The sequence below is a fragment of the Pseudomonas mucidolens genome (genome assembly GCF_900106045.1).
Classification (GTDB): domain Bacteria; phylum Pseudomonadota; class Gammaproteobacteria; order Pseudomonadales; family Pseudomonadaceae; genus Aquipseudomonas; species Aquipseudomonas mucidolens.
The window spans coordinates 1,135,465-1,596,837 of record NZ_LT629802.1 but is presented as its reverse complement, the minus strand read 5'-3'; the positions used below and the strand labels follow the sequence as shown (position 1 = coordinate 1,596,837).

Here is a 461,373-nt window from a genome sequence, read left to right as displayed (position 1 = left end):
TCGGCGCCTAAGTAATTCTTGCCGCCCGCTTCCTTTTTCGCCTGCTTTAATTGCGCCAGGGTTTGCTTGAAGTTGTCGCTCATTTTGAATTGCACGGCCAGCTGGCTTTTTACAAAGGCGTCGGATTCGCTGTGATTACCGTGTTCGTCGAAGTAAGGGCCGTTGTTCATGTAGGCACGGATGTATTCCCAAAAACCTTTTTGCATCGCCAGTGATTTTCCAAAGGGCGCACCGAGGCTGATCATCAAAGCCGCTTCCGGTTTTTCGAATTGCCAAACTCGGATCTCCAGCGAGGCACATTGAATACTGCCGATGTTCGTACCTACCAATTGAAATTCATGGGCCGCCGCTTGAATACCATCCCACGGCGCGTGGAACAGTACCCCGTCGTGATCGTAGTACACCTCGCGGGTGCGGCGGTTAAATAGGATGGGCAGAGGTAATGGGCGTAGGGTTTCCCATAGAAAAGGAAGAACGCACAAAGGAATACATATGGCGAGCATTATATTTAACCCTTTAAGGTCACCACTCTGCAAAAAACTGAAAATTCCCAGCCCTATACCTCCTATCCCCCCTATTCCTGCCAATACACCGGTGAGCAGCCCTCGATCCGAATCTCCCCCAGCTTTTAGCGCGAGGTAATACTCGGTATGTTCGTCAGTAATAAACAGCTCCATTGGCTGTTCGCCAGTGGGCTTGTCCGCTTCGAGTTTTATTGCGGATGCCGCGTTACTACGGGGTTGCTCTGGCGTATTCATATCCAAGCTCGCTCCATGATCTTCACTGAAGGCAGCGTCAGTCCTTCACGAGGGGAATAGATCAAATCGCCCTCGATGCGCCGCAAGTCTCTAACACCGTCCTCATGGTACACACGACGATAAGGGGTGATGCCGGCTGGCACAGGAACGCGGGTACCGCTATGCCGAGCAAAGTCTTTACCTGTCCACTCGACCTTTTGGATTTTATCGGAGTGATATCCGAGTGTGTCGCCCCAAACTTCCTGGCCGGTGAAATGAATCATACCGTCGGTCAGCTCCACGTTTTCGCCGGGCAGCTTTAGCAACAGGTAAGTGGAGACAACTTGTCCTTGGTAAGGGTTGAGCTCTGCTAACCGATAGGCCTCAACGCTGATGGGGAAAAGAAGTGGATACAGATTATCCATGGAAAGGATGTAACTGTTTGACCAGGTGTCGTCCGGACGGATGCCAAAGTGGCTGTTTTTCACCCATTTTTCCAGCGGCGAGTCTGCTGTATAAAGACGGGCAATGACCCCGCCCACAATCACCACCGCGAGACCCAGTAGCTTGGCTCCCAGGTGCGGCACTACGTTGAGCCCCCTGGCAATAGTCGCCGCATCCCCGGCTATCACAGCAGCCCGAGCGACTCGTAGCGCTCGGAACGCCTGGACCTGGATCTTGATACTGGCGAGCGAAGCACTGACCACTGCCAAGTTCGCGGTCATGGTGTCAAAGTCGCCCGCTTTGTAGGCCTCAAAGGCGTCTACCCCATAAAGCACGACGTCGAATGCCAGAAAGGCGCTTTGCGCCAAAGCAGTAATGGCGGTGTGCCACAAAGCCCTGGCCAAAAGTAGCCGTGATGAAATCGACGTGCTTCCGCTTTGGCGGACAGCCGAAGCCCAGTTAACCTCGCCCACTCGCTGAACAACCGCTGCGCCTGCTGCGCCTACTCCAAATAATGCCCCTACTGCCCCAAAGGCACTTTTGGCCGTTTCATCATCAACGAATACCTTCCCAGACCAAACAAAATTCACCCCCGCCATCAGTGTCACAACCGACTTGATCGGCGCCTTACTCAGCGCGTTCTTCAAGTCAAACACGCTGCTCAGATCAGCGCTCGCTAGGAGGTTGACCGGCAAGGGCGGCAGCTTGGTGCTCGCGGGTACCAGATGCATAAACGGGATGCTTTCGCTCACAGCACCGGCAAGAGGTGTAACGTTGAGTCTGGCAGGCAGTGTGTTGCGGGTACCTATCAAGTCGCTGTACCACTCGCCCAGTTGGCGCGGTGTGATACCCAAGGTTTGAATACGCTGCCCACTGCGGGCTAACGCGGCGGCCATGTAGATGCGCCCTGCAGTGCTGGCAGCATTTTCCGCTTGGTGCAAGTGCAGCCCAGCAGCAGGCGCGACGGACAGAAATAAAGCTTCCATACTGGATGCTGGAGCCAGTTGACTCAGTTTTTCAGCCGCCTTGTTCATCGCCTCTGCATAGCCAAAGGCTTTAGCCAATTGAGTGACACCCTCTTTTAGCGATGCTCCATTGTCGTGGGCCGCATCGCTCAGGTCGATCAGGTATTTTATTTCTCCAATGCCAAGCCTTTTGGGTAACCCAAGTAATGCCCAGAGCAACCAGGGTTTGCCTTGCGCATCACCTCCAAGGTTTAACGTTATGGCCTTGGCTCCTGCACTGGTGTTCGCCGGGCCTAGGCAGGCGGCAGCGAAATGCAATTCCAAGGCCTCACGACTGGCTGGCTGAGAGATGTCGAAGTGGCCACACGCGGTGTCCATGCTGGACGGGCCAGTCACTTGCAAGGTGTTGAACCAATCGACCCAGAGCTGCGCCAGCCGGCGCATGTCGGTGCTATAGCGGTCTTCCTGCGTATTCTGGTCTTTCCAGGCGCGGCTCAACTCGTCATAGCGAGTGATTGAGGGTAACTGCGTTTTTAGTTGCGCGTCATTTTCGCTCAAGGACTTTAAAACACCCGCAATGGCCCACTCTTCGGCGTGATGTTCCTGATAACTGTCAAACCCCGCGCTCCGGGCGCGCATCAGCGCGGCGAGATCGAGCAGCACGCCCCAGGCATCATCAATGACCGCATAAGTGTGCTGTTCGCAACGCGCCATCTGCTTGAGCACTTTCAGCCAGTTGGGCGCGTGCTCCGTTTCCGGCTCACTGCTCCAGCCGTAGCGCGTTGCATCGCTGTATTCGCCAATCTGCTTGTTGATAGCGTCCACTTGACCACTGAACGGTGCAGCACCCGGCACAAAACTGCGCATGATGCGCTGACGCACGGCGGGGTCTTTTTTTGCGGCCTGATACTGCGGCTCACTCCATCGCACTGGCGACCACACCAAACCGGCGGAATCGCCAGCTCTGAGCAGCAGGTGTGGTTGGGTTCGAGTATCAATAACCCGTCCTGCCCGTGAGGTTTGGGTGAGTAGAGCTGATTCGACCTGATATTCCACCAACTTGGGTGGAGCGCTTTCCCAGACGTAGAGCCAACCATCACGCAGCAAGCGCGAGGTGTAATTAAGGTCTTGCTCGGTCACGTCAGGATGGCGCGGCCCAAGATCTGGAAACTGCCCGTTCAGAGGGGGCAGACCATAGGCACCGATATCGACAGCTGCTGTGGGACCCAAAGCATAGCGCAGAGGCAACACAGCGGCTAAAAGCGGGCATGTCCCGTAAGGTGCCTGATTGTTGTGTGGGCTCATGAATGTTGTTCCGTGTTGGCGGGTAAGCTGAGCGCGTGCAAGAGCGCATTGGGCAAGATGATTTGTGCCGCTAAACCGTTATCCGCCATAGCAGAGTCAAGCTCAGGCGTTTCGTTCGTCCACGCACACACGGAGGCGCCGCCATGTCGCAACCAGACGCTATCCACGCCACACCAAAAACCAGCAGGCCATTGGGCACCGGCCAACCGTGCGCGATTCAGCACGGGACCGTCAGCCAGGCGCAACCAAAATTCGCGGCGCTGCTCATCGAAAATGCGTAAGCGTCGTTGCAGGATGGGAAGCAATTGATTGGCGCTTTTAAGAGAGCCCAGCCATACACCTCGCTGCAAGTCGCCGCCGCCCCACCACTCGTTATAGGCGGCACTGCCGAATGAGGCATTGAGTAAGAATGGCCCGGCCCCGGCAATGGGCTCATACGGTGTTCCCTTGAGGAGTGCCAGGGGATTGTCGGGACCGTAGTGTTCGCTCAACCAATCAAAAGCGTCGTCATACTGAGCGCCGTCAAGCAGGAGCAGTCCATTTTTTGGGGGTATGGACGTCATGCTTGAGCCCCCTCGGCTTCCAACCGTTCTTGGGCAGCATCACACACCGGACAAATTCCGGAGGTGGCCTCACGGAAAATAGTGTTTTGTTTGAGCAGCGCTTCCATGGGGAGGGTGTTGACGATCATTGTCAACGCGGCCACAGGAATCACCGACAGCGCTGACGTAGCCGCTGCGCCCGATGCAGGTACACCTCCCTGAACGATGGGCACGCTGCTGAAAATTCCGCCTGCGCTGATGAGAATGTGTTGGCCACCTGCCTGGAACGTCAAGCTCATTCCGGCATTGATCACCACGTTGGCAGCGGTGACATGGGCTTGTGTACCTGCCTGAATCACCAGCGTACCGTCTGCCGTAGTGCTGCTGTTACCGGTGATGCTGATCAGTTCGTTACCACCGATCACCGTGTTACGCAGACCTTGGGTGGTGTGCAGTTCGTCACCCTTGATCAAGCTGGAACTGTTGTTGTCCACCTGCTCAAAGCGGTCGTTATTGATCAGGGTGTGACTGTCGTGAGTAATTTGCTCGCGGCGATCGTTACCGATCTTGGTGTCACTGTCGTTGAGGATTACCTGTTCAATGTCACGCTGAGCGCGCAGGTAGATCAGTTCCTGGCCGCTACGATCTTCAATCGATAGCTCGTTGTAGCCACCACTGGCGGGCGAGCTTTGGCTACGCAGGACGGTTTTGGTTTTGTTCGCCGGCAAGGGGTACGGTACAGGCATGACCTTGTTCGGCACACAGCCCGTAATCAACGGATTGTCGGGATTACCTTCCAGGTAGGTCACCACCACTTCCATGCCGATGCGCGGAATGGTTACCGCACCAAAACTTTCCCCCGCCCAGCTGGATGACACCCGCAGCCAGCAACTGCTCTTGTCACTGCCCAGTTCGGCGCGGTCCCAATGGAATTCGACCTTAACCCGCCCGTACTCATCGCAAAAGATTTCCTCCCCTGCTGGACCGGTGACTCGAGCGGTCTGACTGACCAATACCGATTTACGCGTGACCAGCGCCGGACGGTAGAACACGTCCCAGGGAATCGCGCTGAAGGTATTACGGTAACCTTGGGTAAAACCGTCTTCAGATTTAACCTCGCTAGTAACTGATTCCTCAAGAGCCTGGGGCTGCTTACCGGAGTGCGTCACGCTGAGTAACAACCACAAATCGTTGCACTGCTGACGCGGATGTTCGGTCAGGTCAAAGAAGTGGCCACTGCGCAGGGTTGGCTGGTCGCTTTTACCCTCGGCCAACTGATAATCGGCACGGTGCCGCTCCAGCGCCTGCCGGGCAATCTGTTTGCCGAGCTTTTCATTTTCATGCAGCACCGGGTAGCGGTAATCTTCAAGTGCAGGACTGAACTCGGCAGTGAATTGGCTTTCCAGCAACTGGCTTGGGCGTTTTAAGTCATAGCCCCGCCGCGTGGTGGTGCTGGTTCGGGTATTGAAACGCATGGAGAACTGGCTGACGACCGGGTGATCCGCGGCCAGGCCAGAGCCTTGCTGATAAGGTGTTGCACCCAGTTTAGGGAAGTAAGTCTGATCATCAGTGAATACCAACTGATGGCCATCCTGGCTGTGCTGGTGGTGCCACGAAATCCCGTCCTCACTGCACAACCGCTGGATGAACTCGAAGTCGTTTTCTCCATATTGCGTGCAGTATTCGCGCTCTGGGCTGGTGCTGACATTAAAGGTAAACGCATCGGCCTGAATCCCGTGACCCTGGAGCACTTTGGCCACGATCTGCGGCACCGTCAGGTGTTGGAAAATCCGTTGGTTGTGGCTGAATTGCAGATAGTGCAAGGCCGGCACCAAGGTCAACTGATAGCGGGTCAGGCGCTTGCCCGCCTCGCCCACCAGCACGTCCTCGATATGCCCATGCATGCCTTCCCCAGTCAGGCCAAACTGCAGAAAAGCCGGCTGCCCGAGCAGGCGCTCAAGGTCGAAATCCGGCGACTCGCTGACGAGCTCAATCTGGATCGCATACAAGCTGCTGATCGCTTCCGTACCCTCGAAAGCGAGGACCTTGAAGTCGTTGCGAACAGAAGGGATCAATAACGCAAAATGCGCAGCATTGGCCGACGCGAACATACGCTTATCCTTGGCTGAGAGAGAAGACAACACACAAAACGGCATCAACCGTCAAACAGGTCGATGCCGTGAAACCGCCAGCCCGTGTCAGCCTGCGACTGGGGTGCGCCAGTCATCAGAACCGGAGGTGCCAGACACTTCGTGGGTCCAGGTGATTTTGCGGTAGGTGAATTCAACGTCTTCCAGATGCGTGAAGTGCGAATTCGACGGATCCTGGCAGTTATGCATGTAATCCTTGATGTCGACGATGATCGCGTCTTCGAGTTTGGTGGTGAAGTAGTGCTCTTGAGTACCCGCTGCCGAGGTGCGATACCACTGGATGGTAATCTCAGTCAGGCGCTCGCCGGACGTCAGTGCAGCCAGCAGCAGCGGCGAGGACTTGTCGAACACCTTGGTGATTTTGACAGGCTTATGAACGCGTTGACCGGTCGGTTGACCCGATTGCGGATCGCGAGGAATGATCACTTCGTGGCTAAAGCCCTGAACCATGACCTGGTCTTCATGACCTTCCTGATAAGTGTTGCCGACCGAGTCAGCGGTGAACGCACCGGCAGTGATCAGGCCCTGTTTGGTACCTGTGATGGACATATACGCTGGCGTAGCCATGGATGTTCCTTGCTGAAAATAGAGGAACCCGCAGGCATGTTTGCGCTGCAGGTGCCGTAAACTCCATCAAGGTTTATGCCAATAAAATTAAATTCCTTATTTATCAACGGCATAGATTTAAATCCGTAGATTTAGCTAGCGCCTAACATAGGATTTATCAATAAAAGTGCGCAAGAAGTTGCGCAATACTGTGCAACTTCTTGCGCACTTGTCTGTGAGTATTTAAGTGCGTGCCCTGTAGAGATTTATTCACAGGGTTATCCACATTTTAGTGTGCAACTTTTGGCGCATGATGGCAATTTAGCCCCACTCGATTTCAGCATTCATAAATATCAGCCACTCAGGAATTCTCCCGATTCGTTTTCAGAATAGTCTTACATCTTTATCTATTGCGAAGAGTGCACTGTGCACCTGAAATATTTATTTCTGGATCCTTCTCAAGTCGCCAAAAAAAGGGAGACGCTCGGTAATCTAGCGATATTTCAGTCGATTAGGTTCGACAAGCAAACGCTAAAGCATTAATGCGGCGGCGCAGATTTTAAAATTTTTTGGACTGTGAGTTTCTGATGATTGCGTCGCGTACGTACAAATAATTAAACCTCATCGGTTTTGTCTCGCGTCATTGCAACTCTAATGGGCGTGTCGCGCCAATCTTAATTAAAGGTCATGGATGTCCTATTCCAGTAAGCTTTCTGCTCATTATCTCGAACTCGCGAAAACCTCTATTTCCAAGGAGAGTTTTGCGGGCGAAGACGTTCGGTTTTCGAGCGAGTATGAAGCGTTAGAAAGCGAGCTGGGTAAAGCCCAATCCATGCATGAAAGCGGCCAGATCGACTGGTTGAAAATCTGCGAAAACAGCGAAACCCTGCTGCGCACCCTATCCAAGGATTTACGAGTCGGGGCTTGGCTGACTTGGAGCCTGTACCAGCGCGAATCTTTCCAGGGGCTGCTGGCCGGCCTCGGTTTGTTGCACCACCTCTGTGAGAATCACTGGGCCGAAATCCACCCGAACAAAGCCCGCACTCGGTCCGCTGCCATCAGTTGGTTGGTGCCGCGTCTTGAGCGAGTGCTGAACGAAAATATCGCGATCAAAGAGCAACTGCCGCTGTTTCGTCGGATGGTGGAACACCTTGAAGGCCTTGACGTTGCGTGCACAAAACACCTGGGCGATGACGCGCCGTTGTTGCTGCCGATCTCCCGTCGCCTGAAAAACATGGTCCAGCGTGCTGCTGACAACCAGCCGGAACCCGGCGTGGTAGGCGCTGCTGTGGCCCAGGTCAAGCAGGTCGCAACGCAACTGTTCACCCCCGGTGCGCCGATCGACAACGAGAAAGAGGCCCACAAGGCTTTGCGTGCCCAGCAGGAAAACGCCCGCCCATTGTGCGCCTGGTGGCTCAAGCAAAAAGCCACCGATTTGCGTGCGCTGCGCCTCAATCGCACGCTGTTGTGGCTGCCCATCGACACGATTCCTGAGCGCAACAACGAGCAGATCACCGCGCTGCGCGGTCTGCCGGCAGACAAACTGAAGACCTATCAGGATAGCTATGATCAAGCTAAATACGCAGACCTGCTGGTGGAGCTGGAGGCCAGCTTGGCGAAGGCTCCATTCTGGTTCGATGGCCAGCGAATGGTTTGGGAATGCCTCCAAAGCCTGAACGCCGAGATGGCCATGCGCGAAGTGGAAATTCACTTCGCGCTATTTATTCAACGCCTGCCCGGCATCATCGAATTGCGTTTCCACGACGGTGCCCCGTTCGCAGATCCGGCCACTCGCGCCTGGATCAGTGCCAGCGTCACGCCGCACCTGCAAACTTCCAGTGCACCACGCAAGGTTGAAGCAACCGACACCTACTTGGCCTGGGAACGGGCCCTGGAGGAAGTCCTGCCGATCTTGCACAAAGACGGCCTCAGGGCTGCCGTGCAGATACTCAAGCAGGGCCTGCAAAGCGCTCACGGCGGACGCGTGCGGTTTTTCTGGCAATTTGCCATGGCCCGGCTGTGCTTCGCAGCCAAGAAATACGAGTTGGCCAAAACCCAACTCGAAGCCCTCGACCAAACACTATACGACTCAGGCTTGCAGGCCTGGGAGCCCGATCTTGTGCTCGAAGTGCTGCACTTGTTGCATAGCTGCTGCGAGTTATTACCGCAGAACCATGCTGTGCGTGAACGTAAAGAAGAGATTTATCGCAGGTTATGCCACCTCGATCTCGAAGTGGTACTCGAATAGGCCCCCGGGCCACAACCGCAAGGAGAAAAGCTATGACCAAAGAAGGCTCTGTAGCCCCTAAAGAACGCATCAACGTCACCTTCAAACCCTCCACTGGAGGTGCTCAGGAAGAGATTGAACTGCCGTTGAAGCTGCTGGCAATCGGTGACTACACCCATCGCAAGGACGAACGAAAAGTCGAAGATCGTAAGCCGATCAGCATCGACAAAATGACCTTCGACGAAGTGTTGGCCAAGCAAGAGTTGGAGCTGACACTGAGCGTGCCGAACCGCCTTCAGGAAGAAGGCGACACTGAAGAGCTGGCGGTGAAAGTACGCGTCAGTTCGATGAAGGACTTCAATCCGGCCTCGCTGGTCGAGCAAGTGCCTGAGCTGAAAAAACTGATGGAATTGCGTGACGCCCTGGTGGCCCTCAAAGGCCCATTGGGTAACGCACCGGCGTTCCGCAAAGCTATCGAAGGCGTTCTCGCCGACGACGAATCCCGTGGTCGAGTCTTGGGTGAACTGGGCTTGAACGCCGCCGCCCAGAACGCCTGATCCCCCATCAGCCAAGGAAGCCAACACAATGAGCAAGAGTGCAGCGCAGCAGAAAACTACCGAGAACGGCGAATACAGCATTCTCGACAGTATCATCGCCGAAACCCGCCTGACGCCGGACGACGAAGCCTACGACATCGCCAAACGCGGTGTGTCAGCCTTCATTGAAGAGCTGCTCAAGCCGCAGAACAACGGTGAGCCGGTCAAGAAAGCCATGGTTGATCGCATGATCGCCGAGATCGATGCCAAGCTCAGCCGTCAGATGGACGAAATCCTGCACCACCCGGACTTCCAGTCTCTGGAATCGTCGTGGCGCGGCCTACAGTTATTGGTCGATCGCACGAACTTTCGCGAAAACATCAAAATCGAAATCCTCAACGTCTCCAAAGAAGACCTGCTGGACGATTTCGACGATTCGCCGGAAGTAATGCAATCAGGCCTTTACAAGCACATTTACACCGCTGAATACGGTCAGTTCGGCGGGCAGCCTGTGGGCGCGATCATCGCCAACTACTTTATGTCTCCGAGCTCGCCGGACGTGAAGCTGATGCAGTACGTGTCCAGCGTTGCCTGTATGTCTCACGCGCCGTTCATTGCTGCGGCCGGTCCGAAGTTCTTCGGCCTGGAAAGCTTCACCGGTCTGCCGGACCTAAAGGATCTGAAAGATCACTTCGAAGGCCCGCAATTCGCCAAATGGCAGAGCTTCCGTCAATCCGAAGATTCGCGTTACATCGGCCTGACCGTGCCGCGGTTCCTCCTGCGTAACCCGTACGACCCGGAAGAAAACCCAGTCAAATCGTTCGTTTACAAAGAAACCGTCACCAACAGCCACGAGCATTACCTGTGGGGCAACACCACCTACGCATTCGGTACAAAACTGACCGACAGCTTCGCCAAATTCCGCTGGTGTCCGAACATCATTGGCCCACAAAGCGGTGGTGCAGTTGAAGACCTACCGTTGCACCACTTCGAAAGCATGGGCGAAATCGAAACCAAGATTCCTACCGAAGTTTTGGTCAGCGACCGTCGTGAATACGAACTGGCAGAGGAAGGCTTCATCTCCCTGACCATGCGCAAAGGCAGCGACAACGCGGCGTTCTTCTCCGCGAGCTCGGTGCAGAAGCCGAAGTTCTTCGGCATCAGCGCTGAAGGCAAGGCAGCAGAGCTGAACTATAAGCTCGGTACCCAACTGCCGTACATGATGATCGTCAACCGCCTGGCTCACTACTTGAAAGTGCTGCAGCGCGAGCAACTCGGTTCGTGGAAAGAGCGTACCGACCTCGAGCTGGAACTCAACAAGTGGATCCGCCAGTACGTCGCCGACCAGGAAAATCCCAGCGCCGAAGTGCGTGGCCGTCGTCCACTGCGCGCAGCCCAGATCATCGTCAGCGATGTTGAAGGCGAGCCTGGCTGGTACCGCGTCAGCCTGAACGTGCGTCCGCACTTCAAGTACATGGGGGCCGATTTCACCCTGTCGCTGGTTGGCAAGCTGGACAAAGAATAAGCGGAGCAACTCATGACTGGATACGGCAGCCTTTTCGAACGCCTGTGTGGAGACGCGGACAAACGCGTCGGCTGGAGCCGCGAGGTTTGCGCTATGGCGTCCGTGGCTGCCCATCTGACCAAGATGCTCAGCACCCGTGCGGGCAGCGTGCAGACGCTGTCCGATTACGGGTTACCCGATCTCAATGACATGCGCCTGAGCCTGCACGGCTCCCTGAGTCAGGCCCGTTTGGCCATCGAAAATTTCATCGAAGCCTACGAGCCACGCCTGAGCAATGTGCGTGTCATTTCCCTGCCGCGTGATCACGATCAGCTTCGCCTGTCCTTCAACATTGAAGGCCTGCTGGAAGTTGATGGTTTCAAGCGCCAGGTCAGTTTCTCCGCGCGCCTAGATGGCAGCGGTCAAGTCAGGGTCAGCTAAATGAAACTCGTATGCCCTGACATCCAAAAAGACAGGAAGCGAATAGTCATGAACACGCTTGAAGCGCAGGGCTACCTGAACGGTTTGTTCATGAGCTCGAATACCAGGCAGGTACCTCGTGTCCTTTAACCACTACTACCAAAGTGAGCTCACGGCACTTCGTCAGTTAGGTCGTCGCTTTGCCGAGCGTAGCCCGGCGTTGGCGCCTTTCCTCGGCCAAGCCGGACGGGATCCGGATGTGGAGCGATTGCTGGAGGGATTTGCATTCCTGACCGGGCGTCTGCGCCAGAAACTCGATGACGAGTTACCGGAGCTCAGCCATTCTCTGATGCAACTGCTGTGGCCCAATTACATGCGACCGCTGCCGTCGTTCAGTATTTTGCAGTTCGATCCGTTGAAACGTTCCGGCCCAGCATTAATGGTCGAGCGCAACACACCGGTGGAAAGCGTTCCGATTGATGACGTGCGTTGCCACTTTCGCACCTGCTATCCGACTGAAGTCTTGCCGTTGGACCTTGCTGCGCTGAATTACTCGGTGAAGGGCGATGGCTCGCTGTTGAGCCTACGTCTGGAGATGAGCGTCGACGGTCACCTCGGTGAGCTGGAATTGAGCCGCTTGCGTCTGCACTTTGCTGGCGAGCGTTACATCAGCCAGATGCTGTACCTGTGTCTGCTGCGTAACCTGGAAGGCATCGAGCTGATCCCTCTAGACGGCGCCGGTAACCCCATTAATGGTGTCAATGGCACGCCAATGGCGTTCAAGATGCCGGGTGACCGTGTGCAGCCGGTTGGCTTTGCTGAAGAAGAAGCGTTGATCCCATATCCGCTGAACACCTTTCGCGGTTATCGCTACCTACAAGAATATTTTGCCTTTCAGGACAAATTCCTGTTCGTCGATATCAACGGCCTGGCCCTACTCAAGGCGTTGCCGGCAGATATCCTCAAGCAGGTACGCGGTCTAGAGTTGCGTTTCGACATTCGCAAGAGTGGAGTCCTGCGCATGCGTCCGACCCTGGACAACGTGAAGCTTCACTGTACGCCCATCGTTAATCTGTTCACGCACGATGCATTACCGATCCGTCTTGACGGCAAGCAGGACGAGTACCTGTTGCTACCTGCCGAGTACGACCTGGAAAACTGCGGTGTGTTTTCCGTGGAAAGTGTCATTGGCTGGAAACCTGGCGGCCTCGGTTATCAGGCGTATGTTCCGTTCGAATCTTTCGAGCACGACCCTAGTTTCGATGTACCCAACAGCCGTCCTCATTACAGCATTCGCCAGCGTTCTTCCTCACTGCACGACGGCCTCGACACTTACCTGAGCTTCGGTATTCGCCAGACCGAAGCCCAGGAAACCCTATCGGTAGAGCTGACGTGCACCAACCAAAACCTGCCGCGTAAGCTCAGGCTTGGCGACATCTGCATCGCCTGCGAAGAAACGCCGGAGTTTTTGAGCTTTCGTAACATTACCCCCGCGACGTCGAGTTTCGCGCCGCCGCTGAACCGTGACTTCCTCTGGAAGCTGATCAGCAACATGTCGCTCAACTATTTGTCGTTGGCTGACGTCAACGCATTGAAGGTAATTCTCGAAACCTACGACCTGCCGCGCTACTACGACCAACACGCTGAAAAAGTCAGCAAACGCCTGCTCGGCGGGCTCAAGTCGATCAAACATCAACACGTTGATCGATTGCACCGAGGGTTGCCGGTTCGTGGGCTGCGCACCGAGCTGACCATCGACCCGCAAGGGTATATCGGTGAAGGCGACCTGTTCGTTTTCGCTTCGGTTCTTAACGAGTTTTTCGCGCTTTACGCCAGTCTCAATTCGTACCACGAACTGCGGGTAAAAAGCACACAGGGAGAGGTGTACCAATGGACACCACGTATGGGCCTGCAACCGCTTCTTTAAGCAGACTGACCCGAGGCATACGCGAATACTCGCTGTTTCAGGCCGTACTGTTAGTCGTTGATCGACTGCGCGAAGCACACCCTCATCTAAGCCAAGACGACTTGTACGAACAGTTAGAGTTTCAGGCCAACCCCAGTCTGGGGTTCCCCGGCAGTGACGTTGATCGTGTTGAATTCTTTCATGAGCACGGGCTGATGCGTGCACGACTGCGTTTTAATTTGATCGGGCTGGTTGGTTCCGGGTCACCACTGCCGGCGTTTTACGGAGAACAGGCCCTAGGCGACAGCGAGGACGGCAACCCGACCCGCAACTTCCTCGACCTGTTTCACCATCGCCTACAGCGGCTGATGCTGCCGATTTGGAAAAAATACCGCTATCGAGCCAGTTTCGAGAGTGGTGCCCTCGACCCTTTTTCCTCTCAGCTGTTTGCCCTGATCGGCCTCGGCGGTGAAAAGATCCGATGCGCTCAGGAGCTGAATTGGAAACGCCTGCTGCCGTATCTGGGCTTGCTCAGTTTACGCGCACACTCGGCTGCGCTGATCGAAGCGGTTCTACGTTACTACTTCAAACACGCCGAACTGACCATTGAACAGTGCATTGAACGCCATGTGGAAATCCTCGACGAAGAACGTAATAGCCTGGGGCGGGCCAACTCCGTGCTTGGTGAAGACGTGGTGCTGGGGGCGACCGTGCGCGATCGCAGCGGCAAGTTCCGAATCCACGTCCGCGAACTCGACTGGCAGCGCTTTCACGAGTTCCTACCAATCGGTTTCGGCTACCAGCCGCTGTGTGCACTGGTGCGGTTCACCCTCCGTGACCCGATCGCTTACGACATTCGCCTGATGCTGCGCCATGAAGAAATTCGCGAACTGCGTATTGGCGAGCAAAACGCTTGTCGCCTGGGATGGACCAGTTGGCTCGGCTGCGAAAAAGCGGACGGCGTGGTGACTCTAGGCAGCAAAATTCATTAAGGACAGATGACAAATGATTAACGTAGACCTGCAACAACTCATCCAGGCACTGGATGCCGAAACCCGTAGTGACCTGGAGAGTTCCGCCGAACGCTGTGTGGCTCGTGGTGGCAGCAAGATCCTCGTCGAAGACCTGCTGCTGGGTTTGCTGGAACGTCCGCAAGGCTTGCTTACCCGTGCACTGCTCGATGCTGAAATAGACGCTGGGGAACTCAGTGCAGCACTGCAATCAAGGGTAGAGCACAGTGCTTCACGTAATCCGGTGTTCGCCCCGGAACTGGTGCAGTGGCTGCAAGATGCCCTGCTGGTGGCCAACCTTGAACTGGGCCAGACCGAGGTTAAACAGGCTTCACTGATTCTCGCGTTGCTGCGTAACCCAATGCGCTACGCCGGTAGTCGCTACCAGCCTTTGCTGGCCAAATTGAATATCGACCGCCTGAAAGAGTTCGCGTTGTCCCAGAAAGAGCAGTCGGAGACCGGTAAACCGGCCGCGTCAGGTGAGTTCCTGTTGCAACGTTTTACCCACAACCTGACCCAGCAGGCCCGTGACGGAAAACTCGACCCTGTACTGTGTCGCGACGGTGCTATCCGGCAGATGGTTGACATCCTTGCTCGGCGCCGCAAGAACAACCCGATTGTTGTCGGTGAAGCTGGCGTCGGTAAAACGGCCATCGTTGAAGGCCTGGCCTCGCGTATTGCTGCTGGTGAAGTGCCGCAAGCGTTGAAAGGCGTCGAGTTGCTGTCTCTGGACATGGGCCTGTTGCAAGCCGGTGCCAGCGTCAAAGGTGAATTCGAACGTCGCCTCAAAGGTGTGATTGACGAAGTCAAAGCGTCGCCAAGGCCGATCATTCTGTTCATCGACGAAGCCCATACCTTGATCGGTGCGGGCGGTAATGCCGGTGGCTCCGACGCCGCCAACCTGCTTAAGCCAGCGCTGGCCCGAGGAGAGTTACGCACCATCGCTGCGACTACCTGGGCGGAGTACAAAAAGTACTTCGAGAAAGACCCTGCGCTGGCTCGTCGATTCCAGCCAGTGCAATTGCACGAACCAACTGTCAGCGAGGCGGTGACCATCCTCCGTGGCCTGGCTCAGGTTTACGAGAAAAGCCATGGCATCTATTTGCGTGATGACGCGGTGGTCGCCGCTGCCGAGTTGTCCGCTCGTTACCTGGCGGGCCGTCAACTGCCGGATAAAGCTGTCGACGTACTCGACACCGCCTGCGCCCGTGTGCGCATCAGCCTCGCAGCAGCTCCGGAAAGCCTGGAGCGGCTGCGCGGCGAGCTGGCAGAGGGTGGCCGTCAACGTCAGGCCCTGCGCCGCGATGCCGAGGCAAGCCTGTTGATCGACCGCGAAGCGCTGGATACCTTGGAGGCGCGCCTGGAAGAAGCCGAATCCGAATTGGTCGCGTTGGAAACCCTATGGACCGAACAGAAAACATTGGCTGAGCATCTGCTGGAACTGCGCCAGCAACTGGCCAAGGCCCGTGAAGCCGCCTTAGGTACCGTAATCGAAGCCCTGCCGGTAGACGAAGCGCAAAGTGTCGAAACGCTGGAAGTCGTGCTCAACGAAACTCACAAAGCGCTGACCGAGTTGCAAGTCAAAGAGCGCCTGGTGAGCTTTGAGGTCTGCCCGCGGCTTGTGGCTGAAGTGATCAGCGCCTGGACCGGCGTACCCCTGGCGCAGTTGGCCCGTGAGCACAATGTCAAGGTTGCCAGCTTCGCTACTGACATCGGTGCCCGCATTCGTGGTCAGGAACAAGCCGTTCACGCCCTTGATCGCGCGATGCGCGCTACCGCCGCCGGCCTGAACAAGCCCGATGCACCCGTGGGTGTATTCCTGCTGGTTGGTCCAAGTGGCGTCGGCAAGACCGAAACCGCACTGGCCCTCGCTGATTTGTTGTACGGCGGTGATCGTTTCATCACCACCATCAACATGTCCGAATTCCAGGAGAAGCATACCGTTTCGCGCCTGATCGGTGCACCACCAGGTTACGTCGGCTATGGCGAGGGCGGCATGCTCACGGAAGCCGTACGGCAGAAACCGTATTCCGTCGTGCTGCTCGATGAAGTCGAGAAAGCCGACCCTGACGTGCTCAACTTATTTTACCAAATCTTTGACAAGGGCGTAGCCAACGACGGCGAAGGGCGCGAGATCGATTTTCGCAATACGTTGATTCTGATGACCTCTAACCTGGGCAGCGACCACATCAGCGAACTCTGCGAAAACGGCGCACGGCCATCGGCTGAAGTCCTCGAAGAAACCATTCGCCCGGTGCTGAGCAAGCACTTCAAACCGGCGCTGTTAGCGCGGATGCGTGTGGTGCCTTACTACCCGGTCGGTGGGCCGGTGCTACGCGAACTGATCGAAATCAAACTCGGTCGTCTGGGCGAGCGCCTGAACCGTCGTCAGCTCGACTTCACTTACTCACAGGGCCTTGTCGATCACCTGGCCGAACGCTGCACCCAAAGTGATAGCGGCGCGCGTCTGATCGACCATTTGCTGGACCTGCACGTACTGCCGTTAGTGGCTGATCGTTTGCTGGACGCGATGGCCACCGGCGAAAGCCTCAAGCGCGTTCACGCAACGCTCGACGGCAACGCCAGTGTGATCTGCGAGTTCGCCTGAGGTGGGTGCGATGTTCAGTCAAGTGCCGCAGCCACTGATCTATGCCGAAGCCTTACTTGCGCAGTTCGCCAGCCTGTCGCGAGCGACGGATGGAACTGCGCTGCTGGGTGACTTCGTGCGCGGACTGGTCGAGCTCAGCGGTTGTGAGTTGGCGCAACTGTACCTGCTGGACGCTACCCATACCTGCCTCGGGATGAATGCGGAGTGCCTCAATGGCAATCTGCAACCTCGGGAAACGGCTAGTTTTCCTGCCGATTACAACGGAGAGCAACTGCTGCAATTTGCGCTGTGCCAGAACCGCGTAGTGTGCATTGGTGAGTTGAGCGGCAGTCTGCACGAAACCAGTTTTCTGCCGAGCCAGGCGAGGCCATGGCAATCACTGCTGTGCGTGCCGCTGGTCAATCAGCACAAATCTGTGGAAGGGTTATTGCTGTGTGCCAGTCATCAGCACATCGAACTGCAAGGCTTCGCCGATTCGTTTGGCCGACTTGGCTCGTTCGCGTTGGGCCATATGCATTTGCTGCAGCGTTTACGACGGCCAAGCGGTGGCGCATCGCCGGCACCGGTCTCCACTCCGAGCGCCAGCGGCTATGGCCTGACGGGTAAAAGCGCGGCCATGCGCCAGGTTTATTCGCTGATCAGCAAAGTCTTACACAGCTCCTACACCGTGCTGCTGGGTGGCGAAACGGGTACTGGCAAGGAAGTGGTAGCCCGGGCGATTCACGAATGCGGACCGCGTCGTTCCCAGGCGTTTATCGTGCAGAACTGCGCGGCGGTCCCGGAAAACCTGCTGGAAAGCGAGCTGTTCGGTTACCTCAAAGGCGCCTTCACGGGCGCCGACCGTGACCGAGCCGGGCTGTTCGACGCAGCCAACGGCGGGACCTTGTTGCTTGATGAGATCGGTGACATGCCGCTGTCGTTGCAAGCCAAGCTGTTGCGGGTTCTGCAAGAGGGTGAGGTCCGTCCGCTGGGCTCCAGCGACACCCACAAGATTGACGTGCGCATCATTGCCGCGACACATCAGGACTTATCGGTGCTGGTCAGCCAAGGGAAGTTTCGCGAGGACTTGTACTACCGCCTCGCGCAGTTCCCTATTGAGCTACCGGCTCTGCGTCAACGCGAAGACGACATCCTCGACTTAGCACGACACTTCGCCGATAAGGCCTGCACGTTCTTGCAGCGTGATGAAGTGACTTGGTCCAACGGAGTATTGGACCTTTTGGCCAGCTACGCGTTTCCCGGCAACGTGCGTGAACTCAAGGGTTTGGTCGAGCGTGCGGTGCTGCTCTGCGAAGGCAATGAGTTGCTGGTGGAGCACTTCCCTCTGCGTATGGAAGCCATACCGGAAGACAGCAGCGGCCTGAACTTGCGCGAACGGTTGGAGCAGATTGAGCGAAGCCTGCTGATCGATTGCCTGCGCAAAAACGACGGTAATCAGACCCGTTCCGCTCGCGAGCTCGGCCTACCACGGCGCACATTCCTCTACCGCCTCGAACGCCTGAACATCAACGTGGAAAATGTCGATGGATAGGCCAAATACGCTCGACTTTAATCCCCCATTTTTTAACAGCCTTAACCGTAAGGGCCGGCGCTTTGTGCTGCCCCTGGAGACCCTCTGATGTCTATTCGTCACTGGCAAGCCGTCTTTCTGACAGTTGTCGTTCTATGTGGCCTCGCCGGCTGCAGCGGCAATTACAAATACAACGACAACACCTATCGCCCATTGGGTGATCCGCAGTCGGTCAATCGCGGTAAGTGACCGCAAGGAGCATCACCATGGAACTGGTTTTCGAAATGCTGAACACCAAGCAGTTCGTACCTACGCAGCTGTGCCAGAAGACCTTTAAGCAGGCCGGCGGCGTGATTGGTCGTGGCGAGGACTGTGACTGGATCATTCCGGACCGCAAGCGCCACTTGTCCAACCATCACGCGTTGATCAGCTATCGCGAAGGCACGTTTTTCCTGACCGATACCAGTAGCAACGGGATCCAGAACAGTGCCAGCGGCGCACGCTTGCACAAGGGCGATACGGTACGTATCGAGCACGGCAGCGTATACGTGCTGGGTGACTTCGAGATCCGTGCACGGTTAGTTCACGCCCCGACGACTCCCGATGTGGAGGTCGGTCGTCCGCAAGCGGCCGGTAGCGTCATTCCTGATGATGCATTCCTCGACCTCGACCCGCTGAATGCACTCGACCAGCAGGAACGTGTGTATTCGGAAATCGACGAACTGATCTCCCCGCGAACGGCGCCGGAAGACACCCGTCAGCGCGCCGACTATGCGCGCATTGACATGGAACGCCTGATGGTGCCGGAGCTGATCGATGCCCCGGCCGCACTTTCGCCCGTCCCGGCGCCGAAAGCGGTCGAGCGTCAGAGCGACGGTTTCTGGGAAAAGTTTGCTGGCGCCCTAGGTGTAGACCTCAAAGGCCTCGACCACGATGCACGCGAAGCTCTGGCGCTGAACGCTGCGCGCCTGCTCAAGCAAAGTGTTGGCGGTTTACAGCAGAGCCTGCGCACCCGCAGCGAGCTGAAAAACGAACTGCGCCTGGCCCAGACCATCGTTCAGGGCACCAACAAAAACCCGTTGAAGTTCGTCGTTGATGCCGGTGAGGCGCTGGGCATTCTGTTGCAGCCCAGCAAGCCAGGGCAGTTACCGCCTGAACAGGCGATCTCCCGTGCGTTTCGCGATTTGCAGGCGCATCAGGTGGCTTTGCTCACGGCCAGCCGCGCCGCTGTTCGCAGCACCTTGGAACACTTCTCGCCTCAACAGCTCACCTTGCGTTTCGAGCGTGACAACAAACCGGTGCTCGCCACCTCCGGCAGCCGCTGGCGGGCTTATGGTCGTTATCACCAGACCCTGCGTCAGGATGATGACTGGAGCGAGCGCTTGCTGGCCCGCGACTTCGCCCAGGCCTACGAAGAGCAGATCCGACTGATTTCCACCCTTCACACCGACCACCAAGGATGATCCGCATGTATCGCCGCTCGACTGTCTTTTTTAAGGCGCTGACTGCGCTGACCACCTTGGTACTGTTGGCCGGTTGCTCAACGCTATCGCCCTACTCCCACGTCACCAAACTCAACCTGAAGCTGACGGCCAGCGATCAGTTGAACCCGGACCTCAACGGTCGCCCGTCGCCGATTGTCGTACGCCTGTTCGAACTCAAGCAGCCGGTGGCGTTCGAGAACGCGGATTTCTTCAGCCTGTACGAGCGCGCCAAGGAATCCCTGGCTCCGGATATGGTTGCGACTGAGGAGCTTGAGTTGCGTCCCGGAGAAACCGTCGAACTCAAGCTCAGTGTCGAGCAGGATAGCCGCTATGTCGGTGTACTCGCCGCCTACCGTGACCTGCCGGATACCAAATGGCGCTACACCCTGCAAGTCACCCCGTTGGAAGTCACCGACGCCGACCTGACCCTCGACCAGAGCGGCATTCACAACACCTATGAATCGCAAGTCAAGGCGGCTGACTGACCATGAGTTCCCATAAAGTCATTTGGCAGGAAGGCATGCTGCTGCGTCCGCAGCACTTCCAGCACAACGATCGCTACTACGACCACCAGATGAAGACCCGCACCCAGTTGCTGGGCAGCTACATCTGGGGCTTTCTCAATCTGGACATCGACTTACAGTTCCTTAACATGGGCAAACTGGTGATCAGCCAGGCATCGGGGATTCTGCCGGACGGTAGCCTGTTCGAACTGGGTGGCAATACTGAGCCGTTGGCCCTCGATGTGCCGCCGAACACCGGCAACACGCCAATCTATCTGGCGCTGCCGTTGGTCACCGGAAACCACATCGAAGCCCGTCGGCCGGAGCAGTCCGACGTTCTAGCGCGTTATACCGCGTACGAAGCAGAAGTAGCCGACTCCAACGCTGGCGACGACTCCGCCAGCCAGGTCAGCTGCGCCCGCCCGGACTTCAAGCTATTGCTCGGCGAGCAGCAGAGCGATCAGGCGTACGTGAAACTGAAGATCTGCGAAGTACTCGACACCACGCCGGACGGCGTAATCAGCCTCGATTCGGAATTCGTACCCACCTACATCCAGGCGCACGCCTCCAGTTACCTGCTGTCGTGCCTCAAGGAAGTGATTAGCATGCTCGGCAATCGGGGCGACGCCATCGCTGAGCGGATCCGTTCCAATGGCAAGGTGGGTGGCGCGGAAGTCGGTGACTTTATGATGCTACAACTGATCAATCGCACCGAATTATTGCTGCGGCACTATCTTAGTCTGGAACAGGTTCACCCCGAAGAGTTGTACCGCACGCTGCTGACCATGCTCGGCGATCTGGCAACCTTCTCCAGCGACAGTAAGCGCCCGCGTTTGGACAGCCGTTATCAGCACAGCGATCAGGGAGCAAGCTTCCGTAAATTGATGGACGCGATCCGTCAGGTGTTATCGATGGTGCTGGAACAGCACGCCATTGAGCTGGAGCTGCAAACGCGTCAATACGGGATCATCGTCTCACCGTTGCACGACCACAACCTGCTGGGTTCTGCCTCGTTCGTGCTGGCGGCGAGTGCCAACTGCGACTCTGAGGAACTGCGCCATCGCTTGCCGGCACACCTCAAGGTCGGCCCGGTGGAGCGTATCCGCCAACTGGTCAACCTGCATCTACCAGGCATCAAGGTCAAACCCTTGCCCGTGGCCCCGAGGCAGATTGCGTTCCACTCCAACAAAACCTATTTCATTCTCGAACTCAGCTCCGAAGACCTGGCGCAATTCGAACGCTCCGGCGGTTTCGCGTTCCACGTGTCTGGCGAATTCGCTGAGCTTGAACTGAAATTCTGGGCCATCAGGAACTGACCGGCATGATCAAGGATACGGAATACAGCCAGGACGATAAGACCGTCCTGCTCGACCATCATGGACACGGCCCGGCGTCGAGCCCGTTGACGGACTTCGCGGCACCGCCACGTTTCGAGCAATTGGAACAACGCATGATCTACGCCGCGCGCTTGCGCCCAGCCGAGGCGTTCAACATCAGCCTCAACTCGCTGGTGGCCGCGGCCTCCGACCTGCTGTCGGAAGTGGTGCGCCTAAAGCACAGCGACATTCTCGAAGACATGCTTGTGCTCAACGAGCGACTGACCACCGGGCTGAAATTGTTTGAAGTCAGCGCGCTGCACAATGGCGCAGAAAGCAGCCAGGTGATGGCCGCCCGTTACGTGCTCTGCACCGTGGCTGACGAAGCCGTCGTCACCACGTCGTGGGGTAACGAAAGTGAGTGGTCGCAAATGAGCCTGCTCAGCAGCTTCCATAACGAAACCTTCGGCGGCGAGAAATTCTTCCAGTTGCTCGATCGCCTGTCGAAAAACCCGGTCAAGCACCTGCCGATGCTGGAACTGATGTACCTGTGCCTGTCCTTGGGCTTCGAAGGAAAGTACCGAGTGCAGGCCCGCGGCACGCTCGAGCTCGAAGGTATCCGCGATGCCTTGTATCGCCAAATCCGTCAATTGCGCGGTGACGTGCCACGTGAGTTATCACCCCACTGGGAAGGCCTGAACGATCAGCGCCGCAACCTGGTGCGCATCGTACCGGCGTGGATGGTGGTGCTCTTCACCTTCGTTTGTCTGGTGGTGATGTATTCGGGCTTCGCCTGGGTACTGGGCGAGCAACGCGATACCGTTCTGCAGCCTTATCAGTCGTTTGATCCGGCGGCGGCCCAGCCGCAGTCGCAGCCGTAAACAGGAACGTGTAATGAAAAAGTTTTTCAAGAAAGTCGGCACATTCTTGCGCAAAACCTGGGTCTGGACGCTGCTATTGGTGCTGTTTGTCGCGCTGCTGGTGTGGTTCGTCGGGCCCCTGCTAGCCGTTGACGACTACAAGTTCTGGGAAGGCTCGACCTCCCGTTTGCTGACCATTAGCGCGCTGTTCCTGATTTGGGGCTTGACCATGGTCTTTGTCAGTTGGCGCGCGGGGGTGCGCAAAAAAGCGGTGGAAGAGAGCGAGGACGGCCAGGATCGAATACGCCGGGATGAACAGATCGACGAAGAGCAGAAGGAACTGAAGGCACGCTTCAAAGACGCGCTGAAAACCCTGAAGACGTCGAGCCTGTATCGCGGTCGTAGCGAACGCTGGCGCAGTGATTTGCCGTGGTACCTGCTGATTGGTCCGCAGGGCAGCGGCAAAACCAGCTTACTGGACTTCTCAGGGCTTGAGTTTCCGATCAACAAGATTGATCGCAAGCTGACCCGCGACACCCTTGGTACCCGTCATTGTGACTGGTACTTCGCCGACCACGGCGTGCTGATCGACACCGCTGGCCGTTACTTGACCCAGCCGGATGCCGACGTCGATGGCAGTGCCTGGAGCACGTTGCTCGGCCTGCTGCGCAAGCGTCGCCGCAATCGTCCGCTGAACGGTGTACTGGTGACCATCCCGGTGGAAACCCTGTTGGGTGACAGTGAACAGGCGCTTGAAGCCCTGGCCCGCCAGGTGCGTACGCGCTTGCAAGACGTGCATCAAAAGTTGCACGTCGATGTGCCGGTTTACCTTGTATTGAGCAAGGCTGATCGCCTGCTCGGTTTTGATGAGTTCTTCGACCAATTGACTCGCGAAGAAAGCGATCAGGTGCTCGGTACCACTTTCCGCAAGGATCAGAGCGGCACTGATGTGACCGTGCTACGCACTGAGTTCGAAGCATTGCTGCATCGCCTCAACAGCCAGGTGATCATGCGCATGCACCAAGAGCGTGATACCCAACGCCGTGGCCGCATCCTCGACTTCCCGCATCAACTGGGGCAAATCGGCGAGCGTCTGTGCCTGTTCGTCGATATGGCATTCACCGGCAACCGCTACCAGCGTGTCAGCCAACTGCGCGGTTTTTACCTGACCAGCGCACCGCATCTGACTACGGAGATGGACGCAACCACCGCCAGCATCGGCGCCAACCTGGGCATGAAGGCCGGCGTGTTGCCCACGCTACGTAGCGGGCGTTCGCGTTTCATCCACCATTTGCTCAGCCGGGTAATTTTCCCCGAAGCCGATCTTGCAGGCGCGGACAAACGTGAACGCAATCGCATCCACTGGGGCCAGCGGGCGCTGTACGTGGGCGCATTGGCCGCACTGGCACTTTTTGGCATGCTCTGGGCGGGCGGTTTCTCCGCGAATTACGAGCGCCTGGAAAACCTGCGCAACCTGGCACAAACCTGGACCCAGCAGCGCTCGGCCCTCACCACCAGTGATGATTCCATGGCAGTACTCAAACCCCTAGACACTAGCTTTTCGGCGACTCAGGTGTTCCCGAAAAAAGGTGATGTAGGTTACCACGAGCGCGGCGGCCTGTATCAGGGTGAAGACGTTGATCCAGTGGTAAAGAACACCTATGAACGCGAGCTTGAAGGGCTGCTATTGCCACGGATCGCGACACTGCTCGAAGGGCAGATTCGCGCCAACATGAAAGACCGCGAGCGCCTGCTCAACAGCCTGCGTGCGTACCTGATGCTGAATATGAAGGATCGCCGCGACGGGCCATGGCTCAAGGACTGGGTTGCCACCGAATGGTCCCAGCGTTACACCGGCAACACCACTGTGCAAAACGGCTTGAACAGCCACTTCGAGCGCTTGCTAAAACAGCCGTTTATCTATCCGCTTAATGATCAGTTGGTGGCTCAGGCGCGTCAGGTTTTACGCAGTGAGTCCCTGGCTAACGTGGTATATCGGATGCTGCGCGAGCAGGCTCGTAACCTGCCGGAATACCGTTTTAGCCAACATCTTGGTCCACAGGGGTCGCTGTTTGTTGGCACCGATTACGTGATCCCGGGGTTCTACACCCAACAGGGCTATCAACAGTATTTTTCGGTTAAGGGCTCGATGCTGGTCACCGATATCCTGAGTGACAACTGGGTACTGGGTGAAAGCTCAGGTATCAGTGGTATGGACTTACGTCGCCTGATGGTCGAACTCGAGCAGCTGTATTTTCGCGACTACGCCAACTACTGGGGTGAAGCGGTGGGCCGGATCGCGCTGCCGGCCATCAACGACTTTAGTGACGGCGCCGAGCAATTGGCGGGCCTGACATCTGCTAATTCGCCGATCCTGCAACTACTAGTGGAAGTGCGTGAAAACACGCGGTTCCCAATGGTCGCTGACACGGCAGATGACGCCGCCGATACGGCAGCGAAACTGGCAGACAAGGGCGGTAAGCTCGGAAAACTGGCGGTCGCTGCAGCGGGTAAGGCGTCTGACGCCTTGGTGAAAAAGCTGCCGGATACCGCGAAGAAGTCCCTACAAAGTCGCTTTGAGTCGCTGCACCGCTTGCTGGATGACAACAACGGCCCAACCGCTGACCTGACCCCAGCCCTGACCGCCCTCAACGACCTGCAAATGCAGATGGCCAGCCTGGCCCGTGCCAGTTCGCCAGAGCAAGCCGCGTTCGAAATGGCCAAGACCCGCATGGGTGGCCAGCGTGATGCTCTGAGCAACCTGCGCAATGCGTCGGACCGTCTACCGCGTCCGGTGAGTGTGTGGTTCAACGTATTGGCTGAAGATACCTGGCGTCTGGTACTCAGCGATTCTTATCGATATCTGAATCAGCGCTATCAGAGTGAGCTGTACAGCTTCTACGGCAAAGCGATCAACAAGCGTTACCCGTTCAGCGCCCACAGCACCAGCGACGTTGCGATCAGCGACTTCCGCGAGTTCTTCAAGGCCCAGGGCATCAACGATCGCTTCTTCGAGACGTACATGCGTCCGTTTGTCAGCGGTGATCCGGGTAACTACCGCATGCGCAGCGTCGATGGTCACAGTCTGCCGATTTCCAAGGTCTACCTGGATCAGATGGCCGCCGCGTTCGTGATCCGCCAGAGCTTCTTTGCCGACAACCCGGCCGAGCCTCAGGTGCAGTTCAAACTGGAACCTTACACCCTCGACCCGGTTGTCAGCCGTTCCGCGTTCAAGTTTGGCGACAAGACCATCGAATACCGTCATGGCCCCATAGTGCCGATGTCATTCAAATGGCCAACCGACGCTGAAGACGGGCGTACCAGCCTGGTGCTCGACAAAATGGTCGGCCGCCCGCTGGGTATCGAGAAGAACACTGGCCCGTGGTCGCTATTCCGTCTGTTTGATTTGATGCAAACCGAATACCTGACCGGCCGTGACGTGCTGGTGCTCAAGGCTGACGTAGGGGGTCTACGCGCCAACTACTTACTAACCAGCCAGCGCACGCCAAACCCGTTCGACATGGGCGTATTGCGTACCTTCCGCATGCCAGTACAGCTCTGATGCTGTTGACCAGCCCCTGGCGCAGTGCCGCCCGCACCGATGCCGGCAAGGTTCGGGCGCGCAACGAAGATGCTTTCCTGGACGCTCCACAGCAGGGTTTATGGGTGGTTGCGGACGGAATGGGCGGTCATCAGGGGGGCGATATCGCCAGCCAGTTGATCGTCGCCAGCCTGGCGGACTTGCCGGTACAGGGTGATTTCAACGAACGACTCACAGGCATTCGCCAGTGCCTGCACTGGCTCAACCGCCGCTTGGGTCAGGAGTTGACGGTCACTGCTGGACGTCACGACAGCATCATGGGCAGTACCGTGGTGGTCCTGCTGATAGAAGGCAGTCGCGCGGCCTGCATCTGGGCCGGCGATAGTCGCTGCTACATGTGGCGTGGCCAGCGTTTGTATCAACTGTCCAAGGACCATTCTCTGCAACAACAACTAATTGACGAACAACAAATGAGCGTCGAACAGGCCAAGCATCATCCCGCAGCGCATGCCCTGACCCGCGCGGTCGGGGCGGCCGAGCAATTGGCCCTGGATGTATTGGAGCTTGAGGTGTATCCCGGCGATGCGTTTTTGCTCTGCAGTGATGGTCTGTACCAGGGACTTGGCAGCGATGCCCTCGGCAATGCCTTGAGCCTGGCCGTGCCGCAGGTTGCACTGGAGCGTTTGTTTGACGGCGCACTGTGTGGCTCGGCTCGGGACAACCTGACAGCTGTAGTGATCCGCCAATGACTGAACACATGCAATCGATCGGCGACCTGCTGGAGAGTAAAGAGCAGGACAGCAACCTGACCTATTTTGCGTTCGCAAAGTCGTACAAGGTTAAAGCCGCTCTGGCACCAACTAAGGCCAGCATCGGTGAAATACCCGATGTGCTGGCAGGCCGTTATCGCATCGAGCGCCTGCTCGGTGCCGGTGGCATGGGTGCGGTTTACCGTGCACGGGACTTGCTGAGCGAACAGTTCGGCGATCCCGACCCTTACGTCGCGCTGAAGGTTCTTAGCGAAGAATTTGCCGAGTCGCCGGACGCCAGTGCGTTGCTCTACAACGAGTTCGCCCTGGCCCGGCGCCTGCGCCACGACAACGTGCTGCGTTTGCACACCTTTGAGGTGGACACTGACTGCCGGCGAGCATTCGTCACCATGGAACTCATGCGTGGCCTGACCCTGGATAACTTACTCTGCGAGCGTCCCATGGGCCTGCCGTGGGAGGAGTTACGTGATATCGCGCTACCACTGCTCGACGCACTGTCCTACTCCCATGCTCGCGGCGTGCTGCATGGTGATATGAAGCCGAGCAACGTGATGCTCAGCGAAGAAGGCGTTCGTCTGTTTGACTTCGGTCTCGGCCAAGCGGAGAAAGGCATCCTGCCCGGTCTGCCGCACCTGAGCCGCGAGCGCTTCAACGGCTGGACGCCGGGCTACGCGGCACCAGAACTGCTCGAGGGCAAAGCGCTATCGGCCAGTGCCGATGTGTACGGTGTGGCTTGTGTGATCTACGAGCTAGCGGGAGGCAAGCCCCCGTTCCGTCGCTTGCCCTCGACGCAGGCCCGTAATGAGCATCTGGAGCGCAAACTGCGAGCACCTAAGAACTTACCAAAACACTGCTGGCCAGCCCTGCGAACGGCACTGGCTTTCGACGTAGCGGATCGAGCGATCACTGCCAAACAATTGCGTGACGTTTTCGCCGCCACTTCGTCCTGGCTGCAACGATTGATTCGTCGGCGCACCTGATGTGTGTTTTCGCCGACCGGAAACTGACTGAGAAAATGCTGTTGATTTTATCGCGCTGATAGCTTTATCAGGCGCAGAAAGCAAATACTCACGTCTGATCTTTCTTCCGCCCCCCCCAGTGGCACAACGTTAGAGCTGGGAAGCATCAGTTCCAATTCGGCAACACGATCAAACAACTCAGGAATGGTGGCGTTAGCTTCGGTCAGAAGGCTGGCAAGATGATCGCGCTTCTGCATAACCGCTTCCATTCGTTCTCGGAGGCTGCGGTTCTTTTTATGAGCAGACACTCTTACTTGATGAGCGGACTCCGGTCGATTGTCGATGTTGCCAGCGACGTACTTCTGAATCTCAGCAATGAGCGTCGGGAAGCGAGACTTTTAACGCTGAGGGGTCGCTCCCTGCTTCGTTGGCCACATTGTCCCCAAAAACACAAAGAGTTCCATTACTCAGAGAAAATGACAGGGCTGGAGACCGCATTCTACAAGGGGTGCGCCTTTGGTTTTGGAACTGTTTTCACCCCCCTCCCCCGGCGTTCTGCCGACCGATCACAACCCCATCAAGAAAACCAACTGCTACGCTGTTTACTCCACGGAAGAACATCAATGCCCAACTCAGATTTACTCCCTTCCCTGCTGTCCAAGATCAACGAAAACCAGCCCGCCCTTGAAGCCGCCATCATGGAGCTGACCAAATGGGTCGAGCAGCATGGTGGTGCCGAGATCGGCGCCCAGTCGTGCTGACACCGGAACTTGCCCGGGAATGGCTGGATCCAGCTACGCCCAAAGAGCGTGCGGAGCAGATGGTGTTGCACCAGGGCGAACCGGCCGAGGCTTTCGAGTGATTCAAGGTCGATATGGTTGTGGGAAATGTGCAGAACAAAGGGCCTGAGCTGATCCATCGGATTCAATGATGAGTAGCGCCCTCGTCGCTTAGGACTTTCTGTTGGCACTCCCGAACCGACTCGACCAGAGGCTCAGCCTCTAGCCACAAACGCATCACCTCTTCTGTGGAGATTAGAGAGTTTCGCACTCTTGTTAGTTAGTCAAGGCAGTATAGTCGCTTCGCAAAAAGTACCAGTCGTGCAAATTTTATCGACCGCCCGGAGTAGGGAATCGCGGAACTTTATAGAAGCTCATAAGCGGTACCGTCATCCTTAAATTTAACGCGAAAGACAGGAGCTTCCCACGGCGCAGAACCTCATTAAAGTGCAAAGCGAAACTTCTTCATCCCCTCCAAAAAGAAACAAATTGCTACAAAGACCTATTGAAATATTCTAAACACCAAGAAACCAACATTTACTGACCAAAAATGAGAAACCTTGCCTTTTATAGCTGGATGGAAACCCAGTTCAATAAAACGACACCCAATGGTAACGTATGCTTTCGCATTGCTCAGAATAAGAAAAAACATGAGCAAATTTGTTGATTGAACAAAGGATTAACGAATGACTATTGAGCGAGAGATTTTCTCGGCCCTTATCGCGCAGAACGCATTTCAAGGTGAAAAACCGAGCGTACAAAGCTTCGCCCAGCTAGCCGTAGACAAGGGATTTAGAGCGCTTTCTTCAAGGCAGCAGGCGGTGGTAAGCCCCTTCCTGAAAAAACAATGCGAGGGGATAAAAGAACCAGATAAAAAACATAACAACTGCCAAAATAGTATAGGAGGTCGTGATTTGGTTGCAGCGCTTGAGAAAGCCGAAAGTTATAAGGGATGGCGCTGCGAGAGCTGCCGAAGCGCATCTTAAAAACAATAAATCAACACAATAGAGTAGCAACCTGAAAATCCGCAAAAACAAAAAACACTATTGCTCTCGCTACTCCTGAATTTTACTGCAGCAGGCCACCATGGCCTGCTTGCATGTCTTTCTTTTCTTTAAGTCCTGATCAGCCCACCATCAAATCGCCGCTCACTCGTCACGCACCTGAGCGCTTCGGCAAAATATTGCACGATGCAACCAAATCTTTCTATACGTCTAATTTTTTCAGAGAGAAAATAGTGCCCATATATCAGATAGCACTACTGGTTGTTTTCGGTATGGCCACACTCTGGTTGGGCTACCAACTGGATAAGAGGAACCGTCAAAAAGAGCTGTCCGCAAAAAGACAAAGCGAAACCCGGGCCTCCTAAGGTTGCTGGCAGACATCCCTAATATACATCTGCGTCGCCCTCAAGGCTGCTTGGTCGGCAATGATCCCTGCCCTGATATCGAAAACAGTTCGTCCAGCAGTTGGAGTGAGTTCGACGGTTTCTGCATTGCCCAGGCCGGTGGTGCTGGTGGAGCTGGACAGGCGGTCGGTATCGACACGACAACCTCCCGCGATGCGCAGCCGGCGAACAGAATCGTCCGCGGCATTGCTCTCGGAACCTTTTTTTTCGTTGATAGTCAGTGCTACATGCTTCCACATCAATCATTTAGCGATCACCACCATGATCTTGAAAAACTATGCTTTGTATATTGCGCTAGTCGCCGCCGGCTTCTTCGCTGGGTACGCTGCAAAGCCAACGGATAGACTACAAATAACAGCTGGTCAGCTCATACATTGCGGCGAAGTGACCATTCCTACTATTGAGATGTGACCCCTATATAACTCTGCTCGCATGCCAGCCCAGCTATTCTGGATCGGTCATAAGCCGCCGCCAGCTCTCCCGCTCTTTTGTCAGCCCGCTTGAGCAGTTCGGAGAGCACCATGGCGGCGCGGGTGGCTGACGCGCCTCGCTGGGCAGCTCCGGGATCGCCGCACGCGGTTGCGGCAAACTTGCTGGTTTCGACGTGCAACCTGTCACCAGCAGCGTCAGCAGTACTCGCATCATCAGTTGCAGCTTTGATCTCTGCTCGCGCATCGTTTCCTACCTTATTCACTGCCGACTGACGGCGCTGCTCTTCTTCAAGGGCCAGGCGCCCAGCCTCGGCAGTGTCGAACGCCTGGGCGGCATCACGCTCTGCCAACCGCTTCTCGTAGCGCCAGCCCTGAACCTGCCACGCGGCGCCGAAGGCCATGATCATCGCCACCAGCAGCACGGCCAACTTCTGCACCGGCGTCATCACGGCACATCCTTGAAGAAAACGTGATGCCCGAGACGCAGGGTTTGCGTGGCCTTCGACGCCCAGGTCGGGGGCTCGGCATCGTGGTTGCGTAATAGTGTGTCGCGCCGCCGGTTGGATCTGGTACCTAAAGGGATTGGCGTAGCTGTGCTGGGTTTGCTCGCTTCATCAGAAGCCCTCCTTGCCGCGCTGCGATTCCCACTCGAACGGAATGACGATCACTCCGCCCTCCCGCAAACGATCGATGCAGCGCTCGCCAATATCCAGCGGGCAACGGGCCACACCGCTGACGTAATAAACCCGGTCTGACGCCAGTAGCGAGACCGGGTGCATTTAATTCAAGCCGGGAACCGACGCCAGGTGTTTGCGGGTCACGGCGGGAATTTCACTGATGCACCTGGTTGCACGGGTGCATTGGGAAAGCAGCAGCAGGCAAGACAATGAGCAGTCCAGCTTTGGTGAAGCGGACGGCCCTTCCCTCAAGCTCTAGGATTTTTGGAGAACGACAGCATTACGCTGAAACGCACGAACCTTAGGACTAAAAAATACATAGGCAGCGAACGCTAACAGGGAGACAGCGAAAACAGTTAGCGCGATTGCTTCTTTGACGTTTTCCTTGATGCTCGCAACGGTAGAAACCAAAAGCATAACTGCACTTACAGCACACAAGAAGGCGAGGGTATTACCGGCGGCTCTACTTCCTCTGAAAACGAAGAAGAACAAGGCCACTGAAACCGCAAAGCGGCCTGCAGTGACTGGCATGAATTCAGTAACCATCTGCCAGACGAGGTAGAAGAAGTAAGCAATTGCAACAGCAACAATCGGGAGAGGTGGTCTGTTTTTCATAACGGCTCACTGGAACATGAGATTGAATATGTTACTCCAGCCAGACAAGGGTTAGCACTGTCACCTGCGTGCCGAAGCGCAGGCTGTATCGGATATCGCTCGGCCCTCCATCGTGATAGCAGGGTGGCCACCTTGTCCCGAGCCTGAGCGGATTTTGTCGCGGCGTAGACGGGCAACACTCGGAGGGATTCGAGCGATATCCGATGCGGGCGATACCCCGCTTCGAATCTATAGATCTTCAGTCATCCCTATCATCGCGGTCATCGTCGTGACGGTCACGGTCACGACCATATTTGCGAGCATATCGTCGGTCATCACGATCATCATCTCTACGGTAGCGACCATGGTCATCGTCATATCTACGATCGTATCTGCGACCGTGATCATGGTCCCTGTCACGATCACGACCGTACCCTCCTCTGTCGTCCCAATTAGGCACGCATCCACCCAGCAGGAGAGACCCAGAGAGGGTCAAAAGCATAATTACTGCGCGCTTCATTTCAACGTCCTGATAACAAGTAAGGGCTGGGTTTTTGGACTGCAAATCAGCTCAATAATTCAGTTGTGAAACAGGGCAACTCGAAAAGCCCAAGACAGCAAGCGCCCCCTTCCCCGCCTCTATTACGCCAGCACTCACCCCTGCGCCCATCGGCAACCCGCGGGAGGCATGAGTGGTGACGAATGCAGGTGAGCCAACAGTGAGGAATCAGCAATGCGCCCAGTAATGACGATGGCCCCGAAATGGGAAGCCAACAAAAAGGTCGGTAATAAAGACCTTCGCGAAGCCCGCTTTCATCAGTGGGGTTGTGAGTACGAAGAGTTTGAATCCGGCCCCGGCAACTACACCGTTGCGGTGGTTGAGTTTGCTGATGGGTCCATCGGGACGGTGATGCCCGAGTGCAAGTGCAGGGCTGCATGTGGATCACGGATCGGAAGTGGTGGCATATCGGGATGTATTGCCCACTGCTTAAAGCTGCCAGTGAGATCCTAGACCTGGGCGATGCAAGCCGCCTGCTGGGGCATACCGACAAGCGCATCACCGAGACGGTTTACAGGCGCGTTGGAGAGATCGTGAAACCGACGCGCTGACACCCAACTTGCAATAAGTTGCGGAAACCGCATGAAAAGATGCGGAAACCATCTACCGCTTAACGATAATAATTGTTGAACCCCAAAAACACAAAAGCCCCGCAATCGCGGGGCTTTCGTTTGAATCTTGGCGGGAAACCAGGGATTCGAACCCTGGGAACGCTATTAACGTTCGCCGGTTTTCAAGACCGGTGCATTCAACCACTCTGCCAATTTCCCTTGTGCAACACAGGATTATAGTAGCCCATCCTGTCTCAGCGGGCGCCATAATACCCGAATGAAACACACTGTCAAACTCTGTGCATGGCTTGTTACAGAGCGTCTGTTATGATCTTTGCGACTGAACGTTTCAAAACTGAAGGAGTGTCGCCATGCGCGAACAGGATTACGCAGTTAATAGCAACGTGCAGGCTGAGCAGCTAGAGGTTAGCCGCGTCCTGCGCAATACATACGGCTTGCTCGCTCTCACCCTCGCGTTTAGCGGCGTGATGGCGTATGTGGCACAACAGCTGCGCGTCGGCTACCCGAATATCTTCGTGGTGCTGATCGGTTTCTACGGTCTGTTTTTCCTTACCAACAAACTGCGCGATTCGGCCTGGGGCCTGGTGTCGGCGTTTGCCCTGACGGGTTTCATGGGATTCTTGCTGGGCCCTATCCTTAACCGGTACCTGGGCATGCAGGGCGGCGCGGAAGTGGTCAGCTCGGCATTTGCGATGACTGCGTTGGTGTTTGGTGGTCTGTCGGCTTATGTGCTGATCAGCCGTAAGGACATGAGCTTCCTCGGCGGCTTCATCACTGCTGGCTTCTTCGTGTTGCTGGCGGCCGTACTGGCAAGCCTGTTCTTCCAGATCAGCGGCCTGCAACTGGCGATCAGTGCGGGTTTTGTGCTGTTCTCCTCGGCCTGCATTTTGTTCCAGACCAGCGCCATCATTCATGGCGGCGAGCGTAACTACATCATGGCTACCATCAGCCTGTATGTATCGATCTACAACCTGTTTATCAGCTTGTTGCAGATCTTCGGCATCATGAGCCGCGACGACTAATCGCAACCTCATGCAAAAAGCCCGCTTCGGCGGGCTTTTTGTTGTCTGCGGCTTTATCATTGGCCCAGGTTTGCCTACAGAGTGTTCCATGAAGTTCGCGATTGCGCTTTTTTCCGCCGCCCATGCGCCCTCCTCGCGCCGCGCCCTGCTCTTCGCTCAGGCAGCGCTGGCTGGTGGGCATGAGATCGTGCGGTTGTTTTTCTATCAGGATGGCGTCTACAGCGCGTCCAACTCGGTGGTGACACCACAGGACGAGCAGGATATAGCTCAACAATGGCGAGCCTTTGTCAGCACGCATCAGCTGGACGGCGTGGTGTGCATCGCTGCCGCATTGCGCCGTGGGGTGCTGGACAACGAAGAGGCTTCGCGCTACCAACGCAGCGCGGTCAATCTGGACGCCCCTTGGACGCTGTCTGGTCTTGGACAATTGCACGATGCAATCCAGGACGCCGACCGCCTGATCTGCTTTGGAGGGCCCTGACGTGTCTAAATCCCTGCTGATAATCAGCCGCCAGGCTCCGTGGTCCGGACCGGGCGCACGCGAAGCACTGGATGTCGTGCTGGCCGGCGGCGCATTTGATTTGCCGATTGGCCTGTTGTTTCTGGATGACGGGGTGTTTCAACTGGCCACGGGCCAGGACGCCAAAGCCATCCAGCAGAAAGACCTGAGCGCCAATCTTCAAGCGCTGTCTCTGTTCGGTATTGATGAGGTTTTCGCTTGCAGCAAGAGCCTTGCCGAACGCGGGCTGGCTTCGCCTGGCAGCGTGCAGCCGCTGAGCAGTGAACAGATTTCCCAAATGTTTGAGCGTTACGACCAGGTGATGACCTTCTGATGTCGACCTTGCACGTATTATCCCATTCTCCTTTTACCGACAGCCGGCTGGACAGCTGCCTGCGCCTGTGTGGCGCGCAAGATGCGGTCTTGCTGTGCGGAGACGCGACATACGCCCTGCAAGCCGGCTGCTCAGCGTTCAGGGCCTTGCAAGCCAAGCCCCTGAACGTCTTTGTACTTACCGAAGATAGCCAGGCTCGTGGCCTGCAGGTGCCCGACTGGGCATGCGCTGTCGACTATCCGGCGTTTGTCCAGTTGTCGATCGAGCATGACAAGGTCAACACCTGGCTATGAACACCTTGACCGTAGGTGAACAAACCCTGGCGCTGGACAAGGACGGCTATCTGGTTGATCTGAATCAGTGGTCGACGGATGTGGCACATGCCCTGGCTGCAGTTGAAGCCCTGGAACTGACGCCCGAGCACTGGGAAATCCTCGAGCTGCTCCGGGGCTTCTATCAGGAATTCCAGTTGTCACCCGCCACCCGCCCGCTGATCAAGTACACCGCCTTGAAGCTGGGCCCGGAAAAGGGTAACAGCCTGCACCTCAACCGACTGTTCAACGGCACTCCCGCCAAACTCGCCGCCAAGCTGGCGGGCCTGCCCAGGCCGACGAATTGCTTATGACCGACTTTGCCCCGTTGATGACCGAAACACCTTCCGAACACCCGTTCGCGCCGTTCGTGCGCATTCTCGGTAAAGGCAAGCGCGGCGCCCGCAGCCTGACCCGCGAAGAAGCGCGGGAGGCCATGGGCATGCTGCTCGATGAACAGGTCGAAGACACCCAACTCGGCGCGTTCCTGATGCTGCTGCGCCACAAGGAGGAAAGCCCGGAAGAGCTCGCGGGCTTCACCGAGGCCGTGCGCGCGCGCCTCGACGCTCCGGTGCTGAACATTGATCTGGATTGGCCTACCTACGCCGGTAAGAAACGCCACCTGCCGTGGTACTTGCTGGCCGCCAAGTGCCTGGCACAGAACGGCGTGCGTATTTTCATGCACGGTGGCGGCGCGCATACCGCTGGTCGGCTCTACACCGAGCAGTTGCTGGAAGGACTACAGATTCCGTTGTGCCGGAACTGGCAGCATGTCGAGACGGCGCTTGAACAGGGTAACCTTGCGTTCATGCCACTGGGTGACTGGGCACCGCAACTGCAGCGCATGATTGATCTGCGCAACACCTTGGGCCTGCGCTCACCGATCCATTCCCTGGCACGCATCCTCAACCCGCTGAACGCGCGTTGCGGCCTGCAAAGTATCTTTCACCCCGGCTACCAGGGCGTACACCGCGATGCCAGCGGCCTGCTCGGTGACACTGCCATCGTGATCAAGGGCGACGGTGGCGAGATTGAGATCAATCCCGACACCCTCAGCCACTTGTATGGCACCCGCGGCGGCGCCAGTTGGGACGAAGAGTGGCCTGCCCTCTCCACCCAGCGCCACGTCAAGCCAGCAGTACTCGACCCTGAGCACTTGAAGGCCGTTTGGCGTGGCGAAGTGCAGGACAGCTATCCGCAATTGGCGTTGATTGCCACCATGGCCTTGGCGCTGCGCGGTCTTGGCCAGCCGAGGGAACAGGCCTTTGAACAGGCCAGACAGTACTGGGATGCGCGGAACAAATCGATTTAATCGATAATTCACCCCCAGCCTTTGCGCTATTTCTTCGAACTCAGATGATTAGACTGACTCCAACGCTTATAAGCCAAGGAGTTAGTCATGGGTTTGCTGATCGAAGGACGCTGGCATGACCAGTGGTACGAAAATAGCGCAGATGGCGCCTTCCAGCGGGAGCAGGCGCAACGCCGTAACTGGGTCACTGTCGATGGTCGACCCGGCCCGACCGGAGATGGCGGTTTCGCTGCCGAAGCCGGACGCTATCACCTCTATGTTTCCCTTGCCTGTCCCTGGGCTCATCGCACACTGATACTGCGCACACTCAAAGGCCTGGAAGATCTGATCGACGTGTCGGTGGTCAGTTGGTTGATGCGGGAAAACGGCTGGACGTTCGACAAGGCCCACGGTTCCAGTGGTGATGCGCTCGACGATTTCACCTACATGCACCAGCGCTACACCGCCGACACTGTCGATTACACCGGTCGGGTCACCGTGCCCGTGCTGTGGGACAAACAGTTGAAGCGAATTGTCAGCAATGAATCGGCGGAGATCATCCGGATGTTCAACAGCGCGTTTAACGAGCTGACGGGGAATACGCTCGACTTCTATCCTGAGACGCTACGCCCCAAGATCGATGCGTTGAACGAACGGATTTACCCGGCGGTAAACAATGGTGTCTACCGTGCAGGCTTTGCCACTTCGCAACAGGCTTACGAAACGGCGTTCGATGAAGTGTTTGCCGAACTGGACTGGTTGGAACGCCACTTGAGTGATAATCGCTATTTGGCTGGCGCGTACCTGACCGAGGCCGATGTACGCCTTTTCACTACACTGATTCGCTTTGACGCGGTGTATTACAGTCACTTCAAGTGCAATTTGCGACGGATTGCGGATTATCCGAACTTATCCAACTGGTTGCGCGAACTGTATCAATGGCCAGGCGTGGCCGAGACCGTGGATTTTGCTCACATCAAAGGGCATTACTACGCCAGCCACCAGACAATCAATCCGACAGGGATTGTGCCGAAAGGGCCGCTACCAAACTTTGATACCCAGCATGATCGGCAGAAGCTGGTCAGCGAAGGTGTATGGAACTGAACAGGCCCTTGATCCTGGTGGAGCAAGCTTGTTTGCGAGAAACTCGAGAACGCCGCGTTAAGCACCAGACCGCTGCATTATCGTTGAGGTTTTTCGCGAGCAAGCTGGCTCCTGCGGATCAGACCTGGGATTGAGCCCCTTCAAACCACTTCAGTTGCTCACGCAGCTGCACCACTTCTCCCACGATGACCAATGTCGGCGCATGAACCTCATGCTCCGCCACCAATCGCGGCAGGTCAGCCAGGGTGCCGGTAAACACCCGCTGGTTGGACGTGGTGCCTTGCTGGATCAATGCGGCCGGGGTATCCGCGGAACGACCATGCTTGATCAGTTGCTCGCAGATGATCGGCAGTCCAATCAATCCCATGTAGAACACCAGGGTTTGTGACGGCGCTACCAGATCACTCCAGGGTAAATCCGACGTGCCGTTCTTCAAGTGCCCGGTGATGAAACGCACCGATTGCGCATGGTCGCGGTGAGTCAGGGGAATACCGGCATAGGCCGCACAGCCACTGGCCGCGGTAATGCCCGGCACCACTTGGAACGGAATGCCATGTGCCGCCAGCTCTTCGATCTCTTCGCCACCACGCCCGAAAATGAACGGATCGCCGCCTTTGAGACGCAGCACACGCTTGCCCTGCTTGGCCAAATCCACCAGTTGCTGGTTGATCTGATCCTGCGGCACCGCATGCTCGGCCCGACGCTTGCCGACGTACACGCGCTCGGCATCACGACGGCACAGCTCAAGAATCGCGGGCGCCACCAGACGGTCGTACAACACCACATCGGCCTGCTGCATCAAACGCAGGGCACGAAAGGTCAGCAAGTCCGGATCACCAGGGCCTGCACCGACCAGATACACCTCGCCCGGCGCATGGGGCGGCGCGCCATTGATCTTCTCCACCAGCAAACGCTCGGCTTCATCGCCCTGCCCGGCCAGTTGTCGATCGGCAATCGGGCCCTGGAAAACCTCTTCCCAGAACGCCCGACGTTGCTGTACGTCCGGAAACAAGCCTTTGACCTGATGGCGAAAGCGCGCCGCCAATCCAGCCAACTGGCCGTACGTCGACGGAATCCAGGTTTCCAGCTTGGCGCGAATCAACCGCGCCAACACCGGCGCGTCGCCACCACTGGAGACCGCAATCACCAACGGAGAACGGTCGACAATCGCCGGAAAGATCACGCTACACAGTGCGGGCGCATCCACCACGTTGACCGGCACGCAACGACGTCGTGCATCGTTGGACACCTGAGCGTTCAGCGGTTCATCGTCGGTCGCGGCAATAATCAGCACGCAGCCATCCAGGTCTGACGCCTGATAGCCGCGCACAATCAGCTCACCGCCACTGTTCGCTACCAGTTCACGCAACTGATCCTCGATCTGCGGAGCAACCACCCGCAACAACGCGCCGGCATCGGCCAGTAGCCGGGATTTGCGCAACGCAATTTCCCCGCCACCGACGACTAATACACGGCTGCCGCGCAGGTTATGAAACAGCGGCAGAAATTCCATTTAGCCGATGACCTCAACGCCAGCCATGTAAGGCTTGAGCACTTCAGGAACGCGGATCGAACCGTCGGCCTGCTGATAGTTTTCCAGCACCGCCACCAAGGTACGGCCTACGGCCAGGCCGGAGCCGTTAAGGGTATGGACCAGTTCCGGCTTACCGGTTTCCGGGTTACGGAAACGCGCCTGCATGCGGCGGGCCTGGAAGTCACCGCAGTTGGAGCACGACGAAATCTCGCGGTATTTGTCCTGGCTCGGCACCCATACTTCCAGGTCGTAGGTTTTCACCGCGCTGAAACCCATGTCACCGGTGCAAAGTGCCAGTACGCGGTATGGCAGCTCCAGCAATTGCAGGACCCGCTCGGCATTGGCGGTCAGGCCTTCCAGCGCCTCCATCGAGGTCGACGGTTCGACCACCTGCACCATCTCGACCTTGTCGAACTGGTGCTGACGAATCATCCCGCGAGTATCCCGGCCGGAAGCACCGGCTTCACTGCGGAAGCACGGCGTGTGAGCGACGAACTTCAACGGCAATTGCTTGGCGTCGAGAATTTCACCGGCAACGATATTGGTCAGCGACACTTCAGCCGTCGGGATCAGGTACAAATCGGCTTCGCCATCGCGGCTGATCTTGAACAAGTCCTCTTCGAACTTCGGCAACTGGCTGGTGCCCATCAACGCCGGTGCCTGCACCAGGTATGGGGTCCAGGCTTCTTCGTAGCCGTGTTCGCCGGTGTGCAGGTTGATCATGAACTGCGCCAGGGCGCGGTGCAGACGAGCAATCGGACCACGCAGCAAGGCAAAACGGGCGCCAGACAGCTTGGCTGCGGTCTCGAAATCCAGGCCACCACTCAGTTCGCCCAGGGCGACATGGTCCTTGATCTCGAAATCAAAAGCCTTCGGCGTGCCCCAACGGCGCACTTCCACGTTACCGTCTTCATCTGCGCCAACCGGCACGGATTCATGGGGCAGGTTGGGAATACCCAGCAAGATCGAATCCAGCTCGGTCTGGATCGCGTCCAGTTCGACTTTGCCTGAGGCCAGCTCGCCCGCCATGCGCTCGACGTCTGCCATCAACGGTGCGATGTCTTCACCGCGCTGCTTGGCCTGACCGATGGATTTGGAGCGCGCATTCCGCTCAGCCTGCAGTGCTTCGGTGCGGGTCTGGACGGTCTTGCGCTGTTCTTCCAGCGCTTCGATGCGTGCAACATCCAAGGCAAAGCCACGGGATGCGAGGCGGTCCGCTACGTCCTGAAGGTTGCTACGTAACAGTTTGGAATCGAGCATGTCGGTCTCTCGTTATCAAAGTTTGGTCAGGGACAGGCCGGCCCAGGTGGCGAGCAGCCCGCCGAATACACTGATGGCCGCGTAGCCTATAGCCAGCGGCACTTGCCCGCTTTCCAGCAGGCGCACGGTATCCAGTGAAAAGGATGAAAAAGTGGTCAAGCCGCCAAGGAAGCCCACCAACAACCCGGCACGCACCTCCACAGGCACCTCCGGGCGTAACAAAAACAGGCCGTATAACATGCCGATCAGCAGGCAGCCCACGATATTAACGGCCAGCGTCGCGGTATAGAAGTGTTTCGGCCAATTGGCGTTAACCCAATTGCCCGTCGCAAAACGCAATAGCGTACCCGCAACACCGCCCACCGAGACAGCAACGACCAAGGGAATCATGATTTTCTCCGCTGCCGGGGGCTCAAACGGTCGAGTGCGGCCAGATGATTGAGCTTTTCACCGATCTTCAACTCCAGGCCGCGCGGCACCGGCTGATAGAACGGCTGGGGCTCGAGCGCCTCTGGAAAATAGTCCTCACCGGCGGCATAGGCATCCGGCTCGTCATGGGCATAACGGTATTCGTCACCATAACCCAACTGTTTCATCAGCTTGGTCGGCGCATTGCGCAGATGCAGCGGCACTTCCAGCGAACCGTGCTCGGCGGCGGCACGCAATGCCGACTTGAAGCCCATGTACACCGCGTTGCTTTTCGGCGCGCAGGCCAGATACGTGATGGCCTGGGCCACCGCCAACTCGCCTTCCGGACTGCCCAGTCGTTCCTGCACCTCCCAGGCCGCCAGGCACAGGCTCAAGGCTCGGGGATCGGCGTTGCCGATATCTTCGCTGGCCATGCGCACCACACGTCGTGCCAGGTACAACGGGTCGCAGCCACCGTCGATCATGCGTGCAAACCAGTACAACGCACCGTCCGGGTTGGAACCGCGCACTGACTTGTGCAACGCGGAGATCTGATCGTAGAACGCTTCACCGCCCTTATCAAAACGCCGACGGGTATCGCCCAGCAAACTTTGCAGCAGGTCGACACCGATTTCCCCGCCATCCTCGGCCAGGTCGGAGGCATTCTCCAGCAGATTGAGAAAACGCCGACCATCGCCATCGGCGGCCGTGAGCAGAATCTTGAAACCTTCCTCACTCAGGCTCAACTGGCGCTTGCCCAATCCTTTGTCTTCGGTAAGCGCACGCTGCAGCAACTTTTGCATCGCTGCTTCGTCAAGGCTCTTGAGCACATAGACTCGCGCCCGGGACAGCAAGGCGTTGTTCAACTCAAAGGACGGGTTTTCGGTGGTCGCGCCAATAAATATCAGCGTGCCGTCTTCCACATAAGGCAGGAACGCATCCTGCTGCGACTTGTTGAAGCGGTGCACTTCGTCGACGAACAGAATCGTGCGCTTGCCGTACTGACCCGCCTGCTGCTTGGCAACTTCAACCGCCTGGCGGATCTCCTTCACGCCAGCCAGCACCGCCGAGACCGTTTCAAAGTGCGCGTCAGAGACTTTCGCCAGCAGCCGGGCCAGGGTGGTCTTGCCCACGCCTGGCGGCCCCCAGAAAATCATCGAATGCAGGGCACCCTGCTCCAGGGCTTCGCGCAGGGGCTTACCGCGAGCGAGCAAGTGCTCTTGCCCGACATATTCTTCCAGATTCGTCGAGCGCAGGCGCGCTGCCAAAGGCTGGGCAATCGGGTCACTTCGAAACAGGTCCATGGGCAGCGTTTGAAACCTCTAAGCAGTTTATTCCTGGATCACGTCGGCACCCTTGGGGACGTCGAACTTGAACGTGGAAGCGGGGACCGGCTGGTTAGCCTTGACGCCAGTGAATAGGATATTGGTGCGCTGGCCGATGCTGTCGATCAATTGCATGTCGTTGATCACGCCGTTACGAAATGACAGACGCAGGGTGTCGAACAGCGTGTCCTTGGACTTGGGCTTGAGGGTGAAGTCGATCACACCGCTTTGTTGCTTGGACGTGATGTCGAAACTTTCGCTGATCTGCGACACATCACCCGACAACAGCAATGCCGGCGTCTGGCTCAGGCGCGGGTCAAGGGTCTTGATGGTCGCTTGTTCCAGGTCCGGGTCCCACAAAGTGACTTTCTTGCCGTCAGAGACGATGGTCTGCTCATTCGGCTCGGCGGTTTTCCAGAAGAAAAGGCCCGGACGCTGTACCGCCATTTCGCCAGCGGTTTCCTGCAATTGGGTGCCGCTACCGTCCAGGGTCATCTGGGAAAAATTCGCCGTCAGCGTCTTGGATTTGTCCAACAGATTGGTCAGGCTCGCGACAGACGCCGGATCGGCGTGCGCGGTAACCGTGGTCAGGGCCAGTGCGGGCAACAACAGCATGCGGATAAGGCGCATGAGAGTCCTCATAAAATTCGTGTGAAGGGCGTGCCGCGTGTTGCCACGCGGCACGTGAGTCAGTCGCGCATCTGCCCTGGAGCGATGACTTCGCGCGAGCCGTTGGTATTCATGGCGGTCACGACGCCGGCCATTTCCATGGCTTCGATCATGCGGGCGGCGCGGTTGTAGCCGATTTTCAGTTTACGCTGCACCGCAGAAATCGAGGCACGGCGGCTTTCCAGCACGAACGCCACAGCCTCGTCGTACAGCGCGTCGGTTTCAGCATCGTCATCGCCACCGCCACTGCCGCCTTCAAAGCCGCTGCCAGCCTCTTCGACACCGTTGAGGATGTCGTCGTTGTACTCCGGAGCTCCGCGCATCTTCCAGGCTTCCACCACCCGATGCACTTCATCGTCGGATACAAAGGCACCGTGAACACGAATCGGCAGGCTGGTGCCCGGTGGCATGTACAACATGTCGCCGTGGCCCAGCAGTTGTTCGGCACCGCCTTGGTCGATGATGGTCCGGGAGTCGATCTTGCTCGATACCTGGAACGCCATGCGGGTCGGAATGTTGGCCTTGATCAGACCGGTGATCACATCCACCGACGGCCGCTGGGTCGCCAGAATCAAGTGAATACCGGCCGCACGGGCTTTTTGCGCGATGCGCGCGATCAGTTCCTCGACCTTCTTGCCGACGATCATCATCATGTCGGCAAATTCATCGACCACCACGACAATGGTCGGCAGCTTGCTCAGCAGCGGCGCTTCATCGTGAATGTTTTCGCGCTTGTACAGCGGATCGGTCAACGGCGTGCCGGCGTCCTGCGCTTCCTTGACCTTGGCATTGAAGCCGGACAGGTTACGCACTCCCATCTTCGCCATCAGCTTGTAGCGGCGCTCCATCTCGGCGACGCTCCAGCGCAGGGCGTTGGCGGCGTCCTTCATGTCCGTCACCACCGGGCACAGCAGGTGCGGAATGCCTTCGTAGATGGACAGTTCGAGCATTTTCGGGTCAATCATGATCAGCTTGGCGTCTTCCGGGCCAGACTTGAACAGGATCGACAGGATCATCGCGTTCACACCCACCGACTTACCGGAACCGGTCGTACCGGCCACCAGCAAGTGCGGCATTTTCGCCAGGTCGGTGATGACGGGCTTGCCGCCGATGTCATGGCCCAATGCCAAGGTGACCGGAGACTTGAAGTTGTCGTACTCAGGCGTCGAAAGCACTTCGGAGAAGCGCACGATCTGTCGATCTTCATTTGGAATCTCGATGCCGACCGTGGTCTTGCCAGGGATCACTTCCACCACGCGCACGCTGGTCACGGCCAGCGACCGCGCCAGGTCTTTGGCCAGGTTGGAGATGCGGCTGACCTTGACGCCGGCGGCCGGCTGGATTTCGTAACGGGTAATCACGGGACCGGGGTGAATCGAGTCCACCGAGACTTCGACGCCAAATTCCTTGAGCTTGATTTCCAGCAGATGGCCAACCGCTGCCAACGATTCCGGAGAATAGTTGAGCTGTTTCTTTTCCGCAGGGTCGAGGATCGAAATCGGTGGCAAGGTGCCTTCAACCGCGCTATCGATGAACAATGGCGCCTGCTTTTCCTTCTGTACACGATGGCTTGGTTCGGGTGCCTTGGCCGGCGCCGGGGCGATCACCGGTGGCACTTGTTTCTCGCGATCCGTCATGTGCTTGGTCAGGGCCTGCTCACGCTCGATCAGCCGCTCCTTGACCTTGGCCTGTTCGCGACGATCCGGCGTACTCGGCGCCACGACTTCGTTCACACGGCTATCGACTTCACGCAACTGCGCAACCATGCGCTTGCGCTCCACCCGCGCCGACCACCAGCGGTTGGCGGCGGTCTGGAACAGCTCGAACAGGTCGAGGGTGATCTTGCCGGTCACGTCCATGACCTTAAACCAGGACAAATCAGTAAAGACCGTCAAGCCAAACAGGAACAATGCGATGAACATCAAGGTGCTGCCCTGAATGTTCATTGCCCTGCGGGCCAGGTCACCCAGGCTTTCACCCAAGGCCCCGCCCGCACCCGCCGGCAATCCGGTGGGTGCATGAAAATGGATATGCGCCAACGCGGCGCCAGACAGGATCAGGAAAACCAGGCCGATCAAGCGCCAGGAGAACAGCCAGCCGCTCCACTGCCACGGCTCATGACGCTGACGGAAGATCTGCCAGGTCTTGATAGCCAGCAACAGCGGGAAGATATAGGCGAAATAGCCGAGGATCATGAACAGGATATCGGCGCTGTAGGAGCCCACGGGCCCGCCGAAGTTCTGCACATCATCGATCTTGCTGTTATGGCTCCAGCCCGGATCATCCTTGCCATAGGTGAGCAAGGCCATCATCAGGAACAGGCATAACGCACCGATGGCAATCAGCGCGCCTTCCTTGAGCCGATAGTGCAGATGCTGGCGCCATGCCGGAACTACTGCTGTTTTAGGTGCTGCGGCGGATTTCTTCAAAACTGGTCTTTTCCTGCGCCTTTAGCGCGTCCAACTGTTGAATGACTGCGAAAATACTGCCCAATCCGGACAGTTGAAAAATGAACGAGCGTCATCAACACTCCTTTTAACACTCTGTAACTGAATCATGAATGGCGGTAACGCCTGCATACAAGGATCCAGCGCAGCCATTGTACGGGTTTGTGTACCCGTTGCCACGCCGCGGCCTTGCTCTGCACAAGATAGCCAAGCGCATTTTTCAGGTATTTCAATTTGAGCATGCATTGTCTTTGCTGACAAAGGCTTATGCCCTGTTTTTATCAGACTGGACAAGCTTTGCCGAGGATCACCTCTCGTCATCCGCCCAATGGACGATGATATGACGCGATTACGACCACGCCCCCGCCACAGAGTTGCAGACACACCCGCTCACGCATCGGCGCGCTGATTGTGCGATGACGCTGGCCGCGCCGCGCCTGGTCGACAATAATCACTGCATATCGCGATGGGCCCAGGCCTGTCACCGCCCTCCCCTTCCGTAAGCCTGAATACCATGCTCACCTGGTTACAACGCAATACCCTCACGTTTCCACCGCTGGAAAAAGCCATGCGTGAACCCAACGGCCTGCTCGCGGCCGGCGGGGACTTGTCTGCCGACCGACTGATCCAGGCATACCGTCATGGCTGCTTTCCCTGGTTTTCGGAGGGGCAGCCGATACTCTGGTGGTCACCCGACCCGCGCACGGTATTGTTCCCCAACGAGCTGCATGTCTCCCGCAGCCTGGGCAAGTTACTGCGCCAGCAGCGCTACAAGGTGACGTTCGACCAGGACTTCGCCACCGTGATCCAGGCCTGCGCCGCGCCCCGCAACTATGCGGACGGCACCTGGATCACCGAAGCGATGCAGAATGCCTACCTGCAACTGCATCAACGCGGCTACGCCCATTCTGTTGAAGTCTGGGACCAGGACGAACTGGTCGGCGGCTTGTACGGCCTGGCGATGGGTCAATTGTTTTTTGGTGAATCCATGTTCAGCCGTGCCGACAACGCATCGAAAGTCGGCTTCGTAACGCTGGTCAGGCAATTACAGGCCTGGGGCTTCGTATTGATCGATTGCCAGATGCCCACCGACCATCTGCATAGCCTGGGTGCCCGCGCCATACCCCGCAACGTGTTTGCCGGTTTTTTGCGCGACCACCTGGACCAGGCCAGCGACGCAGCATGGGTTTCTTAGGCGACTTGCTCACGCGTGGCTTACACTTGTTTCAAAGCTTATCCGAGGGCTGATCATGACCGAGCTGGCGCGCTTGAAGTTTTATGCCACTCAACCTCACGTTTGCAGCTATCTGCCCGATGAGCAGGCCACCACGCTGTTCCTCGATCCTAGCCAGCCGATGGACGTGCATGTCTACGCCGACTTGTCAGAGATGGGGTTTCGGCGCAGTGGCGATCATCTTTACCGGCCTCACTGCCAACACTGTAACGCCTGCGTTCCGGCGCGCATCCCCGTGGATCAGTTCCAGGCGAATCGAAACCAGAAACGCATCCTCAAGCGCAACGCCGACCTGACTGTGACACCCGCCAAGCCAGGGTTCAGCGAAGAATATTTTGACCTTTACCAACGCTATATCGAACAACGCCACGCCGATGGCGACATGTTCCCCCCCAGTCGCGATCAGTTTTCCACCTTTCTGGTGCGTGAACTGCCGTTTTCGCGCTTCTACGAGTTTCGCCTTGAAGGACGACTGCTGGCGGTTGCCGTCACTGACCTGCTACCCAATGGCCTGTCGGCGGTCTACACCTTCTACGAACCCGACGAAGATCGCCGCAGCCTCGGGCGTTTTGCCATTCTCTGGCAAATCAGCGAGGCACGCCGCCTGAAACTGGAGGCGGTCTACCTTGGATACTGGATCAAGAACTGTAAAAAGATGAACTACAAGACCCAATATCGGCCGATTGAGCTGCTGATTAATCAAAGATGGGTCACGCTTAACTAGAACCCCTTGGCTTAAACACCCTTTTTCGGGCACAATGCACGCCGCTTTTGCCTGGCGCAGTTGCACCGGGCCATTCACTGGATACCGAGGGCTTTACTGCATGTCGAAAGAAGACAGCTTCGAAATGGAAGGCACTGTCGTCGACACCCTGCCCAACACCATGTTTCGTGTGGAGTTGGAAAATGGGCACGTCGTAACCGCGCATATCTCCGGCAAGATGCGCAAGAACTACATTCGTATTCTTACCGGTGACAAAGTGCGCGTCGAACTGACGCCCTATGACTTGAGCAAAGGGCGCATCACTTACCGCGCTCGTTAAACAAGTCAATACAAAACGCCCGGCTATGCCGGGCGTTTTTGTGTGCACAGGATTTATGAGACGCAAGACTGTAGGAGCGAGCTTGCTCGCGAAAAACCCCAGACAACACATTGAATCAGAAAGCATGCGTTATCGTTGACGCTCTTCGCGAGCAAGCTCGCTCCTACATGAGCACCGCTATCAGGCCATTTCGGCGGTGGTTTCGAACTCGAAGGTCAGCTCGCCGTCCTTCAGATCGATATGCACCACGCCACCATGGTCGGACAATTCGCCAAACAGAATCTCCTCGGCCAACGGACGCTTGATCTTGTCCTGGATCAGGCGCGCCATTGGGCGGGCGCCCATTGCCGCGTCGTAGCCGCCTTCGGCGATCCAGCTGCGCGCCGCCTCTGTGACCTCCAGTTGCACGCGCTTGTCTTCCAACTGCGCCTGAAGTTCGGTAAGGAACTTGTCCACCACACTCTTGATGACCTCATGACTGAGGCGACCAAACTGGATGATGGTGTCCAGGCGGTTACGGAATTCCGGCGTGAAACTCTTCTTGATCACTTCCATGGCATCGGAAGAGTGATCCTGATGAGTGAAGCCGATCGAAGCCCGCGCGGCCGTTTCGGCACCGGCGTTGGTGGTCATGATCACGATCACGTTACGGAAGTCCGCCTTGCGTCCGTTGTTATCGGTCAGGGTCCCGTGGTCCATGACCTGCAACAGCAGATTGAAGACTTCCGGGTGAGCCTTTTCGATCTCATCAAGCAGCAATACGCAATGCGGATGTTTGGTGATCGCCTCAGTCAACAGACCGCCCTGGTCGAAACCGACATAACCCGGAGGTGCACCGATCAGGCGCGACACAGTGTGACGCTCCATGTACTCGGACATGTCGAAACGCACCAGCTCGATCCCCATGGCCTTGGCCAACTGCCGTGCCGCTTCGGTCTTGCCGACGCCGGTAGGCCCGGCAAACAGGAACGAGCCGACCGGTTTATCCGGCGACTTGAGGCCCGCACGGGACAACTTGATCGCCGTCGACAGCGAGTCGATGGCGGCATCCTGGCCAAACACCGTCAGCTTGAGGTCGCGCACCAGGTTACGCAGCAGTTCCTTGTCGGAACTGGTGACGTGTTTCGGCGGAATTCGCGCGATTTTCGCCACGATATCCTCGACCTGAGGCACGTCGATACGCTTCACGCGCTTCTCGACCGGTTGCAGGCGCTGATAAGCCCCCGCCTCGTCGATCACATCGATCGCCTTGTCCGGCATGTGCCGGTCATTGATATAGCGCGACGCCAGCTCGGCGGCGGAACGTAAGGCTTCGTCGGTATATTCGATGCCATGGTGCGCTTCAAACCGGCCCTTGAGACCGCGCAGAATACCGATGGTATCTTCGACCGAAGGCTCGGACACGTCGACTTTCTGGAAGCGCCGCGCCAAAGCGCGGTCTTTTTCGAAGATCCCACGGAATTCCTGGAACGTGGTCGAACCGATGCAGCGGATATCACCCGACGACAACAACGGCTTGAGCAGGTTGGAAGCGTCCATCACCCCGCCGGAAGCTGCGCCGGCGCCAATGATAGTGTGGATTTCATCAATGAACAGAATCGCCTGAGGGCGTTTTTTCAGTTCGCCAAGCAACGCCTTGAAACGCTTCTCGAAGTCGCCACGGTACTTGGTCCCGGCGAGCAACGCGCCAAGATCAAGCGAATAGACAACGCTGTTGGCCAGCAAGTCAGGCACCTGGTTATCCACGATGCGCTTGGCCAGGCCTTCGGCAATCGCGGTCTTGCCCACGCCCGCCTCGCCTACCAGCAGCGGATTGTTTTTGCGCCGACGCGCGAGGATCTGCGCTACGCGCTCCACTTCGAGCTCACGCCCCACCAGCGGATCAATCCGCCCCTGGCGCGCCAGTTCGTTGAGGTTGCTGGCATACGCATCCAGCGGGTTGCCCGAAGACGACGGCTCACCACCTTCTTCGTCCTGCATATCCTGCTCGCCTTCGGAAGGATCGCCGTGCCCTGGCACTTTCGAGATACCGTGGGCGATGTAGTTGACGACATCGATACGGGCAACGCTCTGCTGCTTGAGCAGGAATACTGCCTGGCTTTCCTGCTCACTGAAGATGGCAACCAATACATTGGCGCCCGTGACTTCACGCTTGCCGGAGCTCTGTACGTGAAAGACAGCACGCTGCAATACCCGCTGAAAACCCAGGGTTGGCTGGGTCTCACGGTCCTCGTCATGAACCGGGATCAGTGGCGTCGTGGAGTCGATAAACTCCTGCAGATCATGCTTGAGCTTGTCGAGGTTGGCGCCGCACGCCCGTAAAACGGTGGCAGCAGCTTCGTTATCCAAAAGTGCCAGCAGCAGGTGCTCGACGGTCATGAATTCATGACGTTTCGAGCGAGCCTCCTTGAAGGCAAGATTGAGGGTGACTTCGAGCTCGCGGTTTAACATAGCTTCACCTCATACCCAAGTGGTCGGAGTTAACCGTCCTTCTCGATTTCACAGAGTAGCGGATGCTGGCTTTCCCTGGCGTACTGGTTGACCTGCATGGCCTTCGTCTCGGCGATGTCGCGGGTAAACACTCCACATACTGCCCGTCCTTCTGTATGAACGGCCAGCATTACCTTGGTCGCCAACTCGCGGTTCAGGTTGAAAAACACCTCGAGTACTTCTACGACGAAATCCATCGGTGTGTAGTCATCATTGAACAAAACCACCTTGTACATCGGCGGTGCCTGTAAAGCCGGCTTTGCCTCCTGAACAGCAATGCCCGCAGAACCGTCGTCATGTCCGTGACCTTCTTGGTCATCCTGATGGAAAGTCGGGCGGTCCTGATTGAATGTTAGTCGAATCTGGCTGATTGCATGCATGGAAAGAAAGGTTCGTCAGTTGTGCAAATACAGTGGTGGGGGCGACCTGTCAGAAATTCAACTCCAACCGACTGGCCACCTTGACTATCGGAAAATCAGTGTTACAACCAATAGAGCCCACAGTGGGTAAAAAAGGTCCGCGCAGTCAACCTTATTTATTCGGGTTAGGACGGATGAACTGGATGATACTCCAGTGATGGAGTCTGGTGCAGAGGGATATGAGCATGGCAAGCGGTAAGGTCAAGTGGTTCAACAACGCCAAGGGCTATGGCTTCATAAATGAAGAAGGCAAGGATGAAGACCTTTTTGCGCATTACTCCGCCATTGTTATGGAGGGTTACAAGACGCTGAAAGCGGGCCAGGAAGTGTCCTTTGAGATTATTGAAGCACCAAAAGGCAGGCATGCAGTGAACATCAGCGCTCCGGTAATCGCTGGTAAAGCCCAGGAAGGTCTTGCTCAAGAATCAAAAGAGCAACTGGCCTGACAAGCCATCGAGCAAGCACCAGGCAATAAAAAACCGGCCACCCGGAGCAATCAGGAAGGCCGGTTTTTTTATAACCCCTGCATTACATGTGGGAAATCAAGGCATCCCCGAACCCCGACGACGACACCAACTTGGCACCGTCCATCAGGCGCTCGAAGTCATAGGTAACGGTCTTGGCCGAAATCGCACCGTTGGTGCCCTTGATGATCAAGTCAGCGGCTTCGGTCCACCCCATGTGCCGCAGCATCATTTCCGCCGAGAGAATCAGCGAACCCGGGTTGACCTGATCCTTACCGGCGTATTTCGGCGCGGTACCGTGGGTAGCCTCGAACATGGCCACGGTATCGGACAGGTTGGCGCCCGGCGCAATACCAATCCCGCCCACTTCCGCCGCCAGAGCGTCAGAGAGATAATCACCGTTGAGGTTCAGGGTGGCGATCACATCGTATTCGGCCGGGCGCAGCAGGATCTGCTGAAGCATGGCGTCAGCGATGGCGTCCTTGACCACGACATTCTTGCCGGTGCGCGGGTTCTTGAACTGCATCCACGGGCCACCATCAAGCAAGGTCGCGCCGAATTCTTCAGCCGCCACTTCGTAGGCCCATTCCTTGAAGGCACCTTCGGTGAACTTCATGATGTTGCCTTTGTGCACGATGGTCAGCGAGTCGTGGTCGTTATCGACTACATATTGCAGGGCCTTGCGCGCCAGGCGCTTGGTGCCCTCCTTGGAGACCGGCTTGACGCCAATGCCGCAGTCCTGGTCGAAACGGATCTTGGTGACACCCATTTCTTCCTTCAAAAACTTGATGACCTTGATCGCCTCCGGGGAACCGGCTTTCCACTCGATCCCGGCGTAAATGTCCTCGGAGTTCTCACGGAAGATGGTCATGTCCACATCACCGGGCTTCTTGACCGGGCTCGGCACACCTTCGAACCAGCGCACCGGGCGCAGGCAAACATACAGGTCAAGCTGCTGGCGCAGGGCAACGTTCAGCGAACGGATACCACCACCGACCGGCGTGGTCAGCGGACCCTTGATGGAAACCACGTAGTCCTTGACCGCATCCAGGGTTTCCTGCGGCAGCCAGGTGTCCTGATCGTAAACCTGAGTGGCTTTCTCGCCGGCATACACCTCCATCCAGGAAATCTTGCGTTTGCCGCCGTAAGCCTTGTCAACAGCAGCATCGACAACCTTGATCATCACAGGGCTGATGTCGACGCCAATACCGTCACCCTCGATGAAGGGGATGATCGGGTTGTCAGGAACATTGAGAGAATGGTCTGCATTGACGGTGATTTTGTCGCCGACTGCCGGAACCTGAATCTTCTTGTATCCCATGCTGAACTCCGTTTGTGGATTAAACATCTGGCTGCGTCCGAGCCTACTCCAGTTAAATGTGGACCGAAACCTCACGCCCGGCAAATTTGCCGCGAAAAAAGCCGAATCAGTCGCCTACAAGCTTGAAACACAAGGGAAAAATGCCAAACTTGAGCACTTCGTGCGACTTTAGGTGCACCTCAGTCCCTGCGACCTTTAGACCAATGGACGACACACCTTTTGTATGAAGGCTCGGCGTAAGCATAGCGACCTATGTATAATGCCGCGGCTGACCAAAGAGTCACGACGGCCGACAGCTCTAAACCGAGCCCCTGCGCCAGAAAAGCCGGACTACTACAGTAGCCCACCCGCTTGACGCTCGACTGATGCAACCCAACATCACCGCGAAGAAACATCGACATTTCGCTCATGGATGACTTTGAACGAACGCGCTTTACCCGGCGCATCTCGAGTTTCTGCGCACGCTTTTTAGCAAAGAAGAGAGTTAATCCGAATATGCCCACCCGCTCGAAGATCATCTATACCTTCACCGACGAAGCTCCAGCCCTCGCCACCTATTCACTGTTGCCTATCGTGGAGGCCTTCACCGCTTCTGCTGATATTGCCGTTGAAACCCGCGATATCTCCCTCGCAGGGCGCATCCTCGCAAGCTTCCCCGAGCAACTGGGCACCAAGGCCGTAGCCGACCACCTCGCCGAACTGGGCGCCCTGGCCGTCACCCCTGAAGCCAACATCATCAAGCTGCCCAACATCAGCGCTTCGACACCGCAGCTGCAAGCCGCGATCAAAGAGCTGCAAGCCCAGGGCTACGCCCTGCCGGACTACCCGGAAACCGTAACCACCGACGCGGAAAAAGAAACCCGCGCACGTTACGACAAGGTCAAGGGCAGCGCCGTGAACCCGGTCCTGCGCGAAGGCAACTCCGATCGCCGCGCACCGCTGTCGGTCAAGAATTACGCGCGCAAGCACCCGCACAAAATGGGCGCTTGGGCTGCTGACTCCAAGTCCCACGTAGCCCACATGAACAACGGCGATTTCTACGGCAGCGAAAAAGCCGTACAGATCGAAGCAGCCGATGCTGTCAAAATCGAGCTGATCGGCAAGGATGGCAGCAGCACCGTCCTGAAAGAAAAGACCTCCGCACTGGCCGGCGAAATCCTCGACAGCGCCGTGCTGAGCAAGAACGCCCTGCGTGCGTTCATTGCCGCCGAGATCGAAGACGCCAAGAAACAAGGCGTACTGCTGTCGGTCCACTTGAAAGCCACCATGATGAAGGTCTCCGACCCGATCATGTTCGGCCAGATCGTTGCCGAGTTCTATAAAGATGCCCTGGCCAAGCACGCCACCGTGCTGGAACAGATCGGCTTCAACCTGAACAACGGCATCGGCGACCTGTACGCTCGCATCAAGGCCCTGCCTAGCGATCAGCAAGCGCAGATCGAAGCTGACATCCAGGCGGTCTACGCCGCTCGCCCTTCCCTGGCGATGGTCAACTCCGACAAAGGCATCACCAACCTGCACGTGCCGAGCGACGTGATCGTTGACGCCTCGATGCCCGCCATGATCCGTGATTCCGGCAAGATGTGGGGCACCGACGGTCAACTGCACGACACCAAGGCCGTGATCCCGGATCGCTGCTACGCCACCATCTACCAAGCGGTCATCGAAGACTGCAAGGCCAATGGTGCGTTCGATCCAACCACCATGGGCAGCGTGCCAAACGTTGGCCTGATGGCGAAGAAAGCCGAAGAGTACGGTTCCCACGACAAGACCTTCCAGATCAAGGCTGACGGCGTAGTCCGCGTCACCGACAGCAAGGGCAACCTGCTGATGGAACAGTCGGTCGAAGCCGGCGATATCTTCCGCATGTGCCAGACCAAAGACGCGCCGATCCAGGATTGGGTCAAACTGGCCGTCAACCGCGCCCGCGCCAGCAACACCCCGGCCATCTTCTGGCTGGACCCGCTGCGTGCCCACGACGGCGTAGTGGTCGAGAAAGTTCAGGCTTACCTGAAAGACCACAACACCGAAGGCCTGGACATCCGCATCATGTCGCCAGTCGACGCGATGAAGTTCACCCTGGAACGCACCCGCAAGGGCCTGGACACCATCTCGGTGACCGGCAACGTACTGCGCGACTACTTGACCGACCTGTTCCCGATCATGGAACTGGGCACCAGCGCCAAGATGCTGTCGATCGTGCCGCTGATGAACGGTGGCGGCCTGTTCGAAACCGGCGCCGGCGGCTCGGCTCCGAAGCACGTGCAGCAACTGGTGGAAGAGAACTTCCTGCGCTGGGATTCTTTGGGCGAGTTCCTGGCCCTGGCTGCATCCCTCGAGCATTTGGGTGTGAACTACAACAACCCGAAAGCCCTGGTGCTGTCCAAGACCCTGGACCAGGCCACCGGCCAGTTCCTCGACAACAACAAATCGCCATCGCGCAAAGTCGGTAACATCGACAACCGCGGCAGTCACTTCTACCTGGCGCTGTACTGGGCTCAAGCCCTGGCCGCACAGACCGAAGACACCGCACTGCAAGCGCAGTTCGGCGAACTGGCCAAGACCCTGACCGCGAACGAGGCAACCATCGTTGCCGAACTCAATGCCGTCCAGGGCAAGCCGGTGGACATCGGCGGCTACTACGCGCCAAACCCCGAGCTGACCAGCAAGGCCATGCGCCCGAGCGACACCTTCAACGCGGCGATTGCCAAGTTGAAGTAAGGTTGTAAGGATGCAAAGAAGCCCCGGCCGTGTGCCGGGGTTTCTGTTTCCGGACATTGCGATTTTGCCGAAAAAACCGGATCAAAATGTGGGGGCGGGCTTGCTCGCTCCCACACTGACCACGTCACACTCTGAACCGAGGTTTTTAATGACCTGGCAACCCCACATCACCGTCGCCACCATCGTCGAAGACAACGGCCGCTTCCTGATGGTCGAGGAGCTCAAGGGCGGCCGCACCGTGCTCAACCAGCCAGCTGGCCACCTGGACCCGAACGAAACCCTGACCGAGGCCGCCGTGCGCGAAACCCTCGAAGAAACCGGCTGGGATGTCGAAGCCACCGGTATCCTCGGGATTTATCTGTACACCGCCCCCAGCAACGGCGTGACGTACCAGCGGGTGTGTTTTATCGCCAAAGCCTTGAAACACCACCCCGATTATCAACTGGACGAAGGCATTGTTCGCGCGCGCTGGCTGACTCGCGACGAATTGATAGCCTTGCGCGGCGACTGGCGCAGCGAGCTGATCATCCGCTGCATTGATGATTATCTGGCAGGCTTTCGCCACAGTCTCGAATTGATCCGCCCTTCTCTTTAGCCTTGCGCGCTCCAGCCTGCTAGAATCGCGTCCTTTTTAAAGACACCCGTTGAAATCCTATGCGTGATCCAGCCCCTTCTGACATCCAAAAGAAGCGCGTCATCGTCGGCATGTCCGGCGGCGTGGATTCTTCCGTTTCCGCCGTCCTGCTCATGGAGCAGGGTTATCAGGTGGAAGGCCTGTTCATGAAGAACTGGGAAGAAGACGATGGAACGGAATACTGCACCGCCATGGACGATCTGGCGGATGCCCAAGCGGTTTGCGACAAGATTGGCATCAAGCTGCACACCGCCAACTTCGCCGCTGAGTACTGGGATAACGTGTTCGAGCATTTCCTGGCCGAATACAAGGCTGGTCGTACGCCGAACCCCGACATCCTGTGCAACCGCGAAATCAAGTTCAAGGCGTTCCTCGACTACGCCATGATGCTGGGCGCCGATCTGATTGCTACCGGCCACTACGTACGTCGCCGCGACATCGACGGGCGCACCGAACTACTCAAGGGCCTGGACCCGAACAAGGACCAGAGCTACTTCCTGCACGCCGTCGGCGGCGAGCAGATCGCCAAGACGCTGTTCCCAGTAGGCGAACTGGAAAAGCCCGAGGTGCGCAGGATCGCCGAAAAACACGGCCTGGCCACCGCCAAGAAGAAGGACTCCACCGGTATCTGCTTTATCGGCGAACGTCGCTTCAGCGACTTTCTCAAGCAGTACCTGCCCGCGCAGCCAGGCGAGATCAAGACCACTGAAGGGGAAATCATCGGCCGCCACCACGGCCTGATGTACCACACCATCGGTCAGCGCCAGGGCCTGGGCATCGGCGGCTTGAAAGATGCGAGCGAAGAGCCGTGGTACGTGCTGGTCAAGGACCTGGAGCACAACGAGCTGATCGTTGGCCAGGGCAACGAACACCCATGGTTGTTCTCCGGCGCCCTGCTCGCTTCGGACATCTACTGGGTCAACCCGATCGACCTGAGCACTCCGCGCCAACTGACGGCCAAGGTGCGCTATCGCCAGAGCGACCAGCCCTGCACCCTGGAAAAAACCGCCAGCGGTTATCGCGCCACTTTCGATGATCCACAGCGCGCTGTTACGCCCGGCCAGTCGGTGGTGTTCTATGACGGCGAAATTTGCCTGGGAGGTGGCGTGATTGAAGTCGCCGAACCCTGGAGCAGCCAGGCATGAGCCCGACCCAGGAGCAATTGACGGCATTGGGCGGGGTATTTCTCGCCGCGGTGCTGGTAGACAAGATCGCCAAGACCGGACAGGTCACCGAGTCGGGCCTGACCTGCATGCTCGGCAGCCTGTTGATCCGCGACCCCAAGGACACCCTGGAAGTCTACGGCGGCGACGACCTGGCCCTGCGCGAAGGTTATCGTGCGCTGATCGGCGCCCTGGAACGCGACCCCAGCACCCTGCAGCGCGAGCCGCTGCGCTATGCGCTGTCGATGCTCGGCCTTGAGCGGCAACTGGCCAAGCGCGACGACCTGCTGGAAACCATCGGCAAACGCCTGCCGCAAATCCAGTCCCAGGTCGAGCATTTCGGGCCGGCCCACGAAAACGTGGTCGCTGCCTGTGGCGCGCTGTACCAGGACACCCTCAGCACGCTGCGCCAACGAATCCAGGTCCACGGAGACATGCGCAACCTGCAACAACCGAATAACGCCTCGAAAATCCGCGCCCTGCTGCTGGCCGGCATTCGTTCGGCGCGGCTATGGCGGCAATTGGGCGGCCATCGTTGGCAACTGGTCATCAGTCGTCGCAAATTGCTTAAAGAGCTTTACCCGTTGATGCGCAACGAATAAGTCGCAGCAACAGACCTTTTTTCAGAGCGTCACGCGTAATACGCCGGTCAGTTGGCAACGGACCGGCGGATTTTTTCATGTATGATACGCGCCCCATTTCGTTGCCCGACTGTCCGAGAGCACCCCATGCAGCTTTCTTCGCTCACTGCGGTTTCCCCTGTAGACGGCCGCTACGCCGGCAAAACCCAGGCCCTGCGCCCGATTTTCAGCGAATACGGCCTGATCCGTGCTCGTGTCCTGGTTGAAGTGCGCTGGCTCCAGCGCCTGGCCGCTCACCCCGCTATCAGCGAAGTGCCGGCGTTTTCCGCCGAAGCCAACGCTGTATTGAACACCCTGGCGGAAAACTTCTCTCTGGAACACGCCGAGCGCGTCAAAGAGATCGAGCGCACCACCAACCACGACGTAAAAGCCATCGAATACCTGCTCAAAGAGCAAGCGGCCAAGCTGCCGGAACTGGCCCAGGTCAGCGAATTCATCCACTTTGCCTGCACCAGCGAGGACATCAACAACCTGTCCCACGCCCTGATGCTGCGTGAAGGCCGTGATGACGTGATGCTGCCGCTGATGCGCCAGACCGCCAACGCCATCCGCGAGCTGGCTATCCGTTTTGCCGACGTGCCGATGCTGTCGCGCACCCACGGCCAACCGGCTTCGCCGACCACCCTGGGCAAAGAACTGGCCAACGTGGTGTACCGCCTGGAGCGCCAGATCGCCCAAGTCGCCGCCGTGCCACTGCTGGGCAAGATCAACGGCGCCGTGGGCAACTACAACGCCCACCTGTCGGCCTACCCGGAAATCGACTGGGAAGCCAACGCTCGCGCCTTTATCGAAGACGAGCTGGGCCTGGGTTTCAACCCGTACACCACGCAGATCGAACCTCACGACTACATCGCTGAGCTGTTCGACGCCATTGCGCGCTTCAACACCATTCTGATCGACTTCGACCGCGATATCTGGGGCTACATCTCCCTGGGCTACTTCAAGCAGCGCACGATTGCCGGTGAAATCGGCTCGTCGACCATGCCGCACAAAGTCAACCCGATCGACTTCGAAAACTCCGAAGGCAACCTCGGCATCGCCAACGCGCTGTTCCAGCACCTGGCCAGCAAATTGCCAATCTCGCGCTGGCAGCGTGACCTGACCGACTCCACCGTACTGCGCAACCTCGGCGTGGGCTTTGCCCATAGCGTGATCGCGTACGAAGCCAGCCTCAAAGGCATCAGCAAACTGGAACTCAACGCGCAGAAAATCGCCGCTGACCTGGACGCTTGCTGGGAAGTGTTGGCTGAGCCGATCCAGACCGTGATGCGCCGCTACAACATCGAAAACCCGTACGAGAAGCTGAAAGAGTTGACGCGCGGTAAAGGCATCAGCCCTGAAGCTCTGCAAACGTTCATCGATGGCCTGGACATGCCGGCCACCGCCAAGGCCGAGCTGAAACTGCTCACCCCGGCCAACTACATCGGCAACGCTGTAGAGCAAGCAAAACGCATCTGATTGTGGCTTGACCCCTTGAGACGCCCGGCAGCGCCGGGCGTTTTCATTCCCGTCTGAAAAGTGCTTTTTTTCAATAGGTTACACATGAATCCTGATATTCCTCTTCAACTTCTAGGCGGCATCACGGCACGGGAATTCCTGCGCGATTACTGGCAGAAAAAACCCCTGCTGATCCGCCAGGCCATCCCTGATTTCGAAAGCCCGATCGACGCCGACGAACTGGCCGGACTGGCCCTGGAAGAAGAAGTCGAGTCGCGCCTGGTGATCGAGCACGGCGAGCGCCCCTGGGAACTGCGTCGCGGCCCGTTTGCCGAAGATGCGTTCAGCAACTTGCCCGAACGCGACTGGACCCTGCTGGTACAGGCCGTCGACCAGTTCGTACCGGAAGTCGCCGAACTGCTGGAAAACTTCCGCTTCCTGCCAAGCTGGCGCATTGACGATGTGATGATCAGCTTTGCCGCACCTGGCGGTAGCGTCGGCCCGCACTTCGACAACTACGACGTGTTCCTGCTACAAGGTGCCGGCAAGCGCAGCTGGAAAATCGGTCAAACGTGCGATTCCGAAAGCTCGCTGCTGCAACATGCCGACTTGCGCATTCTCTCGGACTTCGAAGAGACCGCCGAGTGGGTGCTGGAACCCGGTGACATGCTCTACCTGCCCCCGCGCCTCGCGCATTGTGGCGTTGCCATCGATGACTGCATGACCTACTCAGTCGGCTTCCGCGCGCCAAGCGCTGCCGAGGTGCTGACGCACTTCACCGATTTCCTCAGCCAATACTTGACTGACGAAGAGCGCTACACCGACGCCGACGCCCAACCTGTCAGCGATCCGCACCAGATCCAGCACGATGCCCTCGACCGCCTCAAGGGCCTGCTGGCCGAACACATGAGCGACGAACGCATGTTGCTGACCTGGTTCGGCCAGTTCATGACCGAGCCGCGTTATCCTGAGCTGGTCGTGGGTCCTGAACTGGAAGAAGACGACTTCCTGGGTAGCCTGGAGCAAGGCGCGGTGCTGATCCGCAACCCAAGCGCACGCCTGGCGTGGTCCGAAGTCGATGACGACCTGCTGCTGTTCGCCAGCGGCCAGAGCCGTTACCTGCCAGGCAAACTGCGCGAGCTGCTGAAGATGATTTGTGCTGCCGACGCCTTGCACATCGACAACCTCGGCCCATGGCTGGCGGATGAAGACGGCCGCGATCTGCTGTGTGAACTGGTCAAGCAAGGAAGCCTGGGGTTTGCCGATGAATAAAATTCGCGTACGTGTCGCAGACTGGCTAAAGGATAACGCCGAGATCCGGCGCATTCGTGAAGCCGTGTTTATCGCCGAGCAATCGGTTCCACCTGAGCTGGAGTGGGATTCCGATGACGATGGCGCGGTGCATTTCCTCGCCTTCGAAGGCGACTTCCCAATTGGCACCGCTCGCCTGTTGCCCAGCGGCGAGATCGGTCGCGTATCGGTCCTCAAGGACTGGCGCGGCCTGAAAGTCGGTGACGCATTGATGGAAGCGGTGATCGCCGAAACCGAAAGGCGCGGGCAGACCAGGCAGTTTCTCAGTGCGCAGGTCTATGCAGCGCCCTTCTATGAGCGGCTGGGCTTCAAGGTCGTCAGCGATGAGTTCCTCGAAGTCGGGATCCCTCACGTTGATATGGTACGCGGGGACTGATTCGGCGCCGCGTTGCCCTCTTCGCGAGCAAGCCCGCTCCCACATTTGACCGCATTCCACAGGATATACTCGGTCAAGCGTGGTAGCGGTCTTGCTCGCGAAAGCGATTTAAGCAGTACCACAAATGCCCTGCCATGCCAGGGCATTTTGCCGTCTACGATTCAACTTGTGACCCGCCAGGCCGACAAACTGGCACTATCAAGCCTAAATGACTCGCAGAGATAACGGACATGTCCCTACGCACCCTGCTCATCGCCCTGCTCCTGAGCATCAGCCTTCCTGTGACAGCGGCCACCGAGATCGTCCCTCTGAGCAACCGCACCAGCGCGGACCTGCTGCCAGTGGCACAGAACTTCATTGGCAAGGACGGCACCGTCAGCGCCTACGGCAATCAACTCATCGTTAATGCCGAACCCGAGAAGATCCAGGCGCTGCGCGCACTTCTCGCACAACTCGACACACCCGCAAAGCGCCTGCTGATCACCGTCGACACCAATGAAAACAATCAACAAAGCAATACCCACATCATCACTTACAGCACCGCTAGCCGTGATGGCGGCATCCAGCAGATCCAGGCCAGCGAAGGCGTACCGGCATTGATCCAGGTGGGCCAGAGCGTGCCGCTGACCACCACCCAACCGGACACCTATGGTCGCCCGCAAAACCAGACCCAATACCGCAACGTCACCCAGGGTTTCTACGTCACCGCCAGCGTTACCGGTGAGACCGTCCACTTAAGCATCAGCACCAATCGTGACCGCATGAGCCAGGAACGTCCCGATGTAGTGAATGTGCAAAGTACCGACACAACCGTCAGCGGACGCCTGGGCGAGTGGATCACCCTTGCCGGCATCAATCGTCAGACCCAGGCCGATAAACAAGGCGCAACCCGTACGTATTCGACTCAAGGGCGCGATGACCTGACCTTGCGGGTCAAAGTTGAAAGCCTGAACTGAAGCACCAAAAACTGACTGATGAGTCGTATTAGACCAAAGATGTAGTGCTTTAAAAAAAGCACTACAAAACATTTGACGATCCAAAAAAGCATGGGCATGATGGCCTCGCTCCCGCTGATCAGGGGCCCTGGCAAGGGCCTTCGGATCGTCGCTCAAAGTTACCCACCTGAGCCGATTCGTGTCTGTACCGCCCACAAGGTGTGTTTGACGAGGTTGCGACTGGAACGAAGTTGTCCCGAGGGACGGAAGCGTAACTAGGTAACCTGGCAACACACTGTTGGATCGTATGAAGGCCCACGACGCCTGAAGACTGTTCTCGGTTCGCCTCTACCTGCTCACTTCCCCCCTTGAGCCCATCGTTCATCCGTCGCCTTCCCCGCCAGACCTGACTTGAGCGCCTAAGCTTCTGGTCAGCGAGCAGCCATATCCACGCCTTGAATACGTGGCTGGCAAACGGAATTTTCAACCCAGTAGTTTTTCCACAAAAGACGCGACGAGGTTTTTCCCCATGGCACTGACACGCGAACAGCAAATTGCAGCCCTTGAAAAAGACTGGGCTGAAAACCCACGCTGGAAAGGCGTGACACGCGCTTACTCCGCTGCTGACGTCGTCCGCCTGCGTGGCTCGGTTCAACCTGAGCACACCTTTGCAAAACTGGGCGCAGAGAAGCTGTGGAACCTGGTTACCCAGGGCGCCAAACCCTCCTTCCGTCCCGAAAAAGATTTCGTCAACTGCATGGGCGCCTTGACCGGTGGCCAGGCTGTGCAGCAAGTCAAGGCCGGCATCCAGGCGATCTACCTGTCCGGCTGGCAAGTGGCCGCGGACAACAACTCCGCCGAGTCCATGTACCCTGACCAATCGCTGTACCCGGTGGACTCCGTGCCGACCGTGGTCAAGCGCATCAACAACTCGTTCCGCCGCGCCGACCAGATCCAGTGGAAAGCCGGTAAAGGCCCGGGCGACGAAGGCTACATCGACTATTTCGCCCCGATCGTGGCGGATGCCGAAGCCGGTTTCGGCGGTGTACTGAACGCCTACGAACTGATGAAGAGCATGATCGAGGCAGGCGCCGCGGGCGTTCACTTCGAAGACCAGCTTGCGTCAGTGAAGAAATGCGGCCACATGGGCGGCAAGGTGTTGGTTCCGACCCAGGAAGCCGTACAAAAACTGACCGCTGCTCGCCTGGCGGCCGACGTTGCCGGCACACCGACCATCATCCTCGCCCGTACCGACGCCAACGCGGCGGACCTGCTGACTTCGGACTGTGACCCGTACGACCAGCCGTTCGTGACCGGCGAGCGCACCCAGGAAGGCTTCTACAAGGTACGCGCCGGCCTCGACCAGGCTATCGCCCGCGGCCTGGCGTATGCGCCGTATGCGGACCTGATCTGGTGCGAAACCGCCAAGCCAGACCTGGAAGAAGCGCGTCGTTTCGCTGAAGCGATCAAAAAGGAATACCCGGACCAACTGCTGTCCTACAACTGCTCGCCTTCTTTCAACTGGAAGAAGAACCTGGACGACGCGACCATCGCCAAGTTCCAGCGCGAACTGTCCGCCATGGGCTACAAGCATCAGTTCATCACCCTGGCCGGCATTCACAACATGTGGCACAGCATGTTCAACCTGGCGCACGACTACGCCCGCAACGACATGACCGCCTACGTGAAGCTGCAGGAACAGGAATTTGCTGACGCCGCCAAAGGCTACACCTTCGTGGCTCACCAGCAGGAAGTGGGCACCGGCTACTTCGACGACATGACCACCGTGATCCAGGGCGGCACCTCGTCCGTGACCGCGCTGACCGGCTCGACCGAAGAAGAACAGTTCCACTGAGTAACCTGAGTACACGGCCATTGCGGATCCGTTAAAGAGCTAACCGCAATGCCGTACGATCTGACGCCCCGACTGGTTCGGGGCGTTTTTTTGCCCCGCGCAAACCTCCTCCCGCCCCACATTGGGAAATGTGCGTAGCCTGAAGGTTTTGAGCAAAACATTGATCCAGGACGGTATTTGCTTCGGACAAATCGGTTAAAAGATCCACTTCATCAACTTGCGCCATACGGGCAAGTAACAACAACTTTCCCCGCCAAGCACCCGACACCCGCTTAAAATCCACGCAAACAATATTCATTATCATTTAGAGAAACAAAACTTCGTTACCCCCTAAACAAAACATCATTGATGAAAATCAAGCTAATGCCCGTAGTGTCTGGGCTATAGCCCCATAAAGGTGCACTATGTCCTTATTCCATCGAATATTTTCGCTCTGCAAATTTTACTTGCTCGGTGTTTAGCCATAAAATCACCGCGATTGATTGCGCTGCGATATATCGTCACTGCTTTATTTCTTTATTACGCTCAGAGACCTTTGCTCTCTGTTAAGGATTACCAGCATGCCCGAAGCGACAGGACTCATGGCCCACAACTGGGGCTTTGCCATTTTCCTTCTAGGTGTCATCGGCCTTTGCGCCTTCATGCTCGGTGTATCCAGCCTCCTGGGGTCAAAAGCCTGGGGTCGCAGCAAAAACGAACCGTTCGAGTCCGGCATGCTACCTACAGGTGGCGCCCGCTTGCGGCTCTCAGCCAAATTCTATCTGGTCGCGATGCTTTTCGTGATCTTCGATATCGAAGCCCTCTTTCTCTTTGCCTGGTCTGTGTCCGTCCGCGAAAGCGGCTGGACCGGATTCGTCGAAGCTCTCATTTTCATAGCAATTCTGTTGGCAGGCCTTGTCTACCTATTTCGAGTGGGCGCCCTTGACTGGGCTCCGGAAGCTCGTCGCAAGCGGCAAGCGAAGCTGAAACAATGAGGCTTTGGCGATGCAATACAATCTCACCAGGATCGACCCGGATGCTCCTAACGAGCAGTACCCCATCGGCGAACGGGAAACCGTTTCCGATCCGTTAGAAGACCAAGTCCACAAAAACATCTACATGGGCAAGCTGGAAGACGTACTGAGCGGTGCGGTCAACTGGGGGCGTAAAAACTCCCTGTGGCCGTACAACTTCGGTCTGTCCTGCTGCTACGTGGAAATGACCACCGCCTTCACGGCGCCCCACGACATCGCGCGCTTTGGCGCCGAAGTTATCCGGGCATCACCGCGCCAAGCGGATTTCATGGTTATCGCCGGTACCTGCTTTATCAAGATGGCGCCGATCATTCAGCGTCTCTACGAGCAAATGCTCGAACCAAAGTGGGTTATCTCCATGGGTTCGTGCGCCAACTCCGGTGGCATGTACGACATCTACTCCGTGGTTCAGGGAGTGGACAAGTTTCTGCCCGTGGACGTCTACGTGCCTGGCTGCCCGCCCCGCCCTGAAGCATTCCTGCAAGGCTTGATGCTGTTGCAGGAATCGATTGGCAAGGAGCGTCGCCCACTTTCCTGGGTTGTCGGAGATCAAGGCGTTTACCGCGCCGAGATGCCGTCACAAAAGGAACAGCGCCGCGAACAGCGTATTCAGGTCACCAACCTGCGCAGCCCTGACGAAGTCTGATCCAGCACCGCTTCTTTTATAGAACGAAAACCTGGCTTCATTCTTTACGTTGACCGAAAGCGATAAAAAACCATGACTACAGGCAGTGCTCTGTACATCCCGCCTTATAAGGCAGACGACCAGGATGTGGTCGTCGAACTCAATAACCGTTTTGGCCCTGACGCCTTCACTGCGCAGGCCACACGCACCGGTATGCCGGTGCTGTGGGTCGCGCGCGCCAAGCTCGTCGAAGTCCTGACCTTCCTGCGTAACCTGCCCAAGCCGTACGTCATGCTCTATGACCTGCATGGCGTGGACGAGCGTCTGCGCACCAAGCGTCAAGGCCTGCCGAGCGGCGTCGATTTCACTGTGTTCTATCACCTGCTGTCGATCGAACGTAACAGCGACGTGATGATCAAGGTCGCGCTGTCCGAGAGCGACCTGAGCGTACCGACCGTGACCGGTATCTGGCCGAACGCCAGCTGGTACGAGCGTGAAGTCTGGGACATGTTCGGTATCGATTTCCCGGGCCACCCCCACCTGACGCGCATCATGATGCCGCCAACCTGGGAAGGTCACCCGCTGCGCAAGGACTTCCCTGCCCGCGCCACCGAATTCGACCCGTACAGCCTCAACCTCGCCAAGCAACAGCTTGAAGAAGAGGCCGCGCGCTTCCGTCCGGAAGACTGGGGCATGAAACGCTCCGGCACCAACGAGGACTACATGTTCCTCAACCTGGGCCCGAACCACCCTTCGGCTCACGGTGCCTTCCGTATCATCCTGCAACTGGACGGCGAAGAAATCGTCGACTGCGTGCCGGACATCGGCTACCACCACCGTGGTGCCGAGAAGATGGCCGAGCGTCAGTCGTGGCACAGCTTCATCCCGTACACCGACCGTATCGACTACCTCGGCGGCGTGATGAACAACCTGCCGTACGTGCTCTCGGTCGAGAAGCTGGCCGGCATCAAGGTGCCGGACCGCGTCGACACCATCCGCATCATGATGGCCGAATTCTTCCGGATCACTAGCCACCTGCTGTTCCTGGGTACCTATATCCAGGACGTCGGCGCCATGACACCGGTGTTCTTCACCTTCACCGACCGTCAACGCGCCTACAAGGTCATCGAAGCCATCACCGGTTTCCGTCTGCACCCGGCCTGGTACCGCATCGGCGGTGTTGCGCACGACCTGCCGAACGGCTGGGAGCGCCTGGTCAAGGAATTCATCGACTGGATGCCCAAGCGTCTGGACGAGTATCAGAAAGCCGCCCTGGACAACAGCATCCTCAAAGGCCGCACCATCGGCGTCGCCGCCTACAACACCAAAGAAGCCCTGGAATGGGGCGTCACCGGTGCTGGCTTGCGTTCGACCGGTTGCGATTTCGACTTGCGTAAAGCACGCCCGTACTCCGGCTACGAGAACTTCGAATTCGAAGTCCCGCTGGCGGCTAACGGCGATGCCTACGACCGTTGCATCGTGCGCGTCGAAGAAATGCGCCAGAGCCTGAAAATAATCGAGCAGTGCATGCGCAACATGCCGGCCGGCCCGTATAAAGCGGATCACCCGCTGACCACGCCGCCGCCCAAAGAGCGCACGCTGCAGCATATCGAAACCCTGATCACGCACTTCCTGCAGGTTTCGTGGGGCCCGGTAATGCCGGCCAACGAATCCTTCCAGATGATCGAAGCGACCAAGGGTATCAACAGTTATTACCTGACGAGCGATGGCGGCACCATGAGCTACCGCACCCGGATTCGTACGCCAAGCTTCCCGCACTTGCAGCAGATCCCTTCGGTGATCAAAGGCGAGATGGTCGCGGACTTGATTGCGTACCTGGGTAGTATCGATTTCGTTATGGCCGACGTGGACCGCTAAGCATGAACAGCACGCTTATCCAGACAGACCGTTTCACCTTGAGTGAAACCGAGCGCTCGGCCATCGAGCACGAGCTGCATCACTACGAAGACCCGCGCGCGGCGTCGATCGAAGCCTTGAAGATCGTCCAGAAGGAACGTGGCTGGGTGCCGGACGGCGCCCTCTACGCCATCGGCGAAATGCTCGGCATCCCCGCCAGCGACGTTGAAGGCGTGGCGACGTTCTACAGCCAGATCTTCCGCCAACCCGTCGGCCGCCACATCATTCGCGTGTGCGACAGCATGGTCTGCTACATCGGTGGCCACGAGTCCGTGGTCAGCGAGATCCAGGACAAGCTGGGCATCGGCCTCGGCCAGACCACCGCAGACGGCCGTTTCACGCTGCTGCCGGTGTGCTGCCTGGGCAACTGCGACAAAGCACCGGCGCTGATGATCGACGACGACACATTCGGCGACGTGCAGCCTGCCGGCGTCAGCCAATTGCTCGAGGGCTACCCATGACCCTGACTTCCTTCGGCCCGGCCAACCTTATAAAGCGTTCGGCCGAGACTCACCCGCTGACCTGGCGCCTGCGTGACGACGGCGAAGCCGTTTGGCTTGCCGAGTACCAGGCCAAGAACGGCTACGCTGCCGCACGCAAAGCCTTTGCCGACATGGCCCAGGACGATATTGTCCAGACCGTGAAGGATGCAGGCCTGAAAGGTCGCGGCGGCGCTGGCTTCCCCACCGGCGTGAAGTGGGGCCTGATGCCCAAAGACGAATCCATCAACATCCGCTACCTGCTGTGCAACGCGGATGAAATGGAGCCGAACACCTGGAAAGACCGCATGCTGATGGAGCAACTGCCCCATCTGCTGATCGAAGGCATGCTGATCAGTGCCCGTGCGCTGAAGACCTACCGTGGCTATATCTTCTTGCGTGGCGAATACACCACCGCCGCCAAGCACCTCAACCGTGCCGTGGAAGAAGCCAAGGCGGCCGGCCTGCTGGGCAAGAACATCCTGGGTTCGGGTTTTGACTTCGAGCTCTTTGTGCACACCGGCGCCGGGCGTTACATCTGCGGTGAAGAAACCGCACTGATCAACTCCCTCGAAGGCCGCCGCGCCAACCCGCGCTCCAAGCCGCCCTTCCCTGCCGCCGTAGGCGTGTGGGGCAAACCGACCTGCGTGAACAACGTTGAAACCTTGTGCAACGTGCCGGCGATCATCGCCGACGGCGTCGACTGGTACAAATCGTTGGCCCGCGAAGGCAGCGAAGACATGGGCACCAAGCTCATGGGCTTCTCCGGCAAGGTCAAGAACCCTGGCCTGTGGGAGCTGCCGTTCGGCGTGACCGCACGCGAGCTGTTCGAGGACTACGCTGGCGGCATGCGCGACGGCTATACCCTCAAGGCCTGGCAGCCAGGCGGCGCGGGCACCGGTTTCCTGTTGCCCGAGCACCTGGATGCCCAGATGTACGCAGGCGGCATCGGCAAAGTCGGCACCCGGATGGGCACCGGCCTGGCCATGGCGGTCGACAACACCGTCAACATGGTCTCGCTGCTGCGCAACATGGAGCAGTTCTTTGCCCGTGAATCCTGCGGTTTCTGCACCCCGTGCCGCGATGGTTTGCCATGGAGCGTCAAGTTGCTGATGTCCCTCGAGAATGGCGAAGGCCGCGAGGGTGATATCGAGACCCTGCTGGGTCTGGTCGGCTTCCTCGGTCCAGGCAAGACCTTCTGTGCTCACGCACCGGGCGCCGTGGAGCCATTGGGCAGCGCGATCAAATATTTCCGCTCTGAATTCGAGGCCGGTATCGCGCCAACCCGCGCGGGCGATCTCAATCAGGTGGTATCGCCGACCATGGTCGGTGCGTAACGCTTAAAGAAGCGAAGGGTCCGTGCCCTTCGCTTTCTCATGTGATGACGCCCTGAACGGCTGTGTTGATTCACATGAATAACAAGATTCCATTAGCCACGCCCGCTGACACCGGGCCAACGAAGATCTTTGAACCATGGCCACTATCCACGTAGACGGCAAAGCGCTCGAAGTCGATGGGGCAGACAACCTGTTACAGGCGTGTCTGTCACTAGGTCTCGACATCCCTTATTTCTGCTGGCACCCCGCTTTAGGTAGCGTCGGTGCCTGTCGCCAGTGCGCGGTCAAGCAGTACACCGACGAAAACGACACCCGTGGTCGTATCGTCATGTCCTGCATGACCCCGGCCACCGACAACACCTGGATCTCCATCGACGATGAAGAGTCCAAGGCGTTCCGCGCCAGTGTCGTTGAATGGCTGATGACCAACCACCCGCACGACTGTCCGGTGTGCGAGGAAGGCGGTCACTGTCACTTGCAGGACATGACGGTGATGACCGGCCACAACGAGCGCCGTTATCGCTTCACCAAACGTACTCACCAGAACCAGGACCTCGGCCCGTTCATTTCCCACGAAATGAACCGCTGCATCGCCTGCTACCGCTGCGTGCGTTTCTATAAGGACTACGCCGGCGGCACCGACCTCGGCGTATTCGGCGCCCACGACAACGTGTACTTCGGTCGCGTTGAAGACGGCGTACTCGAAAGCGAGTTCTCCGGCAACCTCACCGAGGTCTGCCCGACCGGTGTGTTCACCGACAAGACCCACTCCGAGCGCTACAACCGCAAGTGGGACATGCAATTCGCGCCGAGCATCTGCCATGGCTGCTCCAGCGGGTGCAACATTTCCCCGGGCGAGCGTTACGGCGAACTGCGGCGTATCGAAAACCGCTTCAACGGTTCGGTCAACCAGTACTTCCTGTGCGACCGTGGTCGTTTCGGCTATGGCTACGTCAACCGCGAAGACCGCCCACGCCAACCGCTGCTGGCCGATGGCGCCAAGCTGAGCCTGGACGCGGCGCTGGACAAGGCCGCCGATCTGCTGCGCGGGCGCAACATTGTCGGTATCGGTTCGCCACGTGCCAGCCTCGAAAGCAACTATGCGTTGCGCGAACTGGTCGGTGCCGAGCACTTCTACTCCGGTATCGAGGCCGGCGAACTGGAGCGCATCCGACTGGTCCTGCAAGTGCTGAACGACAGCCCACTGCCGGTTCCGAACATGCGCGACATCGAAGACCACGACGCAATCTTCGTCCTCGGTGAAGACCTGACCCAGACCGCTGCTCGCGTGGCCCTGTCCCTGCGCCAGTCGGTAAAAGGCAAGGCCGAGGACATGGCCGACGCCATGCGCGTCCAGCCTTGGCTCGATGCGGCGGTGAAAAACATCGGCCAGCACGCGTTGAACCCGCTGTTTATTGCAAGCATCGCTGAAACCAAGCTCGACGATATCGCCGAAGAGTGTGTGCATGCGGCGCCTGACGACCTGGCGCGCATCGGTTTCGCCGTGGCCCACGCTCTGGATGCCAGCGCGCCGGCCGTCGACGGCCTGGACAGCGAAGCCCTGGAACTGGCCAAGCGCATCGCTGACGCCCTGCTCGCGGCCAAGCGCCCACTGATCATCGCCGGTACCTCCCTGGGGTCCAACGCGCTGATCGAAGCCGCCGCCAACATCGCCAAAGCCCTCAAGCTGCGCGAGAAGAACGGTTCCATCAGCCTGATCGTGCCGGAAGCCAACAGCCTCGGCCTGGCCATGCTCGGTGGCGAATCGGTGGACGCCGCCCTGCAAAGCGTGATCGACGGCAACGCCGACGCCCTCGTGGTGCTGGAAAACGACCTGTACACCCGCACGGATTCGGCCAAGGTCGACGCCGCGCTGGACGCCGCCAAAGTGCTGATCGTTGCCGATCACCAGAAGACCGCCACCAGCGACCGCGCCGACCTGGTACTGCCAGCCGCCACCTTCGCTGAAGGCGATGGCACCCTGGTCAGCCAGGAAGGCCGCGCCCAGCGTTTCTTCCAGGTGTTCGATCCGAAGTACATGGATGCCAGCATCCTGGTTCACGAAGGCTGGCGCTGGCTGCATGCCCTGCGCGCCACCCTGCTGAACCAGCCGATCGGCTGGACCCAGCTCGACCACGCCACCGCAGCCGTCGCCGCAAGTGCACCGCAACTGGCGCGCATCGTCGATGCCGCACCGTCCGCCGCGTTCCGCATCAAGGGCATGAAACTCGCCCGCGAACCGCTGCGCTATTCCGGTCGTACCGCCATGCGCGCCGACATCAGCGTGCACGAACCACGTACTCCGCAAGACAACGACACCGCGTTCGCCTTCTCCATGGAAGGTTACTCGGGTTCGGCCGAACCGCGTCAGCAGGTGCCGTTTGCCTGGTCGCCGGGTTGGAACTCGCCACAGGCCTGGAACAAGTTCCAGGACGAAGTCGGTGGGCATATTCGCGCTGGCGACCCGGGCACCCGCCTGATCGAAACCCAGGGCGACGCGCTGAACTGGTTCGCCGCTGTACCGCGTCCGTTCAACCCGGCCCCGGGTACCTGGCAGGTCGTACCGTTCTTCCACCTGTTCGGCAGCGAAGAGACCTCTTCCAAAGCCGCCCCGGTTCAAGAGCGCATTCCGGCTGCTTATGTATCCCTGGCCAAGTCCGAAGCCGATCGCCTGGGTGTCAACGACGGTGCCCTGCTCAGCCTGAACGTAGCCGGTCAGACCCTGCGCCTGCCGCTGCGTATCAATGAAGAGTTGGGTGCAGGCCTGGTTGCGTTGCCAGCGGGTATCTCGGGCATTCCTCCAGCCATTTTCGGCAAAACCGTTGACGGTCTGCAGGAGGCAGCGCAATGACCTGGTTCACCCCTGAAGTGATCGACGTGATCATCGCGGTCCTCAAGGCCATCGTGATCCTGCTGGCCGTGGTCGTGGCGGGCGCCCTGCTCAGCTTCGTCGAACGTCGCCTGCTGGGCTGGTGGCAGGACCGTTACGGTCCGAACCGCGTTGGCCCGTTCGGCATGTTCCAGATCGCCGCCGACATGCTGAAAATGTTCTTCAAGGAAGACTGGACCCCGCCGTTTGCCGACAAGGTGATCTTCACCCTGGCACCGGTGGTGGCCATGAGCGCCTTGCTGATTGCCTTCGCGGTCATCCCGATCACCCCGACCTGGGGCGTGGCGGACCTGAACATCGGCTTGCTGTTCTTCTTTGCCATGGCCGGTCTGTCGGTCTACGCGGTGCTGTTCGCCGGTTGGGCCAGTAACAACAAGTTCGCCCTACTGGGCAGCTTGCGGGCCTCGGCCCAGACCGTGTCCTACGAAGTGTTCATGGGCCTGGCGCTGATGGGCATCGTGGTGCAGGTTGGCTCGTTCAACATGCGCGACATCGTCGAGTACCAGGCGCAGAACCTGTGGTTCATCATTCCGCAGTTCTTCGGCTTCTGTACCTTCTTCATCGCTGGCGTCGCCGTGACTCACCGTCACCCGTTCGACCAGCCGGAAGCGGAACAGGAACTGGCCGACGGTTACCACATTGAATACGCCGGCATGAAATGGGGCATGTTCTTCGTCGGTGAGTACATCGGCATCATCTTGATCTCGGCCCTGCTGGTCACGCTGTTCTTCGGCGGCTGGCACGGACCGTTCGGCATCCTGCCGCAACTGGCATTCTTCTGGTTCTTCCTGAAGACCGCGTTCTTCATCATGCTGTTCATCCTGCTGCGCGCTTCCATTCCGCGCCCACGTTATGACCAGGTGATGGATTTCAGCTGGAGATTCTGCCTGCCGCTGACCCTGATCAATTTGCTGGTGACTGCTGCCGTTGTGTTGTTGAACACGCCAGCGGGCGCGGTTCAGTGAGGATTTGACCCATGTTCAAATATATTGGCGACATCGTTAAGGGTACCGGTACCCAGTTGCGAAGCCTGGTGATGGTGTTCGGTCACGGCTTTCGCAAACGCGACACCCTGCAATACCCGGAAGAAGCGGTCTACCTGCCGCCGCGCTATCGCGGCCGTATCGTGCTGACCCGCGACCCGGATGGCGAAGAGCGCTGCGTAGCCTGCAACCTGTGCGCCGTGGCGTGCCCGGTGGGCTGCATTTCACTGCAGAAAGCTGAAACCGAAGACGGTCGCTGGTACCCGGACTTCTTCCGCATCAACTTCTCGCGCTGCATTTTCTGCGGCCTCTGCGAGGAAGCCTGCCCGACCACCGCGATCCAGTTGACACCGGATTTCGAGATGGCCGAGTTCAAACGTCAGGACCTGGTGTACGAGAAAGAAGATCTGTTGATCTCTGGTCCCGGTAAAAACCCTGATTACAACTTCTATCGTGTTGCAGGTATGGCCGTTGCCGGTAAGCCGAAAGGCGCCGCACAGAACGAAGCCGAGCCGATCAACGTGAAGAGCTTGCTGCCTTAAGGAAGAAAGATGGAATTCGCTTTCTATTTCGCATCGGGTATTGCAGTGGTGTCCACGCTTCGCGTGATCACCAACACCAACCCCGTGCACGCCCTGCTCTACCTGATCATTTCGCTGATCGCCGTGGCCATGACGTTCTTCAGCCTCGGCGCACCGTTCGCCGGTGTCCTGGAAGTGATCGCCTACGCCGGCGCCATCATGGTGCTGTTCGTGTTTGTGGTGATGATGCTCAACCTGGGGCCGGCTTCGGTGGCCCAGGAGCGCGTCTGGCTCAAGCCCGGCATCTGGCTCGGCCCGGTGATTCTGGCAGCGCTGCTGCTGGCTGAACTGCTGTATGTGCTGTTCGCTCACCAGAGCGGCCAGGCCATCGGCCACACCACCGTAGACGCCAAGGCCGTGGGCATCAGCCTGTTCGGCCCGTACCTGCTGGTGGTCGAACTGGCTTCGATGCTGCTGCTCGCGGCAGTCATCACCGCCTTCCACCTGGGCCGCAACGAAGCCAAGGAGCAATGACGATGCCTGCTATCCCTTTGGAGCATGGTCTGGCGGTCGCCGGCATCCTGTTCTGCCTTGGCCTGGTCGGCCTGATGGTTCGCCGTAACATTCTGTTCGTGTTGATGAGCCTGGAAATCATGATGAACGCTGCCGCATTGGCCTTCATCGTGGCCGGCGCACGCTGGGGCCAGCCGGATGGACAAGTCATGTTCATCCTGGTGATCAGCCTGGCAGCCGCCGAAGCCAGTATCGGCTTGGCGATCCTGCTGCAACTGTATCGTCGCTTCCACACGCTTGATATCGACGCTGCCAGTGAGATGCGCGGATGAACATGATCTTTCTGACTTTCGTATTTCCCCTGATCGGTTTCCTGCTGCTGTCGTTCTCCCGTGGACGCTGGTCGGAAAACCTCTCGGCGCTGATCGGCGTGGGTTCCATTGGCTTGTCGGCGCTTGTCACCGCCTATGTCATCTGGCAATTCAACGTCGCGCCTCCGGAAGGCGGTCACTACACCCTGGTGCTGTGGCAATGGATGTCGGTGGAGGGCTTCAAGCCCAACTTCGCCCTCTACGTCGACGGCCTGTCGATCACCATGCTCGGCGTGGTGGTCGGCGTGGGTTTCCTGATCCACCTGTTCGCGTCCTGGTACATGCGTGGTGAAGCGGGTTACTCGCGCTTCTTCTCGTACACCAACCTGTTTATCGCCAGCATGCTGTTCCTGGTGCTGGGCGATAACCTGTTGTTCCTGTACTTCGGCTGGGAAGGCGTGGGCCTGTGCTCGTACCTGTTGATCGGTTTCTATTACAGCAACCGCAACAACGGGAACGCGGCACTCAAGGCGTTTATCGTGACCCGGATCGGCGACGTGTTCATGGCCATCGGCCTGTTCATCCTGTTCCAGCAGGTGGGCACGCTGAATATCCAGGAGCTGTTGGTGTTGGCGCCGCAGAAATTCCAGGTCGGCGACTTCTGGATCACCCTGGCAACCCTGATGCTGCTGGGCGGCGCCGTCGGTAAATCCGCGCAACTGCCACTGCAAACCTGGCTGGCAGATGCGATGGCCGGTCCTACCCCGGTTTCCGCACTGATTCACGCGGCAACCATGGTGACCGCGGGTGTCTACCTGATCGCTCGTACCCATGGCCTGTTCACCCTGGCGCCGGAGATCCTGCATCTGGTCGGCCTGGTGGGTGGCGTGACGCTGGTGCTGGCCGGTTTCGCCGCGCTGGTACAGACCGACATTAAACGTATCCTCGCCTACTCGACCATGAGCCAGATCGGTTACATGTTCCTGGCCCTGGGCGTCGGCGCCTGGGACGGCGCGATCTTCCACCTGATGACCCACGCCTTCTTCAAGGCCCTGCTGTTCCTTGCGTCCGGTGCGGTGATCGTTGCCTGCCACCACGAGCAGAACATCTTCAAGATGGGTGGCCTGTGGAAGAAACTGCCATTGGCTTACGCCAGCTTCATCGTCGGCGGCGCGGCACTGGCGGCGTTGCCGTTGGTAACCGCGGGTTTCTACTCGAAAGACGAAATCCTCTGGGAAGCCTTTGCCAGCGGTAACCAGGGTCTGCTGTACGCAGGTCTGGTGGGTGCGTTCATGACCTCGCTCTACACCTTCCGCCTGATCTTCATCACCTTCCACGGTGAAGCCAAGACCGAAGCGCACGCAGGCCACGGCATCTCTCACTGGCTGCCACTGTCGGTGCTGATCGTGCTGTCGACCTTCGTCGGCGCCCTGATCACCCCGCCGCTGGCCGGTGTGCTGCCACAAAGCGTCGGCCATGCCGGCGGCGACGCCAAGCACAGCCTGGAAATCGCCTCGGGCGCCATCGCCATCGCGGGTATTCTGCTGGCGGCCATGCTGTTCCTTGGCAAGCGGCGCTTCGCCACCGCCGTTGCCAACAGCGGCATTGGCCGTTTCCTTTCGGCCTGGTGGTTCGCTGCCTGGGGCTTCGACTGGATCTACGACAAACTGTTCGTCAAGCCTTACCTTGCGATCAGCCACGTACTGCGCAAAGACCCGCTCGACCAGACCATCGGTTTGATCCCGCGCGCCGCCAAGGGTGGACACAACGCCCTGAGCCGCAGCGAGACTGGCCAATTGCGTTGGTATGCAGCTTCCATGGCGGCCGGTGCCGTTTTGGTGATCGGCGCCATCGTCGTGGTTGCGGTCTGACTATGTACATTGCGCACTTTGCGAACTTGCGAAAGGAAACGAGCCCGTCATGATTCTGCCCTGGCTAATCCTGATTCCCTTTATCGGCGGCCTGCTCTGCTGGATGGGCGAGCGCTTCGGCGCAACCCTGCCCCGTTGGATTGCGTTGCTGACCATGTCCCTGGAACTCGCACTCGGCCTCTGGCTGTGGGGCCATGGCGACTATTCATTTGCTCCGGCACCGGGTGTCGATCCAACCTTCGCGCTTGAATTCAAGCACGTCTGGATCGAACGCTTCGGCATCAACGTGCACCTGGCCCTCGACGGCCTGTCGCTGTTGATGATCCTGCTGACCGGCTTGCTGGGTATCCTCTCGGTACTTTGTTCCTGGAAAGAGATTCAGCGTCATGTGGGCTTCTTCCACCTGAACCTGATGTGGATCCTGGGCGGCGTGGTTGGCGTATTCCTCGCCCTCGACCTGTTCATGTTCTTCTTCTTCTGGGAAATGATGCTGGTGCCGATGTACTTCCTCATCGCGCTCTGGGGTCACAGTTCTTCGGACGGCAAGAAAACCCGGATCTACGCGGCGACCAAGTTCTTCATCTTCACCCAGGCTTCCGGCCTGATCATGCTGGTGGCGATCCTCGGTCTGGTACTGGTCAACTTCAACAACACAGGCGTGATTACCTTCAACTACGCCGACCTGTTGAAAACCCAGATGTCGCTGACCACCGAGTACATCCTGATGCTGGGCTTCTTCATCGCGTTCGCGGTGAAGCTGCCGGTGGTGCCGTTCCATTCCTGGTTGCCTGACGCTCACGCCCAGGCGCCGACCGCTGGTTCCGTGGACCTGGCCGGTATCCTGCTGAAGACCGCGGCTTATGGTCTGCTGCGCTTCGCCTTGCCGCTGTTCCCGAATGCCTCGGCCGAGTTTGCGCCGATCGCCATGACCCTGGGCCTGGTCGGGATTTTCTACGGTGCATTCCTGGCCTTCGCACAAACCGACATCAAGCGTCTGATTGCCTTCTCGTCCGTTTCCCACATGGGCTTCGTACTGATCGGTATCTACTCCGGCAGTCAGCTGGCGTTGCAAGGTGCCGTGATCCAGATGTTGGCCCACGGTGTTTCGGCAGCCGCGCTGTTTATCCTCAGCGGCCAGTTGTATGAACGCCTGCATACCCGGGACATGCGCGAAATGGGCGGTGTCTGGTCACGTATCGCTTACCTGCCGGCGATCAGCCTGTTCTTCGCCGCCGCGTCCCTGGGCTTGCCGGGGACCGGTAACTTCATCGGTGAATTCCTGATCCTGATGGGTGCGTTCGTACAAACACCGTGGATCAGCGCCATTGCCACCTCCGGCCTGGTGTTCGGTTCGGTTTACTCGCTGATCATGATCCACCGCGCCTACTTCGGCCCGGCCAAATCCGACACCGTCCTGCAAGGGATGGATGCTCGTGAACTGATCATGGTGCTCGGTCTTGCGGTATTGCTGATCTACATCGGCGTGTACCCGCAACCGTTCCTGGACACTTCTGCCGCGACGATGCATGGCGTGCAGCAGTGGTTCAGCACCGCCTTCTCTCAACTCGCTTCGGCCCGGTAAGAGCGCTATGGAATTCACGATCCAACACTTTATCGCGCTTGCGCCGCTGCTGATCACCAGCCTCACCATCGTGGTGGTGATGCTGGCGATCGCCTGGCGTCGCAATCACTCGCAGACGTTCCTGCTGTCCACCGCCGGTCTGAACCTGGCCTTGCTGTCGATCATCCCGGCACTCAAGGTCGCGCCCCTGGCGATCACCCCGTTGATGATGGTCGATGACTTCGCGCTGCTGTACATCGCGTTGATCCTGATTGCCACCCTTGCCTGCGTCACCCTCGCCCACGCCTACCTCGGCGAAGGCGGCACCGGCTACCCGGGCAACAAGGAAGAGCTGTACCTGCTGATCCTGCTGGCTGCGGCCGGCGGTATCGTGCTGGTCAGCGCGCAGCACCTGGCCGGCTTGTTCATCGGCCTGGAACTGCTGTCGGTCCCGACCTATGGCCTGGTGGCCTACGCCTTCTTCAACAAGCGCTCGCTGGAAGCCGGCATCAAGTACATGGTGCTGTCGGCTGCCGGTTCCGCGTTTCTGTTGTTCGGCATGGCGCTGCTCTATGCCGAGGCCGGTAGCCTGAGCTTCAGCGGTATCGGTCACGCCCTGGCGACCACCAGCATGCCTGCGCCAATCGCCCAGTTGGGCCTGGGGATGATGCTGATTGGCCTGGCGTTCAAACTGTCGCTGGTGCCGTTCCACTTGTGGACCCCGGACGTCTACGAAGGCGCCCCGGCGCCTGTCGCTGCGTTCCTGGCCACGGCCTCAAAAGTGGCGGTGTTTGCGGTAATGGTGCGTCTGTTCCAGATTTCCCCTGCGGCCAACACTGGCGTGCTGAGCAACGTACTGACCATCATCGCTATCGCGTCGATCCTGTTCGGTAACCTGCTGGCCCTGACTCAGAACAACCTCAAGCGTCTGCTGGGTTATTCGTCCATCGCCCACTTCGGTTACCTGCTGATCGCCTTGGTGGCGAGCAAGGGCCTAGCGGTGGAAGCGATTGGCGTGTACCTGGTCACCTACGTGATCACCAGCCTCGGCGCTTTCGGTGTGATCACCCTGATGTCCTCGCCTTACAAAGGCCGTGACGCTGACGCCCTGTACGAGTATCGCGGCCTATTCTGGCGCCGTCCGTACCTGACCGCCGTGCTGACCGTGATGATGCTGTCGCTGGCCGGTATCCCGCTGACCGCGGGCTTCATCGGCAAGTTCTACATCGTCGCGACCGGTGTCGAGGCGCACGAATGGTGGTTGGTCGCGTCCCTGGTACTGGGTAGCGCCATCGGCGTGTTCTACTACCTGCGCGTAATGGTCACCCTGTACCTGATCGAGCCGAACCTGCGCCGTGTGGATGCCGAACTGCACTGGGAACAGAAAGCTGGCGGCGTGATGCTGCTGGCAATCGCCCTGCTGGCATTCTTCCTGGGTGTCTACCCGCAACCCTTGCTCACCCTGGTGCAGCATGCGGTGATGGCGGGTTGATCGCTTAGCGGCAAGCAGTAAGCAGAACGGCACCTTCGGGTGCCGTTTTGCGTTTTCAGGAGTTGATCCAAGAGGCGCGGCGCAGCGTCTATTGCTATAGCGGTGTAACCGTCCGAGCAACACATCTTCCTGATGCCATCGGTTAAGGCGATGGTGTCCACCTAAATTTAAGTGGACACCATTTTTAGCCTTTTTAAGCGGACGCCCATGCCACAAGAACGCCGTTCCTATTCCAAGTCCTTCAAGGCCCAGGTCATTACTGAGTGCGCCCATCCTGACACTTCAATTGCCAATGTCGCCTTGACCCACAACCTCAATGCAAACCTCGTCCATAAATGGATTCGGGTGCATGCGCAGAAAAACCTGGCACTGCAAACTGCCTTCATCCCGGTCAAGACTTCGCCGCCGGTGCCGATGCATCAGGCCCTTCCTGCCACGATCCGAATCGAAGTGCCGCATCCAAAAGGTGTAGTCGTGGTGAGTTGGCCAGCAGAAAATGCAGCGGCGTGTTCTGCTTTCCTACGAGACCTGCTGCGATGATCCGCGTCGATTCCATCTGGCTCGCCACCGAGCCCATGGACATGCGCGCCGGCACTGAAACCGCGCTCGCACGAGTCGTGGCGGTGTTCGGTGCGGCGAAGCCGCACTGTGCCTATCTGTTCGCCAACCGCCGCGCCAATCGAATGAAAGTGCTGGTGCATGACGGCGTGGGGATTTGGCTTGCCGCCCGGCGTTTGAATCAAGGACGCTTCTTCTGGCCGGGTGTGCGACACGGCTCCGAAGTTGAGTTGGATGCCGAGCAACTTCAGGCCCTGGTGCTCGGTTTACCTTGGCAGCGCGTCGGTGCAGGCGGAATCATCTCGATGCTTTAACATCTGCCATGGCGTGCTTGCCAGCGCAATTGGCCCATCAGTCTATCGTCGCCATCAGCCCTCTCTGGCAAAATCGGCGGCATGACTTTGCATCCAAATCTCGATCAATTAAACCCTGAACAACTGCGTGCCCTGGCGGCGCAGTTGATCCAGCGCGTCGAGACAATGGACAAGCAAATCACTCATCACAAGTCGGTCAACGAGAAACTGGCCCACGAGATCGCGCTGCTCAAACGCTTCAAGTTTGCCAAGCGCAGCGAGCAGTTGAGCCCGGATCAAGCCAGCCTGCTCGACGACTTGATCGATACGGATATCGCCGCTATCGAAGCCGAACTTGAGGCGCTGCAACCGGCACCTGTCGAAGCCAAAGTGCGCCAGCAACCCAAGCGCGCACCGCTGCCACCGCAGTTTCCTCGCACACTGATCCATCACGAACCGGACAACAGCCACTGCCAGTGCGGCTGCGCCCTCAAGCGCATCGGCGAAGACGCCAGCGAAAAGCTCGACTACACGCCCGGCGTATTCACCGTCGAGCGTCACATCCGTGGAAAGTGGGCCTGCGAGCAGTGTGAAACGCTAATCCAGGCGCCGGTACCGGCGCACGTCATCGACAAAGGCGTCCCGACCGCAGGCCTGCTGGCCCACATCATGGTGGCCAAGTTCGCCGACCATCTGCCGCTGTATCGCCAAGAGAAAATCTTCGGCCGCGCCGGGCTGCCCATCGCCCGTTCGACACTGGCGCAGTGGGTGGGTCAAACCGGCGTACAACTGCAACCGCTCGTGGAAGCACTGCGCGAGGCAGTGCTGGCCCAGCGAGTCGTCCATGCCGATGAAACACCCGTGCAGATGCTGGCACCGGGTGAAAAGAAAACGCACCGAGCGTATGTCTGGGCCTACTGCACGACACCATTCTCGGCACTGAAGGCGGTAGTCTACGACTTCAGCCCGAGCCGTGCTGGCGAACATGCGCGCAACTTCCTGGGCACTTGGAACGGCAAGCTGGTCTGCGATGGCTTCGCAGGCTACAAGGCCGGCTTCGAAGGGGGCATCACCGAAATCGGCTGCATGGCCCATGCTCGCCGCAAGTTCTTCGACCTGCATGTGGCGAACAAAAGCCAACTGGCCGAACAGGCGCTGCACTCAATCGGCGGCCTATACGAGGTTGAACGAAAGGCCAAAGAGATGAGCGATGAAGATCGCTGGCGATTACGTCAAGAAATGGCGATTCCTATCGCGGAGAAGTTGCATGAGTGGATGCTGGCTCAGCGCGAACTTGTGCCCGAGGGCTCGGCCACAGCCAAGGCTCTGGATTACAGCCTGAAACGCTGGGTAGCGCTGACGCGCTACCTCAATGATGGTGCTGTGCCCATCGACAACAATCGGGTCGAAAATACGATCCGGCCTTGGGCCCTTGGCCGTTCGAATTGGCTCTTCGCCGGATCACTGCGCAGCGGTAAACGAGCGGCGGCAATTATGAGCTTGATTCAATCGGCACGCATGAATGGGCATGATCCGTTCGCGTATCTCAAGGATGTACTGACGCGGTTGCCGACACAGAGGGCCAGTGCAATTGACCAATTACTACCGCATCAATGGGCACAGGGCTCCTAACACGCTATGAGCTACATTCAGTCCGACGCGTCTGAATCTAATGGTGTCGATGGAGGTATTTGCCATGCGGGTTTTTTGTCATCCTGACTGTCGAAAATACGCCGCGCCTTGCGGAAATCCTCAACGTTCTCGACAACCCAAGTCCAGATAGGTGACATGCGGATCAACAGTCCCATACCCAGCGGCGTCAGCTCATACTCGACACGTGGCGGAATCTCACCGAACTCCCGCCGAACCACTAGCCCATCCCGCTCCATGGAGCGTAGCGTCTTGGTTAACATCCGCTGAGTCACCCCAGTCATCTGCCTTTTTATTTCGGCATGGCGCATCGTGCCGTAAACCCCCAGGGCATGCAGAATACCTAACGACCAGCGGCTACCTGCGTGAGCAAGCACTTCTCGTCTGACGCCATCATCGTCTTCTCTAAGCGTTCGGCAAATTGTTTCTGCCTGGCTGAGAGCCTCCTGATCGGTCATTTCATTCTCTGGTATCACAGGTGTGCCTTCTTACGAACGTTGCCTAATCGTGCAAGCATTTGTTCATCTTACAGGCAACAGGTCTCAGGAGAAATCATGACCGAAGTGACTCAGCTTTCCCCCCAATCCATTCTCGTTCTAGGCGCCGGTGAGCTTGGGCTGCCGGTTCTGCGCAATCTTGCGCGAGTAGCAAAGCGCGCGCCCGGCTCCACAATCAGCGTCCTGCTCAGGGATTCGACCATCAACACTCAGGTGCCCGAGAAAAAGGTCGAAATCGATGAGCTTCGAGATCTTGGCATCCAGATGGTGGCCGCAGATCTCGTGAATAATTCAATCGATCAGTTGGCTGAAGTGTTCGCACGGTTCGATACCGTAATAGGCTGCGCAGGCATGGTTGCAGGCCGGGAAACCCCGATGAAGCTGGCTACAGCAGCTCTCAAGTCCGGTGTGAAGCGCTACTTTCCTTGGCAGTTTGGTGTCGACTTCGAGGTAATCGGTCGGGGCAGTCCTCAAGATCTGTTCGATGCTCAGCTTGATGTACGCGAATTGCTTCGCGCCCAGGATAAAACTGAATGGGTAATCATCTCGACGGGTATGTTCACCAGCTTTCTATTCGAGCCAGTATTCGAGGTGGTTGACTTCGAAAACGATACCGTGAACGCGCTAGGCAGTCTTGAGACCAGCGTGACGCTCACGACTCCAGAAGACATTGGTGCGTTGACAGCGGAAATTGTTTTCTTCGAACCTCGCTTCCGCGATCAGATTGTGTACCTCTCGGGAGATACAGTGACGTACGGAGAGGTTGCGAGCCTCCTCGAACGTGTACTGGGTCGCCCGTTCAAACGTAACGTGTGGACTGTTCCGTACTTGCTCCAAGAATTGGAGAGAGACCCAACGCATCACATCAAGAAGTACCGCGCTGTGTTCGCCCAGGGCAGAGGCGTGGCCTGGCCTAAAGCAGGCACTTTCAACGCGCAGCAGTCGACTCAAGTCACGACCGCTGAGGAGTGGGCCCGTGCAAATCTGGCAACCTCATCAGCATAAGGGCAGTAGCTGAACGAACGTTCTCGCGCTCGGAGTTGACCTGCTAAAAAGCTCCTCAGTCTGATAATGGGCGCTGATAACCGAAGCTAAGGCGCGGAGAATGGGTCTGGTAATCCAAGACGACCGAATCTTTATCTTATCCGCACCATCTGCCGAGGTCTGAGGCGTCCCACTTCACTATCTATTGAGTTTTCTAAGCGCGAATTCCGAACCACGGTGACTTAACCAAGCGCTTACTAAAGCCTTGCAAATGAGCGTGGTTTTGAGGAGCACGGGGGAGAATGGTGTGGTCAAGGTGTGTCTGCCGGACGCTTACATAGCGGTAGCAGAGACACCACAAAAAACGGCACCTCACGGTGCCGTTCTACTCACCACCCTCACCTCACTTACGCGCCGCCTCCCACGACTTGAGCAAGTCGGCATAGTTCACGGTTTCACCCTTGGGCTTCTCGTTCGCCAGCTTGGGCTTCGGTGCGCCAGGCTGGTCGAACCAGTATTGCGCGTCGCGCTCGGGGTTCATCTTCGGCCCACACACCGGTTGCACCTTGGCACGCTCCAGGCGCGTCATGATTGCGTCCTGCTCCTTGGCGAGATTGTCGAGGGCCTGTTGCGGGGTTTTCTCGCCGCTGGCGGCAGCCGCGATATTGCTCCACCACAGTTGCGCCAGACGTGGGTAATCCGGCACGTTGGTGCCGGTCGGCGTCCACTGCACCCGCGCAGGGCTACGGTAGAACTCCACCAGGCCGCCCAGCTTCGGTGCCATCTCAGTCATGGCCTGGGAGTTGATGTCCGACTCACGAATCGGCGTCAGGCCGACAATGGTTTTCTTCAGCGACACGGTTTTCGAGGTCACGAACTGCGCATAGAGCCAGGCCGCGAGTTTTTGTTTTTCCGGGGTGGATTTGAGGAAGGTCCAGGCACCCACGTCCTGATAACCGAGCTTCATCCCCTCCTCCCAATATGGCCCGCGTGGCGATGGGGCCATGCGCCATTTCGGCGTGCCGTCGGCGTTTACCACCGGCAAGCCTGGTTTGGTCATGTCGGCGGTAAAGGCGGTGTACCAGAAGATCTGCTGGGCGATATTGCCCTGCGACGGCACGGGCCCGGATTCGGAGAACGTCATGCCCGCCGCTTCCGGGGGCGCGTAGGCTTTCATCCAATCCACGTATTTTTGCGTGGCAAACACCGCAGCCGGGCCGTTGGTGTCGCCACCACGGGTGACGCTGGAACCCACCGGATGGCAATCCTCGACACGAATCCCCCACTCGTCCACCGGCAAGCCGTTAGGCAAGCCCTTGTCGCCACCACCGGCCATGGAGAACCAGGCATCGGTGAAGCGCCAGCCCAGGGATGGGTCTTTTTTGCCGTAGTCCATGTGCCCGTAGACGCGATTGCCGTCGATTTCCTTGACGTCCTCGCTGAAGAATTTGGCGACGTCCTCATAGGCCGACCAGTTCACCGGCACACCCAATTCGTAACCGTATTTCTCCTTGAACTTGGCTTTCAGGTCGGCACGCTCGAACCAGTCGGCACGGAACCAGTACAGGTTGGCGAACTGCTGGTCGGGCAATTGATAAATCTTGCCATCCGGCGCGGTGGTGAAGGAAATGCCGATGAAATCCTTCAGGTCCAGGGTTGGCGAGGTGAAGTTTTTGCCTTCGTTGGCCATCATGTCGGTGATGGATTCGGTCTTGCCATAGCGAAAGTGCGTGCCGATCAGGTCCGAGTCATTGACCCAGCCGTCATAGATATTCTTGTCGGATTGCATCTGGGTTTGCAGCTTCTCCACCACGTCACCTTCCTGCAACAGGTCGTGGGTCAGCTTGATCCCGGTGATTTCGCTGAAAGCCTTGGCCAGCACCTTGGATTCGTACTCGTGGGTGGTGAGGGTTTCCGACACCACGTTGATACTCATCCCACGAAACGGCTCGGCGGCCTTGATAAACCACTTCAGCTCTTCAAGCTGCTGGGCTTCGTCAAGGGTGGACGGCTTGAACTCACTGCCAATCCACTTTTTCGCCGCATCTTCGTATACATCGGCCCACGCCGCGGCGCTCAGGCCGCTGAGCGCCAAGACGGCGGCCAATGAAATGCTATGTCGCAGCTTATTGTTTTTATCGAACATAGAGACCTCCTGGTTGATTTCAAATGGGGACATGCTAAACGCCAACCAACCCTGTAGGAGCGAGCTTGTTCGCGAAGGTCACGAACGATGACGCGGAAAACCTGACACCCCGAGGCGAACCCAGGTTTTTCGCGAGCAAGCTCGCGCCTACAAGGATCTGGACGACATCACTAGCCCCAGCGCATCACAGACAACAGCCACACCAGAGACAGCGCGGACGCCACCCAGATGCTCCAGCCGGTCACGCCGACTACCAGCAGATGCAGGTAAGCGCTTCCGAGAAGACCGATAAACAAGCGATCACCACGGGTGGTGCTGATCGGCAGAAAACCACGCCGTGAGATACTCGGCGAACGCAACTCCCAGGTGGTCATGCCCGCCAACAACAGAGCAATAGCCACGAAAAACAGCGCAGTGGGGGTGGTCCAGGCCATCCATTCCATCATCGACTCCTCAGACCCGGCCCAGGGCAAAGCCCTTGGCCACATGGTTGCGAACAAACCAGATCACCAGCATGCCCGGCAAAATGGTCAATACCCCGGCCGCCGCGAGCACACCCCAGTCAATCCCTGAAGCCGAAACCGTACGGGTCATCACCGCCGCAATCGGCTTGGCGTTGACCGAGGTCAGCGTGCGCGCCAGCAGTAACTCCACCCAGGAAAACATAAAGCAGAAAAACGCCGTGACGCCGATCCCCGAACCAATCAGCGGGACGAAAATCTTGGCGAAAAATTTCGGAAAGCTATAGCCGTCGATGTAGGCCGTCTCATCGATTTCCTTGGGCACCCCGGACATGAAACCTTCGAGGATCCACACCGCCAGCGGCACGTTAAACAAGCAATGGGCCAAGGCCACGGCAATATGCGTGTCGAACAAGCCAATAGACGAATACAGCTGAAAAAATGGCAGCAGAAACACCGCTGGAGGGGCCATGCGATTGGTCAGCAGCCAGAAGAACAGGTGCTTGTCCCCAAGGAACCGGTAGCGAGAAAACGCGTAGGCCGCCGGTAATGCCACCGCCAGGGAAATCAGCGTATTCAGGCTGACGTAGTACAACGAGTTGAGGTAACCGGTGTACCAACTGGGGTCAGTGAAAATCACCTTATAGTTGGCCAAGGTGAAATCCTGGGGAAACAGCGTCAGGCTGCCGAGGATTTCGGTGTTGCTTTTGAAGGACATGTTCAGCAGCCAGTAGATCGGCACCAGCAGGAACAGGATATAGATCAGCAGGGGCACCAGTTTGCGTTTGCTCATGGAGGCGGCCTCAGCGATTGGCGTCGGAATGGGTCATGGCGGTGTAGAACAGCCAGGACACCAACAGGATGATCAGGAAATACACCAGGGAAAACGCCGCGGCCGGGCCAAGGTCGAATTGCCCTACAGCCATCTGGGTCAGGGTCTGACTCAAGAAGGTGGTGGCATTACCCGGTCCACCGCCCGTCAGCACGAACGGTTCGGTATAGATCATGAAACTGTCCATGAAGCGCAGCATCACCGCGATCAGCAGCACGCTCTTCATCTTCGGCAACTGGATATGCCGGAACACCGCCCAACTGGACGCACGATCAATCCTCGCTGCCTGGTAGTACACATCGGGTATTGCCCGTAGTCCCGAGTAACACAGCAGCGCCACCAGCGAGGTCCAGTGCCATACATCCATCACCAGCACCGTGACCCAGGCGTCCATGGTGTTGGCAGCGTAGTTGTAGTTGATCCCCATCGCATTGAGGGTTGAACCCAGAAGGCCGATATCGGCGCGGCCGAATATCTGCCAGATGGTGCCGACCACGTTCCACGGAATCAGCAGCGGAATGGCCAAGACAATCAATACAAGCGAGGCCCAGCGCCCCTTGGTCGGCATGGTCAGGGCGATGGCGATACCCAGCGGAATCTCGATCAACAGTACACAAGCAGAATAAATGAACTGGCGCAGCAACGAGTCATGCAGACGCGAATCCAGCAGCACCTGTTTGTACCAATCGACCCCGACGAAATAGCGGCTGGACTGGTCGAAAATGTCCTGCACCGAATAGTTGACCACGGTCATCATCGGGATCACCGCACTGAAGGCCACCAGCAGGAATACCGGCAATACCAGCCACCAGGCCTTGTTGTTCTGCACCTTGTTCATGGCCGTGCCTCCAGCAGGTAATCATCGGCATAGACCATCAGCCATTGCGCCGGGAAACTGATGGACGCCCTGCCCTCGGGCACCGGTTTGTCTTCGGCCAGACGCACCTTCAGCGTCGCTCCAGCAAGGTCCAAGGTCATGATCTTGTAGGTCCCGAGGTCTTCGACATGGATGACATCGGCTTGCAGCACGTCGGGGTTTGGCTCATCCCAGACATGAATAAATTCCGGGCGGATGCCGACCTCAAGCTTCTTGTAATCCATCTCTGAGATTTGCCGTTGCAGCGTCTCGGGCAATGCCAGGTGCGTGCCGGCAAACCCCACGCCGCCGGCTTCTGCCTGCACTTCGATCAGATTCATCCCAGGGCTGCCGATGAAATACCCGACAAAAGTATGGCTAGGCCGCTCGAACAATTCCCGTGGTGTGCCGAATTGCACGATTTGTCCGCCATACATCACCGCGATCTTGTCGGCAAACGTCGAGGCCTCCAGTTGATCGTGGGTCACATAGACCATGGTGATGTTGAACTGCTCGTGGATCTGCTTGAGCTTGCGCCGCAGCTTCCACTTCAAGTGCGGGTCGATGACCGTCAGCGGCTCGTCGAAGAGGATCGCCGACACGTCATCACGCACCAGCCCCCGGCCCATGGAAACCTTCTGCTTTTCATCGGCGGTGAGGTTGCGGGCTTTTTTGTCCAACAGCGCCTGGAGGTCAAGCACCTCGGCAATTTCCTGCACCTTGCTGTGAATCTTCGCCTCGGCCATGCCTTGATTGCGCAGCGGAAAAGCCAGGTTGTCGAACACCGTCATGGTGTCGTAGACCACCGGAAACTGGAACACCTGGGCAATATTGCGTTTTTCCGGGGTCAGGTCATTCACCACTTTGCTGTCAAACAGCACCTGCCCCTCCGAAGGGCTGAGCAGGCCGGAGATGATGTTGAGCAACGTCGACTTGCCGCAACCCGAAGGGCCGAGCAAGGCATAGGCACCGCCCTGCTCCCAAACGTGGTTCATTTCCCGGATGGCGTAGTCCGAAGGATCGACCGGCGTAGGGCTGTAACTATGAGCCAGGTTCTGCAAATGGATCTCGGCCATCAGGCAATCCTCGCGACACGCCGTCCGGGGGCCTGGAGCAAACGTCCCTGGCCATCAAACACAAACAGTTTATGGGTGGGGATATAGATGCGGATGGGCGCGTCCACGTCGTATTCATGGACCCCCGGCAGGTGCAGAACCAGCAGGAAATGTTCGCTGCGCACATGCAGGAACGTTTCCGAACCGCTGATCTCCGCGACTTCGACCGTCACCGCCAATTCCAGATCGTCGTCGTTGCTGGGCACCAGGCTGATATGGCTGGGGCGCACGCCAAAACGAAACTCGCCTTCACCGATGGGCCGCAGATCAACATTCAGGGGGAAGTGAATATCGTTGACGAAACTCACTTCATTGCCGCTGATGCGCCCCGGCATCAGGTTGATTGGCGGCTCGGAAAACAGCTCGGCCGCCAGCACCGTTTGCGGTTGATGATAGACCTCGGCGGCCTTGCCGCTCTGGATCACCCGGCCTTCGTGAAGAATCGTCGTGGTCCCACCCAGCGCCAGGGCTTCGTTGGGCTCGGTGGTGGCATAGATGGCGATGGTGTGGCGCGCCTTGAACAGCTCACGCATTTCCTGACGCAGTTCTTCCCGCAGCTTGTAGTCCAGGTTCACCAACGGTTCGTCGAACAGAATCAGTTCGGCATCCTTGACCAGCGCGCGCGCCATGGCCGTACGCTGTTGCTGACCGCCGGACAGTTCCAAGGGATGGCGTTGCAGGAATTTCTCGATGCGCAGCATCTTCGCGGTTTCCAGCACCTTGTGCTGGATCTGCTCATTGGACACACCCGCCTGACGCAATGGCGAGGCAATGTTTTCGAACACGGTCATGGTCGGGTAGTTGATGAACTGCTGGTAAACCATCGACACGTTGCGCAGGCGCACCGGCTTGTGGGTGACGTCGACACCGTTCATCAGGATGCGCCCGCTGTCGGGCTTGTCCAGGCCAGCCATCAAGCGCATCAGGCTGGTCTTGCCGGACAGCGTGCGCCCCAGCAAAACGTTGAAGGATCCGGCTTCAAAGCTCAGATTGGCATCATCGATCCAGGTCTGGCCTTCGATGACGCGGGAGACATGTTCCAGGGTCAATGACATGACACGCCCTTTTTATTATTGGAATGGTTCTGTCCAGAGTTCAGAGCGAGTTTCATGCCAAAAACAACAACCCCTTACTTATCAGTGCATTGCTAAAAAGCCACGTTCACCTCTGAACAGAAATGAACATTCACAACTGAACAATTGAACAGCCAGGGGCTTGACAATGAACAGTTTTGAACAACACTGAATGAGCCATAAAAACAACAATAAAGAAGGTCCCTGCCATGGCCGCACCCGCTCCCCTGCTGGCGCACGACACCATCATCCAGGACTCCTGGCGCCGCTGCCGCGCCTTCGGCCTGGATCACCAGAGCACGCCCAGCTTCGATCAACTGCCCGCCGACGGCATCAGCCAGCTGCTGGAGCGCCACCACTCCCTGGTGCAGACCACTCACCAGGAAGTCCTGCCCTATTACGAGAACATCCTCAGCAACTCCAATTGCCTGATCATGTTGGCCGATCATCAGGGCCAGGTCTTGACCTCCTGGGGCACCCAGCGGTTTATCGAGCCAAAGCTGGCCCGGGGTTTCAGCGCCGGGGCCAGCTGGCTGGAGCGCTCGACCGGCACCAACGCCATCGGCACCGCCCTGGCTTGCGCGCAGGCGGTGCATATCGAACACGATGAACACTTCCTCAAGGCCAACCGCTTCATGACCGGGTCGGCGGCACCGATCGTTGATGCCCACCGCGAAATCATCGCCGTGCTGGATGTGTCCAGCGACAGCTATCTGCCGCCCTCCCATACCTTGGGCATGGTCAAGATGATGAGCCAGACCGTGGAAAACCGGCTGATTCTCAACCTGTTTGGCGGCGAGCATTTCCAACTGACCTTCAATACCGGGCTGAACAACCTCGACAGCCAATGGGCTGGCCTGCTGATCTTCGATGAAAGCGGCCAGGTGTTATCGGCCAACCGACGCGCCGATAATTTGCTGGGCATCAGCCTGTCGCGGGTGATGATCGACAGTTTGTTCAAAGTGTCGTTGCTGGAACTGCTCAATCAACCCGAAGGTTTGCCGTTCGCACTGCAGGCCGCTGGGCGCAATCGCTTTCAATGTTTGTTGAAACGGCCTAAACAAACACCGATCCAGGCGCGGGTCTTTGCGCAACCAACACCTGCCGCCCCCGCAGCCATCAACCTCAACACCCTGCATTTTGGCGACAGCCGCGTGGAAAAAGCCGTGCGCCAGGCCGAGCGGTTGCTGGAAAAAGACATCCCGTTGCTGATCCACGGTGAAACTGGAGTAGGCAAGGAAGTTTTCGTCAAAGCCCTGCACCAGGCCAGTTCCCGCAGCCAACAAGCATTTATCGCCGTCAACTGCGCGGCCATTCCCGCAGAACTGGTGGAATCGGAGTTGTTTGGCTACGAAAAAGGCGCCTTCACCGGCGCCAATCAGAAAGGCAGCATCGGCCTGATCCGCAAGGCCGACAAGGGCACGCTGTTTCTTGACGAAATCGGCGACATGCCTTTGCCCACCCAGGCTCGGCTGTTGCGCGTATTGCAGGAGCGTTGCGTGCAACCGGTGGGCAGCAGCGAATTGTTTGCAGTGGACCTGCGCATCATCTCGGCCACCAACCGTTCGTTGCGCGAACAAGTACAGATCGGACGCTTCCGTGAGGATTTGTACTACCGCATCGGCGGCCTGACCCTGGAGCTGCCACCTTTACGCGAGCGCAGCGACAAGCAGGCATTGTTCAAGCAGCTCTGGCAACAGCATCGCGATCCCACGCAATGGGCCGGACTCAGCGCCGAAGTGTTGGCGTTGTTTGAGCAGCATCCGTGGCCGGGCAACTTGCGGCAGGTCAGCAGCGTGATGCAGGTCGCCCTGGCCATGGCCGAAGAGCAGCCGATTCGTGCGGAGCATTTGCCGGATGATTTTTTCATCGACCTGGGACAACGCCCACCGCAACCCCGCGTGCACCACGAGACGCCAGAAGAGCTTCAAGACCTGAATCAAAGACTGGAGGCGGTCGGTGGCAATATCTCGCATTTGGCACGGGAGTTGGGCGTGAGTCGCAACACCCTGTACAAGCGATTACGCGAGACTACATAGCTGCAACTAGGCGTTTTTTCCTTAGGCTTGATCGCTGCTCCATGTAGTTATGCACGGCGCTGCAGAACAAAAAAGTCCCCGCTCGCCGTAAGCTGCTTCTGATTTTCCGGCACACGGCGGCGGCCGGTCTTTTAGCGGTGCAGACTGCAATACCCGTATCTTGCAGAGAACGTCATGGATGACTTTGCGTTTAGCGATTCGATTGATGATTCGCCGTGCGTGTCGAAAAACCCGAATGGCGAGGCCATTACCAGCGCCGAGCAGACCGTCACTGACGGTTGCCGGGTGTCGATGGTGACCGGCGAAGCACTGTTGATGCTTACCGAAGGTGAGTTGCCCGGGATCTTGCCGTTTGCCTGGAAACGGGTGTATCGCAGCAGTGCGGTTGACCTGGATTGCGGCGTGGGTTTCGGTTGGCGCCACTCCCTGGCCCATCGGCTGGCGGTGGTGGGGGATTCGGTGGTGTGGACCGATCACGAAAACCGCAGCAGCACCTTTGCGCTGCCCAGCGTTGCGCGGCCGGTCATCAGTAACAGCCTGGCCGAAGCGACGATCTGTCTGGGCGCTTCGCCGGATGAACTGATCGTGGCTCAGGCTGCGCGCCGCTATCACTTTCGCGACACCCTACTGACGTCGATCAGCGATGCGTATGACAACCGCCTGCACATCAGCCGCGATGCTTCGGCACGTATCCAGCGCCTGTCTAACCAGGCGGGCCGCGCCTTGCTGTTGCGCTACGAACAAACACATATCGTCGCCGTCGACTATCAGACATTCGACGCGCAAAGCCTGCTGACCGACGCCTGGATTACTCAGCACACCCTCGTTTCCTACCGTTACGACGCACACCAACGGCTGGTTGAGACGACCAATGCCGCAGGCGAAAGCGAGCGCTATCGCTACGATGCGCAGCAGGTGATATTGCAACGCTCGTCAGCCGCTGGCGCGAGTTTCTTCTGGGCGTGGCAACGCGCTGGCAAGGCTGCGCGATGTGTCCGGCATTGGGCGAGCTGTTCGCAGATGGACACGCGCTACGCCTGGGATGATCGCGGCGGTGTCACGCTGTCCCGCGCCGATGGCAGCCAGCACGTCTATGTGCATGACTCGCGGGCGCGACTGGTACAACGGATCGATGCGCACGGTGCGCAGCACTTCATGTCATACGACGAAAAGGGTCGGTTGACGGTCGAGCAGGATCCGCTGGGGGCGGTGACGGCCTATCAGTATGACCAGGCCGGGCGACTAATATGGCTGTTTCCTGGCGAAGACGAGCCTATTTCCTACGAGTACGCCAACGGGTTCCTGCACCTCGTACGTCGCGGCCACGCGGTCTGGACCTACCTGCGCAACAGGCAGGGCGATATCACGCGCAAAACCGAGCCTGACGGCAGCGTTACCGTCTACCGTTATGACACACGCGGCTTGCTGACCGAAGTCAGGTACCCCGACGGCCACATCACCCGCCTCGACCTGGCCGACGGCGAATAAAAAACGCCCCGAACCAGCCGTAATGCCGTTCAGTCAAGCAAATGAAGCGCCTGATACCGCTTTTGTGGCGAGGGGGCTTGTCCCCCGTTGGGCTGCGCAGCAGCCCCCAAACCTGTCACCCCAGTTTGGACTGAAGCACGGAGGAGGCTTTTTTTGGGGCTGCTGCGCAGCCCAACGGGGGACAAGCCCCCTCGCCACAGCCTTAACTGAACGGCATTACCGAACCAGTCGGGGCGTTTTTATTCAGCGTACCGCCAGCAACCGTCAGTCAGCCAACCGCCACGTCGTCCCGCCCTTGCCGTCTTCCAACACCACGCCCATAGCGGTGAGTTGGTCACGGATGCGGTCGGATTCTGCCCAGTCCTTGTTGGCACGGGCATTCAGGCGGGCCTGGATCAGTGCGTCGACCTCGGCTGCATCCACACGTCCTTCGGCGCCTGCTTGCAGGAAGTCATCGGCTTCCATTTGCAGGACGCCCAACACGCTTGCCAGCTCCTTGAGACGCGCAGCCAACCCCGCCGCTGCGTCGAGATCGCTCTCACGCAGGCGGTTGATCTCGCGCACCATTTCGAACAGGACCGCGCACGCTTCCGGGGTGCCGAAGTCGTCGTTCATGACTTCGGTAAACCGTGCCACGAACCCTTCGCCACCGGCAGGCGCCACGGCAGGCAAGCCTTTCAACGCATGGTAGAAACGCTCCAGGGCGCCCTTGGCGTCCTTGAGGTTGTCTTCCGAGTAGTTGATGGCGCTGCGATAATGGCTCGACACCAGCAAGTAACGCACAACTTCCGGGTGATACTTTTCCAGCACGTCGCGGATGGTGAAGAAGTTGTTCAAGGACTTGGACATCTTCTCGCCATTGATGCGAATCATGCCGCAATGCATCCACGCGTTGGCGTAGGTCTTGCCGGTGGCGGCTTCGCTTTGCGCGATTTCGTTCTCGTGGTGCGGAAACTCGAGGTCGCTGCCGCCGCCATGAATGTCGAAAGTCTCGCCCAGGCAGCAAGTGGACATCACCGAGCATTCGATGTGCCAGCCCGGACGACCGGCGCCCCATGGCGATTCCCAGCTCGGTTCGCCAGGCTTGGTGCCTTTCCACAGCACGAAGTCCAGCGGATCCTGCTTGGCTTCGTCGACTTCAATGCGTGCGCCGATCCGCAGGTCTTCGATTTTCTTGCGCGACAATTTGCCGTAGCCCATGAACTTGGCGACGCGGTAGTACACGTCGCCGTTGCCCGGGGCGTAGGCGTAACCCTTGTCGATCAAGGTCTGGATCATCGCGTGCATGCCAGGGATGTGGTCCGTGGCACGCGGCTCCATGTCCGGCTTGAGGATGTTGAGCCGCGCCTCGTCCTCGTGCATGGCCGCAATCATGCGTTCGGTCAGCGCGTCGAACGACTCGCCGTTTTCATTGGCACGATTGATGATCTTGTCGTCGATGTCGGTGATGTTGCGCACGTACGTCAAATCGTAGCCGCTGAAACGCAACCAGCGGGTCACCAGGTCAAAGGCAACCATGCTGCGGCCGTGGCCGATGTGGCAGTAGTCGTACACGGTCATGCCGCACACGTACATGCGCACCTTGTTGCCATCCAGCGGCGTGAAGACTTCTTTGGTCTTACTGAGCGTGTTGTAGATCGTTAGCACGATGTTTCCCTTAAGACTTGATCACTGGCCCCACGAATCACGCAAGGTCACGGTACGGTTGAATACCGGCTGACCAGGTTTCGAGTCCTTGATATCTGCGCAGAAGTAGCCTTCGCGCTCGAACTGGAAACGGTCTTCCGGCTGTGCGTTGCCCAAAGATGGCTCGGCACGACAACCCGTGAGTACTTGCAGGGAGTCAGGGTTGATGTTGTCGAGGAAACTCGCGCTGTCTTCGGCCTTCTCAGGGTTGGCCGAGCGGAACAGGCGGTCGTACAGGCGGACTTCGCACTCGACGCTGGCAGCCGCTGGAACCCAGTGCACCACGCCTTTGACCTTGCGGCCTTCCGGGTTCTTGCCCAGGGTTTCAGGATCGTAGGAGCAACGCAGTTCGACGATGTGGCCGTCGGCGTCCTTGATCGCTTCGTCGGCACGGATCACGTAGCTACCGCGCAGGCGCACTTCGCCGTTCGGCTCCAGGCGCTTGTAGCCCTTTGGTGGCTCTTCCATGAAATCATCGCGGTCGATGTAGATTTCACGGGCAAACGGCAGCTTGCGCACGCCCAGTTCTTCTTTTTGCGGATGACGCGGCAGTTCGAGGTTCTCGACCTGGCCTTCCGGATAGTTGGTGATCACGACTTTCAACGGACGCAGCACGCACATGGCGCGCGGGGCGTTCGCGTCGAGATCCTGGCGGATGCTGAACTCAAGCATGCCGTAGTCGACCACGCCGTCGGAGCGGTTGGTGCCGACCATCTCGCAGAAGTTGCGGATCGATGCCGGGGTGTAGCCGCGACGGCGGAAGCCCGACAGGGTCGACATGCGCGGGTCATCCCAGCCGAACACGTGCTTTTCATCGACCAGTTGCTTGAGCTTGCGTTTGCTGGTGATGGTGTAGTTCAGGTTCAGGCGGCTGAATTCGTACTGACGCGGATGCGCCGGTACCGGCAGGCTGTCGAGGAACCATTCGTACAGCGGACGGTGGCTTTCGAACTCCAGGGTGCAGATGGAGTGGGTGATACCTTCGATGGCGTCCGACTGACCGTGGGTGAAGTCGTAGTTGGGATAGATGCACCACTTGTCGCCGGTCTGGTGATGATGGGCATGACGGATGCGGTACATGATCGGGTCGCGCAGGTTCATGTTCGGCGAGGCCATGTCGATCTTGGCCCGCAGTACCCGCTCGCCGTCCTTGAATTCGCCGGCTTTCATGCGGGCGAACCAGTCCAGGTTCTCCTCCACGGAGCGCTCACGGAACGGGCTGTTCTTGCCGGGTTCGGTCAGGCTGCCACGGTATTCCTTGGCTTGCTCGGGGGTCAGGTCGTCGACGTAGGCCTTGCCGGCCTTGATCAACTCAACGGCCCAATCGTGCAACTGGTCGAAATACTGCGAGGCATAGCGCACTTCACCGGACCATTCGAAGCCCAGCCACTTGACGTCGCTTTCGATCGCGTCGATGTATTCCTGGTCTTCCTTGGCCGGGTTGGTGTCGTCGAAACGCAGGTGGGTGACGCCACCGAACTCCTGGGCCAGACCGAAGTTCACACAGATCGACTTGGCGTGGCCGATGTGCAGGTAGCCGTTGGGCTCTGGCGGGAAACGGGTGACTATCTGCGTGTGCTTGCCCGAATCCAGGTCCGCCTGGATGATCGGGCGCAGGAAATTGACCGGGACCGCAGGTCCGGACTTGGAATTCGAGGTAGGGTCGACAGTGGGCTTGCTCATAGGATCCTTGAACAGACAGGTTCGTGGCCGGGTCAGGCCAGATAAAACAAAGGCGTTATCATAGCTGATGCTGTCAAGCCGCTGACAGGGCATGGCACAAAACAGGTGCATTTAACGCACCGACGGTAAAAAACCGCCTCGAAATTCCTGCCGGGCACGTTAAACTGCGCAGTCTTGGCTGCCGTTTTGCCAAACCGGTAAGGCGCCACGGCGCCCGAACCCACGAATTCCCTGAAAAGAGTAGTGAACATGACTCAAGTCAAACTGACCACCAACCACGGTGACATCGTCATCGAGCTGAACGCCGAGAAAGCGCCGATCACCGTCGCCAACTTCATCGAGTACGTGAAGGCCGGCCACTACGAAAACACCGTTTTTCACCGTGTTATCAGTAACTTCATGATCCAGGGCGGCGGTTTCGAGCCAGGCATGAAAGAAAAGAAAGACAAGCGCCCAAGCATCCAGAACGAAGCGGACAACGGTCTCTCCAACGACAAATACACCGTCGCCATGACCCGTACCATGGAGCCGCATTCGGCCTCCGCGCAGTTCTTCATCAACGTCGCCGACAACGCTTTCCTCAACCACAGCGGCAAGAACGTGCAGGGTTGGGGCTACGCGGTGTTCGGTAAAGTCACCGAAGGCACTGACATCGTCGACAAGATCAAGGCCGTGCAGACCACTGGCAAGGCCGGTCACCAGGACGTTCCGGTAGAAGACGTGATCGTCGAGAAAGCCGAGATCGTTGGGTGATACTGCTGATTTCAGATTTGCATCTGGAAAAGGAGCGCCCGGATATCACCCGGGCGTTTCTGGATTTGCTCAACGGTCGCGCCCGTTGCGCCCAGGCGTTGTACATTCTCGGGGACTTCTTTGAAGCCTGGATTGGCGACGATGGGATGACGCCCTTCCAGCGTGACATTTGCGCGGCGCTGCGTGCGCTGAGCGACAGTGGCACCCAGATTTTCATCATGCATGGCAACCGTGACTTCCTGATCGGCAAGGCGTTCTGCAAAGCGGCGGGCGCCACCTTGCTAAAGGACCCGAGTGTCGTGCAGTTTTATGGCGAGCCGGTGCTGTTGATGCACGGCGACAGCCTGTGTACCCGCGACCTCGGCTATATGAAGCTGCGGCGCATCCTGCGTAACCCGCTCGTGCTGTTTATCCTGCGTCATCTGCCCTTGCGCAGTCGCCACAAGCTGGCGCGCAAGCTGCGTAGCGAAAGCCGTGCGCAAACGCGGATGAAGGCCAACGATATTGTTGATGTCACGCCCGAGGAAGTACCGCGCGTGATGCAGCAATTCGGCGTGAGCACGCTGGTCCACGGCCACACCCACCGCCCGGCGATCCATAAATTACAGATTGGTGACCAGGCCGCCAAGCGGATTGTGCTAGGGGATTGGGACAAACAGGGCTGGGCGTTGCAGGTGGATGAGCACGGATTCCAGTTGGCGGCGTTTGACTTCGTGAATCCGCAGTTGGCGCTGCCGGGGGGTTAAAACCCGCCACAAGGGTGGGCAGAGCGCAATGGCGGCATGACTACTGATTGATAGCATGTGGCGAGTTGGCACATCTGCCGCTACAACATGATGCAAAAACCGCACCCCCTTGACCAGACATCAGCGCGCATACAGCTCCCTGCACACATCCACACAGGGCTTCAATGTATCGGCCTCTTGCAGCGGCATGAAATGCGTCGTGGAAGACAATGCGATCTGCGTGAAGGATGAGCATGCGTCCAACCATTCGGCGTTGTAGCCACGCTCCAGCGCCGCACCCATCTCATCGTCCATCAGTATGTAAGGAGCGCTGGTGCCGTGCATGTTCCCGCTGCCATTGATAAACACGTAGCCCCGCATTTCCTTGCCGGGTTTAAAGCGTCGAGAATATCCATGCGCTATCAGGCTTTCGAGCAGTTGGTAATCTTGCAAGGCCCTTAACTTGAACTGATCTTTACCCAGTCGCAAACCACGTTGACGCCCGAGCAAGACGATTTCTTCGAGCCAGTCATCGAGGGAAGTCGTGTCTGATAACAGATTGCGATGCACCAGCGGATCGAGCGTCGCGATCTGATCGGGTTTGTTCTGATTGAATCTTTGTGAAGTCAGCGCAAAGTTCATCGACATTAAAAACAGGTTTTTTTTCCCGACATCCGGCAGGTTACGCATGGCCGCCCATTGCTTGACGTATTCCATATCCGTGGGATCGATGAGGATCAAAGATCGCACCGGGTTCCCTGCGCCCTCCAGCTGTCTCGCCACCTCATACACCATTGTGCTGCCCATCGAATAACCACCCAGGTCAAAGGGGCCTTCAGGCTCGACGGACTTTATCAGCGCGACGTAATAAGCGGCCCGCGCCTCCAGGCCTTGCAGCCAGTAATGATTGATGTCGATCAGCGGTGGTTTGATCGCGAAAAACGGTCGTTGGCTAACGTCCGCCATGGGTTGATATTGACCGATCGAACTCCCGCCCGCCGCAGCATGTATCCAAAATACCGGTTTGCCTTTGCGCACTGAATTCATATGCACCACTTCGGTGGGCAGAACGGCGAAGGCATTCGAGTATCCTGCGACATTTTTGGCATCTTCCAGAGGTGTCGACATAACGAAATCCTCAATAGCTGTTGGTAGACGGACCCAGGCCGATCGGCAGGCGACAGGCGTCGTTTGACCGAAGCCTCCCTGCCCCGCCGCGGCCTTATTTGGGTTGCAGCATTTTTCCCCACGCCTGTTGCAACTGAGTCGGCGTGACACTCATTCCACTCAAATGGATAAACTCGCTACCGGTCGCCTCACGCACTCCGCATTGGGTGTTTATAAAAGTAATCAACTGCTCCACGGATGGGTGGTCGACCAGTACGCTGTTTTCCAGCGAAAGACCGAAACGGGTGTTAATGGCTGCTACCAACGTCATACGAACAATGGAATCCATCCCGTAATAGTCGAAGTGAGTGTCATCACCGAGCTTTTCATCTGTCAGCTGCAAGACCTGCTTGAATTGGCTTCGCACAAATTCGCGGATCTGCGACAAGGCTGCTCCGTCCTTAGCGGGTTTCGCCAGGGGACGAGCTTCGGTTGAACCGCTGAGCACCTGCGCGGCTGGTTCGGACGCCGATGGCCAGTACCGTTCACGTGCGAAAGGATATCCGGCGAGTCGGATCCGACGGCGAGCGTCTTTGTCGAACAGCTGTTCCCAGGGCAGATCGATGCCCTGGACATAGAGCATGCCCAATCGTCGCAAAGTCTCCTCAGCCACTCGGGGCTCCGAGGAGCGACGGTGTGCCTGGAAGTCCTGGAGCTGCTGCAGACCCAAACGATGCGCGGCCTGCACTTCGGTTACCGGGAAAACGCCGCTCATCAACAGCCCCGGCGACTCCTCACCGGCAAGCCACTGGTTGAACTGTCCTGCGAGTTCAGCACGATCCGCTGCTACGCAAGCCAGGCGGTGCGCGTGATGGCGCCGGCCGACCAGGAGCGTATGACTGACGGCAGCAATGTCGGCTGCATCAGCCTTGAAGTCCTCGATCAGACGCTGCACCAGCACACGCAACTGTTCCTGTGACCGCGCAGATACCACGATCAGCCGCGGGTCCCGGGAAAGCGGCACGCGCGCCTGCTCAGGCGCCTCGCCAATCACCGCATGGGCATTGGTCCCGCTGAATCCGAACGAACTGACCGCAGCCCTGCGCGCCTGGCCCTTTGCGACGTTCCAATCGGTTAGCGTCGTCGGCACATAAAATGGGCTTTTTTCAAAATCGATATGCCGATTGCCTTGATCGAAGTGCAGCGAAGCGGGGATCTTGCGATGCTGCAGCGACAACACGACCTTGATGACCCCGGCAATCCCTGCAGCCGTCGCGGCATGGCCTATATTGCTTTTTATCGAGCCGATGGGGCGCCGTGCCTGCGGCGCATCCGGTTGGGTAAACGCTTGAGTTAACGCACTGACTTCGATGGGGTCGCCCAACGTTGTGCCGGTGCCATGGGCCTCCACCCATTGAATGTCGTTGGGGTTGATGGCGAAGCGCTGATAGACCTCACGTGCAAGTCGGGTTTGCGCCGGCCCGCTGGGCGCTGTGAGGCCATTGGTGGCGCCGTCATAATTGATGCCCGAGCCGTAGACCACCCCGTAGATGGCATCCCCGTCGTCGCGAGCTTGCGTCAACGGCTTGAGCACCACGGCCGCTACCGCTTCGCCCGGCACGAAACCATCGGCCTTGGCGTCAAACGTACGGCATCGTCCCGAAGTGGAAAGCATGCCAGCCCGGTTACCCTGGACATACAACCGCTCTGTGCATTGCACGAAGACGCCGCCGGCGACGGCCATGGTGATGTCCCCGGCACGCAGGGCCTCGCACGCTTGATGCAGCGCCACCAACGAACTGGAGCATGCGGTGTCGGTGGCGATGGCTGGACCCTGCCAGTTCATATGAAAGGCCATGCGGGCCGGTATGACTGATGCCGCATTGCCCCAGAACGCCTGTGCCGTAGCTTGCGCACCCAGCAGTGGCAGATAATCGCCGGTCGAGCACCCCGCGTACACTGCGCAGCGGCTGCCTTCAACAGACTTGCCCGCATACCCCGCGTCTTCCAGCGCATGCCACACCTCTTCCATCAACAGGCGCTGCTGGGGGTTCATGGCGAGTGCTTCCATGCTCGACAGGTTGAAGAACATCGGGTCGAAACAGTCGATATCGCGTAAAAAACCACCGTCACGACACGCCGACTTATCCTCGCCGGAACTGGCTCGGGAGAGATCCCAGCGGGTTACGGGGCCTACCAGATCCTGGCCCTGGGCCAAAGCTTCCCAGAGTTCTTCAACGTTGTTGGCAGTTGCAAAACGCCCGCTCATGCCAATGATCGCTATCGGTTCCAACCCCGCCTGGGCCTCCAGGGCGCCGGATGCGCTGAAACTGGGTTGCTGCTCTACGCGCACCACGATTTTGCCGATGTGCTGGCGCTGCTCCATCCGGCGATAGGCCTGATGAATGTCATCGAACGCAAAGATCTTATCCAATGCCGGGGCAATGCTGCCCCGCTCAAGCAAACGTTCCATCTCCTGCCAGGCAGCTCGCAGCGCTTGCGGCCGCTCCAGGCCGAGCTTACGGATATCGACGCTGTGCATGGACTGATTGTTGTCCAGGATCGACAAGTCAATGGAGCGTGCCGATTTCAAGGCGGTCATTGCAATCTCTACATACCGCCCGCCCGCCGCCAGGCAGTTCAAGCCCTTTTGCAGTGCATCGCCGGCGAGCATGTTGATGACGACATCCACCCCTTCGCCATCAGTTAACTGTTGGATAACGCGCTCGAAGTCATCTTCGCGATAGTTGATCGCATGGGATACGCCCCGCGCGGCCAGATAATCGAGTTTTTCCTGCGAGCCCGCGGTGGCGTATACCTGCGCGCCGATTGATTGCGCCAGTTGCACGGCCATCAGCCCGACGGCTCCCGTGGCGGTTTGGATCAGGATGCGCTCACCCGCCTGCAACTGGGCTTTTCGAAAGCACTCGATAACCGTGATTGCAGCCACGGGCACTGCACAAGCTTGTTCAAACGACAAGCCAGTCGGGCAACGGAAAACCAAGTGTTGCGGGCAGGTAATGAGCGTCGCTTGCGCGCCAAACTGTGCGCCCGCCAGTGCAACTACCGCGTCCCCCACCGCCACATCGCAAACGTCGGGACCAATAGCGGTGACGATGCCGCTGGCCTCGTATCCCGGTGTGAACGGGTAAGCAGGCTGCGTAGGGTACAAGCCTTTGACGCACAGCAAATCGCCAAAATTCAGCGAAAAAGCCTGCACGGCGATGCGCACTTCATGCCCGCCCAAGGCGGCGCATGTTTCTTCCACCACCCGGATTTCGTCTATCGAGCCAGGCCGTTCCAACAGTATCCGCCGGCAGGTCGCGACGGCGTGTTCGGCCGCGCCCAATCGCGCCACCGGTGCCGGGGTAACAGAAGCAGATTGCGCGACAGTGCGCTCAGCCACAGGAGGCGGCGCAAGCGGCGCGTGCAGCTTGTCCTTGAGGTAGTTGTCCAATCGTTCGATGGTGGGGTAATCAAACACCACGGTGGCCGGCAATTTGAGGCTCAGCCGAGTATTGATCACGTTGACCAGGGCCACGCTGCTGATCGAATCCAGGCCGCAGGACACGAACGTCTGATCGTCATGCAGTTGCGTGTCTTTAAGCCCCAGCGATTGCGCGACACATTCCCGAATGACCTGGCGCGCATCGACCTGTAACGGACTTCCTAGTTTTCGCTCAACCTCAGGGAGCGTTGCCAAGCCTGGACCTTGGGCAAGTGGCCGTTCGACGAATCCCCGCGCGTCGCTGATAGCCTCGACGATCTGCTGCCCCAGCTCGCAGGCATCCTGCGCCAACAGATTAATCGCTGTAAAGCCTTCGCTATTAAGCACCGCTCGCCACGAATCGGCGTGCAATGCGGGACTGTCCGCTACGCGTAATGCGTGGTCCTCTGCCAACCACCACCCATCAAGCAAACCGAACACCAGGTGCTGAAATACACTGGTCCCGGACAACTCATTGAGCAGCAACAACCCATTGCCTTTGAGCAGCGTCTTGACGTTACACAGGCTGCGACGGATGTCTCGCGTCGCATGTAATACGTTCGCGGCAATCACCACATCGTATTGACCCGCGTCGAACCCCTGCGTCAGCGGCGAGACTTCGATATCCAGCAATTGCGTACGCAGATAGGGCGCGCCAGTAGCGTAACGCGCCTGAGCATGCGCGAGAAAAACCCGCGAGATGTCGGTGTAGCAATATTCATCAATATGAGCGTCAAAAGGTGAAAGATGAGTCATAAGACTCGCACTGGTAGCGCCAGTCCCCGCCCCCACCTCCAGTATCCGCAATCGCAGGTGCGGATCGTGCGCCAACCGGGCGCGCACATACGCTTGCAAGCGTTCAGCCAATACAGCATTGAAATAATCGGCGATCGGATGATTGCCGTACACGCCTTCCAGCAAATGCAGTTGTCCTTGGGGAAACAGCACGGCGGTCGCCGATTGCTGGCCGCTCAAGACGCTGGGAAGCGCATGCAGCACCGCGTCGGCGACCCGCACGTGTGCACTCAAACCTGTGTCGCCGGGCAGTTGCTCACGGTACGTTTGCCATTGTTCCCAGAGCACCGGCCAGGACGGTGCCTGGATATCCCGATGCAGTCCCACGGCACCGAGCACACGCTCGGTGGCTTGACACCAGCGCTGGTATTTCGGTTCCAGGTATTCATGGCGACCCAACTGGTCCAGTCGTGCCCAGATCAATTGCGCCAGGCGTCGTTCAAGCTCTTTATACCCACGCACAACCAGCGCGGACGGTACAGGGATCAAGGGTTGTTCTGGTAATAACATACACTCACCCATAAGTGCGGGCTCGGGCACGACCGTTGGGTCGAACCCCAGCTCTGGAGCCAATGTGGAGGCAGGTGCCTTTTGCAAAAAAACCAGCTGACTGACCGGCGCCAGCAGAAACGCTTCCAGCGCCGCCATCGCCTGGGACGGTTCAATTGACCCCAAGCCCTTTTGCGCCATGCGCCTGGCATAAAAGGGAGATGCCACGACGCCCACGCTGCCCCAGTAGCCCCATTGCATCACCTTGACCGGGAAGGATGGCGGATCACGACGTGTGACCAGGGTTTGAACCAACGCATCGACATAGCAGCAGCCGGCCGCGTAGTTACTCTGTCCGGGGGCCTTGAGAAAACTTTGCAGGGAGCCGAAGAACAGCAAGAAGTCCAGATCCTGCTTACCAAATACCGCCGCCAGGTTTTGCGCGGTAAGGGTTTTGGCCGACAAGGCCGCCACGAACCCACTTTCGTCCATGCCAGCGAGGCTTTGGTCGGCCAGGACGATGGCGGCGTGCACCACGCCGTGGACTCTGCCAAAGCGCTCGTTGATCTGCACGCACGCCAGCTCCAGAGCGTCGTGATGAGTGCCGTCAGCCTGCACATACAGCGGCCTTGGACCGAATTCCGCCAGACGCGCACACTGCTGCCGGATGGGTTCATCGGCGGCCCGACGCCCCAGCCAGATCAATTGCGCCTGGTAACGCTTGATCAGGTATTCGCTGAACGCTACACCTACCCCTCCAGCGCCCCCCAACACCACGTACACGCCGCCTTCGCGAAACACCGACAGGCGCGTATCAGAGACCCCAGGCCATTGGCACGGCACCAACCGCTGCCCGTACCACCCGCCCTGGCGCCAGAGTCGGGCGTTCCCATAAGGCTGCGCGGGTTGGGCGAGGAGCGTGGCCTGGGCAGGTGAATCTCCCGGCGCCATGTCCAGCAAGCGCACCTGCCAGTGCGCATACTCCTTGGCCATGGAACCTATCAGCCCATGCACGCTGGCCTGTTCCGGATCGACCTCGTCCAAGGCATTCAGGCCTTGGGCCTGCTGGGTGATCACAGTCAACCCCAGTGACTGCGTCGCGTAGCCCAGCGCCAGCAGCGCCTTGACCAAGCGCAAGCCCATGACAGCCAGTTGCGTGCCTGCAGCCGGTACGTACCACACAACCTGTTTCAGTGGCAGATGCGGGGTCAGGCGTTCGATCAAGACATCGCTGCCTTCATCAGCCTGCCAACTCACCTTGGGAGCACCTTGTGGGTCGCCGCCTATTTGTACCAGCGGCTGCGGATCAGTCGCCTCCGCTTGCGCCAAAGGCGGTTCACGCTCCCACCGGGAAGCCAACATGAGCCCAGCATTGGCGCCACAGGCCGGGCTTGAATCGACCGGTGTGCAACGACCGCTAAAATCGACAAAGCGCGCAGCCACATCGCCCGCGGCGTCAACCAGATCAATGTCAAATCGGCGAGTCGTCGCGCCGTCATCCGACACACGCCGGACCACCACGGACAGTGCGCCGGTCAAAGGCCCCCACTGTTGAAACGACTCCAACGAAAAAGGCATTGTCACACCTGCGGCGCCGCCCAGGATCACACTCGCCTGCAATGCGCCGTCCAGCAAGAACGACGGCTCCGGGGATGCGTGCAAGCTGCCAACCGCGATATCGTCGCCCAGATGCAGGCTTTGCAGGACTTGAAAACTACTGCCGTAATCCAGACCCGCCTCGGCAAAATCCCGGTAGCAGGCAGCACCGTCGCGGCTTCGCGTGCAACGCGCGCGCAGGCTCGCTATATCGAGCCACGGTGCCGGCGCCGTTTGCGTGTCGGACAATAGCGTGGCCCGGCCTTGACTGTAGAGCCGCTTTTGACCCTGCCCGGTGCCGTAGACCTCATAACCGAGAGTGCGCTCGTCCATACGCACCAATGCAATATGCAGGTCCTGGATAACGTCCACCGTCACGGGACGCAACCAGGCCACTTGCTCCAGTCGGAACGGCGCACCACCGCCATACCGAGTGACAGCAGTCATAACCCATTCGAGCTGGACAACGCCCGGAACGATCTGTTGCCCCAGCACCACATGGTCCCGCAGAAACGCCTCTTCGCCAGTGAGCCGCACGCTCGAATGCCATGGCTCTGCACTGGAAAGCGTCGGCATTTCGGCAGCCGGCGCGCACTCCTCGGAGGACTTCACCGCCCAAAACGGGTCAGCTTCGAACGGATACGTCGGCAGGTGCACGCGGCTCCTTGCATGCGGGTCAAACAAGGCGGCCCAGGGAAGCTCGTCGCCTTGGCAATACCGCTCGGCAACCCTCGACAACAGCGCCAGCATAGCCGCGGGTGACGTTTCCCGGCCGGCTTGCTCTATCAGACGTCGACCGTCTTCGCGCATTGCGACATTTGTTTCAAAGTCCCTGGCAAGCTGCCCTTGATAAAGCGCGGCCGATGACTCGCCGCGTAAAGCCTGGCGCCATAGCGAAACGGCTTGGTCCATGTCCTCGGCGACAATTGCGCAACGCCAGGCAAAATGCTGGCGCCCGTTCAGCAAGGTATACGCCACTCTTTGCAGCATCGCTGCGTTGTCCGGCAGGGTGCCGAGCGCGCGTATCAGGTCGTCGATGCGCCCGTGCAATGCCGCCTGACTTTTTGCCGACACGGCCAACACCACCGGCACGCGAGGAACCCTGACCTCGGCGCTGGCACAGGCTTCGGGCCCGCGCAGCAGCACATGCGCGTTGGTGCCACTCATGCCGAACGCGCTCACGGCCCCGAGGCGCGGCCTGGCGTCTGCGGCAGGCCAGGAGGTGTTCGTCGTGTTCACATAAAACGGCGTATCGGCCCAAGTCACATAGTCGCTTGCCTGCTCGCAATTCAAACTCGCCGGAATGGTTTCGTGCTCGAACGCCTTGAGCAGATTGACCACGCTCACCAGCCCCGCCGCGGCCAGTCCATGTCCGACATTGGGTTTATTGGACGTAATCGCGCAATACTGCCGGCGTTGCGTGAAGGGCGCAAAGGCGTCGCACAACGCGTTAATTTCCACGGGATCACCCAAGGGCGTGCCTGTGCCGTGACTGACCACGTATTCGATCTCGTCCGGGTTAACCTGGTAACGCTCGTATACCTTGCGAAACAGGCTGCTCTGGGCTCGACCATTGGGCGCGGTAATCCCCTGGGTCTTGCCGTCGCCGTTGATCCCGCTCCCCACGATCACCCCACGAATCGGATCGCCATCAGCCTGGGCCCGAGAAAGGCGCTTGAGCACCACCACCACGGCGGCTTCACCGGGCGCCATACCCTGAGCGCGCTTGTCGAAGGCATGACAAACGCCGTCGGGCGCAAGCATGCCGGCATCGGCCATCTGATCAGTCAGTTGGGTCCCCGCCAACAGGTTCACCGCCGCCACTATCGCGGTATCACTCTCGCCGCTTCTGAGGCTCAAACAGCCCTGATGCAGCGCGACCAGGCTTGAAGAGCAGGCGGTATTGATCGCCAGCGTCGGTCCGCTCAAGTCGAGGAAGTACGCCAGGCGCGCAGCGAGAATGGAGTCGTGATTCGCGGTGAGGGTGTTCTGGCTGCCTATCAGGCGCCCGTAGTCACCGGCTTCGACACCAACGAACGTGCTGATCGTCTGTTGCTTCAACTGGACGGGGCCGTATGCGGCGTCCTCCAGGGCACACCAGGTTTCCTGCATGAGCAGCCGTTGGCGCGGGTCGATCAGCGCCGCTTCGCGGGGGGCAATTTCGAAAAACAGCGGATCGAACTCAGCCACTCCGGGCATGGCGGCCAACCAGCGTTGACGGCTGGTGTCTGCCAGGCGATCGGGTGCGAAAGGCTGCACCACCGAACGTCCGTCACGGAGAATTTCCCAGAACTGTTCGGCGTTCCTGGCGCCGGCAAAACGACCGCTCAGGCCAATAATTGCGATCGGCTCGTCTGCCTGTTCGTCCGTCTTCGCCTGAGCTGCATCGAGGGTCGGCGCGGCGCCCGGCGCGGCAGGTGCGCCGCCGCTGCCCGGCGGCTCATACAACGCGGCCATCAACGGCTGGTGAAATTGCACGAGATACTGAGCCAGTTGGTCCAGGCTGGGGTAACTGAAAAACAGCGGCGGCCACAACATCAAGTCGTAGTGTTCACTCAACCGTCGGGCGAGGCGCACCAGCAGGATCGAGTCAAACCCATATTCACTCAAATTCGCGGTCGCTTTGATCGCCTGGCGCGGCAGCTTCGAGACCGTCCGCGCCTGCTCGATCAAATCCCACACGATGGCTTCGACAAGGCTCATGCCGTGCATTTCTGCGCGGTAGCCGCGCCCGCCCGCAGCGACCTGTGACGACGGCGCAGCGGCGGGCTGGGGGCGCGCCTGGACGGCGACCGGAGTGAGCACGTCGTTGAGCCGATCACGCCGCGCCCGCGCCACCACCACGCTGTCGAGCGGGCCCGACAACAGTTGTTCGAGCGCGGCCATCGCTTCGTCTGAGCCCAAGGACTCGAACCCCATCTGCTGCATGAAGGTGCGATAGCCGGGCGCGGAAATCCCGCCGGTATCGAACCACGGCCCCCAATGCATGAGCTTTATCGGATAGCCGCGACTGCCCAGGTTATGCGCGTAGGCATCCACAAAACAGCAACCTGCGACATAGTTGGCCGCGCCCGGGGTCTTGAGGAAACTGGCGATCGAGGAGAAACTGGCAAAAAAATCCAGGCCCTCGGCACCGAATACGGCATCCAGATTAACCACCGTGGTCTTGGCCAGGAACGCCGCCAGAAAGCTCGGTTCATCCATGCGCGCCAGCGGGTTGTCCGCCAGTACCATCGGCGCATGCACCACGCCATGGACCACGCCATAGCGTTCAACAATCGCCGCCCGCGCACGCACCAGCGCCTCGCGGTCCCGGGCATCTGCCTGCAGGTAAACCGGTGCGGGACCAAGCGTGCCAAGGCGAGCACATTGCTCAGTAATCTGCGCATCCTCGGCGCGCCGCCCCAACCATATCACCTGCGCCTGATAGCATCGGATAACGTATTCGCTGAATACCCGACCCAGGCCTCCCGCGCCCCCCAGGACCACGTAGACGCCACCCCGCCGGTAAGCCGAAACACCCAAGGGCGGCAGCTCGGTGGGCACCAACCGATGTCGATACCAAACGCCGTCACGCCAGATCTGCACGTTGCGTTGCGGGTCCGCCTGGCGGTGCAGCCAGGTATCCGGCGCAATGAACTGACCTGCGGGCAGGTCGATAAGGCGCAGCTGCCAATGGGGATACTCCCGCGCCAGCGTGCCCATCAAACCGACTACGCTGGCGTGACATGGATCGACCTGCTCGCGAGGTTCCAGGGCGTGTGCCTGTTCGGTGAGCACCGTCAGGCGCAACGGTTGCCGGTCATAACCCAAGGCAAACAGCGCCTGGATCAAGCGAAACCCCATGATCGGCGCGTTGTCGGAAACCGGTACCCGCCAGACCAACTGCTGCCACCGCGCTTGGGCCTGCAACCGTGCGCCCAACCGTTCAGCCGTGCAGGGTTCATCAAACTTCAAGGCGTTGAACTGGACTGGCAAGTTTGCGGCTGTCGCGTCAGCACTCAACCACAACGTTGATAAAGTTGCGTCGACCGGCTCCTGGCTCGACGCTTCCATGCGCTCCCAGCCTGCGGTCAACGTCAGCAATTGCGCTGAAGCCGTGTCGTGCTGCGGCGCGGCGCTGATTTCTTCGGGCAACCAGTAGCGTTCATCGGCAAAGGGATAAGTCGGCAATGCCAATTTTCGCGGCGCTGGCAGGTCATGCAGCGCGTGCCAGTCCACCTCGTCGCCGTGCAACCAGCGTGCAAGGCTCTGCGCCAGCGACGACGCGGGAGTTGGCTCCGGGGTCTGAGCGCCGGGGCGCTCACTGCAAAGGTCCGCCAGTCGGGTTTTCACTTCAGTGAGTGTCGACGCGATAAACCCCAGGCGCATCGCCATGGCGTCTCGGCCAACCTGCAAGGTGTAGGCCAACGCAACCACGTCCACCGTGCTGTGTTCCAAGAAAGCCAACAACTGGCGCGAGCGGGCCATGAGTTGCTCGGCGGTGCGTGCGGAGAGCACGATGGCCATCGGCTTGCAGGTTGCGGCGAGCGCCGGTTCGGCAGCGTCATGGGCTTGCACGATGAGATGCGCGTTGGTGCCACTGAAGCCGAATGAACTGACCCCGGCCCTTTTCACCGGATCAGGCCAGGGTTGCGCTGTTTGGGGCACGCGGATCGGCAGCGTGTCCCACGGAATGTGGGCGTTGGCCGTGTGAAAATTCAGTTGCCCGGGAATGATTGAGTGCTGCATCGACAGCACGGTCTTGAGTAGCCCCGCGATACCCGCAGCCGCTTCCAAATGGCCGAGCAGGCTTTTGATCGAGCCGATCAGCAACGGTTGCTGCACCGAGCGCTCCCGCCCCAGCACCTGCGCGGCGGCCTGCACTTCAATAGGATCGCCAAGCGGAGTTCCGGTGCCATGTGCTTCCAGATAACTGATGGCCGAAGCGGGCAGCCCGGCACGCAGCAGCGCGGTTTCAATGACCGATTGCTGGGCGTGCGGATTGGGCGCGGTGAGTCCCGCGCCGCCGCCATCCTGGTTGATAGCGCTGGCGGCTATGGTCGCCAGGATCGGATCGCCGTCGGCCTGCGCCTCGCAGAATCGCTTGAGCACCACCATGGCGCAGCCTTCTGCACGGACGTAGCCATCGGCAGCTTGGTCAAAGGTGTGACACAGGCCGGTCGGCGACAACATGCCCGCCTTCTCGAATGCCAGAAAGACCCGGTCATCGAGCAATACATTGGCGCCCGCGGCCAGGGCGATGTTCGATTCACCGGTCTGTAGACTGCGGCAGGCAAGATGCACCGCGACCAGCGAGGAACTGCACGCGGTATCGACCGTCAGCGCCGGCCCACGCCAATCGAGAAAATACGCCAGCCGCCCGGCGGCCACGGAACAGGCCGCGCCTGTGGCGAAATGTGCCTCGAGTTCGTCCGCCGGATTGCTGCCAAGCAGGTGCGCGTACTCGCTGCCCATCATCCCGACAAAAATCCCGTTGGCCAAACCTTGCAACGATCGCGGGGAGAGGCCTGCCGACTCCAACGCCTCCCATGCCACCTCCAGTAGCAAACGCTGCTGCGGATCCAGCCACTGGGCTTCATGGGGTGAAATACGGAAAAAACCTGCATCAAACCGATCTATGTCGTTCAGGAAACCGGCGTGCCATGAGAACGATGACGCCTCAGCGGACCTGAGTGCCCGACGCGCTGGCGGCATCGGACCGACCAGACTCTGGCCTTGCATGAGCGCGGTCCAAAGCTGGGCCGGATGACTGATCCCCCCCGGCAGGCGACACGCCATGCCAATGATCGCGATGCTGTCCTCGTTCGTCTCGGCGACAGCCGCCTGGCTGCTCGGACCGCGCGATGCCGACGCACTTGAGCCAGGCGGTACACCCAAGTGTTCAACGAAATAAGCGATTGCCGCATCAGGCGTGGGGCAACTGAACAAGAATGTCGCATCCAGCCTCAGGCCCGTTTCACTGCTCAAGCGTCTACGCAATTCCAGCAATTGCAACGAGCCCAGGCCCATCTCCATCCAGGGTCTGGATGGACTGTAAGCATCGGCCTTTCCGGCCGCTGATACCTGCAAGGCCGCGTGTTGAACGAGCTGTTCCAATTGAATGCGAGACAGCGCTGCCACTTCGGGAGTGCTGTCAGCCTCATGTGCAGTAACGGCGATATCTGGCCAGGCATATTCGATTAAAACTCCCGCGCCATTATTGTCGCTGTCGCCCGCTCGGAAACCGGGTAATACTTCACGGATAACGGCACCCCGTGAGACATGAAAGTGCAGCATCGGGTCGCTCATTTCACCCTGGACATTGCGCGAGCGAACATAGTCTTCGAGGCTGACGGATTCGCGCTGATGCACAAACCCGGCGCAGCGTGTAACGCCGATGACACTCTGCACATCACCCAACATGGCCGCATACGTCAACATGCATTCGATCAAGGCGTCGCTGTAGCCGCGTCCCGCCATCTCGGGAAGAACATAAAGCCCGAGCAGTTGAAGGTGCACACCGTCCGGTTGGTGCAAGTGATGCACCTGGGAATACGTGGTGTCACGCAATGCATCGGTGCCATCTATCCGTTGCGCATGCAGGGCTGCGGCTATTCGCCCTTGCGCCACTAACACCATCAGGGTTTGCGGTGTGTTACGTACTCGCCACTCAATAATCTGTGGCGGTGTGTGTAAACCTGAGGGTTGTGAGAGCCGGTCAAGTTCAATCAATTGCGGCAAGTCATCCACTACCGGGGGGCGCACCGTATAGGCCCGTTGGCTGACATCAGGTAATTGCGGCCAGGCGCTCGCCAGCCATTGCCGCATCGAACGCCAGGCACCCGGTGCGACAAACTGCCCCGCAGCGGCAGCCTCCATCAACCACGCCGCGGGTTCGACCCAGGCCCGCCCGCTAAACGCCTCGACGACGCGCTGATAAGCCCATGCCTCTGTCGAGGCGGGGGGCCGCGACAGGCCAGGGCTCGCGGCCGTTTCCAGGTCAAGCGCCGGCGCACCTTCAAACAGCAGCGCCGACAGGTTCTGCAAAAGGGGGGCGTGGGCCACCACAACCGCCAGCGAACTGCTGGCCAAGAGTATCTTGCGGCCCTGCAACGTCAACGCAAACCCGTTGCGCCGCTGCTCTGCCCAGCCCCGGTGCACGAACAGCTGCTGCAGGGTTTGCCATACCGGCGCGCAATCTCCTGGAGGGCAAGCCTGTTCCAGCGTGTCCGGCGCAAGCCAGCCAAAACCCGCCAGCAGCGGCACCAGGATGGCGCAATCCCACAACCGCGCACATTCGTCGTCAGCGTCTGCGCCGATACACCGCATCAGTCTGCGTTGCCAGACCGCACACTGCGCAGATGTGAGGCAGTCATCGAACAATGACAGCTTGCCCAGCGCCACCAGCTCGTCAGGCAACGAGGCCGCCAGCGCCGTTCGGGCGTTGCTCGAATAAAGACCGGGATAAGGGCTGTCGAGATAGCCCAGTTGCGTCAACAATCCCAACGCGGCGCGCAGGCGCATGGCATCGGCGCCACAACCTTGTGCCACATCGTTGACCTGCAACGTATGCTGCGACAACAGCTCTAGAATGCCCTGCTGTTTCAGTGCATCAAGCACGGGCAGGGCTACCCACCCACTGGCCATTTCATGAATCACGTCCACGTTGACTCCATGTCGCTCAATGACTGCGAAGGAAATAAACGCCGTCGGTTAATTCAACGGTGTCACGTACGTGAATGGTTGAGAAAACACTTCACACAAATAGATATACCGCCGCTTATGGGCGACAGATACTGTGAACAATGACAGTCTGTAAGACTATTAAACAATGTGTTCCGCCAGCGTTATGAACTTATTTTATAAAGCGCTGGACTCGGCCACCGCGCCACTTAGTTTTATCCATCAGCGTTGAAAGTTCAGCCGCACTGAAACCGCTTAGTTCAAGCTTGTTAATACTCGTCAGTACTTCTACGCTGAAAACTTCATGTATCAAGCCGCCTTGCGCTGAAAAAAACAGCCACCGGCTCCGCCAAAGGACTGCGCAATGAACGTGCTCCTGTTTCAAGGGCAAGGCGCCCAATTCAAAGGCATGGGTAACACTTTGTGGAAAACTTACCCGCACATCGAAGAACTGGCGTCCGAGGTACTGGGCTATTCGATCAAGCAACTGTGCCTCGACGACCCCGACGATAGATTGCGTCAGACGCAGTACACGCAGCCGGCGCTGTACACGGTCAACGCTCTGCATTACTACCAATGGCAGACACTCGGAAAACCACTGGATGCAGTGGTCGGCCACAGCCTCGGTGAGTTCTCGGCATTGCATGCTGCGGGCTGCTTCGACTTCGAGACGGGGTTGCGACTGGTACAAAAGCGCGGCCAACTGATGAGTCAAACCCCTGCTGGCAGCATGGCAGCCGTGGTGGGGATGAACGTTCGAGACTTACAGGCGCTGCTTGCTGAACCGGGCTTCGAAGGGATTGACATCGCGAACTTCAATTCACCGACGCAAACCGTCATCGCGGGCACTACCCAGAGCATTCTTGCGGCTGCGCAACGATTGGACGTCGAGGGCGGGCAGTGCATCGTGCTAAACGTCAGTGCCGCATTCCATTCGCGGCATATGGAACCGGTCCAGGCAGCTTTCGCCGACTTCGTACAAGGGTTTGCCTTCAAGGATCCGCGCGTTCCGGTGATCGCGAATGTGACGGCGCGCCCCTACCCCGCCGGGCAGGTCGCAGACCTGCTGTGCCGCCAAATCAGCAGCCCGGTGCAATGGGTCGAGAGCATCCGCTATGTGCTGGGCATGGGAGATTTCGTGACCCATGAGGTGGGTGCCGATACGGCACGCAGCAATGGCACGGTCTTGAGCAAGCTGGTCGAGGAAATTCGCCGTACAGCAACGCCGGTCATCGTCGCCGAGTCCGTGCCCGAGTCAGAATCAGAGCCCAATGCGGCACAGCGCTTGGGCAGCCAGGCCTTCCGCGCACGCTACGGACTTAAATATGCCTACGTAGCCGGCGCCATGGGCCACGGCATCACCACCTCGGCGTTGGTGGTGCGCATGGCCCAGGGCGCAATGATGAGTTACCTGGGTACCCACGGCGTGAGTTTGAGCGAGGTTGAACAGACTGTGCGCCAGACCCAGGAGCGACTGCTGCCAGGCCAGCCTTACGGCGTAAATCTGCTGAACAGTGCCGATCAGCCGGAGAGAGCCCGCGCCATCGTCGATCTATGCCTTCGCTGCCACGTCGCTTGCCTGGAAGTGTCAGGCTTTAGCGATATCACCCGCGAGCTGGTGCTGTTTCGCGCCAAGGGGCTGAGCAGAGAGGGCTCGGGCCGCCTGCGCTGCGAGCACCGACTGCTCGCCAAAGTTTCACACCTGGAGAGTGCCGAGGTGTTCATGAGCCCCGCCCCCGCCTATCTGCTGCAGCTGCTGCTGGCGGAAGGCGCAATCAGCGCTGACCAGGCCTTATGGGCCAGGCAAATACCCATGAGCGACGACATCTGCGTCGAGGCGAATTGCAGCGTCCCTGCCCTTGCCCTCCTGACGCCGGTGCTGCAATTACGCACCGCACTGTGCGAGCGCCATGGTTACGCGCACCCGCTCTGCGTCGGGCTAGCCGGTGGCGTCGGCTCGCCCGAAGCGGCCGCTGCGGCGTTTATGACGGGGGCGGATTTTATCCTGACCGGTTCGATCAATCAGTGCACCGCTGAAGCGGGCACCTGCGACGCAGTGAAGGATCGACTTCAGGAAATCAGCGCCTACGATACGACCTGGGCGCCCCAGGGTGAGTTGTTCGAACGGGGCGGTCAGGTTCAGGTGCTGAAGAAAGGCTCACTGTTCGCGCAACGGGCCCACCGTTTGTACTTGCTCTACAGCCATTACGCGAGCCTACAGGACCTGCCCGAGAGCGAACGCCGATCATTGGAGCACGACGTTTTCAAGCGCAGTCTTGACGCGGTCTGGAACAACGGCTTGAGCCAATTGACAGCGCAAGGTCGGCACCAGGAAATCCAGCGCGCACGCGCCCATCCCAAAGTCCGCATGGCCCATGTGTTTCGCGAGTATTTCAACTACACGGCCCAACAGGCCGTCGATGGCGGCGACGATATCTACAACTACCAAGTGCATACCAGCCCCGCCTTGGGCGCCTTCAACCAATGGGTCAAAGGCACCGCGCTGGAGCCGTGGCGACAGCGCCATGTCGATGAAGTCGCCAGCAGCTTGATGCTGGCCGCTGCGCAGCACTTAAGCAGCGGCTATGAGCGCCTGCAGCAAACAGCACTCACCGCCTGACTGCGCAGCGCCCGCGCGTCGGCGGCATCAGTGGCCGGAGGCCGCTGGTCCGGCCTTGGCCGCAAACGGCGGTTTAGCCAGCCACACCAGCAGGATCAAGCCGACGAACATCCACCCCAGTAACGTGAAGTAATCCACGGTGGACATCATGTATGCCTGGCTGGTGAGGATCTGATCCAACTGCATATAAGCCTTGTCCCCTGCCCCGCCCAGCGTATTCAGCGCATCACGAGTGGCCGAGTCGTAGACGCTCATGTGCTCGCTCATATAGGCATGATGCTGGTCCGCCCGGCGAATCCAGATCCAGGTGGTCAACGACGCCGCAAAGCTACCACCCAAGGTGCGCAGGAAGGTCGCGAGGCCGGCGCCGTCGGCGATCTGGTGCGGCGGCAAGTCGGACATCAGGATGCTCAAGGTCGGCATGAAGAACAGCGCCACGCCGATCCCCATGAACAGTTGCACCAGGGCGATGTGCTGGAAGTCCACCTCGTTGGTGAACCCGGCACGCATGAAGCAACTCAGGCCAATCGCCAGGAACGCCAGGCCGGCCAGCAGACGCAGGTCGAACTTGTGGGCGTACTTGCCGACAAACGGCGACATCAACACCGGCAGGATGCCGATCGGCGCCACGGCCAGGCCCGCCCAGGTAGCGGTGTAGCCCATCTGGGTTTGCAGCCATTGCGGCAGGATCAGGTTGATACCGAAGAAGCCCGCGTAACCGAGGACCAACACGAGGGTGCCGATGCGAAAGTTGCGATAGGCAAACAGCCGCAGATTGACCACGGGATGCTTGTCGGTCATCTCCCAGATCACGAACACCGCCAGCGCGATCACCGAAATCAGCGCGCCGATGATGATGAAGTTCGACTCGAACCAATCCAGGTCATTGCCCTTGTCGAGAATGATCTGCAAGGCTCCCACGCCGACGATCAGGCTCAGCAGGCCGACGTAATCCATGGGTTGGTGACTGGTGACCACCGGGCGTTTTTTCAGTTGCGAGCGCACCACCATCACCGCAAAGATGCCGATGGGCACGTTGATGAAAAATATCCACGGCCAGCTGTAACTGTCGGTGATCCATCCTCCGAGAATCGGCCCGGCAATCGGCGCGACCACCGTGACCATCGCCAGCAACGCCAGGGCCATACCGCGTTTCGCCGGCGGATAAACCGCAATCAGCAACGTTTGCGTCATCGGGTACAGCGGGCCGGCCACCAGGCCTTGCAGCACCCGAAAGCCGATCAGTTCGGGCATCGAAGTGGAGATGCCACACAAAAACGAAGCCAGCACAAACAGGACGGTGGCCCACAGAAACAGCTTCACCTCGCCAAAACGCCGACTCAGCCAGCCGGTCAGGGGTAAGGCAATCGCGTTGCTCACCGCAAACGAAGTGATGACCCAGGTACCTTGCTCCGAGCTCACGCCGAGGTTGCCGGAGATGGTCGGCAATGCCACGTTGGCGATGGTGGTGTCGAGCACCTGCATGAACGTCGCCAAAGACAGCCCGATAGTGGCCATCAGTAAGCTGGGTGGCGTGAAAGAGGCTTGGTTGCTCATCAGCGTTGTGCAGCCTTGGCGGTCGCGGCGCTATTGTCATGAATCAATTGGTCGATCATCGCGTCCGCCTCGGCCAGTTGGCGTTCGTAGACGTTGGTGGTATACGACGCCTGCTGTGGCGCCTGCTGGGCCAGGATCGGTCCGCTCTGATCGTGCAGGTCGACATCGACCAGGGTCGACAAGCCCACCCGCAGCGGATGTTCGGCCAACTGCTCGGCGTTGATGTGAATGCGCACCGGCACCCGTTGCACGATCTTGATCCAGTTACCGGTGGCGTTCTGTGCCGGCAGCAAGGCAAAGGCGCTGCCGGTACCGGCGCCAACGCTGTCGACGGTGCCATTGAATTTAACGTCGCTGCCGTAGAGGTCGGATTCGATCTCTACCGACTGGCCGATACGCATGTCGCGCAGTTGGGTTTCCTTGAAGTTGGCGTCGATCCACAGTTGATCCAGCGGAATCACCGCCATCAGCGCCGTTCCCGGCTGGACGCGCTGCCCCAGTTGCACGGTCCGCTTGGCCACATAACCGCTGACCGGAGCGATCAGGGTGCTGCGTGCACGGGTCAGGTACGCTTGCCGCAACTGGGCGGCAGCGGCCTGCACGTCCGGATGGGACGAGATGACGGTGTCATCCACCAGCGCATTGGTACTCTTCAATTGCTGCTGAAGGTTGGTCAGGGTGTTGTTGGCGGCGGTCAGGCTGTCCCGCGCATGGGACAGTTCTTCCAGGGAAATCGCCCCGCCCCGGGCCAGGCTCTTACGTCGGCTGTAGTTGTCCTGGGCCGTTTGCACTTCAGCTTTCTGTGCGTTGATCTGGGCTTTCATGCCATCGACATTGCTGTACAAACCCCGCACCTGGCGTACCGTGCGGGCCAGATTGGCCTGGGCACTTTGCAGGCCGACCGCAGCGTCGCTGGGGTCGAAATTGATCAGCACCTGGCCTGCATGCACCAGGTCACCATCGTCGGCGCCGATGCTCACCACGGTGCCGGTGACCAACGGAGTGATTTCTACCACGTTGCCGTTCACATAGGCGTCATCGGTGCTTTCGCTCCAGCGGCCATACAGCTCATACCAACCCCAGACGCCAACGGCGCCGAGGATGACGATCAGTGCCAGGCCCAGCAGCAATACTTTGCGTTTGCGCGGGTTGTTGTCCTGGGGTTGCTCAGCGGTGTTGCTGGTTTCGGCAGTGGCCATGGCAAGTACCTCGAATTATTTCGTGCGGATGGCTGGAGGCGGTGTGACGCTCGCCACGTTGTCGGCGTTGAAACCGCCCCCCAGGGCCTGCATCAGTTGAATCGAAAGATCGATCTGCTCGGCATTCAGACTGGCCAATTGGCGCTGGGCCTGCAGCAGTTGCTGCTCGATGCTGAGCACATCCAGATAATTGCCGATGCCTGAGCCGTAGCGCTGGACGGCGGTGTCGTAGGACGCCTGGGCTATCTCGGTCGCATGTTGCTGGGCCTCGATCTGCCGACCGGTATCGCGCAGTTGCGAGAGGGTGTTGCCCACGTCGCCCAAGGCTTGCACCAGGATTTTGTTGTATTGGGCCACTGCGAGGTCGTAGTCGGCATCCCGTGCATCAAGGTCGGCCCGCAGGCGCCCGCCATCGAAGATCGGCAGGGAAATCGTCGGCGCGATGTTGAAGAAGCGGCTGGCGGAACCGAACATTGCATCGCCCAGCAACGACTCGGCACCGGCACTCGCGCTCAGGTTGAGGTTGGGATAGAAGTTGGCCTTGCCAGCGACAATATTCTTGCTGGCTGCCTCGACACGCCAACGGGCGGCGATCAGGTCCGGGCGACGGCCAAGCAGCTCGGCGGGCAGCACCGACGGTACGGCGACCGCGCCGGGTTTGAGCACGTTCGGCCGGGCCAGTTGATTGCCACGATCCGGGCCTTTGCCCAGCAACACGGCCAAGGCAATTTTAGCGCTCTGCAGTTTTTTCTCGGCGTCGATCAACTGCGATTCGGCGCTGGCTTCCAGGCTTTCGGTCTGCTGGTACTGGTAGTGACTATCGATACCGGAACTCAGGCGGCGCTGGCTCAACTCGAGCATTTGCCGGGTGCGCTTCAGGTCTTCATTGGCCAGGTCACGAATGATATGGGCCTGCCCCAGGTCGCTGTAGGCCTTGGCCACATCGGCGGCCAGGGTCAGGTGCGCGGCCTGCCGGTCGACTTCGGCGGCACGCGCCTGGCCCAAGGCGGCTTCCCAGGCGGCGCGCTGACCGCCCCACAGGTCAAAGTTGTAGTTGAAGCCGGCACTGATGTTTCGCACGGTGGAGTAGGCATCGCCTTCGCCGCGTGGGTCCTGATCCTTGGCCAGGCGAGAACGGCTGATGCCGGCGCTGGCATCCAGGGTCGGCCTGCGAGCGGCGTTGGCCGCGTAGGCCACAGCCTCGGCCTGATGTGCGCGAGCGCTGGCGACTTGCATATCGGGGCTGTTCTGCAGGGCTTCCTGGATCAGGCCGTCGAGTTGCGGGTCACCGAGGTTTTTCCACCAATCGGCTGTTGGCCAGGCCGCCGGTGACAGGGTCACTCCACTCAGCGATTTACCGACCTGCAGGTTGTTCGCGTCGAGGCGCTGGCCTTGGGTGTCGAGGCCACTGTAGTTGGCGCAACCAGCCATGCCCATGGCCACCAGCACCAGGCAAAAAGCGCGTGTGTTCATTGAGTACCTACTCGCTGAATGGTGATGGGATCACCGGCCGCTATGAGCATTTTCTTGAGGATTTTTTCCAGGCTCTGCAACTCTCCCGGCTCCAGCGCACCGGCCAACTGGTTCAAGGCCTGGGCGCCGATGTGCGGCAGCATGTCCGCCAGGCGCTGGCCGTCGGTCGTGAGCACAAGCTGCACTTGACGCCGATCCTGTTCGGAACGCTTGCGCGCCAACAGTTCTTTTTGCTCCAGGCGATCGAGCATGCGGGTCATCGAGCCACTGTCCAAGGACAGGTGCCGACACAGCTCCGCGGGGGTATCGACGCCGAACTGGGCCATGATGATCAACACCTTGAACTGCGCGGCGGTGACGCCGTGGGGTTCCATGTGGGTGTCGATGATGCGGTCCTTGAGAATCGCGGCGCGACCCAGCAAAAGCCCGAGATGGCAGGTGTGAAAGTTTTCCGGGGTGAAGTGGTTCATCTGCAAGTCACCTTATTACTGCCTAGGCAGTGAATGTGTGACGAGATATTACTGCCTAGGCAGCAAATGTCAAACCAATCGTTAGCTAGCTTGGTAACGCAGGAGCGAGCCGGCTCGCTCCTGCCCAAGGTCGGACGGTCAGAAATCCCGTTTGTAGAAAATATCCAGCGAACTGGCGACGCCGCTGGCCACCTCCAGATACACCCGCTTGCTCAACAGGTAACGCAACGCAATGGTGTTGGCCGGCTCAAACACGCCAACCCCGTAACGCAGGCTGAGTTTTTCAGTGATCTTGCCACTGGCCACCACCGCGGTTTCATTGCCACTGCCCTGGGTGTCGAGTTCAAAGTCCTGGATCCCAAGGTTCCTGGCGATGTCCGAAGTGACGCCCGCGCTGCCCATCAACCCCAGGCCAAGCGCCGCTTGCGCCAGCATGTTGTTGTCCTCGCCAGTGGTACTCAACGGACGGCCCAGCACCAGATAGGACAGCGCCTGTTCCTGGCTCATCGCCGGTTCCGAGAAGATTTGCGTGGTGGGCTGCTCGGCACTCCCGCTCAAGCGAATGCCAGCGATCACGTCGTCGGTCTGGCGAATGGCCTCGATGTCCAGGTACGGCTGATCGAGGGGCCCGGCGAACAGTAACCGTGCGCGGCGTACGTTGAGGCGTTGGCCGTAGGCGCGATAGCGTCCATCGTTGAGCCACAGTTCGCCACGGGTGTCCATATTGTCGCCAATATGCACACGGCCCTGGACCTTGGCGGTCAGGCCAAAACCGGCAAAGCTCAGTTTGTCTTCACCCACCACCACGTTGATATCCATGGCCATCGCCATCGGCGGCTGGCCTTCCTCGGTCTGGCTGCCGACGATCACCGTGTCATCGGAGACCTTGACCGTCGACGGCGGCAGCTCACGCACGGTGATTTCACCGCGAGGTATATGCACGTCGCCGGCAATCGCCAGTTTGTCGTCTTTGAGCGTGATCTTCAGGTCCGGCGCCACTTCCAGCACCGCGTAGGGCTCCACCGTAACCGGCAGTTGCGTGCCTTGCAGGCTGATATCCACCGCCAGCGCCGGCCCCCACTCGATCAGCCCTTTTACACTGCCCTGCCCGGTCTTGCCGCTGCGCCAGCCACCGTTGAGCCATACGCTTTCGCCGGCGATCAGCGCCTGGACGTTCAGGCCTTCGAAGCTGACGGGCAGTTCAGGTCCGGAAATCTCGCCGCCCACCAGATTCACATTGCCGTTGATCTGCGGTACCAACAGGCTGCCGGACAGACGACCGTTGCCGTTGAGCTTGCCGGTGAGTTTTTCGACCATCGGCACAAACGGTCGGGCCACGGCCAGATCAAGCCCGGTCAGGCTGAAATTACCGGACAACGGCTTGTTCTTCGCCAGTGGATTGATCTGTGCCTGCAACAACAGTTCGCCGAGCCTGCCACCCTGGAAATTCAGTTGGGTGTCGATGCGCTTCGGGGTCAACGTGGTTTCCAGTTTCAAGGTGTCGTAGGGAAAATCCAGCCACTGATTCTCGTCCTTGACCCGCAGCGTGCCGCGACTCGCATCCACCGACACCAGCCCCTTCGGACCGCTGGCTGGCAGGTCGAGTTGCACGTCGGCGTTGAGCTTGCCCTGCCAGGCAAAATCCTTGGGCAGCCATTGCGCCAGGCTGTCGATGGGGAATTGTTTGAGGTGGTAACGCAATTTCGGCTCAGGCATCAGGCGCTGATCTTCGCCGCACAGGCTGGCGGCACCGGACACCCAGCAATGGGCGGCAAAGGTCAGCTTGCCATCGGCCAAGCGCTCGATTTTCGCCGGGGCTTGCAGTTTCCAGTCCTGGCCCCCGGCGTGTACATCACCGCTGGCCAGACGTCCGCGCCAGTTGCCCTGGTCGAGGTGGCCATCCAGGGCCAGGGCCAGTTTGACCAAAGGCCCCGTCAGATCCACCTGGACTTTCTGGTTTTTGATATCGCCCTGGGCGCTGGCGGTGAGCGTGCCGACTTGAGTGTCGCCAGCCTGGATGCCGCTGCCCTTGAGATCGATTTTCGCCCGTTGATTCGCGTCGAGGTTGGCGTCCAGCGCCAGCCTTTGCAGGCGCTTGTCTTCAAACGCCAACTGCTGGCCCAGCAGGTTGAGCTTGCCCTGGGGCGCTTGCAACGAACCGGCGACGTCCAGGCGACCATTGACCTGCCCACGCAACTGCGGCCACAGCTGTGCCAGGCGCGCCAGCTTGATGTCGATCTGCCCGGCCAAACGCTGCTGCACGCTGCCGCTGCCACTGATGCGGTTGTCGCCCAGGCGGATATCCAGAGTGCCCAGGGTCCATTGCTCGCCGGCCCCCTCGGCCTTCGCGACGAAGGCCGCGGGCTGGCCGCGCAAGCGTCCCTTGAGGTTAAGGTCGGCGTTCAACTCAAGCTGTTGGTTTTTCATCTGGCCCTTGCTGCGCAACGGCCCCGCGAGCGTGCCCGGCAACTGCGCAACCCAATACGCCGGGTTGATCGCTGAAAGATCCAGCGCGGTGTCCCAGGCGATGCCATCGGCAAACTGCAGGTTCAAGTGGCCTTCGGCCTTGCCCTGGCCGGCGACCAGTTGCAGTTCCGGCAGGAAGACTTGAGTCAGGTCGCCACTGAACGGCGTCACCAGGCTGAACTTGCCGGCAGGGCCATCAAGCTCGGCCTTGAGATTGCCCAGGTAGTTGCCATCCTTATAGGAAATCTCACCATTGAAGCGGTGCAACACCACTTGGGGCTCGTCGATCAACGGGTAGAGACGATGCCAGGGAAAGTCCAGCCAATCGATTTTCGCCTCGGCACTGAACCCTTGCTGCCAATCCAGTCCAGCGCTGAGTTTGAGGCTTTGCTGGTTCCCGGCATTCAAGTCCAGGCCGGCAATCTGTGCGCCCTTGGCGTCGACCTTACCTTTGAGCAGCAAGTCCACCGGGCCTTTTTCCGCCGGCAATTGCGCTTTGCCCAACAGCTGATAACCGCTGTTCAGGTCACCGATGGCGGTGAGGTCCAGCTGATTGAGTTGCAACGTGTCGGGCAGATCGGCGCTGGCCTTGAAGCCATCGGCGGTAAGGTGCAATTGCGCGGGCAGGTTTTCCACCAGCGGTTGCAGTTCGCCGCGCAGTTTTGCCGGCAGATAGCCGCTGCTGTCAGCCTCAAGCTTGAGGGTCTTGAGCAAGTCGCCGTCGATCTTGAGGGCCACATTCCAGGGCGTGTCACCGGGCGCATACGGCAAACTGAGGTTGCCCGACACGCTCAACGGCCAGTCACCGCCAGGGTGCAGCACGCCGGCCAGGTCCAGGACCAGATCCTCCCGCTGCAGATGCACCGCGTCGATCTTCATCCCTTCAGCCGTCCAGCGCGCCGCCAGTTGCAAGCCCTTGAGTGCTTCGCTGCCGTTGAACAGCAAACTGCCGACGCGAACATCCCCCAGTTCAATCGCCACCGGCAACTTCAAGTCCGGCAAGGTAATGGGGCCGCTGCTGTCCTCGGTACTCGGCGCAAATTGCAGGCTGACCTGGTCCACGTCCAATTGATTGATGCACAAGGTCATGCGCAGCAGGCACGCGGGCGACCACTCGAACGTCGGCGCATTCAGCTCGACGCGGCTGTTGTCCTGCTGCCAAAGCAGATGCCCGGCGCTCCAGCGCCCGCCGAGCCGCCCCTGGAAATTCTCCACTGTCAGACCCGGCACCTGGCCCAGCGCCCATCGGCTGCCGGCCTGCGTGCCCAGCACGGTCCACAGCGCCAACACTACCAGCGCCAGCACCGCCAGCAGCGTCAGGCCGGCTATTTTCAAACCACGTCTCACAGTTCTGGCCCCATGGAAAAGTGCAAACGGATACCACCCGGGTCGTCGAGGGCATGGGCCAGGTCGAGACGAATGGGGCCGACGGGCGACACCCAGCGCACCCCCACCCCGACGCCGCTTTTCAAGCTCGGAAATTCCATGTTGTTAAAGGAGTTACCCTGATCGATAAAGGTCGCGATGCGCCATTTTTCGGCGATGGAATATTGATACTCGGCGCTCAAGGCCACCATGTAGCGCCCCCCAATGCGGTCCCCCTGGGAGTTTTCCGGGGACAAGGTCTGGTACTCGTAGCCGCGCACGCTCTGATCGCCGCCAGCGAAAAAACGCAAGGACGGCGGTACCGATTTGTAGCCATTGGTGGCGCTGCCGCCGAACTGCGCACGACCGAGGAAGCGGTGCTTGTCCCACACGGTGGTCAAGCCCTTGATCATTGCCGTGCCATACAGCAGATTTGTGTCCGACCCCAATCCTTCCTTGGCCACCTTGGCATCAAATTGCAGTCGATAGCCGTTTTTCGGATCGATGCGGTTATCGCTGCGCAGGTACGAATAGCTGACGCCTGGCATCAGCAGATTGCTCAAACCTGAATCGTCGCCCAAGCGATATTCTTCGCGCTGCCACTTGAGGGAAATCACCCGTGTCCAACCGCTGGGCAATTTGCTGTGCCATTCAGGGCCGAGGGTGAGCAATTTGCTCAAGGTGTCGGTGTTGGCCAATTCTTCGTTCTGATAACCGCCGGCAAAACGCAGCTTGTCGGTGAGCGGCGGATCAAGCGGAATGTCATACCACAGGCCGACGTTCTGCCGGGGCGCAGACACCTCGGCCTCCCAGCCATAGCTGTGCCCCTGGGGATTGACCCAGTGACGCGTCCAGTTGGCTTTACCTCGGGGACCAACGTCGGTCGAGTAACCCAGGCCCAGCCCCATGGTGCGTGGTTTGCGGGTTTCCAGCTGGACGGCAACCGGGATCACATCGTCGGCGGCCGCAGCCGGAGCGGCGTCCACCCGCACGCCCTCGAAAAAACCGCTGGCTTGCAGGGCCTGGTTAAGTTCGGCAATTAGTTCGGAATCGTAAGGGGTGCCGCTCTTGAACGGCACCATGCGTTGCAGCAATTCTGCATCGAACGGTGTGTCGCCAGCGAAGTTGACCTGGCCAAGGGTGTAGCGCGGGCCGCTGTCGTAGACCAGATCGATATCAGCCACGCCCGCCAGGGGGTCGACGGACAAGGTCTGGCGCGTGAAGCGGCCACTGAAAAAGCCGAAGCGCGATGCCTGATTCTGGATCAGACGCTTGGCATCTTCGTAATGACCATGATTGAGCACGGCACCGGGCTTGAGGTCCTTGCTGTCAGGGACTCGAAACGACTTGAGTTGCGCCGCCTGGCCGTCGACGCGAATGGTCACATCACGCAAATGCACGGGCTCGCCGGGGTCGACAGTGAGGATCAGCCGCGGGTTCTCGCCGCCCCGCACCTCACTGGCGATCCGCGGCTGATAAAAGCCCAACGCCTGCGCCGCTTTGCGAGCCTGCTCTTCGGCGCCACGACTGAAGCGCAACAAGGCTTCCTCATCACGCTCGCCAACCCCGCCGATATAGCCTTCGATGTTGGCCTTCAGCGCCTCGTTTGAAGGTTTGATGCGTACGTCCAGTTCGCTTTGCGCCAATGCGCCGCAGCTTGTGAACAGCAGAATCAAGCCGCTGGTAAATCTTCCTGGAAATTTCATAGGCGCGGATGCTACACGAGCGAAGGAGCATCTTAGAACCGGGATTTTTCTGAATAATTCTATTTAAGCCGTTGCAGTTTGTAACGCCTGGGGATTTGGGTGAAAAAATACGTGTTCAAGGATCGGGCCTACAGCAACCTCTCCCACTTCTTCATACCCTTGACGCTTGTAGAACTCCAGGTAGAGCGGATTACCGGTGTCCAGTACCACACCTTGGGAATGGGGATCCTCGGCGCACCAGTTATGCACGGCTTCAAGCAGTTGCTCGCCGTAATGCTTGCCCTGGAATTGCGGGTGAATCCCCAGCAACGGCAATACATGAACCGATTCGGACGGCAGGCACGCCAGCACCGCCTGTTGGTATTCCAGATAACGTCGGGTCGCCTTGACCCCGGCGCCCAACCACATGCGCAACTGCCAGGCCCAGCTTTCGGTGATTCCCAGACGCCGTTGTGGCGGCGCGATCAAGGCGATCCCGATCAAGCGGTCGTTGACCAACAGGCCAATGGCCGGCAACTCCTGGAAAAAGTGTTGCTTGACCAATTCTCGCACCGTCGTCCGTACTCTGTGTTCGTACCCGGCGCGTTCCGCCTCGAACAAGTAAGCGAACGTCGGTTCATGGCGATACGCCTGATACAACAGGGAACGGGCTTCGCGGGAATAACCACGGTCGAGCAGGTGAATCTGGGCGATGGCGGTCGAGGTGTCCGGCATATCAGTGATATCTCCTGGGCGCGACTCAAAAAGGTTGCGCTCTTATAGGTACGAGCCCGGGGCGGCTGACGGGTTCCCCGCCGTTGGCTGTCAGAAGGACATTAGCAGCGCATCTGTCTTACCGCCACGCTGGCCCCCGTCCGACTTGTCGGCTAGCATCGGCCTTTTGCCAAGTCTGGACTGCCGACCATGAAAATCGTCTCTTTCAACATCAACGGGCTCCGCGCGCGCCCTCATCAGCTGGCGGCACTGATCGAGAAACATCAGCCGGACGTGATCGGCCTGCAGGAAACCAAGGTTCACGACGACCAGTTTCCGCTCGCCGAAGTCCAGGCCCTGGGTTATCACGTGTATTACCACGGCCAGAAAGGCCACTACGGTGTCGCCCTTCTCTCTCGCCAGGAGCCGCTCGAGGTAAACAAAGGCTTTGACGCGGACGACGAAGACGCCCAGCGGCGTTTTATCTGGGGCACGTTCGCCGATGCGAATGGCAACCCGATCACCATCATGAACGGCTATTTCCCCCAAGGTGAAAGCCGCGACCACCCCACCAAGTTCCCGGCCAAGCAACGCTTTTACGAAGACCTGCAACAGTTGCTGGAAACCCGATTCAGCAATGACCAGGCCGTGGTGGTGATGGGTGATGTAAACATCTCCCCGCAAGATTGCGATATCGGCATCGGTGCCGAGAATGCCAAGCGCTGGCTGAAAACCGGCAAGTGCAGCTTCCTGCCGGAAGAGCGTGAATGGATGGCGCGCCTGAAAAACTGGGGACTGACGGACAGTTTCCGCCATCTGCATCCTGATGTGACAGACCGTTTCAGCTGGTTCGACTACCGCAGCCGGGGTTTTGAAGACGATCCCAAGCGAGGCCTGCGCATTGATTTGATCATGGCGTCCAATGGCTTGTTGCCGCGGGTCAAGGATGCCGGCGTGGACTATGAACTGCGCGGCCTGGAAAAGCCCTCTGATCATGCGCCGATCTGGCTCGAATTGAGCTGATCGACCGTCGGCGGCGAAACGCCGCCACCGTCACATTTGTGCAATACCGCTGACTTAATCTGCCGGCACTCCCTTTGTCTAAAGAAGGTGCCGGCACGATGCCGCGTGTTCTCTCCCTGCTGATCCTGCTCAGCACACTTCCCTTTACCGCCTCCGCCACCCCGCTGCCCTTGCCCGATCACGGTCCGGCGTTGCGTATTCAGGGTTCCAACACGATTGGCGCGGCGCTGGGCCCGGCGCTGGTCAAAGGACTGATGGAGCAACAGGGATTGAAGACGATTCACAACTCAGCGTCCGAGCATGCCAATGAACAGCTCATCATCGGCAAAACTCACCAGGGCCGAACGGTCAGCGTGGAGGTCACCGCCCACGGTTCCAGCACCGGCTTCGCGGCGCTGGAAACCGCCAGCACCGACCTGGTCGCCTCGTCCCGCCCCATCAAAGACAGTGAACTGGTGGCACTGGAAAGCCTCGGCGACCTGAAAGCGCCTGAGGCGGAACAGGTGATCGCCATTGATGGCTTGGCGATCATTGTCCATCCGCACAACCCGCTGGACACCTTGGACACCGAGCAACTGGCGCGGATTTTCAGCGGTGAGGTGGACAGTTGGGAGCACCTGGGCGGTGCGGGTGGACGAATCAATCTGTACGCCCGAGATGATCAGTCCGGAACCTATGACACCTTTAAAGAGCTGGTACTCAGCCAGCGTGGCAAAGTGCTGGTGCGTGAGGCCCAACGTTTCGAATCCAGCGAACAACTATCGGATGCGGTCAGCCGCGACCCTCAGGGCATCGGCTTTATCGGTTTGCCTTACGTACGCCAGGCCAAGGTCGTGGCGATCAGCGATGGTGACTCACAGCCAATGTTGCCATTGAACAGCCTGATCGCTACCGAGGACTACCCGTTGTCGCGTCGGTTGTTTTTCTACCTGCCACCCATTGGCGAGAACCCGTGGGCCAAGGCGCTGGTGAATTTCGCCCAGAGCGACAAGGGGCAAGCGATCGTCGCCGCCAACGGCTTTATCGCGCAACAGGTGCAAGCCATTGCGGTAGAACCCCGGGCGCCGATGCCCGATGACTACCAGGCGATCACCCGCGAAGCCCAGCGGCTGACCGTGAACTTTCGTTTCGAGGAAGGCAGCGCGAGCCTGGACAACAAGGCGCGTCAGGACTTGCTGCGAGTGGTGGCCTATATAAAGCGCCACGGCAAACAGGACAAACGGGTGACACTCGTGGGTTTTGGCGATGCCAAGAGTGATCCCGAGCGTGCGGCCCTGCTGTCGAAGCTGCGCGCGATGGCGGTACGCCGGGAACTGGTCAAGAGTGGCGTGGTGATGCGTGATATACGCGGATTCGGCGCGCAGATGCCGATGGCGGCAAATACCGCGGATGGCGGTCGGATCAAGAACCGGCGGGTGGAGGTTTGGGTGTATTGAGGGATGTGGTTGTGGGGGCCTGGTAGCCGACCTGATTACCTGATTTTTTCGTAACCGTGCCCCACCTGTAGGAGCGAGCTTGCTCGCGAAGGTCGTTAACGATAACGCGGGAAATCTGGCACCCCGAGGCGCTCTCAGGTTTTTCGCGAGCAAGCTCGCGCCTACAGACGGCGGCTCTGTTGCACCCCGGCCATGGATGGCCGAGGTGCCGAGTTCGGCCTGGCGCAGAACGCGCCGACCTGATTTTTTTGTAACCGTGCCCCGCCTGTAGGAGCAAGCTTGCTCGCGAAGGTCGTTAACGATGACGCGGGAAATCTGGCACCCCGAGGCGATCTCAGGTTTTTCGCGAGCAAGCTCGCTCCTACAGAAGGCGGCTCTGTTGCACCCCGGCCATGGATGGCCGAGGAGCGCTTTACCTCAGGACTACTGCCCGCTACGCATCATCTCGCGAGGCACATATTTGCCGATCTCGAACTTGCCGATCGCCGCCCGGTGTACTTCATCGGGGCCGTCGGCCAGGCGCAGGGTACGCTGCATCGCATACATGTAGGCCAGCGGGAAGTCGTTGGAAACCCCGGCACCGCCATGGATCTGGATGGCCCGATCAATGACTTTCAACGCGACGTTCGGCGCCACCACCTTGATCTGGGCGATTTCGCTTTTCGCCACTTTGTTGCCGACAGTGTCCATCATGTACGCCGCTTTCAACGTCAGCAGGCGTGCCATGTCGATCTCCATCCGTGAATCGGCAATCTTGTCGATATTACCCCCCAACCGCGCCAATGGTTTGCCGAACGCCGTACGGCTGACCGAGCGCTTGCACATCAACTCCAGCGCCCGCTCGGCCATCCCGATGGAACGCATGCAATGGTGAATTCGCCCCGGGCCAAGGCGACCCTGGGCAATTTCAAAACCACGGCCCTCGCCTAACAGCACGTTTTCATAAGGCACCCGAACGTCCTCGAACAGTACCTCGGCGTGGCCATGGGGAGCATCGTCGTAACCGAAGACCGGCAACGGACGCACGATCTTCACGCCTGGCGTATCCACCGGCACCAGGATCATCGAATGTTGTTGATGGCGCGGCGCGTCGGGGTTGCTCAAGCCCATGAAGATCAGGATCTTGCAGCGCGGATCACAGGCACCGGAGGTCCACCATTTTTTACCGTTGATCACCCACTCGTCGCCATTGCGTTCCGCCCGGGCCGCCATATTGGTAGCGTCGGAAGAAGCGACATCCGGCTCGGTCATGGCGAATGCCGAGCGGATCTCGCCGCGCAGCAAAGGTTCGAGCCAGCGCTGTTTCTGCTCTTCGTTGGCGTAGCGCACCAGCACTTCCATATTGCCGGTGTCGGGCGCTGAACAGTTGAACGGTTCCGGCCCCAACAAAGAGCGGCCCATGATTTCCGCCAAAGGTGCGTATTCGAGGTTGGTCAGGCCGGCCCCCAACTCGGATTCCGGCAGGAACAGGTTCCACAAACCTTCGGCTTTGGCCTTGGCTTTAAGCTCTTCCATGATGGCGGTGGGTTGCCAGCGGTCGCCTTCGCTGACCTGGCGTTCAAACACTGGCTCGGCAGGGTAAACGTAAGCATCCATGAATGCGGTGACGCGCTCACGCAGTTCCTGAACCTTGGGCGAATAAGCGAAATCCATGATCGGCTACCTTCTTGGCAGGTTGTTTGGGTCATGCAATCGATGCTAGAACAGCTACGAAAATTAACCTAGCCTATTCTCGGCGTGTATTAACATTCATCACCGATATATGATCGGCCTATGGCTATCCAACAATAAGAGCGCTGTGAAATGAATCTGAGCAAGGTCGACCTCAACCTCTTCATCGTCTTTGACGCGATCTATACCGAAGCCAACCTGACCCGCGCCGGGCAAATCGTCGGGATCACCCAACCCGCGGTATCGAACGCTCTGGCACGCCTGCGCGAGACGTTCAACGACCCGTTGTTCGTGCGCACCGCCCAGGGCATGGTGCCTACGCCGATGGCGCAGAACATCATCGGTCCGGTGCGCAATGCCTTGTCATTGCTGCGGGTATCGGTGCAGGAAAGCCGCATTTTCAACCCGCAGCAGGCGGCCAAGACCTATCGCATCAGCATGACCGACCTCACCGAGGCGGTGATCCTGCCCCCATTATTCCAGCGCCTGCGCCGCCTGGCGCCCACCGTGGTGATCGAGAGTTTCCTGTCCAAGCGGCGGGAAACCACCAAGGAATTGGCCGCCGGTCGCCTGGACTTCGCCGTGGATGCGCCGCTTAACACCGACCCTCAGGTACGCCACGTCAAGCTGATGGAAGACCGCTACGTGTGTGCGATGCGCAAGGGGCATCCCATGGCGAGCAAGGAAAAGCTGAGCCTGGATGATTACCTTTCCCTGACCCACATTCATATCTCCAGCCGCCGCAATGGCCTCGGGCATGTCGATCTGGCCCTGGGCAAAATGGGCATTCAGCGCAAGATCGCCCTGCGTTCACAGCATTATTTGATGGCCTCGCAAGTGTTGCAGCAAACCGACATGGTGATGACCGTACCCGAGCGCTTTGCCCGACGTAACGAACTGCAATCATTCAACCTGCCGGTCAATGACGTTCCGTCAGTGGAGACACACTTGTATTGGCACGAAAGCACCGACCAGGACCCGGCCAACCGCTGGATGCGTGAGCAGATGATTGAGTTGTGCCAGCAGGTCACCGCCCATGAGAAGAAGCTGGACAAACAACAGGCCTGACACGCTTGTCCTGTGGCGAGGGGGCTTCACCGACTTCACTGAACGGCATTAAGGCTTGCCCCAGGTAAACCATCGCGCATCAAAGCAGGTGATGCGCTTGACGTATACGTCAAGCAGCCATTAGCTTAGCGCCAAGACTTTCTTGAGCGCCCCCATGAGCACGACCTACAGCATCTCCGACCTCGCCCGCGAGCTCGACATCACCACCCGCGCCATTCGTTTCTATGAGGAACAAGGTCTCCTGACCCCGAAACGACGGGGCCAGGAGCGCGTTTATTCGCCACGGGACAAGGTCAGCCTGAAGCTGATCCTGCGGGGCAAGCGCATCGGTTTTTCCCTGGCCGAATGCCGCGAGCTGATCGAACTCTACGACCCATCCAGCGGCAATCAGAAACAGTTGCACAGCATGCTGGCAAAAATCACCGAGCGCCGCGAACAACTGGAGCAACAACTGCTGGACATCGAACAGATGAAACTGGAACTGGACACCGCCGAAGAGCGCTGCACCCACGCGCTGCAACAAACTCTGCAAAACCAGATCGACCACTCATAAGAGGTAGCTGACATGTCCCTCCCTTCACACGTGCGGCTGGTGGAAGTCGGTCCTCGCGACGGCCTGCAAAATGAAGCACAGCCCATCAGCGTCGCGGACAAGGTCAACCTGGTGGACGCCTTGACCGCCGCAGGCCTGAGTTATATCGAAGTGGGCAGTTTCGTGTCGCCCAAATGGGTGCCGCAAATGGCCGGCTCCGCCGAGGTGTTCGCCCAGATTCAGCGCAAGGTCGGTGTCAAGTACGGTGCACTCGCGCCGAACCTGCGGGGGTTCGAAGATGCAATGGCGGCCGGCGTCAAAGAAGTCGCGGTGTTTGCGGCCGCCTCAGAAGCCTTCTCCCAGCGCAATATCAATTGCTCCATCAACGAAAGCCTGGAGCGTTTCGCGCCGATCATGGCGGCGGCCAAACAGCATGGCGTGACCGTGCGCGGGTATGTGTCCTGCGTGCTGGGCTGCCCGTACGAAGGCACGGTTGCACCGGAACAAGTCGCCGCCGTCGCTCGCGAGTTGTATGCCATGGGCTGCTATGAAGTGTCTCTGGGCGACACCATCGGCACCGGCACTGCGGGCGCGACCCGGCGCTTGTTCGAAGTGGTCGGTAAAGACGTCCCCCGGGACAAACTGGCCGGGCACTTCCATGACACCTACGGTCAGGCCATTGCCAATATCTACGCCAGTCTTCTGGAAGGGATCCAGGTATTCGACAGTTCCATCGCCGGACTCGGCGGCTGTCCGTATGCCAAGGGCGCTAGCGGTAACGTCGCCACCGAAGACGTGCTGTACCTGCTCGATGGCCTGGGGATCAAGACCGGGGTCGACCTGGAGCAGCTGATCCTGGCCGGCCAACAGATCAGTGGCGTATTGGGTCGCCCTACCGGCTCGCGCGTGGTCAAGGCACGTACCGCCCGATGAGTAACCTGCATGTGACAATGTGTTACCGCGCAGAGACGCAACGGGTAACGCGGGAACATACTTTGTCGCATTCACTGAAATAAATTTCGACAAAAAATACTAAGCCGTTGATTTTAAACAACTTTATAAAGTTGGCACGGCTTCTGCTATCTCTTTGGCATAACAAGAATAAAAAGCGCCAAACCTAATAAAAATAAGACGTACCGACTCTGACATAACAAAAACAACACGACAGAGACGCAGCTAACAGATTTTTTTGGAGAAGATAGGCTTTTCAGGGTACGGCAGATGCCGCTACTCGCAACCGGGAAGAGAACAATAAAACTACCCCAAGGTAGCTACCCACTGGTTGGATCGTGTGCGAAAAAGCAGATCAGCGCTCAAAAAAATACGTTTGCTCTTGATCCCGGATGGGGATCGCCAAAAAAATAGCGGTAAAGGGCCACGGTTGACAAAAACAACAACAGACCGCCCCTCAATAATAAAAAAAGAGCACGGCAACGACAAATTAAAGGGGACCTTCGGGTCCCCTTTGTGCTGATTGGAAGAATGCACGAGAGTGGTAAAACCCACACCTCATGTGAGAGCGAATCCGCTCTCACATCTGATAGACCAGGTTACATACCCTTTGCACGCAGCTCCTCGATCATCATCTCGCGCATCCGAAACTTCTGGATCTTGCCCGTCACCGTCATCGGAAATTCGTCCACGAACTTGAAATACCGGGGTGTCTTGAAGTGCGCGATCCGCCCCTTGCACCAGGTTTGCAATTCCAGTTCGTTGGCCGCATGACCCGGATGGAACTTGATCCAGGCCACGATTTCTTCGCCATAACGTGCGTCCGGGATGCCGATGATCTGCACATCCGCGACTGCCGGATGGGTGAAAAAGAACTCCTCCAGTTCTCGCGGATACACGTTCTCGCCGCCCCGGATGATCATGTCCTTGTTACGCCCAGCGATGCATACGTAGCCCTGCTCGTCCATGCTCGCCAGGTCGCCGGTGTGCATCCAGCCAGCGTCGTCGATGGCTTCGCGGGTGCCGACGGGGTTATTCCAATAACCGAGCATCACGCTGTAGCCACGGGTGCACAACTCGCCGACTTGACCACGCGGCACAGTGTTACCCGCCACATCGATGATCTTGCTTTCCAGTTGCGGCTGGGTGCGCCCCACGGTGGTGACACGCCGCTCCAGATCATCATCCGCCCCGGTCTGCAGCGACACCGGGCTGGTTTCGGTCATGCCGTAGGCAATCTGCACCTCACCCATGTGCATCTCGCTGATCACCCGACGCATCACCTCGATGGGGCAAGTGGCCCCAGCCATGATCCCGGTGCGTAGGCTCGACACGTCGAACTCGCCGCGACGTGGATGATCGAGCATCGCGATAAACATCGTCGGCACGCCGTAGAGGCCGGTGGCCTGTTCTTCGGCAACGGTGGTCAATGTCAACAAAGGATCGAAACCGTCATTGGGATAAATCATGGTGGTGCCATGGGTGATGCAGCCCAGGTTACCCATCACCATGCCAAAGCAGTGATAAAGCGGTACGGGAATCACCAGGCGGTCTTGTGCCGTGAGCCCCAGGCTTTCGCCGACCATGTAGCCGTTATTCAGAATATTGTGATGACTGAGGGTCGCGCCCTTCGGAAAGCCGGTGGTGCCGGAGGTGTACTGGATATTGACGGCTTGGCCGAAGTGCAGATTGGCCTGGCGAGCATGCAACTGAGTCATCGGGACGTCCGCGCCGAGGGTCGAGAGGTGCGACCAGGGCAGGAATCCCGAAGGCGGTCGCGGATCGAGACTGATCACCCCGCGCAGTTCGGGAAGGTTCTCGCACTGCAGCTGGCCGCTGGTTTGCTCACCCAGTTCGGGCACCAGTTCCTGCAGCATGGCGTGGTAATCCGAGGATTTGAAGGACCCGGCACTGATCAACCACTGACAACCGGACTGCTTGAGCACGTACTCCAGCTCGCTGGCGCGATAGGCCGGATTGATGTTGACCAGAATCACGCCCAGCTTGGCGCTGGCCACCTGACTGATGCACCACTCGGCACAGTTCGGGGCCCAGATACCCAGCCGATCACCCGCCTGCAAGCCCAACGCCAGCAACCCACGGGCATGCAGATCGACCGCCTCGCCCAGTTGCCGCCAGGTGTAACGCAGGTGCTGGTGGCGGACCACCAGGGCGTCGCCCTCCGCGTATCGCGCGACCGTTTGGTCGAACGCCTGGCCAATGGTCATGGCCAGCAACGCCTGGTCCTGGGAACCACGGCTGTAGCTCTGATTCGGTTGATCCATAACGGTCCCCATTGTGTTTTTTTGTAGGTGGACGACTGCTTGCTTGACGTTAACGTAAACCACGATTGACAGCCTTGCAACGCAAGTTTACGTTAACGTAAAGGTTAGCGCGCCGAGGGCACGCTTCTCCACACCACAACAACGCTTAAAAGGTGCCTGTCCATGAGTTACCCCTCCCTGAATTTCGCCCTCGGTGAAACCATCGACATGCTGCGTGACCAGGTGCAGTCATTTGTGGCCAAGGAACTGGCGCCGCGCGCCGCGCAGATCGACATCGACAATCTGTTCCCCGCCGACATGTGGCGCAAGTTCGGCGACATGGGCCTGCTCGGCATCACCGTGCCGGAAGAATACGGCGGCGCCGGCCTGGGCTACCTGGCCCACGTGGTGGCCATGGAGGAGATCAGTCGCGGCTCGGCGTCAGTTGCCTTGTCCTACGGCGCGCACTCCAACCTCTGCGTCAACCAGATCAACCGCAACGGCACTCACGAACAGAAACTCAAGTATTTGCCCAAGCTGATCAGCGGCGAGCACATCGGCGCCCTGGCCATGAGCGAGCCGAACGCCGGATCCGACGTGGTCTCGATGAAACTGCGCGCCGACAAGCGCGGCGAGCACTATGTGCTCAACGGCAGCAAGACCTGGATTACCAACGGCCCTGACGCCAATACCTACGTGATCTACGCCAAGACCGACCTTGAGAAAGGCGCCCACGGCATCACCGCGTTTATCGTCGAACGTGAGTCGAAAGGTTTCAGCCGCAGCAACAAGTTCGACAAGCTGGGCATGCGCGGTTCCAATACCTGCGAGCTGTTTTTCGACGACGTTGAAGTGCCCGAGGGAAATATCCTCGGCACACTCAATGGCGGAGTGAAAGTACTGATGAGTGGCTTGGACTACGAACGCGTGGTGCTGTCCGGTGGCCCTACCGGGATCATGCAAGCCTGCATGGACCTGATCGTGCCCTATATCCACGACCGCAAGCAGTTCGGCCAGAGCATCGGTGAGTTCCAATTGATCCAGGGCAAAGTCGCCGACATGTACACCCAACTCAATGCCAGCCGCGCGTACCTGTATGCCGTGGCACAGGCCTGCGAACGCGGCGAAACCACGCGCAAGGACGCCGCCGGGGTGATTCTCTACAGCGCCGAACGCGCCACCCAAATGGCGCTGGACGCGATCCAAATTCTCGGCGGTAACGGCTACATCAACGAATTCCCCGCAGGACGCCTGCTGCGTGACGCCAAGCTGTATGAAATCGGTGCCGGCACCAGTGAGATCCGGCGCATGTTGATTGGTCGCGAATTATTTAACGAAACCCGCTGACGGAGCGTGTCATGGCCATCCTGCACACCCAGCTCAACCCACGCTCGGCGGAGTTTGCCGCCAACAGCGCGGCGATGCTCAAACAGGTCGATGCCTTGCACTCCCTGCTTGCCCAAGTCCAGCAAGGCGGCGGCAGCAAGGCCCAGGAACGGCATACTTCGCGTGGCAAGCTATTGCCTCGCGAACGCATCAACCGCTTGCTCGACCCTGGCTCGGCGTTTCTCGAACTCAGCCAATTAGCGGCCTATCAGGTCTACGGCGAGGACGTTCCCGCTGCCGGCGTAATTGCCGGGATCGGGCGGGTGGAAGGCGTCGAATGCATGATCGTCGCCAACGATGCGACGGTGAAAGGCGGTTCCTATTACCCGCTGACCGTTAAAAAACACCTGCGCGCGCAAACCATCGCCGAGCAGAACCGCCTGCCGTGCATCTATCTGGTGGACTCCGGCGGCGCCAACCTGCCGCGCCAGGACGAAGTGTTTCCCGACCGCGAGCATTTCGGGCGGATCTTCTTCAACCAGGCCAACATGAGCGCCCAGGGTATCCCGCAGATCGCCGTGGTCATGGGTTCCTGCACCGCCGGCGGCGCCTATGTACCGGCGATGGCAGACGAAGCGATCATGGTGCGCCAGCAAGCCACGATTTTCCTCGCCGGCCCGCCGCTGGTAAAAGCTGCGACCGGTGAGGTGGTCAGCGCCGAAGAATTGGGCGGTGCCGATGTGCATTGCAAGATCTCCGGGGTGGCCGATCACTATGCCGACAGTGACGAACATGCTCTGGCCCTGGCCCGTCGCAGCGTGGCCAACCTCAACTGGCGCAAGCAGGGCCAGTTGCAGCAGCGCACGCCAGCAGCACCTTTATATGCCGTCGACGAGCTGTATGGGGTCATCCCGGCCGATGCCAAGCAACCATTCGATGTGCGTGAAGTCATCGCGCGACTGGTGGACGGTTCGGTCTTCGATGAATTCAAAGCGCTGTTCGGTACGACCCTGGTGTGCGGTTTCGCCCACTTGCACGGCTACCCGATCGCGCTCCTCGCCAACAACGGCATCCTCTTCGCAGAGGCCGCGCAGAAAGGCGCGCACTTTATCGAACTGGCCTGCCAGCGCGGGATTCCCCTGCTGTTTTTGCAGAACATCACCGGCTTTATGGTCGGGCAAAAATACGAGGCAGGCGGCATTGCCAAGCACGGTGCGAAGCTGGTGACGGCGGTGGCGTGTGCCAAGGTACCGAAATTCACCGTGATCATCGGCGGCAGCTTCGGGGCCGGCAATTATGGAATGTGCGGTCGCGCCTATGACCCGCGCTTCCTGTGGATGTGGCCCAACGCGCGGATCGGCGTGATGGGTGCCGAACAGGCGGCCGGGGTGTTGGTGCAGGTTAAGCGCGAACAGGCCGAACGCGCTGGCCAGGCGTTCAGCACTCAGGAAGAGGCGGCCATCAAACAGCCGATCCTCGACCAGTACGAAACCCAGGGCCACCCTTATTACTCCAGCGCCCGCCTGTGGGATGACGGTGTCATCGACCCGCTGCAAACCCGTGACGTGCTGGCCCTGGCCTTGTCCGCGTCGCTGAACGCGCCTATCGAGCCGAGCCGCTTCGGCGTGTTCCGCATGTAAATGGAGCTGTATCCCATGAGCGACTTCAACACCCTCGAGCTGGTCACCGACCCGCGTGGTTTTGCCACCCTCTGGCTGAGCCGCGAAGAGAAGAACAACGCTTTCAATGCCGAAATGATCCGTGAACTGATCCTCGCCCTGGATCGGGTCCAGGCCGATTCGAGCCTGCGTTTCCTGGTACTGCGGGGACGCGGCAAGCACTTCAGTGCCGGCGCGGACCTGGCCTGGATGCAGCAATCGGCCGAGCTCGACTACCACACCAACCTGGATGATGCGCGGGAGCTGGCAGAGTTGATGTACAACCTGGCCAAGCTGAAGATCCCGACACTGGCGGTGGTTCAGGGCGCGGCTTACGGCGGCGCGCTGGGCTTGATCAGTTGTTGCGACATGGCCATTGGTGCCGATGACGCGCAGTTCTGCCTGTCGGAAGTACGCATCGGCCTCGCGCCAGCGGTTATCAGCCCATTTGTCGTGCAGGCCATTGGCGAACGAGCGGCACGCCGCTATGCCCTGACGGCAGACCGCTTCAGCGGCCAGCGGGCGCGGGAGATCGGACTGTTGGCCGAGAGTTATCCGCGCGACGAACTGGAGCAGCAGGTCGAGCAATGGATCGCCAACCTGCTGCTCAACAGCCCAGCGGCCATGCGCGCCAGCAAGGACCTGCTGCGCGAGGTCGGTAACGGCGCGCTCACACCTGCCCTGCGGCGTTACTGCGAAAACGCTATCTCGCGCATCCGCGTCAGCGCCGAAGGCCAGGAAGGCTTGCGGGCCTTTCTGCAGAAACGTCCGCCGACCTGGCAATCTCAGGAGCCGCGTTCATGAGTGCACCTGCTATCACCTGTGTCCTGGTGGCCAACCGCGGCGAAATCGCCTGCCGGGTCATGCGCACAGCCAAGGCATTGGGACTGACCACCGTGGCGGTCCACAGCGCCACCGACCGTGATGCGCGCCACAGCCGCGAGGCGGATATCCGCGTCGACCTGGGCGGCAGCAAAGCCGCCGACAGCTACCTGCAAATCGACAAACTGATCGCGGCCGCCAAGGCCAGTGGCGCCCAGGCGATTCATCCAGGGTATGGCTTTCTCTCGGAAAACCCTGGTTTTGCTCGCGCCATTGAAGCCGCCGGACTGATTTTTCTCGGACCGCCCGCCTCGGCCATTGATGCCATGGGCAGCAAATCCGCCGCCAAGGCTCTGATGGAAACCGCCGGAGTGCCGCTGGTGCCGGGCTATCACGGCGAGGCCCAGGATCTGCAGACCTTCCGCCAGGCCGCCGAGCGCATCGGCTATCCGGTGCTGCTCAAAGCCACCGCCGGGGGTGGCGGCAAGGGTATGAAAGTGGTTGAGGATGTCAGTCAACTGGCCGAAGCCTTGGCCTCGGCGCAGCGCGAAGCCCTGTCGTCATTCGGCAACGCCCAGATGTTGGTGGAGAAGTACCTGATCAAGCCGCGCCACGTCGAGATTCAGGTGTTTGCCGATCAACACGGCCATTGCCTCTACCTCAATGAACGCGACTGCTCGATTCAACGCCGCCACCAGAAAGTCGTCGAAGAGGCGCCAGCACCTGGCCTCAGCCCCGCGCGGCGCAAAGCCATGGGTGAAGCGGCGGTCCGCGCGGCGCAGGCCATCGGCTATGTCGGCGCCGGCACCGTGGAGTTCCTGTTGGACGCCCGGGGCGAGTTTTTCTTCATGGAAATGAACACACGGCTGCAAGTGGAACACCCGGTAACCGAAGCCATCACCGGCCTGGACCTGGTGGCCTGGCAGATTCGCGTGGCTCGGGGTGAACCACTGCCGATGACCCAGGCGCAAGTGCCGCTGCTTGGACACGCGATTGAAGTACGCCTGTATGCCGAGGACCCGGCCAATGATTTCCTGCCGTCCACCGGGCAACTGGCGCTTTACCGCGAATCCACGCCTGGCCCGGGCCGGCGGGTCGACAGCGGTGTCGAGCAAGGCGACAGCGTGTCGCCCTTCTACGACCCGATGCTCGGTAAGCTGATTGCCTGGGGAGAGGACCGCGAACAGGCGCGCCTGCGGCTGTTGAGCATGCTTGATGAGTTTGCCGTCGGTGGCGTGAAGACCAACCTGGGCTTTTTGCGCCGCATCATCGGCCATCCGGCATTTGCCGCAGCCGAACTGGACACCGGATTTATCCCGCGTTACCAGGCGCAATTGCTGCCCGCCGCCGGCGACTTGAGCGACGCGTTCTGGCAGGCCGCGGGCCACGCTTTCATGCAAAGCCAAGCAGCGAAGGTCCGAGCGGATGATCCCTGTTCACCCTGGGCCACAACGCGGGGTTTTCGCGCCGGGCTGGACGCCGAGACCTCGTTGCATTTGAGCTGCGATGGCCAGGATCGGCTGGTGACACTGCAGACCGTCAATGCCCCGCGCCTATTGGGCGAGCAATTATTGGTAGAAGAGCAAGGCGTACGCCGTTCGCACTTGGCGGTACGCAGCGAACAGGCGCTTTTCTTGCGCTGGGACGGTGAGCTGCACCGTGTAACGCTGTTTGATCCGATTGCGGCGGTCGACGCCAGTCAATCCCATCAAGGCGGCCTGATCGCCCCCATGAATGGCAGCATCGTGCGCGTGCTGGTGGACGTCGGGCAGGCTGTGGAAGCCGGCGCCCAACTGGTGGTGCTCGAAGCCATGAAGATGGAACACAGCATCCGCGCGCCCCACGCCGGTGTGGTCAAGGCGTTGTATTGCCAGGAAGGTGAAATGGTTGGCGAGGGCTGTGCACTGGTGGAGCTGGATACGCTGGCTTAAAACTTCATCGTTGCCTGCACCACCACGCCGATGATCCGACACTCATCGCTGAACAGGGTTTTCGGGTAAGTCGGGTTGAGCGGCACCAGATAACGCTGGCCGCTCTCCTCCGACAGCTTGCGAAACGTCGCCTGTGGGCTATTGGCCCACTGGGCGACCACCAGTTTGCCGGGCTCGGCATCGATGGCCGGGTCCACCAGAATCATCATGCCCTCGCTGATGCTCAGTCCGGTGGGAGCGGTCATGGCATCACCCGTCACCTGCAGCCAGAATGCTTCGCCACGTGCGTGATAGTCGGTCGACTCGAAACGCGTCGTGCCATACGCAAGACGTTCCTCGCGAACCTCGCACGCACCCTTCCAGTCGCTCACCGGGTAACAAAAATACGGGTTGGGGCGGGCGCACGAAGCCACGTCGTCGTCAGCCGACTCCGGCTTTTCACGAATCACCAAGGCGACCTCAAGCTGCGCCAGCCCCAGTTCCGCAATAACCCGATTCATGTCGGCGAGACTCGGTACACGGCGCTTGGTCAGCCAGTGACCGACGCCGCCCTGGGACATGCCCAGACGTTCGGCGAGCTGGTCCTGCGTGACCTTACGCTCCTTCATGGTGCTTTTGACCAACGCTATCCATTTATCCATGGGCCGCGACAATACCCTGTGTATTCAAGTCGACAATAAACAGTTTGTATTAATCAATCAAATGACATGACTACACTTCGTATTATTATCTAACCAAGACATACAACCCTTTCTTCAGAGCACCCACTTCATGACCACAGTCCCGGATCATCTACCTGAGACACCCGATGACGATGAAATGATGTTTTTGCGTGGCAGCACGGCCGCCCGGCGCGCGCTGGATTACTATTTGAAAGAAGATGTTAACGACCCGCCACCGAACGAAAGCCTGTTCGCGTTAAAACCTGGGATCAGCAGCGAAGAGGCGCTGGTGCATGCATCAGACCTGCTGCGCAGCGCCGCTGCCATCGCTTATGAACTGGCGAACAGCAAGCTCGGCGAAACCCGGGACCTGGCGTTTTCAGTGGTGTACTTGATTGATATGGCCAAGGCCATGCTGGATTGCCCCCGGCGCCTACCCGATACAGAGACACGCTAGTCCGGAAAGGATGCAGGAGCAGAAGAAAAAATATTCCTATCAGACAGATAAAAACATTTGACTTGCAAATGATAATGATTATTATTGCAAGCAGCTGGTCGCGAGATCAGTCGATAGACCAAGAGACCTTAGGTCGGACTCTTGGAATATCTCCTCATCAGGCTAATCACGGTTTTTGACCCGGCTCTTTGGCCGGGTCTTTTTTTTGCCAGTTATTCTGGCGTGGCTTCAGGCTAATGAAGTCTGTGTGTTGCTGGATGGCGCGCATGGTAGCAAAAGACTATCGCCGAAAGGAAGTCGATCAAGCGCTCTGGCCCGGATCTTTCCAAAATAGCACTTGAGAATCAATCTCACAGATTCTAAGCTGCTGCTGCGTCATGGATGACGCCCCCCTCCTCTATCGCAACAATTTGCGTCCGGATTTTGCTTTCTGCCTGTGTAAACTGCCCGCCACACCTTCATAATCAGGCAGACAGACCATGAGCGTGGCCTTGACCTCCATCAAAATCAGCAGCGATTTCGACAGCGGCAATATTCAGGTACTCGATGCCAGCGATGCCCGACAAGTATTGCTTGCCATCAAGCCGGACACTCGCAGCCAGCACTTCCAATGGTTCCACTTCAAGGCCGAAGGCATGCACATTGGCCACACGCATGGCTTCAGACTGAGTAATGCCGGTCAATCGTCCTACAACCACGCCTGGAGTGGCTACAACGCCGTGGCGTCCTACGACCACATCAATTGGTTCCGAGTGCCCACGCGCTTTGACGGCGAAACTTTGCACATCAGCCTCGAGGCGCGAGAAAAACACGTCTGGATCGCTTACTTCGAACCCTACAGCCGCAAGCGCCACGACTGGTTGATCGACCAGGCGCTCAATCGCGCCGCGACCCAATTGTTGGCCATCGGCAAAAGTGTCGAAGGTCGTGATATTCCCTTGCTGCGTCGTGGGCAAGGCAACGAGGGGCAACGCAAGGTCTGGATCATTGCCCAGCAGCATCCTGGCGAACACATGGCCGAATGGTTCATGGAAGGCATCATCGAACGCCTGCAGCAGGACGGTGACGATGAACTGAAAAGACTCCTGGCTGTTGCCGATCTGTATTTGGTGCCAAACATGAACCCGGACGGCGCGTTCCACGGTCACCTGCGCACCAACGCCATGGGCCAGGATCTCAATCGCGCGTGGCAAAGTGCGAGCCAGGAGAACAGTCCCGAGGTGTGGTTCGTCCAGCAGCAAATGGAAAAATACGGCGTCGACCTGTTCCTGGACATCCATGGTGACGAGGAAATCCCCTACGTATTTACCGCCGGCTGTGAAGGCAATCCTGGCTACACGCCGCGCATCGAGCAGTTGGAAAAATACTTTCGCAGCCACTTGAGCGCCCTGACCCGCGACTTCCAGACCACTCACGGCTACACCCGCGACCTGCCCGGTGAAGCAAACATGACCTTGGCCTGCAACAGCGTGGGCGAGCAATTCGATTGCCTGTCCCTGACCTTGGAAATGCCATTCAAGGACAACGACGACGCACCTGATCACCGCACCGGCTGGTCCGGCAAACGCTCCATGCAACTGGGCAAGGATGTCCTGAGCACCGTGGCCGACATGGTTGGCCTCTTGCGCCAGACCTGATCAGCGAGCGGTTGGAGGCGCCACCCGCCGGCAATCCTCGGGACCCAGCAAGCGGCCATCTGCCGAGCGCAACTCCAACGCTCGCAGTGGCTGCCCTTGTTCGTGATCCACCATCACCGAATGGGCCTCGCCCTCGGTATAGAAAAACGCCTCGCCCCATTGCCGTAATCCAATGATCACGGCAAACAAGCCCCTGCCCTTTTCCGTCAATACGTACTCCTGATAGGCGCTGCCGTCGGACGCCGGAGCGATCTCAAGAATCCCGTGAGTCACCAAGCTGCGCAGTCGCGTGGCGAGAATATTCTTGGCCACCCCCAAACTGCGCTGAAACTCGCCAAAGCGGCGAATGCCGTCGAACGCATCACGGATGATCAACAGCGCCCAGCCATCGCCGATGGCGTCGAGCGAACGCGCCACCGGACATTCGGCACTTTCAAAACGGCTCAGTTTGACCATGCTCGGCACCTGTTTGCGGGAAAAATGTAGTTGCAATATAAAACCAGAACACCTACCGTACAACTGGTTTTAAATTGAAACCACTACGGGAATTCCAGCATGTCACAATCCCCATTGAGCGGCGCCGTGGTTCTGCTGTTCGCGATCGCCTGTGGCTTGTCGGTCGCAAATGTGTATTACGCCCAGCCCCTGCTGGACGCCATGGCGAACACCTTCGGCATGGATCACGCCAGCGTTGGCATCATCATTACCCTGACCCAGGTCGGTTATGGCATCGGCCTGTTACTGCTGGTACCGCTGGGGGATTTGCTGAACCGTCGGCGCTTGATCGTCAGCCAATTGTTGCTGTCGACGTTCGCCGTTTTATGGGTGGCCTTTTCTACCAATGGCACAGGGTTGCTGGCCGGGATGCTGTTGACCGGCTTGCTGGCAGTGGTGACGCAAGTACTGGTGGCCTACGCCGCACACCTCGCAGCGCCGCGGCAACGGGGGCATGTCGTGGGCCTCGTCACCAGCGGCATTGTCGTCGGTCTGCTGTTGGCGCGCACGGTGTCCGGTCTAATGGCAGACCTGGCCGGGTGGCGTTCGGTGTACCTGCTCTCGGCCGGTTTGACGCTGCTGATGGCGCTGTTGCTGTGGCGGGCCCTGCCCAGCAACGAGGAACCCCGGACTTCGACGACGTACCGCCACTTGATCTATTCGGTGTTCAGCCTGTTTCGCCAAGAGAAGGTATTACGGGATCGCGCGGTATTGGCGCTGTTGATTTTCGCCGCCGGGACCGTGTTATGGACACCGCTGGTACTGCCCTTGAGTGCACCACCGCTGTCGCTGTCCCACACGCAAATAGGTTTGTTCGGGCTTGCTGGCGCGGCCGGCGCCCTGGGTGCAGCGCGTGCCGGGCACTGGGCAGATCGAGGTTTGGCGCAATGGGTGAGTGGCGCCGCACTGAGCTTGATGCTGCTGTCCTGGCTGGCCATCGCTTTCATCCAATCTTCGCTGTGGGCATTGCTGCTCGGCGTGATTGCCTTCGATCTTGGCCTGCAAGCCGTGCACGTCACCAGCCAGAGCCTGATCTACAGCGTTCGACCCCAGGCCCAGAGCCGCCTGGCCGCCGCTTATATGCTGTGCTATTCGGTGGGCAGCGCACTCGGCTCGGTGGGCGCCACGATGATGTATGCCTGGGGCGGCTGGATCGCCGTGTGCAGCCTGGGCGCCGCCATTAACCTGCTGGCGCTGCTCTATTGGATAGGCACCCTGGAGCCGGCGACGGCAGTACCACCGCAGCCATCCCGGGGTTAAGCGTCAGTTTTTGCTGCCGGTCATGCTTTGCAACACCCCGTCGCGGCGCACCCATCCATGAAACAGCGCCGCCGCCAGATGCAGCAATACCGTCAAAAACAGGAGATAGGCGAGAAATCCGTGCGCCTTGCGCAACAGCGCAAACAGCGAGGCATTGGCCGGCAGCAATGCCGGCAACTGCACGGAACTGCTGAGCATTACCGGATCACCCGCAGCAGAGATCATCGCCCACCCCAGCACCGGCAATATCAGCATCAACCCATACAGCAACACATGGGACGCCTTGGCCGCCAGCACTTGCCACTTCGGCAAGTCGGCTGGCAAGGGTGGCTGCCGAGTAGAAAAGCGCACCACCAAACGTACGATCACCAGCGCCAGGATCGCAATGCCCAACGGTTTATGCAGGTTCAACAACCACTCGTGACGCTGGGAAACCGAGGCCGCCATGCCCGCGCCGATAAACAGCATGGCGATGACCATCAGCGCCATCAACCAGTGCAGCAAGCGCGCCAATGGCGCAAAAAACCGGGGTTGTGCATTCATGGCTTGGACTCCTGAGGGGCGCTGTGCAACTGGCTGACTTCACTGGTGCGACGCAGATAGGAACTGGCATACGCCGCCGAACGTGCGGCCAGCAACGGGTCGTTGGACGCCTCGATACCGCTGGGCAGGATCAGCGGATCAAAGTTGATATCGCGGCAGGCGCCGTCGATCTGCGGCTGGCTGCTCTGCAGCACCAGTGTCCCGGCGTTCAAGACTTTATGTTCGCCGCCCCAGACCTTGCTCGCGTCATCCACCGGATCCTCGGGATTGGCCAGGGTGATCATCAAATGCCAGCGCACTGGCCCGGCCGCCAGGCGTTGCACCAGATCCTCCTGCAGAAAATCAGCGCCATTCGCTGGCGTGGCCGCGATTGCATCCTGAATCACCGGCACCACGCCCCAGCGCACGGCCTGCCGCTGCCCATTGGCATTCACCAAGTAAAAGGCGTTGATACCGTTGTAGGTCTCGGTGGCATAACTGGCCGAGGGCTTGGCGGTCTTGACCCAAGCCAGGAACGGCGCCGTCTCTGGATGAGCCGCAAAGAACGCTGGCATATTGGCCGGGTTCGGCTTACCGGTCGCAGGATCCGGCGCGCCGGCCTTGAGCAGTTGATAAAACGCCTCGGGCGTGCCCACCGGAAACACTGGCATGCTGTTCATTCCAGTGCGCCATTGCTGGCCGTTGGCCTGGCTGAACTGCAGCGCCAGGCTGCGAATCGGCACGCTGCTGTCCGGGGCATACGGGTTGCCACTGGGCAAGGCAAAACGACCGATCACCGGCGTACGCGCCTCGCTGAAAACCTCGGCACTGGAGTACGCGCGCACGGAGGGAGCGCTCTGGAAATAACCCGCCACACACACGCCTTTGGAATGGTTACGCCGGTAGCCGGGATGCACGCCGCTGTTGGTTTCCAGCGCGTTGACCAGGTTTTGGGGGCGCAAGCGTTGCGGGTCGAGCGTGCCGTTGACGTAGGCAAAAGCCCCCGCCACAACAGCCACGATCCCCCCGATACCGGCCAGCCGCGCGATCAGGCCAGCCGTGCTCAGCGGTGGGCGCGGCGGTGATACGTGATCTACCATGAAGTGCTCCAGGCCTGTGGCCACAGATGTGAAAGAAGCAGGACGCCCGGCAACGAATTCTATTCCCGCGTCTAGGATTTATTTTTCAGCATCTGGAATATCCTTTGATCCCAGGCGTCTTGCTGTTCCCTGCACAACGACAACGAACCCATGCACGAACTCGACGAACAGTTGCGTGAACTCATTCCCAGGCTGCGACGCTTTGCCATATCCCTGACGCGCAATGCCGCCAGCGCCGATGATCTGGTGCAAGCCTGTCTTGAACGCGCGCTCGTCAGTTGGGGCGATAAGCAGGCGCAAGGGGATCTTCGCGCCTGGTTGTTCTCGATCCTCTACCGGCAGTTTCTCGACGCCCACCGGCGCTCCCGGCGCTATGCGCGCATGCTGGATTTTTTCACCGGCCGCGACGATGCTCAGCCCTCGGTCGAACGCACCGTACTGGCCCAGTCGACCCTGCAAGCCTTCGACCACTTGAACACCGAGCAACGCGCCCTGCTGCTGTGGGTTTCGGTGGAGGGCTTGAGCTACAAGGAAGTCGCTCATATCCTCGACGTGCCCATCGGCACCGTGATGTCCCGTCTGTCACGCGCACGGCAAGCCTTGCGCCAACTCAGCGACGGCGAAATCACCAGCCCATCCCTGCGGATACTCAAATGATCAGCCTGCCTCCCAGCGAACGTGATTTACATGCGTATGTCGACCACCAACTCCCGGAGTCGGATCGACGTCAACTCGACCTATGGCTCGCCACCCACCCAGAGGTCGCGGCCCAGGTCCACGCCTGGCGAAAGGATGCCCAACAGTTGCGTGCGGCCTTGGGCGAGAGGCTGCAACAGCCGGCCAATCCCGGACTGGACCCGGCGTTGCTGCGCCAGCGGCTCAAGCACCAGTCCCGGCGCCACCTCGCCACCGCCGCGGCGTTGCTGCTCGCAGTCAGCATCGGTGGTTTCAGTGGCTGGCAGGCGCGGCAAGCGACGATGGCCAGCACACTGCTACCGATGGCTGACGCCATGCAGGCTTACCGGTTGTTCGCGCAGAATCAGATCATGCCAGCCGACTACCACGTGCAAGACAGCGGCGACATGCAAACCTGGCTCGACCGCTACTTCACTCGCGCGCATCGTCTGCCGGACCTGAGTCCGGCCGGTTTCAACCCCGTCAGCGCACGCCTGCTCAGCACCGACCAGGGCGCTGCGGCCATGGTGCTCTACGAGAATCAACAAGGCCGGCGCATCAGCTTCTATATTCGTCCACCCGGCCCCAGGAATTATCTGCTCCCCCGTGGCAGCCGCAGCGCCGACGGGCTCCAGGCCGAATACTGGTCCAGCCCCGGCTACAACTATGCGATGGTCAGCCCGGTGGATGCGTCGACGACACACATGCTCAAGCAGACAATGCGGTTCTAGACGCTCGAACCCGGCAGCAGATTATGGTCAAACCCGGTCGAGCGCTCTAAAGTGAGCGATTGCCAAACACCAGGGTAATTGCCATTGGCCGCCTTACCGCCAGACCACTCACACCACCGGCCTCTGTTCAACCGGTTATGACCAGGACAAACACTTGATCCTGATCGGTCGACAGCCGCTGGATGCGACCCTCGGCGGCCAGGCTCTCGACCTGGCCCGCACCCGCAGCCGCCTGGGACAATTGCAACAGCGAGAGCCAACGCCCGATACCTCGTTATCATGAAGCTTTTGCCCTTTACCCTTGCCGAGTGACTCTGCTGTCCATGGATACCCTTGCTCAACTCAAGACCGGCCAATTGGCTGGCACCAAGCGTCTGGACCTGTCGTGCGGACTCACGCAGTTCCCCCGGGAAATTTTCGATCTGGCCGAGTCCCTGGAAATCCTCAACCTGAGCGGTAACGCGCTGTGCAGCCTGCCGGAAGACTTGCATCGGTTGAAGCATCTGCGCGTGTTGTTCTGCTCGGACAATGCGTTTACCGCGCTGCCGGAGTGCCTGGGCCAATGCGCGCAGTTGAGCATGATCGGCTTCAAGGCCAACCAGATCGAACACCTCCCGGCCGCCGCGCTGCCGCCCCTGCTGCGCTGGTTGATCCTCACCGATAACCGCATCGGCCAGTTGCCAGCTGAACTGGGTGAACGGCCCCATTTGCAGAAGCTCATGCTCGCCGGCAATCGCCTGGAGCAATTGCCGGCGAGCATGGCCCAGTGCGACAACCTGGAACTGCTGCGCATCGCCTCCAACCGTTTGACTCACCTGCCGCAGTGGCTGTTACGCCTGCCGAAGCTGACGTGGCTGGCGTATGCCGGCAACCCGCTGGAAAGTGCCGCGGCAGTCGTCGACGAGGACACCACGCCCGAGATTGCCTGGTCGCAACTGACCTTGGGCGACGTGCTCGGTGAAGGCGCGTCGGGCATCATTCGCCAGGCGCAACTGAGCGCGGCGGACGGCACCAGCAAAGCCGTCGCGGTCAAGCTCTACAAGGGCAGCATCACCAGTGACGGCTCACCGTTGCACGAAATGCAGGCTTGCATTGCCGCTGGGCGGCATACGCAGTTGATCAGGGTCGAAGGGCGCATCGTCGACCATCCTGAACAACAGGCCGCGCTAGTGATGCAACTGATTGATCCGAGTTATCGCAACCTCGCCGGCTTACCGAGCCTGGCGTCATGTACCCGTGACGTTTACCCAGCCGACATGCGCTTGAGCGCCACCGCAGCGTTGCGCATGGCGCGTGGTATTGCGTCGGTGGCCGCGCATCTGCACCGTCACGGGATCACCCACGGCGACCTGTACGGTCACAATATCCTGTGGAACGAGAGCGGTGATTGTCTGTTGGGGGACTTTGGGGCTGCATCCTTCCATGCCACCGCAGACACCCCGCAAACCCGGGCATTGCAGCGCATTGAAGTGCGGGCATTCGGCATATTGCTGGGGGAGTTACTGGAGCGCACGGACAGCGGCTTGAGCGCTGAACATCGCGGGCAACTGGCGGCATTGCGCGACCGTTGCTGTCAGCCGCAGGTGTTGGCGCGACCGGGTTTCGAGGCAATCATCCAGGCGCTGAGCGATATCCCGTAGAAACCGTCTTGAACCTCGCCGGGCAGGCGCGGGATTCAAGACGGAGTTCGCGGCATCGCAGGTGAGGCTGGGCGATCAGCCAGCCAGACCGACAAACATATCCTGCACGTCGTCATGGTTGTCCAGGCCTTCGAGGAAGGCTTCGACTTCAGCCATCTGCTCTTCGCTCAAACCGCTGACCGGGTTCTTCGCGATATAGCCCAACTTGGCTGACAACACGGTGAAACCCTGTTCCGGCAAGGCTTTCTGCACGGCGTCCAGGTCAGTGGTTTCGGTGATGAACAGGGTCGCACCCTCTTCGCCCGCTTCAAAATCCTGGGCGCCGGCTTCAATGGCGGCCATTTCCGGGTCGGCGTCCGACGCGTCAGGCGACGCTTCGATCAGGCCCACGTGGTTGAAGTCCCAGGCCACAGAACCCGAGGCACCCAATTGGCCCTTGCGAAACGCCACGCGGATTTCCGCCACGGTACGGTTGATGTTGTCGGTCACGCACTCAACGATCAACGGCACCTGGTGCGGGGCAAAACCTTCGTAGGTCACACGATGGTATTGCACGGTCTCGCCCAACAGACCCGCGCCTTTCTTGATGGCGCGTTCGAGGGTTTCCTTGGGCATCGAGGCTTTCTTGGCCTGCTCCACCACCAGACGCAGGTGGGCGTTGGTCGCGGTGTCCGCGCCATTACGGGCAGCGATGGTGATTTCTTTTACCAGCTTGCCGAAGATCTTACCCTTGGCATTCGATGCCGCTTCTTTATGTTTGACTTTCCACTGTGCGCCCATGACTCACTCTCTTATGTCCATGGCGCCGAGACATCTACTGGCCGGCGCTTTGGCGACAGAGTTTATAGGGCAAAAACACTCTGTTCCACCAAAAACCGGCCAGCGTTGCAGGCGCCTCAGCTCGACGCCAGCTCGAAAAAGGCCTGAATCAAGCGCAATTCCCGGCGCCGCTCCATGCAACCGAGCAGGTGGCGGTTCACCAACCCTTCGCCACGGATGGGAATCGCCTGTACCCGTGGATCACGGCTGAGCTCCGCCGAGGACACCACGCCGATGCCCAGTTCGGCGGCCACGGTTTCGGTCACCGCTTCTCGGCTGTCCAGTTCCAGCAACACCTTGGGCTGCACGTCCGCCACGGCGCAGGCCGCGACGAAGGTGCGAGGCGTGATGGAGCTGGGTTCGCGCAGCACCATGATCGCCTGCCGATGACGACGTAACGGCGATTTATCAGGGTTTCATACCGCTGCAGATCGATAAAATCGCCAAGCATTACGCGTTGATTCCTGGAACCCTGGACACCGTCGCCGGCCTGCGCGCACAAGGGATCAAGATCAGCTCGTGCTCTGGGTATCCCAAGCAGGTGATGGACAAAGTCCTAGCACTGGACGCCAGCAACGGCTATGTTGCCGACCACATGGTCGCCACCGACGAGGGGCCGAATGGCCGTCCGTGGCCGGCACAAGCGCTGACCAACGTGATCGCGCTGGGTATCGAGGATGTGGCGGCCTGCGTGAAAATCGACAACACCGTGCCGGGCATTCTCGAAGGCCGTCGCGGCGGAATGTGGACAGTGGCGCTGACCTGTTCGGGCAACGCCCTGGGCCTGCCCTACGCGCAGTTCAAGGCGCTGGACGCCGACACCCTGAGTGCCGAGCACAGGTGGATCGAGGTGCTGTTCGCCGACTCGCGCCCGCATTACCTGATCGACACCATCCGCGACCTACCGGGCGTTATCGCCGACATCAACCAGCGGCTTGCGCGCGGTGAAATGCCGCAAGCCAGTTGATCGAGATCAATACATCGGCCCTCACTCGGGCAGCCCTTGAAAAACAGGGTTAAATTAGCTGGACTCCGTCGCCAGAGAACGGAGTTTTGTCCCTGATGAGTGAGGAATGACGCAATGCCGTGGACACCCACCGAGTCCCGTTACAGTAAGGTTTCCATCACCCTCCACTGGCTGATGCTGGTGCTGCTGGTGCTGGTCTACACCACCATCGAGTTTCGCGGGGTGTTCCCCAAGGACAGCGACGGCCGCGCGTTGCTCAAGGCCTTGCATTTCATGTTGGGCCTGAGTGTGTTCGTGCTGGTCTGGCTGCGCCTGTTTGCCCGCACCCGTGGCGCGGCACCGCAGATTGTACCGGCAGCGCCGCAATGGCAGACCTTGCTCGCCACGCTGATGCATGGGGCGCTGTATGTGTTCATGCTGGCAATGCCGATCCTCGGCTGGCTGGTCGTCAGCGCAGCCGGGAATTCGGTGTGGTTCTACGGCCTCGAACTGACGCCGCTGATCGACGCAGACCAAGCGCTGGCCAAGCAGATCAAAGGCTGGCATGCGCTAGGCGGCACGCTGGGTTATTGGCTGGTGGGCTTGCATGCGGTCGCGGGGCTGTATCACCACTACGTGATGCGCGATAACACACTCCGGCGAATGCTGCCCAAGCGCTAAAGACTGGGGTTTGGGGAGCAACGGAACAGAAAGTGCACTTGAGCTCGGATACCTTGGTTTCGCGACCTACCCACAGACTTACCAAGACTGATTTTTCACGGAGCCGCCGTCGATTCCAGGTACGAAATATTTCGCATGCCTTTTCAGAAAAGCCCTACAGCGCACCTGATAGCCCTGTAATAGGATGTTCGGCTGACTAACAGGAGTGGTATGTATGGCTAACCACGGTTACATGACGATCACCGGCAAGGTTCAAGGACTGATTTCAGCGGGTTGTTCAACCCAAGACTCTATTGGTAACAAGTGTCAGGCTGCTCATGCAGACGAAATTATGGTGCTGTCTTACAGCCACAATATGGCCAATATTGGAAATATTAATAAACCAACACACAACCCAATCACCATCACAAAAAACGTTGATAAGTCATCACCTCTACTAGCTCAAGCGCTCTCAAGCAGAGAAGAAATAAACTGTACCATCAGTTTTTACCGTGTGTCTTCCTTTGGCATGCAGGAGAAATTCTATTCCATCTCGATCAATGGTGGAATTATTGCTGACCTGACTCTTGAAATGCCTCACGCTATTTTGCAACACGACGCCGAACCGCAAGAACATTTCGCCATCCGTTACCGAGACATCACTTGGACCCACCACTCTGCTGGCACCAGCGGATATAGTACGTGGGGAAATAACGAATGAAACCAACAAGCGCAAATTGCATACCTGGTAGCTGTGACTACTGGATGGTCAGTGACGCTGCTAGAAAACTTGGAAGTCAAGCCAGCACGTTAGGGGCTAGACACATCAAAGACGGCACGCTGCGTTTGCAATTCAACCGCGAGGTTGCTTATTACGCGAGAAGCATTGTTAATGATGTCGAGCAGGGTAAAAAAAGCCCTGAGCAGGGTCTAAACGACCTCAAGAACGAACAGAACAGCCTGCTGAGCCAATCACTAGAGGTGGCTCAAAAAGGCGTGGGAGCAATCGCCGGAGCCCTTCAATTCGCAGCAGGTGCTGGGATATGCTACGGCTCAGTCGGTACGCTGTGCCTTTTCGCTGGTGCCCCTCTGATGGCACATGGTGCCAATAATGCGTATGAAAATGGGCGAAACTTATGGGAAGGTCGCTCAGATACACAGGGGCCTGTCAGGAAGGGTTATCAAGAGGCTGCAAAAATGATGGGCGGAGGAGCCTTTGAAGGGGATATGGCTTATGGATCCGTTGACTTGGGGCTTTCCGCATACGGCGTTGGCAGACTGATATTAAAACCAGATGCATGGCGTTTATTTAGATATGTGCGCGCTGATTATGTTCGCGGATATGAAAATTCAAGCAAGGCCGCATTAACATTTGAAGTTGTTTCCGACACTGCGACAGCAAGCTCCATGTATCTGGAGACCAAAAACCGTGACAAGTAACACATTACTTATAGAGGTATTATATTCACTTGCATCGCTCGCAGCTTTCTTGGCCTTCTACTCAATCTCAAGAAGAATTTCAGGAGCCAACCTTACGCATGGAACGTTTTGGCTTTTTTTTACATTGCTTATACTTTGGGGGGCAAATCAACTCAGCGTAGCTCGCTATGGTTATATTTTTTTATATCTACCATCCAAAGATTTTTTTGGAAGTGACTATATAATCCGATGGGTCGCTTTTATAAGTGCCCTGCTTCAAACGTTTTGTCTCCCGAGTAAAGACAATCCAAGACGCTGCTTTTCACGAAAGTAAACTCACATCTAATCAGTCCCACTGAGGATGTCCCCATCCTGATCAATTAGGTACACAACTGCCCCTCCCTCAAGCCAATCATCCCAATGTTCGGCGGTCAGGTCGGGTTTGACCGACTGGCGAGCAAGTCCGCCGAGCTTGCCGTAATCCGCATCAGGGCTTGTGCGCCAGAAGTGGGTACCACCGACATCGGCCAGACGCGGACAAAAGTGATAACTGAGCAGGTGGAACAACCCGAATACCACATCGCTGTAGACGCCGGTGTCGCTCATGATTTGTGTTGGCTGCAATTCGGTCTGTTGTTCCAGCACAACCGCAAGCAATACCAAGCTGTCACGCAAGGTGGAGGCACCGTGATGGCGTTCAGACCGAAGAACTGATGGGATATCAGGTTGTATCAGGTGACGTCCCACCCGGTACCGAAATATTTCGGGTTGGGGCCAGCATGCACCGTGCGTACCGGTACAACGAAACGCATGCCATCGGCGGAGGCCACCTCGCCGCCGCCCCAGACCTGAGCCAGTTCCAGTTGGCTTTGTACAGCCACCAGTGCGGTTGTGTTCGCCGTGCAGCGGTAGGAGGGCTTGGTCGTCATCACTCGGGTGGAAATAGCCTGGGAAGAAGGCACTGAACGACGCTGCTAGGGCTTAAGTGCGCTTTCTGTTCCGTTACTCCCCCCAAACCCCAGACTAAAACCCCGGCGGCCTTGCAAGCCACCGGTGTGGACAAAAATCAGGCGTGTACCGCGCGCAAAACGTCGCGCCTCGACCTCGGTTTGCAGGGCGAGCAGCGCCTTGCCAGTATACAACGGTTCCAACGGCAAGCCGCTAGCAGCCTCGGTGGCCTGGATGAAATCCAGCAAGCGCGGATCGACCTTGGCAAACCCACCACGACTGGCATCGAGCAGCTCAAAGCCTGTCTGCACCAGGGCGCCGACCTGCTGCGCCACACCGTGATCCTGCGGCACCGCCAGGGCGCCATACACCCGATGAGCGCCCGCCTCGGCGAGAACCAGCCCGGCCAGGGTGGTGCCGGTGCCGGCAGCCAGCCACCAGCCGTGATAATCGTCCCAACCCAGCCCACTCAACTGCGCGCGCGCCTGCTGCACCAATGTCATGCAGCCCCGCGCGCCCGCCAATCCGCCCCCGCCTTCCGGCACCGGGCGCAACTGCGGGTAGCGTTCGCGCCAGGGTTGCCAGAAGTCCGGCGCATGCCGCGCCCGATAGCCGCCATAACCGAGCCAGTGCAACTGCATACCAAACGCCTGCAGATCGAGCACCGTCGGCGTGTCTTGCGGATGTCCGCGCAACAGGCCGACCGTAGGAAAATCGAAGCGCTTCCCGGCCGCGGCCAAGGCATGTAGATGATTGGAATGAGCACCGCCCAGGCTGATGATGCCCGTGGCCCCGGCTGCCCGTCCTTGCGCCAGATGCTCGGTGAGCTTGAACCATTTGTTGCCACTGATCAGCGGATCAATGCGGTCCAGGCGCAGCACCGCCACCTCGACCCCGGCAGCGGCAAGCCAACCCAGGTGCAGGGGTTCAAGGGGAGCGTGGGGGAGCCAGTCAAAAGGACCCATGACAACCGATCTGCATGAAAAAAGGGGCAGTAGTCTAACACTGCCCCTTCGAACGCATTCTCAGCCTGCGACTTACAGCTCGGCCGCCAGACGCGAGCCTTGGTTGATGGCGCGCTTAGCGTCGAGTTCGGCGGCCACATCGGCACCGCCAATCAGATGCACGCTCTGGCCGGCGGCGACCAGGCCATCCTGCAGTTCGCGCAACGGGTCCTGACCGGCACAGATGATGATGTTGTCCACCGCCAGCACCTGGGGTTCGCCTTCGGCACCGATGCGCAGGTGCAGGCCTTGATCGTCGATCTTCAGATACTCGACGCTGTTAAGCATCTGCACATGCTTGTTCTTCAACCCGGTACGGTGAATCCAGCCGGTGGTCTTGCCCAGGCCATCACCGACCTTGGAGGTTTTGCGTTGCAACAGGAACACCTCGCGGGCCGGCGCATGGGGCTGCGCCTTGATCCCGGCCACCCCGCCGCGCGCCTGCAGCCGGGTGTCGATGCCCCATTCCTTCCAGAACGCGTCGCGATCCAGGCTGGTGGACACGCCTTGATGCACCAGGAATTCCGAGACGTCAAAACCTATACCGCCGGCACCGATCACCGCCACGCGACGACCCACCGGCTTGCGCTCGAGGATCACGTCCAGGTAGCTGAGCACCTTGGGGTTTTCGACACCCGGTATCGCCGGCGTGCGCGGCGCAATGCCGGTGGCGAGAATGATCTCCTCGTAACCGCCGGCCACCAGTTGGGCGACATCAACACGGGTGTTGAGGCACAGCTCGACATGGGTGGTCTGCAACTTGTGCTTGAAGTAACGCAGGGTTTCGAAAAACTCTTCCTTGCCCGGCACCCGCTTGGCGACATTGAACTGGCCACCGATCTCGCTGGCCGAATCGAACAGTGTCACTTGATGCCCACGCTCGGCTGCGACGGTAGCCGCAGCCAGACCCGCGGGCCCGGCGCCGACCACGGCAATTTTCTTGATCTGCTTGACCGGGAGGTAGTTGAGTTCAGTCTCGTGACAGGCGCGTGGGTTGACCAGGCATGTGGTCAATTTGCCGCCGAACGTGTGGTCCAGGCACGCCTGGTTACAACCGATGCACGTGTTGATTTCGTCGGCGCGGCCTGCAGCAGCCTTGTTGACGAAGTCCGGGTCGGCCAGGAACGGCCGGGCCATCGACACCATGTCCGCATCGCCTTCGGCGAGGATCTGCTCGGCCACTTGCGGGGTATTGATGCGGTTGGTGGTGATCAACGGGATCTGCACCGCGCCACGCAGCTTCGCAGTGACCTTACTGAACGCACCACGCGGCACCTTGGTGGCGATGGTCGGGATCCGCGCTTCGTGCCAGCCGATACCGGTGTTGATGATCGTCGCGCCGGCCTGCTCGATGGCTTTGGCCAACTGGACGATTTCTTCCCAGGAACTGCCACCTTCCACCAGATCAAGCATGGACAGGCGGAAAATAATAATGAAATTCGGGCCAACAGCTTCGCGTACCCGGCGCACGATTTCCACCGGCAGACGCATGCGGTTCTCGTAGGTGCCGCCCCAGCGATCGGTGCGATGGTTGGTGTGGGCGGCGAGAAACTGGTTAATGAAATAACCTTCGGAACCCATGATTTCCACACCGTCGTACTCGGCAACCTGGGCCAGTACCGAGCAGGTGACGAAATCACTGATCTGCTTTTCGATGCCCGCCTCGTCCAATTCCTTGGGCTTGAACGGGTTGATCGGCGCCTGGATCGCGCTCGGCGCTACTTGCTTGGGACTGTAGGCATAACGACCGGCATGGAGGATCTGCATGCAGATCTTGCCACCAGCCTCGTGGACGGCCTGGGTGACAATCTTGTGCTTGAGCGCTTCTTCCTCGGTGGTCAGCTTGGCCGCACCGGCATACACCCCGCCTTCATCGTTCGGACCGATGCCACCGGTCACCATCAGACCGACACCGCCGCGCGCACGTTCGGCAAAATAAGCCGCCATGCGCTCGAAGCCGCCGGGTTTTTCCTCAAGACCGGTGTGCATCGAACCCATCAGGGTGCGATTGCGCAAGGTGGTGAAACCCAGGTCCAACGGGGCCAACAGGTGCGGGTAGGCAACAGCGGTCATGGTACAGCTCCACAACGGATCATCACGGGACGTGGGACGCTCGAACGGCGCCCCATCGGTTTATGCCCCCCAGACTAAGAGCCCACTCCTTGCCGCTCAATGACCGAAACTGACAACTTATTGATCCAAATGCGCAGTCCCTCTTGGCAAGCCGATCCATGGGCCCTACCCTAGGTGCGAACCCCGCACACGGTCCGTTGTCTGCTCCCCCATGCGTAAACTTCTTGCTTTGACCCTCTCCATGGCCCTGGTCGCCGCCCTTTGTGCCTATCTGGTGTGGACCCAGGAACGCCCCGTGGGGCATTACCTGTCGGACCTGCGGATCAACCTCGCAGTCGATCAAGGGCTGCCCGCCGATCGCGGCAACCTGCTGGGTATCCAGCCGGAGCTGTTCCCTGCGGACTACCAGAGCCTGGAACGCTTGCACCTGAAACTGGCGGCCTATCTGAGCAAAGCCCGGGATCAGGGCCTGATCAACGAAAAAACCATCGTCGTGCTACCGGAACATGTGGGTACCTGGCTGATGATCAGCGGCGAAAAAAACCAGCTGTACCAGGCCGCAAGTCTTAAAGAAGCGATGAACTGGCTGTCGGCAAGCAATCCGCTGCTGTTCCTGCGAGCACTGATCAGCGCCCAAGGCGAGAACCGCATGGATGACGCCCACTTGCGTATGAAAGCCTCGAGCATGGCGCGCGATTACCAGGTGCTGTTTGGCGGCCTGGCCAAAGAGTTCGGTGTCACCCTGGTGGCGGGCTCCATCACCCTGCCCAACCCCAGCGTCAGCCAAGGCCAATTGCAGGTCGGACATGGCGCGCTGTACAACACCAGCCTGGTGTTCGACCGCGATGGCCTGCCCCTGGGCCAGCCCCAGCGCCAGCTCTACCCGATCTTCAATGAACAAGCGTTTATCGAGTCCGGTAAAGAGCGCGCAATCAACGTGGTCGACACCCCGGCCGGTCGCCTGGGAGTCCTGATCGGCAGCGACAGCTGGTACCCGGACAACTACCGCAAGCTCAACGAGCAAGGTGCCCAGTTGATCGCGGTGCCGGCGTTCGTAGTGGGCCGTGATGCCTGGGACAAACCGTGGCGTGGTTTCAAAAGCGCTTCCACGCCCTCGGAAGTCAGCCTCAAGCCGGAAGAGCTCAGCGAAGGCGAAGCCTGGCATCGCCTGAGCCTGATCAGCCGGGTCCCCATCAGCCAGGCCAGCGCCGGTATCAGCGTCTTCCTGCGAGGGCAATTCTGGGATCAGGGCACCAGCGGCCAGAGCTTCCTCAGCGCCAACGGCGAGGTATTTGCCAACGGCAACGCACGTGGCGCGCACCTGCTGAACCTGTGGTTGTAACCCCGTGAAACCTGCACCGATGCGCCTCGGGGACCTGTCGGTGGGCATTGTGCATACCCTCGCAGATGCGCTACTCAGCCATGGCCTGGACCCACAGCCGCTGCTGTTGCAATACGGTCTGGACCCGGCCCGCCTGAGCGAGTCCGGGGCGCGCCTGTCGATCCCACGCTACATGCGCCTGGGGCATGCCGCCATCCAGCTGACCGGTGATCCGGGCCTGGGCCTGCGCATGGGCCAATTAAGCCGCATGAATCAGCTCGGCCTGGCCGGCGTGACCGCCGCCCAGGCGCCCAACGTGCGGGAAGCCGCACGCACCTTGACGCGCTTCGAGGCACTCTACGGCTCCAATTACCGTGGCCAGTCGAGTTTTGAAGAAGATACCCAGGGCGCCTGGCTACGTTTCTATTCCATCAGCCCGTACAACGCCTACAACCGTTTCGTGGTGGACTCGATCCTCGCCGGCTGGCTGCATCAACTCTCCACCCTGTGCCAGCAACCGCTGCAGGCCGAGCGGGTCGAAATCGAATTCGCCGCGCCCGACTACAGCCCCCTCTACCGCGTGCTGGGGGACTGCCAGATCCAGTTTGCGGCCCCCTCCAATCAGTTACGCTTGAGCCTGACCACCCTGGCCTTGCGTAATCCCGAGCACTGCCCGAGTACCTGGCAACTGCTGCTCAAGATGTGTGAAAGGGAATTGGAACAATTGACCCGTACGCGCAGCCTGCGCGAACGCATCACCCGCTTGCTCGGGCCGATGCTCAATGGCGGGAGGGAACCCGACCTGGAAGAGGTGGCGGCACGCCTGAAGCTGCCGACCTGGACGTTGCGGCGCAAACTGGCCGAAGAAGGCACGCAGTTTCGCGCCATTCTCAACGATACCCGTCGCGACCTGGCCATGACTTACATTCGCGACACGGAACTGGCCTTCGGGGAAATCGCCTACTTGCTCGGTTTTGCTTCAGCACAAGCCTTTCAACGGGCCTTCAAGCGCTGGAACAGCCAGACCCCAGGGGAATTTCGCCGCAGTCAGCGGCATTCCGCCTGACGCCGGTCTACAGCTCTGTGGCATCGTCTATCGGATCCTGGGGGTCGAATTCGAATGCCTGATACTCCAGCAATTCTTCCTGATAATCGTCCATTTTTCGACTCCTTGTGGTGATGACAGCGGTACTTGAATAAGGACCCGCATCACCAGCCTAAAGTGCCGTCATGACAGAAAAATGTTTAGTGCATGGAGTTGCTGCCCTTTCAGATTAAACGTGGCAGCACGCTGTGGATTTAACCGGATGTTGAACGCCTGAGGGGTTGGGGCTGCCCACGCCCCTACGGCGTCGGCAGCGGCGCAATCGGCTCAGTGGGCGCCGGCAAGGTGGGGGCGGTTTCCACCGGCTCGGCTGGGGTCACGGATGGCGCTGGAGCAATCGGTGCCGCCTCCGGAGGCGGCGCCAACGGTTGCGAGCCATCCGGCTCTGTCGGCGCCAGCGGCGCGGGCTCTGCAACCGGCTCGGCCGAAACTGGAACTGGAACTGGAGCCGGAGCCGGAGCCGGAGCCGGAGCAACATCCGCTGGTGTCGGCGTCGGTTCAACAGCCGCCGCCTTCGGTTCCGGGATGCCCAGTTCCGCCTTGGGTGCCTTAGGTGCAGGCTCCGCCGGTTTCACCTCGCGCGGCATAAACACATCTACCAACGCAAAGTAACGATCATAGAATTTCGGCGAGGTGACCGTTTCGCTGGCCACCTTGACCATCGAGTCGTCGGTGGAGCCAATCGGCATCGAGACCGAGCCCAGCACGCCCACCCCGAGGCTGGCCGAATTGTTGACCTTCTTCAGCGCGTAACGGTCCTGCAAGGCGTTGGCAAATATCGTCGCCTGATGATCGTTGCCGCCATCCTCGGCGCACACCACGTTGAAGCTGATCTGCAGATGGCTTTCACCCGTCTGCTGGAAACTCTTGTTGCCACTTACCAGCTTCGGATCGCTGCTGGTGATGATGTAACCCTGGCTGAGCAACGCCCGCCGGGCCGCTTCGCAGGCCGCAATATCACTGACCGAATAGTTGCGTGAAAACGTACCGGAGTCGTCGAAGTTCTCATGCTCATAGATAGCGGTCTTGGGCGATGAGCAGCCCGTGGCGCCCGCCAGCACCAGCGCCAGCCCGAGGCCACGCAAGTGAAATGATGTCGACATTGAAATTCCTGGGAAAAACGCTCAGGGCGGTATTGTGCAACAGATCGTGACGCCTGCGCGCGGATTCCTGTCGGTAAAACGTCACCGATTTATCGGACGGGTTCTGCGGGAAAAAGCCTCACGCTCATATGATCAATAAACACCCGCAATTTGGCCGAAGCATGGCGACTGGACGGCCAAAGCAACCAGAAGCTTGCGCTGTGCTCCAGGTAATCATCCAGTACCCGCTGCAACCTCCCCCGCTCAACCGCCTCGCGCACCATGAAGTCCGGCAGACAGGCAATCCCGAGGCCCTCATGGACCACATGGTTGAGAGACTCAATGGTGGTCGAAACCAGCGGCGCTCGCAGCACCGGCGCAGGCTCCTCCGGCAAATGGCGTAAAGGCCAGGCTTCCAGCTTGCCGGTGGCGCAGAACTTATGGCGCAGGCAAGCATGGTGACTCAGGTCGGCGGGCCGCTGCGGCGTGCCACATCGGGCAAAGTAATCGGTAGAACCCACCAACACCAGCCGGTAATTGCCCAGCAGCCGGGCCATCAGTCGTGAATCCTCGGGTTTGCCGGTGCGTACCACCGCGTCGAAGCCTTCATCAATCACGTCCACCATGCGATCGGAAAAGTCCACGTCCAATTCAATCTCCGGATAGGCCCGCATAAACTCCGTCAGCACCGGCATCAACAGCCCTCTCACCTGCGGCAAACTGATGCGTAACTTACCCCTGGGCGTGGTCGCAGCATCTGTCAGTTCCTGCTCCGCCGCTTCGACCTCGGCCAGGATGCGCCGACATCGCTCCAAAAACAGCGCCCCCTCAGCGGTCAACGTGATACTGCGGGTACTGCGATGGAACAATCTGACGCCCAAGCGCTCTTCGATACGCGCGATACTTTTGCCGATGGCCGAGGACGACACTCCCAGCAACCTGCCGGCCTGAGTAAAACTGCGGGTTTCCGCGACCTGCACAAACACCGAAATACTGCCCAGGCTGTCCATTCTCACTTCCCGATCATTGCGGACAAAAACGTCCGATAAGTTCGGAACCTTAGCCTGTTTTTCTGTGCTGTCCAGCTCCCTATTCTTGGCCTTTACCTTGAGGCATTGAAAAAATGGAGCCGATACCCATGAACCCCTGCAGCCCACTCGCCGACTCATCCGCCCACCTCACGCCCCATCGTGAACGCCTTCCCATCGGGGGACTGATGGCGCTGGCCACTGCCGGGTTTATCACCATCCTCACTGAAGCATTGCCCGCGGGCCTGCTACCCCAGATGAGCGTCGGCCTGCAGGTGTCCGAGGCGCTGGTCGGCCAACTCGTCACCTTGTATGCCCTCGGCTCGTTGCTGGCGGCCATTCCGTTGACCTACGCCACTCGCGGTTGGCGTAGACGACCTTTGCTGATGATTGCCATCGGCGGCTTTGCGCTGGTCAACAGTGTCACGGCGCTGTCGAACGATTATTGGCTGACCCTGACCGCGCGTTTATTGGCCGGGGTATTCGCCGGCCTGCTTTGGGCATTACTGGCGGGCTACGCCAGTCGTATGGTGGCACCGCATCTGCAAGGTCGTGCGATTGCCGTGGCCATGCTCGGTGCGCCCCTGGCGTTGTCTCTCGGCGTACCGGCCGGCGCCTTGCTCGGTACTGCGGTCGGCTGGCGCTGGAGTTTCGCGATCATGACCGGGCTTACGATCGCGTTGCTGGCATGGGTGCGCTGGCAGGTACCGGACTTTGCCGGGCAAAGTGCTGAAAAACGCCTTGGCCTGCGCCAGGTCCTGAGGTTGTGCGGGGTACGGCCGGTGCTGTTCGTGACCTTCACCTATGTGCTGGCCCACAACATTCTCTACACCTATATTGCCCCTCTGCTTGCGCCCGCCGGACTCACCGCCGACATCGATCAGGTGCTGCTGGTATTTGGTCTGGCGGCGCTGTTGAGTATCTGGCTTGTTGGAGCATTGATTGACCAGCGCCTGCGCCTGTTGCTGATCATCAGTTGCGCACTGTTCGCATCGTCGGCCTTGGCGCTGGGACTCTGGATCGACTCGCCCTGCGTGGTCTACGTAACGGTGGCATTCTGGGGAATTGCCTTTGGGGGCCTGCCAGCCTTGCTGCAAACAGCACTGGCCAAATCGGCCGGCGACGCGGCTGATGCTGCGCAGTCCATGCTGGTGACCGTATGGAACCTGGGAATTGCCGGCGGTGGCTTGGCCGGAGGGATGTTACTTCAGGGCTTGGGCGTAACCTCCTTTCCCTGGACCGTTGTTGCGTTGGCGGCGCTTGCGCTGACAGCAACCCTGCGAACCGGACACTGATCCCGACAGCCAAAAAAAACCCCGGCTGGCAGGCCGGGGTCTTTTTCGACACAGTTACATCATCAGAAGCGTTCGATATCCGCTTCGGCTTCTAACTGCTTGCGATAAGCAGCGAAGTCCTGCTGACCCACACGCGAAGCGAGGGCGCGACGATACTGCTCCTTCTCTTCATCGGTCGGGGCAACCGCTTCATTGACAGCGTCCAGGCGCACAATCACCAGGCTACCGTCAGGCAGGGTCACGTCGGTAAACGTCGGCTTATCCTTCGCCACCGGCTTGGCCATGCGGAACAGCGCTTGCAGCACGGCGGGTTCAACCCCCTCCTCGCCACGGCCGGCGGCTTCGGTGGCTTTCCATTCCTGGCCATCCACAAGCTTATCCAACGGCAGCTTGCCGTCACGCAGGTTAGCGATCAGCTCGTCGGCATGGGTCTTCGCCGCCGCGCTTGCACGCTCTTTGGTCAACTGCGCGCGGATAGCCGACGCGACGCTTTCCAATGGCAGTTGTTCTGGCTTGCGGTGCTCTTTGGCACGCAGCACCACGATGGTTTCCGGGTCCAGCTCGATGGCGGTGCTGTTGGCACCTTCATTCAGCACTTCAGTACTGAAGGCCGCCTGGATCACTGCACGGTTGGCGGCAATACCCTCGCCACCCTCACGACCGAACGGAGCGGAAGTGTGCACGGTCAGTTTCAGGTCCGAAGCGGGCTGAGCCAGGTCGGAGGCTTCGAATGCCGCGTCTTCCAGTTGCTTGGTCGCTTCCACGAAGCGTTGTTCAACCTGCTGGGTTTTCAGTTCGCGTGTCAGCTTGTCTTTCAGGCTGGCAAACGATGGCACCTCAGGTGCTTCAACGCCCAACAGCTTGATCAAGTGCCAGCCGAAGGTCGTACGGACCGGAGCCGAAACCTGATCCGTCTTCAAGGCATACAGCGCCGTCTCGAAGTCTGGATCGTAGACACCCTGGCCGGCATACCCCAGGTCACCGCCACTGTTGGCCGAACCTGGATCCTGGGAAAACTCCTTGGCCAGCGCCTCAAAGCTCTCGCCCTTGGCCAGACGTGCCTGAATGTCTTCGATCTTGGCCTTGGCCTGCGCCTCGTTCACCTTATCGTTGACTTCAATCAGGATGTGCGCGGCACGACGTTGCTCGGCAAGGTTGGCGATTTCCTTTTCGTACAGTGCCTGCAGTTCAGCGTCGTTGACGGTGACCTGATCGAAGAAGGAAGCCTTCTTCAATTCCAGGTAATCAATGACTACCTGATCCGGGGTCATGAACTCTTTGGCGTGCAGGTCGTAGTAAGCCTTGACCTCTTCGTCGGTGAGCTTCACTGCGCCAGGGTCGGCCTTGATGTTGACGGTGGCGAAATCCCGCGTCTGCTTTTCCAGTTTCGCGAATGCCAGGACTTGCTGATCGGTCACAAAACCGCTGCCGGCAATGCCCGCACGCAGTTGCCCAATGAGCATTTCCTGAGTCAGCATCTGACGAAATTGCATACGGCTGTAGCCCAGCTGACGAATCACCTGGTCGAAACGTTCCGCATTGAACTTGCCGTCCACCTGGAATTCCGGCGTTTGCAGGATCACCTGGTCCAGGGCAGCTTCCGAGAAGGAAAACTTCGAGTCAGCCGCGCCTTGCAGCACCAGCTTGCGATCGACCAGGCCCTTGAGGGCCGCCTCGCGCAACATTTTTTCATCCAGCAAGGACGCGTCGAAGTCCTTGCCCAACTGTTGCATCAACTGTCGACGTTGCATGTCGACCGCTTGGCTCAGTTCGTTTTGACTGATTGCTTCACCATTGACCTTGGCCGCGTCCTGGCTGTTGGTCGTGGCCTGAAAAATGGCCTCGATACCGGTGAAGGCCATCAATACAACGATGATCCCGATGATGGTTTTGGCAATCCAGCCTTGTGAATTGTCCCTGATATTCTGCAGCATGCGTCCCCCAGAAACGGTTGAACTTCAAAGTTTAGGCAACCGTGGAGCGTGGGTAGAGTCCGGATAGAAGAAAGGCGCATCGGAGGATGCGCCTTCTCGTAACTGGCAGAGCGAACGGGGGTTTGAACCCACACCCCCAGCGTGGCGACCCGATGATTCAATGGGTCTGCTGCCGCTCCGCTATCAGGCCAGACTTGCGTGTGACCTGGGCAGGCAAAGGCTTGAACGAAGCTTAGTTCACAGCTTCTTTCAGGGCTTTACCAGCTTTGAAACCTGGTTTTTTGGCTGCGGCGATTTGCAGCGCCTTGCCAGTCTGCGGGTTACGGCCAGTGCGAGCTGGGCGGTCGGTCACAGAGAAAGTACCGAAACCAACCAGTACCACGGAGTCGCCGGCCTTGAGAGCGCCAGTGACGGATTCGATTACTGCGTCCAGCGCACGGCCAGCAGCAGCTTTCGGGATATCAGCAGATGCAGCGATAGCATCAATCAGTTCCGACTTGTTCACTCTAAGTCCCCTTATATCTATTTGAGTATGATTCTAAGTTTTTTGGTGAAAGCAAAAATCAGTGCTGAATGGCCTACAGGCACTTAAGAGCCGCTTTATAACAAGGGCTCTAAAAATCTGTCAAGGAAGCCACCCGGCTTAAACGTATTAATGCGTGCTAATTCTTTCCTTAGAGTCAGTCTCGCGCTTTTCATCCTTTGCAACTATCTCGGAAACCACATCCGGCAAGGGCTCCGGCGCGTATTGCAGCGCAATTTGCAGGACCTCGTCAATCCATTTAACCGGTTTAATCTGCAGATCTTGCTTGATGTTGTCAGGAATTTCCTTCAGATCGCGCACATTCTCTTCAGGAATGATCACCGTCTTGATACCACCACGGTGCGCCGCGAGCAATTTCTCTTTCAGGCCGCCAATGGCCAGCACCTGCCCACGCAGGGTAATTTCCCCGGTCATGGCGACATCGGCGCGCACCGGAATGCCGGTCAGCGCTGATACCAGTGCCGTGCACATGCCTACGCCAGCGCTAGGGCCATCTTTCGGGGTCGCCCCTTCTGGCATGTGGATATGCGTGTCGTGCTTCTCATGGAAGTCCAGGGGGATCCCCAGGCTCCTGGCGCGACTGCGCACCACGGTCTGCGCGGCAGTAATCGACTCAACCATCACGTCACCCAGCGAACCGGTCTTGATCAACTGGCCCTTGCCCGGAATCACCACCGCTTCGATGGTCAGCAACTCGCCACCCACCTGGGTCCAGGCAAGTCCCGTGACCTGGCCAACCTGATCTTGCGCCTCAGCCAGCCCGTAACGGAATTTACGCACGCCCAGGAAATGCTCGAGGGAGTCTGCGGCGACCTTCACGCAGAAGCGTTTTTCCAGCGAATGCTCCTTCACCACTTTGCGGCAAATCTTCGCCAATTGACGCTCAAGGCCCCGTACACCGGCCTCGCGAGTGTAATAACGAATGATGTCGCGGATGGCCTCGACCTCGAATTCGATCTCGCCCTTCTTCAGGCCATTGGCCGAAATCTGCTTGGGTGCGAGGTACTTGACGGCGATGTTGATCTTCTCGTCTTCGGTGTAGCCCGGCAGACGAATCACCTCCATCCGGTCCAGCAGAGCTGGTGGAATATTCATCGAGTTGGAGGTGCACAGGAACATTACGTCGGACAGGTCGTAGTCGACTTCCAGGTAATGGTCGTTGAAATTGTGGTTCTGTTCCGGATCGAGCACTTCCAGCAATGCGGAAGCCGGATCGCCACGCATGTCACTGCCCATTTTGTCGATTTCATCGAGCAGGAACAGCGGGTTGCGTACACCCACCTTCGTCATCTTTTGAATCAATCTTCCTGGCATCGAACCGATGTACGTCCGGCGATGACCACGAATTTCCGCTTCATCACGTACGCCACCGAGGGCCATGCGCACGAATTTACGGTTTGTGGCGTTGGCAATGGACTCCGCCAGCGAGGTTTTACCCACACCAGGCGGACCGACCAGGCACAACACCGGGCCACGAATCTTCTTCACGCGCTTTTGCACGGCGAGGTATTCGAGGATGCGATCCTTGACCTCTTCAAGACCGTAGTGATCGGCGTCGAGAATGTCTTCTGCCCGAGCGAGGTCCAGACGCACTTTAGTCTGAGCCTTCCACGGCACCTGCACCAGCCAGTCGATGTAGGAACGAACCACGGTGGCCTCAGCCGACATCGGGGACATTTGCTTGAGTTTGTTCAGCTCAGCGGTGGCCTTGGCCAGCGCGTCTTTCGGCAGGCCGGCGGTATCGATGCGCTTTTTCAGCTCTTCGATTTCGTTATGACCTTCCTCGCTGTCGCCCAACTCTTTCTGAATGGCCTTCATCTGCTCATTCAAGTAGTACTCGCGCTGGCTGCGCTCCATCTGCTTTTTAACGCGACCACGAATACGCTTTTCAACCTGTAACAGGTCGATTTCAGCATCCAGCAACGCCAGGACGTGCTCGACCCGGGCAGACAAATCGATAATCTCGAGAATGTCCTGTTTCTGCTCGATTTTCAGCGCCATGTGCGCGGCCATGGTGTCGACCAGGCGGCTTGGCTCATCAATGCTGTTGAGGGAGGACAGGACTTCAGCCGGGACTTTTTTGCCCAGTTGTACGTATTGCTCGAACTGCGAAAGCAGGCTGCGAACAAAAACTTCCGACTCGCGTTCAGGCGCGTCGACTTCGTCGATCAAGGCCACTTCCGCGCGCAGGTGACCATCCACTTCCATGAAGCGCTCTACGGCGCCGCGCTGCTCACCCTCGACCAGCACCTTGACGGTGCCATCCGGCAGCTTGAGCAGTTGCAGAACAGTGGCAATGGTGCCGACACGATACAGGGCGTCTTCGCCAGGATCATCATCAGCAGGGTTTCTCTGGGCCAACAGCAGGATCTGCTTGTCGCCCGTCATCGCGGCCTCGAGGGCTTCGATAGACTTCTCGCGCCCCACGAACAGCGGGATAACCATGTGCGGATACACAACGACATCACGCAATGGCAGGAGAGGCAATTCAATGGTTGTCTTCATGATTTCGCCTCGATGACAGATGAAAGTACGCTTGAAACCAAGATGGGGGCTGCACGCAAAAAAAACAAGCATGATGCGAACAGTAAACACGAGTAAAAACAAAGGGGCCCTGAGGCCCCTTGGTTTATTTCAGCAGCAAAACGCTTACGCGTCTGGTGCCGCCTTGGCTGCCGGCTCACTGTTTTCGTAGATGTACAGTGGCTTGGACTTGCCTTCTATGACGCTTTCGTCGATCACCACTTTACTCACGTCGGATTGCGACGGGATCTCGTACATGGTGTCGAGCAGCACGCCTTCGAGAATCGAACGCAAGCCTCGTGCGCCAGTCTTGCGCTCCAGCGCACGCTTGGCCACCGACTTGAGCGCGTCAGCGCGGAACTCGAGGTCCACGCCTTCCATCTCGAACAACTTGGCATATTGCTTGGTCAGGGCGTTTTTCGGCTCGGTAAGGATCTGCATCAACGCAGCCTCATCCAACTCGTCCAACGTCGCCAGGACCGGCAGGCGGCCGACAAACTCAGGGATCAGACCGAACTTGACCAAATCGTCAGGCTCGACTTCACGCAAGGAGTCACCAACCTTCTTGCCTTCTTCCTTGCTGCGCACTTCTGCACTGAAACCGATGCCGCCACGGGTGGAACGGTTTTGAATAACCTTTTCCAGGCCGGAGAACGCACCGCCACAGATAAACAGGATGTTACGCGTATCAACCTGAAGGAATTCCTGCTGCGGATGCTTGCGGCCGCCTTGTGGCGGTACAGACGCAACCGTGCCTTCAATCAGCTTCAACAGAGCTTGTTGCACGCCTTCACCGGAAACGTCCCGGGTAATCGACGGGTTATCCGATTTACGCGAAATCTTGTCGATTTCATCGATGTAGACGATACCCATCTGGGCCTTCTCTACGTCGTAATCGCATTTTTGCAGCAGCTTCTGAATGATGTTCTCAACGTCCTCACCTACATAACCCGCCTCGGTGAGGGTGGTTGCGTCGGCGATGGTGAAGGGAACGTTCAACAGGCGAGCGAGGGTTTCCGCAAGCAGGGTTTTACCCGAGCCTGTAGGACCGATCAGCAGAATGTTACTTTTGCCGAGCTCGACGTCGTCATTCTTTTTGTCACGCTGGTTCAAGCGCTTGTAGTGGTTGTACACCGCTACGGCCAGAACCTTTTTCGCACGCTCTTGACCAATCACATACTGATCAAGGATGCCGCTGATTTCTTTAGGCGAAGGCAATTTATGCGCGCTGCTTTCGGCCTGGGCTTCCTGCACCTCCTCACGGATGATGTCATTGCACAGGTCGACGCACTCGTCGCAGATAAAGACCGAGGGGCCGGCAATCAATTTGCGTACTTCATGCTGGCTTTTGCCACAGAAGGAGCAATAGAGCAGCTTGCCGTTGTCCTCGCCGTTGCGGGTGTCAGTCATTCGTTCGATCCAAATCCGATAGGCTTGCAACACAAGATGAAGGCTTATGCGGGCTTTTTCAAGCCCGCAGGTGATCGGCCCCGCCGACCAGCCCTATTTTGAGCTGCTTATATTAAGCAGGACGCTTTTCGATTACAGCGTCGATCAACCCGTACTCACGCGCGGCTTCTGCACTCATGAAATTGTCACGGTTGGTATCGCGCTCGATTTCTTCCAGGGTGTGCCCACTGTGCTTGGCCATCAGCGTGTTGAGACGCTCGCGAATAAACAGGATTTCCTTGGCGTGAATTTCGATATCCGACGCCTGGCCCTGGAAACCGCCCAGTGGCTGGTGAATCATCACTCGCGAATTAGGCAGGCAGAAACGCTTGCCCTCGGCGCCGGCGGTCAGCAGGAACGCACCCATGCTGCATGCCTGGCCGATACAGGTAGTCGACACGTTTGGCTTGATGAACTGCATGGTGTCGTAGATCGACATACCCGCTGTCACCGAACCGCCCGGGGAGTTGATATAGAGATGGATGTCCTTGTCCGGGTTTTCCGCTTCAAGGAACAGCAGTTGCGCGCAGATCAGGTTGGCCATGTAGTCTTCTACAGGGCCGACCAGAAAGATGACTCGCTCCTTGAGAAGGCGCGAGTAGATGTCATAGGCGCGCTCGCCACGAGCAGATTGCTCGACAACCATCGGGACCAGGCCGCCTGCGGCCTGGATATCAGAGTTCTGCTGAATATAGGAATTACGGAACATGTTCTGCAGTTACTCCCAAATAGTCATGTCTTGAAAACGCATAAACCAGCGCGAGGCTGGCTTATGGTTGTATTTCCAACGAGTTGGACAATCAGTCGGCTTGTGCTGCTTCCGCCGGCTTGACTGCTTCTTCGTAAGAGACCGCTTTATCGGTCACCTTAGCCTTCTGCAGAACAGTATCTACAACTTGTTCTTCCAGCACAACCGAACGCACTTCGTTCAGCTGCTGGTCATTCTTGTAGTACCAAGCCACGACCTGCTCAGGCTCCTGGTAAGCCGAAGCCATTTCCTGAATCATTTCGCGAACGCGATCTTCGTCAGGCTTGAGGTCGAACTGCTTGACCACTTCCGCCACGATCAGGCCCAGCACGACACGGCGCTTGGCTTGCTCTTCGAACAGCTCGGCCGGCAGTTGATCAGGTTTGATGTTGCCACCGAACTGCTGAACAGCTTGTACGCGCAGACGATCCACTTCGTTGGACAGCAGCGCCTTCGGCACTTCGATCGGGTTGGCGGCCAGCAGACCGTCCATGACCTGGTTCTTGACCTTGGACTTGATCGCCTGACGCAGCTCGCGCTCCATGTTCTTGCGAACTTCGGTGCGGAAGCCTTCGATGCCGGTTTCCTTGATACCGAACTGGGCGAAGAACTCTTCGTTCAGCTCAGGCAGCTTAGGCTCGGAAACAGTGTTGACGGTGACGGTGAACTCGGCGGCCTTGCCGGCCAGGTCCAGGTTCTGATAGTCAGCCGGGAAAGTCAGGTTCAGAACGCGCTCTTCGCCGGCCTTGGCGCCAACCAGACCGTCTTCGAAACCCGGGATCATGCGGTTGGAACCCAGCACCAGCTGAGTGCCCTGGGCCGAGCCGCCAGCGAAGACTTCGCCGTCAACCTTGCCCACGAAATCGATGTTCAACTGGTCTTCGTTCTGAGCAGCGCGATCAGTCACTTCAAAACGGGTGTTCTGCTTGCGCAGGACTTCCAGCATGTTGTCCAGGTCGGCATCAGCAACATCGGCGCTCAGGCGCTCGATAGCGATACCGTCGAAACCGGCAACTTCGAACTCAGGGAACACTTCGAATACGGCAACGTATTCCAGGTCCTTGCCAGCTTCCAGGGATTTAGGCTCGATCGAAGGAGAACCCGCCGGGTTCAGCTTCTGCTCGACAACAGCTTCGTAGAAAGAAGCCTGGATGACGTCGCCTACAGCTTCCTGACGTGCGTCAGCACCAAAGCGGCGCTTGATTTCGCTCATCGGCACTTTGCCTGGACGGAAACCAGCGATCTTGGCCTTTTGGGCAGTCTGCTGCAGACGCTTGTTGACCTGAGTCTCGATGCGCTCCGCCGGCACGGTGATGCTCATGCGGCGCTCAAGAGCAGAAGTATTTTCAACAGAAACTTGCATGGATATTCCTCGTTGCACAGACGTTAGCCGGCCGTTTCCGACCCCAGAATCAAGGGCATGCATTCTAGTGGGTCAAACTCAAGAAGTCACCCTACTGAAAACGGGTAAACAAACAGCAGGCAATTTATAGGGGCAAATGCACAAATACCCTTCGCCCCGGTGGCAAATACAGCCAATCACGCCAGGGCCCTGCGCCAACCCTTCTATATATAGAAGAGGTCACCAATCATCTCCCCGGCAGCCGACCTCGTAACAAACTCGACGGGCAGCGCGGCATCATCGAGAAACATATATACGACGAAACGCCCTGCCCCGCGACCCAAAACCTGCAGCCGCTGAATACTCAAACCGCTAAAACAAAAAAGGCGCCAGACTGTTAAATCTGGCGCCTTTCGAAATATGGGGTGGACGAAGGGGATCGAACCCTCGACAACGGGAGTCACAATCCCGTGCTCTACCAACTGAGCTACGCCCACCATATTGCGTAACAAAGAAGCCAAACAAGCTCTTTGTCGAGCCCCAATCCTGCCAACAGGCAATGAGTGACGCTTTAATTGGTGCGGATGAAGAGACTCGAACTCTTACGCCTCGCGGCGCTGGAACCTAAATCCAGTGTGTCTACCAATTCCACCACATCCGCGGCTTGAAGCTGTTAAAGCAAAGGCGCCAGACCGTTAAATCTGGCGCCTTTTTGAAATATGGGGTGGACGAAGGGGATCGAACCCTCGACAACGGGAGTCACAATCCCGTGCTCTACCAACTGAGCTACGCCCACCATCTTGCGCTACTCGTGCCAAAGCTGCCTAATGGCGCACCCGGCAGGACTCGAACCTGCGACCATCCGCTTAGAAGGCGGATGCTCTATCCAGCTGAGCTACGGGCGCCTTATTAATCTGTACCCTTGAAGGACTACAAACTAAATGCTTCCAGCCTTACACAACAATACAACTATTGCGCTCGACCTTCTTAACCAGTGCTAGGCTGTGCCCGACAAGTGCGACGAATAGTATAGACGCCCCCAAAGGCCGTCAAATCTTTTTTGAAAAAAATTCATTTTATTTAAGGGGTTAGGGGAATTTGCAGACCAAGCGCCTTTGCCCTCACGTCCTGGCGTGCGAGAATGCGCGCACTTTTCTTCCCCCTCTCGATGGTTAATCACGCGTAATGACTGCACAACTTATCGACGGCAAATCAATCGCCGCCAGCCTGCGCCAGCAGATCGCCAAACGTGTCGCCGAGCGTCGCCAGCAAGGCCTGCGCACGCCGGGGCTTGCGGTGATCCTGGTCGGCAGCGATCCTGCCTCTCAGGTTTATGTCTCGCACAAGCGTAAAGACTGCGAAGAGGTCGGCTTTATTTCCAAGGCCTACGACTTGCCTTCCGATACCACGCAACAGGCCCTTGCCGATCTGATCGACAACCTCAACGACGACCCGAATATCGACGGCATACTCCTGCAGTTGCCGCTGCCGGAACACCTGGATGCGTCCAAGCTGCTGGAGCGCATTCGTCCGGACAAAGACGTCGACGGCTTCCATCCTTATAACGTCGGTCGTCTGGCCCAGCGTATCCCGCTGCTGCGCCCCTGCACCCCGAAGGGCATCATGACCCTGCTGGAGAGCACCGGTGTCGATCTTTACGGCCTGGATGCCGTGGTCGTTGGCGCGTCCAACATCGTCGGTCGTCCGATGGCCATGGAATTGCTACTGGCCGGCTGCACCGTGACTGTCACCCACCGCTTCACCAAGGATCTGGCCGGCCATGTTGGTCGCGCCGACCTGGTGGTGGTGGCTGCCGGTAAACCTGGCCTGGTCAAAGGTGAGTGGATCAAGCAAGGCGCGATCGTCATCGACGTGGGCATCAACCGTCAGGACGACGGCAAGCTGGTGGGCGACGTCGTCTACGAAACCGCCCTGCCCCGCGCCGGCTGGATCACACCGGTGCCAGGTGGCGTAGGCCCGATGACCCGTGCCTGCCTGCTGGAAAACACCTTGTACGCGGCAGAAACCCTGCACGGCTGATAACCCGCCGGACTAAAAGAGCCCTGCCTTATGGCGGGGCTTTTTATTGCCTGAAGAAAACTGGTTTTTTCTTTGTTTTTAAGGGCTTTCGTCTGGTTCTGGAAGCACATTCGATAATTTTTGATCCATACTGATAATACGTAACGTGATTTTTCATCAAGGCCGTTGCAAAACGGTACATCTTTACTTTTTTAGCGAGTTCATCCGCGTGAAAATTCGTCTTTCTCTCGTCAGCCTGTTTCTTGTCGTCACCGGCACCTTTGCAAACGCCAGCGAAACCACCCTCGCGCCACGCGATCCCTCGCAACTGCACATCGCCTCCGGCAGTGCGATGCTGGTGGATCTGCAAACCAACAAGGTTATTTATTCCAGCAATCCGGACGTGGTCGTGCCCATCGCCTCGGTGACCAAGCTGATGACCGGCATGGTGGTGCTGGACGCCAAACAGAACATGGACGAATACATCTCGATCAACATCAGCGACACGCCGGAAATGAAAGGGGTGTTTTCACGGGTACGGCTCAACAGTGAGATGCCGCGCAAAGAAATGCTGCTGATTACCTTGATGTCCTCGGAAAACCGCGCGGCCGCAAGTCTGGCCCACCACTATCCAGGCGGCTATGCCGCCTTCATCGCGGCGATGAACGCCAAGGCCAAGGCCCTGGGCATGACCAGCACCCGCTACGTCGAACCCACCGGGCTGTCGACCCATAACGTGTCGACCGCGCGAGATCTGAGCAAGTTGGTCCAGGCCGCACGCAAATACCCGATGCTGACGCAGTTGAGCACCACCAAGGAGAAAACCGTGGCTTTCCGCAAGCCCAACTACACCTTGGGGTTCTCCAACACCGATCACCTGGTCAATCGCGCCAACTGGGACATCAAGCTGACCAAAACCGGCTTCACCAACCAGGCCGGCCATTGCCTGGTTCTGGTCACCCAAATGGGCAACCGTCCAGTATCGCTGGTCATCCTGGATGCGTTTGGCAAATATACCCACTTCGCGGACGCCAGCCGCATTCGCAAGTGGATCGAGACCGGCAAGAGCGGTGCGGTTCCGGACGTGGCGTTGCAATACAAGGCTGACAAAAACCTCAAGGGCCGTCAGAAAAGTGTGGTCCAGGCTTCCGAATCGCGTTGATTCAAAGCGGCTACGGCCCGACACCAGCCCTTGAGCGCCGCCGTTTCAGGGCTTGGCCGTTTTATCGGCCATCACCTTGAGCGCCTGGGCCGCAGCCCGTTCCTGGCCTGCACGGGCCGTAGCGTCAGCGGCCTGTTGCCATTTCTGCGGATTGACGTCTGCGGGTAACTGGTTCGGACGCTGAACCAGCACCGCCCACTGCCCGGCGTCTTTCCAGGCGGACTCGAAGTCACCGAACTCCATCAAGTGCCGCCGCTCCCTTCCCACCCGTAACAGCAGGGTATGTTTGCGCTGATTGAAGCCAACCAATACCGCATAGCGCGGTTCGGCCCAGAGCGTCGAGCCCTCGGTAATACGCACCATCACCGGATACCCCGCTGCCACTTGCGCCAACAACGCGGGCAATCTGGCCTCCAACGGATACACCAGCATTCCGTATTCCCGCGCCAAACCTTGCATATTGCGTTCAAGATCGGCTTGCGCCTGCGGCAAACGCAGTGGCTTTTCCAGCAAACCCGGGGTAATCACGATGCCTTGTTGGGACAACATGCTGGCCAACGTCGCAGGACCACCCTGATAGGTGTCGCCGCGAAACGCCGGCACACCGGTGAGTTCGACACGCTCGGGCAAGCTGCGGATGTGCGTGGCCTGCGGCCCGGCGCAGGCTGCCAGTCCGAGGGCGCAGGCAACTGCCAACAAGGATGTTCTAACCTTCGGCCGTAAGCGCAATTCTTCACTCTCTTTGATCATCTGCCGTCTGGGGTTCCGATCATAGGGTGCTGCGGGGCGTGGGTATAGCCTTGACCCCCAGTAAAAGGCCCGCATTAGAGCAAACAAGTTGCACCTTTCGACCATTGGTCCATAGCACGCAACCACCCGGGGGCTAGACTGTCCATTGAGAAGACTGTGTGTGCCCGGTACGGGGCGAAAGGAGGCACTTATGAGCCTGACGACAACGATTTTTCTCTTGATCTGTGGCTGGCTGTCCGTTGCCGGTGCCATGTTGTGGGGAGTCCTGCGTATCACTCGCCGGCATTATCATCCCCAGGCCAGGCCCGCGGAACCCGCCAAGTCGCATAAAGCAGCCGTACACCATGCCTAGCAATCGTCTCGGCAAACCGTTGATTTCACACCATCCTGCCGGCCGATAGGCTGACGGGATGCCACGAGTGTTCTCGCGGCATCCCGTGAACCTCAGGCAGCCAGTTTGCCACTGGCAATCGCGGCCGACGCGGCCACCATCGCCCGCAACAACACCGCACACCCCGCCGCCAGGTCATCCGGCGCGGCGTTTTCGATTTCGTTATGGCTGATACCGCCCTCGCACGGTACAAAGATCATGCCGGCCGGACCCAATTCGGCGACGAAGATTGCGTCGTGCCCCGCTCCGCTGACAATGTCCATATTCGATAAACCCAGGCCATTGGCCGCATCGCGTACCGCGTCGACGCAACCCGTGTCGAAATACAGCGGCGGAAAATCGGCGGTGGGCAACATTTCAAAGGTCAGGCCATGTCGGGTGCAGGTGTCTTCGATCACCTTGCGCACCTGGGCAATCATCGAATCCAGCCGCGCCGGTTCCAGATGACGAAAATCCAGGGTCATGCGCACCTCGCCCGGGATGACGTTTCGCGAGCCGGGATAGGCTTGCAGGCACCCCACGGTACCGCACGCATGGGGCTGATGCCCGAGAGCTGCGGCGTTGACCGCCGCAACCACCGCAGCGGCACCCACCAAGGCATCCTTGCGCAAGTGCATAGGCGTCGGGCCGGCATGCGCTTCAACACCGCGCAACGTCAGGTCGAACCACTTCTGGCCAAGCGCACCAAGCACCACGCCAATGGTTTTTTTCTCATCCTCCAGAATCGGACCTTGTTCAATATGCGCCTCGAAATAGGCGCCAACCTTATGCCCGCTCACGGGCCGCGTCCCGGCATAGCCAATGGCATTGAGCGCATCGCCGACCGTCACGCCATCGGCGTCGGTCTTGGCCAGGGTATCTTCCAGGGTGAACTTTTCGGCAAAGACGCCGGAGCCCATCATGCACGGCGGGAAGCGCGAGCCTTCTTCGTTGGTCCATACCACCACTTCCAGCGGTGCCTCGGTTTCAATTCCGAGATCGTTCAGCGTACGCAGTACTTCAACACCCGCCAGAACCCCAAAGCAACCATCGAATTTACCACCCGTGGGTTGAGTGTCGATGTGGCTGCCCGTCATCACCGGCGGCAGTTCTGGATGACGCCCAGGGCGCCGGGCGAAGATATTGCCGACGCCGTCGACGGTCACGGTGCAGCCAGCCTCCTCGCACCACTTCACAAACACGTCGCGGGCCTGGCGGTCGAGATCCGTCAGCGCCAGGCGACAGACACCGCCCTTGGGCGTGGCGCCGAGCCGGGCCAAGTCCATCAGTGACTGCCACAAGCGGTCACGATTGATGTACTGATGAGTGGATTGCAGGACGTCTGTGACAGCGTTCATGGGTAATCTCCTCAGGCTGTTTTTATAAATTATTGCGGCGCTTTGACCGCCAGCGCACGGGTCCCGCGCTTCATGCTCAGGCCGTAATACAAGACTCCGCCCAGCGCCGAACCGGTGAACCAGCCGTAGCTGTAGAACCAGCTGAATGCGTCACTGCCCAGGGACAGCAACGTCAACACCACCGGTACGCCGAAGGCAATAAAACCTGCTACGTTCCACGCCGGATAGATGTCATCGCGGTACAGGCCGGCAAGGTCCAGTTGCTGGCGGCGGACCAGGAAGTAATCCACCACCATGATCCCGGCAATCGGCCCCAGCAGGCTCGAATAACCCAGCAACCAGTTGGAATAGACGGACTCCAGGCTGACCTCGGAGACGATCAGGCCGAGTTTTTTTCAGCAACTCATGCGCCATCAGCGCCAACCCCACAAGGCCTGTGAGCATCACCGCCGTGGTGCGGTTGATCAGCTTGGGCGCGATGTTCTGGAAGTCGTTGGTGGGCGAGACGATATTCGCGGCCGTGTTGGTGGACAAGGTCGCGATGATGATCAACGCCATCGCTACCGCCACCCAGGTCGGGCTCTGGATATGACCGATCAGGGTCACCGGATCGGAGACGCTGACGCCAACCAGTTTCACCGAAGCGGCGGTCATGATCACGCCAAGTGCGGCGAACAGGAACATCGTCAGCGGCAGGCCGAAAATCTGCCCGAGTATCTGGTCCTTCTGGCTTTTGGCGTAGCGGCTGAAGTCGGGAATATTCAATGACAAAGTGGCCCAGAACCCCACCATCGCGGTGAGACCGGCCATGAAGTAACCGGTGAGGCTCGCCCCTTCAGGACGGTTTGCCGGGATCGCCATCAACTCGCTGATCGACACGTTGGGCATCGCCCACACCAACAGCCCGATGCCCACCGCCACCAGCAACGGTGCCGACAGGGTTTCCAGCCATTTGATCGACTCGGCACCTCGCAGTACCACCCACAGGTTGAGCACCCAGAAGATCATGAAACCGATCACTTCACCGGTGCCACCCAGCACCTTCCAACCTTCGAAAATCGAGCCGAGAAACAGGTGGATCGCCAGGCCACCGAACATCGTCTGGATACCGAACCAGCCACACGCCACGAGCGCGCGAATCAGGCAAGGCACGTTAGAGCCAAGGATGCCGAAGGACGAACGCAGCAACACCGGGAACGGAATTCCGTACTTGGTACCGGGAAATGCATTAAGCGTCAGAGGAATCAACACCACGATGTTGGCCAACAGGATCGCCATCAGCGCCTCGCCTACCGACAGCCCAAAGTAGGCCGTAAGCACGCCCCCCAAGGTGTAGGTCGGCACGCAGATCGACATGCCGACCCACAACGCCGTGATATGCCACTTGTTCCAGGTTCGCTCATGCACCTTGCTCGGCGCGATGTCGTGATTGTAGCGGGGACTGTCGAGGACGTCGGCGCCGGCGTCAAGTTCATACAGGCCGTCGCGTTCTAGGACTTGCGATCTGTTCTGTTGCATGGCCGCTCCACGGTTTTTTCGAATTATTGTGCTCATCCGGCGTTAAACGCAGGATGGCCGGAGTACCGCATTGACAACATGACATCACGGACCCGGCCCGCCGCCACTGCACTCAATAACCGTGCCGCAAACAGCCACCGCGCCCCTACCGCACATATAACTTGCTGATGTTAATCAGCTTTATTAGCTCAACCGAAAAGCCCTTGGGTACTTGCAGCGTTACTCAGGCCAAATAACGCGAAAGTTGTCCGACCCCTCAGGACTCAATCTGGTGCAACACAATTATTTTTATTTACCGCTCCCGTCAAGAGGCAGGTCTCAAGCGTCTGATTTGCAATAAGAAATGTTGCTCATGTTGAGAACCTGTCAAGTGCGTCAAAATGGTGAGCGCGTGCTTAATTTTGGTGATTTTATGTTTTTACCCTTATAAATCAACAAGATAAAACATAAACAAGCTTATAAAAAATATTCTTGCTCATTCTAAAAACTCGGGCTAGTTTCTATTCCTGTCACCACTGACAGGAATTAATTCACCTGCAGTGAGCAGCACTACAACTTAGAACTGGCATAAGCCGGTCAAGCCTGCGAGGAACTCGGCATGTCGTTGTTGATCCGTGGCGCCACCGTTATAACCCATGATGAAAGTTATCGAGCCGATGTGCTGTGCGCGGGCGGTCTAATTCGCGCTATTGGCATTGACCTGGAGATTCCCGCCGGCACCGAGGTGCTCGATGGCAGCGGTCAATATTTGATGCCGGGCGGCATCGATCCCCACACGCATATGCAACTGCCCTTCATGGGCACCGTGGCCAGCGAAGACTTCTTCAGCGGCACGGCGGCCGGACTGGCCGGGGGCACCACGTCGATCATTGATTTCGTGATTCCCAACCCGCAGCAATCCTTGCTGGAGGCCTTTCATCAGTGGCGCGGCTGGGCTGAAAAGTCCGCCGCCGATTACGGCTTTCATGTGGCAATCACCTGGTGGAGCGAACAGGTACGCGAGGAAATGGCCGAACTGGTGAGCCATCACGGCATCAACAGCTTCAAGCATTTCATGGCGTACAAGAACGCGATCATGGCGGCCGATGACACGCTGGTCGCCAGTTTCGAGCGCTGCCTGGAACTGGGCGCGGTGCCCACCGTGCATGCCGAAAACGGCGAGCTGGTCTATCACCTGCAACGCAAACTGATGGCCCAGGGCATCACCGGCCCCGAGGCGCACCCGCTGTCGCGCCCGTCACAAGTGGAAGGCGAAGCGGCCAGCCGAGCGATCCGGATTGCCGAAACCATTGGCACACCGCTGTATCTGGTCCACGTTTCCACCCGGGAGGCGCTCGACGAAATCACTTACGCCCGGAGCAAGGGTCAGCACGTTTACGGCGAAGTATTGGCTGGACATTTGCTGCTGGACGACAGCGTCTATCAGCACCCCGATTGGCAAACCGCCGCCGGCTATGTGATGAGCCCACCGTTCCGTCCACGGGGGCATCAGCAAGCGCTGTGGCATGGCCTGCAATCGGGCAACCTGCACACCACCGCCACCGACCATTGCTGTTTTTGCGCCGAGCAAAAAGCCGCCGGGCGCGAAGATTTCAGCAAGATTCCCAACGGCACCGCCGGCATCGAGGACCGTATGGCGCTGCTGTGGGATGAAGGGGTCAACACCGGCCGCTTGTCGATGCAGGCATTTGTCGCGCTGACGTCCACCAACACCGCGAAGATCTTCAACCTCTACCCGCGCAAGGGAGCGATCCGGGTAGGCGCGGATGCCGACCTGGTGCTGTGGGATCCCCAGGGCACACGAACCATCTCGGCCAAGACCCACCATCAGCAGGTGGACTTCAATATCTTCGAAGGCAAGACCGTGCGCGGCGTGCCCAGCCATACCATCAGCCAGGGTAAGCTGGTCTGGGTCGACGGCGACCTGCGGGCCGAGCGTGGTGCCGGACGCTATGTGGAGCGCCCCGCGTATCCATCGGTGTTCGAGCAGTTGAGCAAGCAGGCGGAGCTTTCCAGACCGGTCGCAGTGAAACGCTGATACCGCACTTCGCGAGCAACAAAAAAACCAATGCCCAGCAGAGGCAGCACCTCAATAACCGTGAGGCTATTACCGTGATCCAGACCCTGACCCACCTTCCTCATCCCGCGGAGGATGCGGCGACACTCGCCACTCAATTCACCGATCTGGCGCCACCGCTCAACGCCCGGCAAGCGCAACTGGAAGCCTCGCGCTGCCTGTATTGCTACGACGCCCCTTGCGTGAATGCTTGCCCCAGCGAAATTGATATCCCCTCGTTCATCCGCAATATCCACACGGAAAACGTCCAGGGCGCGGCGCAGAAAATTCTTTCGGCTAATATCCTCGGCGGCAGTTGCGCCCGGGTCTGCCCGACCGAGATTCTCTGCCAGCAAGCCTGCGTGCGAAACAATGCGCAAGAGTGCGCCCCGGTGCTGATCGGCCTGTTGCAACGCTATGCGCTAGACAATGCCCACTTCACCGAGCATCCCTTCCAACGTGCCGCGCCCACCGGCAAACGCATTGCCGTGGTCGGCGCCGGGCCTGCCGGCCTGTCCTGTGCCCATCGCAGCGCCCTGCATGGGCACGATGTGGTGATTTTCGAGGCACGGGAAAAAGCCGGTGGCCTGAATGAATACGGGATCGCCAAATACAAGCTGGTGGATGACTTCGCGCAGCAGGAACTGGATTTCCTGCTGCAGATCGGCGGGATCGAAATCCGCCATGGACAGCGCCTGGGTGACAACCTGAGCTTGAGCGACCTGCACCAGCAATTCGATGCGGTGTTTCTCGGTCTTGGCCTCGCCGCCAGCAAACAATTGGGTCTGCCTCAAGAAGACGCTCCCGGACTGCTCGCCGCCACCGATTACATCCGTGAACTGCGCCAGGCCGACGACCTCAGCCAATTGCCGCTGGCCGATCGTTGCATCGTGCTTGGCGCGGGTAACACGGCTATCGACATGGCGGTGCAAATGGCTCGCCTGGGAGCCCGTGACGTCAATCTGGTGTACCGCCGTGGCCTTGCCGAGATGGGCGCCACCGGCCATGAGCAGGACATCGCCAAAGCCAATCAAGTGCGTCTGCTGACCTGGGCTCAACCCGAGGCGGTGCTGCTGGATGACCAGGGCCGTGTGCGCGGTATGCGCTTTGCCCGCACGCGCATGGAAAACGCTCGCCTGCACACCACCGGCGAAACCTTTGAACTGGCCGCCGACGCGATCTTCAAGGCCATCGGCCAAGGCCTCGACAGCCATGCGCTGCACGATCCGCTGGCCCATCAGCTGCAGCGCCAGGGCGAACGTATCTTTGTCGACGAGCAACTGCGCACCAGCATTCCCCGCGTGTATGCCGGTGGAGATTGCGTCAGCCTGGGCCAGGACCTCACCGTCCAGGCCGTCCAGCACGGCAAACTGGCCGCCGAGGCCATGCACGCCCAACTCATGCTCAATATGGAGGCTGCGTAAATGGCCGATCTCTCGATTGTCTTCGCCGGCATCAAAGCCCCCAATCCTTTCTGGCTGGCCTCGGCGCCACCCACCGACAAGGCCTACAACGTGGTCCGCGCATTTGAAGCCGGCTGGGGTGGCGTCGTCTGGAAAACCCTGGGTGAAGACCCGGCGGCGGTCAACGTGTCGTCACGTTATTCGGCGCACTACGGCGCCAACCGGGAGGTGCTGGGCATCAATAACATCGAACTGATTACCGATCGCTCGCTGGAGATCAACCTGCGGGAAATCACCCAAGTCAAAAAGGACTGGCCGGACCGCGCCTTGATCGTGTCGCTGATGATGCCTTGTGTCGAGGAGTCGTGGAAAAACATCCTGCCCCTGGTCGAGGCCACTGGCTGCGACGGCATCGAGCTGAATTTTGGCTGCCCCCACGGCATGCCCGAACGCGGGATGGGCGCGGCAGTGGGCCAGGTGCCCGAGTACGTGGAACAGGTGACGCGCTGGTGCAAGACCTATTGCTCGCTGCCGGTAATCGTCAAGCTTACGCCCAACATCACCGACATTCGCGTTGCAGCGCGTGCCGCCTACCGCGGCGGCGCCGATGCGGTGTCGCTGATCAACACCATCAATTCGATCACCAGCGTCGACCTGGAACGCATGGTCGCACTACCGGTGGTGGGCACCCAGAGTACCCACGGCGGCTACTGCGGTTCGGCAGTCAAACCGATCGCCTTGAACATGGTCGCGGAGATCGCCCGTGATCCCCAGACTCAAGGGCTGCCGATCTGCGGCATTGGCGGGATCGGCAACTGGCGTGACGCCGCGGAATTCGTCGCCCTGGGTTGCGGCGCGGTGCAGGTGTGCACGGCGGCGATGTTGCATGGATTCCGGATTGTCGAGGAAATGAAAGATGGCCTGTCGCGCTGGATGGACAGTCACGGCTACAGCAGCTTGCAGGAGTTTTCCGGGCGCGCGGTGGGCAACACCACGGATTGGAAGTACCTGGACATCAACTACCAGGTCATCGCCAAGATTGATCAAGCAACGTGCGTCGGCTGTGGACGTTGCCACATTGCCTGTGAAGATACCTCGCACCAGGCGATTGCCAGCCTGAAACTGGCGGACGGAACCCATAGATATGAAGTGATCGATGATGAATGCGTGGGCTGCAACCTGTGCCAGATCACCTGCCCGGTGGCGGATTGTATTGAGATGGTGCCGATAGAGACGGGTAAGCCGTTTCTGAATTGGACGCAGGATCCGCGTAATCCGTACCGGGAGGCCGGGTGAGCAAGCGTGCATTGTTCCCGTAACAGCTTTTGAAGAAAACAGTCGGGTGGGGTTGGGGTACATATCCATTGCTGCGGTAACGGCGGCTATTGGTTTCGCTTTTACAGCGAGTCACTTTGGAAAAAAGCCCCAAAGTAACCAAAAGGGCTCTTGCCCCACCACTCGGCACCGCGCTCAGGCTCGGTGTGCCCTCTCTCCGGCCAGCGTGGTTTAACCGGGCGCCTAAGATCAAGATCAAAAACAGAGCCGCTTTCTGTAGGAGCGAGCTTGCTCGCGAAAAACCTGAGATCGCCTCGGGGTGTCAGATTTTCCGCGTCATCGTTAACGATCTTCGCGAGCAAGCTCGCTCCTACAGAGAGGAGGCACGCTCGCAAAAGATCAGGTCGGCTACTAGGCCGCCTCGCTCTGTTTTTGATTTTGATCTTAGGCGCCCCGTTAAACCACGCTGGCCGGAGTCCGATATTGATTCGGGGGGCATCCCGGCATGGATGCCGGGATAGCCGCGTTGGGCCATGGATGGCCCGTCGCGGCGGCCCCCCGAATCAATGTCGGACTACGGGCATGCCGAGCCTAGGCGAGGCACCGAGTGGTGGGGCAAGAGCCCTTTTGGTTACTTTTGGGGCTCTTTTCCAAAAGTGACTCGCCGTAAGGGCGAAACCCTAGGACGCCATGACCGCAGCAACGGATATGTACCCCAACCCCAACCCAATGCAACCGACCTTGAAAGAGCTGGAACTTAACCCCTCAAGGCGCCAACCCAATCCCGCGCAATATCACACTCGTCACCGTCTGCACCGCCCGCTCGAACTGCAGATCCGAGAGTGCCTGGTGGTCATTCAAAATCATCACCTGATGATCGAAGTCGGCATAGTGCTGGGTCGATGCCCAGATCATGTACAACAGACTCGACGGCTCCACCGCCAGGATGCGCTTGTCTTCCACCCACTGGCGTATTTTCGCTTCCTTCATCTTGGCCCAGTCATACAGGCTGGCGTCCAGCGCCGCCCCCAGGGTCGGGGCGCCGTGAATGATTTCGTTGGCCCAGACTTTGGAGCCGTACGGCCGGCTGCGCGAATGCTGCATCTTTGCGCGGATGTAGCTGCTGAGCACAACCCGTGGGTCGTCGAACATCTCAAAGCACAACGCGTCCTGCTTCCAGACTTCAAGCAGGTCAAACAGCACAGCGCTGTACAACTCGCTCTTGGTGCTGAAGTAGTAATGCAAGTTGGAACGCGGCAATTGCACTTCTTCGGCAATGTCGGCCATGGCGGTGCCACCATAGCCCTTCTCGGCGAAAACTTTCTCAGCCGCCAGCAGAATCTTCTCGACGTTGACCCGACGAATACCGATCTTGTGATTGCCCATGAGGGCTCCCTGAAAACATCATCTGCAGAAGACTACCATCCGCTCTAGATCGGGGCGACAGCCTGAGTCAAAACTTCGTACACTGCGCCCTCGTCCCTCCTTGATGGGTATTGCACATGTTGATCAAGAAAACCCTGACCACCGTTTCTTTGTTGGTCTCCTTGATGGGCGCCTCGGCAGCCTTCGCCCACGCTCACCTGGAAAGCAGCATGCCCGCTGCCGACAGCACCGTCTCAGCCCCCAGCGATTTGCGCCTGACCTTCAGCGAAGGTGTCGAGGCCACTTTCACCAAGGTTTCCCTGAGCAAGGACGGCACCGAACTGGCGGTCAAGGGACTGGAGACCCCGGACACCGACAAGAAAACCCTGGTAGTGACGCCCGCCGCACCGCTGGCGGCCGGTACCTACAAGGTTGAATGGCACGCGGTCTCGGTCGACACCCACAAAAGCGCAGGCAGCTACAGTTTCAAGGTCGGCCAATAAACCATGGCAACCCTGCTGGTGCTGTGTCGTTTCCTGCACTTCACGGTGGTATTGCTGATATTTGGGGTCTGTGTGTTCAGACCCTGGCTGTTGGGTAAATCCCCCCAACCCGCACTCGACCGGCCATTGGCGCGCATCACCCGGCTACTGGCCTGGCTGGCGCTGATATCAGGGATCGCCTGGCTGCTGCTGATCAGTGCCAGCATGGCGGGCACCGAACTGGCAGGGCTGGAACCGGCAACGGTGCAACAGGTGCTGTCCAAGACCTTTTTCGGCCAAGTCTGGAGCCTGCACCTGGCGTTAAGCATACTGCTGGTGCTGGCGCTGTTTACCTCCTGGACGACCGCGCGCCTGTTGCTCAGTACGGCGTTGCTGGCCACCTTGGCCCCGGTCGGCCATGGCGCCATGCTCAACGGCATCAACGGGCAATTGCTGATCCTCAACCAAGTTGTGCATCTGCTATGCGTCGGCGCCTGGCTCGGCGGTTTGCTGGTGCTGGGATTAATCCTCCGACAAGCGGCACGCTATCCGCTGGAGGCGCTGCTGCGACACTTCAGCGGTATCGGCTACGTGCTGGTGGCGGGATTGCTGGGCACCGGGCTGATCAATATTCGCGTGCTCACCGGACAATTCTGGCCAACGCCCCTGTTCAGCGGGTTTGCCTTGATCTTATTGATCAAGGTGCTGCTGGTCGCCGGCATGCTGGGACTGGCTTTATTGAACCGATTGCAGAGCCGAAACTGCCAGCAGCGACTGGGTCCGCTGCAAGTCAGCGTGACCCTCGAATGGCTGCTGGGCGTATCGGCGGTGGCGGCCGTTTCATTGCTGGGCACCTTGCCGCCGATGCTGAGCGCCGCCTGACACGGCTAATCGCGCCAACAGATTTTACACCCGCCCGGTGTCATGCAGTCATCGCACAACTTCCTGTTGACATTCCCCAGAAACCCCGCAAATATCCGTCGCGAAGTTGTACGACGACGTATGACGAAAAATAAAAACAACAAATGCAAAGGGAGTGTCACTGTGAGTCAACTCGCCCGCAATTCCTGGATCCGCACCACCTGTCATCGCCCCACCCTCAGCCTGATCGGCTGCAGCAGCCTGGCCCTGTTCATTCCCATGTCGCTACACGCCGAAGGTTTTGTCGATGACAGCAAGGTCACGCTCAATCTGCGTAACGCCTACTTCAATCGCAACTTCACCAACCCCGCCAACGCCCAGGGTCGCGCTGAAGAGTGGACGCAGAGCTTTATTCTCGATGCCAAATCCGGATTCACCCAAGGCACCGTCGGCTTCGGTCTCGATGTGCTGGGCTTGTATTCGCAGAAGCTCGACGGCGGCCGAGGCACGGCGGGCACGCAGTTGCTGCCGATCCACGACGATGGCCGCCCCGCGGATAACTTCGGGCGCATGGGCGTGGCCTTGAAAACCCGGCTATCGAAGACAGAGCTGAAGGTTGGCGAATGGATGCCGGTGTTGCCGATTCTGCGCTCCGACGATGGCCGTTCCCTGCCGCAAACCTTCCAGGGCGGGCAAATCACCTCCAACGAGTTCAGCGGGCTGACCCTGTATGGCGGGCAGTTTCGCGGCAACAGTCCGCGCAACGATGCGAGCATGGAAGACATGTTCATGAATGGCCGGGCCGCAGTCACCTCAGACCGTTTCAATTTCGGTGGCGGTGAATACACCTTCAATGACAAGCGCACACAGGTCGGCCTGTGGTACGCCGAACTGAGCGATATCTATCAGCAACAATATGTGAACCTGAATCACAGCCAGCCCCTGGGTGATTGGACCCTGGGCGCCAATCTCGGCTTTTTCAACGGCAAGGAAGACGGCAGCGCGCTGGCGGGCGATCTGGATAACAAGACCGTGTTCGCCCTGCTGTCGGCCAAGTACGGCGGCCATACCTTTTATGTCGGCTTGCAGAAACTCAGCGGCGACAGCGCCTGGATGCGGGTCAATGGCACCAGCGGCGGGACCCTGGCCAACGACAGCTACAACGCCAGCTACGACAACGCCAAGGAAAAGTCCTGGCAGCTGCGTCATGACTTCAACTTCGTGGCGCTCGGGGTCCCCGGCCTGACCCTGATGAACCGCTACATCAGCGGCGATAACGTGCACACCGGGACCATCACCGATGGCAAAGAGTGGGGACGTGAATCGGAGCTTGCCTACACCGTACAGAGCGGCGCATTGAAGAATCTCAACGTGAAATGGCGCAACGCGACAATTCGTCGGGACTTCTCCACCAACGAGTTTGATGAAAACCGGATTTTCATCAGCTACCCGCTCTCGCTGTTGTAATCCCTGTGGGGCGGTCGAACCCCGGCGCGGCCGCGATGGCGGCGGCCCATTGAATAACAATCCAGCACTATCGCAGTTGCGCCGGGATTCGACAGTTCCTAAGGAAAATCAGGCAAACGTACCCTCGGTCAATTTCCACTAACGTCGCGTTGACAAGCAGTGGAAACCACAACAATACTTCAGAAAAGTCGTACGACAACCTACAACAACAAGCCAGGGATTTTCATGACGACCACCTCAACCGCCCCCATTGCGTTCAATCGCCTGCTGCTGACCGGTGCCGCCGGTGGCCTGGGCAAGGTTCTGCGCGAGCGCCTGCGCCCCTACGCCCATATCCTGCGCCTCTCCGACATCGCCGAGATGGCCCCCGCCGCCGACCACGAAGAGGTGCAACCTTGCGACCTGGGCGACAAGCAAGCAGTGCATCAGTTGGTTGAAGGCGTCGATGCCATCCTGCACTTCGGTGGCGTGTCGGTTGAGCGGCCCTTCGAAGAAATACTCGGCCCCAATATCTGCGGCATCTTCCACATTTACGAAGCCGCTCGCCGTCACGGGGTCAAACGTGTGGTGTTCGCCAGCTCCAACCATGTCATTGGCTTCTACCCCCAGGACCAGCCCCTGGACACCCACTCGCTGCGACGTCCCGATGGCTATTACGGCCTGTCCAAATCCTACGGCGAAGACATGGCCAGCTTTTACTTCGACCGCTATGGCATCGAAACCGTCAGTATTCGCATCGGCTCCTCGTTCCCCGAGCCGCACAACCGCCGGATGATGCACACCTGGCTGAGCTTCGATGACCTCACCCAATTGCTGGAGCGTGCGCTGTACACCCCGAACGTTGGCCACACCGTGGTTTACGGCATGTCCGATAACTTGAACGTGTGGTGGGACAATCGCTACGCCGCTCATCTGGGTTTCGTGGCGCGTGACAGTTCCGAAGTGTTTCGCAAACAGGTCGAAGCGCAACCGATGCCGGCTGCCGACGATCCGGCACGACTGTATCAGGGCGGTGCCTTCTGCGCCGCCGGCCCGTTCGGTGATTGAGCGTCTAGACCCCAAGGGAATTGAGTTGCCATGCAAGCTGAATTAATTGTTGACGCGCGCAACGCGGTGGGTGAAAGCCCGGTCTGGGTACCTGACGAAAACGCCCTGTATTGGGTGGACATCCCTAACGGGGTGTTACAGCGCTGGGACGCCGCGAGCAACCAGGTCAAAAGCTGGAAAGGCCCGCAGATGCTCGCGTGTATCGCGCGAGATGATCAGGGTGGCTGGGTGGCAGGCATGGAGACGGGGTTTTTCCAACTGTCGCCTCGAGACGACGCCGGCCTCGAGGCCACCTCCTTGGCCGGCGTAGAGCACACCCGCACGGACATGCGCCTGAACGATGGACGCTGTGATCGCCAGGGTCGTTTCTGGGCAGGCAGCATGGTGCTGAACATGGGCGCCAATGCAGCTGAAGGCGTGCTTTACCGCTACGCAAGCGGTCAGGCGCCGCACGCGGTACTCACTGGTTTTATCACCCCCAATGGCCTGGCTTTCAGCCCCGACGGGCGCACGATGTACCTATCGGACTCGCACCCGAACATGCAGCGTATCTGGGCCTTCGACTACGATGCCGACACCGGTACGCCGTCCAACCGCCGCGAGTTCGTCGACATGAATCAGCACCTCGGGCGCCCCGACGGCGCTGCGATCGACGCCGAGGGCTGTTACTGGATCTGCGCCAATGACGCCGGTCTGATTCATCGTTTCACTCCCGATGGCCGGCTCGACCGTTCCCTGGCCGTGCCGGTGAAAAAACCCACCATGTGTGCCTTCGGCGGCAGCCAACTGGACACGCTTTTCGTCACCTCGATCCGCGACGACCACAGTGAACACTCCTTCGCTGGCGGCGTGTTCGCGCTAAACCCCGGCGTAAAGGGCTTGCCGGAGCCTACCTTCACCCTCTGACTGCACCGCTGAGCCTTGAATACAACAATAAAAAACTGGAGACAAACCCCATGAACTTCAAACGCACCTTGCTGGCCGCTGCACTCCCTCTGACTTTTGTGTTCGCCAATGTCGCTCACGCCCTGGAAATAAAATTCGCCGACATCCACCCCGACGGTTACCCCACCGTGGTTGCCGAAAAAAGCATGGGTGCGGCCCTGACCAAGGAGAGCAACGGCGAACTGACCTTCAAATACTTCCCGGGTGGCGTCCTCGGCTCGGAGAAAGAGGTCGTCGAACAGGCTCAGGTCGGCGCGATCCAGATGACTCGGGTCAGCCTCGGTATCGTCGGGCCAGTCGTGCCGGACGTAAATGTGTTCAACATGCCGTTCGTGTTCCGTGACCAGGCGCATATGCGCAAAATCATCGACGGCGAAATCGGCGACGAAATCCTCGACAAAATCTCCAACTCCGAGTTCGGCCTGGTAGCCCTGGCGTGGATGGACGGCGGCACGCGCAACCTCTACACCAAGAAACCGGTGCGCAAGATCGAAGACCTTAAAGGCATGAAGATTCGCGTGCAAGGCAACCCGATGTTCATCGAGACCATCAATGACATGGGCGGCAACGGCATTGCCATGGACACCGGCGAGATCTTCAGTGCCTTGCAGACGGGTGTGATCGACGGCGCCGAAAACAACCCGCCGACCCTGCTGGAGCACAACCATTATCAGAGTGCCAAGTACTACACCCTTACTGAGCACCTGATCCTGCCCGAGCCCATCGTGATGTCGAAAATCACTTGGGAAAAACTCACCCCCGAGCAGCAGACAATGGTGAAGAAAGCCGCCAAGGCCGCCCAGGCTGAAGAGCGCGTGTTGTGGGATAAAAAATCCGCCAGCAGCGAAGAAAAACTCAAGGCCGCGGGCGTCGAGTTCATCACCGTCGACAAAAAGCCCTTCTATGACGCGACGGCTGGGGTACGTGCCAAGTACGGCGCACAATTCGCCGACATGATCAAACGCATCGACGCCGTTCAATAACTCCCCGCCCCCCGCAAAAGGCCCGGCGCGACAGGCTGCTGATGCAGCCTTCGCGCCCGGTTACGGTGAACGTCATGAAGAATTTACTGCTGCGCATCAACGACCGCATTTACATGACCTGTATCTGGGTCGCAGGCCTCTCGGTACTCGGGGTCGCGTTGATTATTCCCTGGGGCATCTTCGCCCGCTACATCCTCGGTACCGGCTCCAGCTGGCCGGAACCTGTGGCTATTTTGCTGATGCTGGTCTTCACCTTCGTCGGCGCCGCCGCCAGCTACCGTGCGGGCGCACACATGTCCGTGGCCATGGTCACAGACCGTCTTCCCCCTGCTACACGCCGTGTTGTCAGCATTGTCACGCAATTGTTAATGGCGACTATTTGCCTGTTCATGACCATTTGGGGCACCAAGCTGTGCCTGTCGACCTGGAATCAGTTCATGAGTGCGATTCCCACCCTGCGCGTCGGCGTGACCTACATGCCGATTCCGCTCGGCGGGCTGCTGACCCTGGTGTTTGTCCTGGAAAAACTCCTGCTCGGCGACCAGAGCAACCGGCGGGTCGTGCGTTTCGATCTGGTAGAAGAAAGCGAAGGGGCAGTCTGAAATGGATGCATTGATTCTGCTGGGCAGTTTTATCGCCTTGATCCTCATCGGCATGCCGGTGGCTTACGCGCTGGGCCTCTCGGCCTTGATCGGGGCGTGGTGGATCGACATTCCATTCCAGGCCCTGATGATTCAGGTAGCCGGCGGGGTGAACAAGTTTTCGCTGATGGCGATCCCGTTTTTCGTGCTGGCCGGCGCAATCATGGCAGAGGGCGGTATGTCCCGCCGACTGGTGGCGTTTGCCGGGGTGCTGGTGGGTTTCGTGCGCGGCGGCTTGTCCCTGGTCAACATCATGGCCTCGACCTTTTTTGGTGCGATTTCCGGCTCGTCAGTGGCCGACACCGCATCGGTAGGCTCGGTGTTGATCCCCGAAATGGAACGTCGCGGCTACCCACGGGAGTTTGCCACCGCCGTGACGGTGAGTGGCTCGGTACAGGCGCTGCTGACCCCACCCAGCCATAACTCGGTGCTCTACTCCCTGGCCGCGGGCGGCACCGTATCGATTGCTTCGCTGTTCATGGCCGGCGTGGTCCCGGGACTGTTGATGAGCGCCTGCCTGATGGTGCTGTGCCTGATCTTCGCGAAAAAGCGCAATTACCCCAAGGGTGAAGTGATACCGCTGAAACAGGCGCTGAAAATCTGCGCTGATGCGCTGTGGGGCCTGATGGCCATGGTGATTATCCTCGGCGGCATTCTGTCGGGCATCTTCACCGCCACCGAATCAGCGGCGATTGCCGTGCTGTGGGCGTTTTTCGTGACGATGTTCATCTACCGCGACTACAAGTGGAACGAACTGCCGAAATTGATGCACCGCACGGTACGTACCATTTCCATCGTGATGATCCTGATCGCCTTCGCCGCCAGCTTTGGCTACATCATGACCCTGATGCAGATTCCGGCGAAAATCACCACGATGTTCCTGACCCTGTCGGACAATCGCTACGTGATCCTGATGTGCATCAACGTGATGCTGCTGATGCTGGGCACGGTGATGGACATGGCACCGCTGATCCTGATCCTCACGCCAATCCTGATGCCCGTGATTCTCGACATCGGCGTGGACCCGGTGCAGTTCGGCATGATCATGCTGGTCAACCTGGGCATCGGCCTGATCACCCCACCGGTCGGTGCGGTGCTGTTCGTCGGCTCCGCGGTGGGCAGGGTCAGCATCGAAAGCACCGTCAAATCCCTGCTGCCGTTCTATGGCGTGTTGTTCCTGGTCCTGTTGGCCGTCACCTACATACCGGCCTTGTCGTTGTGGCTGCCGGCGCTGGTGTTGTAACGCCGCTGAGCGCAACCCTGCCTCCGCGCGCGCGGCTTTTTTTGTAGGAGCGAGCTTGCTCGCGAAAAACCTGAAGACGCCTCGGGGTATCTGGTTTTCCGCGTCATCGTTAACGTTCTTCGCGAGCGAGCTCGCTCCTACAATGTTCGCAAAAAACCGGCCAGCTCAGGGCGGCGTTCCCCTCAACCGCCCCGCCGTATCGATACTCACCACCACCGACAACCCCGGGCGCAATCGCTCGCTCTGCGCCTGTCCCGGATCCACCAGAATCCGCACCGGCACCCGCTGGGCAATCTTGACGAAATTCCCGGTGGCATTGTCCGCCTGCAACAAACTGAACTCAGATCCGGTGGCCGGCGAGATACGCTGCACCGTGCCATGAAACGTGCGGTGGTTCAGCGCATCGACCGTAAAGGTCACCGGCTGCCCGACTTGCACATTGTTCATCTGGGTTTCTTTCATATTGGCGATCACCCACAACTGATTCGGCACCAGCGCCATCAACTGCGCTCCGGAGTTGACGTAAGCCCCCAGACGCACGCCGATCTGCCCCAACTGGCCGTCTCGCGGCGCCAATATGCGCGTGTTGGACAGGTCGATACGCGCCAGTTCCACCGCCGCATCGGCGCTGGCAACCGCGGCTTCCAATGACCCGCGATTGACAATCACCGTCTGCAGGTCCTGCCGGGCAATTTCCAGGCTGGCCTGAGCCTGGGACACGGCGGCGAGGGTCTGGGCGTGGGCGGCGCGGGTCACGTCCAGTTCGCGCCGGGACACCGAACCATCGCTGATCAAGGCTTCGTTACGGCGCAGGTCAGCGCTGCTCTTGCGGGCCTGGGCCTGGCTGTCGGCCAAGGCCGCCTGACGCAATTTGATGGTCGCCTCGGCACTCTTGCGTTGCTGCACCACATTCGCCAGGGATGCCTGTTGCACCGCCAGTTGCGCCACGGCCTGATCCAGGCGCTGCTTGTAGATCCGGTCATCGAGGCGCACCAGCAAATCACCGGCCTTGACGTACTGGAAGTCCTGGACCGGGACCTCGTACACGTAACCGCTGAGCTGTGGCCCGATGATTGTCACCTGCCCCCGCACCAGGGCGTTTTCAGTGGTTTCCACCGCGCTGCTGAACGGTGGCAATTGCCAAGCGTACAGCACGATCAACACGCCAAAAATGGCAATCGCGGCAAAGCCCAATGATGAGATAATCCTTACCCGCAAGGAGCGCGGTTCAGTGGCGGTGGCGCCCGCTGGTGGGGTGCCTTCGGGCGTTGCGGCAATCGCGTTGGTGGTCGTGGTCGTCGGTTCGGTCATGAAGGAAGTGCGCCGCTAGGTTGAACGGAAGGCGCTGCACTGGCGGCAGCTTTCTTGGTAGTACTCATCAGCCACAGGCTATGAGTGAAGATCCAGAGCATGGTCAATATCGCGATCACCGCGATCAGCATGAACACATCGTTATAGGCCATGACATTGGCTTCGCGGGTCGCTGTCGTGGCCAGGCTGCGGATACCCATCAAGTGGCGCAGTTCCGGGTCGGCGATCACCGGACCGTAAGCCGCGCCGCCGCTCTGCACGCGGGCCGCGACACGCGGGTCGAGCAGGGTCAGGTGTTCGACAATCATGCTGGAATGAAACTTTTCGCGCATCACCTGGAACGTACCGAGCAACGCCGCGCCGATCAGCCCGCCAAGGTTCTGGCAAATGCCGAATAACACCGAGAAACTCACCAGGTTACGCGGGTTGCTCAGTACATTCCGCATGCCCAGCACCAGGGTCGGCCCAAGGAAAAACGTGCCCCCGAAGCCTAGCAGGAACTGACTGACGTACATGTTCTGTGGGCGTGTCAGGTTGCTGGAGAAACTGTCCATCACCGAACCGGTGGCCATCAACGCCAGGGAAATCACCAGCGGCATCAGCAGATGCGCCGGGTTGATCGTCAGTGCGCTGATCACCAACCCGCTGATCGCCCCCAACAGCATCACCAGGTACAAGGTACGCATCTGCTCGCTGCTCATGTTCAGCGCCTGCAAAAAACCCACGGTGCCGGTGGATTGCTCAGAAAGCACCATACGGATGAGGATCACCGCCAGCGCCAGGCGAATCATCACCCCGCCGCCCAGCCAACGGGTCATCAGCAACGGATTGGCGCGATTATGTTCGATGGCCAGTCCGGCCATGATCAGCACCAGCGAGGCGGCCGAGGCGATGCCGATCCACGGTGCTTCGAGCCACCACTCTATCCGCCCCAGGGACAGCACCGCGCATAGCAGCGCCACGCCCGAAGCGAGCAAGGCGAAGGTCAGGAAGTCGAGTTTCTCGAAGGTCTTGAAGCGGTCGCCCGGCGGTAACTTGAGCAAAAACACGCAGCCCAGGCAGATCAGCGCCATGCCCAGCTCAAACAGGTAAAGGCCGCGCCATTCAGCGATCTGCAGCAAATCTTCGGAAAACAGTCGTGCCAGCGGTAAAGCCAACTGCGCAGTGCCCAGACCGAGCACCAGCGCCTTGAGCCGCCACTTCGCCGGAAACGCCTGCACCATGTAGTACAAACCCAGGGAACTGAGCGCCGCTCCTACCATGCCGTGGGCGGCTCGCACGGCAATCGCGGAGCTGAGGTCGTTGACGAACAAATGGCCAAACGTGACCAGGGCGTAGAGCACCAGGAACACTTCGGTAAACGCGCGCAAGCCGAATTGCTGGCGAAACTTCACCAGCAACAGGTTCATCGAGACATTGGTCATGACGTAGGCGGCAGGCAACCAGGCCATTTGCGCAGTGGTCGCACCCAATGCGCCTTGCAGATAAGGCAGATTGGCGATCACCAGCGCGTTGCCCAGGCCGCCGGTGATGGCGACCAACACTCCGACCAACGCATAGGCCCAGCGTTTATGGGTGGGGTGCAACGGCGTCGACGGCGAGCCCGGCAAGCTCGGACGCTCATGGGGCTGCCAGGTGCGTGGGGTGTATTTATCCATTGCGTGACCTTGATGACCGACGCACAAGGCCGGTAAAACCTTTACTCAGAGAACAGTAAACCTGAGTGGAGTTCACCTTGTCATCTCTCAGCCAGACCAAATCCCTGTAGCAAGGGGATTTACCCTGAGCTGTAGGAGCGAGCTTGCTCGCGAAGAACTCAAAGACACCGCGATTATCCAGTACCCCCGCGTTATGGTTGACGATTTTCGCGAGCAAGCTCGCTCCTACAGTTCAGGTAAGGCCATTCGCCACGGGTTGAGCCCCCGTCAAATCCAGCCCAACCAGCTCCAGTAGGTCGTCGCAAACACCAGCATCAACCCATAACCGATCAACGTCACCAGGATTCCGACCTTGGCGAACTGCCGTGCGGTGAAGGTTCCCGTCCCCAGGCACACCATGTTCTGCGGCGCGTTGATCGGCAGGATAAAGCCATAACTGACCACAAACCCCAACAACATGGTCATGCCCAGGCGGCTGAAATCCCCGGGCAGGGTTTGCAGCACGGCGATCAGAATCGGCAACAACGCCGAGGTGAGTGCCGTGGCACTGGCGAATCCGAGGTGGATCACAATCAGGAACGCCGCAAGGATCGCAAACACCCCCAGCGGTCCCAGTTGATCCAGTCCGGTATGCGCCACCACCTGTGTCCCCAGCCATTGCCCGGCCTGGGTGGTGAGGAGCGCGGTGCCGAGGCTGATCCCTACGCCGAATACAATCACCGTGCCCCACGGAATACGCGATTGCACATCTTTCCAGGTCATCACGCCGATCCCGGGCATCAGCAACAACACCAGGCCCGCGTAGGTAGTGGACGTGGTGTCGAAACGGTGCAGGCGCCCTTCTGTGGCCCAGGCCAGCAACAACAGGATCGATACCGTCAGCAAACGCTTCTGCGGACCGGTGATCGGACCGATATCCACCAGCGACTGCGCCACTGCTTCCTTGCCACCGGGAATACTGGCGCTTTCCGGTGGCAGCAATTTGAGCACCAGGAACAGCAACACCGCCGACATGATCAACGCCCACGGCGCTCCGGCGACCAGCCAGTCGATCCACGACACACGCTGGCCGAGCATCTTGTCCATGAAGCCGGCCGTCAGCAGGTTCTGCGCGGCGGCGGTCTGAATGCCGACGTTCCAGATGCTGGTGCCCTGGGCGACGACGATCATGATCCCGGCGGCGATGTTCGAACGTTTGTCCACGCCAAATGCGGCGATTACCCCCATCATGATCGGCACCACGCACGCGCTGCGGGCGGTTGCGCTGGGCACCACCAGGCTGAGCAGCAGGGTCACCGCAATCGCCCCCAGCAGAATCCCACGGGTACTGGTTCCCACGCGAGTCAGCGTGACCAGCGCGATACGCCGGTCCAGTCCGGTGTGAGTCATGGCCGCGGCGATAAATAGCGCGCCGGCCACCAGGGCCAGGGCCGGGTTGGAAAAACCGGTCAGCGCCATGCCGATGGCCGGGCTGGAACCCATCAGCTGCGTCGGGTCCTGCAATGACGGCGCGGTGCCCAACAAAAACGCCATCAGCGAAGTGATCATGATCGCACTGGCTTCGTAGGACACCGCTTCGGTGATCCACACCACTACGGCAAAGGCGAGAATCGCCAACATCCGGTGACCCGCCGCTGGCAAGTCGGCGGGTATCGGCAACAGCAGCACCCCGACCATCCCCAGCACGGCGAAAACCAGGCCCATGGGCAACGTGAAGGAAACAGCAGGTGTTGCGGGGGCGCTCATGCAGATCTCCGGCAGCCAGAATAATCAGGCGTGGAGGATGAGGCCAAACGTCGCGGAAGGTGTTGACAGGCATCAACGCCCGGTCGCTTACCCCAGCAACTGGCTCAACACCGCGCGCAACTTGCCGGGCTTGACCGGCTTGTTCAACAGCGGTGCCTGCAAGCGCTGCAACGAGCGACGGCATTGATCAGTGCGATCGGCGGTAATGATCACCGCCGGAATCATCAACGCGAAATGCTCGCGCAGGTGCCGGACCACCTCACAGCCCACCACCCCGTGATCGAGGTGATAATCCGCCAGAATCAGCTCCGGCGCCCTGCCCTGCAACGCGGCCAGCGCCCCCGCCCGATCAGTCGCGACCACCACCTCGCAGCCCCATTGCCCGAGTAGCGCACGCATACTGTCCAGGATCGTGATTTCGTTATCCAGCACCAACAACCGGCGTCCCGGTAACGGGTTACCGGCGCCGGCCTGAGGGGGCACCTGACAAATGGGCAACGGCACTTGCGCGGACAGCGGCACCTCGATGCTGAACATCGAACCGCGCCCCGGCCATGAACGAACCATCACCTGGCAACCGAGAATTTTCGCGATACGCTCGACAATCGCCAGCCCCAACCCCACGCCCTTGCGATCCGCCGCACGTCCGACATTCAACTGATTGAACTCGAGGAAGATCGACTCCAGGCTATCGGCAGCAATCCCGCGCCCGGTGTCCCACACTTCCACACGCAAACCGCTACCCCGACGTCGCGCTCCCAGCAGGATGCAGCCCGCTTCGGTGTAGCGACAGGCATTGCTCAGGAAGTTGCGCAGGATGCGTGTCAGCAAACGCAGATCAGTGTTGATGGCGTAACGGCTCGTGTGGACCCGCAAGTTGAGCCCCGCCGCGGCCGCCACCGATTGAAACTCCGACACCAGCGGTGCGAGCAATTCATCGAGGCGGTATGAGGCAATATCCGGCTTGACCGCCGCCTGGTCGAGGCGGGAGATGTCGAGCAAATCGGCGAGCAAGTCTTCCGCACCTTCCAGGGCCTGATGAGTGCGTTCCACCAGTATCTGTTCGGCACTCGGCAGACTGCGTTCGCGCAGCGTGGAAATCAACAGCCGGGCGGCATTGAGTGGCTGCAACAGATCATGACTGGCGGCGGCCAGGTATTTGTCCTTGCTGCGATTGGCGGCCTGGGCGGCGTCACGCGCATCACGCAGGTCCTGCTCGATCCGTTCACGCCGGGCGATCTGCTGTTGCAGATTGCGATTGGCCTCCAGCAACTCATCGGTGCGTGCGGCGACCCGTTGCTCCAATTCGTCGTTCAGCCCTTTGTAACGGTTGCGCTCGGCCTCCAGCTCATCCAGGCGCGCGGTCAGTTCCGGGTAGTGACTTTTGCGCGCCGAGTGATCGCCCAGCCCCAGCAGCCCGGCCAACGCACGTTGCTGATCGTCAGAGAGCTTCGCCATAGACGACCTCGACGTCACGCTGGCTGGACTCACGCGGGTTGGTGAGGATGCACGGGTCATGCATCGCGTGCTGCGACAAGAAGGGAATATCCGCCACCCTTACCCCGTGCAGACCGAGGGTTTCATGGAAGCCGATAGCGTGTTTCAAGGCAATCAGATGGTCCACCAGCCGAGCGCTGATCTGCCGCTGATTGAGGCCCCGGCAATCGATGCCGAACGTCTCGGCAATGACCTTGAAACGATCCGGTGCAGAGTTGTAGTTGAACGCCACCACGTGCTCCACCAACACCGCGTTGCACAGACCGTGAGGCAGGTCGAGAAAGCCTCCCAGGCTGTGAGACATGGCGTGCACCGCACCGAGGATCGCATTGGAAAACGCCAGCCCGGCCTGCATGCTGCCCAGCATGATTTTCTCGCGCAGGGCAATATCCTGCGGGTTGGCGATCATCTGCACCAGATTGCCGTTGATCAAACGCATGGCTTCCAGCGCGTGGGGATCGGTCAGCGGACCGTGACCGGTGGATACAAAGGCTTCGATGGCATGCACCAATGCGTCGATGCCGGTACAGGCCGCGAGGAACGGGTCCATGCTCGCGGTGGTTTCCGGGTCGATCAGCGATACATCCGGCACCACGGCCTTGCTGACGATGGAGAATTTCATGCGCTCCTGCTGGTTGGAAATGATCACGAATTGCGAAACATCGGCTGAGGTGCCGGCGGTGGTCGGGATCAGGATCAGCGGCGGGCTGGGCACGCGAATGGTGTCCACGCCTTCGAACTCGAGGATGCTGCGCCCGTGGGCGACCACAATCCCGATGGCCTTGCCGCAATCCATCGGGCTACCACCACCGACGGCGACGATCACATCGCAATGGTGCTCGCGGTAGACCTCGGCGCCGAGCATCACTTCCTCGACACGCGGGTTGGGCGATACGGCGGTGTACAGGCAGTAATCGATGCCCAGCGCCTGCAGGCTGACCTCGACATCGGTGACCCAGCCGGCGGCCACGACGCCGGGATCGCTGACTACCAGCACCTTGCGCGCCCCGAAGGTCTTGGCGTAGTTGCCGACATTGTGCCGGCAGCCGGCACCGAAGATGATTTCAGGGGAGACGAATTTACGCAGCTGGCTGAGGTTATGGCTCATTGGAAAGCCTGTTTTTATTGTTTTTGGAAGATGCACGCCACACTAAACCATCCGCAGGCGAATGCAATCAGACCAAAGAGTAGCCCACTGCCGGTGACAAAGATTAACTCCCGTAGCTGCTGCAAGCTGTGCATCCTGTAGCAACTGTCGAGCCCCAGCGAGGCTCGACAGCTGCTACGCAGGGTGCGTGTTAGCGGCTGGCGAAGTACATGGTCACTTCAAAGCCGATACGCAGGTCGGTAAACGCGGGTTTGGTCCACATGGGGCGATCCTCTTGTTGTGCCGGAAAATTCCGGTGTGGGTATTAATGCATGGGTGAGACGCAGGGCGAATGCTACTTTCGAGGGAGGTCGGGGGGACGTTGGTATCAGCCCTCGCCCGAAGCCTCTGCCGAGGAATGACGCGGAGAATCTGGCACCCCGAGGCGATTTCAGGCTTTTCGCGAGCAAGCTCGCTCCTACAGGGTGCCGAGTAGCGCGAGCCGTGCACAAAACCTTGGATCAAAAGAATCCCAACGGATTCACGTCATAGCTAACCAACAGGTTCTTGGTCTGTTGATAATGGTCCAGCATCATCTTGTGATTTTCCCGCCCGACCCCGGACTTCTTGTACCCGCCAAACGCCGCATGCGCAGGGTACAGGTGATAGCAGTTGGTCCACACTCGCCCGGCCTTGATCGCCCGGCCCATGCGGTAGGCGCGGTTGATATCGCGGGTCCACAGCCCGGCACCGAGGCCGAACTCGCTGTCGTTGGCAATCGCCAAGGCTTCGGCTTCGTCCTTGAAGGTGGTGACGCCGACCACCGGGCCGAAGATCTCTTCCTGGAACACGCGCATCTTGTTGTGCCCCTTCAGAAGGGTCGGCTGAATGTAGTAACCGCTGGAAAGATCGCCCTCCAGTCGCTCAGCCGCGCCGCCGGTGAGTAGCACGGCGCCCTCTTCCTGGGCGATTTTCAGGTAAGAGAGAATCTTCTCGTATTGCTGCTCGGACGCCTGGGCACCGACCATGGTCTCGGTGTCCAGCGGGTTACCGCGTTTGATCTTGACGATCTTCTTCATCACCTCTGCCATGAACGACTCGTAGATCGACTCCTGCACCAGCGCCCGCGACGGGCATGTACAGACTTCGCCCTGGTTGAAGAAAGCCAGCACCAGACCTTCGGCGGCCTTTTCGATAAAGGCCGGTTCCGCGTTCATGATGTCTTCGAAAAAGATGTTCGGCGACTTGCCGCCCAATTCCACGGTAGACGGGATGATGTTCTCGGCCGCTGCATGCATGATGTGCGCGCCAATCGGGGTGGAACCGGTGAAGGCGATCTTGGCGATACGCTTGCTGGTGGCCAGCGCTTCACCGGCCTCGCGACCGAAGCCCTGGACGATATTGAGTACGCCCGGCGGCAGCAAATCGGCGATCAACTCGGCCAACACCATGATCGACAGCGGCGTCTGCTCGGCCGGCTTGAGCACGATGCAATTGCCGGCGGCCAGCGCCGGGGCAAGTTTCCAGGCGGCCATCAACAGCGGGAAGTTCCACGGGATGATCTGCCCGACCACGCCCAGCGGCTCGTGGAAGTGATAGGCGGCGGTCAGCTCGTTGATCTCGGCCGCGCCGCCCTCCTGGGCGCGGATGCAGCCGGCGAAATAACGGAAGTGGTCGGCGGCCAGCGGCACGTCGGCATTCAGGGTTTCACGTACCGCCTTGCCATTGTCCCAGGTTTCGCTGACGGCCAGCACTTCCAGGTGCTGCTCGATACGGTCGGCGATTTTCAGCAGCACCCGCGAGCGATCCTGGGCCGAGGTCTTGCCCCAGGCATCGGCGGCGGCATGGGCAGCATCGAGGGCCTTGTCGATATCGGCGGCGCTGGAGCGCGGGAATTCGGCAATCACCGCGCCGGTGACGGGCGAGGTGTTGGTGAAGTATTCGCCATTGACCGGCGCCACGAATTCACCGCCGATGAAATTGCCGTAGCGCGCTTTGAATGTAACGATAGCGCCAGGGGTTCCGGGTTGTGCGTAGATCATGCTGAAGCCTCTGTTTGTTGTGAGATTGTCAGGGGTTTAGGTGCTGCATCTGCTCACGTTCATACTGCGGGTACAGGTGGCTGACGCTGCGGATCAGTTCGTAGCGACTGAGGCTGATGGCGGCAAACCGTTCAGGGATCGGGCCACGGATCAGCTCTGGCATATCGCTGCCGTGACTGGCGCCCTCGCGCAGCAGATGATCGAGCCAACCAAGGTAGTCGCGCATCTGCTCGAAAGGCTTGGCGTCCACCGCCACCGGGCCATGGCCGGGCACAATCAGGGTCCAGGGCAAACCTTGCAGGGTGGCGATATCCGCCAGCCAGATCGCCAGCCCCGGCGTATTGGGAGTGGTCAGGGCGCGCTGGTAAAACACCAGGTCACCGGCAAACAGCACGCCGGTTTTCTGGTCCAGAATCGCCAGGTCGGCGCCGCTGTGCCCGCGGAGTTCAAGCAGGCGCAAAGGATGGCTACCGAAAGTCGTCACGCCGGGTGACAGGACTTGAGTGGGCAATACCACTTCGGTGCCGCGCATCCAGTCGCCGACCATGCGGTACAGGTTCTCGGCCATGCCGTCGCCCTGCTCATGCAGCAGTTGCGTGGTGCCCGCCAGGGCGCCGATGGGCACGTCCTTGAAGGCTTGGTTACCCAGCGCATGGTCGGGATGGTGATGGGTCAGCAGCACCTGGATCACCGGTTTATCGGTGACGCTGGCGATGGCCTGACGCAGCGCCTCGCCGTAGCGTTTCGACGGCCCGGTGTCGATCACCACCACGCCGAGCTCAGTGACGATAAAGCCGACGTTGACGATATTGCCGCCGTTGTCCCGGCCGAAGTTATCGGTGCTGCCTTCCAGCAGCCAGGTGTTTTCAGCGACCTGTCGGGGCTTGAGGTGGTAGTTCAAGTCGGCCAGTACCGGCAGGCTCAGGGTAATCAGCCACAGTAGGATCCAGCACAGGTTCATGGGATGGCAGCCTCGAATTGAGTACCGCTGGTGTCGCGCAGCATCAGCCGGGTTTGCCCCGGACCTTCGATATCAAACGCCAGGTTGGGGTTTTCGCTGACAGCCGGGAACAGTTCCAGGCGCGCCAGCAGCTCGCCGTCGGCAGCGCGCAACTCGGCCTGGTTGATGAAAAATTCGGGAATGCCGCTGACCAAGCCGTTATCCATGGGATGTGAGACCTGCAGCTTGACGCGGCTGAACCCGGCGCGTGGGTAATGCCCGCCGAACACTTCGCCCAGGTGCTCTTCCCAGCCCGACTGGGTGCGTACCACGCTGGGCGCGGTGCAGCCACCGCCTGCGGCGTCGATCAGGGTAGAACCGACATGCCACAGGCCATCCTTGGTCAACACGGCTGCGCGCAATGGCGTGGCCTGTTCGATGCGGATACGCATCGACAGCCACGGCAGCACGCGCTCGCGGGGATGGAAGTCGACGATTTCGGGCAGTGGATTAAGCTCGGCCCAGGCGAGGATTCTCACCACCTCGCCCTTGAACGCCCGGGCGTCGATTTCCAACGGTACCTGACGCGCATCTTCGGCAAACGGCGGCGCCAGCAGCTTGACGCGTGGGTCAAACACGAACGCGGCGTTGTCGAGGAGTCGCTGGTGGTAATAGGCCCACATCACTGACGGCACCGGATCGACAGGCGTGCCCCAGGCGAGCATCGGCAGACACAAGGCCCACAACCCGTTCAGGCGCATGGGTCACTCCTCGACGTGTACGCTGTCGAGGTAAGTGCGGACCGCCCACAATGCCTCCTGGCTCAAGTAATCGGCCATCTTCGGCATGTACACCCGGCCATCGCGCACGGCGCCATTACGTACCCGTTCGACGAACCACTCATCCCCGACGTCGCCTTCATCAAGCATCCGCAGATCCGGAGCGATGCCGCCGGACTTAGCTTCCAGTCCGTGGCACGCGGCGCAGTTCTGGTTGTAGGCCGAGGCGCCGACTTCGATAGCCTTGCCCTGCTCCGGCGATTTGCGGTACGGGTTGACCGCCGCCCAGCCATCGGCGTCGAGCGGTACGCCAGCCTGCTTGATCGGCGTCAGTCCCTGGGTTTCCACCGCGGTGGGCGTCACGTTGCCATGGGCCCAGACCGAGCCTGTACTGATAGCGCCGGCCAGCAGGCCGAAAAAGAACAAGGCGTTGCGTTTTGTTGTCATTGTTTTTCCCTCGGGAGTGCACGCAAAACCTCTTTAGAGAGGCTATGCCAACCATCTTAGAAAGCTCCCGCCAAGCGCCGTATGCTGCTTTGGTGGCCGGCCCTTACTCCCTTGGTAGTAGGGCTTGTGGAGCACTTCCAAATCAGATGCGGTTCGGGAAATTATCCCGGCGACACCGGGATATTTTCCGTAGGCGCCAACCCCTTCCAGACAGCAACCTGTGCAGGCCAAAACCTCCACTGGGAACTGCAACCATGACAATAAGATCGCTCCCCGCCCTTTCGCCGCTGTGCCTTGCCGTGCAGGCTTTTCTGCTGGTCGGCAGCCTGTCCTTGAGTGCGACAGGCTTCGCCGCCGTCCCTGCAAAAAAACCGACCCATAACGTCACGTGGGAAGACATTGCCAACGATCACCTGAGCACCAAGGATGTGCTGCAATACGGCATGGGCACCAATGCCCAGCGCTGGAGCCCGCTGGCCCAAGTCAACGACAAGAACGTGTTCAAGCTGACACCCGCCTGGTCCTACTCGTTCGGTGACGAGAAGCAACGCGGCCAGGAATCCCAGGCCATCGTCAGCGACGGCGTGGTGTACGTCACCGGCTCGTATTCGCGGGTCTTCGCCCTCGACGCCAAGACCGGCAAGCGCCTGTGGACCTACAGCCACCGCCTGCCCGACAACATTCGTCCCTGCTGTGACGTGGTCAACCGCGGGGCCGCGATCTTCGGCGACAAGATCTACTTCGGCACCCTCGATGCGCGCCTGGTCGCCCTCGACAAAAATACCGGCAAAGTGGTGTGGAACAAGAAGTTCGGCGACCACGCCGCCGGCTACACCATGACCGGTGCCCCGGTGCTGATCAAAGACAAAGTCAGCGGCAAAGTGCTGCTGATCCACGGCAGCTCGGGTGATGAATTCGGCGTGGTCGGCCAGCTGTATGCACGTGACCCGGACACGGGTGAAGAAGTGTGGATGCGGCCGTTTGTCGAAGGTCATATGGGTCGTCTCAACGGCAAGGACAGCACCCCGACCGGTGACGTCAAGGCGCCGTCCTGGCCAGATGATCCGACCACCGAAACCGGCAAGGTCGAAGCCTGGAGCCATGGCGGCGGCGCGCCTTGGCAGAGCGCCAGTTTCGATCCCGAAACCAACACCATCATCGTCGGCGCCGGCAACCCTGGCCCGTGGAACACCTGGGCGCGAACCTCCAAGGACGGCAACCCTCACGATTTCGACAGCCTCTACACCTCCGGCCAAGTCGGTGTCGATCCGAGCACCGGCGAAGTGAAGTGGTTCTACCAGCACACGCCAAACGATGCCTGGGACTTCTCCGGCAACAACGAACTGGTGCTGTTCGACTACAAGGACAAGGACGGCAAAGTGGTCAAGGCCACCGGCCATGCCGACCGCAACGGTTTCTTCTATGTGGTGGACCGCAACAACGGCAAACTGCAGAACGCCTTCCCGTTCGTCGACAACATCACCTGGGCCAGCCACATCGACCTGAAAACCGGGCGGCCCGTGGAGAACGAAGGCCAGCGTCCGGCCAAGCCCTTGCCGGGGGAAACCAAGGGCAAGCCGGTGGAGGTCTCGCCACCATTCCTCGGCGGCAAGAACTGGAACCCCATGGCCTACAGCCAGGACACCGGGCTGTTCTACATCCCGGGTAACCAATGGAAAGAGGAATACTGGACCGAAGAGGTCAACTACAAGAAAGGCTCGGCCTACCTGGGCATGGGGTTCCGCATCAAGCGCATGTATGACGACCATGTCGGCACATTGCGGGCGATGAACCCGACGACCGGCAAGGTGGTGTGGGAGCACAAGGAATCACTGCCGTTGTGGGCCGGCGTGTTGGCCACCAAGGGCAACCTGGTGTTCACCGGCACTGGAGATGGTTTCTTCAAGGCTTTCGACGCGAAAACCGGCAAGGAGCTGTGGAAGTTCCAGACCGGCAGCGGCATCGTCTCCCCGCCGATCACCTGGGAACAGGATGGCGAGCAGTACATTGGCGTCACCGTCGGTTATGGCGGCGCGGTCCCGCTGTGGGGTGGCGACATGGCTGAGCTGACCAAGCCGGTGGCGCAAGGTGGGTCGTTCTGGGTGTTCAAGATCCCGAGTTGGGACATGCAGGCCGCCAAAAACTAGATAGAAACCGCCGTAGATACCGTCTTGGGCCTTGCGCTTGCAGACGGTATCTACGCAATGCGTTCCTCCACCGACGAGGTGTTGTGATGAAATACCTGCCTTTGCTACTGCTCCTGAGCCTGCCCCTCGCCCATGCCGACGAGGGTGACCCGCTGATCATCAATGGCTGCGCCATCGCCGAGCACAGCCAATGCCCCGGCGCCCACCTCAGAGGCGCCAACTTGCGTAACCAGAATTTGAGCAAGATGAACCTGGCTGGCGCCGATTTGCGTGACGCCGACCTGCGCCATGCCAACCTCGATCTGGCCAATCTGGAAAAAGCTCAGTTACAAGGCGCCAACCTGACCCGTGCCAGCCTGCAACAAAGCAACCTGCGTCTGGCCGACTTCAGCGGTGCAACCCTGGTTGCCGTGCAGGGTTGGGGTATGTTTGCCCAGGGCGCACAGTTCGAAAACGCCAATCTCAGCGCGGCCTATCTGCAATTCGCCCGCCTGTCCGGGGCCAAACTGCACAAGGCCAACCTGCGGGCCGCCGACCTGGAAATGAGCTGGCTGAGCAAGGCCGACCTGCAAGGCGCCGATCTCAGTGATGCCAACCTGCAGGAAGCCAAATTCGGTGAGAGCAACCTCGAACAGGCGACTCTCAGCGGGACCCGCCAGCACTATGCGAATTTCCAGGATGCGAATATGGAAGGCTGCACCGACTGCCCGACCACCTGGGACCGCTAACCCGGGACCGCAGGAACGAGCTTGCTCGCGGAAAACCTGAACGATGACGCAGCGGTCGCAAATAGCCCGCGGCGCCCGTGCATTTTTCGCGAGCGAGCTCGCTCCTACAGTGAAAAGGTGTGCGCCACACCCATGTCGATACCCACATGCACCAACTCGGCATGGGACGTAACCTGCAATTTGCTCTTGAGCAAGGTCAGGTAGTTGGACACGGTTTTGCTGCTCAGGCTTAGTTGCGCGGCGATGGAGCGCGTCGGTGTGCCTTTGGCGAGCATCAGGAAAATCTCCAGCTCACGCGCAGTCATGCCCTGCAAGCGATGATCGCCCGGATGATAGGCGAGCTCAGTGGCCAACGCCTGTTCGATATAAGTATGACCGTCGAGAATGCGTTGCACCGCTTCGCTCATCACCGCAGGCGTCGCACCCTTGGTGATATAGCCTGAAGCGCCGGCCTCCAGCGCCTGGCGCACCAACGACAACTCGGTATGTTGGCTGAAAAACAGCACGCGCAATTGCGGCAGGCGCTGGCGCAAGCGACGGGTGGTTTCCAGGCCGCTGATGCCCGGCAAGCCGAAGCCGATGATTACCAGGTTCGGCACCGCTTCCTGCACCCGCTGCAACGCCTCTTCGCCGTTGGCCGCTTCGCGCACGTGCAGACCTGGCAGCAGACTGCGCAACAGGCTGGCGTAACCTAGGCGCACGACGGCGTGATCATCCACCAGCAGAATATTCATGGCGCCTCCAAGAGCTGTATTTACCGTCCATGCTAGAACCCCGCGACTCGGCGCGGGCTACTACTTTGGTACTGGTTTTCCTGTCTATCGTCGCATTCCCAATGCACCGCGACTGGCGTGTAATGGACGCATAACGATAAGGACTGGACCTGCCATGCTGCCCGCTCGATTGCCACTTCTGGCGCTGTTGTGCCTGCTCATCAGCCACGCACAGGCCGGCCCTGCGCTGTTTTCCACCGACGGCTATCGCATCGGCCTGTACCGCAGCCCGACGCCCGGGCACCTGCCGGGGGCAACGATTGTCGACACTCCGGCGCTGCAAACCCTACTCAGTCAAACGCCCAAGCCGTTACTGATCGACGTCTACCGCCGCCAATGGCTGCAAGGTCGCTTCATCGAAGACCAGCCCCATGCCAACCTGCCCGGCAGCCACTGGCTGGCGAATACCGGCGATGGCGACCTCTCGCCCGAATGGCGCGAGTATTTCGTGCGTCATCTGTACAAACTCACCGAAGGCGACCTGTCGCATCCATTGGTCTTCTACTGTCGCTCCGATTGCTGGCTGAGTTGGAACGCGGTAAAACGAGCCGCCAATCTGGGCTATACCTCTGTGTATTGGTATCGCGATGGCTTGGATGCGTGGGAAGCGGCAAAACTGCCAGTGATGGCTGCGACACCCGAACCCTTTGAATAAATACCCACAACAAGAAGGTGAACGGCCATGTACAAGATTCTGATTGCCGACGATCACCCGCTGTTTCGCGAAGCGATCCATAACGTCATCAGCGATGGTTTCGCCGGCAGTGACGTGATGGAAACCGCCGACCTGGACAGCGCCCTGGCCCTGACCCGGGAGCACGACGACCTGGACCTGATCCTGCTGGACCTGAACATGCCGGGCATGCACGGTCTCAATGGCTTGATCAACTTGCGTAACGAAGCGCCAACGATCCCGGTGGTGATCGTGTCCGCCGAGCAGGACAAGCAGATCGTGCTGCAAGCCATCACCTACGGCGCGGTCGGCTTTATCACCAAGTCCTCGCCTCGGGCGCAGATGACCGAGGCGATCCAGCAAATCCTCAATGGCAACGTCTATCTGCCACCGGACATCATCCGCACCCAGAAAACCAGCAACACCCGGCGCATGCATGACAATCCGGCCTTCGCCCCGGAACTGCTCCAGGCCCTGACACGCAAGCAGTTGCTGGTGCTGGAACGGATGACCAAGGGTGAATCGAACAAACAGATTGCGTATACGCTGGAGATTGCCGAGACGACGGTGAAAGCGCACGTGTCGGCGATCTTGCGCAAGTTGAATGTGCATAATCGGGTGCAGGCGATCTTGAGCGCGGGGGACATTGATTTCGGGTCTTATCTCAGGCGATGAGGGGGTGTGAGTGGTTTTTTTGTCTGGCTTGAGAACCACCCCTCACCCTAGCCCTCTCCCCAGAGGGGAGAGGGGACTGAATGGGGGATATTCCAGACATTTCTCGACCTGAAAGAACGGCTTTGAATCCACAATCAAAACGGTTTTTCAGGTCGCACACTTTCTCAGCACACTTTGGTCAGTCCTCTCTCCCCTCTGGGGAAAGGGGATTGAATGGGGGATATTCCAGACATTTATCGACCTGAAAGAACGGCTTTGAATCCACAATCAAAACGGTTTTTTAGGTCGCAAATTTTTCTCAGCACACTTCGGTCAGTCCTCTCTCCCCGCTGGAGAAAGGGGATTGAATGGGGGATATTCCAGACATTTATCGACCTGAAAGAACGGCTTTGAATCCACAATCAAAACGGTTTTTCAGGTCGCACATTTTCTCAGCACACTTCGGTCAGTCCCCTCTCCCCTCGGGGGAGAGGGCTAGGGTGAGGGGCGGCTCTTGACCTCATCCCCCCCGAGCAAATACCCCATCGCCATCTTCAATTTCATCGGCCGCACCGGCTTGTGCATCAACGTATGCCCCAGCTCCCGAATCTGCTGCTTGAGTTCATTGCTGTAATTGGCCGTAATCATCATCGCCGGTATGGCGCTGGCCCGCCGTGCGTTGATCCTGGCTACCGCGTCCAGGCCATTTTGCTCATCGTCCAAATGATAATCGGCGATCAACAAATCGGCGTCGGCATGATAGTTGTCCACCTGCCGCGCCAGGTCCTGTTCCGACAAGGCGGTAATCACCTCACAGCCCCAGCCCTCCAGCAACGTGCGCATACCGGCGCAAATCGCCGCATCATTGTCCAACACCCAGACCCGCGCGCCTTGCAGTCGCTCAAGCAGCGACTCGCCCATGGCAGGCGTCGGCAAGGACTTCGGCGCGGTGGCGCTCAGTGGGACCTCGACACAGAACATCGAGCCCTTGCCCGGCCATGAACGCACGCAGATCCGGTGCCCGAGGATCCCGGCGATTTTCTCCACGATTGCCAGGCCCAGGCCCAAACCACGGTCCTGGTCCGGGCGCTGCACATCGCCGCGCTTGAACTCCTCGAAAATCTCCTCCATACGGTTCTCGGCAATACCCATGCCGCTGTCCCAGACCTGGATCAACAAGCGTTGTTGACGGCGGCGACAACCGAGCACCACACGGCCCTGGCGGGTATAACGAATGGCGTTGCTCAACAGGTTGCGCAAAATCCTCGCGAGCAACTGGATGTCACTGCGTACCAACGCCGAACAGCGGATGAAATGCAACGCCAGTCCTTCACTGCGAGCGACTTGAGTGTATTCGGCGGCCAGGTTGTCCAGCAGTTCGTCGAGGGCAAACGGTGCGATATCGGCTTTGATCACCCCGGCATCGAGTTTGGAAATATCCACCAGGGTGCCCAGCAGATTCTCCACATCTTCCAGGGAGTTGCTGACGTTGCGTACCAGCGTCGCGTTGGCCATGGGCTCACGGCGTTCAAGCAAGGCGCCGGTAAACAAGCGTGCGGCGTTGAGCGGTTGCAGCAGATCATGACTGACCGCTGCGAGGAATTTGGTTTTCGACAGGTTCGCCTGCTCGGCTTCCAGCTTGGCCTCTCGCAGGCGCGACTCGACTCGGCGGCGCTCATCGATTTCACGCAGCAGTTGGTCGTTGAGGGAAGTCAACTCAGCGGTCCGTTCGCGCACGCGTAACTCAAGGTTCTGGTACGCCTGATGCAGCGCCTCGGCGGTACGACGGCGCTCGGTGATATCGCGGATCAGCACAAAAATGCCCACCACCTCGCCACTGGGCAGGCGGTTGGGCACGTAGGAGCGCAGCATGTAGCGCTCCTGGTTGTTGATATTGGTTTCGGCAAACTCGAAGGTCACGCTCTCCCCCGCCAGCGCCCGGGCGACGTAGGCTTCCAGCCGCTGGTAATGCTGTTCGCTGTGGGCTTCGCGCAGGCTCTGGCCAAGCATCACGCCGCGCGGCCAGCAGTACCATTGTTCATAGACTTTATTGGTGAACTCGTAGACCAGATCCGCGTTGAGGTAAGCAATCAACGCGGGTACATGGTCGGTGATCAGGCGGATCCAGCGCTCGCTTTCGCTCAGGGTTTCGGCGTGCCGGTAGCGTTCGGTGATGTCGGTGAAGGTATTGACGAAACCACCGGTGGGCAGCGGATGCGTGCGAATTTCCAGGACCCGGCCGTCCATCAGGCGTTGCTCGCACTCTTGCACCAGGCGACCCTTGGCATCGCGGCTGGCCGGGGTCAGCAGGTTTAATTCACTGTCGGCGATCACCTCGGCAAACAACCGGTGGGCGGCTACCGGCGCCAGGCCGCTGAGCTCCAGGAAGCGCCGGTTCCACAACTCCAGCACGCCTTCGGCACTGACCATCGCCACGCCTTGGGACAGGTTATCCACCGCTCGCTGCAACAGGTGAGACTTCTGCGCCACCGCGTGTTCGCGGCGCGCGGTTTCACTGCGCTTGACGTCGGTGATATCGGTAAACAGAAACACACGGCCGCCGTCCTGGGTCGGTCGCTCACTGACTTGCAACCAACGACCGTTGTGCAGGCGGTAGAACAGGTTGCCCTGGTCCTGCCCACGGCTTTCTTCGGCAAACAATCCGGTCGTGGACATCAGCCGCTTGACCTCATCCAGCCGCATGCCCGCGATAAGCCGAACCTGACTGTTGCGCCAGAAGGCCTTGAAACGGCTGTTGCACAACACGATTCGCTGCTGCTGATCGAACAACACAAAGGCATCGGAAATGCTCTCGATGGCGTCGATCAAATGCTGATGCGCGGTTTCCGCGCGCAACCGCGCGTCGCTGAGCAACTGGTTGCTGGCCTTGAGTTCCGCCATGGCCTGGTTCAACGCATCGGTGCGTTCCCGGACCTGCTCGGCCAGCACCACCGAGTGCTGGAACACCGCATACGGATCATTGCCACGGGCCACGCCCGATTCGACGCGTTCGATCAGTGCAGCGTTGATGCGTCGTAGCTTGTGGTTTTCCTGCTGCAACGCGCTGATGTGGGCGTTGAGTTCAGCGCTGTCCAAGGGCGCGCCCACGGGCAATGGCGACCCCGGTGAAGGTCTGGTTGATATGCATGCCATTGAACTGTTCTCCGTAGGTGTTGAACCCCAGCACCCGTTGCTCGCGTAAAAAACCGCCGATGTGCTCCAGGGTGCCGTGATCCTCCAGCTCCAGGCGGCGCAGGAAACAGTCGCAGCCAATGGTCAGCAACAAATCGCCAAGCCGTGTCTGCAAGCCGTCAAACAGGGTTTGCAGATTGGGCAGGATCGGGCCCGGCGTCATCGCGGTGAGCACGATGCCGTTTTCCACGGCGCAGTAGAAACTCAAGCTCAAGTCCTCGTGGACCTGTTGGATCGCGCGCACGTAGTACTGATCATTGATGCGAACCGCCAAGGGATGGGCCGCGAATAGGCGGTGATCCAATTGCGCCACCGACACCCCGATGTGCCGCGCGTATTCTTCGGCGGCCGGCTCGGCGTTGAGTTCGAAGACCCGGCGCGAAGTGCTGTCGGCACCGGTCACCACCAGCTTCTGCGCCTGGGGCAGGATGTGATGGGTGGTGAATACCTCAAAATCCAGCCAGGTGTTGACCAGCACCACCACCGCCGCGCCGTTGCGGAAAGCACCGTCGAAATACACGTGGGTATGGGTCAGGTGGTTGTCATCACCGGCCGAGCCACCGAAATGCGGGATATCCCCCAGCGCCGCGCTCAAGGCAGCGAGGACCATTTCTTCGCGGCTGGACAGGCCATCCAGCAGCGTCAGGGCGAAGCTGTTGCCCTTGATCGGTGCCAGGGTATTGCTGCGACACCCGCCCACCAGGCGCTCGACCATTTGCTGGGCGTCAATCAGACTGAAGCGCGCCACCTGGTCGATCAACTCGGTGGCAATGGAAAAGTGCCGATGATCAAAGCCCACCGCCGTCACGCAATTGCGCCCATAGCCCTGGGGCGTGATCTCGCCGGCGCTGGTGCAGCCCACCAGGCGAATGCCGCCAAAACTATGCTGCAAGGCCTGGCCGAGGGCCTTGAGATCGTAAGTCGCGGAGCAAAAGAACAGCACGAAGCCAAGGTAAGGATGCAGCAACTGGCGCGCCAACTCCTCGGCCACCTGCTGGGCGTCGGAGGCCTGGGACATGGCGGTGACGACGCCTTCGTTCTGGACCTGATGCATGCTCGCCCCTCCCCGTTGAAGCTCAAGTGTACGAAGCCGCAGAGTGGCGACCTATGCTACTTGGGTAGCGGGTTGGGGGTCCCAAGGGAGGAGAGACGTCGCCCCTTCCGTGGCAAGGGGCGGCACGCGGGAGAGGCTTGTCTGTGGCGAGGGGGCTTGTCCCCCGTTGGGCTGCGCAGCAGCCCCAGTCAGGAAAAACGCGGTGTATCAGACAATTCTCGGCGCCCGGTTTTGGGGCTGCTGCGCAGCCCAACGGGGGACAAGCCCCCTCGCCACGGACAAGCCTTTCACCACAGACAAGTCACATGACCAGAGGCAAGTCACATGACCACAGGGATTGGCAGACACTTCGGGGCGTGCTGCTCCACATCCTCACCAGGTCAGCACGGCCCCGACCGCGAAGGTATCGGTATCCTCATTTTGCGCATCACTGTCATGCCCCTCGATCTGGAACTGGTTGTACTCGGCCACCAATTTCAAGTTGTCGTTGATCTCATGAAACAAGGCAATGCCACGGGTTTCATAATCCGCGCCGCTGCCGACCACGCCGTTGCCGTCATCCTTGGTCTTGCCGTACGACAACGCCAGGCGGTTCTTGCCCAGCTTGTATGAGCCCTGCAACAGGTAGCCATTGCTGTCGACATTGCGCAATGTTGCCTCGCCAGCATTGTTGGTGAAAAACGGATTGATTCCCTTGGCCTGGAAACCTGAGCCTGTGAGCGACAAACCACCGATTTTCGCCTGTACGCCGTAGCCCAGCCCCTTGGAGGTGACTGACTCCACCGTCGAGTCAGTGTTGTCGGAGGTCTGGTAGCTGCCGTTGAGCCAGCTGTAGATCTTTGCTCCACCGACGTCAAACTGGTAGGTAACCTCGCTCTCGGTGCGCGGGTTTTTCTGGTAGGCCTTGCCCAGCGGACTGCTGTCGTTGGTGTCCACCGGATCCAGGATGCCCACGGCGACCCGCAGCCCGTCCATCAACGGGGTGCGGTAGGTAATTTGCGACGTGGGGAACGGATAGGGATAACCGCTGCCGATATTGCCAAACGACACCCCGCCGCCGTCCACCAAACCGAGGCTGTCGCTGACTTGGCCATAGCCGGCCAATAGCTCGTCCAGCAGGATGTTGGAGCGGGCAAATAGGCCGAAATCCTTGCCGATCAACACTTCGCCCCACTCTGGATTGGCCACGGTGCCGTAGAACTGGCGCACGTCGATGGCGGTGTCGGTGCCGTTGGTTTCGCTGTCGTTGATGGTGACCCAGAACGACGCACGGGCGCCGAGCTTGAGGTCGTCGACCTGCTTGCCCATGTTGAAGCCCAGGTAGTTGGGCAGAAACCCCATCTTCACCCGGGCCTGACGGCGATCGTACTGTTCGCCGGCACGGTCGACGTCGCTGTTGACGTAAAAGGCGTTGATGTAGCCATCGGTGGAGAACGTGGTTTCGTCCTTGTCATACAGCACGATCTCGGCTTCGGCCACCGAACTCAGACCGAGGCTGACGATAAACACAGGCAACAGACGACGTGGGGCATTCTTATTGTTATGCATGGCGCGCTCCGCAACAGGGACTTGATGTCGGAGGCGATTATCGAAAGAGCGCCGGCGGTGTCATACGCTGCCTTGGAGGCGAATGCCAGATCCTTTGGACGGTCGGACGCTACCTCGCCAAAGGCGCGCCACTTAGGGATTAAGCCGGATAACACTCATGCAGGAGCGAAGGCGTTGAACAGCATGCCCACTGCAACCACTCCACACAGGCTGGCGAAACCGACCTGCAACACGCCCGCCTTGATCAATGAGCCCAGGCGCCGTCCGACGAGCATGCCGACGATGCTCGCGCCGATGAATACCCAGCCCATCGCGTCGATGCTCACCCCGGCATGGAACGCACCGATCACACCGACCAGGGAAATCAGGCTGATCACCATCAGCGACGTGGCGACAATGCCGCGCATCTGCACATCGGTCAGTTGCTTGAACGCCGGCACGATCAGAAAACCGCCGCCCACGCCCAGCAGCCCCGAGACCGCGCCCGTCACCGCGCCCAAGGCCGCCAGGGTCGCGGTGCATTTGGTGGTCCAGGCGAAACGTCCGGTCTGTTGATTGAGCATGCAGTTTTTTTGGCCCCAGGAGGCCGCCCCGTGGTCGCTTGGACCGGCCTCGACCTGCTCGCGCCGCAGCATGCGCCACGCCACCAGCACCATCAGCGCGCTGAACAAAACCATCAGCACCTTCTCCGGCAGTTGATGGGCGAAAAACACACCCAGCGGCGAAAACAACGCCCCGAGCAAAGCGATCAACAGCGCCGCGCGGTAACGCACCAAGCCATGGCGCAAACCGTCAATCGCCCCGACGGCGGCCGCCGCACCGACCGCGAACAATGACACCGGGGCCGCTGTGGTCATGCTCAAGCCTAGCCCGAGGACCAGCGCCGGTACCCCGAGAATACCGCCACCGGCCCCGGTCAATCCCATGATCAGCCCCATCAACAGGCCAAAAAAACTTGCCAGCAGCATAGGTTATTCTCAATCCACCTTGGACAAACGGGTCAGCCACTCGCGGCCCTTGAGCATGCCGTTCCAATAAAACCACGGCAGCAATGTCGCCTTGAGAAACCATGCCGAGCGTCGGGCCACGGTCGGGTCGAGGGGAAACGTCGGCAGCAGTTTGCCGCCATAGCCGAACTCGGCCAGCACCACCTTGCCCTTCTCCACGGTCAGCGGGCAGGAGCCATAACCGTCGTACTTGAGCGGCAGCGGTGCCTGTTTGCGCAGGGCCAGCAGGTTCTCCGCGACCACCACGATTTGTTTGCGCACCGCCGCGGCCGTCTTGGCATTCGTGGTGGAGCACACGTCGCCGAGGCCAAAGACCTGCGGGTAACGCAGGTGTTGCAGGCTGTGGGGATCAACTTCGCACCAGCCGGCGGAATCCGCCAGAGGGCTGTGGCGGATAAAATCGGGGGCTACCTGCGGCGGCACCACGTGCAGCATGTCGAAGGATTTTTCCTCGATGCCGAGGTTGCCCTGGGCGTCCTTGATCTCGAACCAGGCTTTGCGCGCGGGGCCGTCGACCTTGATCAGGTTGGCGTTGAAGGCCAGCCGCGCAGCATATTTTTCGACGTAGTTCATCAGTGGCGGGACAAAGGTCGCCACGCCAAACAACGCAGCGCCCGCCAGATTGAATTCCACGTCGATGTTTTTCAGATCACCTTGTCCGAGCCAGTGGTCACAGGACAGGTACATGGCCTTTTGCGGCGCGCCGGCGCATTTGATGGGCATGGCTGGCTGAGTGAAAATCGCCTTGCCGGCCTTCAACTGCTGCACCAATTGCCAGGTATAAGCGGCGTGCCGGTAACTGTAATTGGAGGTCACCCCGTTCTGGCCGAGCGTTTGCTCCAGGCCCTCGACTTTCTCCCAGGCCAGGCGCAGGCCAGGGCAGACGATCAGGTTGTTCCACGTCACACGCTGGCCGTCGTCGAGTACCAGGGTCTGTTCGTCAGGCAGCAATTGGGTGACCGCCGCCTGTACCCAGGTCACGCCATCGGGCACTACCCGGGCCATCGGCCGGGCAGTTTTGCGGAGGTCATGGGCGCCAGCGCCCACCAGGGTCCAGGCAGGCTGGTAATAATGTTCGTCGTTGGGTTCGATCAGGGTGATGTTCAGGTGGGGATCGCGCTTGAGCAGGCTGGCCAGCAGGCCGATGCCTGCCGAGCCGCCGCCGATGACCACGATGTCGCCACTGATGGTCGGTCCACAGTGTTGGTCGTTCATAGTCCTGGCCTTTCTTATGAGCATTGCACGCTGTTAACGCAAAAAGGGTCGTTGCCGTACGGCGTCACGCCCAGCTTTTTATCACCGCCCCGCAGTACAGTCCGGAGAGGGTTTTCATCACTTGGATCACTTCGTGGCTGGCCAGCCCGTAGAAAATGTATTTGCCTTCCCGACGGGTGGCGACCAACCCTTCGTCGCGCAGGATGCCCAGCTGTTGTGACAGCGTCGGCTGGCGCACGCCGGTCATGGTTTCCAGCTCGCCGACGTTGCGCTCGCCCTGGGTCAACTGGCAGAGAATCAATAGCCGGTCTTCATTGGCCAGGGCCTTGAGCAAGGCGCAGGCCTTGGACGCAGACGCGCGTAACTGGGCAACTTCACTTTCACTCAGACTGGATTCCATTTGCCTCGGTCCTTTCTCTCACTTAAGCTCAAAACATTATGTTTAAACATAAAATGAATATCACGCTTTTTTTAGCCGCCAGGGACTACCGTCATGCCCGCGCTGATTCAATCCTTTCTGGACGAGACCTCGTCGACCTGGACCTATGTGGTCTATGAAGAAGACGGCGGCCCATGCGCCATCGTCGATTCGGTACTCAACTACGACCCCGCCGCCGGGCGCACCGACACCACCCAAGCCGACCGGGTGATTGCCTTTGTGCGCGAACACCGCCTGCAGGTGCAATGGCTGCTGGAAACCCACGCCCATGCTGATCACCTGTCCGCCGCGCCCTACCTGCGCCGGGAACTGGGTGGCAGGATCGCCATCGGCCAGTTCATCAGCCAGGTACAGAACGTGTTCAAGCGACTGTTCAACCTGGAGCCGGAGTTCCGCGCCGATGGCTCGCAATTCGATCATCTGTTCGCACCGGACGAGGTATTCCATATCGGCAACCTCAAGGTCCAGGCGCTGCATGTGCCCGGCCACACGCCAGCGGACATGGCCTACCTGGTCGACGACCAGTTGATCCTGGTGGGTGACACGCTGTTCATGCCCGACGTCGGCACCGCCCGCTGCGACTTTCCCGGTGGCGATGCGCGCCAGCTGTATGCATCGATGCGCAAGCTTTTGGCATTCCCGCCACAGACGCAGCTGTACGTGTGCCACGACTACCCGCCCGAAGGTCGCAGCGCCAAGTGCCTGACCAGCGTCGCCGAACAGCGCGCCGGTAATGTTCATGTGCATGACGGAGTGGATGAGGCACAGTTCGTGGCAATGCGTACCCAGCGCGACGCTGGCCTGGGCATGCCGACCCTGTTATTGCCGGCGATCCAGGTGAATGTACGCGCGGGGCATATGCCGCCGGCGGAGGATAATGGTGTGGTGTATCTGAAGATCCCCCTCAACCATCTTTGAAATACACAACCCAGTGTGGAATCGTCGCACCGCCGCTCCCACATTTCACGTGCCCAGGTTGAGGCCATTGGCCGGCAATGGCAGCGCCGTCTTGTAGCGCACCTGCTTGAGGGCAAAGCTGGAGCGGATATTCGCCACCCCCGGGACCTTGGTCAGAAAATCCATCATGAAGCGCTCCAGCGACTGAATGGTCGGCAGCAGTACCCGAATCAAATAATCGGGATCGCCGGCCATCAGATAGCACTCCATCACTTCGGGGCGATCGGCAATTGCATGCTCGAACTGCTGCAGTGCCAACTCGTTCTGTTTTTCCAGGCTGACATGGATAAACACATTAACGTGCAGCCCCAGCAAATCGGCGTCCAGCAACGTGACCTGCTCACGAATCAACCCCAACTCTTCCATTGCCTTGACCCGGTTGAAACACGGCGTGGGCGATAGGTTGACTGAACGTGCGAGGTCGGCGTTAGTGATGCGGGCATTCTCCTGAAGGCTGTTGAGAATCCCGATATCGATACGGTCCAGCTTGCGCATGAGATAAAACCACCTGTTTATTATGTTTATGCAGATTTTTTATCCTCAAATGATCTCGGACGCAATAAAACAGAGATAAATATTCTTCTACGCCGGGCCTATGATTGTTGTAGGACAGGATTTCCCCTACCCGGGGACTGACTGTCAGCTAAGCGCGCCCACTACAAGAAATTCACAAGATCGAGCGTAGAAAGCCATGACCCAGCAATACGAACCGCTGCGCCTGCACGTTCCCGAGCCTTCCGGCCGTCCAGGCTGCAAGACTGACTTTGCCTACCTGCGTCTGACCGACGCCGGTACGGTGCGCAAACCCGCCATCGACGTAGAACCGGCCGACACCGCCGACCTGGCCAAAGGCCTGATTCGTGTGCTCGATGACCAGGGCCAGGCCCTGGGCCCATGGGCCGAAGGCGTGCCCGTGGAGATCCTGCGCAAAGGCATGCGCGCCATGCTCAAGACGCGGATCTTCGACAACCGCATGGTGGTCGCCCAGCGTCAGAAGAAGATGTCGTTCTACATGCAGAGCCTCGGGGAAGAAGCCATCGGCAGCGCCCAGGCCCTGGCGTTGAACATCGACGACATGTGCTTCCCCACCTATCGCCAGCAAAGCATCCTGATGGCCCGTGAAGTGCCACTGGTGGACCTGATCTGCCAACTGCTGTCCAACGAGCGTGATCCGCTCAAGGGCCGTCAGTTGCCGATCATGTACTCGGTCAAGGATGCTGGTTTCTTCACCATTTCCGGCAACCTCGCGACCCAGTTCGTACAAGGTGTCGGCTGGGGCATGGCCTCGGCAATCAAGGGCGATACCAAGATCGCCTCGGCGTGGATCGGTGACGGCGCCACCGCCGAATCCGACTTCCACACCGCCCTCACCTTCGCCCACGTCTATCGGGCCCCGGTGATCCTCAACGTGGTCAACAACCAGTGGGCAATCTCCACCTTCCAGGCCATCGCTGGCGGTGAGGCCACCACCTTCGCCGGACGCGGCGTGGGTTGTGGCATCGCTTCGCTGCGAGTCGACGGCAACGACTTCATTGCCGTGTATGCCGCTTCTGTCTGGGCCGCCGAGCGTGCGCGCCGGAATCTAGGCCCGACGCTGATCGAGTGGGTCACCTATCGCGCCGGCCCGCACTCGACCTCCGATGATCCCTCCAAGTACCGTCCCGCCGACGACTGGAGCCACTTCCCGCTGGGCGATCCGATCGCCCGCCTCAAGCAGCATCTGATTCGCATCGGCCAATGGTCCGAAGAGGAACACGCCACGGTCAGCGCCGAACTTGAAGCCCAAGTGCTCACCGCGCAGAAAGACGCCGAGCAGTACGGCACCCTCGCCGGCGGCCAGATTCCAAGCGCCGCGACCATGTTTGAAGACGTCTACAAAGAGATGCCGGAGCACTTGAAGCGCCAGCGTCAGGAGTTGGGGATCTGACATGAACGATCACAACACTCATATCGAGCTGGAAACCGCCATGACTACCACGACCATGACCATGATCCAGGCCCTGCGCTCGGCCATGGATGTGATGCTTGAGCGCGACGACAATGTCGTGGTATTCGGCCAGGACGTCGGCTACTTCGGCGGCGTGTTCCGCTGCACCGAAGGTTTGCAGAACAAGTACGGCACCTCGCGGGTGTTCGACGCGCCGATCTCCGAAAGCGGGATCGTCGGCGTGGCGGTAGGCATGGGCGCGTATGGCTTGCGCCCGGTGGCCGAAATCCAGTTCGCCGACTACGTGTACCCGGCCACCGACCAGATCATTTCCGAAGCGGCGCGCCTGCGTTATCGCTCGGCCGGGCAGTTCACCGCGCCGTTGACCATGCGTATGCCTTGCGGTGGCGGCATCTACGGCGGCCAGACCCACAGCCAGAGTATCGAAGCGGTATTCACCCAGGTCTGTGGCCTGCGCACGGTGATGCCGTCCAACCCCTACGACGCCAAGGGTCTGCTGATTGCGTCCATCGAAAACGATGACCCGGTAATCTTCCTAGAGCCTAAACGCCTGTACAACGGCCCGTTCGACGGCCACCACGACCGCCCGGTAACCCCGTGGTCGAAACATCCGCAAGCACAGGTGCCGGAGGGTTATTACACGGTGCCGCTGGATGTCGCCGCGATTGTCCGCCCAGGCTCGGCGGTGACCGTGCTGACCTACGGCACCACCGTGTATGTGTCGCAAGTCGCCGCCGAGGAAACCGGCATCGATGCCGAGGTCATCGACCTGCGCAGCCTATGGCCGCTGGATCTGGAAACCATCGTCAAGTCAGTGAAAAAGACCGGTCGATGCGTGGTGGTGCATGAAGCCACTCGCACCTGTGGTTTTGGCGCCGAACTGGTGTCGCTGGTGCAGGAACACTGCTTCCACCACCTGGAAGCGCCAATCGAACGTGTAACCGGTTGGGACACCCCTTACCCGCACGCGCAAGAGTGGGCGTATTTCCCTGGCCCGTCCCGTGTGGGCGCGGCTTTGCAACGGGTCATGGAGGTCTGAATGGGCACGCACGTTATCAAGATGCCGGACATTGGCGAAGGCATCGCGGAAGTCGAGTTGTCGGTGTGGCACGTCAAGGTCGGTGACATGGTGGTGGAGGACCAGGTGCTGGCGGACGTCATGACCGATAAGGCGATGGTGGATATTCCCTCGCCGGTCCACGGCAAGGTGATTGCCCTCGGCGGCGAGCCGGGCGAAGTCATGGCCGTCGGCAGCATCCTGATCAGCATTGAAGTGGAAGGCGCGGGCAATACCCAGGAGTCGGCGCTGTCGGCGATGGTTGAAGAAACCGCCCCGGAACCGGCGCAGAAACCAGAAGCCCCGGCACCTGTTGCCGAAAGCAAGCCGATGGCAAAACCGCTGGCGGCGCAAGCGCCCGTGGCTCGCGAGGCCGCTGAGCGACCGCTGGCCTCCCCGGCGGTGCGCAAGCATGCGCTGGATGCCGGTATCCCGCTGCGCCTGGTGCACGGCTCCGGCCCCGCCGGGCGGATCCTGCATGAAGACCTCGACGCTTACCTGCAACAAGGCGCAGCGAATCCTACGGCAACGGCCAACCCGTACGCCGAACGCAGCGACGAACAGCAAATCCCGGTGATCGGCATGCGCCGCAAGATTGCCCAGCGCATGCAGGACGCCACTCGACGTGCCGCACATTTCAGCTACGTGGAAGAAATTGACGTCACCGCCCTCGACGAGTTGCGCGTACACCTCAATGCAAAACACGCGGCCACACGCGGCAAGCTGACCTTGCTGCCGTTCATCGTACGCGCGATGGCCGTGGCGTTGCGCGATTTCCCGCAGATCAACGCACGGTATGACGACGAAGCCCAGGTCATCACTCGTCTCGGCGCGGTGCATGTCGGGGTCGCCACCCAGAGCGCTGTGGGCCTGATGGTGCCAGTGGTGCGTCACGCCGAAGCGCGCAACCTGTGGGGAACCGCCGAGGAAATCCACCGCCTGGCCCATGCCGCACGCAATGGCAAGGCCAGCCGTGAGGAACTCTCGGGCTCGAGCATTACCCTGACCAGCCTTGGCGCATTGGGCGGGATCGTCAGCACGCCGGTGCTGAACCTGCCGGAAGTGGCGATTGTCGGCGTCAACCGCATCGTTGAACGCCCCATGGTGATCAAGGGCCAGATCGTGATCCGCAAGATGATGAACCTCTCCAGTTCCTTCGATCACCGGGTGGTCGATGGGATGGACGCGGCGCAATTTATCCAGGCCATTCGCGGTCTGCTCGAACAACCTGCCAGCCTGTTCCTGGAGTAAGTCATGGCGCAGACATTGAATACCACGCTGCTGATTATCGGCGGCGGCCCGGGCGGTTATGTGGCGGCGATTCGTGCCGGCCAACTGGGCATCCCGACCATTCTGGTGGAAGGTCAGGCGCTGGGCGGCACCTGCCTGAATATCGGCTGCATTCCGTCCAAGGCACTGATTCATGTGGCCGAGCAGTTCCAGCAAACCGTGCATCACAGCCAGGGCTCGGCGCTGGGGATTGAAGTCGACGTCCCCACGCTGGACATCCGCAAAAGCGTGGAATGGAAGGATAGCATCGTTGATCGCCTGACCACCGGCGTCGCCGCGTTGTTGAAAAAACACAACGTGCAGGTGATTCACGGCTGGGCCAAGGTCATCGACGGCAAGAGCGTGGCGGTGGGCGATCAGCGCATCCAGTGCGAGCACTTGTTGCTCGCCACTGGCTCGAAAAGCGTCGATCTGCCGATGCTACCGATTGGCGCAGCGGTGATTTCCTCTACCGAGGCACTGGCGCCAACACGCGTGCCCAAACGGCTGATCGTGGTCGGCGGAGGTTATATCGGGCTGGAGCTGGGGATCGCCTATCGCAAGCTCGGCGCCGAAGTCAGCGTGGTGGAAGCGCAAGACCGCATCCTGCCGGCCTACGACGCCGAACTGACGCAACCGGTGGCGCAATCTCTCAAGCAGTTGGGGCTCACGCTGTACCTCAAGCACAGCGTCAGCGGTTTTCAAGACAATTGCCTGCAGGTCCGCGACCCCAACGGCGACACCCTGGCGCTGGACGCCGATCAAGTGCTGGTGGCTGTCGGGCGCAAACCCAACACTCAAGGCTGGAATCTTGAAGCCTTGAACCTGGAAATGAACGGTGCGGCGATCAAGATCGACAACCGCTGCCAGACCAGCATGCGTAACGTCTGGGCGATTGGCGACCTGAGCGGCGAACCGATGCTCGCGCATCGGGCGATGGCCCAGGGCGAGATGGTCGCGGAGCTGATCAGCGGCAAGCACCGGGAATTCAACCCGGCAGCGATTCCGGCGGTGTGCTTTACCGATCCGGAACTGGTGGTGGTCGGCAAGACCCCGGACGAAGCCAAGGCCGCGGGGCTGGACTGTATCGTGGCGAGTTTCCCATTCGCCGCGAACGGCCGGGCCATGACGCTGGAATCGAAAAGCGGTTTTGTGCGGGTGGTGGCACGGCGTGACAATCACCTGATTCTCGGCTGGCAGGCGGTAGGCGCTGGCGTCTCGGAACTGTCCACGGCGTTTGGCCTGAGCCTGGAGATGGGTTCGCGGCTGGAAGACGTGGCGGGCACCATTCATGCGCATCCCACCCTGGGCGAAGCCGTCCAGGAAGCCGCCCTGCGCGCATTGGGCCACGCCCTGCATCTGTAATGCTGGCCCGCTGTAGGAGCGAGCTTGCTCGCGAAAATCGTCAGCGATAACGCGTGAAACCAGAATAAACCCGGCGTCCTCGGTTTTTTCGCGAGCACGCTCGCTCCTACAGGGGGATGCAGGCGCACGGGGTTATGCAGTATTGTTGCGCTCATCCGGAAATAAATCACACGCCAGCCTTCGACCAGGCGGTGGAAAAGAGATAGAGGGTGTCATGGGTAACGAAAGCATCAATTGGGACAACCTGGGTTTTGACTACATCAAGACCGACAAACGTTTTCTCCAAACCTGGAAAGACGGCGCCTGGCAAGAAGGAGCCCTGACCGACGACAACGTGCTGCACATCAGCGAGGGCTCCACCGCCTTGCACTACGGCCAGCAGTGCTTTGAGGGCTTGAAGGCCTACCGCTGCAAGGACGGCTCGATCAACCTGTTCCGTCCGGACCAGAACGCCGCGCGCATGCAACGCAGCTGCGCCCGACTGCTGATGCCGCAAGTACCGACCGAGGCGTTCATCGAGGCGTGCAAACAAGTGGTCCGCGCCAACGAGCGCTTCATCCCGCCCTACGGCACCGGCGGCGCGCTGTACCTGCGTCCGTTCGTGATCGGCACCGGTGACAACATCGGCGTACGCACCGCTCCCGAATTCATCTTCTCGATCTTCTGCATCCCAGTCGGAGCCTACTTCAAGGGCGGCCTGACCCCGCACAACTTCCTGATCTCCGGCTACGATCGCGCGGCGCCAAACGGCACCGGCGCGGCCAAGGTCGGTGGCAACTACGCCGCAAGCCTGATGCCAGGTTCCCTGGCGAAAAAAGCCAGCTTTGCCGATTGCATCTATCTGGACCCGGCTACCCACTCGAAAATCGAAGAGGTCGGTTCGGCCAACTTCTTCGGGATCACCCACGACAACAAGTTCGTCACCCCGAACTCGCCGTCGGTGCTGCCGGGCATCACGCGCCTGTCGCTGATCGAGCTGGCTAAATCGCGTCTGGGCCTGGAAGTGGTCGAAGGCGATGTGCTGATCGACAAGCTGTCGGACTTCAAGGAAGCCGGTGCTTGCGGTACCGCGGCGGTGATCACGCCCATTGGCGGGATCGAGTACAAGGACAAGCTGCACGTGTTCTTCAGCGAAAAAGACGTCGGTCCGGTGACCCAGAAGCTCTACAAAGAGCTGACCGGTGTGCAGACAGGTGATGTGGAAGCGCCAGAAGGTTGGATCGTCAAGGTCTGAGCCAAAAGCTGTTTTGCCAATAGCCCGCCTGTTCAGTCAAGAAAGCCGCATGCCCCCCTCTGTGGCGAGGGGGCTTGCCGGAACGCCGTATCGCCACAAGGTGGTTGTTCAGTCTTGACTGATGGTATTGCGCGCGGCCCGGGCTTTTTGGTTTATTCGGGGATGTTCTGCGTGAGCGTCTTGCCCATGCTGATCCTCGGTTCCACGCTGTAGCCCAACGTCTCGTAGAACGTCGCCACCGCGTCATTGCCCCCGGATATCTGCAGGTTGATCTTCATGCAACCCAGAGCGCTCAACGCCTGTTCACCGTGGCGCACCAACGAAGTACCCAGGCCCTGCCGGCGGTAGTCGGGATGCACGGCCACTGAATACAACCAGCCGCGATGCCCGTCGTAACCCGCCATCAAGGTACCGATGACGGTCTTTTTATCCGTGGCGACAAAAAACAATCCATCATCGACCGCCAGCTTCCGATCGATCGCCAGCGCGGGCCGGCTTTGCGGGGTGTCATACGCAAATACCGCCTGCCACAAAGCCGACACCTGGGCGCGGTGCTGCCGATCACGATAGGGGCCGATGGGGTGACGTGACAACAGCCCCTTCTCCATCACCAGGGTGCGCTCGTTACCGTGATACACATCCCGCACCGTGTGAAACCCCAAGGTGCTGTAAAACGGTTCGGCCGTCAGGGAGGCAGGCACACTCAACACCGTTACCCCGGCTTCCCGTGCGCGCAGTTCGATTTCAGTCATCAACAAGCGACCTATGCCCTGCCCTTGCAGCACCGGATTGACGAATACCGAACGCACCACATTGGCGTCGAGGGCGGCGGTGGCGACGATCACCTGTGCCTGCGTGGCCACCAGCACGATCCGGCGCTTGAGCAGTTCAAGCACAGCTTCGGGGGTAAAGTTGCTCGCCACTCGCGCAATGACATCCGTCGGGTAATCCTGCGCATTGCTGCTGTGCAAGGCCGCCAGGATGACCTGGCTGATGCCCTCGGCATCGGAGGGTTGGGCGAGACGAACGTCGGTGGGCATGGTTTCTCCTTGCTGACACAAATATCTCAAGCAGCACCATACCAAGGTAGGAACAGGCTTGCTCGAACTACCCGAACCTCGCCAGGCACACTTTGTTGATCGACGCAGCCTCGCTGGTGCTCGATTGCTACGAGGGGTCCAGTCCGACAGGGGTTGAAATCCGTTTACCCGGTCGCGCGGCGACGAGTTTCGCCTGCCCATCCCGTTGCTTGCCGGTACGTGCTTCGCTGATCAGTCCCGGGATCAACTTGCCTTCCGGCAAATTTTTCCAGAACCGGCTCGGCAGATGCCCTTCCATGACCTTGGGATTCAAGCGCGCCGGGTTGAAAATGTGGCTGTAATAGGTCAGCCACATAGCGCCATGGGGGTCCTCGACATTTTGCGCCAGTTGCTGCCACGCCTGCGGACAGTGCCGCTGATGGATCAGCTGCTCGCCGTCGTAATACACCCCGTCCAGCGGCGTGGCGATCATCCAGCGATGCCGGCCCATGCGCCCGATAAAGTGCTGGCTGGCACTGTGCAGAATGTCGTGGGCCGGCTCATGCCAGGCCACGAATTCGGGCCACTCAGGGCCCGCTGCCGCGGGCACTGCAATAAAGCGTACAAATGCATGCAGGTGGTGGGCTTCACGTTGGACCTGCTTGATCCGGCGCTGCAATTCGCTGCCCAACTGGTCACCTGCCATCATCGCGGTGCGATCGCCATGGCTGACGCGCCACAATACCTCGTACAACAGGCTCCAGCGCTGCTCGCCTCGATAACAGGCGGCGCTTTCCAATAACTCCAGCAAAGCCTTGGGGATGCGCGCCTGGAAGGGCCCGTTGTGCGGCGGATATTGCTCATCGGTGGCAAACAGGTCCGCCACTTCCGCCTTGCCCCAACTGACGTGGCTGGGATCAACCTGATGACTGAGCAGCCAACGCGCCTGTTCCCGCCAGGTACTGAAAAGGTTGTCACATTCCAGGCTGATCATCCCCAAAGTCCCATCTGTTGTGGTTGCGGACGGTCACGCAACTGTTCACGCAGCAGCACACTGGTGCTTTCCGCCTGTTGGGGATGGTAATCAGTGGTGATGAAAAACGGTTTGGCCTTGGCCAGCACGCAACGCATCCGCGCCAGGTCGTCAAAGCGAATCCTGCGCTGGCGGCGCAGCTCCACCAGACGTTCGGTGGTGCGCAGACCAATACCGGGAATCCTCGCGATCAAGGTGGCGTCGGCGCGGTTCAAGTCCAGCGGGAATACCTCACGGTGCTCCAAAGCCCACGCCAGTTTGGGGTCGATATCCAGCGCCAGGTGGCCCGGCCCCTGGAACAGCTCATTGGCGCGGAAACCATAACTGCGTAGCAGGAAGTCCGCCTGGTACAAACGGTGCTCGCGCATCAATGGCGGCGCGGCCAGGGGTACGCTTTTCGGGCTGTTGGGGATCGGGCTGAACGCCGAGTAATACACCCGGCGCAACTTGAAATTGCCGTACAGTGTTTCTGCCCCGTGAAGAATGGTGCTGTCGTCGGTCTCGTCAGCGCCAACAATCATCTGCGTGCTTTGCCCTGCTGGCGCAAAGCGTGGCGCACGCGGCTCGTTAAGTACTGTCTGCTCACCCGTAAAAATGGTCTGCATGGCCTGTTTGATCGAGCCGATCTGCTTTTCAGGTGCCAGGGTTCGCAGGCTTTGATCGGTGGGCAGCTCGATATTCACGCTCAGGCGATCGGCATAACGCCCAGCCTCGGCAATCAACGCCGGATCGGCTTCAGGAATGGTCTTGAGGTGGATATAGCCCCGGAAGTCATGCTCCTCGCGCAATAGCTTGGCCACCCGCACCAATTGTTCCATGGTGTAGTCGGCCGAACGGATAATCCCTGAGCTGAGAAACAACCCGCTGACACAATTGCGCCGGTAGAAATCCAGGGTCAGCGTCACCACCTCCTCCGGACTGAACCGCGCACGCGGCACGTCACTGGAGCGACGATTGACGCAGTATTGGCAGTCATAGAGGCAGAAATTGGTCAGCAACACCTTGAGCAACGACACGCAGCGGCCGTCAGGCGTGTAGCTATGACAGATACCCATGCCATTGGTCGAGCCCAACCCCGACTTGCCCTCGGAACTGCGCTTGGGCGCGCCGCTGCTGGCGCAGGACGCGTCATATTTGGCGGCGTCGGCGAGAATGCTGAGCTTTTCGATCAACTGCATGGAGGGCTACCGAATACTGGTTTTTTGTACAGTACCAGCAGCACCGAGGACGGTACAAGTGAGTCGGGTTGAACGGTCAGTCCGTTTTCAGGTTACATCCAACAGATCCCAACCCAAGGGCACTGTCGACGCTCGAACCCACGCCTTCAATCATCCCGCGTCAGCACTTCCAGCAGCTCAATCTCAAAACGCAGGTTGCTATGGGGTTTGATATGCGCGCCCATCGTGCGCTCGCCATAGGCCAAGTGAGCCGGCACAAACAGGGTCCGGACACCGCCGACCTTCATTCCGATTAATCCCTGGTCCCAGCCCTTGATCACCCGGCCCGTCCCAATCACGCACTGAAACGGCTTGCCCCGGTCCCAGGAGGAATCAAACACCGTGCCGTCTTCCAGAGTGCCGGTGTATTGCGTGGTGATCAGGGCTCCCTTTACCACGGCCTTGCCGTCGCCCAGGCGGATATCGGTGATTTGAAGTGTTTCGTTGGTCATGGCAAGTCTCATTGGGTTCAGAGCGCTGGGTTTTCCCAGAATCGGCCAACTTTGGCAAGCGTGGCGTAAAACACGCAGGAGCCAGGCAGGCTCGGCTCCTGCACTTTTCGGCCTGCTGCTTGCTCCGGTCCCTGGACAATTGCACGAGCGTTCCGGGTGCATCGGTCCCATCGAGCATGTACATGTCCTGCACTATCGTAAGGGTAGGGTGTCGTACTTTTCATGTGACCTTTTCCCGGAGAAACCATGAGCCAGGCCGTCCTCGCCTCAGAAACCAATCGCCGTCAATTGCAGCAGATCATTTCCGGACTGTCCGATGGGGTGATTCTCGCCGAGCTGGATCAATCCATTCTCTGGGCCAATGAGGCCGCGCTGACCATGCACGGCCTGGACGACATTAGCGCGCTGGGTGCCAATACCGGCGAATATGCCGAGCGATTTGCCTTGCGCTATCGCAACAATCATTCGCTGTCGCTGGATAGTTACCCGTTGAGCCGAGTCGCCAGCGGTGAGGAGTTCAGCGATGTCGTGGTGGAAGTCACGCCAGCCGCCGACCCCGAGCGGACCTGGGTGCACCGCCTGCGCAGTCTGGTGCTCACCAACAGCGCCGGCAAGCCGGAATTGCTGGTGTTGATCTTGAGTGACGCCACCGAATGGGCCAGCGCCGAACAGCGCTTTGAAAAGACCTTCAACGCCAACCCGGCACCGGCCGTGATCTGTCGCTTGAGTGACCTGCGCTACATCAAGGTCAACCAGGGTTTCCTGGAAATGACCGGCTACAACCGTGATCAAGTGATCGGCCGCTCGGTGTACGAGCTCGACGTATTGGAGCAGGCCGAACGCAAGGCCTTGGCGATCCAGCGCCTGGGCGAAGGTTCGACCATCCCGCAAATGCAGGCCGAACTGAAACTGCCTGACGGTAGCAGCAAATTGGTGATTGTCGCTGGTCAGCCACTGGACATGAGCGATGAGGACTGCATGCTGTTTTCCTTCACGGATCTGGAACCTCGGCGCAAGGCCGAAATTGCCCTGCGCCAAAGTGAAGAGCGTTTTGCCAAGTCGTTCCGACTGACGCCGGTACCGACCCTAGTGTGCGATGCGGGCAATCAACAAGTGGTGGACGTCAACGAAGCCTTTATGAACCTCACCGGCTACACCACTGAAGAGTTGATTGGTAAATCCATCGCGGACATCGACTTTGTTGATAACGGTAACGCCTACGCGCAGTTGTTCGCCCTCCTGGAGAAAGCCGGCCACCTCGACGGTCAGGACCTCCAGATCCGTAAAAAAGGCAAGGAGGTGATTGACTGCGTGGTGTCGGCCGACACCGTCACCCTTCAGGACACCACCTGTTACTTGCTGGTGATGATGGACATCACCGAGCGCAAGCGCTCAGAGCTGGAGTTGGTGACCGCCATCGAAGAAGTGATGCAGGACGCCTCGTGGTTCAGTCAGACCCTGATTGAAAAGCTGGCCAATGCCAAAAGCGTCAACAGGCCCAATCTGCCGAACGTGTCTTTCACCGACCTCACCGCCCGTGAGCGCGACGTGCTCGGGTTGATCTGCGAAGGCCTGGCCGACAAGGAGATTGCTTCACGCCTGAAACTCGCACCCAACACCGTGCGCAACCATGTCGCCACGGTGTACTCCAAACTTGGCGTACACAGCCGCAGCGCCGCCATCGTCTGGGCACGCGAGCGGGGTCTGTTTGCCGGCGAACGCCGAACCAAATCGGCAAAATAAGGTGCAAATGCACTAGAGCAATCAGTGCAAATTCGCCTTATTGCACGCCGGCTGACTCCTTAACCTTCAAGGGTAGGCACAGGTCTTGTGATCCTGTGCCGTGGCTTTTCATACCCTAGAAGGAGAACACCATGAAAGCTGAACAGGCTAAAGGCGGCGCGGAAAAATGGCTGGGCAAGGCCCAGGATTGTCTCGGCGAACTGACCCATGACGAACAACTACAGACCGAGGGAGTCGCTCGTCAGGCAGCCGGCCAACTGCAACAGACCTATGGCAAGGCACTCGACGAGGTCAGTGATTTTGCCAGGCGCAAACCCCTCGCCAGCATCGCGATCGTGGCTGGCGTGGGTATGTTGCTGGGTCTGTTGTTGCGTCGCCGTTGAGGGGCGCCAGCATGTTTACCCTGGCCCAACTGCGTAACTGCATTGAAGAAGGCTTGTCACCGCTGACCTGCGAATTCACCCTGTGCCGCGACGCCTCACTGACCTTGAAAGTGTTCGACGCCGACAGTGGCCGCGTGGACCTGGTGGTCACCGGAATCAGCGTCAACAAGCTCAAGACTCCGCAAGACGTGGCGAACATGGTCGATGAGTTGCGGTACGAGCTGCAAAGCAACACCGTGGGCATGCTCAATCTGGTTGGCGACTCTGCAACGACGAACCAATGAAGTAGAACATCCCTCCCCCGACAATAAACATCGCCAGCATGTAGAACATGTAGTGGGCCGGCAGGCTGGCCAGCACCAGCCCACATAACACCGGCCCCAGCGCCGCTCCCAGATTGGAAAGGTTTTGCGCGCCGTAGTACATGCCCCTCAGGGAATCCGGGGCGATCCGGTCGATAAACATGTACTCGGCAGGAAACACGATGATTTCGCCCACGGTGAACACCGCCATGGACATCACCCACCACCACACACTGGTGGACAGCGCAAAACCAATCACCCCCAGCATGAACATGCCCAGTCCCAGGATCAGCCACCGACTCAGGTGGCGGTGAGATATCTGCCGACCAATCACATATTGCAACGCAATCACCAGCACAGCGTTGGTGGTCAAGATCGCGCTGATGACGGTGTAGGTATATTCCGCGCTGGAAGTGGTCACCAGATACTGGGACAGGTAAGCCGTGAATTGACCGAATACCACCGCACTGAGCAAGCCGCCGAGGGTGAAACACACCAGGCGATGGTCGCGCAACAACACCCGGCCGACGGCGAGGAACGACACCGGCTTTTGCGTGGTATCAACGGTGGCAAGCGCCCGGTCACCCCAGCGCCAGTACAGCAGGAAAAACCCCACGCCCAGCACCGCCGACAACACAAACGGCAGGCTCATATCGGCCTTGGCAATCATCGCCCCAAAAAAAGGCCCTACGGCGTAACCGATATTGGTCAGGGTGTACTTGATGGAAAACACTTCGCTGCGCGCCTCGAGGGGCAACAGGCTGGCAAAACCGGCCTTGACCGCGATGTCGATCACCGCATAGGCCAGGTTGATCAGGATCAGGCAGCTGTAGAAAAGCCACAGCTCGCGAGCCAGCAGCGTGCCGACAAAGCCCAGCACAAACAGCAGGCTCAGGCCCAGCAACAGCCTATAACTGTTGACCCGGTCCACCAGAAAGCCGCCGTATACACTGAGTAAAGAGCCGACAATCAGCGAACTGCCAATCACCAATCCAACTTCACTGATACCCAGGGCAAAGTGGCTGGACAGGTAGATCACCATATAGGGAAAGGTAATAGCCTTGGCCAGGGTCAGCATCAGCGTGGCCGACAGCAGCAGCTTCACGGTGCGCGGGTAGTTTCTTATTGTGGTCAGCATCCTGCTCTCTTTCTGCGAAGGCATTCATTCCACAGACCATTGCGGGTGGGAATGCGCAGCTACCTTACCTCAGGAAGAGCGGAAAAAAATGCGATTTTATGCATTCATGCATGTAATTTTTCAATACCTCGTTCAAGCGGGACGAACGGCCACCGCCCGCCACCCCGCTCGGTAGCATTATTTGGTCGGGGTGATATCGAGGATGGTGCCATTGGTGATCTTCACCAACACATAGCGGTCGTTGACCCGCGCCCACTGACTGTCTTCAGCCGGTTGCTTCAGGCCGCGCTTTTCCCAGTCGCCAATCGCCGATTCCTTGCGTACCAGAATACCCGGCGCGCGGTCACCGACTTTGAGGTCCCGGTTATTGATGTTCGAAGGCTCCACGGTTTTTTGCGGGTTGTCCTCGGCCTGCACCGTAAGGCTGGCAGCGGACAAGCTCGCGGCGACCAGCAAGCTGGCAATCAGGGACGTTGCTTTCATGGGGACTCCTCAATGAATAATGCGTACCCAACTTCCGACCGCGGGCGCCTGCAAACATTCACCTGAATGTCTGCAGGCTTGCCCCCGGGACGCTGGTCTTCTTCACTCGGTGATTGCACCCATGAAATTAATCGTGTAATTTTTCATGAAATTTCATGAATAGATTTTCACCAGTTTTCCCATGGACAAACAAGCCGAACTCGACGCCCTGGCGATCCTGATCCACGACCTGCGCAAGCACAAGAAGCTCACTCTGGCCCAACTGGCGCAACAGATCGAGCGTTCCGTGGGTTTCCTGTCCCAGGTCGAACGCGGCCTGTCGCGCCCGACGGTGGCCGATCTGACCGCCATCAGCCACGCGCTGGACGTGCCCACCACCTATTTCTACAGCCTGCCCAAACCCAAGGCGGTGAATTGGGTGACCCGTCCGAACGAGCGGCGCACGGTGTACTACGCCAATGGCATCACCGACATTCTGGTCTCGCCGAGCCTGCAGGGCGCGTTTTCGATCCTCGACAGCCTGCTGGAGCCCGGTGCCAACAGCGGCGAGCAAACCATGAGCGACCGCGCCGAACAGGCCGGTTATGTGCTGGAAGGTCAATTGACGCTTTGGGTCGAAGGCGAGGCCGAAGCGGTCACCCTCGATCCCGGCGACGGCTTCCATCTGGCCAGTTTCGCCCATTGCCGCTACGCCAATCTGACCGACCTGCCGACCCGCGTACTGTGGGTCTATAACTGAGGCACACCCAGGAGCGCCCCCCCGTGAAAAGCCCATCCTCCACGCTGCTGGCCGAAGTACGGACGTTTCGCCAGAATCATCCGGACGTGCGTTATGTGGACCTGATTTCCCTGGATATTCCAGGACATTTCTATGGCAAGCGCTACCCGGTGGAGATGCTCGAAAAGGTCGCCACCGGCAGTCCTCTGAAGCTGCCGCAGAATGCCGTGTTGCTGGGAGCCCAGGGCGGCTTGTTCAAGATCGGTGACTATTGCTTCCACGACGGCGACCCGGACGCCAACCGGCGCCTGGTGCCCGGCACACTCAAGCCAGTGAGCTGGGAAGCACAGCCGTTGGGACAGATGCTGATCACCTCCGACGGCACCGCGGCGCCCATCGAATTCGAACCCCGCGAAGTACTGGCCAAGGTCCTTGAACGCCTGCACGGCAAGGGCATTCATCCGGTGGTCGCGTTCGAACTGGAGTTCTATCTGTTCGATAGACAGCTCGAAGGCGGACTGCCGCAATTCGCCCGCGACCCGTTGAGCGATGACCCTGACGACCAGCCTACGCTGCACATCGAACGGCTCTCGCGCTTCGCCCCGGTGCTCGACGACATGGTGCAGACTGCCCAGGCCCAGGGGATCGACATCACGGTGATCACCGCCGAGTTGGGCCCTGGCCAGTTTGAAATCAACTTCGGCCACCTGGACGACGGTCTGCGCGCCGCCGACTGGGCTGCCCTGTTCTGCCGCAGCACGCGCGGCGTGGCGCTCAAGCACGGTTATCGCGCCAGTTTCATGGGCAAGCCGTACCTGCAACATCCGGGCAGCGGCATGCATGTGCACGTTAGCCTCTACGATGCCGCAGGCAACAACCTGCTGGCGGCACACCAGCAGCAACCGTTGCGCCATGCCGTGGCGGGGTGCCTGGAACTGCTGCCGCATTGCATGCCGATTTTCTCGCCCAATCACAACGCCTTCCGCCGCCTCGGTGGTACGGTCAACGCAGCCACCAAGGCCTGTTGGGGTTATGAGGACCGTGACGCTTGCGTGCGGATTCCGGAGTCCGACCCACGCAACTTGCGCATCGAACACCGACTCGCCAGCGCCGATGCCAACCCTTACCTGGTGCTGGCGGCGATCCTGGTGGGCCTCGAACATGGCCTGCAAGCTGCACGGGAACCCATCGCTCCGTTGAACGAGAACCGTGACAGCGGCCACGCTTTTCCGTTGGAAATGCTTGAAGCGGTGCGCGCCATGCAGTCGCAACCGATCCTGCGTGAAGGCTTGGGCGCGGAGTTTGTCGACGTGTATTGCGAAAACAAACGCCAGGATCATCTGGCGTTCCAGCAAGAGATCCATGCACGGGAATACCGCTGGTATCTATAGTAGATAACGTTTGATCAGTACCCACTCAACCCTGCGGACTCTCCATGACCGAGCAAAGCGCCCCCGCCCTCAAGGAAATGTTCAACCTCGAACGCCTGCAACACATCGCCACGCAAATGAGTGCGGTGTACCCGGCGTTCGACGCCAGCGGGTTTCTTGAGCACGCCAAACAGGATTTGGCCGCGTTGTCAGTGATGCAGCGCATGGCCCGCGTCAGTGACAGCCTGCACGCGGTGATCCCGCTGGACTACCCGCAAACGCTCAGGCACCTGTATGCGTTGGCGCCACGCCTGAACAGCGGTTTCGTCAGCCTGTTCCTGCCGCATTACGTGGCGCATTACGGTCTTGATGACTTCGAGCGCTCCATGGCAGCACTCAAGTACTTCACCACCTTCGGCTCTGCCGAGTTCGCCATTCGGCATTTTCTGCTCAAGGATTTCGAGCGCACCCTGGCGGTGATGCAACAGTGGTCGCAAGATGACAACGAGCACGTCCGCCGACTCGCCAGTGAAGGCTCGCGGCCCCGACTGCCCTGGTCGTTTCGCCTGGCCCGGGTGCAAACCGATCCGGGCCTGTGTGCGTCGATTCTCGATAACCTCAAGGCAGACAGCAGCCTGTATGTGCGCAAGTCCGTGGCCAATCACCTGAATGACATCACTAAAGACCATCCGGACTGGGTTCTGGATCTGCTTGAAGGCTGGTCGCTGGACAATCCCCATACGGCGTGGATTGTCCGCCACGCCTTACGCAGCCTGATCAAGCAAGGTAATACCCGGGCGCTGACAATCATCGGTGCCGGTGCCAGGGCCGAGGTCAGGATTCACCAATTCCACGTCGAACCGAGGGTGATTCGCCTGGGTGAACGCATCAACCTGTCGTTTACCCTCGAGTCCGTCGCCGCCGCGCCACAGAAGCTGGTGGTGGACTACGCCATCGACTACGTCAAAAGCGCCGGACACAGCGCCGCCAAAGTGTTCAAGCTCAAGGCCTTTACCCTGGGGGCAGGTGAACAGCACCCGATACGACGCACTCAACACCTTCGCGACATGACCACCCGCAAGCACTATCCCGGCACGCACACGGTGCATGTGCTGGTGAACGGCGAACGCATGGGCAGTGCCGACTTCGAGCTGTTCAACTGACCCTTCTCACAACAAAAAAGGCTCTATCTCGGGCCTTTCATCCAGATTCCTTGTCCGACAACACTGGCCCTCGGTGTTGAGATCTATTATCATCCGGCGCCTTCCGGAGCCCCGTCGGGGTGTCTGTTTCACTGTTCCATCCGAGGCGCCCATGCACCGTTCTTCGTTTTACCGCCCTTTGATTTGCGCCAGCCTGGGGCTTGTCAGCCACGCCGTGTGCGCTGCACTGCAACCCATGACCGAAGCGCCGCTGGCCAGCGAAACCGAATTGCACTGCCACTTCAATCGCGACACCAGCACCGATTGCACCACCACGTATCGCTACACCATCCTCAAGCCAAGCGGGCGAGAAATGCTCTCGCGGATCGACTTCAACTACGCCGAAGCCGATGCTTTTGAAGTGCTCCACGCCGAGTTTACCCAGCCAGGCGGCAAGCCACAGCCACTGGGTGAAGCGCAGATTGATACGCGCACCGCGCCGAATCCCGATCAGGGTTTCTCCCGTGAAAAACAGACCTCCCTGGCCTTTCCCAACCTGCGGGTCGGCACCCGGGTCCGCTACACGGTACGCGAACACTACGCCGCCAAACCGTTAATGACCGAGTTCCACCATGCCCTGCAATTCGGTCCAAGCGCCGCGCGCCGTGATCGTTTCAAGGCACGTTTCAGCGCAGAACGGCCGATCCAGTGGCGCAGCGAATTGATGGACGATTTCACCGTGACGCTGGCGGCCAATCGCAAGACCCTGGACATCGAGCAAAAAGCCCCGATCTATCTCAACTACATCAACGAATCGAGCAAAGCCTATATCCGCCTGGTCCCGCGTATCGAAGTGGGCAGCACCCTGGACGTACAGCAGTACTTCGGCGGTTTTGCCCAGCGCTATAACCAGATTCTGGCGGCCAGCCTGCCGCCCGAAAGCGCCGCCGCCGTCACCGCCGTCAAAGACCTGCCAGCCGCACAGCAGGTCGCGGGCCTGATGCAGCATATCAACGATCACTACCGCTACCTGGGTGACTGGCGCGCTTCGGATCGCGGTTATGTACCCTTCAACCTGGAAGAGATCGAACAGCACGGCTACGGCGATTGCAAAGACCTGGCGATCCTTTTGACTGCGATGCTCAAGGCCAGCGGGATCAAGGCCGAGACCGCGTGGGTCAGTCGCGGGGATGTGGTGGAGGCGCTGCTGATTCCGGGCACCAATGCGCCGAACCATGCGATCGTGCGCGCAGAGGTCGCCGGCCAGGTGTGGTGGCTCGACCCGACCAATCCGATATTCGCGCCCGGCCAGACCCTGCCCGACATCCAGGACCGCTGGGTGCTGGTAAACAATGCCAAAGGTGAAGTGCGTGAGGAGCATATTCCACTGCAGCGCCCGGAAACCAGCATTCGCCTGGACAAACAGGTGCACTACGATAAGCACGGCAACGCCACGACCCGCGCCACGGTGACGTTCAGTCATCTGCCCCTGATGCAACTGAGCGTCGCCGACCGTGGGCAAGGCGCCACCGCCACTGACCAGGACATCTGCGATAACTTCGGCAGGGAAATCAGCGACTGTCAGGTTTCCCGCCCGGCCACCGCTTTTGTACTGCCCGAGGTTTACACCGTCAACGCCAGCATGACCGACTTGCGCGCCCTGGAAAAACTGGCCAACGGTTACGTCTATAGCGACCAGTCGTTGAAAGAAAAATGGGATGAGGTGATCAACTACCGCCGCAACGGGCAACTGGCCGATCTGTATCTGGGCAACCCGGAAACCCTCGACTACAGCTTCACCCTGACGGGCGGAAAGATGCACAAGCCTGTCCAGGGCTGTCGAGTCCACTCGCCCTGGTACGATCTGGAACTCGATGGCGAACCGCTCGACGATGGCTTGCGCTACCACTATCGCCTGATCCAGAAAGTCCGCTGGCTGAGCCACGACGACATTGTCAGCGCGCCATTTGAAAAGATGATCAACGACGCCCGCGCATGTGGAGAGCAGGTGCACCAGGTGGTGCAACTCTCAAGCAGATAACGCTGTTGTGGCGAGCGGGCTTGCCCCGCGTTGGGCTGCGATAGCAGCCCCAAAACCAGTCGCCACGGAGTATCTGATACAGCGCATTCGGCTTACTGGGACTGCTTCGCAGTCCAACGCGGGGCAAGCCCGCTCGCCACAACAGCTCTATCTGCTTGGATTTGTGTGGTGGCCCAACAGCAGCCGCTGTTCCTTCGCGCACAATTCCACCACGTAATCCCACAGCACCCGCAACCGCACCGACTTGTGCAGCTCACGCACACTCCAGTCAGTCCCCTCTCCCTCCGGGCATAGGTATCTACACAACTTTCAGAAACTGACGAATTCCTCTGTGGCGAGCGGGCTTGCCCCGCGTTGGGCTGCGATAGCAGCCCCAAAACCAGTCGCTACGGAGTATCTGATACAGCGCATTCGGCTTACTGGGACTGCTTCGCAGTCCAACGCGGGGCAAGCCCGCTCGCCACAACAGCTCTATCTGCTTGGATTTGTGTGGTGGCCCAACAGCAGCCGCTGTTCCTTCGCACATAATTCCACCACGTAATCCCACAGCACCCGCAACCGCACCGACTTGTGCAGCTCACGCACACTCCAGTCAGTCCCCTCTCCCTCCGGGCATAGGTATCTACACAACTTTCAGAAACTGACGAATTCCTCTGTGGCGAGCGGGCTTGCCCCGCGTTGGGCTGCGATAGCAGCCCCAAAACCAGTCGCTACGGAGTATCTGATACAGCGCATTCGGCTTACTGGGACTGCTTCGCAGCCCAGCGCGGGGCAAGCCCGCTCGCCACAACAGCTCTATCTGCTTGGATTTGTGTGGTGGCCCAACAGCAGTCGCTGTTCCTTCGCACATAATTCCACCAGGTAATCCCACAGCACCCGTAACCGCACCGACTTGTGCAGCTCACGCCGGGAACTGATCCAATAGCTGCGCTGGATACTTTCCTCCGGCAACAGGGGCACCAAGTCCGGATCCGCGGCGGCCATGAAGCAGGGCAACACGGCAATCCCCAGCCCCGAACGTGCCGCCTGGTGCTGGGCGATGACACTGGTGCTGTGGAACACCACCCTGGGGTTGCGGCAAAAACTGCTGAGCAATTTCAGCTCCTGGCTGAACAGCAGGTCGTCGACGTAATCGACCCAGGCATGCGCGGCCAGGTCTTCACGTTTCTCGATCGCCGGGGTACGCGCCAGGTAGCTGCGGCTGGCGTAAAGCGCCAGGCGATAGTCAGTCAGTTTGCGCGTGACCAGTTGGTCTACGCAGGGACGTTCCAGGTGGATGCTGATTTCCGCCTCGCGATTGAGGATGCTGACAAAACGCGGCACCGCCACCAGCTCCACTTCCAGCCCTGGGTAGCGCTCGAACAGACCGCCCATACGGCCGGCCAGGAACATCACCCCCAACCCTTCGGCGACGCCAAGGCGAATCTTGCCCAAAGGCGCGGCCGAATGCGTCAGCTCTTCTTCAGCCAACAGGGCTACATTCTCCATGGCTTCGGCGTGCTTGAGCAGCGCTTCGCCCGCCGGCGTCAGTTCATACCCTTGGGCGTGCTGCACGAACAGTGCGGTGCCGAGACTTTTCTCGATGGCCTCGATATGCCGGGCCACTGTGGCATGCGTGGTTTTCAAACGCCGCGCAGCGGTAAGCAGACGCCCGCTGCGCTGTAACTCAAGAAAGAACCGCAGATCATTCCAGTCGAACATGTCGCCCCTCTCAGCCTTGAGCACGGTACTGTTTAAAAACGCACAGCAGCTGGGTAAAAACTAACATTTTTAAGACGAAAACTAACAACTAGGATGGAACCAATAAGAAAAACAAGCGAGCCCCCAGATGACTATTGCACCTGCGCAATACGATTACGTGGTAGTAGGCGCCGGCCCGGCGGGTTGCCTGCTGGCAAATCGACTGTCCGCCAATCCCGCCCATCGCGTGCTGCTACTGGAAGCCGGTGGCCGCGACAATTATCCCTGGATTCATATCCCCGTCGGCTACCTGTTTTGCATCGGCAACCCACGCACCGACTGGTGTTTCAAGACCGAAGCCCAGGAAGGCCTGCAAGGCCGTGCGCTGAGCTATCCACGCGGCAAGGTGCTGGGCGGTTGTTCATCGATCAACGGTATGATCTACATGCGCGGCCAGGCCAACGACTACGACGGCTGGGCCGCCGCGGGCAATCCCGGCTGGGCCTGGAACGATGTGCTGCCGCTGTTCAAACACAGCGAAAATCATTTTGCCGGCGCCTCGCCACTCCACGGCGATCAGGGTGAATGGCGCGTCGAGCAGCAGCGTTTGCATTGGCCGATCCTTGATGCCTTCCGCGAGGCCGCCAAGCAAAGTGGTATCGCCAGCATCGATGACTTCAATCAGGGTGACAACGAAGGCTGTGGTTACTTCCAGGTCAATCAGAAAGCCGGCGTGCGCTGGAATGCGGCCAAGGCCTTTCTCAAGCCGATTCGCCAACGCCCCAACCTCACGGTGCTGACCGAAGTGGAAGTCGACCGCGTACTACTGGAAAACGGTCGCGCCAGCACGGTGCTGGGCCGGCAGCACGGACAGCAGATCCGCTGGCAGGCCCGCCAGGAAATCATCCTGTGTGCGGGGGCCGTGGGCTCACCCGGCATCCTGCAACGTTCCGGTATCGGACCTGCGCGGGTGCTCAAGCCTTTGGGTATCGATGTGTTGCATGAACTGCCCGGTGTCGGCGGCAACCTGCAGGACCACCTGCAATTGCGGCTGATCTACACGCTGGAAAACGCCCGGACCCTGAACCAGGTCGCGAGCTCCGTGTGGGGCAAGATGGGCATGGGGCTGCAGTATCTTTATGACCGCAGCGGTCCGCTGTCCATGGCGCCCAGCCAGCTCGGCGCTTTCGCCCGCTCAGGCCCGGAACAGATCTCGGCCAACCTCGAATACCATGTGCAGCCACTCTCCCTCGAGCGCTTCGGCGAACCCTTGCACGCGTTCCCGGCCTTCACCGCGTCGGTCTGCGACCTGCGCCCGCAAAGTCGCGGGCGCATCGATATTCGCTCGACCGACCCTTCGACGGCGCCGCTGATCCAGCCCAATTACCTGAGCCACCCGGAAGACTTGCGGGTGGCCGCCGACGCCATTCGCCTGACCCGGCGCATCGTCAGCGCCCAGGCTTTGCGCCCGTTCAACCCGGTGGAATACCTGCCCGGTGAAGCCATGCAAAGCGAGGAGCAACTGCAAGAAGCCGCCGCACGGATTGGCACCACGATTTTCCATCCGGTGGGCACCTGCCGCATGGGTAACGACAGGGACGCGGTGGTCGACGCACAGTTGCGAGTCCACGGCATTCCCGGCCTGCGCATCGCCGATGCGTCGATCATGCCGCGTATCACGTCCGGCAATACCTGCTCGCCTACGCTGATGATCGCGGAAAAAGCCGCGCAATTGATCCTGTCCCCGCAAACAAGGAGCCCCAACTCGGAAAAACAACTGGTCACGGCAATCTGAATGCCACAAGTCTCTTACAGGAGACGTGGTAAAGCGACGCCGACACGGCGTCGACAGTGGAACAACAATAAATAATCACTGTGAGGGATACCCGATGTCAGAACATGCTCACCCCCTGAACGCCACACCTGGCGCCACGACCACCAGCAAGGAGTCGCAAAAGGTCATCTTCGCCTCGTCCCTGGGGACGGTGTTCGAGTGGTATGACTTTTTCCTCTACGGCGCCCTGGCGGCGGTCATCAGTAAACAGTTTTTTGCCGGGGTCAACGACACCACGGCGTTCATTTTCGCGCTGATGGCGTTTGCCGCCGGCTTTGTAGTCCGCCCTTTCGGCGCATTGGTATTCGGCCGCCTGGGCGACATGATCGGACGTAAATACACGTTCCTCGTGACGATCATCCTGATGGGCGTGGCCACCTTCTGCGTGGGGCTGCTGCCCACCTATTCAAGCATCGGGATTGCCGCGCCGATCATTCTGGTAGTGCTGCGCATGCTCCAGGGCCTGGCGCTGGGCGGTGAATACGGCGGCGCCGCGACCTATGTCGCCGAGCACGCGCCGGCCGGTAAACGTGGGTTCCACACCAGCTGGATTCAATCCACCGCGACCATCGGCCTGTTGCTGTCGCTGCTGGTGGTGCTGGCCTGCCGTTATTTCACCGGCGATCAATTTGAAGTCTGGGGCTGGCGCTTGCCGTTTCTGCTATCGATCGTGCTGCTGGGGATTTCCACCTGGATCCGCATGAGTCTGCACGAGTCGCCCGCGTTCCTGAAAATGAAAGAGCAAGGCAAAACCTGCAAGGCGCCGATCCGCGAGTCGTTCGGCAAGTGGGAAAACCTCAAGGTGGTGCTGATTGCATTGTTCAGCATCAACGCCGGCCAGGCCGTGACCTTCTACGCCGCGCAGTTTTATGTGCTGTTCTTCCTCACCCAGTTCCTGAAGATGGATCCGGCCCTGGCCAACATGCTGTTGATCATCAGTGTAGTGATCGGCGCGCCGTTCTTTATCTTCTTCGGCTGGCTGTCGGACAAAATGGGCCGCAAACCGGTCTTGATGGTCGGGCTGCTGCTCGCCACCGCACTGTACTTCCCGATCTTCAAGGGGCTGGCCCACTACACCAACCCGGCGATGGACCAGGCCAGCCGCCAGGCGCCGATCACCGTGCTGGCAGATCCGGCCACCTGCACCTTCCAGTTCGACCCGGTGGGCAAGGCGCGTTTTGACAGCCCGTGCGACAAGGTCAAGACCTTCCTGGTCAAACAAGGCCTGCCCTACAGCAGCCAAGCCGCACCCGCCGGCAGTGCCGTACACGTCAGCATCGGTGATATTCGCATCGACGGTTACGACGAAGACGCCCTGCGCGGCGCCGTGACGCTGGCTGGTTACCCGAAAGCGGCGGACGTGGCCCAGGTCAACAAGAGCATGGTGGTGGTGCTGATCGTCGCCCTGATCCTGATCGCGGCGATGTGCTACGGCCCGCTGGCGGCACTGATGGTGGAACTGTTCCCGACGCGCATCCGCTACACCTCCATGTCCCTGCCCTACCACATCGGCAACGGCTGGTTTGGTGGGTTCCTGCCGACGGTGTCGTTTGCCTTGGTGGTGTACACCGGCGATATCTTCTATGGGCTGTGGTACCCGGTAGTGATTACCGGAGTGAGCCTGATCGTCGGTTTGTTGTGCCTGAAGGAAACCCGGCACGTCGATATCGATAACAACTGATATCCCGCAACACTGTAGATCCCTTGTGGGAGCGGGCTTGTGTGGGAGCGGGCTTGCTCGCGAACGCAGAGTGTCAGTCACCGAATGCATCGACTGATTCTTCGCTATCGCGAGCAAGCCCGCTCCCACACGGGTTCCCCCCACACAAATTGCTGTATATCCATCCAGATAAAGCTTGCTCAACACCCTTCTCTTGCGCATCCTGCTTACATTCAACCTATGCAACGAATGTGGTGACCATGCGGCTGTTCCTCTGTGAAAAACCCTCCCAGGCCAAGGATATCGCCGCCGTGCTCGGCGCGCGCCGACGGGGTGACGGGTGTTGGGTGGGTTCGGGGGTCACGGTCACCTGGTGCATTGGCCACCTGCTGGAAACCGCACCGCCCGATGCGTACGACGCCAAGTACAAGCGCTGGGTGCTGGCCGACCTGCCCATCGTCCCGGAAAAATGGAAGATGAAGGTCAAGCCCAAGACTGCCAGCCAGTTCAAGGCAGTCAAGCGCCTGCTGGGCGAAGCCCAGGAACTGGTGATCGCCACCGATGCCGACCGCGAGGGCGAGATGATTGCGCGGGAACTGGTGGAGCATTGCCGTTATCGCGGGCCGATCCAACGGCTGTGGCTGTCGGCACTCGACGATGCCTCGATCCGCAAGGCCCTGGCCGCCCTCAAGCCCGGTGCCGAAACCTTCAGCCTTTACCATTCGGCCCTGGGCCGCTCCCGCGCCGACTGGTTGATCGGGATGAACATGAGCCGACTGTTTACGCTGCTGGGCCGCCAGTCCGGCTATCAGGGCGTATTGCCGGTCGGCCGGGTGCAAACCCCGACCCTGCGCCTGGTGGTGGACCGCGACCGCAGCATTGCAAACTTCGTCCCGGTGGCCTATTGGGCCATCGACGTCGACCTGAAGCACGACCACCTCACCTTTACTGCGCAATGGCGTGCCGCCGAAGACCTGTGTGACGACCAGGGCCGCTGCCTGAACCCCCAGCGAGCGCAAGAAGCTGCCACGGCAATCAGCCACGCGGCCAGCGCCCGACTGGTGAAGCTGCGCACCGAACGCATGCGCGAAGTAGCCCCGCTGCCCTTCGACCTGGGGACCTTGCAGGAAATCTGCTCCAAGAAGCTCGGTCTGGGCGCCCAGGAAACCCTGGATATCGCCCAGTCCCTCTACGAAACCCACAAGGTCATTACCTACCCGCGCAGTGATTGTGGTTACCTGCCCCTCAGCCAGCACGGCGACGCCTCGGCTATTCTCGCGGCGCTGGGCCGGGACGACCCGGCGGTCAACGCACTGATGCCACATATCGACCCCCGACGCCGTTCCCGCGCCTGGAACGATGCCAAGGTCAGTGCTCACCACGGCATCATCCCCACCGGGGCCGGCAAAAACCTGTCGCAATTGACTGGCAAACACCGTGCGGTCTTCACCTTGATCCGCGCCCGTTATCTGGCGCAGTTCCTGCCCAATCATGAGTACGACCGCACCCAGGCCGACTTCGACTGCGCGGGCCAAGCGCTGCGGGCGGTGGGCAAGGTGGTGATGGAGCCAGGCTGGAAGCGCGCCTTGCCCGAAGCCCTGGCACCGAGCAAGGGACGCGAGGCAGCACCAGCGCAATCGCTGCCGTCGTTGGTGCAAGGCCAGGATTACACGGTGGCCCAGGTCAACCTGAAAGACCTGTGGACCCAACCGCCAAAACCCTTCACCGAAGGCGATCTGATCAAGGCGATGAAAAACGTCGCCAAACTGGTGGAAGACCCGCTGCTCAAGCAAAAACTCAAGGACACCACGGGCATCGGCACCGAAGCGACGCGGGCCGGAATCATCCAGGGCTTGTTGGACCGGGGCTATCTGGTGAAAAACGGCAAGGCGCTGTCGGCCACCCCGGCGGCGTTCAGTCTGATCGACGCGGTGCCACGGGCGATTGCCGACCCTGGCACCACGGCCATTTGGGAGCAGGCCCTGGATATGGTGCAGAGCGGTGAAATGACGCTGGAAGAGTTCGTCGCCAAGCAAGCCGCGTGGATGAGCAAGCAGGTCACACGCTGTACCGGCCTGCGTTTGAGTATCAGTGGAGCGGCCAGCCCGGCGGGACGCGGTGCCACGTCGTGGAAGAGCAAGCGCAAGACGGGTGCCACGCCAAATCGGGCGAAAAAGCCGTCAAATGCACGATCAAAGGTGAAAAAAACCGGTGAATGACGTTTTTCGACCAGATATACGCCGCTTTCGACCTTGCCTCGGCGCGGAGCGTCTAGGATTCTGTAGGGGGTCTGCTGTCTTCCTACAACAACATCAGAGTGGTCGCCATGAAAACCGTCGCACAGTTGCTCAAAGTCAAGGACCAGAAAAACCAGGACGTCCACACCATCGAATGGGATCACACCGTGTTTGAAGCGCTGGTGGTAATGTCGGCGAAAAACGTCGGCGCCTTGCCGGTCATAAAGCAGGGGGCGGTGGTTGGCATCATCAGCGAGCGTGATTACGCCCGCAAGCTGGTACTCAAAGGCCTGTCATCCACCTCTACTTGCGTCAGTGATGTGATGAGCTCGCCGGTGATCAGCGTCGACACCCATAAAACCGTCGATCAGTGCATGAACATCATGACCGACAGCCACCTGCGCCACCTGCCCGTGGTCGAAAATGGTCAACTGCTGGGCCTGCTGTCGATTGGTGACCTGGTCAAAGAAGCCATTGCCGAACAAGCTGACCTGATCAAACAGCTGGAGCAATACATTCGCGGCGAATAGGGAAAACCCTGCTCGAGACGTTAGCACATCAGGCGGATCAGCTGAGTATCCTTGTGGGAGAGGTGGCTTGTCCTGTGGCGAGGGGGCTTGTCCCCCGTTGGGCTGCGCAGCAGCCCTCAAACCTGACATCCCGGTTTGACTGGACAACTGGACAACGGGGTAGGCCTTTTTGGGGCCGCTGCGCAGCCCAACGGGGGACAAGCCCCCTCGCCACAAAGGCGGCCCCCCTTATGTCGACACCCTGCACGATCAGACGGATAGTCAAGACGCACTTGAGCTGCAGCGGCTTTGTTCGGCTTGACCTGACGACCCGAAAGTGACGCCCAAGTCACTTTTTTGCGCATCCTCCTCGCCTCGCTAGAATTTATGTAGTGCTAAAAAATAATCACTACATAAACGTTGACGTAATCATTTTGCCCTTGCATGATTCAGACGTCTCCCGGATCGGGAGCGTTGGCAACAAGCGTTTTGAACAAGCTCGTCTGACCGCCGAGCTGTTTTTCCGGATGTGCACTGCCCACAAGGCAGATTGATGAAGCTGATCGGTCCGAAAGGGTCGGTACAAGAAGCTCAAATGCTCCTTGTCTTCGTTATGAAAGCATTGCGTAGCAGTTCATCAGCAACACTACATGCATCAGGTTCAAGACCCTGCCCGTATTCGGCAGACCGTTGCTAACGCCCGGTTTTCGGAACCGGAGACAACTAAGTTGTTTTAACGAATCAATTGAAGATCGCCAACTGGTCAAGGGGCTTACACATGAATCTGAACAACCAACCAACTATCGATGAATTGGCTGAGATGTTCGCAGCGCAGAAAGACACACTCGACGACCATATCCTGTGGATTGGCAAATCGGGCGAAGTCCAGATCGACTGCCTGGCGCCCCATACTGAAGAAGCCGAGTTCGACAAAAATAACCGTGAGCTGGCGGCGCGCCTGAAGATGTACCGTCGTGGCCAGGGTTATGTCGGCAAGAAAGCGGCTGCCGATCGCAACTTTATCGAGCAGGTCTTCCATACACTTAATACCGAGTGGCAGTCCCTCAAGGACAACTCGCACGTTAAAGTGATCGACCGATACTGCTGATAAAACCTACCCAATCACTTGAGCCTGCTCGTTTAATCGAGCAGGCTTTTTATTGCTCTAACCTTATTCAAGGCACTACGGGAAATCGGCCTTTGCCGACCTCATCGCAAAAAATATCAAACAAGGCCTGGGCCGCTGCCGACAATTCATGACCCGGCTTGGTCAGCACCCCAATAGGTCGTTCGATCACCGGATCCGTCAAGGTGATGCAACGGCCACCCGCCTCCTCCATCTGCCGCGCGCACAACGCCGGTACAGCACTGACACCCAACCCACTGGCGACCATTTTGCCCACCGTTGCCAGTTGATGGCTTTCCAGGGCTACCGGCAGCTTCATGCCCAAGGCGCCCAGGTGCTCCTCCAGCATCACCCGTACGGTGGAAGGTCGCTGCAAGGTGATGAAGGGCTGCGTCAGTAAGGTTTTCCAGTCGATTTCAGCCATCTGCGCCAAGGGGGAATCTCCCGGCACCACGGCGATAAAGCGATCCAGGTATAAGGGGGTGAACTGCAAGGACGAGCCGGGCGCGGGTTCGAACGCGACACCCAGTTCTACATGCCGATCCCGGACCATTTCCAGCACGTGTTCATTGATCAAGTCCTGCACAGTCACGTTGACCTGGGGAAAACGCGCACGAAACACCTTCAGGATCGGTGGTAACACATTACCGGCAAACGAGGGCATTGCCGCCACCGTCACGCGCCCGCGTTGCAGGGTAAAACGCTGGCGCAGTTCGTCCTCGGCGTTGTCCCAGTCGGCAATCAGGCGTCGGGCCAGGGGCAACAGGGATTCGCCCTCGGGCGTCAGCGCCACGTTGCGGGTATTGCGGCTGAACAACCGTCCACCCAGCCCTTCTTCCAGGCCTTTGATGGTCAGGCTCAGGGCTGACTGTGACAAATGCAGGCGCTCACACGCGGCAGCAAAACTCAGGCTCTGGGCCACGGCAAGGAAGGCGCGTATCTGTTTTACAGTCATCGCACTGCTCCAGAAAATCAAAAATTATGCTGTTTTTTAAATCAATCAACCTTAAAAAACAACTTAACAAATAAATCCAGCAGCGCAACACTCTGGAGCAATGGCTGGCCCACAAACAATAAAAGAGGTGCGTATGGCAGGTTTCGATAAACGCGTGGCGTCCTATGCAGAAGCGCTGGCAGGTCTTGAGGACGGCATGACCGTACTCGCCGGCGGCTTCGGCCTGTGTGGCATTCCGGAAAACCTGATCGCCGAGATCAAGCGCAAAGGCACCCGCAACCTGACCGTGGTCTCCAACAACTGCGGGGTCGACGGTTTCGGCTTGGGGGTGTTGCTAGAACAAAAGCAGATCAGCAAAGTGATCGCCTCCTATGTCGGTGAAAACGCCCTCTTCGAGAAGCAACTGCTCAGCGGCGAAATCGAAGTGATCCTGACCCCACAAGGCACTCTGGCCGAAAAGATGCGCGCGGGCGGTGCCGGTATCCCGGCCTTCTTCACCGCCACCGGCGTCGGCACCCCGGTGGCCGAAGGCAAGGAAACCCGTGACTTCAACGGTCGCCCGTACCTGATGGAAGAGTCCATCACCGGCGACTTTGCCATTGTCAAAGGCTGGAAAGCCGACCATTTCGGCAACGTCATCTACCGTCACACAGCGCAGAACTTCAACCCGCTGGCCGCTACCGCCGGCAAGATCACCGTGGTCGAGGTCGAGGAAATCGTCGAACCGGGCGCGCTGGACCCGGCGCAGATCCATACCCCAGGCATCTACGTCGACCGGATTATCTGCGGCACCTTCGAGAAGCGCATCGAACAGCGCACCGTACGCAAATAATCCTCCAGCCCCGAGAATAAGGAGACAACACATGGCTCTCACCCGCGAACAAATGGCGCAACGCGTGGCCCGCGAAATGCAAGATGGTTTCTACGTCAACCTGGGCATCGGCATCCCGACCCTGGTCGCCAACTATATTCCCGAAGGCATGGAAGTGATGCTGCAGTCGGAAAACGGCCTGCTGGGCATGGGCCCGTTTCCCACCGAAGAAACCATCGATGCCGACATGATCAACGCAGGCAAGCAAACCGTCACCGCGCGTATCGGCGCTTCGATCTTTTCCTCCGCTGAGTCCTTCGCGATGATTCGCGGCGGGCATGTCGACCTCACCGTGCTCGGCGCATTTGAAGTGGATGTCCAGGGCAACATTGCCTCATGGATGATCCCGGGCAAGCTGGTCAAGGGCATGGGCGGCGCCATGGACCTGGTGGCTGGCGCGGAAAACATCATCGTGATCATGACCCATGCCTCCAAGGATGGTGAGTCCAAACTGCTCAGCCAATGCAGCCTGCCGCTGACCGGCGCCAACTGCATCAAGCGCGTGTTGACCGACCTGGCCTATCTGGAAATCGAAAATGGCGCTTTTGTCCTCAAGGAACGCGCACCTGGCGTCAGCGTGGAAGAGATTGTCAGCAAGACCGCCGGTAAACTGATCGTCCCGGACCATGTTCCAGAAATGCAGTTCGCTGCCCAGTGAGGAAAGATTCCATGCAAGACGTCGTCATTGTTGCTGCCGCACGCACCGCCGTGGGCAGTTTCCAGGGCTCCCTGGCGAGCATCCCGGCGCCGGAGCTGGGGGCTGCGGTGATCCGCCGCCTGCTGGAGCAGACCGGCCTCGACCCTGCGCAGGTGGATGAAGTGATCCTCGGCCAGGTACTGACCGCAGGCAGCGGCCAGAACCCGGCGCGCCAGGCCTCGATCCTCGCCGGCCTGCCTCATGCGGTGCCGAGCCTGACCTTGAACAAGGTCTGCGGTTCCGGCCTCAAGGCCCTGCACCTGGGTGCGCAAGCCATCCGCTGCGGTGACGCCGAGGTGATCATCGCCGGTGGCATGGAGAACATGAGCCTGGCCCCCTATGTGTTGCCCGCCGCCCGTACCGGCCTGCGCATGGGCCACGCCAAGATGATCGACAGCATGATCACCGACGGCTTGTGGGACGCGTTCAACGACTATCACATGGGCATCACCGCCGAGAACCTGGTGGACAAGTACGGCATCAGCCGCGAAGCCCAGGATGCCTTCGCCGCCGCCTCCCAACAGAAAGCTGCCGCGGCCATCGAGGCCGGACGCTTTGCCGACGAAATCACGCCGATCCTGATTCCCCAGCGCAAGGGCGACCCGGTGGCCTTCGCCGTGGACGAACAACCCCGCGCCGGCACCACCGCCGAATCCCTGGGCAAGCTCAAGCCGGCCTTCAAGAAAGACGGCAGTGTCACGGCCGGCAATGCTTCCAGCCTGAATGACGGCGCGGCGGCGGTGTTGCTGATGAGTGCCGACAAGGCCAAGGCCCTCGGCCTGCCAGTCCTGGCCCGTATCGCCAGCTATGCCAACGCGGGTGTCGATCCGGCGATCATGGGGATTGGTCCGGTGTCGGCCACCCGCCGTTGCCTGGACAAGGCCGGCTGGACGCTGGGCGAACTGGATCTGATCGAAGCCAACGAAGCCTTCGCCGCGCAAGCACTGGCGGTGGGCAAGGAGTTGGAGTGGGATGCCGACAAGGTCAACGTCAACGGCGGTGCCATTGCCATCGGCCACCCGATTGGCGCGTCAGGCTGCCGGGTGCTGGTCACGCTGCTTCACGAAATGATCAAGCGCGATGCCAAGAAAGGTTTGGCGACCTTGTGCATCGGTGGCGGCCAGGGCGTGGCGCTGGCCCTCGAACGCAACTGATTCAACGAGCAACATGAGAAAGGCCCGACTCCACGAAAAGTCGGGCCTTTTTTTATCCGGCGGAAATGGCTAATGCCGAGCGCAACCTGTGGGAGGTTGGCCTCATTGCCCGGTAGAGGGTGTCGGCACCGCGAACACCGCACTGGCCCGCACCACCACCTTCTCTGCAACGTGCAGGCTGACCGTGGCAAACGCCATCTGCCGCCCGCGCTTGTGATGTTCCAGGTGCACCTCGATCCACTCTCCCACCTGCACCGCGCCCAGGTAATCAAGGGTCATGCTGGCCGTGATCAAAGGCAGCGGGGGATCACTGGAGAACGCCATCGCGTACCCCATGCCGACATCCGCCAGGGTCGCCAACACCCCACCATGAACCGTGCCACGTCCGTTGGCATGGCGGCTGTCGGCACGCAGGCCAAGGCGCAATCGCAAGCCTTCGCCACGGCAATACACCGGCCCCAGCAGATCCAGGAGCGGGCTGCTGCGCGGCAACAGGATGAAACCTTGAGGAATGGCGGTCATGGCGAACTCGTCCTTTGGGACGATGAGGTTTAACCCGGTTCCAGCCCCACGACCACCAACATCCACCACACAAATCCGCACCAATAGCGCCTGTCGATTGATAACGGTGATGCCGACAGGCGCATCATCGCTTCATGCAACGCTGATAACGATCATTCACGCGGTTGGCGAACCACGCCGTGGTCAGCTTGCGGGTGATCTTCGGGCTTTTCAGCACGATGCCCGGCAAGACCGCCCGTGGCAGCGGCTTGCCTTCGGCTTTCTCGGCCAAGGCAAATACCCGCTGGTACAGGGTCGTCTCTTCAAAATCCAGGCTATCGCCCTGTTCCAACTGACTGCGGATACTCGGATTACGCATACCCAGCGCCTTGCCCAACGAGCGCACCGCGAGTTCGGTGTTGCCGGGCATGATCGAGCCATGACGGATCAAATCCCCGTCCAGCGCCAGCGTCTTGCCCGACGCGCGACTGACAGCCGCCTGGAACGCCGCATTGCGACTGGCGTACCAGCCAGCGTTGAAATCAGCGAAGCGGTACAACGGCTGATCGTAATTCACCGGGTAGCCCAGCAAATGCATGATGCCGAAATACATGCCGCCACGTCGGGTGAACACTTCCCGGCGAATACTGCCGTCCACCGTGTAGGGATAACCCCGCGCCTGGTGCTCGGCGAAGGCAATGCTGACCTGCATCGGACCTGCGGTGTGGACCGGATTGAAACTGCCGAACAGCGTGCGTCCCAAAGGCACGACACTGATGAAGTCATCGAAAATGGCGCTCAAGTCTTTTTCGGTACGGGCAGCCTTCAAGCGCTCGGCATAGGATTTGCCGGTGGGTGAGCGCAATTGCAGCGCCGTGCGCACCAGCACGCCGGGGACGTGGAGCCTGGCCGCGCGCCGGAGGATTTCATCCTGGGCAATCTTGCCCATGTTCGGTACCGGTGGATCGACCTGATAGGTGGACTCTTGCTCGGTCACGGCCAGCACCGCACAGATATTCTCGGTGCCGGGGTAGATTTCCTGGGTGTTGAATGCCGTGTAAATATCCTGGGCCCAGCCAGCACGGTCGGGGACCTTGGCCGGTATCAAGCGCACGATCTGCGCCTTGACTTCGGCCTCACTGCGCTCGGGTTGCTGCTGACTGCGTTGGGTCGAACAGCCGGCCAGCACCAACAAAGTGGTCAGGCAGAAGATCAGGCGGGATGAGTACATGAAGTGTCCTTGAGCGGTGAAGGTCCAGTCTTGGCAGATATCGACCGGCAAGTCCAACGTCGGTTCGCTGCGCTCGCCAACGCCTGCGGAATATGGAAGGATCGAGCCCCGTGGTTCCAACAAGGAGTTGGAACACTATGCTCAGCCTGAACTTCCTCATTACCTGCCTGATCGTCGTACTGATCCCCGGAACCGGTGTGATTTTCACCGTTTCCACAGGCCTGACGGCCGGCAAACGCGCGAGTATCTTCGCCGCGCTGGGCTGTACCGCGGGCATCGTCCCACATCTGCTGGCTTCAGCCTTGGGCTTGTCTGCCCTGCTGCACACCAGCGCCCTGGCGTTCGAAGCGCTGAAGTATGCCGGGGCTGCTTACTTGCTGTATCTGGCGTATATCACCTGGCGCGATCGGTCTGCCTTCGCGGTGAATGACACGCCAACCACGTCCAGCGCCCGCAGCCTGATGTTACGGGGCTTTTTGCTGAATATCCTCAACCCGAAGCTGACCATTTTTTTCCTGGCCTTTCTGCCTCAGTTCGTGACGCCGGGCGCTGGCGCGCCCGTCCTGCAAATGGCAATACTGAGCAGTGTGTTCATGGCGATGACGTTCGCGGTGTTTGTGATCTATGGCCTCTTGGCCAATGTCTTTCGTCGCGCCGTGATCGAGTCACCACGGGTACAGCACTGGTTGCGCCGCAGTTTTTCCGCAGCCTTTGCAGGCCTGGGACTGAACCTGGCATTTGCCCAACGCTAAAGCCTCGCCACGCTGCAGGAGCGCGGTAGACGCGCTCCTGCAGACAATCACCTGGTTCAGATCCCGGCCAGCGCCAGGTCCATCGCAAAGTAGGTGAAGATCAGGTCCGCGCCCGCCCGCTTGATCGAGCCCAGGCTTTCACGCACCACCCGGGCTTCATCAATCGCCCCCGCCTGGGCACCGAACTTGATCATCGCGTACTCGCCGCTGACCTGATATGCCGCCACCGGCAGACGCGAGGCTTCGCGGATATCGCGGATGATGTCCAGGTACGCCCCGGCAGGCTTGACCATCAATGAGTCGGCGCCTTCCTGCTCATCCAACAGCGACTCATGCACGGCTTCGCGGCGGTTCATCGGGTTCATCTGGTAGCTTTTACGGTCGCCCTTCAACGCACTGCCGCCGGCCTCGCGGAACGGACCGTAGAGGGCCGAGGCGAATTTGGTGGAATACGCCATGATCGGGATATGCGTGAAGCCCGCCTCGTCCAGCGCCCGGCGAATAGCCTGGACCTGACCGTCCATTGCCGCCGACGGCGCAATCACGTCAGCACCGGCACGCGCGGCGGCCACGGCTTGCTTGCCGAGGTTGACCAGCGTGCGGTCGTTATCGACTTCAGTGCCGTGCATCACGCCGCAATGTCCATGATCGGTGTATTCGCAAAAGCAGGTGTCGGACATGACGATCATTTCCGGCACCGCATCCTTGCAGATGGCGGACATGCGCGATACCAGGCCACGCTCGTTCCAGGTGTCACTGCCGCTGGCGTCCAGGTGGTGCGACACGCCAAAGGTCATCACCGACTTGATCCCGGCGCGGGCGTAGCGTTCGATTTCACCGGCCAGTTTCGACTCAGGGATCCGCATCACGCCCGGCATGCTGGTAATGGGCACGAACGCATCGATTTCTTCTTCGACGAAGATCGGCAATACCAGATCATTCAGGGTGAATTCGCTTTCCTGGAACAGGCTGCGCAACTCCGGAGAACGGCGCAGACGGCGAGAACGGGCTTCGGGGAACTGACTGGACATGAATTTTCCTACAATTTCCTACAAGAAAGGCCAGCGCATCTGGCAAGGGCGGTAGCGTAAGGGCGAAAGCTTATGCCCGGATTGACCGAGAGCACAAACCCCGCGTCCATAACGCTGTTTTTCCATTCACGTAACAATGGCGTTTGCGACAATCTCCGTTAAAGCGTCAAGCGCCCTTCGATACACAACGTAACGGCGCCACCGATCCAGATTTCATCGCCCTGCTGCACCACCCGGATTCGCCCGACACGGCCCATGGCCGTGCCCTGGCTGACCATATAACGGCTTGGCGCCAGGCCTTCAGTCAACAGCCATTGAGCGACTCCCGCATTCAGGCTGCCGGTCGCCGGGTCTTCCGGCGCACCATCGCCGGCAACAAAGGCGCGCACTTCAAATTGCGCTTCGTCACCGTCCCGAGACGGGTTCCACGGCGCAATCACTCCCACCGCCAAGCCTGACAGCTGCGAATAGTCCGGTTGCAGACCCAGCACGGTCTCCCGATCCGCCAACATCAGCGCCAGCCAGCCCGCGCCATTGTCGACCCACTGGCTGCGGAGAATGGCGTGCGGTTCAAGATCCAGCGCCAAGCGCACACGTTCCAGCAAATCCGCCTCCAGCGGGCCTGAGCGCAACAGCGGTGGCGCGACAAAAGCCAGTTCCTCACCTTCGCGGCGAATGCGCACCAGGCCGATCTCGCATTCCTGAATGATTTCTTCACCCTTGGGCACACCGCCGGCCTGCAGCCAGGCATGGCAACTGCCCAGGGTGGGATGGCCGGCGAAAGGCAGCTCGTTCAAGGTGGTGAAAATACGCACGCGGTAATCGGCACGCGGATCACGGGGCTTGAGCAGAAACGTGGTTTCGCTGAGGTTTGTCCATTTGGCGAAGTCGGCCATTTGCTGGTCGCTGAGGCTGTCGGCGCCCAGCACCACAGCAAGTGGATTGCCTTTGATGGCGTGGTGACTGAAGACATCCAGTTGTTTGAAATCGAAAGAAGGCATGAAATTCCTATCAAAAAATCAGTGGTATTCAGCGTCAGCCAGGAAGTTAGCAATCCTCGAGCCCCGAGGCAGACAATCCAACCCTATTCATCTGGCACGCGACCTGCTGCGTTCTTCAATTCGCAACATCCGCTGCTTAATCTCCTGTACAAGAGAACCAAAAGGCGAAGTTGTACTCTTAAAAAGCGCTTAAGCGGTTGAATGGAGGCGTACCGCCATATTGTCATGGAATGTCATGCGATGCTGGAAGCAACGCTGTGGCCGGGCTTGTTAGCCTCAATCCGATGCACTGAAGACCTGACCCTGATGAAATTACAGTCTCTAAGCCTGGCCAAACGTTTTAAACGATATTCATACATTATGTTGCCGTTTCTGGTGGTGGGCGGCGCGTTGATGGTGACCCTGGAAGTCCGGGAAAGCCGCGCACAACAGGTTGATGGCGTACAGACACTGGTGTTCCTGCGCCACGGCGAGAAACCTGCCGGAGGTCTGGGCCAGCTCAACTGCCAGGGCCTCAATCGCGCGATGAACCTGGCCACGGTGTTGCCGGAAAAATTCGGCGCCGCCGATTTTGTGTTTGCGGCCAATCCGACCCGGAATGTCGAGGAAGGCGAACTGGACAATTCCTACAGTTATATTCGCCCATTGATGACCATCAGCCCTAGCGCCATCAAACTCGGGTTGCCGGTAAACATCGAGTTTTCGGCCAATGACACCAGTGATCTGGCTGATGAGTTGGTGGGTAGCAAATACCGCAACTCGACCATCTACACCGCCTGGTCCCACGGTTATCTGCCGGAATTGATCAACAAGGTGGCAAGCGAAGCGCTGGGTGAAAAACGCACGATTACCGATGACTGGTCCGGGACTGACTTCGACACGCTCTACGTGCTGACCCTGACATGGCACAACGGCAAGGCCAGCCTGCTCAGCCGCAACTACAAGCAGGGCCTGGATAACGGCCTGCACACGTGCCCGGATGCAACGCATGCCGGCTGACCGGACCGTCTGAGGGAGCAGCAGCCGAGCTTCCCAGGCGAATCGTCTTGCCTGCGCGTATGATGTGCCGCTATCGACTTACCTGCGGATCATCCCCTATGTCCAACCTCACCTCCGCCAGCCCCGCACGCGGCTGGTCTTTCTGGTGGAAACCGGCGCTGTTTCTCCTGGTGGCCTGTATCGGCCTCTATTACGTGAAATGGTCACCCTACTACCTCAAGTCCTTCGTGGCGGCGGACAGCCACAGTATCGGCGCCTCCATTCTCGACGACCAGCACACGACTCCGCTGGCGGCTGCCCTGGCCTATTCCAAGGTGTATTTCCTAGCGATCTGGAAAGCTGCCGTATTGGCGGTGCTGCTCGGCTCGCTGCTGCAAGTGCTGATCCCACGGGACTGGCTGTTGCGTCTGTTCGGACGCGCCGGGCTCGGCTCCACCTTACGCGGCAGCCTGTTCGCCCTGCCGGGCATGATGTGCAGTTGCTGCGCCGCGCCAGTGGCCGCGGGCATGCGACGCCAGCAGGTATCGGTGGGAGCGGCGTTGGCGTTCTGGATGGCCAACCCGGTGCTCAACCCGGCCACTCTGGTATTCATGGGCTTTGTCCTCGGGTGGGATTTTGCCGCGCTGCGGCTGGTGGCCGGGCTGGTGTTGGTGGTCGGTGTCGCGTTGATCGCCCAACGCATCGCCCGTCCTGAACAGGTGCCGCAGGTAGCACTGGAGGCCGTGGCCGATGTCAGCACCACCGAAACCCAGCCGTTCCTGAGTCGTTGGCTGCACACCTTGTGGCAGTTGTTCTGGAGCACCATCCCGGTCTACATCCTGGCGGTGCTGCTACTGGGCGCGGCGCGGGTGTGGTTGTTTCCCCACGTGGACGGCGCGATGGCCGACAGCCTGGTGTGGCTGGTGCCGCTGGCGGTGGTCGGCACGCTGTTTGTGATTCCCACGGCGGCGGAAATTCCTATCGTGCAAACCATGATGACGCTCGGTCTTGGCACCGGGCCGGCCGTGGCGCTGTTGATGACCCTGCCCAGCGTGAGCCTGCCGTCGCTGTTGATGCTGCGCAGGGATTTCGACGCACGCGTGCTGGTGACCGTGGCCGGGCTGACCATGCTGATGGGTGTAGTGTGTGGGTTGGTGGCGGTGGTGATTCTCTAGTTATCCGATGCTGTTGAGATATGCCGCGAGGGTTGGGTTGGGGGCATCCGCGACGATGCGATCAACCTGCGCCCCGCCGCACATCTCGCTCACGCAAGTACTCCAATACCGCGCCCTGCTCCCCGGCGAACTCGATCCGTGCACCTTTCTTCTCGCGCTGGAAGGCGTACATCGGGTCGTAATATTCGCGCAGCAAGCCTTCTATCCAACTTCGGTGCAGGTCCACTGAACCCGTGCGGGCCTGCTCTTGCAGGGCCTCCTGCAACAGGATCTGCAAACGCTGGAAACGCTCGCCGCCCAGGCGTTTATGGATATTGCCCAGGCTTTGGGTCAGGCGCTCGGCAAACAACCCTTGGCCCTCGTCACCAAACACCTCGACGAATTCGGCGCACAGGTCGACCACATAATCGCGCAGGATTCGCTCGACCCGACCGGCGATGCTGTCTTCCAGCCACACCATCGGCATCGTCTGCATAGCCTTGTGCAACGCCAGCGGCAAAGCACAACTGCCGATCATGCGGCTCTCGTCCTCCAGCACAAACTGCTCAATATCGACCGTGCGCTTTTTCAGCACGTCGACTGCCAGGCGATTCTCAAAATCGATATTCGACGGTTGCCCGGTGGCCCGTTTGCCGAAACTGGAACCCCGGTGATTCGCGTGCCCTTCCAGGTCCAGGGCATTGCGCAATTGGCCGAGCACTTCGGTCTTGCCGGTGCCGGTCATGCCGCCCAGCAAAACAAAGTCACATTCGTCCGCAGCCTGCTCAAGGGTGTCGAGCAAAAAACTCCGCATGGCTTTGTAACCACCGCCCACCCGCGGGTAGTCGACGCCCGCCTCGCGCAACCACTGCTGGACGATCTGCGAACGCAGGCCGCCGCGAAAGCAGTACAGGTAACCGTCCGGGTTGGCGCGGGCAAACCGCGCCCATTGCTCGACGCGCTCGGCCTTGACCGCCCCGGACACCAACTCGTGCCCCAGCACAATCGCCGCCTGCTGCCCTTGCTGCTTGTAGCACGTGCCGACTCGCTGGCGTTCGTCATCGGTCATCAAGGGCAAGTTGACCACGCCCGGGAACGCGCCCTTGACGAATTCAACCGGTGCGCGGGTATCCATCATTGGCCGGTCGTTGAGAAAAATATCGCGGTAATCGGTGATATCGACGGACATCAAGACACCTCTACCGCGTTGCTCTGTCGCTCCACCAATTGTCCGATGGGTGTCAGGTTCAGCCCCAGTTCGGCCGCCACGCCGAGGAATTCGGCTTCACCCTCCGGGGTGACCGCCACCAACAGGCCGCCGCTGGTTTGCGGATCACACAGCACACGTTTGTGCAGTTCGTTGATACGCCCCAGACGGTTGGCATAGCTGTCGAAGTTGCGCAGCGTGCCGCCGGGTACGCAGCCTTGATCCAGGTAATACTCGACGCCTGGCAAGCGTGGGACCTTGTCGTATTCGATGTGTGCGGTCAAACCGCTGCCGTCAGCCATCTCTACCAGATGCCCCAGCAAACCGAAACCGGTCACATCGGTCATTGCGGTGACGCCGGCCAGCTTGCCGAAACGGCTACCCGGTGTGTTGAGGGTACACATCCAGTCCCGCGCCAATCCGATATCGGTGTCACGCAACTTACCCTGCTTTTCCGCGGTGGTCAGGATGCCGATGCCCAAGGGTTTGCTCAGGTATAAACGGCAGCCGGCGCTGGCCGTGTCGTTGCGCTTCATATGGCGCTTGTCCACCAGCCCGGTAACGGCCAGGCCAAAGATCGGTTCCGGCGCGTCGATGGAATGGCCACCGGCCAGGGGAATGCCAGCGGCGTCGCACACCGAACGGCCACCGCGAATCACTTCGCGGGCAATTTCCGGGGCCAGCACATTGACTGGCCAGCCGAGAATGGCGATGGCCATCAACGGGGTGCCACCCATGGCGTAGATATCACTGATGGCGTTGGTCGCGGCAATACGGCCGAAGTCGAAAGGGTCATCGACGATCGGCATGAAAAAGTCAGTGGTGGAGACCACGCCACGTTCTTCGTCGATGGCATACACCGCCGCATCATCGCGCGAGGCATTGCCGACCCAGAGTTTGGGATCCAGGTTCTGCGCACCGCTGCCGGCGAGGATTACTTCCAGGACCTTGGGCGAGATCTTGCAACCACAACCCGCGCCGTGACTGTACTGGGTAAGGCGAATCTGCTCGTTCATGGGGGACCTCAGGCTATCAAGTCTGTGGATTCTAACAGACAGCAAAAGGCCGGCCGGGCTATTGAGCGCGGCCGGCCTTTGGGGTTCAGCGGTTACTGCCTGGCGGCGAGCAGTCGCTTATGACGGTTGCGCCGTGCAATGTTCAGGCATTCGATCGCTGCCGAGAACGTCATGGCCGCATACACATAGCCTTTAGGCACATGGGCACCAAAGCCTTCGGCAATCAGCGTCATGCCGATCATGATCAAGAAGCCTAGGGCCAGCATCACCACTGTCGGGTTGTCGTTGATGAACTTGGCCAGCGGTTCAGCCGCCACCAGCATCACGATGACCGAGACCACCACGGCAATGATCATGATTGGCAAGTGCTCGGTCATGCCGACAGCCGTAATGATGCTGTCGATCGAGAACACCAGGTCGAGCAACAGGATCTGCCCGATAGCAGCTGCAAAGCCGATGGACACGACATTGCCAGTGCTTTGCTTCTCCTCAGGCTCCGGGTCCATGCTGTGATGGATCTCGGTCGTCGCCTTCCACACCAGGAACAGGCCGCCAGCGATCAGGATCATGTCCTTCCAGGAAAACGCCTGGCCGAACACTTCAAACACCGGCGCCGTCAACTGCACGATAAACGCGATGGTGCTCAACAAGCCCAGGCGCAGGACCAGCGCCATGCTGATACCAATACGGCGTGCCTTGGCCCGATGCTTTTCCGGGAGTTTGTTGGTGAGAATCGAGATAAAAATCAGGTTGTCGATCCCCAACACGATTTCCATCACGATCAAAGTCGCCAGGGCGACCCAGGCGGTAGGGCTCGCGGCCAGTTGTACAAGGTAATCCATAGGTCAGTCCTGACTCGGTGTTCGAAAAATTAGGTTTCTTGCGAGGTGGTCTCAGGCGTGTTGCGCTGCTCTTCCTCGTCTTCCTTCGGTGCGATCAAACCTTGAGTGGCTTCGCTCAACGCCTGCTCGGCGGCCTTGTGAGTCTCGTCGATCGCTTGCTTGGCCGATTCGCTGGCTTTGCCCAGCAATTGCTGTGCACTTTTTTCGGCCTGGTCACAGCCGCTGATCATCACTAATGAAAGCGCAAGCAACGACGCCGCGCCTATAGAGTTGAGTTTCATGATGCTTTCCTCATTAGAACCATTGGACCCAAGCAGTGGGTCCGCGATAGCGAGGCATTCTAAGGAGATAGACACTTCAGTAAAATTCGTATTTTTTTCGCTTATACTTCGAGTTTTACGAAGTGTAGGTCGCCATGCTCAATTACCGACAAGTGCATTACTTCTGGGTCGTGGCCAAGACCGGCAGCATCGTGCGCGCCTGTGAGCAACTGAACCTCACGCCCCAGACCATTAGCGGACAAATCAGCCTGCTGGAACAAACCTTCGGTGTCGCGCTGTTTCAACGGGTCGGCCGTCAGTTGGAACTGACCGAAGCCGGGCGACGGGCCCTGCCCTACGCCGAGCAGATGTTTCAGACAGGCAATGAATTGGAGGCGTTGTTGCGCGCGCAGCCGGATGAACAGCAGATCCTGTTCCGGGTGGGGGTAGCGGATGTAGTACCCAAGTCCATCGTCTATCGGCTGATCGCGCCGACCATGGAGCTCAGCGAGCCCCTGCGCATCACCTGCCGCGAAGACAAACTCGAACGTTTATTGGCTGACCTGGCGATCCAGCGCCTGGACCTGGTGATCTCCGACAGCCCCATGCCTACGCACCTGGACATCAAGGGCTACAGCCAGAAGCTGGGGGAATGTGGCATCAGTTTTTTCGCCACCCAAGCATTGGCTGACCAGCATCGCGGCACTTTCCCACAGTGCCTGCAGGGCGCACCGTTGTTGATTCCCGGCGCGGAAACCGTAATACGCAGCCGTTTGCAGCGTTGGTTCGCCGAACAACAGATCCAACCGAAGATCATCGGCGAGTTCGACGACAGCGCCTTGATGCAGGCCTTCGGCCAATCCGGCAGCGGGATTTTTATTGCGCCCAGCGTGATTGCCGATGAGGTAGAGCGGCAGTATGGCGTCATACTGCTCGGCCAGACGGACGCGGTGACTGAATCGTTCTACGCCATATCGGTGGAGCGCAAGGTCAAGCACCCCGGCATCATGGCGATTACCGAAGGTGCCCGACGAGAACTGTTTACCGCCCTGCCCGGCTGAAATTCAAGCGCACACCTCGCGGGGCTTGGCGCTCATCAGCCACAGCGCCAGGAGAATCGACAGCAGGATGAAACCGGAGGCGGCAAACCCCAGGCTGCCCAGCCCCAGCGTATCGATCACCCGCCCACCGACCATTGCCCCCAGGCCAATGCCCAGGTTGGCGCCGGCAATGTTCAGCGATGCGGCAAATGCCGGCGCATGTGGGGCGGCTTTCATCAGCCGCACATGACTGACCAGAAACAGTGCCGCCTGGGTCACGCCCCAGATCCCCATGGCGGCCGCGAGGCCGAGGGTGGAGTGGATCGCCGGGACCAACGCCAGCATCCCGGTGATCATCAAACCGCAGAACACCATGGAGGCGATCAGCGGGTGACGATCCACCGCGCGCCCGCCCAGCGAGTTGCCGAGCAGACCGACCGCGCCGAAGCCCATCAGGCACCAGCCCACCAGCGTGCCATCGAAACCGGCCAAGCGCTCGAGGATATCCGCCAGGTAGGTATACGCAGTGAACATGCCGCTGAACACCAGGATCGACAGCAGCACATGCCCCTGCATCACCGGGTTGCGCAGGATCTTGAACTGCGAGCGTAGCGTCACTTCGTCCTTCTTCACCTTTGTCGACGGCAGATAAACCAACAGCAGCAACGCCTTGAGCACCGCCACCACTGCCAAAATGCCAAAGGCCGTGCGCCAGCCGAACACGTCGGAGATCAAGGTGCCGACCGGGATGCCGAATACCGTGGCACAGACAATCCCGAAACCGATCTTGGCAATCGCCCGCCCGGCGTATTCCGGCCCGACAATGTCCACCGCCGTTTCACTGGCCAGCGCCCAGAACACCGGCAAGCCAAGGGCCGGGATCAAGCGGGCCAGGGACATGACCCAGATGTTCGGCGCCAGGGCCGCCAGGGTATTGGCCACCCCGAACATCAGCAAAATACTGATAAACAGCCGCTTGCGCTCAAAACGCGCGAAGTACGCGGTGAGGAACGGGCCGAATGCGGCCACGGTGAAAGCGAACAAGGTCACCAGCAGACCGGCTTGGGACACGCTGATGCCAAGGTCGCGGGCGATAGAGGGCAATAGGCCGACAATCACGAACTCGGTGGTCAATACGGTAAAACCGGCTGCCGACAGCAGCAGGATGGGCAACAACATGAACCACTCCAGAAACGGCGACGCCAGCGTCAGCCCGAAGGCCCGCTGGCAGAGAAATAGAAGAAAGGATGAGTAATCTTAACAGAAGGCACCTGCGTCGCGCACCGCTGGGCGACTGAGTGACGCAGTCAACATGGATGTCCGCCGCGGCATGTTAGACTCCGCGCCCTGTATTACGCCGCACACATTAAAAAAACTAGAGACAACTCTTTATGACTGCTGCCCCTTCGCTCCTTCAACGCCTCATGCGCGTCAGCCTGGTGAGCCAAATCATCATCGGCCTGATTGCTGGCATCGTGTTGGCCCTGCTGCTGCCCAGTGCTGCCCAATCGGTAGCGTTCATCGGCAAGTTATTCGTTTCGGCGCTCAAGGCCGTGGCACCGATCCTGGTGTTCGTACTGGTGATGGCCTCGATTGCCAACCACAAGCACGGCCAGGAAACCCATATCCGACCGATCCTGTTTCTGTACTTGCTGGGGACTTTTTCGGCCTCGGTGGTGGCTGTCGTAGCCAGCATGTTGTTCCCCTCCACGCTGGTATTGGCGACCCACGATGTCGCGGTAAGCGCCCCGGGCGGCATCACCGAAGTGCTGAAAAGCCTGTTGCTCAGCGTCGTGGACAACCCGATCAGCGCCCTGATGAATGCCAACTTCATCGGCATCCTGGCCTGGGCCATCGGCATGGGTATCGCTATCCGCCATGCCGGTGAAACCACGCGTACGGTGTTGGGCGACCTGTCCACGGGTGTCACGTTGATTGTGCGCGTGGTGATTCGCTTCGCCCCGCTGGGGATCTTTGGCCTGGTGGCCTCGACCCTCGCCACTTCCGGTTTCGACGCACTTCTGGGCTACGCGCACCTGTTGCTGGTACTGATCGGCTGCATGCTGTTCGTGGCGCTGGTGATCAACCCGGCCATCGTGTTCTGGAAATTGCGCCGCAACCCCTATCCACTGGTGCTGATGTGCCTGCGCGAAAGTGGCATCACGGCCTTTTTCACCCGCAGTTCGGCGGCCAACATTCCGGTCAACCTGGCCTTGAGTGAGCGCCTGGGCTTGCATGAAGACACCTATTCGGTGTCAATCCCGCTGGGCGCGACCATCAACATGGCCGGTGCCGCCATCACCATCACCGTGCTGACCCTGGCCGCGGTGCACACCTTGGGTATCGCCGTCGACCTGCCTACCGCCGTGTTGCTCAGCCTGGTGGCCGCGATCTGTGCCTGCGGCGCGTCGGGCGTGGCCGGTGGTTCACTGCTGTTGATTCCGCTGGCGTGCAGCCTGTTCGGTATTCCGAGTGAAATCGCCATGCAAGTGGTCGCCGTGGGCTTCATCATCGGCGTGTTGCAGGATTCCGCGGAAACCGCGCTGAACTCCTCCACCGACGTATTGTTCACCGCTGCTGCGTGCCTGGGTCAGGAAAACAAAACCCCGGCGTGATGCCTGCGTGAATAAAAAAGCCCGGACGGTTCCGCGAAGAACCGTCCGGGCTTTTTTTGTGCGGGTTAGAACGCGCCCATGTAGTCGCGCTTGCCCACTTCCACACCGTTGTGACGCAGCAGCGCATAGGTGGTGGTGACGTGGAAGAAGAACTGCGGCAGGCCGTAAGTCAGCAGGTAAGACTGGCCGGTGAAGCGTTTTTCTTTCGGCGTGCCAGGACGGGTAACGATTTCGATGCCTTCCTTGCCGTCGATCTGCGCCGGGGTGATCGTGTCGATAAACGCCAGGACCTTGGCGATCAGCGCTTGCAGGTCGGCAAAGGTGACTTGGTCGTCATCGTATTTCGGCACATCGATCTCGGCCAGACGCGCAGACACGCCCTTGGCGAAGTCCACGGCGATCTGGACCTGGCGCATCAGCGGGAACATGTCAGGGAACAAGCGGGCTTGCAGCAAGGCGTTGGGCTCGATGTTCTTGGCGGTGGCGTGGGCTTCGGCCTTGTTCAGCACATCGCTCAGGGCGTTGAGCATTTGCTTGAAGACCGGGAGAGAAGCGGCGTACAGGGAAATAGTCATGACAGTCTCGACAGTTGTGGCAGGGTTTGAATCAGGCGCAATTATAGGCATGCCAGCCACCCGTGCCGCTTGTCTTTTATTTTTTCAGGATTAGGCTAGTGGGCTCACTGCATAGGGAAAACGCGATGACCACCGAGCACGACACCTCCTCCTCCGAGCCACGCCTTAACAGCACGGAAATTCGCGTTTTGGGGTGCCTGATCGAGAAACAGGCCACCCACCCGGAAACCTACCCGCTGACCCTCAACGCCCTGGTGCTGGCCTGTAACCAGAAAACCAGCCGGGAACCGGTGATGAACCTCAGCCAGGGCCAGGTCGGCCAGAGCTTGCGAGCCCTGGAAGGTCGCGGGTTTACCAGGCTGGTGATGGGCAGCCGCGCTGACCGCTGGGAACACCGGGTCGACAAGGCCCTGGAACTGGTCCCCGCCCAAGTGATTCTCAGCGGGCTGCTGTTTCTGCGCGGTCCACAGACCGTCAACGAACTGCTGACCCGCAGCGGCCGCATGCATGACTTTGAAGACGCCGAGCAGGTCGTGCATCAACTGGAACGCCTGATCGCCCGCGACCTGGCGGTACTGGTGCCCAAGCAAGCGGGTCAGCGTGAAGACCGCTACACCCATGCCCTGGGCGATCCGGCGGATATCGAAGCGATCCTCGCCGCCCGTGGCAATCCGCCGGAACGCAGTGCTGGCAGCGCGGTTTCACTGGAGCGCATCGAAGAGCTGGAAGCGCGGATTGCGGCGCTGGAAGAACGTCTTTCGCGTCTCGAATAAGACTCAGCCCGCATTGAACCGCGCCGAACAAGCGCACATTTCGCGCCGTAGCGGCTGTCGAGGTCTTTATTGTCGTGCAAACGCCACCGCTGCCTGGAACTGCTCAGCCGTGGGCCTTACCCCGGTATACAGCACAAATTGCTCCAGGGCCTGGATTGCAATCACTTCAAGGCCGGTAATCACCCGTTTGCCCGTGGCGCGACCGCGCACGATCAATGGTGTTTCGGCGGGGATCGCCACCACATCAAACAGCGTATCCGCCGCCTCGATCGCTTCATCCTCAAACGCCAACTCGTCAGCTTCCGCGCCGCCGGTCATACCGATAGGCGTCACATTGATCAGCATTTGTGGCCGTGCAGCGCCCATCTCGGCTTGCCATTCGTACCCCAGGCTCTGCGCCAAGGCCCTGCCGGTCGCTTCGTTGCGGGCGACAATCAGGCCATTGGCGTAGCCACCGTCGCGCAAGGCACTGGCCACGGCCTTGGCCATGCCGCCGCTGCCACGCAGGGCGAACGTAGAATCCTGAGGTACCGCATGCTTTTTCAGCAGTTGCTCGACGGCAATGTAATCGGTGTTGTACGCCTTGAGATGCCCGTCGGTATTGACGATGGTGTTGATTGAAGCGATGGCGCGGGCCGAATCGTCCAGCTCATCCACTAGCTCAATGCAGGCTTCCTTGAACGGCATCGACACGCCACAACCGCGAATACCCAACGCGCGGATACCGCTCACGGCCCCCGGCAAATCCCGACTGCTGAACGCTTTGTAGTAAAAATTAAGCCCCAATTGCTCATACAGGTGATTGTGAAAACGCAGGCCAAAATTCCCGGGACGCGCCGACAGCGACATGCACAGTTGGGTGTCCCGGTTGGGGTTCATCAGCATGGGTGACTCCTTGAAGTAAGCAACTCGAAACGGACCTTACACAACCTTTACCCCGCAGGCGGGCGGTTTTGGGGATACACGTTGTCTTAAAAGTACCTGCGCGACAATCCTTGAGCCTGTTGCTTGCATCGCGGCAGGTAGTCCGGCGCAGCTTTTTTGGGTTCGATAGTCTGAATAAATCTCGTCGAGGTCGTTATGGGAATAACGGCTGCGATTAAATCCGCCACTCTGTGAATCACTGTGTACTTGCCCAATGCGGGTGTGCACTGTCATGTTTGTGTCACATCACACTCTCACTATCAAAACTGTCCACCCCTAACAGGCCATAACAATAAGGACGCCCCAGCATGCCCACGCAGAATCCACACCGTACCGCCGGTCTTTACACCTCCAGCAAGGTCTACAGCGCCTTGACCGAACTCAAGCACCTGGAAGGCCATCGCAGCGCCAAGTTCCTCTCATTGCTGGCAGAAAACCTGGTCCGCAAGGGCCTGCTCAATGAACAGGAAGTGCTGAGCATGCTTGATCAGGTGGTTGACTGATCGCAGGCCAGCGTTGTCTCGATAACAATGATGTCGACTATCGAGCAGGTTGATTTTTCTTGATCGCACGCAAACCGTAAGGTGACCTCCAGAACGCACTGGAGGTAGATATGCCCACTATTCAAATCATGTCCGTCATCGGCAGCGCGGTCCCCGCCTCACTTCGGGAACTGGGTCTGCTCGCCTGCTGGTATCTGGTGGAGGACGGCGAGCCTATCAGCGGCCCCCTCACCTCGCTCCCCGACGCCCAGGCCCTGTCACGCCAGATCGCCCATCGTTTCGACGCCTAGGGCAACGGCAGCCGCGCGCGGGGTTTGGTTTCGACAAACAGCCCCCAACTGGAGATAAATAACGCGGCAATCAGCGGCCCGATCACAAAACCGTTGAGGCCAAAGATCGACAGGCCGCCCAGTGTCGAGATCAAAATCAGGTAATCGGGCATCTTGGTATCCTTGCCCACCAGGATCGGACGCAGCACGTTGTCCACCAGCCCGATCACCAATACCCCGAAGGAGACCAGCACCACGCCTTGCCAGATCGCGCCACTGAGCAGGAAATACGCCGCCACAGGCCCCCAGACAATTCCCGCCCCCACTGCCGGCAGCAACGACAAAAAGGCCATCAGCACCGCCCAGAGCAAGGCGCTGGGGATATCCAGAAACCAGAAAATCAGGCCTCCCAGCGCACCCTGGGTCACGGCCACCAACACGTTGCCCTTGACCGTGGCGCGCACCACCCGATTGAACTTGAGCTGCAGGCGACGCTTCTGCGGTTCGGCCAGCGGTACTGCGGTGCGCACCTTGCGCACCAGCTCGGGGCCGTCGCGCAGGAGGAAGAACAGCAGATACAGCATGATGAAAAAGCTCACCAGAAACTCAAAGGTGCCCTGGCCAAAACTGAACGCCTGAGTGGCGAAGAACTGGCTGCCCTGCATGGCGCCCTTGACGATTTTTTCCCTCAGCCCTTCCAGGTTGCCCATGCCGAAGCGGTCCAGCAGATGCTGGAAATACGGCGGCAGGATGCTCTTGAACTGATCGATATAGCTCGCAATGTCCAGTTTGCCGCTTTCGATGTTCTTGTACAGCGTCGCCCCTTCCTGAACCAGCAGGGCACTGGTGATGATCACCGGCAAAATGGCGATCACCAGGCATACCGTCAAGGTACAGAGCGACGTCAAGTTGCGGTTCCAGCCAAACTTGAGCTGCAAGCGCCGTTGCATGGGCGCAAAGATGATTCCCAGGATAACCGCCCAGAACACCGCACCGTAGAACGGCAACATAATCCAGATAAAGGCGATGGTCACCAGGGCCAGAAGCAACAGCAAGGTTTTGAATTGCAGATTCGTTTGGTTCATGTCCGATCCATGCCGTAAAAATGCAGGACGCCCAATCGCGTCCTGTTGCTTAGTCCACCGCAAATCCCGGGAGTGCCGTCTTTTTTATACAGCGTAGACCCAGATCAATAGCGCCCGCACAGGCCTCCACTACACTGCCGCCCTTTTGCGATCGAAGCCCCCATGTTGCCTGTCCTCGCCCCTGAACTGCTCGCCCCCGCCGGCACCCTGAAAAACATGCGCTACGCCTTCGCCTACGGCGCCGATGCGGTCTACGCCGGCCAGCCGCGCTACAGCTTGCGCGTGCGCAACAACGAGTTTGACCACGCCAACCTGGCCTTGGGCATCGACGAAGCCCACGCCCAAGGCAAACGCTTCTATGTGGTGGTCAATATCGCGCCGCACAACGCCAAGCTGAAAACCTTCCTCAAGGACCTGGAGCCCGTCATCGCAATGGGCCCGGACGCGCTGATCATGTCCGACCCGGGCTTGATCATGCTGGTGCGCCGGCACTTCCCGCAGATGCCCATTCACCTGTCGGTGCAGGCCAACACGGTGAACTGGGCCAGCGTCGAGTTCTGGCAGCAGCAAGGCGTCTGCCGGATCATCCTGTCCCGGGAGCTGTCCCTCGAAGAAATCGCCGAGATCCGTCAACAGGTGCCCGCCATGGAGCTGGAAGTGTTTGTCCACGGTGCCTTGTGCATGGCCTACTCTGGCCGCTGCCTGCTCTCGGGCTATATGAACAAACGCGATGCCAATCAAGGCAGCTGTACCAATGCCTGCCGCTGGAAGTACCAGGCCACGCCTGCCGTGGAGAACGCCGCGGGCGATATCGTCCAGCACTACCCAGCCGAACCGACGCTGGGTCTGGGCGCTCCCACCGAGCAGGTGTTTCTGCTGCGCGAGGCCAACCGCCCGGACGAACAAATGCCAGCCTTCGAGGACGAACACGGCACCTACATCATGAACGCCAAGGACCTGCGAGCGGTGCAACATGTCGAGCGCCTGACTCGCATTGGCGTGTATTCGCTGAAGATTGAAGGCCGCACCAAATCACACTTCTATGTCGCACGGACCACCCAGGTGTACCGCAGGGCGATTGATGATGCAGTCGCGGGTCGCGCATTCGATCGCAGCCTGATGACTGATCTGGAATCCCTGGCCCAGCGTGGCTACACCGAAGGTTTCCTGCGCCGTCATGTACACGACGAGTACCAGAATTACCAGAACGGCAGCTCAGTCTCGGAGCGCCAGCAGTTTGTCGGTGAGTTGACCGGCGAACGGCGTGGCGAGTTGGCCGAGGTCAAGGTGAAGAACCGCTTTGCCGTGGGCAATCACCTGGAGTTGATGACGCCGGCGGGAAATTTTCATTTTGATCTGGGAAGGATGTGCAACGCCAAGGGCGAAGCCATCGACGTGGCACCGGGGGACGGGCACACGGTATATGTGCCGGTTCCACTGGAGATGGAGGTGCGGTTCGGGTTGTTGATGCGCGATGTTTAGCGGGTTATCGGGGACCCCGGGGGTTGGGTCAGGTTCATATCCACCGTGATATGGACCCAACCCGCCCCTGTCTTGAAACGATCAGATCTTGAACTGCCCCACCAACTGCCCCAACCGCTGCCCCAGATCCGCCAGGCTGCGAGACGTCTGCGCACCCTGCTGGGTCTCGTCCGCCATGCTATCCACCGCGACGGCAATCTGATGCACGCTGCGGTTGATCTCTTCGGCCACCGCAGTTTGTTCCTCGGCGGCGCTGGCAATCTGCGCGTTCATCGAGTTGATGGTGCCGATCAACTGCGCCATGGTGTCGAGGGACGCCCCGGCTTCGTTGGCTTTGGCTGAGGTGCCGTCACCGGCATCGCTGGAACGGTGCATGGACTCCACGGCCGCCTCGGTGCCTTTTTGCAGGCGGTCGATCATGCCCTGGATTTCCTGGGTGCTTTGCTGGGTACGGCTGGCCAGCGCGCGCACTTCATCGGCCACCACCGCAAACCCGCGCCCGGCTTCACCCGCACGCGCCGCTTCAATGGCTGCGTTGAGGGCCAGCAGATTGGTTTGCTCGGCAATCGAGCGAATCACCCCAAGCACGCTGACAATCGAGGAAACGTCCTGCTGCAGGCTGTCCAGCGACACACCGCTGCTGCGAATGTCGTTCACCAGCGCGTGAATCTGCGCAATGCTGCCATCCACCACGCGCTTGGCGGTCTGGCCCTCGACATCGGTCTGCTGCGCCGCCACCGCCGCGCCCTGGGCACTGCGCGCAACTTCATGGGCCGCGGAAGACATTTCGTTGATTGCCGTCGCCACTTGATCGGTCTCGTGACGCTGGCGCTCCATGGCCTGTTCCGAGCGCTGGGCCTGTTCGGAAACCTGGCCCACCAGCCCCGTGAGTTGCGAGGTCATTTCGGTAATCTGGCGCACCAGGCCGTGAATCTTGTCGACAAAACGGTTGAACGAGCCCGCCAGCTCGCCCAGTTCGTCCTGGCTAGTGATTGCCAGGCGGCGGGTCAAGTCGCCTTCGCCGGCGGCGATGTCGTCGAGATTGGTTTTCATCAAGTGCAGCGGCCGCAAAATGGTATTGGCCAGCAGCATACCGACAGCAGCAATCACCACCAACAGCACCAGCGCGATGCCGACGATGCTCAGCAACACCCCTTCCATGCGGTCGTTGACTTTGGCTTGCACCTCGGCCACCAGCGCTTCGATGCCGTCCAGGTTGACCGACGTACCAATCACCATGTCCCACTTGGGCAGGTATTCGGTATAACCAAGCTTGGGCACCAGTTCCGTTTGCCCTGGCAGCGTCGAACTGTATTGCAAGTAGTGAGTGCCGTCCTTGGCGACTTTCACCAGGCCGACGTTGACGTAGACACCGTTGGGATCACGATTGTCCTTGAAGCTCTTGCCTAAGCCATCCGGGCTGTTGCCCTTGAACAGGCGAATGGTCTCGGAATCGTAGCCGAAGAAATAACCGTCCTTGCCGTAGGAGGTGTTGGACAGCAACTTGACCACCTGCGCCCGCGCCGCCGTATCACCTGGCGCGGCGGCGTCGTAAAGCGGCTTGATCGTAGTCATGGCCACTTCTACATAGCTTTTCAGGGTGCTCTTGGCATCGTTGAGCAGGCGTTCACGGGTTTCTTCGACCTCGGTCCTGGCCTGCTCCTTGAGTATCCACACCGTGGTCAGGCTGATGACCACGGCAAACAACAGCACAGGCAGCACGGCAAGGGACAGTACTTTGGCCTTCAGACTAAGACGCATGGATTCTCTCTCTTATAAGACGGCGTTAAGAGGTTAACGGCCAGGGGAGAGAAAACTGTAGGCGCCCGAGGGTTGCCCGGCGGTCATCGCTGGCGATGACCGCCAAGCCTGTCCCCGCCTATGCACGGGACAGGGAGCAGATTACAGGACCATCGCGGCAAACCAGCCGAACACCAGCAACGGCAGGTTGTAATGCAGGAACGTCGGGACCACGGTGTCCCAGATATGGTGATGCTGACCATCGATATTCAAACCCGAGGTCGGGCCCAGCGTGGAATCCGACGCTGGAGACCCGGCATCCCCCAAGGCGCCCGCGGTGCCGACGATACACACGATGGCCAGCGGGCTGAAACCGAGCTGCAGGCACAAGGGTACGAAAATCGCGGCAAGGATCGGCACCGTGGAGAACGACGAACCAATGCCCATGGTCACCAACAGGCCCACCAGCAACATCAGCAGCGCACCCACGCCACGGCTGTGGCCGATCAGGGCAGCAGAGGCCTGCACCAGCGTCTGTACCTGGCCGGTAGCTTTGAGCACTTCGGCAAAACCTGAGGCGGCAATCATGATGAAGCCGATCATCGCCATCATCTTCATGCCTTCGGTGAACAAGTCGTCAGTATCACGCCAGCGCACGATGCCCGACACCGAGAAGATCAGGAAGCCGGCCAGGGCGCCGATGATCATCGAGTCCAGCCATAACTGGATGATGAACGCCGCAGCGATCGCCACCCCGGCGACCAGCAGCGTCAGCGGGTTGTAGCGCACCGCGACCTGTTCGACCCGTTCGATTTTCTTCAGGTCATAGACGCGCTTCTTGCGGTAGCTGAAAAACACCGCCACCAACAAGCCAAAGACCATGCCCAATGCCGGAATGCCCATGGCGTGGGTCACGTTGACCTGGCTGATGTCCACGCCGCCTTTGGCGACGTTGGCCAGCAGGATCTGATTGAGGAAGATATTGCCGAACCCGACCGGCAGGAACATGTAGGGCGTGATCAGGCCGAACGTCATCACGCAGGCAATCAGGCGGCGGTCCAGCTGCAACTTGGTGAGTACATACAACAGTGGCGGCACCAGCAGCGGGATAAAGGCGATATGGATCGGCAGGATGTTCTGCGAGGCAATCGCCACCGTTCCCAGCAGGCCGATCAATAGCCATTTGATATGACCGCCACCCGCCGACTCCTGGCGATCCACCAGCAGCAAGGCCTTGTCGGCCAACGCATGCGCCAACCCGGACTTGGCGATCGCCACAGCGAAAGCACCCAGCAATGCGTAAGACAGCGCCACTGTGGCCCCACCTCCCAAGCCGCTGTTAAACGCCTTGAGCGTCGCGTCAATGCCAAGGCCACCGGTCAAGCCCCCCACCAGGGCGCCGACGATGATCGCGATGACCACATGCACGCGGGACAGGCTGAGCACCAGCATGGTACCGACCGCGACGATTACTGCGTTAATCATGGTTACCTCAGGCAAAAACGTGAAAACGATAAAAAACGCACATGCCGGCGCCATGTCCGTCGAGGGAACGACGGCTGGACGCCAGCAAAAAAGGAGCTTTCTTAGAGGGCGCGCACTTTGCAGCAGGTCGCGCGTCATGTCAAAGAACGACGTCGCGCAACGCATTCAATTGACCGTATGAATAAAGAAAAAACCTGTCCGGCCGATGCAGTAGGACACTTCTGCCGTATCGAAAGGTTAAGGATCTCCATGTCGCTCAGACAGTTGTCCATTCAATGGAAAATCACCCTCCTGGCAGGGCTTTGCCTGCTGGGGATCGTGACCCTGCTGGTGGGTCTTTCGCTGTATCGCATGGACCAGAGCTCGCAACGGGTCAAGGCATCCAGCATGCAGATGCTCGACGTCGCGGCTCAGGCCCGCATCGAAGCCCAGGGTGAAGTCCAGGCTTTGGCCATCCGCCAGCAATTCATGGACGCCTATCAGTACGGCCACGGTTTCTCTCGCCAAGTCCTGTTCCTGCGCGAACAAGCCGAGAAACGCTTCCTCGACGCCTTCGACTTGCGCGAAGACCTGACCCGCCAGGTCAAGGCCGCTCTGCAAGCCAACCCGGACCTGCTGGGCCTGTCCCTGGTGTTCGAGAGCAATGCGCTGGATGGCAAGGACGAACTGTTCGCCGGCCAGAACGAGTTGGGCAGTAACGAAACGGGGCGCTTCGCCCTCTACTGGTCACAGCCGACCGCCGGCACGTTGACCTCGATGGCGCTGCCCGAAAGTGACATGTCCGACACCAGCATCGGCCCCAGCGGCGAGAACGCCAACACCTGGTTCACTTGCCCGCGCACCACGCTCAAGCCCTGTGTAATCGAACCCTACTTCTATGTGATCGACGGGAAAAATGTGCTGTTGACCAGCATCGTCTTTCCGTTGACGGTCGACGGCAAAGTCATCGCGTCGCTGTCGGTGGACATTAACCTCAACAGTCTGCAGGCCGTCAGCCAGAATGCCAGCCAGAAGCTGTATGACGGTCAAACCAGTGTCAGCATCATCAGTCCGGTGGGTTTGCTGGCAGGCTATAGCCCGGATGCCAGCAAACTCAGCCAGCGCCTGGACAGTGTCGACACCCGCAGCGGCGCGCAGTTGATCAGCGCCCTGGCCGACGGCACCCAGACCCGCAGCTTGCGTATTGACCAGCAACTCAAAGTGTTGGCGCCGTTCCAGCCGATTCCCGACGGCAAGCCATGGGGCGTGTTGCTCGATGTACCGGAAAAAGTCCTGATCGGCCCGGCCGAGGCCCTCAAGGCCGAACTGGATGCCGACAATACCAAAGGCACCTTGCTGGAACTCGGCCTGGGTTTGCTGGCGGCCATTGTTGGCTTGCTGCTGGTGTGGCTGATGGCTCGCAGTGTGACCCGGCCTATCCTCGGCGTGGCGCACATGCTTGAAGACATTGCCAGCGGCGAAGGCGACCTGACCCGTCGCCTGACCTACGACAAGCGCGACGAACTCGGCGAACTGGCCAGTTGGTTCAACCGCTTCCTCGACAAGTTGCAACCGACCATCGCCCAGGTCAAACGCTCGGTCCAGGACGCGCGCAGCACTGCTGATCAATCGGCGGCCATCGCCAGCGAAACCAGCGCCGGCATGGAGCAGCAATACCGCCAGGTGGATCAAGTGGCCACCGCTTCCCACGAGATGAGCGCCACCGCCCAGGATGTGGCCCGCAGTGCAGCCCAGGCGGCCCAGGCCGCCCGCGATGCCGATCAGGCGACCCGCGAGGGACTGACAGTGATCGACCGCACCACCACCAGCATCGGTCACTTGGCGTCTGACATGAGCACGGCGATGACTCAGGTCGAAGGCCTGGCGGCCAACAGTGAGAAGATCGGTTCAGTCCTGGAAGTGATTCGCGCGATTGCCGAACAGACCAACTTGCTCGCCCTCAATGCCGCGATTGAAGCGGCCCGCGCCGGTGAGGCCGGTCGTGGTTTCGCGGTGGTGGCTGACGAGGTGCGCAACCTGGCACGTCGCACCCAGGAGTCGGTGGAAGAAACCCGTCAGGTCATCGAACAGTTGCAAGCCGGCACCCAGGAAGTCGTGGGTGCCATGAGCAACAGCCATCGCCAGGCGCAGGGCAGTGTCGAGCAGGTGGGTCAGGCCGTGACCGCGCTACGCCAGATCGGTGCAGCGGTGACGGTGATCAGCGACATGAACCTGCAGATCGCCAGCGCCGCCGAGGAACAAAGCGCCGTGGCTGAAGAGATCAACAATAACGTGGCGACCATCCGTGACGTCACCGAGTCGCTGTCTGGCCAAGCCAATGAGTCGGCGCGGGTCAGCCAGTCACTCAACAGCCTGGCCAACCAGCAGCAAGGGTTGATGGACCAGTTCAAGGTTTGAGACGCTGGTTAAGCGCGGGTCACGCTCGGCAAGCGTGACCCGCGCAATTCAGGCTTGGCGTCGGGGCAACTCGATCAGCACCTTGAGCCCGCCCAGCGCGCTTTCGCGCAATTGCAACGTCCCGCCCCACACGTCGACAATATCTCGCACAATCCCCAGCCCCAGGCCATGGCCGTCGGTCTGTTCATCCAGCCGGGTGCCGCGACTGAATACCTGATCGCGCTGGGTCTCGGGGATTCCCGGCCCGTCGTCCTCCACAACCAGTTGAAAGTGCTGCGGCGTTGGCTGAATGCTCACACTCACTTCGGCATCCGCCCATTTGCAGGCGTTGTCCAGCAGATTGCCGAGCAGTTCCAGCAGATCCTCGCGGTCCCAGGGCAATTGCAGGCCCGGGCTCACGTGGTAACTCAAGTCCAGATGCTCGCCGTGAATCATGTTCAGGGTCGCCAGCAAACCTGGCAATTCAGCATCACAGTCGAACAAGGCGCCCGGCAAGGTCTCGCCGGCCAGGCGGGCGCGATTGAGTTCACGGTTGAGACGCTGCTGGACCTGCGTCAACTGCTCACGCAACAACCTGGCCAATTGCGGATGCTCCTTGAGCTGCTCGCTGGACGCCACGCTCAGCAGCACCGCCAGCGGCGTTTTCAAGGCGTGGCCAAGATTGCCCAGTGCATTGCGCGAGCGCTTGAGGCTGTCTTCGGTATGGGCCAGCAAGTGGTTGATCTGCGCCACCAGCGGTTCCAGTTCCACCGGCACCTGGTTATCCAGTTGCGAGCGCTGGCCTTGTTGCAGTTGCGCGATCTGTTCGCGGGCGGTTTCCAGTGGGCGCAGGGCCCGACGCACGGTGATTCGTTGCAGGATCAGAATCAGCAACAAGGCGGACAGGCCGAGGACCAGGCCGATTTGTCGCATCAAGCGAAAACTCTCCCTGACGGGTGTGTAATCCTGGGCCACGCTGATGGAAATCGACTGGCCAAAACGCTTGTAGTCCGAACGTAATACCAGCAGTTGCTGGCCTTCAGGCCCCAATTGCAGGTTCCCCTTCAAGCCCGCATGGGGCAGGCGTGGCAGTTCCTGATCCCACAGCGAACGGGAGCGCCAGTGCGTGTCGCTGAAGTCGATCCGAAAATAATGCCCGGAGAACGGCCGCTGATAGGCCGAGGACAAGCGCTGCTCGTCCAACTGCAAACCATTGGGGCCACGCACCAGCGCAACCAGCAGGTTCTCGCTGTCGTTGCGCAAGCCGGACTCCAGATAGCGTTGCAGGCCCATTTCGAACAACCAGAGACTGGTCTGCGCCAGCACCAGGCCAACGATCAGCATGACGCTGATCAAGCCCAGGCTCAGCCGCCGCTGGATAGACCTCACGTCGGATTGGCGCCGAAGCGATAACCCTGGCCACGCCGGGTTTCAATCACGCTGCGCCCGAGCTTGCGGCGCAGATGATTGACGTGGACCTCCAATACGTTGGAATCGCGCTCGGTCTCGCCATCGTACAAATGCTCGGCCAGGTGGCTTTTCGAAAGGATCTGTTCGGGGTGCAGCATGAAATAGCGCAGCAGTCGAAACTCGGCGGCCGTCAGTTGCACCTCGTCACCTTCACGCATGACGCACTGCCGGCCTTCATCCAGATGCAAACCGGCGGCCTGCAAGGTCGGCTGGTTGGCCTGACCATGGGAGCGGCGCAACAAGGCCTGGATACGCAGGTGTAATTCTTCAGGGTGAAACGGTTTGCTCAGGTAATCATCTGCCCCGGCCTTGAGCCCTTCAATGCGCTCGGACCAGGAGTCACGGGCCGTCAGGATCAGCACCGGGGTGGTCAGCGCGGCGGCACGCCACTGGCTCAACACCTCAAGCCCCGGCAAACCGGGCAGCCCCAGGTCGAGGATGATCAGGTCATACGGTTCGCTGCGACCCTGATAGACCGCATCACGTCCATCCGCCAGCCAATCGACGGCGTACCCTTGACGATTGAGCCCGGCCATCAACTCATCGGCCAGCGGGACGTGGTCTTCCACCAGAAGCAGGCGCATCAGTCATCTTCCTCATCTTTAAGCAGCGCCCCGGTGGTCGCATCCAGTTTGATTTCCCGCACGACACCCTCGGTGGTCACCAACTCCACTTCATAGACGTAACGCCCGTGTTTGGTTTCCAGTTCCGCCTCCAGCAACCTGGACCCGGGATGACGCGACATGGCCTGCTGCAACAGTTGCTCAAGGGCCAGGATCACGCCTTGTTGGCGCAGCGCCAGGGCTTCATCCTGATTCAGGTCCCGGGCGGCTACCATCGAGCAAAATGCCAGGAGCACCAGCGCCAATCGACTGCTGGTGCGTAGATTTACCTTCATTACGTATCCTGATGGTCCTTGAGGACTTGACCGCTGACAGCGTCCAATTCCAGATCCCACTCAATGCCTTGGGCATCGCGCATTTCGACCTGGTAAAGGTACTTGCCGTATTCCTCTTCAAGTTCGGTTTCCATCACCGTGGCGTCGGGGTGTTTGGCCAGGGCGGTGGCATTGAGCTTCTCGAATGACTGAATAGTACCAGCGTCACGCAGTTTCAGCGCTTCGTCCGGCCCCAGGTCGCGGGCTTGGGCTACACCGCTGGAGAGGGCGATAATACTGGTGGTGATGAATGCTGTGAGGATTTTCATAAGGTGTCTCCAATTCAGGATGTTTTTCCTACGGTCTCCAGAGTACCGGCTGCAACTTAACTGAAACTGAATTGCCACCATGGCAATTATCAGCCACACCTTGCCATCAATCGGGGCGAATTTCCTATACTGCCCTGCTCGCTCCCACAGAGACCGGTATGACTGCCATCCACATCAAGTTCCCAGCGCTGACACTCAAGGCTGGCCAACGCGCTTTTTCACGTATTCGCGAACAGGCTTTGAAACCCGCGGATGTGGGCATTCTGCCGGGGGCCGCCGGCGGTCCGAAAGCCTTGGGTATCCAGGGCCTGGACCTGGCGCTGTTCGGCGACTGGCTGCTGCGCGAACCCCGCGAACGCGCGCTGATCGGTGCGTCCATTGGTTCCTGGCGGTTTGCCAGCGCCTGCCTGCCCGATCCGGTGCAAGGCCTGCTTGACCTGGGCCGGCTGTACAACGAACAGCGTTTTGCCAAAGGCGTGAGCATGGCCGAGGTCAGCCAGAGCTGCCAGCGCATGCTTGATGACCTGCTGGCCGGGCGCGATGCCACGCTGCTGGATAATCCTCACTATCGATTGCACATCATGGTTGTCAAAAGCCACGGTCTGCTGGCCGACGATCACCGTGGACGCCTGGGCCTGGGCTTGTCATCTGTGATTGCCGACAATCTGCGCGGCCGTGCGCGGCTGTCCCGGCATTTTGAACGACTGATCATCCACGACCCGCGGCAGGCACCTCCCCTGCACCCGCTGCAGGATTTTCCATCGCGCTTCCTCGATCTGCAGGTGGGCAATCTGCGCCAGGCATTGTTGGCGTCCGGCTCGATCCCGATGGTCATGCAAGGTGTCCGCGACTTGCCGGGCGCCGGGGTCGGCACGTTCCGCGACGGTGGCCTGCTGGATTATCACCTTGACCTGCCCTACCACGGCGAAGACATCGTGCTGTACCCGCACTTCACTGACCGGGTGATCCCCGGCTGGTTCGACAAGAGCCTGCCGTGGCGACGAGGCAGCCAGCAAGGCTTGCAGAATGTCTTGCTGCTGGCACCCTCGCGGGATTACCTCGCCCGCCTGCCTTACGGCAAACTGCCGGACCGCAGTGACTTCAAGCGCTTCATCGGCGATGACGCGCGCCGCAATACGTACTGGCGAACGGCAATGAGCGAAAGCCAGCGCCTGGGCGATGAGTTCCTCGAACTGGCCGATAACGGCCGTCTCGGCGAGCGCCTGGTTCCCCTCTGATCAGCCGCTCTGCGCAGCGGCGAATCAAGCTGTTAAACTCGCCGCCTGCCAGACACTGACCGAGCTGAAAAACACCGTGGAAATTTTCAAAGAGTTCACTTTCGAGTCCGCCCACCGCCTGCCACACGTGCCCGAAGGCCACAAATGCGGGCGCCTGCATGGTCACTCATTCAAGGTGGCTATTCACCTGAGCGGCGACCTTGACCCGCACACCGGCTGGATCCGTGACTTCTCGGAGATCAAGGCGATCTTCAAGCCGCTGTATGAACGCCTGGACCACAACTATCTCAATGACATCCCAGGCCTGGAAAATCCCACCAGCGAAGTGCTGGCCAAATGGATCTGGAATGAGTTGAAACCTTTGTTGCCGGAACTCAGTGCGATCCGCATTCATGAAACCTGCACCAGTGGATGTATCTATCGCGGCGAATGAGCCGGCGCCGGACTCAATCAAACCACCCTTGCGGTGGTTTTTTTGTCTGCGCGCAAGCCCTCCCATGTACCAACTTGCATCAGCGACGCACCGTTCTGTGGCGATAGGCTTGTCCTGTGGCGAGGGGGCGCCTAGCCGTTGCTCGCGAAAAACGTTAACGATAACGCGTGTTTCCTGAATAAACGCGGCGCCTATAAGTTCTTCGCGAGCAAGCTCGCTCCTACAAAAACCTTAACTGAACGGCATTGCGGCAAGCCCCCTCGCCACAGGATGGTGTTCGGCCTTGCCGCCTGTTCAGCGATAAACGCAGTTGGCACGCACGCTGCAAAGACCTGCGTCACTCATTCCAGGGGCAGGCACATGACGCAGAACGAACCGGGCAACGATTACCCTCTCAGCGAAGTGCCCATGCACGCGCGCAAGAGCCTTGGCTCCACGGCCATGGTGCTGCTGGGCTTCACGTTTTTTACCGCAACCATGTTCGCCGGCGGCAAGTTGGGAGTGGCCTTCAGTTTTACCCAAATGCTCGGTGTCGTGGCCCTGGGTAACCTGCTGTTGGGTATCTACGCCGCAGCCTTGGGTTACATCGCCTTCAAGAGCGGTTTGAACTCGGTGTTGATGGGGCGCTTTTGCTTTGGCGAAATGGGCAGCAAGTTGAGCGACCTGATCCTCGGCTTCACCCAGATCGGCTGGTATGCCTGGGGCACGGCCACCGCCGCCGTGGTGCTGGGCAAATATTGTGAGTTGAGCCAAACCAGCGTGCTGGCATTGATGGTGCTGTTCGGCCTGGTGTTTTGCGCCACCGCCTACGTCGGCTACCGCGGTTTGGAAATCCTTTCATACATCGCAGTGCCGGCCATGGGCCTGTTGCTGTTACTGTCGATGTGGGTTGCCACGGTGAAAATCGGCGGGCTGGATGGGTTGCTGGCGATCGTACCAACGGCCCAGTTGGATCTGTCCACGGCGATTACCCTGGTGTTTGGCACCTTTGTCAGCGGCGCAACCCAGGCCACCAACTGGACGCGATTCTCCCGCTCGGCCAAGGTGGCGATACTGGCCAGCCTGATCGGCTTTTTTATCGGTAACGGCTTGATGGTGCTGATCGGTGCCTATGGCGCCATCGTCTATCAGCAGCCGGATGTGGTGGAAGTGTTGCTGCTGCAAGGGTTTGCCATGGCCGCAATGGCCATGTTGTTGCTCAACATCTGGAGCACCCAGGACAACACCATCTATAACTTCGCCGTCGCCGGCTGCAACCTGCTGCGCACCAAACGCCGCAAAACCGTGACCCTGGTCGGCGCCGTGATCGGCACCCTGCTGGCGTTGCTGGGCATGTACGACATGCTGGTGCCCTACCTGATCCTGCTCGGCACAGTGATTCCGCCGATTGGCGGGGTGATCATGGCCGACTTCTTTTACCGCTATCGCGGTCACTATCCACGGCTGGCCGATGTACGCTTGCCAGCGTTCAACTGGCCGGGGCTGATCGCGTATGCCGTCGGCACGGTACTGGCCTTCAGTTCGCCGTGGGTCGCACCGCTGGTGGGAATCGCCGCGGCGTCGCTCAGCTACATCGTGCTGACCGCGGTCCTGCGCGTGCGCACGCCGCTGGCCGACGTCCAGGCATGAGCTTGACGGCCACGCTAGTACCGATCCCATGTGCCTGCGGGCTGGCAGCGCGGATCCGGTTTCCGGACAATGATAACCTGGTGGCTACAGCCCAATGACCGTCCGGACATCGGCGTCGCATCGATGATCTGGTGGCTGCCTGCCTGATTGCTATTTGCCAAAGAGGAACTTGCCCATGCACATCATCAACGCCCGCCTGCGCAACCGTGAAGGCCTGCATGATCTGCACCTGGAACATGGTCGGATCGCCAGCATTGCTCGACAAACCACCGCTCCAACACTGGGGCCAGAGGATCTGGACGCTGCCGGCAACCTGGTAGTGCCGCCCTTTGTCGAGCCGCACATTCACCTCGACGCCACCCTCACCGCCGGCGAACCGCGCTGGAACATGAGTGGAACCTTGTTCGAGGGCATCGAGTGCTGGGGAGAACGCAAAGCCACCATCACCCACGAAGACACCAAAAACCGCGCCAAAAAGACCATCCAGGCCTTGGCCGCCCATGGTATCCAGCACGTGCGTACCCACGTCGACGTGACTGATCCGGACCTGACCGCGCTCAAGGCCATGCTTGAAGTACGCCAGGACAGCCGCCACCTGATTGACCTGCAAATCGTCGCTTTCCCTCAGGAAGGTATCGAATCTTATCGCAACGGCCGGGAGCTGATGGAGGAAGCCATCCGCCTCGGCGCGGATGTGATCGGTGGCATTCCTCACTTCGAGTACACCCGCGACCAGGGTGTCAGTTCGGTAAAGTTCTTGATGGACCTGGCCGAACGTACCGGTTGCCTGGTGGATGTGCATTGCGATGAAACCGATGACCCGCACTCGCGCTTTCTTGAAGTATTGGCCGAAGAAGCTCGCAGCCGCGACATGGGCAGTCGGGTCACCGCCAGCCACACCACGGCCATGGGCTCTTACGACAATGCCTACTGCGCCAAGTTGTTTCGCCTGCTGGGGCACTCGGGCATCAGCTTTGTCTCCTGCCCCACCGAAAGCATTCACTTGCAGGGTCGCTTCGACAATTTTCCGAAACGCCGTGGCGTGACCCGTGTCAACGAACTGCTGGAAGCCGGCATGAATGTCTGTTTCGGCCAGGATTCCATCGTCGATCCCTGGTACCCGCTGGGCAACGGCAACATCCTGCGGGTGCTGGAAGCCGGGCTGCATATCTGCCATATGCTCGGCTATCGCAATCTGCAGAGTGCCCTGGACCTGGTCACCGACAACAGCGCCAAGGCGATGGCGTTGGGAGATCGCTACGGACTCGAGCCGGGGCGTCCGGCCAACCTGCTGATCCTGTCAGCCGAAAGTGACTATGAAGTGATTCGTAGCCAAGGCTTGCCGCTGTATTCAATTCGCGAGGGCAAGGTATTGATGACCCGGCGCCCGGCCCAGGTGACATTCTCGGAATAATCGAACAGCTTCAGAAAATACCCGCTGCGCAGGAACGACTGATCGCTCTTGCCAGCGCCCGATACCTATTCCGTCATTTGGCGTTGCGCCGCGCCAAACAGGCTGACACCACTTAACTCGCCATTCTGTTCCTCGAGTAACACAGGCACGCTACCGCCGGGCATGATCACCGTCACCGGCCCCGCCGCCACCCACCCGACACGCCAGGCCGCACAGGCCACCGCGCTGGCACTGGTACCGGAAGACGCCGTGGGCCCTTCACCGCGTTCAAACACTCGAGCGATCAAGCAGTTGTCGGACGCGAGGGCCGCCCATTGCAGGTTGACGCCCTCCGGACAAGGTTGCCCAACGCCTGCGGGAGGCGCGAAGGCGATCTGTTTCAACGGTTCAAACAGCGCCGGTTGTTGCATCTGCGAGTTGTCCGGCAACGCTGCAACGTCAGTTACCAGCGTCACACAATGGGGATTGCCCACCCGCACAAACTGGCTGTGGTTCCAGCGCTCATCAAGCGACACAAGCCCGCTAACCAGGCTCAACTCCCGATCATGGAGCGATGCCGTACCCACCTGCCCCGCGCCCACCGCCAAAGAACCGAACGTGGGCCGCCCCAACGTCAGCCAGAAGCCCCGGACCTGTTCGAACGTTGCGGGGTCGGTAACGGTAATCACCGGCGATGGCGCGTCCGGCTTGTCATGATGCACACGCAACTCACACCGTCCTGTCATCAACCCCTGATCACTCAAGGCCTGAGCAAATATGCTCAGGCCGTTTCCGCTGCGCTCGGCCAGGCTGCCATCGGTATTGACGATCAACAGATCAAAGGGCGCCTCGGCCTGAAACGGCCCGACCAACAGACCGTCACAGCGATAAGGCTTGGCGTCTGCCGGGCGCGGTAACGCTCCCCAACCGCACTCGGCGGCGACTGCAGACGCGCTCCAGCACGCTCGACCGCTCGCCGCCAATGCCGCGCTCGCTGGCAGGTCGATACCCTGCTCACGCAGCACGGCCGGGCTGAGCACGCCATAGATATTGCCGCGGGCGTCATAAAACCGGGTCGTTGTCACAGGTGCGCAGTACTCTTCGCTGTTGTCGGACCAAGCGGACATCTCATGTCTCTCGAATCACCGGGAAGGCGCAGTGTAGCCAGATATTCACTGGGCTTGGGTAACCCGAAGCGCTCCGGGTAAAAAACAATGCGGGAACCTCGGCTCGCTCGTGATGGCCTGATATGCAAGGATATCGCGCCGCACATCATCAACAACTGCAAACCAAGGATTTTCATGACCGCCATCAGCAGCCCGGCTCCTGTCATTCCGGGGCGTCTGGAACAAATGTCGACCCGCATCGCGTTTTTTATCGCAGGTTTCGGCATTGCCGCCTGGGCGCCATTGGTGCCTTACGCCAAGGCACGCGCGCAGTTGGACGAAGGCACGCTCGGCCTGCTGCTGTTATGCCTGGGGGTGGGCTCGATCATTGCGATGCCGGCCGCCGGGGCGCTGGCCTCACGTTTCGGCTGCCGGAAGGTCTTGAGCGGCGGCACCCTGCTGATCTGCCTGGCGTTGCCGCTGCTCGCCACCGTCAGCTCGGTTCCAGCGCTGGCGGCCTCGTTGTTTCTGTTTGGTGCCGGCCTGGGTTCGGTGGACTCCACGGTCAATCTGCAAGCAGTGATCGTCGAGCGGGCCAGCGGCAAGACCATGATGTCAGGCTTCCACGGGCTGTTCAGCCTGGGTGGCATTGTTGGCGCCGCGGGGGTCAGCGGCCTGTTGGCACTCGGGCTGTCACCCTTGCAGGCGACCCTGGTGGTTATCGTGATTACGTTGGCAGCCCTGTTCAAGGCAGCGCCGCACTTATTGCCCTACGGCAGCAAAAGCTCAGGCCCCGCGTTCGCCATCCCGCATGGTGTGGTGCTGTTTATCGGCTGCCTGTGTTTTATCGTGTTTCTCGCCGAGGGCGCGGTGCTGGATTGGAGCGCGGTGTTCCTCAGTGCCGAACGCGGCCTGGATGAAGCGTACGCGGGGCTCGGCTACGCTGCCTTCGCCCTGACCATGACCGCCGGACGCTTGACCGGGGACATTATTGTGCATCGCCTGGGCGCAACCAAGGTCATCATCCTTGGCGGCGCACTGGCCACGGCGGGCATGTTGCTTGCGACGCTCTCTCCGGCCTGGGAAGTGGCGCTGCTGGGTTACGCGCTGGTGGGCGCCGGATGTTCCAATATCGTGCCGGTGCTGTACACCGCGGTTGGCAAGCAAACAGTCATGCCTGAACACATTGCCGTACCGGCTATCACCACCCTGGGGTACGCGGGCATTCTTGCAGGCCCGGCAGTGATCGGGTTTGTTGCCCACGCCAGCAGTCTGAGCGTCGCGTTCCTGTTGATTGCTGTGTTGCTGGTCGGCGTGACCATCAGTGGAAAGGTGCTACGAGTGTAAACACCGTCTCGAAAACACTTCGATCCTGACAGAAGCTGCTTGTACAGGATCGAAACAACTCAAATCGGCATGACATTTCGCCTGTCACGCGTTAATGCCACGACGGCCTACCTGGTTTCGTGTCGGGTGTTTACATCACTGTGTTCACTGCTTACGGTCTATCTCCATAATAAGGATTGCTATTACCCTGGGCGACTCCAGCGGCAATCTGAAGATTTTTCCGGTCAATCAAGCCGTCATACTGTCCAGTAGACGAATGTTTGTCCGACAGGCCGAGAAGTGCTGGACGCATCAAATACTCTCGCGCCAGCAATGTATCTCGATCCTTTGAAAAATCTCCCGACGGATACGGACGATCCGCCACGGCCTTGAGGGACTTCTCGGAAATGTAACCTGGCTTCTGTGGGTCCTCGAAAGTACCGAAACTGTTCTGCAACGCCTGCGCCACCGACGCGTCGGATTGCCCCGAGAATTCATTGCGGGGCGGCCGACCATGCCCGGGCGCAGGATGATGATGACCTGGCGGAAAAGTACCTGCCTGACCGTGGCCTGGATGCCACGGATGCGTCGGCTGGGGATGGGTATGCCCGGGGCATGGCTGGATTACCTGACCCTGCTCCGGACCGGCGCCGAACAGTTGGCTTTTGAGCATGTTCAACAGGCTGATCAGCGAATTGAACATCTGCATCATGGGGTTGGAAGGGGATGTCGCCTGTGCATGGGATTGCATGCCGTTCAAGAAGTCGTGGGTACTCGGTGCCTGAAATGCCCCCGGCCCGGTGAAATTGCGCATTTGCGGCACTTGCGGCATTTGATAGTCAAATCCGCCTGATGCGCTGTGCGCTCCCGAAAAATGAGAGCCTTGCGGCCTTGCGTCGGCTGCCTGCAAAGACCGTCCCGCGCCACGGGCATCCTGCTGCCCGTGCTGGTAGCCCTCACCGTATGCTTTATCGGCAACGTTTTCTAATGATGACGAACTGAAGGAATCGGGATATCGGTTGCGCGAATCAATCGAAGTTGAATGCATGGTTAAGCCCTGGTTCGGTGTATGAGAGACCTCACCAGTTCCATCGAACGAACTGGTATGCCCTGTGTGGTAAATCAGAGGAAAGAGTTCCTGAGCTGTCTAGACTTGGCATTTTTAACGGTAAGAGAAGACCACCTTGGGTTGCCTCTCCTTCGAGCGAGGACGTCGGCCCGATGCGCTTAACGCTCACTCCACGGGATCAGTCTGACTCCTACCCCGAAATGCCCCGATAGGAGTCGCCTGATTTATCGGTCAGAAACCTACGCTTGCCTGTACAAAGAACGTACGCGGCTCACCCAGGTAAATCCCGGAATTGTTATCGCTGGAACGCGTGTAGTGCTGCTGGTCGAAAACGTTCTTCACGCCGACCCCCAGCTTGAGGTTTGACACCTGTTCACCGAAGTCATACCCGCTGCGCAGATTCACCGAAACGTAGCCCGGAATATCACCGTACTGACCATCTGCGGTCGGCTGAGTGATATAGGTGTCGGTAGTACCTGGCGCTCGCTGGCCGGACTGGGCGTAGACATCCAGATTATGCGTCCAATGGTTGACCGCATAGCGCAGGCCCAGCGTCGCCACTTGACGAGAATACAGCGGCAGGTCGCGGCCCTTGAAGGCGACGTCACCTACCGACGTGGCCTTGGTGTAGGTGAAGCCGGCGTTGGCGATCAGGCCATCCAGGTGCGGGTCGAGGTTTGCCAGGTCGTAATGGGCCGAGGCCTCGATACCGCTGTGCTTGGTAGCGCCCAGGTTGGTCCAGCCCACATCATTGCTGAGGTACTGCAGTTCATCGGAGAAATCGATGTAAAACAGCGTGACCTCACCGCCCCAGATACTGTCGTTATAACGGGTCCCGACCTCATAGGTCTTGGCTTTTTCCGGCTGCAGGCCGTTCGCCGTCTGATCACCGCTGCCGCCCTGGCCGAGCTGGAAATACTGCAAGCTGCCGAACGAGGTCTCGTAGTTGGCGAACAGCTTCCAGGCATCGGAAACGTGGTACATCACGCTCAAGGCGGGCAGCGGCTCATGACTCTTGATCTGACGACGTTTCTCCTGGACCCGCGTGCCATTCAACGCCACCACCGGATGGTCGTGCCATTCGGTCCGAATGCTCTCGAAGCGGATCCCCGGAGTGATGGTCCACTTGCCCACATCGATCTTGTCGTCGATATAAAACGCATTGGCCTCGGTGCCGCCAGTGCGGTCCTGATACACATGACCGTCGTTCTGGCCGGACGGCGTGGGCTGATTGTCGATAAGCGCCAGGCTGGTCGCCTGCTCGTGCATGCTTTCTTTCAGGTAACGGTAACCAATGCTGGCTTCCTGGGTGGTCGGGCCCAGGTCGAATACGTGGGATACCCGTGGCTCGATGCCGAAAGTAGTGTAGGTACGCGGGTAGGAATTGATCGCCCGCAAATTCCGGTTGGCGATATTGCTGCCGCGAAAACTGTCGGAGTAATAAGTCAGCACCTCGGCCTGGGTGCGGTCATTGATCTGACGGATGTATTTGAACGACACATCCTTGCGTCGACCGCTGAAACTGTCCCAGTCACGCACCGATTGATACGGATTGGCGTCGAACTGTGCCTGGGTCAAGCCGCCCGGCATGTCGGCACTGGCGTCGTAATAGTGGAAATTCAGCGAGAAATCGTCTTGATCGGTCGGCGCCCAGTGAGTCTTGAAAATCACGTCGTCGATGTCATTGGAATTGTTGCTGTTGCGGTATCCATTGCCATTGACCCCGGAATACAACAGCGCGGCGCCAATGCCGTTGTCGGCGGTCCCGCCGATAAACGCATTATCGATATGTTTCCAGCCGCCGTGGGCGGACGTTTGCAGGGTGGTGCCGACTTCACCGGAGAACGTCTCGGGGATCGCGCGGGTCACGAAGTTGATCACGCCACCGACGTTCTGCGGTCCGTAACGCACGGAACCGGCACCGCGTACCACATCGATGCTGTCCAGGTTGCCGGCGGAAATCGGCGCCATCGACAGTTGCGGCTGACCGTAGGGCGCGAAGGCTGCCGGTACGCCGTCAATCAACACCGTGGAGCGTGGCGACAGGCGCGACGTCAGGCCACGCACTCCCACATTGAGGGAAATATCGCTGCCGCCGGTGCCGTTGGCCTCTTGCACTTGCACACCGGGTACACGTCGCAGTACATCACCGACGTTCATTGCGCCCTGCTCCACCATGGCTTCACGGCGGATCACCGTCCGCGCGCCGGGATGGTTCTGCACCACTTCGGCATTGGCATCACCCAGCCAGTCGCCAACCACCTTGATATCCGTGGCCCCCAACTCCAGCGGTGAACCGGCTTCACCCGTGCCGCTGGACAGCGGACGCAGGATCACCGAGCCCGCATCGATCTGATAATCCAGGCCGCTGCCTTGCAACAGTTGACGCAGGGCTTGCTCCGGCGACAGATTGCCGTCGACGGCCGGGGCTTGCTTGCCGGCCACCATGTCGGGGCTGAAGAACAGCTGCAGCGACGTTTGCTGGCCCAATTGGCTCAACGCCGAGCCCAACGGTTGTGCCTGAATATGAATGGCCTCCTCGGCGAAGGCCACAGGCATCGTGGCACTGACGGCCAAGGCTAGGGCCAGTGGAGCCCAATGGGATGATTTATTGTTTTTCACGGCGAGTTTTTTCACGTCGAGCCTAGTCCTGTGATCGCAAGAAAGTACGGCTGTTAATGCAAACCAGTTGCAGTTGGACTAGAAGACGAAGAACTCGGAAAAAACCTGAACCTAGCGTGAAATTATTTCCTGGCTGCCGTCGGGCAGTTCCCGCAGGGACACCGGAAGAATGTGCGGCAGGGCGTTGAGCAAGGCATCGGTATCGTTGGCATTGAACACGCTGGTCAGGCGCAGCTTGCTGGCCGCCGCACTGACCCGCAGCGGTTGTTCGCGATAGCGCGAAACCTCCCGCGCCACCTCACCAAGAGGGGCGTCATTGAACACCAGTTTACCGTTGCGCCAGGCGGTGAGTGCTTGCGGGTTGACCGGATAGGCCGGCGCTACCGAGCCTTGGCGATCGATCGAGGTACCACGACCCGCCGTCAGCGTGACCACCTGCCCAGCGGCCCGACCTTGCACCTTGACCGTTCCCGCCTCGACCACCACCCGGGTCTGCTCGTCATCACGCCGCACATCGAACCAGGTCCCGGTGACCGTCACCTGCCCCGCCCCGGCCTTGACCACGAACGGTCGGCTGGCGTCATGCTCGACACTGAACATCGCCTCGCCCTGCTTGAGTTCAATTCCACGCCGGGCTTTCTCATACCGCACCGCGACCACGCTGCGACCGTTAAGCTCGATCAGCGAACCATCCGGCAGGTCGACCTGACGACGCTCACCTAACGCAGTGCTGAATTCAGCGGTGTAGGTCGCCGGTTGCTTCAGACCACTGAACAGCCCCACTCCCACTGCAACCGCCAACACGCCGGCCGCCAGCGCATAGCGCAACACCGACCGCCGCCGGGGCGCCACCACGGGCGTCTCGCACAACGCTTGCAAGCGCTCCCTGGGCAACAGATCGGTAGCGCTCCATAGCCCTTGCACTACATCAAACTCGTACCGATGCTCGGGATGCTCTGCACACCATGCTTCAAAACGGCGGCGTTCTTCGACGCTCAACGGGCTGTCCTGCAAACGCACAAACCACCGCGCGGCCTCGTCTCGCACCGTTGCGCGTGTGCAGGCACACTCACGGGTATCCATCATGGAAAGTCCTGTTCAAAGCGGGCATCGGTCATGGGGCCATCGCGTCCAGGCGCTCGCGAAGATGCCGCAGGGTGCGGATCATATACTTTTCCACCATGTTTTTAGAAAGCCCCAGGCGCTCGGCGATTTCCTGCTGGGTCAGGCCTTCGATCTTTTGCCAGATGAAAATCCTGCGGCAATTGAGCGGCAATTCGGCCAAGGCCCGTTCGATGGAGTCCGCCAGCTGGATCGCGTGCATGAAATGCTCCGGGTCGCCGCTGGAAGGCGAGCCCTGATCAAAAGCCTCCAGCGTCATCGCGTCACGGCGGTCCTCGCGGCGATAAGCATCCACCGCAATATTACGCGCGGTCTGATGCAAATAGGCGCGGGGCTGTTCGACTTGCGCCGACTTGCACTCAAGCACCCGCACAAACGTGTCATGGGCCAGGTCCTCGGCCTGCTGCCGATTTCGCAAACGGCGCGTCCAGGTCCCGATCAACTCTTCGTAATGCTCGAAAAAGCCTGGTTTGCGAGGCGGCGGAAGCATCATTGAAAAGCACTGGATAGGCGGGGCGTGAATAGTAATGCGTCCTATTAAGCAGGGCAATTGCTGCCCGTCGCCGCTTACTCGGCATTTGTGCTGCCTTGACTCAAGAAACTGGCCTGGCAAACACGCTGCTGCGTGGACCGGCGACACCCATGGCCCCACCGGAGCCGACGGCATCGCCGTAAACCGGCACTTAATGCAGCATTTCCCGCAACCGATGCCACAACATCCCCAATGCCAGCAGCGGCGAACGCAAGGCCTTGCCGCCGGGAAACCGCATGTGCGGCACCTGGCTGAAGATATCCAGGCCCTGGCTGTGCCCGGCATGAATGCCTTCGGCCAACAACCGCGCACACCAATGGGTGACGTTCAGGCCATGCCCGGAATAACCCTGGGCATAGAACACGTTGCGGTACTGGTTGAGGCGCCCGACCTGGGGAAAGCGATTGGCGGTGATGCCAATCTTGCCGCCCCACTGGAACTCGATGGCGGTATTGGCCAGTTGCGGGAAGACCTTGAGCATCTTCGGGCGCATATAGGCCGCAATGTCCCGCGGGTCACGCCCCGAGTAGTGGCAGGCGCCGCCGAACAATAAACGCCGGTCCGCCGAAAGCCGGTAGTAATCCAGCCCGACTTTTTGATCACACAACGCCAGGTTTTGCGGGATCAACTGGTGGGCCACCTGGGCCGACAGCGGTTCGGTCGCGATAATGTAACTGCCGGCCGGCAGCACCTTGCCGCTCAAGCGCGGCTCGAGCTCTTCAAGGTGCGCGTTGCAGGCTAATACCAGACTGGCGGCACGCACGCTGCCGGACGCGCAGCGCACCTGGACACTATCGCCATGGGTCAACTCCAGCACCGGGCTGTGCTCGAAGATCCGCACGCCGAGGGATTCGGCTAGACACGCCTCGCCCAAGACCAGATTCAGCGGATGCAGATGCCCGGAGCCCATGTCCACCAAGCCGCCGGCATACGCGTCGCAGCCCACCACTTGCGCCATGTCCTGCGGCGCAACCAAGCGGGTTTGCGCGGCATAGCCCAACGCCGCCAAGCTTTCCAGCTCGACCTTGAACGCCGCAAATTGCGCCGGGGTATTGGCCAGCTCGCAAAAACCCCAGCGCAGATCGCAGTCGATGCCATGCTCACGAATACGCTCGCCCACCAGGGCTACCGACTCGATCCCGGCGCGCTGCAAGTAGCGCACGCCCTCCTCGCCCACATAGCGCGTAAAGCCCGATACATCGTGACCGATCCCCCGGATCAACTGTCCGCCATTGCGCCCGCTGGCGCCCCAGCCAATACGCCGGGCTTCCAGCAGAATCACCGAAAGACCACGCTGGGCCAGCTCGATGGCCGTGTTGACCCCGGTGAAACCACCGCCGACCACACACACATCGGCGCTCAGGTCGGCCTGCAAGGCCGGCCGTTGAGGCATGGCGTTGGCCGAAGCCAGGTAATAGGAGCGAGCATGGTCTGCCGACTGATTCATTGATTGGACTTCACTTTGCTCCAGGCCCGAGTCATCACCCGCATGATGGCCGGGCTTGGCGTGGTGGATATATAGAGTTTGTCGAGCACTTCCTGGGACGGGTACACCTCGGGATTGTTCACCAGTTCCGGCGCCATGAAGGCCTTTGACGCCGGGTTCGGATTGGCGTAGCCCACATAGGCACTGATCTTGGCGATCACCTCGGGCTCCAGCAGGTAATTGATAAACGCGTGGGCTTGTTGCGGGTTGGACGCGTCCGCCGGGATCGCCAGCAGATCGAACCACAGGTTGCTGCCTTCCTTGGGAATCGAGTAAGCGAGCTTGATCCCGTTCCCGGCTTCCCGGGCGCGGTTGGCGGCCTGGAACACATCACCGGAATAACCGAAGGCCACGCAGATGTTGCCGTTGGCCAGGTCCGAAATGTACTTGGAGGAATGGAAGTAGGTGATGTACGGACGCAGCGTCAACAGCTTGGCTTCGGCCTTTTTGTAATCGGCCGCCGTCTCGCTGCGCGGGTCCATGCCCATGTAGTTGAGGATCGCCGGGAAAGCTTCGTCCGCCGAATCGAGAAATGCGACGCCACACGCGTGAAGCTTCTTCAGGTTCTGCGGTTCAAACAGCATCGCCCACGAATCGATATGGTCCACGCCCAGCACTTGCTTGACCTTGTCGACGTTGTAGCCGATGCCGTTGGTGCCCCAGAGGTAGGGCACCGAATACAGGTTGCCGGGGTCGTTTTGCTCCAGCAGCTTGAGCAGTTTCGGATCGAGGTTGGCGTAATTGGGTAACTGCGCGCGGTCCAGCTTCCTAAATGCGCCAGCCTGTACCTGGCGCCCGAGGAAATGGTTGGACGGCACCACCACGTCATACCCGGTGCGGCCCGCCAGCAACTTGCCCTCCAGGGTTTCGTTGGAGTCGAACACGTCGTACACCACTTTGATCCCGGTCTTGGCCTGGAAATCGGCCAGCGTGGACTCACCGATGTAGTCGGTCCAGTTATACACGCTGACCGTCGGCGCGGCCTGGCTGGCGCTGCTGAACATCGCGGCCAGGGCCAGCGGGAGAAGTTGTTTGGCTAGACGCATATCGACACCTCTTGTGTTTTTTTAGTGTGAACGCTCAGACACTCAGCAACAGGAACTCACGTTCCCAGGAGCTGATCACCCGCTTGAAGTTTTCGTGTTCGGCGCGCTTGACCGCGACGTAGCCGCGTACAAATTTGTCCCCCAGGTAATGCTTGATCGTCACACACTCCTCCATCCGCGCCAGCGCGTCCTCGATGGTGATCGGCAGACGCAGGTTGCGGCGCTCGTAGGCCCGGCCTTCCACCGGGGCGCTCGGCTCGATGCGTTCGATCATCCCCAGATAGCCGCACAACAGACTGGCGGCGATGGCCAGGTACGGGTTGGCATCGGCACCCGGCAGACGGTTTTCCACGCGCATGGCGTCGGGGCTGGAGGTCGGCACACGCAGGCCGACGGTGCGGTTCTCTTCACCCCATTCGACATTGACCGGGGCCGAGGTGTCCGGCAGGAAACGGCGGAACGAATTGACGTTAGGCGCGAACATCGGCAGCAGCGTGGGGATGTACTTTTGCAAGCCGCCGATGTGATGCAAAAACAACTCGCTCATCTTGCCGTCATCGTCGACAAACACCGGTTTGCCGGTGGCCATATCCACTACGCTCTGATGCAAGTGCATAGCGCTGCCGGGTTCGTCGGCCACCGGTTTGGCCATAAAGGTCGCGGCCACATTGTGCTTGAGCGCCGCCTCACGCAGGGTACGCTTGAACACGGTGATCTGGTCCGCCAGATCGAGCGCGTCGCCGTGACGGAAGTTGATTTCCATCTGGGCCGGGCCGTCTTCGTGGATCAGCGTATCGAGGTCCAGGCCCTGGGCTTCGCACCAGTCGTAGACGTCCTCGAAGAGTGGATCGAATTCGTTGGCGGCGTCGATGGAGAACGATTGGCGACCACTTTCAGCGCGACCGGAACGACCTAGCGGGGTCTTGAGCGGCAGGTCCGGGTCTTCGCAGCGCTGGGTCAGGTAGAACTCCATTTCCGGCGCGACAATCGGCTGCCAGCCCTGATCACGGTAAAGCTGCAGAACCTTCTTCAGCACATTGCGCGGCGACAGCTCGACGGGATTGCCCTGCTTGTCGAAGGTGTCGTGAATCACAATCGCAGTGGGTTCGATGGCCCATGGCACAACATAAGTGGCATTGGCCGCGGGGCGACAAAGCATGTCGATGTCAGCCGGGTCCAGCAGGTCGTAGTAGATATCGTCGTCGACAAAGTCCCCGGTTACCGTTTGCAGCAAAACACTTTCCGGCAGGCGCATGCCTCGCTCATGCAGGAACTTGTTGGTGGGCGCAATCTTGCCGCGTGCGATGCCAGTCAGGTCACTGATCACGCATTCGACTTCGGTAATCTTGTGTTCTTTCAGCCAGGCGGACAGCTGATCGAAAGGGGCGTTCATAAGGACCTCGTCATGGTTCGAGTGATGCCGGAAGTCTTCCCTCGCGGCACATTGAGGTCTATCTTGGCCGAGCCGTCCGCGGGCATCTATCCACTTTGCGCGAACCATAACGCACCAATAGAGTGCGTCCGGGTTACCCATGACACAGTCAGCCCCCTTGCATGTTCAGGCCTTTACCACCGGTGATGTGAGCGCCCAATGCAGCGCTACACCCGGCTGGGTACAGCACTATCAGCAAATGTCTCCAGGGCATTTTGCCGGGCTGATCCGCTACCTTGATCTGCAGGGTGTGGAGGTTTATGAAGAGCGCATGAACACGCGTATCGAACAGCATTTCAATGCTCCCGAGGGCTCCCTGGCGTTCTGTTTCGATGGCAGCGACAACGCGCTGTACCTGCTCAATGGCGAAAGCCGCAACACCTGGATCACCCCGGAAAACTACCGTGAAGTAGCGGTGGTGTTCGGCCCGGAGTTTGTCCAGCGTAAGGGTTTGGAGCTGGCCCGGCTCGAAGGCTTGTTCATGGCGCCGCTCAGCTCGTTGCAAAACTCGTTGTTCAGTCGCTGGCTCAGCGGCACCTTGACCCGACTGTCCGAAGAGACCGATCCACCCAGTCGCGAGGCCTTGACCCAGCAACTGTTGGACGACTGTTTGTTCATTCTGGATAACGCCTGCGTGTGCCTGGATCAGGGTTCGCTACGCCGGCGCACCGAAGAACGCAGCCTGATGGCACGGATTGGTGAGTGGGCGGCAGATGTGCCAGACGCAACCGTCAACCTGCTGGAGCTGGCGCGGATTGCCGGGGTGTCGCTGCGCCAGCTGCAACAAGGATTCAAGACCTACACCGGAATGAGCCCGGCACAGTGGTTGCGCCTGCGGCGGTTGAATGGTGCACGACGGGAGTTGCTGAGTTCACCTGAGACCACGGTGGCGCAGGTCGCGATGAACTGGTCGTTCTGGCATTTGGGGCGGTTCTCCAACAGCTATCGGGCGCTGTTCCAGGAGTTGCCCAGAGAAACCCTGAAGCACGCGCAAAAAATAAGTTGAACGGCAAACGCCTGTAGGAGCGAGCTGGCTCGCGAAAAACCCGAGAGCGCCGCATTTAACCTGCGAGTCCCCATCAGCGTTAACAACCTTCGCGAGCAAGCTCGCTCCTACAGGTGCAAGGCACGCCAGTCGAAGGCTTTGACGATTGAGGCCGCTGGTCTCAGCGCAGGAGCGCAAACGGATGTGCTTTCGGGAACTTGTAAAAAAAACCCATTCTGCCTAGTTTAGGCGCCCTTCGCTCTGTGCTCTCAGGCCTTCCCCCATGGTTTTAAGTCCCCGTCCTGCCGTTACCACGCGTTTTACCCTCGACCTGCTCACCTTAGGCTTGCTGTTGGGCGCAGGCATGAACAGCAGTCTGGCCGCTGACCTGGAGTTGCCAACCCTGAAAATCCAGGGTCAGGACATCGCCGGCTACCAGAACGACAGCGCCTCGGTGGGGGGATTCAATGAAGCGCCGTTGCTGGACACACCGGCCTCGATCACGGTGATCAACGAGTCGCTGATCAAGGATCAACAGGCGCGCCTGCTCAGCGAAGTGCTGCGCAACGACGCCTCGGTGGGCGAAAGCTATGCGCCCATCGGGTACTACGAAAACTTCGTGGTGCGCGGGTTCTCCCTGAATGCCGCGAGCAGTTACAAGATCAACGGGCGTACCATCACCGGCGAGCAGAACGTTGCCCTGGAAAACAAACAGCGGGTGGAATTGCTCAAGGGCTTGGCAGGTCTGCAGAGTGGCATTTCCGAGCCCAGCGGCGTAATCAATTACGTGACCAAGCGCCCGGAAGACGTGCGTTCGGTGACGGTGTCCAGCGATGATCGCGGCAGCGCCTATATCGCCACCGATGTCGGCGGCTGGTTCGGCAGCGAACAGCAATTCGGCCTGCGCGCCAACGTCGCCCATGAAGACCTCAACGCGTATGTCGAGCACGCCAATGGCCAGCGCGATTTCCTGTCTCTGGCCTTCGACTGGAACATCAGCCCCGACGCGGTGCTGCGACTGGATGCCGAGTATCAGAACAAGGCCCAGCGATCGGTGCCGGGGTACCAGTTACTCGGTGGCACCGAGGTGCCCCACGACGCATCACCGAAAAAGCTGCTCGGTCACCAGACGGGATCGAAACAAGTGGATATCGACTCGTTGAACCTCAACGGCACGTTTGACTACCGCTTCAGTGATCAATGGAAAGGCAGCGTCAGCGCAGCCCGCAGCAAGGTGGTGATTGATGACTACAGTTCATTTGCCTGGGGTTGCTACGGTTCCACCCGTTGCACATCGAAAGTGCCGAACTACTTCAGCCCGGAAGGCGACTACGACATCTACGACTACCGCAGCCCCGATGACACCCGGCGCACCGATGAAATCCAGGCCGCGATGACCGGGTTGTTCAGCACGGCCGGCCTGCGCCACGAGCTGACATTTGGCGGCAGCGCGTTTCGCCGGGTGGTCGATAAGCGCGACCCCGTCAACGAGTGGATCGGCACCGGCAATATCGATCAGGACCCGGCCAGTTTCCCGCCGACCGACAAACCGTTGAACGAGCGTCACCGTCGCCTCGACAGCCGCCAATACGGACTCTTTGTCACCGACCGCATCAGCTTCAACGAGCAGTGGCAAACCGTGGTGGGCGGCCGCGAAGTGCGCCTGGATGAACACGCTTTCGACGCTACTGGCAGCCAGTCACGCCACACCCAGCGGTACATGTTCCTGCCCAATGCCGCGTTGATCTACAAACCGCTGGCAAACCTCGCGCTGTACACCAGCTACAGCAAAGGCTTGTCCCTGGGTGGCGAAGCACCGTGGTTTGCGCGCAATCCCCAGGACATTCTCGCCCCCACAGTCTCCCGCCAGATCGAAGCCGGGGTGAAATACGACTGGCGCCGTATCAGCTTTGCCGCGGCAGTGTTCCAGACGCGCCAGGCTTACCAGTACGCCAAGCCGGACAGCGCCGGTGACTTCACCTACGTGCAGCAGGGTGAGCAGAAAAACACCGGCCTGGAGTTGTCCGCCAACGGCTGGGCCACTTCCCGCTTGCAGGTAGCGGCCAGCGTCGCGGCGATTCGTGCGCGGGTCAGCGGCACCGGCACCGCCGAATACGAAGGCCACCAGACGATCAACGTGCCAAAACTGCGGGCCAGTCTTTACGCCGATTACGCCCTGCCCTGGGTCGAGGGCCTCGCGTTGCTGGGCGGCGTGCAATACAGCGCCAGCAAAAACGCCAATCGCACCGGACACGTCGAGGTGGCGGATTATGCCGTGGTCAACGTCGGCAGCCGCTACAGCACGCGGGTCGACGGCTATGAAACAGTCTTTCGCCTGAGCGTCGACAACCTGTTCGACAAGCGCTACTGGCGCGACGTCGGCGAGTACATGGGCGATGACTATCTGTTCCAGGGTGCGCCGTTGACAGCGCGCTTGAGTGCTTCGGTCAACTTCTGAGAGGCGCTACAGGGCGAACGTAGCCGAGCCAAAGCGCCGCCAGCGCGCAGACCAACAGGGTCCATTCCAGGGACTGGACCCAGGCCACCAGCATCAACCCGGCGCCGATCACCAGGTAGTACATCAAGCCGAACAGCGCTCCCGCGGTGCCCAGTCGGTCGCGATAGGCCAGCAGCGCCGAACCCAACACATTGGGAATCGCCATGCCGAAGGCCAACACCACCAGCAACATCGGCAGCACAAACCATCCGCTGTCGCGCAGCAGCATCACCAGGAAACCGCCCAGCAGCGCCACCGCCGCCGCCGTCAGCACCAAGGTTTCACTGCCGATACCGCGCTTGAGCAAGCGTTTGTTGAGCCAGGCGCCCAACCCTGAACCCAATGCCAGGCCTGCGCCGCTATAACCGAACTGCTCGGCGGACAGCCCCAGGCGCTGGAAAATAAACGGCCCCAGGCTGTAGTAACTGAACAGCGCGATATTGAACGCCGCCACCAGGCCGACCGAGCGCCACAGCGCCGGATCCTTGAGCATCAAGCCCAGCGTGCCAAACAGCGGCGCAACGCACGCCGCCGCCGGACGGGTTTCCGGCAAGGCCCGCCAGCACCAGGCCCAAAGCGTCAACGACAGCAGCAGCAGGCAACCGAGCATGCCTCGATAACCGAAGTGCTGCACCAGGCTCGCCCCGGTAAACAGGGCAATCGCAGGACTGGCCGCCAGGGCAATGCCTATCACGGAAAATACCTGCGCCAGCTGCGCGCCGCTGAAACAATCGCGCACTACGGTTTGCGTCACCACCGAACCCACCGCCGCACCAAACGCGGCCAAAGCCTGGGCGATAAGCAGCCCGTTGAATGTCTGAACGCTCAGGGCCAGGCAGGTGGCAACAGCGTAAAGCATGAGCCCGGTCAGCATCACCGGACGCCGTCCCCAGCGGTCACTCACTCGGCCCCAGACAACCACACCCAGGGCAAAGGCCAGAAAGTACACCGACAGGGTTTGTGCCGCCGCTTGCGGCGTCACGGCAAAAGCCTCGCTGATATCCGAAAGCGCCGGGCTGTAGAGGGTTTGCGCGATTTGCGCAAACATCAGTAGCGCCACCGCCAGGACTAAGAGGTTCTTTCGGTTCATCAAAAAGCCCTTCCCAATAAGGCCGCATAGGTATCTACACACCTTTCAGAACTGACGAATTTCCCTGTGGCGAGCGGGCTTGTCGGAACGCCGCATCGCCGGCATTGAGCTGCGAAGCAGCCCCAGTAAGCCGAATGCGGTGTATCAGATACTCCGTAGCTGCTGGTTTTGGGGCTGCTTCGCAGCCCAACGCGGGCGATGCGGCGTACCGACAAGCCCGCTCACCACAAGGAAATTCGTCAGTTTGTGAACGTTGTGTAGATATCGATGCAATAAGACAGGGAAGGGATTTTAAACAGCCGCCAGTGGCGTATTATCCAGACTTCGACATGTTATCCATGAAATCGGACAATCCTTATGGCCTGGCTTGCGGCTGATGCGCGTTTTGACCCGGATATTTTCGACGCACCGGTCATTGGCATCGGTGCCTTGCTTGGCGCCCATGACTCCGGGTTGCACCAGCACCGACGCGGCCAATTGCTGTTTACCCAACAGGGGTGCACGCGTATCACCCTGGCCCATCAATTGTGCCTGTTGCCACCCACGCGCGCAGCGTGGATCCCTGGCGGCATCCGCCATCGGGCAGTCATGCAGCACGCCGTGGAGTATCGTTCGTTGTATGTCTGCCCGACCTTGGCCGAGCAATGGCCGAGCCAGGTGCGGGTGATCGAGGTCAGTGCGTTGTTGCGCGCGGTACTCGAGCCGATGGCGCTGGCCGCCTTCGAGACCGATTGGGAACACGGCCACTACGCGCATTTGCTGGCGTTGTGCCTGAACGAAGTTCGCCAGGCCGCCGAACAGCCGCTGCTGCTGCCGTTACCACACGACAAGCGCCTGGCGCCGTTGCTGCAAAACATTGAGCATTTGCCTCCGCCGTTGCAGGAGCTGCAACAGCAGGTGGGCGCCAGCAGCAAAACCATCGGACGCATTTTCCTGCGTGAAACCGGCATGGGTTATCAACAATGGCGCCAGCAGTGGCGCCTGATGCGTGCCATCGAGTTGCTCGCCACCGGGCGCAACGTCGGCTACTGCGCTTTCGAGTTGGGCTTTGCCAGCGACAGCGCATTGATCGCCTTCTTCAAAAGCATGACCGGCACCACGCCACGGGGTTATTTCAAATAGGCCAAGTGCGCCCTACGCGGGCATCTTGCGAAAGCCCACCGCCAGACGGTTCCAGCTGTTGATGCTGGCGATCGCCAGACTCAGGTCGACTTGTTCGGACGGGCTGAATTGCTCACTGAGCAAGGCGTAATCTTCATCGCACGCGTGAGTCTGGCTGATCAGCGTCAGGCTTTCCGCCCATGCCAGCGCGGCGCGTTCACGCGGGGTGAAAAACGGCGTCTCGCGCCACGCCGAAAGGGTGTACAGACGACGCTCGGTTTCACCGCCTTTGAGCGCGTCGGCGCTGTGCACATCCAGGCAGAACGCACAGCCATTGATCTGCGATACCCGCAGGCGCACCAGCTCCAGCAGCGGTAGCTCGATGGAGAGTTTGCCGACGACCGCTTCCAGGGCGAGCATGGCTTTCATCGCGTTGGGGGAAGCGGCGTAGAAATCAATACGGGCATGCATGGTGTTGGTCCAGGACAATGGAATTGGTGACCAGCTTAGTCACCCCGCTGCCCTGGACAAATAGCCAATTTCGGCGAAAAACAGGTAGCCAATACAACGCGGTTCAACTGCGCCTGCGCAGCCACTGCATAAAGCTCTTCCTCACCAGTACTGCCGGTGCGTCCTGGATCAGGTTTTGCGCGGCGTGCAGGCGGAAATCCAGGAGATTCTTCATCGCTTCGGCAATGTCGTGCCGCGCATCCAGGCACGACTTGAGGTATTCCCGCTCGATGCGATAAAGGGTGCAGTAGGTCTTGGCGACAAAGTCTGCCGGCACGCCCTGTTCCTGGAGGATCCCGGCTTCGCCGATCACCTCCCCAGGTCCCATGCGCCCGGCTTCAACGGTGTGCCCGGGCTTGGTCAGCAGCACCGCAACAACCCCGGATTCGATGATGAACAGGTGATCGCTGACTTCGCCGGCACGCAGGATCATGTCGCCGCAACGGAAAGTGTGCAGGCTCATGTTCTGGCTGAAGGTTTCCTTCTCTTCCTGGCGCAAGGTGGAAAATAGCGTCGAACTGTCCAACAGCGCGCGTGCTGGCGACGTGGTCGGCGACACAGCACTTTCGGCACTCGACAACAGGTTCACGCCCGCGGCTTGCAAGTGCCGGTAAGCCAGGTCGTAAAGCTGATTGCGCGCTTCGCGCTTGAGGCTCATCGCCGGCACGAAACCACTGATTTCATATTCCACGCCAGCGCTGGCGGACGTCTTGAAGGCGACACTCGGCGCCGGTTTGGTCAACAGTGATCGACAACCCTGCATGGCGCGTTCCAGGGCTTCCACCACCGTTTGCGGCCGGGCATGGGGGCTGACTTGCAAGCTCACGGCCAGGCCGAACATGTCGGCCGGGCGCGAAAAGTTGATGATCTTGGCCTTGGCCGCCAGCGAGTTGGGAATCACTGCCATGCTGCCTTGGGAGGTTTGCAGGCGCGTGGCCCGCCAGTCGATATCCGTGACCCGGCCTTCGATGCCGTCGATGGCGATCCAGTCATCCAGTTGATAAGGCTTGGTGATGTTGAGCACAATCCCGGAAAACACGTCGCTCAAGGTGCTTTGCAAGGCCAGGCCGACAATGATCGCCATCGCACCGGAGGTCGCCAGCACACCCTTGACCGGCAGCTCCAGGACGTAAGCCATGGCAGCGATGATGGCGATCAGGAAGATCACCGCGCCCAACAGGTCTTGCAGCAGCCGCCCGGTATGGCCGACCCGCTGCATCATCAGCGCGCCCAGCAGCACCGTGAGGGTGCGCGCGGCAAACAACCACCAGCCGATCTGCAGAGCCGTCGCCGCCAGGTGCAACGGCACATCCTCGGGCCAGGGCGCGGCCTGCATCGGGCTCATGCCGTCACTGAACAGAGCAACGCTGAATAGCGCAAAAATCAACAGCCGCGCCGCCAATTTCCAGTTGTTGTATTCAGCCGATATCAGGCGCCAGACGGCAATATCCAGCAGGATCAACGCCAACGCGCAGACCATCGGGTGATCGGAGATAAATGAGGGCATCCAGGCGACTCCAGGGCGATGCGTGCGAAGATCGCACGAAACGCCGCTGGAAGGTATAGCGCCTCACGCTTGCGGTTGCATCTGCCCGAACCGGCCAGACTGGAAGTCGGCGAACGCCTGGTGAATTTCCTGCTCGGTATTCATCACGAACGGGCCGTGGCCGACGATGGGTTCGTCGATCGGCTCGCCGCTGAGCAGCAACAATGTAGCGTCGCCATTGGACTCCAGGCTGATCTGCTCGCCATCGCGGTCAAACACCACCAACTGCCCTTCACGCGCCAGCTCGATGCCATTGACCTGCACGGTGCCTTTCAATACCACCAGCACCGTGTTGCGACCGGCATGCAGATCCAGGGTCACCGCCTTGTCGCCATTGAGCCGTAGATCCCACACATCAATGGGCGTAAACGTACGCGCCGGGCCCGTGTGGCCAGCAAACTCACCGGCAATCAGGCGCAGGCTGCCGGCCCCCCCGGCCAACGGCAATGACGGAATGTCGCCATCCAGGACGGTCTGGTAACCCGGTTCAGCCATTTTGTCCTTGGCCGGCAGGTTGACCCACAACTGAACCATTTCCATGGGGCCGCCGCTACGCGCGAAGGCTTCGGAATGAAACTCTTCGTGCAGAATGCCCTTGGCGGCAGTCATCCACTGCACGTCACCGGGACCGATCTTGCCGCCTGCGCCGGTTGAGTCCCGGTGCTCGACTTCACCCTCGTAGACAATGGTCACGGTTTCAAAGCCGCGATGCGGGTGTTGCCCCACGCCGCGTCGTTGCTCGGTGGGCGTGAAAGCGTAGGGCCCGGCATGGTCGAGCAACAGGAACGGGCTGATGTGCTTGCCCAGAGTGTCGTAGGAAAACAGCGTACGAACCGGAAAGCCGTCGCCGACCCAATGGCCGCGTGGGCTGGTGTAGATGCCGATGATGTTTTTCATGATGTACCTCCAAAGTGGATACACCTTAAATCCAATACCAATAAGGCGCTAGATAGCAAGAGCAACCCTCATCGTTCCATGAGTAGGACAATCCCTGCGACCATCCCGAATCCATCCAGTGCGCCGTGCGCCATCAGCAGGATCTTCGCCTGACCGGTCACCTTGGGCCCCTTACTGGTGGGAAAAACCACGTGCCAGCAAGATTGCCACCGCCAACAACAATAGCGCCGTGACCCTTTGCAGCAGCACACGCTTGCGCGGCGATTCGAGTACATGCTTGATCCGCTGGCCGAAGTAGCAATACAGACAGCCACTGGCGAACTGCAATATCAGGAAGGTCAGGCCGAGGATGGCGATGTCGGCGGCGGCGCTGTCCTGGTCCACGGCAGCAAATTGCGGGAACACCGCACTGAACAGGATGATGGCCTTGGGGTTGGACAACCCGGTCAGCAGGCCTTTACCGAACAGGCTGCGGGAACTTTCCCGCCCTTGGACAGTGGCGCTGATGTTGACCGCACTGCCGGTCCATTGTTTGTAGGCTAAGTAAAGGATGTAGGCCACGCCGACCAGTTGAATGGCCTGGGTAATCAGCGGGTAGCCCTTGATCAGTTCGGAAAAGCCCACGGCAAAAATCATGATCGAAACCAGGTACGACACGCTGGCGCCGAACTGCGCCGGCAAGGAATGACGCAGGCCATCTTTCAAGCCGAGGCTGAGCAGCAGCAACGTCATGGGGCCGGGGCTGAACGCCAGGGTGGTGCACAGCAACAGGAAATACAGGAAGGATGAAAACGTCAGGGCGCTGGCCATGCTAGGAAGATTCGCTGCAGGAAGGAATGCAGTGAAGTCTAGGGCGTAGAACCTGCGACAGGCAGGTAAACTCTGCGCTTATTCACGCAGGCTTTACCGGTAAAGACACCGGCAAACCTCAGGACATCGCGATGCTCATTCCTCGGATCCACTTTCATGACCACGGGCCCAAGGTCCAGCAGATTGTCGATGCCTTCGCCCGCGCCATCGAGCATGGCGAACTGACCGCGGGCAGCAAACTGCCGTCGGTACGTGAGCTGGGGGTACAGTTGGGGGTCGGCAAATTCACCATCAATGAAGCCCTCGATCGCCTGCGCGGCCAGCATCTGCTGACGTCCCATCAGGGCCGCGGCCATTTCGTCGCCCATCGCCAGGCGCAGCCGTCATCCAGTACCTGGGTGGATCTATTGCCCCAGGATTTGCTCAGTGTGCTGCGGCGGCCGACGGTCAGCGGCCAGGGCGACCTGCGTCCCGGCGGCGGCCATCTGCCGGAAGACTGGCTCGACTCCGACGCCCTGCGCCAGGCCATGCGCAGCGTGGTGCGCGCGCCATCCCTACGGATTGCCGGCATGGGCACGCCGGCAGGCTTGCTGTCGTTGCGCCAGGCGTTGCAACACAAACTCCAGGGCGATGGCCTGACGGCGCCGGTGGAACAAATCATCACCACTCCCAACACCCTGCAAGGCCTGGACATGTTGCTGCGCCTGCTGGCTCGCCCCGGTGACACGGTCCTGCTGGATGCGCCGTGCTACTTCAACTTCCACGCCAACCTGGCGCTACACGGGGTCAAAGTGGTGACCCTGCAACGCCGGCCCGATGGCTTCGACTTCACCGCGTTGGAACACCTGCTGGCGGAACAACGGCCCTGTCTGTACCTGACCACCAGCGTATTGCATAACCCCACCGGCCACTCCTTCAGCGCGGCCCAGGCCTTCCGTTTGTTACAACTGACCCGTCAGTATCACTGCCATATTATCGAGGACGATCTCTACGGTGACTTGCACCCCAACCCACCGCCGCGCCTGGCAGCACTCGCGGGGCTGGAACAGGTGACCTATTTGTCAGGGTTCTCAAAAACCCTCAGCGCCAATGCCCGCGTCAGTTATGTGGTAGCCGCGCCCCAACTGGCCGCCAACCTGACCAATATGAAGCTGATGAGCGGCGGCGTGACCTCAGAACTGTTTGAACAGATTGTCTATCGGCTGCTCAGCGAAGGGAGTTATGCCCGGCACCGTAAGCGCATGGCCCAACGTCTGCTGGAAGCCGGCGGACGGGTTGAACAGTGGTTGCGTCGGTGCGGGTGTGAGCTGCCCATGAGTCATGAGGGCGGGATGTTTATCTGGGCGCGCTTGCCGGCTGGCGTCAATGGCGAGCGGCTGGCCCAGATCGGGCTCAAGCGCGGTCTGTTGCTCGCACCGGGGGCGTTGTTTGGGTACGACGCCGGTATGCGGGATTTCATGCGGTTTAACGTGGCACACAGCGATGACCCGCAGGTGTGGGAGGCGGTTGAAGGGATGCTGGACCAAGCCCATTAGCATTAAGAAAAAACCGAGAGTAAATATCCGCTTTCCTACACTCTGCGTGGCGCTATCCCTGCATTGGCGCCGGGCCGCTCTTGGTAAAAAGCCTGTCCCTAACGAGCGATTACCCGGACATGCAGATGACATCTTTAAGAGCAATCACCCTAGGGGGCCTCAGTTGGTTAGCCCTGCTGTCAAGTCCGCCCGGGCATGCCACCGAGCCCGGTATCGAATGGCTGGTTGACTGCCCGAAGCTACCCGGTCGCGGCCTGGACCAGGAAGTGATTGCCCGCACCCAATGCGGCATCGTCACGGTGCCGTTGGACCATCAAGGCAGCGCACCGGGTCGGGTGCGCCTGAGCATCACCCGAGTCGGCGCCCGTCGGCCACTAGCGCGCAAGGGCGTAGTGTTTACCCAATCCGGTACACCGCACACCAACGCTCATGGGATATTTGCCGTGCATTTGGCGACGGTCTGGAAGTTCGCCAACACCGAAGCGTATCGCTCGCTGACGAACCTGTATGACGTCATTGAACTGAGCCCCCGCAAGCAGCCTGCAACCGCACAGTCAGCCTGGGATATGGAGTTCGTGCGCCTACAACTGGGTGAGGAAAAGATCAATTATCTGGGCACCGCCCAGGGCACCGGGCCCGGTCTCGGTTACGGCGCGCTGTTTTCCCATCGCGTGGGACGCATGGTGCTGATCGATCCGGCGCTCGACGAATTGTCCGGCGAACTCGTACACATGGCCTTTGCGCAACTGCCCGCGGAGCGCCGCCTTGTCCTCAAGGGCCCGTATTTGCGGGGGGCCTCGTCCAAAACGGCAGGCCAGTGCACGAACCGCTGGGCGGGTGACTACCTGGCCAACGGCACGCAACCACCACGCGCCTCCAAGTGCCTCGTCAGTTACCAATAACCCCCATCGTCAGTCATCCGCTCTACAATGTCGGCCCTATTCATCCTCGGGGCCGACATGGACATCGAACTGGCACGCACTTTCCTGGAAATCACCCGCTGCGGCAGCCTGGCCGCTGCGGCCGAAAAGCTCCACGTTACTCAGACCGCCATCACCGCGCGGGTGCAAAAGCTCGAAAGCCAGCTCGACAGCACGCTGTTCGTGCGCAACCGTGCCGGGGCGCGATTGACCGCCGATGGCGAGGCGTTCGTGGTGTACGCCAATCAACTGGTGCAAACCTGGGAAGCTGCACGCCGTGACCTGCCCTTGCCCGAAGGGTATCGCAACGTGCTGTATATCGGCGGTGAAGTCAGCCTGTGCAACCCGCTGATGCTCGGCTGGGCCAAGGCGCTGCGTGAACACATCCCCAGCCATGCCCTGCGTACCGAAGTGGGCGAAGGTGAATACCTGTTGCGCCAGTTGGAACTGGGGGTGCTGGACGCGGCGTTGGTGTTCCAGCCGCAGTACTGGCCGGGGTTGCAGGTGGAGCAAGTGCTGGAAGAAAAACTGATCCAGGTACGGTTGGCGACGCGGCCCGATCCTTATGTGTATATCGACTGGGGCCCGGGCTTTCGCCAGCAGCACGACGCTGCCCTGCCGGATAAGGCACGGGCAGCGGTGAGCTTCAATCTCGGGCCGTTGGCGCTGCAGTACATCCTGGAGAACGGTGGCGCCGGGTATTTCCGCACGCGGGTGGTACAGAGCTACCTCGACAGCGGGGTGATGAAGCGGGTGCCCAAGGCCCCGGAGTTCAGCTTTCCGACTTATCTGGTGTATTCCCGCGAGCGCGATTCGGCGGTGTTGCAACAGGCGCTGGAGTTACTGCGCGGCGTGGTCAAGGCCGAAAGAGACTGGTCGCAGCGCTGGGATCCGGTGCTTTGAACCGATGCGCATGGTAGCCTCCTAGTGTTTTCTCCGGGCCCCTTTTGCCGATGAACAAGAAAAAATCCGTCACCATCAGCGACATCGCCAAACGGGTCGGCATGACCACCATCACGGTCTCGCGGGCGCTGAGCAAACCTGACCTGGTCAAACCCGCCACACTGGCGCGGATTCTCGAGGTGGCGCGAGAGCTGGACTATGTGCCGAATGCCTTTGCCCGCGGGCTCAAGCGCAGTGAAAGCCTGATCATCGGGGTGATTACCGCCTCGGTGGACAACCCGTTCTACAGCGAGATGATCAAGGCGATTTCCCGGGAAGCGAAAAAGCACGGCTACACCATCATGCTGGTGGACACCGACGAACTGGAAGAGCTGGAAAGCAAGGCCGTCGACACGCTGCTGGGTTATCGGGTGGCCGGGATTATCCTGTCGCCGGTCTCCGACGAGCCCGACTACCAGCCCGACTATCTGGAGCGCCTGGGCAACGGCAAGACCCCGGTGGTGCTGCTCGACCGCACGCTCCACGACAGCCCGTTCAGCCGCGTGGTACTGGACAACTATCACAGCGGCATCCAGGCGGCGCACTACCTCTTGCGCCAGAACCCCGCGCTCAAGCGCCTGCTGGTGCTGACCGGACCTGCGCATTCACGTATCACCGTGGAGCGTCTCAAAGGCCTGCGGGAAGTGCTGGCCGAGCATCCTCAGGTGCAGGTTCAAGTGTGTGCCGGCGACTACACCCTGGCGCCCTCCTATCTGCACACCCTCGACTACCTGGCCGAACACAGCGCGCCGGACGCGATCATGGGGTTTAACCAGTTGATCACCCTTGGCGCCTTGCGCGCCTTGCGCATGCACAACATCCCCCATGACAGCCTGACCATTTGCGGGATCGATCGCCTGCCCTTCGCCGACATCTTCGGCGTGCCCATCGCGTGCGTCGCCCACGATGCCTCGCTGGCTGGCAGCAGTGCTGTCGGCCTGCTGCTGGACCACCTGGAAAACCCGTATAAGCCGAGGGACAAGGTGGTGATCCCCGGCAAGCTGGAGAACGGCTAGCGGCTGGTGTAGCCACCGTCGACGGGTAGGCTGACGCCGCTGATCATGCTTGCCGCCCGGCTCAGCAGAAACAACACCGGTAACGCCACTTCGCCGGTCTGCGCGAAACGCCCCAGCGGAATCGCCGCCAACGCCGGGTCGCGCTTGGCGGGATCGGACCAGGCCTGTTGCGCCATGGGCGTCAGGGTCACGGTGGGATTGACGCTGTTGACGCGAATCCCGAAGCGTCCCCATTCAGCACATTGCACACGGGTGATCGCATCCAGGGCGGCTTTGGAAGCGCAATATCCCAAGTGATCGTCGAGAGCCACGAGCGACGCCTGGCTGGAGACATTGACGATGCTGCCGGCAATCTTCGCCTCGATCATCTTCGCCGCCACGCGGCTGGCGACCTGGGCGGCGGCGCGGGCGTTGAGGTTCATCACCTGGTCGAAGGCTTCGCTGCTGATCGCGGCGGCCGGTTCCAGACGCGAAATACCCGCGCAATTGACCAGGCCATGCATCGGTGGCAGCGCCTTGAGGGCGAGGTCCAGCGCAACACTGTCAGCGATGTCCAGGCACAGGGTTTTGCAGCCCAGTTCAGACAGCGCGTTGGCGTCACGGCCGACAGCGAATACTTCGGCGCCGCTGGCGATCAGTTGCTGGGCAATCTCGCGACCAATACCGCTGGTGGCGCCGGTGACGAGGATGCGCTGGTGGGTGAAGTCAAAGGTTGGGGTGTTCATGTTTTTTCGGGTCCTGGGGCATCAGTCGTGGATGTATCGGGTTGGCGCGCCGGCGCTCACGCCTGCAAGCCATGCATCAGCGGTTTCAACGCCGGATACAGCTGCAAATAGCTGGCAAAGGCGCGGTCATACGCCTGTACATTTTCCGCCTTTGGCTCAGCCCGCAACGCCAACTGCACCCAGCCCTTTGCCATCTGCGCGTGATCCACCAACCCCACCGCATGCGCCGCCAACAAGGCCGCTCCGAGCGCCGCTTCCACCTCCTGGACGATGGTGTACACCGGGTAATGGGTGACATCGGCAATGATCTGCATCCACAGATCCGAATGGCTCGCCCCGCCCACCACAATCAGCCGTGGATCCAGGGAGCGCGCGCCCCGCGTGCCCGCCTCGATGTTGTGCCGCAGGGCAAAACTCACGCCTTCCAACACTGCTCGATACAAGTGGATGCGGCTGTGATACAGGTTCAGGCCGACAAAACTGCCACTGGCGCGGTCGTCCCACACCGGGCTCCGCTCGCCCATCAAATACGGCAGGAACAACAGTCCTTCACTGCCCGCCGGGATCTTCGCGGCGCTCTGCTCCAGCAACCACAGGCTGTCCTCGCCGGTCTGCCGGGCTTGTTGCTCCTCGGCCTGGCAGAACTGTTCGCGAAACCAACTGACCGAGGCGCCGGCGGTAATCGCGCCGCCGAAGATGTACAGGTCCTGATGACCGTTGTAGACATGGGGCATGCTCACCAGACCATGCCGCGCATCCACCTGTTGGTTGAGATAGCCCCAGCACATGCTGGTGCCGATCATCGCCACATGATTGCCCGGCTGCGTGACCCCGGCCGCCAGGGTCGCCATGGCCGCATCGACGCCACCGGCGAGGATTGGCATCCCCGTCGCCAAGCCCAGGCGCTGCGCCCATTCCGGCAGCAGACCGCCGACCACTTCGCCCGAATACAGCAGACGCTCGGGCATCATCGTCAACGGGATCTGCAGCGCCTCCAGCATCTCGCTCGACCAGCCGCGCGCCGCCACGTCATAAACCCCGCCGATATTGCCGGCGCTGCTGTGATCCACCGCAAGCTCGCCGGTCAGGCAATAGTTGAGGTAGCTATTGGGCGGTAGCAAATAGCGCGTATTGGCCCAGATGTCGGGCCGGTGCTGCTTGAGCCAGAGCATTTTGGTAAACCCGTAATAGCTGTCCACCGAGTTGCCGGTGACCTCAAACAGACGCTCCAAATCCACCTGTTCACGCACCCACTCGACCTGCTCGCCCGCGCGCCGGTCCATCCAGATCAGACATGGGTGCAGCGGTTTGATCGCGGCGTCGACGGCAATCCCCGAACCGCCATACAGACTGCTGATGCACAGCGCCTTCACCGTGTCCCTGGTGACACCGGCCTTGGTCATGCAATGGACGACGCAGCTTTCGACCGCCTCCAGCCAGACCTGCGGCCATTGCTCGGCCCAGCGCACTTTCGGCGTATCCACGCGATAGCTTTGGCTGTGCTGGGCGATGATCCGCCCTGCGCCATCCACCAGCAGCGCCTTGGTGCTTTGCGTGCCGATGTCCACGCCCATGACGTATTTCATGCGGCTACTCCTGGGCGGGTTGCAGCGGCTTCAACAGCACCTTGATCGACTTCGTCGAATTGGCCAGTTCGAACGCTTCGGCCCAGTTATCCAGCGGGAAGTCATGGGTGACAATGCCTTTGGACGTGACCAGGCCGCGCTCGAACAGGTCGATGGCCACCGGGTAGCAATACGGCCCCAGGTGAGCACCGCGTACGTCGAGTTCCTTGCGGTCGCCGATGATCGACCAGTCGGCGCTGGTCTCGGCGCCAAACACACTGAACTCGACAAAGCGCCCCAGCTTGCGGATCAGCTCCAGGCCTTGCGTCACGCCGACGGGCACGCCGGTGGTCTCGATGTAGACGTCGCAGCCGTAGTTATCGGTGAGGCCGTTGATGATCTCGCGGGCATTGTCGCGGGAAGGGTTGATCACCACGTCGGCACCAAACTTTTTCGCCAACTCCAAGCGCTCGTCGACCATGTCGATGACCACCAGCTTCTTCGGGGTTTTCAGCGCCGCTACCTGAACCATGCACAGACCCAACGTACCGGCGCCGGCAATCACCAGCACGTCATCGAGCTGGATATCGCCACGGTTGACGGTGTGGATCGCGCAGGACATCGGCTCGATCAGCGCCGAATCCTCGAGGGACACCGACTCCGGAATCTTGTGCACGATGGCGGTCCTGGGGATGCGCATGTACTGGGCCATCCCGCCTTCGGCCACTTCGCGCTGGAAGCCGAAGATGTTGTGGACTTCGCACATCCAATACTTGCCGGACTTGCAGAAACGGCACTTGCCACAGGGCACGATCTGTTCGGCGATCACCTTGTCGCCGACCTTGACCTCGAAGTGCTCCTCGGCGCCCTCGCCCGCTTCCACCACATAGCCGAAGAACTCATGCCCCGGCACCACCGGCGCCTTGACCCATGGGTTGTCGCCGCCCCAGAACATCGCCGCGCCCGAATGACATTTACAGTCGCTGGCGCAAATCCCGCAAGCGGCAATGCGGATCACCAGTTCATTGGGTCGGGCCTGGGGTTTGCCGATGCGCTCCAGGCGATAGTCTTTTGGGCCGTGGCAGACGACGGCTTGCATTTGTGTAGGCTTTTGCATGGTGTGCTGACCTTTTTTGAGCATGAGAGAACCCGGCGCGACCGGTATGGCCGCGTGGAAATAACCGGTTTACTTGTGGCGCTGACGGCTGATAAAGATCGCCAGCAAAATAATCCCGCCCTTGATCACACTCTGGACGTAGGGCGAGACCCCGAGCATGTTCAAACCGTTGTTCAACACGCCCAGCAGCATCGCGCCGAGCAAGGTGCCGACAATCACCCCGCGCCCACCGGCAATCGAGGCGCCGCCCAACACCACGGCGGCAATTGCATCCAGTTCGAAGCCGATCCCGGCGTTGGGTTGGCCGCTCATCAGTCGCGAGGTCAGCACCAGGCCGGCAATCGCCGCGGTCAAGCCACTGATGCCATACACCAGCAACTTGAAGCGCGCCGCCCGCACGCCGGACAAACGCACCGCTTCTTCGTTACCGCCAATAGCATAGATGTAGCGGCCGATACGGGTGTGTTGCAGCAGCACATAGGCCACGAGGTAGGTCACCAGCATGATCAGGATCGGCACCTGGAGGCCGAACAGGCTTTCGCGACCAAAGAAGCCGAACCACTCGGGCAACCCGGAGACCGGATAACCGTCGGTGTACATCAGGCCAAAACCACGGGCGATGCCCATGGTCGCCAGGGTGACGATAATCGGCGGCATATGCAGGTAGGCAACGAAAAAACCATTGCCGATACCAAAAGCCACGCCAATCAGCATCCCCGCGCCAATTGCCAGGCCCGGCGGCAGGCCGGCGACCATCAAGCCGGCGGTCAAGGTGCCGGACAGCGCCATCACCGGGCCTACGGACAGATCGATGCCGCCTGTCAGGATCACGCAGGTCATGCCCACCGCAATGATCGCGTTGATCGAGACTTGGCGGGCGATGTTCGACAGGTTGCTGGCGGTGAGGAAATTGTCACTGGCGAAGATCATCACCAGGGTGACGACCAGCAAGCCAACAAACGGATAGAACGCCGGCGAACGGACCAGTCGCGCCAGACTCAGGCGCAGTCGGCGGGTGTCGACGGCATTAATGGACGGATTCACTGGAGCCCCCTGTTGCATGGCGCATGACCTCTTGTGGGTTGACGTCGGACGCTTCCAGTACCTTGACAATGGCGCCCTTGTGGAACACCGCGACGCGGTCGCACATGCCGATGATTTCCGGCAGTTCCGAAGAAATCATGATGATCGCGTAGCCTTGCTCGGTGAGCTTGCGCATCAGCCCATAGATCTGTGCCTTGGCGCCGACGTCGATGCCTCGAGTGGGCTCGTCGAATACCAGCACATCGCAGTGGTGGTTGATCCAGCGCGCGATCACCACTTTTTGCTGATTGCCGCCGCTGAGGTTGAACACCCGACTTTCGCCGCTGGGTGCCTTGATCGACAGCTGGCGCATCAGCGCTTCGACACTGGCGCACTCCTTGCCCTTGTCGATCAGCCCGCTGGCGCCCTGGTATTTGTGCAGGTTATTCAGCGAGATGTTTTCGCGAATGCTGAAATCGGTGATCAAGCCTTCGCTCTTGCGACTTTCCGGCAACAAGCCGATGCCATGGGCCAAGGCCTGCGCCGGATCACCGAGGCTGACTTTTTCACCCCGCAGCCACACGTCCTTGGTCACCGAGGGCAGCGCCCCCATCATGCCCAACGCCAGCTCGGTGCGACCGGAACCCACCAGCCCGGCAAAACCGAGGATCTCACCCTTGTGCAGTTGGAACTGGTTATGCGGGCCGTTGCGTTGCAGCTGGATGTCCTTGACCTCCAGCAGCAGCGGTCCGCGCTCGTGGCTTGGCTTGGGCGGGAAGCTGCATTCCAGGCGCCGGCCTACCATCATCTCCACCAAACGCTCGATATCGCTGTCGGCCACATCGGTGACGCCCACGTTACCGCCATCACGCAGCACGCTGATGCGATCACAGACCTGGAAAATTTCCTCCAGATGGTGCGAGATAAAAATCACCGCCACGCCCTGACGCTTGAGTTCGCGCATGATCTCGAACAGCAACTCGGCCTCGTTGGGTGTCAGAGTCGCGGTCGGCTCGTCGAGCACCAGCAAGCGCGCATCCAGGGCCAGGGCCTTGGCGATCTCGACAAACTGCTGCTCGGCCACACTCAGGTGCTTGATCGGACATTGCAGGTCGAGGGTGACGCCGAGACGCTGGAACAACGCTGCGGATGCCTCATGCATGTCGCGTTTGCGCAACAGGCCAAAGCGGTTGTGCAGCTCATGGCCGAGGAAGATATTTTCCACCGCCGTGAGGTAGGGAATCAGGCTGAATTCCTGGAACACAATACCGATACCCGCGGCAATCGCATCCCGATACGTCGCGAACTGTTGCGCCTGGCCGTCGATAAGGATCCGCCCTTCGTCCTGATGCTCGACACCGCCGAGGATTTTCATCAGGGTCGATTTACCCGCGCCATTTTCCCCGAGCAACGCATGAATTTCGCCGCGCTCCACTTGCAGGTTGATGGACTTGAGGGCTTGTACCCCGGGGTAGCGCTTACAGATATTTTCCAGTTGCAGAAGACTGCTCATACCGCCGACCTCTCGTTCATAAGCGTGCCTTGTGCCCCGCGAGTGACGCGGGGCGTGGGCGGTTTACCAACTGAAGTCCTTGGCCTTGGCCTGATCGATCAGGGCAATATCCACCGGAATACTGGCCGGCACCTGCGCGCCCCATTTCTTCGCCAGGGCAACGCCCAGCGCCAGGCGGATCTGGTCGCGAGGGTACTGCGCCGAGGTGGCGATGAATTTGCTGCCGGGCTTGAGGATCGCCTTGATCGCTTCCGGCGCGCCGTCGACGCTCACCAGCTTGACGTCCATGCCGCTGGCCTCGATGGCCGACAGCGCGCCGAGAGAGCCGTTGTCGTTGACGCTGAAAATGCCTTTGAGGGTCGGTTGGGCCTGGAGCATGTTTTCGGTAACAGTCAGCGCCTGGTCACGTTCCTGCTTGCCGTTCTGGATACTGACGATCTTGATGTCAGGGTGCTTGGCCACGGCCTCTTTACAACCGCGCACGCGTTCCAGGATCGGCACCACGGCGATGCCGTCGAGGATCGCGATATTGCCTTGGTTACCAATGTTCTTGGCCAGGTACTCACAGGCCTGGAAGCCTGCGTCAAAGTTCTTCGACCCCACGAAGGAATCCAGTGGGCCGTCGGCCTGGGCATCCACCGCGACCACTACGACACCGGCGTCATGGGCTGACTTGACGGCGGATTGCACGCCGACCGAATCGGTGGGGTTGATCAACAGGATATCGATGCCTTTTTGCAGCATGTCTTCGACGTCGCTGACCTGTTTGGACACATCGTGGCGGGCGTCGGTGATGATCAGTTTCGCGCCGATGGTCGCGCCGGCTTCTTCCAGGGCGTTTTTCATGGTGACGAAATAAGGGTTGTTGATTTCCTGGAACGAGGCGCCGATGCGGATGGGCGCGGTTTTGCTGTCGGCGCGGGCAAGGGTGGCAGTGCCGATAGTGATGCTTAGAGCCAATAAACCCAGGGTTTTCGGAAGCATTTTCATGGCGGTGATCTCTGTCTTGTTTTTGTTTTTAGAGCAAATGTTATCGTTAACATTTTGTGTGAAACTAGCAAAGAAATGTGGGGGTCGCAAGGGGGGTTGTGCTTTTTTGAGGGGTGAGTCCCTGTCCGTGGCCGCCGTGACCGCAGCCATGAATAGACGCCCCAACCCCGCGTCCACCACCTGATCGTCCCTGGCGCAATCGCCACAACCCACTAAGCTCATCCCATTCCAAAAAAAACACAACGAGCCCGCCATGCCCCAGCCCACCGACACCTTTCGCGAACGCTATCGCGCCGGTATCCACCCACGCTACAACCCCTGGCTGCATGCTGGTTTCGTTCTCGGCTACGGCCTGCTGCGCATCACGCTGTCCTGGCGCAGCACCTATCAGATCCAGCCTTGGGAATGGCTGACCATTCCCGTGACACTGGTGTTCTTCAACCTGTGCATCTACCTCGTTCACCGTCACCTGGGCCATCACAAACACGGCTTCGCCAGGCTGTTCTACGCCCGCCATACGGGCGACCACCACAGCTTTTTCAGCCCCGGCCATATGACCTTCGACAGCCCCAGAGACTGGCGCGTGATCCTCTTTCCTGCGTGGTTGATCGTCCTGCACAGCCTGGCCATCACCCTCCCCACATGGTGGCTGCTCAAGCAACTGAACCCCAACGTCGCCGGGCTGTTCGCAGGCTGCATGATCCTCGGCTACCTGCTCTATGAAGTTTTTCATGCCTGCGAACATCTGCATGAAAATCATCCCCTGGCGCGCCTGCCCTGGATCAAGCAGATGCGTCACCTGCATGCACTGCACCACCGTCGCGAGCTGATGCAAGGGCGCAACTTCAATATCGTGCTGCCACTGATGGACTACCTGTTCGGAACCCTGTATTGGGAACCCACCGACCGCGCCAAAGACCCGCAGGAATTGCCATGAGCAAGAGTATCCGGCGCCTACTGCTGCTGGTCCTGATCGTGCTCGCGGCCTTTTTGCTGCTGATGCCGACCAAGGTCCAGCCGGTCAATTGGAGACCTCCCGAGGCACCGTCGATGAAAGACGGGCTCTATGCCGAAAACCAGCGTCTCAAGGACGTCCAACGTGTCGGCGCGCAGGACATCGATGGGCCCGAGGCATTGCTGGTGGATTCCCAGGGGTTCTTGATCACGGGCCTGCATGACGGCCGTATCATCCGTACCGCGCCCGACAGCCAAACCCTGGAAGTGCTGATCAATACCGGCGGCCGCCCGCTGGGTCTGGCGCACCATCCAGACGGTCGCCTGATCATCGCCGACGCCGTCAAGGGTCTGCTGGCGCTGGACCCACAACACGCACTCAGCACCTTGAGCACCAGCGCCAACGGCTTGGCCTTTGGCTTTACCGATGACGTGACGGTGGACACCGCCGGACGCTATGCGTATTTCAGTGATGCGTCGAGCCGCTGGGGCTACGGCGAGGACGGTGAGGCGGTGATCGAACATGGGGGTGATGGCAGATTGTTGCGCTACGACTTCAGCAACGGTCAGACCGAGGTGTTGCTGGACCACCTGCAATTCGCCAATGGCGTGGCACTGGGCCCCGATGAGGCGTATGTACTGGTCAACGAAACCGGCGCCTATCGCATCAGCCGCTATTGGCTCAAAGGTGACAAGACGGGTACACATGATCTGTTTATCGACAATCTGCCGGGGCTGCCGGACAACCTCAGCTTCAATGGTCGGGACCGCTTCTGGATAGCACTGTATTCGCCACGCAATCCGCTGCTCGATGGTCTCGCCGGATATCCGCTGCTGCGCCAAATGGTCGTACGGGCGCTGCTGGTGGTGCCCAAGCCCATCGAACGTAAAGCCTTTGTGCTGGGACTGGATGTGAATGCGCAGGTGATCGCCAACCTGCAGGACGGCAGCGCGGATAACTACTCGCCCATCACCACGGCGCTCGAATACGGCGACTGGCTGTATCTGGGATCGCTGACAAACGACAGCATGGCGCGCTTGCCGCTGAAACAGGCGCTGGCGCGTTGACAAAAAAAGGGCAGTCCGGATGTGCTGCCGCGAGGATTTGCGCAAGCTCAAGCGGATCACCCTGTTGTGGGATTACATCCGCGAAGTCACTGAACTCAACCGCCCGTTATCGTTGGGCGAAACGCATTTCCTTCGGTTTGCAGACTGAGTGCCTGCAAGGAGTAAGGGAGCCACTTCGTAGTGAGGTCAGTAGTGCTTGGCAACGGCTTGTGACAGGCCTTGGTACGCAACTTGTGACGGCCGGATGGTATCCCGCAAACACTGAATGTTTCGACTTCCAGAGGCGCCCACGAGCGCGTTGAGGCCCCATGCGCGTGCGCTGTAAGACTCACGTGTGCGAGGAGGCACAGAGGAATCGACGGCGTTTATAGTAAATGAAGTGATCAGAGAGTTTTTTTCTGTCAGATTCTCGAAAACTCCCGTATCAACGCCTTCCCAACCGCCACCCTGAACTACAGAAAATTCAGTACGTATTTAAGACGCATCCTACATGCTTTCCTTCCATAGCTTGTTAGCTTGGCTCGCTTTGGCTTCCCACAAACTCACAGACATATCGTTCGCCTGTTCCGTGTATGTGGGATTACGCTACATGACTGGAAGGAACAGTGGATGTTCAACGCAAGTCCTCAAACGCATTTCGGCCTAACCGTCAGCGACTTCAAGCACGACCTTCAGGTCCTCTCATTCACCGGCCAAGAATCCATTAGCGCGCCCTTTTCTTTTGATCTGGAGCTGGTCAGCGAACGTCCTGACCTGGACATCGAAAGTCTATTGCACAAGCAAGCCTTTCTGGCATTCAACGACAGTGACGCTGGTATTCATGGGCAAATTTACCGCATTGCACAGGGTGACTCCGGCAAGCGCCTGACCCGTTACAGTCTTACGCTGGTCCCGCAGTTAGCCTATCTGGCGCATCGAACCAACCAACGGATTTTCCAACAACAAACCGTCCCACAGATCATTGCGCAGATTCTTGAAGAGCATGGCATCCAAAGTGACGCCTACCAATTTTCGTTGGGCTCGATCTATCCAGCACGGGACTACTGTGTCCAGTACAACGAGTCCGACCTGCACTATATTCAACGCCTGTGCTGGGAAGAGGGGATCCACTACCACTTTCAGCACTCGCGACAAGGTCACGCACTGGTATTTGGGGACGACCAAACCATATTCCCCAAGCTTGGCAGGCCAACGGCCTATGTGCAGGACAGTGGCTTGGTCGCCGATGAGCCCGTAATCAAACGTTTTAACCTACGCCTTGCGACCCGAACCAGTCGAACAACGCAACGTGATTATGACTTTGAGAAGGCCCGCACCGCGCTGGAGGCGGACTATCGCCCAGCCGCCCAAGACGGACAGCCTGATCTGGAAGACTACCAATACCCCGGTGGTTTTACTCAGCGCGAACGAGGCAAGTTGTTGAGCCAGAGGGCTCTGGAAGGCCATCGTGCAGATTACCGTCAGGCCGAAGGTAAAAGTGATCAACCCACACTGGTCAGTGGCCACTTTCTCGAACTGTCCCAACACCCGCGCCAAGAGTGGAATGACCTCTGGCTACTGACCTCGATTCGCCACGAAGGCCTGCAACCTCAGGTGCTGGAGGAAAACCTTCCCAGTGATACCAGTGACCGCAAGGATGATTTCCATCAGGGCTACCGCAACACCTTCACGGCAACTCCGTGGGATGTGTTCTATCGCTCACGGCAGGCCTATGAGAAGCCTCGGATACTTGGCAGTCAAACCGCATTGGTTACCGGCCCCAGAGGCGAGGAAATCCATTGTGATCAATACGGGCGGGTCAAGGTGCAGTTCCATTGGGACCGCGAAGGCCAGACCGATGACAAAAGCAGTTGTTGGCTGCGCGTCGCTTCCAGTTGGGCGGGCAACAGCCATGGCGCGGTAACGATCCCTCGAGTCGGTATGGAGGTACTGGTGTCATTCCTGGAGGGTGACCCCGATTCCCCCCTGATCAGCGGTTGCCTGAGTAACAGTGCTAACCCCGCCCCCTACGAACTGCCCGCCCACAAAACCCGTAGCGTTTTTCGCAGCCGCAGTTCACCAAACAGCACGGGCTTCAACGAATTGCACCTGGAGGACCGCAGCGGCCAAGAGCTGATCTACCTACGCGCCCAGCGTGACATGGAGCAGAAGGTCGAACACGACAGCCGTCTGGAAGTCGGTAACGAACGTAAGGAAATCATTAAGGGCAACAGCATCGCCGTGTTGGAAGCTGAAGAGCAGCGCACCGTCACCGCTGACCGCAAAGTTCAGCTCAAGGCCAACGACTACTTATTGGTAGCGAACAGCAGTCATACCCGCGTCGGGCAAACGCTGGTCGCCGAAGCAGGTCAGGAAGCTCACCTTAAAGCCGGGGCCCATTTGATTCTGGATGCGGGTGCCAGTATTACCTTAAAGGCCGGTGGTCAACACATCGTGATTGGCCCCGGTGGGATCTTCAGCAGCTCCGATATTCAACTTGGCGGTACCCCTGTAGGAGGAACTGCGGCCAATCCGATATTGCCGGGGGCGTTGACTACGCTAATGGCTCCCACAGCGCTCCCACCCATGATTGCACCTTCCCAGTACGCCCTGATGGCCATCTCAAAAGTTCAAAGCCCTGATTTCTGCCCGATCTGCGAGGCCTGCAAAAATGGTGTTTGTCTGACTGAAGGAGCCACAACATGACCCATATACCGCCTCAGCAATGGATGATCGAACAACACCAACTCGGGCACTCTCTGTGTCTGATTCTGGACTCTGAGGACGAACGCCAAACCCGTCAGGTTCTGTTGGACGCTCAAGATCCTGACCAGTATTGCAGCGTGTACAGCGAAACACCGGTCGCCGATATGGCGGATGCCGGGCCCTTCATGTTTCTGATCGACAACCCGGAAGACGGACAACTGGACGAGTTGCTCAAGGCGCCTGAAAGGAACTGGGGCTGGCTTGCCAGTGTTCCACCTGAGGCAGGGCTACAGGCGCTGGTCAAACACTGGCGTGAACGTCTGATTGTCGGGACGAGACCGCACCAAGCGCTCTATCGGTTCCATGACAACCGAGTATTGACCCGCGCACTGAAGCACTTAGCCACTGGGGCTATTGCGGGGTACTTGGGGCCCATTATCAGCGTCTGCTACTGGCAAGGTCAGCATTGGGAAACGCTCAGCAATCCCGCACCGGGTAACCATCCAGTTCCTGAAAGCCCTGCATGGTGTGAGGTTCCCGTTGAGAGCGATCAGTCCGCGCACATACGTGAGGTCAACGCCCGCCGCTACTTGCTGGCCGAACATCTGGACGCCTACGCCCGAATTGCTGAACAACAAGACCCCGATCTATGGCTCAGCACTCAGTTGACCTTGGCTGACACTTGGGGTTGGCAAGCGCCGGAGCAACTGGAGTTCTTGTTGATCCAGAGTTTAAAGGAACCAGAGGGCAAACTCGCAGAGCGTTGGAAGGCCCGCCCTGATGAAACTCCGACAGCTCATTTCGAGCGGGTTTACCAGGCAACGAAATTTTGGCAAGAAGATGTCCCGCTATGACACAAACACTTAGAACTCTGCTCCTGGGCGGCTTCATAGTCCTGACAGCAGGGTGTGCTACTGGGAAGTCGGAAAGCTTTACCTTTACGGCTGATCTACCTCCAAACTTCACTTATCAGGCAGTAGTCAAGTATGCACCCGCCAAGGGAGAAACCTGCACGGCTCAAAAGCCCGACGTTGGCTACAACCAAAGATGGCACTTAGATTATAAAGAAAAATACAAGATCGACTCTGAAATCCCCATCTACCGCACCACTGAAGGTTGCAGATTAGCTATCTATCGCGTTGAACTGGACGTCTACGGAGCTTATGGAGAAGATCGTGGAGACTTCGGCGCAGATTCAGCAATGGTTATTATTAGAGAGCAACTGGAGGAGCAATACAAAGGTGTTTTTGATGCTACTGGAGAAAGCGCCATAAATGGTCAGTGCCAGTGGATGTTTCGTACTCAAGGACCAAAGCGTCGTCTTTCGAAGGGTCTCGAGTGCAAAAAAATTGATGATCAGGGTGTAGTGACAAGAGAGCGTCCCGTAGGGGCTTACACCTTGAATCAACTGCCCGGTAAAACCGTGAAGCTGAAGATCAAGCTGGCTGATGAGCAGCAGCCCGGCTGGGGAGACACATGGGTCAAAGTTCCCAACGGCTGGAAACGTTGCATGGGAGAGGGACCCGAGGATCAACGAGGTTACTGTAATGGCAATTATGAGGACTTCAGCAGCTTCAAAATGCCAGATGGCCGCGACTGCACAATTTATCCTGGCTGTACCGAATAAGGAAATCACTCAATGAGCACTTTGGATGAAGAGCTGAAGCACCGCTCTTGCACAAAACTTAAGTCTCTGCTCTTGGGCAGCTGCATGGCTCTTACAGCCGGGTGTGCTACAGGGAAGCAGGAAAGTTTCACCTTTACGGCTGACTTCCCTCCGAACGTAACTTATGAAGCAGTCGCCAAGTATGCACCCGCCAAGGGAGAAACCTGTACGGTTAAAAAACCCAATGTTGGCTACAATCAAAGATGGCACTTAGATTACAAAGAACGATACAAGCCTGAGCATGACATCCCCATCTATCGCACTTCTGAAGGTTGCCAATTGGTCATCTACCGCGTTGAGCTGGAGATCTATGCAGCTTATGGGGAAGATCGGGGAGACTTCGGCGCAGACTCAGCAATGGTTATTATTAGAGAGCAACTGGAAGAACAATACAAAGGAGCTTTTGATGCTGCTGGAGAAAGCGCCATAAATGGTCAGTGTCAGTGGCTGTTTCGTACTATCGGACCTGACCGCTACATCACTAAACTCCTCGATTGTAAAAAAGTTGACGATCAGAGCATGGTGAAAAAAGGGCGTCCCGTAGGGGCTTACACGCTGGATCAACTGCCCGGTAAAACCGTAAGGCTGAAGATCAAGCTGGCTGATGAGGAAAGGCCTGCTATTGGGAATACTTGGCTGAAGTTTCCTAATGGTTGGAGACGGTGCATGGGTAAAGGCATGGAAGACCAATATGCATTCTGCCGTAAAAATCAGAAAGACTTCAGCGAATTCATAATGCCGGATGGTAAACAGTGTTCGATTTATCCCAACTGCACTGAATAAGGAAATCAAATAATGAGCAATTTGGATGCGCAATTAAAGCACCCGTTAAACAGTCGTATGTTCACCTGTCCGGTTCAAGGCCGCTGGACCAGCTTTCAGTTAGTTGATGAGTCGGGCGAGGGGCTACCCTATGCGGGACTGGCCTATGAGGTTATCGATACAGAGGGGTACTCCCACAAAGGCCTACTCGACAGTACCGGGGCAGGCAAGGTAGAAAACCACTTTGCAGGTCCCATAGCGTTAATTATCAAAGAACAGTATCGAGGTGGTAAAGAATTTTATGAGTATCTACTTGAAAGGCCCCACTACCCACTCCCGATAACCGAACTTCAAGTCCGCGCCGAGCAAACTCGCTACTCCCATAAAGACGGCTCGCGGACTCAAAGCAACCCCGCGCAAGCCTGTGCAGACTTTTTCTGCCAAGTCGAAGTTCGTCATTTGGTTGATCATGTTGCGCATTTACCGCCTGAAGCCGAGTGCCGCTACCCACCCAATCTGGGATGGGCCAAGTTAATGCGCGAGCACGGCGAACGCGGTGTCTCCCTGCTTTCCAACAAGCACAACGTATTGGAAGTTCGCCCATTGCGAGCCCTGCTCCCGATGCTCTCCACCGACTCGCAATTCTGTGCGCTAAACCTGTATCAGCTCGCCATTATGGCCACCTTAAGCTACAACCAATTTGGTCAGGCACCAGATAAGACGCCAATCAGAGACAAAAAGGTAAATTTCCCACAAAAACCAAGCATGGGTAACTGGTGTGGTGATGCTCTGGCGAAGTTCGATGAAATCTGGAAAGCGGACCCTGCCCAAACCAAAGCGTACTACCCGCTATACGAAGATGTACCGTACTCCAAACGTTTGGAAATAGTCCCGTTTGACCCTGATCTGTACCCAGCAAACAGCCCGGATTTAGAAGAAAAACAGGAACATCCGGCCAGTGTTCATTTTCTTGATGATCGAAATCAAATTGATAACACCGACACCCAAGCGTTTATCACTCATAACGATGAGTTGGTACTGATTTCCGTACGCGGCACCAATGAGAAGTTTGCTGATGGTCTTCGGGACGCCGATGCGCTCCAAGTCCCCTTTGCGGAAGGCGTGGGTAAGGTTCATCGAGGATTCTATGAGGCTGCGCTGAAGGTCTATGACCTCACGGCCAAATATCTCGACAAGTTTTTCACCGGACAGAAACTGATTATTTGCGGCCATAGCTTGGGCGGGGCAATCACCTTGCTGCTCTCGGAAATGTTGCGCCGCCAGAAAAAGTATCGTGCTGACATCGTGCTGTACACCTACGGCTCCCCAAGAGCTGCTGACGCTACCTTTGTAAAAGGCGCTGCTGACTTAGTGCATTACCGCATGGTCAACCATAACGACCCAGTGCCGAGCGTGCCTGGAACATGGATGAACACCAAGACCTCCGTCTATGCGACAGGGGCAGCGTTAACTTTCGTAAACGTCCCTGCGGGGCTCGCAGTGTTTGCTACGGGCATCACCAACCTGAGCGGTGAACCCTATGAACACCACGGCAAGTTGCGTCACTTCTTTCCGGTAGAACTTGGAGGCAAAGAGAAATCGTCGATCCTCTGGGAGCCCGGTTGCGACACCATTACCCAGCATGCCGCCTGCACGCTGGCTGTCCAGCAAATCAATGGACTCCCCAACCGGCCTGGCCTGATTTCTCAAGCTTTTCATGGCGGTAACCATTCAATGGTGGGTGGCTACATCCCCAGTTGCTGGGCCGCTCTTAAACGTGCGCAGGAATCGCTGAAGCTCAAGAGTTCGCTGGTCACCGACCGTGAATTCGATTTCGTAGATGGTGCTCTGACACGAATTACCGACCAGTTGCGCAGTAAACGCGATGACTTGCGGGGGCGGAGTTTCAAATATCGTGAAACCCACGAACCAGCAGTTGATGCATTCAACCGAGAGGTCGATAAAGTGCGAGAGACCCACGACCGATTAGCGACCGTGCATAAGGATAAGGTTGACGAAGCGAAGGTCTACGGCTCGTTTTCACAGCAACCTGAAGTACTGGCAGACAACTTGCTTCGCTGGGAGGCGCATCCAGAGAACAGGGTAGCGGAACAATTGGCCATGGCGCCGCGCGCTGTCGAAAGCGATCATGAGTTATTCGCGTCACTATTAGGTCGCCCAATCGGCGCTCCACACACGCTTGATATTGATTCAATCGTCTGAAACAAAGCGGTAGCAGGCAACGCCTTCGAAATGGTTGCCTGCAAGACCCTTACTTCCTGGCAGTCCGGATGGACTGCCCCCGCCTCACGCAGATGAATCGATCAAGGCACGATGCGCTGACTGCAGATGTGACCCAGACTGACGTACTGCGTGATGTTGCCGCCGACACCGACACCCGGGAATTCCTTGAGTTCGATCCGCCAGCCGCCCATGTTGAACCAGGTATCCCAGTTATACGTCTGGCCGGACGAACTGTCTGGATAAACCACATGCAGGTCACCGGAGCAGGTGCCCAGGTTGACACTACCGGACGCCGCGCCAGTAACCCCGGTCGTGGCTTCGTAATCGACCCATCGGTAGCCGGCGTCAACGAACTGCTTGTCGACCCTGAGCACTGGCGTGACGCCGCGCAGCGGTTCGCCAGTGCTGTCCGACCATTGGGTGCTCCAGCTCAGGCTACGTGCCGCCTGGGTGGCCAGTTGCATGATCGAGCTGGGAATGCGCACCACGTTGTCGCCGTTCACGTTGCTTTGGTTCAGCCGTGGCGCCGAGCCCAGCGTCAGCTTGTAGTGCGCCTGAGGATTGAGCGTCACTGCCGGATTCGCCCGTACTCGCACCTTGACGGTATAACCTGGGGTCAGGTTCGGGTAGGTGGACGTATTATCGGGCTGGATGACGACCCAGTTGTTGCCGTCGAACCGCTCGAAGATCCACTGGTTGCGGTTGCCCTCCTCGTCATCGCCGAGAAACATGCCAACGCCCTGCCCACGCAGCGAGGTGAAGTCGAAATAATCGACATCGTTGACGCTGTCGAGGTTGCCAGTCACCTGATTCAGGGCGTCCGGCAAAGCGAACGCGGCTTGTGCCGTGTCGTTGGGTTCAAAGGCATCGATATTGCTGTCCACCGCCACGCCGAAACTGAACTGCGAGTTGCTGGCGGTATTGGCCACCATGTACCAATAGTAATCACCGGCCGGCAGCACGCCATCCAGGTATTCATCGGCATTGCCGGCTGCGTCGGCGGTGCCCAGAGGCGTCAGATTACCTTGGCCGTCGTCGTGAAACAGGGTCAAGGACATATCGGTGCCGACACTCTGGTTCAGCAGTTGCACCTGGATACGCGAGTTTTTCGGCAGATTGAAGTGGTAGGCGATTTCCGCGCCGGTTTCGACCCCCGTGATGGTGTATAGCGTGTTGATATCCAGGGTCGGGAACAGCGGCGTAAACGCAGCAATCGCCGCACTTTGCAGTTGCTCCTGGCTTGGTTTTTTCAGCTCGCCGATCACCTTGTCCTGCGCTGCACCGTTGGCAGCGGCGGCTTTGCCAGTCCGCACCTTGGGCTTGGCGGTCTTGGCTGCTTTGAGTTTTTGCTTGAGTGCGGCCGACATAGCCGCAGCCTCGACCTTGCCGCCGGCCTTGAGGGCGCTATCGACGGCGTGCCTGACCGCCTCGACAGATAATTTTCCCGGCGCTTGCGAAGGGTATTGCTCGGCCAGGGCAAAGGTCGAAGCGAAGCAGGTGGCCGCCATGGCCGCACCCAGCATAAAGGCTTTTTTCGATTTCATTTTTTATCCATCCATAGTTAAAAAATTGACTTCAGGCGCCCGGTGAAATCCGTTCACCTGGGATGGACTGTAGGACAACACTGTATGCATGTACAGTTCTCTTTCGAAGTATATGAAAGAAAACTCTTAATACAACCAAGCCCTGACACTGCGGTCATGCTGTTCAGCCTAAGCGCGGGAAGCCCCTGATACCGCCTTGGTGGCAAGACCAATTCTTCTTGCGTCACCTCATTGCGCTTCATAGGCCTTTTGCGGTGCATGAAAACCTCTGCCCGGGCATGTCCCCCTGACCAAGCGCAATTTTTTCACATCGATTTCACTGGCCGACCACGCACCCGACTCTAGATTGCCCGCCAACGCACATGGCAAGGCCAGGCTCCCCAGGGTGAATAGTGTGATTGACGCGATCCAGACCTATCCCGGCTCATATCGGCGCCAGGCGGAAATGCTGAAACGGTTATCGCTGCGCTTCGTGGCAGTCTTCGCCCTGTGTCTTCTGGTGACGAGCGCAATGCTCTGGCCCAGTTCGCCGCAGAACCTGGCCGTGGAGCATCGCCTGCTCACATCCGGAGCGCTGGCCGCCTGGCGTAGTGGCCGCCTTATCGTGCTGGTGCGTCACGCAGAGCGTTGCGACCGCTCCGACAACCCCTGCCTCGGTCCTATCGATGGCCTGACCCGCCCTGGCGGCGCTTCGGCGGCGGCCGTCGGCAGTGCGTTCCATGCCCTGGGCATGCCCCACAGCGACGTGTTCAGCAGTCCCGCTACCCGTACCCTGCAAACCTCGCGATTGATGTTCGCCAAGGTACACGTGTTACCCGACCGACAGACCCTGTGTGGCAGAGCCATCGTGCACGATGTGTATACGCACAAACTCGTGGGACGCAATCTGCTGCTGGTCACCCACAGCGGCTGCATCAGCGATCTCGAGCGGGCGCTGGGTTATCCCCACGCAGACAATGCGGAATACGGCAGTTCGCTGTTTGTCGAATTGACGGCACACGGCAAGCTCAAAGTGTTGGGTAGTGTGGCCAGTCAGGATTGGCACCTTGCCCTTGAACAACTGCACGCTTACGCCGGTACCGGTATCACCCGCAACGGCCTGACCGATTTGTAGGAAAAGCTCGAATAGATTTCCTTCACGCAGGGCAATGTCTGCAATACCTCACGGGCAAATTCGCCGAAGGACTCCAGGTCTCTGGCTACCACCTCCAGCAAAAAATCATAGCGCCCCGACACGTTGTGGCAGGCAACGATTTCGGGAATGTTCAGCAGACGCTGTTCAAACGCGCGGGCGATTTCCTTGGAGTGAGTGTCCATCATGATGCTGACAAACGCCGTCACCCCGTAACCCAGGGCCTTGGGCGAAAGGATCGCCTGGTAGCCGCTGATCAGGCCGCTGTCTTCGAGGTTTTTCACACGGCGCCAGCAAGGTGACGTGGTGAGGGAAACACGTTCGGCCAGCTCGGCCACGGTCAGGCGCGCATTGCCTTGCAAGGCATCGAGCAGCGCTTTGTCGGTACGGTCCAGACTCAAGGGCATGTTTTGCCTCACATTGTTGTTTTTGTAGATTTATATTCCAGTCATGCACTTTTTTCCGGCAAAACAAGCAACGTTCAGCCTCGGTTATGAGCATAGCATTGTAGGAAAAAAGGAGAGTTCCGCATGAAAAATAAACACAGCGCCTTGGGCTTTTCTACCCGTGCCATCCACCATGGTTATGACCCGCAAGATCACCATGGCGCCCTGGTACCACCGATTTACCTGTCGGCGACCTTTGCGTTTCCCACCGTTGAATACGGCGCAGGTTGCTTTGCCGGCGAAGAAAGTGGGCACTTCTATACGCGCATTTCCAACCCCACGCTGGCGCTGCTGGAATCGCGCATGGCGGCCTTGGAAGGAGGTGAGGCGGCGGTGGCTTTCAGTTCCGGCATGGGCGCGATTGCCGCGACGTTCTGGACCTTGCTGCGCCCTGGCGATGAAATTATCGTCAGCCAGACCCTGTACGGTTGCACCTTTGCCCTGCTGCACCATGGCATTGGCGAATTCGGGGTCAAGGTGCGTCATGTCGACCTTTCGGACCTGGATGCCCTAAGCGAGGCGCTCTCCCCCGCCACCCGCATGATCTACTGCGAAACCCCGGCCAACCCCAACCTGCAACTGGTGGACATTGCCGCCGTGGCCGCGCTCGCCCATCAACAACCAGGCATTACCCTGGTGGTCGACAACACCTACTGCACCCCTTACCTGCAACGCCCGCTGGAACTGGGCGCCGATGTGGTGGTGCATTCCGCCACCAAATACCTCAGCGGCCACGGCGATATCACCGCCGGGATCGCCGTATGCCGCCACGACCTGGCGCGACGGATTCGCCTGCAAGGCTTGAAAGACCTGACTGGCGCCGTGTTGTCGCCCCAGGATGCCTTCCTGCTGATGCGCGGCCTCAAGACCCTGGCCTTGCGCATGGACCGTCATTGCAGCAACGCCCAGGCCGTGGCCGAAGCGTTGCAGGCCCACCCGGCCGTTGAGTCGGTGACCTACCCAGGACTGCGCTGTTTCCCACAATACGCCTTGGCTGAACGCCAAATGAAGCTGCCCGGCGGCATGCTCGCCTTTGAACTCAAGGGCGGCATTGCCACCGGAAAGCGCTTCATGAATGCGCTCAAGCTGTTCAGCCGCGCAGTCAGTCTGGGCGACGCCGAATCGCTGGCCCAACATCCAGCGAGCATGACTCACTCCAGCTATACGCCCGAAGAACGCGTCCAGCATGGTATTTCCGAGGGATTGGTGCGTCTGTCGGTGGGCTTGGAGGATGTCGCGGATCTGCTGGCGGATGTGCATCAAGCCCTGAACAAATGCATCAGGACCGGCACTCCGCGCCCGACGGCAGCGTCGGCACCGGCGCATTGATTGCGGCTATTTGACCAGCCGGGTTTCCCTCGACGGTCGATAGCCAAAATAGGCGCTGTAGCATTTACTGAAGTGGCTGGGAGACACAAACCCGCACGCCACCAGCACCTCGACCTGGGACAGCTCGGTGTGCTGCAACAGGCGCCGGGCCTCGGTGATGCGCAGTTCCATGTAGTAACGTTGCGGCGTGGTACCCAATTGTTCGCGAAACAGACGCTCCAACTGGCGCCGTGAGCGACCGGCGTATGCCGCCAGTTGCTCCAGCTCCAGGGGTTCTTCAAGGTTGGTATCCATCAGCCGCACCACCTCACGCAACGGTGCGCTGACGCAGATGTTTTCCGCGGGTTTTATCCGCCGATAACGCGACTCTTCAAACGCCAGGATATCCTCGATGCCCTCCACCAGCGCCTTGTCGTGCAATACCTTGATCCAGTCCAGCGCCATGTGGAAGGCGCCCGAAGGACTCGAGGCGGTAAGCCGGTCCCGATCAATCACATAAGGTTCGCTGCTGACCTGGGTGGCCTTGGCAATTTCCGTCAGCGCCGGACGGTGTTCCGGGTGAATCGCACAACGATAGCCATCCAGCACCCCGGCCTTGCCCAGGAACCAGGCGCCATTCCATAACCCTGCGAGGACCACGCCTTGCTGCGCCGCTGCCTTGAGCAACTGGATAAATTCTTCGTCGGCCTTGAGCTGCGTGCGGTAGCCGCCACAAATCACCAGCAGATCCAGCGTTTGAAGGGCCGGCAGGTCGATGCGTGCATCCGGCCGGATCACCAACCCCAAGTCACTGATGACTTCGCCAGCGCCCAGGCCGAAGGTGCGCGAGGCAAACAAGCCGGGACGCAGCAGATTGGCGGTGACAATAGTGTCCAGCGCCTGGGTAAAAGCCGGCAGCGAAAAGTGCTCGAGCAGCACAAAACCGGCGCGCATCAATCGCGGCGCCTGGCCAGGCACTTCACTCAGATAGCGCAGGTTCTTGCCTTTCATGCCGCCGCTGAATTGCCGTCTTTCCATTATTGTTCGTCCTGCTCGGTGACGTTGATGCAATTATCGATTGCCCGACGGGCAGAACGCCATGCTAACTCAAGCCAGTAATGACTCGTTATCGAATGCGTCTTTGATCAGACAGGGATCATCAACCCTTCGGGTAACGATCAGCCACTGACGACCATAGAACCGCTTGCAATCCCTTACTCCCCTGCCTATATTCGCGCTAAGGCGCCATCCACGCCACCCTCCGCGGAAAGGGCTGCGCCCAGGATCTTGACTGAATTTCACATCACTACGACTCCCGACCTTAAAGCGGACAAGGTTTGTGCAAGGAGATCGTATGTCGCAACGTCCAGCAGCACCCTCCCATGACGGCCGTATCAACCTTGAGCAACAGCGCAAGCGTGCCAAGGCGCTTTTGCAACGCATGAAAAATGCCACGGCCGAACCTGAGCAGGCCTTGATTCATCGCGCGACGCCGAGACTTGCGGAGGCCCAATGGCTGATCGCCAAACAGTTGGGATTCAGCAGTTGGCCCAAGCTCAAGGCGCATGTCGACGCGATTGATTTCGCGGCCCGTCACCCCGGTTTCGCGGCCAGCGACGAAGCCCGCACAACCCACTGGCGCTGCGGTAATGACATCGCTCACAACCTGAACGTGGCAGGCTTCAAAGGGCACTTCCGGATGCTGACAGATCCGCTGTGCATGGGCCCCGTCCAGCCACTGTCTGCCGAAGATTATCGAGTGATCCGCGCCGGCTTTATCAGCCAGGCCTTCGCCCTGGATCCGACCGAAGTGGCGCGGCGGCTCGATGACGAATATGAGCATCTTGAAGCACTGGGCAGTGCCGAGCACAGCGTGTTGTGGTGTGAAGCGGACGCTTATGACCAGTTGTTCCTGATTCGTGCGCTGGCGGGCCTTGAACAGCTGCCGAGCAGACTCGAGCTGATTGAGGTGGACCGCATACCCGGCGTGCAACGTTTTATCGGCATCGGCCAACTGGCCCCGGAGGTGTTGGCGTGGTTATGGCCGCAGCGGCGTCGGGTGGATGCGTCGATGCTGCGCTGCGCACGGTGGGCGTGGGCGGCCTATTGCGCGCCCTCGCCGGTCAAGCTCGCCGAACTGGCCCGTGAACCCGACGCTGCCCTGCCGTTACTGGCGCGCGCATTACGCCGGCAGTTGCAAGAGCTGCCGGGCACCGTCGATGGCTTGTCGCTGAGCGAGCGGCTGTCACTGCGCTACATCGCCGATGCCGGCCCCGTGGCGTTCGCCAGGGTGTTCGCCGAGCTGATGGGCAGGCTTGAGCCCCTGCCCTATCTGGGAGACATGATGTTCCATGGGTTGATTCGGCCGCTGATCGACGCTCCCGAACCACTGCTGACCGAGTCTGACATTCACCTGCCATGGCCACGCCGAATGCTGGCGTTGACCCCGCTGGGCGCTGAGGTCCTCGCGGGCATAGCCTATTGGCCAGACCATGCAAACCAGGAGCGTTGGGTCGGTGGCGTGCATATCGTGCCTGGCCAACCCCACTGGATGATCGACCTGGATGGCTTGCCTGTCTGGCGAGCATAACCCGGGGCCACCCGCCGGTGTGGATCAGTTTTTGCTCCGCACCTGCGGGTCGACACTCAGCAACGCCTGGAAGCGTTTGAGCCGCAGTGCATTCCCGAGCACAAAGATACTCGAGAGCGCCATCGCGGCCGCGGCGAAGATCGGCGACAGCAAGGTGCCGTTCACCGGGTACAGCGCACCCGCCGCGACTGGAATCAACACGGCGTTGTAGGCGAAAGCCCAGAACAGGTTCTGCTGGATGTTGCGGATCGTCGCTTGGCTAAGGGCAATAGCATTTGGCACGCCGCGCAAATCGCCGGACATCAGCACCACATCAGCGGCTTCGATTGCCACATCAGTTCCGGTGCCGATGGCGAGTCCAACGTCGGCCTCGGCGAGCGCCGGTGCGTCGTTGATACCATCCCCCACGAAAGCGACGCGTGCGCCGTGGCTGCGCAACTGCTTCAACGCCGCGACCTTACCGTCGGGCAGCACCTCGGCCGCCACTTCATCGATGCCCAACTGCTTGGCGATGGCCGCGGCCGTGGCGGCATTGTCGCCGGTAATCATCGCAACCTTGAGTCCCAGCGCGTGCAGAGCCTTGATCGCTTCGGGGGTGGTCGGCTTGATCGGGTCGGCAACCGCGATCACCGCCGCCAAGCGCCCATCAATCGCGGCATAGAGCGGGCTTTTGCCTTGCTCGCCGAGATGCTGGGCGGTTGACTGGAAGCGCATCACATCCAGTCCAAGCTGGGTCATGAAACGGTCCGCGCCCACCGCGACGGTGCGACCGCCGACCGTGGCCGACACGCCAAAGCCCGGCGTGGCAGCAAAGGCCTCGACCGGTGCAAGCATGATGCCCTTGTCGCGTGCCGCGAGAACAATCGCTTCGCCGATCGGATGTTCAGAGCGAGTTTCCACCGCTGCCACAAGCGCCAGCACTTCGTCGTATTCAAAGCCTTCGGCGGGAACGAGGTCGGTCAACTCGGGACGACCTTTGGTCAGCGTGCCGGTCTTGTCGAGCGCGATCACCGTCACATCACGCAGCGCCTGCAACGCTTCACCTTTGCGAAAGAGCACACCGAGTTCGGCGGCGCGCCCCGTGCCGACCATGATTGAGGTCGGTGTGGCCAGCCCCATGGCACACGGACAGGCAATAATGAGCACCGCCACCGCATTGACCAGCGCAAAGCTCAGGGCCGGGGCCGGACCAACTATCAGCCAGACCAGGAAGGTCGCCATCGCCGCCGCCATCACCACCGGGACGAACCACATTGTGACTTTGTCGACCAGCGCCTGAATCGGCAGCTTGGAACCCTGCGCCTGCTCGACCAACCGGATAATCTGCGCGAGGACGGTGTTGGCGCCCACTTTGGTGACGCGAAAGCTGAAGGCGCCAGTCTTGTTGAGCGTGCCACCGACGACTTCGGCGCCCACCTCTTTCGACACGGGCACCGGCTCGCCGCTGATCATGCTTTCATCAACATAAGAAGCGCCTTCGATGAGCTCGCCGTCGAGCGGAACCTTCTCGCCCGGACGGACCAATACCACGTCACCGGTCGTCACCTGATCCAGCGCAATCTCCAGCGTTGCACCGTTACGTTCGACGCGCGCGGTCTTGGCCTGAAGGCCGACCAGCCGCTTGATCGCCTGCGAGGTCCGCCCCTTGGCACCTGCCTCCAACGTGCGGCCGAGCAGGATCAAGGTGACGATCACCGCCGCAGCTTCGAAATAGACGTGGGCGGTGCCCTGGGGCAGCATGTCGGGAACGAAGGTCGCGACCAGCGAATAACCGTAAGCCGCCGCCGTACCGACCGAGACCAGCGAGTTCATGTCTGGCGCGCCCCGCAGCAACGCCGGCACGCCCTTGCGGAAGAACCGCAGTCCCGGGCCGAACAGCACCAGGCTGGCCAGCGCGAACTGTACATACCAGTTCATCTGCTGCCCGATGACATCCATCACCCAATGATGCAGGGCGGGGATCAGGTGCGAACCCATCTCAAGGACGAAGACCGGCAAGGTGAGAATCGCTGCAACCCACATGGAGCGCTGCAACGCCCGCGCTTCGTCGTCACGCCGTGCAGTATCCTGATCGCCCTCATTCGGCGCCTCGGCGGACAGGTGACGGGCGGTGTAACCGGCCTTTTTCACCGCGACCTCCAGATCGGCCACGCAGACGACACCGGCCAGATGGCGCACCCGCGCGCGCTCCGTGGCCAAGTTGACATTGGCCTCAAGCACGCCAGGAATCTTTGCCAACGCCTTCTCGACACGCCCCACACACGATGCGCACGTCATGCCCTCTATCGCGAGATGACTAGTCTCTTCACGCACGCTGTAGCCAGCGCGCTCTATTGCATGCACCACCGCTTGCGGATCGGTCACGCCGGTGAAGGTAACGTCGGCCCGTTCAGTGGCGAGATTGACTGCGGCCTTGTACACGCCAGGAACCGCTTTCAACGCCCGTTCGACACGACCGACGCAGGACGCGCATGTCATGCCCTCGACCGGCAGGCTCAGACGCGTGCCCGACGCGCTGGAGGGATTGGAACTTTGCGGGTGGGAAACCGTAGCCATTGAATGCCCCTTGAATGTTGCTGATCAAGCAAGCCTGAAGCTTACCGGTGTGGGAAGGTCAAGGTCTTTGGGATATTGCTATCAAAGGGCTGGAGATCACCCTGATCCACGACTGCGACGTCAGCGGGGCCTAACCTGGAGACGGCGAACGGCCCTCAAGTACCCACGTTTTCAGTCGATATGCTCAGAGTCAGCCTGGGCGAATTGCCTAAACAACGTTCAATGCTCACCGCTACCGGTTTTCTGCCGTTCCAACACTTATAAAATATCTGCGGGTGAAGTCATGAACATCAAACAGAAGCTGACATGGGCGTTCGCAACCATTGCCTGCCTCCCGGTCATCCTGGTGGCAGTGCTGGTTGTACTGAATCTGCGCGACGCGGCGCAGACCAACTTCCTTGACAGCAGCGGCCGGGAAATCCGCCAGATCGACAACGGCATGAAACAGTTCTTCGATGGCATCAGCCAGAACGTCGAATTCTTCGCTAAGGACCCGCGGATCGTCACGGCCAAGGACCTGAAGATCTATTCCGGGGCCGACGCGGCACAAATTCCACTCCCCGAAAACAACAAACAGCTGCTGGAGATCTTCGACCGGTTCGCCAAGACGCACCCGACCACCGCGTATCTGTCCCTTGGGCTGGCCGACGGAGGTTATGCCAGCTGGCCTGACGACCCCAAGATCACCAACTACGACCCACGCTTGCGCCCTTGGTACAAGGCCGCCGTCGCCGCGCCGGGCACCACCGTGCGCACGGACGCCTATTACTGGGCGCCGGACGATGTTTCGTTGATCGGCATCGTCCATACGGTTTCCGACACCGCCGGGAAACTGGTAGGCGTTGTCGGCCTGGACGTGTCGCTCAAGCAACTGACCGAACTGGTCAAGGAGATCAAGCTGGGTGACAGCGGCTACCTGATGCTGGTCGAAGCCAACGGCAACGTCCTGGTAGACCCCAGCGACGCCAAGCACAATTTCAAACCATTGGCCGACATCGGCCCCAACTACGCCGAACTGGCCAAGAACGGCGACGGCGTGACCGAGATTGAAATCGACGGCGTGCCCTACATGGCTAACCTGGTTACCTCCAAAGGCCTGGGCTGGCGCTTCATCGGCTTGATCAAGCGCGACGAAGTAATGGCCGAGGCCTCCAGCCTGACCTGGTTGATCGCCGTCATCGCCGCCGCCCTGGCCGTGGTCTTCGCCATCGTCGGCGCAAGCTTCGCCAGCGTGATCGTGCGGCCGATCCGTGGCGTTGCCAATGGCCTGCAGGAAATTGCCGAAGGTGAAGGTGACCTGACCCGCAAGCTCACGGTGCAAGGTAAAGATGAAACCGCCACCCTGGCGAGCTGGTTCAACCAGTTCCTGAGCATGATCGCGCAGCTGGTGCAGCGCATCGGCAGTGCCTCTACCGACCTGCAAAGCGCGGCGGCCGACACCAGCGAAGTGGCCCAGAACATGAACGAAGCCGCCGGACGCCAGCGTCAGGCCGTCGAGTTGGTGAGCACTGCATTCAACGAGATGGTCGCTACCGCCAACGAAGTGGCCCGCTCCTGCAGCGCGGCCGCCACCAGCGCGGACGCGGGTTACCGCGATGTGCACGACGGACAGCAGCACATCGGCGAAGCCACCGGCAGCGTGCTGAAACTCAGCGAGGACCTGCAAAAGTCGACCCAGACCATGCAGGCGCTCGAGCAGGACAGCAAGAACATCAACACCATCCTCGACACCATCCGCTCGATTGCCGAACAAACCAACTTGCTGGCCCTCAACGCCGCCATCGAAGCTGCACGGGCCGGCGACCAGGGCCGCGGCTTTGCGGTGGTCGCCGACGAAGTGCGCGCCCTCGCCCGCCGCACCGCCGACTCCACCGGCGAGATCGACAGCCTGCTGGGCAACCTCGCACGCCGCACCCAGGAAGTGACCCAACAGATGCAAAGCAGCCTGCTGGTGTCGCAGACCAGCGTCGATCGCATCCAGCAGGCCCGGGACAGTTTCGACAAGATCCGCACCTCGGTGGATTCGATTCGCGACCAGAACACCCAGATCGCCACGGCGGCCGAAGAACAGCACCAAGTGGCGGAAGACATCAACCGGCACATCGCGCAGATTCATTCCGATGCGCAACTGGTCGAGGAATTCGCCCACTCGGCGCAGACCGGCTCGGGACGTCTGACGGATATTTCCGGGCAGTTGAAGGGATTGGTGGGGCGATTCAAGTTCTAGAAAACGGGCGGCGACGATCACGGGTTTGATCCAGTCTGCGCGGCTCAATGGCCATGACCCATACGCGTATCTGAAGGATGTTCTCACACGCCTGCCGACGCCGCGGGCGAGTGAAATTGATCAGTTGCTGCCTCATCACTGGGTGCCTGACTAAACGATGCAAGGTGACCTCAGCGGACAGTCAAACTGCATGGGTGATCCAGTTAGCTTGAAGTCGAACGCGGCTCACTAGCTGCGTTCGTTGCACGTCATAGGAATTGCGATGGATCTAGCGCCTTAAAGGTCTAAAGAATGCCCTGATCTCTTCAGCAAGGATTTCGGGCTGTTCTAGCGCTGCGAAATGACCGCCACGTTCCATATGCTCCCAACGGTGGACATGAAATACGCGCTCGACCCAGCTGCGTGGTGGCATGGGCAGCTCTTTCGGAAATAACGCCACACCCAACGGAGCCTCCACTCGCTCATTGGCTTCGAAAACGAGCGGATTAAGTCGATTTTCCTTGTATAGCCTCAAGGTTGCTTGAATGCTCCCGCTGAACCAATAAAGCGCTATGTCGCTGATGAGAGCGTCAAACGAGACTACTTGTTCAAGGTCGTTGGGATGATCTACCCATGAGTGGAATTTTTCGATAATCCACGCAGCAAGACCCGCTGGCGAGTCCGAAAGTGCGAAAGCCAGGGTTTGAGGTTTCGTACCGTGTAAAGCAGCGTAAGCACCTTCGGTCGCCGCGAATTGGCTGCTTCGATTCAGAAAGTCCTGTTCTTCTTCGCTCAAGGCATCTCGCCCTCCCTCTAGAGCTGGCCTGAAACTACCCGGGATATAATTGAGATGGGCACCTATCAAGTTGGGGCCGTAGTTACGAGCGAGCCACATTGAGACACCAGCACCGATATCTCCTCCCTGAGCGCCAAATCGATCGTAGCCCAGTTCTCCCATCAACGATGCCCATAGACTCGCGATTTGCTTGGAACTGATACCCGCTTTGGTCGGGGCAGGAGAGCAACCGTAGCCTGGTAGAGAGGGTACGACTACATCAAAAGCATCTGAGGCATGCCCCCCATATTTCGCAGGATCAGTTAGAAGCGCAAGCAAGCGCTCCATCTCTAAGAAGGAGCCCGGCCAGCCGTGGGTAATTATCAGGGGCATGGTCTTTGGCCCAATCCCCCGCTGATGCAGAAAATGAATCTCCTCGCCGTCAATTTCCGCCAGGAACTGTGGCAACCGATTTATTCGCTGTTCATGAATGCGCCAATCATAGTGATTGCTCCAATAATCCAGGAGGCGCGCAAGAAAACTTACATCAGTACCGTCATCCCAACTATCCGCGGCCAAGGTGTCTGGCAAGCGTGAAGAGCGCAGGCGCCGATCAAGGTCGTCTAGCTGCTCAGTCGTAATGGCAAGCGTGAAAGGGCGGATAGACATGACGATTCTCTGTTACTGGATAGGATGGGGTACGGCTTACTGCCGACGTCGCCCTCGCGTCAATCAGACTGTAGCCGTCCTTGGTCCATGAGGCAGGATCGCATCAAAATTTGCGATCACAATTCATCAGTCGAACTTGACCAAGTCCTTAAAGATCAGTTGACCCCAGCTGTTTCCGCGCGCCTGCACAAGCAGTCCACCTTCCGAAAGTCCACCAAGTTTGATCGGCGAGAAACCGAGTTTTTCCGCAAGCGCACCGATCTCCGCTGTAGCGCCTTCATCGTCGCTCGCCAGGAACACAACTCGCCTGCCACCCTGTACGGCTGGATCCTGGTCAAGGACGGCAGCGACCAAATGGTTGAAGCCCTTAACCAGTCTTGCACCCGTGAAGGCCTGTGCGACGACCTTGGAAGAAGGCTGCCCTCCCAGCGCCTCAGGGGACACGCCGTAGGCATTGGTCATATCGATGATGGACTTGTCCTTCCAGGTCGGCAGCGCCTTCGCGACATCCCGGTGCGACTCGTAACGGACCGCCAAAAAGACGATGTCCGCCTTGACGGCTTCCGCCAGTGTTTTGGGAATGATCTCGGGTCCGATCGCAGCCGCAGCGGATGCAAAGCTTTCCGGGTCGCGGGTGGTTGCAACGGAGACTTCGATGCCGCTTCTGGCAAACGCCTTGGCAAGCGCCTGGCCGAGCTTGCCGAAGCCGATAATTGCGTAGCTCATATATTCTCCTTACGTTTACCACACCCAACCGGCTCCGAATATCGAATGGAGTGACCAGCCGGGCGCAGCGAGTCAGATTTGAGCCAAGCCGCCGTCGACGGCGACCTCGCTGGCGGTCATGAAGCTGCTGTCCTGCGACGCGAGAAAGGTGGCCACCGCTCCGATTTCCAGCGGATCGGCCATGCGCTGGAGTGGATTCATCGAGGCGAAGACCTTCATGCCTTCCTCGCCCAGCGCTTCCTTCGCGAGTTCGGTCGCCGTCGGCCCGGGCGACAGCACGTTTACCCGGATGCCGGTACCCTTCAGGTCCTCCGCCCAGGACCGCGCGAGGTTGCGCACTGCCGCCTTGCTCGCGCTGTAGGCGCTGAATGCTGGGGCGCCCGTGGTGCCAGCGCTCGATCCGGTCAGGATTATCGAACCGCCCTGTCCCATCAGCGGCAGCGCCTTCTGAACCGTGAAGATCAAACCCTTCACGTTGGTGTCAAAGATTTCGTCAATGTGCTCGGCGGTGATCTTGCCGAGCGCAAGCTGGCTTCCCGCCCCGGCATTGGCGAAGACGATGTCGAGGGTTTCGCGCTCGGCCTTCACCGCCGCGTAGAGTCGGTCGAGGTCGGCAAGATCGGAGACCGAGCCCTTCACCGCGCGGGCATTGGGCCCGAGATCGGCCACAGCGGCGTCGAGCGCTTCCTGCCGGCGGCCGAAGATGAAGACGAAGGCGCCCTCCTCGATGAAGCGTTTTGCTGCGGCGCGGCCGATGCCGGTAGCGCCGCCGGTGATCACGGCGGTCTTTCCATTCAGTTTGGTCATGTCGTGCATCCTTCGTTGGAGTTGTACCCAAGCAGGAAATTGCTTGCTTGAGGACGAGGATGCAGCTCTGCTAACCTAAGGACAAGTATGCACCTTTTGGTAAGTATCAAAAAAATGACGACGAATTCTGAAATCTGCGGTACTGGATGCGGGCTCAACGCCACGCTGCGCATCATCTCGGGCAAGTGGAAACCGCTGGTCTTGTTTTTCCTGCGCGACGGCCCGAAGCGCTACGGCGAGCTCAAGCGTTTGATCCCGGGCGTCAGTGACAAGGTGCTGATCCAGCAATTGAAGGACCTGGAAGCCGATCATGTGCTGGCGCGGACCGACCACAAAGAAGTGCCCCCGCGTGTGGACTACACGCTGACCCCGCTCGGCCGCAGCCTGGCTGACGCGATCGTCCCGTTGTGCACCTGGGGAACCGAGAACGCGGAGGAAATGGCAAGCATCTTCGCCAAGCGCGACACGTTGCCCTAGCAGGATGCTAAAGCACCGCTGGGTCGGACGCCCCGTCGCATTCGTGGGAGGGTGGAAGATCGAACTCTGAAGCTGGCACCGGAGATCGGAAAACTTTGCTCGGACACAAGAATGGCAGCATCACCCGTCATTACTCGGGCGCCGAGCGCGGGCATCTGATTGAAGCTGCGAACATGGTATCAGCGACCGATTCTCGCGGACCGGTCCTGACAATTTTGAAGAGGAAGCAGGCGTGAAGAAACGACAAGTCACGCACATGAAAAAGGCCAATGCTGTGAACATTGGCCTACGTCATTGAAGATATGGTCGGGACGGCGTGACTCGAACACTCGCCCCCCTAGCGCCCCATAACGGTGAATATAAGTCCCACGGCGTCCTTCGCCATCCAGTACCACACCCACAATCTGTGTAAATACTGATCCAACCTCCTGCCAACGTCCATTAGCGTCCGCCAAAATTGGCTTGAAGCCCATATCAATTAACTACCCATTCACTACCAAGAATACAGTCATGGTCAATGTCACAGATGAGGCGATGAAGGCAAAGCCCGGCCTGACTCAGTCTGCACTGTTGCGCTACCATCATGATAGTGACCTTCATCATCAATCAGCGTGTAATTTACCGCCAGTCCGATTAAGCCGCCGAGGTTGAGTGCTTCCAGTGAGTAAGCCTTGTCACTGAGAGGTGGGGTCATCATGTCGGGTGTCTTGGCCACTGGTTGATCGTGCCCTTGAGCCACTAAGCGTAGTGAAGAGAACGATGCGTGATACGGCGTTGGGTTGTGACATATCAGTACCCATCCATCGCTCTGCTGCTTTAGGCTAAAGGTCAGAGTGGCAGCCATCTGTTCAGGCGTGCTGGGCAAGTTGGCCGGGCGGTAAAAAATTTTCATTTGCGTGTTCATGGCCACCGCGACTTGAGTGGCGATCAGAGGCGCGCTGGCTTTGGCAGGCGGAATCTCGTAAATGTTTAACCAACTGACAGACTCTCGGTCTTTTGGGAGCGAGCTGCCGTCATAAACAATGCGCAAACCTTGCAAGGCCCCTGGCTGCAGGCGGAACACAGAGGGTAAGGCGACCATTGTTGATACGGTATTTTCCGGGGCTTGATTACCCTCGCCGTTATCGACCCAGGTTTGTACAACCACCGGGTAGGCATTGGTATTGGCGAGCATCAGTGAGCGATGGGATTGTCCTTCATCGAAAATTAGACGGGTTTTTTCGGGCATAACTCCCGCCTGAGCGATTTGAGTCACATTTACAGTGAGACATGCCCAGATCAGCAGTGGGACGAGTTTGTACCTGATCATTGCACTTTCACCAATACGTAGGCTGTCGCGTTGACTTTCCCCGGCTTAACCGTCAAACCGGGCAGCGCACTGAGGGTTGCAGTGATGGTTTGCGAGTAATTGGTGTATCCCGACATATTGCTACCGCTGCTGCTGGCGCCCGCCAGTACCGGGTACCATCCACCGGAGGCTCCCGTGCCAGTGCTCGACCACCCCAAAAAGTTCATGGCTGTGCCGTTACTGGCGTTTTGCAAACTGATACCGACCCCGGTAGCCACTGAGGAGTCGCTACCATAGCCGTTGGATAGCAGATGAGTGACTCCACCACCACTGGTAACGAGGCCCAGAGATTGGGCTTGTGCATATGCACTTTGAGAGACTTGAATACCCAGCGCAGTCTGATTGGTTGCAGTCCCTGAACTGGCAGTATTGCTGCATTCAAGATCTATGGTGAAGTCGCTACTGCGAGTCATGCCCTGGCTGAGTTCTGCGGCAGTTATTGGCATAAAGGTCACTACCGGCGTGACGTTACGAGCCACGCACGTGGCGGTGTAACTGATGGTTGCGGCTGAGCGCATACCGAAAGCAATACCGTTATATTGGCCCCAAAAGTAGTAATTGGTATTGGAATCCGAACCTACCGCGTCTGAAACGATACCGCCGCCACGGAACTGGATATAGCCGTTGGGCTGGGTGCAGGCATAATTATAAACACCACTCCCCGAAGTAGTGGCCATGCCGCCGCACCAGTTGCTGCCCGAGCCCGACGTGGGCGGGAGGCTGGACACGCGTGCCAGATCAGCCTGGACCATGCTCAAGTGCTTGGCCTTGACCTGGATCTTGGCACCCACGGTGTCGTACGCGGTAATTTTAGCCTGCTGCCAGTAGCGCGAATACACCAGCCCCGAATTCAGATGAGTCAGCTTGATCCCGACATAAGGGAACCAGGTAGCATAGTAACCGGGCAGACCATCATTGATCGTAGTACCTGAACCGTTTCCGATTTCCCAGTGGCCACCCACGCGGTCATCACCATTGGTGGCGAACACTTCGTAGATGCTGTCTGCATCACTGAGATCGCATTCCCACAGGACGGTTTCACTGGTCAGCCCGGGGGCCGCGGCTGGCGAAACCACGACTGAACCCAAAGGGGTGCCGACGGGCTGCAGGTAGCTGGAGGAAAGATTGACCCGACCGAAGGGCAATTGCGCCGAATACCCATCCGCCACCTGAATGCCATTGTAGATTCGCTTACAAGTTGCCTGAGCGTCAGACACAACAACCGCGCCGAAGGCCAGCAGCAAGCTGAGTAATGGGCGAGAGAAAGTCATAGGTAGCTCGTCGTCTGAAAAAGGATCACGGAATACGGCACTCACTGTCGATCTTGATCAACACTTGGCTAACATCCTGGTGAGCCAGGTCGAAATTCATCGCGCACTGTTCACCAGGGCTTTCACCCCAGCGTACGCTCAGAGTGCCTTTGAGCTTATCGGTGCGCAGGTAGGCCTGACTGCCTTGGCCAACCATGCCTATGATGCTGTTGCTGTCGTCCAGTACGTCAGCCCCCATGGGCACGGCTTCGCCGTCGCTGCGCAAGACCTTGACCAAAATTGCGTTGCCGACGCGAGTTTTGAACGTCACCTTGACTGCCGCTCCGGCATAAGGTGCAACGCGGAGCTGACCGTTATCGAGCTCAGTTTTCTCATTCATGCCTTCCGGGTTGATGGCCACGGTGTTGTAACGGTAAGGCGTCAGTGACGGCACCAGAGCATAACCATGGCTATCGATTTCGGCACCCATGCCGTTCATGACTTTAGCACCACTGGCACCCTTGGCTTCGACCAGGGCAAAGGTGTCGCCCAAATACGGGCCCAACGTTACACCACCGCCGTGTATGGCCAGGGCGCCGCGGGCGCTGCCTGAAGCCTGCCAGTAGTCCTGGCCTTTGGAGGCGCTGGCGTTGACTGACGCGTAGGGAAGGTACTTTTGGAGGCTCCCGCTCCACACGTTCCGTTTTTGTTGCGCGTCACGGGACACGTCCATGCTGTAACTCAACGATTGGTCCGTGCCTTGAGTACCGGATAATGATGTCTGGTACATGCTGCCGGAGACCGAGCTATGCGTTACCGAACTGCTCAGTGATGGCACATTGGGCTGGGCTGGGCTGCCGAGCGGGAAAGACACGGACAGGAGGGTGACGGTTTCGTTACTGCCAGCCGTGCGAGTAGTACCCACGCCGTTGTTCGGCACATTATTGCCGAGCTGGTCGTCGTAGTTGCCACTTCGGCGATTGAGATAGCTGCCGGTGCTTTGCCGGGATACCGAGAGGTTGAGGCTGACGTTGTTGCGCAGGGTGTTGGCCCAGCCAAACTGTAACTGTGTATCGCGCTCGCGGCCATTGCGGTAATCCTGAGTGGACCCGGACAAAAACACGTTACCTAAGTCATCAAGGCTTTGGTTGACCGATACCTCGAAGCGCGAGCGTTGCATATAACTCGTCGACTCCCAGGTTTCGTGATTGCGGATCGACTCGCGCACTCCGAACACATCCCCCAAGTCGCGATAACCTTCGGTGGAATAGCGGTAACCGGCGATCGACAGCGTGGTATTGGTCGGCTGGAAAGTCCGGCTATAAGACAGGCGTGCCATCCAGCCATCCAACTGGCCTTCGGTCGGCAAGTCGGCCCGAGAGTAGGTAGTGTCCAGACCGAACGCGCCGAAAGTACTGGCATACACTCCGCCAATTACGAACGCTTGATACCCTTCAGCGATGCGCAAACCGCTGTTGGCGGTGACGCTGTTGGTCAGGCCGCGCTGGTAAGTTATCTCGCTGAACGGGTCGTGGTCGCCCAAATCCCGGCTTTGTCCCAGAGCTACGCTGTAACGTGATATGCCCGGGCGCAACGACTCCGGAATCGCCGAGAACGGTACGGTGAAGCTGCTGATGCTGCCATCAGCTTCGATCACAGACACTTCCAGGTCGCCGTTGTAGCTGGTCGAGTAGAGGTCGTTGATTTCGAAAGGGCCCGGCGCCACGGTGGTCTGATAAATATCATTGCCGTTCTGGCGGACGATTACCTGCGCGTTGGTTGTAGCGATTCCTCGCACGGTCGGTGCATAACCACGCATTGATTCGGGCAGCATGCGGTCGTCGGACGCGAGTTCCATCCCCGTGTAGCTCAACCCCGAGAAAAAACGCCCTGAAGTAAAGCCCTGACCTACGGTCAAGTCACCTTTTAGTCCGGGCAACGCCCGCTGGGCGTAGGTACGGGTGGTGTTCCAGTGTTTACCGTTGTCATTGCCGTAACGCAGATTACCTTGTTGGCGCAGGCGCCAGAGACCAACGTTCAAGCCACTGTTGAGAGCCAGATAGCTGGAGTCTGAACTGCTGCTGTAGCTGCCAGTGCGAGTCACATGGTACTGGCTGGCGCTGTAGTTGACGAAACCGATGGTGCTACCGGCATCCAGATTTTGCGGAGCCACGTAACCACGCGGAGTGTTCAGCATCAGACTTTGCGGCACCCTCAAATCCAGCCTTAATAAAGAAAAATCAAATGCGGTGGATGCCCCCTCTACCGCTTTTGACAGGATCAGGCATTGGCTATTGTCGGTATCATGAATGGCACTTTTGAGTACGCCGGAGCTTTCAAGCAATGTCGCGGACAGGCAGGGCTGTACATCACCGTCACCCAAGTCGACAAAGCGCAAGTCAACACGATCCACGAAACGATTATTGATAAACAGGTCGACCTTATATTGCCCTGGCTCAATGGCGTTGATCTGGTTGAAGCGCGACAGTGAACCATTACCGAACATCATATTGTCATCGAACACATAGGGATCGTTTGACGTTGAAGCGGAGGTGGCTGCCAGAGCAAAGCCAGGGCACAGTAGACCAATGGTAGTGATCGAAGATAGTCGTACGAGATATCGCAACCACAGCAAAGTCGAGATTCTAAAATCCATCTTAAATAGTGATATGCGATACACAAGCATAACGCTCACTCTGAACAATCACTGAAAGGGCAAGTCGGTAGTGACATCCGCACCGAAATCGTTGACTAGAGTCAGGCGCAGAATGTCTCCTCCGTTCGCCGAAAAGCCGGCGGGCAGTGCCCAGTCGAGCTGGCTCAGCGGGGGGATTATCACGGCCTGTTTAAGAGGGAAAGACTTTCCGTTGCGGACGACTTGGGCGTTGCGCACAGTGGCGAAGTAGCCACTGTTATTACTCACGACAAGCGTCTTGTTCTGCGCTTTGAAACTTAGCGACTTGCTCAGGTCATCGGGATTACCGGCCAACGCTTGGGGCCGGTAAAACAGCTTCATTCGGCTATTGACGCTGAGCAGCAATTTGTTGGCTTGCAGTTCGCTGGCCTTTATAGCCGGCATCTGCAAAAAGCTGAGGTAAAACAGAGTTTCTCGGTCTTTCGGCAAGTCTCTGCCGGTAAATATCAGGCGTACCACCTGCCCGGAGTTTGGGTTAACGCGAAAAACCTGAGGATTTGCAATAAACGGCGCGCTGGCTGATTGCGCCGTAGTGTTGAGGGGATCGCTGTCTACCCACATCTGAACCAGGTACGGATGGGTACCCTGATTGGTCAGTTGCACCATTTTCTCTTGGGCTTGAGCTGGGTAGATGACACGGGTACCGGTCATTACAACGCTGGCTCTCGCGTTATGGGCCAAGAGGGTGCAGACAGTCAGGGCTAGAGCCAGGGTGACTTTTTTAAGGCGAGACATAAGTATCCGCACACAATGTGTAGAGGGTATGGAAATTGAGAAGAGGGAACTACCGGGCGCATAGCCCGGCAGGACAGGGCTCCTGACTTACAGGTAATCCAGAGCGTATTGCGCGGTAGCGGAGACAGTACCGGCGGTTGCGCCACCCGCTTCGCTGATGTAACGAACGGCGAAGTCGTGACTGGCGCTGGTGGCGCCAGAGTCCAGGCTCAGACCGGCAACAGATGTGGGGCCGTTAAGTACAACAGGTGTGCCACCCGCAGCATTGAGCAGTTGAACCTGTACTTTAGTGGCAGTACCCGCATTCCCGAGATTGCCTGCGCTAGTTACGTTATTACCCAGGAATGCGGTTTTGATCGCCAAAGTCGAGGTGGGCGCGGCACAGTTGCTGACGCTGATAGTGAACGGGGTTTCTCCTGCAGTACTACCGACTGCGTTCAACGCGGCGGCGCTGACAGTAGGCATCAGAATGACCGGGTTGGCAGCGTTACCGTTGACCGCTACTGCACAAGTTTGGTCTGAAACCTGGCCAGTGAAGGTAATGGTGTTTTGAGTGGCTGCGAAAGCCATTACCGGGAAGGTAGTAGCCAAAATCAAAGCTAATCGTTTCATAAATCAAGTCCTTAATATAATTGAGAAAAGTCATTCATCGCGTTGCGCGCTTTTATGACAGGCACCCTTCTCGCGCAGAGCTGTAAAGGTCGGCGTGCTCTCCACACATCGAAAAGTTGAATAGCGACACCCTCTGCGCAATGCTCTTGACCCAGCCCCGGAAGCGCGTAGCGGGATGACCAGATTGACGCCTGATCACCCGGCATCAATGCTCTACCTTGACATGCACCTAGGCCTTGGCCTCCATCTTGCGCATCGCTTTGTACAACGCACTGCGCTTGCCGTAGCTCTTGCAGGCAATGCGGCGGACTGCAATTTTCCAGAGAAAGCATGAGGCGCATATCCTGCGTCCGGCTTACGGCAGTTGGTACGACCAAAGCGTACAATTGAGCGGGAAAGAACCCCATCAGACGATTCCTGTTCCTCGCGATTGACTTGACTTAAAGAAGACTCAGGTTGTAGCGAAACCCTGGAGACGATTCAAAGCTCTGATTTTCAGCTCTGGAAATTTTAGCGACCTGGAAAATACCGGCACGATAGACGTGCATCTTTCCGACGAATAATCTCTGCAAATGCCAAGAGTGATTTAATCCATCGCCTCAACAAAACACGCCCGTAAGCTCATCCGCAATGATAAGTACACGCCCAGAAAGTAGAGCCTTAACTTTTCGGATAAGACAGTCGCCAACATACAAAAACATTGCGATTTCGCCCGAACACTAAAAACTATCCGAGCATAGCGCTGAGGGCCAGAGGTGAAGAAAGCTCGGCTAATGACTACCTACTGTTTACAGCAAGTAAAACCTTTACCAAACCCGGCATCACAAGAAAAATTTAAAACGTGCTGTGTCAAACTGGCCGCTCAACAAAATGCGATGACTCAAGACATCAAACAACACTACCTTGAGCCAATCGACGAATTGCAATGGGTAAAGAAGTTATCGAACAAAATGTCACTAATACCTGCACCGCCCAATGGACTCACGACTATCTGCAAGGGAAATACCTAATAGAGCAGAAATACACGTCCTCGACGCATGAGGAGCTGCTACGCATTGGCGCTGACAACTGTCCGGCAACCGCCAACCCGACAGGGCGACGTAAGGCGTCAGCACGTCTCAACTCACTACCATTTAACTACCAGAACGCCTAAATCGAAGACATGAAAAAGCCCAACCTTTTCGGGACACCTACGTACGATTGGCTCACTGCCTGACACCCAGTCCCGCGTACTTACGCAAAATGCGGCTATCGACTTGCCGATATCGGCTTTTTCGCCCCGGGGCCCCTCCCTACAGTGTGTACGACTTCAACGGCGAACATCGCTCGCCCCGCTCAGGAATCGTGCATGCCCAGCCTGTCTTTGCGTATCGAACGGATAGACCCGCTCACGCCTCAAATTCGTCGCCTGATCCTGGTCGCTGACGCCGGCCACACCCTGCCCGGTTTCACCCCGGGTGCTCATATCGAAGTGCTGATACCAGGCAGTAAACCCATGTGGCGTGCTTACTCGCTGGTCAGCCTGCCTGAGCACCCTCATTACGAGATCGCGGTGCAGCTGGAGGACCAGAGCAGCGGTGGTTCGCGCTGGATGCACGAGGTGCAAGTCGGTCAGCAACTGAGGGTGCGTGCGCCCAACAACCATTTTCCATTGGTGGCAAATGCCAGTGACTACCTGCTGATCGCGGGAGGGATAGGCATCACCCCAATGCTTGGCATGGCCCGCTCGCTCGCGGCCAGCCAGCAGCCATTCACTTTGCACTATGCCGGTCGCAACCCAGACCGCATGGCGTATCTGGAAGAAGTCCAGGCGCTCGGCACCGCCCGATGCTGGATCAGCGGCGGCGACCCGGCGCGGCGCCTGCCCCTGGACAGCCTGCTGGACTCACCCGTCAGCGGACGTCAGCTGTATGTGTGCGGCCCCAAGTCATTGATCAGCAACGTGCTGCAAACGGCTCGCGCACTGGGCTGGGATGACAGCCAACTGCACAGCGAATTGTTCATCGGCAGCCTCGGCACCGAGACCGAAGGCGGTTTTGAAGTGGAGCTGCGCAGCAGTGGAATAACGCTTCAGGTGACCGCGGGCAAAAGCGTGCTCGACGCAATGATAGAAGCCGACCTGGACCCGATGTTCGATTGCCGTCGAGGTGACTGTGGGGTGTGCGTGGCCCAGGTGCTCGAAGGCGCCGCTGACCACCGCGATAGTTGTCTGTCGGAGCGCGAACGGGCTGACGGCAGCTTCTGCACCTGTGTATCTCGCGCCTCCAGCGCTCGTCTGGTGCTCGATTTGTAAGTGCGTTGCTGTACCACGCACCTCTTTATGGCTGGTTAAAAGGAGACATCATGATTCCCTCGAACGAACAGATCGCGGCACTGATCCGCGACGACAGCGTGCACAAAAGCGTCTACACCGACCCGCAACTGTTTGATCTGGAAATGCAGCGAATCTATGGTCAGGCATGGATCTACGTCGGCCATGAAAGCCAGGTCAAAAATGTCGGTGACTACCACACCACACGCATCGGCGATCAGGACGTGATTCTGGTTCGCGGCGCCGACAAAGGCGTCAACGTGCTTTACAACCGCTGCCCGCATAAAGGCGCCAAGCTGGTGGCTGAGGGTGACGGCAACGTCGGTAAGTTTTTCCGCTGCCCCTACCACGCCTGGACTTTCAAACTCGACGGCCAGCACCTCTCGGCCCCTCTGAAAAATGCCTTCGAAGGCACCTGCTTCAACCCTCAGCACCCGGACTTTTCGATGGCCGGCCTGGCGCGAGTCGACAGCTATCGGGGCTTCGTGTTCGCCAGCCAGATCGATCATGGTCCGGACCTTAAAACCTTTCTCGGCGGCGTGATCACGTCCATCGACAACCTCTGCGATCGCTCGCCAGTGGGTGAAGTCGAAGTGGCCGGCGGTATTTTTCGGGTCATGCAGCGTTCCAACTGGAAAGTCTTCTACGAAAACCTCCACGACACCATGCACGCTCGCGTCACGCATGAATCCTCAGTGGACGCGGCCCGCAGCGAGGCCGAAGCCTTGGGAGAAATGCCATTTGAACTGCTGATCATGGACGGCAACGGCGAGCCTTACGACTTCTGGGAGAAGCTCGAACTGCGCGCGTACAACAACGGACATGGCTACATGGAAGCGATCTTCGACCCGGCAGCCGCCGAGCGCGACGACGTATCCAGGGCCCACTTTGAATGCCTGAGCGATGCCTACGGCGAAGAACGCGCCCGAGGCATCATGGGGATGAACCGCCACAACACCGTGATCTACGGCAGCGGCTCACCCCACACCGTGTTCATGCAATTCCGGATAATCCGGCCGATGGCCGTCGACCGCACCCTGGTGGAAATCCAGACGTTTCGCTGCAAAGGTGCTCCGGATGCCGTATTTGACCGGGCGCTGACGTACGCCAACGTCATCAACTCGCCCTCCTCCAACGTCATGCCCGACGACGTCGAAGTCTATGCCCGCTGTCAGGAGGGCAACATGACCCGTGGCGGTGAATGGATCAGCATGCATCGTTATGTCGGCACCGACCGCTTGCTGCCCGATGGCGCGGTCTCGACCAATGGCACCAGCGAACTGCCGATGCGTAACCAGTTCGCCGCGTGGAAGCACTACATGACCGCCACCCTGATCGCCAAGGAGAGCACCCATGCTGCTTGATCGCACCTTCGACGTCTCGACTCACACCCTGACCCCGGCCCAGGTACCCAGCGAAACTTTGCGCGAGATCGAGCAGTTCCTCTATCGCGAAGCACGCCTGTTGGATGAGCGCCGTTTCTGGGAGTGGGATCAACTGTTTACCGATGCGGGCATGTACTGGGTGCCGCACCTGCATGGGCAGGCTGACCCCTTCGAGCACATTTCGCTGTTCTGGGAAAACCGCATGCTGCGCGCAGTGCGCATCCGCCGGGTAGAAAACACACGCAACTGGTCGCAACAACCACCGACCCGCACGGCTCATCTGGTGGGCAACGTGATGGTCGAAGGACTCGACAGCCAAGGGTTGCTGGTGGTGAGCGCGACGTTCCAGGTCAGCGAATGGCGTCTTGAACAACGCCAGTTGGCCGGGCGCTACACCTACAAGCTGGCCAGTCAGGACAGCGGCGGCTGGAAAATCCAGCTCAAGCGGGTTGACCTGATCAACTGCAACGATGTGTTCGCCAACCTCGAGGTCTTTGTCTGATGAGGCGCCCGACCGTATTGGCCCTGCATTATCAGAACGACGTCTTGCATCCTGACGGCCGCATCCGGGTCGGGCTCGCAGCCGATGATCCGGCACGTGACGCCGTGCTGGACGCCGCCATCAGGCTGCAGCAAGGTGCCCGCGCACGGGGTTGGCCGATCATTCATGTGCGCGTGGCGTATCGCCCGGACTATGCCGATCTGGTACAGAACGCACCGATCCTGCGCGCCGTGGCGGCCAGTGGCGCCGTCCAGGAAGGCTCCTGGGGCGCGCAGTTTCATGATGCGCTGAAACCGCTGGAAGGCCCGGACGAATTCGTCGTCACCCATACTCGCATCAACGCGTTCTACGGCACGCCGCTGGACACCCTGTTGCGTCAGCTCGATGCGCGACAATTGCTGATCGCCGGCGTCGCCACCCACTCGGTGGTGGAGAGCACGGTACGGCATGCCGTCGATTGCGGTTTCGAGGTCACGGTGCTGGCCGACGCCTGCGCCGCCGCCCGACCCGCGACTCATCTGGCGGCGCTGGAAAGCATGCGCCTGATCGCCACAGTCACGGATGTCGCCAACGCCCTGGAGTCAATGCCATGAAGTCCATTCCCACTGCCAATCTGCAAGGTCAGGTGGCGATTGTCACGGGCAGTACCCAAGGCCTGGGCACCGACATTGCCCGCCAACTGTTGCAGGCCGGCGCCAGCGTCATGCTGGTCGGCCGTAACCGCGAAATGGGGGCGGCACTGGCCAGCGAGTTGGGTGAACGTTGTCGCTTTGTCGCCTGCAATGTCGAGCTCGACGAGGATATCGACGACTGTATCGACGCAACCCTGGCCGCCTTCGGCCGTCTCGACATCCTGGTCAATAACGCCTGTGTCTACGACGATCAGGGGCTACTGTCGGACCGGGCGCAATGGCTGAACACCCTCAACATCAACCTGGTGTCAGCGGCGATCTTCGTGCAGAAAGCCGCACCCCATATGCTCGAAGGCGGCACGGTGATCAACATCGGCAGCACCGGCGGTAAGTTCGGCGCGGCTGGGCGAGCCCTGTACCCGGCGTCCAAGGCCGGGTTGCTGCAGCTGACCCGCAACCTTGCTGTGAGCCTGGCGCCGACTTCGATCCGGGTCATCAGCGTCTCGCCGGCCTGGACCTGGTCGCCGTCGGTGGCGAACCTAAGCGGCGGTGACATCGCCGTGGCCGACCGTGTTGGTGCCACCTTTCACCCGCTTGGGCGCGTCGGGCGCGGCGAGGAGATCGGCCATGTGGTGGCCTTCCTGTGCAGCCACGGCGCGTCCTGGATTACCGGGGTGGATATTCCGGTGGACGGCGGCTTCTCGATCCTCGGCCCCGATCAGGGGCTCTCGCCACGCGTGTGGTTCGAGCGCTTGCGTGACCCGGCCTGAATTGCTCCACCTATTGAACACCGCCAACAAATCCTGATGATGAGTCGATAACGAGGTAACACCATGGGCAAGATGATCACTGTAAAAGCCAGCGACGGCAGCGGCAGTTTCACCGGTTACCTGGCGCTACCCGCCAGCGGCAAAGGCCCTGGCGTGGTAATCGGCCAGGAAATTTTTGGCATCAACGCCAACATGCGCGAAGTCGCCGATTTTTACGCCGAGGAAGGTTACGTCGCCTTGGTCCCGGATTTGTTCTGGCGTCTGGAGCCGGGCGTCGAACTGGGTTACACCGAGGCCGACTTCGCCCGTGCGATTGATCTGTTCCAGCGCATGGACGTGGACAAGGCGGTCGATGACATCGACGCCAGTTTCAAGGCACTCAGCGATTTTCCCGAAGTCGAGGACGTCGGTTTCGGCTATGTGGGTTTCTGCATGGGCGGCAAGCTGGCCTACCTGACGGCGACGAGAACCGACGCCGCCTGCTCGGTGGGCTATTACGGCATGGGCATCGAACAGCTGCTCGAAGAAGCCGACATCATCAAAGGTCACCTGGTGCTGCACTTCGCCGAACAGGATCGCTACTGCGACGTCAATGCCCGCACGCTGATCAGCCAGCGCCTGGGCAGACGCAACAACGTCGAGATTTACACATACCCCGACGTCGACCATGCCTTCGCCCGCAACGGCGGCATGCACTACAACAAACCGGCCGCGTTGATGGCCCATCAACGCAGCATCGCCGCGCTCAAACAGGCCATCGGCCCGAACTACAACCTGTCCGAGCTGTGGGAAAAGCACATCGAATTTGAATTTGCTGTCCGCGATGTCCCGGCGACCATGGCAACCATGGTCGCCGAACCGTACGTCAACCACATTCCCACCATGACCGGTGGCGTGGGTTACCGCGAATTGAGCCGTTTCTACCAGAACCATTTCGTTCATGCCAATCCGCCGGACATGAAGCTGGTGCCCATCTCGCGCACGGTAGGGGCCTCGCAGATCGTCGACGAGTTCGTGATGTGTTTTACCCACACCAGTGAAATCGACTGGATGCTGCCCAACGTCGCGCCGACCGGTAAATACGTCGAAATTCCGATGATTGGGGTCATCAAGTTCCGTGGCGACAAGCTCTGCCACGAGCACATTTATTGGGACCAAGCGAGCGTTCTGGTGCAGATCGGTCTGCTCGACCCCGCCGGACTTCCCGTGGCCGGTATCGAAACGGCGAAGAAACTGCTCGACGAACAACAGCCATCCAACACCCTGATGGGCAGATGGGCGGGCAGCGCCGAACAGTAATCGCACACTGCCCGCTGTAGGAGCGAGCTCGCTCGCGATGGACTTGAGGGCGACGCGTTTAACCAGACAACACGCGTTATCGTTAACGTCCATCGCGAGCAAGCTCGCTCCTACAAGGGTCAGCATTCGCAGCAGTCTGATGCGGCAGTTCGCCGAAGCGCTCACGGTAGTAACGGGCAAAACGACCGAGATGGCCAAAGCCATGCTCCAGGGCGACTTCGGTAATGCTCAAGTCCCGATGGCCGAGCAAACGATCACGTACCGCTTCAAGCCGCAGGTTGCGCAACCGCTCCATCGGCGTTTGCCCGTAACAGCGCTGACACAAGGTATTGAGGCTGCGCTCGCTCATGCCCGCCGCGGCTGCCAGTTCGCCCAGGGAAAGCGCGTCACCCAGGCGACGGCGCATCAAGTCTTCGATCTTATGCAACTGCCGCAATGCCTGACGTTGTGCCGGCGACTCAATGACCGCCATCGGTGACCCGTCGACTTTCGGTGGGTGGGTCAGCAGGAACAGCGGCAGGCTTTCTTCCAGATGTCGCAACCAGTGAGCATGCACCGGCTCGCCCTCGCTGGCCCCCAGCTGTTCGAGCAAATCATCGACCAGGCGCAACCAGCCGCGCGCCTGACCGGTGTTGAGCCGATAAGCGGCAGGCAAGCTGAAATCAGCGGCCAGCCCTCCTTCGTCCACCAGCCGCTCCTGCATCAGCCTCAACAATGAACGCGGTACTTTAAGCAGCAATTGTTCGCAGCCACTGTGCCAGACCAGGCGGGCCTGGCGATTGGGCGAGAGCACCGCCACCTGACCCTCCTCCAGCTCAAGCGCCAGCCCGTCGCACTCGATACTGGCCCGCCCGCGCAAAGGCATCTGCATCAACACGAAATCGGTAAAAGGCCGTGGCCGTACCTCAACCTCGGCGCCGTAACGCAGGACAAACAATTGGCAACGCCCCACTTCAGCGCGAAAAAACGCCGTGTCGACATTGCCACTGCGCCAACTCAGATCGTGTTCGACCAACTCACGAGCAAGCAGCCGATGACTTTCTTGCCGCGAGCGACTGGTGAAGACCGGTGTTTGGCACAGCCTCGACAGATCGAGCCCCGCGCCAGCGCCAGGCATAGGATGAACCGATAGCGCCGCCATGGCTCAAAGCGACCGGTTGCGGCGAGCTTCGTTACGTTGCAGGGTGGTGCTCGGTGTTTCATCGAACAGCTTGCGATACTCGCTGGAGAACCGTCCCAGGTGGGTAAACCCCCACCCCATGGCGATCACCGAGATATTGCGCGCTGAATTATCCTCGAGGATTTCCTGGCGCACGGCACCCAGCCGGTGCTTCTTCAGATACGCCATCGGCGACATGCCAAAGTACTTTTTGAAACCTTCGAACAGCTTGAAGCGCGACACTCCGGAAATCGCCTCGATGTCTTCCAGATGGAGCGCTTCGCGGGCATTTTCGTGGATGTACTGTTTGGCTCGAATCAGGTAATGCGGCAGCTTGACGCCGAGCACATCGCGCAACTCATCGGAGTAGTTGTTCGGCTGGGCAAGGATCAACCCCTTGATCAGCGAACTCTCGATGTCGCGTGTGAAAAACGTCTGGTCATACAGCTCGCGGCTGCGCTCCAGTTCGCCGATAAAGTAGCGCGCCATACGCCACCAGGACGCGGAGGAACCGTTGACCGCGTCCATCATCGGCTCGAAACGCAAGGGGGTTTCCAATGGCCGCTGCAGCATGTCTTCAAGGGACTTGCGCATGGCCGCGCGGGTGATGACGACCTGGACCTTGCGGCAATCACCGTTGATCGACAGCTCCTGGTTTTCGTGCGGCGAGACAATGATTGCGCAGTCGCGATCGGACGTCGCCTGACAACCGTTCTTGGTCAAATGCTGTTCGCCAACGAGGGGCAAGCTGAGGCTGTAGCTGTTCAGGTGTTCGGCGTCTTCGATGCCGACCGTGACGTCGGTGCCGTACTCGATCATTCCCAGTGTGGTGGACATCGATTTGAGCACGTTGCCGCTGTGATGGAACTGAATGCGGTTGGGGTGGCTGGTCTTGAGCAGATGCGGCCCGCAGATCCCGGCCATCCACTGCCGCGCACCATTGAGGTCGTAACGTTCGATACGAATGTCACGAACATGTACATCAGGACTTGTACTCATCACGGGGCACCCACGGCTGTTTTATGAACGCGCTCTAACGGCACGCCTCTATTTGAAAGAGCAATCTTCATGCCGCCTCCCTCCCTCCGGGGGCTGGGCGAAATATGCGGATAACATTCACCGAATAATCGGATAGGGACAGCGCTACGTTAGAGCCGTCCATGCACTGAGCGCCCTTCTCACGCCGTAAACAAAGGTAGGGCGCTGCAAAAAAGAGCAGACGCCAAGAGGCCGCACGATAGACACGCATTGAATGGCGGGCGTGATTGGGTATTACCTGCCCAGATGAGCAGGCAGGTGTTACCCCCAGGAATTGTTGAAGAGCTGGAGACGGAAATCTTGCTCGGGTCGTGCTGATCGCTTACCAGAATTTCCAGGTATAGGTGGTGATCAGGCGGTTTTCGTCGAAGTCATTACCATGGCGGAACTTGACGTTGATGTTGCGCAGTTCGACGCCGAGGTCCTTCAGCGGGCCGTCCTGGACCACGTAGGACAGGTAGATATTGCGCTCCGATTCGCTGTTGTCGCTGAGAGCGCCGCGATCGATGTCGGTGCCGCGCATGTAACGCGTCATCAGCTTCAAGCCAGGCACACCCACACCGGCGAAATTGAAGTCATAACGCGCCTGCCAGGATTTTTCGTTAGGTTTGACGAAGGCGATGGCGGACCAGTTCACCAGGTAAGGCTGCGGCGCGTAACCGTTGAGCGTCGGGAACGTGCTATCACCGAGCATCCGCTGATAACCCAGGCCGAAGGAGTGGGCACCTTTGCGCAGGGTGGTCATGGCGCCGTAGGAGCGGTTATCGATGCGACCATACAAGGCGTCGCCATCTTCCTTGTTGTTGAAATAGCGCAAGTCGGTTTTCAGACCGTAACCGCCGCCCAGGTCGGCCAGGTAGGTAGCGCCCAGGTAATGCTGACGGTAGATGTCTTCCAACTGCCCGTAGAAATAGGTCCCGGTTAGCGCCGGAGTGAACGCGTAGCTGGCGCCGCCAAAGTTCAAACCGTCGCTGCGGCGCTGCACGTCAGGTCCGTTGAACAAGTACATTTTTTCGCTGTTAGCGGATTCGCGGCCGCTGATTTCGGTGAAGCGCCCGCCCGTCAGTGTCAGCTTGTCCACCTCCTTGGACTCGATCAGGGTGCCGTGATACGTGGTGACCAGTTGCCGCGAATCGTCGGTGTAGGCCACCGGCAGCGTTGGCCGATGCTCACCGTATTTCAACTCGGTCTTGGAATAACGCACCTTCGCCGTGTAGCCGCCGCGGCCGTAATCGGTCGCCTGTTCTTGCTTGCTGACGCTATAAGGAATGATGCTGTCAGGCCCCCTGCCACCACCACCGTCGAGCCGGTAGGCGTATTGCATCGAAGCATCCAGGCCAAACTGCAGCGGCCCCTCGGTGTAGCCCGAGATGAAGCGCAGGTCGAAGCCCTGGGTCCAGCTGCCGACTCGGGAGTTCTTCGGGTTTTCGCCCTTGAAGTCGCGATCGATATAAAAGTTTCGCAAGCCCAGCCCCAGGTGGCTGTCTTCAATGAAGTCCGCCTGGGCCATCATCGGTGTAATCATTCCGGCCAGGCTGGCCGTCTGCACGCAACGGGTAAACCAACTCGCTTGAAACATAACTTATCCCCTCTTATTTAATGTGCGAACACATCAAGTAGCGGCGCGACCAAAGTGATCACTCCAATAGTTGGCAGTTGTTTCTTTATTAAAATATTCAGCATGAGTCGTTAGGGTTGATGTCGGTCCGGTGAGACAGCCAGCACGCATCGAGAGTGATTAGGCAGCATTGGCGCCAGAGTCTCTATCCTGTTAATTCGAGACTCATATCCGTTTACTTCGAAATATCAATTCCGCCTCGTTCGCCACGCCGCTCCTGGCCAGCTGTTTGTGGGTCAAGGCTCGCTGGCCAATTTTATGGACTGTGTTTGCCGACAAAGCGGATAGACCCCGCCGCGGGCAACTTATTTAATGCAGGCACGAACAACTTATTGAATGCACGAATTATCCCGATGCAACGAGGTATCGATTAATGAGCAGTGCCAAAAGCGTCGAACAATGGAAAAGTTTTATTGAAGGCTGCCTGGACTTCCGGCCAGCGGAAGGCATCTTCCGAATTGCCCGGGATATGTTTACCGAGCCGGATTTATTTGATCTGGAAATGGAGTTGATCTTCGAGAAGAACTGGATCTACGCCTGCCACGAAAGCGAAATCGCCAACCAGCATGACTTCATGACGATGCGCGCCGGGCGCCAGCCGATGATCATCACCCGCGATGGCGACGGCCAGCTCAATGCACTGATCAACGCTTGCCAGCACCGGGGCACGACCCTGACCCGCGTCGGCAAGGGCAACCAGTCGACCTTCACCTGCCCGTTCCACGCATGGTGCTATAAAAGTGATGGCCGCCTGGTCAAGGTCAAGGCACCCGGTGAATATCCGGAGGGTTTCGACAAAGCCACCCGTGGCCTGAAAAAAGCCCGCATCGAAAGCTACAAAGGGTTTGTGTTTGTCAGCCTCGATGTCGAGGGCACTGACTCGCTGCAAGACTTTCTCGGCGACGCCAAGGTGTTCTTCGACATGATGGTCGCCCAGTCGCCCACCGGTGAACTGGAAGTGCTGCCGGGCAAGTCCACCTACACCTACGACGGCAACTGGAAACTGCAGAACGAAAACGGTCTGGACGGTTATCACGTCAGCACCGTGCACTACAACTACGTGGCCACCGTCCAGCATCGCCAGCAGATCAACAGCGAGAAAGGCCTGACCGGTGCCGACACCCTGGACTACAGCAAGCTCGGCGCTGGCGACAAGGAAACCGACGACGGCTGGTTTGCCTTCCACAACGGCCACAGCCTGCTGTTCAGCGATATGCCCAACCCGGCGGTGCGCCCCGGTTACGGCACGATCATGCCGCGTCTGCTCGAAGAATACGGCCAGGGCAAGGCCGAGTGGATGATGCACCGGCTGCGCAACCTGAACATCTACCCGAGCATGTTCTTCCTCGACCAGATCAGCTCGCAGCTGCGCATCATCCGTCCACTGGCGTGGAACAAGACCGAGATCAACAGCTTCTGTCTGGGCGTGGTCGGCGAGTCGGATGCCGACCGGGAAAACCGCATTCGTCAGTTCGAAGACTTCTTCAACGTGTCCGGCATGGGCACCCCCGATGACCTGGTTGAGTTTCGCGAAGCCCAGCGCGGTTTCCAGGCACGGCTTGAGCGCTGGAGCGACATTTCCCGGGGCGTGGGCAAATGGGTCGAGGGTGCGACGCCCAACAGCGAAACCATCGGCATCTCACCGGCACTGACCGGCACCGAGTTCACCCATGAAGGCCTCTACGTCAATCAACATGGCAACTGGCAGCGCTTCATGCTCGAAGGTCTGGCGCGCAAGGCCGCCGAAGAGCAACCGTTGAAACTGCGTGAGGTGTGAACATGAATTCGCAACTGCAATACCGCATCGAGCAATTCTTCTACCGCAACGCTGAAGCCTGCGACGCTCAGGACTGGGATACGTACCTGTCGATGTTCAGCGACGACAGCGAGTTCCACCTGCCGCAATGGGACTCGGAGCATGTTTATACCACCGACCCGAAAAAAGGCATGTCGCTGATCTACTACCCCAACCGTGGCGGCCTCGAGGACCGGGTGTTCCGCATTCGCACCGGCAAGGCCGCGTCGACCATTCCGATGCCGCGCACCCTGCACCTGATCAGCAATGTGCGCATTGCTCCGTTGGACAACGACGAGCTGGAGGTACGGGTTAACTGGCACACCCTCTACTACCGCCTGCAAACCGCCGAGCAGTTCTTCGGCCGCGCCACCTACCGCCTGCGGCCCGATGGCGAGAGCTGGAAGATCAGCCGCAAGCATGTGGTGCTACTCAACGACACCATCAATTCGGTGCTCGATTTTTATCACCTCTGACTGGCGGAAATCTGGATCATGAGTCACAAGGTCGCGTTCAGTTTTGCCGATGGTAAAACCTTGTTTTTCCCGGTACAGAACAATGAAATCCTGCTCGATGCGGCGCTGCGCAACGGCATCAATATCCCGCTCGACTGCCGGGAAGGCGTGTGCGGGACATGTCAGGGCCGCTGCGAGTCGGGACAATACAGCCAGGACTATGTCGACGATGAAGCACTGTCGGCCGACGACCTGCGCCAGCGCAAAATGCTGACCTGCCAGACCCGCGTCGAATCCGATGCGGCCTTCTACTTCGACTTCGCGTCGAGCCTGTGCAATGCGCCCGGGCCGGATCGGCTCAAGGGCATCGTGCGGGCCGTCGAGCAGGTATCGCCGAACACCGCGATCCTGCACCTGGACGCCGGTGCCGATGGCCAGCACCTGGACTTTTTGCCCGGCCAGTACGCGCGGCTGCAAGTGCCGGGCACAGAAGGCAAGCGCTCTTACTCATTCGCCAACCGCCCCAACAGCAGCAACCAGTTGCAGTTTCTGATCCGGCTGCTGCCCGACGGGCTGATGAGCAATTACATCCGCGAGCGCAGCCTGATCGGCGACGAGATCATGCTCGAAGCGCCCCTTGGCGCCTTTTACCTGCGCCATGTCGACAAGCCATTGGTGTTTGTCGCCGGCGGCACCGGGCTCTCGGCGTTCCTGGGCATGCTCGATGAGATCGCCGAGCGTGGTGGTTGCGGGCATCCGGTGCATCTGTACTACGGCGTGCGCAACGCCGTCGACCTTTGCGAAACCACGCGCATCGCGGCCTACGCAGAGCGGATTCCCGGTTTTCGCTTCACCCCGGTCATCAGCGATCCGGCTTCGGACTGGAGCGGCAAGCGCGGTTATATCACCGAGCATTTCGAGCTTGCCGAGTTTCGCGACCAGGACCTGGACATGTACCTCTGCGGGCCGCCGCCCATGGTCGAATCGATCAAACAATGGCTGGCCGTCCAGGCCCTCGACCAAACCCGCCTGTATTACGAGAAATTTACCGAAAGCAACACCTGACACTGGAACCCACAGCCAAAACAAATTTCCAGGCACCCGGACATTTTTTACTGCCCTCAACTAACAATTACGTCACGCGCGATGCGGACTTCACTAAAGGCGGCACTATGAAAAAACTACTCGTGGGTACACTGCTGGCGGCCAGCTGCGTGGCCAGTCTGCTGGCCCAGGCCCAGGACCCGGTTCGCATCGGTTTTATCACCACCCTCTCGACCCCCGCCGGTTACCTGGGCGAAGACTCTCGCGACGGTTTCCAACTGGCCATCGATCAGGAAGACGGCAAGCTCGGCGGTGTGCCGGTGAGCCTGCTGGTCGAGGACGACGGACTGCAACCGGCGCGCGCCAAGCAGATCATCGACCGCATGAGCCTGGACGGCATTTCGCTGTACACCGGGGTGATCTTTTCCAATGTGCTGGCGGCGGTGGTCAACACGGCGACCAAGGACGGCTTCTACATCAGCAACAACACCGGCCCTTCGAGCCTGGCCGGCAAGCAGTGCAAGCCCAATTACTTCGTCGCCTCGTATCAGAACGACACGATCCATGAAATGGCCGGTGTCGCGGCCAACGACCTGGGCTACAAGAAGATGGTCATCCTGGCCCCCAACTATCAGGGTGGACGCGATGCGCTGGAAGGCTTCAAGCGCACTTACAAAGGTGAGGTCACCGAGATCTACACCAAGCTCAACCAACTGGACTTCTCGGTCGAGCTGGCACGGGTGCGCTCTCTGGCGCCGGATGCGATTTTCGAGTTCCATCCCGGCGGTGCCGGCATCAACTTCGCCAAGCAATACGGCAGCTCGGGCCTGAGCAAAACCATCCCGATGGTAGTGCCCGTGTTCTCCATGGACGAACGCATGCTCGCCGCCACCGGTGATGTCGCCAAAGGCATGAACATCGTGACCTTGTGGAATCCTGAATCGAACAACCCGGCCAATCAGGCGTTCGTCAAAGCGTTCAGCGAAAAATACAACCGCGTGCCCACCGTGTATGCCGCCCAGACCTATGACACGGCGCGGCTGATCGGCGCTGCACTCAAGAGTGTGGACGGCAACATGAAAGACCCCGAGGCCTTTCGTAACGCGCTGCGCAACGTCAAGTTCGACTCGATCCGTGGCGATTTCGCTTTCGGCAAAAACCAGCATGCGGTCATCGACTGGTACTTGCTGCGCGTAGAAGCCGATGCCAACGGCAAGCTGGTCCAGGTGCCGGTGCATACCATCGCCAAATCGCAAGTGGACAGCTTCGCCGCCAAATGCGCCCTGTGATCCGACCTTTCGGTCTCGTGCCCGGCGGCTTCGGCTGCCGGCACTTTTCGTAGGATTCCCCAGCATGCTGCTACTCGAACAAATTCTTAACGGCTTGCAATACAGCGCCTTGCTGTTTTTGCTCGCCTCCGGCCTGACGCTGATCTTCGGCATCATGGGTGTCATCAACCTGGCCCATGGTGCCTTTTACATGGTCGGGGCGTTCTGCGCCGCCTACACCGCGTCGCTCAGCGGCTCGTTCTGGCTCGCCGGGCTGGCGGCGATAGTCGGCTCCGCCCTGTACGGGCTGCTGATTGAAACCAGCATCATGCGCCGGCTCTACAGTCGCGATCACCTCGATCAGGTACTGGCAACCCTGGCCGTGGTGTTTTTTACCAACGAGTTGATCACCGTGTTGTTCGGTCGCAGCCCGCCTGCCATGCCTACCCCCGAGTGGTACGGCAGCTTCGTTGAAGTCCTGCCAGGGTTGATGTACCCGGTCAGCCGCCTATTGTTCATCGCCGCCGGGGCACTGGTGGCGATTGCCATGTGGCTGCTGATCAACCATACCCGCCTGGGGATGCTGATCCGTGCCGGGGCCGACGACCACGAGATGGTCGGCGCGCTGGGCGTGAACATCGCACGTCTCTACACCCTGGTTTTCGTCTTCGGCTGTGTGCTCTGCGGACTCGCCGGTTTCATGGCGGCCCCGCTGCTGTCGGTGGAAATCGGCATGGGCGAAAAGGTCTTGATCACCACGTTCGTCGTCATCGTTGTCGGCGGTGTCGGCTCGGTGCGCGGCGCGCTCGCCGGTGCCCTGCTGATCGGCATGGTCGACGGGCTTGGGCGCGCCTATATCCCGCAATTGCTTGACCAACTGTTACCCGCCGAAGTCAGCGGAACCTTGAGTGGCGGATTGATTTCCGCCAGTGCCTACATCGTCATGGCGGTCGTCCTGCTGGTCCGTCCACGCGGCCTGTTACCCGCCCGCGCCTGAGGAGAACACCATGTCCCGTCGAGTCCTTATCGATCTGCTCTGCCTGGCGACGTTCGCCCTCCTGCCGCTGCTTGCGTCGTTTTTGCATGAACCCTTTCTGGTCAGCCTGTTCACGCGCCTGGCGATCTACGGCATGGCCGCCGCTAGCCTGGACCTGCTGATCGGCTATGGCGCGATGATCAGCTTCGGTCATGCGGCGTTCTTTGGCCTGGGCGGCTATGTGGTTGGCGTCATCGGTTTCCACACCTCCCAGGCCATGCCGTTGTGGGGCTGGGACGGCTCTAACAGCGCGCTGATCGTCTGGCCGCTGTCGCTGCTGGTTTGCGCGCTGTTTGCAGTGGTGGTCGGCTATTTGTCACTGCGTACCAGCGGTGTGCAGTTCATCATGATTACGTTGGCGTTCGGCCAGATGCTGTATTTCCTCCTCAGTTCACTGTCGCTGTATGGCGGTGACGACGGCATCCTGCTCAATGAACGCAATACGCTGCCGGGCCTTGATCTGGAAAATCCGGTGCAGTTTTACTACCTGTGCCTAGGGCTACTGGTGGCGTGGCTGCTGTTCTGCCGACGGCTGGTCAACTCGCGCTTCGGCTATGTCCTGCGAGGACTGAAGCAAAGCGAACGGCGCAGCATCAGCCTGGGTTTGCACCCGTTGCGCTACCGGCTGAGCGCCTTCGTCATCGCCGGGGTCGGCGGCGGTCTGGCCGGGATCTTGTGGGCCAATTACGCAATGTTCGTCAGCCCGGACATGGGCGCCTGGCACAAGTCCGGCGAGTTGATGGCGATGGTCATTCTCGGCGGCGTTGGCACCCTGCTCGGGCCAATACTCGGCGCGGCGGTATACCTGGGACTGGAGCAGGTGTTGAGCCTCTGGACCGAGCACTGGCTGCTGATCTTCAGCCCGTTGCTGCTGGTGGTGGTGCTGTTCGGCAAAAAAGGTTTGTACGGCCTGCTGCTCAGTCCGTGGCCCCGCTGGCGCAAGCCCCCGGTGTCACAAGCCCCGCCCGCCATCGCCAATAGCGAGGTACAGTCATGAGCCCGCAACTGTCGATCCAGGATCTGGAAAAAACCTTCGGCGCGGTCAAGGCCACCAACGGTGCAAGCTTCGATATTGCCCCAGGGGAACTGCACGCCATCATCGGCCCCAACGGCGCCGGCAAGTCGACACTGATTTCGCAGATCGCCGGAGAGATCCGCCCGGACAAGGGGCGGATCTTCCTCAACGGCCAGGACATTACCGACGTGCCCGCCCATCAACGCCCTCGCCTCGGCCTGGCGCGCGCCTTCCAGGTCAGTCAGCTGTATCCGGAGTTCACCCTGCTGGAAAACGTCGCCGTCGCGATCGCCGCCCGGGAGGGTCAGACCTTCGGCATGTGGAACCCCCTGACCAGTGACCGCCGCCTGCTGGACCCGGCGGCTGACTATCTGCAACGTGTCGGGCTCGCGGCACGTGCTCAGGTGCTGGTCAGCGAATTGTCCCACGGCGAACGGCGGCAGCTGGAAATTGCCCTGGCCCTGGCCCAGGAAGCCTCAGTGCTGTTGCTCGACGAACCGATGGCAGGCATGGGTGCAGAGGAGTCGGCACGCATGACGCAACTGTTGCTCGAACTCAAGGGCCGCTACGCGATCCTGCTGGTGGAGCACGACATGGACGCCGTGTTCGCCCTGGCCGATCGCATTACCGTGCTGGTCTACGGCCAAACCATCCTGACCGGCAGCGTCGAGCAGATTCGCAACGACCCGCAAGTACGCGCCGCCTACCTGGGAGAAGAACATGCTTGAAGTCAGTGGATTGCAGGCCGGCTATGGCCTGAGCCAAGTGCTGTTCGACATGCACTTGAAGATCGAACAGGGGCAAGTGGTGTCGCTGATCGGGCGCAACGGCATGGGCAAGACCACCACGGTCAAGTCGATCATGGGCCTGCTCAAACCCACCGCCGGCAGCGTCCTGATCCACGGTCGGGAAATGCGCGGCGCGCCACCCTACCGCATCGCCCAGGCCGGACTAGGGCTGGTGCCCGAAGGCCGGCGCGGTTTTGGCAGCCTGAGTGTGCGGGAAAACCTGCTGGCCACCGCGACCCGGGGCAAGTGGGATCTGCCGCGGATCTATCAGTTGTTCCCACGCTTGCAGGAACGCCAGGACCAGCTGTCAAAAACCCTCTCCGGTGGCGAACAACAGATGATGGTGGTCGCCCGCGCCCTGCTGACCAACCCGCAATTGCTGATTCTCGATGAGGCCACCGAAGGCCTGGCCCCGATCATTCGCGAAACCATCTGGAGCTGCCTGGCGAGTTTGAAAGCCGAGGGCGAGACGATTCTGGTGATCGACAAGAACCTCAAGGAAATGGCGCGGGTGGTCGACTGCCACCACATCATCGAAAAGGGTCGACAGGTCTGGAACGGCACACCGGTGCAACTGGCCGAAACGCCGGAATTGTCCCGGCGTTACCTGGGGGTCTGAATCATTTGGCTGCAGGCCCCCTTCGGGGGAACGGGCTTGTGCAAGGGTGCCCCGGTGGCTTTATTGCAGCGGCGAAAAGCTCGCCGGCAGGTAGATCGTCGAATGCATGTCGCGCAATTGCGGGCCTGAGTTTTCCGGCGGCCAGACGCCGTCCTGCACGGCGCGGGTACGCACGTCCAGGCGTTGTTCGAGCGAGGCGTAGGGCCAGATGTGCAGGTAACGCGGCAACTGACCGTCGGTGGCGTAGAAAGCGGCATACACCGGGGAGTATTGCGCACCGGTTCTTGGCCCTACGGCTTTTTCCCAGCCCTTGAGCGTGGGTGCCAGGCCCGACGGCACCAGATCGTAGATGCGAAGTTCGTAGAACGGCCCGTGGTGCCCGGCAGGCAGCGGCTGGATAAAGGGAAACAACGTGTAGTTTTCCACGCGCATGTCCGTCATACACGCCTCGATGCCAAACGCGTCGGCACTCGACAGATAACGTTCGCGCTCAGCCTGACGGGACGCCTCGTCGGCAAAACCGCGCAACACCGCGATCTGATTCAACGGGCCGATCTCCGACACCCAGCAACCCATCAATTTCACCCTGGCGTCATCGGCGGCCAGGCGCTGCTCCAGACAATCCATGGCGGTGGCGACAGTGCGCACGCGTACGGTGAACGTGATCAACTCATACAGCTTCATGACAACCTCGATTCAGGACCAGGCAGGTGCGTGGATGACCTTCATCCACAACGAAAAACCGACGCCGCCGTTGCGGCGCGCCGGTTGTGTAACCAGGCCGTGAAGCTGTCGCGATCACACGTCAGCTCCGCGCGCTGGACGTTGCCACGCCACCGTTAAACACCGGCGACAGCCCCATCAACTCGAGCTTGCGGGTGAACTCACCCAACCTCTGCAGTTTGTAGGCTTCCAGGTCAACGTCCTGGTAATCATAAAATCCCTGACCTTCGCGCAGTCCGTTGCGCCCTTGGGCCATATTCTCGGCAATGACCTTGGGCGGCAGGAAGCGCGGATCGATGGCTTCAGCCAGATAATGCGAGGCATAAAACAGAATGTCCCCGCCGCCCCAGTCGATAAACTCGAGCATCCCCAGCACGGAGAAACGCAGGCCGAAACCGACGCGAATCGCGGTATCGATATCCTCGGCGCTGGCCACACCCTCCTCAACCATTCGCGCCGCTTCATTCATCGCCAGCGCCTGGATTCTCGGCACGATGTAACCCGCTGCCGGGGAGCATTGCACGGGCACTTTGCCGATCCGTTTGAGCAATGCCATCAGGCGTTGCACCACCTGCGGACAGGTGTCCTGGCTGCGGCTGACTTCGACCAGCGGCATCAGCAACGCCGGGTTCAGCCAATGGGCATTGACGAAGCGTTGCGGGTGCGTGACCAGTGCCGCCAACTGCGTCACCAGGAAGGTCGACGTGGTCGATGCAATCACCGTTTCATCGCCGCACGCCGCACTCAGCCAGGCGAAAGTCTGGGCCTTGAGCTCAAGCACTTCAGGCACCGCTTCAAACACCACGGCGGCGCTTTGCAAATCGCCGCCGCTGCCCTCGCGGCCACTCAGGTGCAAATGACTCATCGCCTGCTCGGCTTGTGCCGGATCGAGTGACCCCAAGCGCGCATGTGTTGCCAGTTCGCCGCGCAAATGGTCCTCGATCTGTCGGAAATAGCGGTCCTGCGCCGCCTCATCGCGTTGCTTGATATCAATCAGGGTCACTGGCAGTCCGGCGAACATGAACGCCAAGGCAATGCCTTCGCCCATGCGCCCGGCGCCGACGATGCAGATACGCTGCAGATCGGCGCTCATGCCTACAATCCCTGGTTCAGGCACTGCGCCATTTCGCTGCGACTCAGTTGATCCAGTCCGAGGTTTTCCAACGTCCGACCCTGTGCATACAGGTCAATGCCACTGACCACCGTGGCCAGGCTCAACAAGCCTTGCGCAACCGGCGTCGGCACGCTGGCCCAGCGCCCGACCGACACCAGAAACGACAAGCCCAGTCGTGTGTCTTCGAGCATGTAGCGGTGCTTTTGCAGGTCAATGTCTTCACGCCAGTCGCCGCTGTCGGTCAGTTTGCCGTGGGCGCCGCGACCATACATCCACTCATCGCCGTCGGTGGCGTAGTGATCGGCCAGAGGGAAATGCGGCGCGCCATAGCCCAGCGCTTCACGAACGGCGATACGTTCGGCATCGAGGGCATTGGTCACGCGACGAATCGAAGGCACCGTGCCCTCATTGTGAATGTCCCAGGTCTCGAAATGTTCAAGGGGACCGGCGTTCATGAGGATCAAGGGTGGGTGAATAATCGGTCCGGCGTTCATCAGTGCGCCACTGAGGGCGTCTTCGATGGGTTCCACGCTGGGGTAAGCCTCGCGCAAAACAGCAAACGCCGACTCGCTCAAACGACTCGGAAAAACCCCGGTCGGCAGACGAGTCGCATAGCCGCTGATCACCACCTGATTATCGCCATGCTTGCGCGCCAGATAGGGCAAGGTGCCGGTTTCGGCGAACGCCACCTGGCTGCGATTCCCCACCTTCGCCATCGCTTGGGCAAACACCATGCTGCCGAAGGTGCCCGGCGGCAGAAACACAACTTGCCCGTCCCGCAACAGCGGAGCCAATTCACTGGCAAGAGCTTCGTGGGATGTCGACGGCAAGGCGATGACCAACAACTGTGCATCGGCCACAGCTTGCGCCAGGTCGGCAGTCAAAGTCAGGGCGTTGCCGGGCTGCCCCAGGCTCAGCTGGCGTTCGCCACGAAAGTCGCGCACCACCAGATGACCGAGACCTTGCAGTTTTTCCAGCGCGGCACTGTCCCGGCGCCACAGGCGCACTGAATGGCCTTTTTCCGCCAGCTCTATCGCTGCCGCATAGCAACCGTGACCGCCGCCGATAACACTGATATTCATGAATGCACTCCTGTAGAAGAGCCTCGATGCTAGCAATGGCCCCGACGCCCCACTGCCCGAAACGCGCAAGTGTCATTCCGTTTCTGCAACGCAATGACCTGTTGATCGGGCGCGCGGCCGGACTACGTTGCACGCGTGCTCAGGTGCGTCGACGCTGGAACACGCTGTCGCGGTCAAGATGGTTGAGATGGGTGCAGCCCATCAGGTTCATGGTCAGTGCAAGTTCATCCGTCAACACGTCCAGCGCCCGGCCAACACCGGTTTCACCCGCTACCGCCACGCCGTACAAAGCGGACCGCCCGAGCAGCACGGCATCGACCCCAAGAGCGAGCGCTTTGACGATATCGCTGCCACGCCGAATCCCACCGTCGAGCAGCAGGCTTAGCTTGCCCTTTGCCTGGGGGGCGATGGCCGCCAGTGCGTCGAGACTGCCAAGGGAGCCGTCCAATTGGCGGCCGCCGTGATTGGACACCACCACTCCATCGAGGCCGAGGGCGATGACACGCTCCACATCTGCCGGATGCAACACGCCCTTGAGCAATAGTCGCTCGCCCCATTGGTCACGCAAACGCGCCAGCATGTCCCAGTCGAGGAAGGTATCCATCTGCTGGCCGATAAACGCCATCGAACCCAGCGGATTACGCTCGCTCGGCGGCAAGTAAGGTTCGAGGTTGCCCATGCCGGGCAGCCCCGAGGGCCACAGCACCTGTTTGAGCCAACGCGGGTGGCGGACCACGTCGAACTTGTTGCGCCATGTCAGCTGCCGGGGCCTGGCGAAATTGCGCCGGTCCCATTCGCGATTGCCCAGCACCATCGCATCACAGGTCAATACCAGAGTCCGGCAACCTGCGCCGGCGGTCCGCTGCAGCAGATCTTTTTGCACCTGCGGATCGCGCATGGCGTACAGCTGGAACCACAGGTCGACCCCAGGCACAGCGGTGACAAGGTCTTCCAGTGAAGTGTTGGACGCGGTACTCAGGGTGAACGGCAAACCACGCGCCGTCGCCGCCCTGGCCAAGTGGATGTCGGCATCGCGGTACAGCAAGCCGTTATAGCCCGTCGGCCCGATTAGCATCGGCATTGGCAGCACCCGGCCGAGCAAGACACGGGACGTGTCGGGAGCATGGCACGGCACCATGGCTCTGGCGTGCAGGCCATAGGCACTGAACGCGGCGAGATTATCCTTGAGCGTCAGTTCGGCCTCCGCACCACCGCTGAGGTATTCCCAGGCGAAGTAAGGCAAGCGTCGCCGGGCCATGTCGGCTAGTTCGGCAATGCTGTGAACACGATTCAAATCGGAGCCGGTATAGAAACGGCGCATAGACCTTCCTTGAAAAGGGATAAAAATCGCTGCAAAAAAAGCCCGGGAGACGCCATCCGGGCGAAGCAAAACCAGCGTTAAAAAAGTGCGCGGATGCGCGGACAGACCCGGAAGCCACGAACGACTCCCGGGGGATTTCAGAACTTCCAGATGTAGGTGGTGACCAGGCGGTTTTCCTGATAATCCGCACCCGACGCACTGCCATTGCCAAAGCGCGTCTTGACGTCGATGCGACGCCATTCGAAACCGACGTCCTTGAGCGGCCCGCTTTGCACCACATAGCCGAGTACGATGTTGCGTTCACTTTCGACGTTCTGGTCAAGGGCATTGTTGCCCCGGTCGACACCGGTGCCGCGCATGTAGCGCGTCATCAGTTTCAGCCCCGGCAAACCGACGCCCGCGAAGTTGTAGTCATAACGCAGTTGCCAGGAGCTTTCGTTCGGCTTGACGAACGCCACCGTCGACCAGTTCACCAGGTAAGGTTGCGGCGCATAACCGTTGAGCGTCGGGAATGTCGTTTCGCCGAGCATGCGCTGATAGCCGACACCGAAAGCATGGGCGCCCTTTTTCAGGGTGGTCATGACCCCGTAGGACTTATTGTCGATATCACCATACAGCGCCTTGCCGTCTTCACTGTTATTGAAGTAGCGCAGGTCTGTTTTCAAACCGTAACCGGCACCCAGATCATGGTTGTAGGTCAAGCCCAGATAGTGTTGCTTATAGATATCTTCCAGCTGACCGAAGAAATACGTACCGGACAAGTTCGGGGTAAACGCATACGTGGCACCACCGAAGTTCAAACCGTCACTGCGGTGTTTAACGTTGGGACCATTGAACAAGTACATCTTCTCGGTATTGGAGGATTCCCGGGAACTGATTTCGGTAAAACGGCCACCGGTCAGCGTCAGATTAGTCACCTCTTTGGACTCGATCTGCACACCGTGGTAAGTGGTTATCAGTTGCCGCGAATCGTCCATGTAAGCCACCGGCAACGTCGGACGAAGTTCACCGATTTTCAGTTCGGTCTTGTTGTAACGAACTTTCCCCGTGAGCGCTGCACGGCCATAGTCGCGCACTTGCTCACCCTTGCTGGTGTCGTACGGGATGATCGTGTCGGGCCCCCGGCCACCGCCGCCGTCCAGGCGATAGGCGTACTGCGCCGAGAGGTCCAAGCCAAACTGCAGCGTGCCTTCGGTGTAACCCGAGATAGCGCGAAAATCGAAGCCTTGGGTCCAACTGCCGATCCGTGATTGCGGCGCGTCGTGCTGTTTGAAATCGCGGTCAATATAGAAGTTGCGCATCCCCAGACTGACTTGGCTGTCGTCTACGAAGTCGGCGTGCGCAACCATAGGTGTGAAGATCCCCATCACCGCCGCAGCGGTGACGCCACGGCTTGCCCAGTTCTTTTGAAACATCAAACTTTCCTTCTTTTTTACATGCGCAAAGGCACGACTAGTGGAAGCAGATAAACTCAGCAAAAGTGCAACTTTGGCAGTCAATCCGCAGTATTGTTTTTATAACCACTTACTGCAAAAAAGTCGTAACTCAGCCGTTCGCCAGAACAGCGACAGCCGCTTTATAATTATTTTTGACACTCAACGATTATGGAAAGTCTTATCGGTATCTTTGGGCTCGAACAATCTCAGGAAGTGGCTTTAGAAGCATCTCCCAAACGGTGGTAGGCACGATTGAAATACACCAGGCCTTCCTGGCTTTCGCCAATACGAATACCCAACACTTCGCAATAGAAAATCGTGTGCGATCCGACTTCATGAGCCTGGGCGATTCGGCAGTCGAAACTCACCAGAGATTCATCGAGCAACGGCGCACCACTTTCCAGGGTGCTCCAGGATGCGCAGGAAAAACGCTGCTCGGTATCGAGGTTGCGGTTGGAGAACGCCCCCGATACCTCCTGGTGATCCGGGGTCAGCACGTTCACGCTCAGCACACCGTTGCTCTTGAAATGCACGTTGGAAAACGACGAGCGATTCATGCACACCAACAGCGTCGGCGGCTGGTCGGTCACGCTGCACACCGCCGAAGCGGTAAAGCCGAAACGACCCGCGGGGCCATCGGTGGTGATGACCGAGACCGCGCCACCAAGCATTGCCATTGAGTTACGAAATCCAGTTGTATCGACCATGGTCTTACCCTCCGGTCTATCAGATATCCAGCACCAGTTTCTTGGACTTGGCCCGGGAACAGCACACCAGAATCTGGTCATTGGCGGACTTTTCGTCATCCGTGAGATAGACGTCGCGGTGATCCGGTTCGCCTTCGATAACGTCGCACAAGCAGGTGCCGCAAACGCCCTGCTCACAGGACACTTCAATCTTGATGCCCACGGCAGTCAGTGCATCGACGATGCTCTGACCCTCGGCAACCTGTACGGTCTTGCCGCTACGCTGGGCCACCACTTCGAAACCGGCTCCCGAGGCGTCGACGTCGACCTGGAAGTATTCGCGGTGCACATGATCGTCGGCGTAACCCGATTCCAGCGCCTGGGCGATGACCCAGTCCATAAAACCGGCCGGTCCGCAGACATACACGTGTACGCCGGCCTGGGGGGTGCCCAGCACCTTATGCAGGTCGAGTTTCTGTTCGGCGGCTTCGTCGTCGAAATGAGTGTGCAACCTGGACGCAAACGCAGCGTTACCCAGCTCCTCGAGAAAGGCACTGCGGCTACGCGAACGGCCGCAATAATGCAGTTCGAAATCGCTGTCGCAGGCATTCAGCGCGTAGGCCATGGCAACCATCGGGGTGATGCCGATACCGCCGCCGATCAGGATCGAGCGCCTGGCATCGTTGGCCAGCGGAAAATGATTGCGCGGCAGGCTGATCTCGATTTCGCGACCTTCTTGCAGCAATTCATGCACCGCCACCGAACCGCCCCGCGAGGCAGGATCCTTGAGGACGCCCAAGCGATAGGCGCCGGCGTTGGCCGGATCACCACACAGCGAATACTGGCGAACCAGACCGGTCTTGAGGTGGATGTCGACATGCGCGCCCGCCTCGAAGGCGGGCAAAGGCTGTCCCGACGGATCGCTCAGATCCAGTACGACGACACCTTCGCCCTGCTCCTCGCGCTTGCGCACGACGACTTTCAATAATTGATCGCTCATACAGGACCATCCCGAATTCGTTGTAAGGGGGTGCATCTGGGCGCCCCCGACTGCTTTTCCAAACCGTGAAACCCATGGACTCAGCGCATGAAGATCCCGCCGTTCACATCCCAGGTTGCCCCGGTGGTGAAGTAGGCGTCTTCGCTGGCCAGTTGCACGACCAGCTTGCCGATGAACGCCGCGTTGCCCAGTTGCTTGACCGGGATCGCCTCAATCAGTTTTTCCAGGCGCTCGGGCGGCACGGCGGCGCGCACCGCCGGCGACTCGATGGGGCCTGGGGCGATGGCGTTGACCGTGACACCGGACGCTGCCAGCTCCTTGGCAAAGATCTTGGTCAAGGTAATGATTGCGCCCTTGGACGCGGCGTAATGCGCACCGGTCGCGGTGCCGCCGTTCTGCCCGGCCAGGGAGGCCATGTTGATGATCCTCCCGTAACCCTGGGCCGCCAGATAGCTGCCGAACACTTGGCAGCCGACAAACGTGCCGCGCTGGTTGACGCTCACAACACGGTCGAACTCTTCCGGGCTGATCTGCATCACCGGCGTGGTCATGGTCATCGCAGCGTTGTTCACCACCACCTGCAACCCGCCCCAATGCGCCACAACGGCCGCCAGAGCGTCTTCGAAATCGGCCTTGCTCGACACGTCGAGCTTGAGCGCCAGGACCCGCTCGCCAGTGGCGTCGAGTTCAGCGGCGGTGGCGTGTGCCGATTCCAGCGAACGATCGCTGATCACGACCCGGTAGCCGGCGCTCAGCAGTTGTTCGGCGATGCTCTTGCCCAGCCCCTGGGCCGCGCCGGTGACCAATGCAACCTGTGTCATGGCAACGTCCTCAGAGGATGTAGCCGATACCGGCGAGGGTATCGGTGGAGTTAATCAGCTGAATCAGCTTGCGCTGAATCTTGAAACTGTCACCGCTGCGCACCAGTTCAAACGTGACATCGGCGGTGTACTGCTTGAGCACATCCTTGCGGAACTCGCGCAGGTTCTGCGCGCAACGCACGGTGACAATCCCGTCTTCATCCGACAGCACGCGAAAGCGCGACTGGCTGCGCACAGTGCGCGCCCGCGGGGTGGTCGAAATCGACTCGCCGCTGGTCAGTCGGGTGACGCGCAACTGACGCATGTGGTGATCGTCGTAGGCGTAGTTCAGGGTGTTCTCGAAATCGGTTTCCAGCGGATCGATCGGGATGATGTAGGTGGCGGTTTCGGTCCACAGATCGAGCCACTCGACGAAATCACCGTGGTCGAGCATGTCGGCTTCCTGCCAAATAAAAGCGCTGACTTGGTTGAGCAATTGCAGATTGATCATGGTGTTCTCCATCGACTCAGGCCGACATCATCTTTTTCCACTGCTGGTAACCAGCGCGCATGCCGGTCTCGGCGCTCACATCGCTCACCAGCCCGTCTTCGGACTCTTTTTCACCCGGCAAGCCACGGTTGAGCATGATCCACAGATCGGTGCCGGCACTGGCGCCGCGCTGTACGCGCTCCCAGGCTTCGGAATCGTCCGGGGTGCCAAAACCCATCGGCCCCTGGAAGTGCTCATGCAGGCGCAGGCGATAACGGTTGGCCACGGCCGGGCCACCGTCCATGGTGATGACGGCGTGATGGATTTCGGTTTCGTTCACCGCGATCGGTTGCAGCACTCGGAAGAACGCCATGGAACAGGCAATGTTCGGGAACAGGTTGAGGTTGAAACCCGAACCGCCTACTGCACGCACAATGCGTCTTACCGCTTCTTCGTCCTGTCCTTCGGCACGCAGCTGCGCGGCCAGGTCTTCGAAACGCTCCGGGATCGGCAGATCGAGGTTGGCTTCCAGATCGACCAGGTCGGGGATCATCACCATCACGCTGTGGCCGTTGCCCAGGTCTTCGACGTAGCCCGGCCCTTTGACGAAGTCGAACAATTCCAGGGTCTGTTCGTCCACGGACGACAGGAACGACTTGTGAACCAGCGGGAAGTGATAGGCGTCGGTGGTGTTTTCCAACTGGATTTTCCAGTTGCCGGGGAAGCGAAAGCGATGCTCGCCACCCACCTTGACCGGGTAGCCGGCGCCTTGCTTCATGAACAGGTCGATCCATTTTTTCGCCGGGCCGAGGTAATCAACCAGCGGCTCGATATCGTCCTTGAAGGTGGCGAAAATCATGCCGTTGTATTCTTCGACACGCAGGCTGACCAAAGGCAGTTCGGCCTTGTCCAGACAGTCGGCGTAGCTTTCCGGGTGCGGCACACCGCGCAGGCTGCCATCCAGGGCATAGCTCCAGCCGTGGTAAGGGCAGACGAAACTGTTGGTCTTGCCCTTTTTGTGTTCGCACACCGTTGCGCCACGATGGCGGCAGCGGTTGAGCAGCACGTGCACATCCTTCTTGCGGTCGCGAACGACGATCACCGGCTGCTTACCGACGTAGGTGCTCTTGTAGCTGCCGGAGTCGGGAATCTCGCTGGCGTGGGCGACCCAGATCCAGGTGCTGTAGAAAATCTTGTCCAGTTCCTGGTCGAAGATCTTGCCGTCGGTGTACAGCGACGTGTGAACGCGGTCATGCAGGACCAGGTCAGACGGGCTGGCGTCCAGCGTTACGGTGTTTATCAGGTTATTCACGATCACTCCTCGTCGGCATTGTTCGCCGACTCTAAGAATTCTGGGCGTTACTTTCAGGACTGGTCGGACTTGCCGGGTACGGGCAGGTGCGCGGCGCTGTTCCAGGTATCAACCGGACGGCTGAACAGGTTCTCGGTCTGAAAGTGCGCCATGCGCCACTGCCCTTGTTCCTGGGCGAACCGCACCATCAGACGGGCGCTATTGAGGTGCGAAGCACCCGAGGCAAAGGTCGAGGTCTGCAACATCACCCAGCTGGCATCGGCGATATCGCCGCTGACCCTGATCAGTTCCGAGGTCAGGAAGTGCACGTTCAGCGAAAAGTGCGCCGGTTCGATCATGTAGGTCGCAAACATCGCCTTGATCGCCTCGCGCCCGTGGTAACCGCCGAAGCTGTTCTGGTACTTGGCACCCTTGCCTTCCCAGATCGCCTGAGCGGTGAACAACCCGGCCAACTCCTCGAGTGGGGAACCCACACCCAGTTCGTCGCACAGAAACATGTAGCGATTCATGCAGGCGCGGATTGCGTTCTCGCTTTCCAGCTGTTCGAGCCGCTGCTCCAGTGCGCGCAAATGCTCTTGTGATGACATGGCGACTTCTCTCGACTCAGCGCTGGATGATCAGTTCGCGACCGGTACGGGCCTCGACCTTGCAGTACTTCCAGAGTTTGTAAGGGCCATCACCGACTTCCGTGGTGCGAAACAGATTGCACGCGGCGTGGACGGTTTCGATGTCTGGCACATCGGCCAGCAGATAAGTCGTCCAGGGCCAACCAGCGGACGGGCCGACCATGCTCTGATCGTCGTCCATGTTGCCCAGCACAGTGACGCCCGGCAGGTCGGCGATGCCGTTCCACATGGCGCCGAACGCGGCCCAGACTTCCAGAGCTTCGGGGCGCGGAGCATCGAAGAAGTTTTGGTTGATGCCAATGCAGAACAGGACTCGCAGGGTTTTTTTATCGGTCATGGGGTTCACCAATCAGTAGGAAGAAAATTACAGGTAGCCAGGCAGCGGCTTGTTGCCGAAGAAGATTGCGCCGGCGTTCTGGTAGGTCATGTCGCCCATGAAGGCGTGCTGTGTAATGACTTGGGTGTCGTTGACGAAACGCGACAGAGGACTGGTGCGGTAGACCCCGCTCATGCCCGAAAGCATTTGCGCAGTGCGCGCAACATCGGCCGCGACGCGGGTGGCGTGGGTCGAGGACAAGCGCAGCATATTGGTCTGCTCGACGCTCACCGGATCGCCGGCCAGTACGCTGGTCCAGGCATCGTCGATGGACTGGTAGAACCACGAACGCGCGGCGCGCAGCGACGCTTCGGCCTTAGCCATCTCGACTTGGGCCAGCGGTCGGTCGGACAACGACGGCGCACCGGTCACGGAGATTCGTCCACTGGCCATGCCGCTCAACTCATCGAGTGCCGCGCGAGCAACGCCGAGGCCGACCACCGACAAGACTTGAGTGGCGAAAGACAGCGACGGGTAGCGGAAGAACGGTTCGTCAAGGTTCGACGGACCACCGCGCACGAAGGTCCACTCCTCCGGCACCACTACGCCTTCGACGACGACGTCATGGCTCCCGGTGCCGACCAGGCCAACGACGTTCCAGGTTTCCTCGATCTGCACTTTTTCCCGAGGCATCACCGCCAGGCGTGGCAGGCCGAGCATCTCTCCGTTTTTCGGGCTGATGCCCACGCCGATCAGCGAGGCCCCCATGCAGCCACTGGAGAATTTCCAGCGCCCGTTGACCTCCAGGCCACCCTCGACAAATGATGCAGGCTGCGGTGGGAAGATCCCGCCGGCGAACACCACGTCAGGCGAATCGGCATAGATTTTCTTGATGGTTTCCAGCGGCAGTGCCGCCAGGTAAACCGGGCTCATGCCGAAGCTGGCGACCCAACCGGCGGAGCCGTCGGCGATGGAGATATCTTCGACCATCTGGCAAAACTCGGCCGGTGAGCGCTCGTCACCGCCGAAGCGCTTGGGCACCAGGGCCCGATAGACGCCGAGCTTGCGGAACTGCTCGATAACATCCTGCGAGATAAATTTTTGTTGGTCGAATTCTTCGCTGCGGGCACGCGCACGAATCTCGACCAGCAGTTTCTGAAACGTTTCATTCGCCGTGATCGGCACGCGGCGCTGGTAATTCAGCTCGCTTGGCGCAGTCATGGGTTTCTCCATAGTAAGCATGACGATTACTCTTCCAGGCGCCGGACCAACTCGCGGGCGACTGCACACAGCAGTTCGTCCGCGCCAGGGGCGGCAATGAGTTGAAGGCCTACCGGAAGTCCCGAAGCGCTTTCCAGAGGAATGCTCAGGGCCGGATGACCGGAAAGATTGAAAGCGCGTACCAGGGACGTCATGCCCAGGGCGGCGCGAGTGTCAGCCGCATCGGCGACCAGCAATGGAAAGTCGGGCATGGTCGGCATGGCCAGAATCGGCGTGATGGCCAGGGCTGCGTCCACTTCTGCGGTAAACGCACGACGGACGATTTCTGCCGTTTCAACGGACTCGGCAGAAGTCAAACTGGCCGCTCGCAGACGGTCGGCGACATCATTGCCGACCCGACCGGTTTGCAGCAGATGGCCACACGCTGCCCAGGTTTCGGCGTTGATGATGACCATGCCGGCGCCATACGCTGCGGCCATGCCGGGCAGCGTCTGCTCAAGCAATTTGAAGCGCGAACGGCCCAGCGCCTGGTTCACCACCGCATGGATCTGTTCATTGGCCTCTACCGCGACTACGCCGATAGCAAGATGCTCAGGCACCGGGATGGAGGTGAACGTGGGATCAATGACGTGCATCGCTTCAATCAAGCGATCCATATCCAGCGCCAGGGGGCCTACACAATCGAGGGTGCTGTGCGCTGGCATCACACCCTGACGACTGACACGACCGAAGGTTGGCTTGAGACCGAATACACCACAGCACGCCGCTGGAATCCGTACTGAGCCTCCGGTGTCGGTGCCCAATGCGAAGTCGCAAAGGCCCGCCGCCACCGCGGCCGCCGAACCACTGGAAGAGCCGCCCGGTATATAGCCCGGATAGCGCGGATTGGACGCAGTGCCGGTCCAGGCGTTGAGGCCGGTGGTGCCGAATGCCAATTCATGCAGGCTGGTTTTACCGGTGATCCGGCAGCCCGCATCCAGAACGGACTGAACCACGTATGCATGTTCGCCGGCCGCCGGCGCATCGGCCAGCGCGCTGCTTGAAGCGCGGGTCGGATAGCCTGCGATATCGATGGTGTCTTTCACCATGACCGAAAGGCCATTCCCTCCTAAGGCTAATTCCTCAACAACGATCGACATGCTCTGTACCTGCTCGTTATGTCTCACCAGAACGGATGACCTCGGCATGAGGGCCGGGGAAAACGCTTAAATCTAAAATCGTAATATTTACGTGAAATGTCAATTGAATTTTACCAAATAAAAGAGTGTGTATTTTCGGTGCATATTTTCCCTTTTCGCACCAGCGACGTGCAGTTTAGTAACACTGCAGCGAAAGCCTAAAAACGCGAATATTCGATATTTAATCCTTATAAATCAATTGTTTATAAATATTTAACAAGCCGACGACGACGAAACATCTAGAAAAATGTCAAGCCATACCCTTCCATAAAAAACCAAACGATAAAAAATAAATCGGCAGAAAAAAAACGACTAAAAACACCTTAAAAAAACATGATTTTTTTAACTTTTAACTAGCTGTTTTTTTGTCATTTGAGATTTTCTTGATCCAGATCAAAGTCTTGTCCGGCATAGCGTGAAGCGGGTTTTACCCGTCCTTCAGATGGCCCTCCGCCAAACCTTCGGATCATCTTGGCCGGATCGCCTCGACGCCTTCGCATCAGGCACGCGGTAACGGCTTTCTGCCACGCACCGAAAAATTTCTGGCATGCAATCTGCTTTTGCCCTCATCGCCTTCGACCGATCACTCATGGTCGACCGGCACCCTGATGGCTCGGTAACAGACCACGGGTGTCGCAGCAGTTCGACAAAAAAACAGGGCCGTACCTTGGGCCGTACTCGCATCACGTCGTGGTCGGGGCGGCTGGCCATTAGCCTTTTGCAGCGTTGCAACTCTTCGGAGAAAGTCATGCTTTTCAGAAAAGCCGCGTCCACGTTGTTGTTGAGTGCCGCCTGCGCCGCTGCCGCGCAGGCTGAAGTGAAAATCGGTGTCATCACCTCCTCTACCGGGCCGATCGCGCTGGTCGGGCTGCCACAAAAAAACACCGTACCCTTGCTGCCGGCCCAGGCCGGTGACCAGGCGGTGAAATACATTTCTCTGGATGATGCGAGCGACCCGACCGCTACGGTAAAGGCGCTGAAAAAACTGATCGACGAAGAAAATGTCGATGCCATCATTGGCCCGAGCGGCTCGCCTAACGCCATGGGCGTGATCCAGTTTGTCGCCGAGGCTGGCGTGCCGTTGCTGGCACCGGTTGGCACCGCCGCTGTGGTGCTGCCAATGACCGAGCAGAAGAAATGGGTATTCAAGACCACGCAGAACGATGACCTGATCGCCAAGGCGCTGTTCGAACACATGGCCAAAAAAGGCGTGAAGACGCTCGGCTTCATCGGGACCAGCGACCCTTATGGCGAGAACTGGGCCAAGGTAATGGCCGGCCTGGCAGCGCAGCAGAACATCAAGGTCGTGGCCAACGAGCGCTTCCAGCGCCAGGACACTTCGGTCACCGGGCAGAGCCTGAAAATTCTCGCCTCCCGCCCCGACGCAGTGCTGGTCGCAGCGCCGGGCAGCTCGGCCGTGATGCCGCAGACCACCCTGTTCGATCAGGGCTATCGCGGCCAGGTCTACCAGACCCACGGCGCGGCCCTGCAAGACTTCCTCAAGCTGGGCGGCAAGAAGGTCGAAGGCACCGTTTTGGCCGCCAGCCTGATGCTCGTACTCGATGAAATCCCGGACAGCCACCCTTCGAAGAAAATCGCCAGCGACTACACCGCCGCCTACGAAAAGCTCAACGGCAGCAAGCCGGCGACCTTCGGCGGGAACACCTTCGACGCCGGCCTGCTGTTACAGCAGGCGATCCCGATTGCAGCCAAAAAAGCGGCACCGGGCACTCCCGAATTTCGTGCAGCCCTGCGTGATGCGCTTGAGCAAAGCCACGAACTGGCCGGCACCCAAGGTGTTTACAACATGACGCCGCAAGACCACAGCGGCTTCGACGAACGCGGTCGCGAATTGATCGTGGTCAAGAACGGCAACTGGATGCTGTTGCACGACAACTGATCGAAACCCGGACGCACAGCCCGCTGCGCGCCCTGCCCGATTGCCGGCGAGTCGACCTGCGCCGGCAGGCGGGCCTGATATTCAATCTGTAGAAAAGAGCTCTCATTATGAATTTCCAGATAGCCTTGCTGCTGGGCCAGGACGGTATGACCAACGGCGCGATCTATGCGCTGTTGGCCCTGTCGATCCTCCTGGTGTTCACCGTGACCCGGATCCTGTTGATCCCCCAGGGTGAATTCGTGACCTACGGCGCCTTGACCATGGCTACTTTGCAGAGTGGACACCCGACTGCTCTGGTCTGGCTGCTACTCGGCCTGACGCTGATCGATTGCGCACTCGATGTGTGGGGTGCCGCACGTTCGAGCCAGGCGTTCCGTTTTCCCAAACGCATTCTCGTCAAGCTCGGCTATGCCGGGCTGATGGCCGCGCTGATCAACACCTTGCCGCTGGCCGATTTGCCAATGGCGGTCCAGGCGCTGCTGACACTGGCGTTGGTGGTTCCGCTGGGGCCGCAGATCTATCGTCTGGTGTTCCAGCCGATCGCCTCGGCCAGTTCATTGGTCCTGCTGATTGTGTCGATAGCCGTGCACGTCAGCATGGTCGGTATTGCGCTGTTGTTGTTCGGCCCTGAAGGCGCCCGCACCCGACCGTTCTCCGAAGCCGGCCTGGAACTGGGCCCGGTCACCTTCAACAGCCAGACGCTCTGGGTGCTGGCCGTGTCCCTGGGGCTGATCGTCGGGCTGTACCTGTTCTTCGAGCGCACGCTCTATGGCAAGGCCTTGCGTGCCACCGCGGTCAACCGCATGGGCGCCCGGCTGATGGGTATTTCGCCGACCCTCGCGGGCAAGTCGACCTTCCTGCTCGCCGCGCTGATCGGCACGCTGTCGGGGATCCTGATCGCACCAATCACCACGCTGTATTTCGATTCCGGTTTCGTCATCAGCCTCAAAGGCTTTGTCGGCGCGATTATCGGCGGGCTGGTCAGCTATCCGGTCGCCGCGCTCGGCGCTCTGGCGGTGGGCCTGATCGAAGCATTCTCAATGTTCTGGGCCAGTACCTATAAAGAAATCATCGTGTTCACCCTCATTATTCCGTTCCTGCTTTGGCGTTCGTTCACCAGTCGTCATGTGGAGGAAGAAGAATGAATCCGCGCTATCTGATGCTTGCCTTGTTGCTGGTGGTGGGCGTCGCTCCGCTGCTGTTGCCGCCGTACTACGTCACCCTGCTCAATTACATCGGCATGTACGCCCTGGTGGTGCTGGGGCTGGTACTGCTCACCGGTGTTGGCGGCATGACCAGTTTCGGTCAGGCCGCGTTCGTCGGACTGGGCGCCTACACGTCAGCCTACCTGACCACCACCGAACAATTGCCGGCCTGGCTGGCCTGGGCGGGGACGTCGCCCTGGCTGACGCTGCTGGTGGGAGTCGTGCTCACCGCCTCGGTGGCGCTGATTCTCGGCGCGCTGACGCTCAAGCTGTCCGGGCATTACCTGCCGCTGGGCACGATTGCCTGGGGCCTTTCGCTGTACTACCTGTTCGGCACCATGGAATCCCTGGGCGGTCATACCGGCGTCGGCGGTTTACCATCGATTTCGTTGTTCGGCCTGAAGCTGGATAAAGGCGAGAACATTTTCTACCTGATCTGGGTCTTGCTACTGGTGGCTATCGTCATCACTCAAAACCTCCTGAATTCCCGCGAAGGCCGCGCCATTCGCGCACTCAAGGGCGGCCAGGTAATGGCCGAGTCGATGGGGGTCAACACCTTCCGCTCGAAGATGGTGATCTTCGTCATCTCTGCGGTTTTCGCGGCGATTTCCGGCTGGCTCTATGCGCACACCCAACGCTTCGTCAACCCGACACCATTCGGTTTGAACATGGGCATCGACTACCTATTCATGGCCTTGATCGGCGGTGTCGGCAGCGTTTGGGGCGCTCTGCTCGGCGCGGGCATCCTGACCATGCTCAAGCAATGGTTGCAGGACTGGTTGCCGCACCTGCTGGGTAACACCGGCAACTACGAAATCATCGTGTTCGGCATCCTGATCGTGGTCCTGATGCAGCGTGCGCCCGGTGGTCTGTGGCCACTGCTGACGCGCCTGATACCCGCCCGCTTCAAGGTGCGCGCCAAGGCACAGAACATCGACGCCAGCGCGACGCCCCTGCCGCGCCGGCAACTGCCCAAACATGGCGAACTGATCCTTGAGGCCCGACATGTGACCAAGCGCTTCGGCGGTCTGGTTGCCAACAACGACATGAGCCTGGAAATCCGCTCCGGTGAAATCCTCGCACTGATCGGCCCCAACGGCGCCGGCAAGAGCACCATGTTCAACCAGCTCTCCGGTGTCGATACACCGAGCAGCGGCGATGTGCTGTTCATGGGTCAAAAAATCAACGGCCTGAACTCACGGCAAGTCGCGCGCATGGGCATGAGCCGCACCTTCCAGCACGTGAAACTGCTGGGCAACATGAGCGTGCTGGAGAACGTCGCTATTGGCGCGCATTTGCGTGGCAAGCAAGGCGTGCTGTCGGCGGCCCTGCACCTGGATCGTCGCGAGGAAGCCGAATTGCTCAGCGAAGCCAAGCGTCAGCTGGAACGCGTAGGTCTTGGTGACTACCTGTATGAAGAGGCCGGGAGTCTGGCCCTCGGCCAGCAACGAATCCTGGAAATCGCCCGCGCCTTGTGCGCCGATCCGTGCCTGCTGCTGCTCGACGAACCCGCGGCCGGTCTGCGCCTGAAAGAAAAGGAAGCCCTCGGCATCCTGCTCAGCCGCCTGCGCAGCGAAGGCATGGCGATTCTGCTGGTCGAGCACGACATGGACTTCGTCATGGGCCTGGTCGATCGTGTGGTGGTCATGGAGTTCGGCCAGCGGATCGCTCAGGGCCTGCCCGAAGACGTACAGAAGGATCCGGCGGTGCTGGAAGCCTATCTGGGAGGAGTTGAATGATGAACATGCAAGTGGAACCGCACCTCGCACCGCGTAACCAGGTCGACGACGCCGTGTTGGAGATCAAGGACCTGAGCGTGGCCTATGGCAAAGTCGAAGCGCTGAGCAACGCCAGCCTGACGGTCGGCAAGGGTCAGATCGTGACGGTAATCGGCCCCAATGGCGCCGGCAAGACCACCCTGCTTTCGGCAATCATGGGCGCGCTGGGCTCTCGGGGTCAGGTTCATTTCGACGGCAGCCTGGAAACCTTGCCGGAGGTGGAAGTGATGGTCTCGCGGGGCCTGGGCCTGGTGCCGGAAAAACGCGAGCTGTTTACCAGCATGAGCGTGGCCGACAATTTGCTGCTCGGCGCCTTTCAACGCCATCGCCGGGGCGACCGTCGCTACAGCGAGACCCTGGGCGAAGTCTACGAACTGTTCCCGCGCCTGTGGGAGCGCCGCGAGCAACTGGCGGCGACGTTGTCCGGCGGTGAACGGCAGATGCTCGCGGTGGGCCGGGCGCTGATGGCCAAGCCCAAGCTGCTGATGCTCGACGAACCGAGCCTGGGCCTGGCGCCGCTGATTACCCGGGAAATTTTCCGCATCATCACTGCGCTGCGCGAGCAAGGCGTGTCGATCCTGCTGGTGGAGCAGAACGCGCGCGCCGCCCTGCGGGTGGCCGATTACGCCTATGTGCTGGAAACCGGGCAGATCGCCATGCAGGGCCCTGCCCGGAAACTGGCTGACGATCCGCGCGTGATAGAAGCCTATCTGGGCCTGGCCAGCAAACACCAGGAAATGCTCGCTAACTGACTGCCGCCCCGCCCCGGTGCCCGAGACGGCGCCGATCTGGCGTCGAGCCCGGCCTTTCGAGGTCTTTCTGAACACCCGGAGTCGCGATGAACGCTTCCCCCTTGCGCATCGGCATCGCCGGTGCGGGTGCCATCGGCTGCACCCTGGCAGCACGTCTGGCTGGTCGCGGCCATACGGTCAACGTACTGGCCCGAGGTGAAACCTTGTCGGCCATCCACCGTGACGGCATTCACCTGTCCGATCTGGACGGCGACCACCATGTGCGGATTCACGCCAGCGACGACGCCGCCAGTCTGGGCGAACAGGACCTGATTTTTCTCTGCACCAAGGCGCCAGCGCTGGCCAGCCTGTTACCACAGATCCAACCGATGATCGGCGCCGAGACCGTGGTCATTCCGGTCGTCAACGGCGTGCCATGGTGGTACTTCCATGGCGAAGGCGGACGCTACGACGGGCAACGCGTGAACGCGGTCGATCCCCAGTCGATTCTTGGCGAAGCCCTGGACCTGCGCCATGTGATCGGCTGCGTGGTGTTCATTACCGCCCACTGTACAGCCAACGCCGTGGTCGAATCACACACCCCGCACCTGATGATTTTCGGAGAACTCGACAACCGCCTCAGCCCGCGCCTGGAGCGTGTGCGCGCGCTGATCGAAAGTGCCGGAATCGAAGCGCGAGCCACCGAACGCATCCGCGACAACCTGTGGACCAAGATCATCGCCAATATCACCTCCAACCCACTCTCGGTGATTACCGGCGCCACCCTCGATCAGCTTTACAGCCTACCGGAGTTGCAGGAGCTGGTCCGCACCTGCCTGCACGAAACCCTGCTCACCGCCGCCGCGCATGGCGCGCGCGTGAGCATCGACCCACAGACCTTTCTCGAACTCGGCGCCAGCATGGGCGCCGTGCGCACCTCGATGCTGCAGGACTATGAAAAAGGCCGCCCCCTGGAGTTGGCCGCCATCGGCGACGCGGTGCTGGAGTTGGCCGATTACATGGCGATCCCGATGCCCGTCACTCGACACCTCATTGCCCTGGCGCGCTTTCGCGGCGACCAGGCCTGCCACTGACTCACGACGACAAGGACTCCGACATGAACCACAGCCCATTGGAAAAACCGCAACAGTACAGCGACGAAGAATGGGCACTGCGCGTGCAACTTGCGCATTGCTACCACCTGGTGGATTTCTTTGGCTGGACCGAGACCATCTTCAACCATATTTCTGCACGCCTGCCCGGCCCGGCGCACCATTACCTGGTCAACCCGTTCGGCCTGAATTACACCGAAGTGACGCCGGCCAACCTGCTCAAGGTCGACCTGCACGGCAAGAAGCTCGAAGACTCGCCCTATGACGGCAACCCTGCCGGTTTCGCCCTGCACAGCGCAGTGCACGGTGCGCGCCCGGACATTCAATGCCTGATCCACACGCACACCACGCCGATTTCAGCCATCGTCACGAAAAAGGCCGGCTTTACCCATAACGACTTTTACGGTGCGCAACTTTACGGACGGATCGGCTACCACACCTTCGAAGGCATCACACTGTTCGATGACGAAAAAGCCCGGATGATCGACAGTCTCGGCGACAAGCACATCCTGGTGCTGCGCAACCACGGTATTGCCGTCGGTGAAAGCGGCATCGCCAAGGCATTCTTCCTGCTGTGGACAGTGCAGCGCGCCGCCGAAATCCAGTGTCAGGCCGGCGCCTTGGGCGGTGAAGACAATCCGCTGCCGGAGGCGGTCAGCCAAAAGTGCGCGGAACTCACGGCCATGCTTATTCGGGACAGCGGCTTCGCTGTAAAATTCTTCGACGCCATGGTTCGCAAAATGCGCACCGAACGCGGCCAATGCTGGTAAGCGCGGGAGCGTTCAATGGGTAACTCAGTGGAACTCGCACACCCGACCACCTCCCCGGTGCTGGAAGAAATCCCGATCTCGCGCCTGGATATCCGAGGCCATTTACTCGGCTGCAATGACGCCTATCTGGTGCTCACCGGCTACGGCCGGGAGGATTTGCTAAACCAGCCACATGAACTGATCAATCACCCGCTGATGCCCAAGCGAGTCATCGACCGTATGTGGAAGACCCTGCGCAGCGGCGTGCCGTGGACAGCGCCCATGATGGGCCGCGATAAACAGGGCACCACCTTCTGGTGCAATCTTTATGTGGTACCGCTGCTCGAGGGCGGTCAGCTGAACGCACTGGGTACGGCTTATCACCCGATGGACGCCGCCCAAAGCCTACGAGCGGAGAAACTCTATCGACGCTTGAATGACGGCCTCGGACCACTGACACTTGCCCGGCGGGTGCAGGAACACGCCAGCAGCCAGGGTATCGCGTGGCTCTTGGGCCTGCTGGTCATGGGCGCCATGATCGGTGAACAGATCGACGTGGTACCGGGCCTGCTGGTGCTCGGCGGAGTGCTCGCCTCGGCTTGGCAGTGGCGAGCCAGACAGCGCGCGGATGTCCGCCGGATCATGGCTCGACATGATCAGGTCTACAGCGATGCCTTGCTGGCATCGCTTCAGGACGGCAGCGCCTGCGTCGCCAGCCGTTTTGACATGGCGCTCAACAGCCAGAACACGAGGATGCGCACGGTCATGGCGCGCATCCGGATCAACGGTGAGACCGTGCGTCAACGCGCGCAAGAATCCTCGATGCTGGTGCAGACCCAGTCGGGTCACCTGCAACGGCAACTTGAAGAAGCCGAGCAGTCCGCCGCCGCAGTCCATCAAATGAGTGCCACAATCCAGGAGCTGTCGCGCAACCTGCAACACGCGGCCGAAGCGACTCAAGCCGTAGATCACCTGGCTCACGACGGCGACCGGATGTCCGGGCAGAGCCAGCGTTCGATGACCGGCCTGTGCACCTCGGTCGAAGAGATCGGTCAGGCGGTCAGCCGCCTGGCGGAATCGATCGAATCAATCAGTGGCGTCGCTCATGTGATTCGCAGCATCGCCGAACAGACCAACTTGCTGGCCCTGAACGCGGCCATCGAAGCGGCCCGTGCCGGGGAGTCAGGACGCGGTTTCGCGGTGGTCGCCGATGAGGTGCGCAGCCTCGCTACCCGAACCCGCGAATCCACCGAACAGATCCAGCGCTCCATCGAGCAATTGCGCGACGGCAGTGCCCTGGCGTTGGCCACAGCACAACGCGGCGAATCGGCCGCGCGAGAGTCCCGCGAGGATGTGGCCCAAGTACAAACGGCGCTGCGGCGCATCTGCGAGGAAGTCGGGCAGATCTCCGGCATGAGTTTGCAGATGGCCTCGGCCATCGAACAACAAGGTCAAGTCGCCCAAGAGATCAACGGGCAGATTTCCCAGATCGTGAGCCTGGCGCAAACCAGTAGCGATCAGTCCCGACGCAGTACCCAGATCGGCGAGGAGCTGCACCAACTGGCCAACTCCCAACTCGACCTGGCCCGGCGCTTTCTTCAGGGCTGAGCGAATCGACCCTCAAGCGTCAGGCCTGTCGTCGCAGGGTCTCGGACGGCAGGCAGCCGTATTGCTTGCGGTACTGCATCGCGAAATGACCGAAGCTGGCAACCCCGTGACACAACAGAACATCCGTCACGCTGTCGGCCGGTCCTGCCTGCTGCAAGGCCAGGTGTACCAGGGCCAACCGACGGGTGCGGACATAGTCGCTGGGGGTTTGCTGGAGAAAGCGCGTAAAGCCATTTTGCAAGGTGCGGATGGACACTCCGCAGAAGTGCGCCAGGCTCGCCAGGGCAATGGGTTCTGCCAGGTGCTGCTCGATGTAGTCACGGGCCTTCTTGATGTGGTGAGGCATCGGCTGACGCTGGTCTTGCAGCAGATCGACCGAGTAATTGTGCGGCAACTGGGTCAGCAGCACCGACAACAAATAGTCCGACAGGCTCCCGCCCATGGCCGAGGTGGTCAGTGTCTGGCTGGCGTCGCCATACAGCTGGCAGATGTAGTCCAGGGTGGCGCGTACCGTCGCCATGCCCTGATGCTCGGCCTCGACCTGGATATCGAAGACCAGCGGCTGACGCAAACGCCGGTTGAGCAACACTTGCAACTGGCGTTCGAGGGCTTCGCGATCGACGCGCAAAATCAGGTTGCGGCAGTCCTTGTCAATACGGATAAAACTGCGCTCCGAAGGCGAAGAAATGGTCAATCCGCCCTTGCGCAAAAATGCACGCTGTTTGCCCAGACTGACCATGCCACTACCTTCCAGGGTGACCCGGATCAGGTAATAGTCGCTGATATCACCGGCGTCGATTTCCACCGGTGCGCCGTAGTGCAGATCGAACAGCGCCGAACTGCCGAAGAACACCCCATACAGCTGCGATTGCAGGGCGCCGCCCTGCTGCATTTTCATCTGGTGGGGCCACAGGTAATGACTGACCCGATCCTTGACCTCGCCGAATCCGCCGGAACTCATAAGGCAATGGTGACGGAGCGAAGAGCGTTGATCGAACATGCTGAAGCACCTCCATAAAATGACAATGCTGCCCGCTGGCACATCGATAATTTAGTGGAAATGGAAAGCAATTTTCACGCCATGGAAACGCTTTATGCGCGCGCGGAACAGCCTCTGCGCCTGGCGCATAGAGTCAAGGCAAACAACGGCTTAAAAAGGTCTTGCAGCACACACAAGCCAAGCCATTGGCAACCTGGAACCGCACAACAAAACCAATAAACGCACCAGGGTAGGCGCTCGGGTAACGATGGTGTCACCGATACACCCAACTGCAACAACCGCTGCCGCCGACTGACTGATTGCCAACCCTGAAGGGGCCAAACAGCATGACCAGCAAAACACCGACCGAGGTCACCCGTAAAAGCTATGCCTACGAATGGTATGTCGTTACCGTTTGCATGCTGGCCTACATTTTTTCGTTTATCGATCGTCAGATCCTGGCGTTGATGATCGAACCGATCAAACACGATATGCAGTTATCCGACACTCAATTCAGCCTGCTGCATGGCCTGGCTTTTTCGCTGTTCTATGCTTTCATGGGCATGCCCATCGCGCTGCTGGCGGACAAATTCTCCCGACCGAAAATCATCGCCATCGGCGTCGCGTTCTGGAGCCTGGCGACAGCCCTGTGCGGGGTGAGTAAAAACTTCCTGCAGATGTTCATGGCACGCATCGGCGTCGGGATTGGCGAAGCGGCGCTGTCACCGGCCACCTACTCGATGCTCAGCGACATGTTCCCCCGGGAAAAACTCGGGCGCGCCGTGGCTATCTACTCTATCGGCTCGTTCATTGGCGGCGGTGTGGCCTTTCTGATTGGCGGCTATGTCATCGACTTGCTGAAGAACCTCGACAGTGTCGCCGTGCCATTGCTAGGCGAAATGCGGCCGTGGCAGGTGACGTTTTTTCTGGTAGGCCTGCCGGGCGTATTGGTTGCCCTGCTGATTGCCCTGACGATTCGCGACCCGGCCCGCAAGGGCTTGAAACTGGACGCCGCGGGCAAGGTCCACGCGCCCAGCATGAAACAGGCGTTCAAGTTCCTGGCAGTGCACCGCAAAACCTTCTTCTGTCACTACCTGGGGTTTTCGTTCTACGCGATGACGCTGTTCTGCATGCTCAGTTGGACCCCGGCCTTCTATATGCGAAAATTCGGCCTCGCCCCCAGCGATACCGGCTACATGCTCGGGATCGTGGTTTTGCTAGCCAATACCAGCGGCGTGTTTTGCGGCGGTTGGCTGATCGATTGGTTGGCGAAAAAAGGTTACAGCGATGCACCGATCCGCGCGGGAGTGATCGGAGCCATCGGCATGGCCGTGCCCGCCATCGCGTTCACCCAGGTCAGCGAACTGTGGATGTCCGTAGCGCTATTGGCCCCGGCGATGTTCTTCGCTTCGTTTCCAATGCCGGCGTCAACCGCGGCCATGCAGATCCTGCCGCCGAATCAGATGCGCGCGCAAATCAGCGCGCTGTTCCTGCTGATCTCCAATCTGATTGGCCTGGGTCTTGGTACCACGCTGGTCGCACTGCTCACCGACCGGCTATTCCAGAACCCCGCCATGGTCGGCTCGTCCATTTCCCTGCTCAATGCCTTCGCAATCGCTTTCACCCTTCTCTTGCTGATCAAGGGTTGCCGACACTTTCGTGAGAGTCTCAAACACGAAGGCCTCACCTGAAGGCTTACCTAAGGCACGCTCCGGCGTGCCTGCTGGTTTTTTGCCGCGAGCGGCGCGACAATGGCGCCCGCTATCAAATCCAGCTCACCAGAAAGACTACGCCAACCTTTATGACCACCCCGAAAAAGCGCCTGAGCCGATACAACCCCGCCAGCGCAGACTTCAAGAAGGAAGAGTTTCCCTTCTACTGGCTGGCTCGCCTGCATGGCCGCTACTCCATGGCCATGGAGAAAGCGCTGAAGAAAATCGATATGGACATCCCGCGCTGGCGGATTCTGTTCATCCTCAAGGAAAATGGCGAGTCGAGCATTTCGGAAATCTCGATCCATGCCATCGCGAAACTCTCGACCATTACCAAAATCGTGTATCGCATGAAAGCCGACGGGCTGGTAGAGACCAATACCAGCGCCAGTGACGGGCGGGTAACTCAGGTTTCGCTCACCGATACCGGCCGCCATACCATCGAAGAAATCCAGCACGGTACCAGCGATATCTTCCGCACCAGTTTCAAAGGCCTGACTGAAGCCCAGATCACCAAACTGAACGGAACACTGGAAAAAATATTCAATAACCTGCCGGAAGACTGACCCGCAACGACCAACGCTGTGGGCACTGGCCAACAACCTGCACGCCTTAAATAGCACCAGTGCACAGCGCAAACCCGACAAATCGAATTTCTGCTTTTTTACAGGCAATCGCGCACTGCCTGGTACAGTGCGTGGATTACAGAGCGACCAAAGACCTGACCTTGCAGTACTACTACGGCAATCTGCAGGACTTTTACAAACAGCACTTTCTGGGTCTCAAATACGATTGTCAGGTCGGCCCCGGCACCCTGCGTACCGACCCGCGACACTTCGACAACCGCTCCGATGGCACCAAGGGCCATGACCCGGATTACCACACCTTCGGCTACCACGGCGACAGCGTCACCAAAGGCAAGGTCGACAGTCGCCTGAGCAACGCGCAATTCACCTGCCTGGTGAACGGCCACACCTTCACCGCCGGCCTACCCACGCCTCACTTCGCACCAACGTGTCCACGCAACGGGATAGCGATGAGCATCGCTTCTGAGGAGGTTCTTACCGCCGGATCGTACTGCATGATGCCGGGCTTCCATGAGGTTCGAGCGCTATCGCTACACCTGTACAAGAAAGCCGGAAAGGATGGGCAGAAGATCGCAGGCCATGCGAGCGAGGGCATGACCAAAACTACCAGCGAGACCACGAGGAAATCATCTGGTCCGAGGCGATTCCAGACCTAAATATCAGTGAAATCACCGGGTAGTTTTGCGCGGGTTTTGCGCAGGCACAAAAAAGCCGATCTATCTGATCGGCTTAAGCGACTGATTTTATTCAGTAAATATGGTCGGGACGGAGTGATTCGAACACTCGACCCCTAGCACCCCATCTCCTTTTTCATACTTCTTGAAAGCTTCCAAAATTTTACTCTGGATTTTTCCAAGCGAGTATTTACTTGAGCTCCAGCGGTGTTCTGCTCTACGAGAGTCCAGGAACGTCCATCAAGAGCCGGCGTTTTTGAGGGGGTAAAAGTAAGGGGAAGCCATATCATGGCCAAAATCACCATCACGGAACTCGAGTCGCTGACCGCCAATGATGAAGGACGGTGTATCCGTCAGCTTTTTCTATTGGTATCGGTGGGACAGGAGAAAATAAAGAGTACTCCTGCGGTTCCTGGCCGCACAAATCCCTGACTGACATACGCAAGGCACTGCACCTTGCTGGCGAATGGCGGGGCGACGTCGGGGTCAAACCTGCGTCAGGTCGATTCTGTAATTCTCATCGCCGCCTCTCCTACCACCTCCCGAATCTTGTCCATCAACGCCTGCGCCGCAGGCGATTGAAACGCCCCCGCTCTGGAGATCAGGCCAATGGGGCGCGTGGTGTGGCTAAGGGAAAGCGGCAGTCGCACCAGCTCACCGCTGACCATTTCGTGTTCCAGTTGATGCGCCGAAACAGCAGCGAGCATGTCTGAGCGCAGCAACACACCGCGCAAAATCGCCAGGTCGCCCGTTTCAATCACTGGGCTGGGTGCGGCGATGCCGATGTGGGCAAAAAACGCGTCTAGCAGTTGCCGTGCCGGAGAGCCGGCGCGAGGCAAGATCCAGCGGGCGGCACTCAAGTCCTCATAGACAGGCGTCCGCTCCAGCCAAGGGTGGTCGCGGCGTACCAGGATCACCATTTCCTCCCGCAGCAAGGCTTCGCTATGCAGATCGCTGGCGTAGACCGACGGGCGCAGAGCGCCGAGTACGAAATCCACATCGCCAGCGCGCATTTCACTGGCTAGCAGGTCAAACGGGCTTTCGTTTGTGACGACTCGTACGTGGGGGTGTTCCAGGGTCAGGCGCACGATGGCTTCTGGCAGTATTCCCGTGCGCCCGAGCGGCAAGGCCCCCACGTGCACGGCACCTTGAAGGGAACCACTCAACGCGGCGATGTCCGCATCGATGTGACGCAGTTCATTCAGTGCTCGCCGCACTCGCAGCAACATTGCAAGGCACGCGCGGGTCGGCAGCAAACCGTGGGGCGTGCGTTCAAACAGGCCCGCACCACTGCCCTGCTCCAGCACTTTGATAGCGGCACTGATCGCAGGCTGCGAAACGCCTAGGGCACTCGCCGTGGTTTGCATATGGTGGGTTTCACAGAGTTTCGCGAACATTTCCAGGCGGCGGTTCTGGAACAGGTAAAGCGGCTCGGCGGAGTGCCCCAGCAAAGACGGAACGGCTAGCAATTCCTCCAGGGCCCGGCGAGCCCGAGGAATGACACGGTCTCCGTAATTGGTCAGACGCATACCATTGACGGTGCGTTCGAACAGCAAGACGCCGAGGCGCTTCTCCAGCGCCAGGATGGCGCGTGTCACGACAGGCTGTGCACGAAATAGCACGGCAGATGCCTTGGATACGCTGCCGTATTCGACAACGCGAAGGAACGCGCGAACCTGCATCAAATTGGGCAACTCAGGACTGTGCATGCCTACCTGCCGAGTTTTCGAGAAAGCGGGTGCACAGCATGCATAACTCATCCCGATAAGTAAAACGCATACCTATTGCCGCCGAACGCATTATTCAACCTCCCCCTCAAATGCGACTGTGGGTGCTATCAAACAGCCGCAAGAAGAGCCCTTCGATGATCAATAAAACAAAAACTGCATTAGTCGTCAGCGCCCACTCTGCCGATTTCGTCTGGCGCGCAGGTGGCGCCATCGCCCTGCACACCCAACAAGGTTATGCCGTACACATCGTGTGCTTGTCCTATGGCGAAAGAGGTGAGTCGGCCAAGCTCTGGCGCAAAGGCGAGATGTCTGAAGACAAGGTCAAAACCGCGCGTCGCAGCGAGGCTGAAGCCGCAGCGGAGATACTTGGCGCGAGCGTGGAATTCTTCGACATCGGCGACTACCCGATGCGCGCCGATAAAGAGACACTGTTTCGTTTGGCCGATGTGTTTCGTCGCGTGCAACCGGAGTTCGTCCTCAGTCACTCGATCAAAGACCCCTACAACTACGATCACCCGCTGGCGATGAACCTGACGCAGGAAGCCCGCATCATCGCTCAGGCCGAAGGCTACAAGCCTGGCGAAAAAATTGTGGGTGCCCCACCCGTTTACAGCTTCGAACCCCATCAGCCCGAGCAATGCGAATGGCGCCCGGATGTGCTGTTGGACATCACCGAGGTCTGGGACAAGAAATACGCCGCCATCCAGTGCATGGCGGGCCAGGAGCATCTCTGGGAATACTACACCCGTGTCGCCCTGCAACGCGGTGTACAGGCCAAGCGCAATGTGGGTATCGCCTCTACCCGTAACATCGTATATGCCGAGGGCTACCAAAGCCTCTTCCCACGGGTGACGGAGAATCTGGCATGAGCACACCGATCGGAAAAACCGGCATTGTGGTACGTAATATTCCCCGTGCTGACTCGGCACTGATCGACGAACTGGATCGCTTCGGCGTTGCCACCGTGCATGAGTCCCAAGGACGCAAAGGTCTTTTGGATTCGGCCATTCGTCCCATCCAGCAGAACCAGAGCATCAGCGGAACGGCGGTGACCGTGTTGGTCGCGCCGGGCGATAACTGGATGTTTCACGTAGCCGTCGAACAGTGCCAACCCGACGACATTCTGGTGGTCGCGACATCGTCGCCATGCACCGATGGCTACTTTGGCGACTTGCTCGCCACCTCGTTGATGGCCCGAGGGGTACGGGCCCTGATCATTGACGCCGGGGTACGCGATACCCGGACGCTGCGGGACATGGGCTTCAAGGTATGGTCGCGAGCGGTTCATGCCCAAGGCACGGTCAAGGAAACCCTGGGCTCGGTCAACATACCGATCATCTGCGCCGGCCAGTTGGTCGAGCCCGGTGACGTCGTAGTGGCTGACGATGACGGCGTGGTCATTGTTCGCCGCGAAGAGTTACCCGGCGTGTTTGAAACCAGCCGAAAACGCGCTCGAATCGAAGAGCAGAAACGGGTGCGCCTGGCATCCGGCGAATTGGGGCTGGATATCTATGAGATGCGTCAGAAGCTCGTCGACCGGGGCCTGACTTACTACGACAGCCTCACAGACCTGCAAGGATGACCTTCATGCGCCAGACCCGAATTCCGTGCCTCATGATGCGTGGAGGTACATCCAAGGGCGCTTACTTCCTGGCTGACGATCTGCCGCCTGAAGGTAAGCTGCGTGATCAAGTATTACTGGCCGTCATGGGCTCACCCGATGCACGCCAGATAGATGGCATCGGGGGAGCAAATTCGCTGACCAGCAAGGTCGCCATCATCAGCCGTTCAGATCGCCCGGATGCTGATGTCGATTATCTGTTTGCTCAGGTTTCAGTCGAACACGCTCAAGTTGATTACGGCCAGAATTGCGGAAACATCCTTGCCGGCGTCGGCCCCTTTTCAATCGAGCGAGAGCTGATCAGCGCAGACGAATCGCTGACGACCGTACGGATTTTCATGATGAACACCGGCCAGATCGCCGTGGCTAACGTCCGCACACCAGGTCGCATCGTCGAGTACGCAGGGGATACCCGCATCGATGGAGTTCCTGGCACCAGTGCTCCTCTGATTGTCGAGTTCGAAGACATTGCCGGCTCCAGTTGCGGAGCGCTCTTGCCTACCGGAAATGCCATTGACCGCTTCGATGGCATTGAAGTGACGTGTATCGACAATGGAATGCCTGTTGTGCTGATCAGGGCGACTGATGTGGGGTGCACGGGCGATGAAAACCCCGAGCAACTGGACGCCAACATGGCGCTCAAAGCGTTGCTGGAATCGATCCGGCTGCAGGCGGGCCCGTTGATGAATCTGGGGGATGTGCGCGATCGCACAGTACCGAAAATGTCCCTGATAGCAGCCCCCCGCAACGGAGGCGCTATTGGCAGCCGTACCTTCATTCCTCACCGCTGTCACACATCTATAGGGGTGTTCGGCGCTGTCAGTGTCGCCTCTGCCTGCCTGATTCAAGGGACAGTCGCGAGCAGTTTGGCCCAAGTAGAAGCAGGTGATCGAGTCCAATTGTCTGTCGAGCATCCAACCGGCGAGTTCACGGTGGAGCTGCGTGTAATTGACGGTCAGTTAGCCGGTTGCGGGTTGGTGCGCACGGCACGGCTGTTGTTCGAAGGCAACGTGCTCATTCCTGGCGACGTCTGGCAAAAAACGGTGAAATCGTAATGACCACGACCGTATCTATGATCGGCTTCGGCGAAGCCGGTGCCATTCTGGGCGAGGATCTTGCAGCACAGGGCGTGAGGATCTACGCCTATGATCGACTCCTTGAAGACCCGGCCAAACGAGCCGCGCTGCATGAAAAAGCCCAGCGGTGTGGCGTTCAACTGTGCGAGGGTGCGGCTCAAGCGACAGCGCTTGGCGAGTGGATCATTTCAGCCGTCACAGCGGATAACGCACTCGAAGTCGCACTGAACGCGGCGCCACTGATGAAGCCCGGACAACTGTTTATCGACATCAACTCGGTGGCGCCCTCTACGAAGCGGGCAGCAGCCAAAGCGATGGAGCTGCATGGCGTCGATTACATTGATGCCGCAGTCATGGCGCCGGTACCACCACAACGCTTGAAAACACCCATCCTGTTAGGCGGCCAACACGCCACCTTGGTCGCTGAACGATTAAGCGGGCTAGGCATGAACGTGCGGGTAGTGGCTAATGTGATTGGCGTAGCGTCAGCGATAAAGATGTGTCGAAGCATCATGATCAAAGGCCTGGAAGCACTCACCACTGAATGTCTGAGTACCGCTCGCCAGTACCATGCCGAGGGTGAGGTGCTGGCGTCACTGCACCAGAGTTTTCCGCAGATGGGTTGGGACGGCGCCCTACCCCACTACTTGATCAGTCGCGTGGCCGAGCACGGTCGGCGTCGCGCAGAGGAAATGAAAGAGGTCGCAAAAACCGCTCGCGACGTCGACGTGGTTCCGAACATGAGCCAAGCCATCGTCAGCGCTCAGCTCGGGCTCGTCGATGCCATGCTTGATGCCGATATTGATTACTCACACCTTGAGCCATTCGACTGGATAAACCTGATCGACACGGTGTATGGCAGTCCAATCGCTCATGAAAGCACTGTCCGGGAAAAGCGGTAACATAGCCTTTTTCCCAGAGTCGCATTCATGGATCTAAAACAGCTCGAATGTTTCGTACGGGTGGCCGAGTTCGGAAGCTTCACCAAGGCCGCCGCCGTACTGAACATCTCTCAGTCGGTCGTTAGCCGTCAGGTCAGGCAGCTTGAGGTCGAACTGCAGGAGCATCTGCTCTTGCGAAATGGCCGAGGCGTCTTACTGACCGCTTCCGGGCAACGCTTGTTCGATCATGGCAAAGGCATCTTGCGGCAGGTGCAGGTGGCGCGTGAAGACCTGCGCGAACAACGCGACACATTGTCTGGCAAGGTAGTGGTCGGGCTTCCTCCCAGTATTTCCCGGCGCCACACCGTGGCAGTGGTCTCTGCCTTCCGAGAGCGCTTTCCTGACTGCATATTGGGGATCAAGGAAGGCCTGACTCATTCGATGCGCGAGTGGCTGCTTCTGGGTCGCCTGGATTTCGCACTGCTCTTCAATCCTGGCCACAGCGCACAACTGCAATATGAGCACATCCACTCAGAACCATTGATGCTCATAGGTAGCCAGCACTCCAACCTCCCTTCCCAGGTATCGATGAAAGACTTGGGCCAATACCCTTTAATCACTCCCAGCGAACCTCACTCCATACGCCGCCTCATCGAGAATGAAGCGTCGAGGCATGAGGTGCATCTGAATGTTTGCCTGGAGGTCGATAGCATCCCGTCGCTATTGGAGCTGATCAATCTCAACATGGGCTACGGCGTACTGTTTCGCTCGGCTCTGGCAAACGGCGACGGGAAGCTCGAAGGACTCAAAGCTGCACAGATCGTTGATCCGTCCATCCAGACACACTTATTTATCGCCACGTTTGAGCAGCGTCCGCTGTCTCGCCTAGCAGAACAGACAATGTCATTGGTTCGTGAGATCTGCATAGACTGAATAGATGCATGCAAAATCCGCATAACTGCTAGAGCCTGTGTCTTGTTGTTGTAAGGCGTCGAGACGGCCACCATCGGCTATCGCTTCCGCTAACGATAACTAAAGGACACGAGATGAAAACCTGCCTCGCCCCTGACGCCAATCCTACAAAACCAAAGCAGCCACTTCCTGTGGGCGCTTGGGATGCTCACTGCCACGTTTTCGGCCCTGCGGCTGACTTCCCTTATGCAGAAGATCGTAGCTATACCCCGCCAGACGCCCCGTTTGAAACGTTACGGGCATTGCACGACCACTTGGGATTCACTCGCGGTGTAATTGTCCAGGCCAGTTGTCACGGAAGTGACAATCGCGCGATGTTGGACGCTATCGCTCGCAGTGAAGGACGGTATCGAGGCGTAGCAATCGTTGACGGTAGTGAGACCGATGAATACCTTGCCGAGATGGACGCTGGAGGTGTTCGTGGCGTGCGGTTCAACTTCGTTGCACACCTGGGTGGCGCACCCGATCTGGACGTCTTTGATAGCACAGTGGACCGCCTTGCGGATTTGGGATGGCATGTCGTCCTGCACCTTGATGCACAGGACATCCTGACCTATGCGGACAGATTGGCGCGGATACCCGTACCTTTCATCATCGACCATATGGGTCGCGTCAAAGCGCAGGATGGTATTGAGCAGCAGTCCTTCCTGGCATTGCAGCAACTGATGGAAAATCCGCTGGCGTGGGTCAAGGTATGTGGCGCAGAGCGTGTATCGGTCGGGCGGCGACCATTCGAAGATGCCGTTCCGTTCGCGCAGAAGCTGATTGAGCTAGCGCCGGAACGCGTCCTGTGGGGCACTGATTGGCCGCATCCGAACATTAGTAAAGATATGCCCAACGACGGCGAGCTGGTTGACCTGATGTTCGACTTCTGTACCGATCCTCTGCTGCGTCAAAAACTGCTGATCGATAACCCGATGAAGCTATACGGACGCTAAGCGCAACACCTTTGCTGCACCTCCAAAAATAAGACTTTCAGTGAGTGAACGCCATGAACCCCAGTCCTGCATCTGCTCAGGTAAACGTAAGCATTCCTATCAAGGTGAAGACTAAGCCGCCCTTCTATCGCGCGATGTACTTTCAAGTCCTTTTGGGGATTATCGCGGGAGTCGCCGTCGGACACTTCTGGCCCACATTTGCTGCCGACCTCAAGCCGCTGGGCGATGCGTTCATCAAGCTGATCAAGATGATTATCGGCCCTGTGGTTTTTTGCACAGTCGTTACCGGCATCGCCGGTATGCGCGATTTGAAAAAAGTGGGTCGAGTCGGAGGGAAAGCACTGCTCTACTTCGAAGTCATCTCCACTGTTTCACTGCTGATCGGCCTTATCGGTGGTCACCTGTTTAGTCCAGGTGCAGGTTTCAATGTGGATGTGAATTCGCTGGACGCGTCGGCGGTCACTGGTTTCGCCGAGAAGGCTCAGCACATGCACATGGTCGAATTTCTGATGGGAATCATTCCCTCGACGTTTGTGCAGGCGTTTGCAGAAGGTAACGTGCTTTGCATATTGCTGGTCTCCGTGCTCTTCGGGTGCGCACTGTCAGCCATGGGCGAGAAAGGCAAACCGGTCTACGACATGATCGAAGGGCTGTCCGGCGTGTTCTTTCGCATTGTGCACATCATCGCCAAGCTTTCCGCCATCGGCGCGTTCGGCGCCATCGCTTTCACCGTCGGTACTTACGGTGTCGGTGCGCTCCTGCCGCTGATGAAACTGGTCGGCAGTTTTTATATCCTGTGTGCATTGTTTGTCATCGTGGTGTTGGGTGGCGTGGCGAAAGTTTGCGGGTTCAGCATCCTGCGCTTTATCGCTTACATCAAAGAGGAGTTGCTGGTCGTGCTTGGCACCAGCTCATCGGAAGTGGTGCTGCCGCAGATCATGGAAAAGATGGAGCGACTCGGGTGCTCCAAACCTGTCGTCGGGCTGGTCATTCCCACCGGCTACTCCTTCAACCTCGACGGTACCAACATCTATCTGACGATGTCGGTGCTCTTCATCGCTCAAGCGCTGAACATCGACCTGTCACTTTCTCAACAACTGACGTTAGTCATCGTGGCCATGCTCACCTCTAAGGGTGCCAGCGGTGTGTCAGGCGCCGCCTTTGTCATGCTGACCAGCACCTTGATGGTGGTGCCGCTTGTACCGGTGGCGGGCATGGTGTTGATTCTGGGTATCCACCGCTTCATGGGCACCGGACTCGCCATGACTAACCTGGTGGGTAACGGTGTCGCCGCGCTGGTTGTCTCAGCGTGGGAAAAAGAACTGGATCGCGACAAGCTCGCCCAGGAACTTGGCACCAAGCCGTAAAACTTCTGCTCTATCGATCACACCACTTCTAAACAGTCACTGTTCGGTCCAGCACCGAGCAGCGACTCCCTGCGTCAGGAAAATAATAAAAATGAACCGCGCCTTATATGTTGCTTTGCTCACACCTGCACTTATCTCCATCGACACCTCAATGGCCGATGATTTTATCGCAGACAGCAAGATTCGCCTGGAAGCACGAAACTTCTACTATAACGGGGATTTTCGTCAGGGAACGGGCGTATCCAAAAGAGAAGAATGGGCCCAAGGTTTTTTGCTCAACTATGAGTCGGGATACACACCGGGAATCATCGGCTTTGGCGCCGACGCACTGGTGTTTGCAGGTTACAAACTGGATTCGAGCCCAAACCGTTCCGGTAGCGGCCTGCTCCCCAAACGGGCTTCCGGTGAGGCCGCTGATGAATACTCAAAAGCAGGCTATGGAGTCAAACTCAAAGTATCTCAAACATCACTGCGCTACGGCATGTCATTGCCAAAGGTTCCAGTGCTTCAGTACAACAACAGCCGACTGCTTCCTCAGACGTTCCAGGGCTGGCAGATCAACTCTACCGATGTAGATCGCCTGACCCTGAACCTGGCGCAATTCGATAAGACAATCGCACCCGACTCTACCGACCTTCAGGACATAACCCTCGCAGTGAAAGATGGTCGCTATCGTGCAACCGGTATCGGCGACAACTATCGATATGGCGGCGGGACCTACAAGCTAACGCCAGAACTGAGTGCAACGTACTTTTATGGCGAGCTTGATGACGTGTACCGTCAGCAGTTCGCTGGATTGATACATAACACGCGCCTCGGCAAAGGCATGTTGACCACTGACCTGCGTGCCTTCTCAAGTCGTGATGTTGGCGCAGCTAAAGCAGGAGAGGTTGATAACCGCGCATACGCTGCCGCGTTCGGCTACAACCTGGATAATGGGCACAGTGTTATGGCGACCTATCAGGTCATGGGCGGTGCTACGGGCTTTCCTTACATCAATAACCCCTACCTACCCAACTACGTTCAATACCACGACTTCGGAAGCGCAGGCGAACGTAGCTGGCAGCTGCGGTATGGTTACGACTTCGCAGCCATGGGCATTCCCGGCTTGAGCTTTTTTACGGCGTACATCCATGGAGATGGATTGAAGAAAGTCGGCACCGAGAAGGAATGGGAGCGCGATGTGGATGTGAGCTACGCCTTTCAGGGGAGCCTTAAAGGCTTTTCTGTGCGGTTGAGGAACGCGACCTATCGTAGTGACGACGCCAGAGATATTGACGAGACACGCTTGATCGCAAGTTACGTGTTCACATCCTTTTAAACGGAAGTCAAATGCCGTTGGAGAGAAGTCAGTTACGCCGCCTAATAGCGTTCCACGGGCGGCGGCCGGTAACGCGAAGACCGGGGCTGGCAGAATGCTGTGACCGACGACCGGCATCTTTGGGTCCAGACTGCGTGAAAACGCATGGGTCGTTTTAAGTCTGCGTTGCTATGTTAAACCTGCCAGCGTCGGTTATCCGCTGTAGATTCCACATGGAGCCAATCGCTTTGTAGGGGTACAAACGACCAAACATAAAAAAGGGTCGCGAGATAAAATCTCGCAACCCTTTGAATTATATTGTCGGGACGAAGTGATTTGAACACTCGCCCCCTAGCACCCCATCTCCTTTTTTATACTTCTTGAAAGATCCCAAAATTTTACTCTGGATTTTTCCAAGCCAGTATTTACTTGAGCTCTAGCGGTGTTCTGCTCTACGAGAGTCAAGTAACGTCCATCAAGAGTCGACGTTTTTGTGGGGGGAAAAGTAGGGGGAGTCCGTTTCATGGCGAAAATCACCATCAAGGAACGCAAGTTGCTGACCGCCACTAAATTCTGTGTGAGCAGAAGGAGTGTTGCAGATGAAGCAGAAACCTTGGATCTATTACACCGAAAGCCATTACCTCCTTTTCGAGGCGATCAGCCAACCTCCTGTGTATTGCGCAAAAAACGTTCAAGCACATTTTTGGTGATCATCTCGGTGTAGATGTCTGCCTGCATGAGCCCATGCACCCATTCGCACGTGGCGGCAGTAAAGACCTCACCTCGACCTTTGTGAAAGTGCACCACCATGCCGGCCCCGCGGCTATGCAAATCTATGCTGGCGTCGTTAAGGTCAGGCGCCAGGATGGAAGCACGAAACCGGGCATCGCCATCGCCGAGCATGAATGAATAGGCGTCCTCGGCGCGGCCATGCTCGGCATTGGTCGCCCAGCCCATTGCCAGGATTTGCAAACCACCGGGCGCACCGTCTGTGCAGAGCGGTTCTGGAAGGCCATCGACGAACGTGTATTCCAGGCCATCCACCTCATAACCAAAGATGTTGGCTTCGTCTCCGAACATGTCCGCGTAACCCAGGCCCGTCCCCATGAACGCCCAGTGCTTAGGCCTGAAAACTGTGTACCCGCGTGGGTTGCGCGGTGCCATTCCCCCAAAGCTGCCGTATATCCCGCGCAGAGCATTCACCCCGAACGTCGTTGCCCCGGGGTGATTTACCCGCGGATCTTCCCAAGCCCCCGTTAGCCGATGAGGCTCGGTAGCGGCCACAGGATCGAGCGTACCGGCATCGTACTTGTAGGCCACTTGCCGCCGGCCACCGTCTTCCAAGCGGATCTGCCACATAAAATTGCCAGCGAAGCGCGCGACCTTGCCGCCCTCCTCGACAAAGGCGTCGACATGGTCGCGCATTTCCCGCGTCCAGTACTCGTCGTGCCCGGTGAAGACGGCGCAGGCGTAGCCCTCAAGCGCGTGCGGGTCATGATGCAAATCGTCCTGGGTCAGGATATGCACTGTATAACCTTGCTGCTCGGCCCAAACCACAAAAGGTCTCTCGTAAGAAGCCCACCCCGCCAGCGCGTAGTACTTGGCGTAACCGTTGAGGCTGGCCCATTCGATAAACTCATAGCGCGCCGGCCCTGGCTTGCGGGGCCGGGTCGCGTTGACGCAACGGGGCGCATCCTCCGGCAGCCACACCTGCCCTCGCGCCCAAGGGCGCTGGGCCGACAGCAACGGTGATCGACCACGCGGCGTGCCGGGGTGGATGCCAAAGTAATGATTGGCACCGCCCCAGTCGTTATAAGCGGCCCACGTCGATGTGGCTGCGACGAGCACCAAGGCATCTGCACGCTTGCGCAGCGCCTTGACGATGAACAGATGATGCCCAAGGACGCTGTCGTCGCCGCCCCGTACTTCCACCATATAGGCACCCTGCTCGGCATCCGCCGGGATTGTCCATTGCATGAAGGCAGGCCATTGGCAGCCCTGCTCATAGGCACGTTCGGGTATGGGGTGGAATCGAGCATCAAGGTTTTCGGTGGTATGCAGCGTGCGGGCGATGGCGCCATCACGGTAGATCCGGAGTCTCACTTGCGGGCGGTTCGACGACAGATACAGGCAAACCGAATCACCCGGGCTATAGGCGCGGCGATCGGAGTAGCACCAGGCGGCCGCCGGGCCCGACTCGGAAGGGACTTCGACCCAGGTCTCGCGTGCGGCCTGACGTGGCCCCGACGTCTGGCTGACGGTCGCGTTGGCGCCCGGTCGTTCGCCTCGTGCAGCGGCGTTTTTGAGGTCTATGGAATTCATAGAGTCGCACTCCTTTGTTCGGCTGATTCTGCGGCTCGACCAGCCAATGTATTTACGCTGACTCGAACGCCAGGCGCCTCGATGTGCGCAAGGTCCATGCCCGCCGTTTCGTCGATAAGAAACCCTGCCAGGACAGTGACTATTCCCAACCCGATGACATAGCTGACGTAGAGGTAGCCAAGGTCGGCGCCGCTAAGATAGTTGTGTAGATAAGGGGCGGTGCCGCCAAAGATCGCCACTGAAACCGACGAGACCAAACCGACGCCCTGCGCCCGTGCCTGGGTCGGCACCTGCTCGGACAGCACTGCAGGGAAAATCGCCGCGATCAACGACCAGGCGCCTAGCCCCAGCACCTGGGCTAGGAACAGCGTGTAGGGTTCAGTGGTCACCATTATCGAGATGGGATAGGTCAGCACGATCACACCAAGGCCCCAGGCGATGACCATGGGCCGGCGTCCTACCCGATCGGACAACATTCCGCAGACCGGCAACCAGCACACGCAGAGGATCTGCGCGAGAAGGCTGGCCACATAGGCACCTGTGGCGTCCATACCTTGGGCAATCGCCGTCGAAGCGCCGAACGTGACCCACGCGTAGTAAGTGACATTGGCGGCCGCTGCAAGCATGACGATGTTACGCGCGACGCGTAGCATCTCCCCTACGGACAGCTTGCGCGGCGGCCGCGCTTGCCCCTGCTGCTCTACGAACACATGAGATTCCTGCGCACTACGGCGCAAAAACAGCGCATAAATACCCAGTACTCCACCAATGGCGAAACCGATCCTCCAGCCGTAGTCACCCATGGCCTGCGCGCCCAGCAGCCAAGTCAGCAACGCCGCCACGGCCGTTGCTGCCATCACTCCCAGCGTCACCCCCACATAAACGGAACTCGACCATAAGCCACGGTGTTTGCTTGGGGCGATCTCTGCGACATAGGTGTAGGACACCCCTGTCTCGCCGCCATGGGCGAGCCCCTGCATCAGGCGGAAAAACAGCAGCGCGACCGAGGCATACAGGCCGATGCTCTGGTAATCAGGGATAAGCGCGATGCCAAGGCTGCTGATCGCAAGCAGCAGCATGGTGATCACCATGATGGTCCGCCGCCCCAGTCGGTCACTCAGTCGGCCAAACATCCATCCGCCCACAGGGCGAGCGACAAAGCCAACCGCAAACACGGCAAGGGTCGAGAGCATCGCCGAGCGCGCATCGGTCTTGTCGAACAGATTGCTTGCCAGGTACACCGAAAAAGTTGCGTACAGGGTCCAGTCAAACCATTCGAGCGCATTGCCGATACCTGCCGCGCGCAACGATTTGAGGCGTCCTTGGTGAGACGTCGTATTGTTCATGGTGTATCTCCTGAATACGGACGGGATCGAAGCGGTTTGAAAAACCGGATCAAAGGTGCAACGCGGGCTTGGACTGGCGAATACCATGCGCAGAAGGGATTCGGACACGCAGTGCAATCAGCAACGCGGCCAGCAGCATTAGCACGGCCGCCGCTACGAATACGCCTGCACTGCCTCCGAGGCTGAACATTGCACCGCCAGCGGCCGCGCCCGTTGCGATGGCGGACTGCACAGATGCCACCACCATGCCTCCGGCGCTTTCCGCCTGATCAGGTACCGCTCGGGCGACCCAGTTCGACCACGCCACCGGCACACCACCAAAGGCCAGGCCCCAGATCGCCAGCAGTACCGCCTGCCCCGGCACCGACGCCGGCAACAGCACCAACGGCAGTGCTGCGACGCCGACCAGCGCGGGCATCAACACCAGAGTGGCCAGAGGGTGGCGCTCCAGCAACCTCCCGGCTAACAGCGTGCCGACGAAGTTCGCCACACCGAACCCCAGCAACATCAGCGACAGCCCTTGCGTGCCGATGCCGGTAGTCCCTTCTAGGAATGGCCGAACGTAAGTGAACATCGCGAAGTGCCCGCTGTGCACCAGCACGCAACCGAACATGCCCATGGCAATGCCCGGGCGCTGCAACACCTCGAGCACGGTGCGCAGGCGTGCCGGCCGGCGCGGCGCAAGGCGCGGGAGAGTGAACGACTGGAAAGCCAGGGTCACTATGCCGACCGCCGCCGCTGCAAAGAACGCGCTGCGCCAGCCATATAACCCGCCCAGATAACTGCCCAGCGGCACTGCAACTACCGTCCCGATGGCAATACCGCTGAAAATGATCGAAAGCGCCCGAGGCAACAAAGCATTCGGCACCAAGCGCATCGCTACCGCCGCCGCCATGCTCCAGAACCCGCCAAGGGCAATGCCCAGCAAGATGCGCATCAACAACAGCACCGCGAAGCTGGAGGAAATGGCGACCAACAGATTCGAGGCGACCATCAACGTGGAAAAACCCAGCAACACCCAACGTCGGTCGATGCTGCGGGTCAGGCCTGGCACCAACAAGCCAGCGAACAACGCCACGACGGCTGTCACCGTTACCGCCTGGCCAGCCAGCGCTTCGGACACTCCCAGGTCGGTAGCCATCAGCGTCAACAAACTGGCCGGAAGGTACTCAGCGGTCAGTAACCCGAACACACCCATTGCCAACGAGAAGACGGCCATCCACGCGGGCGTCGCAGGCTCTACGTCCGCGCCGACGCCGGGATGGCAGTCGGATACGGCGTTACATACACAGTCAGTCATTGCACGATCTCCCAATCTTCATTGCGAGCCGAAGTCTAGGCGCCGAAAACTGGATGATCTATGATCCAAAGTCTCTACTTTTTGACTAAAACACCTGAACGATGCCTGCAGATCAGTTTGCTCTTTCCTCGGACCTCATCAACGAGCTATTGCGCGGCATGCGCCTGCGTGGCGTTGAATACCGGCGTATCCAAGCGGGCCCAACTTTCGGATTGAGTTTCGCGGAAAAACCTGGGCACGCCTGGTTCCACTTCCTGGCCGTCGGCAATGCGGTATTGCGAATGGAGGACGGCAGCACCTACGCGTTGTCTGCCGGCAACGCCGTGTTCATCTCCCACGGCGCAGCTCATCAGCTGTTTTCCCATCCGGACGCGCCTGTTCAGGACATTGATCGTCTAGACGGCGCGCCCTTAGGTGACACCGTCAGCGCGGTGGATACCGGCACCGATGCCAGCCCCACGCCGAGCACTATTTTGTTCAGCGGTTGCATGGAGTTTGAAATGGGTAGTATTCATGGCCTTGGCCGGCTGATGCCGGGCCTCATGCTGATTGATGCCGGCGGTCAGCGTTACCCCGGGCTGGTGCCGATACTGACCACCATGGAACGCGAGGTCAGCGCCGCCCGTGTCGGCTTCGCCGGGATCCTCGCGCGGTTGGCTGACGTGGTGGCTGCCATGGTCGTTCGCGGTTGGGTCGAGTGCGCCTGCGGGAATGCTTCTGGCCTGGTCGCCGCCTTGCGCGATCCACGCTTGTCTGGTGCACTGCTTGCGCTCCATCAACAACCGGGCCGCGACTGGACCGTTGCGCAGTTGGCCGACCACTGCAATACCTCACGCTCGGTCTTCGCGGAGCGCTTCCAGGTGACGATTGGCATGACCCCGCTGCGCTACGTCACCGAACTGCGAATGCGGCTTGCGAGCCAATGGTTGACCCTCGAAAGGCTGCCGATTGAAGAGGTGGCGCAGCGTTTGGGCTATACATCCCAGGCCGCTTTCAGTCGTGCATTCAAGCGCATTACGGGCAAGACACCGGGTTTGAGTCGTAAGGTTAAGCAGTCCGCTGCGACTTGAAACCGCGCGCAAGGAGTCGATAATCCGAGCCCCTGGCTCATTTACCACCCGTCACGTCGAGGAATGTACCGGTAACAAATGACGCCTCCGCGCTGGCGAGCCATAGAATCGCCCGTGCCACTTCCTCGGGCTGACCGCCCCGCCCCATGGGGATCGAGTCCTTGACACGATCGACCCGCCCCGGCTCACCGCCACTGACGTGCATGTCGGTATAGATATGTCCGGGGCGAATGCAGTTGACGCGTATCCCCTCCCGGGCCACCTCCTTTGCAAATCCAAGGGTGAAGGTCTCCAAGGCGCCCTTTGACGCCGCATAGTCGACGTACTCATTGGGGCTGCCAAGGCGCGCCGAGGCCGATGAGACATTGATCACCACGCCTCCCGGGCCGTTGTGGCGGTAAGACATGCGCTTCACCGCTTGCTGAGCACAGAGTATTGGCCCAATGGCATTGACCGCAAAGATGCGCTGCATCCGCTCGAAGCCGAGGTCCTCCAGACGCGACTGAGGCGCCAGCATCCCGGCGTTATTGACCAGGACGTCGATGCGTCCGAACGAGTGGTCGATGGCTGCGAACAAATCGTAGACTTGTTGCGGGTCCGCACTGTCGGCCCGCACAGCCAACGCGCTGCGCCTCAATGCTTGCACATCCGCAACCACCGCCAACGCTGCGGACTCGTTGGCAACGTAGCTGATAGCAACGTCATAGCCGCGTGCGGCAGCTAGCCGGGCGGTGGCCGCTCCCACTCCACGACTTCCACCGGTGATCAGGATCAGCGGTGCCTTTGAGACGTTGATCATTGAATCTACCTCCTGAGCAGTTGGCCAAGTCAGCCAATGATGAGGGTGCCGCTGGCAATCACGACGCATGCCAGTATCCGGCGCGCGGTGAGCGTCTCGCCAAGGAACGCATAACCGATCAGCAACGCAAACAGCACGCTGGTTTCGCGCAATGCGGAGACCGCGCCCAGCGGCGCTTCGTTCATGGCGTAGATGACCATTGCATACGCAAGCAAAGAGACCAGTCCGCCAACCATAGCGGTAACGATTCCTGGCCGGACGGAGAATAAGCTGCGCGGGCCACGTAGGCCGATGTAGACCACCGGCATCAGCACGCCCCACAGCGCGCACATCCACACGGTGTAGGCAAGCGGCGCGCCGGATAGCCTGGCGCCGATGCCGTCGACAACGCTGTAGGCCGCAATGAAGCAGCCTGTTCCCAGTGCATAGGGCAAGCTGGGAACCGACAGACTGCGCCCTTTGAAGGCCAACGAAATAATCCCACCTGACACCAGCGCAACACCGAGCAACTCGCCCGGCGTGATTCTTTCTCCGGCAAAAATGGCTGCACCCAAGGCGATCAGCACCGGCGACGATCCGCGTGAAATCGGATAGATCTGCCCCAGGTCGCCGACTCGGTAACTGCGTACCAGGAACAAGTTGTAGCCCACATGCAGCAACCCCGAAAGCAGCGCATAGCTCCAGCTTTCAACTGCGGGTGGCGCCATGAAAGCTGCGGCGACGATACAGACCATTGCAATGGCAATACACATCACCGTCATGGCCCACAGCCGGTCGGCACCGCTACGCAGCAGCGCGTTCCAGCTCGCATGCAGGAGCGCGGCGAAAAGGACTAGGAAGATGAGATGAATAGGCATGCGCCACTGTAGGTAGTCCGGTGCCGGGACTAAAGAGAAGTCTCCTCATCGCAGCATGAGTAGATGCTCATGACCTACGGTTCTACGCGTTGTACCTTCAACGCCTCACTGACTAACCAGTGGCGAAAGCTGGCGATATGAGGCTGAGATTCGATCCCCTTGGGGCAGACGAAGTAGTATGCAAGCGGCGATGGGAACGCTACATCGAACAGCCGCACCAAACGGCCATCGCAGATTTCATTCTCGACATGTCCGCTGCGCACCAACGCGACACCTTGGCCGAGCAAGGCCGCCTCGACAGTCATGTTGGTATCGCCAAACCTGACGCTTTCCCTGAGCGGTAAATAGGCCAGCCCGACGGCTTGAAACCACACCTCCCACTTTGGCACCAGCTCGGCACCATCCCGAGTCAGCAACGGAAAATGCAACAACTCTGCGGGGCTCTGTGGTGTCCCAACGCTTCGTAATAGTTCGGGGCTGGCCACAGGAAATACCTGCTCCCCGAACAGGAACTCCGAATACAGGCCAGGGTAATTGCCCTTACCGAGCCTGATCGCAACATCAGCCTGGCCGGGGGAGAAGTGGATGAATTTATCCGTGGTGTCCAGCGAGACCAGCAGTTCGGGGTGCTGGCGAGAGAGACGCGGCAAACGTGGCAGCAGCCACTTGAGCGCGAAGGAATAGGTGGTGCTGACGCTGAGTCGAACCCTGCCTTTTTGCTCGCGCAGATTACCCAAAGTCGCCTCCAGGCTCATGAAAAACTCCCGCACGATGGGCGCCAGCGCCACCCCCGCTGCCGTGAGGCGTAACGCCTTGCCACGTTCAAATAACTGCAGCCCCCAAAGCGCCTCGAGATGCTTGAGCTGGTGACTGACCGCGCTTTGAGTAACATGTAGCTCCTGTGCGGCTGAAGTGAAGGTCAAGTGCCGGGTGGCAACTTCAAATGCGCGCAAGGTCGCGGTGGGCGGCAGGTCTCTCATAAGGGCAATATCCGGCGAGTGATCGGAACAGAGCATGCATGAACGCTAGCTCATGATAGAACTAAACCCACTCGAAACGACACTTAGGGAACCATCGCATCAGCGTCAGCGTCAGCGGCTTCCCTCTCTTTTGAAGGTTCCACTGAGAGCCAGTGATTTTGTAGAGGTAAAAACGCATAAAAATAAAAAAGGGTCGCGAGATAAAATCTCGCAACCCTTTGAATTATATGGTCGGGACGGAGTGATTCGAACACTCGACCCCTAGCACCCCATCTCCTTTTTTATACTTCTTGAAAGATTCCAAAATTTTACTCTGGATTTTTCTAAGCTAGTATTTACTTGAGCTCCAGCGGCGTTCTGCTCTACGAGAGTCCAGTAACGTCCATCAAGAGCCGACGTTTTTGTGGGGGTAAAAGTAGGGGGAGTCCGTTTCATGGCCAAAATTACCATCAGAGAACTCGAGTCGCTGACCGCCAACGATGCCGGCCGCATCCTCCGGGAAGATGGCAATCTCGCAGGTCGAATTTCCCTGCGTAAGGACGGCGTGTCGGTCAGCTTTTTCTATCGCTATCGGTGGGGCGACCAGAACAAAGAATACGCCTGCGGGTCCTGGCCACGCAAATCCCTGACGGACATCCGCAAGGCCCGCAACCAGGCACGGGCACTCATTGATGAGCAAATCAATCCCAACGAGCACAAGAAAACCGCCAAGGCACAGGCATACGCCGCTGCTAACGTAGAGGCTGAACAAGTAAAAATGACGAAGGTGAAAACGCTGACCGTCCAGGATCTGGCCAAGGCGTGGCTGTTGGATGGCGTGGCGCGGAAAGATGGCAATGCTGAATTGCAACGACGCTTTAACAAGGACCTTTTTCCGGCACTCGGCAAGACCGCGGTGAACAATGTTTCCGAACACGATGTTCGGGCGCTGATCCGCGCCGTGGTCAACCGCGGCGCTCACCGGCAAGCCATCAGCTTTTTCGCCGACCTCACCCAGATGTTCAGCTGGGCTAGAAAGCGCCAACCTTGGCGGGCGTTACTGGTTGAGGGTGATCCGACGGAACTGGTCGACATCTCCCCATTGATCCCGGCCGACTACGAAGCGGAAAGAAGCCGCATTCTTTCGCCGGCTGAGCTGTTGGAACTGCACAACCGCTTCCAGCAAATGACCGCCGATTACGACGCCCTCCCCGCGGGCCAAAAATACGACGGCATTCGACCGCTAAAGAAGGAAACGCAGCTCGCGCTCTGGATCAGCCTGGGCACCTTGTGCCGGATTGGCGAGTTGCTCCAGGCCGAATGGAAAAATGTCGATCTGGAACAGCAAACCTGGTTCCTCCCTAGTGAAAACGTCAAAGGTACCCGGGGCAAGAAACAGGACCACCATGTCTTCCTCTCCCCCTTTGCCCTTTATTTCTTTCAGGAGCTCAAAACCCTGACGGGAGACTCCCAATGGTGCTTTCCGAACAAACAGGATGACAGACATGTGGACGTGAAGGTGGTGAGTAAACAGGTCGGCGATCGCCAGGCGCGGTTCAAAAACCGCAAGGCCCTCTCTAGGCGGCGTCATGACGATACGCTGGTCCTTGCCAACGGCCAGAACGGTGACTGGACACCGCATGACCTGCGCAGAACGGGAGCGACCATGATGCAGGCCTTGAGTGTCAGCCTGGACGTCATCGATCGCTGTCAAAACCATGTGCTGGCCGGCTCTCGGGTGAGACGCCACTACCTGCATCACGACTATGCCGAAGAGAAGAAACGCGCCTGGAATCTGTTGGGCGATCGACTCAGCGCCGTATTGTCCTCAACCTACGAGCATCCACCGAATGAGCCGATGATGTTTTTTCCAGCATCCGCCGTCGCTGGATCCCTACCGCCTTCATAGGTCAGATTCATCAATGCTGAATTGACCTAGCTTACTGAGACAGACACGAAGGGCCTGTGGTGTCCGGTTATTGTCGGTGCTCAGGGGCAGCTTTCGGCCGATTCTGTTGAAAAAGCCGGGGTAGTCACAGCAGTCGAGTTTGAGGCTAGAAATGCATCATTTACGCGCTCGTATGAAAAAGCTGACACGGTTCGTCACTCAAACCCGGGGGATTTCAATCTCCATTGCGTCATTTTTCACGGCGACGATTTCGGCGTAATTTTCAACAGGATCGGCCAAAAGCGCAGTCAGAAAAATCAAAAACCATATTCGCCACGCTACAGCCTGCGAAGCGATCTGGCTGCACCTTTGCCATATTCATTACCGTGTTATAAAACTAAAACGCGTTAGGTGCCCGTTCGAGTTCACGCTTCCAAAGATCGTTACTGGCCTGACACTCATTCCCCCCCTCACATCATCGCACCTCAGCAAACACCTCCCCCAACCAGTCCACAAAGACCCGCACCCGTGGCGACATGTGGCGGTTGTGCGGGTACAGCCGGGGGTGCATCTGGATCTGGTCGGCAGCTTTACCCCTGTCATGCGCGAAGTCGACGACGATGTCGTGGCACGCTGCAGCATTTTCGTCGATACCCGCGAAGGTGCTCTCGCAGAGACCGGTGACCTGATCCAGCCAATTCGCAACGGCGTCATCGCCAAGTTCAGCGAACTGTGCGCTGACAAACATGCCGGCCGCTCCGCCCTCAAGGACCAGGCCCAGGCCATGAAAATGTTCAAGTCGGTTGGCGCGTCAGTAGAAGATCTTGCGGCGGCGATCTTGGCTTATCAGCGGAGTTCGACTACCAACTGACCCATGACGCGTTCAAGCATGAATAATCTGTGGCACCTGGAAGTACATCGAATCAATTGATGATTCATGTTCACAACACCTTTGCGTACATCAACGTTCTCTCGGTGGATGCCTGAAGGGATACTGACGACCGTAAGTGTGGCGCACCCATGCCACTCGAAGCCTGTTGCCGGATTGAAATAGGTTCAATCCGGCCATTCATGAGGACTCTCGATGCAAGCTGATTTCGCTGCCTGGTCCTGGACCGCTGGTCAAGGTATTGACGGATTACAACTGATCCGCAAACCGCTGGTGCAACCCGGCCCGGGTGAAGTCCTGGTGGCCAACCGCGCCATAGCGCTCAACCCGGTGGACTGGAAAATCATTGAATGGGGTCACGCTGCCTGGCAGACCGGCCACGTTCCCGGCGTCGACGGCATGGGAATTGTGGTTGCCTGCGGTGCCGGTGTGCCGATCAATCCAGGGACTCGCGTGGCGTATCACCAGTCACTGGAGCGCGATGGCAGTTTCGCCGAATACTGTTTACTCGATGCCGCCACGGTACTGACGGTGCCGGCTGCGCTGGACGACACCGCCGCCGCCTCGTTGCCCTGCCCCGGCCTGACCGCCTGGCAGGCACTGGACAAGGTGCCGGTTGCCGCCCCTGGGGATGTGTTGGTGGTCGGTGCCGGTGGTGCGGTCGGCTTGCTGTTGGCGCAACTGGCAGTGCAGCGCGGTTATCGCGTGTGGGCCACGGCCGCGATCAAACATCATGAGCGCCTGAAGGCCTTGGGTGCCATTGGAGTGTTCGATTACCGGGACGACAACTGGCCGCAAGCCCTTCAGGCAAGCCTCGGTGAGCGTCGAATTACCGCGCTGTTCGACACCGTCAGCGGCGCCCATGCCGCCGAACTGGCCCCGCTGCTGGGGTACAACGGCCACTTGGTGTGCATTCAGGATCGTCAGGAAACAGCACCGCTGCCAGCCTTCAGTACCGCGATTTCCTTGCACGAAGTGGCGCTCAACAGCTTCCATACCCACGCCAGCCTGTGTGATCGGCAACGGCTGAAACAGGCCGGCGAACGCCTGCTCGACAGCGCTCTGGACGGGAGCCTGTCGGTGCCCAAACGTCAGGTCTTCGATTTCCACCAGTTGCCGCAGGCGTTGCAGGCACTCAAAGAAGGGGGCGAAGGTGGCAAGTGGGTTGCGAGATTGAGCGAGTCAGCCTCGAAGCCGTTCGACCCGGCGTAAAAACGCAATCGCCCGAGCCTCCAGGTACGGAGCTCGGGCGACACGGTCAGCATGAGCCAATAGAGACGGCGCGATTACACCTCCGCCAGGTTTTCCTTTTTTTCCAGCCAGTCGATCATCAGCTCACCCCAGGCGATATCGGCCTGCAACGCATCTTTGGCTTTGGCCGAGTCGCGAGTCCGCAAACCTTCCAGTACTTCAAAATGCTTGTGCCTGGCGCTGGCCAGCTCGCGCTTGGGCACTTCAGCGTGGAACCGGCTCAGTAGCGGCCCCATGATCACCCACATGTTTTCCAGGGTTTTCGACACCACGGGCATGCGCGCTGCCGAGATCAAACCAAAGTGAAACTCGCGGTTGAGCAAGGCGGCTTGCCTGTAATCGACCGTGACGGCCTTCTGAAAAGCGTCCTGAATCGCTTCGAGCTTTTCGATTTCGGGTCGGGTGATGCGTTGGGCGGCCACGCCTGCCGCCTCGCCTTCGAGCAAATGACGGATCAACTGGATTTCACGCAGTTGGCTGACCGTCAGCTCCGGCACATAAATCGAGGTCGCGGCTTTCATGTCCAGCGCATGATCACTGACCAGGCGGAAAATCGCTTCGCGCACCGGCGTGATCGAGACGCCGAACTCCTCGGCCAATGTACTGATGCGCAACCGATCCCCGGGTTGATACTGCCCGTCCATCAACGCGGTGCGGATAATGGAATACACGCGTTCGCTCAGGTTGCCTTTATCAATGGGCTTATGCACGGTCACTGTTACTCGATCTCCTGGGTCGATTACTATGCGAAAAGGCGAAAGACTTGTGAATCTGTCGACCTGAAACGCAGATAACGCATCATACATCATCAAATTACGCCTGCCACTCCGGCCGACGATTAGCTCAAATACGCGCATCCCGGCGACCAACGCCTTGCAACAGCACGGCGATCACGATAATCGCACCCTTGATGATCTGCTGCGGGTAAGCCGGCACGCTCAGCAAGTTCATGATGTTGCCGATCAGCCCCAACACCAGCACGCCCACCACGGTGTAGAAAATCGTGCCTTTGCCCCCCGACAGCAAGGCTCCACCGATCACGCAGGCCGCGATGGCGTCCAGCTCCAAAGCCATGCCGGCACTCGGTGTTGCCACCCCCGAACGCGAAGCGATGACCACGCCGGCCAACGCCGCGAGGCCACCGCAAATGCCATAGGCGGCCAACTTGTAACGCTCTACCGGAATACCGGCCAGGCGCACCGCCGTTTCGTTGCTGCCGCTGGCAATGGTCAGGCGACCGTAAGCGTTGTAGCGCAGGATCAAGGCGAACACGACAGTCACCAATCCCGCCAGCCACACGGGCCACGGGATGCCCAACACGCCATCGGCCAGCCGCCCGAAATCACGCAGCAATTGAGCACTGACCAACCTGTCATCCAGGCGTTGTGGCTGGCCGTTGGACAGGATAAATGCCAGGCCTCGCGCGACCGTCATCATCGCCAGCGTCGCAATAAAGGGCGCCATGCGGAAATACGCAATGAAAGTGCCGGTCACCAACCCCATCAGGACGCCGGCCGCCACCGCGATCAACACAGCCAACAGCAAGCCCATGCTGCCATCGACGGGCAGCACATTCAGGGTCATCGCCACTACGATTCCGCCCACCGCCGCGACCGAGGCCACGGACAAATCGATGCCCGCCGTCAGGATCACGATCAACATGCCGACACTGACCAGCAGCAACGGGGTCAATTGGCGCAACAAATTGCCGATGTTCTGATACGTGAAGAAGTCCGCCGACAACACGCTGGCGACGATGGCCAGCACCACCAGCATCACCAGTGCGTTGTGTTGCAGAAACAAGCGCTGCAACGAACGCCGGTCCGCCCGCCCCGCTTGAGCGCGAGGGTTGTCCTGTAGCAGCTCGGCCGTGGCCAGCTTGGAATTAGGGTTACTCATGGTGCTCGACTCCCATTGCCAGGCAAATCATGTCTTGTTCTTTTATGCGCTCGCCCACCAGTTCGCCGGCGATCGCGCCTTCACGCATCACCAGCACGCGATCACACATGCCGATGATTTCAATCATTTCCGAGGAGACCATGATGATTGCCACGCCCTGTTCGGCGAGGTCATTGATGACCCGGTAAATTTCGGTTTTCGCGCCTACGTCCACGCCGCGCGTAGGCTCGTCGAGGATCAACACGCGGCAGCCCGCATCGACCCATTTCATCAAGGCGACTTTCTGTTGATTGCCGCCCGACAGGTCACCGACCAACTGCTCGATCGAGTGCGTTTTTACCGCCAGTTGCTGGCGCAAGGCTTCGATCCCCTGGGTTTCCCGGCCACTGGCAATCCAGCCCATGCGTCCGGTATAGGGACTGTCGGGACGCAGCGCACCGTTGACCCGAATCGACATTTCCAGCAGAACGCCCTGCTGCTTGCGGTCCTCGGGCAACAGGCCGATGCCATTGGCAATCGCTTCACGGGGTGTGCGGTTGTGTATCTCGCGGCCTTCGAGGTAAAGGCTGCCGGAAGTTTTACGATCGGCGCCGAAGATCGCGCGCATGGTTTCGGTGCGGCCGGCACCAACCAGTCCACAGAAACCCAGCACTTCACCCGCCCGGACTTCAAAGCTCACATCGCGCACCAGGCGTCCGGCATTCAGTTGCTCGACTTTGAGCAGCACCTCGCCATGCTGTTTATTGCGCGCAGGAAACAGGTCGCTGAGCTCACGTCCGATCATCATCTCGATCAGGCCACGCTCGGTAATCTCGGCCAGCTCCAGCGTGCCGACAGTCTTGCCATCCTTGAGCACCGTGGCGCGATCGCAGATGCGGAAAATTTCATCCATGCGGTGCGAGACGTAAACAATGCACGCGCCCTTGCGGCGCAACTCGTCGAGGATTTTGAACAGTTTTTCCGCCTCGTGAGAGGTGAGCACCGCCGTCGGCTCATCGAACACCAGCACCGACGAATTGCGCGACAGTGCCTTGCAGATCTCCACGGCCTGTTGATAGGCCACCGGCAAACTGCCGACCGGCTGACGCACATCGATATCGCTGAAACCCAGCTCATCGAGAATCGTCCGGGCTTTTTCGCGCATCGCCGCCCACTGCACGAAACCCTTGCTCTTGCCCAGATCGTCGATGCAAATGTTCTCGGCCACCGACAAATGCGGGGCCAGGGCAAACTCTTGGTAGATGATCGAAATACCCAGCTTGAGTGCATCGCCGGGGTTGCGGATATCGACTGTTTCACCGTTCAGGCTGACCCCGCCCGCATCGCGTACATAGGCGCCGGAGAGGATTTTCATCAAAGTTGATTTGCCTGCGCCGTTCTCACCCATCAGCGCGTGGATTTCACCTGCGCGGGCCGAAAAACTGGCACTGTTCAGCGCGCTGATACCGCCGAACTTCTTCGAGATGTCGAGCATCTCCACGGCTGGTTTGTGCATCGCATTCATTCTGTTCACCGTCTATAAACTGTCGCCATTCCAGCTGTGACCGCCGCCCGAAATCGCAGCGGTCACAGGCCGTTTCACACTCGCGAAATCACTTCATCGCAGTTTTGATCTGCTCGATCGAACGGAAAGGCGGGACGGTCGCGGTAGACGGTGGCAGGCTGTCTGCCTTGATGTAGGTGTCGACGTTGTCCGGTGTGATCAGCGTGACCGGGAAGTACGAGGCCAGCGGCAGGTTGTTGGCATTCAGGCCCTTGTCGAGCATCTGATGGATCAATTCGATGGCGGCCACTCCGGTTTCCGAACCACTGTTGGTGGCGGTGACCAGCAATTTGCCTTGCTTGATCAAGTCCAGCGCCACACGAAAACTGCCGGCACCGGACGCGACCATCACACTGTTTTTCTTGCCGGCATTCTCCAGGGCATTGATCGCACCAATGGCAATGAAGTCGTTCTCTGCCAGGACCAGGTTGAGCTTGTCACCCTGGGACGAAAGAATGTCTTCCGTGGCCGCCAGCCCCCCTTCTTCGGTCCAGTCACCACGGCCCCACGCCAGCACATTGAAGCCGCCTTCCGGCCAGTTGAAACTGCCCTTGGCCTTGACTTGCTGGAACAGCTTGAAGCCCTTGAGCATCGCATCTTCCCTGGACAGCCCGAGCTTGCGCTCTTCGGAACGGGCATAGACGATCCCGGAAATCATGCCGTTGAGCCGGCTTTCGGAAGTGGAGTTGCCCATCACCCCAATGACCATCGCCGCATTGATTACCTTCGCCGGGTCGGTCTTGGCGGCAACGTAACGCCCGGCTTCGAAACCACTGCCGTAGGGATTGCCGGTGCTGGTGGTGATCACCGGCGCGCGTGCGTCCGGGGCAGTACCGACGGTGATCACCGGAATCCCGGCCGCCACCGCCCGCTCGACATCGGATACCGAACCGAGAACATCGGTTGGGTCAATCACGATCAGATCGACGCCCAGGGTGATGAAGTTATCGACCTGGGCACTCTGCTTGGCGACATCGCTGTCCGCCACTTGCAGCTCGATGTCGTAGTTGTACTGTTTGGCGATCGTTTTGGCGTCGTCAATCATTGAAACAAACCAAGGGTTACCCAAGGTGATTTCAGTCCAGCCAATGCGCAGGCGCTCGCCCTTCTTTTTCAGTGGCAAGGCTTTGTTGATCGAGGTGCGATCCGGCATGTCAGGGTCAATCACCCCCGACAACGCGGTGTTGGGCATCAAGCTATAGATTTCATGCTTGGGCGCCGCCCAGGCGTGATTGGCGATAAGGCTCGCCAGAGCTAGTGTGGTGATCGAACGGACAGCTGACAGCTTCATAATTATTATTCTCCAGTGCGCTGATTTTGATCGGTGATGCAGGTGCTGTTGCGAACAGCACCGGTGTCGGGTTGACGGCTCAGTCCTGCAAATCGATCCAGGCCGATTTGAGTTCCGAATACTTGTCCAGGGCGTGCAATGACCGGTCTCGGCCATTGCCCGATTGCTTGTAACCACCAAACGGCATGGTGATGTCGCCGCCGTCGAAACAGTTGACCCAGACGCTGCCGGCGCGCAGCGAGCGGATGATCGAATGGGCACGCGACAGGTCGCTGGTCCAGAGACTGGCAGCCAGGCCGTACGGCGAATCGTTGGCGATGCGCACCGCGTGCAGATGATCCGTGGCGCTGATCACCGACAGCACCGGCCCGAAGATTTCCTCGCGGGCGATGGTCATGTCGTTGGTGACGTTGTCGAAGATCGTCGGCGGGATGAAGAAGCCGTCGGCCAGTGCTCCGCTGGCACGCTCGCCACCCAGGATGATGCGAGCGCCCTCTTCCGAACCTTTCCTGATGTAGCCCAGCACGCGGTCCATCTGCGACTTGTCGACCATCGCGCCCAGTTGCGTGGCCGGGTCGAGCGGGTCACCGACGGCGATGGTCCGGGCCACCTTCAATACCTCGGCGACAAACTCGTGGCGAATGCCCTCCTCCACGATCAACCGCGACGGCGCCACACACACTTCGCCCTGATTGAAAAACATTGATTTGGCCGCAGTGGCGGCGGCCTTCTCCAGATCGCGGCAGTCATTGAGAATGATGTTCGGGGTCTTGCCGCCGCACTCCAGCCACACCCGTTTCATGTTCGACTGGCCGGCGTATTGCAGGAACAATTTGCCGACTTCACCCGACCCGGTGAACACCAGCGTATCGACATCCATGTGCAGGCCAAGCGCACGGCCAGCGGTCGGACCGAACCCCGGCAGCACGTTGAACACACCCGGTGGAATGCCTGCCTGCGCGGCCAGTTCGGCGATGCGCAGCGCGGTCAGCGGCGACTGCTCGGCGGGTTTCAGAATCACCGAGTTGCCCATCGCCAGCGCCGGGGCGACTTTCCACATCGCCATCAGCATCGGGAAATTCCACGGGGTCACGGCGGCGACCACGCCGATGGCTTCGCGAGTAATCATGCCCAGCGCGCCCGGTCCCGAAGGAGCGATTTCGTCGTAGACCTTGTCACAGCATTCGGCGTACCACTGCAGGCACTCGAGCACCGCATGTACATCGAAACCGGCGCTTTCGGACACCGGTTTGCCCATGTCCAGCGTCTCCAGCAACGCCAGTTCGGTCATGTGCTGCTCGAACAAGGCGGCGAAACGCAGCAGGACCTTCTTGCGTTCCTTGGGAGCCAGTTGCGACCACACGCCGCTGTCGAATGCCTGTCGGGCAACCTTGACCGCGAGGTCGACGTCTTCAGCCTGGCAGGACGCCACGTGATTCAGCACTTGGCCGTTGCGCGGGGAAATGTTGGCGAAGGTCGCGCCGCTCAACGCGTCGACAAATCGGCCGTCAATAAAGGCTTGCCCTGGCAGTTTCAGGGCGGCGACACGCTGCTGGACCGCAGCGATATCAACGAGAGTGTTCATGCTGTTGCGTCTCCTTTTTGTTGTTTCAGGCGTAGGCGCCCGAATAAGATATATCATGCATTATTCGAATCGCAAGCAAAGAAATGCCTTGATTCAGGGGTTTTTCTTCACAACTGCTGTTCGTTTAAACCGCGCAATCCTTAGAAACTGACCTCGGTTTTCAGGCCAAACACCACCACGCTTTTATCCCCGCTCAACCCACCGGGATTGGCCACGTATTGCACATTCGGTCGCAGCGTCAGGGCTGGTGTCACGCTGATGCCGTAGTACAACTCCACCGGGTATTCGGTGTCAGGCGCCGGTTGGGTGTAAGCGTTTTGCTGACGGATACGCTTGGCGGATTGTTCATTCACCTCAAGACGACCAATCGCCAGGCCGATCTCATCCTGAGGGCGCGCGGCAAACGGACCGCGGATAAACGCGCCGACGTGAAAGACTTTTTCCACGTAGGACACGTCGCGATCCGACTGGATGAAGTTGGCGAACAGGGTCAGGCCGCGAGCGCTGTTGTCCGGGTCCTGATAAACCCGTTGCTCGGCCATCGCGTAAAACCCGCTGGCCTGATCGTGCTGATCCGGCGCATTGCCGGTCAGACCGATGGGCTGGCCATTGATGTCGTGATAGACATCGTTGAAATCACCGGTATTGCGCCAGATCCCCGCCCGATAGCTGCCGGGCAGACCGTTCAGGGTTGGCGTCCACGCCAACTCGCCAACCGCCAGATAACCGGTGGTGCCCGAGGGACTGCCGAAGTTCAGGCCCTGGGCGTTTTCGGTGAAGCGAGGGTTGACCTGGTACAGCGAGGCATTGAGCGACAGCTCATCAGTCAGTTTCGCCGCCACCGCAGCCCCCCACTGGCTGACCGGCCAGGTGAACCAATTGGGAGTGATGTAACCCGGCACCGTGCCGCAGAACGTCAGGTTTTGAAACTTGCACGAAAACGGGAACACATCGCCACTCATTGGCAAGCGCCCGAGTTTCACCACCAGTCGATCATCCAGCAGCGCCTGCTGGTAATAGAACTGCACCAGGCGGGTAACGCTGCCGTAGCCGTAGATTTCCTGGGCAGCCAGCAACGTGTTGGTCCCGGCCTCGGCAGTCAGGCTTTCGCCATTGCGGTTGCTCAAGGTCATGCGAAAACTCGCCCCTTGCCAGCCCACCAACTTCTGCAGATCAAAGTTGGTATCAATCATCAACTGATCGCTGTAAGTCCCTTTGTGCTCGTCGCCGCCCTGGGTGTTGTAGGCCAGTTCGTTAACGTAGGTCAGCTGAAAATCCACGCCCTGCTCATGCAAGCGAGTGCGTTCGCCGTTCCAGTCCCCCAGCAGAAAATTATTCGGCGAGTAACTGGCCGCCTGGGCACCCGGCAATGCGCAGGCGCTCAAAAGTCCGACGGCAACTATCGTTTTGTTGGTCATTATTATTGTTCCCGAAACTGTTTTTATTGTTGGTCTTAGTGTTTTTCGAGCATGCAAAACCCCGCCAACCCAACTGACGGGTCGGTCAAACTGTTTTCTTTAGAACTTCGTAAAAGAGACTTCGGTTAGAAACACATTCTGACGATGTCGGCGACCTCCTCTTTGCTGTTGATTTTTTTCGGATGACAGGCCAGGTCCTGGTTGAAACTGGTCCAGACGGTTTGGGCAAACGCTTCAATTTGCTCCGGGCGCAGACCATAGCTGCGAAACGTGTCGGTGACGCCCAGGGTGGTAAACAGTTTTTGCAGGATGTCCGGAAGGCGTGCGGCGCGTTCAGTTTCAGCAAGGCTCAGCGTCGACGGATCGAGAATCCCGGCCACCCGCGCGAATTTGTCGGTACCGACCGGCAGCGTCCAGCGGATGACATGCGGCGTGCTCGCCGCGACGGTGCCGCCATGCGGTGCATCGGTCATCGCCCCCAATGGCTGGCCCAAGGCATGGGCTACGGTGACGCCGGCACTGGCAATCGCCATGCCGCCGAGGGTCGAGGCAAACGCCATGCGGGCGCGCGCCTCCAGGTCATCGCCGTGCTCCACGCACTGCCGGGCATTGGCTGCGAACAGGCGTATCGACTCCAGCGCGACCATTTCCACCCACGGCGTGCAGTGAATGCTGATGTAGGCTTCAAGCGCGTGGCAGAAGGTGTCGACTGCGGTCAACGCGGTCAGCTTCGGCGGTTTCGACACCAGAATCTGCGGGTCGATCAAGGCGACATCAGGGTAGATGAGCGGGTTGACGATGGCGCATTTCAGGCCCAGTTCAGGATTGTTGATCACCGCAAACGGAGTCGCTTCGGTGCCGGTGCCCGAGGTGGTCGGCACCACCAGCAAGGGCAGCCCACGGCTTTGCGGGCGCTTGACGGCTTCACCGAGGCGCTCGGTATAGTCCCAGCAACTGCCGCCGTGAACGGCAACGAACGCCACCGCCTTGGCCGAGTCAATCGCACTGCCGCCGCCCACCGCCACCACCACATCACACGCGCTATAGCGAACCTGCTCGACCGCTCGATCAATCGTGGTATGCCGAGGGTTGGGCACGATGTCGTAGAACTCGACAAACCCAATGCCCCGCTCGGAGAAACTGCCGGTAATTTGCGCGACCAGATCGCTGCCCTGGAGAAACGGGTCGACCATCAAGAAGACCTTTTTGCCGAACGGCTCGACCTTCTCGCCCATGCGCTTGATCGCCCCGACCTCAAAATCCAGAGTCAGCGGCAGACTTGCCTGAAATGCTTTCATCAGTTCACCTGTTGTCAGGGAGGGTGCGTTCAGGCGGGTTCATCCAGCCAGCAACGACCCGCCTTCTTTATAGAGTTGGCCAAGGTCGCTGGCCGCGATCAGCGCTGCTTTCATTTCGTCGAAGGTCACTTCGAACGGTTCGACCTTGCTGGTCTGATTGGGGTCGGCGGCGGTGCGCGCCACGCAGTCGAGTTCGTGTGCCGAGATGTCGGCCAACCCGAGGTCTTCGAAGGTGACCGGCAAACCGATACTCAGGCAAAACCTCAGTACCGTATCCAGTTCGCGGCTGGATTTGCCTTCGAGCACCAGCATCACCAGAACGCCGAAGGCCACGTACTCGCCGTGGTACATCGTCGCCCGGGCACCCAGTTCACTGAACCCGCAATACACCGCATGCGCGGTCGCCACGCCGTTGCTTTCGAAACCGATGCCGCTCATGAGCGCATTGGCTTCCACCACGCGATTGAAGGCTTTGGTCACGCATTGTTGTTCAGCGGCGCGCCTGGCTTGCAGGCCATCTTCCAGCAGCACCCGATAACACAGCTCGGCGATGGACATCGAGGTCAGCGTCGATTTGCCACCGCCGCTGCTCTCCTTCAATCCCGCTCCGGCGTTGCCGAGAAAATTGTCCCGGTGCGATTCGACACAGGTGCGCGCTTCGAAATAAGTCGACAGCGCGTCGCCCATTCCGGCCACCAAAAGGCGTACCGGCGCCTGGGCGATGATCCAGGTATCGACCACCACCACATCCGGGCTGCGTTCATAGAAAAGCACGTCATCAAACGCGCCCGCTTCGGTGTACAGCACCGACAGAGAACTGGTTGGAGCGTCATTGGAAACAATGGTGGGCACGATGCACAGCGGCACTCTGGCCTGGTTGGCCACGGCTTTGGCGGCGTCAAGCACCTTGCCACCGCCGACACCAATCACCCCGTCGCATTCAAGAGCGTTGATGCTTGCCGTCAGCCGCTGGATTTCCTGACGCGTCACTTCGCCGGTAAAAATGCCGTAGTGCAGCTGTGTGTGCTCGGCATCGAAACTGACGCTCAGGGTCTGTTTCAGACTGTCGAGACGACCCTGAGTGGTAATCACCAGAAACCGTCGACCGAACCAGGCCACATGCCGATGCAGTCGTTCGAGTTCCTTGTAGCCTTGGATATAGCGTCCGGGTGCAGCAAACATTTGAGTCATGTGATCGTCATCCTGGCCCCGTCGTGGAGGCTTTTTGTTATTGCTTTGAGGACGTTTGCGAGAGGCTCATCTCTCGGATGATCGATGATATATCATATTTAATTTTCAACCGCCAACAGCTTTTTTGCAAAAACGACACCTCGCAAAACCCGGGATTGACGCTTGGGGGGTACGAAGATATATGATGCATGAAAACAAGAACAACACTGTTCGGAGGAAGGCATGCACGATTACGTTGTCATTGGAGGCGGCTCGGCGGGCTGCGCGTTGACCGGTCGCCTGATCGAGGCCGGCGCCTCGGTTCTGCTGATTGAGGCGGGGCCTCGCGATACGCATCCGCTGATTCACATCCCCGCCGGCTTTACCCGGCTGTTGTCCAGCCCGCTTTTGTCGCGTCACCAGACCGAACCGCAAACGGCGATGGACGGACGCCAGCGTATTCTTCCCCAGGGTCGGGTGCTGGGCGGTGGCAGTTCGGTGAATGCGCTAATCTACATCCGCGGCCAGCACGAGGATTACGACGACTGGGCCAGCGCAGGCTGCGAGGGCTGGTCGTACCGTGAGGTGCTCCCGTACTTCAAGCGTGCCGAAGACAATGAGCGCTTCGACAATGGCTATCACGCGACCGGCGGTCCGCTGGGGGTCTCTGATCTCAAGCAGGTGTGTGAATTGTCCCGCGGGTTTGTGCGTGCTGCGCAACAGGCCGGCATTCCGTTCACTCCGGATTTCAATGGCGAACGCCAGAACGGCGTCGGCTTCAACCAGATCACCGCGCGCAACAACCGCCGCTGCAGCGCTGCCGTGGCGTATCTGCGCGTGGCGCAAAAAAGCGATCGCCTGACGGTCGTGACTGACGCGACGGTGCAACGAATCCTGATCGAGGGTGATCAGGCCGTGGGGGTCGAGTACCTCCATAACGGCCAGCGAGTGCAGGCTCGCGGCAGCAAAGAAGTGATCCTCAGCGCCGGCGCCATTCAGTCACCCAAGCTGTTGATGCTGTCCGGTATCGGTCGCGCCGAAGAACTTCAACGCCATGGCATTCCGTTGCTGCACGAGTTGCCCGGTGTCGGTCAGAACCTGCAAGACCATGCCGAAGTGGGCACGATTGCCTACTGCCACGGCAAGTACGGTTACTACGGCCAGGACAACGCTTTCAACACCGTGAAAAACGGCTTGCAGTATTTGCTGTTCGGCAGCGGCCCGGTCAGCTCGAACGTCACTGAGGCCTGCGCCTTCGTCAACACCGACCATGCGCAGGAACGCCCCAACGCCCAGATGCATTTCGTGCCCATCGTGTTCTTCGACCTCGATCAAGACACCATCAAGAAACCCGGCGCGACCATCAACACCTGCGTACTGCGCCCCATGAGTCGCGGCGAAATCCGCCTGAGCGACAACAAGGCAGACACGCCGCCGCGCATTGACCCGCGTTACTTCGCTCACCCGGAAGACCGCCGTGTGGCGATCAAGGGCTTGAACCTGTCGCGGGAAATTCTCGCGCAACCGGCCATGCGCGCGTACACCGGCGAAGAGGTTTTCCCGGGGCTGAGCGTGCGCAGCGATGAAGCCTTGTTGAGCTACATCAACCAGCGCGCCAAGACTGTTTACCACCCGGTCGGCACCTGCAAGATGGGTGACGACGAAATGGCCGTGGTCGACCCGCAACTGCGCGTTCGCGGCGTACGCAATCTGCGGGTGGTCGATGCTTCGATCATGCCCAACCTGATCTCCGGCAATACCAACGCCCCGTCCATCATGATCGGCGAGAAAGCCGCGGACATGATCCTCGGACGCGCCGCCTTGCCCGCGTCTGCAACCCTTTATGAAAGAGGAATATCCCCATGCCCATCAGCGGTAAAACCCGAGTCGTCGTACACCTGACCTACCCGGCGAAACACTTGCGCACCCCCGAATTTTTCAACCCACTGCTGGAACGCCTCGGTTATGACGGCGTGCTGGTGCCTTGGGAAGTGTCACCGGCCAACCTGGCCACGGCGTGGGAAGGTTTGCGCGGGATTGAAAACCTGGCGGGGGTGATTGTCACCGTTCCGCACAAGCTGGAGGTCGCGAAATTGTGCGATGAACTGCAAGGCACAGCCCGTCTGCTCAAGGTGTGCAACGTCGCCAAACGCCTGCCCGACGGGCGCTTCAGCGGGCGCATGTTCGATGGCGACGGCTTCGTCGGCGGCCTGAAAAAACAGGGCCATGACCTGACCGACAAACGTGTCCTGTTGCTGGGCGCGGGTGGCGCGGCGACCGGCATTGCCCACGCGTTGCTCGCCGAAGCCATTCAAGAGCTGGTGATCAGCAACCGCACACCGGCCAAGGCCGAAGCGCTGACCCGTGAGCTGCGGCAGATGTTCCCCGGGCGGCAGATCAATGCCGGGCCCGCCGATGCCACGGGTTTCGATGTGGTCATCAACGGCACCGCTTTGGGCCTCAAGCCTGAAGACCCGCTGCCGCTGCCCGTCGAGACGCTCGCCCCCGGCACGGTGGTCGGCGAAGTGGTGATGAACCCGGACATCACGCCGCTGTTGAGCGCCGCCGCCGAGCGTGGCTGCGTCATCCATAAAGGTGCGCACATGATCACCGGCCAGATCGATCTGCTGGCCGAATTTCTGTTTTCCAAAACCGGCGTTTGATACGCCCTTCTCCGTATAAGGAAAGACCATGAAAAAAACTGCAATCGTCACCGGCGGTGGCTCCGGCATTGGCCTGGCCACGGCACAACGTCTGCACGCCGACGGCTATGAAGTGTTCACCGTCGGGCTCGGCGAACCCGAACAGCGCGTAGAGGGCATTCATTATCAGGAGCTGGATGTCACCAACGACGAGGCCGTGGCGGGTTTCTTCGAGCAGTTCGAGCGAGTCGACGCCATCGTCAATGCCGCCGGCATCATTGACCACAACCGCGAGTGGCAGCTGGACGGTTTCAGCCGGGTCATCGACGTCAACCTCACGGCCGTGTTGCGCATCACCAATGCCGCCCTGCCCGGCCTGAAAGTCGCACGCGGTGCGGTGGTGAACTTTGCCTCGATGCATGGGATTTTCGGCTCCGCGAAAACCCCGGCCTACGCGTCGAGCAAAGCCGCCATCTCCGAACTGACGCGCTGCATGGCCGTGGCCTGGGCGACCGATGGCGTGCGCGCGAATGCTGTTGCGCCGGGCTGGATTCTGACCAACCTGTCGCGGCGAGCGTTCGAAGATCCGGCGCGCTCGGAAGGGATCATGGCGCGTATCCCGATGAAAACCTGGGGCGCGCCGGAAGACGTGGCCAATGTGATCGCCTTCCTCGTTTCCGACAACGCGCGCTACGTGACGGGTACGACGTTGCCGGTCGATGGCGGGTATTCGATCGCCTGACGTCATCTCGTCGCTTGAGTGCTTGACCGTTTAAAAACATGATATATCATGCATCACAACAAGACCGAGCACTTGGCAACCTGCCGCCGAGCCTCGAATAACAATAAGCAGTGAAGTGAGAGGTGCTGAATGAATCTGGTTTTCGGCTCGCCCGGACGGTACGTCCAGGGCACTGAAGTGCTCGCTCAGGCGGGCACTTATCTGGCGCACTGCGGACGCAAGGCCGTGGTGGTCATCGACAGCTATGTGCTGGGTCTGATCCGCCAACGACTCGATGACACTTGCGCGCAATCGGACGTCGAGTTGCACTACATCACCTTCGACGGCGAGATCACCGCCGACGGGATTGCCGGCCTGCGAGCGGCTGCCGCTGAGGTCGGGTTCGACATGATCCTGGCCGTCGGTGGCGGCAAATGCATCGACGCCGGCAAAGCCCTCGCCCACACCTCCGGTCGTGCGCTGATCACCATGCCGACCGTGGCCTCCAACGATGCGCCCACGTCGAAAAATTACGTGGTCTACGACGCTCATCATCAACTCAGCGAAGTCGGGCATCTGCTCGTCAGCCCTCGCTACGTGCTGGTGGACACCTCGCTGATTGCCCAGGCCCCACGCCAATTCCTGCTCGCCGGGATTGCCGATGCGCTGACCAAAAAGTTCGAAGCCGAGCAGTGCTACAAGTCCGGTGGCGTGAACATGTTTGGCGCACGCCCGGCACTCTCGGGGCTGGTGCTGGCGCGCGAGTGCTACCGCATCATTCGTCAATACGCCGAACCGGCGCTGGCCCAGGCTGGTACCGGCGAGGTTACGGTGGCCTTCGATCACTTGATTGAAGCGGTGCTACTGATGAGCGGCCTGGGGTTCGAAAGCGGTGGCTTGTCCATTGCCCACGCGATGACGCGCGGCCTGTCGAAAATCCCCGGGGCACAACAGCAGGTTCACGGCTGGCAAGTGGCTTACGGCTTGCTCGTGCAGTTGGTGCTGGAAGACCGCGACGCCGAACTCATGGGCGATATGTTGAGTTTCTTTCAGCGTATCGGATTGCCCCGCAACCTGACCGAACTGGGCGTGCCAAACGTCGACAATTCGGTGTTGATGCAGGTGGCAGAACCCACCCTGAAAGCCCCTCACGCACGCAATTTTTCCTCGGTATCAGGCGGCGCACTAACATGCGACGAGCTGATCGGGGCGATGCGCGCGCTGGAAGGCCTGACCCACTGAGTACCGACTCAAAAGCGCCGTTGAACCCACGACCATCCGGTTGAAGTTCAAACCCCGCCATTGAGATTCAACTTCAACAAATTCATGCCTGTGATTGGAGGTAGAGATGTCTGCACCCCGCAAAACACTCGAACAGTGGAAAGCCAGTAACTATGTGCCTTCCGCCGAGACGGTCATCAAGTTGAAAGACCGGGCGAAATTCGTCCGTCTTGAAACCATCCGCCTAATCGAAATCGCCAAGACCGGCCACTACACCTCGGTGTTTTCCGCCGCCGAATTGTTCTCCGCACTGTATTACGACGTGATGACGATTCGCCCGGACGAACCGAAGTGGCCGGGACGCGACCGCTTCCTGATGGGCAAGGGCCACGCTGCAGTGGGTCAGTTCCCGATCCTTGCGGACCTTGGCGTGTTCCCCAAGGAGTGGCTCGATGAATACACCCGCCTGGGCAGCCCTCTGGGCGATCACCCTGACATGCGCAAAGTACCCGGCATCGATTTCTCTTCCGGCTCCATCGGCCACGCCCTCTCCGGCGGCCTGGGCATGTGCCTGGCCCAACGTTTCACCGGCGAAGTCTACGACGTGTTCGTCATGCTCGGCGACGGTGAAATGCAGGAAGGCCAGGTCTGGGAAGCCGCGATGAGCGCCGCCCACCACAAGGCCAAACACTTGATCGCGATTGTCGACCGCAACGGCTTCCAGCTCGACGGTTCGGTCGACGACGTGATCGGTATCGAACCGCTGGACGAAAAATGGCGTGCCTTTGGCTGGGAAGTGCATGTCATCGACGGCCACAACATCGCCGAGGTGACCGAAACCCTGCGCCGTGTCAAAGCCGATGAAACCCGCGACAAGCCGGTGTGCATCATCGCCAAGACCGTCAAAGGCAAAGGCGTTTCCTACATGGAAACCGAGCCCGGCTGGCACCTCGGTTACCTCGACCCGGAAGACGCCAAACGCGCTATCGCTGAAATTGAAGTCATGGAGATCTGAACATGAATGCCCCTCTTTCCCCCAATTCCTGGCAGTACCGTGGCCTCAATGCCCTTAACCCGGGCCTGTCTTATTTGTCCGACGCACTGATCGAACTGACCAAGGCCGGTTACCCGGTGATGGCCGGCTCGGCTGACTTGCAGTACTCCAACGGCCTGAACAAATTTGCCAGTGAGTACCCTGAGCGTTACCTGCAGTTCGGTATCTCCGAGCAGAACATGGTGACCGCCGCCGCGGGCCTGGCCACCTGTGGCGTGATGCCGTTCGTGGCGACCTTTGCTTCGTTCCTCGGCCTGTTGTGCTGCGAACAGATCCGCATGGACGTCGCCTATTCGGCGCAACCGGTACGGTTGATTGGTCACCACACGGGTATTTCTCTGGGCTTCTACGGCACTTCGCACCACGCCACTGAAGACATCGCCACCATGCGCTCGATCGCTGACCTGGCGGTCGTGTCGCCGGCCGATGGCCCACAACTGGTCGCCGCGATCAAAGCCTCGGCCACCTACGACAAACCGGTGTATTTCCGCATCGGCCGCGGTCGCGATCCGATCGTTTACGAGGACGGTGTTGTCTTCGAATTCGGCAAGGCCCACGAGCACATCGAAGGTGAAGAGCTGACCATCATCGCCTGCGGTATCACCGTGCATCCGGCACTCGCCGCTGCTCGCAAGATGAATGCAGAAGGTCGTTCGGTGGGTGTGATCGACATGGCTTCGATCAAGCCGATCGACCGTGACGCCATCCTGCGCGCCGCGGCTCGCAGCAAACGCATGATGACCGTCGAAGAGCACAACGTGCTCGGTGGCCTGGGTGCGGCTGTGGCTGAAGTCCTGTCGGACGAAGGCGTCGGCGTGAAGCTCAAGCGTCACGGTATCTATGACGAATACAGCCTGATTGCACCGCCGACACACCTGTATCAGCACTACAAGCTGGATGCCGCCGGTATCGAGGAAGTGGCACTGGCACATATGAAGGCCTGATCACCTTTCAGGAGTGAGGTTTGCCCCATGGCGGGCAAGCTTCGCTCCAGTATTTTCGTCGTATTGGACACCTCTTTTCCTCAGGGAGCCTCACGCAATTCACCTCCACCGACCACACCCCGTGGTTTATGAAGTATCTCGGAGCCAACAATGAATAACATCACCGAGACCATGTCCGGCTACTCGACCGGACAGGCCAAAACACGTACCTCTCTGCGCAGAAAGTCCTTGATGGCCACCGGCGTCGGCAACTTGCTGGAGTGGTTTGACTGGACTATTTATACCGTCGCGTCGGTGTACATCGCCGCCGCACTCTTCGATAAAAGCAACGCAACTTCTGCATTACTGAACACCCTCGCGGTATTTGCCGCGGGATTTCTATTGAGACCTATTGGCGGCATCTTCTTCGGCATCCTGGCGGACAAGCTGGGCAGGCGCAATGTGTTGCTCAGTACCATGTTGTTGATGGCTGGCGCGAGCCTGCTGATCGCCTTTATTCCCTCCTATGAGTCGATTGGCAGCTGGGCTTCAGGACTCTTGCTGCTGGCCAGGCTAGTACAAGGTTTTGCCCATGGCGGTGAAACCACCACCTCCTATGCCTACATCGCTGAAATCGCACCGCCGAAACGCCGAGGACTGTGGTCAAGCACAGTGTTTATCGCGGTGGGTTGCGGCTCGTTACTCGCGACGTTCTACATGGCACTGCTGACGTCACTGTTGTCCGTGGGTGAAATGCAGGAATGGGGGTGGCGCATCCCCTTCGCGACGGGTGGCCTGTTGGCCGTCTTCGCCTTGTGGCTGCGTCGTAACATGATGGAAAGCGAACACTCGCCAAGCGCTGGCGGTGAATCGACAGCACCAGCCTGGAGTCGTGCCAAGATCATCCAGCACGGCGTTCGTCTGTTTCTTTATGAAGCCGGTGCCACATTGACCTACTACACCTGGGTCACCTCGGCCTCGATCTACGCCATCAGCGTCAAAGGCATGGACCCACGCAGTGCGTTTACCATGAGCTGCATTGCGCAGGTCATCTACCTGGTATTCCTACCAATTTCCGGCTGGATATCAGATCTGTGGGGGCGGAAAATTTCAGCACTGATTTCTTTGCTGGGGATTGCTGTCACGCTGTTTCCACTGTGGGGCCTGATTAATAACCAGCCATGGACTCTGATGGTGGCGCAAACCGCAGGTTTACTGTTAGTGGCCTTCATCACCGGCTGTAAACCGGCATCGATCTCCGAGCAGATCCCGACTCGCTATCGCACTCGAATGTTTGGGGTGTGCATCTCTCTGGGCGTCGCGGTGTTCGGTGGTACAGCCTCCTATCTGACGACCTGGCTGTACTCGGAAAACATTGGCTGGATCTTCAACATCTACTTGATCGTTGTCGCGGTCATTGCCAGTGCCGTGGTACTGATGTGGAAAAACAACCACGGTGTGCCGATCGACAAAATTTGAACCCCGTTGCTTGTTTTCGCCATTGCGGGCAGCCCGCCCTTACAGGCATCTCATAACCTGTGAGGGCGGGCTTGCCCGCAACTTATTTCAATTGTCGTTACATACCTATCCCCCTAGCGCATTCACCAACGCCGCTTGATTCTGCCACTGTGCGGTCTTCACTTGGGACAGCGCATTCTGCGCAGCCAGTTGCACCCGCTGAGCCTGCAACACATCAAGGAACGGCGTCTCTCCGGCCTGCCAGGCTCGTTGGATCTGCTCGGCAGCTGAGCTGGCTTGACTGGCCGCACTGGCCAGGAAAGTCTGACGTTCGGCATTGCGTTGGGCAGCAGCCAGCGCTGACTCCACCTCGGAAACGGCCGTCAACACGGTGCGTCGATAACTCAGCAACGCCTGCCGCGCCTCGGCATCCCGAAGATCGACCACGTTGCGCCGACGTCCGCCGTCAAACACCGGCACGCTAGCATTCAAGCCGGCCAGCCAGAACGTCGAACTGGCCAGATTGGCGGCGCTCACACCATCAATCAAAGACCCCAGGGCCGCTGACAGGCTCAATCGTGGCAACAGATCCGCTTTGGCTACACCAACTCGCGCATAGGCCGCAATCAAGCGTGCTTCGGCGACGCGTATGTCAGGACGGCGACGCAACAGATCCGCAGGCGTACCGGCGTCCAGCAACGACACCGTCGAGACGTTCGCCGGACGCTCCTTGAACTGCTGATAAAGCGTCTCGGTCGGCTGGGCGAGCAGCACTGACAAGCGATGCAGCGAACGTTGCCAGTTCAGTTGCAGCGCTGGCACTTGGGCGGAAGTGGAATCGGACTGCGAGCGTGCACGAAGCAAATCCGCTTCAGGACTGTCCCCCGCCGCATACAGCTGCTCAGTCAGCTGCAAGGTCTCAGCCTGGCTGGCCGCACTTTGCTTGACGATAGCCAGGCGCTCCTCCAGCCCTCGCGCTTCGGCGTAGGCCTGGACCACTTCAGTGATCAGCGCCACACGCACACCCCGCGCCTCTTCCTCTGTCGCGTTGAGGTCGGCGTCGGCAGCGCGCACACCTTCACGGATACGGCCGAACAGATCGATTTCCCAGGCCGCACTTAACCCCAATGAGGTCGGCTCGGTGATCAGCGAGTCGGTGAAACCCGCCTGATCCGCCGAGATACGCTGACGAGCGACACTCGCCCCCAAATCGACCTGAGGGCTGCCGGAAGCTCCGGCGATGTTGCGCAGTGCACGCCCGGCATCGATCCGCGCCAACGCAATCTGCAGGTCAAGGTTTTCCCCCAGAGCGCGCTCCACCAGACGGTCGAGCAACGGGTCCTGATAAAGCTTCCACCAATTGTCTGTCACGCTGGCGGGTACAGCCGTTTGAGCGTTGACGAAACTGTCGACCGGCAAGTCGCTCTTGGGCGGCATGACCGGCGAGGCGCAGGCACTCAGTAGCGCGGCCCCAAGTACCAGGCCTGGAACGCTGAGATAATTATTCATGGGCCTCACCCTGTTCAGAATGGTTGGTTTTAGACTGTGCCTGACGCTCGCCACCAGCCATTCGGCGGATCAACACATAGAAGACCGGAGTGAACAGCAGACCGAACAGCGTGACGCCGATCATCCCGAAGAACACCGCCGAACCGACTGCCTGACGCATCTCGGAACCCGCGCCCTCAGACATCACCAACGGCAACACACCGAGGACGAAGGCCAGCGAAGTCATCAGAATCGGGCGCAATCGCAGACGACACGCCTCGACGACCGCATCAACGATGCCTTGCCCCTCTTTCTCCTGCTGCCTTGCCACTTCGACGATCAGAATCGCGTTCTTCGCCGCCAGTCCCACCAGTACGATAAAACCGATCTGAGTCAGGATATTGATGTCCTGCCCCATCAGACGTACGCCACCGGCAGCGGCTAGCAGACACATCGGCACGATCAAAAGAATCGCCAGTGGCAGACTCCAGCTGCCGTACTGTGCCGCCAGTACCAGGTAGACAAAAATCACACACAACGGGAAGACCAGGAGGCCCATGTTGCCGGCAGTGGTTTGCTGATAGCTCAGATCAGTCCACTGATAGGTGATGCCGGCTGGCAGCGTCTCATCAGCTAGACGTTCCATCGTCTTGATCCCGAACTCGGAACCCATCCCCGGCAATGTATCGCCGTTGATTTCCGCAGTAGGAAACAGGTTGTAGCGCGGGAATCGCTCCACACCCAGCGCCTCATGCAGACGCGTCACGCTGGCAATCGGCACCATCTGACCGGCATCGTTGCGCACCTTGACCCGTGACAGATCCTCTGGCGTGACCCTGTACGGCAAGTCCGCCTGCGCCGTCACTCGATACGTACGTCCCACGAGGTTGAAATCGTTGATGTAGGACGAGCCAAAGTACGTCTCGATGGCCTGGTTGATCTGGCTGCTTGGCACGCCCAGCATTTCGGCGCGTTCACGATCCAATTCAACGAACACCTGTGGCGTCCGGGCCGAGAACGGTGAATAGACTCCGGTCATGCATTGAGTGGCGTTGGCGGCGGCAATCAGGTCGTCGGTTGCTTTGGCCAATGCTTCGGTACCCAGCCCGGCAGTATCCTGCAAACGCATGGAGAAGCCGCCCGTGCTACCCAAGCCTTGAACCGGTGGTGGCGTGGCGACAATGACCGTTGCACCGCTGACCGCTTTCAAACGTTCACGCAAGTCTTCGGCGATCTTGTCCGACGTCAACCCATGCACTTTACGCTCGGACCACGGCTGGAACACTGGCGCCAGGCCGGCCGAGTTCGATGAGCTGGTACCGGTCACCATCGAGAAACCGGAGAACGTCGGTACTCGGTCCACACCCGGCACATCCAGGGCAATCGCCTCGATCTGCTGAGAGATTTCGTTGGTCCGCTCCAGAGAGGCACCGTCAGGGAGTTGCACGATGACCACCAGGTAGCCACGATCCTGAACCGGGATGAAGCCCTTGGGCGTCGACACCATTAGATAAGCGGTCGCGGCAATCAACACCGCGTAGATCGCCAGCATCAACGGAGTTTTTGCCACGAGGCCACGCACGCTGCCGGCGTAGCCTGAAGAGAGTTTCAGGAAGCCGCTGTTGAAGCCATCAGCGGCACGCTTGAGCACACCAAAGACGCCTTTTTTCGGCTTCTGATGGGCTTCAGGATCATGTCGACGCAGAATCATCGCCGCCAACGCCGGAGATAGCGTGACCGAATTGAACAGCGAGATCGCTGTGGCCACCGCAATCGTGATCCCGAACTGGCGGAAAAACTCACCCGAGATACCCGGAATGAACGCGGTCGGAATAAACACCGCACACAACACCAGGGTAATGGCGATCAACGCGCCGCCGATTTCCTGCATGGTCACGATGGTCGCGTCCAGCGGGTTCTTGCCGTCAGCCAGATGTCGCTCGACGTTCTCCACCACCACAATGGCGTTGTCGACCACGATCCCCACGGCCAGCACCAGCCCGAACAGGGTCAGGTTGTTAATCGAGTAACCGAGCATCGCCATGACCGCGAAGGTCCCGACCAGCGACACGGGGATGGCCAGTATCGGAATGATCGACGGCCGCCAGCCTTGCAAAAAGATCATGATCACCAGCATCACGAGGATGACCGCCTCGTAGATGGTCTTGCCCAGCTCGCCGATACTGTCGGCAATAAACGCCGTCGGGTTGTAACCGATGCTGTATTCGATGCCTTCGGGGAAGTCCTTGCCGATTTTCTCCATGGTCTCTTCGACCACTTTCATCGTCGCCAGCGCGTTGGCGCCCGGACGTTGCAGCACTTGCAGGCCGATCGCCGGGTTACGCAAGTAATAGGTGTTGTTGACGTACGCCAGCCCGGCGATTTCCGTGCGTGCGACGTCCTTGAGACGCACAAGGCGTCCGGCAGTACCCGACTTGAGGACGATGTTGTCGAAGTCGGCAGGCTCTTTCAGTCGACCCTCGAAGATCAGGTTTGGCTGAAACGCCTGAGACGCCACCGGAGGCTGGGCGATCACCCCGCCGGCCACCTGGGTGTTTTGCGAACGCACGGCGGCGATGATCTCTGCCGGCGTCAGGTTGAAGGCCGCAACGCGCTCTGGATCGAGCCAGATGCGCATTGAATATTCGCGCGCCCCCAGCGGGTTGATGTCGCCGACACCGTCGATACGCTTGAGGACATCAGCAACATTACGGATCGCGAAATTCGACACATACAACTGATCGTAGGTGCCCTTCGGCGACGAGATAAAAATCGTCGACAGCTGCGTCGGCGATGACTTGCGCACCGTCACACCACTGCGCTGTACCGGTTCCGGCAGGCGCGGAGTGGCCAGCGCCACACGGTTCTGCACCAACACCTGGGCCTTGTCGACATCAGTGCCGCTCTTGAAGGTCACGGTCAGGTTCAGGCTGCCATCGGAAGTCGCCTGACTGTACATGTAGAGCATGTCTTCAACGCCGTTGACCTCCTGTTCGATGGGGATCGCCAGGGTCTCGGCGACCGTCTGCGCTGAGGCGCCGGGATAGGTCGCGGTGACCACCACGGTGGGCGGTGCAATGTCCGGGTACTCGGAAGTCGGCAGCACCAGATAGGCTAGGCCACCAATAATCATCAGGACGATGGACAGCACAATCGCCAATACCGGTTGTTCGATGGACGTGCGTCCCAGGCTCATAGCGGCGCCTCCTGGTTGTCCATCGCTTTCGCGGCCTGGGCCAGCGAGCGCTCCTGAGCCGTCACCGTATCACCGACCCGCACGCGTTGCAGGCCATCGACAATCACCCGGTCCTGAGCCTGCAAGCCGCTGGCGATTTCGCGCAAACCGTCATGCAGTTTGCCGAGCGTCACCGGGCGAACTTCAACCTTGTTCTGCGCATTGAGCACGTAGACGACTTTGCGGGTCGCATCGACGCCGATTGCGGTGTCCGGCAGGAGCAATGCCGAGTAAGGCGCTTGACTGGAGAACTGCACCCGGCCAAATTGCCCCGGGCTCAAATGCAGGTCTTTGTTACTGACGCGGGCCCGCTGACGCAAGGTCCCGGTCGACTGATCAAGACGGTTGTCGATGAAGTCCATGCGCCCGTTCATGCTCGGCTCGACTTCACCCGGCAACGCAATGCGCACCTGACTCTGATTGGCGGCAGTATTCGCCTGGCGGCGGTATTTGAGGTAGCTCTGCTCATCGATATCGAAGTAGATATCAATCGGGTCAATCGAGACGATGGTGGTCAGCAACGTGGCGCTGCTGTTACCGCCGTTGACCAGGTTGCCTTCGCTGATCAACTTGCGGCTGATCCGCCCGGTCATGGGCGCGGTGATGCGGGTGAACTCCAGATCCAGCTTGGCACTGGTCAATGCTCCTTCGGCGCTCAAGACTTCGGCTTGCGCCGCCTGACGCGCCTGCAAGCGCTGATCGTAGAGGCTACGGGCGATGGTTTTGGATTCGATCAGGACATTGGCCCGGGCAAACTCCTGCTCGGCGAGGGACAGTTGCGAGCGCACCTGCGCCAGTTTGCCTTGAGCCTGTACCACGGCGGCCTGGAACGAGCGCGAATCGATCACGAACAGCAAATCGCCTTTCTTGACGATGGCACCGTCCTGAAACGCGACTTTTTCCAGATAGCCACTGACCCGCGAACGAACGTCTACCGAGTCGGTGGCCTCGAAGCGCCCGGTAAAACTGTCCCAGTCAGTGATCACGGACTTGACTGGCTGGCTGACCGTCACACTCGGTGCAACCGGCGTACTACCGGCGTTGTCCGGCCCACAGCCGGTCAAGGCCGCCGTCAGCGCAAGACTGACGGCGGATAAAGCCACACCTTTGATAACCTTCGATTTGACTGAGGACGATGTTGCCAACTTCCCCGTTGTATGCGAGTTCATGTTTAGTAGTCTCCACAGCTGGCCACTGAATGAACATCATTCGATGACCTACGAATTGACCGAATAAAACTTCAGTTCATTTAATTAAGTACCGACAGCGATGTGAAACGGGAGACTTAACGTTGGTTCGAACTTTCACCGTATGATTTATTACGCTCGACAAAGACACCGGATTCTTCCGCATGAATTGCCAAGGACGTAGAAAGGGCTGCCAGAGTAGCGAGCAGAGCAACTGCTTTTTTGAAGTAAGTCATTTGTGGTGTTCTCGGTGGTGATCAAGTAGGAAAGGATTTTCCGATACCACCGAGAGAAGATAAACCGCATGAATGGGAAAAGAATGTTGACTAAAAAGCAAGAGCAGGCGCTCTAGCACGGCACATACAAAAGTTCTATCGCACGAATCAACACCTGCACGCCAATAACTTATGAAGCGCATTCACTAATGCTTTAACAAAGCACGACGCCAGCAGAAGATGATTTATTAAAGCGAGAACGCTACTGATTTACTTGAAGGGAATGGGGCTATTAAACTCAATAAAAAGGAGATGACCTGGCGGCCATCTCCCCAAACCTATCAGCGATCAAGTCCCCCCCAGGCAGAGGTACTTGATTTCAAGATAGTCTTCGATTCCGTACTTGGAGCCCTCACGACCAAGCCCCGACGACTTCACGCCACCGAACGGTGCCACTTCCGTCGATATCAACCCCTCATTGATCCCGACGATGCCACACTCAAGCGCTTCGGCCACGCGCATGATCCTTCCAATATCCCGACTGTAGAAATACGAGGCCAGACCGAACTCGGTGTCGTTGGCCATCTCGATGGCTTGCGCCTCGGTACTGAAACGGAACAGTGGTGCCACGGGACCAAACGTCTCCTCACGGAACACCTTCGACTCCCTTGGCACGTTCACCAAGATGGTCGGCCGGTAGAAACTGCCCCCCAACGGATGGCGTTCACCCCCCACCAGGACAGAGGCTCCGCGCTCAACGGCATCGGCGACATGCTCCTCGGCCTTGCGCACGGCGGCGTCGTCAATCAGCGGGCCGATCGTCACACCGTCCTCAAATCCGCTCCCTACTTTCAGGGCCTCGACGGCGGTTTTCAGTTTGGCGGCGAAAGCATCATAGATACCGTCCTGGACCAGCAGACGGTTAGCGCACACACAGGTCTGCCCGGCGTTTCGGTACTTGGACGCGAGCGCACCCTGCACCGCAGCATCCAGATCAGCATCGTCAAACACGATAAAGGGGGCGTTGCCGCCGAGTTCCATGCTGGTCTTTTTGATCGTCGGCGCGCATTGGGCCAACAGTGTGGCACCGACCTCGGTGCTACCGGTAAAGGACAACTTGCGCACGTCCGGGTTGGAGGTCAGTTCGGCCCCGATTTCACTGCCCGGCCCCGTAATCACGTTGCACACGCCGGCAGGCAGACCGGCACGCTCGGCCAGCACTGCAATTGCAATCGCCGAAAAGGGTGTCTGACTGGCGGGACGCAATACACCGGTGCAACCGGCCGCCCAGCCTGGCCCGGCCTTGCGGGTGATCATCGCTGCCGGGAAGTTCCACGGGGTAATCGCGGCAAACACCCCGATGGGTTCTTTCTGAACGATGATTCGGCTGCTCGTTGAATGGGAGGCGATGGTATCGCCATAAACACGCTTGCCCTCCTCCGCGAACCATTCAATGAAAGACGCGGCATAGGTAATCTCACCACGACTTTCGGCCAGCGGCTTGCCTTGTTCGGCGGTCATGATCCGCGCCAGGTCTTCGCGGTGGGTAATCATCAACTCGAACAAATGGCGCAGTTTTACCGCGCGCTCTTTGGCAGTGAGCGCTCGCCACGCCGGTTGCGCGCGCTTGGCGGCGGCGATGGCCAGGGCGGTCTCACTGGCCCCAAATGAAGGCACGCGCCCCAGTACCTTGCCGGTGGCCGGGTTCGTAACGGTAATGCTGCGTCCCTCACCCACCTCCAGCCACAGGCCGTTGATGTAGTTCGCCTCACGGAACAACGTGGGATCGTCGAGCGTTGCCAGGAAGTTTGTATCGGCCATGCTGTCACTCCTCAAAATTCAATAACCTGACGCACCGCGCTGCCGTCATGCAGGCGGTCGAAGCCTTCGTTGATGTCGTCCAGTTTGAGTCGGCCGCTCAGCAACCGATCCACCGGCAAGCGACCATCGCGATAAAGCTCAATGAACCGCGGAATATCGCGGATCGGCACGCAAGTACCGATGTAGCTGCCTTTGAGCGTACGTTCCTCGCCCACCAACTGAACCACATTGACGGACAGTGCCGAACCTGGCGGCGGCAGACCTGCAGTCACGGTCATACCACCGCGCTTGGTCATTTTCATGGCGTTATCAAGTGCCCGGATCGAACCGGCCATTTCGAAGACGTAGTCGGCGCCGCCACCAGTCAGTTGCAGTACCTGCTCAACGGCGTCCGCGTCGCCGCCGTTGACCACCGCGGTGGCGCCGACGTCTTTGGCCAATGCGAGCTTTTCTGGTGAAAGGTCAACGGCAATGATTTTGCTCGCCCCAGCAGCTCTTGCACCCAGCACTGACGCCAAGCCGACGCCACCCAGACCAATCACCACGGCGGTTGAGCCGACCCGCAATTGCGCGGTATTGACCACGGCGCCGACCCCGGTCAACACCGCGCAACCAAAGAGTGCCGCTTCGATAAAGGGCAGATCTCGATCGATTTTGACCACCGAGTTGCGCGACACCACAGCGTATTCGGCAAATGCCGAGACCCCCAAGTGATGATGCACGTGACCTACAGGACTGCTCAAACGCACTGATCCGTTGATCAGCGTACCGGCCGCATTCGCTTTCGCACCCGGCTCACAGAGGGCTGGACGACCTTCGGCGCATGGCAGGCAATGCCCACAACTGGGCATAAACACCATGACCACATGATCGCCCGGCTCAAGGTCGCTGACTCCCTCGCCCAACGCTTCGACCACGCCAGCAGCCTCATGGCCGAGCGCCATGGGCATCGGCCGAGGGCGATCGCCATTGATCACCGAAAGGTCGGAATGACAAAGACCTGCGGCACGGATACGCACCAGCACTTCGCCCGGCCCCGGAGGCGCCAGCTCGATGGTCTCAATAACAATTGGCTTGCTCTGGGCATAAGGCGGCTTAACATTCATGTGTCTTAGAACAGCAGCTCTGACTTGCATCTTGTGTCTCCGACGCAGCTGGACTCGATAGTGAGTACTCATCACTATGCCGCAGGCAGCCGGTGTCAGAAACGCATCACCGGGCGCAGCTGTTTGGAATTGAATTCGCAAAAAAGAGTCGCTCCGGATGCACTTATAGTGGTGTCGCTGTCACTCCTACGTCGCTGGACGCCGCATGTCAGAACGCCCTCATCAAATCGTCAGCGATCTACCGCGCAGAACACGAATCCGTATCATGTTCGTGTGCGCCGCTCGCTCCTCCCTTACAGCGGGCCTGGCCTTCGGTATGGCCGTCCTGTTGCAGCTCCATCAACCGTTGTGGGCACCTGTCTCAGCCTTGATCACCAACAAGGAAAATCTGGGTGACACCTTTTCCGAGTTCCGTAATCGGGTGATTGGCACAACGCTAGGAGCGACACTGGCGATCCTCTGTCAGATATCCATGCAACATCTGCACTTGGCGCCTTCTACCGAGTTAATGATCGTCACGGCTGTGACTGCAGCGGTAATCGCCAATCGTCCAGAATGGCGGGTTGGGTTGTGGACTGCAGTCATTATCCTGCTGAGCAAGGATGTGGGCTCGACCATTTTGGAGACAGGACTCATGCGTTTTCTGGAAGTCACATTAGGCTCGACGGCTGCTATCGTGATAGCCGCACTCGAAACGAGAGCCCGGCGGTTCTGGTCTGATACCACAAAGCACTGAGTGGTTATTCGGGGGCGTTAGTGAGCTCCGCAGCGCTCTAGTCAAAACACAGTTGTTATTTTAATTCTCAAATCTTGTGCTCCCCCGCAGCGTTCTCCGCAATCAGTCCAATGCTTATCCTGAACCCACAAACAACATCGCAGCGTCCTCTGAAAGGACACCTGAATGAGGGTTTCAAGATGACCGAAGTAAGCACCCGAAAAAAACTGGTAGAGGCTGCGCCTCATGCCTCGTTTAATCTCGATGCGATCGTCAAGACGTTCCCCGAGACCGCCGAAACGCTGCTGGTTGATTCAAGACTGACCGACGAAGACGAGGCTAGCGCCCGGGTCTTCCGTGTCTACCATCCGACACCTGCGCATTACCACGCGACCTGTGATGAGTACCTCATCGTCATGTCCGGGCGCGCCAGGTTTTTCATGGGCGACCGTGAACCGTTCGAGGTCGGTCCCGGTGAGATGCTGTTCTTCAAGAGGTTCACTATCCACGGCATGCCAGAGATCCTTGAGCACCCGCTGTTCATGGTGTCTGTCGATACTCCACGGCGCGACCCCAGCGATATCATCTTTGTCGATCCGACCGCCGGCACCGCAGCATCCTTCGTCAAGGCTCTGTCATGAACACCCATCAACTGGAGATCTTCGCGACGTTCCCGGTTGAGCGCCCGGGTAATCCGACGGTGATGCCAGATGGGCGGGTACTGGTATCGGTATCCGCCATCATTGCGCCGGACATCTCCGTACGTGCGGTGGCCGAGAACGGTGAGCATCCGGCTTACCCAAATGAAACCTGGGCGGGTAAACCCGGGGCGGATGGCCGCGGGATGTCCGCAGTGATCGGCATCCGTACCGACCTTCAGGGGATCGTCTGGATACTCGACATGGGCGGACCGGGCCAACAGCCACGCCTCATCGCCTGGAATGATCGAGAAGACCGCCTGCACCGCCTGATCGTACTACCGCAGAACGTGCTTCGCCCAAGCTCTTTCACTCAGGACTTCGTGATCGATTGGCGGCGTCAGCGCATTTACATCGCAGACATGACGATGAACCCCAGCGGTGAAAGCGACTATCCGGCCATTGTCGTGGTCGATCTCCAAACAGGTCTTTCATGGCGATCGCTTGAGTGCTACCCGGGGTTGATGCCTGGAGATGTACCGCTGATGATCGGTGGAAAAGCCCTTTCGCTGCGTACGCCAGAAGGCGAAATCATTCCTTACCGCTACGGCCTCAATCCCATCGCGATCGACCCGTTGGGCCGCTGGGTCTATTTCGGTTCGATGTCCGCTCGCAAGGTCTATCGAGTATCAACCGAAGTCCTCGCGGAACCTGCAGGCATCGCACCGCTGAGCGAGGCCGTTGAGTACTGGTGCGACAAGCCTCATTGCGACGGGTTTGATGTCGACGCAGAGGGCAACGTCTATGTGACCGACATCGCGAATAATGCGATTGGGCTAGCGTCGCCTGCCGGCTACCGCATTCTTGCACAGGACGATCAATTGCTCGCCTGGCCGGACGGCGTTGAGCTCGATGCCCAGGGGGAATGGCTCTACATCACAGCCAACCAGCTGCACCGCCACCCACTGCTCAATGCGGGTGAGGACGACAGCCAGCCGCCGTTCCATGTATTGCGGTTGCGGGTGGATGCGCCGATGGGTTCGAGCGAAAAACCATGAGCTATAGCCGTGTTGCGTTCGTTGTCATTGCACTGCTGCTCACGGCCAGCGCCATAGGCTTGGCGCTGGCCGAAGGTGACGCCGGTCTCGGCGTCTGGATATACGCCGTGGTGGCCATCGCCGCAATAACGTTTTCGCGAGCCAGGCCAGACTTTTGGCCCGGCCGCCTGTTCGAGGCGTCGAGCCCTTCACGGATTTCGCTGGCCCATCGTCTGCTGACCCAGATAGCGGCTCTGGTGTGTCTGCTGGCCGCCCATGCTTTGAGCGGGAAAGTATCGGCAATTCTCTCGGTTGCTGGCCTGCTGCTGTTCATTCATACCCTAGTGCTGGCGCGTCTGCCCCGACTTGCCCGATCACAAAGGACCCACTGACCGATGACAACAAAGACTTCGTTGTCGGAACACCCCGGAATGCGTGCCGTCCCACCATCGCCTATGCCGGGACGCCTTTCGCTGCTGATGGGACCCGGACTGTTGATTGCAGTGGGTTACATGGATCCTGGCAACTGGGCCACCGGTATCGCTGCTGGCGCTCAGTTCGGTTACAGCCTGCTATTCATGGTGGTGCTGTCGAGTCTAGCGGCCATGCTTTTGCAAACACTCGCCTTGCGTCTCGGCGTCGTCACAGGTCAGGATCTTGCCCAGACCTGTCGTCTTCGCTACGGCCGACCAGCCACACTCGCGCACTGGGCAATGGCGGAGATTGCCATCATTGCCACCGATATTGCCGAGGTTCTGGGTGCGGCGTTGGCGTTCAAATTACTATTCAACTTGCCAATGGCCCTCGGCATCGTGCTGACGGCTGTCAGCACACTGGTCATCCTGGGCTTGAAGGGTGCCGCCAATGGCCGAGTGCAGAAGATCGTCCTGGCCCTGGTGGCGACCACTGTCCTGTGCTTCGCCATTGAGCTGGCATTGATCACGCTCGATGTAAACGCCATGTTTCGGGGGTTCATTCCTTCATTGGACACGCTGGCTCAGCCAGGGGCACTGTTCATCGCGGTGGGTATCATCGGCGCCACCGTCATGCCCCACAATCTGTACCTGCATTCATCACTGGCCCGGTCCAATAGCGTCACACATGACGGAGAGCAGGTAAAACGGTCCCTGCGCCGGGGTTCCAAAGATACGATCCGCGCGCTTTCAATTGCGGCCGCCGTGCAAGTTGCCATTTTGTTGGTGGCCGCCGCCGTCTTCCACGACAGCGGGCACACTGAGATTGGCGGGATCGAGCAGGCCCATCAATTGCTGGCCCCCCTGACAGGTGTGGCCATCTCTGCCGTGCTGTTCGCCCTGGCACTGCTCGCCTCGGGCCAAAGCGCGACGTTGACCGGCACCCTCGCCGGTCAGGTCGTGCTCGAAGGGTTCTTGAAGCTCAAAGTTTCATTGTGGAAACAGCGCGTCGTCACCCGCCTGCTGGCCATGGTGCCAGCGCTGTGCGGGATTCTCTGGCTGGGCGACGCCGCGGTGTGTGATCTGTTGGTGTTTTCTCAGGTGGTGTTGTCAGTGCAACTGCCGTTTGCGGTGTATCCGTTGATTCGTTTCACCAGCAATAAAACGCTGATGGGTGATTTTGCTATCTCACGCCCGGTCGCCGTCATGGCCTGGTGTATTTTCCTGCTGATCAGCGCCGCCAATCTCTGGTTGGTTACATCCGTCATTCTTTGAATGCCTTCCTCCCATACAGGTTAAAAACATGAGTGAAGTCCGTATCTTGATTAGCATTGCACGTCCAGCCGAACAGGTCTGGTCGCTACTCGGCGGGTTTGATTGGCTACCTCGCTGGCTCGATGTCATCGCGAGCAGCACCCTCAGTGATGGCGGACGTTTGCGTCACCTCAAAACTGCCGACGGTGCGATCATTGTCGAGCGTTTGCTCACGTTTGATGAAGACGAAAAGCACTACAGCTATGCCCTGCTTGAGGGCCCTTCGCCAGTCACTGACTATGTAGGCACGATGTCAGCGAAGGACGATGGCAACGGGGGGACACTGGCGTCCTGGTCCAGCACCTTTCTCGTCCAGGGCGCAGATGAGGCCGAGGTCATCGGGCATTTCGAGGCACTCTACCGCGTAGGGCTGGAGCGCCTGAAGGCCGTCGTCGAATCCACGGACTGACGACGGCACGCGGGTCACCCCCGATTCATGAACGCTTGCAGACGCGGCACCATAAAGTCGAGGAACGTTCGGATACGCTGGGGCACATGCTGTCCACCCTGATACAGCGCATTGACTTCCTCGCTGTCATGGCCTGTTTGCGCGAGTACCTCGACCAACCGGCCAGCGGCGAGATCCTCATCGATGTGAAAGTCCGCCAATCGGGCAATCCCCACCCCGGCGATGGCCATACGTCGAACGGTCTCGCCATTGTTGGCTTGCAGGTTGCCCTGGACGATTCGATCAACGATGCGGCCACTCTGATGCATGGGCCACACTGGACTAGAGCGCCGAAAGTTGAAGCTCAAACAATTATGCTCGGCGAGGTCTTCGAGGGTGTCGGGGACTCCGTACTTTTCCAGATACTCAGGTGAAGCCACCATCTTGCGCCGAGCAATACCGATACTCCTCGCACGTAGGGTCGAGTCAGTCAACACGCCAACACGGAATGCAACGTCTGTTCGATCCAGGTACATGTCAACGATATCATCACTCAAGGACAGGTTGATCTGGATGTTCGGGTGGGCTTCCCAGAAGGCCGGCAAATTGGGTTCGATCGCCATTGTGCCAAACGCAACCGAGGCATTGATGCGCACGGTTCCGCGTGCTTTCTGTGCGCCTTGGGCCAACACTCTTTCAACGTCGTCGAGTTCTGCCAGCAAAGCGTTACTGCGTTCATAGTAGATGCGTCCTTCGTCGGTCAGCGACAGCTTACGTGTCGAACGCTCGAGCAGACGTACCCCCAGACGCAGCTCCAGTCGAACAATCAATTTACTGACCGTCGAAGGTGTCATCAGCATCTGTCGCGCTGCTTGTGAAAAGCTGCCGGCGTCGACGACCCGTACAAATACCTGCATCTCGCCTGCTCTGTTATCCACGTCCGCCTCCCCACTCATTGATTAGTGAAAAAATATCACAAGCGCTACTTGGCGATACGTAGCAATAAGTGAGAAAACGTTCATTTATCTTGTGAAACCAATTCCATATACAGTGGAATCGAATGCACAACGCAGCCAAGCTCTGCAGGGTTGAGTAAACTGTGAAACGGCTTCACAAATCATGTTCGGCCGGATCGGGTTATCAGTTTGCTATGTCAGGCCTACCTTCTTGAGCAACATAAAGAAAGGACAGGTCCCCATGAGCTCATTATTTGATCCCATCCAAGTCGGCACTCTTACGTTGCGCAACCGTATCGCCATGGCGCCGATGACACGGGCGCGGAACCCGGATGGCGTCGCCAACGACCTCACTGCGCTTTATTACAGCCAGCGCGCCAGCGCCGGACTGATCATCACCGAAGGCACCCCCATTTCGCGCTCGGCCGAAGGCTTTTTGGCCATCCCCGGCATCTACACCACGCCACAGATCGACGGCTGGCGCAAAGTAACCCAGGCAGTGCACGCTACCGGCGGCGTTATCTACATGCAGCTATGGCATGTCGGGCGCGTTTCCCATGTCAGTATTCAGCCAGGCGGTATTGACCCGGTCAGCTCGACCTCGCAGATTGCCCGTAACTCCCAGGCCTGGGGTTTGACTGAGCGTGGCGAGCTCGGTCCGGTCGACGTCTCCCAACCCCGCGCCCTCACCACGCCGGAAGTCAAAGCGGTGATTCGTGACTTTGCCCAGGCAGCCGCGAATGCTATTGACGCCGGTTTCGATGGCATTGAACTGCACGGCGCCAACGGCTACCTGATCGAACAATTCCTCAACCCGTTGGTCAATGACCGCACAGACGAATACCGCAGCGATACCCTCGAAAACCGTTCACGCTTCTTGCTGGAAGTGGTCGACAGCGTCATTGAACGTATCGGTGCGCAACGCACCGCCATTCGCCTGTCACCCTTTGGCGGCCTGTTTGACATGGGGCTTTACGAGGATGTCGAAGAAACCTATCTGTATGTCGCCGACCAACTCTCCCGACGCGGTCTGGCCTATGTTCATTTCATGGATCAGCTGTCGCGGGGCAGTTCGCCCATTCCTCGGGATTTCCTGCAAAAATTTCGCACCCACTACCATGGCACGCTAGTGCTCGCAGGAGGCATGACTAAGGAACGAGCGGAACAATTTCTTCGCGATGGGATGATCGACATCGCAGCATTTGGTGAACCTTTCATCGCGAACCCCGACCTGGTTGAACGACTACGCAACGACTGGCCATTGTTGAAACCGGACCGGGCATTGAGCTATGGAGGAGGCACCCAGGGCTATACCGACTACCCGACCTATCCGATCGCTTGACGCTCGTTGAGTGGCGTGTGGGCTTGATCTGCCACCCCGCGAATCAGGAAGTCGATCAGCGCCCGGGACGCAGCCGATAGCTGGCGATGAGGCGGGAAAATCACCGAGAACGGTCGGGACCGTCCACTCGACTGTTCGAGCAGCGGCACCAGGCGTCCGCTTTGAATCCGCTCCCGAACAATAAAATCGTAGGTCTGACAAATACCCATACCGTGCTCGGCCAAAGACACAGTGCCAAGTACGTCGTCGGACACTTGAACACTCGCCTCAGGTATCCACTCCCGATCAATACCCTGCTCACAGAACAGCCAGGGGCCGACCCGACCGCTGCTGGGCATCACAAATGGCAGGCAAGCATGCGCTGGCAGTTCGTCGACGCTGTGCGGCGTACCTGCACGCCGGAGATAGTCCGGCGCGGCGACCACGCACAAACGCGCATCCTCAAGTTTGCGTCCAATCAGGCCACTGTCAGGTAATGGCCCAAGGCGAATGGCCAGGTCATACCCTTCGGCCACCAGATCCACATTTCGATTGCTGATGCTCAACTCGATGCGCACCTGCGGGTACTGCCGAGTAAAGCGGCAGAGCAATACCGGCAGCCGGTAGTGGCCGTAAGTCGTCGGCACACTAAGCCGTACACGGCCAGTCAACGCGCCTTCCTGCCCCTGGATCGTCCGCTCTGCATCATCGATCAGCGAGAACGCCGCGCGGGACTGTTCGAGGTAAAGCAGTCCCGCCTCGGTCAGGCTCAGGCGTCGAGTCGTGCGCCGTAACAACTGAACACCCAGGCGTGTTTCCAGACGTGAGATCGCACGGCTGACTACTGACGGGGTAGTTGCCAGAAGAACGGCCCCTGCGCTTAGGGAGCCTTTCTCCACCACAGTGATGAAGACTTCTACGTCTGCGAGATAATCGAATCGCCGGCCCACCTTTACCTCCAAAGAACAAGTGCTTTTCCTTTGCGCAAGTTTATCTCCCATGGAGGCATGAATATAGTCGTATCGGGATCAGACACCTGCTGATCGAATTCACTCTCTACTGCTCGGAAATCCCATGCGCCCTATCACTCGTCTCGCCCTTGCAATGACCATTTGCACCTCAGCCTTCAACGCACAGGCCAGTAACGTCCTGGTCGTGCTGTCTGATTCAGACCACCTTGAGCTCAAGGACAAGAAAGTCTTTACAACCGGCTTTTACCTGAACGAATTGATGCAACCCGTAAAACTACTGCTCGATGCCGGCCACTCGGTGACCTTTGCGACGCCAACGGGCAAGGCGCCAACGCTGGACCAATCGTCCAACGACAAAATGTATTTCAACAATGACATTGCGGCACTGCAGGAGCACAAGGCACTGCTGGAGCACCTCAAGATTACCTCGCCGGGTGAGTCACCGGTCATTAGCCTGTCGCGGGTCGAACAGATCGGCTACGAGCACTTCGATGCTGTCTATGTACCCGGTGGCCACGCACCTATGGAGGATCTGCTGCATAGCGCCGCATTGGGGAAGTTGCTGAACAACTTCCATAACAACGGCAAGACAACCGCCCTCGTTTGCCATGGCCCGATTGCGCTACTGTCGACTCTGTCCGACCCAACAGCCTTCACTCGGAAACTCGAAGGCGACGGCAAAGCCCCAACGCATGGCTGGACTTATGCAGGATACAAATTCACGGTCATCAGCAATCAGGAAGAGGAACTGGCCAAAGGCTTGTTGAATGGCGGTGCGATGAAGTTCTATCCGCAAACGGCACTGGAACAAGCCGGCGGCGTATACAGTAGCAACACTTCACCGTGGACCAGCCATATCGTCATCGATCGCGAACTGGTGACCGGTCAAAACCCTGGTTCTGCGCTGGATGTGGGTAAGGTGATACTCGATCGACTCAAATCCCAGAGCCAAGCAAAAGATTGATCGATTCAAACTCTCACTTTTTCACCGACAAAACATTGCGCAGGGTGATTGCCTCTTCCTCCTCCAGACAGGAAAGCTTTCTAATCGTGAATTTTAATCAAGACTATTGTGCTGCCTGATGCATTTTTCTCCGGGATGGAGCCGCAGATACTGTCGGTATTCACCTATGGAGTCGCCCTGCATCACGCACGGCGCAGGAGACCTGATGAACTCACATTTTCAACGTTTACTCGGCCCTAACAACTTCTCCATCGGACTGGAGTTGCCGCTGGACAATGATTGGTCCACTGCCGGTCAACGCTTGAGCATGGCGGAAAAGCGCCCTTTTGGCGCTCCCGATCTGAAACAACATGCCCAACTGGCCCGATTGGCGGACAACAGCGGTTTTCGAGCCCTGTGGGTGCGGGATGTGCCGGTCTATGACCCGAGTTTTGGAGATGCTGCACAGGTCTTCGAGATTTTTTCCTACTTGGGTTATCTGGCCGGCATCACCCAAAACATTATGCTTGGCACTGCCGCGGTAGTCTTGCCGCTACGACAACCGTGGTTGACCCTCAAGGCTGCCAATAGCATCGACGAACTGAGCGAGGGCCGCCTGCTATTAGGGGTGGCCAGTGGCGATCGGCCGATGGAGTACCCGCTGTTCGGTGTCGACTACGACCAACGGGGAGCGCTTTTTCGTAACACCGTTGAACTGCTGAAAAGCCAAGGCATTGGACGTCTGCCGGAGGGAGCCCAACTATTACCGCAGCGTGAAGATCCCTTTCCCCTGCTGGTTGCCGGACTTGGCCAACAATCACCGACCTGGATTGGAGAGCACATGGATGGGTGGCTCGCCTACCCTGGAACGCCTCAGGAGCATCGTCGGCGTGTAGGGCTCTGGCGAGAGGTGGGGGCTGACAAACCCTATATCAGTTTTCTGCATCTGGACCTTGAAGCCAATCCGCATTCGCCAATGAAACCGCTGCGTTTCGGTGGACGCGGCGGGCGAATGGCGCTCATTGAGGAGCTGGAGGCGTTGCGTGAGTCGGGTGTACAGCATGTTGGCCTGCATCTGCGTCACAGCGAACGACCCGTTGCGGAGGTGGTTGAAGAGATTGCCGAGTGCATTTTGCCCAGATTTCACAACGTAGTCTGACGCGCTATAGGGAGCGGCAGTTGAAGGTCATTCAACGCCCTTTTGGCGCCGACGCCGAATTGATCTGCGTACCGACGCAAGGCTGACCCAACTCCAATCGGCAGAATCCAGCACAGGAAATTGTTCGCGAGGAATCCGACTGGGTCAGTGGCATCTCGGTAACGAGGTCAGTTCAGCGTCGGCTTCCAACATGCTGATGCTTCATTCAGCCTGGACGAAAGCAGTGAGGACTCTACTGAGAGCCAACCGTTTTGTAGGGGTAAAAACGGCCTTAAATAAAAAAGGGTCGCGAGATAAAATCTCGCAACCCTTTGAATTATATGGTCGGGACGGAGTGATTCGAACACTCGACCCCTAGCACCCCATGCTAGTGCGCTACCGGACTGCGCTACGCCCCGACTAGGCGTGAAACTGGGTTTGCTTCGCAAGGAAGCGATCAGGAATATACCGCAAGCTTTTGAAATGTGGAAGTATTTTAAAAGCCTGAATTACTTTTTCAGAACCACCAGCACATCTTCCAATTCGGAGATCATCTGGCGGATCAGTTGTTTGTACTGGGTGGTGTCGTCTTTGGCTTCATCACCCGACATACGTTGGCGCGCACCACTGATGGTGAACCCCTGGTCATAGAGCAACGCACGGATCTGTCGGATCATCAGCACATCCTGGCGCTGATAATACCGACGGTTCCCGGTGCGTTTTACGGGGTTGAGTTGAGGAAACTCCTGCTCCCAATAGCGCAGCACGTGCGGTTTTACCGCACATAGCTCGCTGACTTCACCGATGGTGAAGTAGCGCTTGCCTGGGATGACGGGTAGCTCGTCGTTATGACTTGGTTCCAGCATAAGCCTCAACTCGGGCCTTCAACTTCTGCCCTGGACGAAAGGTGACCACACGGCGAGCCGTGATCGGGATTTCTTCTCCCGTTTTCGGATTGCGGCCCGGCCGCTGACGTTTGTCCCGCAGGTCAAAATTACCGAAACCGGACAGTTTGACCTGTTCGTTGTCTTCAAGAGCGTGCCTGATTTCTTCAAAAAACAGCTCGACCAATTCCTTGGCCTCGCGCTTGTTCAGGCCCAATTCTTCATACAGACGTTCCGCCATCTCAGCTTTCGTCAAAGCCCCCATACGTCACTTCCTTAACGTGGCGTTTAACCTTTGTTCAAGCGAGGTGAGGATGTTTTGTGTCGTGGTATTCACCTCATCGTCATTAAGAGTGCGCGATGGATGCTGCCAGGTCAAGCCAACTGCAAGGCTTTTTCTATGCGGATCAATGCCTTTACCCTGATAGACGTCAAATAGCCTGAGGTCCGTCAGCCATTCCCCTGCATTTTCACGGATTACGTCCAGCACAGCACTGGCTGCCACTTCGCGATCGGCGATCAACGCCAGGTCGCGTCGTACTTCAGGGAAACGCGACAACTCGCTGAATTTCGGCATTTTGCCCGACGCCACTTCCGCCAGTACCAGCTCGAAAACGAAGACCGGACGATCGAGACCGAGGGTTTTCGACAATTCAGGGTGAATGGCACCGACAAAACCGACCAGGCGCCCTTCGCGCTCAATGCGCGCCGTCTGGCCTGGATGCAACGCCGGGTGGCTACCAGGAACAAAGCTGAATGCGTCCAGCGCTCCCGCAAAGCCCAACACCGCTTCCACGTCAGCCTTGACGTCGAAGAAGTCCACCGCATCGCGTCCTTGTGCCCAACCTTCCGGCAGACGGCTGCCACAGACCACGCCAGCCAACATCGGCTCTTGCTTCAGGCCTTCCAATTGTCCGACAAAACGCAGTCCACTTTCGAACATGCGTACGCGATCCTGCTGACGGTTCAGGTTGTGGCTGAGCGCCTTGACCAGGCCCGGCCACAACGACGAACGCATGGCCGCCATGTCATTGGAAATCGGGTTAGCCAACAGCAAGGGCTCGACACCCGGATTGAACAGCTCGAACTGTTTCGGATCGATGAAGCTGTACGTCACCGCTTCCTGATAACCGCGAGCGACCAGCAGCCGACGCAGTTCCGGCAGATGGGCACGGGCCTCGGCCTTGGCCTGCGGCGCCAAGCGGGCTTGCGGATAACGAACCGGCAAGCGATTGTAGCCGTATAGACGCGCCAGCTCTTCGATCAGATCGACTTCAAGGCTGATATCGAAGCGATGGCTTGGCACTTCCACACGCCACTGCCCTGCCCCATCTGCCGCGACGCCAAGACCCAACGCCGACAGCAGGCGCTCGATCTCAGCATTCTCGATCACCAGGCCGAGCATCTGCTCAACCCGTTGGGCACGCAAAGTGATCGGTGCGATCGACGGCAGGTGCTGTTCGCTGACGGTTTCAATGACCGGACCGGCTTCGCCGCCGGTGATTTCCAGCAGCAGGCCAGTGGCGCGCTCCATGGCTTCACGGGCGAGGTTCCAGTCCACACCGCGCTCGTAGCGGTGCGAAGCATCGGTATGCAGGCCGTAGGAACGGGCCTTGCCAGCGATGGCGATCTGGTCGAAGAACGCACTCTCAAGGAACACATCGCGAGTGGTCGCGGATACGCCGCTGTACTCGCCACCCATCACGCCGGCAATCGCCAGGGCGCGGGAGTGGTCGGCGATGACCAGGGTGTCGGCGCGCAGGCTGACTTCCTGACCATCGAGCAGCACCAGCTTCTCGCCTTCTTCGGCCATGCGCACACGGATGCCACCGTTGATTTCGGCGAGATCGAAAGCGTGCAGCGGTTGACCCAGCTCCAGCATCACGTAGTTGGTGATGTCGACGGCGGCGTCGATGCTGCGTACGTCGGCACGGCGCAGGCGCTCAACCATCCACAGCGGGGTTGGCTTGGACAGGTCGACGTTACGAATTACACGGCCCAGATAACGTGGGCAAGCGTTTGGCGCCAGCACGTCGATCGGGCGCACTTCGTCGTGCACAGCCGGCACGGGAGCAACGACTGGTCGGGTAACCGGGGCGTTGTACAACGCGCCGACTTCACGCGCCAAGCCAGCCAGGGACAGGCAGTCACCACGGTTCGGGGTCAGGTCGACCTCAATGCTGGCGTCTTCCAGTTCCAGGTAAACGCGGATGTCCTGGCCCACTGGCGCGTCGGCCGGCAGCTCCATCAAGCCATCATTGCCCTCGCCGACTTGCAGTTCGGCCTGGGAGCACAGCATGCCGTTGGACTCAACGCCACGCAGCTTGGCCTTCTTGATCTTGAAGTCGCCCGGCAGTTCGGCACCGATCATGGCGAACGGGATCTTCAGGCCCGGACGCACGTTGGGCGCTCCGCACACGACCTGAAAGGTTTCCGCACCATTGCTGACCTGGCAAACGCGCAATTTGTCGGCATCGGGATGCTGCTCGGTGCTCAGCACCTCGCCGACCACCACGCCGCTGAAAACACCGGCGGCCGGCGTAACGCTATCGACCTCAAGACCGGCCATCGACAGACGAGCAACCAGCTCGTCGCGATCTACCTGCGGGCTTACCCAGCCACGCAGCCATTGTTCACTGAATTTCATCCTGCTCTCCTAAAGATCCGTTACGACTAGCGAAATTGCGCGAGGAACCGCAAGTCGTTGTCGAAGAACAGACGCAAGTCGTTCACGCCGTAACGCAACATGGCCAGACGCTCAACGCCCATGCCAAAGGCAAAGCCGGAAAACTCTTCCGGATCGATCCCGGACATCCGCAGCACATTGGGGTGAACCATGCCGCAGCCCATGACTTCCAACCAGCCGGTCTGTTTGCAGACGCGGCAACCCTTACCGCTACACATCACGCATTCCATATCGACTTCAGCGGAAGGCTCGGTGAACGGGAAGTACGACGGACGAAAGCGCACCGCCAGCTCTTTCTCGAAGAACACCCGCAAGAATTCTTCGATGGTGCCTTTGAGGTCGGCAAAATTGATGTCGCGATCAACCAGCAGGCCTTCGACCTGGTGGAACATCGGCGAGTGAGTGATATCGGAGTCGCTACGGTACACACGGCCAGGGCAGACGATGCGGATCGGCGGCTGCTGCGATTCCATGGTGCGGACCTGTACCGGCGAGGTATGGGTGCGCAACAGCATGTTCGCATTGAAATAGAAGGTGTCATGCATCGAACGGGCCGGGTGATGGCCTGGGATGTTGAGCGCTTCGAAGTTGTGATAGTCGTCTTCGACCTCAGGACCTTCAGCGATGCCGTAGCCAATATGGGTGAAGAACTGCTCGATACGTTCCAGAGTCCGCGTAACCGGATGCAGACCGCCTGAGGTCTGGCCGCGGCCAGGCAGGGTCACGTCAATGGACTCGGCGGCGAGCTTGGCCGCAAGATCGGCCTCCTCGAACAACGCCTTACGTGCATTGAGAACCTCTGTGACACGCTCCTTGGCAACGTTGATCAGCGCGCCAACTTGCGGACGCTCTTCTGCCGGCAAATTCCCCAGGGTCTTCATCACCTGAGTCAATTCACCCTTTTTGCCAAGGTAGTGAACCCGGATTTGCTCCAGGGCATTGATATCTTCAGCGCTTTGCACAGCCTCAAGAGCTTGAGCGACCAGCGCATCCAGGTTTTCCATGTACAGACTCCAGATACAAAATAGGGGAAGAGCTTGAAGGCTCTTCCCCTATTTATGACGTTTAACACCTTGGGCCACGGAAGTGACCCAGGGTGACTGTCGGGGGTACTTAAGCCAAGGTGGCTTTAGCTTTCTCGACAATCGCAGCAAACGCCGCTTTTTCGTTCACTGCTAGATCAGCCAGAACCTTACGGTCGATCTCGATGGACGCTTTTTTCAGGCCAGCGATGAAACGGCTGTAGGACAGGCCGTTAACACGAGCACCAGCATTGATACGAGCGATCCACAGAGCGCGGAACTGACGTTTTTTCTGACGACGGTCACGGTAGGCGTATTGGCCTGCCTTGATTACCGCTTGCTTGGCAACACGGAATACGCGTGAACGCGCGCCGTAGTAGCCTTTAGCAAGTTTCAGAATTTTTTTGTGACGCTTACGGGCAATGACGCCACGCTTTACACGAGCCATGAGTTACTTCCTCTATTCTTGATCCAAAATTAACGAAGGCGCAGCATGCGCTCGACTTTTGCCACGTCAGACGGATGCAGCAAGCTGCTACCGCGCAGTTGACGCTTACGCTTGGTCGACATTTTGGTCAGGATGTGGCTCTTGAAAGCGTGCTTGTGCTTGATACCGTTAGCAGTTTTCAGAAACCGCTTAGCAGCACCACTTTTAGTCTTCATCTTTGGCATGTTCGGATACTCCGCATTCAGTTGATAAACATAATCAGAAGGCCTGCCGTGCCCTATTGATTACTTCTTCTTTTTCGGGGCGATGACCATGATCAGCTGGCGTCCTTCCATCTTAGGATGCTGTTCGACCGAACCGTACTCGAGCAGGTCAGCTTCAACCCGCTTGAGGAGTTCCATCCCCAGCTCCTGGTGGGCCATCTCACGGCCGCGGAATCGCAAGGATACCTTGGCCCTGTCCCCATCACTCAGGAAACGTACCAGGTTGCGCAGTTTTACCTGGTAATCCCCTTCCTCCGTCCCTGGACGAAACTTGATTTCTTTAACCTGGATCTGCTTCTGGTTTTTCTTCGCTGCGGCAACCTGCTTCTTCTTCTCGAAGATCGATTTGCCGTAGTCCATCAGCTTGCAGACAGGAGGTACAGCATCGGCGGAAATCTCCACCAAATCGAGCTTGGCTTCTTCAGCCTTAAGAAGCGCGTCTTCAATTGACACAATCCCAAGCTGCTCGCCTTCAGCCCCAATTAACCGAACCTCACGTGCCGAGATATTCTCGTTGATCGGGGCTTTCGGTGCAGCTCGTTTATCTTGTCTCATTTCACGCTTAATAGTAATTACTCCGAATCTGGGCGACCACGCCGGGAAACCGCTTGCGCGAGAAACTCAGCGAACTGGGCGACGGGCATCGAGCCCAGGTCAGCACCTTCACGAGTACGCACAGCGACAGTCTGCATCTCGACTTCCCGATCTCCGATAACCAAGAGATAGGGAACCTTGAGCAAAGTATGCTCGCGGATTTTAAAGCCGATCTTTTCATTTCTCAAGTCGGACTTGGCACGAAATCCGCTTTCATTGAGAGTTTTTTCAACTTCAGCGGCAAAATCCGCCTGTTTATCAGTGATGTTCATGATCACTGCCTGGGTCGGAGCCAGCCACGCAGGGAACGCGCCCTCGTAGTGCTCGATCAGGATTCCGACAAACCGTTCGAACGAACCGAGGATCGCCCGGTGCAGCATAACCGGGTGTTTACGGCTGTTGTCTTCGGAGACGTATTCGGCTCCCAGACGGATCGGCAGGTTAAAATCGAGCTGCAGGGTACCACACTGCCAGACGCGACCAAGGCAATCTTTGAGCGAGAACTCGATCTTCGGCCCGTAGAACGCACCCTCCCCCGGCTGCAGATCGTATGCAAGGCCCGCGCTGTCCAGCGCAGCGGCCAGTGCAGCCTCGGCGCGATCCCACAATTCGTCGGAGCCAACGCGTTTTTCCGGACGAGTGGACAGTTTCATCTCGACTTCGGTAAAGCCGAAATCGCGATAAACATCCATGGTCAGCTTGATGAAAGCGGCGGATTCGGCCTGCATCTGCTCTTCAGTGCAGAAGATATGAGCGTCGTCCTGGGTGAAACCACGTACACGCATGATGCCGTGGAGAGCACCCGATGGCTCGTTACGGTGGCAGGCACCGAACTCGGCCAGACGCATCGGCAGCTCGCGATAGCTCTTCAGGCCCTGATTGAACACCTGCACGTGGCAAGGGCAGTTCATCGGCTTGATGGCGTAGTCGCGGTTTTCCGACTGCGTGGTGAACATGTTGTCGGCGTAGTTGGCCCAATGCCCGGATTTCTCCCACAAGCTGCGATCAACCACCTGCGGAGTCTTGATCTCCAGGTAACCGTTCTCGCGCTGAACCTTGCGCATGTACTGCTCGAGCACCTGGTACAGAGTCCAGCCGTTCGGGTGCCAGAACACCATGCCCGGCGCTTCTTCCTGGAGGTGGAACAGGTTCAGGCGCTTGCCGATTTTGCGGTGATCACGCTTTTCGGCTTCTTCGATACGCTGGATATAGGCGGCCAACTGCTTCTTGTCAGCCCAGGCAGTACCGTAGATCCGTTGCAATTGCTCGTTCTTGGCGTCACCGCGCCAGTAGGCACCGGACAGCTTGGTCAGCTTGAACGACTTGAGGAAACGCGTATTCGGCACGTGCGGGCCACGGCACATGTCGACGTATTCTTCGTGGTAGTACAGCCCCATGGCCTGCTCATCTGGCATGTCTTCCACCAGACGCAGCTTGTAGTCTTCACCACGGGCGCTAAACACGTCGATCACTTCGGCGCGCGGAGTGACTTTCTTGATGACGTCATAATCTTTCTCGATCAGCGCATGCATGCGCGCTTCGATCGCCGCCAGGTCGTCCGGTGTGAAAGGACGTTCGTAGGCGATGTCGTAATAAAAACCTTCTTCGATGACCGGTCCGATAACCATCTTCGCCGTCGGGTACAACTGTTTGACGGCGTGACCAATCAGGTGCGCGCAAGAGTGGCGAATGATCTCCAGCCCCTCTTGATCCTTGGGCGTGATGATTTGCAGGCTGGCATCGCTGGTGATCAGGTCGCTGGCGTCAACCAGCTTGCCGTTGACCTTGCCAGCCACGGTGGCTTTGGCCAGGCCGGCACCAATGGATGCGGCGACATCGGCTACGGAAACCGCATGATCGAATGAACGTTGACTGCCGTCGGGAAGAGTAATAGTTGGCATGGCGCCTCCTCTCCTAGTGGTGACCCCTACCAAAGGTCACGTGGGTTGGGATGAGCCAGTACAAGATCCAACACCAGGCCGTTCAATGATGAACGCCTGCCTTACAGCGGCAGGGACCTTTCGGCCAACCGATAATCGAACCAGAGTGACTGGAGTTAAACAAAAAGGAAAACATGGCGAGGTGGCAAACGGCACACCGCAAAAGAGCCAAGCGGGAGATGCTAGCACAGATGAACGGTCATCGCGCCGACACGCTCACCTGCAACCACAAAATCCACTCTTTATAGAGGCAAAAGTGAACTTGAGCTGTACGCGTGCCCTCAAACCCACTGAGAATCGCCGTTCGCCCTCGACTTTAAAGGAGCACCCATGATGCGTTTTACCTCGACCCTCGCTCTCGCCGCCTCCCTCACCTTCCTGTCCCTCGGCGCCCAGGCTGCGGCCCCTTCGAACTGGCCCGCCGGCGCCCGTGACAGCTTTGTCAGCGATTGCAGCGCCGCCGCCAGCCAGAACGTGGACGCCAAAACGGCCAAAACCCATTGCGAATGCGGCGCGGACAAGATCAATGCCGAATTGAGCTCTGCGGAAATCAAGGAACTCATGACCAACCAGAACGCCAGCGCGGAGCTTAAAAACAAAGCAGTGGCGGCTATTTCATCCTGCAAGGTCGTGAAGAAAAAGTAAGATCGGCCACCGTTCGGACCCGTGTTTTGACGGAAAAACAGCCTGAAAACTGCTATTTCTCACAAATTACGTAGCTTTTACGGCTTTTTTTATCAACGGATATTTCGCATGAAAGCCCCGTAAACCGGGGCTTTCAGCAAAAAAAGGTGTTCAACGCAACGCGATTGATTAGCAAACAGTGCCTTGGGGGGGCTCCCAAGCCGAACATTTCGACTATGATAGCCCAGTGTGCCCAGTTGGCCTGAGCAGCACAGTACACTGAAAATATATGTTTCTTGGAGATACACCATGTCTAATCGCCAAACCGGCACCGTTAAATGGTTCAACGATGAAAAGGCTTCGGCTTCATCACTCCTCAAGGTGGCGGTGACGACCTGTTCGTACACTTCAAAGCTATCGAAAGCGACGGTTTCAAAAGCCTGAAAGA

385 protein-coding genes, 6 tRNA genes and 21 pseudogenes (2 of these 412 cut by a window edge) are annotated in these 461,373 nt (G+C 59.2%); 220 read left to right on the top strand and 192 right to left on the bottom strand.

The features are described from left to right. The 5 genes from BLU75_RS07700 to BLU75_RS07680 all read right to left on the bottom strand — a co-directional run. Positions 1-758, bottom strand: the 5' portion of a protein-coding gene (locus BLU75_RS07700) for a hypothetical protein (protein ID WP_084378001.1). 220 nt of this gene lie to the left of the window's left edge; only the first 758 of its 978 coding nucleotides appear in the window; its start codon is at positions 756-758; its stop codon lies off the left edge, out of view. After that, positions 755-3,451, bottom strand: a complete 2,697-nt coding sequence (locus BLU75_RS07695) for a toxin VasX (RefSeq protein ID WP_084378002.1) — start codon at positions 3,449-3,451, stop codon at positions 755-757. The genes BLU75_RS07700 and BLU75_RS07695 overlap by 4 nt, the downstream gene beginning before the upstream one ends. Beyond that, positions 3,448-4,014 carry a DUF4123 domain-containing protein gene (locus BLU75_RS07690; RefSeq protein ID WP_084378003.1) on the bottom strand — a complete coding sequence of 189 codons (567 nt, stop codon included), beginning with the start codon at positions 4,012-4,014 and terminating at the stop codon, positions 3,448-3,450. Before BLU75_RS07690 ends, BLU75_RS07695 begins: the two co-directional genes overlap by 4 nt. Then, on the bottom strand, positions 4,011-6,104 hold the full coding sequence (locus BLU75_RS07685) for a type VI secretion system Vgr family protein (protein ID WP_084378004.1): 2,094 nt from the start codon (positions 6,102-6,104) through the stop codon (positions 4,011-4,013). Before BLU75_RS07685 ends, BLU75_RS07690 begins: the two co-directional genes overlap by 4 nt. An 87-nt stretch (positions 6,105-6,191) precedes the next feature. Continuing rightward, positions 6,192-6,710, bottom strand: coding sequence for an Hcp family type VI secretion system effector (locus BLU75_RS07680; RefSeq protein ID WP_019824892.1), 519 nt, complete (start codon positions 6,708-6,710; stop codon positions 6,192-6,194). 670 nt (positions 6,711-7,380) lie between these two features. On the opposite strand from BLU75_RS07680, the gene tssA reads away from it, so the two are divergent. The 16 genes from tssA (at position 7,381) to BLU75_RS07600 (ending at position 27,864) form a co-directional block, all read left to right on the top strand. Next, positions 7,381-8,937: a type VI secretion system protein TssA gene (tssA, locus tag BLU75_RS07675; protein WP_084378005.1), complete on the top strand. Its 1,557-nt coding sequence runs from the start codon at positions 7,381-7,383 to the stop codon at positions 8,935-8,937. A gap of 32 nt (positions 8,938-8,969) precedes the next feature. Continuing rightward, entirely contained in the window at positions 8,970-9,473 is a 504-nt protein-coding gene (gene tssB, locus BLU75_RS07670; RefSeq protein ID WP_084378006.1) for a type VI secretion system contractile sheath small subunit, read from the top strand. A gap of 28 nt (positions 9,474-9,501) precedes the next feature. Continuing rightward, on the top strand, positions 9,502-10,977 hold the full coding sequence (gene tssC, locus BLU75_RS07665) for a type VI secretion system contractile sheath large subunit (RefSeq protein ID WP_084378007.1): 1,476 nt from the start codon (positions 9,502-9,504) through the stop codon (positions 10,975-10,977). A gap of 12 nt (positions 10,978-10,989) precedes the next feature. After that, positions 10,990-11,397, top strand: a complete 408-nt coding sequence (gene tssE / locus BLU75_RS07660; RefSeq protein ID WP_084378008.1) for a type VI secretion system baseplate subunit TssE — start codon at positions 10,990-10,992, stop codon at positions 11,395-11,397. Positions 11,398-11,515: 118 nt separating this feature from the next. Beyond that, entirely contained in the window at positions 11,516-13,303 is a 1,788-nt protein-coding gene (gene tssF / locus BLU75_RS07655; protein ID WP_084378009.1) for a type VI secretion system baseplate subunit TssF, read from the top strand. Continuing rightward, positions 13,267-14,274: a type VI secretion system baseplate subunit TssG gene (gene tssG, locus BLU75_RS07650; RefSeq protein WP_084378010.1), complete on the top strand. Its 1,008-nt coding sequence runs from the start codon at positions 13,267-13,269 to the stop codon at positions 14,272-14,274. The genes tssF and tssG overlap by 37 nt, the downstream gene beginning before the upstream one ends. 13 nt (positions 14,275-14,287) lie before the next feature. Beyond that, positions 14,288-16,900 carry a type VI secretion system ATPase TssH gene (gene tssH / locus BLU75_RS07645; protein WP_084378011.1) on the top strand — a complete coding sequence of 871 codons (2,613 nt, stop codon included), beginning with the start codon at positions 14,288-14,290 and terminating at the stop codon, positions 16,898-16,900. Between the two features lie 10 nt (positions 16,901-16,910). Continuing rightward, on the top strand, positions 16,911-18,431 hold the full coding sequence (locus BLU75_RS07640; RefSeq protein WP_090221406.1) for a sigma-54 interaction domain-containing protein: 1,521 nt from the start codon (positions 16,911-16,913) through the stop codon (positions 18,429-18,431). 87 nt (positions 18,432-18,518) lie between these two features. Beyond that, positions 18,519-18,659 carry a type VI secretion protein gene (locus BLU75_RS07635; protein ID WP_084378013.1) on the top strand — a complete coding sequence of 47 codons (141 nt, stop codon included), beginning with the start codon at positions 18,519-18,521 and terminating at the stop codon, positions 18,657-18,659. 17 nt (positions 18,660-18,676) lie between these two features. Further along, entirely contained in the window at positions 18,677-19,873 is a 1,197-nt protein-coding gene (tagH, locus tag BLU75_RS07630) for a type VI secretion system-associated FHA domain protein TagH (protein WP_084378014.1), read from the top strand. Between the two features lie 5 nt (positions 19,874-19,878). Continuing rightward, positions 19,879-20,379, top strand: a complete 501-nt coding sequence (gene tssJ / locus BLU75_RS07625) for a type VI secretion system lipoprotein TssJ (protein WP_084378015.1) — start codon at positions 19,879-19,881, stop codon at positions 20,377-20,379. 2 nt (positions 20,380-20,381) lie between these two features. Further along, positions 20,382-21,713, top strand: a complete 1,332-nt coding sequence (tssK, locus tag BLU75_RS07620; protein WP_084378016.1) for a type VI secretion system baseplate subunit TssK — start codon at positions 20,382-20,384, stop codon at positions 21,711-21,713. Between the two features lie 5 nt (positions 21,714-21,718). After that, positions 21,719-22,594 (top strand): type IVB secretion system protein IcmH/DotU, encoded by an 876-nt coding sequence (gene icmH, locus BLU75_RS07615; RefSeq protein WP_084378017.1) that lies wholly within the window; start codon positions 21,719-21,721, stop codon positions 22,592-22,594. A gap of 13 nt (positions 22,595-22,607) precedes the next feature. Beyond that, the gene (gene tssM / locus BLU75_RS07610) at positions 22,608-26,135 is read left to right on the top strand and encodes a type VI secretion system membrane subunit TssM (RefSeq protein ID WP_167413909.1); all 3,528 of its coding nucleotides are present in this window, start codon (positions 22,608-22,610) and stop codon (positions 26,133-26,135) included. After that, positions 26,135-26,863 carry a PP2C family protein-serine/threonine phosphatase gene (locus BLU75_RS07605; RefSeq protein ID WP_084378019.1) on the top strand — a complete coding sequence of 243 codons (729 nt, stop codon included), beginning with the start codon at positions 26,135-26,137 and terminating at the stop codon, positions 26,861-26,863. The genes tssM and BLU75_RS07605 overlap by 1 nt, the downstream gene beginning before the upstream one ends. Further along, positions 26,860-27,864, top strand: a complete 1,005-nt coding sequence (locus BLU75_RS07600) for a serine/threonine-protein kinase (protein ID WP_167413910.1) — start codon at positions 26,860-26,862, stop codon at positions 27,862-27,864. The genes BLU75_RS07605 and BLU75_RS07600 overlap by 4 nt, the downstream gene beginning before the upstream one ends. Positions 27,865-27,911: 47 nt before the next feature. Here the strand turns inward: BLU75_RS07600 and BLU75_RS27560 are convergent, their stop codons facing one another. After that, positions 27,912-28,100, bottom strand: a complete 189-nt coding sequence (locus tag BLU75_RS27560; protein WP_197676951.1) for a hypothetical protein — start codon at positions 28,098-28,100, stop codon at positions 27,912-27,914. A gap of 366 nt (positions 28,101-28,466) precedes the next feature. Here BLU75_RS27560 and BLU75_RS27435 point away from each other — a divergent pair, with 366 nt between their 5' ends. The 3 genes and pseudogenes from BLU75_RS27435 (at position 28,467) to BLU75_RS07585 (ending at position 29,608) form a co-directional block, all read left to right on the top strand. Further along, complete coding sequence (locus BLU75_RS27435) at positions 28,467-28,604, top strand: hypothetical protein (RefSeq protein ID WP_165447507.1); 138 nt, start codon at positions 28,467-28,469, stop codon at positions 28,602-28,604. Continuing rightward, positions 28,583-28,774: pseudogene (locus BLU75_RS28280) on the top strand (SOS response-associated peptidase family protein); the annotation flags it as partial. The gene BLU75_RS27435 and the pseudogene BLU75_RS28280, both read left to right, overlap by 22 nt. Positions 28,775-29,308: 534 nt before the next feature. Beyond that, positions 29,309-29,608: a hypothetical protein gene (locus tag BLU75_RS07585; RefSeq protein WP_084378021.1), complete on the top strand. Its 300-nt coding sequence runs from the start codon at positions 29,309-29,311 to the stop codon at positions 29,606-29,608. A 379-nt stretch (positions 29,609-29,987) separates the two neighbouring features. Here the strand turns inward: BLU75_RS07585 and BLU75_RS28430 are convergent, their stop codons facing one another. The 6 genes and pseudogenes from BLU75_RS28430 to BLU75_RS27190 all read right to left on the bottom strand — a co-directional run bounded on the left by BLU75_RS28430 (position 29,988) and on the right by BLU75_RS27190 (position 32,158). After that, positions 29,988-30,269, bottom strand: a complete 282-nt coding sequence (locus BLU75_RS28430) for a lysis system i-spanin subunit Rz (RefSeq protein ID WP_197676950.1) — start codon at positions 30,267-30,269, stop codon at positions 29,988-29,990. A 158-nt stretch (positions 30,270-30,427) separates the two neighbouring features. Further along, the gene (locus BLU75_RS07570) at positions 30,428-30,907 is read right to left on the bottom strand and encodes a DUF2514 domain-containing protein (RefSeq protein WP_084378023.1); all 480 of its coding nucleotides are present in this window, start codon (positions 30,905-30,907) and stop codon (positions 30,428-30,430) included. After that, positions 30,907-31,034: pseudogene (locus tag BLU75_RS27730) on the bottom strand (cell wall hydrolase); the annotation flags it as partial. The gene BLU75_RS07570 and the pseudogene BLU75_RS27730, both read right to left, overlap by 1 nt. Before the next feature lie 41 nt (positions 31,035-31,075). Then, positions 31,076-31,177 (bottom strand): annotated as a pseudogene (locus BLU75_RS27195) (ATP-binding protein); the annotation flags it as partial. Between the two features lie 216 nt (positions 31,178-31,393). Next, positions 31,394-31,753: a hypothetical protein gene (locus BLU75_RS07560; RefSeq protein ID WP_084378024.1), complete on the bottom strand. Its 360-nt coding sequence runs from the start codon at positions 31,751-31,753 to the stop codon at positions 31,394-31,396. Positions 31,754-31,981: 228 nt separating this feature from the next. Next, positions 31,982-32,158, bottom strand: coding sequence for a hypothetical protein (locus BLU75_RS27190; protein WP_157720755.1), 177 nt, complete (start codon positions 32,156-32,158; stop codon positions 31,982-31,984). A gap of 564 nt (positions 32,159-32,722) precedes the next feature. On the opposite strand from BLU75_RS27190, the pseudogene BLU75_RS28265 reads away from it, so the two are divergent. Next, a pseudogene (locus tag BLU75_RS28265) lies at positions 32,723-32,842 on the top strand (integrase); the annotation flags it as partial. A gap of 128 nt (positions 32,843-32,970) precedes the next feature. Here the strand turns inward: BLU75_RS28265 and BLU75_RS07545 are convergent. Beyond that, a tRNA-Ser gene (locus tag BLU75_RS07545) sits at positions 32,971-33,061 on the bottom strand. A gap of 152 nt (positions 33,062-33,213) precedes the next feature. Between BLU75_RS07545 and BLU75_RS07540 the strand changes: the two genes are divergently transcribed. The 7 genes from BLU75_RS07540 to BLU75_RS07510 all read left to right on the top strand — a co-directional run bounded on the left by BLU75_RS07540 (position 33,214) and on the right by BLU75_RS07510 (position 37,424). Next, the gene (locus BLU75_RS07540; RefSeq protein ID WP_084378026.1) at positions 33,214-33,885 is read left to right on the top strand and encodes a Bax inhibitor-1/YccA family protein; all 672 of its coding nucleotides are present in this window, start codon (positions 33,214-33,216) and stop codon (positions 33,883-33,885) included. Between the two features lie 88 nt (positions 33,886-33,973). Further along, positions 33,974-34,366, top strand: a complete 393-nt coding sequence (tusD, locus tag BLU75_RS07535) for a sulfurtransferase complex subunit TusD (protein ID WP_084378027.1) — start codon at positions 33,974-33,976, stop codon at positions 34,364-34,366. Position 34,367: 1 nt separating this feature from the next. Next, the gene (tusC, locus tag BLU75_RS07530) at positions 34,368-34,718 is read left to right on the top strand and encodes a sulfurtransferase complex subunit TusC (protein ID WP_084378028.1); all 351 of its coding nucleotides are present in this window, start codon (positions 34,368-34,370) and stop codon (positions 34,716-34,718) included. After that, positions 34,718-35,011 carry a sulfurtransferase complex subunit TusB gene (gene tusB, locus BLU75_RS07525; RefSeq protein ID WP_084378029.1) on the top strand — a complete coding sequence of 98 codons (294 nt, stop codon included), beginning with the start codon at positions 34,718-34,720 and terminating at the stop codon, positions 35,009-35,011. The genes tusC and tusB overlap by 1 nt, the downstream gene beginning before the upstream one ends. Further along, positions 35,008-35,343, top strand: coding sequence for a TusE/DsrC/DsvC family sulfur relay protein (locus tag BLU75_RS07520; protein WP_084378030.1), 336 nt, complete (start codon positions 35,008-35,010; stop codon positions 35,341-35,343). The genes tusB and BLU75_RS07520 overlap by 4 nt, the downstream gene beginning before the upstream one ends. Then, on the top strand, positions 35,340-36,341 hold the full coding sequence (locus BLU75_RS07515; protein WP_084378031.1) for a glycosyl transferase family protein: 1,002 nt from the start codon (positions 35,340-35,342) through the stop codon (positions 36,339-36,341). The genes BLU75_RS07520 and BLU75_RS07515 overlap by 4 nt, the downstream gene beginning before the upstream one ends. A gap of 87 nt (positions 36,342-36,428) precedes the next feature. Next, positions 36,429-37,424 carry a glutathione S-transferase family protein gene (locus BLU75_RS07510; RefSeq protein ID WP_084378032.1) on the top strand — a complete coding sequence of 332 codons (996 nt, stop codon included), beginning with the start codon at positions 36,429-36,431 and terminating at the stop codon, positions 37,422-37,424. 118 nt (positions 37,425-37,542) lie between these two features. Here BLU75_RS07510 and cysG read toward each other — a convergent pair whose 3' ends face one another. From cysG to BLU75_RS07480, 6 genes are read right to left on the bottom strand one after another with little or no spacing between them, the layout of a single operon-like run. Next, the gene (cysG, locus tag BLU75_RS07505; RefSeq protein WP_084378033.1) at positions 37,543-38,937 is read right to left on the bottom strand and encodes a siroheme synthase CysG; all 1,395 of its coding nucleotides are present in this window, start codon (positions 38,935-38,937) and stop codon (positions 37,543-37,545) included. Next, complete coding sequence (gene serS, locus BLU75_RS07500; RefSeq protein WP_084378034.1) at positions 38,938-40,218, bottom strand: serine--tRNA ligase; 1,281 nt, start codon at positions 40,216-40,218, stop codon at positions 38,938-38,940. A gap of 15 nt (positions 40,219-40,233) precedes the next feature. Further along, positions 40,234-40,608 carry a fluoride efflux transporter CrcB gene (crcB, locus tag BLU75_RS07495; protein WP_084378035.1) on the bottom strand — a complete coding sequence of 125 codons (375 nt, stop codon included), beginning with the start codon at positions 40,606-40,608 and terminating at the stop codon, positions 40,234-40,236. Then, positions 40,605-41,930, bottom strand: a complete 1,326-nt coding sequence (locus BLU75_RS07490; RefSeq protein WP_084378036.1) for a replication-associated recombination protein A — start codon at positions 41,928-41,930, stop codon at positions 40,605-40,607. The genes crcB and BLU75_RS07490 overlap by 4 nt, the downstream gene beginning before the upstream one ends. 27 nt (positions 41,931-41,957) lie before the next feature. Next, positions 41,958-42,581, bottom strand: a complete 624-nt coding sequence (gene lolA, locus BLU75_RS07485) for an outer membrane lipoprotein periplasmic chaperone LolA (RefSeq protein ID WP_084378037.1) — start codon at positions 42,579-42,581, stop codon at positions 41,958-41,960. A 59-nt stretch (positions 42,582-42,640) separates the two neighbouring features. After that, positions 42,641-45,049, bottom strand: coding sequence for a DNA translocase FtsK (locus BLU75_RS07480; RefSeq protein ID WP_084378038.1), 2,409 nt, complete (start codon positions 45,047-45,049; stop codon positions 42,641-42,643). A gap of 532 nt (positions 45,050-45,581) precedes the next feature. On the opposite strand from BLU75_RS07480, the gene aat reads away from it, so the two are divergent. The 3 genes from aat to infA all read left to right on the top strand — a co-directional run bounded on the left by aat (position 45,582) and on the right by infA (position 47,344). Further along, positions 45,582-46,262 carry a leucyl/phenylalanyl-tRNA--protein transferase gene (gene aat, locus BLU75_RS07470; protein ID WP_084378040.1) on the top strand — a complete coding sequence of 227 codons (681 nt, stop codon included), beginning with the start codon at positions 45,582-45,584 and terminating at the stop codon, positions 46,260-46,262. Positions 46,263-46,317: 55 nt separating this feature from the next. Continuing rightward, positions 46,318-47,025 (top strand): arginyltransferase, encoded by a 708-nt coding sequence (locus BLU75_RS07465; RefSeq protein WP_084378041.1) that lies wholly within the window; start codon positions 46,318-46,320, stop codon positions 47,023-47,025. Between the two features lie 100 nt (positions 47,026-47,125). After that, positions 47,126-47,344, top strand: a complete 219-nt coding sequence (infA, locus tag BLU75_RS07460; RefSeq protein WP_002553999.1) for a translation initiation factor IF-1 — start codon at positions 47,126-47,128, stop codon at positions 47,342-47,344. A 180-nt stretch (positions 47,345-47,524) separates the two neighbouring features. Here the strand turns inward: infA and clpA are convergent, their stop codons facing one another. Continuing rightward, entirely contained in the window at positions 47,525-49,795 is a 2,271-nt protein-coding gene (gene clpA, locus BLU75_RS07455) for an ATP-dependent Clp protease ATP-binding subunit ClpA (RefSeq protein ID WP_084378042.1), read from the bottom strand. A gap of 29 nt (positions 49,796-49,824) precedes the next feature. Further along, positions 49,825-50,214 carry an ATP-dependent Clp protease adapter ClpS gene (clpS, locus tag BLU75_RS07450; protein ID WP_084378043.1) on the bottom strand — a complete coding sequence of 130 codons (390 nt, stop codon included), beginning with the start codon at positions 50,212-50,214 and terminating at the stop codon, positions 49,825-49,827. Between the two features lie 218 nt (positions 50,215-50,432). Here clpS and cspD point away from each other — a divergent pair, with 218 nt between their 5' ends. Further along, positions 50,433-50,699, top strand: coding sequence for a cold shock domain-containing protein CspD (gene cspD, locus BLU75_RS07445; protein ID WP_084378044.1), 267 nt, complete (start codon positions 50,433-50,435; stop codon positions 50,697-50,699). 82 nt (positions 50,700-50,781) lie between these two features. Here the strand turns inward: cspD and icd are convergent, their stop codons facing one another. Next, positions 50,782-52,038, bottom strand: coding sequence for an NADP-dependent isocitrate dehydrogenase (gene icd / locus BLU75_RS07440; protein WP_084378045.1), 1,257 nt, complete (start codon positions 52,036-52,038; stop codon positions 50,782-50,784). A 495-nt stretch (positions 52,039-52,533) separates the two neighbouring features. Here icd and BLU75_RS07430 point away from each other — a divergent pair, with 495 nt between their 5' ends. The 25 genes from BLU75_RS07430 (at position 52,534) to tnpC (ending at position 81,107) form a co-directional block, all read left to right on the top strand. Then, positions 52,534-54,759: an NADP-dependent isocitrate dehydrogenase gene (locus tag BLU75_RS07430; protein ID WP_084378046.1), complete on the top strand. Its 2,226-nt coding sequence runs from the start codon at positions 52,534-52,536 to the stop codon at positions 54,757-54,759. 148 nt (positions 54,760-54,907) lie between these two features. Beyond that, positions 54,908-55,354: an NUDIX hydrolase gene (locus BLU75_RS07425; protein ID WP_084378047.1), complete on the top strand. Its 447-nt coding sequence runs from the start codon at positions 54,908-54,910 to the stop codon at positions 55,352-55,354. 59 nt (positions 55,355-55,413) lie between these two features. Further along, positions 55,414-56,538, top strand: coding sequence for a tRNA 2-thiouridine(34) synthase MnmA (gene mnmA, locus BLU75_RS07420; protein WP_084378048.1), 1,125 nt, complete (start codon positions 55,414-55,416; stop codon positions 56,536-56,538). Further along, on the top strand, positions 56,535-57,158 hold the full coding sequence (gene hflD, locus BLU75_RS07415; RefSeq protein ID WP_084378049.1) for a high frequency lysogenization protein HflD: 624 nt from the start codon (positions 56,535-56,537) through the stop codon (positions 57,156-57,158). The genes mnmA and hflD overlap by 4 nt, the downstream gene beginning before the upstream one ends. A 126-nt stretch (positions 57,159-57,284) precedes the next feature. Further along, positions 57,285-58,655, top strand: a complete 1,371-nt coding sequence (gene purB, locus BLU75_RS07410) for an adenylosuccinate lyase (protein ID WP_084378050.1) — start codon at positions 57,285-57,287, stop codon at positions 58,653-58,655. Positions 58,656-58,739: 84 nt separating this feature from the next. After that, on the top strand, positions 58,740-59,906 hold the full coding sequence (locus tag BLU75_RS07405; protein WP_084378051.1) for a ribosomal protein uL16 3-hydroxylase: 1,167 nt from the start codon (positions 58,740-58,742) through the stop codon (positions 59,904-59,906). After that, on the top strand, positions 59,899-60,321 hold the full coding sequence (locus BLU75_RS07400) for a GNAT family N-acetyltransferase (protein ID WP_084378052.1): 423 nt from the start codon (positions 59,899-59,901) through the stop codon (positions 60,319-60,321). Before BLU75_RS07405 ends, BLU75_RS07400 begins: the two co-directional genes overlap by 8 nt. Positions 60,322-60,551: 230 nt before the next feature. After that, the gene (locus BLU75_RS07395) at positions 60,552-61,277 is read left to right on the top strand and encodes a secretin N-terminal domain-containing protein (RefSeq protein ID WP_084378053.1); all 726 of its coding nucleotides are present in this window, start codon (positions 60,552-60,554) and stop codon (positions 61,275-61,277) included. A 508-nt stretch (positions 61,278-61,785) separates the two neighbouring features. Beyond that, entirely contained in the window at positions 61,786-63,111 is a 1,326-nt protein-coding gene (gene aceA, locus BLU75_RS07390; protein WP_084378054.1) for an isocitrate lyase, read from the top strand. A 560-nt stretch (positions 63,112-63,671) separates the two neighbouring features. Further along, a complete protein-coding gene (locus BLU75_RS07385; protein WP_084378055.1) occupies positions 63,672-64,085 on the top strand; it encodes an NADH-quinone oxidoreductase subunit A in 414 nt (137 codons plus the stop codon). Between the two features lie 10 nt (positions 64,086-64,095). After that, complete coding sequence (locus tag BLU75_RS07380) at positions 64,096-64,770, top strand: NuoB/complex I 20 kDa subunit family protein (protein ID WP_003219572.1); 675 nt, start codon at positions 64,096-64,098, stop codon at positions 64,768-64,770. 72 nt (positions 64,771-64,842) lie between these two features. Beyond that, positions 64,843-66,627 (top strand): NADH-quinone oxidoreductase subunit C/D, encoded by a 1,785-nt coding sequence (gene nuoC / locus BLU75_RS07375; RefSeq protein WP_084378056.1) that lies wholly within the window; start codon positions 64,843-64,845, stop codon positions 66,625-66,627. Positions 66,628-66,629: 2 nt separating this feature from the next. Beyond that, on the top strand, positions 66,630-67,127 hold the full coding sequence (gene nuoE, locus BLU75_RS07370) for an NADH-quinone oxidoreductase subunit NuoE (protein WP_084378057.1): 498 nt from the start codon (positions 66,630-66,632) through the stop codon (positions 67,125-67,127). Then, positions 67,124-68,482 carry an NADH-quinone oxidoreductase subunit NuoF gene (nuoF, locus tag BLU75_RS07365; protein WP_084378058.1) on the top strand — a complete coding sequence of 453 codons (1,359 nt, stop codon included), beginning with the start codon at positions 67,124-67,126 and terminating at the stop codon, positions 68,480-68,482. The genes nuoE and nuoF overlap by 4 nt, the downstream gene beginning before the upstream one ends. 136 nt (positions 68,483-68,618) lie before the next feature. Beyond that, positions 68,619-71,333, top strand: coding sequence for an NADH-quinone oxidoreductase subunit NuoG (nuoG, locus tag BLU75_RS07360; RefSeq protein ID WP_084378059.1), 2,715 nt, complete (start codon positions 68,619-68,621; stop codon positions 71,331-71,333). Then, on the top strand, positions 71,330-72,337 hold the full coding sequence (gene nuoH, locus BLU75_RS07355) for an NADH-quinone oxidoreductase subunit NuoH (protein ID WP_084378060.1): 1,008 nt from the start codon (positions 71,330-71,332) through the stop codon (positions 72,335-72,337). The genes nuoG and nuoH overlap by 4 nt, the downstream gene beginning before the upstream one ends. Positions 72,338-72,348: 11 nt before the next feature. Next, the gene (gene nuoI, locus BLU75_RS07350) at positions 72,349-72,897 is read left to right on the top strand and encodes an NADH-quinone oxidoreductase subunit NuoI (RefSeq protein WP_003174725.1); all 549 of its coding nucleotides are present in this window, start codon (positions 72,349-72,351) and stop codon (positions 72,895-72,897) included. A 9-nt stretch (positions 72,898-72,906) separates the two neighbouring features. Then, a complete protein-coding gene (gene nuoJ, locus BLU75_RS07345; protein WP_058415522.1) occupies positions 72,907-73,410 on the top strand; it encodes an NADH-quinone oxidoreductase subunit J in 504 nt (167 codons plus the stop codon). Between the two features lie 2 nt (positions 73,411-73,412). Next, positions 73,413-73,721 (top strand): NADH-quinone oxidoreductase subunit NuoK, encoded by a 309-nt coding sequence (nuoK, locus tag BLU75_RS07340; protein ID WP_003174727.1) that lies wholly within the window; start codon positions 73,413-73,415, stop codon positions 73,719-73,721. Continuing rightward, entirely contained in the window at positions 73,718-75,571 is a 1,854-nt protein-coding gene (gene nuoL / locus BLU75_RS07335; protein WP_084378061.1) for an NADH-quinone oxidoreductase subunit L, read from the top strand. Before nuoK ends, nuoL begins: the two co-directional genes overlap by 4 nt. Positions 75,572-75,620: 49 nt before the next feature. Next, positions 75,621-77,153 carry an NADH-quinone oxidoreductase subunit M gene (gene nuoM, locus BLU75_RS07330; RefSeq protein ID WP_084378062.1) on the top strand — a complete coding sequence of 511 codons (1,533 nt, stop codon included), beginning with the start codon at positions 75,621-75,623 and terminating at the stop codon, positions 77,151-77,153. Positions 77,154-77,160: 7 nt separating this feature from the next. Next, entirely contained in the window at positions 77,161-78,624 is a 1,464-nt protein-coding gene (gene nuoN, locus BLU75_RS07325) for an NADH-quinone oxidoreductase subunit NuoN (RefSeq protein WP_084378063.1), read from the top strand. Between the two features lie 207 nt (positions 78,625-78,831). Next, positions 78,832-79,164, top strand: a complete 333-nt coding sequence (gene tnpA / locus BLU75_RS07315) for an IS66-like element accessory protein TnpA (RefSeq protein WP_003173944.1) — start codon at positions 78,832-78,834, stop codon at positions 79,162-79,164. Continuing rightward, on the top strand, positions 79,161-79,496 hold the full coding sequence (tnpB, locus tag BLU75_RS27720; protein WP_003177794.1) for an IS66 family insertion sequence element accessory protein TnpB: 336 nt from the start codon (positions 79,161-79,163) through the stop codon (positions 79,494-79,496). Before tnpA ends, tnpB begins: the two co-directional genes overlap by 4 nt. Positions 79,497-79,577: 81 nt before the next feature. Beyond that, the gene (tnpC, locus tag BLU75_RS07305; protein WP_042944682.1) at positions 79,578-81,107 is read left to right on the top strand and encodes an IS66 family transposase; all 1,530 of its coding nucleotides are present in this window, start codon (positions 79,578-79,580) and stop codon (positions 81,105-81,107) included. A 17-nt stretch (positions 81,108-81,124) separates the two neighbouring features. On the opposite strand, the gene BLU75_RS07300 is transcribed toward tnpC, so the two are convergent. Then, positions 81,125-81,583: a winged helix-turn-helix transcriptional regulator gene (locus tag BLU75_RS07300; protein ID WP_003429427.1), complete on the bottom strand. Its 459-nt coding sequence runs from the start codon at positions 81,581-81,583 to the stop codon at positions 81,125-81,127. Positions 81,584-81,679: 96 nt separating this feature from the next. Between BLU75_RS07300 and BLU75_RS07295 the strand changes: the two genes are divergently transcribed. Then, on the top strand, positions 81,680-82,627 hold the full coding sequence (locus tag BLU75_RS07295; protein ID WP_003173940.1) for an aromatic alcohol reductase: 948 nt from the start codon (positions 81,680-81,682) through the stop codon (positions 82,625-82,627). Between the two features lie 382 nt (positions 82,628-83,009). Here the strand turns inward: BLU75_RS07295 and BLU75_RS07290 are convergent, their stop codons facing one another. The 6 genes from BLU75_RS07290 to BLU75_RS07265 all read right to left on the bottom strand — a co-directional run bounded on the left by BLU75_RS07290 (position 83,010) and on the right by BLU75_RS07265 (position 89,071). Beyond that, positions 83,010-84,752, bottom strand: a complete 1,743-nt coding sequence (locus BLU75_RS07290) for an ABC transporter substrate-binding protein (RefSeq protein WP_090221402.1) — start codon at positions 84,750-84,752, stop codon at positions 83,010-83,012. 170 nt (positions 84,753-84,922) lie between these two features. After that, positions 84,923-85,195 carry a DUF2160 domain-containing protein gene (locus BLU75_RS07285; protein ID WP_084379123.1) on the bottom strand — a complete coding sequence of 91 codons (273 nt, stop codon included), beginning with the start codon at positions 85,193-85,195 and terminating at the stop codon, positions 84,923-84,925. Positions 85,196-85,205: 10 nt separating this feature from the next. Next, a complete protein-coding gene (locus BLU75_RS07280; protein WP_084379124.1) occupies positions 85,206-86,006 on the bottom strand; it encodes a carbohydrate ABC transporter permease in 801 nt (266 codons plus the stop codon). Between the two features lie 10 nt (positions 86,007-86,016). Next, positions 86,017-86,883 carry a carbohydrate ABC transporter permease gene (locus tag BLU75_RS07275; protein ID WP_084379125.1) on the bottom strand — a complete coding sequence of 289 codons (867 nt, stop codon included), beginning with the start codon at positions 86,881-86,883 and terminating at the stop codon, positions 86,017-86,019. Continuing rightward, entirely contained in the window at positions 86,880-87,977 is a 1,098-nt protein-coding gene (locus BLU75_RS07270; protein ID WP_084379126.1) for an ABC transporter ATP-binding protein, read from the bottom strand. The genes BLU75_RS07275 and BLU75_RS07270 overlap by 4 nt, the downstream gene beginning before the upstream one ends. Beyond that, positions 87,977-89,071 carry an ABC transporter ATP-binding protein gene (locus BLU75_RS07265; RefSeq protein WP_084379127.1) on the bottom strand — a complete coding sequence of 365 codons (1,095 nt, stop codon included), beginning with the start codon at positions 89,069-89,071 and terminating at the stop codon, positions 87,977-87,979. Before BLU75_RS07265 ends, BLU75_RS07270 begins: the two co-directional genes overlap by 1 nt. A gap of 227 nt (positions 89,072-89,298) precedes the next feature. Here BLU75_RS07265 and BLU75_RS07260 point away from each other — a divergent pair, with 227 nt between their 5' ends. Both BLU75_RS07260 and BLU75_RS07255 read left to right on the top strand, forming a co-directional pair. Continuing rightward, positions 89,299-91,128 (top strand): sigma-54-dependent Fis family transcriptional regulator, encoded by a 1,830-nt coding sequence (locus BLU75_RS07260; protein WP_084379128.1) that lies wholly within the window; start codon positions 89,299-89,301, stop codon positions 91,126-91,128. Positions 91,129-91,323: 195 nt separating this feature from the next. Beyond that, positions 91,324-92,595: pseudogene (locus BLU75_RS07255) on the top strand (DUF6531 domain-containing protein); the annotation flags it as partial. 285 nt (positions 92,596-92,880) lie between these two features. Here the strand turns inward: BLU75_RS07255 and cysS are convergent. Then, complete coding sequence (cysS, locus tag BLU75_RS07250) at positions 92,881-94,263, bottom strand: cysteine--tRNA ligase (protein ID WP_084379130.1); 1,383 nt, start codon at positions 94,261-94,263, stop codon at positions 92,881-92,883. A 21-nt stretch (positions 94,264-94,284) separates the two neighbouring features. Beyond that, positions 94,285-95,985 carry a glutamine--tRNA ligase/YqeY domain fusion protein gene (locus BLU75_RS07245; protein ID WP_084379233.1) on the bottom strand — a complete coding sequence of 567 codons (1,701 nt, stop codon included), beginning with the start codon at positions 95,983-95,985 and terminating at the stop codon, positions 94,285-94,287. A 249-nt stretch (positions 95,986-96,234) separates the two neighbouring features. Here BLU75_RS07245 and BLU75_RS07240 point away from each other — a divergent pair, with 249 nt between their 5' ends. After that, complete coding sequence (locus tag BLU75_RS07240; protein ID WP_084379131.1) at positions 96,235-96,738, top strand: peptidylprolyl isomerase; 504 nt, start codon at positions 96,235-96,237, stop codon at positions 96,736-96,738. Next, positions 96,735-97,484, top strand: a complete 750-nt coding sequence (gene lpxH / locus BLU75_RS07235) for a UDP-2,3-diacylglucosamine diphosphatase (RefSeq protein ID WP_084379132.1) — start codon at positions 96,735-96,737, stop codon at positions 97,482-97,484. Before BLU75_RS07240 ends, lpxH begins: the two co-directional genes overlap by 4 nt. 120 nt (positions 97,485-97,604) lie before the next feature. On the opposite strand, the gene BLU75_RS07230 is transcribed toward lpxH, so the two are convergent. Continuing rightward, positions 97,605-98,591, bottom strand: coding sequence for a thioesterase domain-containing protein (locus BLU75_RS07230; protein ID WP_084379133.1), 987 nt, complete (start codon positions 98,589-98,591; stop codon positions 97,605-97,607). A 94-nt stretch (positions 98,592-98,685) separates the two neighbouring features. Further along, complete coding sequence (locus BLU75_RS07225; protein WP_090221401.1) at positions 98,686-112,584, bottom strand: beta-ketoacyl synthase N-terminal-like domain-containing protein; 13,899 nt, start codon at positions 112,582-112,584, stop codon at positions 98,686-98,688. Between the two features lie 382 nt (positions 112,585-112,966). Here BLU75_RS07225 and BLU75_RS07220 point away from each other — a divergent pair, with 382 nt between their 5' ends. Then, positions 112,967-115,222, top strand: a complete 2,256-nt coding sequence (locus BLU75_RS07220; protein WP_084379134.1) for a PfaD family polyunsaturated fatty acid/polyketide biosynthesis protein — start codon at positions 112,967-112,969, stop codon at positions 115,220-115,222. 27 nt (positions 115,223-115,249) lie between these two features. Here BLU75_RS07220 and BLU75_RS07215 read toward each other — a convergent pair whose 3' ends face one another. The 7 genes from BLU75_RS07215 to BLU75_RS07185 form a co-directional block, all read right to left on the bottom strand. After that, positions 115,250-116,779 carry a DHA2 family efflux MFS transporter permease subunit gene (locus BLU75_RS07215; RefSeq protein WP_084379135.1) on the bottom strand — a complete coding sequence of 510 codons (1,530 nt, stop codon included), beginning with the start codon at positions 116,777-116,779 and terminating at the stop codon, positions 115,250-115,252. Continuing rightward, positions 116,779-117,978 (bottom strand): efflux RND transporter periplasmic adaptor subunit, encoded by a 1,200-nt coding sequence (locus BLU75_RS07210; RefSeq protein ID WP_084379136.1) that lies wholly within the window; start codon positions 117,976-117,978, stop codon positions 116,779-116,781. The genes BLU75_RS07215 and BLU75_RS07210 overlap by 1 nt, the downstream gene beginning before the upstream one ends. 15 nt (positions 117,979-117,993) lie before the next feature. Continuing rightward, complete coding sequence (locus tag BLU75_RS07205) at positions 117,994-119,451, bottom strand: efflux transporter outer membrane subunit (protein WP_084379137.1); 1,458 nt, start codon at positions 119,449-119,451, stop codon at positions 117,994-117,996. After that, positions 119,448-119,921: a MarR family winged helix-turn-helix transcriptional regulator gene (locus BLU75_RS07200; protein ID WP_084379138.1), complete on the bottom strand. Its 474-nt coding sequence runs from the start codon at positions 119,919-119,921 to the stop codon at positions 119,448-119,450. The genes BLU75_RS07205 and BLU75_RS07200 overlap by 4 nt, the downstream gene beginning before the upstream one ends. A 138-nt stretch (positions 119,922-120,059) precedes the next feature. Next, positions 120,060-123,734 (bottom strand): translocation/assembly module TamB domain-containing protein, encoded by a 3,675-nt coding sequence (locus BLU75_RS07195; RefSeq protein WP_084379139.1) that lies wholly within the window; start codon positions 123,732-123,734, stop codon positions 120,060-120,062. Beyond that, positions 123,731-125,458, bottom strand: a complete 1,728-nt coding sequence (locus tag BLU75_RS07190; protein WP_084379140.1) for an autotransporter assembly complex protein TamA — start codon at positions 125,456-125,458, stop codon at positions 123,731-123,733. Before BLU75_RS07190 ends, BLU75_RS07195 begins: the two co-directional genes overlap by 4 nt. Positions 125,459-125,521: 63 nt before the next feature. Further along, entirely contained in the window at positions 125,522-126,172 is a 651-nt protein-coding gene (locus BLU75_RS07185; protein WP_084379141.1) for a GNAT family N-acetyltransferase, read from the bottom strand. A 189-nt stretch (positions 126,173-126,361) separates the two neighbouring features. On the opposite strand from BLU75_RS07185, the gene xthA reads away from it, so the two are divergent. The 3 genes and pseudogenes from xthA to BLU75_RS27710 all read left to right on the top strand — a co-directional run. Beyond that, entirely contained in the window at positions 126,362-127,174 is an 813-nt protein-coding gene (xthA, locus tag BLU75_RS07180) for an exodeoxyribonuclease III (protein ID WP_084379142.1), read from the top strand. Positions 127,175-127,272: 98 nt separating this feature from the next. Continuing rightward, positions 127,273-128,610, top strand: coding sequence for a substrate-binding domain-containing protein (locus BLU75_RS07175; protein ID WP_084379143.1), 1,338 nt, complete (start codon positions 127,273-127,275; stop codon positions 128,608-128,610). Between the two features lie 79 nt (positions 128,611-128,689). After that, positions 128,690-128,776: pseudogene (locus tag BLU75_RS27710) on the top strand (outer membrane lipoprotein carrier protein LolA); the annotation flags it as partial. A gap of 257 nt (positions 128,777-129,033) precedes the next feature. On the opposite strand, the gene BLU75_RS07165 reads toward BLU75_RS27710, so the two are convergent. Further along, complete coding sequence (locus BLU75_RS07165; protein WP_090221400.1) at positions 129,034-130,263, bottom strand: acyl-CoA dehydrogenase; 1,230 nt, start codon at positions 130,261-130,263, stop codon at positions 129,034-129,036. A 150-nt stretch (positions 130,264-130,413) separates the two neighbouring features. Between BLU75_RS07165 and BLU75_RS07160 the strand changes: the two genes are divergently transcribed. From BLU75_RS07160 to BLU75_RS07150, 3 genes are all read left to right on the top strand, one after another. Next, on the top strand, positions 130,414-131,349 hold the full coding sequence (locus BLU75_RS07160) for a LysR family transcriptional regulator (protein ID WP_084379146.1): 936 nt from the start codon (positions 130,414-130,416) through the stop codon (positions 131,347-131,349). Between the two features lie 154 nt (positions 131,350-131,503). Continuing rightward, complete coding sequence (locus BLU75_RS07155) at positions 131,504-131,902, top strand: MerR family transcriptional regulator (RefSeq protein ID WP_084379147.1); 399 nt, start codon at positions 131,504-131,506, stop codon at positions 131,900-131,902. Positions 131,903-131,914: 12 nt separating this feature from the next. Then, a complete protein-coding gene (locus BLU75_RS07150) occupies positions 131,915-132,814 on the top strand; it encodes a hydroxymethylglutaryl-CoA lyase (protein WP_084379148.1) in 900 nt (299 codons plus the stop codon). Positions 132,815-133,431: 617 nt separating this feature from the next. On the opposite strand, the gene BLU75_RS07145 is transcribed toward BLU75_RS07150, so the two are convergent. Then, positions 133,432-135,117 (bottom strand): AMP-binding protein, encoded by a 1,686-nt coding sequence (locus tag BLU75_RS07145; RefSeq protein ID WP_090221399.1) that lies wholly within the window; start codon positions 135,115-135,117, stop codon positions 133,432-133,434. A gap of 162 nt (positions 135,118-135,279) precedes the next feature. On the opposite strand from BLU75_RS07145, the gene BLU75_RS07140 reads away from it, so the two are divergent. From BLU75_RS07140 to BLU75_RS07125, 4 genes are read left to right on the top strand one after another with little or no spacing between them, the layout of a single operon-like run. Continuing rightward, positions 135,280-136,443: an isovaleryl-CoA dehydrogenase gene (locus BLU75_RS07140; RefSeq protein WP_084379150.1), complete on the top strand. Its 1,164-nt coding sequence runs from the start codon at positions 135,280-135,282 to the stop codon at positions 136,441-136,443. An 11-nt stretch (positions 136,444-136,454) separates the two neighbouring features. Continuing rightward, positions 136,455-138,062, top strand: a complete 1,608-nt coding sequence (locus BLU75_RS07135) for a carboxyl transferase domain-containing protein (RefSeq protein ID WP_084379151.1) — start codon at positions 136,455-136,457, stop codon at positions 138,060-138,062. A gap of 15 nt (positions 138,063-138,077) precedes the next feature. Next, positions 138,078-138,884: a gamma-carboxygeranoyl-CoA hydratase gene (locus BLU75_RS07130; protein ID WP_084379152.1), complete on the top strand. Its 807-nt coding sequence runs from the start codon at positions 138,078-138,080 to the stop codon at positions 138,882-138,884. Further along, positions 138,881-140,833 carry an acetyl/propionyl/methylcrotonyl-CoA carboxylase subunit alpha gene (locus BLU75_RS07125; protein WP_084379153.1) on the top strand — a complete coding sequence of 651 codons (1,953 nt, stop codon included), beginning with the start codon at positions 138,881-138,883 and terminating at the stop codon, positions 140,831-140,833. The genes BLU75_RS07130 and BLU75_RS07125 overlap by 4 nt, the downstream gene beginning before the upstream one ends. Here the strand turns inward: BLU75_RS07125 and BLU75_RS07120 are convergent. Continuing rightward, on the bottom strand, positions 140,830-141,474 hold the full coding sequence (locus BLU75_RS07120; RefSeq protein ID WP_084379154.1) for a LexA family protein: 645 nt from the start codon (positions 141,472-141,474) through the stop codon (positions 140,830-140,832). The genes BLU75_RS07125 and BLU75_RS07120 overlap by 4 nt on opposite strands. A gap of 130 nt (positions 141,475-141,604) precedes the next feature. Here BLU75_RS07120 and BLU75_RS07115 point away from each other — a divergent pair, with 130 nt between their 5' ends. Then, positions 141,605-141,952, top strand: coding sequence for a DUF6124 family protein (locus BLU75_RS07115; RefSeq protein WP_084379155.1), 348 nt, complete (start codon positions 141,605-141,607; stop codon positions 141,950-141,952). A gap of 479 nt (positions 141,953-142,431) precedes the next feature. Continuing rightward, positions 142,432-143,589, top strand: a complete 1,158-nt coding sequence (locus BLU75_RS07110; RefSeq protein WP_084379156.1) for a M14 family metallopeptidase — start codon at positions 142,432-142,434, stop codon at positions 143,587-143,589. On the opposite strand, the gene BLU75_RS07105 is transcribed toward BLU75_RS07110, so the two are convergent. After that, positions 143,590-144,045: a winged helix-turn-helix transcriptional regulator gene (locus BLU75_RS07105; protein ID WP_084379157.1), complete on the bottom strand. Its 456-nt coding sequence runs from the start codon at positions 144,043-144,045 to the stop codon at positions 143,590-143,592. A 99-nt stretch (positions 144,046-144,144) separates the two neighbouring features. On the opposite strand from BLU75_RS07105, the gene BLU75_RS07100 reads away from it, so the two are divergent. Next, the gene (locus tag BLU75_RS07100) at positions 144,145-145,344 is read left to right on the top strand and encodes an MFS transporter (protein WP_084379158.1); all 1,200 of its coding nucleotides are present in this window, start codon (positions 144,145-144,147) and stop codon (positions 145,342-145,344) included. A gap of 3 nt (positions 145,345-145,347) precedes the next feature. On the opposite strand, the gene BLU75_RS07095 is transcribed toward BLU75_RS07100, so the two are convergent. Together BLU75_RS07095 and BLU75_RS07090 are read right to left on the bottom strand one after the other, a co-directional pair. Beyond that, positions 145,348-145,887 carry a cytochrome b gene (locus BLU75_RS07095; RefSeq protein WP_084379159.1) on the bottom strand — a complete coding sequence of 180 codons (540 nt, stop codon included), beginning with the start codon at positions 145,885-145,887 and terminating at the stop codon, positions 145,348-145,350. Then, on the bottom strand, positions 145,884-146,966 hold the full coding sequence (locus BLU75_RS07090; protein ID WP_084379160.1) for a catalase family peroxidase: 1,083 nt from the start codon (positions 146,964-146,966) through the stop codon (positions 145,884-145,886). The genes BLU75_RS07095 and BLU75_RS07090 overlap by 4 nt, the downstream gene beginning before the upstream one ends. A 150-nt stretch (positions 146,967-147,116) precedes the next feature. Here BLU75_RS07090 and BLU75_RS07085 point away from each other — a divergent pair, with 150 nt between their 5' ends. The 4 genes from BLU75_RS07085 to BLU75_RS07075 all read left to right on the top strand — a co-directional run bounded on the left by BLU75_RS07085 (position 147,117) and on the right by BLU75_RS07075 (position 150,012). Further along, complete coding sequence (locus BLU75_RS07085; RefSeq protein WP_084379161.1) at positions 147,117-147,623, top strand: sigma-70 family RNA polymerase sigma factor; 507 nt, start codon at positions 147,117-147,119, stop codon at positions 147,621-147,623. Then, positions 147,620-148,372, top strand: a complete 753-nt coding sequence (locus BLU75_RS07080; RefSeq protein ID WP_084379162.1) for an anti-sigma factor family protein — start codon at positions 147,620-147,622, stop codon at positions 148,370-148,372. Before BLU75_RS07085 ends, BLU75_RS07080 begins: the two co-directional genes overlap by 4 nt. Positions 148,373-148,526: 154 nt before the next feature. Next, entirely contained in the window at positions 148,527-148,655 is a 129-nt protein-coding gene (locus BLU75_RS28090) for a hypothetical protein (protein ID WP_255313278.1), read from the top strand. Positions 148,656-148,695: 40 nt separating this feature from the next. Further along, positions 148,696-150,012, top strand: coding sequence for a leucine-rich repeat-containing protein kinase family protein (locus tag BLU75_RS07075; protein WP_084379235.1), 1,317 nt, complete (start codon positions 148,696-148,698; stop codon positions 150,010-150,012). A 75-nt stretch (positions 150,013-150,087) separates the two neighbouring features. On the opposite strand, the gene BLU75_RS07070 is transcribed toward BLU75_RS07075, so the two are convergent. Both BLU75_RS07070 and BLU75_RS07065 read right to left on the bottom strand, forming a co-directional pair. Beyond that, the gene (locus tag BLU75_RS07070; protein ID WP_084379163.1) at positions 150,088-150,792 is read right to left on the bottom strand and encodes a YebC/PmpR family DNA-binding transcriptional regulator; all 705 of its coding nucleotides are present in this window, start codon (positions 150,790-150,792) and stop codon (positions 150,088-150,090) included. Positions 150,793-150,908: 116 nt separating this feature from the next. Then, positions 150,909-151,214, bottom strand: a pseudogene (locus tag BLU75_RS07065) (LysR substrate-binding domain-containing protein); the annotation flags it as partial. On the opposite strand from BLU75_RS07065, the pseudogene BLU75_RS07060 reads away from it, so the two are divergent. The 4 genes and pseudogenes from BLU75_RS07060 to BLU75_RS07045 form a co-directional block, all read left to right on the top strand. Beyond that, positions 151,208-151,798 (top strand): annotated as a pseudogene (locus BLU75_RS07060) (HAD family hydrolase); the annotation flags it as partial. The pseudogenes BLU75_RS07065 and BLU75_RS07060 overlap by 7 nt on opposite strands. A 114-nt stretch (positions 151,799-151,912) precedes the next feature. After that, positions 151,913-152,458, top strand: coding sequence for a cytochrome b (locus tag BLU75_RS07055; protein ID WP_084379165.1), 546 nt, complete (start codon positions 151,913-151,915; stop codon positions 152,456-152,458). 214 nt (positions 152,459-152,672) lie between these two features. After that, on the top strand, positions 152,673-153,158 hold the full coding sequence (locus BLU75_RS07050; RefSeq protein ID WP_084379166.1) for an Hcp family type VI secretion system effector: 486 nt from the start codon (positions 152,673-152,675) through the stop codon (positions 153,156-153,158). Beyond that, positions 153,155-153,877: a DUF4225 domain-containing protein gene (locus tag BLU75_RS07045; protein ID WP_084379167.1), complete on the top strand. Its 723-nt coding sequence runs from the start codon at positions 153,155-153,157 to the stop codon at positions 153,875-153,877. The genes BLU75_RS07050 and BLU75_RS07045 overlap by 4 nt, the downstream gene beginning before the upstream one ends. Before the next feature lie 384 nt (positions 153,878-154,261). Here BLU75_RS07045 and BLU75_RS07040 read toward each other — a convergent pair. The 3 genes and pseudogenes from BLU75_RS07040 to BLU75_RS07030 all read right to left on the bottom strand — a co-directional run. Continuing rightward, a pseudogene (locus BLU75_RS07040) lies at positions 154,262-154,755 on the bottom strand (Tn3 family transposase); the annotation flags it as partial. A 75-nt stretch (positions 154,756-154,830) separates the two neighbouring features. Further along, positions 154,831-155,769, bottom strand: coding sequence for a 1-aminocyclopropane-1-carboxylate deaminase/D-cysteine desulfhydrase (locus BLU75_RS07035; RefSeq protein WP_084379168.1), 939 nt, complete (start codon positions 155,767-155,769; stop codon positions 154,831-154,833). A 72-nt stretch (positions 155,770-155,841) separates the two neighbouring features. Continuing rightward, entirely contained in the window at positions 155,842-157,881 is a 2,040-nt protein-coding gene (locus BLU75_RS07030) for an NADPH-dependent 2,4-dienoyl-CoA reductase (protein ID WP_084379169.1), read from the bottom strand. Positions 157,882-158,092: 211 nt separating this feature from the next. Here BLU75_RS07030 and BLU75_RS07025 point away from each other — a divergent pair, with 211 nt between their 5' ends. Beyond that, a complete protein-coding gene (locus tag BLU75_RS07025) occupies positions 158,093-159,223 on the top strand; it encodes a carbon-nitrogen hydrolase family protein (RefSeq protein WP_084379170.1) in 1,131 nt (376 codons plus the stop codon). Positions 159,224-159,242: 19 nt separating this feature from the next. Then, entirely contained in the window at positions 159,243-160,268 is a 1,026-nt protein-coding gene (locus BLU75_RS07020) for an AraC family transcriptional regulator (RefSeq protein ID WP_084379171.1), read from the top strand. A 278-nt stretch (positions 160,269-160,546) separates the two neighbouring features. On the opposite strand, the gene BLU75_RS07015 is transcribed toward BLU75_RS07020, so the two are convergent. Next, on the bottom strand, positions 160,547-161,410 hold the full coding sequence (locus tag BLU75_RS07015) for a DUF2242 domain-containing protein (RefSeq protein WP_084379172.1): 864 nt from the start codon (positions 161,408-161,410) through the stop codon (positions 160,547-160,549). An 89-nt stretch (positions 161,411-161,499) separates the two neighbouring features. Then, the gene (locus tag BLU75_RS07010; RefSeq protein ID WP_084379173.1) at positions 161,500-162,399 is read right to left on the bottom strand and encodes a LysR family transcriptional regulator; all 900 of its coding nucleotides are present in this window, start codon (positions 162,397-162,399) and stop codon (positions 161,500-161,502) included. A 128-nt stretch (positions 162,400-162,527) separates the two neighbouring features. Between BLU75_RS07010 and BLU75_RS07005 the strand changes: the two genes are divergently transcribed. Then, positions 162,528-163,712, top strand: a complete 1,185-nt coding sequence (locus tag BLU75_RS07005) for an MFS transporter (protein WP_084379174.1) — start codon at positions 162,528-162,530, stop codon at positions 163,710-163,712. Positions 163,713-163,774: 62 nt separating this feature from the next. Here the strand turns inward: BLU75_RS07005 and BLU75_RS07000 are convergent, their stop codons facing one another. The 10 genes from BLU75_RS07000 to BLU75_RS06955 form a co-directional block, all read right to left on the bottom strand. Continuing rightward, positions 163,775-165,646: a SurA N-terminal domain-containing protein gene (locus tag BLU75_RS07000; RefSeq protein ID WP_084379175.1), complete on the bottom strand. Its 1,872-nt coding sequence runs from the start codon at positions 165,644-165,646 to the stop codon at positions 163,775-163,777. Positions 165,647-165,878: 232 nt separating this feature from the next. Beyond that, positions 165,879-166,151 (bottom strand): HU family DNA-binding protein, encoded by a 273-nt coding sequence (locus BLU75_RS06995; RefSeq protein ID WP_003174819.1) that lies wholly within the window; start codon positions 166,149-166,151, stop codon positions 165,879-165,881. A 147-nt stretch (positions 166,152-166,298) separates the two neighbouring features. After that, complete coding sequence (lon, locus tag BLU75_RS06990; RefSeq protein WP_084379176.1) at positions 166,299-168,695, bottom strand: endopeptidase La; 2,397 nt, start codon at positions 168,693-168,695, stop codon at positions 166,299-166,301. A 144-nt stretch (positions 168,696-168,839) separates the two neighbouring features. Then, positions 168,840-170,123 (bottom strand): ATP-dependent Clp protease ATP-binding subunit ClpX, encoded by a 1,284-nt coding sequence (gene clpX / locus BLU75_RS06985; protein WP_084379177.1) that lies wholly within the window; start codon positions 170,121-170,123, stop codon positions 168,840-168,842. Positions 170,124-170,235: 112 nt separating this feature from the next. Continuing rightward, complete coding sequence (gene clpP / locus BLU75_RS06980; RefSeq protein ID WP_005789297.1) at positions 170,236-170,871, bottom strand: ATP-dependent Clp endopeptidase proteolytic subunit ClpP; 636 nt, start codon at positions 170,869-170,871, stop codon at positions 170,236-170,238. A gap of 91 nt (positions 170,872-170,962) precedes the next feature. Beyond that, positions 170,963-172,273, bottom strand: a complete 1,311-nt coding sequence (tig, locus tag BLU75_RS06975) for a trigger factor (RefSeq protein WP_084379178.1) — start codon at positions 172,271-172,273, stop codon at positions 170,963-170,965. Positions 172,274-172,673: 400 nt separating this feature from the next. Continuing rightward, positions 172,674-172,749 (bottom strand) — tRNA-His (locus BLU75_RS06970). Between the two features lie 79 nt (positions 172,750-172,828). Next, positions 172,829-172,913, bottom strand: a tRNA-Leu gene (locus tag BLU75_RS06965). Positions 172,914-172,972: 59 nt separating this feature from the next. Next, positions 172,973-173,048, bottom strand: a tRNA-His gene (locus BLU75_RS06960). Between the two features lie 32 nt (positions 173,049-173,080). Beyond that, positions 173,081-173,157, bottom strand: a tRNA-Arg gene (locus tag BLU75_RS06955). 280 nt (positions 173,158-173,437) lie between these two features. On the opposite strand from BLU75_RS06955, the gene folD reads away from it, so the two are divergent. Continuing rightward, on the top strand, positions 173,438-174,292 hold the full coding sequence (gene folD, locus BLU75_RS06950) for a bifunctional methylenetetrahydrofolate dehydrogenase/methenyltetrahydrofolate cyclohydrolase FolD (RefSeq protein WP_084379179.1): 855 nt from the start codon (positions 173,438-173,440) through the stop codon (positions 174,290-174,292). Positions 174,293-174,500: 208 nt separating this feature from the next. Continuing rightward, entirely contained in the window at positions 174,501-175,433 is a 933-nt protein-coding gene (gene pbpG, locus BLU75_RS06945) for a D-alanyl-D-alanine endopeptidase (RefSeq protein ID WP_084379236.1), read from the top strand. Between the two features lie 45 nt (positions 175,434-175,478). Here pbpG and BLU75_RS06940 read toward each other — a convergent pair whose 3' ends face one another. Further along, the gene (locus BLU75_RS06940) at positions 175,479-176,162 is read right to left on the bottom strand and encodes a peptidase C39 family protein (protein ID WP_084379237.1); all 684 of its coding nucleotides are present in this window, start codon (positions 176,160-176,162) and stop codon (positions 175,479-175,481) included. A 211-nt stretch (positions 176,163-176,373) separates the two neighbouring features. Here BLU75_RS06940 and BLU75_RS27430 point away from each other — a divergent pair, with 211 nt between their 5' ends. Continuing rightward, positions 176,374-176,535, top strand: a complete 162-nt coding sequence (locus BLU75_RS27430; RefSeq protein WP_165447420.1) for a hypothetical protein — start codon at positions 176,374-176,376, stop codon at positions 176,533-176,535. 92 nt (positions 176,536-176,627) lie between these two features. Here BLU75_RS27430 and BLU75_RS06935 read toward each other — a convergent pair whose 3' ends face one another. Then, complete coding sequence (locus BLU75_RS06935) at positions 176,628-177,911, bottom strand: Zn-dependent hydrolase (protein WP_084379180.1); 1,284 nt, start codon at positions 177,909-177,911, stop codon at positions 176,628-176,630. A gap of 29 nt (positions 177,912-177,940) precedes the next feature. After that, positions 177,941-179,429: pseudogene (locus tag BLU75_RS06930) on the bottom strand (NCS1 family nucleobase:cation symporter-1). A 598-nt stretch (positions 179,430-180,027) separates the two neighbouring features. On the opposite strand from BLU75_RS06930, the gene hydA reads away from it, so the two are divergent. The 3 genes from hydA to preA all read left to right on the top strand — a co-directional run bounded on the left by hydA (position 180,028) and on the right by preA (position 184,184). Further along, positions 180,028-181,467: a dihydropyrimidinase gene (gene hydA / locus BLU75_RS06925; RefSeq protein WP_084379181.1), complete on the top strand. Its 1,440-nt coding sequence runs from the start codon at positions 180,028-180,030 to the stop codon at positions 181,465-181,467. Positions 181,468-181,541: 74 nt separating this feature from the next. Continuing rightward, the gene (locus BLU75_RS06920; RefSeq protein ID WP_084379182.1) at positions 181,542-182,909 is read left to right on the top strand and encodes an NAD(P)-dependent oxidoreductase; all 1,368 of its coding nucleotides are present in this window, start codon (positions 181,542-181,544) and stop codon (positions 182,907-182,909) included. Then, on the top strand, positions 182,910-184,184 hold the full coding sequence (preA, locus tag BLU75_RS06915; RefSeq protein WP_084379183.1) for an NAD-dependent dihydropyrimidine dehydrogenase subunit PreA: 1,275 nt from the start codon (positions 182,910-182,912) through the stop codon (positions 184,182-184,184). It abuts the gene before it with no gap. A gap of 744 nt (positions 184,185-184,928) precedes the next feature. Here the strand turns inward: preA and BLU75_RS06905 are convergent. Continuing rightward, positions 184,929-185,549, bottom strand: a complete 621-nt coding sequence (locus tag BLU75_RS06905; RefSeq protein WP_084379185.1) for a TetR/AcrR family transcriptional regulator — start codon at positions 185,547-185,549, stop codon at positions 184,929-184,931. 116 nt (positions 185,550-185,665) lie between these two features. Here BLU75_RS06905 and copC point away from each other — a divergent pair, with 116 nt between their 5' ends. From copC to BLU75_RS06865, 8 genes are all read left to right on the top strand, one after another. Beyond that, positions 185,666-186,031 carry a copper homeostasis periplasmic binding protein CopC gene (gene copC, locus BLU75_RS06900; RefSeq protein WP_084379186.1) on the top strand — a complete coding sequence of 122 codons (366 nt, stop codon included), beginning with the start codon at positions 185,666-185,668 and terminating at the stop codon, positions 186,029-186,031. A 3-nt stretch (positions 186,032-186,034) separates the two neighbouring features. Beyond that, the gene (copD, locus tag BLU75_RS06895; protein WP_084379187.1) at positions 186,035-186,892 is read left to right on the top strand and encodes a copper homeostasis membrane protein CopD; all 858 of its coding nucleotides are present in this window, start codon (positions 186,035-186,037) and stop codon (positions 186,890-186,892) included. 162 nt (positions 186,893-187,054) lie between these two features. Continuing rightward, positions 187,055-188,338, top strand: a complete 1,284-nt coding sequence (locus BLU75_RS06890; protein WP_084379188.1) for an OprD family porin — start codon at positions 187,055-187,057, stop codon at positions 188,336-188,338. 225 nt (positions 188,339-188,563) lie between these two features. Further along, positions 188,564-189,385, top strand: a complete 822-nt coding sequence (locus tag BLU75_RS06885; protein ID WP_084379189.1) for an NAD-dependent epimerase/dehydratase family protein — start codon at positions 188,564-188,566, stop codon at positions 189,383-189,385. Positions 189,386-189,415: 30 nt separating this feature from the next. Further along, positions 189,416-190,291, top strand: coding sequence for an SMP-30/gluconolactonase/LRE family protein (locus BLU75_RS06880; RefSeq protein WP_084379190.1), 876 nt, complete (start codon positions 189,416-189,418; stop codon positions 190,289-190,291). Positions 190,292-190,341: 50 nt separating this feature from the next. Beyond that, positions 190,342-191,313, top strand: coding sequence for a TRAP transporter substrate-binding protein (locus BLU75_RS06875; protein WP_084379191.1), 972 nt, complete (start codon positions 190,342-190,344; stop codon positions 191,311-191,313). 74 nt (positions 191,314-191,387) lie between these two features. Next, positions 191,388-191,915, top strand: coding sequence for a TRAP transporter small permease (locus BLU75_RS06870; RefSeq protein WP_084379192.1), 528 nt, complete (start codon positions 191,388-191,390; stop codon positions 191,913-191,915). A gap of 1 nt (position 191,916) precedes the next feature. Beyond that, positions 191,917-193,197, top strand: a complete 1,281-nt coding sequence (locus BLU75_RS06865; RefSeq protein WP_084379193.1) for a TRAP transporter large permease — start codon at positions 191,917-191,919, stop codon at positions 193,195-193,197. A gap of 165 nt (positions 193,198-193,362) precedes the next feature. Here the strand turns inward: BLU75_RS06865 and BLU75_RS06860 are convergent, their stop codons facing one another. The 10 genes from BLU75_RS06860 to pedF all read right to left on the bottom strand — a co-directional run bounded on the left by BLU75_RS06860 (position 193,363) and on the right by pedF (position 204,704). After that, the gene (locus BLU75_RS06860; protein WP_084379194.1) at positions 193,363-194,508 is read right to left on the bottom strand and encodes an HlyD family secretion protein; all 1,146 of its coding nucleotides are present in this window, start codon (positions 194,506-194,508) and stop codon (positions 193,363-193,365) included. After that, on the bottom strand, positions 194,505-196,166 hold the full coding sequence (locus BLU75_RS06855; RefSeq protein ID WP_084379195.1) for an MFS transporter: 1,662 nt from the start codon (positions 196,164-196,166) through the stop codon (positions 194,505-194,507). Before BLU75_RS06855 ends, BLU75_RS06860 begins: the two co-directional genes overlap by 4 nt. 267 nt (positions 196,167-196,433) lie before the next feature. Further along, complete coding sequence (locus tag BLU75_RS06850) at positions 196,434-197,912, bottom strand: DASS family sodium-coupled anion symporter (RefSeq protein ID WP_084379196.1); 1,479 nt, start codon at positions 197,910-197,912, stop codon at positions 196,434-196,436. Positions 197,913-197,999: 87 nt separating this feature from the next. After that, the gene (locus tag BLU75_RS06845; RefSeq protein WP_084379197.1) at positions 198,000-199,370 is read right to left on the bottom strand and encodes a hybrid sensor histidine kinase/response regulator; all 1,371 of its coding nucleotides are present in this window, start codon (positions 199,368-199,370) and stop codon (positions 198,000-198,002) included. Beyond that, the gene (gene ercA, locus BLU75_RS06840; RefSeq protein WP_084379198.1) at positions 199,354-200,517 is read right to left on the bottom strand and encodes an alcohol dehydrogenase-like regulatory protein ErcA; all 1,164 of its coding nucleotides are present in this window, start codon (positions 200,515-200,517) and stop codon (positions 199,354-199,356) included. Before ercA ends, BLU75_RS06845 begins: the two co-directional genes overlap by 17 nt. A 190-nt stretch (positions 200,518-200,707) precedes the next feature. Then, positions 200,708-200,779 carry a pyrroloquinoline quinone precursor peptide PqqA gene (gene pqqA, locus BLU75_RS06835; RefSeq protein WP_010209364.1) on the bottom strand — a complete coding sequence of 24 codons (72 nt, stop codon included), beginning with the start codon at positions 200,777-200,779 and terminating at the stop codon, positions 200,708-200,710. Positions 200,780-201,017: 238 nt separating this feature from the next. Next, positions 201,018-202,538: an acetaldehyde dehydrogenase ExaC gene (gene exaC, locus BLU75_RS06830; RefSeq protein WP_084379199.1), complete on the bottom strand. Its 1,521-nt coding sequence runs from the start codon at positions 202,536-202,538 to the stop codon at positions 201,018-201,020. 28 nt (positions 202,539-202,566) lie between these two features. After that, complete coding sequence (locus tag BLU75_RS06825; protein WP_084379238.1) at positions 202,567-203,493, bottom strand: quinoprotein relay system zinc metallohydrolase 1; 927 nt, start codon at positions 203,491-203,493, stop codon at positions 202,567-202,569. A gap of 2 nt (positions 203,494-203,495) precedes the next feature. Next, entirely contained in the window at positions 203,496-204,239 is a 744-nt protein-coding gene (locus tag BLU75_RS06820) for a quinoprotein dehydrogenase-associated SoxYZ-like carrier (RefSeq protein ID WP_084379200.1), read from the bottom strand. Between the two features lie 3 nt (positions 204,240-204,242). Then, the gene (gene pedF / locus BLU75_RS06815) at positions 204,243-204,704 is read right to left on the bottom strand and encodes a cytochrome c-550 PedF (RefSeq protein ID WP_084379201.1); all 462 of its coding nucleotides are present in this window, start codon (positions 204,702-204,704) and stop codon (positions 204,243-204,245) included. Positions 204,705-204,958: 254 nt separating this feature from the next. Between pedF and exaA the strand changes: the two genes are divergently transcribed. Next, the gene (gene exaA, locus BLU75_RS06810) at positions 204,959-206,851 is read left to right on the top strand and encodes a quinoprotein ethanol dehydrogenase (RefSeq protein ID WP_084379202.1); all 1,893 of its coding nucleotides are present in this window, start codon (positions 204,959-204,961) and stop codon (positions 206,849-206,851) included. A gap of 86 nt (positions 206,852-206,937) precedes the next feature. After that, complete coding sequence (locus tag BLU75_RS06805) at positions 206,938-207,579, top strand: pentapeptide repeat-containing protein (protein ID WP_084379203.1); 642 nt, start codon at positions 206,938-206,940, stop codon at positions 207,577-207,579. A gap of 104 nt (positions 207,580-207,683) precedes the next feature. Here BLU75_RS06805 and BLU75_RS06800 read toward each other — a convergent pair whose 3' ends face one another. Next, positions 207,684-208,313, bottom strand: coding sequence for a response regulator (locus BLU75_RS06800; protein ID WP_084379204.1), 630 nt, complete (start codon positions 208,311-208,313; stop codon positions 207,684-207,686). A gap of 154 nt (positions 208,314-208,467) precedes the next feature. Here BLU75_RS06800 and BLU75_RS06795 point away from each other — a divergent pair, with 154 nt between their 5' ends. After that, a complete protein-coding gene (locus BLU75_RS06795; RefSeq protein ID WP_084379205.1) occupies positions 208,468-209,007 on the top strand; it encodes a PQQ-dependent catabolism-associated CXXCW motif protein in 540 nt (179 codons plus the stop codon). 27 nt (positions 209,008-209,034) lie between these two features. Further along, complete coding sequence (locus BLU75_RS06790) at positions 209,035-209,700, top strand: response regulator transcription factor (protein WP_084379206.1); 666 nt, start codon at positions 209,035-209,037, stop codon at positions 209,698-209,700. Between the two features lie 474 nt (positions 209,701-210,174). Here BLU75_RS06790 and nahK read toward each other — a convergent pair whose 3' ends face one another. From nahK to BLU75_RS06760, 6 genes are all read right to left on the bottom strand, one after another. After that, positions 210,175-212,793 (bottom strand): hybrid sensor histidine kinase/response regulator NahK/ErcS', encoded by a 2,619-nt coding sequence (gene nahK, locus BLU75_RS06785; RefSeq protein ID WP_172832094.1) that lies wholly within the window; start codon positions 212,791-212,793, stop codon positions 210,175-210,177. Beyond that, positions 212,762-213,925, bottom strand: coding sequence for a nitric oxide-sensing protein NosP (nosP, locus tag BLU75_RS06780; RefSeq protein ID WP_084379208.1), 1,164 nt, complete (start codon positions 213,923-213,925; stop codon positions 212,762-212,764). The genes nahK and nosP overlap by 32 nt, the downstream gene beginning before the upstream one ends. A gap of 372 nt (positions 213,926-214,297) precedes the next feature. Continuing rightward, complete coding sequence (locus BLU75_RS06775) at positions 214,298-215,473, bottom strand: porin (protein ID WP_084379209.1); 1,176 nt, start codon at positions 215,471-215,473, stop codon at positions 214,298-214,300. 155 nt (positions 215,474-215,628) lie between these two features. Beyond that, positions 215,629-216,441, bottom strand: a complete 813-nt coding sequence (locus tag BLU75_RS06770; protein WP_090221396.1) for a sulfite exporter TauE/SafE family protein — start codon at positions 216,439-216,441, stop codon at positions 215,629-215,631. A gap of 9 nt (positions 216,442-216,450) precedes the next feature. Continuing rightward, complete coding sequence (locus BLU75_RS06765; protein WP_084379211.1) at positions 216,451-217,695, bottom strand: NAD(P)/FAD-dependent oxidoreductase; 1,245 nt, start codon at positions 217,693-217,695, stop codon at positions 216,451-216,453. A gap of 64 nt (positions 217,696-217,759) precedes the next feature. Then, positions 217,760-218,095: an ArsR/SmtB family transcription factor gene (locus BLU75_RS06760; RefSeq protein ID WP_084379212.1), complete on the bottom strand. Its 336-nt coding sequence runs from the start codon at positions 218,093-218,095 to the stop codon at positions 217,760-217,762. Positions 218,096-218,188: 93 nt separating this feature from the next. Between BLU75_RS06760 and BLU75_RS06755 the strand changes: the two genes are divergently transcribed. Continuing rightward, positions 218,189-219,052 carry an MBL fold metallo-hydrolase gene (locus tag BLU75_RS06755; RefSeq protein ID WP_084379213.1) on the top strand — a complete coding sequence of 288 codons (864 nt, stop codon included), beginning with the start codon at positions 218,189-218,191 and terminating at the stop codon, positions 219,050-219,052. Between the two features lie 45 nt (positions 219,053-219,097). On the opposite strand, the gene bkdR is transcribed toward BLU75_RS06755, so the two are convergent. Next, on the bottom strand, positions 219,098-219,586 hold the full coding sequence (bkdR, locus tag BLU75_RS06750) for a Bkd operon transcriptional regulator BkdR (RefSeq protein ID WP_084379214.1): 489 nt from the start codon (positions 219,584-219,586) through the stop codon (positions 219,098-219,100). Between the two features lie 196 nt (positions 219,587-219,782). On the opposite strand from bkdR, the gene BLU75_RS06745 reads away from it, so the two are divergent. The 5 genes from BLU75_RS06745 to BLU75_RS06725 all read left to right on the top strand — a co-directional run bounded on the left by BLU75_RS06745 (position 219,783) and on the right by BLU75_RS06725 (position 225,964). Beyond that, positions 219,783-221,018 carry a 3-methyl-2-oxobutanoate dehydrogenase (2-methylpropanoyl-transferring) subunit alpha gene (locus BLU75_RS06745; RefSeq protein WP_084379215.1) on the top strand — a complete coding sequence of 412 codons (1,236 nt, stop codon included), beginning with the start codon at positions 219,783-219,785 and terminating at the stop codon, positions 221,016-221,018. A 1-nt stretch (position 221,019) separates the two neighbouring features. Then, entirely contained in the window at positions 221,020-222,078 is a 1,059-nt protein-coding gene (locus BLU75_RS06740; protein WP_084379216.1) for an alpha-ketoacid dehydrogenase subunit beta, read from the top strand. Continuing rightward, positions 222,079-223,347, top strand: a complete 1,269-nt coding sequence (locus tag BLU75_RS06735; RefSeq protein ID WP_084379217.1) for a dihydrolipoamide acetyltransferase family protein — start codon at positions 222,079-222,081, stop codon at positions 223,345-223,347. Positions 223,348-223,350: 3 nt separating this feature from the next. Beyond that, positions 223,351-224,730 (top strand): dihydrolipoyl dehydrogenase, encoded by a 1,380-nt coding sequence (lpdA, locus tag BLU75_RS06730; protein WP_084379218.1) that lies wholly within the window; start codon positions 223,351-223,353, stop codon positions 224,728-224,730. A gap of 214 nt (positions 224,731-224,944) precedes the next feature. Then, positions 224,945-225,964: a branched-chain amino acid aminotransferase gene (locus tag BLU75_RS06725; protein WP_084379219.1), complete on the top strand. Its 1,020-nt coding sequence runs from the start codon at positions 224,945-224,947 to the stop codon at positions 225,962-225,964. Between the two features lie 152 nt (positions 225,965-226,116). Here BLU75_RS06725 and BLU75_RS06720 read toward each other — a convergent pair whose 3' ends face one another. The 4 genes from BLU75_RS06720 to BLU75_RS06705 form a co-directional block, all read right to left on the bottom strand. After that, positions 226,117-227,004 (bottom strand): GNAT family acetyltransferase, encoded by an 888-nt coding sequence (locus tag BLU75_RS06720; protein WP_084379220.1) that lies wholly within the window; start codon positions 227,002-227,004, stop codon positions 226,117-226,119. A 127-nt stretch (positions 227,005-227,131) separates the two neighbouring features. Beyond that, positions 227,132-227,977, bottom strand: a complete 846-nt coding sequence (locus tag BLU75_RS06715; RefSeq protein ID WP_084379221.1) for a TIGR03915 family putative DNA repair protein — start codon at positions 227,975-227,977, stop codon at positions 227,132-227,134. After that, positions 227,974-229,194 (bottom strand): putative DNA modification/repair radical SAM protein, encoded by a 1,221-nt coding sequence (locus tag BLU75_RS06710; RefSeq protein ID WP_084379222.1) that lies wholly within the window; start codon positions 229,192-229,194, stop codon positions 227,974-227,976. The genes BLU75_RS06715 and BLU75_RS06710 overlap by 4 nt, the downstream gene beginning before the upstream one ends. A 146-nt stretch (positions 229,195-229,340) precedes the next feature. After that, entirely contained in the window at positions 229,341-229,685 is a 345-nt protein-coding gene (locus BLU75_RS06705; protein ID WP_084379223.1) for an FKBP-type peptidyl-prolyl cis-trans isomerase, read from the bottom strand. Between the two features lie 246 nt (positions 229,686-229,931). Between BLU75_RS06705 and BLU75_RS06700 the strand changes: the two genes are divergently transcribed. From BLU75_RS06700 to BLU75_RS06690, 3 genes are all read left to right on the top strand, one after another. Beyond that, positions 229,932-231,428, top strand: a complete 1,497-nt coding sequence (locus tag BLU75_RS06700) for a PAS domain S-box protein (RefSeq protein ID WP_084379224.1) — start codon at positions 229,932-229,934, stop codon at positions 231,426-231,428. A gap of 131 nt (positions 231,429-231,559) precedes the next feature. Then, complete coding sequence (locus tag BLU75_RS06695; protein ID WP_084379225.1) at positions 231,560-231,811, top strand: CsbD family protein; 252 nt, start codon at positions 231,560-231,562, stop codon at positions 231,809-231,811. Between the two features lie 11 nt (positions 231,812-231,822). Beyond that, on the top strand, positions 231,823-232,095 hold the full coding sequence (locus BLU75_RS06690; RefSeq protein ID WP_084379226.1) for a DUF1652 domain-containing protein: 273 nt from the start codon (positions 231,823-231,825) through the stop codon (positions 232,093-232,095). Here BLU75_RS06690 and BLU75_RS06685 read toward each other — a convergent pair. Both BLU75_RS06685 and BLU75_RS06680 read right to left on the bottom strand, forming a co-directional pair. Continuing rightward, positions 232,058-233,251: an MFS transporter gene (locus BLU75_RS06685; protein ID WP_090221395.1), complete on the bottom strand. Its 1,194-nt coding sequence runs from the start codon at positions 233,249-233,251 to the stop codon at positions 232,058-232,060. The two genes, BLU75_RS06690 and BLU75_RS06685, sit on opposite strands and share 38 nt — an antisense overlap. Positions 233,252-233,428: 177 nt before the next feature. Then, a complete protein-coding gene (locus BLU75_RS06680; protein WP_084379228.1) occupies positions 233,429-233,734 on the bottom strand; it encodes an RcnB family protein in 306 nt (101 codons plus the stop codon). A 181-nt stretch (positions 233,735-233,915) separates the two neighbouring features. Here BLU75_RS06680 and BLU75_RS06675 point away from each other — a divergent pair, with 181 nt between their 5' ends. The 4 genes from BLU75_RS06675 to BLU75_RS06660 all read left to right on the top strand — a co-directional run bounded on the left by BLU75_RS06675 (position 233,916) and on the right by BLU75_RS06660 (position 239,005). Then, the gene (locus BLU75_RS06675; RefSeq protein WP_084379229.1) at positions 233,916-234,473 is read left to right on the top strand and encodes a helix-turn-helix domain-containing protein; all 558 of its coding nucleotides are present in this window, start codon (positions 233,916-233,918) and stop codon (positions 234,471-234,473) included. Positions 234,474-234,496: 23 nt separating this feature from the next. After that, a complete protein-coding gene (locus tag BLU75_RS06670; RefSeq protein WP_084379230.1) occupies positions 234,497-235,843 on the top strand; it encodes a glutamine synthetase family protein in 1,347 nt (448 codons plus the stop codon). Between the two features lie 44 nt (positions 235,844-235,887). After that, positions 235,888-236,985, top strand: a complete 1,098-nt coding sequence (locus BLU75_RS06665; RefSeq protein ID WP_084379231.1) for a DNA alkylation repair protein — start codon at positions 235,888-235,890, stop codon at positions 236,983-236,985. Positions 236,986-237,136: 151 nt separating this feature from the next. Beyond that, on the top strand, positions 237,137-239,005 hold the full coding sequence (locus tag BLU75_RS06660; RefSeq protein WP_084379232.1) for a DUF3857 domain-containing transglutaminase family protein: 1,869 nt from the start codon (positions 237,137-237,139) through the stop codon (positions 239,003-239,005). 471 nt (positions 239,006-239,476) lie between these two features. On the opposite strand, the pseudogene BLU75_RS28260 reads toward BLU75_RS06660, so the two are convergent. Then, a pseudogene (locus BLU75_RS28260) lies at positions 239,477-239,593 on the bottom strand (LysR family transcriptional regulator); the annotation flags it as partial. Between the two features lie 207 nt (positions 239,594-239,800). After that, the gene (locus BLU75_RS06655) at positions 239,801-240,706 is read right to left on the bottom strand and encodes a LysR family transcriptional regulator (RefSeq protein WP_084377779.1); all 906 of its coding nucleotides are present in this window, start codon (positions 240,704-240,706) and stop codon (positions 239,801-239,803) included. A gap of 127 nt (positions 240,707-240,833) precedes the next feature. On the opposite strand from BLU75_RS06655, the gene BLU75_RS06650 reads away from it, so the two are divergent. The 5 genes from BLU75_RS06650 (at position 240,834) to BLU75_RS06630 (ending at position 248,033) form a co-directional block, all read left to right on the top strand. Then, positions 240,834-242,480 carry a GMC family oxidoreductase gene (locus BLU75_RS06650; protein WP_084377777.1) on the top strand — a complete coding sequence of 549 codons (1,647 nt, stop codon included), beginning with the start codon at positions 240,834-240,836 and terminating at the stop codon, positions 242,478-242,480. Between the two features lie 94 nt (positions 242,481-242,574). Beyond that, positions 242,575-244,200 (top strand): MFS transporter, encoded by a 1,626-nt coding sequence (locus BLU75_RS06645; RefSeq protein WP_084377775.1) that lies wholly within the window; start codon positions 242,575-242,577, stop codon positions 244,198-244,200. Between the two features lie 239 nt (positions 244,201-244,439). Beyond that, entirely contained in the window at positions 244,440-246,398 is a 1,959-nt protein-coding gene (locus tag BLU75_RS06640) for a DNA topoisomerase III (protein WP_084377773.1), read from the top strand. Between the two features lie 107 nt (positions 246,399-246,505). Beyond that, a complete protein-coding gene (locus BLU75_RS06635; protein ID WP_084377771.1) occupies positions 246,506-246,946 on the top strand; it encodes a CBS domain-containing protein in 441 nt (146 codons plus the stop codon). A gap of 757 nt (positions 246,947-247,703) precedes the next feature. Further along, positions 247,704-248,033 (top strand): hypothetical protein, encoded by a 330-nt coding sequence (locus tag BLU75_RS06630; protein WP_084377769.1) that lies wholly within the window; start codon positions 247,704-247,706, stop codon positions 248,031-248,033. A gap of 67 nt (positions 248,034-248,100) precedes the next feature. Here BLU75_RS06630 and BLU75_RS06625 read toward each other — a convergent pair whose 3' ends face one another. Beyond that, positions 248,101-249,006, bottom strand: coding sequence for a LysR family transcriptional regulator (locus BLU75_RS06625; RefSeq protein WP_084377767.1), 906 nt, complete (start codon positions 249,004-249,006; stop codon positions 248,101-248,103). Positions 249,007-249,139: 133 nt separating this feature from the next. Between BLU75_RS06625 and BLU75_RS06620 the strand changes: the two genes are divergently transcribed. Genes BLU75_RS06620 through BLU75_RS06610 form a run of 3 tightly spaced genes read left to right on the top strand, consistent with a single transcriptional unit; the run spans position 249,140 to position 251,728 of the window. Beyond that, the gene (locus BLU75_RS06620) at positions 249,140-249,838 is read left to right on the top strand and encodes a CoA transferase subunit A (protein WP_084377765.1); all 699 of its coding nucleotides are present in this window, start codon (positions 249,140-249,142) and stop codon (positions 249,836-249,838) included. A 31-nt stretch (positions 249,839-249,869) separates the two neighbouring features. Further along, on the top strand, positions 249,870-250,535 hold the full coding sequence (locus BLU75_RS06615) for a CoA transferase subunit B (protein ID WP_084377763.1): 666 nt from the start codon (positions 249,870-249,872) through the stop codon (positions 250,533-250,535). 11 nt (positions 250,536-250,546) lie between these two features. Continuing rightward, a complete protein-coding gene (locus tag BLU75_RS06610; RefSeq protein ID WP_084377761.1) occupies positions 250,547-251,728 on the top strand; it encodes an acetyl-CoA C-acetyltransferase in 1,182 nt (393 codons plus the stop codon). Positions 251,729-251,830: 102 nt separating this feature from the next. Here BLU75_RS06610 and BLU75_RS06605 read toward each other — a convergent pair whose 3' ends face one another. Then, positions 251,831-252,250, bottom strand: a complete 420-nt coding sequence (locus BLU75_RS06605; RefSeq protein WP_084377759.1) for a PaaI family thioesterase — start codon at positions 252,248-252,250, stop codon at positions 251,831-251,833. A 124-nt stretch (positions 252,251-252,374) separates the two neighbouring features. Next, positions 252,375-253,460, bottom strand: coding sequence for a DUF1615 domain-containing protein (locus BLU75_RS06600; RefSeq protein WP_084377804.1), 1,086 nt, complete (start codon positions 253,458-253,460; stop codon positions 252,375-252,377). Positions 253,461-253,597: 137 nt separating this feature from the next. On the opposite strand from BLU75_RS06600, the gene BLU75_RS06595 reads away from it, so the two are divergent. After that, entirely contained in the window at positions 253,598-254,212 is a 615-nt protein-coding gene (locus tag BLU75_RS06595; protein ID WP_084377757.1) for a LysE family translocator, read from the top strand. Positions 254,213-254,268: 56 nt separating this feature from the next. Here the strand turns inward: BLU75_RS06595 and hemB are convergent, their stop codons facing one another. Beyond that, positions 254,269-255,243 carry a porphobilinogen synthase gene (gene hemB / locus BLU75_RS06590; protein WP_084377755.1) on the bottom strand — a complete coding sequence of 325 codons (975 nt, stop codon included), beginning with the start codon at positions 255,241-255,243 and terminating at the stop codon, positions 254,269-254,271. Positions 255,244-255,401: 158 nt separating this feature from the next. Beyond that, the gene (locus BLU75_RS06585; protein WP_084377753.1) at positions 255,402-256,244 is read right to left on the bottom strand and encodes a PhzF family phenazine biosynthesis protein; all 843 of its coding nucleotides are present in this window, start codon (positions 256,242-256,244) and stop codon (positions 255,402-255,404) included. A 306-nt stretch (positions 256,245-256,550) separates the two neighbouring features. Between BLU75_RS06585 and BLU75_RS06580 the strand changes: the two genes are divergently transcribed. Then, entirely contained in the window at positions 256,551-257,243 is a 693-nt protein-coding gene (locus BLU75_RS06580) for a histidine phosphatase family protein (protein ID WP_084377802.1), read from the top strand. A 98-nt stretch (positions 257,244-257,341) separates the two neighbouring features. Beyond that, entirely contained in the window at positions 257,342-258,397 is a 1,056-nt protein-coding gene (locus BLU75_RS06575; RefSeq protein WP_084377751.1) for a permease, read from the top strand. Positions 258,398-258,458: 61 nt separating this feature from the next. Here the strand turns inward: BLU75_RS06575 and mnmH are convergent, their stop codons facing one another. The 4 genes from mnmH to BLU75_RS06555 all read right to left on the bottom strand — a co-directional run bounded on the left by mnmH (position 258,459) and on the right by BLU75_RS06555 (position 261,722). Next, positions 258,459-259,565: a tRNA 2-selenouridine(34) synthase MnmH gene (mnmH, locus tag BLU75_RS06570; RefSeq protein WP_084377749.1), complete on the bottom strand. Its 1,107-nt coding sequence runs from the start codon at positions 259,563-259,565 to the stop codon at positions 258,459-258,461. Then, positions 259,565-260,599: a selenide, water dikinase SelD gene (gene selD, locus BLU75_RS06565; RefSeq protein WP_084377748.1), complete on the bottom strand. Its 1,035-nt coding sequence runs from the start codon at positions 260,597-260,599 to the stop codon at positions 259,565-259,567. Before selD ends, mnmH begins: the two co-directional genes overlap by 1 nt. 92 nt (positions 260,600-260,691) lie before the next feature. After that, the gene (locus BLU75_RS06560) at positions 260,692-261,441 is read right to left on the bottom strand and encodes a TerC family protein (protein WP_084377746.1); all 750 of its coding nucleotides are present in this window, start codon (positions 261,439-261,441) and stop codon (positions 260,692-260,694) included. A 29-nt stretch (positions 261,442-261,470) separates the two neighbouring features. Then, positions 261,471-261,722: a hypothetical protein gene (locus tag BLU75_RS06555; protein ID WP_084377744.1), complete on the bottom strand. Its 252-nt coding sequence runs from the start codon at positions 261,720-261,722 to the stop codon at positions 261,471-261,473. A 134-nt stretch (positions 261,723-261,856) separates the two neighbouring features. On the opposite strand from BLU75_RS06555, the gene nhaR reads away from it, so the two are divergent. Beyond that, positions 261,857-262,762, top strand: coding sequence for a transcriptional activator NhaR (gene nhaR / locus BLU75_RS06550; protein WP_084377742.1), 906 nt, complete (start codon positions 261,857-261,859; stop codon positions 262,760-262,762). A 3-nt stretch (positions 262,763-262,765) separates the two neighbouring features. Here the strand turns inward: nhaR and BLU75_RS06545 are convergent, their stop codons facing one another. Next, positions 262,766-263,920 (bottom strand): MFS transporter, encoded by a 1,155-nt coding sequence (locus BLU75_RS06545; RefSeq protein ID WP_084377740.1) that lies wholly within the window; start codon positions 263,918-263,920, stop codon positions 262,766-262,768. Positions 263,921-264,132: 212 nt separating this feature from the next. On the opposite strand from BLU75_RS06545, the gene sstT reads away from it, so the two are divergent. Further along, positions 264,133-265,356 carry a serine/threonine transporter SstT gene (gene sstT / locus BLU75_RS06540; RefSeq protein WP_084377738.1) on the top strand — a complete coding sequence of 408 codons (1,224 nt, stop codon included), beginning with the start codon at positions 264,133-264,135 and terminating at the stop codon, positions 265,354-265,356. Positions 265,357-265,421: 65 nt separating this feature from the next. Here the strand turns inward: sstT and BLU75_RS06535 are convergent, their stop codons facing one another. Continuing rightward, the gene (locus BLU75_RS06535) at positions 265,422-265,931 is read right to left on the bottom strand and encodes a DUF1993 domain-containing protein (RefSeq protein WP_084377736.1); all 510 of its coding nucleotides are present in this window, start codon (positions 265,929-265,931) and stop codon (positions 265,422-265,424) included. Positions 265,932-266,056: 125 nt separating this feature from the next. On the opposite strand from BLU75_RS06535, the gene BLU75_RS06530 reads away from it, so the two are divergent. After that, on the top strand, positions 266,057-266,704 hold the full coding sequence (locus BLU75_RS06530) for a YceH family protein (protein ID WP_084377734.1): 648 nt from the start codon (positions 266,057-266,059) through the stop codon (positions 266,702-266,704). Between the two features lie 66 nt (positions 266,705-266,770). On the opposite strand, the gene BLU75_RS06525 is transcribed toward BLU75_RS06530, so the two are convergent. Continuing rightward, positions 266,771-267,589 (bottom strand): shikimate 5-dehydrogenase, encoded by an 819-nt coding sequence (locus BLU75_RS06525; protein WP_084377732.1) that lies wholly within the window; start codon positions 267,587-267,589, stop codon positions 266,771-266,773. Positions 267,590-267,936: 347 nt separating this feature from the next. Between BLU75_RS06525 and BLU75_RS06520 the strand changes: the two genes are divergently transcribed. After that, complete coding sequence (locus BLU75_RS06520) at positions 267,937-268,131, top strand: hypothetical protein (protein WP_084377730.1); 195 nt, start codon at positions 267,937-267,939, stop codon at positions 268,129-268,131. Positions 268,132-268,241: 110 nt separating this feature from the next. After that, positions 268,242-268,421 carry a hypothetical protein gene (locus BLU75_RS06515; RefSeq protein ID WP_084377728.1) on the top strand — a complete coding sequence of 60 codons (180 nt, stop codon included), beginning with the start codon at positions 268,242-268,244 and terminating at the stop codon, positions 268,419-268,421. Here BLU75_RS06515 and BLU75_RS06510 read toward each other — a convergent pair. Next, on the bottom strand, positions 268,418-269,485 hold the full coding sequence (locus BLU75_RS06510; RefSeq protein WP_084377726.1) for an AI-2E family transporter: 1,068 nt from the start codon (positions 269,483-269,485) through the stop codon (positions 268,418-268,420). The genes BLU75_RS06515 and BLU75_RS06510 overlap by 4 nt on opposite strands. Positions 269,486-269,647: 162 nt before the next feature. Here BLU75_RS06510 and trhP point away from each other — a divergent pair, with 162 nt between their 5' ends. Next, complete coding sequence (gene trhP, locus BLU75_RS06505) at positions 269,648-270,967, top strand: prephenate-dependent tRNA uridine(34) hydroxylase TrhP (protein WP_084377724.1); 1,320 nt, start codon at positions 269,648-269,650, stop codon at positions 270,965-270,967. Between the two features lie 81 nt (positions 270,968-271,048). On the opposite strand, the gene BLU75_RS06500 is transcribed toward trhP, so the two are convergent. After that, positions 271,049-272,728 carry a methyl-accepting chemotaxis protein gene (locus BLU75_RS06500; RefSeq protein WP_084377722.1) on the bottom strand — a complete coding sequence of 560 codons (1,680 nt, stop codon included), beginning with the start codon at positions 272,726-272,728 and terminating at the stop codon, positions 271,049-271,051. A 141-nt stretch (positions 272,729-272,869) separates the two neighbouring features. Then, on the bottom strand, positions 272,870-274,189 hold the full coding sequence (locus BLU75_RS06495) for a Na+/H+ antiporter family protein (RefSeq protein WP_165447426.1): 1,320 nt from the start codon (positions 274,187-274,189) through the stop codon (positions 272,870-272,872). Positions 274,190-274,369: 180 nt separating this feature from the next. On the opposite strand from BLU75_RS06495, the pseudogene BLU75_RS28255 reads away from it, so the two are divergent. Continuing rightward, positions 274,370-275,683: pseudogene (locus tag BLU75_RS28255) on the top strand (cache domain-containing protein); the annotation flags it as partial. A 150-nt stretch (positions 275,684-275,833) separates the two neighbouring features. Further along, positions 275,834-276,589, top strand: coding sequence for a methyl-accepting chemotaxis protein (locus BLU75_RS28250; protein WP_373863638.1), 756 nt, complete (start codon positions 275,834-275,836; stop codon positions 276,587-276,589). Between the two features lie 48 nt (positions 276,590-276,637). Here the strand turns inward: BLU75_RS28250 and BLU75_RS06485 are convergent, their stop codons facing one another. The 4 genes from BLU75_RS06485 to BLU75_RS06470 are packed head-to-tail and all read right to left on the bottom strand — an operon-like array spanning position 276,638 to position 279,244. Further along, positions 276,638-277,957 carry a sensor histidine kinase gene (locus BLU75_RS06485; RefSeq protein WP_084377716.1) on the bottom strand — a complete coding sequence of 440 codons (1,320 nt, stop codon included), beginning with the start codon at positions 277,955-277,957 and terminating at the stop codon, positions 276,638-276,640. Continuing rightward, on the bottom strand, positions 277,954-278,622 hold the full coding sequence (locus BLU75_RS06480) for a response regulator transcription factor (RefSeq protein WP_084377714.1): 669 nt from the start codon (positions 278,620-278,622) through the stop codon (positions 277,954-277,956). The genes BLU75_RS06485 and BLU75_RS06480 overlap by 4 nt, the downstream gene beginning before the upstream one ends. Then, a complete protein-coding gene (locus BLU75_RS06475) occupies positions 278,622-278,936 on the bottom strand; it encodes a PepSY domain-containing protein (protein ID WP_084377712.1) in 315 nt (104 codons plus the stop codon). Before BLU75_RS06475 ends, BLU75_RS06480 begins: the two co-directional genes overlap by 1 nt. Next, positions 278,936-279,244, bottom strand: coding sequence for a PepSY domain-containing protein (locus tag BLU75_RS06470; RefSeq protein WP_084377710.1), 309 nt, complete (start codon positions 279,242-279,244; stop codon positions 278,936-278,938). The genes BLU75_RS06475 and BLU75_RS06470 overlap by 1 nt, the downstream gene beginning before the upstream one ends. A gap of 158 nt (positions 279,245-279,402) precedes the next feature. Here BLU75_RS06470 and BLU75_RS06465 point away from each other — a divergent pair, with 158 nt between their 5' ends. The 4 genes from BLU75_RS06465 (at position 279,403) to codA (ending at position 283,958) form a co-directional block, all read left to right on the top strand. Next, positions 279,403-280,482, top strand: a complete 1,080-nt coding sequence (locus tag BLU75_RS06465; protein ID WP_084377708.1) for a patatin-like phospholipase family protein — start codon at positions 279,403-279,405, stop codon at positions 280,480-280,482. A 76-nt stretch (positions 280,483-280,558) separates the two neighbouring features. Continuing rightward, complete coding sequence (queD, locus tag BLU75_RS06460) at positions 280,559-280,915, top strand: 6-carboxytetrahydropterin synthase QueD (protein WP_003190259.1); 357 nt, start codon at positions 280,559-280,561, stop codon at positions 280,913-280,915. A 360-nt stretch (positions 280,916-281,275) separates the two neighbouring features. Then, complete coding sequence (gene codB, locus BLU75_RS06455; protein ID WP_084377706.1) at positions 281,276-282,544, top strand: cytosine permease; 1,269 nt, start codon at positions 281,276-281,278, stop codon at positions 282,542-282,544. Positions 282,545-282,719: 175 nt separating this feature from the next. Further along, a complete protein-coding gene (codA, locus tag BLU75_RS06450; RefSeq protein ID WP_084377704.1) occupies positions 282,720-283,958 on the top strand; it encodes a cytosine deaminase in 1,239 nt (412 codons plus the stop codon). Between the two features lie 65 nt (positions 283,959-284,023). Here codA and BLU75_RS06445 read toward each other — a convergent pair whose 3' ends face one another. Beyond that, a complete protein-coding gene (locus BLU75_RS06445) occupies positions 284,024-285,064 on the bottom strand; it encodes a diaminopimelate epimerase (protein WP_084377702.1) in 1,041 nt (346 codons plus the stop codon). Positions 285,065-285,238: 174 nt separating this feature from the next. Here BLU75_RS06445 and BLU75_RS06440 point away from each other — a divergent pair, with 174 nt between their 5' ends. Then, complete coding sequence (locus tag BLU75_RS06440; RefSeq protein ID WP_084377800.1) at positions 285,239-286,390, top strand: MFS transporter; 1,152 nt, start codon at positions 285,239-285,241, stop codon at positions 286,388-286,390. Positions 286,391-286,541: 151 nt separating this feature from the next. On the opposite strand, the gene BLU75_RS06435 is transcribed toward BLU75_RS06440, so the two are convergent. The 7 genes from BLU75_RS06435 to BLU75_RS06405 all read right to left on the bottom strand — a co-directional run bounded on the left by BLU75_RS06435 (position 286,542) and on the right by BLU75_RS06405 (position 295,639). Further along, positions 286,542-287,417: a hypothetical protein gene (locus BLU75_RS06435; protein WP_130909159.1), complete on the bottom strand. Its 876-nt coding sequence runs from the start codon at positions 287,415-287,417 to the stop codon at positions 286,542-286,544. Between the two features lie 252 nt (positions 287,418-287,669). Continuing rightward, positions 287,670-290,075: a TonB-dependent siderophore receptor gene (locus tag BLU75_RS06430; protein ID WP_084377698.1), complete on the bottom strand. Its 2,406-nt coding sequence runs from the start codon at positions 290,073-290,075 to the stop codon at positions 287,670-287,672. Between the two features lie 96 nt (positions 290,076-290,171). Then, positions 290,172-291,143, bottom strand: a complete 972-nt coding sequence (locus tag BLU75_RS06425; protein WP_090221616.1) for a FecR family protein — start codon at positions 291,141-291,143, stop codon at positions 290,172-290,174. Positions 291,144-291,174: 31 nt separating this feature from the next. Further along, positions 291,175-291,672 (bottom strand): sigma-70 family RNA polymerase sigma factor, encoded by a 498-nt coding sequence (locus BLU75_RS06420; RefSeq protein WP_084377797.1) that lies wholly within the window; start codon positions 291,670-291,672, stop codon positions 291,175-291,177. A gap of 193 nt (positions 291,673-291,865) precedes the next feature. Next, complete coding sequence (locus tag BLU75_RS06415) at positions 291,866-293,161, bottom strand: NAD(P)/FAD-dependent oxidoreductase (RefSeq protein ID WP_084377696.1); 1,296 nt, start codon at positions 293,159-293,161, stop codon at positions 291,866-291,868. Then, positions 293,158-294,246, bottom strand: a complete 1,089-nt coding sequence (locus BLU75_RS06410; RefSeq protein WP_084377694.1) for a polyamine ABC transporter substrate-binding protein — start codon at positions 294,244-294,246, stop codon at positions 293,158-293,160. Before BLU75_RS06410 ends, BLU75_RS06415 begins: the two co-directional genes overlap by 4 nt. A 34-nt stretch (positions 294,247-294,280) precedes the next feature. After that, complete coding sequence (locus BLU75_RS06405) at positions 294,281-295,639, bottom strand: glutamine synthetase family protein (RefSeq protein ID WP_084377692.1); 1,359 nt, start codon at positions 295,637-295,639, stop codon at positions 294,281-294,283. 139 nt (positions 295,640-295,778) lie between these two features. On the opposite strand from BLU75_RS06405, the gene BLU75_RS06400 reads away from it, so the two are divergent. Beyond that, the gene (locus tag BLU75_RS06400) at positions 295,779-296,684 is read left to right on the top strand and encodes a helix-turn-helix domain-containing protein (protein ID WP_084377690.1); all 906 of its coding nucleotides are present in this window, start codon (positions 295,779-295,781) and stop codon (positions 296,682-296,684) included. Between the two features lie 262 nt (positions 296,685-296,946). After that, positions 296,947-299,121: a TonB-dependent siderophore receptor gene (locus tag BLU75_RS06395; protein WP_084377689.1), complete on the top strand. Its 2,175-nt coding sequence runs from the start codon at positions 296,947-296,949 to the stop codon at positions 299,119-299,121. Here the strand turns inward: BLU75_RS06395 and BLU75_RS06390 are convergent. After that, the gene (locus BLU75_RS06390) at positions 299,111-300,250 is read right to left on the bottom strand and encodes a multidrug effflux MFS transporter (RefSeq protein ID WP_084377687.1); all 1,140 of its coding nucleotides are present in this window, start codon (positions 300,248-300,250) and stop codon (positions 299,111-299,113) included. The two genes, BLU75_RS06395 and BLU75_RS06390, sit on opposite strands and share 11 nt — an antisense overlap. 357 nt (positions 300,251-300,607) lie before the next feature. Here BLU75_RS06390 and BLU75_RS06385 point away from each other — a divergent pair, with 357 nt between their 5' ends. Then, a complete protein-coding gene (locus BLU75_RS06385; RefSeq protein ID WP_084377685.1) occupies positions 300,608-301,372 on the top strand; it encodes an AraC family transcriptional regulator in 765 nt (254 codons plus the stop codon). 12 nt (positions 301,373-301,384) lie between these two features. Here the strand turns inward: BLU75_RS06385 and BLU75_RS06380 are convergent, their stop codons facing one another. The 4 genes from BLU75_RS06380 to BLU75_RS06365 form a co-directional block, all read right to left on the bottom strand. Then, positions 301,385-301,822, bottom strand: a complete 438-nt coding sequence (locus BLU75_RS06380) for a carboxymuconolactone decarboxylase family protein (RefSeq protein ID WP_084377683.1) — start codon at positions 301,820-301,822, stop codon at positions 301,385-301,387. Between the two features lie 103 nt (positions 301,823-301,925). After that, positions 301,926-303,368: a mechanosensitive ion channel family protein gene (locus tag BLU75_RS06375; RefSeq protein ID WP_084377681.1), complete on the bottom strand. Its 1,443-nt coding sequence runs from the start codon at positions 303,366-303,368 to the stop codon at positions 301,926-301,928. Between the two features lie 63 nt (positions 303,369-303,431). Further along, positions 303,432-304,304, bottom strand: coding sequence for a pirin family protein (locus BLU75_RS06370; RefSeq protein WP_084377679.1), 873 nt, complete (start codon positions 304,302-304,304; stop codon positions 303,432-303,434). Positions 304,305-304,475: 171 nt separating this feature from the next. Then, positions 304,476-305,114: a LysE family translocator gene (locus BLU75_RS06365; protein WP_084377677.1), complete on the bottom strand. Its 639-nt coding sequence runs from the start codon at positions 305,112-305,114 to the stop codon at positions 304,476-304,478. A 131-nt stretch (positions 305,115-305,245) separates the two neighbouring features. On the opposite strand from BLU75_RS06365, the gene BLU75_RS06360 reads away from it, so the two are divergent. The 4 genes from BLU75_RS06360 (at position 305,246) to BLU75_RS06345 (ending at position 309,527) form a co-directional block, all read left to right on the top strand. Beyond that, positions 305,246-306,649: an aminotransferase-like domain-containing protein gene (locus BLU75_RS06360; protein WP_084377675.1), complete on the top strand. Its 1,404-nt coding sequence runs from the start codon at positions 305,246-305,248 to the stop codon at positions 306,647-306,649. Positions 306,650-306,774: 125 nt separating this feature from the next. After that, complete coding sequence (locus tag BLU75_RS06355) at positions 306,775-307,551, top strand: alpha/beta fold hydrolase (protein ID WP_084377795.1); 777 nt, start codon at positions 306,775-306,777, stop codon at positions 307,549-307,551. A 57-nt stretch (positions 307,552-307,608) separates the two neighbouring features. Next, complete coding sequence (locus BLU75_RS06350) at positions 307,609-308,472, top strand: LysR family transcriptional regulator (protein ID WP_084377793.1); 864 nt, start codon at positions 307,609-307,611, stop codon at positions 308,470-308,472. Between the two features lie 50 nt (positions 308,473-308,522). Beyond that, positions 308,523-309,527, top strand: coding sequence for a LacI family DNA-binding transcriptional regulator (locus BLU75_RS06345; protein ID WP_084377673.1), 1,005 nt, complete (start codon positions 308,523-308,525; stop codon positions 309,525-309,527). On the opposite strand, the gene BLU75_RS06340 is transcribed toward BLU75_RS06345, so the two are convergent. The 6 genes from BLU75_RS06340 to BLU75_RS06315 form a co-directional block, all read right to left on the bottom strand. Then, positions 309,524-310,252, bottom strand: coding sequence for an SDR family oxidoreductase (locus BLU75_RS06340; protein WP_084377671.1), 729 nt, complete (start codon positions 310,250-310,252; stop codon positions 309,524-309,526). The two genes, BLU75_RS06345 and BLU75_RS06340, sit on opposite strands and share 4 nt — an antisense overlap. 56 nt (positions 310,253-310,308) lie before the next feature. After that, a complete protein-coding gene (locus BLU75_RS06335) occupies positions 310,309-311,838 on the bottom strand; it encodes an FGGY-family carbohydrate kinase (protein ID WP_084377669.1) in 1,530 nt (509 codons plus the stop codon). Positions 311,839-311,842: 4 nt separating this feature from the next. Continuing rightward, positions 311,843-312,934, bottom strand: a complete 1,092-nt coding sequence (locus BLU75_RS06330) for an alcohol dehydrogenase catalytic domain-containing protein (RefSeq protein WP_084377791.1) — start codon at positions 312,932-312,934, stop codon at positions 311,843-311,845. Between the two features lie 69 nt (positions 312,935-313,003). Beyond that, on the bottom strand, positions 313,004-313,996 hold the full coding sequence (locus BLU75_RS06325) for an ABC transporter permease (protein WP_084377789.1): 993 nt from the start codon (positions 313,994-313,996) through the stop codon (positions 313,004-313,006). Further along, on the bottom strand, positions 313,962-315,470 hold the full coding sequence (locus tag BLU75_RS06320; RefSeq protein ID WP_084377667.1) for a sugar ABC transporter ATP-binding protein: 1,509 nt from the start codon (positions 315,468-315,470) through the stop codon (positions 313,962-313,964). Before BLU75_RS06320 ends, BLU75_RS06325 begins: the two co-directional genes overlap by 35 nt. 63 nt (positions 315,471-315,533) lie before the next feature. Continuing rightward, positions 315,534-316,460 carry a substrate-binding domain-containing protein gene (locus BLU75_RS06315; RefSeq protein WP_084377665.1) on the bottom strand — a complete coding sequence of 309 codons (927 nt, stop codon included), beginning with the start codon at positions 316,458-316,460 and terminating at the stop codon, positions 315,534-315,536. A 253-nt stretch (positions 316,461-316,713) separates the two neighbouring features. Here BLU75_RS06315 and BLU75_RS06310 point away from each other — a divergent pair, with 253 nt between their 5' ends. The 8 genes and pseudogenes from BLU75_RS06310 (at position 316,714) to BLU75_RS06280 (ending at position 325,818) form a co-directional block, all read left to right on the top strand. Next, entirely contained in the window at positions 316,714-317,397 is a 684-nt protein-coding gene (locus tag BLU75_RS06310) for a sterol desaturase family protein (RefSeq protein ID WP_084377663.1), read from the top strand. After that, positions 317,394-318,482: an SMP-30/gluconolactonase/LRE family protein gene (locus BLU75_RS06305; protein WP_084377661.1), complete on the top strand. Its 1,089-nt coding sequence runs from the start codon at positions 317,394-317,396 to the stop codon at positions 318,480-318,482. Before BLU75_RS06310 ends, BLU75_RS06305 begins: the two co-directional genes overlap by 4 nt. Positions 318,483-318,498: 16 nt before the next feature. Next, a pseudogene (locus BLU75_RS27695) lies at positions 318,499-318,630 on the top strand (LysR family transcriptional regulator); the annotation flags it as partial. A 461-nt stretch (positions 318,631-319,091) separates the two neighbouring features. After that, complete coding sequence (locus BLU75_RS06300; RefSeq protein WP_084377657.1) at positions 319,092-321,167, top strand: type VI secretion system Vgr family protein; 2,076 nt, start codon at positions 319,092-319,094, stop codon at positions 321,165-321,167. After that, positions 321,164-322,021 (top strand): DUF4123 domain-containing protein, encoded by an 858-nt coding sequence (locus BLU75_RS06295; protein ID WP_084377655.1) that lies wholly within the window; start codon positions 321,164-321,166, stop codon positions 322,019-322,021. Before BLU75_RS06300 ends, BLU75_RS06295 begins: the two co-directional genes overlap by 4 nt. Continuing rightward, positions 322,018-322,794, top strand: a complete 777-nt coding sequence (locus BLU75_RS06290; protein WP_084377653.1) for a hypothetical protein — start codon at positions 322,018-322,020, stop codon at positions 322,792-322,794. Before BLU75_RS06295 ends, BLU75_RS06290 begins: the two co-directional genes overlap by 4 nt. 12 nt (positions 322,795-322,806) lie before the next feature. Further along, on the top strand, positions 322,807-323,616 hold the full coding sequence (locus tag BLU75_RS06285; protein ID WP_084377651.1) for a hypothetical protein: 810 nt from the start codon (positions 322,807-322,809) through the stop codon (positions 323,614-323,616). Positions 323,617-323,628: 12 nt separating this feature from the next. Further along, positions 323,629-325,818 (top strand): lipase family protein, encoded by a 2,190-nt coding sequence (locus BLU75_RS06280; protein ID WP_084377649.1) that lies wholly within the window; start codon positions 323,629-323,631, stop codon positions 325,816-325,818. A gap of 101 nt (positions 325,819-325,919) precedes the next feature. Here BLU75_RS06280 and BLU75_RS06275 read toward each other — a convergent pair whose 3' ends face one another. After that, positions 325,920-327,383 (bottom strand): hypothetical protein, encoded by a 1,464-nt coding sequence (locus tag BLU75_RS06275; RefSeq protein ID WP_084377647.1) that lies wholly within the window; start codon positions 327,381-327,383, stop codon positions 325,920-325,922. Between the two features lie 394 nt (positions 327,384-327,777). On the opposite strand from BLU75_RS06275, the gene pmrG reads away from it, so the two are divergent. Continuing rightward, the gene (gene pmrG / locus BLU75_RS06270; RefSeq protein WP_231982624.1) at positions 327,778-328,497 is read left to right on the top strand and encodes a lipopolysaccharide core heptose(II)-phosphate phosphatase PmrG; all 720 of its coding nucleotides are present in this window, start codon (positions 327,778-327,780) and stop codon (positions 328,495-328,497) included. Here the strand turns inward: pmrG and BLU75_RS06265 are convergent. Beyond that, on the bottom strand, positions 328,452-328,922 hold the full coding sequence (locus BLU75_RS06265) for an Lrp/AsnC family transcriptional regulator (RefSeq protein WP_084377643.1): 471 nt from the start codon (positions 328,920-328,922) through the stop codon (positions 328,452-328,454). The two genes, pmrG and BLU75_RS06265, sit on opposite strands and share 46 nt — an antisense overlap. A 123-nt stretch (positions 328,923-329,045) precedes the next feature. On the opposite strand from BLU75_RS06265, the gene BLU75_RS06260 reads away from it, so the two are divergent. Then, on the top strand, positions 329,046-330,290 hold the full coding sequence (locus BLU75_RS06260) for a methionine gamma-lyase (protein ID WP_084377641.1): 1,245 nt from the start codon (positions 329,046-329,048) through the stop codon (positions 330,288-330,290). Positions 330,291-330,296: 6 nt separating this feature from the next. On the opposite strand, the gene BLU75_RS06255 is transcribed toward BLU75_RS06260, so the two are convergent. After that, positions 330,297-331,307 carry a GlxA family transcriptional regulator gene (locus BLU75_RS06255; protein WP_084377639.1) on the bottom strand — a complete coding sequence of 337 codons (1,011 nt, stop codon included), beginning with the start codon at positions 331,305-331,307 and terminating at the stop codon, positions 330,297-330,299. A gap of 316 nt (positions 331,308-331,623) precedes the next feature. Between BLU75_RS06255 and BLU75_RS06250 the strand changes: the two genes are divergently transcribed. Further along, positions 331,624-332,859, top strand: coding sequence for a DUF1835 domain-containing protein (locus tag BLU75_RS06250; protein WP_084377637.1), 1,236 nt, complete (start codon positions 331,624-331,626; stop codon positions 332,857-332,859). 24 nt (positions 332,860-332,883) lie between these two features. Here the strand turns inward: BLU75_RS06250 and BLU75_RS06245 are convergent, their stop codons facing one another. After that, positions 332,884-335,415 carry a heavy metal translocating P-type ATPase gene (locus tag BLU75_RS06245; RefSeq protein ID WP_084377635.1) on the bottom strand — a complete coding sequence of 844 codons (2,532 nt, stop codon included), beginning with the start codon at positions 335,413-335,415 and terminating at the stop codon, positions 332,884-332,886. Between BLU75_RS06245 and BLU75_RS28245 the strand changes: the two are divergent. The 3 pseudogenes from BLU75_RS28245 to BLU75_RS06235 form a co-directional block, all read left to right on the top strand. Then, a pseudogene (locus BLU75_RS28245) lies at positions 335,336-336,730 on the top strand (cache domain-containing protein); the annotation flags it as partial. The gene BLU75_RS06245 and the pseudogene BLU75_RS28245 overlap by 80 nt on opposite strands. Before the next feature lie 390 nt (positions 336,731-337,120). After that, positions 337,121-337,642: pseudogene (locus BLU75_RS28240) on the top strand (methyl-accepting chemotaxis protein); the annotation flags it as partial. Beyond that, a pseudogene (locus BLU75_RS06235) lies at positions 337,626-337,796 on the top strand (transposase domain-containing protein); the annotation flags it as partial. The pseudogenes BLU75_RS28240 and BLU75_RS06235, both read left to right, overlap by 17 nt. Positions 337,797-337,910: 114 nt before the next feature. On the opposite strand, the gene BLU75_RS06230 reads toward BLU75_RS06235, so the two are convergent. From BLU75_RS06230 to BLU75_RS06220, 3 genes are all read right to left on the bottom strand, one after another. Then, on the bottom strand, positions 337,911-339,065 hold the full coding sequence (locus BLU75_RS06230) for an epoxide hydrolase family protein (protein WP_084377631.1): 1,155 nt from the start codon (positions 339,063-339,065) through the stop codon (positions 337,911-337,913). 126 nt (positions 339,066-339,191) lie between these two features. Further along, on the bottom strand, positions 339,192-339,791 hold the full coding sequence (locus BLU75_RS06225) for an NADPH-dependent F420 reductase (protein WP_084377629.1): 600 nt from the start codon (positions 339,789-339,791) through the stop codon (positions 339,192-339,194). Between the two features lie 72 nt (positions 339,792-339,863). After that, positions 339,864-340,598, bottom strand: a complete 735-nt coding sequence (locus BLU75_RS06220) for an SDR family NAD(P)-dependent oxidoreductase (RefSeq protein WP_084377627.1) — start codon at positions 340,596-340,598, stop codon at positions 339,864-339,866. 114 nt (positions 340,599-340,712) lie between these two features. Between BLU75_RS06220 and BLU75_RS06215 the strand changes: the two genes are divergently transcribed. Together BLU75_RS06215 and BLU75_RS06210 are read left to right on the top strand one after the other, a co-directional pair. After that, positions 340,713-341,075, top strand: coding sequence for a winged helix-turn-helix transcriptional regulator (locus tag BLU75_RS06215; protein WP_084377787.1), 363 nt, complete (start codon positions 340,713-340,715; stop codon positions 341,073-341,075). An 83-nt stretch (positions 341,076-341,158) separates the two neighbouring features. Next, positions 341,159-341,311 (top strand): annotated as a pseudogene (locus BLU75_RS06210) (tyrosine-type recombinase/integrase); the annotation flags it as partial. Positions 341,312-341,595: 284 nt separating this feature from the next. Here the strand turns inward: BLU75_RS06210 and BLU75_RS06205 are convergent. The 5 genes from BLU75_RS06205 to BLU75_RS06185 all read right to left on the bottom strand — a co-directional run bounded on the left by BLU75_RS06205 (position 341,596) and on the right by BLU75_RS06185 (position 347,715). Further along, positions 341,596-342,303 (bottom strand): fimbrial biogenesis chaperone, encoded by a 708-nt coding sequence (locus BLU75_RS06205; RefSeq protein WP_231982623.1) that lies wholly within the window; start codon positions 342,301-342,303, stop codon positions 341,596-341,598. 77 nt (positions 342,304-342,380) lie between these two features. Next, a complete protein-coding gene (locus BLU75_RS06200) occupies positions 342,381-343,694 on the bottom strand; it encodes a fimbrial protein (RefSeq protein WP_084377621.1) in 1,314 nt (437 codons plus the stop codon). A 25-nt stretch (positions 343,695-343,719) separates the two neighbouring features. Next, on the bottom strand, positions 343,720-346,197 hold the full coding sequence (locus BLU75_RS06195; protein ID WP_231982622.1) for a fimbria/pilus outer membrane usher protein: 2,478 nt from the start codon (positions 346,195-346,197) through the stop codon (positions 343,720-343,722). A gap of 180 nt (positions 346,198-346,377) precedes the next feature. Beyond that, on the bottom strand, positions 346,378-347,019 hold the full coding sequence (locus BLU75_RS06190) for a fimbrial biogenesis chaperone (RefSeq protein WP_231982621.1): 642 nt from the start codon (positions 347,017-347,019) through the stop codon (positions 346,378-346,380). Positions 347,020-347,190: 171 nt separating this feature from the next. Beyond that, positions 347,191-347,715, bottom strand: coding sequence for a fimbrial protein (locus BLU75_RS06185; protein ID WP_084377615.1), 525 nt, complete (start codon positions 347,713-347,715; stop codon positions 347,191-347,193). A gap of 1,348 nt (positions 347,716-349,063) precedes the next feature. Here BLU75_RS06185 and BLU75_RS06180 point away from each other — a divergent pair. The 6 genes from BLU75_RS06180 to BLU75_RS06155 all read left to right on the top strand — a co-directional run bounded on the left by BLU75_RS06180 (position 349,064) and on the right by BLU75_RS06155 (position 354,614). After that, positions 349,064-350,008: a PDR/VanB family oxidoreductase gene (locus BLU75_RS06180; RefSeq protein WP_084377613.1), complete on the top strand. Its 945-nt coding sequence runs from the start codon at positions 349,064-349,066 to the stop codon at positions 350,006-350,008. 50 nt (positions 350,009-350,058) lie between these two features. Beyond that, positions 350,059-351,390 carry an aromatic ring-hydroxylating dioxygenase subunit alpha gene (locus tag BLU75_RS06175; protein ID WP_084377611.1) on the top strand — a complete coding sequence of 444 codons (1,332 nt, stop codon included), beginning with the start codon at positions 350,059-350,061 and terminating at the stop codon, positions 351,388-351,390. Further along, positions 351,380-351,913, top strand: a complete 534-nt coding sequence (locus BLU75_RS06170) for an aromatic-ring-hydroxylating dioxygenase subunit beta (RefSeq protein WP_084377609.1) — start codon at positions 351,380-351,382, stop codon at positions 351,911-351,913. Before BLU75_RS06175 ends, BLU75_RS06170 begins: the two co-directional genes overlap by 11 nt. Then, a complete protein-coding gene (locus tag BLU75_RS06165) occupies positions 351,913-352,506 on the top strand; it encodes a cysteine hydrolase family protein (RefSeq protein ID WP_084377608.1) in 594 nt (197 codons plus the stop codon). The genes BLU75_RS06170 and BLU75_RS06165 overlap by 1 nt, the downstream gene beginning before the upstream one ends. Next, a complete protein-coding gene (locus BLU75_RS06160; RefSeq protein WP_084377606.1) occupies positions 352,503-353,315 on the top strand; it encodes an SDR family oxidoreductase in 813 nt (270 codons plus the stop codon). The genes BLU75_RS06165 and BLU75_RS06160 overlap by 4 nt, the downstream gene beginning before the upstream one ends. Positions 353,316-353,378: 63 nt before the next feature. Then, on the top strand, positions 353,379-354,614 hold the full coding sequence (locus BLU75_RS06155; protein ID WP_084377604.1) for a dienelactone hydrolase family protein: 1,236 nt from the start codon (positions 353,379-353,381) through the stop codon (positions 354,612-354,614). Between the two features lie 82 nt (positions 354,615-354,696). Here BLU75_RS06155 and BLU75_RS06150 read toward each other — a convergent pair whose 3' ends face one another. From BLU75_RS06150 to BLU75_RS06140, 3 genes are all read right to left on the bottom strand, one after another. Continuing rightward, positions 354,697-355,731: an AraC family transcriptional regulator gene (locus BLU75_RS06150; RefSeq protein WP_084377602.1), complete on the bottom strand. Its 1,035-nt coding sequence runs from the start codon at positions 355,729-355,731 to the stop codon at positions 354,697-354,699. Between the two features lie 27 nt (positions 355,732-355,758). Continuing rightward, positions 355,759-356,772 (bottom strand): AraC family transcriptional regulator, encoded by a 1,014-nt coding sequence (locus tag BLU75_RS06145; RefSeq protein WP_172832067.1) that lies wholly within the window; start codon positions 356,770-356,772, stop codon positions 355,759-355,761. A 361-nt stretch (positions 356,773-357,133) separates the two neighbouring features. Next, positions 357,134-358,390: an OprD family porin gene (locus BLU75_RS06140; RefSeq protein ID WP_084377600.1), complete on the bottom strand. Its 1,257-nt coding sequence runs from the start codon at positions 358,388-358,390 to the stop codon at positions 357,134-357,136. A gap of 412 nt (positions 358,391-358,802) precedes the next feature. On the opposite strand from BLU75_RS06140, the gene antA reads away from it, so the two are divergent. The 8 genes from antA (at position 358,803) to BLU75_RS06100 (ending at position 366,449) form a co-directional block, all read left to right on the top strand. Continuing rightward, positions 358,803-360,206 (top strand): anthranilate 1,2-dioxygenase large subunit, encoded by a 1,404-nt coding sequence (antA, locus tag BLU75_RS06135; protein WP_084377598.1) that lies wholly within the window; start codon positions 358,803-358,805, stop codon positions 360,204-360,206. 2 nt (positions 360,207-360,208) lie between these two features. Next, a complete protein-coding gene (antB, locus tag BLU75_RS06130) occupies positions 360,209-360,700 on the top strand; it encodes an anthranilate 1,2-dioxygenase small subunit (protein ID WP_084377596.1) in 492 nt (163 codons plus the stop codon). A gap of 18 nt (positions 360,701-360,718) precedes the next feature. Beyond that, complete coding sequence (gene antC, locus BLU75_RS06125; protein WP_084377594.1) at positions 360,719-361,744, top strand: anthranilate 1,2-dioxygenase electron transfer component AntC; 1,026 nt, start codon at positions 360,719-360,721, stop codon at positions 361,742-361,744. A 107-nt stretch (positions 361,745-361,851) separates the two neighbouring features. Further along, positions 361,852-363,012: an ABC transporter substrate-binding protein gene (locus BLU75_RS06120; protein WP_084377592.1), complete on the top strand. Its 1,161-nt coding sequence runs from the start codon at positions 361,852-361,854 to the stop codon at positions 363,010-363,012. A 64-nt stretch (positions 363,013-363,076) separates the two neighbouring features. Beyond that, positions 363,077-363,988 carry a branched-chain amino acid ABC transporter permease gene (locus tag BLU75_RS06115; RefSeq protein WP_084377590.1) on the top strand — a complete coding sequence of 304 codons (912 nt, stop codon included), beginning with the start codon at positions 363,077-363,079 and terminating at the stop codon, positions 363,986-363,988. Positions 363,989-363,998: 10 nt separating this feature from the next. Beyond that, positions 363,999-365,024 carry a branched-chain amino acid ABC transporter permease gene (locus BLU75_RS06110; protein WP_084377588.1) on the top strand — a complete coding sequence of 342 codons (1,026 nt, stop codon included), beginning with the start codon at positions 363,999-364,001 and terminating at the stop codon, positions 365,022-365,024. Further along, positions 365,021-365,770, top strand: a complete 750-nt coding sequence (locus BLU75_RS06105; RefSeq protein ID WP_084377586.1) for an ABC transporter ATP-binding protein — start codon at positions 365,021-365,023, stop codon at positions 365,768-365,770. The genes BLU75_RS06110 and BLU75_RS06105 overlap by 4 nt, the downstream gene beginning before the upstream one ends. Continuing rightward, positions 365,763-366,449, top strand: coding sequence for an ABC transporter ATP-binding protein (locus BLU75_RS06100; RefSeq protein ID WP_084377584.1), 687 nt, complete (start codon positions 365,763-365,765; stop codon positions 366,447-366,449). Before BLU75_RS06105 ends, BLU75_RS06100 begins: the two co-directional genes overlap by 8 nt. 60 nt (positions 366,450-366,509) lie before the next feature. On the opposite strand, the gene BLU75_RS06095 is transcribed toward BLU75_RS06100, so the two are convergent. The 14 genes from BLU75_RS06095 to BLU75_RS06030 all read right to left on the bottom strand — a co-directional run bounded on the left by BLU75_RS06095 (position 366,510) and on the right by BLU75_RS06030 (position 379,715). Beyond that, the gene (locus tag BLU75_RS06095; protein WP_084377582.1) at positions 366,510-367,133 is read right to left on the bottom strand and encodes an NIPSNAP family protein; all 624 of its coding nucleotides are present in this window, start codon (positions 367,131-367,133) and stop codon (positions 366,510-366,512) included. A gap of 121 nt (positions 367,134-367,254) precedes the next feature. Continuing rightward, complete coding sequence (locus BLU75_RS06090) at positions 367,255-368,265, bottom strand: 3-hydroxybutyryl-CoA dehydrogenase (RefSeq protein ID WP_084377580.1); 1,011 nt, start codon at positions 368,263-368,265, stop codon at positions 367,255-367,257. Between the two features lie 2 nt (positions 368,266-368,267). Next, entirely contained in the window at positions 368,268-369,368 is a 1,101-nt protein-coding gene (locus BLU75_RS06085) for an NAD/NADP-dependent octopine/nopaline dehydrogenase family protein (protein WP_084377578.1), read from the bottom strand. Between the two features lie 139 nt (positions 369,369-369,507). Further along, on the bottom strand, positions 369,508-370,689 hold the full coding sequence (locus tag BLU75_RS06080) for an alpha-hydroxy acid oxidase (RefSeq protein WP_084377576.1): 1,182 nt from the start codon (positions 370,687-370,689) through the stop codon (positions 369,508-369,510). A gap of 137 nt (positions 370,690-370,826) precedes the next feature. Continuing rightward, on the bottom strand, positions 370,827-372,104 hold the full coding sequence (locus BLU75_RS06075; RefSeq protein ID WP_084377574.1) for an OprD family porin: 1,278 nt from the start codon (positions 372,102-372,104) through the stop codon (positions 370,827-370,829). Positions 372,105-372,331: 227 nt separating this feature from the next. Then, entirely contained in the window at positions 372,332-372,832 is a 501-nt protein-coding gene (locus tag BLU75_RS06070) for a flavin reductase (RefSeq protein ID WP_084377572.1), read from the bottom strand. Between the two features lie 19 nt (positions 372,833-372,851). After that, entirely contained in the window at positions 372,852-373,811 is a 960-nt protein-coding gene (locus BLU75_RS06065) for a PDR/VanB family oxidoreductase (protein ID WP_084377570.1), read from the bottom strand. Positions 373,812-373,891: 80 nt separating this feature from the next. Then, positions 373,892-374,632 (bottom strand): SDR family NAD(P)-dependent oxidoreductase, encoded by a 741-nt coding sequence (locus tag BLU75_RS06060; RefSeq protein ID WP_084377568.1) that lies wholly within the window; start codon positions 374,630-374,632, stop codon positions 373,892-373,894. Positions 374,633-374,642: 10 nt separating this feature from the next. After that, positions 374,643-375,119 (bottom strand): aromatic-ring-hydroxylating dioxygenase subunit beta, encoded by a 477-nt coding sequence (locus BLU75_RS06055; RefSeq protein WP_084377783.1) that lies wholly within the window; start codon positions 375,117-375,119, stop codon positions 374,643-374,645. A gap of 19 nt (positions 375,120-375,138) precedes the next feature. After that, complete coding sequence (locus BLU75_RS06050) at positions 375,139-376,413, bottom strand: aromatic ring-hydroxylating oxygenase subunit alpha (RefSeq protein ID WP_084377566.1); 1,275 nt, start codon at positions 376,411-376,413, stop codon at positions 375,139-375,141. A gap of 53 nt (positions 376,414-376,466) precedes the next feature. Beyond that, positions 376,467-377,000 (bottom strand): nuclear transport factor 2 family protein, encoded by a 534-nt coding sequence (locus BLU75_RS06045; protein ID WP_084377564.1) that lies wholly within the window; start codon positions 376,998-377,000, stop codon positions 376,467-376,469. A 16-nt stretch (positions 377,001-377,016) separates the two neighbouring features. After that, positions 377,017-377,376: an IacB protein gene (locus BLU75_RS06040; RefSeq protein ID WP_084377562.1), complete on the bottom strand. Its 360-nt coding sequence runs from the start codon at positions 377,374-377,376 to the stop codon at positions 377,017-377,019. A gap of 27 nt (positions 377,377-377,403) precedes the next feature. Next, complete coding sequence (locus BLU75_RS06035; RefSeq protein WP_084377560.1) at positions 377,404-378,576, bottom strand: acyl-CoA dehydrogenase family protein; 1,173 nt, start codon at positions 378,574-378,576, stop codon at positions 377,404-377,406. A gap of 26 nt (positions 378,577-378,602) precedes the next feature. Continuing rightward, complete coding sequence (locus tag BLU75_RS06030; RefSeq protein WP_084377558.1) at positions 378,603-379,715, bottom strand: amidase; 1,113 nt, start codon at positions 379,713-379,715, stop codon at positions 378,603-378,605. Between the two features lie 787 nt (positions 379,716-380,502). Here BLU75_RS06030 and BLU75_RS06025 point away from each other — a divergent pair. The 7 genes from BLU75_RS06025 (at position 380,503) to BLU75_RS05995 (ending at position 388,837) form a co-directional block, all read left to right on the top strand. Then, a complete protein-coding gene (locus tag BLU75_RS06025) occupies positions 380,503-381,654 on the top strand; it encodes an ABC transporter substrate-binding protein (RefSeq protein WP_090221393.1) in 1,152 nt (383 codons plus the stop codon). A gap of 107 nt (positions 381,655-381,761) precedes the next feature. Then, positions 381,762-382,799, top strand: a complete 1,038-nt coding sequence (locus BLU75_RS06020) for a branched-chain amino acid ABC transporter permease (protein ID WP_084377554.1) — start codon at positions 381,762-381,764, stop codon at positions 382,797-382,799. Then, positions 382,796-384,598 carry a branched-chain amino acid ABC transporter ATP-binding protein/permease gene (locus BLU75_RS06015; protein ID WP_084377552.1) on the top strand — a complete coding sequence of 601 codons (1,803 nt, stop codon included), beginning with the start codon at positions 382,796-382,798 and terminating at the stop codon, positions 384,596-384,598. The genes BLU75_RS06020 and BLU75_RS06015 overlap by 4 nt, the downstream gene beginning before the upstream one ends. Continuing rightward, on the top strand, positions 384,595-385,389 hold the full coding sequence (locus BLU75_RS06010) for an ABC transporter ATP-binding protein (RefSeq protein WP_172832066.1): 795 nt from the start codon (positions 384,595-384,597) through the stop codon (positions 385,387-385,389). The genes BLU75_RS06015 and BLU75_RS06010 overlap by 4 nt, the downstream gene beginning before the upstream one ends. 86 nt (positions 385,390-385,475) lie before the next feature. After that, entirely contained in the window at positions 385,476-386,462 is a 987-nt protein-coding gene (locus BLU75_RS06005) for a ketopantoate reductase family protein (RefSeq protein WP_084377548.1), read from the top strand. A gap of 23 nt (positions 386,463-386,485) precedes the next feature. Then, entirely contained in the window at positions 386,486-387,250 is a 765-nt protein-coding gene (locus BLU75_RS06000) for a class II aldolase/adducin family protein (RefSeq protein ID WP_084377546.1), read from the top strand. Between the two features lie 15 nt (positions 387,251-387,265). Next, entirely contained in the window at positions 387,266-388,837 is a 1,572-nt protein-coding gene (locus BLU75_RS05995) for a methyl-accepting chemotaxis protein (RefSeq protein WP_084377544.1), read from the top strand. A gap of 19 nt (positions 388,838-388,856) precedes the next feature. Here the strand turns inward: BLU75_RS05995 and BLU75_RS05990 are convergent, their stop codons facing one another. After that, positions 388,857-389,837, bottom strand: coding sequence for an AraC family transcriptional regulator (locus BLU75_RS05990; RefSeq protein WP_084377542.1), 981 nt, complete (start codon positions 389,835-389,837; stop codon positions 388,857-388,859). Positions 389,838-390,163: 326 nt separating this feature from the next. Here BLU75_RS05990 and BLU75_RS05985 point away from each other — a divergent pair, with 326 nt between their 5' ends. The 5 genes and pseudogenes from BLU75_RS05985 to BLU75_RS27170 all read left to right on the top strand — a co-directional run. After that, on the top strand, positions 390,164-391,507 hold the full coding sequence (locus BLU75_RS05985) for a spinster family MFS transporter (RefSeq protein ID WP_084377541.1): 1,344 nt from the start codon (positions 390,164-390,166) through the stop codon (positions 391,505-391,507). Between the two features lie 110 nt (positions 391,508-391,617). Then, positions 391,618-392,094, top strand: coding sequence for a MarR family winged helix-turn-helix transcriptional regulator (locus BLU75_RS05980; RefSeq protein WP_084377539.1), 477 nt, complete (start codon positions 391,618-391,620; stop codon positions 392,092-392,094). Positions 392,095-392,225: 131 nt separating this feature from the next. Further along, positions 392,226-392,516: pseudogene (locus BLU75_RS05975) on the top strand (OprD family outer membrane porin); the annotation flags it as partial. A gap of 96 nt (positions 392,517-392,612) precedes the next feature. Next, positions 392,613-392,794 (top strand): annotated as a pseudogene (locus tag BLU75_RS05970) (integrase); the annotation flags it as partial. Positions 392,795-393,077: 283 nt separating this feature from the next. Continuing rightward, positions 393,078-393,250 (top strand): annotated as a pseudogene (locus tag BLU75_RS27170) (site-specific integrase); the annotation flags it as partial. A gap of 36 nt (positions 393,251-393,286) precedes the next feature. On the opposite strand, the gene BLU75_RS05965 reads toward BLU75_RS27170, so the two are convergent. Continuing rightward, positions 393,287-394,498: a LysR family transcriptional regulator gene (locus tag BLU75_RS05965; RefSeq protein ID WP_084377537.1), complete on the bottom strand. Its 1,212-nt coding sequence runs from the start codon at positions 394,496-394,498 to the stop codon at positions 393,287-393,289. 155 nt (positions 394,499-394,653) lie between these two features. Between BLU75_RS05965 and galB the strand changes: the two genes are divergently transcribed. The 8 genes from galB (at position 394,654) to BLU75_RS05925 (ending at position 402,695) form a co-directional block, all read left to right on the top strand. Beyond that, entirely contained in the window at positions 394,654-395,388 is a 735-nt protein-coding gene (galB, locus tag BLU75_RS05960; protein ID WP_084377535.1) for a 4-oxalmesaconate hydratase, read from the top strand. Next, complete coding sequence (locus BLU75_RS05955; RefSeq protein WP_084377533.1) at positions 395,385-396,101, top strand: 4-carboxy-4-hydroxy-2-oxoadipate aldolase/oxaloacetate decarboxylase; 717 nt, start codon at positions 395,385-395,387, stop codon at positions 396,099-396,101. The genes galB and BLU75_RS05955 overlap by 4 nt, the downstream gene beginning before the upstream one ends. Before the next feature lie 5 nt (positions 396,102-396,106). Beyond that, positions 396,107-397,195, top strand: a complete 1,089-nt coding sequence (locus tag BLU75_RS05950; protein ID WP_090221392.1) for a 4-oxalomesaconate tautomerase — start codon at positions 396,107-396,109, stop codon at positions 397,193-397,195. Then, entirely contained in the window at positions 397,195-398,118 is a 924-nt protein-coding gene (locus BLU75_RS05945) for an NAD(P)-dependent oxidoreductase (protein ID WP_084377531.1), read from the top strand. Before BLU75_RS05950 ends, BLU75_RS05945 begins: the two co-directional genes overlap by 1 nt. Positions 398,119-398,145: 27 nt before the next feature. Beyond that, positions 398,146-399,030, top strand: a complete 885-nt coding sequence (locus BLU75_RS05940) for a LysR family transcriptional regulator (protein WP_084377529.1) — start codon at positions 398,146-398,148, stop codon at positions 399,028-399,030. Between the two features lie 113 nt (positions 399,031-399,143). Continuing rightward, positions 399,144-400,007: an amidohydrolase family protein gene (locus BLU75_RS05935; protein WP_084377527.1), complete on the top strand. Its 864-nt coding sequence runs from the start codon at positions 399,144-399,146 to the stop codon at positions 400,005-400,007. Positions 400,008-400,141: 134 nt separating this feature from the next. Beyond that, on the top strand, positions 400,142-401,374 hold the full coding sequence (locus BLU75_RS05930) for a dicarboxylate/amino acid:cation symporter (RefSeq protein ID WP_231982660.1): 1,233 nt from the start codon (positions 400,142-400,144) through the stop codon (positions 401,372-401,374). 91 nt (positions 401,375-401,465) lie between these two features. Beyond that, positions 401,466-402,695, top strand: coding sequence for an OprD family porin (locus BLU75_RS05925; protein ID WP_084377523.1), 1,230 nt, complete (start codon positions 401,466-401,468; stop codon positions 402,693-402,695). A gap of 636 nt (positions 402,696-403,331) precedes the next feature. Here the strand turns inward: BLU75_RS05925 and BLU75_RS05920 are convergent. From BLU75_RS05920 to BLU75_RS05910, 3 genes are read right to left on the bottom strand one after another with little or no spacing between them, the layout of a single operon-like run. Beyond that, positions 403,332-404,996 (bottom strand): N,N-dimethylformamidase beta subunit family domain-containing protein, encoded by a 1,665-nt coding sequence (locus tag BLU75_RS05920; protein ID WP_084377521.1) that lies wholly within the window; start codon positions 404,994-404,996, stop codon positions 403,332-403,334. Continuing rightward, positions 404,993-406,342 carry an MFS transporter gene (locus BLU75_RS05915; protein ID WP_084377519.1) on the bottom strand — a complete coding sequence of 450 codons (1,350 nt, stop codon included), beginning with the start codon at positions 406,340-406,342 and terminating at the stop codon, positions 404,993-404,995. The genes BLU75_RS05920 and BLU75_RS05915 overlap by 4 nt, the downstream gene beginning before the upstream one ends. 49 nt (positions 406,343-406,391) lie before the next feature. Next, a complete protein-coding gene (locus BLU75_RS05910; protein ID WP_084377517.1) occupies positions 406,392-407,642 on the bottom strand; it encodes an MFS transporter in 1,251 nt (416 codons plus the stop codon). Between the two features lie 101 nt (positions 407,643-407,743). Here BLU75_RS05910 and BLU75_RS05905 point away from each other — a divergent pair, with 101 nt between their 5' ends. Beyond that, positions 407,744-408,712, top strand: coding sequence for an AraC family transcriptional regulator (locus BLU75_RS05905; RefSeq protein ID WP_084377515.1), 969 nt, complete (start codon positions 407,744-407,746; stop codon positions 408,710-408,712). 37 nt (positions 408,713-408,749) lie between these two features. Here BLU75_RS05905 and BLU75_RS05900 read toward each other — a convergent pair whose 3' ends face one another. The 3 genes from BLU75_RS05900 to gcvA form a co-directional block, all read right to left on the bottom strand. Beyond that, positions 408,750-409,511, bottom strand: coding sequence for an SDR family oxidoreductase (locus tag BLU75_RS05900; RefSeq protein ID WP_084377513.1), 762 nt, complete (start codon positions 409,509-409,511; stop codon positions 408,750-408,752). A 29-nt stretch (positions 409,512-409,540) separates the two neighbouring features. Continuing rightward, complete coding sequence (locus tag BLU75_RS05895) at positions 409,541-410,368, bottom strand: DMT family transporter (RefSeq protein WP_084377511.1); 828 nt, start codon at positions 410,366-410,368, stop codon at positions 409,541-409,543. Positions 410,369-410,442: 74 nt separating this feature from the next. After that, positions 410,443-411,348 carry a transcriptional regulator GcvA gene (gene gcvA, locus BLU75_RS05890; protein WP_084377509.1) on the bottom strand — a complete coding sequence of 302 codons (906 nt, stop codon included), beginning with the start codon at positions 411,346-411,348 and terminating at the stop codon, positions 410,443-410,445. Positions 411,349-411,781: 433 nt separating this feature from the next. On the opposite strand from gcvA, the gene BLU75_RS05885 reads away from it, so the two are divergent. The 3 genes from BLU75_RS05885 (at position 411,782) to BLU75_RS05875 (ending at position 415,316) form a co-directional block, all read left to right on the top strand. Continuing rightward, on the top strand, positions 411,782-413,236 hold the full coding sequence (locus BLU75_RS05885) for a tyrosine-type recombinase/integrase (RefSeq protein WP_084377507.1): 1,455 nt from the start codon (positions 411,782-411,784) through the stop codon (positions 413,234-413,236). 580 nt (positions 413,237-413,816) lie between these two features. Beyond that, complete coding sequence (locus tag BLU75_RS05880) at positions 413,817-414,086, top strand: hypothetical protein (RefSeq protein WP_231982620.1); 270 nt, start codon at positions 413,817-413,819, stop codon at positions 414,084-414,086. A gap of 213 nt (positions 414,087-414,299) precedes the next feature. Then, positions 414,300-415,316, top strand: coding sequence for a zinc-binding dehydrogenase (locus tag BLU75_RS05875; RefSeq protein ID WP_090221391.1), 1,017 nt, complete (start codon positions 414,300-414,302; stop codon positions 415,314-415,316). Between the two features lie 74 nt (positions 415,317-415,390). On the opposite strand, the gene BLU75_RS05870 is transcribed toward BLU75_RS05875, so the two are convergent. From BLU75_RS05870 to BLU75_RS05835, 8 genes are all read right to left on the bottom strand, one after another. Continuing rightward, complete coding sequence (locus tag BLU75_RS05870; protein WP_167413911.1) at positions 415,391-416,071, bottom strand: GntR family transcriptional regulator; 681 nt, start codon at positions 416,069-416,071, stop codon at positions 415,391-415,393. Between the two features lie 127 nt (positions 416,072-416,198). Further along, a complete protein-coding gene (locus tag BLU75_RS05865) occupies positions 416,199-417,254 on the bottom strand; it encodes an ABC transporter permease (RefSeq protein ID WP_084377501.1) in 1,056 nt (351 codons plus the stop codon). Beyond that, complete coding sequence (locus BLU75_RS05860) at positions 417,247-418,749, bottom strand: sugar ABC transporter ATP-binding protein (protein WP_231982619.1); 1,503 nt, start codon at positions 418,747-418,749, stop codon at positions 417,247-417,249. Before BLU75_RS05860 ends, BLU75_RS05865 begins: the two co-directional genes overlap by 8 nt. 97 nt (positions 418,750-418,846) lie before the next feature. Next, on the bottom strand, positions 418,847-420,088 hold the full coding sequence (locus BLU75_RS05855; RefSeq protein ID WP_084377497.1) for a sugar ABC transporter substrate-binding protein: 1,242 nt from the start codon (positions 420,086-420,088) through the stop codon (positions 418,847-418,849). A 79-nt stretch (positions 420,089-420,167) separates the two neighbouring features. After that, positions 420,168-421,673, bottom strand: coding sequence for an aldehyde dehydrogenase (locus BLU75_RS05850; protein ID WP_084377495.1), 1,506 nt, complete (start codon positions 421,671-421,673; stop codon positions 420,168-420,170). Positions 421,674-421,813: 140 nt separating this feature from the next. Further along, the gene (locus tag BLU75_RS05845; RefSeq protein WP_084377493.1) at positions 421,814-423,091 is read right to left on the bottom strand and encodes a carbohydrate porin; all 1,278 of its coding nucleotides are present in this window, start codon (positions 423,089-423,091) and stop codon (positions 421,814-421,816) included. Positions 423,092-423,216: 125 nt separating this feature from the next. Beyond that, complete coding sequence (locus BLU75_RS05840; protein WP_084377491.1) at positions 423,217-424,389, bottom strand: iron-containing alcohol dehydrogenase; 1,173 nt, start codon at positions 424,387-424,389, stop codon at positions 423,217-423,219. A gap of 39 nt (positions 424,390-424,428) precedes the next feature. Continuing rightward, complete coding sequence (locus tag BLU75_RS05835) at positions 424,429-425,580, bottom strand: glycerol dehydrogenase (RefSeq protein WP_084377489.1); 1,152 nt, start codon at positions 425,578-425,580, stop codon at positions 424,429-424,431. 222 nt (positions 425,581-425,802) lie between these two features. Here BLU75_RS05835 and BLU75_RS05830 point away from each other — a divergent pair, with 222 nt between their 5' ends. The 7 genes from BLU75_RS05830 (at position 425,803) to BLU75_RS05800 (ending at position 433,599) form a co-directional block, all read left to right on the top strand. After that, positions 425,803-427,461 (top strand): GMC family oxidoreductase, encoded by a 1,659-nt coding sequence (locus BLU75_RS05830; RefSeq protein ID WP_084377487.1) that lies wholly within the window; start codon positions 425,803-425,805, stop codon positions 427,459-427,461. Next, positions 427,422-428,222 carry a shikimate dehydrogenase family protein gene (locus tag BLU75_RS05825; protein WP_084377485.1) on the top strand — a complete coding sequence of 267 codons (801 nt, stop codon included), beginning with the start codon at positions 427,422-427,424 and terminating at the stop codon, positions 428,220-428,222. Before BLU75_RS05830 ends, BLU75_RS05825 begins: the two co-directional genes overlap by 40 nt. A 28-nt stretch (positions 428,223-428,250) precedes the next feature. Further along, a complete protein-coding gene (locus tag BLU75_RS05820; protein ID WP_084377483.1) occupies positions 428,251-428,943 on the top strand; it encodes an SDR family NAD(P)-dependent oxidoreductase in 693 nt (230 codons plus the stop codon). A 129-nt stretch (positions 428,944-429,072) separates the two neighbouring features. Then, positions 429,073-430,164 carry a glycerol dehydrogenase gene (locus BLU75_RS05815; RefSeq protein ID WP_084377481.1) on the top strand — a complete coding sequence of 364 codons (1,092 nt, stop codon included), beginning with the start codon at positions 429,073-429,075 and terminating at the stop codon, positions 430,162-430,164. A 106-nt stretch (positions 430,165-430,270) separates the two neighbouring features. Beyond that, positions 430,271-431,158, top strand: coding sequence for a transketolase (locus tag BLU75_RS05810; RefSeq protein WP_084377479.1), 888 nt, complete (start codon positions 430,271-430,273; stop codon positions 431,156-431,158). Between the two features lie 2 nt (positions 431,159-431,160). Continuing rightward, complete coding sequence (locus BLU75_RS05805) at positions 431,161-432,141, top strand: transketolase family protein (protein WP_084377476.1); 981 nt, start codon at positions 431,161-431,163, stop codon at positions 432,139-432,141. 150 nt (positions 432,142-432,291) lie between these two features. Continuing rightward, the gene (locus BLU75_RS05800; protein WP_084377474.1) at positions 432,292-433,599 is read left to right on the top strand and encodes an MFS transporter; all 1,308 of its coding nucleotides are present in this window, start codon (positions 432,292-432,294) and stop codon (positions 433,597-433,599) included. A gap of 105 nt (positions 433,600-433,704) precedes the next feature. Here the strand turns inward: BLU75_RS05800 and BLU75_RS05795 are convergent, their stop codons facing one another. From BLU75_RS05795 to BLU75_RS05775, 5 genes are all read right to left on the bottom strand, one after another. Next, positions 433,705-435,087, bottom strand: coding sequence for an efflux transporter outer membrane subunit (locus BLU75_RS05795; protein WP_084377472.1), 1,383 nt, complete (start codon positions 435,085-435,087; stop codon positions 433,705-433,707). Beyond that, the gene (locus tag BLU75_RS05790) at positions 435,080-438,262 is read right to left on the bottom strand and encodes an efflux RND transporter permease subunit (RefSeq protein ID WP_084377470.1); all 3,183 of its coding nucleotides are present in this window, start codon (positions 438,260-438,262) and stop codon (positions 435,080-435,082) included. The genes BLU75_RS05795 and BLU75_RS05790 overlap by 8 nt, the downstream gene beginning before the upstream one ends. Next, positions 438,259-439,470 (bottom strand): efflux RND transporter periplasmic adaptor subunit, encoded by a 1,212-nt coding sequence (locus tag BLU75_RS05785; protein ID WP_084377468.1) that lies wholly within the window; start codon positions 439,468-439,470, stop codon positions 438,259-438,261. Before BLU75_RS05785 ends, BLU75_RS05790 begins: the two co-directional genes overlap by 4 nt. Before the next feature lie 581 nt (positions 439,471-440,051). Further along, positions 440,052-441,524 carry an NADP-dependent succinate-semialdehyde dehydrogenase gene (gene gabD / locus BLU75_RS05780; protein ID WP_090221390.1) on the bottom strand — a complete coding sequence of 491 codons (1,473 nt, stop codon included), beginning with the start codon at positions 441,522-441,524 and terminating at the stop codon, positions 440,052-440,054. A gap of 11 nt (positions 441,525-441,535) precedes the next feature. Beyond that, complete coding sequence (locus BLU75_RS05775; RefSeq protein ID WP_231982617.1) at positions 441,536-442,630, bottom strand: zinc-dependent alcohol dehydrogenase family protein; 1,095 nt, start codon at positions 442,628-442,630, stop codon at positions 441,536-441,538. Between the two features lie 316 nt (positions 442,631-442,946). On the opposite strand from BLU75_RS05775, the gene BLU75_RS05770 reads away from it, so the two are divergent. From BLU75_RS05770 to BLU75_RS05745, 6 genes are all read left to right on the top strand, one after another. After that, positions 442,947-443,366 (top strand): FUSC family protein, encoded by a 420-nt coding sequence (locus tag BLU75_RS05770; protein WP_172832065.1) that lies wholly within the window; start codon positions 442,947-442,949, stop codon positions 443,364-443,366. 179 nt (positions 443,367-443,545) lie between these two features. Continuing rightward, positions 443,546-443,986, top strand: coding sequence for a cupin domain-containing protein (locus tag BLU75_RS05765; RefSeq protein ID WP_084377462.1), 441 nt, complete (start codon positions 443,546-443,548; stop codon positions 443,984-443,986). Then, the gene (locus tag BLU75_RS05760) at positions 443,983-445,041 is read left to right on the top strand and encodes an L-dopachrome tautomerase-related protein (RefSeq protein WP_084377461.1); all 1,059 of its coding nucleotides are present in this window, start codon (positions 443,983-443,985) and stop codon (positions 445,039-445,041) included. Before BLU75_RS05765 ends, BLU75_RS05760 begins: the two co-directional genes overlap by 4 nt. Next, the gene (locus BLU75_RS05755) at positions 445,038-445,412 is read left to right on the top strand and encodes a hypothetical protein (RefSeq protein WP_084377459.1); all 375 of its coding nucleotides are present in this window, start codon (positions 445,038-445,040) and stop codon (positions 445,410-445,412) included. The genes BLU75_RS05760 and BLU75_RS05755 overlap by 4 nt, the downstream gene beginning before the upstream one ends. A 120-nt stretch (positions 445,413-445,532) precedes the next feature. After that, positions 445,533-446,708 carry an Nramp family divalent metal transporter gene (locus BLU75_RS05750; RefSeq protein ID WP_231982616.1) on the top strand — a complete coding sequence of 392 codons (1,176 nt, stop codon included), beginning with the start codon at positions 445,533-445,535 and terminating at the stop codon, positions 446,706-446,708. A gap of 28 nt (positions 446,709-446,736) precedes the next feature. Then, positions 446,737-447,156: an SRPBCC family protein gene (locus tag BLU75_RS05745; RefSeq protein ID WP_084377455.1), complete on the top strand. Its 420-nt coding sequence runs from the start codon at positions 446,737-446,739 to the stop codon at positions 447,154-447,156. A 14-nt stretch (positions 447,157-447,170) separates the two neighbouring features. On the opposite strand, the gene BLU75_RS05740 is transcribed toward BLU75_RS05745, so the two are convergent. Then, positions 447,171-448,073, bottom strand: coding sequence for a LysR family transcriptional regulator (locus BLU75_RS05740; protein WP_084377453.1), 903 nt, complete (start codon positions 448,071-448,073; stop codon positions 447,171-447,173). A gap of 259 nt (positions 448,074-448,332) precedes the next feature. Here BLU75_RS05740 and BLU75_RS05735 point away from each other — a divergent pair, with 259 nt between their 5' ends. After that, positions 448,333-449,433, top strand: coding sequence for an alkene reductase (locus BLU75_RS05735; protein ID WP_084377451.1), 1,101 nt, complete (start codon positions 448,333-448,335; stop codon positions 449,431-449,433). Here the strand turns inward: BLU75_RS05735 and BLU75_RS05730 are convergent. After that, the gene (locus tag BLU75_RS05730) at positions 449,418-450,362 is read right to left on the bottom strand and encodes a LysR family transcriptional regulator (protein WP_084377449.1); all 945 of its coding nucleotides are present in this window, start codon (positions 450,360-450,362) and stop codon (positions 449,418-449,420) included. The two genes, BLU75_RS05735 and BLU75_RS05730, sit on opposite strands and share 16 nt — an antisense overlap. A 124-nt stretch (positions 450,363-450,486) precedes the next feature. On the opposite strand from BLU75_RS05730, the gene BLU75_RS05725 reads away from it, so the two are divergent. Both BLU75_RS05725 and BLU75_RS05720 read left to right on the top strand, forming a co-directional pair. Further along, positions 450,487-451,347, top strand: coding sequence for a type 1 glutamine amidotransferase domain-containing protein (locus BLU75_RS05725; RefSeq protein WP_084377447.1), 861 nt, complete (start codon positions 450,487-450,489; stop codon positions 451,345-451,347). Positions 451,348-451,552: 205 nt separating this feature from the next. Next, the gene (locus BLU75_RS05720; RefSeq protein WP_084377445.1) at positions 451,553-452,485 is read left to right on the top strand and encodes a TIGR03571 family LLM class oxidoreductase; all 933 of its coding nucleotides are present in this window, start codon (positions 451,553-451,555) and stop codon (positions 452,483-452,485) included. Between the two features lie 321 nt (positions 452,486-452,806). Here BLU75_RS05720 and BLU75_RS05715 read toward each other — a convergent pair. The 9 genes from BLU75_RS05715 to thrS all read right to left on the bottom strand — a co-directional run bounded on the left by BLU75_RS05715 (position 452,807) and on the right by thrS (position 460,262). Continuing rightward, positions 452,807-452,883: transfer RNA gene (locus tag BLU75_RS05715), tRNA-Pro, on the bottom strand. A 90-nt stretch (positions 452,884-452,973) separates the two neighbouring features. After that, positions 452,974-453,330 carry a MerR family transcriptional regulator gene (locus tag BLU75_RS05710; RefSeq protein WP_003174972.1) on the bottom strand — a complete coding sequence of 119 codons (357 nt, stop codon included), beginning with the start codon at positions 453,328-453,330 and terminating at the stop codon, positions 452,974-452,976. Further along, positions 453,311-453,613, bottom strand: coding sequence for an integration host factor subunit alpha (ihfA, locus tag BLU75_RS05705; RefSeq protein ID WP_002553164.1), 303 nt, complete (start codon positions 453,611-453,613; stop codon positions 453,311-453,313). The genes BLU75_RS05710 and ihfA overlap by 20 nt, the downstream gene beginning before the upstream one ends. Before the next feature lie 3 nt (positions 453,614-453,616). After that, positions 453,617-455,995: a phenylalanine--tRNA ligase subunit beta gene (gene pheT, locus BLU75_RS05700; RefSeq protein WP_084377443.1), complete on the bottom strand. Its 2,379-nt coding sequence runs from the start codon at positions 455,993-455,995 to the stop codon at positions 453,617-453,619. A gap of 26 nt (positions 455,996-456,021) precedes the next feature. Next, positions 456,022-457,038: a phenylalanine--tRNA ligase subunit alpha gene (pheS, locus tag BLU75_RS05695; protein WP_003203624.1), complete on the bottom strand. Its 1,017-nt coding sequence runs from the start codon at positions 457,036-457,038 to the stop codon at positions 456,022-456,024. Positions 457,039-457,147: 109 nt separating this feature from the next. After that, positions 457,148-457,504 (bottom strand): 50S ribosomal protein L20, encoded by a 357-nt coding sequence (rplT, locus tag BLU75_RS05690; protein WP_002553161.1) that lies wholly within the window; start codon positions 457,502-457,504, stop codon positions 457,148-457,150. Positions 457,505-457,533: 29 nt separating this feature from the next. Beyond that, positions 457,534-457,728 carry a 50S ribosomal protein L35 gene (gene rpmI / locus BLU75_RS05685; protein ID WP_002553160.1) on the bottom strand — a complete coding sequence of 65 codons (195 nt, stop codon included), beginning with the start codon at positions 457,726-457,728 and terminating at the stop codon, positions 457,534-457,536. 60 nt (positions 457,729-457,788) lie between these two features. Further along, positions 457,789-458,340, bottom strand: a complete 552-nt coding sequence (gene infC, locus BLU75_RS05680; protein ID WP_170827566.1) for a translation initiation factor IF-3 — start codon at positions 458,338-458,340, stop codon at positions 457,789-457,791. Then, positions 458,340-460,262, bottom strand: coding sequence for a threonine--tRNA ligase (thrS, locus tag BLU75_RS05675; protein ID WP_084377441.1), 1,923 nt, complete (start codon positions 460,260-460,262; stop codon positions 458,340-458,342). The genes infC and thrS overlap by 1 nt, the downstream gene beginning before the upstream one ends. A 369-nt stretch (positions 460,263-460,631) precedes the next feature. On the opposite strand from thrS, the gene BLU75_RS05670 reads away from it, so the two are divergent. Together BLU75_RS05670 and BLU75_RS05665 are read left to right on the top strand one after the other, a co-directional pair. Beyond that, on the top strand, positions 460,632-460,946 hold the full coding sequence (locus BLU75_RS05670; RefSeq protein WP_084377439.1) for a hypothetical protein: 315 nt from the start codon (positions 460,632-460,634) through the stop codon (positions 460,944-460,946). A gap of 288 nt (positions 460,947-461,234) precedes the next feature. After that, positions 461,235-461,373, top strand: a pseudogene (locus BLU75_RS05665) (cold-shock protein); it runs 73 nt beyond the window's last position.

Coding starts and splice junctions, on each gene's coding strand:
- ihfA (WP_002553164.1), bottom strand. CDS start 453,613: ATGGGGGCTTTGACGAAAGCTGAGATGGCGGAACGTCTGTATGAAGAA.
- BLU75_RS07425 (WP_084378047.1), top strand. CDS start 54,908: ATGACCTGGCAACCCCACATCACCGTCGCCACCATCGTCGAAGACAAC.
- BLU75_RS06695 (WP_084379225.1), top strand. CDS start 231,560: ATGAAAGCTGAACAGGCTAAAGGCGGCGCGGAAAAATGGCTGGGCAAG.
- BLU75_RS06160 (WP_084377606.1), top strand. CDS start 352,503: ATGAAGTCCATTCCCACTGCCAATCTGCAAGGTCAGGTGGCGATTGTC.
- BLU75_RS07585 (WP_084378021.1), top strand. CDS start 29,309: ATGACTATTGAGCGAGAGATTTTCTCGGCCCTTATCGCGCAGAACGCA.
- BLU75_RS06515 (WP_084377728.1), top strand. CDS start 268,242: ATGCCCACTATTCAAATCATGTCCGTCATCGGCAGCGCGGTCCCCGCC.
- BLU75_RS07000 (WP_084379175.1), bottom strand. CDS start 165,646: ATGCTGCAGAATATCAGGGACAATTCACAAGGCTGGATTGCCAAAACC.
- BLU75_RS06345 (WP_084377673.1), top strand. CDS start 308,523: ATGAACAAGAAAAAATCCGTCACCATCAGCGACATCGCCAAACGGGTC.
- BLU75_RS07635 (WP_084378013.1), top strand. CDS start 18,519: ATGTCTATTCGTCACTGGCAAGCCGTCTTTCTGACAGTTGTCGTTCTA.
- BLU75_RS07010 (WP_084379173.1), bottom strand. CDS start 162,399: ATGGACAGCCTGGGCAGTATTTCGGTGTTTGTGCAGGTCGCGGAAACC.
- BLU75_RS06525 (WP_084377732.1), bottom strand. CDS start 267,589: ATGCTGATGAACCCCAACCGGGACACCCAACTGTGCATGTCGCTGTCG.
- BLU75_RS06760 (WP_084379212.1), bottom strand. CDS start 218,095: ATGGAATCCAGTCTGAGTGAAAGTGAAGTTGCCCAGTTACGCGCGTCT.
- BLU75_RS06215 (WP_084377787.1), top strand. CDS start 340,713: ATGACGACGAATTCTGAAATCTGCGGTACTGGATGCGGGCTCAACGCC.
- BLU75_RS06635 (WP_084377771.1), top strand. CDS start 246,506: ATGAAAACCGTCGCACAGTTGCTCAAAGTCAAGGACCAGAAAAACCAG.
- BLU75_RS06905 (WP_084379185.1), bottom strand. CDS start 185,549: ATGGGCAATCACAAGATCGGTATTCGTCGGGTCAACGTCGAGAAGATT.
- BLU75_RS05825 (WP_084377485.1), top strand. CDS start 427,422: ATGCCCATCAGCGGTAAAACCCGAGTCGTCGTACACCTGACCTACCCG.
- BLU75_RS05980 (WP_084377539.1), top strand. CDS start 391,618: ATGACCACCCCGAAAAAGCGCCTGAGCCGATACAACCCCGCCAGCGCA.
- BLU75_RS07155 (WP_084379147.1), top strand. CDS start 131,504: ATGAGCACGACCTACAGCATCTCCGACCTCGCCCGCGAGCTCGACATC.
- BLU75_RS06560 (WP_084377746.1), bottom strand. CDS start 261,441: ATGGATTACCTTGTACAACTGGCCGCGAGCCCTACCGCCTGGGTCGCC.
- BLU75_RS06735 (WP_084379217.1), top strand. CDS start 222,079: ATGGGCACGCACGTTATCAAGATGCCGGACATTGGCGAAGGCATCGCG.
- BLU75_RS07275 (WP_084379125.1), bottom strand. CDS start 86,883: ATGAACAAGGTGCAGAACAACAAGGCCTGGTGGCTGGTATTGCCGGTA.
- BLU75_RS05725 (WP_084377447.1), top strand. CDS start 450,487: ATGCGCCCTATCACTCGTCTCGCCCTTGCAATGACCATTTGCACCTCA.
- BLU75_RS07050 (WP_084379166.1), top strand. CDS start 152,673: ATGGCTAACCACGGTTACATGACGATCACCGGCAAGGTTCAAGGACTG.
- BLU75_RS05950 (WP_090221392.1), top strand. CDS start 396,107: ATGCGCCAGACCCGAATTCCGTGCCTCATGATGCGTGGAGGTACATCC.
- BLU75_RS06770 (WP_090221396.1), bottom strand. CDS start 216,441: ATGCTGCTGGCAAGTTTTTTTGGCCTGTTGATGGGGCTGATCATGGGA.
- BLU75_RS07430 (WP_084378046.1), top strand. CDS start 52,534: ATGCCCACCCGCTCGAAGATCATCTATACCTTCACCGACGAAGCTCCA.
- lpdA (WP_084379218.1), top strand. CDS start 223,351: ATGGCGCAGACATTGAATACCACGCTGCTGATTATCGGCGGCGGCCCG.
- BLU75_RS05840 (WP_084377491.1), bottom strand. CDS start 424,389: ATGAAAGCATTTCAGGCAAGTCTGCCGCTGACTCTGGATTTTGAGGTC.
- BLU75_RS07490 (WP_084378036.1), bottom strand. CDS start 41,930: ATGGACCTGTTTCGAAGTGACCCGATTGCCCAGCCTTTGGCAGCGCGC.
- BLU75_RS05745 (WP_084377455.1), top strand. CDS start 446,737: ATGAGTGAAGTCCGTATCTTGATTAGCATTGCACGTCCAGCCGAACAG.
- BLU75_RS07690 (WP_084378003.1), bottom strand. CDS start 4,014: ATGACGTCCATACCCCCAAAAAATGGACTGCTCCTGCTTGACGGCGCT.
- BLU75_RS06805 (WP_084379203.1), top strand. CDS start 206,938: ATGAAATACCTGCCTTTGCTACTGCTCCTGAGCCTGCCCCTCGCCCAT.
- BLU75_RS06860 (WP_084379194.1), bottom strand. CDS start 194,508: ATGACCGAACCGACGACCACGACCACCAACGCGATTGCCGCAACGCCC.
- nuoF (WP_084378058.1), top strand. CDS start 67,124: ATGACCCTGACTTCCTTCGGCCCGGCCAACCTTATAAAGCGTTCGGCC.
- BLU75_RS06190 (WP_231982621.1), bottom strand. CDS start 347,019: ATGACCGGTACCCGTGTCATCTACCCAGCTCAAGCCCAAGAGAAAATG.
- ercA (WP_084379198.1), bottom strand. CDS start 200,517: ATGAGCCATAACCTCAGCCAGCTGCGTAAATTCGTCTCCCCTGAAATC.
- BLU75_RS06045 (WP_084377564.1), bottom strand. CDS start 377,000: ATGTCATCACAAGAGCATTTGCGCGCACTGGAGCAGCGGCTCGAACAG.
- BLU75_RS05795 (WP_084377472.1), bottom strand. CDS start 435,087: ATGAATAATTATCTCAGCGTTCCAGGCCTGGTACTTGGGGCCGCGCTA.
- BLU75_RS06675 (WP_084379229.1), top strand. CDS start 233,916: ATGGACAAACAAGCCGAACTCGACGCCCTGGCGATCCTGATCCACGAC.
- BLU75_RS28250 (WP_373863638.1), top strand. CDS start 275,834: ATGGAGCAGCAATACCGCCAGGTGGATCAAGTGGCCACCGCTTCCCAC.
- BLU75_RS06470 (WP_084377710.1), bottom strand. CDS start 279,244: ATGAAAATCCTCACAGCATTCATCACCACCAGTATTATCGCCCTCTCC.
- BLU75_RS06630 (WP_084377769.1), top strand. CDS start 247,704: ATGAATCTGAACAACCAACCAACTATCGATGAATTGGCTGAGATGTTC.
- tig (WP_084379178.1), bottom strand. CDS start 172,273: ATGCAAGTTTCTGTTGAAAATACTTCTGCTCTTGAGCGCCGCATGAGC.
- BLU75_RS06155 (WP_084377604.1), top strand. CDS start 353,379: ATGGGCAAGATGATCACTGTAAAAGCCAGCGACGGCAGCGGCAGTTTC.
- BLU75_RS07150 (WP_084379148.1), top strand. CDS start 131,915: ATGTCCCTCCCTTCACACGTGCGGCTGGTGGAAGTCGGTCCTCGCGAC.
- BLU75_RS06120 (WP_084377592.1), top strand. CDS start 361,852: ATGAAAAAACTACTCGTGGGTACACTGCTGGCGGCCAGCTGCGTGGCC.
- BLU75_RS06775 (WP_084379209.1), bottom strand. CDS start 215,473: ATGCATAACAATAAGAATGCCCCACGTCGTCTGTTGCCTGTGTTTATC.
- tssG (WP_084378010.1), top strand. CDS start 13,267: ATGGACACCACGTATGGGCCTGCAACCGCTTCTTTAAGCAGACTGACC.
- BLU75_RS06510 (WP_084377726.1), bottom strand. CDS start 269,485: ATGAACCAAACGAATCTGCAATTCAAAACCTTGCTGTTGCTTCTGGCC.
- hydA (WP_084379181.1), top strand. CDS start 180,028: ATGTCGTTGTTGATCCGTGGCGCCACCGTTATAACCCATGATGAAAGT.
- BLU75_RS05985 (WP_084377541.1), top strand. CDS start 390,164: ATGACCAGCAAAACACCGACCGAGGTCACCCGTAAAAGCTATGCCTAC.
- BLU75_RS05815 (WP_084377481.1), top strand. CDS start 429,073: ATGAATCTGGTTTTCGGCTCGCCCGGACGGTACGTCCAGGGCACTGAA.
- BLU75_RS07640 (WP_090221406.1), top strand. CDS start 16,911: ATGTTCAGTCAAGTGCCGCAGCCACTGATCTATGCCGAAGCCTTACTT.
- BLU75_RS07095 (WP_084379159.1), bottom strand. CDS start 145,887: ATGAATGCACAACCCCGGTTTTTTGCGCCATTGGCGCGCTTGCTGCAC.
- BLU75_RS05770 (WP_172832065.1), top strand. CDS start 442,947: ATGGCCGTCCTGTTGCAGCTCCATCAACCGTTGTGGGCACCTGTCTCA.
- nhaR (WP_084377742.1), top strand. CDS start 261,857: ATGCTCAATTACCGACAAGTGCATTACTTCTGGGTCGTGGCCAAGACC.
- BLU75_RS06390 (WP_084377687.1), bottom strand. CDS start 300,250: ATGAACCGAAAGAACCTCTTAGTCCTGGCGGTGGCGCTACTGATGTTT.
- BLU75_RS07190 (WP_084379140.1), bottom strand. CDS start 125,458: ATGAAATTTCCAGGAAGATTTACCAGCGGCTTGATTCTGCTGTTCACA.
- BLU75_RS07135 (WP_084379151.1), top strand. CDS start 136,455: ATGGCCATCCTGCACACCCAGCTCAACCCACGCTCGGCGGAGTTTGCC.
- BLU75_RS06080 (WP_084377576.1), bottom strand. CDS start 370,689: ATGCGCCGTTTCTATACCGGCTCCGATTTGAATCGTGTTCACAGCATT.
- gabD (WP_090221390.1), bottom strand. CDS start 441,524: ATGGCCGATACAAACTTCCTGGCAACGCTCGACGATCCCACGTTGTTC.
- BLU75_RS06480 (WP_084377714.1), bottom strand. CDS start 278,622: ATGCGCCTGCTTCTGGTGGAAGACCACGTCCCGCTGGCCGATGAGTTG.
- hflD (WP_084378049.1), top strand. CDS start 56,535: ATGAGCCCGACCCAGGAGCAATTGACGGCATTGGGCGGGGTATTTCTC.
- lon (WP_084379176.1), bottom strand. CDS start 168,695: ATGAAGACAACCATTGAATTGCCTCTCCTGCCATTGCGTGATGTCGTT.
- BLU75_RS06140 (WP_084377600.1), bottom strand. CDS start 358,390: ATGTTTCAAGCGAGTTGGTTTACCCGTTGCGTGCAGACGGCCAGCCTG.
- BLU75_RS07510 (WP_084378032.1), top strand. CDS start 36,429: ATGGGTTTGCTGATCGAAGGACGCTGGCATGACCAGTGGTACGAAAAT.
- BLU75_RS07020 (WP_084379171.1), top strand. CDS start 159,243: ATGCGCCTCGGGGACCTGTCGGTGGGCATTGTGCATACCCTCGCAGAT.
- gcvA (WP_084377509.1), bottom strand. CDS start 411,348: ATGAGAGACCTGCCGCCCACCGCGACCTTGCGCGCATTTGAAGTTGCC.
- aceA (WP_084378054.1), top strand. CDS start 61,786: ATGGCACTGACACGCGAACAGCAAATTGCAGCCCTTGAAAAAGACTGG.
- antB (WP_084377596.1), top strand. CDS start 360,209: ATGAATTCGCAACTGCAATACCGCATCGAGCAATTCTTCTACCGCAAC.
- BLU75_RS07685 (WP_084378004.1), bottom strand. CDS start 6,104: ATGTTCGCGTCGGCCAATGCTGCGCATTTTGCGTTATTGATCCCTTCT.
- tssC (WP_084378007.1), top strand. CDS start 9,502: ATGAGCAAGAGTGCAGCGCAGCAGAAAACTACCGAGAACGGCGAATAC.
- BLU75_RS07025 (WP_084379170.1), top strand. CDS start 158,093: ATGCGTAAACTTCTTGCTTTGACCCTCTCCATGGCCCTGGTCGCCGCC.
- BLU75_RS06465 (WP_084377708.1), top strand. CDS start 279,403: ATGACTGCCATCCACATCAAGTTCCCAGCGCTGACACTCAAGGCTGGC.
- BLU75_RS06175 (WP_084377611.1), top strand. CDS start 350,059: ATGATTCCCTCGAACGAACAGATCGCGGCACTGATCCGCGACGACAGC.
- BLU75_RS06655 (WP_084377779.1), bottom strand. CDS start 240,706: ATGTTCGACTGGAATGATCTGCGGTTCTTTCTTGAGTTACAGCGCAGC.
- BLU75_RS05805 (WP_084377476.1), top strand. CDS start 431,161: ATGAATGCCCCTCTTTCCCCCAATTCCTGGCAGTACCGTGGCCTCAAT.
- bkdR (WP_084379214.1), bottom strand. CDS start 219,586: ATGCGCAAGCTGGACCGTATCGATATCGGGATTCTCAACAGCCTTCAG.
- BLU75_RS27435 (WP_165447507.1), top strand. CDS start 28,467: ATGCCCAACTCAGATTTACTCCCTTCCCTGCTGTCCAAGATCAACGAA.
- BLU75_RS05710 (WP_003174972.1), bottom strand. CDS start 453,330: ATGCTGGAACCAAGTCATAACGACGAGCTACCCGTCATCCCAGGCAAG.
- BLU75_RS05800 (WP_084377474.1), top strand. CDS start 432,292: ATGAATAACATCACCGAGACCATGTCCGGCTACTCGACCGGACAGGCC.
- BLU75_RS07395 (WP_084378053.1), top strand. CDS start 60,552: ATGTCCCTACGCACCCTGCTCATCGCCCTGCTCCTGAGCATCAGCCTT.
- BLU75_RS06880 (WP_084379190.1), top strand. CDS start 189,416: ATGCAAGCTGAATTAATTGTTGACGCGCGCAACGCGGTGGGTGAAAGC.
- BLU75_RS05900 (WP_084377513.1), bottom strand. CDS start 409,511: ATGATCAACGTCTCAAAGGCACCGCTGATCCTGATCACCGGTGGAAGT.
- BLU75_RS06855 (WP_084379195.1), bottom strand. CDS start 196,166: ATGGATAAATACACCCCACGCACCTGGCAGCCCCATGAGCGTCCGAGC.
- tssJ (WP_084378015.1), top strand. CDS start 19,879: ATGTATCGCCGCTCGACTGTCTTTTTTAAGGCGCTGACTGCGCTGACC.
- BLU75_RS06295 (WP_084377655.1), top strand. CDS start 321,164: ATGACCCATATACCGCCTCAGCAATGGATGATCGAACAACACCAACTC.
- BLU75_RS06380 (WP_084377683.1), bottom strand. CDS start 301,822: ATGCATGCCCGTATTGATTTCTACGCCGCTTCCCCCAACGCGATGAAA.
- BLU75_RS07100 (WP_084379158.1), top strand. CDS start 144,145: ATGTCACAATCCCCATTGAGCGGCGCCGTGGTTCTGCTGTTCGCGATC.
- BLU75_RS07295 (WP_003173940.1), top strand. CDS start 81,680: ATGACCGAAGTGACTCAGCTTTCCCCCCAATCCATTCTCGTTCTAGGC.
- BLU75_RS06415 (WP_084377696.1), bottom strand. CDS start 293,161: ATGAATCAGTCGGCAGACCATGCTCGCTCCTATTACCTGGCTTCGGCC.
- nosP (WP_084379208.1), bottom strand. CDS start 213,925: ATGCATCAGGTCCAGAACGAAGGCGTCGTCACCGCCATGTCCCAGGCC.
- tnpA (WP_003173944.1), top strand. CDS start 78,832: ATGCCACAAGAACGCCGTTCCTATTCCAAGTCCTTCAAGGCCCAGGTC.
- BLU75_RS05755 (WP_084377459.1), top strand. CDS start 445,038: ATGAGCTATAGCCGTGTTGCGTTCGTTGTCATTGCACTGCTGCTCACG.
- BLU75_RS06205 (WP_231982623.1), bottom strand. CDS start 342,303: ATGCCCGAAAAAACCCGTCTAATTTTCGATGAAGGACAATCCCATCGC.
- clpP (WP_005789297.1), bottom strand. CDS start 170,871: ATGTTCCGTAATTCCTATATTCAGCAGAACTCTGATATCCAGGCCGCA.
- BLU75_RS05990 (WP_084377542.1), bottom strand. CDS start 389,837: ATGTTCGATCAACGCTCTTCGCTCCGTCACCATTGCCTTATGAGTTCC.
- BLU75_RS06865 (WP_084379193.1), top strand. CDS start 191,917: ATGGATGCATTGATTCTGCTGGGCAGTTTTATCGCCTTGATCCTCATC.
- BLU75_RS06290 (WP_084377653.1), top strand. CDS start 322,018: ATGACACAAACACTTAGAACTCTGCTCCTGGGCGGCTTCATAGTCCTG.
- pheS (WP_003203624.1), bottom strand. CDS start 457,038: ATGGAAAACCTGGATGCGCTGGTCGCTCAAGCTCTTGAGGCTGTGCAA.
- BLU75_RS07215 (WP_084379135.1), bottom strand. CDS start 116,779: ATGAGCAACCAAGCCTCTTTCACGCCACCCAGCTTACTGATGGCCACT.
- BLU75_RS06010 (WP_172832066.1), top strand. CDS start 384,595: ATGATGAACATGCAAGTGGAACCGCACCTCGCACCGCGTAACCAGGTC.
- BLU75_RS06335 (WP_084377669.1), bottom strand. CDS start 311,838: ATGAAATACGTCATGGGCGTGGACATCGGCACGCAAAGCACCAAGGCG.
- cspD (WP_084378044.1), top strand. CDS start 50,433: ATGAGCATGGCAAGCGGTAAGGTCAAGTGGTTCAACAACGCCAAGGGC.
- nuoJ (WP_058415522.1), top strand. CDS start 72,907: ATGGAATTCGCTTTCTATTTCGCATCGGGTATTGCAGTGGTGTCCACG.
- BLU75_RS05905 (WP_084377515.1), top strand. CDS start 407,744: ATGCCTGCAGATCAGTTTGCTCTTTCCTCGGACCTCATCAACGAGCTA.
- BLU75_RS06690 (WP_084379226.1), top strand. CDS start 231,823: ATGTTTACCCTGGCCCAACTGCGTAACTGCATTGAAGAAGGCTTGTCA.
- rplT (WP_002553161.1), bottom strand. CDS start 457,504: ATGGCTCGTGTAAAGCGTGGCGTCATTGCCCGTAAGCGTCACAAAAAA.
- BLU75_RS06370 (WP_084377679.1), bottom strand. CDS start 304,304: ATGAAAAACATCATCGGCATCTACACCAGCCCACGCGGCCATTGGGTC.
- tssH (WP_084378011.1), top strand. CDS start 14,288: ATGATTAACGTAGACCTGCAACAACTCATCCAGGCACTGGATGCCGAA.
- BLU75_RS07130 (WP_084379152.1), top strand. CDS start 138,078: ATGAGCGACTTCAACACCCTCGAGCTGGTCACCGACCCGCGTGGTTTT.
- BLU75_RS07245 (WP_084379233.1), bottom strand. CDS start 95,985: ATGAGCAAGCCCACTGTCGACCCTACCTCGAATTCCAAGTCCGGACCT.
- BLU75_RS07160 (WP_084379146.1), top strand. CDS start 130,414: ATGAATCTGAGCAAGGTCGACCTCAACCTCTTCATCGTCTTTGACGCG.
- lolA (WP_084378037.1), bottom strand. CDS start 42,581: ATGCGCCTTATCCGCATGCTGTTGTTGCCCGCACTGGCCCTGACCACG.
- BLU75_RS06020 (WP_084377554.1), top strand. CDS start 381,762: ATGAATTTCCAGATAGCCTTGCTGCTGGGCCAGGACGGTATGACCAAC.
- BLU75_RS06725 (WP_084379219.1), top strand. CDS start 224,945: ATGGGTAACGAAAGCATCAATTGGGACAACCTGGGTTTTGACTACATC.
- thrS (WP_084377441.1), bottom strand. CDS start 460,262: ATGCCAACTATTACTCTTCCCGACGGCAGTCAACGTTCATTCGATCAT.
- BLU75_RS06320 (WP_084377667.1), bottom strand. CDS start 315,470: ATGAGCAGTCTTCTGCAACTGGAAAATATCTGTAAGCGCTACCCCGGG.
- icmH (WP_084378017.1), top strand. CDS start 21,719: ATGATCAAGGATACGGAATACAGCCAGGACGATAAGACCGTCCTGCTC.
- BLU75_RS06795 (WP_084379205.1), top strand. CDS start 208,468: ATGCTGCCCGCTCGATTGCCACTTCTGGCGCTGTTGTGCCTGCTCATC.
- BLU75_RS06800 (WP_084379204.1), bottom strand. CDS start 208,313: ATGAATATTCTGCTGGTGGATGATCACGCCGTCGTGCGCCTAGGTTAC.
- BLU75_RS06425 (WP_090221616.1), bottom strand. CDS start 291,143: ATGGATACCCGTGAGTGTGCCTGCACACGCGCAACGGTGCGAGACGAG.
- BLU75_RS07035 (WP_084379168.1), bottom strand. CDS start 155,769: ATGGGTCCTTTTGACTGGCTCCCCCACGCTCCCCTTGAACCCCTGCAC.
- BLU75_RS06705 (WP_084379223.1), bottom strand. CDS start 229,685: ATGACCAACGAAACACTTCAAATCACCGATATCCGCCTGGGCGACGGC.
- BLU75_RS06600 (WP_084377804.1), bottom strand. CDS start 253,460: ATGTACTCATCCCGCCTGATCTTCTGCCTGACCACTTTGTTGGTGCTG.
- BLU75_RS06650 (WP_084377777.1), top strand. CDS start 240,834: ATGACTATTGCACCTGCGCAATACGATTACGTGGTAGTAGGCGCCGGC.
- BLU75_RS07045 (WP_084379167.1), top strand. CDS start 153,155: ATGAAACCAACAAGCGCAAATTGCATACCTGGTAGCTGTGACTACTGG.
- BLU75_RS07220 (WP_084379134.1), top strand. CDS start 112,967: ATGAACGTGCTCCTGTTTCAAGGGCAAGGCGCCCAATTCAAAGGCATG.
- BLU75_RS06185 (WP_084377615.1), bottom strand. CDS start 347,715: ATGAAACGATTAGCTTTGATTTTGGCTACTACCTTCCCGGTAATGGCT.
- codB (WP_084377706.1), top strand. CDS start 281,276: ATGACGCAGAACGAACCGGGCAACGATTACCCTCTCAGCGAAGTGCCC.
- BLU75_RS07105 (WP_084379157.1), bottom strand. CDS start 144,045: ATGGTCAAACTGAGCCGTTTTGAAAGTGCCGAATGTCCGGTGGCGCGT.
- BLU75_RS07140 (WP_084379150.1), top strand. CDS start 135,280: ATGAGTTACCCCTCCCTGAATTTCGCCCTCGGTGAAACCATCGACATG.
- BLU75_RS06555 (WP_084377744.1), bottom strand. CDS start 261,722: ATGAAACTCAACTCTATAGGCGCGGCGTCGTTGCTTGCGCTTTCATTA.
- BLU75_RS07185 (WP_084379141.1), bottom strand. CDS start 126,172: ATGCCGGACACCTCGACCGCCATCGCCCAGATTCACCTGCTCGACCGT.
- BLU75_RS06700 (WP_084379224.1), top strand. CDS start 229,932: ATGAGCCAGGCCGTCCTCGCCTCAGAAACCAATCGCCGTCAATTGCAG.
- BLU75_RS07380 (WP_003219572.1), top strand. CDS start 64,096: ATGCAATACAATCTCACCAGGATCGACCCGGATGCTCCTAACGAGCAG.
- clpX (WP_084379177.1), bottom strand. CDS start 170,123: ATGACTGACACCCGCAACGGCGAGGACAACGGCAAGCTGCTCTATTGC.
- BLU75_RS06520 (WP_084377730.1), top strand. CDS start 267,937: ATGCCCACGCAGAATCCACACCGTACCGCCGGTCTTTACACCTCCAGC.
- BLU75_RS06225 (WP_084377629.1), bottom strand. CDS start 339,791: ATGAGCTACGCAATTATCGGCTTCGGCAAGCTCGGCCAGGCGCTTGCC.
- BLU75_RS07075 (WP_084379235.1), top strand. CDS start 148,696: ATGGATACCCTTGCTCAACTCAAGACCGGCCAATTGGCTGGCACCAAG.
- BLU75_RS07080 (WP_084379162.1), top strand. CDS start 147,620: ATGATCAGCCTGCCTCCCAGCGAACGTGATTTACATGCGTATGTCGAC.
- nuoK (WP_003174727.1), top strand. CDS start 73,413: ATGCCTGCTATCCCTTTGGAGCATGGTCTGGCGGTCGCCGGCATCCTG.
- nuoI (WP_003174725.1), top strand. CDS start 72,349: ATGTTCAAATATATTGGCGACATCGTTAAGGGTACCGGTACCCAGTTG.
- BLU75_RS06305 (WP_084377661.1), top strand. CDS start 317,394: ATGAGCAAGAGTATCCGGCGCCTACTGCTGCTGGTCCTGATCGTGCTC.
- BLU75_RS06275 (WP_084377647.1), bottom strand. CDS start 327,383: ATGAAATCGAAAAAAGCCTTTATGCTGGGTGCGGCCATGGCGGCCACC.
- BLU75_RS06410 (WP_084377694.1), bottom strand. CDS start 294,246: ATGCGTCTAGCCAAACAACTTCTCCCGCTGGCCCTGGCCGCGATGTTC.
- BLU75_RS07205 (WP_084379137.1), bottom strand. CDS start 119,451: ATGAACACACGCGCTTTTTGCCTGGTGCTGGTGGCCATGGGCATGGCT.
- BLU75_RS06445 (WP_084377702.1), bottom strand. CDS start 285,064: ATGTCCGCTTGGTCCGACAACAGCGAAGAGTACTGCGCACCTGTGACA.
- BLU75_RS05925 (WP_084377523.1), top strand. CDS start 401,466: ATGAACCGCGCCTTATATGTTGCTTTGCTCACACCTGCACTTATCTCC.
- nuoM (WP_084378062.1), top strand. CDS start 75,621: ATGATTCTGCCCTGGCTAATCCTGATTCCCTTTATCGGCGGCCTGCTC.
- clpS (WP_084378043.1), bottom strand. CDS start 50,214: ATGCATGCAATCAGCCAGATTCGACTAACATTCAATCAGGACCGCCCG.
- BLU75_RS06005 (WP_084377548.1), top strand. CDS start 385,476: ATGAACGCTTCCCCCTTGCGCATCGGCATCGCCGGTGCGGGTGCCATC.
- BLU75_RS06535 (WP_084377736.1), bottom strand. CDS start 265,931: ATGACTATTTCCCTGTACGCCGCTTCTCTCCCGGTCTTCAAGCAAATG.
- tssE (WP_084378008.1), top strand. CDS start 10,990: ATGACTGGATACGGCAGCCTTTTCGAACGCCTGTGTGGAGACGCGGAC.
- BLU75_RS07465 (WP_084378041.1), top strand. CDS start 46,318: ATGACCGAGCTGGCGCGCTTGAAGTTTTATGCCACTCAACCTCACGTT.
- BLU75_RS05845 (WP_084377493.1), bottom strand. CDS start 423,091: ATGACCAACAAAACGATAGTTGCCGTCGGACTTTTGAGCGCCTGCGCA.
- BLU75_RS07605 (WP_084378019.1), top strand. CDS start 26,135: ATGCTGTTGACCAGCCCCTGGCGCAGTGCCGCCCGCACCGATGCCGGC.
- BLU75_RS06200 (WP_084377621.1), bottom strand. CDS start 343,694: ATGACTTTCTCTCGCCCATTACTCAGCTTGCTGCTGGCCTTCGGCGCG.
- BLU75_RS06935 (WP_084379180.1), bottom strand. CDS start 177,911: ATGAACGCTGTCACAGACGTCCTGCAATCCACTCATCAGTACATCAAT.
- BLU75_RS06325 (WP_084377789.1), bottom strand. CDS start 313,996: ATGCAACAGGGGGCTCCAGTGAATCCGTCCATTAATGCCGTCGACACC.
- trhP (WP_084377724.1), top strand. CDS start 269,648: ATGTTGCCTGTCCTCGCCCCTGAACTGCTCGCCCCCGCCGGCACCCTG.
- BLU75_RS06300 (WP_084377657.1), top strand. CDS start 319,092: ATGTTCAACGCAAGTCCTCAAACGCATTTCGGCCTAACCGTCAGCGAC.
- BLU75_RS06605 (WP_084377759.1), bottom strand. CDS start 252,250: ATGACCGCCATTCCTCAAGGTTTCATCCTGTTGCCGCGCAGCAGCCCG.
- BLU75_RS07540 (WP_084378026.1), top strand. CDS start 33,214: ATGCGCGAACAGGATTACGCAGTTAATAGCAACGTGCAGGCTGAGCAG.
- BLU75_RS06790 (WP_084379206.1), top strand. CDS start 209,035: ATGTACAAGATTCTGATTGCCGACGATCACCCGCTGTTTCGCGAAGCG.
- BLU75_RS06260 (WP_084377641.1), top strand. CDS start 329,046: ATGAAAAATAAACACAGCGCCTTGGGCTTTTCTACCCGTGCCATCCAC.
- BLU75_RS28430 (WP_197676950.1), bottom strand. CDS start 30,269: ATGTGGAAGCATGTAGCACTGACTATCAACGAAAAAAAAGGTTCCGAG.
- BLU75_RS05940 (WP_084377529.1), top strand. CDS start 398,146: ATGGATCTAAAACAGCTCGAATGTTTCGTACGGGTGGCCGAGTTCGGA.
- BLU75_RS05895 (WP_084377511.1), bottom strand. CDS start 410,368: ATGCCTATTCATCTCATCTTCCTAGTCCTTTTCGCCGCGCTCCTGCAT.
- BLU75_RS05875 (WP_090221391.1), top strand. CDS start 414,300: ATGCAAGCTGATTTCGCTGCCTGGTCCTGGACCGCTGGTCAAGGTATT.
- BLU75_RS07175 (WP_084379143.1), top strand. CDS start 127,273: ATGCCGCGTGTTCTCTCCCTGCTGATCCTGCTCAGCACACTTCCCTTT.
- BLU75_RS05855 (WP_084377497.1), bottom strand. CDS start 420,088: ATGAAGCTGTCAGCTGTCCGTTCGATCACCACACTAGCTCTGGCGAGC.
- BLU75_RS06530 (WP_084377734.1), top strand. CDS start 266,057: ATGACCACCGAGCACGACACCTCCTCCTCCGAGCCACGCCTTAACAGC.
- BLU75_RS07300 (WP_003429427.1), bottom strand. CDS start 81,583: ATGACCGATCAGGAGGCTCTCAGCCAGGCAGAAACAATTTGCCGAACG.
- copC (WP_084379186.1), top strand. CDS start 185,666: ATGTTGATCAAGAAAACCCTGACCACCGTTTCTTTGTTGGTCTCCTTG.
- BLU75_RS05760 (WP_084377461.1), top strand. CDS start 443,983: ATGAACACCCATCAACTGGAGATCTTCGCGACGTTCCCGGTTGAGCGC.
- BLU75_RS06405 (WP_084377692.1), bottom strand. CDS start 295,639: ATGAACGCCCCTTTCGATCAGCTGTCCGCCTGGCTGAAAGAACACAAG.
- BLU75_RS05765 (WP_084377462.1), top strand. CDS start 443,546: ATGACCGAAGTAAGCACCCGAAAAAAACTGGTAGAGGCTGCGCCTCAT.
- BLU75_RS07385 (WP_084378055.1), top strand. CDS start 63,672: ATGCCCGAAGCGACAGGACTCATGGCCCACAACTGGGGCTTTGCCATT.
- BLU75_RS05735 (WP_084377451.1), top strand. CDS start 448,333: ATGAGCTCATTATTTGATCCCATCCAAGTCGGCACTCTTACGTTGCGC.
- nuoE (WP_084378057.1), top strand. CDS start 66,630: ATGAACAGCACGCTTATCCAGACAGACCGTTTCACCTTGAGTGAAACC.
- exaC (WP_084379199.1), bottom strand. CDS start 202,538: ATGATCTACGCACAACCCGGAACCCCTGGCGCTATCGTTACATTCAAA.
- BLU75_RS07085 (WP_084379161.1), top strand. CDS start 147,117: ATGCACGAACTCGACGAACAGTTGCGTGAACTCATTCCCAGGCTGCGA.
- mnmH (WP_084377749.1), bottom strand. CDS start 259,565: ATGTCCGTCGATATCACCGATTACCGCGATATTTTTCTCAACGACCGG.
- hemB (WP_084377755.1), bottom strand. CDS start 255,243: ATGTCCAGTCAGTTCCCCGAAGCCCGTTCTCGCCGTCTGCGCCGTTCT.
- BLU75_RS06765 (WP_084379211.1), bottom strand. CDS start 217,695: ATGAACGACCAACACTGTGGACCGACCATCAGTGGCGACATCGTGGTC.
- BLU75_RS06625 (WP_084377767.1), bottom strand. CDS start 249,006: ATGACTGTAAAACAGATACGCGCCTTCCTTGCCGTGGCCCAGAGCCTG.
- BLU75_RS07260 (WP_084379128.1), top strand. CDS start 89,299: ATGGCCGCACCCGCTCCCCTGCTGGCGCACGACACCATCATCCAGGAC.
- BLU75_RS05865 (WP_084377501.1), bottom strand. CDS start 417,254: ATGAGTAACCCTAATTCCAAGCTGGCCACGGCCGAGCTGCTACAGGAC.
- BLU75_RS07145 (WP_090221399.1), bottom strand. CDS start 135,117: ATGGATCAACCGAATCAGAGCTACAGCCGTGGTTCCCAGGACCAGGCG.
- BLU75_RS27430 (WP_165447420.1), top strand. CDS start 176,374: ATGAGCCTGACGACAACGATTTTTCTCTTGATCTGTGGCTGGCTGTCC.
- BLU75_RS06350 (WP_084377793.1), top strand. CDS start 307,609: ATGGACATCGAACTGGCACGCACTTTCCTGGAAATCACCCGCTGCGGC.
- BLU75_RS06220 (WP_084377627.1), bottom strand. CDS start 340,598: ATGACCAAACTGAATGGAAAGACCGCCGTGATCACCGGCGGCGCTACC.
- BLU75_RS06035 (WP_084377560.1), bottom strand. CDS start 378,576: ATGACTGCGCCAAGCGAGCTGAATTACCAGCGCCGCGTGCCGATCACG.
- codA (WP_084377704.1), top strand. CDS start 282,720: ATGCACATCATCAACGCCCGCCTGCGCAACCGTGAAGGCCTGCATGAT.
- nuoL (WP_084378061.1), top strand. CDS start 73,718: ATGAACATGATCTTTCTGACTTTCGTATTTCCCCTGATCGGTTTCCTG.
- BLU75_RS06710 (WP_084379222.1), bottom strand. CDS start 229,194: ATGCAGTTGATCGAAAAGCTCAGCATTCTCGCCGACGCCGCCAAATAT.
- BLU75_RS07125 (WP_084379153.1), top strand. CDS start 138,881: ATGAGTGCACCTGCTATCACCTGTGTCCTGGTGGCCAACCGCGGCGAA.
- BLU75_RS06715 (WP_084379221.1), bottom strand. CDS start 227,977: ATGATCAGCCTGGAATGTGACAACCTTTTCAGTACCTGGCGGGAACAG.
- BLU75_RS06040 (WP_084377562.1), bottom strand. CDS start 377,376: ATGACCGATAAAAAAACCCTGCGAGTCCTGTTCTGCATTGGCATCAAC.
- selD (WP_084377748.1), bottom strand. CDS start 260,599: ATGAACGAGCAGATTCGCCTTACCCAGTACAGTCACGGCGCGGGTTGT.
- tssA (WP_084378005.1), top strand. CDS start 7,381: ATGTCCTATTCCAGTAAGCTTTCTGCTCATTATCTCGAACTCGCGAAA.
- BLU75_RS06440 (WP_084377800.1), top strand. CDS start 285,239: ATGACCGCCATCAGCAGCCCGGCTCCTGTCATTCCGGGGCGTCTGGAA.
- BLU75_RS06075 (WP_084377574.1), bottom strand. CDS start 372,104: ATGTTTCAAAAGAACTGGGCAAGCCGTGGCGTCACCGCTGCGGCGGTG.
- BLU75_RS07055 (WP_084379165.1), top strand. CDS start 151,913: ATGCCGTGGACACCCACCGAGTCCCGTTACAGTAAGGTTTCCATCACC.
- BLU75_RS05810 (WP_084377479.1), top strand. CDS start 430,271: ATGTCTGCACCCCGCAAAACACTCGAACAGTGGAAAGCCAGTAACTAT.
- BLU75_RS07285 (WP_084379123.1), bottom strand. CDS start 85,195: ATGGAATGGATGGCCTGGACCACCCCCACTGCGCTGTTTTTCGTGGCT.
- BLU75_RS07570 (WP_084378023.1), bottom strand. CDS start 30,907: ATGACGCCGGTGCAGAAGTTGGCCGTGCTGCTGGTGGCGATGATCATG.
- BLU75_RS07200 (WP_084379138.1), bottom strand. CDS start 119,921: ATGAACCACTTCACCCCGGAAAACTTTCACACCTGCCATCTCGGGCTT.
- BLU75_RS06105 (WP_084377586.1), top strand. CDS start 365,021: ATGAGCCCGCAACTGTCGATCCAGGATCTGGAAAAAACCTTCGGCGCG.
- BLU75_RS06595 (WP_084377757.1), top strand. CDS start 253,598: ATGCTCAGCCTGAACTTCCTCATTACCTGCCTGATCGTCGTACTGATC.
- BLU75_RS06845 (WP_084379197.1), bottom strand. CDS start 199,370: ATGGCGAAGCTCTCTGACGATCAGCAACGTGCGTTGGCCGGGCTGCTG.
- BLU75_RS06885 (WP_084379189.1), top strand. CDS start 188,564: ATGACGACCACCTCAACCGCCCCCATTGCGTTCAATCGCCTGCTGCTG.
- BLU75_RS06820 (WP_084379200.1), bottom strand. CDS start 204,239: ATGCGCCTGAACGGGTTGTGGGCCTTGTGTCTGCCGATGCTCGCCTGG.
- BLU75_RS06065 (WP_084377570.1), bottom strand. CDS start 373,811: ATGAGCGATCAATTATTGAAAGTCGTCGTGCGCAAGCGCGAGGAGCAG.
- BLU75_RS06230 (WP_084377631.1), bottom strand. CDS start 339,065: ATGTCTATCCGCCCTTTCACGCTTGCCATTACGACTGAGCAGCTAGAC.
- BLU75_RS06870 (WP_084379192.1), top strand. CDS start 191,388: ATGAAGAATTTACTGCTGCGCATCAACGACCGCATTTACATGACCTGT.
- BLU75_RS06385 (WP_084377685.1), top strand. CDS start 300,608: ATGGCCTGGCTTGCGGCTGATGCGCGTTTTGACCCGGATATTTTCGAC.
- BLU75_RS06150 (WP_084377602.1), bottom strand. CDS start 355,731: ATGCCTGGCGCTGGCGCGGGGCTCGATCTGTCGAGGCTGTGCCAAACA.
- tnpC (WP_042944682.1), top strand. CDS start 79,578: ATGACTTTGCATCCAAATCTCGATCAATTAAACCCTGAACAACTGCGT.
- BLU75_RS05915 (WP_084377519.1), bottom strand. CDS start 406,342: ATGAACAATACGACGTCTCACCAAGGACGCCTCAAATCGTTGCGCGCG.
- antA (WP_084377598.1), top strand. CDS start 358,803: ATGAGCAGTGCCAAAAGCGTCGAACAATGGAAAAGTTTTATTGAAGGC.
- BLU75_RS06015 (WP_084377552.1), top strand. CDS start 382,796: ATGAATCCGCGCTATCTGATGCTTGCCTTGTTGCTGGTGGTGGGCGTC.
- BLU75_RS07165 (WP_090221400.1), bottom strand. CDS start 130,263: ATGGATTTCGCTTATTCGCCCAAGGTTCAGGAACTGCGTGAGCGCGTC.
- BLU75_RS06660 (WP_084379232.1), top strand. CDS start 237,137: ATGCACCGTTCTTCGTTTTACCGCCCTTTGATTTGCGCCAGCCTGGGG.
- nuoN (WP_084378063.1), top strand. CDS start 77,161: ATGGAATTCACGATCCAACACTTTATCGCGCTTGCGCCGCTGCTGATC.
- BLU75_RS06720 (WP_084379220.1), bottom strand. CDS start 227,004: ATGCCCACCGACGTTCGTCTCGCCCAACCCTCCGATGCCGAGGGCATC.
- icd (WP_084378045.1), bottom strand. CDS start 52,038: ATGGGATACAAGAAGATTCAGGTTCCGGCAGTCGGCGACAAAATCACC.
- BLU75_RS06245 (WP_084377635.1), bottom strand. CDS start 335,415: ATGGCTACGGTTTCCCACCCGCAAAGTTCCAATCCCTCCAGCGCGTCG.
- BLU75_RS07030 (WP_084379169.1), bottom strand. CDS start 157,881: ATGACCGCTGTTGCCTACCCGCACCTGTTGGCCCCGTTGGACCTGGGT.
- nuoG (WP_084378059.1), top strand. CDS start 68,619: ATGGCCACTATCCACGTAGACGGCAAAGCGCTCGAAGTCGATGGGGCA.
- BLU75_RS06610 (WP_084377761.1), top strand. CDS start 250,547: ATGCAAGACGTCGTCATTGTTGCTGCCGCACGCACCGCCGTGGGCAGT.
- BLU75_RS07270 (WP_084379126.1), bottom strand. CDS start 87,977: ATGGCCGAGATCCATTTGCAGAACCTGGCTCATAGTTACAGCCCTACG.
- BLU75_RS06420 (WP_084377797.1), bottom strand. CDS start 291,672: ATGCTTCCGCCGCCTCGCAAACCAGGCTTTTTCGAGCATTACGAAGAG.
- BLU75_RS06575 (WP_084377751.1), top strand. CDS start 257,342: ATGTCCAACCTCACCTCCGCCAGCCCCGCACGCGGCTGGTCTTTCTGG.
- tssM (WP_167413909.1), top strand. CDS start 22,608: ATGAAAAAGTTTTTCAAGAAAGTCGGCACATTCTTGCGCAAAACCTGG.
- BLU75_RS06115 (WP_084377590.1), top strand. CDS start 363,077: ATGCTGCTACTCGAACAAATTCTTAACGGCTTGCAATACAGCGCCTTG.
- BLU75_RS06070 (WP_084377572.1), bottom strand. CDS start 372,832: ATGGTCGATACAACTGGATTTCGTAACTCAATGGCAATGCTTGGTGGC.
- nuoC (WP_084378056.1), top strand. CDS start 64,843: ATGACTACAGGCAGTGCTCTGTACATCCCGCCTTATAAGGCAGACGAC.
- tnpB (WP_003177794.1), top strand. CDS start 79,161: ATGATCCGCGTCGATTCCATCTGGCTCGCCACCGAGCCCATGGACATG.
- BLU75_RS06355 (WP_084377795.1), top strand. CDS start 306,775: ATGACATCTTTAAGAGCAATCACCCTAGGGGGCCTCAGTTGGTTAGCC.
- purB (WP_084378050.1), top strand. CDS start 57,285: ATGCAGCTTTCTTCGCTCACTGCGGTTTCCCCTGTAGACGGCCGCTAC.
- BLU75_RS06310 (WP_084377663.1), top strand. CDS start 316,714: ATGCCCCAGCCCACCGACACCTTTCGCGAACGCTATCGCGCCGGTATC.
- galB (WP_084377535.1), top strand. CDS start 394,654: ATGATCAATAAAACAAAAACTGCATTAGTCGTCAGCGCCCACTCTGCC.
- BLU75_RS06850 (WP_084379196.1), bottom strand. CDS start 197,912: ATGAGCGCCCCCGCAACACCTGCTGTTTCCTTCACGTTGCCCATGGGC.
- BLU75_RS06000 (WP_084377546.1), top strand. CDS start 386,486: ATGAACCACAGCCCATTGGAAAAACCGCAACAGTACAGCGACGAAGAA.
- BLU75_RS05850 (WP_084377495.1), bottom strand. CDS start 421,673: ATGAACACTCTCGTTGATATCGCTGCGGTCCAGCAGCGTGTCGCCGCC.
- BLU75_RS07400 (WP_084378052.1), top strand. CDS start 59,899: ATGAATAAAATTCGCGTACGTGTCGCAGACTGGCTAAAGGATAACGCC.
- BLU75_RS06585 (WP_084377753.1), bottom strand. CDS start 256,244: ATGCCTTCTTTCGATTTCAAACAACTGGATGTCTTCAGTCACCACGCC.
- BLU75_RS07110 (WP_084379156.1), top strand. CDS start 142,432: ATGAGCGTGGCCTTGACCTCCATCAAAATCAGCAGCGATTTCGACAGC.
- BLU75_RS06620 (WP_084377765.1), top strand. CDS start 249,140: ATGGCAGGTTTCGATAAACGCGTGGCGTCCTATGCAGAAGCGCTGGCA.
- BLU75_RS06400 (WP_084377690.1), top strand. CDS start 295,779: ATGACACAGTCAGCCCCCTTGCATGTTCAGGCCTTTACCACCGGTGAT.
- BLU75_RS06395 (WP_084377689.1), top strand. CDS start 296,947: ATGGTTTTAAGTCCCCGTCCTGCCGTTACCACGCGTTTTACCCTCGAC.
- BLU75_RS05920 (WP_084377521.1), bottom strand. CDS start 404,996: ATGAATTCCATAGACCTCAAAAACGCCGCTGCACGAGGCGAACGACCG.
- BLU75_RS06085 (WP_084377578.1), bottom strand. CDS start 369,368: ATGAATATCAGTGTTATCGGCGGCGGTCACGGTTGCTATGCGGCAGCG.
- BLU75_RS06255 (WP_084377639.1), bottom strand. CDS start 331,307: ATGGAAAGACGGCAATTCAGCGGCGGCATGAAAGGCAAGAACCTGCGC.
- BLU75_RS05910 (WP_084377517.1), bottom strand. CDS start 407,642: ATGACTGACTGTGTATGTAACGCCGTATCCGACTGCCATCCCGGCGTC.
- mnmA (WP_084378048.1), top strand. CDS start 55,414: ATGCGTGATCCAGCCCCTTCTGACATCCAAAAGAAGCGCGTCATCGTC.
- BLU75_RS07520 (WP_084378030.1), top strand. CDS start 35,008: ATGAACACCTTGACCGTAGGTGAACAAACCCTGGCGCTGGACAAGGAC.
- BLU75_RS05965 (WP_084377537.1), bottom strand. CDS start 394,498: ATGCACAGTCCTGAGTTGCCCAATTTGATGCAGGTTCGCGCGTTCCTT.
- BLU75_RS06170 (WP_084377609.1), top strand. CDS start 351,380: ATGCTGCTTGATCGCACCTTCGACGTCTCGACTCACACCCTGACCCCG.
- BLU75_RS06680 (WP_084379228.1), bottom strand. CDS start 233,734: ATGAAAGCAACGTCCCTGATTGCCAGCTTGCTGGTCGCCGCGAGCTTG.
- BLU75_RS27560 (WP_197676951.1), bottom strand. CDS start 28,100: ATGCAGAAGCGCGATCATCTTGCCAGCCTTCTGACCGAAGCTAACGCC.
- BLU75_RS06090 (WP_084377580.1), bottom strand. CDS start 368,265: ATGAGCGCCGATCTGCAGCGTATCTGCATCGTCGGCGCCGGGCGCATG.
- BLU75_RS05835 (WP_084377489.1), bottom strand. CDS start 425,580: ATGACTCAAATGTTTGCTGCACCCGGACGCTATATCCAAGGCTACAAG.
- BLU75_RS06580 (WP_084377802.1), top strand. CDS start 256,551: ATGAAATTACAGTCTCTAAGCCTGGCCAAACGTTTTAAACGATATTCA.
- BLU75_RS06475 (WP_084377712.1), bottom strand. CDS start 278,936: ATGAAGGTAAATCTACGCACCAGCAGTCGATTGGCGCTGGTGCTCCTG.
- BLU75_RS06315 (WP_084377665.1), bottom strand. CDS start 316,460: ATGAAAATGCTTCCGAAAACCCTGGGTTTATTGGCTCTAAGCATCACT.
- pedF (WP_084379201.1), bottom strand. CDS start 204,704: ATGACAACAAAACGCAACGCCTTGTTCTTTTTCGGCCTGCTGGCCGGC.
- antC (WP_084377594.1), top strand. CDS start 360,719: ATGAGTCACAAGGTCGCGTTCAGTTTTGCCGATGGTAAAACCTTGTTT.
- BLU75_RS07695 (WP_084378002.1), bottom strand. CDS start 3,451: ATGAGCCCACACAACAATCAGGCACCTTACGGGACATGCCCGCTTTTA.
- folD (WP_084379179.1), top strand. CDS start 173,438: ATGACTGCACAACTTATCGACGGCAAATCAATCGCCGCCAGCCTGCGC.
- BLU75_RS06165 (WP_084377608.1), top strand. CDS start 351,913: ATGAGGCGCCCGACCGTATTGGCCCTGCATTATCAGAACGACGTCTTG.
- BLU75_RS06685 (WP_090221395.1), bottom strand. CDS start 233,251: ATGCTGACCACAATAAGAAACTACCCGCGCACCGTGAAGCTGCTGCTG.
- tssK (WP_084378016.1), top strand. CDS start 20,382: ATGAGTTCCCATAAAGTCATTTGGCAGGAAGGCATGCTGCTGCGTCCG.
- tagH (WP_084378014.1), top strand. CDS start 18,677: ATGGAACTGGTTTTCGAAATGCTGAACACCAAGCAGTTCGTACCTACG.
- tusB (WP_084378029.1), top strand. CDS start 34,718: ATGTCGACCTTGCACGTATTATCCCATTCTCCTTTTACCGACAGCCGG.
- BLU75_RS06265 (WP_084377643.1), bottom strand. CDS start 328,922: ATGCCCTTGAGTCTGGACCGTACCGACAAAGCGCTGCTCGATGCCTTG.
- BLU75_RS06180 (WP_084377613.1), top strand. CDS start 349,064: ATGCCCAGCCTGTCTTTGCGTATCGAACGGATAGACCCGCTCACGCCT.
- BLU75_RS07005 (WP_084379174.1), top strand. CDS start 162,528: ATGAACCCCTGCAGCCCACTCGCCGACTCATCCGCCCACCTCACGCCC.
- infA (WP_002553999.1), top strand. CDS start 47,126: ATGTCGAAAGAAGACAGCTTCGAAATGGAAGGCACTGTCGTCGACACC.
- BLU75_RS06740 (WP_084379216.1), top strand. CDS start 221,020: ATGAACGATCACAACACTCATATCGAGCTGGAAACCGCCATGACTACC.
- BLU75_RS05820 (WP_084377483.1), top strand. CDS start 428,251: ATGAAAAAAACTGCAATCGTCACCGGCGGTGGCTCCGGCATTGGCCTG.
- rpmI (WP_002553160.1), bottom strand. CDS start 457,728: ATGCCAAAGATGAAGACTAAAAGTGGTGCTGCTAAGCGGTTTCTGAAA.
- BLU75_RS07120 (WP_084379154.1), bottom strand. CDS start 141,474: ATGGATAAATGGATAGCGTTGGTCAAAAGCACCATGAAGGAGCGTAAG.
- BLU75_RS06250 (WP_084377637.1), top strand. CDS start 331,624: ATGTCGCAACGTCCAGCAGCACCCTCCCATGACGGCCGTATCAACCTT.
- pheT (WP_084377443.1), bottom strand. CDS start 455,995: ATGAAATTCAGTGAACAATGGCTGCGTGGCTGGGTAAGCCCGCAGGTA.
- BLU75_RS06110 (WP_084377588.1), top strand. CDS start 363,999: ATGTCCCGTCGAGTCCTTATCGATCTGCTCTGCCTGGCGACGTTCGCC.
- BLU75_RS07680 (WP_019824892.1), bottom strand. CDS start 6,710: ATGGCTACGCCAGCGTATATGTCCATCACAGGTACCAAACAGGGCCTG.
- BLU75_RS07070 (WP_084379163.1), bottom strand. CDS start 150,792: ATGGGCGCACAGTGGAAAGTCAAACATAAAGAAGCGGCATCGAATGCC.
- aat (WP_084378040.1), top strand. CDS start 45,582: ATGCTCACCTGGTTACAACGCAATACCCTCACGTTTCCACCGCTGGAA.
- BLU75_RS06095 (WP_084377582.1), bottom strand. CDS start 367,133: ATGAAGCTGTATGAGTTGATCACGTTCACCGTACGCGTGCGCACTGTC.
- BLU75_RS06145 (WP_172832067.1), bottom strand. CDS start 356,772: ATGAGTACAAGTCCTGATGTACATGTTCGTGACATTCGTATCGAACGT.
- BLU75_RS06340 (WP_084377671.1), bottom strand. CDS start 310,252: ATGAACACCCCAACCTTTGACTTCACCCACCAGCGCATCCTCGTCACC.
- BLU75_RS05880 (WP_231982620.1), top strand. CDS start 413,817: ATGCGCGAAGTCGACGACGATGTCGTGGCACGCTGCAGCATTTTCGTC.
- crcB (WP_084378035.1), bottom strand. CDS start 40,608: ATGATTCCCTTGGTCGTTGCTGTCTCGGTGGGCGGTGTTGCGGGTACG.
- BLU75_RS05750 (WP_231982616.1), top strand. CDS start 445,533: ATGGATCCTGGCAACTGGGCCACCGGTATCGCTGCTGGCGCTCAGTTC.
- BLU75_RS07115 (WP_084379155.1), top strand. CDS start 141,605: ATGACCACAGTCCCGGATCATCTACCTGAGACACCCGATGACGATGAA.
- BLU75_RS05860 (WP_231982619.1), bottom strand. CDS start 418,749: ATGCACAAACCAGCCGTGGAGATGCTCGACATCTCGAAGAAGTTCGGC.
- BLU75_RS07015 (WP_084379172.1), bottom strand. CDS start 161,410: ATGTCGACATCATTTCACTTGCGTGGCCTCGGGCTGGCGCTGGTGCTG.
- BLU75_RS05775 (WP_231982617.1), bottom strand. CDS start 442,630: ATGAATGTTAAGCCGCCTTATGCCCAGAGCAAGCCAATTGTTATTGAG.
- BLU75_RS06360 (WP_084377675.1), top strand. CDS start 305,246: ATGCTCATTCCTCGGATCCACTTTCATGACCACGGGCCCAAGGTCCAG.
- BLU75_RS07090 (WP_084379160.1), bottom strand. CDS start 146,966: ATGGTAGATCACGTATCACCGCCGCGCCCACCGCTGAGCACGGCTGGC.
- BLU75_RS06615 (WP_084377763.1), top strand. CDS start 249,870: ATGGCTCTCACCCGCGAACAAATGGCGCAACGCGTGGCCCGCGAAATG.
- BLU75_RS06375 (WP_084377681.1), bottom strand. CDS start 303,368: ATGCCCTCATTTATCTCCGATCACCCGATGGTCTGCGCGTTGGCGTTG.
- BLU75_RS07265 (WP_084379127.1), bottom strand. CDS start 89,071: ATGTCATTGACCCTGGAACATGTCTCCCGCGTCATCGAAGGCCAGACC.
- BLU75_RS06745 (WP_084379215.1), top strand. CDS start 219,783: ATGACCCAGCAATACGAACCGCTGCGCCTGCACGTTCCCGAGCCTTCC.
- BLU75_RS06060 (WP_084377568.1), bottom strand. CDS start 374,632: ATGACACAGGTTGCATTGGTCACCGGCGCGGCCCAGGGGCTGGGCAAG.
- xthA (WP_084379142.1), top strand. CDS start 126,362: ATGAAAATCGTCTCTTTCAACATCAACGGGCTCCGCGCGCGCCCTCAT.
- BLU75_RS05830 (WP_084377487.1), top strand. CDS start 425,803: ATGCACGATTACGTTGTCATTGGAGGCGGCTCGGCGGGCTGCGCGTTG.
- copD (WP_084379187.1), top strand. CDS start 186,035: ATGGCAACCCTGCTGGTGCTGTGTCGTTTCCTGCACTTCACGGTGGTA.
- BLU75_RS05785 (WP_084377468.1), bottom strand. CDS start 439,470: ATGAACTCGCATACAACGGGGAAGTTGGCAACATCGTCCTCAGTCAAA.
- BLU75_RS06280 (WP_084377649.1), top strand. CDS start 323,629: ATGAGCAATTTGGATGCGCAATTAAAGCACCCGTTAAACAGTCGTATG.
- BLU75_RS06875 (WP_084379191.1), top strand. CDS start 190,342: ATGAACTTCAAACGCACCTTGCTGGCCGCTGCACTCCCTCTGACTTTT.
- BLU75_RS07560 (WP_084378024.1), bottom strand. CDS start 31,753: ATGAAAAACAGACCACCTCTCCCGATTGTTGCTGTTGCAATTGCTTAC.
- BLU75_RS07240 (WP_084379131.1), top strand. CDS start 96,235: ATGACTCAAGTCAAACTGACCACCAACCACGGTGACATCGTCATCGAG.
- sstT (WP_084377738.1), top strand. CDS start 264,133: ATGACTGCTGCCCCTTCGCTCCTTCAACGCCTCATGCGCGTCAGCCTG.
- tusD (WP_084378027.1), top strand. CDS start 33,974: ATGAAGTTCGCGATTGCGCTTTTTTCCGCCGCCCATGCGCCCTCCTCG.
- BLU75_RS05930 (WP_231982660.1), top strand. CDS start 400,142: ATGTACTTTCAAGTCCTTTTGGGGATTATCGCGGGAGTCGCCGTCGGA.
- BLU75_RS06665 (WP_084379231.1), top strand. CDS start 235,888: ATGACCGAGCAAAGCGCCCCCGCCCTCAAGGAAATGTTCAACCTCGAA.
- BLU75_RS06435 (WP_130909159.1), bottom strand. CDS start 287,417: ATGCATTCAACTTCGATTGATTCGCGCAACCGATATCCCGATTCCTTC.
- BLU75_RS05955 (WP_084377533.1), top strand. CDS start 395,385: ATGAGCACACCGATCGGAAAAACCGGCATTGTGGTACGTAATATTCCC.
- BLU75_RS05720 (WP_084377445.1), top strand. CDS start 451,553: ATGAACTCACATTTTCAACGTTTACTCGGCCCTAACAACTTCTCCATC.
- BLU75_RS05995 (WP_084377544.1), top strand. CDS start 387,266: ATGGGTAACTCAGTGGAACTCGCACACCCGACCACCTCCCCGGTGCTG.
- BLU75_RS06640 (WP_084377773.1), top strand. CDS start 244,440: ATGCGGCTGTTCCTCTGTGAAAAACCCTCCCAGGCCAAGGATATCGCC.
- BLU75_RS07405 (WP_084378051.1), top strand. CDS start 58,740: ATGAATCCTGATATTCCTCTTCAACTTCTAGGCGGCATCACGGCACGG.
- BLU75_RS05945 (WP_084377531.1), top strand. CDS start 397,195: ATGACCACGACCGTATCTATGATCGGCTTCGGCGAAGCCGGTGCCATT.
- BLU75_RS05885 (WP_084377507.1), top strand. CDS start 411,782: ATGGCCAAAATTACCATCAGAGAACTCGAGTCGCTGACCGCCAACGAT.
- tssB (WP_084378006.1), top strand. CDS start 8,970: ATGACCAAAGAAGGCTCTGTAGCCCCTAAAGAACGCATCAACGTCACC.
- nuoH (WP_084378060.1), top strand. CDS start 71,330: ATGACCTGGTTCACCCCTGAAGTGATCGACGTGATCATCGCGGTCCTC.
- BLU75_RS07280 (WP_084379124.1), bottom strand. CDS start 86,006: ATGAGCAAACGCAAACTGGTGCCCCTGCTGATCTATATCCTGTTCCTG.
- BLU75_RS06545 (WP_084377740.1), bottom strand. CDS start 263,920: ATGTTGTTGCCCATCCTGCTGCTGTCGGCAGCCGGTTTTACCGTATTG.
- BLU75_RS07210 (WP_084379136.1), bottom strand. CDS start 117,978: ATGGCCACTGCCGAAACCAGCAACACCGCTGAGCAACCCCAGGACAAC.
- BLU75_RS06365 (WP_084377677.1), bottom strand. CDS start 305,114: ATGGCCAGCGCCCTGACGTTTTCATCCTTCCTGTATTTCCTGTTGCTG.
- serS (WP_084378034.1), bottom strand. CDS start 40,218: ATGCTCGATTCCAAACTGTTACGTAGCAACCTTCAGGACGTAGCGGAC.
- exaA (WP_084379202.1), top strand. CDS start 204,959: ATGACAATAAGATCGCTCCCCGCCCTTTCGCCGCTGTGCCTTGCCGTG.
- BLU75_RS06100 (WP_084377584.1), top strand. CDS start 365,763: ATGCTTGAAGTCAGTGGATTGCAGGCCGGCTATGGCCTGAGCCAAGTG.
- BLU75_RS06500 (WP_084377722.1), bottom strand. CDS start 272,728: ATGCGTCTTAGTCTGAAGGCCAAAGTACTGTCCCTTGCCGTGCTGCCT.
- BLU75_RS07230 (WP_084379133.1), bottom strand. CDS start 98,591: ATGTCGACACCTCTGGAAGATGCCAAAAATGTCGCAGGATACTCGAAT.
- BLU75_RS06755 (WP_084379213.1), top strand. CDS start 218,189: ATGCCCGCGCTGATTCAATCCTTTCTGGACGAGACCTCGTCGACCTGG.
- cysG (WP_084378033.1), bottom strand. CDS start 38,937: ATGGAATTTCTGCCGCTGTTTCATAACCTGCGCGGCAGCCGTGTATTA.
- BLU75_RS07515 (WP_084378031.1), top strand. CDS start 35,340: ATGACCGACTTTGCCCCGTTGATGACCGAAACACCTTCCGAACACCCG.
- BLU75_RS05790 (WP_084377470.1), bottom strand. CDS start 438,262: ATGAGCCTGGGACGCACGTCCATCGAACAACCGGTATTGGCGATTGTG.
- BLU75_RS05935 (WP_084377527.1), top strand. CDS start 399,144: ATGAAAACCTGCCTCGCCCCTGACGCCAATCCTACAAAACCAAAGCAG.
- BLU75_RS07290 (WP_090221402.1), bottom strand. CDS start 84,752: ATGTTCGATAAAAACAATAAGCTGCGACATAGCATTTCATTGGCCGCC.
- BLU75_RS06285 (WP_084377651.1), top strand. CDS start 322,807: ATGAGCACTTTGGATGAAGAGCTGAAGCACCGCTCTTGCACAAAACTT.
- preA (WP_084379183.1), top strand. CDS start 182,910: ATGGCCGATCTCTCGATTGTCTTCGCCGGCATCAAAGCCCCCAATCCT.
- BLU75_RS06645 (WP_084377775.1), top strand. CDS start 242,575: ATGTCAGAACATGCTCACCCCCTGAACGCCACACCTGGCGCCACGACC.
- BLU75_RS05670 (WP_084377439.1), top strand. CDS start 460,632: ATGATGCGTTTTACCTCGACCCTCGCTCTCGCCGCCTCCCTCACCTTC.
- BLU75_RS07600 (WP_167413910.1), top strand. CDS start 26,860: ATGACTGAACACATGCAATCGATCGGCGACCTGCTGGAGAGTAAAGAG.
- BLU75_RS06025 (WP_090221393.1), top strand. CDS start 380,503: ATGCTTTTCAGAAAAGCCGCGTCCACGTTGTTGTTGAGTGCCGCCTGC.
- BLU75_RS06330 (WP_084377791.1), bottom strand. CDS start 312,934: ATGCAAAAGCCTACACAAATGCAAGCCGTCGTCTGCCACGGCCCAAAA.
- clpA (WP_084378042.1), bottom strand. CDS start 49,795: ATGTTAAACCGCGAGCTCGAAGTCACCCTCAATCTTGCCTTCAAGGAG.
- BLU75_RS06030 (WP_084377558.1), bottom strand. CDS start 379,715: ATGTCGATCGTTGTTGAGGAATTAGCCTTAGGAGGGAATGGCCTTTCG.